The sequence below is a fragment of the Pseudomonas putida genome (genome assembly GCF_003228315.1).
GTDB lineage: Bacteria > Pseudomonadota > Gammaproteobacteria > Pseudomonadales > Pseudomonadaceae > Aquipseudomonas > Aquipseudomonas putida_S.
The window spans coordinates 6,418,366-6,845,198 of the sequence record NZ_CP029693.1; the positions used below are offsets into that span (position 1 = coordinate 6,418,366).

A 426,833-nucleotide genomic window follows, 5' to 3' on the forward strand; every position below is an offset into this window, starting at 1 on the left:
ACGGGATGGCCAGGATGTCTTCGACGTCTACTCCAAGGCCCGTGGCAAAGGCCTCAACGGCATCGCCTACCGGGAGTGGTGAGCATATGCGCCGGCAAAAGGGTTTTACCCTGCTCGAACTGATGGTGGTCATGGCAATCATCGCAACCCTGATGACCATTGCCTTGCCACGCTACTTCAACAGCCTGGAGGCCTCGAAAGAGACCACCCTGCGCCAGAGCCTTTCGGCCATGCGCGAAGCGCTGGATCACTACTACGGCGACACCGGGCGCTATCCCGATTCCCTCGATCAGTTGGTGGAGCTGCGTTACCTGCGCAACCCGCCGATGGACCCGATTGCCGAGCGCAAGGACACCTGGGTCATGGTGCCACCGCCTGAAGGCGTTGCCGGCGGCGTGGCGGATATCAAGAGCGGTGCCACCGGGAGGGCGCGTGATGGCAGCCTTTATTCCGAATGGTAAACCGGCTTCGCAGGACGGTTTCACCTACATAGGCGTGCTGCTGCTGATCATGGTGATGGGCATGGGCCTGGCCAGTGCCGGCGAGTTGTGGGCCACCGCCGCACGCCGCGACCGCGAACGCCAACTACTCTGGGTCGGCACCCAATACGCCCAGGCGCTGCGCAGCTACTACCGCAGCTCGCCGGGCCTGGCCCAGTACCCGAAAGAACTCGTCGACCTGTTGCAGGACGAGCGTTTTCCCAGCGCCAAACATCATCTGCGCCAGCTCTATCCGGACCCGATGGGTGGCGGTGAGTGGTTCCTGATGCGCGGCTTCGACGGACGCATCACCGGCATCGCCAGCAGCTCCACCGACAAGCCGCTCAAGCAAGTGGACTTCCCGGCCCAGTGGTCGGACTTCACCGGCATGACCAGCTACAAGGACTGGCAGTTCGTGGCCGAAAAAGCCTTTAGCGATGGCGCTTCGGGACCGGTCAAGGCCCAGTCGAACGCACCTCAGGCATTACAGCCATGAAACGCTTTTGCCTGGCGCTGATCCTGGTGCTGAGCGCAGGCACGGCCGCGGCCGCCGAAGAAGACGAGATGCTCGGGTTCATCATCGACGACACCATCTCGCACATCGGCCACGACTTTTACTACATGTTCAGTGAACGGTTGCGGGCCACCAGCCCGATGGATTTCAACCTGGTGGTACGCGAACGGCCATCGGCTCGCTGGGGCAGCCTGGTGACTGTGGAGTTTCAACAACGCCTGGTTTATCGGCGCTTCCTGCCGCCGAACACCGTGGAGCTCAAGGACGACGCCTATAACGCCGCCGACTGGGTACGCGGACAAATTGCTCAACGCAAGCTGGAAGCCTTGTTGCAGGACACCACGGACCTTGAGAGGGACGAACTATGAAAACAAAAATGATGTTCAAACACGCCGGTCTTTGCCTGCTCGGCCTTGGCGCCTGTGCGCTGGCCCAGGCCACGGAGCTGGTCTACACCCCCGTCAACCCCTCGTTCGGTGGCAACCCGTTGAACGGCACCTGGCTGCTCAACAACGCCCAGGCGCAGAACGACTTCGACGATCCGGACTTGAAGGACCGCACCTCGGCGACGGCGACTTCGGCCCTGGACCGTTTCACCGCGCAGCTGCAATCGCGGCTGCTGGGGCAGTTGCTGGACAACATCAACAACGGCAACACGGGCAGCCTTTCCACCGACGCGTTCATCGTCAACGTCGTCGACGACTCAGGGCAGTTGACGATTGAAGTCACCGACCGGGCGACCGGCCAGCTTTCGGAAATCAAGGTGAATGGTCTGAATTGAAATGGATTCGGGTCGTTGGGGAGTTAAGGACATGAAAAAAATAATAGCGCTAGGGCTGATGTTGGCGGCATTGCAAGGGTGTGCACTGCGCGAGCCGTTGCCGGCCGAGCAGGACTCGAAAATCCCGACCCTGACCCCCAGGGCCTCGACCTACTACGACCTGATCAACATGCCACGGCCCAAGGGCCGCTTGATGGCGGTGGTGTACGGCTTCCGCGACCAGACCGGCCAGTACAAGCCGACTCCGGCCAGTTCGTTTTCCACCAGCGTCACGCAAGGCGCGGCGAGCATGCTGATGGACGCCATGCAGGCCAGCGGCTGGTTCGTGGTGCTGGAACGTGAAGGCCTGCAGAACCTGTTGACCGAACGCAAGATCATCCGCGCCTCGCAAAAGAAACCCAACACCCCGGTGAACATCCAGGCCGAACTGCCACCGCTGCAAGCGGCGAACATGATGCTCGAAGGCGGGATCATCGCCTACGACACCAACGTCAAGAGCGGCGGGGAAGGGGCGCGTTACCTGGGCATCGACATCTCCCGGGAGTACCGCGTCGACCAGGTCACCGTGAACCTGCGGGCCGTGGACGTGCGCAGCGGCCAGGTGCTGGCCAACGTGATGACCAGCAAGACCATCTACTCCGTGGCCCGCAGTGCCGGGGTGTTCAAGTTCATCGAGTTCAAGAAACTGCTGGAGGCCGAAGCCGGCTACACCACCAACGAACCGGCGCAACTGTGTGTGCTGTCGGCGATCGAAGCGGCGGTGGGGCATCTGCTGGCGCAGGGGATCGAGCGGCATCTGTGGCAGGTGGCCGGGGATACGGCGGTGTCCGAGCAGAATGAAACGCTGGATCGGTATTTGACTCAGAACAAAGTGACGCCTGAAGAGGAGTGAGTGAACCGAGGCAGCCTTCGGGCCGACCTGACTCTGCTTGATGTACACAATTCCCCTGTGGGAGCGAGCCTGCTCGCGATGGCGATCTTCCAGCTGATCTGGCTGTCGCGGATGTACACGAACCCTGTGGGAGCTGGCTTGCCAGCGAAGGCGGCCTGATAGCCGACCTGGCTTTTGTTGACTGAGTACATATCCATTTCTTCGGTAACGGCCGCTTATGGTTTCGCCCTTACGGCGACTCACTTTTTTGACAAACGCCTCAAAAAAGTAAGCAAAAAAAGGCTCGCCCCGGCGTCCGGCCCCTCGCTTAGGCTCGGCGTTCCTTCGCTCCGGCATTCATCCGGGGGCATCGCCTCCGGTTTGCTTCGCTGCACCTCCTCTCGATGTGTGCGGCTGCGCCGCACGGCGCTACGCGCCTTACCCCCGGATAAACGCCTCCCCTCAGCCTCCCGAAGGGGCAGGTGGATCAAGATCAAAAGCTTGCAGGCGAGCTAACGCTCGGCCTGTTGAGTGGTGAAGAGCGGGTCAGGTGTACGCCGTCCCCTGTGGGAGCGAGCTTGCTCGCGATGGTCGTCAACGATAACGCTGGCAGCCTGACACCCCACGGTGTTCTGTCGTCCATCGCGAGCAGGCTCGCTCCTACAGAAAAGCGCTTACATCTTTAGGATGTCTGTAGGACTCGGAGCGAGGCTACATCGCCTTGCGTCGCCGCCTACACCTACGCCAGAATCCGCCGGCTTGTGTGCCTTGGTATCCGACTCTATTGTCGCCGGGTCGCTGAAAACTCAGCGATCGGGTTTAGCAGCTCGACCAAAATCAAGGCGCGCCAGTGTCACCTCGTTATGGTGGCTGTGCGTGGGGCACTTCGGTGCGCCGGGTTCCTTGATCCCTGGTCTGCTAACCCGCGTACAGCCGCCACCTCTTCGTTTAGCAGCGATGGGTGACGGCTCCATTGATCAAGGAGCTCCACCATGCCAAAGCCCACCCCCAATCCCCCAGAATCCCCAACCGAAAACCCCGCCATATCGAAACCCGCGACCACTCACACCCCCAGCACAATATTCGCCATCACCGCCGACATCCGCACCGAAGACCTGCTGGCCCACGCCTGCGAATCCCTCGCTTCAGCCAGTGTCATGGCCAGCGATGGCGGCCTGACAGCCGACCTGATTTCACGGATGTCCCCAATCCCCTGTAGGAGCGAGCCTGCTCGCGATGGTCGTCAACGATAACGCTGGCAGCCTGACACCCCGCGGTGTCCTGGCGTGCATCGCGAGCATGCTCGCTCCTACAGAAAAGTGCCTACACCTACGTTTGTCTGGCTACGGGTTAAGTGTGCGGATTGTTCGCCAAGAGCCCCTCTATAGTCCCTCCGTTTTTCCTGCTGCCCCGCCCACTCGTGGCAGACCAGGTTTTGCGGGGCGCGGCGATTTTTTATAGCGAGATATACACCGGCGGGTTACAAGGTTCTTTTACTCAAAAAGAGTCGAATTTATAAAATGCCTGCTGCTTTATTTAGTTTGGGTGCGAGAGCAATTGGTCCACCAGTTGATCGCAAAGCACTTATACCGACGAAAGTAAGTGACTTGGGGTCGATCTTGAGCTTTCCAGGTTTTTCGTTTTCTGACTTTGAATGCATCATTAAAGATAAAGGTATAAATACCGATTGCTTGAGTGATGCCTTTAAAGATGAGTTGATACTTCTGTGCGAGTACTTCAAGGGCGATTCCAAACAGTTTTTTTGTGGCCAGTTGATTGGCTGGGCTGAACGTAATGTGTCCCTGATTGCATTATGTGATCGCACTGAAGCTGGTGACGCTGGAATTATCGTAGCCATTCAGAAGTATGCCGTTCAGCAGCTTTTTTTACCGGATACAGGCAACGGGGCGTCGCTTGATCGCTGGCAGTTGCTGAAAGACTGTTTTCAACTGCATGAAAGAGAACCCGATCAGGTTTTATTAAAGGCCATGGCTTTTGAGGTGGATGAATATGAATATACATTCGGTCAGGAGTTCAGGTTTTTTGGCAATACGACGATCATCAGGTGGCTGGGCGATATTGGGTTAAGTTCGTTGTGTGAATATGAAGATGGAAAGTTGGGGAAGGAATTGGGGTATGCAGATGTTGAATCTGTGAATCATTTTTTAATCAAGCCGGAAGTAGTGAATGGCAGGCTCTTGTGGGGTGATGGGGAGGTAATTGACCGGAAACTTTTTATCTATGTGTTGAGTTCTGATTTTGAGTTCAGGCTTGTCGAACAAGTAGAAGGGCGTGGGCGCTGCAATCATTCCTATATGAACGGCGGACTGCCTGTCGTTTGTGCCGGGGAAGTGGCTATTGAAAAGGGTAAGGTTGTGGGTATTAATAATTTAAGTGGTCATTATCGCCCCTCGGAAAAAAGCTTGCATGTTTGCCTGGAGGTACTTAGGGGTAAGGGCGTTGTTTCTGAAGAGTGCTGCATTATGCATTTGGACGAAGAACTGAAGCATTTGTTTTTCGATGAGTATTTTATGCAGGGGATAAAAAATAATGATGGCTTAAAGGGTGACCCAGTACCGGCTTCGGTGCGGGGTCATGATAATAAACCGCGAGAAAAGTTGATTTTTCCGAGATGGCAGTTGGACGCTGATTCAGTGATTAAACGAACTCTGGCAGGGCGCAAGGTCAGTTGAGCCAGCTCTGCGGTCTGACAAGCCGATCGATTTACATTTTTTCGTCAATAAGGCGGAGTACCTCTCCGCCCACTCTTGCAAATTCCCATGCCATAAAAAAACCGCGACCCACCCCCGGGAGTCGCGGTTTTTCGTGCTGCGCGATTATTTTTGCAACACTGTTGCCTGGTTGGCGTCGCCGTACTGCTGAACGTTGGCGGTCTGGTAGCTGCCACTCTGGTCGACGCTGGCGATGTTGCCGGTGCCGCCCTGGGTGACGTACGCCACGTTCATGGTGTCAGCCTGCTTGATGGTGATCATGTTGTCATCGCCATACACCTGGTTGGTGTAGGCCTGGTTGCCGGTGCCTTCCTGGTTGAACTCGGTGCTGTTGCCGGTGCCGTTGGTGCTGCCCTGGGCCAGGTTGGTGGTGCCGCGCTGGTCGGCGATCAGGATGTTGTCGGTGCCGTTCTGGTCGAAGTACAGCTCGTTGTAGGAATCGGCCTGGCTGATGGTGGTTTTGTTGCCATAACCGGTCTGGTTGGTGGTCATGATGTGGCCCACACCGTCCTGCTTGAAGCTGGCGATGTTGCCGTTGCCGTTCTGGTTGACGGTGGCTGTCTGGCTGCTGCCGAACTGGCCGCCCAGTTGCGGGCCTTTCCAGTTGCTGGCGTAGACCTTGTTGTCGTCACCCACCGAATTGGTCTTGAGCACATGGCTGTCGCCGCTCTGGTAGGTGTAGTGGACGTTGTTGTTGCCCAGTTGGTAAATGCCGACGGTGGAACCGACCGACTCGAACTGGTCGGCATAGATGGCGTTGGCGTTACCGATTTGCAGCACATTGGCCGCGTTGTTTTCGCCAAAGCTCTGGTCGACGATGGTTTCGTTGGTGCTGCCGTACTGGTTGATGGTGGCCTGGCTGGCGGTCTGGGTGTCTTGCCAGACTTCGACGCCGTTGTTGTCGCCCGCCTGGTTGACGGTCAGGGTGCTGTCTGCTCCGTAGCGCTGGTCGCCGTAGGCGTAGTTGGTGCTGCCGGACTGGTTGATGCCGATCGTGCCGCCCATCTGGTTGATCTGTTCGGCGGTGGCGTAGTTGGTGTCGCCGTACTGGATGATCACGGCGGTATTGCCGCCGCCCAGCTGGATCTGTTCGATGTTGGCTTCGTTGCTGTCACCGTACTGGTAGGTCTTGCCGGTCGTCCCTTCCTGGCTGTCCTGATAGACGAACGAGAAGTTGCCGTTGCCTTCCTGTTGTTGCAGCACCTCGCCGGCACCGACACCGATCGACTGGCTGGCATGGGCGGTGTTGGTGGTACCGATCTGGTTCTGGGTGATGGTGCTGCCGTCTTCGAACAGTTGCTCGGCGTAGCCGGCGTTGTAGTCACCGGTCTGGTTCTGGGTAATGGTGCTGGTGGCGGTGTCCTGTACGGCGGCCGCGTCGTTGCCGGTGCCGATCTGCAACTGGGTGGCGGTGGCGGCGGGCGCGTTGGTCTGTTTCACATTGGCGATGTTGGCGGTACCGAACTGGCCCTGGGTGGATACGCTTTCATCGGCCATTGCCTGGACACTGACAACAACCAGGATTGCGGCGGTAAGGGGCGTCAATTTGAACATGATGAAACCTCCAAGAAGTGCAGTGCTTTAGCGATATTGGGTGACCGAAACGCTCATTCCATTTCCTGCCTGGGTCACAGCACTCTGCTGCCCCGTGCCGGCCTGGACGATGCTGGCGTCGTTGTTATTGCCGTTCTGGGATATCTGTGCACGGTTGTGGCTGCCACTCTGGTTGATCAATGCGGCGTTGCCGGAACCTTGCTGGTTGATCCAGGCCATCAGGTCGCTACCTTGTTGCAGGATGTAGGCTTCCTGATTGCTCCCTTGCTGCACGATCTGGCCGAGCAGCGACTGGCCGTTCTGTTGCACCAGTGCGATGTTGGCCTGGCCGTTCTGGTCGATCAGTGCGCGCTGGCCCACCGGGGGTGGCAGCTCGCCGAGATCGGCGCCAGGCGCCAGGTCATCGTTCTCCATCAAATCGTCGGCGCGCACGCCGGCGCTGCCGCAAAGCAGGAGCAGGCAGAGCAGGGCGGCGGTCGACTTTTTCATGGCGTCTTCCTTTCGCGAGAAGTGATCCCCTCCACTCGGCGAGTGGAGGGGGTGGTGGCTCAGTTGGCGATCACCTGAACCGTGCGCACGGTGCCTTGGGACGAGGTGATGGTGGCCTGCGGGTTCGCCGACGGAATCACGTTGGTGATGTTGTTCGCCGTGAACCTCCAGCGACCGGTCACCGGCACGGTGGTGGTGCCCAGGGTTTGCAGCCCGGTCGGGGTGGTGACCTGGATGGTGATGGTGTTGCCGGTGGTCACCGACGAGGTCCCTGCAAAGTCCCAGGTGAAGCGGTTATTGGAGCGGGCCGACACCGTCGCCGTGGTCACCGTGAAGGTTTCCGCAGCAGGCCGTGGCGAGACTTGCACCGTGACCGTCGCCGGGGTCGCCGACACAGCACCGAAGCTGTCCCGGACGAAGTAGCTGAAGGTCGTGGTGAAGGCCGTCGTGACCGAGGCCGGTGGGGTATAGGTCAGGACCGTGCCATTGCTGGTGACGGAGCCGCGACCTGCCGGTGGTTGGGTGAAGCTGGCGACCGCCAGTGGCAGGTTGTTTTCCGGATCGGTGTCGTTCGCCGTCACGTTGATCGGAATGGCCACGCCAAGGGTGGTGACACTGTCGGCGACCGCAGTTGGAGCCTGGTTGGGCGCCACGGTGATGGTCACGGTCGCCGGGGTGGTCGAGGCCAGGCCCTTGGCGTCTTGCGCCTTGTAGGTGAAGGTGGTGGTCAGTGGTGCGTTGACCACGGCCGGTGGGGTGTAGATAACCGCGGTAGTGCCGCTCAGCGCCACGGTGCCCTGGCCGGTAGGCGGTTGGGTCAGCGCGGTGATGGTCAGTGGATTGTTGCCGTCCGGGTCGGTGTCGTTGGCCAGCAGGTTGAGGGTGATCGGCACCCCGAAGCTGGTGCTGCCGGCGTCGGCACGGGCAATCGGCGCCTGGTTCTCGCCGGTGTCCGGTGCGGTGCCCAGCACGGTCACAGGTTCGACATCGCTGCCGCCGGCGGCGGATTTGATGGTGACCGTGGCCGGAGGCTGCGGCAGGTTGGAGACGGTCAGGCTTTGCAGGGTGCCGGCCTTGGTCAACCGTCCGTAGCCCTGGGCGACCATGTCCGGAATGCCCACTTCGTCAGACGAGCTGGCTTCGATCAGCAGGCTGTGGTTGCTCCAGCTGTAGCGCGCGGTCTTGATTTTCACCACGTCCGAGAGCTTGCGCGAGACCGCTGTCGGCTGGGTCGTGCCGCCCGGGTTGGTGGCGGTGACCACCACCACGGGAGGCACGGGGCCGGTCGTCAAGTGGCTGCCGTAGAACTGGCCGGCGCTGCCGGTCATGGTGAACGCGCACGGTGAAGCCGGTGGGCCCGGGAAGAGGGCCACGGTTTCACGGAAGCACAGGGTCGAGCTGGCATCCGAACTGCCGAATACTTCCACCCGGGTGCTGCTGGTGCCCGGGCCTGTGGACGTGCGGCGGTAAGTGGCGCGGCCGATGTCCACTTTGGTTTGGGCGCGGCTGTCGAGAATCTTGCCGGACACGGTGAACAGGTTGGTCTCGATGGTCCCGGCCGGACCCTGGACGCGCAGGAAGTTGGTGTTGAGCGGGCTGCCGGTGACCGCTTCGGGGACGTTCGGGTCGCCGATGAAATTATCGACGGTGCCGGTTTCCGGATTCACGGCGGTGTAGGGCGGGGTGAGACCGCGCAGGAACGGTCCGATCTCGCCATTGAGGGCGCCGCTGAAGTCGCCGGGTGCGCCGATGCCGATGTCGCGGGTGATGTTGATCGCCCGACGGCCCGGAGTGGTGACGTTGACTGTTTCCACGCCGTAAGGGTGGGTGATGGTGTAGACCCCGGCGACGGGAACGTTCACCCGAATGCGGATCCGGGCGAAGCTTTGCTGGTCGCCATCGATAGGGTTTTCCGATGCGAAGGCCGCTTCGACCCCGGCTACATAGGCATCAACACCATAGGTGCCATTCTTGTTGATGTTGGTCTCGGCCAGGAACCAGAACGCCTCTGGTGGCCAGTTATCCGGGAATACGATCGGCTGGGTGTCGTCGAAAATGCCGGGTTCTGGATTGAGAATGCACATGTAGGCCGGTGGCACGGTGGCAGCCACTCGCGTACTCACGGCCTTGGACTGGCACAATTCCAGCGACAGCAAACCATTGTCCTGATACCACGCGGGGAATTTCCCCGTGGCGAAGGTGTAGGGACCGGTATCGACGGCAGCCAGTTGCGCGAACGCACTGCCCGATATCGAGAGAGACAGCCCGAGCGCGTTGAGCGCAAAGCGTGGCCACTTATTCATGATGCCTCCTGATGCGGATCTGGGCATGAGCGCGTTCATTGCACGATGACCACTTCTTCGATATCGGTGCCGCCGTTGGACGACGTCACCTTGACCTTGGCCGGTGGAATCGGCGAGATACCCGTAATGATCTGTTTATCTACGCCGCTGCCGCTGAGGGCGCCGATGACGGCACCGGTGTCTGTGGTGGCGGTGAGCACAGGAGGCGAGGATTCATCGCTGGAGGAGGCCACGATGGTGATTTGCCCGCTTGACGAGTTGTACTCGGCGGTTGAGATCGTCACCTGGTCGGTCAATGTCATGGGCAGGGTGGTCGGCGAACTGGTAGGAATGGCCAGGTGGTTGTCGGCGGTCACCTGCAGGGTGCTTGGCAGCGCCGGGTTGTTGGCGGACTGCGCGTACCAGTGGCCGGTGGTGTCAGCCTCTGATAGCTTCAGCGGCGGACTGTTGCTGTCCAGGTTCACGGTGGCCGGTGGTGGCGGGGCCATGACGAACACGTCTTGCTGGGCAACCGGGGCGCCGTTGACGTCCTTGCGTGCGTAAGTGCTGCGCTCGGCAATGATTGGAGTGGGGCGTGCCACCGTCGACAACTTGCCGGAAATCGCCATGACCGTCGTGCGCAGATCAATGCCGCCCGGGCCTTCGATGCGGATGTAGTTGGTGTTGAACGGGCTGCCGGTGAAGGCCTCGTCGAGGTTCGGATCGCCGACGAATTGTTCGACCTGTCCATTGACCGGATTGGTCTCGGTGTAGGGACCGTTGACGCTGCGCAGGAACGGACCGACGTCACCCTTGAGTGCGCCGTTGTAGGTTTTCGGCGAGCCGATCCCGATGTCCCGGGTCATGTTGATCGCCTTGCGCCCCGGGGTGGTCACGTCGAACACATCGACACCGTAGGGGTGGGTGATGACGTAGGTGCCAGCGGTGGGGACGTCGACCCGGATACGGATCCGGGCGAAGCTGATCTGATCACCCTCCTTGGGGTCGCCTCCGCTGAAGGCCGCTTCGAGGGCGCTGGTATAGGTCAGATCGATGCCCCGAGCGGCGTCGGTGATGGCGCCGTCGCCGGTGAACCAGAACGCTTCATCGGGAAAGTTGCCCGGGAAAACGATGGGCTGGGTGTCATCGAAAATGCCGGGATTCGGGTTCAAAAGGCACATGTAGGCAGGTGCGCCTGGTGCGCCGGCAACCCTGGAACTGACAGCCTTGGACAGGCACAAATCAACAGTCCTTCCATGGGTGTCCTGATACCAGGAGGCGAAGCTGCCGAGCTCGGGCGCATAAGGGCCGGGGTCTACAGCAAACAAGGCAGCCTGGGCAACGCCCTGGGCCAGAGCGGTCACCGCCAGTGCAATCGCGGTCTTGGACAGTAAAGGGTGCATGAGTATTCCCTCTATCAGAGTGCCTGCCCCTTGAAATGGGTCAGTTGGCAAGGATTCGGCAACTCCCATGCCAATTGGCGAAAACAATCATGAGAAGCCCGGCACACAGGCGTTGAGCGAATAATTGGGAAAGATTCCCTAATTCGAGAACGGGCCTTTTTCCCCAGGATTGGGGGTAGATGGGGGCAACAGGATGGGGTGGGGAAAAAGTGGGGGGGATTGGGGGCAGTGGGGGGAAAATGACCCGCAGTCGGGCAAACTGCCATCGGTGGGCTATAAACCTATAGGGGCATTCGGGGCCGTAATCGGGGGATGGCGCATTTATGACCACGCTGGCCAAGGCACTTCAATCCGACAAGGGCGATATCCGCTTGAGCACACGCAAACAACCGTTCAATCTGCTGCGCTGGTTTTCCCTGATCAGCATGGCGGTGATCGGTACCGTGGCGGTGGCATTGGGGTCGGTGTCGACCAAGTTCGTGATTACCGAAAGCGTTCAGCGCGATGCGTTGCTGACCTCACAGTTCATTCAGGCGATCGCCTCGGCCGAGCTGCGTCACGTGGCGGTACCCAACGTGCGGACCATGGGCGAGCTGCTCGATCCGCGCAAGGACCGGGACTACACCGATGTCGACCCGATGGCCCGGGCCAATGCCCGTGGCGAATTTCTCGACCACATCGAACACTTGCCGGACGTGATCCTCGCCAACATTTATGCTCCCGATCGCATGGTGATCTGGTCCACCAATCCGGCGTTGATGGGCACCACGATTCATGCCGACGAAGACCTCGACAAGGCCTTCGCCAACCGCACGCCGGTGTCGGCCAGCTACCACGATGTCGACAAGTCGCGCATGGAGCAGAAGTTCATCACGCCGCCGGAATACATCTTCATCGAAAACTACATTCCGCTGTTCGACGCCGAGGGCAAGAACGTCACGGCGATGGTCGAGATCTACAAGGAGCCCAAGGACCTGATCAACCGCATGGAGCGCGGGCTGGTGCTGATCTGGGTGGCCACGGCCCTGGGCGGCGCGCTGATTTATTTCGGGCTGTACTGGATCGTGCGGCGCGCGGCGATCCTGCTGGCGACCCAGCAGAAACAACTGATCACCAACGAAACTTTCGTCGCCCTGGGCGAGATGTCATCGGCGGTGGCCCACAGCTTGCGCAATCCGCTGGCGACCATCCGCTCGAGTGCCGAACTGGCCCTGGAGTTCGACGGCGGCGCGGCGCACAAGAACATTCAGGACATCATCGGCCAGGTCGACCGCATGTCGAAGTGGGTACGCGAGTTGCTGCAATCGTTGCGTCCGCTCAATGACGAGCCCGAAGCGGTAAACCTGGTGGCTTCGTTGTACGACAGCCTCATGGCTTTCGAGCATCAGATCACCAAGGGCCAAATCAAGGTGGTGTTCGAGCCCAAAGAGACGCCCATGGTGCTGAGCCAGCAAGTGCAACTGACGCAGATCCTCAACAGCTTGCTTTCCAATGCGCTGGAGGCCATGGACGACGGCGGCATGCTGACCATCGCCATGTCACCGGCCGATGCCCAGGGCGTGGTGGTCGTGGTCAGCGACACCGGCAAGGGCATGAGCGAAGAGCAGCGCAAAATGGCCTTCCGGCCGTTTTTCACCACCAAGCAGGGCGGGCTCGGGGTTGGGCTGGTCCTGGTCAAACGCATCATGGAGCGCTTTGGCGGCTCCGTGACCCTCGACAGCCGTGAAGGCGAGGGCACTTCGGTCCGTCTGTCGTTCAAGCTGGTTCCCTGAATACATTCCCCCTGTAGGAGCAAAGCTTGCTCGCGATGGCGGTGTTCCAGACAGACCTTGATCGACTGGCCTGCCGCTATCGCGAGCAAGCTTTGCTCCTACAGGACGGCGTGCTCACTGCCCAGAAATTGGGGATGAACTTTCCCCGCTAGCGGGTGTCATTCCCCAGTCGCTTTCCCCAAGTCATGGCAGTTTGATGTTGATAAGCCATTGTTTTCCAAGCTTTCGCAAGTTTGTAAAAATTAGTTACAAATTTGGCGAGGGATTTGCAAAACCCCCATTACCCCCTTCACACATACGAGGCGGTTGGTAATGGACAGAAAAGCGCGGTACCCCTTCAAGTGGTTTTTGACGCCTTTGAGCGTCGTCCTATCAATGACAATAAGCACAGGGATGCTGCGCGCTGCCCCCATAGACGATGAGCGACAGCCGGAGCCAACGGACCCTTCGGCCTACTATGACGAACCGGCCGATGAGCCAGCCGCGTTGAATGCCATCCTGAGCATGCCCAAGGCCAACGAAGAGGCCTTCGATTTGCCGGATGGCGTCAAGGGCACCCGCAATACCGAACGTGTGGAAAACCAGCTGCCACCTGCGCAGCAAACCAGCTTCAACTACCCCACCAATGGCAAGCCCAGCCCGTTGTTCGGGGCCCAGCCATTTACCCAGCAAATGATGCTGTTCGAAGAGTTCGGGCCGGAAAAACTCGACCCCACCACGCCGGCGGCGCAGTTGCCGTTTCCACCGCCGGGGATCGGTCCGTTGCCGGCCCAGGACCCCACCAGCGCCGCGCGTAGCGCACCGCCAAGCCTGGCGCTGGATAACTTCCTGCGGCAACCGGGGCTGACACCGTTCCCCACCCAGTACTCCAACTCGGTGGACCGCAACCCGTGGCAAGCGCAGATCGAGCAATACCTCAACCGTCATATCGGCTCGTCCGCCGAGGGTCGTCCACCAGGAAAGGGCTGGTCGCACCAGCGCTGGAATGAGTTTTACCCGCAGAACGCCTACAAGACCGTGCAGACCGGCATCCGCACCAACGGCGGCTTGCGTGACGATAAACAAATGCACCACTACGCCGTGGGTGAGTTCGGCCCTGGCGGCCTGTATCACAACGTCGCCGGCATCCCGGCAACGGACGGCACCTCCAAGGGCGTCGAACCGCGCCTGCACCCGTTGATGCCGGTGCAGAACCACAATTCGGTGTGGACCTTCGACGGCACCCTGCCGCCGAAACTGCTGATGGTGCGTTATGGCCAACCGCTGATAATGCGCCACTACAACGGCTTGCCGATCGACCCTTCAGCCAACATGGGCTTTGGCCTGCACACCATCACCACCCACGAGCACAACGGCCACGCGCCAGCGGAAAGCGACGGTTATGCCAACGCCTTCTTCTTCCCTGGCCAGTACTACGACTATCGCTGGCCGGTGCAGCTCGCCGGTTACGACAGCATCAACACCAAGGCTGAAGATCCGCGCGCGGCGTTCCCTTGCTCGCCGGGCGAAACCCTGTGGACCAACGACATGAGCCCGGGCCTGAAGACGTGCGATCACGGCACGATCAAGATCCGTGGCGACTGGCGCGAGACCATGAGCACCCACTGGTTCCACGACCATATGCTCGATTTCACCGCGCAGAACGTCTACAAGGGCAACGCGGCGATGATGAACTACTACAGCGCCCTGGACCGTGGCAACGAGTCGGTCAATGACGGCGTCAACCTGCGTTTCCCCAGCGGCAGTGCCTTGCCATGGGGTAACCGCGACTACGACGTCAACCTGCTGTTCGCCGACAAGGCCTGGGATCAGAACGGTCAGCTGTGGTTCAACCCGTTCAACACCGACGGCTTCCTCGGTGACCAGGTGGTGGTCAACTGGGGCTGGAAACCAACCCTGGACGTGCGTGCCCGCAGTTATCGGTTCCGCATGCTCAACGGTTCGGTATCGCGTTACTACAAGTTCGCCCTGGTACGGGAAATCAAGGGCACCAGCGGTGAGTTCCAGGGACCCAAAGGCTCAGGCGTGTCCTATGCCCGGGTACCGTTCCACATGATCGCCAACGACGGCAACATCATGGAACACAGCGTGCCATTCGACGGCACCATGGACCTGGACGGCGACGGTGATTTGCAGAATCACAACGCCATCCTGCCGACCCAGGGCATCGCCGAGCGCTTTGACATCGTCGTCAACTTCGCCAAGAACGGCATCAAGCCGGGGGACAAGATCTTCTTCGTCAACCTGCTGGCCCATGACGACGGCAAAGGCCCGAAAGAAGCCATCCCGCTGGCAGACGTGCTGTCGGAGAAATACCTGGCGGTGATCAAGCAGACCAGCAAGGGACCGCAGTGGGACAGGGGCGATCCGGCGGTGGGCAAGGTGTTGCAACTCAACGTCAAGGCCTACACCGGTCAGGACCTGTCCATGGACCCTTCGAAGTACGAACCGGCCAAACCCGGCAAGGCTGAAGGCCTGGTGATGATTCCGCTGAAGATTCACCGTGACAACCCTGCCGACAAGGCGCTGCTGGCCAACGCCCGTCACCGGTCCTTCATCTTCGGTCGTTCCGACGGCACCGATGAAGCACCGTGGACAGTCAAGAGCGATGGCGGTTTCGGTTTCAACATGGATCCTCGTCGCCTGAGCGCGGCCACCCAGTTGAAAACCGGTCCTACCGATGCTGGCACCACCGGCTTCGGCACCCTGGAAGTGTGGAAAATCCAGCTGGGCGGCAAGGGCTGGAGCCATCCGGTACACGTGCACTTCGAGGAAGGGATCATTCTCAGCCGTGGCGGCAAGGCACCACCTGAATGGGAAAAATGGGCGCGTAAGGACGTGTACCGCATCGGTTCGGAAAACGATGGTCTGGACAACGTCGAAATGGCAATCAACTTCCGCGAGTTTGCCGGGACTTACATGGAGCACTGTCACAACACCCAGCATGAGGACAACTCGATGCTGCTGCGTTGGGATATCGAGCATCCCGGTCAGTTCCAGTTGATGCCGACACCGCTGCCAAGCTGGGATGGCGTGCGCTACGTGAACTCTGCCGCACTGCCAACCTTCCGCACTGGCGACGGCAGTGGCCCGACAGTGACGGTCAAACAATGAAACGGGAGGGTGTCGACATGAAGTTGCATACACCACGCACACGCGCCTTGGGCATGCACCTGATACTGGTATTGGTGACCGGCTTGCTGGCCAGCCAACTGCTGGTCGCCAAGCAGGCGCCGTCGGCACCCGCCCCCACATCCACCGAGGCAATCGCAACCGCAACCAAACCGGCGGAACAACCCGCCGCTACCGAATCCGCCACCCCGTGGGGTGGCGACTATTTCCCCAACACCTTGCTGACCGATCAGAACGGTCGGCAGGTGCATTTTTTCGATGACCTGATCAAGGGCAAGGTGGTGGTGATCAACTTCATCTTCACCTCCTGCAGCGATTCCTGCCCGCTGGAAACCGCGCGTCTGCGCCAGGTGCAGAAACTGCTCGGCGACCGGGTCGGCAAGGACGTCTTTTTCTACTCCATCAGCATCGACCCCCTGAGCGATACCCCCGAGGTGCTCAAGGCCTATTCGCAACGCTTCCAGGTCGGGCCGGGCTGGCTGTTCCTCACCGGGGAGTTCGCCGATGTCACCGAGCTGCGCAAAAAGCTCGGGCTGTTCATCGAAGGCGTCGACAACGGCCGCAGCAAGGACCACAACCTGAGCCTGATCGTGGGCAATCAGGAAACCGGTCGCTGGATGAAAGCCTCGCCGTTCGAAAACCCGTGGATCCTGGCCGATCAACTGGCCAACACCTTGCAGAACTGGAAGCAACCGAGCATTGAACAAAGCTATGCCAATGCACCGGAAATTCGCCCGCCGAGCAATGGCGAAGAACTGTTCCGCACCCGCTGCGCCTCGTGCCACAGCCTCGGCCCAATGGACGGCCAGGGCATCGGTTTGCGCAGCATCGGCCCGGACCTGATCGGCGTGACCCTGCAACGTGAGCCGGCGTGGCTCAATCGCTGGATTCGCGAGCCGGACCGCATGCTGGCGGAGAAGGACCCGATCGCGATGGAGCTGTTTGATCGCTTCAACAAGATTCCGATGCCCAACCTGCGCATGGATGAGAAGTCCGCGCAGTCGATCATCGAGTTTTTGCAGGAGGAAACCGATCGCCAGCATCCGAAAGCGCCATTGACCGCCGAAAACGAGGAACCCGAACACCATCACGCCATTGCAGCGCCCGGTGGTCAGCAAATGCCGGCACAGATGCAATAGTGGCTAATTACTTGCATTGCGACACCCGTGACGGCTAATGCCACCTACACTGATGCGAGACACGGCTGAAAGGGCTTGTTGAGCTGCGACCAGGACAGTCCCATGCAGATACTCGAAGAACAAAAATTACCTGCGCCGACTACCCCGGCCACGCAAACCCGGGATTGGCGCCCGCCATTCAACCTGGTGCGCTGGTTCTCTCTGGCGAGTTTTTTCATCATCGCCGCCGTGGCGTTGGGGCTGGGCTACATTTCCACGCGTTTCGTGGTGGAGGAGAGCATCGAGCGCGATTCGATGCTGACCGCGCAATTCATCCAGGCCATCGGCGATGCCGAAATTCGCCACGCCTCGATTACCCCGACCCGGACCATGGGCGAGATGCTCGATCCACGGCTGGACAACAGCTACCCCGATGTCGAACCCGGCGCCCGTGCCAACGCGCGCGTCGAGTTTCTCGATCATGTGGAGCACCTGCCGGACCTGCTGTTGGCCAACGTCTATGCCCTCGACCGCACGGTGGTCTGGTCGACCAACCCCGAGCTGATCGGCATGCGCATCGACGATGACGATGAACTGGACGAGTCGTTCGAAATGAAGGAGCCGGTGTCCACCAGCTACCACGAAATCGATGAGGAACGCCCCGAGCAACGCCTGATGCGTGAGCCGCAGTACCTGTTCATCGAAAACTACATCCCGATGTTCAACGCCGACAGAAGCAAAGTGATCGCCATGGTGGAGATCTACAAGGAACCGACGGACCTTGTGGAACGCATCCAGCGCGGGTTCAAGGCGATCTGGCTGGCGACCCTGCTGGGCGGCGCGGCGATTTACCTGGGACTGTTCTGGATCGTGCGGCGCGCCGCGATGCTCTTGCAGAGCCAGCAAAAACAACTGGTGGCCAACGAGACCTTCGTCGCCTTGGGCGAGATGTCCTCGGCGGTCGCCCACAGCTTGCGCAATCCGCTGGCCAATATCCGTACCAGCGCCGAGCTGGCCCAGGAAATCGCCAGCCACGGCGCGCAGAAAAACATTGGCGACATCATCAGCCAGGTCGACCGCATGTCGCGCTGGGTACGCGAATTGCTTGTGTCATTGCGACCGGTCAATGACGACTTCGATGAGGTGGATCTGGTGCTGACCATCGATGACACCCTGGGCGCCTTCGAAGCGCTGATCAAGCGCTCGAATGTGGAAGTGCGTTTCACTCCAAAAAGCGTCCCACCGGTCGTCAGCCAACAGGTGCTGTTGACGCAAATTCTCAATAGCCTGTTTGCCAATGCCCTGGAAGCGATGCCGACCGGGGGCGTGTTGAGTATCGAGATTGAAACACCGGCGCCAGACCGGGTGAGCATGATTCTCACCGACACCGGCAAGGGCATGACCAAACAGCAGCAGCAAATGGTCTTCAAGCCATTCTTCACCACCAAACAGGGAGGGCTGGGCGTAGGCCTGGCCCTGGTCAAACGAATAATGGAGCGTTTCGATGGCTCGGTGCAGCTGACCAGCCAGGAGCGGGAAGGAACTCGCGTTTGTTTGAACTTTAAAGTGGCAACGGGAGGGGAATATGGAACACAGCATACTGCTGGTCGAGGATGATGAACTCCTGGCCGAGAATATTCAGACTTACCTTGAGCGCAAGGACTTCGAGGTGACGGTCTGCCACTCGGCTGAAAATGCACTGGAGCAATTGAAGACTTTCGTTCCCGATGTGGTGCTGACCGACAACTCGTTGCCGGGCATGAGTGGTCACGACCTGATTCAGAAGCTGCGCATCAGCGCGCCGGATCTGAAGGTGATCATGATGACCGGCTACGGCAACGTCGAGGATGCTGTAGTGGCGATGAAAGAGGGGGCATTCCACTACGTGACCAAACCGGTGGCGCTACCGGAACTCAAGGTGCTGCTGGACAAGGCGCTGGCCACCGACCGGATGGAGCGCACGTTGTCGTTTTATCAGGAGCGCGAAGCGCAGAAGGCCGGGGTCCAGGCGTTGATCGGCGAATCGGCGCCGATGGTTTACTTGAAGAGCACCATCACCCAGCTGCTCGATGCCGAGCGGCGGATGGCCAACACCGATCTGCCTCCCGTGCTGGTCGAAGGCGAGACCGGGACCGGCAAGGAACTAGTGGCCCGCGCGCTGCATTTCGACGGTCCGCGCGCCAAGGGTCCATTTATAGAATTCAACTGCGCTTCGATTCCGGCCAACCTGGTGGAAGCGGAGCTGTTCGGTCACGAGAAGGGCGCCTTTACCGACGCCAAGGACCGTCGCCTGGGCCTGGTGGAAGCGGCCGATGGCGGAACGCTGTTTCTCGACGAAGTGGGCGAGATGGACCTGATCCTGCAAGCCAAGCTGCTCAAGCTGCTGGAGGATCGGAGCATTCGCCGGGTCGGTTCGGTCAAGGAGCGCAAGGTCGACTTGCGGGTGATCAGCGCCACCAACTGCAACCTCGAACAGATGGTTCAGCAGGGCAAGTTCCGTCGCGACCTGTTCTTCCGTCTGCGCATCATTTCGATCAAGGTGCCGCGCCTGTATGCCCGCGGTGAAGACATCCTGTTGCTGGCCCGGCATTTCCTCGCGGCCCATGGCAAGCGCTATGGCAAACCCCACCTGCGCTTCAGCGAGCAGGCCGAAGAGTTGCTGCTCAACTACAGCTGGCCGGGCAACGTGCGCGAGTTGCGCAACATGCTCGAACAGACAGTGTTGCTGGCGCAGAACGACGTCATCGCCGCCCACCAGCTTAATGTGTGCATGAGCCTGGTGGATGAACCGCCCATGTTCCAGCACGAGGTGCCCGCTGCAGAGCCGCGCTCGGCGTACAACGACACCGAGTCGATGAACCTGCCGGAGGTCGAGCGCGACATGGTGCGCAAGATGCTCGACAAGACCGACTGGAACGTCACCAAGTCGGCGCGGCTGCTGGGCCTGAGCCGCGACATGCTGCGCTACCGGATCGAGAAACTCGGGCTTGCACGGCCGGACAAGCGGCAGTGGTAGATATGTAGGAGCAAAGCTTGCTCGCGATAGCGGTTCGTCAGGCGCCATGATTACTGACAGGACTGACGCCATCGCGAGCAAGCTTTGCTCCCACAGAGCCTACAACGTCGGGATCTGTTGTCCTCGCAGGCAAGACAGCGTGCACTCGGGGTTCTCCACCTCCTGGTTCACGTAGACACCGCGCTCCTCGTCGTAGGTGCGAATGAATACGCGTACGGTGGCATCGGCCACCGTGGGCAACTGGGAGTCGGAAAACACATGTTCGCTCGACACCGGGGTGAAGGTCTGGGGCGACGTCGGGATATACGCCCCCGGCGGTATGGTGCTCAGCGAGGGCGGAGCGGGGTGGGCGAAGGGCTGATCGGCCCCGTAATAGTTGAATTCACTGCTCGATTGCTCGGTTTGCATCAGGCTGTCGTCAGCCTGTACCCAGGTGGCGGCGGTCAGGCAAAGGGCAAGCATCAGCGTCTGTTCGATTTTTTTCATGGCAGCACCTGCGGCATCTTGTTTGGCGTATTTCCCCAAGGCTATTAACTATAGCGTGCCTCCTCATTGCCCGATTTTTGACTGGCGATGCCTGCGGCCCCTGTGTAGGAGCGAGCCTGCTCGCGATGGTCGTCAACGATAACGCTGGCCGCCTGACACCCCGCGGTGTCCTTGCGTCCATCGCGAGCAGGCTCGCTCCTACAGGAGCCGCAGGCGTCGCCAATTGCTACAGTGGTGAGTCAAACATTCGATAGGACGCGCGCAAATGGAACTGCCGACAAAACAACAAGCCATCGCCAGTAATCGCGATGCCTGGAACGACTCCGCTCGCCACCACAAGGACAACCCGGATTGGCAGGTGCTGCTGAGCGCCGTGGCCCATGAGGATTTTTCCTGTCTGGATGACACCCTGACCGGACTACTGACCGAAGTGGGTGTCGACGGCAAGGAGATGGTGCAACTGGGCTGCAACAATGGCCGTGAAAGTCTCTCCCTGTTTGCCTTGGGCGCGCGAGATGTAGTGGGCGTCGATCAGTCGGTGGCCTTTCTCGACCAGGCCCGGGAACTGGCATCACGCTCACCCCACCGGCCCGAATTCATCGAGGCCGATATTCATCATTTGCCGTCCACGTTGCAGGGCCGTTTTGACCTGGCGTTGATCACCATCGGCGTTTTGGGCTGGATGCCGGACATCGGTGAATTCTTTCGCCATGTGGCGCAAGTCCTGAAGCCGGGCGGGACGCTGGTGGTGTACGAAACCCACCCGTTCCTGGAAATGTTCGACCCCGAAGCCGCCGATCCCTATGCCCTGGCCAGCTCCTACTTCCGTCGCGAGCCTTTTGTGCAGACCGAGCCGATCGTCTATGAAGGCAAAGTCCGACAACAGGCTGCACCGTCGTACTGGTATGTCCACAACTTGGGTGACCTGTTTGGCAGCGCCATCGCGGCGGGGCTGAACATCCGCCATTTCAAGGAGTATCCGCACTCCAACCGTGAAGAACTGTACGACCGCTATGAACGGCGAGAGGCGCAATTGCCGATGTGTTTTACCCTGGTGGCGCAGCGCTGAGGAAAGTGCGGGCAATCCCGCTCCCACAGGTTGGTCAGTGTCGAACACGGATTCCGTGTACGCAGTAGAACTCCTGTAGGAGCGAGCCTGCTCGCGATAGCGGTATTGAATTCAACATCGTGGGCGGCTGAACGGACGCTATCGCGAGCAGGCTCGCTCCTACAGTTCAGTGTTGTTCCACGAACGTCTCCGCGCGGCCAACAGCGCTATAGGGAACCCTCGGCACACCCGGCAATCGTTGTTCCAGCAGCGCACTCAAGGACTCGCCCTGATCCAGGCCGGCATCGCCGAAATCGGCGCCGAGCTGGCTGGGGTGGGCGACGATTTCCAGCAGGCCTTCGCTGGGTGGTTCGGCGTTGCGCAGATCCTGCGGCGTGCAGACGTAGTCGGCCGTGGCACCGGCCAGTCGGTTCAAGCGATGATTGAGCAACTGCTTGTACAGGCGTTTGCGCAGGCTCTGGTTCTGCCCCAGGTTGCGCGCCAGTCGCACGGGCACCCCCTGGCGGGCGGCGAAGCGCGCGACGATCTCGCCGACGGGCCAGATGTTGTGCACCTGCTGATGGGAATCCAGATGGCTGGGACGCACGCCGTGATCCACAAAATGCTGCCACTGGGCCTCGAGTTCTTCCTGTACCGCGAGGCGATCCTGATGACCGAGCCAGAGACGGCTGCGGCGCAGGTTGAAGTCGAACACGCCGCTGTGATCGCAGAAGCTCTGACGGGTGAGGATGCGCCGGCTCAGCGGGCGGCCGTAGGTGAGGTTGAAATGCAGGCCGATGCGTCCTTCGAGCAATGGATGCTGCGCCAGGGAGCAGGCGGCAGTGAAGGCCGGCGTGTTGGCCATGGCGGTGGCGGAACTGATGATCCCGGCCTGGAAGGCGCCCAGAATCACCGCGTTTTCACAGGCACTCAGGCCAAAATCGTCAGCGTTGACTATGACTTGCTGTGGCATGTTCGCCCTCCATGAGAATGTCGATGGGTGCGGCAACCTCAGGCATCGGACTGAGCCGATCGCGCTCCATCCACAGTAGTTCCTCATGGGAAAAAACCCAGTGCTTCCCACCCGTTTTGACACAGGTTCAGGCACGTCCGGAGCCGGCAACGGACAAAAACCGGTCTGGGCCGCTATTCTTGGCCCACGCTCGTCGAACAGGTTTTTTTCATGCTTGAAGTCCGGGATGTCTTCAAAAGCTACGCCACCCCGCAAGGCCCGCTGCCGGTGCTGCAAGGTGTCGACTTGAGCCTGAAACCCGGCAGCAGCCTGGCGCTGATGGGCGAGTCGGGCAGTGGCAAGAGCACCTTGCTGCACCTGATTGCCGGGCTGGACAAGGTGGATCGCGGCAGCATCCGCAGCGGCGACCATCGGCTGGAGCAGATGAGCGAAGGGCAGCTGGCGAACTGGCGGCGCACGGAAATCGGCCTGGTGTTCCAGCAGTTCAACCTCATTGGCAGCTTGCGTGTGGAGGACAATCTGGCGTTTCAGGCCAGGCTTGCGGGGCGCCATGACCCGCGCTGGCAGGCACATCTGGTGCAGCGCCTGGGGTTGGCGGATGTGCTGCGGCGTTACCCGGAACAACTCTCCGGTGGCCAGCAGCAAAGGGTGGCACTGGGGCGGGCGCTGGCCTCGCAACCGAAACTGCTGTTGGCCGACGAGCCCACCGGCAGCCTCGATGAAGCCACCAGCGCGGAGGTGCTCAAACTGCTTCTGGAACTGCTCGATGACAGCCCGACTACCTTGTTGATGGTCACCCACAGCCCCGGTGTCGCCGCGCGACTGGCGGAAAAAGTGGTGCTGCACGGCGGTCGCCTGGCCGCTGTGGACGGGCGCTGAGATGCACATTTTCCGCCAGACCCTCTTGGCGTTGCTGAGCCACTGGCGGCAACACCCGGTGCAGTTTTTCAGTGTTCTGACCGGGCTGTGGCTGGCCACCAGCCTGCTGATCGGCGTACAGGCGCTGAACAGTCAGGCGCGGGACAGCTATGCCAGAGCCAGCCAGTTGATCGGCGGCGAACCCCAGGCCAGTCTCAGCGCGCCCGCCAGCGCGACCTTCCCCCAACAATGGTTTGTCGACCTGCGACGCGCCGGTTGGCCGGTGTCGCCGGTGCTGCAAGGGCGCCTGACGCTAAAGGGGCACGAGGACCAGCGTCTGCAACTGATGGGCATCGAACCGGTGTCGCTGCCGGCGGGCGGTGCGGTGGCCGGGCAGACGATGGCCATCGAGCAGGTCGTCGACTTCTTCACCCCACCTGGCAGCACCTGGATTTCCCCGCAGACCCTGCAGGCGCTGGGACTGAAAGTAGGAGACCGCCCGCAAGCGCTCAACGGCCAGGCATTGCCACCCTTGAAGGCGCAGACGGATATGGCCCCCGGCGTGTTGCTGGTCGACATCGGCTTTGCCCAGCAAGTCCTCGATTTGCCGGGCCAGATCTCGCGTTTGCTGCTGCCCAGGGATTTCACGGCGACCTTGCCCGAAGCGCTGAGCGATCAACTGCAGTACAAGAGCAGCGGCGAAGAAAACAATCTGGCGCGCCTGACCGAAAGCTTTCACCTGAACCTCGACGCGCTGGGATTCCTGTCGTTCGTGGTGGGGCTGTTCATTGTGCACGCCGCCATCGGGCTGGCGCTGGAACAGCGTCGCGGCCTGCTGCGAACCTTGCGTGCCTGTGGGGTCAGCGCGCGAATGTTGATTGGCTGCCTGGCGGTCGAGTTGGCCGCTCTGGCCTTGATCGGTGGTGTGGCGGGCGTGGTCAGCGGCTACCTGCTGGCCAGCGTGCTGCTGCCGGATGTCGCCGCCAGCCTGCGTGGCTTGTACGGCGCCGAAGTGGCGGGGCAGTTGACCCTGAGCCCGCTGTGGTGGCTGGGTGGCGTCGGCCTGGGCCTGCTCGGCGCCTTGCTCGCCGGGGCCAACAGTCTGTGGCGCGCGGCGCGCTTGCCATTGCTGGCCCTGGCCGATCCGCAGGCCTGGCACCAGGCTCACGCGCGCTGGTTGCGACGCCAGGCCTGGGTGGCGGCGCTGGTGCTGGCGATCGCAGTGCTGGCGCTGTTGCGCGGTGACAGCCTGGCCAGCGGTTTCGTGCTGATGGCTGCGTTGTTGCTGGGTGCGGCCCTGGCGTTGCCGGTGGTACTCAATGCCGTGCTCGACGGCTTGCCGGGGCGCAGTCGTTCGGTGCTGGGCCAGTGGTTCGTCGCCGATTGCCGTCAGCAACTGCCGGCCCTGAGCCTGGCATTGATGGCGCTGCTGCTGGCACTGGCGGCGAACATCGGTGCCGGCAGCATGACCGCCGGTTTTCGCGAAACCTTCAGCAACTGGCTGGAACAACGGCTGACCGCCGAGCTCTACCTCAACCCGCAAAACCCGGCCCAGGCCCGGGAGCTGTACACATGGCTCAAGCAGCAGCCGCAGCCCACGGCTGTGTTGCCCAACTGGCAGGTGTCGATTCAGGTGCAAGGCTGGCCGACGGACATCTTCGGCGTGATCGATCACCCGACTTACCGGCAGCACTGGCCGCTGCTCGAAGCCTTGGGCGATGCACCCTGGGAACGCCTGGCCACCGACGACGCCATGATGCTCAGCGAACAACTGGCCCGGCGCCTGCGCGTGCAACTGGGCGATCACCTGACGATTGCCACGCCCAATGGCCCGTGGTCGCCGCGCATCGTCGGGATCTATGCCGACTACGGCAATCCCAAGGGCCACATGCTGGTCAACGTCAATCACTTGCTGCGCGGCTGGCCGCAACTGGCGCCCAACCGTTTCAACCTGCGGATCGAGCCGGCATTGATCAGCCCATTCGTCAGCGCGTTGCAGGCACGCTTCGCCCTGGAGGACAGTCGCATCGTCGATCAGGCGCGGCTCAAGGGCTGGTCCACGCAAGTGTTCGAACGCACCTTCGCCGCCACCGCTGCACTCAACAGCCTGACGCTCTGCGTGGCCGGTGTGGCGTTGTTCATCAGTCTGCTGACGCAAAGCCAGAGTCGGCTGGGGCAACTGGCGCCGCTGTGGGCGCTGGGGGTGACGCGCCGGCAACTGATGCTGCTCAATCTGGGGCAGACCTGGTTGCTGGCGCTGTTGACGCTGGTGCTGGCGCTGCCTTTGGGCATCGCCCTGGCCTGGTGCCTGGATGCGGTGATCAATGTCCAGGCCTTCGGCTGGCGTCTGCCACTGCGGGTATTTCCCCTGCAACTGCTGCAGTTGATGGGGCTGGCAGTGATAGCGACCTTGCTGGCCTCGGCCTGGCCGCTGTACGCCTTGTATCGCACGCAACCGGCGGACCTTTTGAGGACGTTTGCCCATGAGGATTAAGTTCGCGGTATTGCTGGCGGCGCTGCTCGTGAGCGGCTGCGATCAACCGCCGACCGAGGAAAAAGGCTTCGCGGGGCTGGGCAATCAGGCGGCTGCCTTCACTCCCGTGGTACCCGGTCGGGCGTTCAGCTTCCCGGCGGATCACGGACCCCATGACGGCTTTCGCATCGAGTGGTGGTACGTCACCGCCAACCTCAAGGACGAGCAGGGCAACGAATTTGGCGCGCAATGGACGCTGTTTCGCAGCGCCCTGAAAGCCACACCCGAGGTGACGGGCTGGGAGAACCAGGCACTCTGGCTCGGTCATGCGGCGGTCACCTCTGCGACGGTCCACCACGCCGCTGAACGTTATGCCCGTGGTGGCGTGGGGCAGGCCGGGGTGAGCCTGACACCGTTCAATGCGTGGATCGATGATTGGCGTTTCTCCAGCCAGTCGAGCGACGCCGACCCGCTGGCGGACCTGCAACTCACTGCCCGGGACAAGACGTTCAGCTACCAACTGCGGCTGACGGCCAATCGTCCGTTGGTGCTGCAAGGGGAGCAGGGCTTCAGCCAGAAATCGGAACAGGGCCAGGCGTCGTATTACTACAGTCAGCCGTTTTTTCAGGCCAGTGGCACGCTGGAGATCGACGGCAAGCGCTATCAGGTTAGCGGCCCGGCGTGGCTCGACCGTGAATGGAGCAGTCAGCCGCTGACCGCCAACCAGACCGGTTGGGACTGGTTTTCCCTGCACCTGGACAGCGGCGAGCAGGTGATGCTCTACCGCATGCGGCAAAAGGACGGAGCGCCTTACCTCACCGGGACCTGGATCGACGCCGAGGGCCGGACGCAGTTGCTGCACGGTACCGACATACAACTGATCCCGCAGGACACCGCCCGGGTCGCCGGGCGCTCGATGCCGGTACGCTGGGCTATCCGGATTCCCGACAAACAGTTCGACATCGTCATCGACGCCCTCAACCCCAACGCCTGGATGGATTTGCGCATTCCCTACTGGGAAGGCCCCGTGCGCCTGAGCGGAAGCCAGGGCGGGCAGGGCTACCTGGAAATGACCGGCTATTAACCTTGTATTCCACTGTAGGAGCGAGCCTGCTCGCGATGGTCGTTAACGATGGCGCTGGATGCCTGACACTACGCGGTGTCTTTGCGTTCATCGCGAGCATGCTCGCTCCTACAGGTACTTACTGTGTAGGAGCGAGCCCTGCTCGCGATGGTCGTTAACGATGACGCGGGATGCCTGACACTACGCGGTGTTCTTGCTTTCATCGCGAGCATGCTCGCTCCTACAGGGAATGGAGGATTTGAGAGAAAGAATCAAATGCAATCGTGTTGAACTCTGGTGGCATTCTGGCCCTCTACTGGAGGAATTCTTCCATCGGAGCCCGCCATGCGTGAAGACCTCACTCCACCCGACCTCAACACATGGCAGCGCGTGTTCGAAGATGAGGCTTACTGGCAACAGTCACCCGACGCCTACTTCATTGAACTGCTGCGCCTGGCCGATGATCTGCTGGGGCTGGGCGCCATTGACCTCGAGCAGTGGCAGGACCTGAATGCCAGGGCAGAGCAATCCCACAAGGACTCGCCGGCCATCAACGTGGCGTGGGCAGTTGACGATCCGCACGCCTGAGTAGCCTCAACATCGTGAATATTGTCGACCCTTTGACAGTTTTCGGTAACAGCGGAAGTTGGGCGTGAAAAGGTGATTTTTGTACAACTTGTTGTATAGGAATATTCACCTTTATGAACTGGCTGGTGAGTTCTAATTATCAGGACTGGATCATTACAAAGCCGGTAATTGTTAAAATGTGTATCTACAAATTTCGCATTTAAGTCGCGGACTTCTGCCGCGAGTTCCATTAAAATACGCCCCGTTCGCCCAGTGTCACGGCTCTTTACCAGTGCATGGAATGCCGAGGCCATTGCACTGGGCGGACACCATCGTGGAGCTCGCCGTGAACTTCCAGCGACTCCAGATAAAAAGGGTGATCATTTTGATCACCCTTTTTTATTGCTCATCTATTGCGTGGAAGTGACGCGCGGGAAAATTGTCCGACAATAATCGGCTAGTTGTTTTACGCCTTCTGTTGGCACCGCAAGTTCCCGTTTTCACGACAATCGGCATGGAAAACAACGCGACAAAAAGCGGCTTTAGGCGCACCGTGTTCAATCGCCTTGCAGGCCGAACAAACAGTCCCGCACGACGGTCACATGCCAGGCTCAACGCGCAACGCCTTGCGCATTCCCGCAATCCCGAGATGGAGTGAAGACGAGATGAAAATCCTGATGGTTCTGACGTCCCACGATCAACTGGGTAATACCGGCAAGAAAACCGGTTTCTGGCTGGAAGAATTCGCAGCACCCTATTTCGCCTTCAAGGATGCCGGCGTGCAGTTGACCCTGGCCTCGCCCAAGGGCGGCCAGCCACCGCTGGACCCGAAAAGCGACGAGCCCGATTTCCAGACCGAGGCGACCGAGCGGTATCGCAAGGATCCCGCTGCCCAGGCGGCCTTGGCCTCGACCGTCCTGCTCAGTTCCGTGAATGCCGGTGACTACAACGCAGTCTTCTATCCCGGCGGGCATGGCCCGCTCTGGGATCTGGCCGAAGACAAGCACTCGATCGCCCTGATCGAGGCGTTCTACAACGCCGGTAAGCCGGTTGCGACCGTGTGCCATGCCCCCGGGGTGTTGCGCCATGCCAAGGACGCGAACGGCCAGCCGCTGGTCAAGGGCAAGAAGGTCACGGGATTTACCAACAGCGAAGAAGACGCGGTGCAACTGACGAATGTCGTGCCGTTTCTGGTGGAAGATGAACTCAAGGCCAAGGGCGGGATATTTTCCAAGGGGCCGGATTGGGCCAGCTATGTGCTGACGGATGGTCTGCTGATCACCGGGCAGAATCCGGCGTCGTCACAGGCGGGGGCTGAGGCGTTGCTGGCAAAACTGAAATAACCCAAAACCTGTAGGAGCGAGCCTGCTCGCGATGGACGCATGGACAACGCGTTCATTCAGAAAGGGCGCGTTATCGTTGACGTCCATCGCGAGCAGGCTCGCTCCTACAGTAGTTCGGTGTCAGTTCGCCAACGCCGCAAAACACTGCTCGATCGAGCGTCGCTGCGTCTCGGCATACAACCCCAACTCATCAATCGTCTTGCGCCCCAGCGCCTTTTCAAACGCCTGCTGGTTGGAGTGCACGCCGTAATGAGTTTGCGCGGCATCGCCCAGGTTCGACTGAAAAATCCCCGCGGCGCTGACCGGCAGGAAATCTTCGTACACCAGGGGTTCCACCCGCAGGTAGCCACCACTGACCAACTCTTCAAGCGGCAAGGTTTTAAGCTCGGCCGCCGCCAGGCCTTTTTCCGTCACGAAGTAGCGGAAGTACGCCAGTTCCTCACGACGCATGCCGTCGTAGGTGTCGGGAAACTCGCTGAAGTGTTGGGCCATCAAGGTGTTGTAGCGCTCGGCATTGGCTTCGTTGGGGAAGTCCTTGAGTTCGTCCCGGGCGGCATTGAGCAGGCGGTCATACAGCGCCCGACCCTTGGGAGTGAGGGCAGCGCCGCGTTGCTCGATCTCGCCGAAACGGGCGCTGTGGCTGCCCTGGGTGTCGGCTTGATCGGTGAAGGCCACCGGTTCGTCGAGGGCCTTGAAACTGGTCTGGCGCAGCAGGATCGGGCACTGGCGGCGGGGCGGGCCTTCGATCACGGCTTTTGGCGTGATGCCGTGCACCGGCATCTGCGCCTGGACGATATCGATGTCCAGGGTGCGCGGCGTCAGGTGATTGATGTGCGGGCCCTTGAACGCCACTACATCAGCGATCAGGCGGTGCTGGGCGCTGAGTTGGCGGTACTGTTCGGCGGTCACCGTAGCGCTGTGATGCCAGCGGAAGGTTTCCAGCGCCTGTTCAACGAATTCCTGCGCCTCCTGTTCGGTGAGGCCGCCCTGGGATTCGGCGCGGTCGATGAGGGTCAGTGCGGCTGGGGTGAAGATCGAACGCTTGTCCAGCATCGATTGGGCAAACGCCCGCAGTTCCAGGTCTTCGATCAGTTCCAGGCGCAGCAGCGAGGTGAATACGCGAAACGGGCTGACCTGCAACGAGGCTTCGTGCACCGCGCGAAACGCCGTGGAGTGCACCGGCACCCCGGCCGGCGTCAGGTCGTAATAACCCACCGGTTGCATGCCCATGACCGCGAACAGGCGGGCGAGGGTGGCCAACTCGGCTGCGGTGCCGACGCGGATCGCGCCATGGCGTTCCAGGTCCAGGCGTTCGATCTCGCCGGTGCTGTTCAACTGGTTCGCCACTTGCGGGTCGTTTTCGAGCACGTGGCGGTTGGTCTGTTCCACCAGCTCCATCAGCGCGCCGTACAGCGGCACTTCTTCGCGGTACATGTCGGACATCGCCTTGGAGAAGCGTTGACGGATCAGGTCGGGGCTGACGAAGTTAGGGAGAGTCATGAACAGGGTTCCTGGCGCGGTGACGTGAAGGATGGGAGAAAAGATCGCAGCCTTCAGCGCCGCCGACAAACGAAGTTTCTGACGAACTTCATTCTGCAAAGGACTGCATCCTCAATGCAGCCGTTGATCCTGAGGGCTTTCCGAGCGCAGGGATGCCAAAAACTCCCGATACAGGCGCGCCGAACCCGCAGGCGCCTCGACCATCGGCATGTGGCCGATGCCTTCCCAGATCTCCACCCGCAAATCGAGGATGCCCTTGCTCCAGACGGCCACGCTGCTGACATCGATCAGGCGATCCTTGCGCCCCCACAGCAACAGCGCCGGGGCATTGATGGCCGGCAGTTCCGGTTCCATCGGCGGGCTGGCGCGGAATTCGCGGAAGATTTCCTCCAGTTCATCGCGCGACTGTTCATAACGATGGGCAAAGGCGTCCAGCACCACGCGCGGCATCCACGGTGGATCGGCCATGGTCATGGCATAGAAGTGCCTGAACTCTTCCCTTGATTCGATCAGGAAAGGGTTGTGCCCCTTGGCCAGGTGGCGCTCCAGATCGCTGGGCTCGGGCGAGGTCACACCCGCCGGGTCGAACAGGGCAACCGAGGCAATGCGTTCCGGGTAATGCGCTGCCAGCCAGGCCGCGATCCAGCCGCCCATGGAGTTGCCGATCACATGGACCTTCTCGACCCCGCAGACATCCAGCAACTGGATCATGCGTTTGGCCTGCAACGGGATGTCATAGCCACCACCGGCCTTGAAGCCGGTTTCGCCATGGCCGGCGATGTCGGGGATGATCACCCGGTAATTGCCGACAAAGTGCCGGGCGAAGCGCAGCCAGATATTTTTATCGGCGCTGAAGCCATGCAGCATCAGCACATTGCTCGATGCTTCGTACGGCCCGCCCTGCCAGGTCGAGACGGTCATTTCGTTGATGGGCACGACAATCTTGTGCAGCTTGTACAACTTGGCTTCGGCCGCCACGCTCAAGTCGTAAAGCCAATACCCGACCGCCGGGTAGCTCAGCCAGCTCCAGGCCGCAAACACCGCGATAGCGACTACCAGTAAAAGCATCAGTCGTCTTCCTTCTGACGGATCAGGACAATATGTGGTCGGCGGGTTTCAGGGCTCGGGTCAATCGATGAAAGCTGAAACTGAACCCCGGAAACATCGCCACCACATGACCGCTCTTGCTTTGATACCAACTGTGGCAGCCTCCGGACTTCCACACCGTGCGTTCCATTTCTCTATGGATCATTTCAGTGTAGGTACGTTCTGCCTCGGGGCGCACTTCGATGCTGCGCAAACCTTGTGTTTTTAACGTGCGAATGCAGTCCAGGATGTAGTTCATCTGCGACTCGATGATGAACAGCGCGGATGTATGGCCGATGCCGGTGTTGGGGCCGGTGACGATAAACAGGTTGGGAAAGTCCGGCAGGCTGGTGCCGAGGTACGCCCGGGGATACTCGGCCCAGACATTGCGCAATTGCGTGCCGTTTCTGCCGGTGACCGGGTAGGAAATCACCCCGTCGGTGGCGTCGTAGCCGGTGGACCAGACGATCAGGTCCACATCGATGTGCTGACCGTCCTGCATGACGATGCCGGTTTCGTCGATCGCCTTGATGCCTTGTTCGCGGCTGTGCAACGTCACGTTGCCCCGCGCCAGCGCCGGGTACAGCGTGCTGGAGAGAATGACCCGCTTGCAGCCGATGGTGTAGTCCGGTGTCAGTTTTCGCCGCAGTTCGGCGTCGGGTACCTGACGTTTGATGAAACGCAAAGCCTGATGCTGGACCATGCGCACTGCCGGTTTCGAGTATTTGAAGGCGATCACCCGGGTTTCGAATTGCCAGTAGATCATCCAGCGCAGCAGCTTGTAGGCCGGCTTGAGCCCCAGCAGCCAGCGCTGCAAGCGCCCGAACGTGCGGTCGGCCCGGGGCAATACCCAATGGGGCGTGCGCTGGAACACATGCAGGTGCCCAACGTCCGGGGCAATCGCCGGAATCACCTGGGCCGCACTGGCACCGCTGCCGACGATCGCCACGCGTTTTTGCCGGTAATCGAAGGTGTGGTCCCAGTGATTGGTGTGAAAGGTCTTGCCCTTGAAGCGCTCCATGCCGGGAAAGTGTGGCACCACCGGTTGACTCAGGGGCCCGGTGGCGTTGATCAGGAACTGTGCATGAAAGGTGCCTTTGGCGGTGTGGACCGCCCAGCGCCGCTCGACCTCGTCCCATTCCACCTGCTCGACATTGGCCTGCAACTCCACCCGCTCACGCAGGCCGAAACGCTCCACCACATGGCGGGTGTAGCGATGCAGTTCGGCCTGTTCGGCGAACATCTGCGTCCAGCGGTACGGGGCGAAAGACAGCGAGTAAAGCGGCGAGGGCACATCGACCGCCGCCCCCGGATAGGTGTTCTGGCACCAGGTGCCGCCGAAAAAGTCCCGCCGCTCCAGCATGCGGAAGTCGGTGATGCCCGCCTTGAGCAGATTCACCGCGGCACATTGGCCGCCAAAACCGCTGCCGATGATCAATACGTGGAAGGTCTGCATGGGCTTCCTGAAGGTGATGGGTTGGACCCTTGTCCTTCATGTATAGCCAAATTGCGGGCGGGGGGCGTTCAAGCTTTTGGTTTAGCGGTGTTATGACTGACGGCATCGCGAGCAGGCTCGCTCCTACAGGAATTGTGCGAACCCTGTGGGAGCGAGCCTGCTCGCGATGGCGTCAGATCAGGCGACGAAAAAATCCCCGCTGCCGATTATTCCTTCACGCTCATGAATTCCTCGGCCCAGCGAATGTATTCCTCAGGCTGGGTATAGGTGTGCGTCAGTTCGGTGGCGTTCAGGTCCGAGGCCTGGGTGAAGATCTGGCGTTGTTCGCGCAGGCTGTCGTAGGTGGCCTTGATGGCGGCGAAGTAGGCGCCGTGGCCGTCGATCACCACCCGCACGCCCAGCTCGGCCAGGCGTTTGTCATCACGCAGCAGCGGGTTGCCGTAGGTCACCAGCATCAGGGGTACGCTCAGGTGTTCGGCGATTTTTTCCAGGTGGTCGAAATCCTTCACACCCACCATGCAGATGCCGTCCGCGCCGGCGGCCTGGTATTGCTTGGTGCGGCTGATGATTTCCTGGACTGGCAGGATCCCTGCGTGGGTGCGGGCGATGATCGCCATTTCCGAGTCGCAGCGTGCTTCCAGTGCCGCGCGGATCTTGCCGACGCCTTCGGCAACGGTGATCAGATCGGTGGATTTGCGACCGAATTGCGCCGGCAGCAGGGTGTCTTCGATGGTCAGCGCGGCGATGCCGGCGCGTTCGAGTTCGACGATGGTGCGCATGACATTGAGCGCGTTGCCGTAGCCATGGTCGGCGTCGGCGATCACCGGTAACTGGGCGACGCGACCGATGCGGGTGGCCTGTTCGGCGAATTCGCTGAGGGTGATCAGCGCAAAGTCAGGGGCGGCCAATACCTGCAAAGAGGCGACCGAACCGCCGAGAATCCCGACTTCGAACCCAAGATCCGCGGCAATGCGTGCCGACATCGGATCGAACACCGATGCGGTGTGGTAGCAGGTGTTGGACGCGAGCAGTTGACGGAAATTGCGGCGTAATTCTTGATGAGACAGCCTGGACATATGGGTTCCACCAATGGAAATGGAAGGGCTTGAGCAAAAGTGTCAACGCCGAAAGTGTTAAAGGCTATCACGGGCGCAAGGCGGGAATGATGACGAATTTAGTGTGAATGCAGCCATTTTTTCCGGCGCGCAACCGTTTGCGCTTGGCCCTGACCCGTTATTGCCCTTGAAGATAAGGCCTTGCTGGCTGCGATCAAGCAGCCACGGCCTGGCGCTGTCCGTTGTGCAGCAATACGCAGCGTACTGAATCGCCGGGCTGCAATTGCAGGCGTTTGGCGGTGAGGCGGTCGACCGTCAGGCAATGGCCCGTCTGTCGCGCCGCGGCGGTGGTGATGCGGCAGTTCTCCAGGCGCCGGTTATGGATCAGCCACATCGGCGCCTGATCGTCGGGCGTGCCAATGGACAAATCCAGCAACTGGCTGTCGCGCACGGTGCGGATGTTCGACACCGGCGCCTCGATGACCGGGCCGGCGTCGAAGATGTCGACGTAACCCTGGTGGGCAAACCCTTCGGCGGTGAGGATCTTCAGCGCCGGTTCGCTGTTCGCATGGGGCTTGCCGATCGCCGCTTGGGCCTGCTCGGTGAGCAGGCAAGTGTAAAGCGGCTGGCGTGGCATCAGTTCGGCGATGAAGGCCTTGTTGCCCAGCCACGACAGGTGATCGGCATGGCTGAAGTCCTTCTTGAAAAAGTGCCGGCCCACGCTGTCCCAGAAGGGTGAGCAGCCTCGTTCATCGGCAGTGCCGCGCAGTTCGGCGATGAGTTTGTCACCGAACAGGTGGGGGAACTCGGCGACAAACAGCAGGCGCCCCAGTGACAACAACCGGCCGCGTCCCTCCAGGCGTTGATCCGGGCGCAGGAACAACAAACAGAGTTCCGATTGGCCGGTCATTTCATTGTTCAGGAACAGGGTCGGGATCTGCCGCCGGATGCCCAGATCCGCCGACGCACTGACCGTCAGCCCGACCCGGTAGTTGTACCAGGGCTCGCGCAGGCCAATGGCACCGGTCATGGCGCTGACGCCGATGACTTGCTGATCGTCGTCCTCGAGCACGAACAGGTAATCGGCATCGGCGCGCTCGACCTGTTCGGCGAAGGTTCGTTTGGCCCAGCGCAGACGGTGGTTCAGGCGTTCCTCGTTGGCGGGCAGGCTGTTCAGCCCGCGGCCTGCCTGCCGGACCAGCGCGCTCAAGGCGGGCAAGTCGGTGACCTCGACGGGGCGGACAATCATGCTGGCGCTCCTTCTACAGGCGGGCTACCGCGCAGATCGAGGCTCACAGGGCGATCAGCCGGATCGGGCTGCCTTCGCTGACTTTCAGCGCGGCGCACATGCTGGCGTCCAGTGTCAGCGGCTGACCGGCGATGTAGTCGAGTTCGGCGACAATGGCCCGGTAGTTCTCCAGTGAGTCGTTGCTCACCAGATAACGGCCGCGTGCGTCGATGACCGAGCCGGGTCGGGCCACGGTAGTGTGGCTTTCGGCGATGGATCTGATGCCATGGGTGCGTGCAAACAGGGTCGGGCCACCGTCGAACAGATCGACGTAGCTGTTGGTCTCGAAACCCTCCCGCGCCAGGATATCGAAGGCCTCCTGCCCATCGGGATGGACGCTGCCAATACAGTCTTGTGCGGCCTGGGGCAGCATCGGCACGTAGATCGGGTATTGCGGCAGCAATTCGGCGAGAAACGTGCGGCTTTCCAGGCCGCACAGCCGTTCAGCCTCGACATAGGGCAGATCGAAGAAGTGTTTCCCCACCGCATCCCAGAACGGTGAATGACCGTCTTCGCTGCTATAACCGACGATCTCGGTGATGACCGCATCGGCAAAACGTCGTGGGTAAGCGGCAATGAACAACAGCCGGGCCCGTGACAGCAGTTCCGAGAATGCCGTGCGTTCCAGTGCCGCATCGATGTGGAAACCGCGCAGCAGGGTGTGGGCGCTGAGGTCATGACACACCGACAGCGCAGGCACCTCGTGCTCGATGTTCAACTCCCGCGAGGCACTGTTGAAATGCCGGTTGCGCAGGCTGTAGAACGGCTCGCTGAAGCCGGCGGTGGCGAGAATTTCCGAGCAGCCGACGAGGCACCGGGTCGCCAGGTCTTCCAGCACAAAGCAATAACTCTCGGGACCGGGACTGAAGACGTCGTGCTCGAACGAGGTGCGGGAATCGAGAATCTTGTCACGCAGCCGTTCACTGTCGTCCGGCAAGGACGTGACGCCCACCAGGCTTTCCCGGGCAAGGCGTTGTAATTGAGGTAGGTCGCCTAACTGCACTGGACGCAAGACCAGCATGGATGCACTCCTGTATCAAAGGGTTCGGTGACGTGCACCGGACCGGACTATCACTGTCGGTTTCCACGCGTTGAAACGGCGGGCGCTTATCAGGCTCCGCTCTTTCTTGTTTTACGGTTTCATGGCCACTTGCGGCGCCCGGGGCCTGGGTGAGTCAAAACGGGTCTTGGGGCTGCAGCGGCTTGGTGTTTGGACGGGGAGAAGTCCAGACCAGGATCAACGATCGGGTCTTTGAATGAGAGCATCCGGGCTCCTGCTGGATGAGATTTTCGGTAATCCTTTGAAATCAGTATTTAGTTAATGGCTATTGCATGTCTAGTTAATTTTGGCGCCGTTCCGAGCGCTCGATGATGCTGCGAAGGCTCCATCGCCAAAGGCCTACGCGGATATCGAATAGCCTTGTAGGCCTTTGCCTAAATAGCTGTGGGACAAAGCTGTAGTTGTACGAAGAAATGCCTGACGGTCAGCGCATTATCGACTGAAACAAAACGCCCCCTGATCTCCATGTTGCGGCACAATTGCCCACTATTGCGCGGCCAGACGCCGTTTATCACAGTGATCGAAAGAGAGATTTTTCGTGCAGGCGACCCGTTTGACCCTGATCTGCCACGCTCGAACCGTCGCACAAAAATTGGCGAGATTTCCTACAAACGAAACTTTGGAGATGGATTGGCAGTCGGCCAGGGGCTCGCGCAGCGTTCAGTCCAAGGGTTCCCCCAGGCTGTTGAGCGCGCCCGAACTGCGCACCCGGCAGACCGCCGAGCTGTTTGGCAGTGACATGGAGATTGTCGAGGCACTCAGGGATTGCGATTTCGGGCGCTGGAAGGGCGTGCGTATCAAGGACCTGCAAAAGAACGAACCCGAACAACTCCAGAGCTGGCTCGTCGACCAGGACGGCGCACCCCATGGCGGCGAGTCGGTGACGAAGGTTATCGAGCGCGTAGTCGCCTGGCTGACGACACTGCAATCGTCGCCAGGACATGTCATCGCCATCACCCATCCGTTTATCATCCGCGCCGCGCTGACACATGTGCTGCACAGTTCGGCGTTCAACCTGATTGATGTGGAGCCGTTGTCGGCCATCGAACTCCAGTTCAATGGTTGCTGGCGACTCCGCTTGCCGGGCATCGCGCCCGAAGGAACGCTTTGATGAAAAAAATCCTGGTCATCGGCATTGGCGCCGGCAATCCCGACTACATCACCATGCAGGCGGTGAAGGCGCTGAATCAGGCCGACGTGTTTTTCCTCATGGACAAGGGCCAGAGCAAAGACAAGCTGATCGATCTGCGCCGTGAAATTTGCGAACGCTACATCACCGATCCTGACTACCGCTTTGTCGAAGCCCAGAGTCCGGAACGCGAGCGGGGCGAGGTGGATTACACCTCCAGCGTCGACGACTTGAACCTGGCCAAGCAACGCACCTTCGAGCGGCTGATCAACGAGCAACTGGCAGACGGCCAGTGCGGCGGTTTCCTGGTGTGGGGCGATCCGGCGCTGTACGACAGCACCATTCGCATCCTGCAGGCGATTCTGGCGTCAGGCACTTGTGCCTTCGAGTTCGAGGTCATTCCCGGCATCACCAGCGTCCAGGCCCTGGCGGCGCAACACAAGGTGCCGCTCAATCAGATCGGGCGCTCGGTGGAAATCACCACCGGCCGGCGCCTGGCGGCGGGGCAGGTGAGTGATGCCGATTGCCTGGTGGTGATGCTCGACGCGCAGGATTCGTATCACCACGTGGCGGACAAGGACACCGAGATTTACTGGGGGGCCTACCTGGGCACGCCGGATGAGATCCTGATCAGCGGCCGGCTGGGGGATGTGGAGGATGAGATCGAGCGGGTGCGCAAGGCGGCCCGGGTGGCCAATGGGTGGATCATGGATACGTATTTGTTGCGTAAGCCTTGAGTCATTTGGTGTCTGGGCTGACGCCATCGCGAGCAAGCTCGGCTCCTACAGGGCAGGCGGCGATCCTGTAGGAGCCGAGCTTGCTCGCGATGAGGCCAGTCCAGACACCTCAGGAAATGACCTTCACTCCACGCCCAAACCGCTCCCGATACACCGACGGCGGCACCCCGACCACCGTGCGAAACGCCACCCGAAAACTTTCCACCGACCGATAACCACAATGCTGGGCAATCTGCTCGGTGTTCTGGTTCGTGCTTTCCAGCAGTTCCCGGGCGCGACCCAGGCGTTCGTGTTGCAGCCAGGTCTTGGGCGACTGGCCGCTGGCTTCGGTGAAGCGCCGCAGGAAGGTGCGCTCGCTCATCGCCGCTTCGCTGGCCAGGTCGCGCACCTCCAGCGGTTCATGCAAGCGCTCCCTTGCCCACTGCATGACGCGGGAAAGATCGCTGCGTGGCGTAGGACTGACCGGCGTGGGAATGAACTGTGCCTGGCCACCGGTGCGTTGCGGTGACATCACCAGCCGCCGAGCCACCGCGTTGGCCACCTGGGTGCCGAAATCCCGCGCCACCAGATGCAGGCAGGCATCGATGCCGGCGGCACTGCCGGCGGACGTGATCAACTGGCCCGAATCGACATACAACACGTCCGGGTCCACCAGAATGTTGGGAAAACGCTCGGCCAGCTCCGTGGCGTAGCGCCAGTGTGTCGTGGCGCCGTGGCCGTCGAGCAGGCCGGTGGCCGCCAGCACGAACACCCCCGAGCAGATCGACAGTAACCGCGCGCCCCGGGCATGGGCCTGGCGCAGGGCGTTGATCAGCGCCTCAGGCGCCGGCGCGTGGCGATCGCGCCAGCCGGGAATGATGATGGTCCGGGCTTGTCCGAGCAGATCCAGGCCGCCGTCGGCCAGTACCTGAATGCCGCCCATGGCGCGCATCGGTCCCTGGTCCACGGCGACGATCCGGTGTTCGTACCAGGGAAATTCGAACTCTGGACGTGCCAGGCCGAAGATCTCGACGGCGATGCCGAACTCAAAGGTACAGAGGCCGTCGTAGGCCAGGATGGCGACCAATCCAGGGGCAGATTGCATTTGGCGGAAAGTTCCCGGTGAGTGTCTTGTCCGCCACTGTAGCGGCAAGTGGCGGGCGGATAAAGTCTGTTCACACCCACGGAAAATATGGAGAACAACCCATGACCAGTCTGGTTCGCGAAATCCCCGCCGCCCCTTCGGCCATTGCCCTGATGCATTTCAGCAATCGCCTGACCTTCGAAACAGACTGTTCCGATGTCTATGGCAGCCAGCAGGCCGGGGAAGTCGATTTTGTCCTGGTCGATGTGCGGGGCCCGCTGGCCTTCGAGCGTGGGCATGTGCCCGGCGCGATCAATATTCCGGGGCGAATGCTCACGGTCGAAACGCTGGCGGGCTACCCGAAAAACAGTCTGTTCGTGGTCTATTGCGCAGGCCCGCACTGCAATGGCGCGAACAAGGCCGCGGTGAAACTGGCGGCGCTGGGGTACCCGGTCAAGGAGATGATCGGCGGGGTGACCGGGTGGCTGGATGAGGGGTTTGAGTTGAGTGTGGTGGTGCAGCGGCCGGCCATTACGGCTGTCAGTTGCGAATGCTGATGTACCTGTAGGAGCGAGCCTGCTCGCGAAAAACCTGAGGGCGCCGCGGAGCATCTGGTTTTACGCGTTATCGTTCGCGACCATCGCGACCATCGCGACCATCGCGAGCAGGCTCGCTCCTACATTTGAATTGCGGCCAGCCATTTATCCAGCGTCCCCTGCAGCCAGTCAAAAACGGCGGCATGGGCAGCACTGTCCTGCGGATCCCGAGGCAGCGGCGACTCCTCACCAAAATGTTGATTCAGCACCGCCACCGACTGCGCGTTCCATTCCGGATGAAACTGCAACCCCACCCGCGTCGGCCCGACGCAATACATCTGCTGTTCGCACTGCGCGCTGCTGACCAGCAATTGCGCACCCGGTGGCAGGTCGATGGCGTCTTCGTGCCACTCCAATACCTTCAATGTCTTTCCATCGGTGAACGACACATCGGTCCATCCGGTTTCCGTCCGGTCCATGCGCCGCACATTGCCGCCCAGGCTCAGCGCCAGCAGTTGCGCGCCGAGGCAGATGGCGAACACCGCCGCACCTTGATCCAGGCTGCCCGCCAACCATTGGCGTTCGTCTTCCAGCCATTGCGGCCCGGCATTGGACTCAAAAGGCCCGCCTAACAGAATCGCTGGTGCGCCACTGACGGGTGGCAACTGGCCAAGGTCGGCGCGAAAGACGTTCAGCGTCACGCCACGGGAGGCTGCCCAGTCGGCAATGGCCCCCGGCCCTTCGGCGGGGTGGTGCTGGATAAGGTTGAGTTCGGTCATCACGCTACTCTTGTGCCTTGAGTCAGGCGCTCAATGTGCCGCAAAACAGGACGCGTCACCAGCCAGTCTCTGCAGGGCGGACGCCGGCGAAATCTTGTGCCACCGCACAAGCCGCTCTAGACTGCCGGCCACTTCGGTCCATGTCCGCCACAAGCGAACGACCGAAAGCTGCCAATCGAGCTGCCAATAAAAGCCTCCGCACACGGGAGTTATAAATGAAGAAGCTAGTGATGTTCGGTGCCCTGGCACTGTCGATGTTGTCCCTGACCGCCGTGGCCGACGACGCCAAGCCGATCCGCATCGGTATCGAAGCCGGTTACCCACCGTTCTCGATGAAAACCCCAGATGGCAAACTCACCGGTTTCGACGTCGATATCGGCGACGCGCTGTGCGAGCAGATGAAAGTCAAGTGCACCTGGGTCGAGCAGGAATTCGACGGCCTGATCCCGGCGCTGAAGGTCAAGAAAATCGACGCCATCCTGTCGTCCATGACCATCACTGACGATCGCAAGAAGAACGTCGATTTCACCATCAAGTACTACCACACCCCGGCGCGCTTCGTGATGAAGGAAGGCACCGATATCAAGGACCCGCTGACCGAACTCAAGGGCAAGAAAGTCGGTGTGCTGCGCGCCAGTACCCACGATCGCTTCGCCACTGACGTGCTGGTGCCGGCCGGGATTGAGCTGGTGCGTTACGGCTCCCAGCAGGAAGCGAACCTGGACATGGTGTCCGGTCGCATCGACGCGCTGTTGGCAGACTCGGTCAACCTGGACGAAGGTTTCCTGAAAACCGACGCGGGCAAAGGCTTCGCGTTCGTAGGCCCGACCTATGAAGATCCCAAGTACTTCGGCGGCGGCGCCGGCATTGCTGTGCGCAAGGGTGACAAGGAACTGGCGGACAAATTCAACACCGCCATCACCGAAATCCGCGCCAATGGCAAGTACAAGCAAGTGCAGGACAAGTACTTCAACTTTGACGTGTACGGGCATTAATACGCTGTAGAAAAAGGTGGCCCCGTTGACGCGGTGGCCACTTTTTTTATGCTCTTTATTCAACAGAGATTCCTGTGGGAGCGAGCCTGCTCGCGATGGCGATTGATCAGTCAGCGCATCAGTGCCTGACAAAACGCTATCGCGAGCAGGCTCGCTCCCACAGGTGATCTAGCCGTTTTCCAGCATTCAGGAGTTCCCCCCATGCGACGCATCGACCACACACTTCCCTGGAGTCACCTCGGCACCGAGCGCACGCTGAGTGTGTTTCGCTACGGCACAGGCACTCGCAAGGTCTACATCCAGGCCAGCCTGCACGCCGACGAACTGCCGGGCATGCGCACCGCCTGGGAACTGAAAAAACGCCTGGCCGAACTGGAGAGCCAGGGCCATTTGCAAGGCGTGATCGAGCTGGTGCCGGTGGCCAATCCCATTGGCCTCGACCAGCACCTGCAAGGCAGCCACATGGGCCGTTTCGAGCTGGGCAGTGGCAAGAATTTCAACCGCGCGTTCGTCGAACTCAGCGCGCCGGTGGCGCAGTTGATCGGTGATCGCCTGGGCAGCGATGCCGCCGCCAACATCGTATTGATCCGCCAGGCCATGGGCCAGGTACTCGACGATCTGCCGGCACCGGCTTCACAGCTCGAAGCCATGCATCGCCTGCTGCTGCGCCATGCCTGCGATGCCGATATCACCCTCGATCTGCATTGCGACTTCGATGCCGCGATTCACATCTACGCCTTGCCCCAGCACTGGTCGCAATGGCAATCCCTGGCGGCGCGCCTGAAGGCTGGCGTGGCCTTGCTGTGCGAAGATTCCGGTGGCAGCTCCTTCGACGAATCCTGTTCTTCGCCCTGGTTGCGCCTGGCCAAGGCCTTCCCCGATGCGGCCATTCCGCCGGCCAACCTGGCGACCACCCTGGAGCTGGGGAGCATGGGCGACACCCGGGTCGATCAGGCGCAAGCCAACTGTGAAGCGATCCTGGGCTTTCTTGCCGAACAGGGTTTCATCACCGGCGACTGGCCGGCAGCTCCCGCAGAGTGCTGCGAAGGCATGCCGTTCGAGGGCACCCAGTATCTGTTCGCGCCCCATCATGGCGTGGTCAGTTTCCTGCGCGAGGCCGGTGAATGGGTGGAGAAGGGCGATGCGCTGTTTGAGGTGGTCGACCCGCTGAGCGACAAGGTCACTACCGTGAGTGCCGGGACCAGCGGTGTGTTGTTTGCCATTGATCGCGGGCGTTATACCCAACCGGGAACCTGGCAGGCCAAGGTGGCGGGGCGCGAGCCGATTCGCACGGGCAAACTCATCAACGACTGACGCCGAGTCTTTGTTTGATCGTTCCCACGCTCTGCGTGGGAATGCAGCCCGGGACGCTCCGCGTCCCAGAAGCCGAACGCAGAGCGTCCGTTGAGGCATTCCCACGCGGAGCGTGGGAATGATTATGTCCGGGCATGTTTCACAGTGTTAGGCTCAACCCCGAATCCTGCGCTCTGAGAAGGAAGGCTCATGTTGAAATTTCTTGCTCTGCTCACGTTGCTGGCATCCGCCGCTGTCCACGCTCAATCCCCGCTGCAAACCGATCTGCCGCTCAAATACCTGGAGCAGGCCACCCCCGATTCCCGCGATCAACCCCTGGTGATCTTTCTCCACGGTTACGGCAGTAACGAGCAGGACCTGTTCGGCATGAAGGATGAGTTGCCTGCGTCATACACCTACCTGTCGGTGCGGGCGCCGATGGTGATGGAGGAGGGCAGTTACCAGTGGTTTCGCAAGAAGGGCGACGGCGCCTACAACGGTGAGACCGATGATCTGAAGGACAGCGGCCAGGTGCTGCTGGATTTCATCGCCAAGGCCGCGCAGAAATATCACACCGAAGCGGGCAAGGTGTATCTGGTGGGGTTCAGCCAGGGCGCGATCATGTCCTACGAAGTTGCGTTGCGCCATCCGGAGGCGGTGGGCGGAATCGCGGCGTTGAGCGGGCGGATCCTGCCGGTGCTCAAGTCGGAACTGAAACCGGATGAAAAACGCCAGTCGCTGGCGATTTTCATCGGTCATGGCTCGGCGGACAAACGTCTGCCTTATAGCGACGGCACCGAGGCCAACAGCCTGTTGCAGAGCGTGTCACTGGAGCCCGAGTTTCACGGCTATCAGGGTGTAGGGCACAACATCAGTGCCGAGGAATTGCAGGACCTGGGCGCCTGGTTGCAGCGCCTCAACCCCTGACGCTCATTTGCCGCTGACGATCTGTTTGATCAGTGTTTCGTGGGCCGCCATGTCGCCGGGACGGGAAATGACCTGAATGACCGTCATGTGGCTGCCCGAGGCGGCCATCAGCGTGGTGTTGAGGGTCATGCCGCCACCCTGGGTAGCGGTGCTGTCGACCTGACGCACACCCAGGCCTGAGCTTTTCAGGGTCAGGCTCTTTTCGCTGAGCTTGTTGTAGTCCGGCAAGGCCTTGCGTTGTGCCGCGTCGAAGTCGGCCACGGTGCCATCCAGGAATGCGCCGTCATTGTCCTTGACCGTGGTGCCCTCCGGCAGACTGTTCTGCGCGGCGATGACCACGGTCTTGGTGGTCTCGTTGGCGTACATGGTACCGCTCGCGCCATTGTTGCTCGGCAGCGCATTGGCCACGAAGCCCTTGGGCAGGGTGAAGGTGAACTTGCCGTCGAGCATCGAGACCTTCTGTACCGGCGCCTCTTTCTTGGCCGTGGCCTTGGCGGCCTGTGCATTCAAGGCTCCCAAAGCGGTGGCCATCGCCAGCATCAGGACAACGGCTTTTTTACTCAACAGTGACATGGGTCAATCTCCAGGGAGGGTCGCGCGGTGGGGCGCGATCATCCCATGGAGGCTGGAAAGCATTCCAGTGTGGACTAACGGACGGTCATGGATGCTCAGGTGTCAGGGGTATTGCTGTCTGGCATGCAAAACACTGACGATCTCGATTCGATCCGTTATTTGATAAACCACAAGGTAGTTGGGATGCACAACGATCTCGCGAGTGCCGGATAGTCGGCCAAATCGGTAGAGATAGGGATGTTCAGGAAGGGCCGATACAGCAATCTCAATGGCTTGTTGGAGCTCATACGCTGCTGCCAGATTACGATCGCCGATATACATCAGAATTTGCCGGAGTTCGGCCCGCGCTTCGGGCCGCCACTCAACCAGCATTGCGCTGTTTGCGCTTAGCCTCAAGAAGGGTTTGCATTTCAGCCATCACCTGATCGTGCGGAATGCTCGGGCGCGGATCATCCAGCGAAGCCTGTACCTTGGCGCGGAACCAGCGATCATAGCTGGCGGCTTGCTCTTCGGTTTCAAATTCGGAAACGATGGGGGAAAGTTCGGTGCTCATGGTGATCTCCAGGATCAATGGGTAACAGTCTATTCGGAATGTAGTGTGTTGTCGTGGCCGCAGAGATGCAGTCCGGAACAAACCACCGAATCGAATCGTAAACACCGTACTTCCGACGACCAACCCGAAAAAATCGTAGGGCAAGTCCTCGATTTTCCGTTTTTGTCAGACCGTGTAGGACCCCGAGTCACCACGAAATGCCTGTGGCGAGGAAGACTCCTGCCACTGGCATTCCCGGCATCAGCTCTCCCGCCGTACCGGATAACTCTCGATCACCTCCAGAAACTCAATCCGGCGTTCGCTGGCCAGCAGCTCCGGCAGCAAGCGTTCGTATTCCTGGCGATACGGCTTGTTGAGGTGACGAGCGATGAAGTCTTCCTTGCTGCAGTTCCAGGTTTCGTAGAGCACCAGGGTGTTTGGCTCGTCCTGCAACTGGTGGACCCAGGTGTTAACGAAGTCCGGCTCGGCCGACATCTGGTGCACGATGTCCAGCAGGCGTTCGCGGGTCTCGGCCAAGCGTTCTGGTTTGGACGGCAGGTAAACGATAAACGCGACTTGATCACTCATTTCATCACCTCTGAAGTCGATAACCGGCGATTACGCCTGGTTTTGCGGGAACAGGTTGCGACGGGTTTCCTCGTCGAATTCGGCCTTCAGCACCAGTTTCTCTTTCAGACCCAATGCGCGCTGGGCGGCCGGGCGGGTGCTGATCTCATCGAACAGACGCTTGACGTTAGGGTAGGCCGCCAGACCGCTCTCGCCGAGGATGTAGGGCGCGTAGTTGGCCCAGCCCCAGAGGGCCATGTCGGCGATGCTGTAGGTGTCGCCGGCCAGGTATTGATGGTTGGCCAGGCGCTGGTCGAGCACGCGGTAGTGGCGCTCGACTTCCTTCAAGTAGCGGTTCTTGGCGTACGGCAGATCTTCCGGCGCGTGGTGCAGGAAGTGCACGGCCTGGCCGGAGAACGGCGACAGGCCGGTGGCGATGAACATCAGCCACGACAGCAATTCGGCGTTGCCGGCGGCTGTGGTCGGGAGGAAACGCTGATGCTTTTGCGCCAGGTGCAACAGGATCGCCTGGGAGTCGAAGACCGTGGCGTCGCCATCGACCAGTGCCGGTACCTTGGCGTTCGGGTTGATAGCCAGGAAGGCCGGCAGGTGTTGCTCGCCCTTGAAGGTGTCGACGCCAATCAGTTCATAAGGGGTTTGCAGTTCTTCGAGCAGCAGGGCGACTTTCATCGGGTTGGGCGAAGGGTGGAAAAAGAATTTCATGGTGAAGGCCTCAGTGGGTAGGGGTTGTGAACTGAGGCTGATGTTGAGGGAAACCTGTTCGAATGACGTACGGAGTTGTTGGGCTACTCGTGCGAATGGATCGAACATGTTGTGCTTTTGGTGGCCGTGGTTTTCAGCAGGCGCTTGGTCACGCCCAGCATCGCCACCGACACCGCCACGCCGAGGACAAATGCGCTCATCCCCATGCTGGGCAGCGTCAAGGCCAGGACCAGGCAGAACGCCGAGAACGAATACATGCCGGTGGCGGTTGCCCGCAGTAGCGCGGCGGTAAACGCCGGGCCACGGGTTTGCTGGGAGAACACCGCCATCACACTGCCCAGCACCGGGAATACCGCCAGTAGCCCGCTCCAACGGTCGCCGACGGTGCTGGCGAGCAAGGTGACGGCCAGGGTCAGCAGGGCACCGGCAATCATGCGCAGCAGCAGTTTGTCGGACTTGGGCGCAGGGCCGGAAACGATAGGTTGTACCGAGGGAAACAGGTAAGGCGAGGCCAGCAGGGCGGTCGCGGCGGCGATCACCGAGACCGTTAACGAAGGAGGGATCAGCGACAGCACCACGGCGACCAGCGCCCACACTGCCAGCGAAATACACAGCGCCAGCGGCCATCCTGTGCGTTGCGCGACCTGGGCATAGGTCACGCAGAAAGAAATCATCGCAAACATCGCCGACAGTGCCGCCAAGGCCGATTGTGCGGCGAACTGTTCGCCCTGTTCGATGGCGAGGAAGAACAGGATCGGCCCGACCACCACCGGCAATCCCGACAACCAACCCGCCACACTCGGCCCCCATCGTTTTCCCGCCAGGGAAATCAGCAGCAGGAATCCTGGAATCACCAACAGTTTGAGCATCAGCACGGGTACGTCTCCAACGTGTGTCAGGCCGAAACATTAACAGGATTACCTTTTGTGTACACAATCTATGTATACAAAAAACCTGTAGGAGCGAGCCTGCTCGCGAAAAACTCCCAGGCAACGCGATCATCCAGGCAGCCCACGTAATCGTTGACGTCCATCGCGAGCAGGCTCGCTCCTACAGGTGTTGCGTGTGCCTCGGAACGTCTAAGCTGGGCACTTTCCCACCTGCTGACGGACCATCGCGTGAATTTCAGTTTGCCCAAAGTCGGTACCGCACCGTTCTGCCCGCCTGAAGTAGCGGGCAGCGTCGCCGTCGATCCCCGTGCGTCTTTTTTCAAACGTGTCCTGCGCTTCGCCGGCCCCGGCTTGCTGGTGTCCATCGGCTACATGGACCCGGGCAACTGGGCGACGGCCATCGAGGCCGGCTCGCGGTTCGGCTACAGCCTGCTGTTCGTGGTGCTGTTGGCGAGCCTGGCGGGGATGGTGGTGCAGTGTCTGTGTTCGCGGCTAGGCATTGCCACCGGGCGGGATCTGGCGCAGTTGTGCCGTGAGCGCTACAGCCCGCGGACGGCCCGTACCCAGTGGTTGCTGGCGGAGATCTCGATCATCGCCACCGACCTCGCCGAAGTGCTCGGCTGTGCCCTGGCATTTCATCTGTTGCTGGGCTGTTCGCTGACCTTCGGCATTGCCCTCACGGCGTTCGACACCTTGCTGGTATTGGCCCTGCAAAACCGTGGATTCCGTCGGCTGGAAGCGATCATGCTGGTATTGGTGGGCACCATTGGCGCGTGTTTTTTTGTCGAACTGCTGCTGATCAAACCCTACTGGCCGGATGTGGCCCAGGGCTTCAAGCCGTCATTGTCCGCCATCGCCGATGCCGCGCCACTGTACCTGGCCATCGGCATTCTCGGCGCCACGGTGATGCCGCATAACCTTTACCTGCACACCTCGATCGTCCAGACACGGTTGATCGGCAAGGACACCGCCAGCAAGCAGGACGCGGTGAAACTGGCGCGCATCGACACCATCGGCTCCCTGGCTCTGGCGCTACTGGTCAACGCGGCGATCCTGATCCTCGCCGCCGCTGCGTTTCACCAGAGCGGGCATACCGACGTGGTCGACATCCAGGACGCCTATCACTTGCTCGATCCACTGGTAGGTGGCGCGTTGGCCAGCGTGCTGTTTGGCGTCGCGCTGTTGGCGTCGGGACAAAGCTCGACCTTCACCGGCACCATCGCCGGCCAGGTGATCATGGAGGGTTTCCTGAACCTGCGGTTGCCGTGCTGGCAACGGCGCCTGATCACCCGTGGTCTGGCACTGATCCCGGCGTTCATTGGCGTGTGGCTGATGGGTGACGATGCGGTGGGCAAGCTATTGGTATTGAGCCAGGTGGTGCTGAGCCTGCAGCTGCCGTTTGCGCTATATCCGCTGATTCGCATGACCAATGATCAGAAATTGATGGGGCCGTTTGTGAACCGGCTGCCGACGCGGGTGTTGACGTGGGGGCTGTTTGTAGTGATCAGCGGGGCTAACACTTGGCTGATCCTGCAATTGTTCGGGTGAGGCATGCATTTCAATCTGTAGGAGCGAGCATGCTCGCGATGGAGGCTCAGGCACCGAGGGCATTCAGACAGCCCGCGTTATCGTTGACCACCATCGCGAGCATGCTCGCTCCTACAAGGAAACGAGAAAACCCGGTGCAACCGAAGTTACACCGGGTGTTTTTCCAGCCTGCGCGGTTCTTCGTGGGCCCCCGCGCAGTCTGTTGAACGCTTTATGCTCGCTCGATCGCCAGTGCCACGCCCTGACCGCCACCGATGCACAGGGTAGCGAGGCCTTTCTTGGCGTCGCGCTTGATCATTTCATGCAGCAGGGTCACCAGCACGCGGCAGCCCGAAGCACCGATGGGGTGACCGAGGGCGATGGCGCCACCGTTGACGTTGACCTTGTCCAGATCCCATTCCAGGTCCTTGGCCACGGCCAGCGATTGTGCGGCGAAGGCTTCGTTGGCTTCGATCAGGTCCAACTGATCGATGGACCAGCCGGCCTTGTCCAGGCAGCGGCGAGTGGCCGATACCGGGCCGATGCCCATGATCGCCGGGTCCACGCCCGCGTTGGCGTAGGCGGCGATTTTGGCCAGCACTGGTAGGCCCAGGGCCTTGGCTTTTTCGGCACTCATCAGAATCACGGCGGCGGCACCGTCGTTCAGCGACGAAGCGTTGCCGGCGGTCACCGAGCCGTCCTTTTTAAAGGCCGGCTTGAGCTTGCCCAGGGATTCGGCGGTGGTGCCGGCCCGTGGCTGCTCATCGGTGGCGAAGGACAATGGATCGCCCTTGCGCTGCGGGATCAGGATCGGCGTGATCTCATCGACAAAGCGCCCGGCTTCGATGGCCGCCGTGGCTTTCTGCTGCGAGGCGGCGGCGAAGGCGTCCTGTGCCTCGCGGCTGATGCCGTATTTGTCCACCAGGTTCTCGGCGGTGATGCCCATGTGGTAATCGTTGAACGCATCCCACAGGCCGTCGCTGATCATGGTGTCGACGATTTGCGAGTGGCCCATGCGCAGGCCGGTGCGGGCGCCGGGGATCACGTAGTTGGCCAGGCTCATGCTTTCCTGGCCGCCGGCGATGATCACGTCGGCGTCGCCGCAACGAATGGCCTGGGTGGCCAGGTGCAGGGCCTTGAGGCCCGAACCGCAGACCTTGTTCAGGGTCATGGCCGGCACGGCGACCGGCAGGCCGGCCTTGATCGATGCCTGGCGGGCAGGGTTCTGCCCGGCACCGGCAGTCAACACCTGGCCCATGATCACTTCATCGACTTCGGCCGGGTTCAGACCGGTTTGCGCCAGCAACTGACGGATCACCGCTGCGCCCAGGTCCACGGCGGACACATTGGCCAGGGCACCCTGGAAGCTGCCGATCGCGGTACGCGTGGCGGCAACAATGACGACTTCTTGCATGGAATGATTCCTCACTGGTCAGCAAACTGCATTTCCGGAACGTGCTCCGGGACGATCAGTTTACCGGCGGTTTTGGCGACGATCTCTTCAACGCTGACGCCAGGTGCGCGTTCCTTGAGGACAAAAGCGCCATTTTCGATTTCCAGGTAGGCCAGGTCAGTCAGCACGCGCTTGATGCAGCCGGCGCCGGTCAACGGCAGGCTGCATTGGGACAGCAGCTTGGACTCACCGTCCTTGGACGCGTGGGTCATGAGAACGATGATGTTGTCGGCGCCTGCCACCAGATCCATCGCGCCACCCATGCCCTTGACCAGCTTGCCGGGGATCATCCACGAAGCGATGTTGCCTTGCACATCCACTTCAAAGGCGCCCAGCACGGTCAGGTCGACATGGCCACCGCGAATCATCGCGAAGGACTCGGCCGAGGAGAAAATCGACGCGCCGATGCGCGCGGTCACGGTTTGCTTGCCGGCGTTGATCATGTCGGCGTCGATGGTGTCTTCGGTCGGAAATGGACCCATGCCCAGCAGGCCGTTTTCCGACTGCAGCATGACGTCCATGCCTTCAGGGACATAGTTGGCGACCAGGGTCGGAATGCCGATGCCCAGGTTCACGTAGAAGCCGTCCTGCAATTCGCGGGCGACGCGTTGAGCCATTTGTTCGCGGGAAAGTGCCATTGTTGTTATTCCTTCATTCGGTCCGGGGGCAGGGGATCACTTGCGTACGGTGCGCTGTTCGATGCGCTTCTCGAACGTGCCGCAGATGATCCGGTCGACGTAGATGCCTGGGGTATGGATCTGCGCCGGGTCCAGCTCGCCGGGTTCGACGATTTCCTCGACTTCGACCACGGTGATCTTGCCGGCGGTGGCGGCCAGCGGGTTGAAGTTCTGGGCGGTGTGGCGGTAGATGACGTTACCGAAATGGTCGGCTTTCCAGCCTTTGACGATGGCGAAGTCGCCGGTGATGGATTCTTCCATCAGGTACTTGCGGCCGTGGAATTCGCGCACTTCCTTGCCTTCGGCAACCGGGGTGCCGACACCGGTGGCGGTGAAGAAAGCCGGGATGCCGGCACCGCCTGCGCGCATTTTCTCGGCCAGGGTGCCCTGCGGGGTCAGGATGACTTCGATTTCGCCCTTGAGCAGTTGCTCTTCGAACAGCTTGTTCTCGCCGACATAGGAGGCGATCACTTTACTGATCTGGCGGTCTGTCAGCAGCACGCCCAGGCCGAAACCGTCGACGCCGCAGTTGTTGGAGACCACGGTAAGGTCGCGAGTGCCCTTGCGCTTGATCTCGTTGATCAGGTTTTCCGGAATCCCGCACAGACCGAAGCCACCAGCGAGCACGGTCATACCGTCTTCAAGACCTGCCAGTGCTTCCTCGTAGGAATACACGCGCTTGTCGAAACCTGCCATATGCACCTCTTTTATTCTTTGTGGGCGGCTGGCTAGCCGTATGGGATGAGTGTCGCGCCGGAGTATTTATTTGTTAAGTTGATTTTTAAGGTTGATTAATAGATAAAACTCAATAGTAAGCCCTGTAGGAGCGAGCCTGCTCGCGATGGCGATTTCATTACCGGAGCAATTCCCGCATGACAGTCAAGCAGATCCGCGCCTTCCTCGCCGTGGCCCAGAGCCTGAGTTTCGCCGTGGCTTGCGAACGCCTGCACCTGTCGCAATCGGCCTTGAGCCTGACCATCAAGGCGCTGGAAGACGGCCTGGGCGGGCGGCTGTTCACCCGTAACACGCGCAACGTGGCGCTGACCGCCGAGGGCGAAGCCTTGGTGCCGCTGGCGCGCCGCCTGATTGCCGACTGGGACAATGCCGAGGATGAGTTGCGCCAGCGGTTCACCCTGCAACGGGGCCGCGTGACCCTGGCGGCGATGCCGTCGTTTGCCGGCAACCTGCTGCCGCCGATGCTCAAGACCTTCCGTGCCCGCTATCCGAACGTGAATGTCACGGTCAACGACGTGATCAACGAACAGGTGCTGGAAATGGTTCGCGACCGCCAGGTGGAGCTGGGCGTGGCGTTCGAGCCGACCCAGCATTCCTCGCTGCAATTCACCCCGCTTTATATCGACCGGTTCGTGGCGGTGGTTCCTCTGGACTCACCATTGGTCGAGCGGGAAGACATCGATTGGCAAACCTTGCTCAAGGAGCCGTTCATTACCCTGCAACGACCTTCGACATTGCGGGTGATGCTCGAAGAACACCTGCAGGCCAGGGGCATGAAGCTGCCAGTGGAGTTTGAGAGCCATCAATTGGCGACAGTCGGACGCATGGTCGCCAGCGGATTGGGCGTGAGCGCTGTGCCCGCCTTGTGCGCCGGGCAGATGCGCGAGCTGGGCGCGCACTGCATCACCCTGCGTGACCCGGTGGTGGAGCGGGCCATTGGTGTGTTGACCTTGCCGGGAGCAGAACTGTCAGCGGCGGCGCAGGCGTTGTTTGATGTATTGAAAGAAGAGAACTTCGGAAAACAACTTTCATGACCTGATCACCATCCCCTGTAAGAGCAAGCCTGCTCGCGATGGCGGTATTCCTGTTATAGCGATATCGCCTGACCCAACAGCATCGCGAGCAGGCTCGCTCCTACAGGGGATTGGGTTTCGTCAGGCGCTGAGCCAACAAGGGCAACAACTGCTCGCACGACCCCTCGATCTTCAAATCCAGAATCTCATCCGCCCGGGTCTTGCCCAGGTTGATCGCCAGCAGCGGCTTGCCCTGATCCACCACCGCCCGGCACAGGCGAAACGCCGAATACGCCATCAGCGACGAGCCGACCACCAGCAGCCCCGCGGCCTTTTCCACCGACGCCATCGCTTTTGCCGCCGTCTGTTGCGCAACGTTCTCGCCAAAGAACACCACATCCGGCTTCATGCGCTGGCCCGTACAGTGCGGGCACTGCGGGACTTGAAAGCGCGCTTCGAATGCGGCATCCAGCAACGTATCACCGTCTGGCGCCTGCACCGCGTCGACGCCGGCCAGGTACGGGTTTTGCGCTTCCATCAGTCGCTGGATCGAGTCGCGCTCACTGCGTTTTCCGCAGTCCAGGCACAGCACCCGGTGCAGGCTGCCGTGCAGTTCGATCACGTCATGGCTGCCGGCCTGGTCGTGCAGGGTGTCGACGTTCTGGGTGATCAAGGCGCCGATCTGCCGGGTGCTTTGCAGGCGGGCGAGGGAGTCGTGGGCGGCATTCGGCCGGGCCTGGCGCACCCGTGGCCAGCCGAGCATCGCCCGGGCCCAATAGCGCCGCCGGGATTCGGGTGCCGAGAGAAACTCCTGATACATCATTGGTTGCCGGCCACGGCGCACGCCCTGGTTATCGCGATAGTCCGGAATGCCCGACGGCGTGCTGATACCCGCGCCGGTCAGGACTGCGAACGGCTCGTCGGCCATCAGCTGCTGGAGGCGCTCGAGCTGGTCGTGGATCAGGCTGTCGATCATCTTCAACACTCCGGGATACTCAATACACACTGTAGGAGCGAGCATGCTCGCGATGGAAGATCAAACACCGCGGGGTGTCAGGACGCCAGCGTTATCGTTGACGTCCATCGCGAGCATGCTCGCTCCTACAGGGGAGGCGTGTTACTTGCGGGCCTCCAGAATCAGGTTGAACGGCGTCTCGGTGGCCCGGCGGAAACTGGAAAATCCCGCCTCGGTGAACACTTTGCGTAACCGCGCCTCCCCGGCCTGGGCGCCGAGACCGAGGCCCACTTCCTGCGACAGCGAGTTGGGCGTGCAGATAAAGGTCGAGGCAGCATAGAACAAGCGACCCACCGGATTGATGTTGTCGTCGAGGGTATCGTTGGCGAACGGTTCCACCAGCAATACCGTGCCGTCCGGCTTCAACGACTCGTAGGCATGTCTGGCCGCGCCCACCGGGTCACCCATGTCATGCAGGCAGTCGAAGTAGCAAATCAAATCATAGTCATCGCCGGGGTAACTTTTCGCCGTGCCCTGGAAAAATCGCGCGCGCCCCGACACGCCGCCTTCCTCGGCCCGCTGGGTGGCGACGGTGACGGAAGGCGCGTGATAGTCGAAACCGACGAACCGCGACGCCGGGAACGCCTGGGCCATGATCACCGTGGAAGCACCATGACCGCAGCCGATGTCCGCCACTTTGGCACCGGCCTCGAGCTTGGCCACCACGCCGTCGAGGGCCGGCAGCCATTCGGCGATCAAATGCGCCTTGTAGCCCGGCCGGAAGAAACGTTCGGTGCCACTGAACATGCACGGATGGTGATCGCCCCAGGGTAGGCCGCCATCGCCGCGCATGGCCTTGACCAGTTTGTCCTTGTCGTGGAAAAGCGCGGCGACCACTCCGACACCTGCCGCGATGTAGACCGGGGAGTCTTCGATGGCCAGGGCCAGGGCTTGTTCTTCGGGGAGGCGGAATTGGCCGTCCTTGTGTTCCATATAGCCGGAGGCGGCATGGGCGCTGAGCCATTCGCGCACCAGCCGGGCATTGCAGCCGGTTTTTTCGGCGAGGGCTTCAGGGCTGGTCAATTGACTGTCGGCCATGGCCCGGTACAGGCCCAGTTCTTCACCGAGGATGACATTGGCCAGCATCGCCGCGCCGCCCATGTCATTGACCAGCTTGCCCATGAAATCGTTGAGTCTGGCCTCGTCCATCACGTGTGCTCCTTCAAAAGGATCACGGTCCAGCGACGGTGTTCGTCGTGGGCGGTGGTCGTGGGAATGGGCAGGACGAAAGGCGCGTCCTGGGTGCATTAAGTTTAGTTCTCCGGATAGGCACCATTATCCGAGGCGACAAGAGCCCTGTAGGAGCAAGGCTTGCCCGAGATGGCGGTGTATCAGACGACATCTTTCCAACTGATACACCGCCATCGCGGGCAAGCCTTGCTCCCACAGGGGAAGAGTGTTCTGCAGGGATTCTCCTGTATCCCACTGTATCCAACCGGCCCTTCGATACAGTCCCTGCAATTCCAGGCCATAACCGAACACAGACCAGATACAAACCTGCGATGAACTGTTCAGGCTGTTTTGGCACCGTTCAACCGTGGCGGCCAAGACTTTTTCCCTGGTCGCCGCCACAGGCGGCCGTCCGCTTCAGTATCCGAGGGGACCACAATGACAACACCTGTGCCTGAATCCACGCTCAACACCACACCGGTCGATTACCTGCGGGTCGATCGCTACACCCACGGCATCATCGGGCCGAGCCAGCCGATGCTCGGCCCCTTGGCCGATGGCGGCACCCTGATCACCGGCACGCCGCCGGGCTGCTGGGGGCCGATGATCACCCCGGCCTTCGAAGGCGGCCATGAAGTAACGCAACCGGTGTACGTTGCTGGCGCGGAAATCGGCGACGCGGTGGCGATCAAAATCAAAAGCATGCGCGTGACGTCGCTGGCGACGTCGTCCGGGGTCATGAAGTTCGTCGAGGGGCGCTACAATGGCGACCCGTTCGTCTCCAAGTTCTGCTCCAAGTGCGGCACCGAGCACCCGGCCAGCCATGTCGAAGGCATTGGTCAAGACGCAATTCGCTGCAATCACTGTGGCGCCGAAGTCAGCGCGTTCCGCTTCAGTCACGGTTATGTCATCGTCTTTGATGTACAAAATCAGGTCAGCCTGACGGTCAATCAGGACGTCGCCAACCAACTGGCCGGCAGGGCGTCCGAGATGTCGGCATTGCCGGAGTTCGCCGCGCAGCACTCGATCCTGTCCCTGGCCCGCGCCGATATCCCCGGTGTTGCCGCGCATATGCGGCCGTTCCTCGGAAATATCGGAACTATTCCGTCTCGCGACTTGCCTGACTCACACAACTGCGCCGATTTCGGCCAGTATCTGATCAACGCCCCGCACCGATTTGGCATGACCCGCGAAGAGTTGCATGCGGCCAAGACCGACGGCCACATGGACACCAACTCGATCCGCGAAGGTTGCGTGTTGATCTGTCCGGTGAAAGTGCCGGGGGCGGGTGTTTACATGGGCGACATGCATGCCCAGCAAGGCAACGGCGAGATCGCCGGCCATGCGACTGATTGCTCCGGAGAAGCCGAGGTAGTAGTAGAAGTGGTGAAAGACCTGACGCTGGAAGGCCCGATCATTTTGCAGAATCTCGAAGATCTGCCGCCCCTGGCCCGTCCAATGAACGCAGAGCAGTTGGCCATCGTCCGCAAACTGGGCGCGCGCATGGGGCAGCATGAAGTTGAGCTGAGCGGCCCGATCACCTTCATCGGCAGCGGTGAAAACCTCAACCTGGCGGTGGAGAACGGCTTGCAGCGCGCCGCAGCCGCCACCGGCCTGCCTTATGACGAAGTGCTCAACCGCGCGACCATCACCGGCTCCATCGACATCAGCCGCCTGCCGGGCACCGTGCGCGTGACCTTCCTGTGCCCGATGAACGTGCTCGATCGCATGGGTATCGGTCATCTGGTACGTGAGAAGTACAACCTGTCGTAATGCCTGACCGCGGGTCTGTATCACACTGTGTACAGACCCGTCGGCGATACAAGTCCTGCCGTTTTCCGTCAGCCCACAACACAACCGCGATACATCACCGCGATTAACTGTGCTCGTGTACTGACAACCCTGAGAACGACACCATGCAAACTCCCATTCCATCAGCGAAGGCCGGCGCCGGGCTTGGCTTGCGTCGCGGTTTAATGAAAGACCTTCTGGCTGCCCCGGTCGGGCATTTCGATTTTCTGGAAGTCGCGCCGGAGAACTGGATCGGCATCGGCGGTGCCCATGGCGCGGCATTGCGTTCACTGGCCGAGCGTTATCCGTTGTCCTGCCACGGCCTGTCGCTGTCCCTGGGGGGACCGTCGCCGCTGGATGTCGGGTTTCTGCAAGAGGTGCGCGTGTTCCTCGATCACTACAACGTGCCGCTGTACAGCGAGCACCTGAGTTATTGCAGCGATGACGGTCATCTGTACGACCTGTTGCCGCTGCCCTTTACCGAAGAAGCGGTGCATCACGTTGCCGCCCGTATCCGGCAGGCCCAGGACATTCTTGGCCGGCGCCTGGCGGTGGAAAACGTCTCTTACTACGCCGCGCCACAACAGGACATGGACGAGGTGACCTTCACCAATGCCGTGCTGCGCGAAGCCGATTGCGACCTGTTGCTGGACGTCAACAACGTCTACGTCAACTCGATCAACCACGGCTTTGATCCCCGTACCTTCCTGGCCGGCATCGATGCCGATCGGGTGGTGGCGATGCACATCGCCGGGCACTTCGATGAGTCCGATACCCTGAAAATCGACACCCATGGCGCGTCGGTGAAACCGGCGGTGTGGTCGTTGCTGGCCGAGGCCTATGCCCGCTTCGGGGCGCAGCCGACCCTGCTGGAACGGGATTTCAACTTTCCGGTGTTTTCCGAACTGGTCGCCGAGTTGCAGACCATTCGCCGCTTGCAGACCCAGGAGGTGAGCCGTGGCCAAGCGCTCGCTGTTTGATCAGCAAAACAATATGGGCCTGTACCTGCGCGATCCCGAGCACTGCCCGCCGCCCCCGGAAATGGACCCGAAGCGGGCCCAGGTGTATCGCGAGCTGGTGTTCAACAACCTGTCGACCCTGATCAGCGGCACCTTTCCGGTGCTGGTGCAGATCCTCGGTGACAAACGCTGGCGCGCACTGGTGCGGATCTTCCTGCGCGATTACCGCGCCCACACCCCGAAGTTCGGTGAAATCGCCGAGGAGTTCTTCGAGTTTCTCGCCTCCGGGCCCGCTGCGTTGGCCGACGGTGCGTGGCCGCCGTTCATGGTGGAACTGGCGCACTACGAATGGGTGGAGATGGCCTTGCAACAATCCGAAGCCGAGCCGTTGACGCCTGGCGATGCCGACCTGTTACTGGATCGCCCGTTGCAGGTTTCGCCACTGGCCTGGCCGTTGGCGTATGCCTGGCCGGTGCAGTTGATCGGGCCGGATTACCAACCGGACGAAGCGCCGGCGCAACCGACGTTGCTGCTGGTGCGCCGGGCTGAAGACTGGAGTGTGAAGTTTTCCGCACTGACTCCGCTGGCGTGGCGGTTGTTGCAGCGCATTGAAGCGTTCCCCACGTTGAGCGGGCGTGAGCAGCTGCAAGGGCTGGCGGTGGAGGCGGGGAAGGCCGAATCGCAGGAGTTCCTTGACAGTGGTCTGGCGCTGTTGCGGCAGCTGCAGAGTGAGCAAGTGGTTGGCGTAATTAACTGATGTGACAAATTTCCAAACCGTAGACACATCCCCTGTAGGAGCGAGCCTGCTCGCGATTGCGGTGTGTCAGTCGAAATCAATGTGACTGACCTGTCGCAATCGCGAGCAGGCTCGCTCCTACAGTGAAGCTAAATGATGTACGTCCGTACCATCTGTTTCACCCGCGAAACACCCATAACCCCTTGAAATTTATTTGCTCAAACCCCGCAAAAAATCTAAAGCCTGGCCGATACAACCCACAGGCGCACATGAACAGTCACAACCGTGGCGCCAGGCTGAAAAGCTGCGCGCTCGCGCCAGCTCTTCAGTGATTCCGGCAAGGATGCTCGCCGCCTCAATCACCCGAGAGTCATCCTATGTCACTGCGTAATCTGAGCATCGCGCCTCGAGCATTCCTGGGGTTTGCCTTCATTGCCCTGCTGGTCATCGTGCTGGGGGTGTTTGCGGTCAACCGCATGTCAATCATTCGCCAGTCCTCCATCGACATGGGCAGCACCCAGCTGCCCAGCGTCGGCTTCCTCGGCAATGTCACTGAAAACATCCTGCGCATGCGCATCCTGTCGTTCCGGATTCTGGTCAACCGTGATCCGTCCAGTTTGCAGGAGGCCGAAACCCGTATCGGCGTATTGACCGACAAGGCGCGCAAGGCCCAGGCCAGTTACGCCGAGTTGCCGGCCGGTCCGGATGAGGCAGCGCTTTACAAGGTGTTCAGCGCGACGTTGGACAGTTACATGCAAGCCCAGCGTGAAATGCTGGACCTGTCGCGCCAGAACAAGGTCGACGAGATGCGTACCCTGATCAACTCACGGATCAAGGACGGCACCGACCTGATGGGCGAGCAGTTGAGCCGGCTGGTGGCGTACAACACTGATGGCGCCAAGGCGGCCGGGGTGGTTGCCGAACACAACTACAACACCGCCGTGAATGGAATCATCGTGGTGTCCGTGGTGGCGGCGCTGATGACGGTGCTGCTGGCCTGGCTGCTGACCCGCAGCATCGTCACGCCCTTGAACCGTGCGGTGCAGGCAGCGCAAACCATCGCGGACGGCAACTTGACCAAAACCATCGAGATCGATGGCAAGGACGAGCCGGCTCGCTTGCTCGGCGCCTTGTCCACCATGCAAGACAACCTGCGCAAAACCATCGAGCAGATTGCCGGGTCCGCCACGCAACTGGGGGCCGCCGCCGAAGAACTCAGCGCGGTGACGCAAGACGCCTCCCGAGGTCTGCAACAACAGAACAATGAGATCGAACAGGCGGCCACCGCCGTCAACGAAATGACCGCTGCCGTGGAAGAGGTGGCGCGCAACGCGGTGTCGACCTCCGAAGCCTCGAACCAGTCGACCCAGGCCGCCCGCGAAGGCCGCGATCGCGTGGTGGAAACCGTCGACGCGATCCAGACCATGACCCACGATGTGCATCAGACCTCGCTGTTGATCGAAGGTCTGGCGGCCCAGGGCCGCGATATCGGCAAGGTGCTGGACGTGATCCGCGCCATCGCTGAACAAACCAACCTGCTGGCGCTGAACGCCGCCATCGAAGCCGCCCGCGCCGGTGAGGCTGGACGGGGTTTCGCGGTAGTGGCGGACGAGGTTCGGGCACTGGCCCATCGCACGGCGCAGTCGACCCAGGAAATCGAGAAGATGGTCGCCGGCATCCAGAATGGCACCGGCGAAGCGGTGGCTTCGATGCAGCAGAGTAACGAGCGCACCCAAAGCACCCTGGAAATGGCCCGTGCCGCCGGGGTGGCGCTGGAGCAGATCACCCAATCGATCCATCTGATCAACGAACGTAACCTGGTGATCGCCAGCGCATCGGAGGAGCAGGCACAGGTGTCTCGCGAAGTGGACCGCAACCTGGTGAACATTCGCGATCTTGCCACCCAGTCCGCCGCCGGTGCCAACCAGACCAGCGTCGCCAGCCACGAACTGTCGGGCCTGGCGGTGGCGCTGAATGCGCTGGTTTCGCGGTTTGTCATCTGAAGGTGAGAGGTTGGTGGCGGGATTTTCCTGACCATCACTGCCCCCCTGTAGGAGCGAGCCTGCTCGCGATGGCGGTGTGTCAGCCAGATCATCTCTGACAGATAGACCATCGCGAGCAGGCTCGCTCCTACAGGGGGGGCGTGGTCAGCGCAATTTGAGCTCGGCACACAACCCGCCGCCCTCACGATTGCTCAAGGTCAGCGATCCCCCGATCGCCAACGCCAGTTGCTGTGCAATCGCCAGGCCCAGGCCGGTGCCGCCGGTGCTGCGGTTGCGTGAGTTTTCCACGCGGTAGAACGGCTGCATGACCTGGGCCAGTTCCTCCTCGGCAATGCCGGGCCCCCGGTCCATGACTTTCACCGACACGCTGCCATCGGTCTTTTTCTCCACCAGCAGCTCGGCGGCGCCGGCGAACTTGAGGGCGTTGTCCGTCAGGTTCACCAGTACCCGGCGCAAGGCATGGGGGCGGGTGTCGATGACGGTGGTGCTCTTGCCGCTTAACTGAACTTCCTTGCCCATGTCCTGATAGTCGAACACCAAACTGTCGAGGAACGAATCCAGATCGGTGCGCCGGCTTTCTTCGGTGGCGCCATGGACGCTGCGGGCGTACGCCACGCCTTCGCGGACCAGGTGTTCGATCTCGCTTAGGTCGGTCCAGAGTTTGTCTTTCTCCACCGAGTCATCCATGAACTCGGCGCGCAGTTTCATCCGGGTGATCGGCGTTTGCAGGTCGTGGGAGATCGCCGCCAGCAATTGCATGCGCTCCTTGAGGTAGGCGGCGATGCGCGCCTGCATGGCGTTGAAGGCCCTGGCCGCGTGGGCGACCTCCGTCGGACCTTTCTCGTCCAGCTGTATCGGGTGCGCGTTGGGGTCGAGGTTATCCACGGCGTCAACCAGACGGGTCAGCGGGCGGATGGCGATGCGCACGGCCAGCCAGGTGCAGGCAATCATCAGCGCCAGTTGCCCGAGCAAGGCCATGGGCAACCAGGGCGACAACGGCATCATGGCGGGAAACACATCGATGGTCAGCGGGCTGCCGTCCGACAGTTTCAGGTGCACCTGAAAGTGTTTTCTCGGCCCCGGAATATTGGTGAAGGTCAGCGCGTGCTCCTTGCCCAGGGCGTCCATGATCGAGGCCATGGCGATGGGCGCATCGGGCATGTCCATGCTCATCGGTGTACCGCTTTCACCGGCACTCAACAGATAACCGTAGTTGTTGCGCTGCAACTGACGCAGCCAGCTCATGCGCTCATCGGCAGGCAAGCGGTCGAGGATGGCGACGGAGGTCGAGACGTCGGTTTCGAGGTTACCCAGCATGGTGTTTTTCGCGCTTTCGTAGCGCTCGTAATACTGCGCGCCGAAGGACAGCGCCTGGGCGAGAATCAGGCAGATCAGGAAAATCAGCGACAGTCGTGAGGCCAGGGTGCGGGGCCAGCGCAGTGAGAAGTTCATGCGGGCGCTCCGACGATTTCCACCGGCAGGGAGAACACATAGCCCTCGCTGCGCACGGTCTTGATGTAGGCCGGTTCCCGGGCATCGTCCAGCAGGCGCTGGCGCAGGCGGCTCACCAGCAGATCGATGGAACGGTCGAACAGGTCGGCATCGCGGCCCTGAGTGAGGTTGAGCAATTGATCGCGATTGAGCACCCGTTGCGGATGATCGAGGAATACCCGCAGCAGGCGATATTCCGCGCCGCTGAGGGCAACCAGGGTGCCGTCGCTGTCGAGCAGGTGCCGGGCCGAAGTATCCAGCTGCCACCGCCCGAAGGCCAGCAACCGGCTGGTTTCGGTCACTACCAGATTCGGTGGCAACATCCGCGTGCGGCGCAGCACGGCGTTGATGCGCGCCAGCAGCTCACGGGCAACGAACGGCTTGACCAGGTAATCGTCGGCGCCCATTTCCAGGCCGATGATGCGGTCGGTTTCGTCGTTGCGCGCGGTGAGCATCAGGATCGGCGTGGCCTTGTGTTTGCCCGAGCGCAATTCGCGGCAGAGGGTCAGGCCGTCGTCGCCCGGCATCATGATGTCCATCACGATCAGGTCCACCGGGGTGGATTCGAGGAAGGTGCGCATCTGCCGGCCATCGGCCACGACCGTGGTGCGCAGGCCGTTCTTCTTCAGATAGTTGCCCACCAGTTCGCGGATCTCGCGGTCATCGTCGACGATGAGAATGTGATCAACGTGTTCCATGGGGCTGCCTCTGAAAATGGGGGATGGCGCACAGTCTATCGAGCCCTGGACTACAAGCCTCCAGGCGTTTGTATTGCAGTGTATCTGGCTTGCCCAAGGATACACACGGACAAAAAAACACCGTTTTTGCGCCGGTTTGTATCGCTCTGTATCCCGACCCGGGTTTGATACGTACCGATTTACAGCGGCCTTTTCCCGACACAAGCGCGATACCTCACGCGCTTTAAATAGGTCCCATCGAAGCAAGCCCAACCGCTTCGGCGCAAACAACCATTGACCTGTCCAAACCTTGAGGAAACCGCCATGAACACCAAAGCCATCTACGCCGCCTGCCTGTTTGCCGCCCTGAACATCTGCACCCTGTCGGCCCGCGCCGAAGCCGATGTCAGCGAAAAAACCTACACCTACGGCACCCAACTGGACATCAAGAAAGTGGTGTCGCTCAAACAGGATTCTTCGGACTCCTGCGGGGTGGTCGATGCGCAACTGACCTACCTGGACTCGCACAACAAGACCCAGGTCCTGGACTACCGGAAAATTGCCGACAACTGCATTTCCGACAACTGAGTCCTGCGATCACAACCCTTTTCAAGCGAGGAACAACACCATGATCAACGTCAGCCGATTCCTGACCGCCATTGCCTTCTCCGTCGCCGGTGCCGCGGCCCACGCCAACGCCGCTGTCGAGCAGAACGCCTGCGGCAGCAGCACCTGCTTCCAACTGACGCCGCTGGCCAAGCAGGACACCGTCGCCGAGAACGGCGCCAGCCATACGCCGCAGGGCAAGTGGCTGGATGAACAAACCGCCTGACCCCAAACACCACCGCCCCCTGTAGGAGCGAGCCTGCTCGCGATGGTCTACCTGCCAGAGATGATTTGGCTGACACACCGTCATCGCGAGCAGGCTCGCTCCTACAGGGGAGACGGTGTGAGTGCCCCCCGATAATTTCAAAGGTGATCCCATGTTCCTCATCGCTTTCCTGGGCGGCATTCTGACCGTCCTCAGCCCCTGCATCCTGCCGGTGGTGCCGTTCCTGTTCGCCGGCGCCGACCGCAAGCGCTCCTCGATCCTGCTTACCCTCGGTGGCATGGCCCTGACTTTTGCCCTGGTTTCCAGCCTGGCCGTGGTCAGTAGCGAATGGGTGATTCAAGCCAGCAACGCCGGCCGTCATGTTGCGCTGATCGTGATGGTGCTGTTTGCCCTGTCGCTGATTTCCGCCCGGGTCGGCGACTGGCTGGCGCGGCCGTTCGTGGCGCTGGGCAATCGGATCGACCCCAACAGCCGCAAGGTCTCCGGTCCCTTGGGTTCGCTGTTGATCGGCGTCGCCACCGGTTTGCTCTGGGCGCCCTGCGCCGGGCCGATCCTCGGGGTGATTCTCACTGGCGCGATGCTGCAAGGCGCCAACGCTGGTACCAGCCTGTTGCTGGTGGCTTATGGTCTGGGTAGCGCGTTGTCTCTGGGCGTCCTGATCTTCGCCGGTCGCGGCCTGGTCAATCGCCTGAAGCCATCGATTCCGGTCACGGGCTGGTTGCGTCGCGGCGCGGGTGTCGCGGTGCTGGCTGGCGCGGCGGTGATTGCCACCGGCACCGACAACGTGCTGCTGGCCAGTACCTCCTCGGAAACCGTCGGCAAGGTCGAGAAGGGCGTGCTGGAAACCGTGCCGAAAGTCGTCGACTACTTCGTCGGCAAGGCCAGGGCCGAATCCATGCAAGCCATGCCGTCACTGTCCGGAGCTGTGGAGTGGATCAACTCGCCGGCCCTGACCAATGAATCGCTCAAGGGCAAAGTGGTGCTGGTGGATTTCTGGACTTTCGACTGCATCAACTGCAAGCACACCCTGCCTTACGTGAAGGACTGGGCGAAGAAGTACGAGAAGGAAGGGCTGGTGGTGATTGGCGTACACACCCCGGAGTACGGCTTCGAACGCATCATCGACAACGTCAGGGACAAAGTGAAGGAATACGGCATCACCTACCCGGTGGCGGTCGACAACAACTACATGATCTGGCGCAACTTCGATAACCAGTACTGGCCGGCACACTACCTGATCGACGCCAATGGGCAGGTGCGTTTCACCCACTTCGGTGAAGGCGCTTACGAAGATCAGGAGAAGATGATCCAGCAGCTGCTGCAAGAGGCCAAGGCCACCGCACCCGCCGCATAACCTCATCGGAACAATGGCTGACGTCGTGCTCTTTGTAGGAGCTGCCGAAGGCTGCGATCTCTTGATCTTTAAAAGCAAGATCAAAAGATCGCAGCCTTCGGCAGCTCCTACAGGGGCTCAGTGCACCGAAGCCGCGTGCGTGCGCCGCCATGCCGCCGGCGGCGCACCGTACTCGCGGCGAAAGGCCCGGCTGAAGGCGGTATCCGTCTGGTAACCCACTTCCTCGGCAATGCGCAGCAGTGAACTGTTGCTGCTGCGCAACAGATTGGCCGCCAGCATCATCCGCCATTGCGTCAGGTACTGCATTGGCGACACTCCCACCAACTGCTGAAAGCGCTCGGCCAACACCGATCTGGAAGTACCCGCCGTGCGCGCCAGCTCATCCAGGGTCCAGCAGTGGCAGGGCTTGTTGTGCAAGGCGTTGAGGGCGGCGCCGACGATCCGGTCGCCCACGCCCGCCAGCCAGCCGGTACGGCCCTTGCCGTGTTCGTGCATGTACAGGCGCAGGACTTCGATGAACAGCACCTCGGCCAGTTTCGCCAGCACGCCTTCGCCGCCGGGCCTTGGCGAGCGGGCTTCGGCCAGGGCGTAACGCACCGACGACTCGAGCCAGATCCCGGCACTCGAACCCCGCACATTGACCCGCACCACCGGCGGCAAGCCGGCCAGCAACATGCCAGCCAGCCGCGTATCGCAAGCCATGTAGCCGCACACCAGACGGGTCACCGCGCCACCGCCGCCATAGCGCAACTGCTGCGGCCGTCGGGCCAGGATCTTGTCCAGCCGTCCGCCGGTGGCGGGAGGCAACCCGGGTTTTGAGGTCATGCGATGCCCGTCGCCCTGGGGGAACAGCACGACGTCGCCTGCGGTGAGCAGCAGCGGCGGATCATCGCCGAGTTCGACATGGCACTCGCCTTCGGTGATCAGGTGAAAGATCACCACCTGCTCGGCGTTCGGCTCCAGAAACGGCGCGGCGGTGTCGGCCCTCGGCGACTGGTAACACCAGGGCGCGGTGAACCTTGCATTGATGAAAATCGCGCCGGACAGGCGCACGACGCGAAGGGTCTGTGACAGAGCATCCATGGTGATGTCCTGTGTGCAAATGTTTATGTCGGCTCCTGATTGTGAGCTTGATTGTGAGCCTGTCGCGGCCCCGCATGAAATCTCCGGACGATCGGGCAGGCCTGAGCGACGATCGGGCAGGACGCAGGGGGCGCACCGGCGCGATAGTTTGCCCACAGGGTCACTGGCGGCCCTGTCATCAATAACAAGAATGAGAGGTTGTCATGCCCAAGTTCGTCATTGAGCGCGAGATTCCAGGTGCTGGAACACTGTCAGAAAGGGATTTGAAAGCCGCCGCGCAAAAGTCCTGCAGGACGCTGCGCGAATTGCCGGAAGTCCAGTGGCTGCAAAGTTACGTCACCGGCGACAAGTTGTACTGCGTGTACATCGCACCGAGCGAAGCACAGATCCAGGAGCATGCCCGGCAAAGCGGCTTCCCGGCCAACCGCGTGTCCCTGGTCACGTCCATCATCGACCCGACCACGGCAGAATAAGCCGGGCGGCATTCCAAACCGCAACGGAGCGGAATTCATGAGTACACCCATTGATCTCACTGCCTTGAAAACCCGTCAAATGGCCGCCTGGGCCAGCGGCGATTACGCCGTGATCGGCACCACTTTGCAGATCGTCGGCGAGCAACTGGCCGAGGCCTGCGACCTGCTGTGCGATGAGCAGGTGCTCGACGTCGCCGCCGGCAACGGCAATGCCACCTTGGCAGCGGCTCGCCGGGGCTGCCTGGTGACCTCGACCGATTATGTCGGCGCACTGCTCGAACGTGGCCAGGAGCGGGCGAAAGCCGAACGGCTCAACGTGACTTTTCAAGTGGCCGATGCCGAGGCGCTGCCGTACGCCGATAGCAGTTTCGATGCCGTGCTGTCGACCTTCGGGGTGATGTTTACCCCGGACCAGCCCAAGGCGGCGGCCGAGCTGGCGCGGGTCTGTCGGCCCGGGGGGCGGATCGGCCTGGCCAACTGGACTCCGGAAGGCTTCGTCGGCCAGATGTTCAAGCTCCTCGGCAAGCACATGCCACCACCACCCGGTGCACAACCGCCGTCGCAGTGGGGCACAGAGGCCTGGCTGCACACGCAGTTCGACGAGCGAAATTTCCTGGTTCAGGTGACGCGCAGGACGTTCACCTTCCGCTATCGCGATGCCGGGCATTTCATCGACACCTTCCGCAGCTGGTACGGCCCGGTGCACAAGGCCTTCGCCGCGCTGCCACCCGACGGTGCCCGGGCGCTGGAACAGGACATGACCGAGTTATTGAATCGTTCGAATCGGGCGGGGGACAAGTCGCTGGTGGTGCCTAGTGAGTATCTGGAGGTGGTCATCACACGGCGTTGAAACATCACCCCCTGTAGGAGCGAGCCTGCTCGCGATGGCGGTCTTTCAGCCAGAGATGAATTGGCTGACAGATTGCTATCGCGAGCAGGCTCGCTCCTACAGGGGTATTGGGTGTTCCCGCTATCTAGATCACCTCGGCCCCGCGCGCCGCCAGCAATTCACGCAACACCGACCGGTGACAATGCGCTTCGTCCTCGCAATAACAGCCCACGGCCAGCGAAGTGGTGTGGGACAGCGCGGCCAGCAAATCGAGCATCTGGCTGGCTGCCGGCTGCTTCATTTCCACCTTGAACTTGCGCACGAACGCCGCCCAGGCCTTGGCGTCCCGGGCTTCCAGTGCTTCGCTCACCAGCTCGGCGCTGGGTGACAACAGCGGCTGCCATACATCGTAGAAATCCCGCGTGGCGAACTCGGCTTTCGGCACGCCACGGGGCGGGCGGAGTACGGTGCCCAGGCACAGGCCTTCGTTGGGTGTGCGGGGGGAGCCGAGCCGCACGATATGAATCGGCATGGCGTTACGGATGCCGCGATCCGTCGAACCACTCAAGCGCGGTGCGCCAGAAGCAGATCCCGAGGAAGTAAGCCGACATCAGCAACCAGAGGCCCATCACCAACGGGTTGATCACCGGATGGTTGATCACCAGTGACAGGCTGCACAGCAACCAGATGGCCGTCACGGCAATGTTGATCGGCATGAAGCGGCGCACGCGGAACGGGTGCAGGAACTTCATCCGGGTCAGCGTCAGCAGGGCCAGGCCGATGATGGTCAGCAGGGTAATCCATGGCGAAGGGGCGATGATGTACAGGCACAGGGCGACCACGTTCCAGGCAGCGGGAAAGCCCTGGAAGTAGTTGTCCTTGCTCTTCATGTTGACGTTGCAGAAGCAGAACAGCGACGACACCAGGATCAGCGACACGCTCAGCAATAGCGTGTAGTCGGGCAGCGGCACGTAGCGATAGATGAAGAGCGCCGGAATGAACACATACGTCAGGTAATCGATGACCAGGTCAAGGATCGAGCCGTCGAAGCTGGGCAGTACCGACTGCACATTGACCTTTCGAGCCAGCGCGCCGTCCAGGCCATCGACGATCAGCGCCACGCCCAGCCAGAGCAGGCAATGGGTCGGCTGGTTGTCGAGCAGGGCAAGGGTCGCGAGGAAGGCAGTGACCACGCCAGTGGCAGTAAAACCATGGGCTCCCCACGCTTTGAGCCTGGCGATGTGTAGAGTCGTTATCACGGGGGCGTTCTCCAGAAAATGAAGCAAGCCAGTCATCGCCTTCAGCATCGAAGGCAGCGGCAAACCGGGTCGGGTTGCAGGTATCGACCGGGTTTCCGGGAATAAGGTTCACCACCTATGAATCTTAGCTGCGCCGCGGGAAAAGGCCGTGGATAAATCTGCGCGGGTGGGGGCAAAAGCGTCTCGGCCAAACGGTGGTAGCACATTTGCCGGGGAAAGCTATCGTTGTTTGATTGGATCCACCCACCTGTGAGGATGCGGTCATGAACACCAGCGATTTGCTCGAACAATTACTGCGCGGCGGCCAGGGCGCGATGTCGCAGCAAGGCGGCGCCGGGGCCCAAGGCGGGCTCGGGGATCTGGGCGGATTGCTCGGTGGCCTGCTCGGCGGCGGTGGCGGCGGTGGCGGCGCAGGTATGGGCGGTGGCATGGGTGGCGGCCTGGGCGGCCTGGGTGGATTGCTTGGCGGCCTGCTCGGTGGTGGCTCGCCGATGGGCGGCGCGCCCCAGGGCCGTTCCGGCGGCGGTGCCAACTACGCCGCGCTGGCTTCGCTGGGCATGATGGCGTTCCAGGCGTATCAGAGCTGGCAACGCAGTCAGGCTATGCAGCAACAGCAGGCACCACAGCAGGCGATGCGTACCGTGGACATGCTGGCAGGTCCGGAAATTGAAGAGCACAGCCATGCCATCCTGCGGGCCTTGATCGCTGCGGCCAAGGCCGATGGCCGCTTCGATGACGCGGAAAAACAGATGATCAACGCCGAAATCGCCCGCCACACCAACGACCCGCAATTGCAGCAGTGGCTTGACGATGAAGTCGCCAAACCGCTGGACGCCGGCGAGGTCGCACAATCGGCCTCCGACCCGGGCATGGCCGCCGAAATGTACCTGGCCAGCGTGATGCTGGTGGACGACCAGCAGGATGCCGAGCGCAACTATCTGGATGAGCTGGCGGCGGCGCTGGGCATCGATCCGGATTTGCAGGTGCATCTGGAACAGCAGGCCAAGGGCGGGGCAGCCTGACCCATTCCCCCCTGTAGGAGCGAGCATGCTCGCGATGGACTTCAGATCACCGTGGGGTATCTGGTTCCCCGCGTTATCGTTGACGACCATCGCGAGCATGCTCGCTCCTACAGGTACAGAATTCTTCACATCCCGTCTGTCCGGGCAATTTCAAGGCCAATGGAATTTTTCCCCGCGTGGTTCGCTCTGCTGAGAAACAGGCGCGCGATCAGCAAGGCAGGCCATGAACAAAGCCATCAAACCACCGGCCACCCCAGCGCCGCAAAAAAAATCCGCGCAACTGACCGGCGCACACAAGGCGAAACTGCCGGATCAGCTCAAGCCAGAGCTGGCGACGCTGGTGGAACGGGCCCCGGACGGCCACTGGAGTTACGAGGTCAAGTTCGACGGCTACCGGATCATGGCGCGCATCGACCGCGACGACGTCAGTCTCTTCACCCGCAACGGCCACGACTGGACCCACAAGTTGCCGGAGCAGGCGAAGGCATTGGCGGAACTGGGCCTGGAATCGGCCTGGCTCGACGGCGAAATGGTGGTGACCAACGAGCAGGGCGTGCCGGACTTCCAGGCACTGCAAAATGCCTTCGAGGCCAATCGCAGCGGGCACATCCTCTATTACCTGTTCGACCTGCCGTACCTCAACGGCGTGGACCTGCGCGAAGTGCCGGTCGAGGAACGCCGGGCGGCATTGGCGACGGTGCTCAAGGCCCACGACGATCCATTGCTGCGATTCTCCGACAGCTTCGAGGAAGACCCGCAGGCCCTGCTCAACAGTGCCTGCCAGATGCGCATGGAAGGGTTGATCGGCAAGCGCCTGGGTTCGCCTTACGTCTCCCGGCGCAGCGGTGACTGGATCAAGCTCAAGTGCAAGCATCGGCAGGAATTCGTCATCGTCGGCTTCACCGAGCCCAAGGGTTCGCGCAGTGCCTTCGGCGCCTTGCTGCTGGGCCTGCACGATCGCGCCAGCGGCGAGTTGCGCTACGCCGGCAAGGTCGGCACCGGCTTCACCGAAGCCACCCTGGCGAGCATTCATGGGCAACTCAAACCCTTGCAGACAAAAAAGCCTGCGCTGGTCGATCCACCCGCTGGCGCCGAGTTCAAGACCGTGCACTGGCTCAAGCCGCGGTTGTTGGCGGAAGTGGCCTTTGCCGAAATGACCAAGGACGGCTCGGTACGGCACGCAGTGTTCCATGGCCTGCGTGACGACAAACCGGCCCGGAAGATCACCGAGGAGCGTACGAGCACCGTGAAAACACCAAGCGCGAAAAAGAAGGTCGATCCCGCACCGTCCCAAGTGGGGCTGGAGGAGGGCAAGGTTCGCATTACCCATCCGGAACGGGTGATCGATGCCAGCAGCGGTACCACCAAAATGCAATTGGCCGAGTACTGCGCCAGCGTCGCCGAGTGGATCCTGCCGCAACTCAAGGATCGCCCGGTGGCGCTGGTGCGCGCGCCGGACGGGATTGCCGGGGAACTGTTTTTCCAGAAGAACGCCGAACACCTGGCCATCCCCGGCATCGTCACCCTGGACCAGGCACTCACCGGGCAACCGATGATGGTCATCAACAACGCCGAAGCGCTGGTGGGCGCGGTGCAGATGAGTACCGTGGAGCTGCACACCTGGAACGCCACTTCGGACAACCTCGACAAACCCGACCGCTTCGTCCTCGACCTTGACCCGGACCCGGCGCTGCCGTGGAAACGCATGGTCGAGGCGACCCAACTGACCCTGACGGTGCTCGATGAGTTGGGGCTCAAGGCGTTTCTCAAGACCAGCGGCGGCAAGGGCATTCACCTGGTGGTGCCGCTGACCCGCAAACTCGGCTGGGACGAGGTCAAGGACTTCAGCCACGGAATTGTCAGCCACATGGCAAAGCTGCTGCCGGAGCGTTTTTCCGCGGTGTCGGGGCCGAAGAACCGGGTAGGGCGGATCTTCATCGATTACCTGCGCAACGGACTGGGCGCCACGACGATCTGCGCCTACGCCGCGCGCACCCGCGAAGGGTTGCCGGTCTCGGTACCGATCTTTCGCGAAGAGGTGGGGGAACTGAAAGGCGGGAACCAATGGACCATCCACAACGTCCATGAGCGCTTGGCGCAAGTCGGCGATGAACCCTGGAAAGAGATGAAGAAAACCCGGCAGAGCATCACCGCCGAGATGCGACGGCGAATCTCAATGAAGAAGACCTGAAGCCCCTGTAGGAGCGAGCCTGCTCGCGATGGTCGTCAACGATAACGCTGGATGCCTGACACCCTGCGGCGTTCTTGGGACCATCGCGAGCAGGCTCGCTCCTACAGAAAAGCAATGCGGTTATTTGATGAACGCCTGGAAGTCACTGTTCAACTTGTCGATCGCCGCCTTGAAGTCCTGGGCGGTGACTTTCTGGCTTTCGTTGGACAACTGCTTGCCGAATACCTTGCGCACGACCTTGGCCACGGTCTGGTTGCTTTTCGCGTCGATGAACTCGGCCTCGATAAACAACTCGGTGTCCTGGTCGCGGTGGCCGGTGGCGGCCTGGGTCGCGCCTACGACGGCGGCGATGGGCACCACTTCATACCATTTCATCCCTTCGTTCGAAGCACTCACCCCGGTGATGGCCGCTTTCATGATCAGGGTCTTGGCGCCGGCCGGTGCTGCGCTCGGGCTGGAGACCACGCGGTATTTCTGCCCCAGCGTCGTCTTGGCCCGGTTGGTCATGTAGTTCTGGATGTCGTTCAGCGTCTGCTGGTTGACCCGCTCATTAGGCTTGGGCGCCGGATACAGTTCCAGCTTGTTGAACGCCACGGTGTCGTAGGCATTGGGGTTCCACGATGGGGCCACCCAACGCATCGCCGTACCGCCGCTTGGCGTTTCGACTTCCTGCAGGTTGTTGTAGTTGGACAGGTAGCCGGAGTATTGCTCCCGCTCGGTAACTTTCGAGGTGCAGCCACCGAGCAAGAGCCCGGTCAATGCGGCGCCGACAAGCAATTTTCGCGACAGGTTCATAGTGCTGGTTGCTCCTTGGTGTGAACGTATTTTGTCTCGGTTCGTCAGAAACGCCAGGTCATGTTGCCGGTGATCGTTTGAATCCAGGCATTGTCGAATTGACCGGAAATGCGATCGCCCGACAGGTTTTTGCTCTGGTCCACCGGCATGTCGCCCATCCAGATCATGGCCCAGCTGACGTTGATGTCGGTGTCCTTGTTCAGAGCATAGGTGGCTCCTGTGGCAACGCGCCAGGATTCGGCCATCGGCACGATCACCGAACGGTTGCTGTCGGAAACGGCACTGCTGTCGTAAGCCATGCCGACGTTCCACAGCAGTTGCTTGGAGTACTGAAATTGCGCACCGAGTGACAGATGCCAGGTGTCCTTGAAGCCTGCATCGATGTTGGTCGAGCGGGCATCGTTGGCCGAGGTGTCGACCTCGATACCGATATCACCGAACTCCGACCAGTCCTGCCAGCCGGCCGAGGCCAGCAATGCCCATTTCGGGTCCAGTTGCTGGAACAGGCTCAGGGTCAGGGTCTGCGGAACGGTGATGTCGAGTTGGGTCTTGGCGCCATCGAGGCGGTTGAGCAACGGCCCGTTGCCCTTGATGTCCAGGCCGTCCTCGAACTCGAAATCGACCTTGCTGGTGTAGGCCAGGCCGATGCGGGTGCCAGGCTGCGGGGCATAGATGACCCCCACGTTCGCACCGAAGCCCCAGTCCTTGTCCTTGTACTTGAACTGCCCGTCGCCACGATCGGTGAGACCGAAAGGGGAGCGGTCGATGGCGGTCTGGGCCTGCAGCATGCCGTACATGGCCTTGACGCCGATGCCCACCGACCATTCATCGTTGAAGCGATAGGCCACGCTGGGCACCATCGACAGACCGAGCAGGCTGGAGTTCTGCGCGAAATATCGCCCGGACCAGTCGTTGTCGTAATTGACCGCCAGGCCGAAGTCACCGTACTGGCCGAAGCCGACGCTCCAGTGATCGTCCAGTTCATGGCTGACGAAGAAGCTCGCGCCGGGCATCGGGTCCAGGGCGTTGCCGCTGTTAGTGCCCGAAACGTTGGTGCCGCTGTCGCGATCGAAGGAGATGTCGCCGTATAGCACCTGCAGGCCGGCGGTGATCTGTGTGCCCGGCAGGTAACTCATGCCGGCCGGGTTGCTGGCAATGGTGGAAGGCCCCTGGGCCCGGGCGGCGGCACCGGCGTTGGCCAGGCCGACGTTATCGGTACCGATTTCGTAGAGCATGATGCCGCCGGCATACGCTTGCTGGCTGCACAGGGCAAGCAGTGTGATGGCGGGCAGGGTCGCTGTTTTTGTCGGCATTGAGCTACCTCGAAGGCAGATGGATGACGATGTACAGGTGGGCTGGATCGAGCCTTTGCGACGAACTGCGCGGCCATTGATATTTATTGGATCCCCCGCGAAAGAGCGTAGGTTTGAATTGAGAAAAATCCAGTAATCGATTCACTGCAAACCGGCCGGGTACCGGGGCGGGTTGTACGGCGCGACATGGGGCGGCGAGCATCACTCGCTGCCCCAACGGCGATCACTTGCCGACGATGCCTGCCAGTAGCGGCGCCATCTGCTCATCGGTCAAGGCGACCTGAACCTCCATCTTCATGAGGTCGGTCCATTCCAGTACCCACTTCTGAATCAACGTCGGATCACTGGCCTCGGCGATGCCAAACCCCGCCGCGCCGCCGACGGCGTACCAGCGTCCGATCAGATTGACACCGGCGGGGGGCGCACCTCCGGTCTTGAGGAAACGCTCGATCGCACTGTTTCGATTTTCCGGGCTGAGCGTCCAGTTGACGATGAATAACATCAGCCACCTCCTGTTGCGCATTGGCACCGGTTTTCCATGGCTTGCCTGGCTGGCGCCGGGGTCAGGGTCGCACTCGGTTTCCAGTTCCGTCCTGGCTGGTGTACTGCCAAAACTCCCATGTGAAGGCATAGCAGCAGGGCGCCTTGCGCGTGTGACCGCTGATCCTGTTCGGGGCTGATTTCGTGGATTGAAAGGCTGTCTGTTTCACTCGCGAAACTCTTCAGCAACGAAACTCGTCACCATCGAAACATCGGCAACGGGCGCAGCGGGGTACGGAGCAACTGGCGGGTGGAGAGGCGGATCAGCATCCAGTGAAAACCATGATCGGGAAAGGTCGATTGCACGGTTTTGATGAATGATCGGGGCAGGCCGAAGCGCACCAGCCCGAGGGATACATCGATCAGATCGGCTTGCCTGAAAGGCTCGACCGTCTCTGCGTGTGCCGAACGATAGGCGCGGACCTTGTGGTGCTCCAGAATCAGCGCGCTCACTTCTTCGGCGAAGTCGCCGCGATATCGGTTGTCGAGATAGTCGTTGGCCAGGCGGACCGAGGGCGGCAAGTAATCCAGGGTGTTGTCGGTCCAGATGCCCAGGTCGTGAAAGCCCGCCGCGATCTGCACCGCCTCACCGGGCGGGCCCTGGAGGCCGCGCAGGGCACAGTGGAAATTCAGCATCCGGTAGATGTGATTGCGATAGCCCGGCAGGTCGGCGCCGACCGCCAGGGCAAATGAGGTGAGGATCTCGTCGGTGACGGGAAATTCCAGGATGGGGTCCATCATGCGTCCCGCAACAGGTCGTTGGCGTTGAGCACGTCGTAGGCGATTTCCGGGCATTTTTCCATGGCGCGGCGGATGGCGGCGGGGATCGAGGCGCGGGTCTTGCGACACAGTCCCGGCAGGTCGCCGACCTGGATATTGATACCGCGCATGGTGCGCACTTCGTTGACGCCCGGGGCGATGTCCACGCGAATGCCCAACTGGTCGAACATGCGTCGTTGCAGGTGTTGCAGGTCGTTGTAGCTCGACAGGTTTTCCAGGCGCTCGATCAGGCGCTTCTCTTCATTGCGCGTCAGAAACAGGATGCGCACATCCGCCCCCGGTGTTTCCAGCAACGGGTCACGCCCGCAATCGCAGGCACCGGGCGGGCAGGGTTGGCGGATCGGAGCAGAGGTGGTCATGGGGTTCAATCATAGAGTGCTGTGATCGGGTTTGCCCATAGCCTTTAGACAGATCGAAATCCCCCTGTGGGAGCGAGCCAGCTCGCGATGGTCGTCAACGATAACGCGGCCTGCCTGAATGCCCGCGCTGCCTCGACGCTTATCGCAAGCAGGCTCGTTCCGTCATGGTTGAATCCTCGGTTTTACTTTTTTCAAGCGATACACCGGCACCGGCTCGCCCGTCATGTGCTGCGCGGCGACGGTTTGGGTCGGTACGCTGTTATTGAGGGCTTCGAGGCGAATCAGGCGGTTGTTGACGAAGCCGAAGACCGTGAAGCCGAGGATGGTTGCCACGCCGCCCAGCATCAGTGCCTGTTCGCCAGAGCTGTAGAGCGCCAGGTAGCTATAGGCTGCCGCGACCCAGGCGACGATGTTGGTGACCAGCGCTTTGCCGGCGGGGACGTTGGAGACTTTTTGCAGGGTCATCAGGCTGGCCATGCACAGGATGTATGGCACCAGGTTGGTGACCACCGCAAGATTGACGAGGATGTCGAACTGTTTGCTCAGATTCGGGCTGATGGTCAGCAGGGCCAGCGCCGTCTGCGCCGCCAGCAGCACCAGCATGCCGATGATGGGGGTACCGGACTTGTTCACCCGAGCGTAGATCGCCAGAAAGTAACCGGTGTCCGCCGAGCTTTTGTAGACCTGGGCGATGGTGAACTGCCAACCCAGCAGCGAGCCGATGCAGGCCAGCACCATCAGGCCCATGACGATGTCACCCACCAGCGGGGTGAACATCTTGGCGAAGACCAGGCCGAACGGCGCGGTGGAGGCCGCCAGTGCCGGGTTGTCGACGATGCCGGCGATGACGTTGGTGGAAACGATGTAAATCACCGCTGCACCGAGGGTGCCACCGAGGACCGCAATCGGCACGTTCCTTTCCGGGTTTTCCACGGCGTCGGTGTTGGCGCACGCCGATTCCAGGCCGAGGAATGCCCACAGGGTGATCGCCACTGACGCGTTGGCCGCTTCGAACCAACCCTTGTCATGGGGATTCCAGCCGGCGGCGTAGACGCTGCTGTCGAACCAGAACCAGCCGACCGTGGAGACCAGTACCACCGGCGCAATCACCCCCCAGACCGTGACCGCGCTGATCCGCCCGGTAATCCGCGCGCCACCGAAGTTGGCGAAGGTGGTGATCCACAACAGGGCGATGGTCGCCAACCCCACTTGCAGCGAGTTCAGGTGAATATCAAACAGCTCCTGGATATAGCCGACCGCCGTGATGCTGATCGCTACGTTGGCAATCAACAACGACAAGCCATAGGTGTAGTTGGTCAGGTAGTTGCCGGCCTTGCCGAAGGTGTATTCGGCGTAACCGCCCATGCCGCCGGTCTTGCGGCTGAGCATCCCGCAACGGGCAAAGGCATAGGCCAGGGCGAGGGAGCCGGTGGCGGTCACCAGCCAGGAAAGAATGGAAACACCTCCGACTTCCGCCAGTTTCGACGGCAGCATCACGATGCCGGAGCCCAGCATGTTCACGGCGGTCAACAAGGTCAGTTGCGCCACACTCATTTTCTTTGCGACTGACATTGCGCTGCCTCTTTGAGTTGCCGAAGTGAGTCTTAGCTATAGCAAAGTATTGAAATGTCGCAATAAATCGGGATTTGCCGATTGACATGGGGCGGGGTTTTGCCGGTAAGGCATTTTGCTGGCCCCCGGGTTGCTCGCTTGTCGCCAGAATCGCTTCATTTTCAGACGGTTAGGGGACAAAGCGAATGCGCAATATATGGATCGCGCTGATTTCGGTCGGCGTTGCGGGTCTTGCGGTGTCTGCCCAGGCCAGGGAGTTGAAAGACAGCGATCGTTATATGTGCAGTTGGGGAGCGGGGACGGCGGCTCGGGCGCAGGAGCTCAAGTTGTCCGGGGTTTCGTTGTATGCGGCGCGGCAGAAGATTCAGGCGTACAAGTTTTCCAAGCCCTGGATGCGGATGACGGCGATGGGGATTACCGAACAGACCTACGACAGCCCGACCCGGATCAAGCCGGCGGCGGTGCGGGCGAGTTTTTATGAGGATTGTGTGAGGTATAAGTTGGCGCGGAGATGAGGGTTGTTGTTTGGGGTTGGGGTTGGGATCGGGTGAATATCCGTTTCTTCGGTAACGGCCACTTATGGTTTCGCCCTGACGGTCGACTCCCTTTGGCAAACGCCCCAAAGGAAGCAAAGGTCTTGCCCCGGCGTCCGGCCCCTCGCTGAGGCTCGGGGTTCCTTCGCTCCGGCATTCATCCGGGGGCATCGCCTCCGGTTTGCTGCGCTGCACCTCCTCTCGATGTGTGCGGCTGCGCCGCACGGCGCTACGCGCCTTACCCCCGGATAAACGCCTCCCCTCAGCCTGCCGAAGGGGCAGGTGGATCAAGATCAAAAGCTTGCAGGCGAGCTAACGCTCGGCCTGTTGAGTGGTGGGGAGCGGAGCGGGTCGGGTGTACGCCGTCCCCTGTAGGAGCAAGGCTTGCCCGCGATGGCGGCCTGACAGCCGATCAATTTCCTACTGATTCACCTCAATCCAACTGTGGGAGCTGGCCTGCCAGCGAAAGCGGCCTGACAGCCGACCAATGTCTTCCTGATTCACCTCAATCCAATTGTGGGAGCTGGCTTGCCAGCGATGGCGGCCTGACAGCCGACCAATTTCTTACTGATGCCCCCAATCCCCTGTAGGAGCGAGCCTGCTCGCGATGGTCGTCAACGATAACGCTGGCAGCCTGACACCCCGCGGTGTTCTGGCGTCCATCGCGAGCAGGCTCGCTCCCACAGGGATCCGCGCCAACCATCAGGCCGGCCGGTAGGCCGCCTCGCTTTTGATGTTGACCTGCCCCGTCGGAAGGCCGAGTGGAGGTGTTCATCCGGGGGTTAGGCGCGCAGCGCCGTGCGGCGCAGCCGCACACATCGAGAGGAGGTGCAGCGAAGCAAACCGGAGGCGATGCCCCCGGATGAATACCGGAGCGAGGGAATGCCGAGCCTAGGCGAGGCACCGTACGTCAGGGGATAAAAGCGCTTGGTTACTTGGCGCTTTTCCAAGTAACCCGCCGTAAGGGCGGAACCATAAGCAGCCATCACCCAAGAAACGGATATGTACCCAATCAAAACAAGCGCCGGCTGCCAGGCCGCCATCGCGAGCAGGCTCGCTCCTACAGGGATCACCGATCTTCCCCGCCGGAAAGGCGGAACCATAAGCCGCCATCACAAGGGAAACGGATACGTACCCAACCCATTTTGCAAACGAGATCGACTTCGTCGGCCCAGGCACCTGATTGACCAGCCCCGACTATATTGAGAGACCGGGTCCGCGGCGGTGGATGGCAACCCGCCCGGGTCAATCATCGGCAGGCCGTTTTCTGATTCACCTGAAATCCCATGAACCCCCATTCAATCAGGAGATCATCATGACCCAGCTCGACAAAGTCTTGTACACCGCCAAAACCCACACTACCGGCGGCCGGGACGGCGCCTCCAGAAGTTCGGACGGTATTCTGGATATCAAACTGTCGTCCCCTGGCGCGGGCGGTGGCGGGACCAATCCGGAGCAATTGTTCGCCGCTGGCTGGTCCGCCTGCTTTATCGGCGCCATGGGCGTCGCGGCCAAGGAAATGAAGGTTGCCCTGCCCAAGGACGTGGCCGTCGACACCGAAGTCGATCTGGGCACCAACGAAGGTGGCTATCTGCTGCAGGCGCGGCTCAATGTCAGCCTGCCCGGCCTGGATCGCGAAACTGCACAGAAGCTGGTCGATACCGGGCACAAGTACTGCCCCTATTCAAAAGCCACCCGCAACAACATCAATGTGGTGGTCAAACTCGCCTGAGTTGATCTAACCAGGTCCTGGCGACCGAAATTGCAAATAGCGTCGCCAGGTCCGATTTAAACTTCCTTATAAAGTTCTCGGTGCTAAGTTGGTTTGTCGTACAAGGATTGTATGCACTTGTGCTGAATTGGTTCACTAATGAGATCCAATTCTGCAAAAAATAGTATGACTGTTTTAGTTCTGGCTATTTTGAATGAAAGTTCATCTCAGTTGCGTGTGAAATTTTCCCGCAGGCAACTAGTGGATCCAATAAGTCATCTTTGAATTCATTCGGAACAAGCAGGCCAGCAAGAATGGGCTTCGACGAAGGACCTAGGCCTTTGGTCCTATGGCAAATCGCCCAAAAATCATCGACCGTCTGTCGGTAGTGGGCTCAAAAAGTGAACATTTACGGGCTTAGACCCTCATAGTACGTAGCAAGTCACTTGATGACATGCGCACCATCCCGCAAACAAAGAAGTGGAATCCGAACCTCATATGCAGTGAATGCAGATGGGGATTTTTTTACCCAAAAAATTGAGAGGAAGTAACTAGCGTCATTTAATTCCTGGAGCAAACAATAGGAATTACATAACTAACCTGTTGTTTATTTTCTTATATGAGCAAGGTCATTCAGAGTCACCACACACAAGAACTCTGTTGATTGGCCTATCTGTACTATCGAATAAGGTGGAGATATTACCCGTGGCGATAAATACAATTATGAGCCTGATCGAACATAAAGAATTCATGGAGTTTCTGCGACTGGGCGTTGTTTACGTTCATCTGGTCGCCTGTTGCGTGGCGATCGGCCTGGTGCTGACCAGCGATATCGCAATGGTCAGGGACATGTTGAAACGCAAGGCGCTCACCGGCCACGACCACACGCACATGGAAAGCCTGCAGCGCTCCGTGGTCTGGGCATTGATTGCGCTATGGGTGACGGGAGCGGCCATCATCGGCATCGATTACCTGGACAAGGGCATGCAGTACTTCAGCAATCCCAAGCTCCAGGCCAAGGTCATCATTGTCATGATGCTGACCTACAACGGCGTCCTGTTGCATCGCCTGGTACTGCCTGCCCTGCAAAAGGCCGGCTCGCTGCTCGACCTGGGTTTCAGCGCGCGGATGATGGCGTTGTTCTGTGGCTCGCTGTCGGCGGTGTCCTGGATGTATGCCGCGATGCTCGGTGTCGGACGTCCGCTGGCCTGGAAGTACTCGCTCTCCGAGCTGCTGATGGCCTATCCGGCGCTGATCGTCCTGGGCTTTGTGACGATGCTGGTGTTGACCCAGCACGCCAAGCGCAAGCCAGCCGATGTCGCACCGCAATGGGTAAACGCGGTCGCGCACTAAGCCCGGCGACACGCCGTCCCCTGTAGGAGCGAGCCTGCTCGCGATGGATGACACAACACCGTGGGGTGCCAGGCGGCCCGCGTTATCGTTGAAGTCCATCGCGAGCAGGCTCGCTCCTGCAGGTCCCAATGGCTAAACTCACGTCACAAAACCAAAATTCCGACGTGACCTTGCCTGATGAAAATCCACCCTCTACCACCCCTCAACAGCCTGGTGGCGTTCGAAGCTGCGGCGCGGCATTTGAGTTTCACCCTGGCCGCGCAGGAATTGAACGTGACCCAGGGCGCCATCAGCCGACAAGTGCGTCTGCTCGAGGATTATCTGGGCAAGGTTCTGTTCGAGCGCACCACCCGCACCATTCAACTGAGCCCGGCGGCCAGCCGGTACTACGAGACGGTCCGCGCCTCGTTGTTGCAGGTGGCCCAGGCCACCGGCGAAATTCGCCATTGGCAGGGAGCTGAGCAAGTCACGGTGGCTACCAGTACGGCGATGGCTTCGTTGTGGCTGCTGCCCAAGGTGTCCGAATTCCAGCGCGAAAACGAAGAGATCGACCTGCGGATCATTGCCCATGATCAGGTCAAGGATTTCTCGCGGCTCGATTGCGACCTGGCGTTGTATTACTGCAGTACGCCACCCCGGGACATGCAGGTCACGCCGCTGTTTTCCGAAGAGGTCTACCCGGTGTGCAGCCCGGCGTACCTGGCCAAGCATCCGACCTTGAGCCAGCCCCAGGACCTGGCGGCCTGTACCTGGCTGGTGCTCGACGACCCGCAGCGTGACTGGCTGGGCTGGGCGGACTGGTTGCACAGCCAGGGGCTGAAAAACGTCGAGCCCAAGCGTCGGATCAACATCAACAGCTATTCGATGGTGATCCAGTCGGCCCTCAACGGGCAGGGCGTGGCGCTGGCCTGGTCCAACCTTGTCGAGGACTACCTGCAAAGTGGCGCGCTGGTGCGGCCGCTGGAGGCGACCCTGCGCACCGATGCGCAGTTTTGCCTGCTCGAACCGCTGACCCGTGGCGGCATGCGCCAGAGCGTCAAACGCTTTCGCAGCTGGTTGATGAATCAACTGCCAACTCCACCCGCAAACAAATAACCACCCACATTCCCTGTAGGAGCGAGCCTTGCTCGCGATGGATGTCAACGATAACGCGTTCATTCAGAACGCCCGCGTCATCGTTGGCGCCCATCGCGAGCATGCTCGCTCCTACAGTCCTCTATTCATGATCAAAGCTCATGAATCCCTCCCGAAATATCGTTTGTCGATCCCCCTCCCGTTTTCCGAAACTTGCCGCCAGCGGACCTGGCCACCAAGCGCCTGCCGAACATTCCAATACCGTGCCCAGCAGGGGAGAACAATAATGACCACCCTCCAACAAATCCCAGTGCAGAACCTCGAAACCGTCCTCAACCCGATCCACGAAGCGACTGGCCTTGGCAACGAGTTCTACACCGAACAACGCTACTTCGAGCTTGAGCGCGATCAGGTCCTGGGCAAGACCTGGGCCTGCGTCGGTTTCGCCAGCGACCTGGCCAAGGCCGGTTCGGTCAAGCCAGTTGATTTCATGGGCCTGCCCCTGCTGCTGATGCGCAATCGCGAAGGCGTGGTGCAGGTGTTCCATAACGTCTGCAGCCACCGTGGCATGAAGCTGGTGGAGGAGGCGGGCGAGGTGCAAGGCGTGATTCGCTGCCCTTACCACTCCTGGACTTACGACCTCAACGGCGGCCTGCGCGGCACCCCGCACGTCGGCGGCATCGACCAGCACAAGGACGAGCGTTTCGCCTGTGAAAAACATGGCCTGAAAGCCATCCGCAGCGCGATCTGGATGGACATGGTGTTCATCAACCTGTCCGGCGAAGCCCAGCCACTGGAAGAGATGCTCGCCCCACTGACCGCGCGCTGGAGCCAGTTCCTCGGCGAAGACGGCATGAGCCTGTTGAGCCGCCGCCCGGGTCATGACGCCACCGTGCTGGACATCAACTGCAACTGGAAGCTGGCGGTGGAGAACTACTGCGAGGCCTATCACCTGCCGTGGGTACACCCGAGCCTGAACTCCTACTCGCGCCTGGAAGACCACTACAACATCATCGTCGGCGAGCACTTCTCCGGCCAGGGCAGCTACGCCTACAACCTGTCGGACGTCGCCGGCACGCACTTGCCGAAATTCCCGGCCTGGCCGCTGGACCGTCTGCGCAACGCCGAATACGTGGCGTTCTTCCCGAACGTATTGCTGGGCATCCAGGCCGACCATGCCTTCGCCATGCAACTGGAGCCGGTATCGCCGGGCCGCACCATCGAGCACCTGCGCCTGTTCTACGTCGGCGACGAAGCCGCCAGCAGCGAAGAGTTCAGCGCCTGCCGCGATGCGATCCTCGAATCCTGGAAAGTGGTGTTCGCCGAAGACATCAGCTCGGTCGAAGGCATGCAGAAGGGCCGTTACTCCCCAGGCTACAAGGGCGGCGCCTTCTCTCCGGAAATGGACATCCCGACGCACTTCTTCCACCAGTGGGCCGCGCGTCAGTTGCTCGCCACCACTGAAAAAGCCTGAGGAGCGGTGCCATGTATCCGATAGCCTCTCACTGGCTCAACTACATCGACGGGCAATGGGTCGACAGCACCCAGCGCCTGACGGTTAACAACCCCGGCACCGCCGAGCCGCTGGCGACCATCGCCCAGGCCACCGTGGCCGATGCCGAGCACGCCTTGCAGGCGGCCCGTCGTTGCGCCGACAGCGGCGAGCTGACCCGGGCACGCCCGGCGCAGAGAGTCACCTGGCTGCTGCGCATCGCCGAGGAAATTCGCGCGGTGGCGGACGAGGGCGCCTGGGTGCTGTGCCAGGAAAACGGCAAGCGCCTGAGCGACGCCAAGGACGAGTTCACCGAAGCGGCGCGCTACTTCGAGTACTACGCCGGCATGGCGGACAAGATCGAGGGCACCTCGATCCCGCTGGGCAACGGCTACATGGACTTCACCCTGTATGACCCGATGGGCGTTTCGGCGCAGATCGTGCCGTGGAACTTCCCGGTGTCGATCTGTGCCCGCTCGCTGGCACCGGCCCTGGCGGCCGGTAACGCGGTGGTCATTAAGTCGCCTGAACTTTCGCCGCTGGGCATGTGCGTGCTGATCCGCGCCATTGCCAAGGCCGGCTTGCCGGACGGCGCGGTCAACCTGATTTGCGGCCGTGGCCGTGAAGTCGGCTCGCACCTGGTCAGCCATCGCGGCGTCGATCAGATCGTGTTCACCGGTTCCGTGCCGACGGGCCAGTCGATCCTGCGCGACGCGGCTCAGTATGCGATTCCGAGTGTGATGGAGTTGGGTGGCAAGTCGGCGGCGATTGCCTTTGCCGACGCTGACCGTGAGCAACTGCTGGCCAGTGTCAAGTCGGGCATCTTCTTCAATGCCGGCCAGGTCTGTTCGGCGATGTCGAGGTTGCTGGTACAGCGCGAGATTTATGACGAGGTGGTCGAGGCCGTGGTGGCCATGGCCGAGGGCCTCAGTGTCGGCCTGGGCCAGGACAACGCCGACCTCACGCCAGTGGTCAGCGCCGGGCAGTTGTCGGGTATTGAAGCCTTGTGCCGCCGCGCTATCGAAGACGGCGCCGTGGCCGTCACCGGTGGCGAAGCCTTCGCTGACCGCGCCGGGCATTTCATGCGCCCAACGGTGTTCCGCGACGTCACGCCAGACATGTGCATCGCCCAGGAAGAAGTGTTCGGGCCGGTGTTGGCGATCCTGCCGTTCGACACCGAGGAAGAAGCCATCGCCATCGCCAACGGCACCGATTTCGGTCTGGTGGCTGGCGTGTTCACCCAGGACATCAGCCGCGCCATGCGCTGCACCCGTCGTCTGAAATCCGGCCAGGTGTTCGTCAACGAATGGTACGCCGGTGGTATCGAGACGCCGTTTGGTGGCGTGGGTCTGTCGGGCTTCGGTCGCGAAAAGGGCCAGGAAGCCTTGTTCAGCTACGTGCGCACCAAAAACGTGGCGATTCGGGTCGCCGGGGAGTGAACAGCATGTTCAAGACTTGGCTTTGCATCGTTTGCGGTCTGATTTACGACGAGGCGCTGGGCTGGCCCGAGGACGGGATTCTTGCCGGCACGCGCTGGGAAGATGTGCCCGAAGACTGGATCTGCCCGGAGTGCCACGTCGGCAAGGCTGATTTCGAGATGCTCGATATCAGCGAGTACACCGAGGCGGCTGTGGCTGTCAGCGCGCCAATCACCGCGCCGCCGCCGGCCGTGGCGGTCCCCGTGGTCGCTGCATTGCCCCGTGGGCCGATCGTCATCATCGGCAGCGGCTATGCAGGTTTGGGCCTGGCTCAGGCGTTGCGCAAGGCGGACCCGAAGGTCGAGATCCGCGTGCTGACCCAGGAATCCGGTTACCTGTATTCCAAGCCGGCCCTGTCGATCGGCTTGTCCCAAGGCAAAACCGCCGAGGCGATGTCCGGTGAATCACCGCTGGCCATCGAGCAGCGCCTGAACATCCGCATCTATGCGCATTGCACGGTGCAGGCCATCGACAGTTCGGCACGTCGCCTGCGCACCAGTTTCGGTGACATGGAGTACGGCCAGCTGGTGATCGCCAGCGGCGCGCAACCGATCCGCCTGCCGATTCGCGGTGAGGCGCAGGCCATGGTCAGCGTCAACAACCTGCAGGATTACCACCAGTTCCGCGAACGCCTCACCGGCGTGAAGCGGGTGGCGATCCTCGGTGACGGCCTGATTGGCTGCGAGTTTGCCAACGACCTGGCGCACAACGGTTTTGAGGTGGATGTCATTGGTCTGGGTCGCTGGCCGATGGAGCGCCTGTTGCCCGCCGAAGCGGGGGAGGTGCTGCAAGGCGCGCTGAGTGATCTGGGGGTCAAGTGGCACCTGCAAAACACGGTGGATGCCATCGAGTCGAGCGGGCAGGGCTATGTCCTGACGCTTGCCGGTGGTCAGCCGCTGAAGGCTGATCTGGTGTTGTCGGCGGTCGGGCTGCGACCAGACTTGAGCCTGGCGCAGACCGCCGGGCTGGCGGTGGGCCGCGGCATTCAAGTCAACGCCCAACTGCAAACCTCGGCACCGGGCATCTACGCCCTGGGCGATTGCATCGAGATCGACGGGCAGTTGCTGCCGTATCTGGCGCCGATCAATCAGGGCATCCAGGCACTGAGCAAAACCCTGCTCGGCCAAGCCACCGCTGTGGAGTACCCGCTGATGCCGGTCACGGTGAAAACCCCGGCCGCACCACTGTGCCTGTTGGCGCCGGCGGCGGGCAGTGAAGGGCAATGGCGATGCACAGCCACGACAGATGGTATGAGCGCCAGCTTCCATGACACCGAGGGCAGGCTCAACGGCTTTGTCCTGCTGGGTCGCCAAGCACAAACGCAGCGCAGCGCATTGCTGCAGTCCTGTCAGAACACTCAGCAGGCGGTCGCCTGAGGCTTCAATCATGAAAAATTCGATCAATTTGCCTTTCGACGATGCGACTTGCGGCTGGTACGCGGCCTTGCCTGAACAACCGGCGTGCAAGCGTCTGTCCGGCGAACAGCGGGCAGACTTTGCGGTGGTGGGAGCGGGCTTTGCCGGCCTGGCCGCCGCCCGCCGCCTGGCCCAGCATCACCCCGAAGCGCGGATCATTCTGGTGGACGCGCAGCGGGTCGCCCATGGCGCTTCGGGGCGCAACTCGGGGTTCGTCATCGACCTGCCGCACAAGTTCGCCCTGGAGCATCCGGACCCGGCGCACAAGCAACGCTTGCTGTCGCTCAATCGCTCGGCCATTGCGCAGTTGCAGGGGCTGGTTCAGAAACACGACATCGATTGCCAGTGGTCCCACGCCGGCAAGTATCAGGGCGCCGTCGGCCCCCGTGGCATGGCGTATCTGGATCACTTCGAGAAGCTGATGACCGACCTGGGCGAACCCTTCCGCCGGGTCGGCACCACGGAACTGGCCGGCGTGCTGGGTACCCGGCATTACAGCGGGGCGATCTACACCCCCGGCTGCTACCTGATGCAACCGGCGGCGCTGGTCACTGGTCTGGCCCGTTCGTTGCCGGACAACGTCGAGCTGCTTGAGGAGTCGCCGATCCAGCGTCTGGAGCGTGACGGTCGCGGCGGCTGGATCCTGCAGGGCACCAACGGCGTGATCCGCACCCCGCAACTGCTGCTGGGCACCAGCATCTTCACCCAGGAGTTCGGCTATCTGCGCAACCGCCTGCTGCCGGTGATGACCTTCGCCAGCTGGACCCGTCCACTGACCGATGCCGAACTGGCCACCTACGGCGGTCAACTGGACTGGGGCCTGACCCCGGCGGACCACGCCGGGACTACGGTGCGCATGACCCAGGATCGCCGCCTGATCATCCGCAACACCTACAAGCACGTGCCCAAGTACGGCCGCAGCACCAGCGACGGCATGCGCGAGAAGATTCGCGAGTCCCATCGCAAGGCGTTCAAGGCGCGCTTCCCGCAACTGGCCGACGTGCCGTTCACCCACACCTGGGGTGGCGTTTACGCGATCTCGCGCAACTTCACCAACTTCTTCGGCGAGCTGGAACCGGGCGTGCATGCCTCGGCGTGCGACAACGGGGTGGGCGCGGCGTGGGGCACCATCTCCGGCACCCTGCTGGCGGACATGGCCGTGGGCGCCCAGTCGGCGCAGTTGAACGACATTCGCGCGGTGACCGGCATGCCGTCGCTCAATCCTCCGGAACCTTTCCTTGGCCTGGGCGTGCGTTCGCGCATTCATCTGGCCGCGTGGAACAGCCGGAGCGAGTTATGAGTTCGCCCGGCAAAGCCAAGGGCCGGGTGCTGCGGGTCGACCACAAGGATCTGGATTTCACCTTTCGCGGCGGCCCACCCGGCGCCGCCTTCGTGGCCCGGGCCCTGAGCAATGAAATCTCGCCGAACATCGGCGTGGGTTTTGCCCGCTGGGAAGGGGCGCAAGTGGCTTGGACGGTGCTGTATGACGAAGTGATTTTCGTCATCGAGGGCTGCTTCCAATTGCACGTCGGCGATGAGCTGTTCGAGGTGACCCCGGGCCAGTTGTTGTGGATTCCCGAAGGCACCGAACTGGTGTACGGCGGGCACGCGTTGTTCGGCTATGTCGTGCATCCGGGCAACTGGAAAGAGCTTCACGGCCTGTCTTGAAACATCCGTCCGGGCACGTGACCGTTGGTTGCGCGCCCGGATTTCGCATTCTCTTTTTTCGGAATCGGCACCGTGTTTGGACTGACGAAGACGTTCGGCGCGCTGTACCTGGCCAGCTTGATGATGCAGCTGGGATCGATGTTGTTGATGACCTGGCTGGCGTTGCGCCTGAACGTGCTGGGCGCATCGGAAACCGCCGGCGGTGCGCTGATGGCCGCCAACGCCCTGGGCATGGTGCTGGGTGGCTGGGTCGGGCGCAGCCTGATCGCGCAGGTGGGGCACATCCGCACCTTTGCCGCCTGTGCCGGGATCATAGCCTCGGCGGTGTTGGCCCATGAGTTCAGCACGGCGCTGCCGTTCTGGCTGGTGCTGCGGGCGCTGGTGGGGCTGGCGATGATGTGCCAGCTGATGGTGCTGGAAAGCTGGCTCAACGACCGGGCCCAGACCGAACAGCGCGGCCGTGTGCTGTCGCTGTACATGGTGGCGAGCTACGTGGGCATGATGCTTGGCAACCTGGCCCTGAGCCTGGATGAGGGCCTGGGCATTCGCGTCCTGCTGGGCGTGGCCATGGTCTTCGCCCTGGGTTCGGTGCCGGTGGCCCTGACCCGCAGCATGCACCCGACGGCAGTGCCGGCGGCATCGATTGACCTGCGGCTGTTCCTGCGCAGGATTCCCCAATCGCTGGTGACCATCCTGGTGTCCGGCATGCTCAACGGCAGCTTCTACGGCCTGGCCGCGATCTACGCGAGCAAGCAGGGGTTGCCGACAGCGCAGGTCGGGCAGTTCATGGCCTTGTCCATCGCGGCCGGGCTGTTGGCACAACTGCCCCTGGGCTGGCTGTCGGATCGCTTGCCGCGCGCCAGTCTAATCCGCGCCGTGGCGCTGTTGTTGATCGTCATCAGCCTGCCGCTGGCGCTCAACCAACAGCCTTCGTTCGCTACCTTGCTGTTGTTTGGTGCGGGCGTCGGCTTCCTGCAGTTCTGTCTGTATCCGCTGGGGGTGGCGCTGGCCAACGACAACATGGAGCCAGCGTTGCGCGTGTCGCTTTCGGGGATGCTGCTGATCACCTTCGGTGTCGGTGCCTGCTTCGGGCCGCTGATCGCCGGTGCGCTGATGGAGCACCTGGGCGCGCCGAGCTTCTACTACTTCTACGCCGGCAGTGCGTTGCTGCTCGCACTGTGTGTGGGTCAGGCAAAAGTCACCGGCGAACACCTGCAAAAGGATGCGCCGTTGCAACACCCGGTGACGCCGAACGGGATTGCCAGCTCTAACCTGGTGTCGATAACCGAGCCGGGCGATTGAACTGCAATACATGCCCACCTCAGTAGGAGCGAGCACGCTCGCGATGGTCGTCAACGATAACGCTGGCAGCCTGACACCCCGCGGTGTTCTGTCGTCCATCGCGAGCATGCTCGCTCCTACAGTTTTTATGTGTTCAGGCAGGTTTTATTGATGCGTTTTTCTCATGAGTCGGTGACTAAATATGGTTTGAACGGTGTTCAGGATTCCATCATCTTGGCCATGCTGCCAAAACCGAGATAGACCTGCAGATAACAGTGACATTGTCCTGGCGTCGGTCGATACCAGGCGATAAACAACCTGCGGAACAGTAATTACACCCTTAAACAAAAACAAAAGGGGAAAACAATGCGTGCTCAATCCGGCATGTTAAAAGGCCTTAATCCGAATGTGACAGTGGCCTCGATAATAGGCGTGATCATATTCGTACTGTTTTGTGCATTTAAAGACGAGCAGGCAGCCAAGGCCTTTGAAATGGCTTCGGCGTTTATTCTGCATAACTTCAAATGGTATTACCTCGCCCTGATCAGTGGCGTACTTGGCCTGCTGCTTTATATCTCCATCAGCCGTTTCGGCAATCTCAAACTGGGCGGTGAACATGACCGGCCCGAGTTCAGTTTCGCTTCCTGGATCGCCATGCTGTTCAGCGCCGGGATGGGCATCGGCCTGATCTTCTGGTCGGTGGCAGAACCCATGCTGCACTACGCCGACAACCCGTTTTCCAAGGGGCTGACCGATGAATCGGCGACCCTGGCCATGCGCATCACCCTGTTCCACTGGGGCCTGCACCCTTGGGCGATCTTCTCCATGATCGGCTTGAGCCTGGCTTACTTCGCCTACCGTAAAGGCCTGCCGCTGGCGCTGCGCTCGCTGCTCTATCCGCTGATTGGCGACCGCATCTATGGCTGGATCGGCCATGTGGTCGACATCATGGGTGTGATTATTACCGCCTTCGGTGTTTCCCAATCCCTGGGTTTGGGCGTGGTTCAAATCAATACCGGTCTGCATAATGTTTTCGGTGTACCGATCAGTATTGCCCTGCAGTTATCCATCATTCTGTTTGTCAGTGTTGTGGCCTGTATTTCGCTGGTCGCCGGTTTGTCCAAAGGCATGAAGCGCATATCCACTTTGAATATGTATCTGTCTTTCATCTTGATGTTTGCAGTACTTGCACTGGGCCCGACCCGTTACATCCTTAACTTGATGTTCGAGTCCACCGGCGACTATGTACAAAACATCGTGGGTTTAAGTTTCTGGATGGACACTCAGAAAGATACCGAATGGCAAAACTGGTGGACCGCGTTCTACTGGCCATGGTGGATGACCTGGGGTCCGTTCGTTGGTCTGTTCATCGCGCGCATCTCCAAGGGCCGCACCATCCGTGAACTGGTGATCGGCGCGCTGGTGGTGCCGACCATGGTCACCATCCTGTGGATGTCGGTATTCGGTGGCGCCGCGCTCAAGCATGAACAGCAGGATCGCCAGGCATATCAGGCATCGGTCGCGACCCAGACCGTGGCTGCCGGAGTGGAACAGCCGAAGTTCGAAGGCGGCACCGTCCTGCTCGCCACCAAGAAAGAAACCACCGCAGCCATGTTCACCCTGCTGCAAACCCTCGATGGCCAGTCCATCGGCGCTGCTCTGTCGATTCTGGTCTGCGTGTTGCTCGGGGTGCATTTCGTGACCACGGCGGACGCCGGGACCCAGGTGTTGTGCACCTTGTGCGCACTGGGCAGCACCAATCCGCCGAACTGGATCCGGTTGCTGTGGTGCATCCTGGAAGGGGCCATTGCGGCAGGGCTGCTGCTGGCCGGTGGACTCAAGGCCATCCAGATGGCGAGTATCGCCGCCGGGTTGCCGATTGCCATGTTGCTGCTGGTGATGTCCTACACCTTGCTGCACAGCCTGCGCCGGGAAATGCCAAGCGTACCGGCCTGGACGCCAGCGCCGGACGTGCTGCCGGAGCTTGCTCAGCGTCGAGAGCCGGCGGTTGCTGCGTAGGTTTATTGGTAGCGTACATATTCATTTTTTCGGTAATGGCTGAAATGGGTTCCGCCCCAACGGCGGGGCATTTGTAGCGTACGCATTCCCCTGTAGGAGCGAGCCTGCTCGCGATGGTCGTCAACGATGACGCTGGCAACCTGACACCCCACGGTGTTCTGGCGTCCATCGCGAGCAGGCTCGCTCCTACAGGGGGCCCCGGTCTACCCCGCCGTAAAGGCTGAACCCATAGCAGCCATCACCCAAAAAACGGATATGCCCCCCGATCCAAAAATACCGGGCAATCCGCCAATCACCATTCCCCCACTTTTCGACAACAGTGTATGTCCAACACCTGTCTGTTTAGCCCCGTCCCAAAGCCCTAGCATCGTCTCTACCAACCCCACCAACGAGACGGTGAACAACATGAACATCTCCAAAATCGCAATCATCCTGGCCTTGAGTACCCTTGGCGCGCAGGCCTTCGCCGAGGAAAACAAATCCCCGGTCGAGACCTACAGCTACGGCACGCACCTGGACATCAAGAAGGTCATCGCCGTATCCGATGTCCCCAACGAATGCGGTCCGGTGCCGGCGCAGATGACTTACGAAGACTCGAACGGTCAACGCCACGTGGTGCAGTACCAGATCATGGGCAACGGCTGTTCCAACGGTTGATCGTCGTGCGGACGATGGAGGGTCGACACTCCATCCGGGCGGTGCGTTTGACTCAAGTGGTTTTTGCGTTTTTTGACGAGCAGACAATTTTTTCATCGGCAGCCAACAACCCGGGTATGTAGTCCTTCAGGAACTCCAGCCAGGTTTTTATTTTTGCATCGACGAATTTTCGTGAAGGGTAGATGGCGAACAGGCCCAGCTCTTCGAACTGATAGTGCGGCAGTACCCGCACCAACGCGCCGGACTTCAGGCCGGCGACGGCGGATGCCACCGGCTGGATGCCGATGCCCATGCCGTGGGTGAGGGCGACGGTCATGGCGTCGGCGGTGTTGATCTGGAACGGCGACGCCGGGGTGCTGATAGTCTCCGTGCCTTGCGGCCCTTCGAATACCCAATGCTCGGTGGGCATGGGGGTGTTCACGATTCTCAGGCAGTCATGTTCACGCAGCGACGCCGGCGTGTCGGGTATGCCGCGTTTTTTCAGGTAGGCCGGCGAAGCGCAGAGAATGCTGTAGGTGATACCCAGCCGCTGGGCGACGAAGCCCGAGTCGGGCAGGTCCCGCGCCAGGACGATCGACATGTCGAAACCTTCTTCCAGAAGATCGGGCAGGCGATTGGTCAGCGTCAGGTCGAACAGGACCGAGGGGTGGCGCTCGCGGTATTGGGCGATGGCATCGATCACGTAATGAATGCCGATGGCCGACATCGCATGAATCTTCAGGCGGCCCACCGGATTGGTCTGTGCGGTTCCCGCTTCTTCCTCCGCTTCACGCAACTCCTCCAGAATTCTCTCGCAGCGCAGCAGATAGCGCGTGCCGGCCTCGGTCAATGCCAGGCGCCGGGTGGTGCGGTTGATCAGGCGCGTCTGCAACCGGCTTTCCAGGCTCGACACGGCCTTGGAGACGTTGGTCGTGGTGGTATCCATCAGGTCGGCCGCTGCGGTGAAGCTGCCGCTCTGGGCCACGGCCATGAAAAACCGCATGGTCTGGAACACATCCATCGTTTTCACCTCTTTGCGGACGCCGGGGATTGTAGGGGCGGACTCTAACAAGGGTCCTCCCCTGTGGGAGCGAGCCTGCTCGCGATGAACCCGAGAACGCCACGGGGTGTCAGGCACCCAGCGTAATCGTTGACGTCCATCGCGAGCAGGCTCGCTCCCACAGGATTACAGGATTACAGGACCGGCGACATGAACAGCTGAACCCCGTTGTCCACCACCGAGTTGTAGCGTATCCGGGTGGTGATGTCCTGGCGGATTTCATGCATCGCCCGGTGGGGCAGGGTCGAGATGTCGATGTTCTGCCGGATATGCTCCGCCGATGTGGCGTGGGTCACGAACGCCGTCCCGCGTTGCACCGCCCAGGCCAAGGCCACTTGCGCCGGGGTCTTTTGCAGGCGCCGGGCCATTTGGTTCAGCACAGGGTCTTTGGCGATGCCCGGTGCCAGGCCATGGCCGAGGGGCGCATACGCCTGCAGGACAATGCCGTGCTGCTGGCAGAACTCCAGCAGTTCCCATTGCGGCAGATAAGGGTGGGCTTCCACTTGCACCACGGCTGGTTTGATACGCGCCACGGCGACCACTTCCTGCAAGGCTTGCAGAGTGATGTTGGACAGGCCGATGGCCCGGCAACGGCCTTTGTCCACCAGGCGTTCCATGGCCCGCCAAGTGTCGATCAAGGTCACGCCCGAGTCGTACTGGACGTGGCCGAAGGCATCCATGGGGTATTGATCGTCGCCGGCGCGAAAGGCGAAGGGCGTGTGGATCAGGTAGCAATCGAGGTAATCGACCTGCAGTCGTTGGCAACTGGCCTCGAAGGCCGGCAACACCCGCTCCGGGTGATGGTTGTTGTTCCACAGTTTGCTGCTGATGAACAGCTCTTCGCGCCGTGCCTTGCCGGTATCCACAAAGGCTTTGATCGCATCGCCCACCAAGGCTTCATTGCCAAAGCGCTCGGCGCAATCGAAGTGGCGATAGCCGTTTTGCAAGGCGAGGGTCACGGTTTCGGCGGTGACACCCAGATCTTCGAACAGGGTGCCGAAGCCAACGGCGGGCATCTGCCCCGAACCGTTGTTCAGGGCAAATCGGGTATCGGCCAGTTCATCAAAAAACGGTTCATAGGACATATCTGAATTCCACAAAAGTTCTGAAAGGCCCCCTGTAGGAGCGAGCATGCTCGCGATGGTCGTCAACGAAAACGCTGGGTACCTGACGCCCCGCGGAGTTCCTGGGTCCATCGCGAGCAGGCTCGCTCCTACAGTGGGTGGCGGGTTTCGCGGCTGGCGACCTGCTGATCGAACACCCCGACGGCATTGCCGCCCAGGGCCACGAACAACTGCACGGTGTCCAGGTACTGCGCGGTCTTGGCGCGGATGTGCCCCAGCAACGCCTGTTCATAAGCCCGTTCCGCCTCCAGCACCTGAAGGATGCTGTTCTCGCCCTGGGCGTAAGCCTGCTGGTTCAGGTGAAAGCTGGTTTCGGCCGAGCGCAGTGCGTCGTCCTGGGCGCGGAATTCCTCGGCGTCATGGTTGATCGCCTGCAACGTGTCGGCGACCTGGCCGAACGAGCTGATCACCGTCTGCTGGTAGTCGGCGAGGGTCGCGTTGTAGCCCTCGACCGCGGCCTGGCGTTCAGCCTTGAGTGTGCCGCCGTTGAAGATTGGCCCGGTGATGCCGGCGGCGAATCCCCAGAGCGCCGCACCGCCATTGCCGGAAGCGGCCTGGAGCAGGTTGGCCGACAGCGACACCTTCGGGTACAGATTGGCGGTGGCCACGCCCACGGCGGCGCTGGCGATATGCAGCTCGGCCTCGGCTTGCTGGATGTCCGGCCGGTTGCGGGCCATCTCCGAGGGCAGGCTGACCGGTACCGAGTTCGGCAAGGTGAACTCGCTCAAGTTGAACTGTGGTGCGATCCAGTCGGCGGGCCCCTTGCCGGTCAGGATCGACAGCGCGTGGGTGGCGGCATCGCGCTGCTGGGCCAGTGGCGGCAACAGCGTGCGGTCCTGGGCCAGCCGGGTTTCGGCCAGCGATACATCGATCTGCGTGGTGGTGCCGTTGATATGCGCGGCGCGTACCAGTTCGAGGTTTTTCGCGTCGTTGGCCAGCAGTTTTTCCACGGCCTTGATTTGCTCGTTGGCCGAGGCCACCAGCAACGCCTGGCTGGCCACATCGGCGGTCAGGGTCAGGTACGCCGCGTCGTAGCGACGTTTTTGCAGATCGGTAAATGCCTGCTGTTCTTCGACCTGGCGCTTGTTGCCGCCGAACACATCCAGATCGAATCCGACCCGAGGCCCGATGGCGTAGAAGTTCGATATCGACGGCTCCTTGGCGTTGTGCACCCGCTGGCGACCGGCCGTGGCGGCGAAGTCGACCTGCGGATACAGCGCACCTTCCGCGGCGGCCACGGAAGAGGCGGCCTGGCGGATGGTGGCGTCGGCCGCAACCAGCTCAAGGTTGCCGTCGATGGCCCGGCGCATCACCTGATCGAGCTTGGGCGAACGCAAAGCCGACCACCATTGGCCGCTGATGTTCTTGCCGTACTGAATGTGCTGCTCGCCGTTGCCGCCGAGGCTTTGCTCGGCCTGCTGGTCGTAGTGCTGCGAGGTACTGTCGGCCGGGGCCTTGAAGTCGGGGCCGACGGTGCAGGCGGCGAGAAACACAAACACCGACAGGGCACTGAGCTTGGCCGGGAATGGCGTCTGGAACGAATGACTGGATTTCATTTTGCACACTCCACGAGCTAGTTGGTCGGAACGGGTTTGCGAAGGAAGACCACCAGCGGGCTCACCACGAGCATCACCACCAGCAAAATCTTGAACTGGTCGATCACGGCGATGAACGCGGCCTGGTGGGTAATCAAGTGGTTCAGCCCTTCCAGCGACGGCAACCCCAGCGACGCGCCATGGCCCACGCCGTGATAGGGCGTGATATTGGCGCCCAGCGCCTGGTGCATCGCCTGGGTGTTGTTGAAGAAGTAGATCTGCACAATCGCCACGCCGAAGGTGCTGGCATACGCACGCAGCAGGTTGTAGAGACCGGTGGCTTCCGGGCGCATCGGCGGCGGCAGCGTGCTGAACGCCACCTTGGCCAGCGACGCCATCGACATGCCGATGCCGATCCCTTGCAGGGCGCCGGCAATCGCGACTGGTGGCCAGTCCATCAGCGGCGAGTAACCGAGCATCAGCCAGTTGGCGTAGATCACCAGCGCTACGCCGATGGCCACGAACAACCGACGGTCGAAACGCTCCGGCAGACGCACCGTCAGCAGGAACGCGCCGACCATGCCCGCACCGCGCGGCAGGGTCAGAGCGCCCGTGGTGTCAGGCGGGTAGCCGAGGATTTCATCGAGCATCGGCGAGGTCAGGGCCATGGTCGACAGCAGCACGAAACCGATGGCGAAAAAGATCAGCGTCGACAGCACGAAGTTGCGGTCGCGCAGCAGGCTCTTATTGAAGAAGTGCACCTTGCGGGTCAGCACGTGCACGAAGAACCAGTACGACCCCAGCGCGCAGGCAATGGTCTCGATCCAGATTTCCGGCGAGTCGAACCAATCCATGCGTTCACCACGGTCGAGCAGCATTTGCAGGCTGATCATCGCCAGGGTGAACGTGCCGAAGCCGAAGAAGTCGTAAGGCGGCGCCTTGTCGGCTTTCTTCTCGGCCAGCAGCAGCGTGATCACCATGAAGATCCAGGCCGACAACGGCAGACTGATATAGAAGATCGGCCGCCAGTCGAAATGCTCGGCAATCCAGCCGCCGAGGGCCGGTCCGGTGGCGATGCCCAGCAGCACCACTGCGGTCAGGGTTGCGCCATATTTCATGCGCTTCTCCGGTGCCAGCGTCTCCAGGGCAATCCCCATCGACAGTGGCCCTAGCACACCGGCGGCCAGGCCCTGGATGATCCGGGCACCGATGAACTCCAGCGGGGTCGTCGACACCGTAGCCAGCAGCAGACCCACCATGAAGAGGACCAGCGCGGCCTGATAAACCCGCTTCAAACCGAAGCGACCGGCGAGCCACTGGGCAATCGGCAGGGTGATCGCGCTGGCCGCCAGATAGGCGGTGAAGATCCAGCCAGCCTGGTCGTCGGTCATCGACAGCGAGCCCTGAATCAGCCGGAGCACGGCGTTCGGCAGCGGCAGGTTCGCCGACTGCATCCAGGTCGCCAACAGCACGGCGAACCTGAGCGAGCCTGCGGCACCTGTGCCTGAAGTCCCGGTTTTGGCGTTCATCACTAGTTACCTGCGGTCAACAGCGATTTGAGCGGGCTCCACCACGGCGAGCGGTGGCCGGTATCGACTTTCACCGTGGCGCTGGTGCCCGAGAACAGGGGCAGGGCAGGGTCCACGTCATCCAGTTCCAGGCGTACCGGAACCCGCTGCACCACCTTGACCCAGTTGCCGGTGGCGTTTTCCGGCGGCAACAGCGAGAAGTCGGAACCGGCGCCCGGGCTCATGCTGGTGACGTGGGCCTTGAACACGCGATCGGGGTAGGTGTCGATGCTGATGGTCGCTTCCTGCCCGGGGCGCATGTGCGTGACCTGGGTTTCGCGGAAGTTGGCTTCGACCCAGATCTCGTGATCGGAGATCAGCGCAAAGGCGGCCGCGCCGTTATTGAGGTAGTTGCCCACCTGCAGGTCATCGACCTTGGCGACGATGCCGTCGGCCGGCGCATAAACCGTGGCGTACGACAGGTACAGCTGTGCTTCGTCGAGCTGTGCCTTGGCCTCGCGCACCGTCGGGTGAGTGTCGACGTCGATGTTCGGATTGCCGTTCAGGGCGACCACGGTGCTGGCGATCTGTTGTTCGATCGAATTGATGTGCTGTCGGGAAATCTTCAGATCGGTTTCCGCGCGCTCGTAGATGGCCCGGGACACGAACTCGGTGGCGACCAGGGCTTTCTTGCGGGCGAATTCCTTTTGATCGAAGTCGGCGGACTCTTTGGCCGATTGCAATTCAGCCTGCTGCTGGCGATAGCTGGCCTTGAGCCCGTCGATGCGCAACCGCGCGACATTGAGCTGGGCCTGGGCCCGGTCGATGGCGATTTGCAGGGGCTTGGGGTCGATGCGGAACAGCACCTGACCCTTGTGCACCGACTGGTTGTCCTCGACCGCGATTTCCACCACTTGTCCGGAAATCCGCGCGTTGATCGACGCCTTGGCCACCCGGGCGTAGGCGTTGTCGGTGCTGACAAAGGGCTCGCCGGCCACGTACTTGGTGTAGCCGATGACGGCTGCCAGGGCAGGCACGCCGAACATCAGCCATGGGCGCAGTTTTTCCTTGAGCGGCTTCTTGATTCGCTCAGGGTGCTCGAAGGTCTGCGAAGCGGGGATGTCGATTTGCTGGGTCATGATCGAATACACCTCAAAACGAATAATTGCTGTGAGAAAGCAAACCCGTGCGCGGTGGGGAGGGTTGCTCCGCCGCACTCGTTTCGTCGCCGCCATAGCCGTTTTGAGCTGTGCTTCAACAAACGTGAAATTCAGGAACTTCTGGTTCCTTAATTTTGTGCGATGATGTAAGAATATCTCCGTACCCACCCTCTCGCAAGGATTTTGTACGACATGGCACAAAATAAAGTGACAGAAGGCAAAGGTCGCGGCCGGCCCCGCGCCTACGACCCCGAGACAGCTCTGCAGCAAGCGCTCGGCGTGTTCTGGAACACCGGCTATTCCGGCGCTTCCCTGGACAGCATCGCCCAGGCGGCCGGCATGAACCGGCCCAGCCTCTATGCCGCGTTCGGCGACAAGCACGCGCTGTACATCAAGGCGCTCGAGCAGTACTGGGATTTCGCCGCCGCCAACATGCAGGCCGCGCTGGCCGCCGACGACCTGACCCTGCGCGAGGCGCTGACCCGCTTCTATGAAGGGCAGCTGTCGATTTACTACTCCGGCGAAGGCCAGGCCCGAGGCTGCTTCGCCATCGGCACGGCGGCCACCGAGGCGGTCGAGGACGCGGAAATTCGCGAGGTCCTGTCCGATCGCCTCAGCCGGCTGGACGCCGATATGGAAGCGCGCCTGCGCAAGGCCGTGGAATCAGGCGAATTGAAAGACGATGTCGACGTCGGTGCACTGGCGGTGCTCGCCTCATCGTTGCTGCACAGCATTTCGATCCGGGCACGGGCTGGCAAACCCCGGGAGGAGTTGAGTGAACTGGCGCGCAATGCGGTCAACGTGATCTGTGGCGGGTGAGGAGGTGAATGAAGGACTGGAAGACATCCTCGCCCAGGGACTGGCGGTGGTGTTCTGCGGTATCAACCCCGGCCTGCTCGCCGCCACGCAAGGGCATCATTTCGCCGGGCGCGGCAATCGCTTCTGGCGCACCTTGCACCTGGCCGGGTTTACGCCCGAGCAAGTGCGACCGGAGAACGATCGATCGATCCTTCAATACCAATGCGGCCTGACCGCCGTGGTCGAGCGACCGACGGCGCGGGCCGATCAATTGTCGAAAGAGGAATTCATCGCCGCCGCAGCGGACTTTGAAAGGAAGATCGCCGGTTATGCGCCGCGCTGTGTGGCGTTTCTCGGCAAGGCGGCGTATTCGGCGCTGTCGGGGCAGCGGGAGGTGGCGTGGGGGCTTCAACCGAAGACATTCGGCAATGCCGCCGTGTGGGTGTTGCCCAACCCGAGCGGGCGAAACCTGGCATTCAGCCAGGCTCAACTGGTGGATGCCTATCGCTCACTCAGGCAGGCGATGATCGGCAACGATCAGTAATTCATCCCGTCTTCGATGGCGATGCCCTGGGCACGCATGGCCTTGATCAGCTCGCCGCGAGTGCCCGGCAGGTTGAGCATGGTCTTGGCGCGCAGCTCGGTGACTTCCTCGGCGGTGTACGGCTGGTAGTGTTCAGGCATGCTCTTGCCGGCCATGCCGTCTTCGCGCATCAGCCAATTGAGCAGGTCCGCCAGTTGCGCGTTATTCAGCGCCGACTGCGACATGCCCGGTACGCGCACGAGGAATTCGCGGCCACCGGGGACTTTGAGGAAGTTGCCGACAAAATCCTTCATCCGCGGTGTGTCGTTGGCGGCGGAACCTGTGCCGTCACCCAGATGGCAACCGGCGCATTGCAGCTGGTAATTCACCCCCACGCTGTAATTGGCCTGGGAGATCGGTGTTTGCGGCGATTCGTTGCCCGGTGCGTGGTGCTGGTTTGGATTGGGGATGGCTCGGGCATATACCTGCGGGGTGATCATCAGGCAGGCCAGGCCGAGGATTAGCAAATGACGCATGACAACCCCTCTTATTGTTGTGACCTAAAACCTGTAGGAGCGAGCCCTGCTCGCGATGGACGACAGGACACCACGGGGTGCCAGGCTGCCAGCGTTATCGTTAACGTCCATCGCGAGCAGGGCTCGCTCCTACACAAGAAAAAGCGCCGGTTACCTAAGCAACCGGCGGTGAAACGCTTTAAACCGCTACGCCGCGAATGATCGATACGGTGCAGTGGTAGATGTGCGACTTGGCAGCCAGGCACCAGTTCACGTCGTTGTTGTTGAACGGGCGGTAGGCCGGTTCTTCACTGTCGTTACGGGTGCAGGCGCACTGGGCGCAGCTCTGCTTACCGCAGCAGTCGTTGTACGAAATGATGTAGTCCTTGCCGTCGGCCGGGTTGCGGCAGGTGCCGATCCAGGTCACTTGCGAGGCCTCGGTGCCCGGTGGGCAAGAGGTCACCGAACCACCGCAGCAGCTGCACAGAAAGCCGTCGATGGAGCAGTAGCGCCAGTAGTCGCAGCTGTTCGGATCACCGGGGTCGCCGGCTTTCGGATCAGAGGCGGCCAGCGCCTTGCTGGTACGGTCCAGCGGCAGCAGCACGGGCAGGGCGGCACCGGCAACGATCAGCGAGCCCATGCGTGCCAGCAGTTTGCGGCGCGAAGTGGTGTCGGCAACACGGCGCGAGGAGCGCTCGAACAACAGATCCAGCAGTTTCATGAAGGTCTCCCTGCCTTATCAGTGGCTATGGCCGTGGCTGTGGTCATGATTGTGAGGGTTGTGCTCTTGAGGCTGAGCATTGAGGTACTGCTGCAGAGTGGCGTGCTTCAAGTGCTCGACTTCGAACAGGCTGTCCAGGTGCTCGCGGGAGTTCACCAGGCCCTTGGCGCGCAGGGTGCCGGTCTTGTCGATCAGGGCGGCGTAAGGCAGCTTGCCGATCTGGTAGGTCATGCCCACTTCCGGACCGACCACGTAGGTGGCGTCTTCCAGTTTGTGCTCGCGGATCAGCGCTTGCTGGGCATCCATGTCGCCATCGCTGACGAACACCACGTCCAGGTTGCCGGCTTGTTCCTTGGCGATGGATTTGATCGCTGGCAGCAGCGATTTGCAGATCGGGCAGGTCGGCGAGAGGAAGAACAGCAGTTGCGATTTTTCACCGGCATAGCCGAAGTTCACCGGGCGACCATGACGGTCGGCAGCGGTCACTTGCGGTGCGGCTTCGTTGACGGCCACGCCCTTGTCCATCATCAGTGCGCCGGCCGGAGCCAGGCGACCGTGCAGAACACCAATCTGGCGCACCAGGCCCATGACGACGAACGCCACGGCCACCAGCAGTACCCAGAGCAGAACATTGGAAACTATCAAGCCTTCCATTTTGATTACCTACCAATCAATTTGAGCAGAAGAGGGGAGTTCGCCGCCAGGCCATCGGCCGCGGCGTAGATGAGCAGCGCGACGGCGGCGGAAGCCAGGGTCACGAAGGCATCGAACACGGTCATGTCGCGGGCGAGCGGTGCCAGGCTGGCCACCAGCGCCACTGCCACCAGCGTGCTGTTGCGCAGCAGCAGGACCGGACGCAGCGGTTGCGCCTGGTCAGGGCCTGCACAACCGCAATCGATGTCGCGACGACCGCGCCACAGGTTGATGCCGATGGCGGCGCCATACAGCGCCAACAGGCCGGCCGCGCTCAACGCTGCCCAGTGCCGGCTGACCGGCACCAGGAGGGCGAAGGCGATAGCCAGTTCCAGCAGCGGAATCAGCCGGGCGACCGGACGCACCAACCCTTGGGGCAGCAACTGATAGTCGCCAAGCTGTTTGCGAAAGCGCGCCGGCGCCCGCACCTTGTGGGTCGCGGCGCTGGCCAGCAGCACCGCGATGGCGATGGCGCTGGCAATGATGAAGATCGGATCTGAGTGCATGGCCGAATCTCGGTTAGTAGCTCATGACTTGAGTCGCGGTTTTTGCGACCTTGGCCATGGCGCCAGTGTGCTGGTTGGTCTTGAGATCGAAGATCTGCAAGCCGCCTTCGACGTCGGCACCCAGCAGCAACGGTTTGTCGTCACCGGTAGCCTGCATGCTCCAGATCGGAGCCGGGGCTTCCAGGGTGGCGACTTTCTTGCCGGTCTTCAGGTCGTAGGCCCAGATGAAGGTGCTCGGGTCTTCCCACTTCATGGCTTCGTGAGCGTCGTGCATCAGCACGTACAGGCGGTTCAGCTTCGGCGCAACGGCCATCAACTGCCAGCCACCTGGCGCCCAACCGGCTTTCTTCTCTTCGTCGGTCACCAGCGACCAGCTCGGCAGGATCTTCGGCGTATCGGCGCTGAAGTCCACGGCGCGTACGGTGCCGGTGGTGGTGGTGAAGTAGTAGGTGTCGCCGACGTTGACCGCGCGCTCTACCAGTTTCTCGGCGTTCGGGTCGAAGAACGGCGTGCGGTTGCGCGCGGTTTCCTTGCCTTCGTCGTTGATCGTGACCACTTGCAGGCTGCCGTCACCGCACAGCGAGGCGAACTTGCGCTTGCCGATCGGGTAGTTCAGCACGCAGCCAGGAATCGCGATTTCCGAGGAAACGGCTTTGCTCTGGGTGTCGACCACGGTCACCGAAGTGGACGGGGTGAAGTTGTAGACGTAGACGAAACGGTCATCGCCGCTGGTCTTCAGGCCGTAGCGCTGGGTCAGCGACTCGGCGCGCTTGTTCGGGATCAATACTTCCCAGGCCGGCGACAGGGTCGAGGAATCCCAGGCGGTCAGCACATCGGTACGGGTGCCACGGGTACCGCGGGAGTACCAGATGTCGGCGGCGTAGATGGTCTTTTTGTCATGGCTCAGGGCCGAAGGCGCGGCAAAGCCGGTCGGCACCATGCCCAGCACGCGTTTCTGGTCAGGGTCGACCACGGTGACACGGCCGGCGACGAAGCTGTCGAACTCGACATCCACGACGAACGCGCGGTGCGCTTCGGGCGGGAATGCCAAGGTGGTCTGACCGATGGTGTCGGCGGGCAGATCCGCACGGGCACTGTTCAAACCGAGTACAAGCAGGCTCAGGCCTAGCGCTGACTGTACGGAGATCCTGTTTGTTCGCATAAGGGGAACTTCCTGAATTGTTGGTAACGCGGATCGCGGGTGAGTGGGCAGATTTTGACGATTGAATAGTGCCTCGCCCGGCAATCGGGGGAATTGCGCTGCCTGCCAAGTGTTTGTGTATCTGTGCCAGTGTCATGAGGCTGACTGCGCAAGCTGTTAGGTCGCGGGGGGTGAAGGCAGGAGTGGGAGGAGGCGGAGATGCAAAAGGAGAGTTGCCGTATATCTGAAAGATACACAGCGTGTAGACATTAGCTACACGATAGCCGTAGAGTCGATCCCAATATCACCGGGAAATCCATGTTTGCGTCAGGACCCAAGACTCCCCTCGCATATCCAAGGGAGTCATAAAACGAAAACTAAATGCATGTTCGATGTGCTAACGCGATAGCAGGTCCATGCTAAAAACCTACCGACCCTCAGAAGGGAAAGAATCATGTCCGCCACAACAGAGCGTCTTGAAAAGGCCAAACCCGTTCCAATCAACATGAGAACGGACGAAAGGAAACGCAACCTGATTGATCTGGCAGCTGCCATGTCTGGTCGAGATCGAACGAGTTTCATTCTGGAAGCAGCTTGTCAGAAAGCAGAAGAAGTCATTCTGGATAAGCGTTTGTTTCTTCTCGACGACGATGCCTTTGACACATTTGAACAGGCCATAGAAGCGAACCCGATCCGAGGTAACGAATGTCTTCACCAACTTCTCGAACGCCCAAAACGATGGAGTTGAGTGCTCCGGAAAAACTCAACGACCAACACATCTTCGATGGGTTCGACTCGGGCGAGCCCTCTATCAATCAATACCTTCTAAGGCAGGCACGCAAGGCGCAAACCGCCAAACAGGCGGTGGTTTACGTTTGTTGTCGCAAGGGCACGCAGATCGTGGCGGCATACTACACCTTGTCGAGCGGGTCTGTGGCGCGTGCCAGCGTTGTTCCGAAAAGCCATCAGCGCAACTCGCCAAATGTCCATCCGGTCACCCTGTTGGGGCGCATGGGAGTAACGCTAGAGGCTCAGGGGCAGGGCTATGCAATCGACTTGCTACAAGACGCCATTGAACGAGTCATTTCCGCATCGGAGTCCATCGGGTCCAGCGCACTCATCGTTCATCCGCTGAACGAGCGTCTTTCGAACTTCTACAGCAAGTACGCAGGGTTCATACCGTGTCCGGGAATCACCCCTATCACATTGATGTTGCCGCTACGGTAACTACGCATATCAGGCGGGATTGGCGAGGGGAAGGGAGAAGGTGAACACAGCGCCGCTCGGCTCCAGGTTCTGCGCCCAGATATCCCCGCGATGGCGGCCGATGATGTTTTTGCACAATGCCAGGCCAATGCCGTTGCCGCTGACCTTGGAAGAGAAGAACCCGTCGAACAGCTTTTCCTGGGCCTGCGCCTGAATCCCGCGTCCACGGTCTTCGATGCGCACCAGCGCCACGCCATCGTCAGCACTGGCCTGGATGCGCAGCACGCGGCGTTCCATGGGCAGGTCGGCCATTTCTTCGATGGCGTTGAAGGCCAGGTTGAGGATCACCTGACCGATCAGCACCTTCTCGCAACTGACCATTAGCGGCGCGGGGGCGGTGATGACTTCCACCTTCACCAGGCTCGGATCGGCCCGCAGGCTGATGAAGTAACGGGTCTCGCGCAGCAGCTCGTTGAGGTCGATCAGCTCTTCGCTCTGCTCCAGCTTGACCACGTAGTCGCGCACGCTCTTGATGATCACCGAGGCATGCTCGATCTGCCGCACCGCGCTCTGCAGGCCCCAGACGACACCCTCGTCGCTACCGCCCGCGTTACCCAGGCGAATCAGCGTGCCTTCGATGAAATTGCGCGTGGCGGCCAGCGGCTGACTCAACTCGTGGGCAATCGCCACGGCCATTTCGCCCATGGCGTTGTAGCGCGCCAGGTATTCGAGTTTCTGTTCACTGACCCGCCGCGCCTCTTCGGCCTCTACCTGTTCGGTGACATCGCGGAACAGCAGCAGATGCCCCACCAGATCGTCCTCGATTTCGATAAAACGGCAGGTCGCGTCGTGCCAGCGCCACTCGCCGTCACGCCGCTGCACCTTGTAGTGCACGCTGAACGGCAAGTGCTCGGGCGTCTCGGCGGACAGTTGCGCAAGCAGGCGCTGGTGTGAAGCCTCGTCGCACCAGCCGAGAAAATTCTTGCCGATCAGCTTGTTCACATCGCTGTTGAGCAGGTGGGCGCCGGAGTCGCTGATAAAGCGAATTTCACCCTGCGGCCCCAGTACCGCCACGCCTTCTGCCAAATCCTGCATGAACGCCTTGAGCCGGCTTTCGAAGCGCTTGAGGTCGCGCTTGACCTTGTCCTCTTTGGAGATGTCGCGGAATTGCACCATCAACACATCGCGACCTTGCAGGTGCACCAGCGTCGCCACCGCCTCGGACAGAATCTCCACCCCTTGCTTGGAGCGATAGCACCACTCGATGGCGCGCTGGCCCTCGCGCGCGGCGCCCTCCAGCCAGCGCAAGCCCACTGAACGCCGGTACTTGGGCGCATCGCGGGTCATGTCCGGGGCCTTGAGCGGGGTCAATTCTTCGAGGGTAAAACCCAGCGCCGACAGGGCTGCGGCGTTGGCCCAGAGAATCTCCTTGCTGTGGGCATCGTGAAGAATGATGCACAGCGGCATGGCTTCGATCAGCGTGAAAAAGTCGTTCTGTTCAGGCAAGTACATCGCGCAGCCCTTGGCGGCAGGGGGTGGGGACCGGTGGTACCGGCAGTATGGCTTTTTATACCGACTCGCGCGCGGTGACGCGCTCAGAGGTAACGGGTGGCGGTCTAGGGGATTTCTTTAGGCGGGGGGCTGCACGCACCAATAGTTGTGCTCCGGTGCGGTTTTTACACTGGCTCCCAATGCAAGGGTAGACACACCGCTGATCCCTTGTGGGAGCAAAGCTTGCTCGCGATGGCGTCCTTGATATCGCCATCGCGGGCAAGCCTTGCTCCCACAGACAGAAGCAGCAACGCGGTGTCACCCCACCTAACAATAAGCAAAACGGAGAAAGCCCATGCTGCGTTCAGCGGTTGCGCAACAAGACGCCCCGGTCGGCGTTGACGAGCCTGTCGTCGACAGCCCGGCATTCCAGCGAGTACTGGATGAAGTGCGTCAGCGTCGCGAAGAGTTCGACAGCGTCTCCCATGTGCCACGGGACATGATCGAGCGCTTCAAGCAGGTGGGCATCTACCGCGCCGCCACGCCGAAATGCTTCGGCGGCGATGCCTTGGCGCCGGCCAAGTTCCTGCACATGATCGAGCGCATCTCCGAAGCCGACGGCTCGGCTGGCTGGGTCGCGAGCTTCGGCAGCGCCGGCGTCTATCTGGCCGCCTTGCCCAAGGAAACCCTGGCCGAACTTTACGCCGATAGCCCCGACCTGGTGTTCGCCGGTGGCCTGTTCCCGCTGCAACCGGCCGAAGCGGTCGACGGTGGCTGGCAGGTCAACGGCACCTGGAAATTCGCCAGCGGCTGTAAAGGCGCCGACCTGCTCGGCGTCGGCATCGGTGCCGCAGGCGGCAAGCCTCGCACCGCCGTGTTCCGCCCCGATCAGGTGGAAATCGTCGAGAACTGGGACGTGGTCGGCCTCAAGGGCACCGGTAGCCACGACCTGCGCGTGACCAACAAGCGCATCGATGAGCGCTGGACCTTCATCCGTGGCGGCGCCGCGACCATCGACGAACCGCTGTTCCGCTACCCATCGATTGCCTACGCCGCGCAAGTGCTGGCGGTGGTCAACCTGGGCCTGGCCCGCGCCGCCATCGACGAAGTCAGCCGCATGGCCAACGGCGGTGGCATCACCGGCGCGCCGAAGCTCTCCGACCGCGCCTATGTACGCATCGAAATCGCCAAGGCCGAAGCCAAGCTCGCGGCTGCCCGTGCCTTCTTCTACACCACCACCGAACAGGTGTGGGACTCGATCCTGGCCGGCAACCCGGTCACCCCGGAGCAGACCAGCCAGCTGCGCCTGTCCGCGATCCACGTGTCCCAGGCCGGCGCCGCCGTGGTGCAGAGCGCCTACAGCCTGGCCGGGACCACCGCGATTTACCTGCGCCATCCGCTGCAGCGCTACCTGCGCGACTCGATGGTGGTGACCCAGCACGCCTTCCTCAGCGAAGGGCTGTACGACGGCGCCGGCTCGGTGTTCCTCGGTGTGCAGCCGTTCCCTGGCTACATCTGATTTCTTCTCACTTTTTCAAGGTATCCATTTCATGTCGCAAGCCACTCAAGAACCACTGCGCGTCGTCTTCTGCATCGGCATCACCCAGAACTTTTTCGACCTGCCTACCGGCGAAGGCCTGGCCGTGTGGAAAGGCTTCAGCAAAATGATGGCCGACCTCGGCGCGATGCCTGGCATCACCGTGCTCGGCGCGATGGATGACGACCGTCTGATGGTCGGCCCGTCCACCACCTCGCCATGGACCGTGTACATCATGGCCGACGTCGACTGCCACCAGACGGTGATCGACGCCTGCAACCTGTTCCGCACCACGCCGGTGAACGAGTACAGCCTGTGGCGCTACGCCAAGGTCGAAGCGCGCATCGGTCGTCCGCTGACCATTCCAGACGCGGCCAAGGTGTAAGCCATGAACGAGGCCTTGCTCCAGCGTCTGGCGACGCTCGAAGGGGAAAGCGCTGTGCGTCGTTTGATGGCGCGCTACATGGACCTCTGCGATGTGCCAAGGGCGGCAGTGCATGTCAGCCAGTTGGCGCAGTTGTTCACCGAAGATGCGATCTGGGAAGGCCTCGGCACCCAGACCGCACAAACCTTCGGTCAGCACCGTGGACGCGAGGCCGTGGCGGCGTTTGTCGGCGGCTACCTGCCGCCCTCGGATCACTTCAGCCTGAACCTGCATTACCTCACCAGCGAGTCGATCGTGGTCGACGGCAATGCGGCGCAGGGGCAGTGGATCATGCAGCAGATTTCCACCTACGCGGATCAGCGCAGCGAGTTGTTCGGCACGCGCCTGAACATCGATTTCCGCTGCGTCGACGGCACCTGGCTGATCGCGCATTTCCGCACGCAACGCTTGTTCAACACTGACTTGTGCAAAAAGGGGCTGGGCGCATGAGCACCTTCATCAGCGAATTCCTCCTGGGCGGCAACGGCAAACGCGTGGCCATCAAGGACTCCATCGACATCGCCGGCTACCCGACCCGTTCCGGCAGCCGCGCGTTCGCCGATGCCCCGGCAGCGACGAAAAACGCCGAGGTGGTGGACGCCATTCTCGACGCCGGCTGGCAGATCGTCGGCAAGACCAACCTGCATGAACTGGCTTTTGGCGTCACCGGCATCAACGACTGGACCGGCACGCCGATCAACCCGCAAGCCCCTGACCGGGTGCCGGGCGGTTCCTCCAGTGGTTCGGCGTCGGCGGTGGCTGCGGGCCTGGCGGACATCGCCATCGGCACCGACACCGGTGGTTCGGTGCGGGTGCCGGCGGCGTGCTGCGGCATCGCCGGGCTCAAGCCAACCTATGGCCGGGTCAGCCGCGTTGGCGCCCATCCACTGGAGTCCAGCCTCGATTGCGTCGGCCCATTCGCCAAGAGCATGGACGATCTGATCGCGGCCATGCAGGTGATCTGCCCGGGCTTCAACGTCCAGGGCCTGCCTGCTGACGGTGCCAAGGTCGGCTTTCTCGACGTGGCTTGCGATGCGCATCTGCAAGCCAGCCTCGGGGCTGCCGCCGACCGCGCCGGCTGGCGTCGCAGCCACCTGCACTTGAGCGAGTTCGAGGCCGCCTTCACCGCCGGCCTGACCGTGATCAATTTTGAAAACTGGGCCGCGTTCGGTCACCTGACCGGCCAAGGCCTGATTGGCGCCGACGTGGAAACCCGTCTGCTGGCGGCCAGCCGTACGACTCGTGAAGAGCTCGCGGCGGCGGAAGCGGTACGCAGCCGCTTCACCCAACAGGTGGACGCCGCGCTGGAAGACTTCGCGGTGTTGCTGCTGCCAACGCTGCCGAGCCTGCCGCCGACCCTCAGCGAAGCCCGCGCCGGCAGCAAGGCCGTGGCCGGCATGACCCCGCTGGTGCGGCCATTCAACCTCAGCGGCCATCCGGCGCTGACGGTGCCGGTGGAACTCGATTGCGGCGGGCTGAAAGTCGGCCTGCAAATCGTCGGTCGCAAGGGACAGGACGAACTGGTCTGCGCCTTCGGTGCGCAGCTGCAACAGAGCATGGCCGGCTAAGCCTGGCTTTAAACGAATCATAAAAATAAGCCATGAGGAGAACCGCATGAGCACTCATGAATACCGGCTGATCGCAACGTCGAAAAGCCCCGAAGACCTGGTCCAGCACGACCGCGTCGATGTCTCGCTGTACAACGACCCGGCGCTGTTCGAAGCCGAGCTGGACAAGATTTTCTACCGCACCTGGGTGTGGGTTGCCCACGAGAGCGAAGTGCGCAACAGCGGCGACTTCAAGACCGCGATGATCGGTCGTCGCCCGGTGATCGTCGTGCGCGACAAGAAGAACAACATCAACGTGCTGGAAAACCGTTGCCGCCACCGTGGCGCCACCGTGTGCGAGAAGCACAAGGGCAACGCCACCGGTTTCACCTGCCCGTACCACAGCTGGTCCTACGGCCTGGACGGCAAGCTGCGTGCGCTGCCATACCCGGACGGCTATGAAGGCATCCTGGAAAAATCCGAGCTGCCACTGACCAGCCTGCGCGTGGAAAGCTATGCCGGCATGATCTTCGCCAGCTACAACGACGAGATCGAACCGCTGGAAGACTTCCTCGGCGGCGCCAAACACTGGATGGACCTGTTCATGAAGCAGGGCGCCGGCTACCCGATCAAGACCCAGGGCGAACACAAGTTCAGCTTCAAGGGCAACTGGAAGATCCAGCTGGAAAACACCACCGACGGTTACCACTTCCCGATCGTGCACAAGTCGTTCATGTCGTCGGTGGATGAAGAAACCTCGGAAATGCTTTCGTTCATGACCGACGAGCAAGCCGTGACCCACTCCCTGGGCAACGGCCACAGCGTCATGGTGATGGTGCCGGAGCACGTCGACCTGGATCACGACGACGGTACCGAACAACTGCAAGAGCGTTTTGCCCACGTCACCGAAGAACTGTCGAAAACCATGGAGCCTGCACAGGTTCGCCGCATCGTGCGTTCCCTGCACGGCGCCGGGTTCAACCTGAACCTGTTCCCCAACGTGGCCATGTCGATGTCGTTCTTCCGCGTGCTGCGCCCGGTGTCGGTCACCGAGACGGAAATCCGTCACGTGGCCCTGGGCATGGACGGCGGCCCGGAAATCGCCAACCGCGAGCGCATGCGCATTCACGAACACTTCCAGGGCCCGTTCGGTTTCGGCAGCCCCGATGACGCCGAGGCCTGGGACCGCGTGCAGCGCGGCTCGTATGCCGGCGTCGACGCGCCGATCCTGGTCAACCGCGGCCTGAACCGAGAAATCACCGCCGAGAACGGTGACAAAGTCAGCCACGCCACCGACGAAGGCGGCATGCGCGGTGCCTACGACATGTGGAAAAGGATGATGAGCCAATGAGCAATCAAGACACCCTGAACGGCTTCTCCGGCCCATTGGCCCAAGCCATCGAATTCATCTGGCGCGAAGCCGAACTGCTGGACCACAAGAACTACGCCGAGTGGGCGACCCTGTGGAGCGAAAGCGGCAAGTACATCGTGCCGATCGACCCGGACACCGAAGACTTCGAGGCGACGCTGAACTACGCCTACGACGACGCACGCATGCGTGCCTTGCGTATCGAGCGCCTGAGCGCCGGCTTCTCGCCATCGGCGGTGGACGCGGCGAAAACCATCCGCACCGTCTCGCGTTTCCGCCTGGTGGAAGCGGCCGGCGACATCGTTGAAGTCAACTCGGCGCAGCTGCTGTACGCCTACAAGCGCGGCGTGCACACGCCGTTCGTGGCCGACTTGAACCACCGCATTCGCTTCACCGACGGCGTGCCATCGCTGGAGCGCAAGGTCGTGCGCCTGATCAACTCCACCGACAGCCTGAGCGCGCTCGGCTTCCTGCTGTGAGGGCAACATCATGAGTCGAGTAGCCCTGGTCACAGGTGCCTCGCGCGGACTGGGCGAGTGCATCGCCCGCCGTCTGCACGCGGCGGGTTATCGCGTCGGCCTGGCTGATGTGCGCCTCGATGGCGTTCAGCAGTTGGCCGCCGAGTTGGATGGCAGCGGCGCCAGCGCCGTCGCCATCGAGCTGGATGTACGCAACAAGGCCGACTTCCAGCGTGCTCGCGACCTGCTCGCCGAGCGCTGGGGCGGCACCGACATTCTGGTGAACAACGCCGGCGTGTCGAAAGTCGCGGCGCTGATGGACATCACGCCGGAAGAGTTCGACGAGTCGATGGCGATCAACCTGCGCGGCACCTTCGTCGCTTGCCAGGTGTTCGGCGCGCATTTCGCCGAGCGTGGCTTCGGCCGCATCGTCAACATCGCGTCCCTGGCCGGGCAGAACGGCGGTACCGCCACCGGCGCGCACTACGCGGCGGCCAAGGGCGGCGTGGCGACCCTGACCAAGGTCTTCGCCCGTGAACTGGCGCCCCGTGGCGTGACGGTCAACAGCATTTCGCCAGGTCCGCTGGATTTGCCGGTGGTGCGCGAAACCGTGGCCCCGGAGCGTCTGGAACAGATTCTGAAGATGATCCCGGCCGGCAGCCTGGGCGACCCGACGTTCATCGCCGACAGCGTCCTGCTGCTGATTGCCGACAACGCGACCTCCGTAACCGGCGCGTGCCTGGACATCAATGGCGGCTTGTACATGCGTTGATCGCAGGAACATGCCCCTTGTAGGAGCGAGCATGCTCGCGATGGTCGTCAACGATGACGCTGGAAACCTGACACCCCGTGGTGACCTCAGGTTCATCGCGAGCAGGCTCGCTCCTACAGGGAACCCGCTCAAGACTTACCGTTTAACCGAAACAACAGAATTCAGGTGATGCAATGATGAAGGTGAAGATCGAAAGGATCGTCGACGAAGCGCTGGATATCCGCTCCTTTCGCCTCGTGCGCAGTGACGGCCAGCCGCTCGACACCTATGAGCCGGGTGCCCACGTCGACTTGACCGGCCCGACCGGTGTAACCCGCCAATACTCCCTGTGCAGCCCGCCACAGGATCGCCGCGCCTATCTGGTGGCGGTGAAGAAGGAAGCGCAATCGCGCGGCGGCTCGCTGGCCCTGCACGAGCAGGTGCAAGAGGGCATGGAGCTGGAGATGGGCGCGCCGCGCAACCTGTTCCGCCTCGATGAATCGGCCACCGAACACGTGCTGTTCGCCGCCGGCATCGGCGTGACGCCGCTGCTGAGCATGGCCTATCGTCTGGCCGAAAGCGGCCAGCCGTATCGCCTGCACTACTTTGCCCGTTCGGCCGAGTACGCGGCGTTCACCGAACTGCTGGCGACGAATTTTGCCGACCACGTGGAGTTCCACTACGGTGTCGAACCCGCCGACCTGGACGCCGCGCTGAGCGAGTGCCTGGACCGCGCCGGCAGCGACGCCCACGTCTACACCTGTGGCCCGGCGCCGTTCATGAACAAGGTGGTGGAAGTCGCGGCGCGCAGCCGTTCGGAGGATGCCATTCACCTGGAACACTTCGCCGCTGACCCGGCAGCCAACAGCGCGCCGACCGGCAGCTTCGAAGTGGAACTGGCCAGCTCCGGCGTGGTGCTTCACGTACCGGCCGACAGCAGCCTGGTGGATGTGTTGCAGGCCCATGGTTGCGACATCGACACCGAATGCCGCGAAGGCATCTGCGGCACGTGCATCGTCGAGGTGTTGGACGGGGTGCCGGAGCATCGCGACAACTGCCTGTCGAACAAGGAAAAGGCGTCCAACAAGCAGATTTGCGCCTGTGTTTCCCGGGCACTTTCCGCTCGTCTGGTATTGGACATCTAAGCGCTTATACGGCTGGAAAGCCGACGCCGGAGCCTGTTGAATGGGCGCCCGGCGGCCCCCAGGGAGGAGAGGCCGGTACATGAAAGATTTTTAACGAACCGCTCGACGAAGCGGTCGGAAAATAACAACAAAAAAACGTGAGGCTTTGCGGACATGATTACAGCATCGGCGGTGCGCAATGAGGCGTTCGAAACCTGGCTGAGCCAGGTCAACCAGGCCTGCGGGCGTTTCGATGCCCGTGCACTGGACACTGATTTTTATGGCGAGCTGGCGGAATTTCGCAGCGGCGCGATCAAACTCAGTGTGGTCGACATGGCGCACGTGCACCTGTATCGCTCCAGCAAGGACGTCAGCATCAGCAGCGACGGCCACTACTACGCGGTGTTCCAGATGCGCGGCAGTTCGCAGCTGGAGCAGGGCGACAACCGTGCGCAACTGGGGTGTGGCGACATCGCCCTGATCGACGCCAGCCGTCCGAGCGACATGACCTATAACCACGATTCCCGTCAGTTGTCGCTGATCCTGCCGCGCCAGGTGGTCGAGCGCGGTTCGCATTTCACGGCGGTCAACTGCGCCACGCGCATCGGCGCCAACAACCCGCTGGCCGCCATGGCCAACAAGCTGATCCTGGAAACCCGCCATCAGGAAGGGCTGGACATGCAGGAAAGCGAAGCGGTGCTCGACGCCCTGGCCAGCCTGCTGTTGCCCGGCGTCAGTGCCCGCGACAATGCCGGCGATGCCCACGAACGGCAGTTCCGCAAGATCATTGCCTTCATCGACGAACACATCAGCGAAGAAGCGCTGTGCCCCGAGCTGATCGCCCGTGAGGTGGGAATTTCGGTGCGCGGGCTGTACCGGATGTTCTCCAAGCGCGGCCTGGTGGTGGCGCAATACATCAAGCACCGTCGCCTGGATTTCTGCGCGGAAAACCTGCGCCGCAGCGATGTGGAACAGAAGCTCTCGGCGCTGTGTTATGCCTGGGGCTTTTCCGATTCCAGCTACTTTTCCTCGGCGTTCAAGTCACGCTTCGGCGTATCGCCAGGCGCCTATCGCAAGCGCTATAGCCAGAACTGACACCCGAAGCCCAATGTAGGAGCTGCCGAAGGCTGCGATCTTTTGATCTTGCTCTTTAAAAGCAAAATCAAAAGATCGCAGCCTTCGGCAGCTCCTACAGTTTTTGGTGGGTGTCAGGGGGCATGGATGTTGGATGTACTGGCCCCATCGCGGGCAAGCCTTGCTCCCACAGTGATCGGATTCGTACACAAAATCTGTGAACACCATCAAGAACTGTGGGAGCAAGGCTTGCCCGCGATGAGGGCCTCAAGATCCCTGAAGATCCAGCCCCCTATGTCAATGCCGCACCGGCTCCTCACCCGGCAAATGCAGCACCTCGCGCACCAGCATCGCAATGCTGCTCACGCCCATCTTTTCCTTGATCTTGGTCCGGTGCACATCAACGGTCTTCACGCTGATGTTCAGCTCCCGGGCGATCACCTTGCTGGCCTTGCCATCGATCACCAGCATCAACACCTCGCGCTCACGGCTGGTGAGCAGGGCGAGCTTGCCTTGCAGGTTCTGACGCTGCTGCTGATCCGCCTGGGCGTGCACGGCGGCCTTCAGCGCGGCCTGGATGCGGTCGATCATCTGCTGCGGGTTGTAGGGCTTCTCGACGAAGTCCAGGGCGCCGTTCTTCATCGCCGTGACCGACATCGGAATATCGCCATGGGCCGAGACGAAGATCGTCGGCAGGCTGCTGCCACGCTGGTTGAGGATTTCCTGCAACTGGAAGCCGCTGGTTTCCGGCATGCGCACGTCCAGCACCAGGCAGGCGGGCTGCTGGGGGTCGTACTGGCTGAGGAACTCTTCGGCGCCGGCAAAGCACTGGGCCTGGACGCTGACGGACTCCAGCAGCCACGCCAGCGAGGTGCGCAGGTCCTTGTCGTCGTCAACGATGTAAACAATCGGTTTGCGGGTTTCCATCGGGGCTGCCACGAAATTTCTAATTATTGTTTTCGCGCGTGAACGCGCGGCACGCATCGGCTCATCTTTTTGGAGCCAGATAGCAGGATACCCACTGTCACCGGCCCTTGCGATAAAGAAACCACCTAGTCGACTAGCGGAAAGCCTAGCTCAGTGTGGTGATCGCAAGAATGGTTGGGCTTGGTGCCCGGCCTTACTCTTGTTCCATCACCTACGGACCGCAAACGAACGGTCCTCCTGAAGGAAGGGGCAAAGACATGGCCGACCTGAGCCAGCAGCAAATCGACTTTCGCAACGCCATGGCGCAGTTGCCGGCGGCAGTGAACATCATCACCACCAACGGCCCCGGCGGCCGTTGCGGCATCACCGCCAGCGCGGTGTGCTCGGTGACCGATTCGCCACCCACCGTGCTGGTGTGCGTCAACCGCAACAGCGCCACCCACGATGTGTTCCGCACCAACGGCCGGCTGTGCGTGAACGTGCTGTGCGGCGAGCAGGAAGAACTGGCCCGGCACTTCGCCGGCATGACCAAGGTGCCGATGGACGAACGCTTCGCCTGGGACCTGTGGGACGACGGCGCCGCCGAAGTGCCGGTGCTGCGCGATGCGCTGGTGCAGCTGGAAGGGCGGATCAGCGAATGCAAGGAAGTGGGCTCGCATTCGGTGATGTTCGTTGAGCTTACGAAGGTCGGCGTGCGCGAACCGCGTGACAGCCTGGTGTACTTCAACCGCCTGTTCCATCGCCTGGAACATGCCAGCGCTGCGTGATTAGACCGCGTTATCGTTCAATCGCGGGCAAGCCTTGCTCCTACAGGTCTGTGTCGTTCACGCATTTCGTGATCGCCTCGAACTGTAGGAGCAAGGCTTGCCCGCGATGGCGGTGTGCCAGTCAATACAGATGTTGAATGTGCCGGCCTCATCGCGAGCAGGCTCGCTCCTACAGTGGATCTTCAGTGAACACAAAATCTGTGTCCGACTAAGATCCTGTGGGAGCAAGGCTTGCCCGCGATGGCGGTATGTCTTTCAACAAAGATGCTGAATGTGCCGGCCTCATCGCGAGCAGGCTCGCTCCCACAGTGGATCGGCTGTGAACACCAGGTTTGTGTCCGACAGCGATCCCCTGTAGGAGCGAGCCTGCTCGCGATAGCGGTGTATCAGACCTGCAAATATTCCCGAGCCAACCCACAAGCCCGCTCAATCAGCATCGGCGCCATTTCGATCGCCGTCTGGGTGCCTTTGCGGGTATGAATCCAGCCCAGGTAGGTGGTCCCGCGCAGCAGCAGAAACAGCGCCAGCGCCTGGCGATCCGCCTCGGTCAGTGGCTTGACCGCGTGGTAACCCTCGATCAGCTCCGCCTTGATCTGCTCATAACGCGGGTCATCCAGGCAGAAGTACAGGGCGGTGGCCAGTTCGAACATGTGCCAGCCAAACCCGGCGTCGTCAAAGTCGATCAAACGCAGGCGCGGGCCTTCGATCAGCAGGTTCTCCGGCACCAGGTCGGCGTGGATCATGCCGAAGTTGCCCAGGTGCCGTCCGTACTGACGCAAGTCCTTGCGCGCCTGGCGCCGGGCCTGCTGCAGCAGATCCCGCTGCTCATCGGTCAATTGCTCCAACTCCCAGAAACGCCCCCAGAACGGGTTGGCGCCAATCAGGCCTTCCTCATCCCAGGCGTGCCGGACGAACTCGTCCGGCTGCTGCCAATCCGCTGAATGCAGGTGAATGCGCGCGGCAAGCGCACCGGCCTCGCGGAACAGGAAATCGATCTCGGTATCAGCCTGTACCCCGGCTTCGGAGGTGCCTGCGGTCGCACCCGGCAGCCAGGCGAGCATGTCGACATGACGCTCGCCAATCTGTGCGTGGCTCACCTCGATCAAATGCCGCTGGTCCTGCGCACGGATAATCTGCGGCACGGTGATCCCGGCGCATTCCAGCGCCTCCATCCATTGCAGCTCGGAGCGCAGCGCCGCCTCGCAGTGATAGCCGTTGCGATGGATGCGCAGGGCCACGCGCTGGCCGTCGTGACGCCAGGCGGAGAACACCGCGTTCTCGCGGTATTTCACCAGTTCGATGTCGGCGAAATCGCCTTCCCAGTGTTGCAGGGCATGGCGCGCCAGATCGTGCAGATGAGCGACCTGCTGGTCATGGCTCAAGGTATTGAATTCAGTCATGACAGATCCTCAGATGGCGCTCAGCGCCTGGTCCAGTGTGTCTACGAACAGGTCGGCGTGTTCACGGCCGAACACCAGCGGCGGGCGCAGTTTGAGGATGTTGTCGCCGGCGCCGATCTTGCTGATCAGCACGCCGTTATCGCGCATGTCGTTGACCACCTTGCGCGCTTCCAGGCCGGCGGGCTCCTTGCTGGCGTGATCGCGCACCAGTTCCATGGCGAAGAACAGTCCCTTGCCGCGCACATCACCGATGATCGAATGCTTGTCGGCCAGCGCCTGCAAACGCTGCTGCACATAGGCGCCGACGCCTTGCGCGTTTTGCAGCAGTTGCCGCTCTTCAATTTCGTCCAGCACCGCCATGCCCACCGCAGCCGCCACCGGCGAGCCACCGAAGGTGTTGAAATACATGGCGTTGCGGCCAAAGGACTCGACCAGCGCCTTGTGGGTGATCAAGCCGGCCAGCGGGTAGCCGTTACCCATGGGCTTGCCGAGGGTGACGATGTCCGGCGTCACGCCGTGGGCCTGGTGGCCCCACAGGTGATCGCCGGTGCGACCGAAACCGGACTGCACTTCGTCGGCGATGAACAGGCCACCCGCCGCGCGGATCAGCTCGGCGGCCTTGGCGACGAAGCTGGCTGGTACCCGTGGCAAACCTTCGTTGGCGAACAGGGTGTCGATCAACAATGCCGCCGGGCGAATGCCCTGGGCCTGAATCGAAGCGATCGCGGCGGCGATGTTGGCGGCGTACTCATTTGCCAGTTGCGCTTCGGTGGTGCCGGCGGGTGCGCGGTACAGGCACGGAATCGGCACGGCGCGGGCGTGGGCGGCGAAGGGTTCCGGCGAGGGCAGGGCGGTGGTGACTTCGGCCAGGGACGCCGAGTTACCGTGGTAGTTGTAATCGCTGACGATGATCCCGGTGCCGCCACTGGCGAAGCGCGCCAGGCGCAGCGCCAGTTCGTTGGCTTCAGTGCCGGTGCAGGTGAACATCGCCGTGTCCAGCGGCTGGCCGAACGTGGCGGTCAGGCGCTCGGCGTAGCGCACCACTTGCTCGTCCAGGTAGCGGGTGTGGATGTTCAGGGTGGTGGCCTGGCGATGCATCGCCTCGACCACACGCGGGTTGCAATGACCCACGCAAGGCACGTTGTTGTAGACGTCCAGGTAGCGGCGACCGTCGACGTCGAACAGCCACACGCCTTCGCCGCGTACCAGGTGCAGTGGCTTGTCGTAGAACAGTGGCGAGGCGCTGCCGAGGACGCGGTGGCGGCGTTGCAGGAGAGTGTCAGGCATGGTCTGGAACCTCGATGACTGGGCTGCGACGAGTGCGCAGCAGGAAGTTGATAATGCACAGGACGAAGGTCGCGGCGAGGGCGAGCAACATCTTCAAATCGAGCTGGAAGCAGGCGGCGATCACCACCAGCGTCAGCGCCAGGCCCAGCCAGGCGACCAGCTTTCCGCCAATCAGGCTGAACGGGCGCGGCAGGTCCGGCTGGCTGGTTTTGATGCGCAGGTAGGCGCCGAAGATGAACAGGTAGCAAACGTTGAGCAGCAGCACGACCGCGAGCATCACGGTGGCCGGATCGACCTCGGACAACGGCAGGCCGATGGCGCCGATCAGCAACAGCGCAGGGAATGGCGTGCCACGCTTGCCGGTCTTGCCCAGCCATTGCGGGAACAGGCCATCGCGGGCCATGGCGAACAGTTGCCGGGAAGCGGCGTAGACCAGGGAGAAGAAGGTGGCGATCAAACCGAACACGCCGCCGCAGCCGATGACCTTGGCCAGCCACGAGCCTTCACCGAAGGCACTGTTGCTGGACATCGCCGCGTACAACGGATCGCCTGCCGAACCCACCAGCTCGACACCACCGGCGCCCGGTGCGCAAACCAGCACCACCAGGGCGGTGACCAGCAGGGTGCCGATCGCCGCGAGAATGCCACGGGGCATGGTGCGGCCAGGGTTGTCCGCTTCTTCCGCCGCCGAACCGGTTTGCTCGACGGTGATGAACAGCCAGATGGCGAACGGCACACAGGCGAAGATGCCGGCAAGGCTCACCGGGGTGGTGACGTTGGCCGGCAGCACCAGCAGGTTGGTAAGTTCCACGTGCGGCGCCATGGCCACACCGAAGGTCAGCAGGGCCGCGACAGCGATCACGCCGGCAATGAAGGTCAGGCCCATGGCCTCGCCGACACCGCGCAGGTGGATGCCGATAATCACCGCGAACAGGGCGATCTTCACCGTCCAGCCGCCGATGCCGAAAATCGACTCGGTGTAGGCGCAGATGAAGGTCGCGGCGGCACCGGTGCCGATGGTCAATGCCAGCGCACAGGCCACACCCACCAGGTAACCCACGAACGGCCCGAACGCGGTTTGCGCATAAACAAACACGCCGCCGGCACTGGGCAATGCGGTGGATAGCTCCGCCACGCACAACGCCAGGCCACCGCACAACAGCGCCATCAACAAGGTGGCGATCAGCATGTTCAGCCAGCCGCCGGCGGCCAATCCGAAGTTCCAACCGGAAAACTGCCCGGCCACCACCAACGCAATTCCAAGGCCGGCAATCTTTGGCCAGCCCAACGCACTTTTCTTGAGCACAGAAGTCTCCCGCGACCCGAAGGCCGATTTATTGTTTTAGTGAGAAATGGAGGGGGTTCAGCGTTGCTTGCGCCCACTGGAAGGGGCTGATCTCGATACTACGCGCGGGGTGCGGCGCGGCATGTTTGCGTGCGTGCCAGGTGGTTGATTGTGGGTGCCAGATTGGGTGAGCTTAGTGGGATCCCTGTGGGAGCGAGCTTGCTCGCGATGGCAGTGTGTCAGTCGACATTGATGTTGAATGTGCGGGCCTCATCGCGAGCAGGCTCGCTCCTACAGGGGCTTGGTAGCGAACACGGGATTTGTGTACGACGCAAATCAACTGTAGGAGCGAGCCTGCTCGCGATGGCGATATTTCGGGAGGACTCTGAACTTTTTTGTTAGCGCTGACATTGGACATTACGCTGAGTATTTAACTTGCTTGGCAAGTACTTTGGTTTGGTTGAGGTTTTAGTGTGTCGGGCTCACAGTAACAGCAGGACTCAGGAAATCTATGTGATAACCGGAAGAACCATCCCCAATGGCTAAGTGAATTCCACGAATTCCTTCATTCAACTGAGAGTTTACTTTGTAGTCGATGCTTGTCTCGATGGATTCGTTTACCCCGATAGCAAATTCCGTCAGCCTTAGGCCGCGAGGACCTGCTGCAAGATCCAAAAGTTTTATGTGTTCCTGATTTTTTACTTTTAGCGAAGTGATGGTGTTGTCTTCAATAGATAGTACGGCTCCCTCATCAGATAGGAGATCGCTCAGCCATGTCAAGGAAGCCTTAAGACCTTCTGGTAGTGTTGGGTTGTGCTTCCTGAGTACGATGAGTATTCCAGATGCTCTTACAGTTCCACTCACGGAAAAGGGACAGGGCTCTCGGGGGTTCATATGTGCATAGTGTACTTCAAAGAACTCCGCTACAGAGTGAATGAAGTCATCTTCTATGTCTTCGGTAATTAATCCATAGGGCTGGGCACCGGGGTAAATTCTGACGCGAGCATTTGTATCGTTTCCAGATAGAGAAAAGGACTGATGGGAATTGAGCATGTTCAGCATTGATCGTTGTGTTATCAGTGCTTTTTCAAAGTCACTTTCAAGAAGCAATTTCAGACTGTAGAGCGCACTGTCTATTGAAGGGTCAAATACCTGCAATGCACAGAATATACTTTTTTTGCTTTGGGTATTTTTCGCTATTTCAAATGTCGATTTTGCGGCGTTATTTGTGAATGAGAAGATGATGCTGTGCTTCGGAAGTCTTTCTATGCTCGAGATGTTGGCTGTTTTGAAGCCCAATTTCGAACACTCATCGAGGAAATATTCAGAGTCGGAAATTATTGAAATGTCTTCTCCGCCAAAAAACGTGCTGATTAGATTTGATGACATGATTACCTCCTTGGTTAGCAGGCGCCAAGGAAATCCTTGACGCCCATTCACACACGTATCAACCACTATTCAGTGAAGGCCCATGCTAAAGGTGCCCATCCAAAGTTATCCGGGCCAGAGGTGATACGGTTGAGCTTTTCCTGAATGAACGCTTCTTCTTTCATTTTGATCATCCTTTTTCATTAAGTGGTTTTTAATCCCTGAGGTGTCAGGGCGGAGTAATTAATGCAGATTTTTTTGCGGTATTAAATAGAAAATTTATTTGTTTTTAGAGTGATTGAATCTTAGGGGTTCGGAGTAAAAAACTTTTAAGTTATTAATGTAGGAGATGTCTGTAATCTCGCTCTGAAAATCTATTTTCCAGCGATTTTTTCGTTGTGGTTACATTTTTGATGTCGTTAACTTTCTTTGTGGGCTTTCGAATCAGAAAGCATTGTTCGACTATCAGTAAGGAACGGTTAAGTGCAGAAATCGAAGAAATATCTGACGGATGAATCTGTGCATCAAGCCCTGCTAATGACCGATCTAACAGAGATGGCGGCGCCTGAACACGCCATTCGCCTACTGTTGAAAGAGGTCCTTCAAGGGCTAACTGATAACGGTTGGCCTAAAGCACAGTTGCAGACAGGGCCGCGAATTGTTTCTGCCGAAGAAAATTATGGACTGCTAGGTTACGAGTCGTCAGAAGTTACTCTTGGGAGTGCACATACACGCTGGGTCGACGAGAGCTCATTGTTGCGAACACAAACCACCAGTCAAATTCCGGCGGCGCTTCAGCGTGCGGCAAAAGTGCGAGAGCCTGGGGAGTTAATACTACTTGCCGCCCCCGGTATTACTTTCCGCCGCGACAGTCGGGATCGTTGGCATTGTGCGGAACCCCATCAGATGGATATTTGGGTGCTGGGTAATCCGGAACTGGCAACGCATGAGCACTTGTTGCGTCTTGTGAGCGATATCCTCAAATCTGCGGTGCCTGGCAAGTCCTGGATCTACAGTGATAGTCCTCATCACTATACGGAGGGCGGCATCGAAGTGAATGTGTTGAAAGACGGTGTTCCGGTGGAGGTGCTGGAGTGCGGTCGAATAGCAAAATCCTTGTTGGAGCGTCTGGAGATAGATCCTGCACGCCATGGAGGGCTGGCGCTTGGAATGGGCCTGGATCGACTGACCATGCTGCGCAAAGGAATCCCGGACATTCGTTTGCTGCGTGACCAGAACGAACGGGTGCAGGCGCAGATGCATGATTTGAATCCGTGGAGTGCAGTATCACGGTTGCCTTCCATTGCGCGTGATATTTCGTTGGCGGTAACGCCGGGCTTGAGTGAGGAAGTGTTGACCGAAAGGATGTTGCAGGCCGCCGGTACTTGTTCCGACTGGATCGAGGAGATGCAGGTAAAAGGGCGCTGGCAAATCGCTGATTTACCGCCTCAGGCCATCGAGCGATTAGGGCTTCTGCCGGGGCAGGAAAATGTGCTGCTACGCGTTGTGCTGCGTGATTGTTCCAGATCAATCACAACTGCCGAGGCGAACGCCTTGTATTCGAAAATCCAGTCGGCGCTGCATGAAGGGGCGCCGGGTGCCGGTTACAGGATGGACCTTCCTGGTGTTTAGCAGGCATTGATATTGAATGTGCCGACCCCATCGCGAGCAGGCTCGCTCCCACAGGGGCTTGGTAGCGAACACGGGATTTGTGTACGACGCAAATCAACTGTAGGAGCGAGCCTGCTCGCGATGGCGGCATTTCAGGCGACATCAATCTTAAATGCGAAAACTCCCCACCAACTGATTCAACCGCGCCGCCTGCTGTTCAAGCTCGGTACAGGCCCGCAACGTCGATTGCAGGTTTTCCACGCCTTGCTGGTTGAGGGTGTTGATCTGGGTGATGTCGACGTTGAGGGCTTCGACCACGGCGGTCTGTTCCTCGGTGGCGGCGGCCACCGACTGGTTGACGTTGTCGATCTCGCCGATGCGCTGGGTCACGCTGCCCAGGCGGGTGCCGGCGAGGTTGGCGATGTTGACGCTTTCCTCGCTGTGTTGCTGGCTCTCGGTCATGGTGGTGACCGAATCCCGGGCGCCGATTTGCAGTTCCTCGATCATCTGCTGGATCTCCAGCGCCGAGGTCTGGGTGCGTCCGGCGAGGCTGCGCACCTCGTCGGCCACCACCGCAAAGCCGCGTCCTGCTTCACCAGCGCGTGCCGCTTCGATGGCAGCGTTGAGCGCCAGCAGGTTGGTTTGCTGGGAGATGCCCTTGATCACTTCGAGGATCTGCCCGATGTTCACCGTCTTGTCGTTGAGCACTTCGATGTTGGCGCAGGACGCGCTGATCTTGCCCGACAACTCGTTCATCACCTCGATGGTGCGCTGCACTACTTGACGCCCGTCTTCGGCCTGTTGGCGTGCGTTGGAGGCTTGATGAGAAGCATCGCTGGCGTTGTGCGCAATCTCCTGGGCAGCGGCACCCAGTTGGTTGATCGCCGCCGCCACGCTGTTGGTGCGACTTGATTGATCGTCGAAATTGCTCAGCGACGAATTGGATGCTTCCAGTACCCGGCGGGCACCTTCGTTAACCCCGAGAGCCGCTGACGACACCTCGCGAATCGACTGGTGGATGCGTTCGACAAAGCGGTTGAACGCCGTGGCCAACTGGCCGATTTCATCCCGCGACTGCACTTGCAGACGCCGCGTCAGGTCGCCTTCACCGAGGGAAATGTCTTCCATGACCCGCGTCAGCACTTGCAGCGGACGGGTGATGCGCTGGGCGGTGAACCAGATCAGCAGCAGGCCGAGCAGGGCCGAGCCACCGCCGAGCAGCAGGGCCAGCGCGGTGCTTTGCGCGCCCTGGGCATCGAGTTCCTTTTGCAGGGTGGTGACCGGCGCGAGCAAGACGTCTTGCGGCACACCCACCAGCACACCCCAGGGCGCGGCGCCGGCAATCGGCGCCAGGGGTTCCAGGACTTTGATCTGCTGCGAGTCGACAAACACCTTTGGCTGGCCCTGACGCAGCGCATCCATGACCTCGGCATTGTCCATCGGCTGACCGAGGCGGTTGACGTCCTGGCTATTGGCGGAGATCACGCCACGGGGGCTGACGATGCTGATCTGCCCATGGCCGTCGAACAGTTGCAGGGCGCTGGTTTCGCTGTTCTTTTGCAGGGCGGCTAGGTTGATGTCCAGGCCGACCACGGCAATGACCTTGCCGTTTTCCAGCAGGGGGAAGGCGACGCTGGTGACCAGTTTGCGGCTGCCGGAGGCTTCGTCGAAATAGGGTTCCAGCACGCAGGGTTGGCGGGTATCGCGGGCGCAGGTGTAGAACGAGTTGTAGGGGGCACCGCTGGGGCCCGGTTCGGTGTTGGCGAGCAGGCCTTCGTCACCGATCACCGCTTGCAGTTCACCGGGCTTGCTCTGCACCCAGTACAGCGAGAAGCGGCCTTTTTCGTTGCTGCCCAGCTGCGCCTTGTCGGTGAAACCGGCGTCATCGCCGTCCAAAGCGTCGGGTTCAAAAATGACGTAAAGCCCGAGCAGGTCGGGCTTGTCGTTCAGGGCCTGTTGAAGCTGGGTAGTCAGCTCCTGGCGCAATTGTGGGCGGGTCAATGTCCCCTGATGCTGAAGTTGTCGCAGATACAGTAGATATCGCGACAAGCCCTGACCGAATTCATGGGTCTGCATGAAGGTACGCTGCACCTGCATGGCCTGCACCCGGCCCAGCGCCTGCATGTGTTCCTTGGCCGCCGCGGCGAGCATTTCACTGCTGGCCTGGGCCACCTGCTGGCTGCTTTGACGGGTCTGGTACAGCGACAGCCCCATCAGCAGGCCCACCACCAACAACAGGCAGAGGCCGGCGAGCAGGGCGATCTTGCTTTTGATCGTGAGTGTCTTGCGCATTGGAAAGGCCCTTTTCCTGGAAATGAATCCGATCCCTGTAGGAGCGAGCATGCTCGCGATGATCGCCAGAAAACCGCGGGGCTTCAGGCACCCAGCGTTTTCGTTGACGTCCATCGCGAGCAGGCTCGCTCCTACAGGGGATCGTGTTGTTGCTTAGAACGTCGTGGCGAAAATCACCTGGCTGTAGAGGTTCTTGTCGTTGTTGCCCAGCTGGGTGCCGCCCTGATCGGCGCTCTTGTCCGGCTGGAACAGGCCGATCAGCGGCATGATGCTCAGGTGATCGTTGACGTGCCATTCGGCGTACAGGTCGGTTTCGTGGCCATCATTGTTGCCCAGGTTGCGGTCGATGGTGTCGAAGTTGAAGTACATCGCGCCGACGGTCAGGTTCTCCAGTGGCGTGACGGTGAACTTGACCTGCTGGATGCGCGCGTTGCTGTTGAACGGACCGGCGTAGTTGCCCGCCACTTCACCCTGGAACCAGGTGCCGAAGCCACGGCTGAAACCGTAGAACAGGGTGTCGTAGTTTTCCGAGAAACGGCTGTAGCGGTAGCTGGCATAGGGTGCCCAGGCCACGTCGGAGAAGGTCCAGCCGGCCTCCAGATACCAGGCGTCTTCGTTCGAAGTGTGCGGCTTGTCCTGCTTGGCGTATTCGCCGGAGAGGAACAGCTCCTTCACGCCGGCGTTGCCGGTGGCGCGCAGGCTGTAGGTCTTCATGCCGTCGCGTTCGAGCTGGATCGGCGAGGCGAATTCTTCGTCGACGTCGGTGGTGTCGATGTAGGTCAGGCCCACGGTACCCTCTGCGGCCACGTGCTCCAGGGTGCCCACGACCATTTCGGTCTTGGCCTGGGCGCGGTTGTCGGATTTCAGCCACATCAGGTCGCCACGCCAGCCTTCCTTGCCGCCGATGCGCAGCACGGCGGTCTCGTCGAACGCCTTGCGCGCGGCCAGCCAGTAGGCGCCGCCACGGTTGAACTCGCCGTCGGCCAGGCCCTTGCCCATGTTCAGCGCGTCGCCGTCGATCAGGAAACCGTCACCGACCACGATGTTCTGGCGGCCGAAGGACAGGTCGATACCGTCCGCACCCAGTACCGGGAACAGATCGGCCGAACGCCAGCCCAGGTAGGCGTCTTCGAACTTGGTGGTGCGCTCCGTACCGTCGCTGAAGCCGGCGGCATCACCGTCGCCCCAGGTGCCGGAACTCAGCAGATTCGCCGCGCCATAGGTGGTGCCGGCGCCACTGAAACCCTTGTCGAAGGCCAGGCCGTACTTGATGTAACCCTCGCGCCACGACGACGAACCTTCATTGAGACGACCCGACAGGGCGTAGTTTTCCTGGCTATGGAAAATGCCGAAAACCGCTTCCAGCGTGGCGTTCAGGTGAGTGTCGCTGTCTGAGTACAGTTCATACGCTCCGGCCTGCCCGGCACTGATCATCAGCGCGAGCGTGGAAAGTCGAAGCAAGGGAGACTTGAGCATGGCATGACATCCGTTCTTGTTCTAAGGCGCAGGGTTGCGGTCTTTTTTAGATACTAAGGAACGGATCTGCCTCGGCCTTTAGCCTGTTTGCCAATTAGTTGGTTGTGTGTGCCAGATTGAGTGGCGAGTTGATAGCACGGCATATGTGCTCGGACCATTGATCCGACCTGTCGCAAAGTCGATCGCATCACCTGTAGGAGCAAAGCTTGCTCGCGATAGCGGAGGGTCAGACGCTGCTGTGTTGGCAGGGCTGACGCTATCGCGAGCAAGCTTTGCTCCCACAGGGTTTTCTGTGACCGCAAGGTTCAGCCAAAAGCAGTCGAGCGTTTTGGCAGAACCGCCAACACAACTGGCACGCAGGGAAATACCTGCGCTGCAACGACCACCGACAATCCTTTTCAACCTGCCGGGGCTCCGTTGTCCCGGTGCTTTCTGTGTTGGCGTTCGTCGGTGTGACGAGCGCATGGATTTTCAAGGTCGTTCCTTATGTTTACCGCCCTGCGTGTGTCTCTCTTCGGTTTGGTTTCCCTGACTCTGGCCCAGGCGGCTGTCGCTGCCGATTGCGCGCCGGTCCAGAGCCGTGGCGCCGAGGTGTTCGCCAATGAATGCGGCGTTTGCCATTCGGTGTCCAAGGGCGCGGTCGGGATGATGGGGCCGAACCTGGCGGGTGTGGTGGGGCGCAAGTCCGGCTCGCTGGAAGGCTTCAACTATTCCCAGGCCATGCGCAGCAAAAACATCGACTGGCAGGCCGAGAACATCGAGCAACTGATCACTCAACCCCAGGCGTTCGTGCCGGGCACCTACATGCCTTACATGGGCCTGGCCTCCGCCGACGATCGTCAGGCGGTGGTGTGCTACCTCAAAGAACAACACTAAGCGGCCGGATATCTGGCTTATCAAACCCTGTAGAAGCCGGCCTGCCTTGAGTCTTGCACCCCTTCAAGGACGCTTTCGCGAGCAAGCCCGCTGCCACATTTGAATGAAGGTGATTTATGAGCAACGTTGAAATCTTGCCGCAGGTGGCTGCATTCCTCGAACGCCGTCATGGCTGCTTTATCGATGGTCAGTGGGTGTTTGCCGAAGGCGAAACCATTGCCGTGGTCAACCCGGCCACCGGCCAGACCCTGTGCCAAACCATGGACGCGCCGCTGGCGATCGTCGAGCAGGCTGTGCAGTCCTCGCACAAGGCTTTCAAATCCGGCGTGTGGTCCGCGCTGCGTCCGGCCGATCGCGAACGCATCCTGCTTAACTTCACCCGCCTGGTGGAAGAGCACGCTGAAGAACTGGCACAGCTGGAAACCCTGAGCCAGGGCAAGTCGATCAACATGGCCCGTGCGCTGGATCTGAACGCCACCGTTGAATTCATGCGCTACATGTCCGGCTGGGCGACCAAGATCGAAGGCCAGACCTTCGACGTGTCGATCCCGCTGCCACCGGGCGCCAAATTCACGGCCTTCACCAAGCGCGAGCCAGTGGGTGTGGTGGTCGGCATCGTGCCGTGGAACTTCCCGCTGCTGATTGCCGCCTGGAAGCTGATGCCAGCCCTGGCGACCGGTTGCACGGTGGTCATCAAGCCGGCGATGGAAACCCCGCTGACCGCCATGCGCCTGGCTGAACTGGCCCTGGAAGCCGGTATTCCGGCGGGCGTGTTCAACGTGGTCACCGGTGGCGGTGCCAACGTTGGCGGCGTGCTGACCTCTCACCCGCTGGTGAGCAAGGTGTCGTTCACCGGTTCCACAGCCGTGGGCAAAAGCGTGGGCGTGGCGTGCATGGAAAACATGACGCGCTTCTCCCTGGAACTGGGCGGCAAGAACCCGATGATCGTGCTCGCCGATGCCGACATCGAAAAGGCCGTGCAGGGCGCGATCCTCGGTGGCCTGCTGAACAACGGTCAGGTGTGTGCCGCGGCCTCGCGTTTCTACGTGCACCGCTCGATCCACGACAAGTTCGTCGAAGCCCTGGCGGCAGCCGTTGCGGCCATGCCGATCGGCGCCGGCATGAACTGCGATGCGGCGATCAACCCGCTGGTGTCGCGCAAGCAGCAACAGAGCGTGCTCAAGCACATCGAACTGGCTCGCCGCGAAGGCGCGCGGGTGGTGACCGGTGGTGAGCTGCTGGAAGGTGATGGTTTCTTCGTGCAACCGACCATCCTCGCCGACATCGACCACAGCATGGCCGTGGCCCGCGAAGAAGTGTTCGGTCCGGTGCTGGGTGTAATGCCGTTCGACGACGAAGACGCCGTGATCGAACTGGCCAACGACAACCGCTACGGCCTGGCTGCCAGCCTGTGGACCAACGACCTCGGCAAGGCGATGAACCTGGTGCCACGCATCGAGGCCGGCACCGTGTGGGTCAACGCCCACGTACTGCTCGACCCGGCGATGCCGTTCGGTGGCGTCAAGCAATCGGGCATGGGCCGCGAATTCGGTCGTGCGGTGATCGAGGCTTACACCGAGCTCAAATCGGTGTGCATCGCGCATTAACCGATGATTGACCTGTAGGAGCGAGCCTGCTCGCGATGAAGGTCCATACAACGCGGGCATTCAGACAGCCCGCGTTATCGTTGACGTCCATCGCGAGCAGGCTCGCTCCTACAATGGATCGCGTGTTACGCCGCAGGCGGTTTCGCCAGCTCTATCCCCGCGGCGCCCAGCCGCTTGAGAATTTCAAACAGCAGCTCGCTCTTGATCGACCCGACCGTGCGCGGGCTGGTGACGTAACCGGTGATGGTCAAGGTGATGCCTTCGGGCTTCAGTTGGCTGAAGCGCACGTAGGGTGCCGGTTTATCGAGGATGGATTCATGCTCGATGTAGGTGTCGTACAGCAGGTTGCGCACTTGTTCCGGGTCAATGTCCAGCGGGAACATCAGTTCCAGAGTCGCCACCCCCTGGGCGCTGCCGCCGAGGGTGACATTGCGCAGGTTCTGCGATATCAGTTGTGAATTGGGCACGATGACGATCGAGCGGTCGGCCAGCTGGATTTCCGTGGCGCGTACGTTGATCCGGCGGATGTCGCCTTCGACCCCGCTGATGCTGATCAGGTCGCCGACTTTTACCGGTCGTTCGGTCAGCAGGATCAGGCCGGAGACGAAGTTCTTCACAATTTCCTGCAAGCCGAAACCGATCCCCACCGACAGGGCGCTGACGATCCACGCCAGGTTGGTCCATTGCACCCCCAGCGATGACAGCGTGAGCAGGAATACCAGCGCGTAACCGATGTTGGAAAACAGTGTGCTGAGGGAGGCACACATGCCGGGGTCCATCTCGGTTTTCGGCAGGAATTCGTTATCCAGCCAGCGGCGCAAAGTGCGGGTCAGGTAAATGCCGATGAACAGGGCCAGCACGGCATGCAGCAGGTTGCCCGGGACAATGTTCAGTTTGCGCAACCCGTCGCCGCCGAGTATCGCCAGGGTATTGGTCGCCAGTTGCCCGAGCGTCGATCCCACCCCACCCACTACCAGTGAGATGAACGCGATCAGCACCAGCGCGGCCCGGCCGACCCCGGACAGGATGATGGAAATCTGTTCCAGGCGCGCATCGCCGATGCCCAGCAACTGTTTGATTGTCTTGCCGGTGGAATGCTTGGGGGAGAACAGGTATTCGCAGCCGTCCTTGAGGATCTGGATCAGCAGGTAGAAGCCGGAAAAAATGATGAACAGCCAGACCAGCTCGTAAGTGATGAAGCGCGACAGCGACACATAGCCAATCAACAAGGCGAGCAGCGAAACCACGACAGCGATGCTGGCGAACGCATAAATCACACCGGCCAGCGTCGTGCCTGCTTCGGGGGCCTCACCCGTCGCGACCAGGGCGCGGCGAATCCGGCTGACGCGCAACAGCAGCGAACCGATCATCGTTGAAACGACCAGGGCGACGACCCCTCTGACCGCGATCACCACCGGGGAGCTCATGCTCATGACATTGGTCATTTGCGCTGTAGCCACCAGGATCAACAGCACCCAGGCCAGGCGGATGGGGAAGGGCTTGATCGCCAGGGCCACCGGATCGGCAATCGCCGGCAACCGCCACGAAGGATGTTTGGTCGACAGCAAGGCGCGGCTCAGGCCGGTGATCAGCACGCAGGTGTAGACGATCTTCTCGAAATCCTGGGAAAACCCCAGCAGTTGCGGTGTCAGCGGCAGTTGACGGGTCAGGGCATAGAACAGCAGCTGCAAGGCAATCCAGGCCGCCAGCACCGTGGCGAATACCGAAGACAACGCCAGGGCACTGCGCCGCAATCGGCCTTCGGGCATGCGATGAATGCACAACCAGGTCAGCCCTTTGTCAGTGAGCCTGTGACCGAAGAACCACAGGGCGAGGGCGAGCGCGAGCAGCACGCTGGTGTAAAAGCGCTGGCCCGGTTGCCAGGCGGCGTCGAGGGACGCGCCAATCTGTTGCACGAAGTCATTCAGGCGTTGGCGGTCTTCGAGCGGTGGATTGAACAGCGGAGCCCAGAACCAGGGATTGAGGATGCTATGGGTCTGCTGGGTCACTTCGGTTTCCAGCAGGCCACGGCGGATGACGGCGATTTGCGTCAACAGGTCGGCCGCGCTGGCCTTGAGTGTTGCCAGGGTTTTGAGCTTGTTATCGACTTGGATTTTCTGTTCGGTGAGGTCAGACCTTTGCCGGGTGATTTCAGCCTTCTCCAGCGGGGAACCGCTATCCGGTGCCGGTCCCAACACGCTCAACTGCGATTGCAGTTGAGCTTGCGCGGGCAACAGCAGCGCTGACTGTCGGGCGATTTCCTGGATCAACGCCTGGAGCAGATCCTGCGGGGCCTCCAGCTGACTGTAATTGCCGGCCTGGGACACCTGCTGTTTGAGGCTGTAGAGCCGAAGTTGCAAATCCTGCAGGTCGTTGTCGGTGATGCTGGCGGAAGCCGCCATGGTATTGGCAACCGGTGTATCCGACATGGCCGCCACCGACAGCATGGCGCCACTGGCCCCGTACAGAGCGAAAATCACGACCATCATCCACTTCAACGCAATGCGCATAGGCGTGCCCGGCTGGTTGTTTGTCACCCAGCGTATGAGGTTAGGTCATGACGGGCGTTGTGGAGGGATTATTGGTCGGATGCGCAAACTTGTAGGAGCAAGGCTTGCCCGCGATGGCGATCTGGAGGGCGCTATCGCGGGCAAGCCTTGCTCCTACAGGTTCGCGCCGGTTATTCGCCCTGTCTGCGTGCCGGGAAGAACAGTTCGAAGCAGGTCACCCCCTCCACACTGCTCACGCTGTACGCCCCGTTGTGCAACTGCATGATCGTCGCCACGATCGACAACCCCAGCCCATTGGACTGCGCCGAACGCTCGCGGGACTGGTCGACGCGGTAGAAGCGCTCGAACAGCCGGGGCAGGTGTTCGGCGGGAATGGTCTGGCCGTGGTTGCGCACCTGCAGGCGGATGCCCTCGGCTGAGGGGGACGCCAAAATCTGCAACTGCGTATCCGGCGCACCGTACTTGATCGCGTTGGCGCACAGGTTGGCCATGGCGCGGCGCAGCAGCATCGGTTCGGCCCAGATCAGGCCGCTGCCTTGGGCATCGATGTGGATGCCGGCTTCCGCCGCGAGCCCTTCGAAATAGTCGGCCATGCGCTCCATTTCCTCGGCCGCGTCCAGTTCCTGGCGCTGGCTCAAGGCGCTGGCGGGGTCGGTGCGGGCCAGGAACAGCATGTTGTCGAGCATGCGGGCCAGGCGTTCCAGTTCCTCGACGTTGGAGGCCAGCAGCTGTTGATAGGCTTCGATGCTGCGGTTCTGCTGTAGGGCGACCTGGGTTTCGCCCAGCAGGTTGTTGATCGGCGTGCGCAGTTCATGGGCCATGTCGGTCGACACCTGGCCCAATTGCACGAAACCCTTGCCGAGGCGGTCAAGCATGGCATTGAAGGCGTCGATCATCGGCAGCAGTTCCCGGGGCGCGCCCTGGCTGTCGAGGCGTTCATTGAGGTTGCCGACGTCGATGCCCCGGGCATGCCGGGCCAGACGGCGCACGGGCAGCAGGCCGCGATCTACCAGCACATAGCCGGACAATGCCAGCAGAATCGCCGCCACGCTGGCGAACAGGTAGACGTTGAGCCGGTAACTGGCGAGCACGGCGGTGCGCTCGGTCATCAGGCGCGCGGCAAGCACTTGCAGCTTGCCCTGGTCGCCGGAATCGATGGTGGCCGCCAGGGCCGAAAACGGCACGCCGTTGAACGTCGGCAAATGCTGTACATCGCTGAGGGTCAGGGGGTGGTCGAGGGGCGTCGGCGGCAGGGCCGGCATTTGCAGGTTGCCCGGGTTGACCACCAGCAGTGGCGGCTCGCCGGGGGCGCCGATGGTCAGCAGCGCTTCGCGGTTGCCGAGCATGTTCTGGAACAGCGCCGGTTTGCTGCGGATCAGCTCCATGGTGTTGCTGTCATTGAGAAAGGTGCGCAACTGGTCGATGCGCGTGACCAGCGCGGCGTCGTCACGGCGGATCAGCTCGCGCTCCAGATCGCGGTACAACGCCACGCCCAAGGCGGTCAGCGACACGAAGGCCAGCAGCGCAAACACCAGCGCCAGCCGCAGGGTCAGGGAGTGACGCCAACTGGCCCGGCTACTCATGGTTGGGTATCGAAGCGGTAGCCGATGCCGCGCACGCTGTGGATCAACTTGAGCGGGAACGGATCGTCGATCTTCAGCCGCAGGCGCCGGACCGCCACATCCACCACGTTGGTGTCGCTGTCGAAATTCATGTCCCAGACCCGTGACGCGATCATCGAGCGCGACAGCACTTCGCCTTGATGGCTGGCGAACAGATGCAGCAGGGCGAACTCCTTGTTGGTCAGGGTGATACGCGTGCCGGCGCGGGTGACGCGGCGCTTGAGCACGTCGATCTGCAAGTCTTCGACTTGCAGTTGCTCGTCTTCGCGAGTCGGGCCACGGCGGGTCAGGGTGCGCAGGCGCGCCACCAGTTCGGCAAAGGAAAACGGCTTGATCAGGTAATCGTCGGCGCCCAGTTCCAGGCCTTTGACGCGGTCGGCGATGTCGTCGCGGGCAGTGAGAAACAGCACCGGGGTATCGGCTTCCTTGCGCAGGCGGCGCAGGACTTCCCAGCCATCCATCTTCGGCATCATCACGTCCAGCACGATCACGTCGAAGTCATGCTCCAGCGCCAGATGCAGGCCATCAGCCCCGTCGCGGGCCAGGCTCACGGTATAGCCAAGCTCCTGCAGGCCATTGAGCAGGTAGTTGCCGGCCTTGGGTTCGTCTTCGACTACGAGGATGTTCATGGGGCACTGCCAGGTTTTTGATTTGAGGTGTGATGTCAGGTTCGTGCAGGCGGGCTACAGCGGCACGCCAGTGCCGCCAGTGTAGCCCGTTCATTGGCCGGTACGAGAGGGGGATCAATGTTCGTCGACGCAACCGCTGCCTTGCACCAGATAGTCCAGCTCATGCTGACGTCCCTGGTGATCGACGTAGTTCAATTGCGCGGGGACGATGCCGCACAGCTGCGAAATGTCGGTTTCACCCAGGACCTTGGCCACGTCGAGGTGGACGAAGGCGGCGTCCTTGTCGTGGATCACGGCAGGGGTGGCTTGGGTGTCGGCCAGGGCCGAGCCGGTGGCGAGGAGGGCGGCAAAGGCGAGCAGATAAAGTTTCATGATGGGTCTCGCTGTTGAAGTGTCGGGCTGTCGGCGGGGTGCCTGGCAGTGAGCTCAGGTTACTCAGGCAATCCGGACAGACGACCAACAGGTTGATTACAAAGCTGTAATAAATGGGCACAACCCCCTGTAGGAGCGAGCCTGCTCGCGATAGCGTCGGCATCTTCAGTACTGATATGGCTGATACACCGCTATCGCGAGCAGGCTCGCTCCCACAGTTGATTGGGGATGGGCCGAAATTTGTGCTCGGCACAAATCCCACAGGTTATGCAGGCGTCAAAGCCTGCTGCGCAAACCACGCCATCACCACCCCGCAAGCCGGATGCGACGCCGCTGAAGGCTGCAGGCACAACGAGTAAATCCCCCGGGTCTTCAACGGCTCGCCAAACGGGATGTGCAACACCCCGCGTTCTATCGATTCCCCCGCCAGGGTCATGTCGGTCATGGCCACGCCCAGTCCACGGGCGGCGGCGTCCAGGGCCAGTTCGTCGAGGTTGAAGGGGATGTGCCGGAACGTCTCCAGTGAATGACCGCCGTTGGCCGCCAGCCAATACCGCCAGTCATTGCGGTCCGCCGAGCGATGCAGCAACGCAAAGTCCGCCAGATCCTCCAGCGAAGCCAGTTCCAGACTGGGCGCGCACACCGGGATCAAGGCCTCTTCGAACAGCGTCATGCACTCCGGGGCAGAGGAGGGCTCGGGCAGATAAAGAATGTACGCATCGCTGCCGCCGGCCGGCTCGACGATTTCCGTGGCCACGGTTTCGATCGCCAGGGATACCTCTGGATGGTGGCGGTAGAAGTCGCTCAGCTTGGGCAGCAGCCAGCGCACCGCCAGCGACACGTGCATGCGCAGGCGGAATGGGCGCTTTTGCGGGGCGATGCGGTCTTCGAGGGTTCTCAGTTGGTCGAGGATGCTGCGCGCGCTGGCGAGTACCTGCTCACCTTCCGGCGTCAGGCGCAGGCTGCGGCTGCTGCGCAGGAACAGCGCCACACCGAAGTGACTTTCCAATTGCTGGATTTGCCGGCTGACGGCGCTCTGGGTCAGGCACAGCGTTTGCGCGGCTTGGGTAAAGCTGCCCGAGTCGGCAACCTCAACCAGCGCTTGCAGGCCTTGCAGCGAGGGAACGTGGCGAATTTTATCCATGCGTTTTCAGAATGCCTGAATGAATTAATAACGTTGGTTGCAGGTTCGGCAAGCCTTTAGATTCTAGCTCTGGCGACGGCTTTCTAAAACCATCCATGCGATGGATTCATAGTGAGGCGATCGCGGAACGAACGTCGAAGAGGTGAGGCATGGAAAACAGATGTGGCTGGATCGCGCAGGCCGGGGACTCTGCGCTGCGCGATGCCTTGAGCGGTACGCAACAGGCCGATTGGCTGGTGATCGGCGCCGGCATCACCGGGCTGTGCGCCGCCCATTCGCTGGCGGAAATGCATCCGCAGGCACGCATCGTGGTGGTCGACCGGCAACGGGCGGCACAAGGCGCTTCGGCACGTAATTCCGGGTTCGTGGTGGCCCACGAAAACCCGGTCGCGGCCGAGTTGCAAGGCAATGCCGGGTTCGCCGGCTTCCAGGTGGACACCTCGATTTCCCGTGCCGCCAGTGATGAGGTGCGCAAGCGCATCGCCCGGCACGGGATCGAATGCGACTTTCGCGAGTCGGGTTACTTCTTTGCCGTCAGCGATCCGCGCAAGTTGACCGATGTCGAGGCCAAGCTGCAGACCTTGCGCTCGGTCGGTGCCAGCGCTCACTTCCTGCAAGGTGAACAGCTGATGCAGAAACTGGGCACCGGCCATTACCAGGCCGGGATCTGGTGCGGCAATGGCAACGCCTTGCTGCAGCCGGCGAAATACGTGAAGGGTTTGCTCGATGCGCTGCCGGCACAGGTCACGCTGTTCGAGAACACTGAAATCACCGGTCTGCAACGCATCGCCAACGGCCGTGTTCGCGCCAACGGCATCAATGGCAGCATCGAAGCCAAACAGGTGCTGGTCTGCCTGAACGCTTTCATTCCCCGTTCCGGCATCAGCGACAGCAGCACCTTCGCCATGGAACTCAGCGCCAGTCTCACCCGACCGCTCAGCGACAAGGAATTCGACGCTATCGGCGCGCCAGAACCCTGGGGCGTGCTCTCGACCCGGCCATTGGGCGCCACGGTGCGCCTGACCCCGGACCGGCGGGTGATGATCCGCAACACCGCCGAATACCGTGCCCACGATTTGTCCCTCAGCGAACTGGCGAGCCGTCGCCAGCACCATGTGCAGGGGTTGCAGCGCCGCTTTCCGATGCTCGGCGAGCAGGACATCCAGTACACCTGGACCGGTCACCTCAGCGCTTCACGCTCCGGGCAACCGTACTTCGCCAAGGTCGAGGAGGGTGTGTTCGCCGTGGCCGGCTGCAATGGCTCCGGCGTGGCGCGCGGCACGCTGTGGGGACGTTTGCTCGCGGAACTGGCCTCGGGTGGTGATTCGCCCTTGCTGCAATCGGTGATCGAGCGCGCCCGGCCCGGTTGGCTGCCGCCCAAGCCGCTGCTCGACATCGGTGCCATGCTGCGTATGCGCGTCGAGACGGCCCGGGCCAAATCAGAGATCTGAAGCACCGCCTTTTACCCACAACAAAAGCACTTTTGCACGAAGGTGATTCACCATGCGCGTCCAAACCGTTTCCCTGCTGGCACTTCTCTCAACCTGTTGCGCCGCCGCTTACGCTGACGAAACCCTGAACATTTCCAACTGGAACGGCTACATCGCCGACGACACCCTGGCCAACTTCACCAAAGCGACCGGGATCAAGGCCACCTACGACATCCATGACAGCAACGAAGTGCTGGAGTCGAAGTTGATGACGGGCAACACCGGTTATGACGTGGTCAGTCCGTCGAACCATTTCCTGTCGCGGTTGATCAAGGCCGGGGCCATCCAGAAACTCGACAAGAGCCAATTGCCCAACTGGAAGAACCTAGACCCTGCGCTGATGAAAAAGCTCGAGGTCAACGACCCCGGTAACCAGTACGGCTATCCGTACATGTGGGGCACGGCGGGCATCGGCTACAACGTGGAAAAGATCAAGGCGATTTTCGGCAACACCGACGTCACCCATTCCTGGAGCCTGTTTTTCGATGAAGCCAACATCAAGAAGCTCAGCGAGTGCGGCGTGGCGATCATCGACAACCCGACCCAGGTGCTGCCGATCACCCTGAACTACCTGGGCCTGCCTCATCACAGCCATGAGCCGGAGGACTACAAAAAGGCCGAGCAGGCGCTGCTGAAGATCCGACCCTACGTGCAGTACTTCCATGCCTCCAAGTACATCAGCGACCTGGCCAACGGCAATGTCTGTGCGGTGATCGGTTTCAACGGCGATATCGTGCAGGCAGCGGCCAGCGCGAAAGAGGCGAAGAACGGCATCGACATCGCCTATTCGATTCCGGACGAAGGTTCGACCCTGTGGTTCGACATGGTGGTGATGCCGAAAAACGCACCCCACGAAAAGAACGGCTACCGCTACATGGACTACCTGTTGCAGCCCGAAGTGATAGCGAACATCAGCAACAGCATCCACTACGCCAACCCCAACAGCGCGGCTGATGCGCTGGTGGTGCCCGAGGTGAAGCAGGATCTGGCGATCTATCCGCCGAAAACGGTGATGGACAAGCTGTTCACCGTCGAAGACCTGCCGGCCTCGATTGCGCGGTTGACCACGCGGTTGTGGACCAAGCTCAAGACCAATACCTGACAGGTTTCTTCTGAACGACACCTGACCCTGTAGGAGCGAGCCTGCTCGCGATAGCGTCGGCACATTCAGAGTTGATGTGACTGATACACCGCTATCGCGAGCAGGCTCGCTCCTACATTGGAAAGTGACATGGCCAGTGTTCAGGCCAACATCGACATCAACCCACCCTGACGATCAAGCCTGGCCAGGTCATCAAAGCCGCCGATGTGCGTGTCGCCGATGAAAATCTGCGGCACGGTGCGACGGCCGCTGCGTTCGAGCATTTCCTCAAGCTTGCCTGGGGTGCGCTGCACGTTGATTTCGTGCATGGCGATGCCTTTGCTGGCCAGCAGGGTTTTGGCGCTGCGGCAGTAGGGGCAGGTGTCGGTGGTGTAGAGGGTTACGGTGGTCATTTTCATTCTCCAGATATTGATAACTGTAGGAGCGAGCCTGCTCGCGATGGTCGTCAACGATGACGCTGGAAGCCTGATGCCCCGCGGCGTTCTTGCGTTCATCGCGAGCTGGCTCGCTCCTACAGGAGGTCGTGTTTACAAGGCGCTGGCTGCCGGGAAGTCGATATCGGTCAGCGCCACGTTGTTCAGGTAGTTGGTCAGTGTCTGCGAAGCCACGTGAGCCACCACTTCAACGATTTTCCCGTCGTTGATCCCGGCGGCGCGGGCGGCGGCGATCTGGTCGCCGGTCAAATGGCCACGGCTTTCGGTGATCTGGCGGGCGAGCAGGGCGAAGGCGTCGAGCTTGCCTTCACGGGCACTGAGAATCTCCTGGCCGGACAGGCCCGCCTTGCCGGCGAACAGGGTGTGCGCCGCCAGGCAATAGTCGCAGCCGTTGACCTGGGAGGTGGCGAGGGAGATCGCTTCCTTCTCGGTGGCGCTCAGGGATGTCTTGCCCAGTGCCGCCGAGTTTTGCAGGTAGGACGCCAGCACCGCCGGGGCGTGGGCCAGTACCCGGAAGACATTGGGCAGGAAACCGATTTTCTTTTGCACGCCTTCCAGCAGTGGGCGGGTGGCTTCGGTGGCGTGTTCCAGGTTTACAGGGACGATGCGGGTCATGGTGACTCTCCGAGGTTTGCAGCGCGATATGCGCTGGGTACGGAGGTCATGCTATGGATTCGGACTGGTCAATTGGGTGCAAATCGTCGACGATATGCGACAGATCGTCCAGAACTGCCCCCGGGAGCCTCCCCATGGATCGCTTGTCCACCTTGCTCACGCATTTCGGCGTCAATGCCGGCACCTTTCACAGCGGTACGTTCTGCGGCATCAGCGCCTTCGATGGCAGCCAGGCCGGTGGCCATGTGCATTTGCTGCAGGCCGGCGAGGTCAGCCTGAAACTCGCCGACGAGCGCGAGCTGCACCTGACCGAACCGACCTTGATCTTCTTTCCACGACCCTACCGTCATCGCCTGTTCGCCACGGAGGCATCCGGCACGCAACTGGTGTGCGCGTCATTGAATTTCGATGGTGGCTCGGGCAATGCCCTGGCCGCGGCGTTGCCGGAGTACATGGTGCTCAGGCTCGATGAAATCCCGACCCTGGCCAGCACCCTGGAGTGGTTGTTCAACGAGGCGTTCGATGGCACCTGCGGGCGCGAAGCGGTGATGGACCGCTTGTTCGAATTGCTGGTGATTCTGCTGTTGCGGCACATCCTGAGCACGCGCAACCAGCAGCCGGGGATGATGGCCGGGCTGGCGGATGCGCGTCTGGCCCGGCCTTTGAGCCAGATCCACGAAGCGCCGGGCAAGGCCTGGAGCGTGGCTGAATTGTCGGCGCTGGCGAACATGTCCCGGGCCAGCTTCGCCGAGCACTTCAAGCGCGTGGTCGGCCAGGCGCCGGGGGATTATCTGGTGAGCTGGCGGATCGCCCTGGCGCAGAAACGCCTGCGCGAGGGCAAGCCGATGGCGCTGATCGCCGAAGAAGTCGGCTATGAAAGCCCTTCGGCGCTGGCGCGGGCGTTTCGCCGCAAGACCGGGCTCAGCCCGCGAGAGTGGAAGGGGTAACGAGCATGGCGCACACAGTCGCTGATGTTCGGCTGCGCAGCCGACGTAAATCCGGGCACTTCGGTTTGACAGGGCGATCCCGTGCTCAGGTTTTGCGCCTGTTGCGCCAGCGGGCGCAAGCGGTTCCGGTGGCCACAAAGATGGCGTGGGCGGATGAGGATTTCGACGAGGAACGCGAGTACAGCTCGCCGGTGTGTTATCTCGATCAGTTCCCCGATTACTGAGCGGCGCAGTTGATCAATGACTTTGTCGTCGTACAAGCGGTAATCTCGCCAGCTCGCCTGTCAAAACAATAATCAGGAGTCACCGATGCATCCGATCCGTCTCGGTCTGGTGGGTTACGGCAAGATTGCCCAGGATCAGCACGTTCCAGCCATCCGCGCCAACCCGGCGTTCCAGTTGGTGGCCGTCGCCACCCAGGGCCAGCCTTGCCCGGGAGTGGAGAACTTCAAGTCCCTGGGCGAACTGCTGGAAAACGGCCCGCAGGTCGATGCAATTGCGTTCTGCACCCCGCCGCAAGGGCGATTCGCCCTGGTGCAGCAGGCGCTGGCAGCCGGCAAGCACGTGCTGGTGGAAAAGCCGCCTTGCGCCACCCTGGGTGAAGCGATGGCGTTGGCGAGCCTGGCTCAGAAGCAAGGCGTCAGCGGTTTGTTCGCCTGGCATTCGCGCTACGCACCGGGCATCGAGGCCGCCCGCGACTGGCTGGCCAGCCGCACCCTGCAAAGCGTGCAGATCGACTGGAAGGAAGACGTGCGCAAGTGGCACCCCGGCCAGGCGTGGATCTGGCAGCCCGGCGGCCTGGGTGTCTTCGACCCGGGCATCAACGCACTGTCGATCGCCACCCATCTGCTGCCACTGCCCTTGTTCGTCGAATCGGCCGAATTGCGGGTGCCGAGCAACTGCCAGTCGCCGATTGCCGCCTCGATCAAAATGTCCGACGCGCGCCACCTCGATGTGCGCGCGGAGTTCGATTTCGACCACGGTCATGACGAACTCTGGAGCATCGAGGTTCGCTGCAGCGAAGGCGTCCTGCGCCTGGACAACGGTGGCGCGCTGCTCCGCATCGACGGCGTACGCCAAGCTGTCTCGGAGGAGGGCGAGTACGCGGCGGTGTATCGGCATTTCCAGCAGTTGATCCACGACAAGGCCAGCGATCTGGACCTGCAACCGTTGCGATTGGTGGCGGACAGTTTTTTTGTCGGCAGCCGGGCGTTGGTCGAGCCGTTTTACGACTGACCTGAATCCTGTAGGAGCGAGCCTGCTCGCGATGAACGTCCAGGCACCACGGGCATTCAGGCTCCCCGCGTTATCGTTCACCTCCATCGCGAGCAAGCTCGCTCCCACAAGGTATGTGATTCCTGTAGGAGCGAGCCTGCTCGCGATGGACGTCAACGATAACGCGGGGTGCCTGAGTGCCCGCGGTGTCTGGTCGACCATCGCGAGCAGGCTCGCTCCTACAGGGGAGTGGTGATGGATTTATGTGATTTTGATATCAGTGCTATGTGATTGGCGCCGTTTATCGATCAATGCCTGAACGGTAACGTGCAGCTCTGCGATATCACATCGAGAGCAAGCCATGACTCAGTTCAACACCTTGAAGGCCACCCTGATGGCCGCCATGCTCGGCATGTCCGGCGGCGAAGCGCTGGCGGCAGATTACAAGCAAAACCCCTTCACCCTGACCTACGGCGGCGCGCTGACGAAGAACGAGCCGGGCAAGGTCAATATCCATCCGGTCACCTACAAGCTTAATGGCCTGGACATTGCCGCGAACGTCTACACCCCGGCCCACTATGACGGCTCGAAAAAATACCCGGTGGTGGTCGTGGCGCACCCCAATGGCGGGGTGAAAGAGCAGGTCGCGGGCCTGTATGCCCAGCGCCTGGCGGATCAGGGCTACATCACGATCACGGCGGATGCCGCCTATCAGGGCGCCAGTGGCGGCGAGCCGCGCAACGTCGACAAACCGGCGAACCGCATCGAAGACATCCATGGCATGGCGGACTTCATTGCCCGCTATCCCGGCGTCGACAGCACGCGCCTGGGCCTGCTCGGGATCTGCGGTGGTGGCGGCTACTCGCTGGCGGCGGCGCAAACCGACAAGCGCTTCCGCTCGATCGCGACCTTGAGCATGTTCAACTCGGGTCTGGTGCGCCGCAACGGTTACCAGGACTCGCAACTGTCCACCGTTCAAGAGCGCCTGCAGCAGGCATCGGCGGCCCGCGCCCAGGAAGCGGCAGGCGGGGAAATCCTCTACGTGGGCGACTCCAAGCTGACCGATGAACAGATCGCCAAGCTGCCGTTCGACCTCTATCGCCAGGGCTTCGAGTACTACGGCAAGACCCACGCCCACCCCAACTCTACCTTCCGCTACACCCAGAGCAGCCTGCTGGACCTGATGCGCTTCGACGCCACCAACCAGATCGAGCTGATCGACCAGCCATTGCTGATGATCGCCGGCAGCAAGGCCGACAGCCTGTACATGTCACAGCAGGCCTTTGCCAAGGCAACGGGCACCAAGGACAAGCAACTGTTCACCCTCGATGGCGCGACCCATATCGAGACCTATTGGGTGCCGAAGTATGTGGACGTCGCCATGGACCAGTTGGCCGCGTTTTACGCCAGAACACTCTGACTTGAAGGGATGGCTCCTCATGAAAAACACCTTGATAGGCATCGCGGTCTGCGCGGCGGCGCCGTTTGCCGAAGCCGCCGACACCGCCGGTGCAGGCAATGCCGGTGAGTCCCGTCGGGCTGAACAGCAGATCAGTCGGGCGGGCACCCAGGCTTCGATGGCGGGACCTGCGGATTATTTCACCGGGCGGGTGCGCGTCGATCCGCTGTTTCCCGGCACAGACGAAATCAATGCATCCGGCGCTTACGTCAGCTTCGAACCGGGTGCGCGTTCGGCCTGGCACACCCATCCTGCGGGCCAGCGCCTGGTGGTGACGTCCGGTGTGGGCCTGGTCCAGGAATGGGGCAAGCCGGTGCAGGAAATTCGCCCGGGCGACGTGATCGTCTGCCCGCCGGGCGTCAAGCATTGGCATGGCGCGGCGCCGGCGAGCGCCATGACGCACCTGGCCGTCACCGGCTCGGTGGACGGCAAGAATGTGGATTGGCTGGAGAAAGTCAGCGATGAGCAGTACAACGCTCGCGGCACGCAGACGCCACCCGCCAAGCCGCCCGTTTCGCAAACGCTGTCGGCGAAGCAGCAGGCCATCCCGTTGATTGCCGCCGCCATGGCCACGAGCAATATGAGCGCTCTCAACGCGGCGTTGAATCGCGGGCTGGATGCTGGCCTGAGCGTCAGCGAGGCGAAGGAAATCCTGGTGCAGCTTTACGCCTACAGCGGTTTCCCGCGCAGCCTCAATGCTCTGGGAGAGTTGAAGAACGTGGTTGAGGCGCGCCAGCAACGCGGTATTCAGGACGATCCGGGACGCGAGCCCGGTCGCGTGATTCCCACCGGCAACGAACTGCTGGCGGCGGGCAAGGCCAACCAGACACGAATCGCCGGGGCGCCCGTGCAGGGACCGTTGTTCGACTTCGTTCCAGTGATCAACCAATACCTGCAGACGCACCTGTTCGGCGACATCTTCGAGCGCGACAACCTGGACTGGCAAAGCCGTGAGCTGGCTACCGTCGCCGCGTTGGCGGTCACGCCCGGCGTCGAATCACAACTGCGCTCGCACATGGCGGCGAGCCTGCGGGTTGGCCTGACGACTGCACAGTTGCGTCAGTTGATCCAGTTGCTGGCCGAGCAGGGCGATGCTGCGGCGGCCAAACGTGCCGGCGAAGCACTGGATACGGTGCAGGCCAATCAACCCACATAGCGCAGGGATTCGCGCAGCAACGTGAAGGCCGGTGAACTCTGGCGCCGGCTCGGATAGTAGAGGTGGTAACCGGAGAACGGTTCGCACCAGTCTTCGAGCACGCGTATCAATCGGCCTTGGGCCACATGTTCCTGGACCAGGTCCTCGGGCATGTAGGCCAGGCCCAATCCCTGGAGCACGGCTTCCAGGCGCATGCCGATGTTGTTGAACACCAGTTGGCCTTCGACCCGCACGTTCAGTTCCTGGCCGCCTTTCTCGAACTCCCAGCAATAAAGGCCACCGTGGGTCGGCATGCGCAGGGTGATGCAGTTGTGCGCCATCAGATCGCTCGGGATCAGCGGCTTCGCATAGCGGGAGAAGTAGACGGGGGAACCGACCACCGCCATGCGCATGTCGGGGCCGATGCGCATCGCGATCATGTCCTTGGCCACCTGTTCACCCAGCCGCACGCCGGCGTCGAAACCCTCGGCCACGATGTCGGTAAAGCCGTAGTCGACGATGATTTCGATATTCAGGTCGGGATTGTCCGGCAGCAGTTTTGAAAGCACCGGATGCAGGACCGTGAGCGCCGAGTGCTCACCGGCGGTGATACGCAACTTGCCCGCCGGCTTGTCGCGGAATTCGCTGAGCAAGGCCAGTTCAGTGTCGATTTCTTCGAACCGGGGCGCGATCACCCGCAGCAGATGTTCGCCGGCTTCGGTGGGCGAGACGCTTCTTGTGGTGCGGGCCAGCAAGCGGACGCCCAGTCGCTCCTCCAACTGGCGCATGGCCCGGCTCAAGGCCGGTTGCGACATGCCAAGCCGGGCGGCGGCGCGGGTGAAACTGCGTTCCTGGGCCACCGCCGAGAAAATGGCGAGCTGGTCATAGCTTTCAACGGTCATTCATGCGGCCCTGTTATGAACGGAAGGTGATTATGCCATCTCCCGCATGTCTGGCCAGACGCTGAACATTCACTGGGGCGCCAGTTCGCCATACCAGTAAGCCGCGGTGACGCCACCATCCATCAGGAAATCGCTGCCGGTGATGAAGGTGCCTTCCGGTCCCATCAGCAGCGCGCCGAGGGCAGCCACTTCATCCGGGGTACCGCCGCGTCCGGCCGGGCACAGGTCGATCATGCGCCGGTAGCCTTCGCCGCGCGGGCCGCTCAATTCGTCACGGGCCAGCGGGGTGAAGATGATGCCCGGGCTGATGGTGTTCACTCGCGCACCGCGTTTACCCCAGCGTACGGCTTGCGCCATGACCCGCAGCGAATTGCCGCGCTTGGAAATCTGGTAGGCATGCAAGGGGTCGGTGACCTGATCGGGCGCCAGCATGGGCAGGGCGAGCAGATCGTCCACCGGTGTGGTGGCCAACGCTTTGTTTTGCTCGGAGCTAAGGGCTGGCAGGCGATGACCGGATTGTGAGGCGATGACAATCGCCGAACCGCCCTCGGCGATGACGCTGCCGAACTCCTCCAGCACGATCGCCGTGCCGTACAAATCAACCCGCAGGATAGTGGCGACCGGGGCTTGGGAGGGGGAAACGCCTGCGGCGTGAATGACGCCGGTGATTTCGCCGATGGCCGTGGCGGTCTGCACCAGCGCCTGTACCGAGGCACGGGAGGCGACATCAACGACGGCGGTGGAAACTTCGAAGCCCGCGTCAAACAGCACCTTCGCCGCCGCGTCGGCATTCTCCTGCTTCAGATCCGCCAACAAGACGTGCTTGCCCGCGCTGACCCGGCGCGCGATGGCCTGGCCGATGGAACCGGCGCCAATCACGACAATCACGTTCGAAGGGGCTTTCATGAGGCCACTGTTGCCCGGCACGCGCTTTTGCATGGTTTGCGACTCCTCTCGTAGGGTTGCATCACCTTATATTGCTGTTTAATGCTCAACAATATAGGTTCGGTTGCATGACTTAGTGAGAGAAATTCAGCAATGATGCGTGCCGATCTGCCTGGCCTTACCGCCTTTATCGCCATTGCCGAGCACCGCAGTTTCAGCGCTGCGGCTCGCGTACTGGGGGTGTCCTCTTCCGCGCTCAGTCACTCGATGCGCAACCTGGAGGCCCGCCTGGAGATGCGCCTGTTCAACCGCACCACGCGTTCGGTCTCGTTGACCGAGGCGGGGGAGCAGCTGCTGAGTGGTGTTCGTCCGCTGATGAATGATCTGGCGAACGTCGTGAACGAGGTCACCTCGGCCCGAATCACGCCTTCGGGCTCGATCCGCATCAGTGCCTCGGAGTCATCCATACGGCCGTTGATACGCCACGTGGTGCCCGGGTTCGTCGAGCGCTATCCGAACATCCATATCGAGTTCGTGGTCGACAGCAAGCTGCAAGACATTGTCGGCGATGGATTCGATGCCGGCATCCGCCTGTTCGATGACGTGCCACGGGACATGATCGCCATACGGTTTGGACCGGATGTGCGCTTCAATGCCGTCGCTTCGCCAGACTATCTTGAACGCCATCCTGCGCCTCGGGTGCCGCAAGACTTGAAGGCACATCGCTGCATCCGCTTTCGTTTTACCAGTGGCGGGCTACTGCGTTGGGATTTCAAGCAGGCAGCGCAAAGCATCAGCCTGGATGCCGAGGGACAAATCACCCTGGATAACATCAACCTGATGGTCGAAGCCGCGCTGGCAGGGGTGGGGATCGCATGGGTGCCCGAGACCGTCATTGCCGAGCATGTGCGGGACGGCCGGCTGATCGATCTGTTGCCGCAGTGGAATCCGAGTTACCCGGGTCTCTGCCTGTATTACCCGGCCAACCGCCATCCGCCGATTGCCCTGCGCTTGTTTGCCGAAGCTGTGCGGGAGTGGGCGGGCCAGGCTCAATAGCGGTGGTTTGATCCGGTTTGCGTGAGCCGCTGAACTCATCCACATCCGTGTAGATGAGTTGCCTTGTGCTTACGCCAGTGACATCACAACAGCGATATCGGATAGCTCACAAAGAGCCTGTTTTCGTCGAACTCGTTGGTGCTGAAGCTTTTGCGGATACTGGAGTTTCGCCATTTGATGCTGAGGTTTTTCAAGGCGCCGGATTGAATCACATAGGCCAGTTCGGATTCCCGGCCCCATTCCTTGCCATCGGTGATGGCACCCGAATGGACATTATCGCCACTCAAATAGCGGTTCATCATGGTGAGTCCGGGGATGCCGACGGTGACGAAGTTGAAGTCGTGACGTACCTGCCAGGAATGCTCCTGCGGGTTATCGTAACTGGAGTTGAAACTATCGTTCGCCAGTGTGCCGCCACTGGCTCCATTGACCCGCATCCATGCGGTATCGCCGGTGAGCTTTTGCAGGCCAACGTAGAAGGTGTTGCCGCCGATTTTTGCAGACAACAGGCCGAACGCGGTCTTGTTGTCCATGTCTCCGGCCAGGCTCGCGCCGTTTTCCTTGCCTGTAAAAAAGCCCAGGTTGGCGCCCAGCGTCCAGTCACCCAGCGGTTGGCTGTGGCTCAGGCTGAAGTACTGTTGCTGATAGATATCCTTGAGTTCGTCGTACCAAAGCCCGACCGTCGTGCGCTTGTCGTTGAAGGTGTATTCACCACCGCCGAAGTTGAAGCGATCGGAAGTGAAAGCCGCTTTGCCGTTCATGGACATGTCTTCCATGCTGGCATCGTTGCGCGGGCTGTTCTGTCTGAACTGACCGCCGTAGAGCGTCAGCCCACCGATTTCCTGGGAAGTGACTTGGGCGCCACGAAAGGTCTGGGGCAGCGAGCGACCATCATCCGAACGCAGGATCGGCAGGATGCTGACCCACTCGCCGACTTTGACCACCGTCTTTGACGCCCTGGCCTTGGCGGCCACCCCCAGTCGTCCAAAGTTGTCAGCCGGGCGCCCATCATCGTGGATCGGCAACAGCTGTGTTCCACCGGTGCCTTTGCCGCCATCGAGCTTCTGCGAATAGAGCCCCAGTACATCGACGCCGAACCCTATTGGCCCCGAGGTATAACCGGAGCGCGCATCCAGGATGAAGTTCTGCGTCCATTCCTGCGCTTTGTTCTGCGGTGCGGCGCTGTTCGGATAGGCAGGGTTGACGAAGTTGCGATTGAAGTAGGCATTGCGCAAATTCAGGGAGGCGGTTGCACCCTCGATAAAACCGCTGTTTTCATCAGCATTTGCGATGGCGGTCGCGCCTGCGCTGATGGCCAGCGTCAAGCCGATGAGTGAGTGGTGTGCAAGTTCATTACGGCAAAAAATAGTGTGGCGCATGGTGATTCTCTCGCATGGATTCTTGTTTTTGTTCGGGAGTTTTGAGGCCGACGCCTGAATTTCAGGCGCAGGCGGTCCTGGCAGCTGTTTGCCGAGGAACCGCCGGGAGGAAGCGTTTAGTGGAGTAGCGTTTTAGGCGCTGGGTGCCTGGCGACGCAGCAGGTCATTGATCGCTCGGATAGCGAGGGGATAACCGTCGGCTCCCATGCCGCAGATCACCGCATCGACCACACCGGACATGATCGAGTGGCGATGCAGTTCATCGCGGGCATGGATGTTCGACAGGTGCAACTCGACCAGCGGGGTGTCGAGCAGTTTCAGTGCATCGAGTACCGGAATCGAGTGAAACGAAAAGCCAGCCGGGTTGATGATCACTGCTGCGCCTTGCTCGAAGGCCTCTTGAATCCAGTCGACCATCACGCCTTCGTGGTTGGTCTGACGAAAATTGCAGACAAGGTCCAATTCCTCGGCAAGCTGTTCACTTTGGTGGCGAATCTGCTCGAGGGTAGTGTGTCCGTAAATGTGCGGCTCACGGCGACCCAGCAGGTTCAAGTTAGGGCCGTTGAGGATGAAGACGGTGCGGTTCATGGTCGTCCTGCTGCGTTATTTGGAAAGAATGGCTGAAGCGTGAGTGTCGACGGCGTCGTCTTTAGCGACGGCGTTCAGGTCGATGCCGCGGGTTTCCGGGCCGATGACGATCATGACCAGCGAGATCAGGTTGATCACCGCGCAGAGCGTCACCAGGGGCCACGGCGAGTTGTTCGACTGGCTCATCAACCACACGGCAATCATCGGCATCGGGCCACCGATCACCAGATTGGCGCCGGTGTAGGCCAGTGCCGAGCCCGAGTAGCGGACCTGGGTGGGGAAGGCTTCGGCGAAGGCCACGGGCTGGATGCCGCTCTGGAACTGGGTGAAGCCCAGGAACAGTCCCATGATTGCCATGATGGCGGGGACATTCAGCGTGTTGAGGATCGGGAAGTAGACGAACAGGATCAGCAAGGTCATGCATGAACCCAGCGCCAATGCCTTTTTACGGCCCCAGCGATCCGACAGATAACCACCGGCCAGCGCACCGAAAATCGCGCAGACGTTAGCCACCATCAGTGACATGAAGCCCGTCGACTGGCTAAAGCCCAGGTGCTTGGTCAGGTAGCTCAGGGAGAAAATCACGATCAAGTAGAACAGCGCAGCAGGCGAGCAGAAGAACAGCATCAGGCGCAGGATGGTTTTGTTATGGCTGCCCAACGCGGTTTTGAGCGGGCTTTTTTCCTTCTTTGCCGGCGTTTTTTTCAGGGCAACGAATGCAGGGGTTTCATCGACTTTCAGCCGGATGAAGATCGCCACCACCACCAGTACGAAGCTCAGGAGGAAGGGGATTCGCCAGCCAAAACTTTCGAATTGCTCGCTGGAAAGTGTCGCTGCCAGGCCCATCAACACACCATTGGCCAATATCTGACTCAGCGGTGAACACAAACCAAGCATGCCCGAATAACGGCCACGGCGATCCGGGGATGCGTGCTCCAGCGCCATCAATTGTGCTCCGGTGGACTCACCGCCAAGGGCGAAACCCTGAATGATCCTCAGGATGACCAGAAGGATCGGCGCCAAGATGCCCACCTGCCCGTAGGTGGGCAACAAACCCATCAATACTGAAGCCAGACCCATCATGGTCACAGTGGCCAACATCAGGTTACGCCGGCCCAGCTTGTCGCCCAGGTAGCCGCAAGTGATGGCCCCCAATGGCCGCGCTGCCAGGCCGACGCCGAATGTCGCCAGCGAAGCCAGCAGGCCCGCCGTTGGCTCCATGGCGGGAAAAAACAATTTGGGCAGGATGGTCGCCGACACCGCGCCATACAGCGTGAAGTCAAACCACTCCAGGGCGGTGCCGATGGTCGCGGCGGTCACTGCCTTGCGAGGCATGCGCAAATCATGAGTCTCGTTGCTGGTCGTGCTCATAAGGGTGCTCGTCATTGTTTTTATGGTTATGGGTACTCATACGTTCCTGCGCGGGTTGGCGTTGGCGGGAAACGATGAAGTGAGTAGACGTTAGCGCATCCTGCTTGCAGAATAATTATCGAAAACCAGATAAATTGATAAGCTCACCTTATGGGTAGCCAATATGGAACTGCGTCACCTGAAAGCCTTTGTCGTGGCGGCCGACTTGCTGCACTTCAGTCGCGCGGCTGAGCAGTTGGGCATTGCACAACCGGCACTCAGCCAACTTATGCGAACCCTTGAGTCCGAACTGGGGTTGGCACTGTTCCGGCGGGAAAATCGAGGCGTGGCATTGACTGCCGCCGGCGAAGCGTTTCTGCCTCACGCACGACAATCGATCGAGTCCAGCGACCTGGCGATAGCTGCCGCTCGACGTGCGCGCCGGGGGGAGGTTGGCGAAATCAACATCGGCTACCACTCGGCCTTGTTCGAGGCTAACTTGCCGCAGCTTTTGCGGCATTACTTCAGCACCTTCCCCGAGGTCAAAGTGTCGCTGGTGGACGCGGGGATTCGCGCGCAGTTCGACATGCTGCTCGACCATAAACTCGATCTGGCGTTTGCCAGGGTGTTCAAGGATCACTTGCCGGATCGTTTGCGCACCCATCATTTCAGCCAATCCAGACTCGTCCTGCTGATTCCCGACAACCATGAACTGGCCGAGAGTTTCAGTGGAGAGCTGGCGACCCTGCGGCATGAAAAATTCGTATTTCTGCAGGACAGTGCCGGCATCGGCCTGACCTCTCACACCCTTCAGGCCTGCCGGCAAAATCAACTGCATCCCGAAAACATCATGTACGTACCGTCACTGATGAGTATCCCCGGGCTGGTGGCGGCAGGGATCGGTCTGAGCATCGTGCCGGAAACGATGACGCGGTTAACCATGCCGGGCATCCGGATTGTTCCATTGGCTCAACCGGAAATGATCAGTGAGTTGTCGCTGATTTCACGGATTGACGAGCGTTCAAGTGCGGTGCTGCACTTCATCACAGAGGCCCATGGTTGGGGGTGATGGTGACGGATCAGTAAACCGCTGGTTGGCACCCGCAAACGACGACTGAAAGGCATTTTCTCTACACAAGGAAGCGACACTCATGGACATTCCCTTTTCTCAAGTCAGCGAGCGTTTGAACGATCGACGATTCACGGTAGCGGGCAACCCTCAGGGGTTATCCGGGACAGGCACGGTGTTTCATTACCGCGTTGAGGACAATGCGATTTCGAGCACTTACCAAGGCGGTCGCATCCGCACGGGCAATCAGGTGGGGCGGGTGACTGGGCCCGATTCCATCGAGCTGCTGTTTCATTGCCTGACGACCGAGGGTGAAATGCTTGCCGGCTGGTCTCGAGGCACGGTAGGTGTCGATGATGCGGGGCGTACTACGCTGAGCTTTGTCTGGGGCTGGTTGTCGGGTGCGACGGGTGGAGGGGAGTCGAGCTACGTCGAACTGACAGACCTTATGGATTGAACCTGTAGGAGCGAGCCTGCTCGCGATGGACGTTAACGAAAACGCTGGCGGCCTGATGCCCCGCGGTGTGCTTGCGTCCATCGCGAGCAGGCTCGCTCCTACAGTTTCTCTTGTCTATGATCGGTGCATCTTCATCCGGCCAAGAGATTGCCATGGATAGCCTGTCCACGTTGCTGTCGCAGTTCGGTGTGCGCGCCAGTCTGTTCTACAACGGCAGGCTGTGCGGCAAGGCGTCGTACGGCGGGGCTGATCAGCGCGGCTATCTGCATTTGCTGCAGGTCGGTTCGATGATCTTGCAGGGGCCCGGTCGCAAGGAAGTGGTGCTCACCCGTCCCAGCCTGATTTTTCTTCCCCGGCCAAGCCGTCATCAGCTGTTGGGCGCAGGGCCCGAGGGGGCGCAACTGCTGTGTGCGTCCATGGAGTTCGAGGGCGGGGCGGATAACCCGTTGACGGCTTCGCTGCCCGATTGCCTGGTGCTGGCGCTGGACGAGTTGCCCATGCTGGCCGATGTATTGAAATGGATGTTCGCCGAGGCGGCAGAAGGGCATTGCGGCCGGGAGGTCGCGCTCAATCGTCTGTTCGAGTTGTTGATCGTCCTGCTGTTTCGCCATCTGCTCGACCATCACCAGTTGCACACCGGCATGATGGCCGGGCTGGCGGATGTGCGGCTGGCGCGCTCCCTGGTGCAGATGCACAACACACCTCAGCACGGCTGGTCGATCGAAGAGTTGGCCCGCGCATCGAACATGTCGCGCGCCGCCTATGCCGTGCATTTCCGTACCGTCATTGGCCAGACACCGGCCGATTACCTGCTGAGCTGGCGGATCAGCCTGGCGCAGAAACGCTTGCGTGAAGGACGACCGATCGCGCTGATCGCCAGCGAGGTCGGTTATGAAAGCCCCTCGGCGCTGGCCCGTGCGTTTCGGCGCAAGACCGGTTACAGCCCGACTGACTGGATGAAAAATCTGCCGGCAAAGGAAGACGAAAAAATGGCCTGAGCATCTCGCGCTGCTTCAGGCCATCTCGAAACACTCTCATGGGTTCAGCGGTTTTCCAGTTCCGCCAGCGAGTGGCCGGCGATAAACACCGAGGCGGCAAGCAGGCCGATGTCTTTCAGGAGGAACTGGCCCGGCGCTACGGAAATGCCCGGGAAGCCGAGGCCGGGTTCAATCACCCCGGGGGTCGAGAACATGAAGCTGATGGTGGTGAAGAACAACCCGGCGGACAACGCGCCACCGATCAAAGACAGCTTGGGCGACACCAGGCGTGCGGCAATCAGCACGCCAATCGAGACCTCCAGAACACCCAGCAGGGCCGAGAACGTGTCGACGCTGAAGATCTGATAAACCCAACCCAGCAATGGGCTGTTGCCCACCAGAGGCACCAGTCCCATAGCTTCGTAGTGGGTGAATTTCATGCCACCGAACCAGAAGTAGATGACGGCCAGGGCGAGATAAATACCGTAGATGCCCAGTGCCGTGACTGTGCTGCCGAGGGTCGAATGGTCGTTCACGCGGCCGGTTGGGTGGTTCTCGATGTTCAGGGTTTTCATGATCAAGGCTTCCAGTAGTGGGGGTGGCAAAGGCTATCGAGCGGCCCGACTCGGTTGGTGTCGGGCTTGTCGATAGTGTTGGCTTTGCCGGCACGTACCGGGCTGCCGAGCGTATTGCGTTCGATGCAGATCGTCTTGAGCGGGGTTGCAATGAGTCAGACCTGCGCAGGTTTCTGCTTGATCCATCTATCAAGCTCCGCAACCATCCTGTTCACCTCACTGTCCTCCCGCTCCGAAGGGCGGACAATGGCGTTCCAGGCGATGTCCAGGCCGTCATTCAGGGCGGCCCATGCCAGCTCTCCACGTTCCAGGCTCGGGGTCACCAGGTCCCGTTGCAGGATGCTGATGCCGTAGCCCGAGCGCACCAGTTCGACGATGGCTTCGATCAACTCCACGGTGATCATGCGTCGCGGCAGGATGCTGGCGGGGGCGAAGAAACGGTCGTATTCCCAGCCGCTGGCGCGGTCGGTGGAATAGGTCACCAGGTTGTAGGTCTTGAAGTCTTCCGCGTAGATGGCCTTTCTGCCCGCCAGCGGGTGATCGGTGGCCATGATCGCGATCAGGTCGTCGCGAAACAGCGGCAGTTTGGCAACGCCGCTGGGCACCATGCCGTCGTCGATGATCGAGACATCCAGCTTGCCTTGCATGAGGCTTGCGTAGACGTCATCCCGGGGCACGGTCACCAGGGTGATTTCGATGTCCGGGCGCAGGCTGGAGTAGTGCTTGATGAATTTCGGAATCCAGCGAAACGGACCATAAGACGTGACGCCCATGCGCACAAACGCCGTGACGCCACCGGCCATGGAGCGGGCCTCGGACTCGGCTTCATTGAGGATCGCGATGATGTCCCTGGCGGCGCGCTCCAGACGCACGCCGGCCGGGCTGAGGCGCATTTTTCCGCCGGAGCGTTCCGTCAGGCTCACCCCCAACCGACGCTCGGCTTCGCGTATGCGGTGGCTGACGGCGGAGGGGGTCAGCCATAAACGTTCGGCCACCGCCGTGATCGATTCGACTTCCGACAGGGTTTGCAGCATCACCAGGTGATCGAGTGTCAGTCTCATGGCGGGCGACCTGAAAATAATTCACAAAATGGCGGAAAATTATGAGCGTGACTTGTTTCTGGCGGCGATGCAATCTCGATTCCGCAGAGCCACTGGAGACCAACAATAATGACCACCCTGCCTTTCACACCTGCGCCAACCCTGGACGATGTCGTCGATCTTGCGCGTTATCCCATCACCGATCGCGGCAGCGCCGCTTATCTCGAGCTGGTCGCCCGCAGCCAATCGTTGCTGGAACAAGAGGGCGTGGCGATCTTCCCGGGTTTCGTTCGCGAACCTTCGGTTGTTGCCATGGCCGACCAGACCCTGGCGCTGCATTCGCGCATGTTCCAGTTCCGCGAAGACCATACGGTTTACTTCAAGCCTCAGGATGAAAGCGTTGATCCGCAGCATCCGTTGCGGCGCTTGATGAGCACCGAAAAAGACACCGTGGCCTATGCAGATATTCCGGCGGCCCACGGGATTCGGCAGGTCTACGAGTCGGACGACGTGCTGGCTTTCATCAAGGACGTTCTGGGCCTGGACACGCTCTATCGCCATGCCGATCCTCTGGCGGCCCTGAACCTGCAAGGCTTCACCGCAGGGCAGCAATTGGGCTGGCACTTCGATCGCTCCGACTTCAGTGTCACGCTGTCGCTTCAGGCGGCAAATGCCGGCGGGGATTTCGAATACGTGCGTATGCTGCGCAACGAAAACGATGATTGTTATGACGCGGTCCGGGGCTTCCTCGATGACCCGACAACGCAACAGATCGAGGTTCTGCCCCAGGTGCCGGGGACGCTGACTTTGTTCCGTGGTCGTTATTCACTGCATCGAGTGACGCCGGTGGAAGGGGACCGATTGCGACTCAACGCGGTGCTTGCCTATGTCGATCAACCCAATGTCGAATTCAGCGCCTATGCCCGCCAGCTGTTCTACGGACGCACCTCGGTTGAGCCGCTGGTTTAGCGTTCGCCCATAACAACAAGAACCATGGATTCACGACTTCGCACCACAGTTCGCTGCCCCCAATAAAAACGATTCGGAGCGTCTGATCATGAAAAACCGCAAGCGTGTGCTGGCCTCATTACTCACCCTCGGCTTGCTCGCAGGCAGTGCTGCAAGCCAGGCCTCGGGATGGTGCGATTCGGGCAAACCGGTGAAGTTCGCCGGCCTGAACTGGGAAAGCGGGATGCTGCTCACCGACATCATGATGATCGTGCTCAAGGACGGCTACGGCTGCACGACCGACCAGATGGTGGGCAACACCATCATTCTCGAGACTGCGCTGGCCGGTAATGACATCCAGGTGTTTGGCGAAGAGTGGATGGAACGTAGCGAGGTCTGGAAGAAGGCCGCGGCCGCGGGCAAGGTCATCGGTGTTGGTGGGCCGATCGTCGGCGGGACCCAGGGCTGGTACGTGCCGCGTTATGTGGTCGAGGGGGACAAAAAACGCAACCGGCCCGCCCAGGCGCCCGAGCTCAAGAGCGTCGCCGACCTGAGCAAATATCCGACGGTGTTCAAGGACTCGGAGGAGCCGTCCAAGGGACGCTTCTACAACTGCCCGGCAGGATGGATCTGTGAGCAGGACAACACCGAGATGCTCAAGGAGTACGGCCTGGAAAACACTTTCACCAACTTCCGCCCGGGCACCGGCGCGGCCCTGGATGCGGCGGTGCTGTCCAGTTACAAGCGGGGTGAGCCAGTGCTGTTCTACTACTGGTCGCCGACGCCGTTGATGGGGCAGATCGATGCCATCCGCCTGGAAGAAAAGCCCGGCGTCGACAAAAACGTCGTGACCATGGTCGGCCTCTCCAGCACCTTTCATCAGCAGGCGCCTGAACTGGTCTCGGTGCTGGAGAAGGTCAATATTCCCATCGAGCTGTTGAACCAGAACCTGGCGCGCATGACCAGCGAGCGCATCGAATCACCGAAACTGGCCAGGATATTCCTCAAGGAACACCCGGAAGTCTGGCACGCGTGGGTCGATGAGACGGCGGCGAAAAAGATCGAGGCATCGCTCTAGAAACCTGTAGGAGCGAGCCTGCTCGCGATGGACGTCAACGATAACGCGGGCTGTCTGGATGAGCGCGTTGCCTGAACCTCCATCGCGAGCAGGCTCGCTCCTACAGTTGTCTTCTATCAGGCGAGATACCCCGAAACGCCATCCCACAGCAGCTTCACCGCCGTCACCACCAGCAGGCCGTAGCAGGCGCGGTACATCTGGCGCTGGTCCAGGCGTGCATGCAGTCGCCAGCCCAGCCAGACCCCGCTGGGCACGGCCAGCAGGCAGATGCCCATCAGGCTCAGGACGTTGCCTGTCGGTTTGGCCAGCAGCAACCACGGTGCGGCTTTCATCAGATTACCCACGGTAAAGAACATGCTGGTCGTCCCGGCATACACCTGCTTGCTCAGGCCCAGCGGCAGCAGGTAGATCGCCAGCGGTGGGCCGCCTGAGTGCGCCACCATCGTCGTGATGCCGGATGTGAAGCCGGCGGCCACCGCCTTGGGCGACGAACGCGGTCGCACCCTGACTTCACCGCCGGCCTTGAACCAGAGACCGACAAACACCAGCGTGATCGCCGCCATCACGATGGCGACCACGCGGTGGTCCACCACCCGGAAAAACAGGTAGCCGATGCCGATGCCCACCACCAGCCCGGGTACCAGCAGTTTCAGGTCCGGCTTCGACCAAGTGGAGGGTTTCCAGTAGCGCAGGCCGAACAGGTCCATGGCGATGAACAGCGGCGCGAGCAGGCCACCGGCAGTGATCGGGTCCATCACCAGCGACAGCAGCGGAATGCCGACGATGGCAAAACCGCCGCCGAACGCGCCCTTCATGAAACAGATCAGAAAGACGCCGGCGAAGGTGACAAGGATCGTGGTGAGGGTCAGGTCCAAAAGGCGCTCTCCTGTGTCGGGGTATTTCATTGCGCGTGGCTGGGTAGCCATAATGTCAACCACAACCTGTCTCACAAAAAGTGCCAGTTTCGAGGTTTTTTCATGGGCCAGTTTTCCAGCCGCAATGGCGCCGTCACGCGTGGTGCGGAGCGCCGGATCTATGCCGGTCTGCGGGCGCAGATAGAGCAGGGCACGCTGGCTGCAGGCACGAAACTGGTGTCGACCCGGGCCCTGGCTGTCGAGCTTGGCGTATCGCGAACGACAGTCACGGCAGCCTACGAACAACTGGCCGCCGAAGGTTTTGTCATCACCACCAAGGGCAAGGCGGCCACTGTTGCCCCTGTGATCGGCGCTCCGTCGGTACACGCCCAGAAGCAGACGGCATCGCCACCCATATTGTCCCGCTACGGCCAGCGTGTGGCCGGCATCACGCCCTACAGCATGGCGACACCCCATGCCCGCATCGATTTCCGGTACGGCTCGGTCGCCACCCGTGATTTCCCGGCGCTGGGTTGGCAGCGCGCTTATCGCAGCGAACTGGTCAAGCGCCAGCCGAGCCAGGCTTACGGCCAGCCCGAAGGGGAGGCGCGCCTGCGCATGGCGTTGCAAGGGTATCTGCGACGGGCGCGGGGCCTGACCTGCGAGGCGGATCAGATCCTCGTGGTGCATGGCTCGCAGCAGGGGCTGGACCTGTGCGCGCGCCTGCTGCTGAACCCGGAAGATGCCTTCGTCTTCGAGGACCCCCGGCTATCGCATGGCCCGCTACAGCTTCGAGGCCACGGGCGCGATGGCGCTGCCAGTCGCCGTCGACGGGGCCGGGCTGGATAGCGGCGCTCTGCCGGAAAATGACCGCGTGCGCCTGGCCTACGTGACGCCGTCGCATCAGTTTCCCATGGGCGCGGTGCTTTCAGTCGCGCGTCGCCTGGAGCTGTTGGAGTGGGCGCATCGGCATCGCGCCTGGATCATCGAAGACGATTACGGCGGCGAGTTCCGCTACGGCCAGCGCCCCATCGATGCGTTGCAATCGATGGATACCCAGGCGCGGGTCATTTATGTCGGGACCTTCTCCAAGGCCCTGTCGCCGCAGCTCCGGCTAGGGTATCTGGTGCTGCCACGGGAACTGGTCCACGTGTTTCGTGAAGCCAAACGGCTGACGGATCGCCACTCGCCGCGTTGGGAACAGAACGTGCTGGCCTCGCTGATCGAAAGCGGCACCTACGAGCGTCACGTCCGCCGCCTGCGCCGCAGCAACGAACAGCGGCGCAAGGCACTGCTGGCAGCGTTCGAGCAGCATCTGGCGGGATACGGGCAATTGGTCGGCGTGGCGGCGGGCCTGCATGGCGTGCTGCTGTTGCCGACGCTTCGTGCCGGGGACGAGGCGCGGTTGCAAGTGCTGGCGCTGGAGCGCGGGGTAGGGGTGTATCCGCTGTCACCGCTGTTTGCCGATGCCGCGTCACCCGCGCCGGATCGGCCCGCCGGGCTGATCCTGGGCTACGCCGGGCTGACGGTGCAGGAGATACAGGAAGGGATTGGCCTACTGGCCGACGTCATCCGCAATATTGCCCATGAGCCTGATACCCACCTGTAGGAGCGAGCCTGCTCGCGATGGCGTCAGGTCAGTCAATGTTATGTGGCTGATAAACCGCTATCGCGAGCAGGCTCGCTCCTACAGTGGTCTATGGCCAGACGCGAATATTGAGTACACCCGTTGAACCAGTGGGAGCGGGCTTGCCCGCGATGGCGTCAAGTCAATCAACATTTATGTGCCTGACAAACCGCTATCGCGAGCAGGCTCGCTCCCACATTGGTCCTTGGCCAGTCCCGGATATTGCGTCCACCCTCTGAACCTGTAGGAGCGAGCCTGCTCGCGATGGACGTCAACGATAACGCGGGCTGTCTGGATGAGCGCGTTGCCTGAACCTCCATCGCGAGCAGGCTCGCTCCTACAGTGTTTTTGGGAAACCTGCGAATCTCTGACTAAAGAAATCCCCAGTACGCATGGGAGATTTACTGGCAGCAGGTGCTGTTCCTCTTGATACCGATCGGTCATCCACTGACTTACCTTACCCAAAGCGATGCGCATCGTCGCTGCGGTCCGCTTCATGGGACCCGCCTTGCAGTCAAACCATAACAACAAGAGAACTGAGCATGTCCAAGCCCACCGTAGTTTCCATTCCTCCTGAAATCTGCCCTCCATCGCCCAACACACAGCGCGGCTGACCGGTTGCCCGGTCAAGCATCCGAACGGATTCCAAGAGGAGCAAAAAACCAGTGAATATCCAGGTCGATAACGCCGTCCTGCAGCAAAAGAAAACCTATTTCTACGAGTGGTACGTGGTGGGCCTGTGCATGGTGGCCTACATCTTTTCATTCGTGGACCGGCAGATCCTTGCGCTGATGATCGAGCCGATCAAGGCCGACTTGCAGCTCAGCGACACCCAGTTCAGCCTGTTGCACGGGCTGGCCTTTTCCCTGTTCTACGCGTTCATGGGCATGCCCATCGCCTATCTGGCCGATCGTTTTTCCCGGCCGAAGATCATCGCGGTCGGGGTGGTGTTCTGGAGCCTGACCACGGCTGCTTGCGGGTTGAGCAAGAACTTCCTGCAGATGTTCCTCGCGCGCATTGGCGTGGGTGTCGGTGAGGCGGCGCTGTCACCCTCGGCCTACTCGATGTTCAGCGACATGTTCCCCAGGGAGAAACTCGGTCGCGCGGTGGGCATCTACTCGATCGGTTCGTTCGTTGGCGGTGGCCTGGCTTTCCTGGTGGGCGGTTATGTGATCGCGCTGCTCAAGGACATGAACACCATCGAGGTCGCGGTGCTGGGTGCGATGAAGGCCTGGCAGCTGGCGTTTTTCATTGTCGGTTTGCCCGGCATTCTGGTCGGCTTGTTGATCTGGCTCACCGTGCGCGATCCGGCGCGCAAAGGCTTGCAGGTGGATGAGCAGGGCCGGCCGAAGAAAGTGGCGCTGAGCGATGGTTTTCGCTTCCTCGGTCGTCACCGCGCCACCTTCACCTGTCACTACCTGGGCTTCTCGTTCTACGCCATGGTCCTGTTCTGCATGATGAGCTGGAGCCCGGCGCTTTATATCCGCAAGTTCGGCCTGACCCCGGTCGAGGCCGGCTACATGCTCGGCACCGTGCTGTTGCTCGCCAACACCGCCGGTGTGCTGTTCGGTGGATGGCTGACCGACTACCTGGCCAAACGCGGCCATCAGGATGCGGCGATGCGCACCGGTGTGATCGGTGCCCTCGGCATGGCGGTGCCGGCCGTGCTGTTCCCGCAGGTTGACCAACTGTGGCTGTCCGTGACCCTGCTGGTGCCGGCGATGTTCTTCGCCTCGTTCCCGATGCCGGCGTCGACCGCAGCCATGCAGATCCTCGCGCCGAATCAGGTGCGTGCCCAGGTCTCGGCGGTGTTCCTGCTGATCAGCAACCTGCTGGGCCTGGGGCTGGGGACCACGCTGGTGGCGCTGTTGACCGACCGCTATTTCGGTTCGCCCGCGGCGGTGGGTTCGTCGATGTCGCTGGTGATCGTCGCGGCATCGGCCTTGACTGTGCTGCTGCTCTGGCGCGGCTGCCGCTGCTTCCGCGAAAGCCATGCCCGGGAGCATGCGACCCGGGGCTGATTGACGTTGCCCATGATCTGCGCCTGGCCTCGCCCGATTTCATCGGTGCGAGGCCGCTTCGCTTCCTGATCGGGAGAACCCCTGATGCTCAATGACGTACACCTGCTGGAACGGCACCGCTTGCTCAGCTCGGCCGATTACCGCGAGATCAAGGACAAGGTCAGCCATTACCTGTGTCCGCACAGCTTCAACGTACTGAGGGACGAGCCGATTCACACCCGGCTCAATGGCGTGTTCTTCGGCGACGCGGCGCTGCTCGACCTGAGCTACGGCGCACCGGTGGAAGTCACCATCGGCGACATCGCCGACCAGTATCTGTTTCGCATTACCCTGCAGGGCCAATGCGAAGTGGCCCACGGGCGGCGCAGCGCGGCGATGCGTTCGGGTTGCCTGAGCGTGTCCTCACCGTTCGCGCAAAGCCGCATCGTCACTGATGGCGAGTGCCGCAACCTGATCCTGCGCATCGACCGTGATGCCCTGGAAACCCAGCTGCAACGGCTGCTCGACCGCAGTTTGCAGCAGTCGGTGATCTTCGATGTCAGTGTCGATCACCTGGGCGCCGGCGCCGTCAGCCTCTATCACACCCTGGACTACATCTGCCGGCTGTACGGCAGCGGCGTCGACGGCTCGCGCCTGGCCGGCAACCTGTCCGAGTACCTGATGCAGTTGCTGCTCACGCAGTTGCCGCACAACTATTCGGCGGACCTGTTGAACGACTCGCGGGCGCCGCTGCCGCATCACGTGAAGAAGGCCCGGGATTACATCGAGGCGCACCTCGACGAGCCGATCAGCATGACCACCCTGAGCGAACTGTGCGGCGTGTCGGTGCGCACCTTGCAGAACGGCTTCAACCAGTTCCTCCAGCAGGCGCCGCTCAACTACATCCGCGACCGCCGCCTGGCGGTGATCCACGAGTCGTTGAAGCAGGGCAGGGTCGGTGAAACCGTCACCGACATCCTGTTGCGTCACGGGATCAACAGCTTCGGGCATTTCTCCAGTGCCTACCGGCAACGCTATGGCTGCCTGCCGTCGGACACGTTGCGGCGGCAGAAGCATTGAGGCGGCTGCGCAATTCGGGAATCGGTTGCGCAATCGGGTAAGTCGCCGGGGGGATGGCTCGATAGGATCGAGTCACTAATAAAAAGGAGCATTTGCATGAAGATTACCGTGCTGGGTGGTGGTCACGGCTGTTACGCCGCTGCTGCAGAAATGGCCGAAAAAGGCCACTCGACTCGCCTGTGGCGTCGTGACAGCGCAGCGCTCAAGGAACTGCTGGACATCGGCAGCCTGACCATCAAGGACTATCGCGGCACGCGCCAGCTGTCGATCGGCAAGCCGGGCGACAAGCTGTCGCTGACCGACGATCTGGCCGAAGCGTTGGGCGATGCGCAACTGGTGATCATCCCGCTGCCGTCGACTTCCCACGAAGACCTGGCCCGACACGTCGCGCCGCACCTGCACGATGGGCAAGTGGTGTTCCTGCCGCCGGGCACTTTCGGCAGCTACGTGTTCGCCAAGGCCATGGCCGATGCCGGCAACCAGAGCAAGGTCGCCTTCGCTGAAACCGGCACGCTGCCGTATCTGGTACGCAAGCATGGCGCCAGCGATCTGGTGATCAGCTGCTACGCGACCCGCCTGCCGACCGGCGTGTTCCCGAGCAACCTGTCCGAGCACGCGTTCGCGGTACTGCGCGAGGCCTATCCAAGTGTCGAACCGATCGAGGACGCCTTGAGCGGTGCGCTGATGAATGCCGGCCCTGTCATTCACCCGCCGCTGATCATGATGAACGCCGGTCCCCTGGAGCATTTCGAGTCCTGGGACATTCACAACGAGGGTACCCAGCCATCGATCCGCCGCGTGACCAACCAGCTCGACGCCGAGCGCATGGCCGTGCGCGAGGCCCTGACCTATGGCGCGCCGCACTTTCCCCTGGCCGATCACTACAACACCACCGAAGGCGAGGAGTGGATGTACGGGCGTGGCGCCCATGGCAAGTTGACCGACAGCGGCGACTGGCGTGAAGACATCGACCTGCAGAAGCACCGCTACATGCTCGAAGACACTCGCTTGGGCCTGTCCTTCCTGGTGTCCGTCGGTCGTTGGGCCGGTGTGCCGACGCCGGTGGCGCAGGGCCTGCTGAGCATTGCCTCGGCGGTGGCCGCCCGTGACCTCTATGCCGAAGGCCGCACCCTGGAAAACCTCGGGCTGGCCGGACTGGACCGGGCACAGATGACCGAACTGCTTGGCTCTGGTTGCAAAAGCGAGGGCTTCAACTGATGAACGCCGTGCTGCCGAATGTCAGCGTGGTCGGCGCCGGGCGGATGGGCGAGGGCATTGCCTTGGCGTTCATCCATGCCGGGCTGCCCGTCACCCTGATCGACATCAAGGAGCGTGCCGAGGACGAGCGCCGCGATTACTTCGAGCGCGTGCGTAACAACGTTCGCGGTGAACTGCGGATGCTGGTGCAGCTGGGCATGCTGGTGCCCGAGCAGGCGGACGTGGCGCTGTCCCGGCTGACCCTGCAATCGAGATCCCACGCGGCGGCGACATTGCGCCAGTGCGACCTGCTGTTCGAAGCGGTGCCGGAAGTCATCGCGGTCAAGCAGGAGACGTTCGCCTGGGTCAGTGAGCATGTCCCGGCGTCCTCCATCATTGCTTCGACGACCTCGACCTTCCTGGTCACCGAGCTGGCGGAAATGGTCGGCGCGCCTGAACGTTTCGTGAACGCCCATTGGCTGAATCCCGCGTACCTGATGCCACTGGTGGAAGTCAGCCGCAGCGACGCAACCTGCCCACAAGTGGTCGAGCGTCTGCTGCAACTGCTCAAGCGTATCGGCAAGGTGCCGGTGGTGTGCAATCCGGTGGCCGGCTACATCGTCCCGCGCATTCAGGCGCTGGCGATGAACGAGGCGGCACGGATGGTCGAGGAGGGCGTGGCCAGTGCCGAAGATATCGACACCGCAGTGCGGGTCGGCTTCGGCCTGCGGTTCTCGGTGCTGGGCCTGCTCGAATTTATCGACTGGGGCGGCGGCGACATCCTCTACTACGCCTCGCGCTATTTGAGTGGTGCGCTGGCCCCGCGTTTCGAGTCGCCGCAGGTGATTGCCGACAACATGCAAACCGGCCGCAACGGCTTGCGCGATGGCCAGGGTTTCTACGACTACCGCGAGCTGGATGTGGACGCCTACAAGCAACAGCGGCTCGGCGACTTTGTGCGCAAGCTGCAATTGTCAGGGCTGACGCCCGCGTTCGAGGGCGCTCTTGAGCGGCCCTGATCCCGGCCTCCTTTTACTTCGACTCCTATAAGCACAGTGCCCCGGCACATACAAACGTGGAGATGTGTGATGGTTCATGGAAACCGGCTTTGCCGTGGGCTGGGTATCGCCAGCGTAATGGGTTTGACCTGTTCTTCATTGTCGGCCCAGGCCGATGTGATCGATGACAGTCACTTCAAACTCGATACCCGCAACTTCTACCTGCACCGCAACTACACCAATACCAATGCGCCGGTGTCAGAAGTGCACAGCTGGTCCCAGGGCTTCGATGCGCAGTTCACCTCCGGCTACACCGATACGGCCCTGGCCATCGGTCTGGATGTGGATGCGCAATACGCCGTGCGCCTGGACTCATCGGGCAACGACGGCTCGTTGCCGTTCAGTGTCAGCAAGCAGCAGACGGCCGATGACTACAGCCGCGCCGGCGCCACCCTGAGGATGCGCTACGCCAAGACCGAGTTGAAGGTCGGTGATATGCGTCCGCAACTGCCGGTGGCGTTCGATGACACCAGCCGGCAGCTGGACACCATCTACCAGGGCGCGGTGGTCGAGTCCAAGGATGTGGACGGCCTGACATTGACCGGCGGCCGCTTCTGGTCGGCGGTCACACGGGAATCGTCCAACCACGAGAAACTGTACAAGTGGGGCACCACTGACAATCTCGACAGTGACGGCCTGGACTTTGGCGGGGCCACTTACGACATCACCAAGAACCTGCAAGCCAGTTACTTCTACGGCGTGGTCCACGATATTTACCAGCAGCACTATTTTGGCCTGACCCACATGGCCGATTTGGGCAGCGGCTACAAACTCAAGACCGACCTGCGCTACTTCAACAACAACGAAGACGGCAATGCGCTGGACGGTCCAATCGATAACCGTGCCTATGGCGCCCTGTTCACCTTGACCAAGGGTGCGCACATGTTCGGCGTCAGTTACCAGCGCATGCTCGGTGACAGCATCTTCCCGACCCTCAACGGCTATATCCCGCAACCGTACCTGGTGAACTGGTCGTCGCTGGCCTTCATTCGCCCTGATGAAAAGTCCTGGTCGGCGCGCTACGGCTATGACTTTGTCGGGATGGGCATCCCGGGGCTGAAGTTCTACAGCCGCTACACCAAGGGCACCAACTGGGACCGTGGCGGCAACCTGAGCGACAACCAGGAAAGCGAACGCAACCTGATGCTCAGCTACGTCATACAGAGCGGGCCCCTGCAGGGGCTGGCGGTGGATTTGCGCAACATCGACGTGAAACAGAAATACGGCTACGACTACAACGAGTACCGTTTTGCGACCACCTACACCTGGAAGTTCTGGTAAGTCGTTCCGACTACAGCGATCAACTTTCGATGGACGCGGTTGAGTCATCATCGGACTCAGCCGCCAGCTTCAGGCGGTCAGCCTTGCTGATGTACTTGGGCTTCTTTGGAGCCAGTTTGGCATTGGCCTTTTTGGCGTGGGCTTCCAGCAACTGCTTGATCTTTTTGCGGCGATTCATGGTGTCTACTCGGTCTGTAACTTTTTGAATGGTATCAGATCGAGACATCCGACCCGCCCGGCCCTTGCGATTTCCCTGTGGGAGCGAGCACGCTCGCGATGGACGTCAACGATAACGCGGGCTGTCTGAATGAACGCGTTGTCTGGACGTTCATCGCGAGCATGCTCGCTCCTACACAAACGCCGCCTTGCCAATCTCCGTCCCCCGGCGCATCATGCTCGCCAATATAGGGTAGGGGGGTATGCTATGTCGCACACCAAAGCTGGAAAAGACCAATTGCTCAAGCGCGTCAAACGCATCGCGGGCCAGGTACAGGCCATCGAGCGTGTGCTGGAGGGCGATGGGGACTGTGCCAAGACCCTGCATCTGGTGGCGGCGACCCGTGGTGCGATCAACGGTTTGCTCGATGAGATCATCGAAGACCACGCCCGTGAGCACGTCGCCAAAGCGGGTTTGACCGACGAAGAGCGGGCGCAGGGCGTCGAAGAGCTGCTCGAAGCCATTCGCCGTTATTCGAAGTGAGGCAGCCATGAGCACTTACATTCACAGCCACAACTTCCTCGGCGCCGGTCACGATGACAATGCGCGGCGCACGCTCTGGGTGGTGATCCTGACCGTGGTGATGATGGTGGGCGAAATCGCCGCCGGGTACATCACCGGTTCCATGGCGTTGTTGGCCGATGGCTTTCACATGGCGACCCATGCCGGGGCCTTGGGGATCGCCGCGGCTGCCTATGCGTTTGCACGCAAGCATTCGGACAATGCCGCCTACAGCTTCGGCACCGGCAAGGTGGGCGATCTGGGCGGATTCGCCTCGGCGTTGATTCTCGGTTTGATCTCCTTGGGGATAGGCGTCGAGTCGGTCATGCGTCTGTTGCAGCCGACCCAGGTGCAGTTCGGCACGGCGACCTTGATCGCCGTGGTCGGCCTGATCGTCAACATCGTCAGTGCACTGCTGCTGGCGGGCGGCGCAGGCCATGATCACGGGCATTCCCATGCCCATGATCACAGTCATCATCATCACGACCATGCCCACGGCGAAGACAACAACCTCAGGTCCGCCTACGTGCACGTACTGGCGGATGCGGTCACTTCGGTGCTGGCCATTGCCGCGCTGCTGGCCGGGAAGTTTCTCGGCTGGGTGTGGCTTGATCCGGTCATCGGCATTGTCGGCGCCGTCGTCATCGCCCGTTGGGCCTGGCTGCTGATGAAGGACACTGCCGGCGTGTTGCTGGACAAGACCGATGAGCACGTGGCCGAGGAGATCCGTGAACTGCTTGGCCAGTGCCCGCAGCTCAACATCACCGACCTTCACGTCTGGCGCGTGGGTCCGCAGGCGCGGGCGGCCATCGTCAGCGTGCAGGGTTCGCCACAGCTGTCTGCCGATGACGTACGCAACGCGTTGAAGCCGGTCCATGAGGTCACGCACCTGACGGTGGAGTACCGCACCGCATGAGTGGCAAACATGGCTAAAGACATTGAAAACCCCTGCGTCTCGCTATGCCAGCTCAACAGCGAGCTGTGCGTGAGCTGCGGACGCACCCGGGAAGAAATCCGCAAATGGCGCGGCATGAAACGGCCGGAAAAGATGGCGACCGTGCAGAAGGCCACGGCGCGCATGAAGGCGATCACTAAAAAGAAAAACCACCGCTAACCCCCTGAATAACCCTGTGGGAGCGAGCCTGCTCGCGATAGGGCCGGCACATTCAACATCCATGTCGCCTGACCCACCGCCATCGCGAGCAGGCTCGCTCCCACAGGGGATCACCGGCTAGCAGCAACTTCCAAAAACACATGGAATTACTGTAGGAGCGAGCCTGCTCGCGATGGACGTCAACGATAACGCGGGCTGTCTGGCTGACCGCGTTGTCTGAACGTCCATCGCGAGCAGGCTCGCTCCTACAGGGGTTGCGGTGATATCGGGGTTCTAGCGAATCCCCGTCCCCGCCATCGCCTCCGGCACCCACTGCGCCGTCGACAGCGGCTCGGTGTAGCGAATCCCGCCGTGCGGCCCGACCACGCCATTGATGTTGTAGGTGCCTCGCGACAGGTCGTAGGTCATGAACGGCGTGGCATCCGGCACCTGCTGGTCATAGCTCTGGCTGAAGAAGGCAAAGGAGCCGCGATAAAGCTGGCCACCGCTGTCGTACTGGTCGGACGCCAGCGCGGCCCAGGTGTCTTCATCCAGATAGAAGCGGCGCTTGCGGTAGATGTGCGTGGCGCCCGGCTTGAGGTTGCCCTCGACCACGTAGACCCGGTGTTTTTCCCAGCGTACGAAATCCGGGGAAATGAAGTTCGGGGTGGTGAGCGATTTGGCGTCGTGCACGTAGGTCAGTTTGTAGGTGTTGTAGGGCACGATCATTTCCTGCTTGCCCACCAGCGTCCAGTCATACAGCTCCAGTGCGCGGGTGGTGCCCGGGTTGGGGGTGTCGTAGGCGAGGATCGAAATCTGTTTGACCCGGCGCTGGCCCGGCAGGTATTGCCAGGCGCGGCCCGGGTACTGCACCGGGTTGCTGGCGTTCTTCAGCATGACGGACTCGCCGGCGCGGCGTGCAGGCCCGGTGTAGGACAGTTTCAGCTGATGGTAGATGTCCGAGTTGTTGAACGGCTTGGACAGGTTTTCGTAGATCGGAAACGACACGAAGGCTTCGCCGCTCACCGCCAGGCTCGGTACGCCCGCCGCGTCGACGTTCCAGGAATCGTACTTGGAGTGGATGTTGACGCCCTGGTAACGCAGCAGGAAATTCCACATCGCTTCGGCGCCCGATTGCGGAATCGGGAAGGGCACGCCGGGCAGCACATTGTCGATGGCCGCTCCACCGTCCAGGGATTTGGCGGCGGTGGCATTGCGCCGGCTGTTGTTCAACACCGCCTGGGGCAGCGAGGCCGTGCGGTGGGTCGGGTAGACGTCGATGCGGTATTCGGGATAACGCCGGGCCAGTTCCACGGTGGTGGCGGTCAGCATGTTTTTGTACTGATCGATGTTCTTGCCGTTGATCACCAGCAGCGGCTTTTCGTTGGCGAAGGGGTCCGGGCGCATGCTGTCGCCGGTCTTGAAGCTGGCGGGGGCGGTGGTCAGGCCGCCGTTGTAGGGTGGGATCGAGCCATCGGCGTTGCCGGCCCTTTCGGCGCCGACCAAGGTCAGGCTGGTGCCCAGGCGGGCGGCTTCCTGACTCGATACAACGGCGTGGGCATCGAGGCCCAGGGTCAACAGCGGCAGAGCGGCCATCAGGCGTTTCACGAATGTCATCTTGTTATTCTCCTGCCGGGCGTACCGGCAACTCGTGACTGCAGTGGAACAGTCGCGTACGGCGCTTCTAGCGCCGGAGGTTTTTTGTTGATGACATTAAAAAGCCCCCGAGAAGGGGGCGCTTTTCATTTGACGACAGTCCTTTCGCTATTGATGACAGCTCGGACTATTCCGCCTGGCCGGGTTTACACAATCCCGACAAACGACAGAATAAACAGGACGATCACCACGGCACCGACCAGGTAAATGATGTTGTTCATGACTTCACCGCTCCATTCAGATTGGGGTGTGGAACAGACAGGTAAAAACAAAGGTGTCTAAACAGCTGACACCTCTGGTTACAGTTCCGTTCCTTCCAATGCCGATCGCGGTGGCGCAGAGCGCTATCGGTTGAAGCGCTCCGCCAGGCCATGCAGGTAATCGGCCATGGCTTCCAGGTCCTGACTGATCGCCGCGCCTTGCCCGGCCTGCCCGGCGCTGTGCTCACAGAGCTGGGCGATGCGGGTGATCTGCTGATTGATATCTTCGGTCACCTGGCTTTGCTCTTCCGAGGCCGAGGCCATCTGCTGGCTCATGTCGGTGATGCGGCTGACGGCCTGGCGGATGCCCACCAGCGCCGTCTGCACCGCCTCCACACGCTGCATGCTGTCGCGGGAAATCTGCTCGCCGCGACTGGCCGTCGAGACGGCGCGATCGGCGCCCAGGTGCAGTGAAGTGATGATGCCGTGGATCTGCTCGGTGGAAGTGCGGGTACGTTGTGCCAGCGAGCGCACTTCGTCGGCGACCACCGCAAACCCTCGACCCTGCTCGCCGGCCCGGGCTGCCTCGATCGCCGCATTGAGTGCCAGGAGGTTGGTCTGTTCGGCGATGGCGGTGATGACATCGACGACACTGCCGATCGCTTGCGTCTCGCTCGCCAGGGTGTTGACCGCCTGGGCGATTTCATTGACCGCCTCGTTCATGGTTTGCATGGCCTGCAGGCTCTGCTCGGCCAGCTGCGCGCCGTCGCGGGTCAACTGGTCGGCTTCGTTGGCGGCATGAGCGGTGCTGAGGACGTTTTGCGTGACCTGCTGATTGGTCGCCGCCATCTGCGAAATGGCCGCGGCGGACTGATCGGTTTCGCTGCGCTGGCGATCGAGCAACTGTGCCTGCGAGCCGGCAAGTTTCGATGACTGCGCGGCCTTGTCTTTCACGCTGACCCCGGCATCCACCAGTCGGGACAAGGCGGTCTGCAGGCGCGCATCCTCACTGAGCATGGCCATGTCCAGTCGCCCTTGAGGGCCGTGGTTATCACTGAAGGTGAGCGCCACCAGCGGATCGGCAAAGGCTTTCGGATGCTCGGCCAGCGTGCATTCGATGGCTTTGCGCTGACGGGATTCGATCAGGTACCAGGCCGTGATCAGGCTCGCCACCAGCACGCCTTGAGCCGCGGCGCCCGGCAGCCACTGATCGCTGGCCAGTGAAGCGGCGCCGGCGACCCACAAGGGCCAGCCGTGTTTCAGCGGCCGCAGCAGACGCGCGCTCAGCGCAACGATGGGCTTGCCGGTGCGCATCCTGGCATAGAGCGCCGAGGCCCGACGCACCTGGTCACGGCTGGGTATCGAGCGAACCGATTCGTAACCGCTGAGGCGGCCGTTTTCATAGATGGGCGTGACGTACGCACTGACCCAATAGAAATCACCATTCTTCGCGCGGTTTTTGACAATCCCCATCCAGGGCTTGCCTTGCTTGATGGTGTGCCACATGTGGATGAACACCCCCGGTGGCATGTCGGGGTGGCGAACCAGGTTATGGGGCTGGCCCACCAGTTCGTCATGGCTGAAACCGCTGATGGCGACGAAGGCATCGTTGCAGTAAGTGATGCGGCTGTCCAGGTCGGTCGTGGAGATCAAGCGCTGGTCGGCGGGAAAGACTCGTTCATGCTCGGTTATGGGCAAATTCACACGCATCGGGGTGCGATTCCTTTTCGAATTATTAGTATCAGCGCGGCCTGTCAGCCAGAAGCCGGGCGCGCCGATCTGCCCGGTCCCGATACGGCTGGCGGCTTTTTTCTACGCGGAATTTGCCGGTGTCGACCTTGCATTGGGCGACAAACGCTTTTCATTTCATGACAGCAAACAGACCAGGCGATGAATTGCCCGTCGTCGCCTCATACGGACCTGGGAACGGCTTCACTTCTGCGCGAAGCGCGCCGCTCTCCCGCTGGCACGAAACTCTTCGACGATGTACTCCACGAACGCCCGCACCTTGGCCGGCAGCAGTTTGCGACTGGTGTAGTAGATCGTCAGCGGCGAGGCATCGGCATACCACTCGGGCAGCACCCGCACCAGTTCGCCGCGCTCCAGCAGCGGCAGGGCATGGGGCAGCGGCAACATGGCGATGCCCATGCCGCTGGCCGCCGCGCGGGCGATGGCTTCCGGGTCGTCCAGCACCATCACCGGCCGCACGCTGGCCACCACTTCTTCGCCGGCGTCGTTTTTCAAGGTCCACGGCGCCAGCCGCCCGGTGCTGAGCAGGCGGCGCAGCAACCCACGATGTCGGGTCAGTTCCAGTGGGTGCGCAGGTGCCGGATGCTCCTGCAGATAAGCCGGTGAAGCCACCAGTGCGATGCGCAGGCGCGCCAGTTCGCGGGCAATCAGGGCGTCGGTCAATTCGAGGCCGCCGCCGATGGCAACGTCGAACCCCTCGGTGATCAGGTCGACCTGGCGGTTATCGAAATGCAGGTCGGGCACCACGTCCGGATAGCGGCGCACAAACTCGTTCATCATCGGCACGAAGTATTCGCGGCCCACGGTATAGGCCAGTGACACCTTCAGCGTGCCGGCCGGCTTGCCGGCGCCCTGGCGCAGGTCGGTCAGGGCATCGCCGATCTCGCTCCAGGGGAGCTTCACTTGCCCATACAGGCGCTCGCCTTCGGAGGTCAGCGCCAGGCTGCGGGTACTGCGCTGGAACAGGCGCACCCCCAGCCGGGCTTCCAGCTGGGCCACGCTTTTGCTCACCGCTGCCGGCGTGAGCCCCATGCGCCGCGCCGCCGCCGAGAAGCTGCCCTCGTCGGCGGCGCAAATGAAGGCATCCAGATAGCTGCCGAGTTCGGTTGTCATGGGCTGCACCTTATACCATTGGTTGAAACTGATTCCTCAGTTTAGCGACTACCGAGAACAAGTCACGACGAACATGATGTGTTCACCAACCAGCCACACCCAACCTAAACAGGCCCAATCGGGAAGGAAGACATCATGACCACTCAACTCAACGGCAAAGTCGCTTTCATCAACGGCGGTTCCCGCGGCATCGGCGCCGCCACCGCACGCCGCCTGGCTCGCGAAGGTGCAACCGTCGCCATCGGCTACCTGGCATCGGCCATCGCCGCCGAAGCCCTGGTCGAGGAAATCAAGGCCAGCGGCGGCCAGGCCATTGCGATCAAGGCAGACGCCTCCGATCCCGTTGGCCTGACCCAGGCCATCGACAGCGTCGCCGAGCGTTTCGGCCGCCTGGACATTCTGGTCAACAGTGCCGGCGTGCTGATCACCGGCCTGCTGGAAGACTTCTCCCTGGAAGATTTCGACCGCACCCTGGACGTCAACGTGCGCGCCGTGTTCGTCGCCGCGAAGGCCGCGGCCAAACATATGAAGGACGGCGGGCGGATCATCAACATCGGCAGCACCAACGGCCAGCGCATGCCGTTCGCCGGTGGCGCCGCCTACGCCATGAGCAAATCGGCGTTGATCGGTCTGGTCAAAGGCCTGGCCCGCGACCTGGGTCCACGGGGCATCACCATCAACAACGTGGCACCCGGCCCGGTGGATACCGACATGAACCCGGAGCACAGCGAGTTCGGCGCCGGCCTGCACGACCTGATGGCGATCCGTCGCCACGGCAAGGCCGATGAAATCGCCGCGATGGTGTCGTACCTGGCAAGCCCCGAAGCGGCCTTCGTCACCGGCGCCGACCTGCTGATCGACGGTGGCTTCGCCGCCTGAGGCCAACCTCTACCTGTAGGAGCGAGCCTGCTCGCGATGGACGTCAACGATAACGCGGGTAGCCTGAATGCCCGCGTTATCGTTGACGTCCATCGCGAGCAGGCTCGCTCCCACAAGGGGCTTGCCTCGGTCGGGCGTAAGGTAGCTGCGCATATCCCGACTAGGATTAACAAAACCTGCGACACGCCTTGACGATTAATCCAACCGAGGACGTTCAACATGACTCGTTTCTCTCTTGCAGCACTGCTTTGCACCCTGACCCTTGCCGGCACAGCCAACGCGGCGGTGCTCACCGAAAGCAATATCTCCACGGCCGACGCCCAGAAGCTGGTAACGGCCGCGCTCGCCGCCTGCCAGGCCAAGGGTTACAACGTCAGCGCCGCGGTGGTGGACCGCGCAGGCGTATTGAAAGCCTTCGCCCGCGCCGACAATGCCGGCCCCCACACCATCGACGCCAGCCGCGCCAAGGCCTTCACCTCGGCATCGGCCAAGACCCCGACCCTGACCATCATGCAGAACTCGCAGAAAAATCCGGGGGCAGCCAACCTGACCGACATTCCGGGTTACCTGCTGCTGGGTGGCGGTGTGCCGGTCAAGGCCGGCGACGTCGTCATCGGTGCCATAGGAGTGGCAGGCGCCCCGGGCGGCGATCTGGATGCGCAGTGCGCCGATGAGGTGCTGGCGGCCAATGCCGGGTTGTTCAAGTAGGGCAACACAATCCACTGTAGGAGCGAGCCTGCTCGCGATGGAGGTCCAGACACCGCGGGCATTCAGGTTGCCAGCGTTATCGTTGAAGACCATCGCGGACAGGTTCGCTCCTACAAGGGGCGCCTTTTAAGGATCCTCTGATGGCTTCTCAAAAAACCATGAAAGAAAATTCACCGGATCGAACACAGGGATATGCCCACCGTGGTCGCAGGACGGGTGAAGGAATACGTTTGTGTCTTACAACATCCTGGTTATCGGCGGGGAGGGAATAACGGACCGGTTTCTGCATGCGCTCCAGAACAACATGCAGGACGCAGTTTTCAGAGCTGCCCGCAACGGGCGCGAGGCGCTCGAGTTGTTCGATAGCCATTCGATCGACATGGTGCTCAGTGGCTTGACCCTGTCTGGCACGGAGGGTGAGCAGTTCCTGCAGAAGTTGGTCGCTTCGAGGAAAAAACCGGCCCTGGCCATCATCGATCAGACGGGCAGGCGACGATGGGTCAAGGCGAGCCTGACAGCGAGGAATCTCGGCTTTGCGGTCGTGGGCATGGTTTCCAAACCTGCCGACGTCATCGACTTGCGCAACCTGCACCTTCGGTGTGACGACTGGGATGCCGCCGCACAAACGGAGCCTGTTGCTTACGACCCGGAAGTACTGCTGGGGGCATTGCGCAAGGTACAGGTTAAGGTGCGTTTTGAGCCGAGGAAGAATTTGCGCTCGGGACGCATCACCGCCGCCAGGGCTGTCGCCTTGATGGCTCATCCGCAATCGGGCTGGCTGGCATCGACGCAGGTTTTGTCCGTCGATACCGGCGATGAATTTGTCGAAGCGTTTGTGCTGGACATGCTCGACCAGGTCATCAGCGCACAACGCGCGTGGCGGGCGTCAGGCTACAACGTGCCGGTATGGATCAAGTTGCCCGTTTCGCTGTTGGAGCGCATCGATTTTACGGATTGGTTGCACGCGCTTGTCGTTGGCCGCAAGGGCCAGGCCGAGTGCATCGGGTTGGAGCTGGTCCGGACATCGAAGAGAGAAGCGCTGATCCACTACCTCGAGCCGATCTACCAGTTACGGACCAAGGGTTTTGCCGTGACCCATGATGACTTCGGTCAGGGTTACCGAGGCTGCCTGAACCTGAAACTGACGCCCTTTACCGACGTCCTGATTTTTACCGCGCTGGTGCGCAGCGCTGTCAATAACGCGAAGCTGGAAGCATCGTTGGCCTGCATTGTTTCGGAAAGCCAGCAATTGGGGCTGACCGTCATTGGCGAGGGCGTCGCGACGCCGCAAGAACTGGCGCTGCTCAAGCGACTCAATTGCGACGAAGTGCAGGGTCCGTTGATTGCACAAGCGCAAAGCCCGGACGGTGTGACCTGTCTGTTGATGTGTGAAGGCGTGAGCAATATTGAACCCGTGCGCTGACAGGTTTAAGGGTTACCTGATGGTTTGCTGATTTTCGCTTCAATAAACTCCATCCGGATTGATGTAAATGGAGGTGATGACAATGAGCGAGCCACTGCTGAAAGAAGAACCTGCTGCCCAGGAGGTGTTGATCGAGGCGAAAGAGATCGTGGCTCAAATCAGGAGGGCAACGGTGCATGCCGCCGCGCTCGAGAGGTCGGTGGCCGAGGCGGCCAGCAATCTTGGCGTGAACATGCTGTCAGCCAACGAGGAGCTGGTGCAGGCCCACCGTCAGCTGTGCGGTGTGCTGAACCTGGCGGAGATCAAGCAGCGCGCCTCGATGGAGCGCCTGGAAAAGCAGACGCGCAGGCTCCTGCGAGCGGTCATGGAGCGTGTGGTGCTGATCGTCGGAACGGCTGCCGTGATTGGTGCCGCGCTCGGCGGCGCCATCACGGTCATGCTCTTGCGCTGATCACCCCGGCACAGCCAACGGGCGAGTGCCGGCTTGAATGTGAACCTGTTGATTGAACGGGCCGATCGGGCCTTGAAAAGGGGGCTGCAATGAAAATAGTGGATTTGGATATAAAAGAATTGATCGACGCTATTGGCGCTGCGGTGATTCCCGTGATTTTCAAGGATGTCGACAAACAAACCCCTCCCCATGATTTGCGTGAGCGATTCCGCCTCAACGCCGAGATCATGGGGCGCTTTGCGGCGGTGCTGTATTGCGGTGAAAAAGTCGGCCCGGCGACCCTCGATCTGATCAGCCTTTTCACCAATCACATGCAGGCCGAACATCAGCACTCCATGGCCCAGTTGCTGGGGCCGGAGGGCAGCCTGAGCCGGTACAGCCCGCCAACGGTCACGGCGAGCTGAGGTGATGCGCATCGATCACCGTTGGAGTTGAGAATCAACGCTCGAATTTTCAGGATTGGCTGATGGTTGGCGGCCGGGTGCGGCTCGTACCCTTGCGTCATGAAACTCAAGCAGTTCCTCCAGCCCGCCGACGCCTATTTCTCCACGCCCAAAGCCGCGCGCAGGCTGTTGCGCCTGTTCGCGCAGCTGCTGGTGCTGGGAATGATCGCCGGTGCGATCATCACGGTCGGCTCGGTGTTCAACAGTGAAATTTCCCGTCGACAGGGCTACATGAGCGACGCCATTACCAATGCGCGGGTGTTTTTCACCCAGCGCGAGGTACTGCTCAGGTGCCTGGTGCTTTCCGCTGCCAATGCCTCCGGCGAAATCAACGAAGCCGACCCTGTACATTCGAGAGCCGGCGCTTCTGCCGAATTCGATCTGTACCTGTCCGAGGGCATTACCGACTTTCTGCGGCAGAACCGCATCAATCTGGTGTTCGTCGCGCAGAGCCCCGATTCCCGGCCGGGCTACGTCAGTCAATCCTTTACCCCGAGTGCGCCCATTTCTGCCGACATCGTCCGCCGATTGCATGGTTTCAACGGTCAGGTGCCGGGCACCGCCCAGGAAGTCTGGCTCAGCGATCAAGCATCAAAGCCGGCCCGTTTGTACGTGTTTGCCCCGGTGGACGCCCATCGGCCGCAATCGGGCTGGATCGGCATGGAGATGGATGCGGCGGACGTCTCCAATACCTTGCATGACGACTCGGCCGGGCAGTTCGTGATGCTCAATCCCAATGGCGACGTGATGATGAGCAGCGTGCGGCTCGACCAGTTTGCACCTGTGCCGATGAGACTCGAACTGGGGCAGAACTTCGGGTTCGCCGGCGACGGCTGGGTGCCTGATCGGCTGGTGATGCGTAAACAACTGGGGTATTCGAACTGGAAGATCTTCTACGGGATCGATCTCTCATCGTTGCTCAACGTGCTGGCCTGGCCATTGGCAATCTCCATCCTGCTGATTTCGATCATCGCGACGCTGGTCTATCGACTGGTCTCACGCATCGAGCGGCGGCTGATCACGCCGGCGACCCAGCGCATCGATGCGTTGATCGAAAGCGAGGCCTTCAGTCGCGCGGTGATCCAGACCGCCCCGGTGGCCTTGTGCGTTTTGCGCCGCTCGGACGGTCAGGTGGTGCTGGAAAACCGCCTGTCCGAGCAATGGCTGGGTGAGTGCAACGAGCGCGAGCGACTGTGCCACGGCTGGATCGAGCAGGCCTTCGATGAAAACGAAACCAACCGTACCGATGAATTCCAGGCCGGCAACGGTCGCCATCTTTATCTGAGCTTCGTGCCTACTCGCTACAACGGCGAAGACGTGCTGTTCTGTGCCTTCAGTGACATCAGCTCGCGCATGCAGATCGAAGCCGCGCTGGCCATGGCCAAGCAAATGGCGGATGCGGCCAACGAGGCCAAGACGCTGTTCCTGGCCACCATGAGTCATGAAATCCGCACGCCACTTTACGGCGTGCTGGGCACCCTGGAATTGCTGGGCAAGACAGACCTGAAGGCGCCACAGAAGGCCTATCTGCACGCCATCGAAAGCTCGTCCTCCACCCTGTTGAACCTGGTGTGCGACGTACTGGATGTGGCCAAGATCGAAGCCGGGCAACTGGCCCTCGAGGTTCGTGAGTTCTCGCCGATCGAACTGGTCAGCGGCGTCGTGCAAAGCTACCTCGGCGCGGCGCGCAGCAAGGGCCTGACGCTGTACTCCTACATCGATCCGGCCATCCCGACGATGCTGCGCGGAGACCTGAGCCGCATCCGCCAGATCTTGAACAACCTGCTCAGTAACGCGGTGAAGTTCACCGATAGCGGACAGGTCGTCGTGCACGTCAAAGTGGCTTCGATCAACGCGCAGCGGGTCGAGCTGCAGTGGCAGGTGTCGGACAGTGGTCCTGGTATCTCCCAGGAAGACCAGGCCTTTTTGTTCGATCCGTTTTATCAGACCGGCAGCAAGGCGAATGTCATCGCCGGGACCGGTCTGGGCCTGTCGATTTGCCAGCGCCTGGCGGAGCTGATGAGTGGCCGCATCCGGGTGGTCAGCAGCCCAGGCCTGGGCAGCAGTTTCACCCTCAATGTCGCGCTGGAAAGTGTCAGTGGCCCGGCGCAGGCGACGGCCTCGCCCGTGGTGTTGCACAAGCCGGTTTACGTGTACTCCCCGGCGCTGGAAATGGCCGAATACGTTGCCAGCTGGTCTCGGCGCTGGGGGGCGAAAACCCTGATTGGCAAGCCTGCCGCTGGTGTTGTCGATCACGAGTCCGTGTTGATCGAAGTCTATCCCTACGAGCGGCAGAACCTGTGCCCGCAGTGGAGCGGGGCGCGAATCATCGTCAGTCCGCAGGCCGACCCACAAGAACAACCGTCCGCCAACCAGTGGTTTGTGGAGCTGAATGATCTGGGCGGTCTGTTTGAAACCCTCAATCAGGCGCAGGGAGTCCTGGCTTTACCTCAAGGGCTCATCGAGGCCGGGGCGCCCGACAAGCTGGATCTGAAAGTCCTGGTGGCCGAAGACAACGTGATCAATCAATTGATACTCAAGGATCAGCTGGAGGAGCTGGGTTGCCAGGTCGCGCTGGCGGGAGATGGTTGCGAGGCCTTGGCGCTCTGGGAAAAGGACAGTTTCGACGTGGTGCTGACCGACATCAACATGCCCGGAATGAATGGCTACGAGTTGGCCAGGAAACTTCGCAGCCTGGGTTGTGAGACGCCCATCGTGGGCGCAACGGCCAATGCCATGCGCGATGAAGGCGACCGCTGTTTCGGTGCCGGCATGCAGCAGTTGTTGGTGAAACCGTTCGGGCTGGGTGCGCTGTTCAACTGCTTGCAACAATACGGAAGGGTGAGCCTCGGTGGCATTTAACATTCTGGTTGTCGAAGATCACCTCTTTCAGCATCAGTACTTGCTGGAATTGCTCGGCGCCCTTGGCGGCGTGTGCATCCAGTCGGCCTTCAATGGCAAGGAGGCGCTGGAACTGCTTGAAAGCCAGACCTTCGATTTGATCCTCAGCGACCTGATGATGCCGGGCATGGACGGTGTGCAGCTGGTGCAGAAACTGAGTGAACTCAAGCAAAAGCCGGCCCTGGCGTTCATGAGTACCGCCACCGGGCGCATGATGGTCAGCGCCAGCCTGGCGGCGAAAAGCCTCGGCTTCAAAGTGTTGGGGCAAATCACCAAGCCGGTGAGTCCGGCGGCCTTGCGCAAGTTGCTCGAGAAGCTGGTGGCCTTTGGTTCGGACCTGTCCGCCACTGCCAGGGCACCCGAGGAGCACAGCGCTGCCGAGCTCAGCCATGCCATCAGCTCCGGGCAGATACAGCCGTGGTTTCAGCCGAAAAAGTCCCTGGCGAGCGGGCAGATCGTGGCGGCCGAGGCGCTGGCCAGATGGAACCACCCGACCCTCGGGGTGTTGCTGCCCAGGGACTTTCTGCCCGGCATCATTCGCCATGATCTGGAGGACGCGCTGTTGATGCAGTTCGTGACGCAAACACTCAAGGCTCAATCCATCTGGCGCAGCCAGGGTTACGACATTCCCGTGACGATCAATCTGCCGACCCACCTGCTGGATGACGATGACTTGCCGGACCGTTTGTACGAGCTGGTGGTCAAGGAAGGCGGGCAGCCTTCGAGCATCGGCTTTGAGCTGATGGAAAGTTCGGCGACGAAAAAACTCGGGCGCTATTTTTCCGGTGTCTGCCGCCTTCGCTTCAAAGGCTTCGGTCTGGCCCAGGATGACTTCGGCAAGGGCTACAGCTCTTACTTCAACCTGGTGTCCACGCCGTTCACCGAGCTCAAGATCGATCGCTCGCTGGTGTATGGCTGCGTCGAGAATGAAAACCTGGAAGCGGCACTGGCGAGCATTGTGACGCTGGGTAAAAAGCTCGGGCTCAACGTGGTGGCCGAAGGGGTGGAAACCCCAGAAGAACTGGCGTTGCTCAGTCGTCTGCATTGCGATCAGGCACAAGGCTTCCTTATTTCCAGGGCGGTCGATCCCCAGCGGTTTTCCGGTCTGTTGGCCGAACCTGTCCCTGCCGGTCGTTGATGCCGTTTACCCCTCTGGCATCACCTGCGGGAAAAGCTTGGCTATCGTTCAACCAGTATTTGCGGCGCTGTACAACTTTCGAGACTCAGGATGAAGGCCGACACTCTTTTTGGATCGCTGGCAAGGAGCTCGATGCTCCTGAGCACCGGCCTGCTGTTGTCCCTGGGACTGGTTTTCCTGCTGGTGGTGACCAATATCCGGGCGGTCGCGCTGTTGCTCGACAGCGAACAGGAAAAGGCCAACTCGCATTTCGCCCATGTGATGGACAACGTTCGCGAGCAGGAGGGTTTTCTGCAAGCGATCGCCGCGAGGTTCGCGGCACCCACCGATGAATTGTCGAGGGCTCCGGCCAGTCTCAGCCAGACACTGCAGCTGAGCGAAACCGGCATGCGCATCGTCGATGTCACCGAGAGCACCTTTTCGCTGCCCTTCACCATCACCTTGCCAGATGGTCAATCGGAGCAGGCGCAGAGTTCGGTATTGACCCTGGGCTGGCACCTGACCAGCTACTACAGCTGGTTCTGGGCGCAATCGAACTTCCTTTCGCCGCAAGTCTTCGTTTTCAGCCCGGAAAGCGCTGGCAGTATCGCCGTGCCTGCCATTGGCCGGTTTCGCAACGACTATCTGCTGACCCGGCAGAACTACAGCACGATCACCGGGGACCTGGCCCGGCAGACCATGAAGGACCGCGCCCGGCTGGAAGACTTCAAGGTGCACTGGACCCGGCCCGGCCTGAAGCGGCCCGATGTCGATCTGCAGGTGGTGGCGTTTGTCGCGGGCCCGCTGCCGCCCAGGCAAATCCGCAGGGACAGCGGCATGGATCATCTGGTGGTGGCATCGTTGTTCGATCTTGGCCAGTTGAGCGAAAGCACGCCGGGTTCGGACTTGCCGTTTCATGGCCGGTTCACCCTGATCGCCCCCGATGGCGAGGCGTTGACCGGGCAGCTGGAAATGCCTGTGCAACCGGCGGGTTTTTCCTGGTCCGCCAACGGTCTGGTGATTTCCACCGTCAATGACTCCATCGGCAATGAACACTGGGCGGCCCAGTACTTCGTCGATTACGGCGCGCTGGCGCGCTGGGTGGCGTTGCCCGTGCTGCGTTTGCTGGGGTTGTCGCTGTTGCTGTTTTTCTGCTTTCGCTGGCTCTATCACCTGTACCGCACGCGCATCGTCATGCCGGCCCGGCATGCCCAGGCGCAACTGGTGGAAAGCCAGGCCTTCAACCAGGCGATCATCGAAAGTGCGCCCGCCGGCCTGGTGGTGGTTCGTCAGTCCGACGGCAAGGTCGTCATCGAGAACCCGCGCGCGCAAAAGAATCCGGCGGTGTCCCAGGCGATCGTCAAAACCCTGCGCAAACCCGGTGTGTCGGTAGACGGCGATGCCTGCATGGCCCTTCAGGGGCGTTATTACCTGGTGAGCTATTCGTCGACGCGTTATCAGGAGCAGGACGTCCTGCTGTGTGCCTACTCCGATGTCACCGAGCACCAGCAACGCACAGTCGCGCTTTATCAGGCCAAGCGCGCGGCCGACAAGGCCAACGAAGCCAAGACCATCTTCCTGGCGACCATGAGCCACGAGATTCGCACGCCCCTCTACGGCGTGTTGGGCACCCTTGAGCTGCTGGGCCTGACTGCGCTGGACAAGCGCCAGCATGAGTATCTGCACACCATGCAAACGTCCTCGTCGACGGTCCTGCAAATCATCAGCGATGTGCTGGATGTGGCCAAGATCGAGGCCGGGCAGCTGACGCTGGAGCCGGTGTTCTTCAGCCCGCTGGATCTGATTGAAGACGTCGTCTGCGCACACATTGCCGTTGCCCGCTCCAGGGGCTTGCAGATCTATGCCTGTATCGACCCGGACATTCCGGACCGGCTGCAGGGCGATGAGGTCAAGATCGGTCAGATTCTCAATAACCTGCTCAGCAATGCGATCAAGTTCACCCATATCGGGCGTGTCGTGCTGCGCTGCCGTGTCCTGAAGGACGATGGGCCGGAGCTGACACTGGAGTTTCAGGTGGCGGACACCGGTATTGGCATCACCCCGGAGCAACAGACGCATATTTTCCAGCCGTTCTACCAGGCCCATACAAGCAACCTGATCAGCGGCACCGGCCTCGGTCTGTCGATTTGCAGCCGGTTTGTCGAAATGATGGGCGGGGCAATTACCGTCATCAGCGAACAGGGGTTGGGCAGCAGTTTCACCGTCAGCCTGCCTTTCGCGCGGCCTGATACCAGCCGGACCAGCGCTGGCGACATCGCGCTCAATGGGCGGCAGGTCCAGGTTCGCGCGCCGGTGCGTGAACTGGCCGACAACGTCTGCGCCTGGCTGAGCCGGTGGGGTGCCAGTGCGACGGTCATTTCCGCCAGACCCAACGGCCTGCTGTCCGATGTGCTGCTGGTGGATGTGCTGGGGGGCAGTGAATTGCCCCTCAGCTGGAACGGCAGCCGGCTGGTCTGCGATTACGAAGGGCCGCAGGTGCCCGAAGTCGATGAGGGTGTTTTCAGGGTCAGCGCCCATCACATCCGGGCCATTGCCGCAGGCGTGCAGATGGCAGCCGATGGGGCCGGCAGTCGCCGTTCGCCGCCAACCGGCGACACGCTGTCGATGCTGAACCTGCATGTGCTGGTGGCCGAGGACAACCTGATCAATCAGGCTATCCTCAAGGAGCAACTGGAGGCGCTGGGCTGCAGTGTCGTCGTCGCCGGCAACGGTCTGCAAGCGGTGCAAATCTGGGAGCAGGACCGCTTCGACGTCGTGTTGAGCGATGTGAACATGCCCGTACTCAACGGCTATGAACTCGCCCGGACGATACGCGCCAAAGATGGAGACCTGCCGATCATCGGCATTACCGCCAACGCGTTGCGTGACGAGGGCGAGCGCTGCCAGGCCGCGGGCATGAACGCCTGGATGGTCAAGCCCCTGAGTCTGGCCGATCTGCTCGGCAGCCTGGCGCCCCTGAAAGGGGCCAACAATACCGACAACACGTTATTGGTCAGCTGCGCACCTTTGATGGAGCAGGAGGCCAGCCGGCCTGCCATTGTGCTGTCGGACGCCATGCGCCGCCTGTTCCACAGCACCATGGAAAAGGACATGGAGGCCATCCGCTCGGCGGTGGCCAAGGGTGCGCAAGCCGATGCCGTCCAGGTACTGCACTCTGTGAGCGGTGCGCTGGCGGTGGTGCGCGCCGACGAGTTGTCGACGCTATTCGGGCAGCTGGAACACAAGGTGCGCGGGCAGGCGTTCGATCCGGCCTTGATCGCTGAAATCGACCTGGCGCTGACCCGGCTATGCGATGTGCTCAAATCAATTTAAAGGCAGTCACCGATTCTTATGGAAACCGCAATGAACACGCAAAAGATCACTGTAGTCATCGCCGACGATCACCCCATTGTATTGCTGGGCGTGCGCGAGCTTGTCGAGCGAGACGAGCGCTTCGAGGTGATAGGGGAGGCGGTCAGTTCCAGCGATTTGATCAAACTGCTGAACGATCGGGTGCCGGACATCGTCATCACCGATTACAACATGCCCGAGAACTCCATCTACGGCGATGGACTGAAGTTGATCCAGTATCTGGTCCGTCATTTTCCGTCGTCGCAGATACTGGTGCTGACAATGGTCTCCAACAGCCTGATTCTTTCCCGGCTTTACGATCTGGGCGTTGCCGGGGTGGTGCAGAAGAGTCAGTTGCACGCCGAAATCCAGCGAGCCCTGGATGCCCTGAGCCAGAAGCGCGTCTACAAGACCCTGGAAGTGAAGAAGACTTCGGTGATCGAGGACAACCGTCAGGTGGATGAGCGCTTGGCGCTGTTGTCCATTCGTGAACTGGAGATCCTGCGCTTGTTCGTGTCCGGCATGAGTCTGCGTGACATTGCGCTGGATCAGAACCGCAGCGCCAAGACCATCAGTACCCAGAAAGTGGCGGCCATGCGCAAACTGGAAGTCGAGACTGATCAGGAACTGATTACCTATTGTCTGGCGGCCAATCTGTTCAAGTAGGTAGGGGGAGGCTGGTTTTTAATTTCCTCGGGTTATAGCAATCGTTGTTTCTCCCACCGACTGTCTGCACTTTCATTCATGAGTTCCATTTTCAGGATTGCCTTATGGCTGGGCGAGACTCTGCGGGCTTAATGTTCGCCAGAGTGGCATTTATCCTGTAATCCGTCCTGAGTTTTTACTGCGCAGCTCACTTGTACTGTCGTGGTCGATCTGATGATGAGCCGGATATCGGGTGTCGTTTTATTGATGGCTTTTCAAAATATTCGATCATGATGGTGGCTTAGATGTCGATCAGAAATATCCGGCTGGTTCCCCGAACGCTGATAAGTTTTGGCATTACCGGTGTATTGATCATTGGCCTGGGGTGGCAATCACTCTGGCGCATGGACAACGTGCAGTGGGCAATTAATGACTTGCAGGAAAACTGTTTGCCGAGCGTTCGTCAGGCGGGCGTCATCGAATTGGCGGCCTATAAGTTGCGTGTTGCCAACTTGCTGTTTGCGCAGAACGAATCGCAATCAATCAGTGAACGCTCGGAACAGGTATTGAAGTTCAAGGAACAATTGAAGAAGGAAGTACTGGCTTATATTCCCTTGATTTATGGGCCGGAAGAACAGGCGCGGTTTGATGTCGTCAATGCCAATGCTCAAGTCTTCGATGCAAAAGTCGAACAGTTCCTCGCATTGGGCAAGACGGCTACGCAAAGAGAACTGGTGGAGTTCATCAAATCGACCACGGCGCCTGCTGCTGAAACCCTGTTGAAGTCCACGGGGGAGTTGCAGGGCTTGATGACCGATCGGGCCGAGAAGTCCAGCGACAAGGCTCGAGCGGAAGCGCACGACAGTACCGTCGCGACCATCGTCGTGATTGTGTTGGCGCTGCTGGTGACGATTGTGCTCACGCTGGTGTTTACCCGCAGCATCATCGTTCCACTGCGTGCGGTACTGGCGGCAACCCGCAAAATCGCCTCGGGTGATCTGGTCGGGACTATCGAAGTCTCGGGCAAGGATGAGTTTTCCGAACTGCAATCCTCAACCGCCGAGATGCTCGCCAACCTGAAAAGCACGATTCATCACATTTCCGATTCGTCCTCCCTGCTGGCGGCCTCGGCGGAGGAAATGAGCGCCATCACCCACGAGTCCAACGCGGGGGTGCAGCAACAGAGCATGGAGACTGAATTGGCGGCAACGGCGGTCAATCAGATGACCGCTGCCGTCGAAGAGGTCGCGCGCAATGCCGTGGCGGCATCGGTGTCGACCCAGCAATCGGAAAGCTCGGCCCGCGTTGGCATGGCCAGAGTCACCGAGACCATTACTTCGATCGAACACCTGAGCCAGGCCGTCCAGGGCACCAGCCTGGAGATCGAGCAGCTGGCGACCCAGACCGAAAACATCGCCAAGGTCCTGGACGTCATCCGGGCCATCGCCGAACAAACCAATCTGCTGGCCTTGAATGCGGCCATTGAGGCAGCGCGCGCCGGGGAGCAGGGGCGCGGCTTTGCGGTCGTGGCGGACGAGGTACGGGCCCTGGCGCACCGCACGCAGGTGTCGACGCAAGAAATCGAACAAATGATCAAGAATGTCCAGTCGGGTTCGGAGTCGGCGGTTTCGTCCATGAAGCAGACGGATATCGAAGCCATGGCAACGTTGAAAATTGCCCGGGAGGCGGGGGTGGCCATCTCGGAAATCACCAGGGCGGTGTCGGACATCAATGAACGTAATTGCCTGATTGCAACCGCGTCGGAAGAACAGGCGCAAGTGGCCAAGTCGGTCGATGTGAATCTGGTCAGTATCAACAATCTTTCAGCACAAAGTACGGCGGCAGCGGATCAGATTTTCATTGCCAGCAGCGAGCTTTCCACACTGGCCTCTGACCTGAACCGGTTGGTAGGTCGCTTCACCGTTTAACCGCTTCATGCTTCACCTTACGCCCCCCAGAAGAAAGGCAGGAGTCGAAAATGGCGCCCGAATTGAGCACCCAGTATCCCGATAGCTTGAGCACGATATTCATCTCACAATATGAAACGTGCGATATCAATTGGTTCATCAAACAGTATGTTGAAAGCAGAAACCTGAGTTCGCGCACTCAGGTGGAGTTTGAAATCACGTCAGCGCTCGTTGAATACCCAGGGGTGTCGCCGGTCAGGCTTTTTGAACTCAATGCCTGGCTGGATCACAACTTTCGCTCAAAGGAGTATGTGCGTCCCGCCCCGGGTTTTTTGAAGTTGATTGTGAGTAATGATCATATCCCGCTGCGTAAATAAGAAAAAATTCAAGTCAGGTTTGGGGTGGTTGCAGTGCGCACTTATTTGATCCGGAAAACCAATGCAAGGGTGTATGTCGTCATCGCCTGCTGTGTTGTTGTGGTATCGGCGCTGATCCTGGGGGGGCTGTTAACGGTCAGGCAGCTGGATAGCTATATCCGGGTCATGTATTACGGCAATGCGGCGCCGATAGGGCACCTGGCCAATATTCGGGCGATGCAGGCCAATGTGCGGCGCTTGCAGTGGCGTATTTTCGCGACTCGCGATCCGATCCATGCCGATGGGTTCATCAGGGAAATCAACGCAGAGCTGAGCAACATCGCCAGGCAGTGGCAGCTTTATTATCCCGAGGGGGTCAGCAGTCCCGGGGAGAAACGCATCGCGGAGCAGCTGCGCGAGCAACTGCCGGTTGCCGCCGCAGTCATTTGGGAAAGCCACCGGCGACTCAAGTCTGACGGTTACGATCAGGTGATGAGTTGGTATCAGGACAAAATCCCTTTCCTCGATGAACTGGACCGCCTGCTCGCGCAAGATATCGAGGCCAACATCCGGCAGGCGTCGCAGTTCGCAAACCTTAGCCAGGTGATTTTTCACCGGATTCTGTGGATCGCCGGCGCACTGCTGGTACTGGGTGTGATCGGCGGTGTGGGTGGCCTGGTGGTGTCGTTGCGCTGGCGGCGACAGCGCGACAAGGCCGAGATCAAATCCCGCGAACATCTGTGGCTGGTGGATCAGGTGTTCAACAGCACCCGGGACGGAGTGATCATCACCGACCGATCCGGCTGCATCACCAAGGTCAATCCGGCCTTCACTCGAATGACGGGATACACCGAGGCCGAGGTGCTGGGCAGGAATCCCAGCCTGTGGAGTTCCGGTCGCCAGACCATGGATTTCTACACCGAGATGTGGCGTTCGCTGCTGGACCTGGGCCATTGGGAAGGCAAGGTGTGGAACCGCAAGAAGAGCGGCGATCTGTACCTGGAGTCGCTGTCCATCACAGCCATTCCCGGCCTCAATGAGTCGGAGCTGAATTTCGCGGCTGTCTGCAGCGACATCACCAAACAACATGCGGAACTGGAGTTCCAGGGGTATCTGGCAACCCACGACCCCTTGACCGGTCTGCCCAACCGCTTGCTGTTCGTTGAGCGGCTGACGCAAGCCATCGCCCGGGGGCATCGTGCGGGCTCAAGGGTGGCGGTGCTGTTTCTGGACCTGGATCACTTCAAGGAAATCAACGACCGGTTGGGCCATGGGGTAGGGGACAGCACGCTGACCACGGTCGCGATGCGGTTGAAAAGCTGCCTGCGGGAAGTCGATACCGTGGCGCGCCTGGGAGGCGATGAATTTGCCATGGTGCTGGAAGACATTCACGAGATTGAACAGGTCACGCCGATTGCCCGCAAGCTGCTGATATCGGTGGGCGAGCCCATTGTGGTCGATGGGCATCGGGTATCGGTCACGCATAGCATTGGCGTGAGCATCTATCCGGACCACGGCGATTGCCCGAAACAGTTGGTGAAGCTGGCAGACGAGGCGATGTACGAAGCCAAGAATGCCGGCAAGAACGCGGTGAGGTTCTGCGGTGCTCCGTGCGGGAGCGAGCCTGCTCGCGATGGCGGTGTGTCAGGCGCCATTGATGCTGAATGTGCCGGCCCCATCGCGAGCAGGCTCGCTCCCACAGGGGAACGCGTATCCCTGTAGGAATTGCCGTAGTGCTTCGGTTTTGGCCTTGGCTTTTCTGTGGGAGCGAGCTTGCTCGCGATGGCGGTGTGTCAGGCGCCGTTGATGCTGAATGTGCCGGCCCCATCGCGAGCAGGCTCGCTCCCACAGGGGAACGCGTATCCCTGTAGGAATTGCCGTAGTGCTTCGGTTTTGGCCTTGGCTTTTCTGTGGGAGCGAGCCTGCTCGCGATGGCGGTGTGTCAGGCGCCGTTGATGCTGAATGTGCCGGCCCCATCGCGGGCAAGCCCGCTCCCACAGGGGAACGCGTACTCCTGTAGGAGCGAGCACGCTCGCGATGGTCGTTAACGAAAACGCGGGTTATCTGGATGCCCGCGTTGTCTGGGCGTCCATCGCGAGCATGCTCGCTCCTACAGAGGAATGTGCAGTCGACAGGAAATAAAACGGCCACCTCTGCAAAGTGCAAAGGTGGCCGTGGCCTTGCTGGTTACATCACTTCAGATCAAAACGGTCCAGGTCCATCACCTTGGCCCACGCCGCCACGAAGTCCTTCACGAACTTGTCCTTGTTGTCGTCGCTGGCATAGAACTCCGCCAGTGCCCGCAACTGCGCGTTGGCGCCGAACACCAGGTCGACCCGGGTGGCGGTCCATTTGGCCTGGCCGGTCTTGCGGTCGCGGCCTTCGAACTCTTCATTGGTGGCGGAAGTCGGTTTCCATTCCGTCCCCATGTCCAGCAGGTTGACGAAGAAGTCGTTGGTCAGCGCGCCCTTGCGCGTGGTGAACACGCCATGGGCGGTTTGCCCGACGTTGGTGTCGAGGACGCGCAGGCCTCCGATCAGCGCGGTCATTTGTGGGGCGGTCAGGGTCAGCAGTTGCGCCTTGTCGATCAGCAGGTGCTCGGCCGAAATGCGATAACGGGACTTGAGGTAGTTGCGGAAGCCGTCGGCGATCGGTTCAAGGAAGCCGAAGGATTCGACGTCGGTCTGTTCCTGGCTGGCGTCCATCCGCCCCGGCGAGAACGGTACGGTGACGGTTTGCCCGGCGTTCTTCGCCGCCTGTTCAACACCGACGTTACCGGCGAGCACGATCAGGTCCGCCAGGGAGACTTTCTTGCCGCCGCTGTTGAACTCCTTCTGGATGCTTTCGAGTTTGCCCAGCACGTTACCCAGTTGATCCGGCTGGTTGGCTTTCCAGGATTTCTGCGGTTCCAGGCGCAGGCGTGCGCCGTTGGCACCACCGCGTTTGTCGGAGCCACGGAAGGTGGAAGCCGAGGCCCAGGCCGTCGACACCAGTTGCGAGACGCTCAGGCCGCTGGCCTGGATTTTGCCCTTGAGCGCGGCGATGTCGGCATCGCCGATCAGCGCGTGATCGACCGCCGGGATCGGGTCTTGCCATAGCAGCTCTTCCTTGGGCAGTTCCGGGCCGAGGTAGCGCGACAGCGGGCCCATGTCGCGGTGGATCAGCTTGAACCAGGCGCGGGCGAAGGCGTCGGCCAGTTGATCCGGGTTCTGCAGGAAGCGCCGGGAAATCGGCTCGTAGATCGGGTCGAAACGCAGTGCCAGGTCCGAGGTCAGCATGCGTGGTTCACGCCGCTTGGAGGCGTCGAACGCATCCGGGATGGCGCCTGCGCCCGCGCCGTTCTTGGGTTTCCACTGATTGGCACCGGCCGGGCTCTTGGTCAGTTCCCACTCGAAGCCGAACAGGTTTTCCAGGTAGTTGTTGCTCCACTTGGTGGGGGTGTTGGTCCAGGTCACTTCCAGGCCGCTGGTGATGGTGTCCGGTCCCTTGCCGGTGCCGAAGGTGCTTTTCCAGCCCAGGCCCTGTTGTTCCAGGCCGGCGGCTTCCGGTTCCGGCCCGACGTGATCGGCAGGGCCGGCGCCGTGGGTCTTGCCGAAGGCGTGGCCACCGGCGATCAGTGCCACGGTTTCTTCGTCGTCCATCGCCATGCGGGCGAAGGTTTCGCGGATGTCCAGCGCCGACTTGACCGGGTCCGGCTCGCCTTCGGGGCCTTCAGGGTTGACGTAGATCAGGCCCATTTGTACGGCGGCCAGAGGGTTTTCCAGGTTGCGGCCGTGTTCGGTACGGCTGTCTTCGTTTTTGCCGGGCTCGGCCACCAGCGGCCCATCGCCGGGATCCTGCACGGGTTTGTTGTCATTGTCGCTGTCACTGGCATAACGGGTATCACCGCCCAGCCATTTGGTTTCCGAACCCCAGTACACGTCTTCGTCCGGTTCCCACACGTCGGGGCGGCCACCGGAATAGCCGAAGGTCTTGAAGCCCATGGACTCCAGCGCGACGTTGCCGGCAAGCACGATCAGGTCGGCCCAGGAAATGTTGCGGCCATACTTTTGCTTGATCGGCCACAGCAGGCGGCGGGCCTTGTCGAGGCTGACGTTGTCCGGCCAGCTGTTGAGCGGGGCGAAGCGTTGCTGGCCGGAACCGGCGCCACCGCGTCCGTCGGCAGTGCGATAGGTGCCGGCGGCGTGCCAGGACATGCGCACGAACAGCGGGCCATAGTGGCCGAAGTCGGCGGGCCACCAGTCCTGTGAGTCGGTCATCAGCGCGGTGAGGTCGCGCTTGACGGCGGCAAAGTCGAGTTTCTTGTAGGCATCGGCATAGTCGAAGCCCTCATCCGCCGGGGTGGACAGGGGCGAATGCTGGTGCAGGATGTTCAGGTTCAGTTGATTCGGCCACCAGTCGCGGTTGCGAGTACCGCCGCCAGCGGCGTGATTGAACGGGCATTTCGATTCGTTTGCCATGTGTGAGCTACCCTCGGTCGAGTTCAGTCAGCTTCCCGGCCTGTTGGGGCCTGGAATAGAAGCGAGCGAAATCCATGACTCAGGCTGCCGGACCCGTCTGTCGATCCGCTGATCGACGGGGTCGTATGGGCATCAACTGCAGTGGCAATTAAATTGCCACTATCCCTGGTCAGTATCTGACTCATTCTTATCTTCACATCAGGTCTGTGCCGGCCAGACATCCCCGGCGCCCACTAAGGCTAGACCCCTATCGTTGAGTCAGCTAATAGTCGGAGTATTGGTTGCCGATAGGCGGAATCTTTCAGCGGCGCACAGAGTTGTGCAGATGTGTCCTAGCGATGTGCCACAATAGTCAACGTCACCGCAGCATTATCAGGCGAACACAATGGATGGCCCTGGATTTCGGCTCGAGCAGGAACGCTTTATCGCCCAGCAGGTGCGCACTGACCGATTGCATCAGCTGTTCCGGCAATCGGTAACCGCAGTATTTGGCAGCTTTCTGGGTCTGGTCATGCTGTGCTGGCTCTGCTGGGACCGCTTCGACCACCACATCATGAACCTGTGGATTGCCTTGCTCACGGCTTCCACGCTGATCCGCATTTCGATGTTCGCGGTGTATTTCCGCAGCTCGCAAGCCACCCGCACCCCGCAACGCTGGGAACTGATCTACCTGACGACCCTGTCGCTGTCCGCCGCCATATGGGGCGGTGGCGCGCTGGCCGTGATGCCGGCCGATGATCTGTTGGCCCAGGCGCTGGTGATGCTGTTCACCGTGGGCATGTCCGTCAGCGCGGTGTCCTGCTACTCGGCCTATCGCTACATGACGGTGGTCTCCATCGCCCTGGTGCTGTTGCCGTCGACCTTCTGGCTGATGCTGCAGCCGTCCAGCCTGCAATTCGGCATGGGCGTCGCGGTGCTGGTCTTCGCGTCCTTCGTGTGCAGCGCCACCCGCAAACTCTCCGATGCTCTGGAAACCGCCTTCCGCCTGACCCGTGAAATGGAACTGGCGCACAGCATCTCCACCCGTGCCGCGCAAACCGATGAACTGACCGGCCTGCGCAATCGCCGGGCGTTCTTCGAGCAGGCGCAGCGCCTGTACAACCACTGCCAGAACTACCAGTTGCCGCTGTGCGCGGTGATGCTGGACATGGACCACTTCAAGCACATCAACGACACCTATGGCCATCAGGTCGGCGATCAGGTGTTGCGGCAGATGGGCGTGGTGATCAGTCGATCGTTTCGCGAAGCTGATGTGTATGGGCGGCTGGGCGGTGAGGAATTTGCCGTATTGCTGCCGGAAACCTCCCTCGAAGACGCGCAAAACATTGCCGAAGCACTCGTTCATTCCATCGCCGGGTTGATGACCGGGCCGGTGCACTGCATCACCGCCAGCGTCGGCGTGGCGTCCATGGCCTCCAGCGACAAGGACCTGCACAGCCTGATGAGCAATGCCGACAAGGCGCTCTATCGCGCCAAGGCGCGGGGGCGCAATCAGGTGGTGGTGTCGGATTAGGGCTGACCTGATTTCTCGGATATACACCAATCAACTGTAGGAGCGAGCCTGCTCGCGATGGACTCAAGGGCCGTGCGTTTAGCCAGACAGCCCGCGTTATCGTTAACGACCATCGCGAGCAGGCTCGCTCCTACAGGTGCTGTTTGATCTATGGACTCAGAAGGCGTATTTTTGAATCTGTAGATTCAAATCGAGGTATTGGCCATGTCACTCGCCTTCCAGACCCAGGGCTTCAGCAAAAACCAGTGCGTCACCGGCCTGCGCGCCGCCGTTGGCATCCTGGAAAAATGGCAGGCCAGCAGCGATCAGGCCTGTCGCTTGCTGCGCATTTCCCGCAGCACCTACACCCGGGCCCGGCAGCGCGATCCCGGCTGGTCGGTGGCGCTGGATGCGGACCAGATGCAGCGCATCAGTTTCGTGCTGAATATCCACGCCACCCTGCGCCTGATTTTCGATAACCCGCAGAACGTCTACGGCTTTGTGTCGATGCCCAACGACAACGAGTTTTTCAACGGCCGCAGCCCGCTGGAGATCATGGCCCAGGGCGACATGATCGCCCTGTACGAGACCTTTCGCCGGATCGACGCACTGCGGGGCGCGCAATGGTGAAGGGCCTGCGGTTGCCCCTGTTGGCGGGCGAAACGTTGCAGGCGTATCGGCTGGTCAATTCCAAGTTTCCACCGATTGCGATGTTCGATGACGTGGCCGATGCCGACGAATTCGAGCTGTTGTACGAGATCCAGGCGCTGACCAATCCACGGCTGAAAAACGAATTGGGGAAACTGGAGCTGATCCCCCGCAGCGAGATTCCCTTCGGCATCACCGGCTGTTCCTACGCGACCGCGCCTTTCACCCACGTCAACCCGGCAGGTTCTCGCTTCAGCGATGGCAGTTTTGGCGTGCTGTACCTGGCCGACACGATGGAGACGGCCTTGGCCGAAGTGCAGCACCATCAAGCGCTGTATTGGTCCAGGGTGCCGGACCTGCACTACGAGCGCTTTGTGTTTCGCGGGCTGTCCTGCTCATTCGTGGACAAGGCGATGCAAGACGCGACGGCCATGGCGCCGAGCGATCCGATCTACGATCCCGAGCACTACACCCATTCCCAACCGTTCGGCAAAACCATCCGCCAGGCCGGTTGCCCGGGGCTGCGGTACCACTCTGTGCGACGGCCCGGCAGCCATTGCTGGGCCCTGATGACCCCGAGGCCGGTGCTGTCGATCATCCAGACGGCCCATTACGAGATGGTCTGGAACCAGCAGATCACCAGCGTCAGCCAGATCAGCGAAGCCTGATTTCAGGCCTTCACCCAGCGCTGCCGGCTCCAGCTGCTCAGCGAGTCGACGGCCAGCACCAGCAGCAACATCGCCAGAATCACCGTGCTGGCCTGGGCTTCCTGAAACAGGCTGAGGCTGACGTACAGCATCTGCCCCAAGCCGCCCGCGCCGACAAAACCCAACACGCTGGCCATGCGGATGTTGTTTTCCCAGCGGTACAGGACGTACGCCAACAGCTGCGGCAACAGGTTGGGCAGGGTGCCGTAACAGAACGCCCACAGCGCATTGGCGCCTTGCAGTCGAATCGCTTCGGCCGGTTGTGGCGGCGTGTTTTCCAGGGCTTCGGCGAACAGGCGGCCGAGCACGCCGGTGGTGTGCAGGGCCAGCGCCAGGGTGCCGGCGTTCGGCCCGAGACCGGCGGCCAGCACCATCAGCGCCGCCCACACCAGTTCCGGAATCGCCCGCAGCGCGTTGAGCAACAGGCGCGAGGCGCTCTTGAACGGCCAGCCGAAACGCCCGGCCGCCGGCAGCGCCAGAATCAGGCCGAACACCGCCGCCAGCAAGGTGCCCAAGGCCGACATGGCGATGGTTTCCAGCGCGCCATGGGCGATGGCCTGCAGGTGGTTCGCGCTCAAGTCGGGGCTGAGAAAACGCCGGGCGTATGCGCCCATTTGCTTGAGGTTGTCGCCGCCACCCAGCGCGCCAAGGTCGATGCCCAGATAACCGAACGACGAGACCACTGCGACGCCAACGGCCAGCAGCAGCGCCAGGTTGATCAGGCGATTCATCCCAGCCTCCAGCGCAACAGGCGACTGAGTTGATCGGCCAGCAGCACCAGCACCAGAAACGTCAGCAACAGGCTGGCCACTTCACCACCGGCGAACATGCGCAGCGACAAGTCCATCTGCTGGCCAAGACCTCCGGCGCCGACAAAGCCCATCACCACCGAAGCGCGGATCGCACACTCCCAGCGATACACCGTGTACGACAGCAACTCGGCGGCGACATTGGGCAAAATCCCGTAGGCAAACGCCGCGAGCCGACCGCTGCCGGCTTGCAGCAGCGCGTGGGCGGGGCGCTGGTCCACCGACTCGAAAATCTCTGCGTACACCTTGCCGAGCATGCCGCTGTAGGTGATGGCGATGGCCAGCACCCCGGCGGTCGGGCCCAGGCCCACGGCGCGGACGAACAGCAACGCCCAGACGATCTCCGGCACGCTGCGCAGAAAGATCAGCAAACCGCGCACCGGCCAGCGCAACAACCGGCCCAACAGGCTTGGGCGACCGGCAAGGGACGCCGCCGACAGCGACAACGCCCGGCTGGCCAACAGGCTGGCGGGCACCGCCAACAGCAGCGCCAGGGTCATGCCGGCAGTGGCAATCGCCAGGGTTTGCAGGGTGGCTTGCCACAGCAGTTCAAGGAATTCCTCGCCATAGGCCGGTGGCCAGAAGGTCGCGACAAAGCGGCCCATTTCGCTCTGGCTGCCGCTGGACAGCAGCACGCCAAGGTCCAGCTCGCTGAAGCGGATGCCGGGCCACAGCAGGGCAATTGCCAGCAGGCCGAGCAGCAGGCGGGGCAGGGTAGCGGGGTCTCGGGAGTCACCGGTCAGCATCGCGGAATCTGCAGGCTCAGGGGCGCCACGGGTGCCGGAGGGGATTGCAGTTGCTCATTGGCGTACAGCCTGTCGAGCAATTCGCGGTCGACTTCGGCGGACGGCAGATCGAAGAGGATCTGCCCATCGCGCAGGCCGATGATTCGCGAGAAATGCCCCAGCGCCAGCTCCACCGCATGCAGGCTGGCGACCAGCGTCACCTGGTGCTCGCGGGCATGCCGGCACAGCACCGTCAGGGTGTGCCCGGCCAGCACCGGGTCCATCGCCGACACCGGCTCATCGGCCAGCAGCACTTCGGGTGCCTGATAGAGCACCCGGGCCACGCCAACGCGCTGCAACTGCCCGCCGGACAATTGCTGGCATTGCGCGAACAACTTGTCGCCCAGGTCCAGCCGGGCCAGCGCCGCGCGAGCGCCAGGAATATCCACCGGGTGCAACAGGTTCAACAGGCTCTTGCCCAGACTCCACTGCCCCAGCTTGCCGGCCAATACCGCCGTGATCACTCGCTGACGCGGCGGCAGCGGCGGCGCCTGGTGCACCAGGCCGATACGCGCACGCAGGCGCTGACGCTGACGGGCCGACAGTTGCCAGGCGCGCTCGCCCAGCAACTGGACCTCACCGCTGCCAGGGCGCAGGGCCGTTGCCAGCAGGTTGAGCAGGCTGGATTTACCCGCGCCGGAAGGGCCGATGATCGCCACCTGTTCGCCGGCCGCGATGTGCAGGTCCACGCCGCGCAGGGCCTGGACCCCGTTGGCGTGGGTAAGGGTGACAGCGGTCAGCTTCAAGGTCATTTGAGCAGGTCGGCGGCGCGGGCGGCTTCTTCGATACCCTTGTAGTTGTCGGGGCTGGTCTCGATGAAGCGGCTGGCGGCCTGCAGGTCGAGAATCTCCTTGTCCGAAGGTTTCGCCGGATCAAGTGCGAGGAACGCGGCCTTGATCTTGTTCGCCAGCGCCGGGTCGAGTGTGCCGCGCACGGTCCAGTTGTAATCGAAGTACGCCGGGGTGGTGGCGAACACCTTGACCTTGTCGGTATCGACCTTGCCGGCGGCCACCAGTTTTTCCCAGACACTGGCGTTCAGCACCCCGGCATCGACCTTGCCGGCCTGCACCCAGGCGACGGTGGCGTCATGGGCACCGGAATAGCCGACGCGGCTGAAGTAGGTCTCCGGCTTGATCCCGTCCTTGAGCATGAAGTAGCGCGGCATCAGGCTGCCCGAGGTGGACGACACCGAGCCGAAAGCGAAGGACTTGCCCTTGAGGTCCGCAAGGGATTTGACGTTCGGGTCGGCGGTGATGAATTTGCTGGTGAACTTGGCGTCCTGTTCACGCTGCACCAACGGGATGGCATTGCCGGTCTTCAAGCGTGCCTGGACAAAGGTGAAGCCGCCGAGCCAGGCCAGGTCGATGCGGTCGGTGGCCAGCGCCTCGACCACCGCCGGGTAATCACTCACCGGCACGAACTCGACCTTCATGCCCAGTTGCTGCTCCAGATAGGCGCCCAATGGCTTGAATTTGCGCAGCAGTTCGGTGGGGGCCTCATCGGGGATGGCGCTGACCTTCAGCGTCTCCGCGGCCTGGGCGAGCAGGGTAGAGACAGTCAGGGTCAGGCCGACAGCCAGAGCCAGGGTACGCTTGAGCATGGAAGTTCTCCGTTTCGTTAGCGGGGCGCTTTGCAAGGGTAGCCGAAATGACACTACGGGCACCCCCTGAATTGTAGGAGCGAGCCTGCTCGCGAAAGCGGTGTGTCAGCCACCAACAATGTTGCCAGGGCCGCCGCCTTCGCGGGCAAGCCCGCTCCCACAGGGTTATTTGTTGTACGCAAGATGTGTGATCAACCGAAGCCACTGTAGGAGCGAGCCTGCTCGCGATGGTCGTCAACGATGACGCGAGCTACCTGATTGCCCGCGGTGCCTGGGCATTCATCGCGAGCAGGCTCGCTCCTACAGTAACCGCGCTAACCACAATATTTGTGTACGACGCGAAAACCTGTGGGAGCGGGCTTGCCCGCGATGGACGTCAACGATAACGCGGGCCGTCAGAATGATTGGGGTGCATCACAGCAAACTCCACGACACCCCGACATACGCCCCAAACCCTTCACCCGGCGTCGACCGCGCCGCATCCAGTCCCTTGTCGTCATACCCCGGTGTCACCGTCGCGGCGTAGTGCTTGTCGGTCAGGTTGCGAATATCCAGCCAGGTCTGCCAGTCGCCCTTGGGTGCATTGAAACCCAGGGTCGCGCCAAACAGCGCATACGGATCGGCGTAGTAGCTGTTGGCATAATCCACCGCCACCTTCGACACCAGTTGCGTATTCACCGCGGCAAAGAATCCCTGCGCCCAGTCGTAGCGCAACTCGCCCTGGTAGTAGTGCATCGGCAGCCCCGGCAATCGGTTGTCGCCGAAACGATCATCATCGCGGTAGTGGAAGTCACTGAAGGTATAAGCCTGGCGCAAGCTCAAGCGACCGCCATCGGCCGCCGACCACAGATCACTCTGCAAGCCAGCTTCCACGCCTTGGTGCACCGTAGGGCTGGCATTGAGTTCATAAGGCGTGGTGGCGTTGGCGTCGGGCAATACCGAGAGCAGCTCATGCCGCACCTGCGAGTAATACCAGGACAGGCTCCATTGCCCGATCCGGCTATCGCCACGGCCACCCAGTTCCAGGGTGGTCGCGGTCTGGTTCTGCAACTCGACCGGATCACGCTGGGTCCCGGTGGCCGGACCGCTGCCCGCCGGGAAGCGCTGGTTGGCGCTGTAGATCAGCGACCACGGATGCGGCGCCTCCACCGAGCGACTGAGGTTGCCGAACACCTGCACATCCGGCGTCAACTGATAACGCAGACCCACCCGCGGCGCGTAATCCCAATCGCCCATGCTGGTCTTGCCACCGCCATCGGGATAGGTCACCGCGCTCTCCCGGCGGGTGTAGATGGCCGCCAGCCCGGTGGTCAGCCACAGGTCGTCGGCGATCTCCAGGTCATTGCCCCCATGCAGGACCGTGTCCGAACCCTGATAGGTGAAGTTGCGCATGGGCGTGCCCGGAGCAAAACCGGCGGTGTTGCCCGTGGGGATTCGTACGCTCTCGCTGGCACCATCGTTCGGCAGATGCTTGGTCACCCGCAAGCCCACCGTGCTATTGCTCTGCAGGCCCCACAGCGTGTCGCGGCGCTTGTAGTCGAAGGTGCCGCTGACATCGGTGTACGCCACCTTCAAGAGGTTCGGTCCTTCGCGCAGGTCCATCGGGTAGTCGTGGTAAACCAGCCCCGTCTGAATGCTCGAATCATCATCGATATAGAAGGTGGTCTTGTTGCCGATGAACGTGCTGCCCGGCTGCTTGCGACTGTCATCGCGCAGTACATAGGTCGGGTTCGCCGCGCGCGGATCGTGCTCGATGGAGTGCTTGGTCACGCGACCGGCCAGGTCGTTGTCGGTCTCGCGGTAGCGCAGATAAAAACGCGTTTCCAGATTCGGGTTGAAGCGATAACCGAAGTTGGCGATCAGGCCCTGGCTCTCGCTCTGGGTGTGGTCCTGATAACCGTCGGACTGCGCATCGGTGGCGGCCATGTAGTAATCGAAGTTACCGAGCACCTGTCCGGAACTGACCTGACGCTGCTGATAGCCATGACTGCCCGTGGCGTAACGCACCTGCAATTTCGGCGCGTTGTAACCGGTATGGCTGACGTAGTCGATGGCCCCGCCCAGAGCCAACGCCCCGCGATCAAAGCCATTGGCGCCGCGCAGCACCTCCACATGATCGAGCCACAGCGGCTCCAGCAACTCGTAAGGCGTACCACCCGGGCCGGTCAGCGGCAGGCCGTCGAGCATCGTGTACAACCCCGAAGCATGCGCGCCGGGTGCGCGGTTGATTCCCGAGCCGCGAATCGAAATCTTCACCCCTTCGTTGCCCGAAGACTGGGCATAGACCCCCGGCTGATAGGCCAACACATCCTGATTGCTCGCCACCCGCCCTTGCAGCGGGCGACGCATATCCACCACGTTGGTCCCGCCCGGCACCTGCGCCAGGCGTGCCTGTGCCTCTTCGACAGACTGATCCTCGCCCTGACGATCCTCAGCCCCGATCAACACCTGCCCCAACTCCAGACCCTCGGCCTGCGCCACGGCCGGACAGGCCAGCGTCAGGCCGAGCAACGCGGCGGGCAGGGATTTGGGCGAGGGCATTGGCAGAACTCCATACGATCAGGAACAGGCAGTGAGCAACTGCGACGTATGGAAGAACGAAGGAAACACATGGGGATTTTGTTTTTTTTCAAATACCTGCGAGCGAAAACGCAGAAACCTGACCGCTGCGTCCTCAGCCAACTGTAGGAGCGAGCATGCTCGCGATGGAAGTGAACGATGACGCGGGAAACCTGACACCCCACTGCGCCCTCGGGTTCATCGCGAGCATGCTCGCTCCTACAGAAAAGCACCCAAGGTTCCCGTCAGGCCTCGACAGCCTTGGCGGAACCGCTCTCTTGCGTGGGCACATCATGCAGGGATATCCGCGACGTCTCGCGCAACGCCAACCCACCCGCCAACCCCAACAACGCCACCGCCATCAAATAAAACGCCGGCGACAAATTGCTCCCCGTCGTGCTGATCAACCACGTCGCCATCAACGGCGCTGTCCCGCCAAACAAGGTGTACGCCATGTTGTAAGTCACCGCCGACGCCGTATACCGGGTCCGCGTCGGAAAGGTTTCCGAGAGCAGGGCAGCAGTAACCACATTGCACAACACCGCCCCAACGGCCAGCAACATCACCCCAACCACCGACCCGGCAAACGACCCGGAACTGGCCATCAGAAACGACGGATACACCACCACAATCAGCAACCCGCAAGCCGTCATCACCGTCCTGCGTCGCCCGACCCGATCCGAATACAACCCGGCCACCGGGCAAATCAGCGCTGCGAACACCAGGGCGATCAACGACACCAGCAACGACGTCGCCCGACTCAGCCCCCCGGCCACCTGCAGATACGTCGCGAAGTAAGTGGTGAACATGTAAAACGACAACGCCGTCAGCGACACAAAAGCGCCCAGGCAGCACATCGCCGCACCGTGATTGCGCAAAGTTTCCTTGAGCGGCGAGTGGGCCACGTCGTGCTCCTGAGTCACTGCCTGGAACGCCGGCGTCTCATCCAGCTTCCAGCGCAAGTAAAGCCCGACCAGCCCCAACGGAGCCGCCACCAGGAACGGCAGGCGCCAACCCCAACTCGCCATCGCCTCGGCCGACAACGACGCTTCCAGCGCAAACGCCAGCACCGCCGCCGAAGCAAAGGCGGCAAAGGTCGACACCGGAATGAAGCTGCCATACCAGGCGCGCTTGTCATTCGGCGCATGCTCCATCAGATAGGCGCAGGCCCCCGCATACTCACCGCCTGCGGAAAAGCCCTGGGCACAGCGAATCAGCGACAACAGAATCGGCGCCGCCACCCCGATCGCCGCATAGGTCGGCAACAACCCGATCAAGGTCGTGGCCGCCGCCATCAACAGAATCGTCGCCGCCAGCGTGCGCTTGCGCCCGATCCTGTCCCCCAGCATGCCAAAGAAAATCCCGCCCAGTGGGCGAAACGCAAAGGCCACCGCGAACACCGCAAAGGTCTTGAGCAACGCCGCGCTGGCATCGGTACTGGGGAAAAATTGTTGGGCGATGGTCGTGGCCAAAAAGCCATAGACAGCAAAGTCGAACCACTCGACAAAATTGCCGATGCCGGCCGCGACAATCACTTTGCGTAGGGTTTGCGGGCTGACCTGCTGCGTAGCTGTGCTCGTCATGCTTGACCTCGACCTGTCGTCAGTAATCCTTCGATTATCGGGGCAGCCACCGGCGCGGCTCACTTCAAAAGTGTCATCCGCGTAGTCAGCACCGACGTTTGGTCACTGAAGAAAGCAGGATTCAGGCCAGCCGCTTCAAGCGTTGCGCAACTGCAGCGGACTGACCCCCAGCCGCTGCCGGAAGGCTGTCGCCATATGCGCCTGAGAGTTGAAGCCGCAGGCCAGGGCGATCTGCGCCAGCGTCGCCTTCGAATCGCGCATCAACGCCCGGGCCCGCGCCAGGCGTCGATCAATCAGATAACTGTGCGGACTCTGCCCGGTCGCCTGCTTGAAGGCCCGCATGAAATAGCCCTCGGACAACCCCAGCAGATCCGCCATCGCCTTCACCCCCAGCGCCCCGTCGAGCCCCGCGTCGATGAACTCATCGAGCAAACGCATGCGGCTGCCGGTGATCGAACCCAGCACCACCACCTCATCGCCCTGAGCCCGCTCGGCCAGGGCCAACGCCCAAGCCTCCCAATCGTCCGCCATCGAAGGCCGCAACAACGCCCCGCGCATGCGCAACGCCAGGGCAATCGCCTGCGGATCGATGCGATTGTTGAACGCCTGGTCACCCGTCAACGCCACGCCGTCCGTGCGCAACACCCGCAGGTATTCACCGCCCTTGGGCGACTCCGACAACACATCACAACCAACCGGCACGAACGCCAGCCCGTTGGGCAACGCATCGAAAGGCTGTACCCGGTCACTGCCGATGGCGTGCAGCCCGCGCTGACTGTCGAAGGCAAAACCAATCGCCGATTGCGTCGCCACATACCGCGTCGCATAAGCCGCCCCGGGCAACAATTCAATCGCCCACGACCCGGCCTCGATCCGGCGGACCGGTTCGGATAGCGGTGGTGAGGAGGGGCGATTTCGACGGTTCATGAGGCCCATAGTAGTAAACAGCGGGTGTAAAAGTCAGGTCAGTTTTCTGAAAGCCGCTCGCGGACATTCGTGCCTAGACTCAGCAAAACCTCAAGGAAGCCGCCATGCACACACTCACCCTCGACGACATCCAGCAAGCCGCCCGCCAGGTCTACCAGGCCATGCCCGCCACCGCGCAATACCGTTGGCCGCTACTGTCCGAACGCCTGGGCTGCACCGTCTGGGTCAAACACGAAAACCACACCCCCACCGGCGCCTTCAAAGTGCGCGGCGGCATCACCTTCATGCACTGGCTCAAACGCGCCCACCCCGAAGCCAAAGGCATCGTCACCGCCACCCGCGGCAACCACGGCCAAAGCCAGGCCTTCGCCGCCAGCGCCCTGGGCCTGCGCGCCCTGATCGTCGTGCCCAAGGGCAACTCCATCGAAAAGAACAACGCCATGCGCGGCTTCGGCGGCGAAGTCGTCGAATACGGCCGCGACTTCGACGAAGCCCGCGAAGAAGCCGCACGCCTGGCAAAACAGCACGACCTCTACCTCGTACCGCCATTTCACACTGAACTGGTCAAGGGTGTTGCCACCTATGCCCTGGAACTGTTCACCGCTGCACCGGACCTGGACACCGTCTACGTGCCGATCGGTTGCGGGTCGGGGATCTGCGCAGTCATCGCAGCGAGGGATGCGTTGGGGTTGAAGGCCGAAGTGGTGGGGGTGGTGTCGACCGAGGCGGCGGCTGCGAAGTTGTCGTTTGAAGCGGGGGAAATTCGTGAGACCGAATCGGCGAATACCTTTGCCGATGGGTTGGCCGTGAGGAAGCCGATTCCGGAGGCGTTTGCGGTGTATGCGAAGGGCGCTGCGCGGATTGTGGCAGTGAGTGAAGAGCAGATCGCCGAGGCTATGCGGGTGTATTACACGGATACGCATAACCTGGCTGAAGGGGCGGGGGCATCGGCGTTGGCGGCGTTGATGGTGGAGCGGGGAGAGATGCAGGGGAAGAATGTGGGGGTGGTTTTGTCGGGGGGGAATATTGATCGGTCGGTGTATGCGCGGGTGATTGGGTGAGGGCGATTTAAATCGAGGTCTGCGCCGAAATGGCAGGCCGAGTCGCAAAATCCCACAGGTACTCTTCTCTCTTTCTGAGGTATGCGTAGGAAACGTCTGAACTTGCCCCAATCGCCTTGAATTGCTTCTTTGCCGCCGTACCTTGCGTGACGCCTACTTGATCCCGAGTGGGTGTCTCGCAACGTAATAGACAAGGAACGCAATCAATGGATAAAGGCTATTTCATTCGCAAGGGCGACAAGACCACCTGCGGTGGCGAGGTGATGGACGCCGATACACGGGTCTCGATGTTTGGCATCGCCCATGCTCGCGCAGGGGATCCGGTCACCTGCGGCAAGGACGGCAAGACCTACCACATTGAGGGCGGTATTTCATTCATCAACAGTCATGGACGATTGGTTGCGGGCACGCTGGACAGCGTCAGCAGCTGCCCCTGTACAGCCGAGCTGATCCATTCGTTTACCCAGCACAAGTATGAGTCCCGCCGCGCCACTTCACTGCGAGCCGCTCTGACTGGAGCTCAGCCGGCCCCATCACCGAGCGAATTCGTAGCCTCGTATCCATCGGGCGTCGTGACTCGGCGAAACAGTCCACCACCCGAGCGCTCCAACGACACGCCGGCGGCGGAGCCCGGCTTCTACATCGTTCCCAAGAGCACGACCCGTGAGCAACTGGAATCCAGCCTGTTTACCCTCCGTGATCCGGCGGTGATGGGCAAATTCAAGTTGCTCAATCCCAACTTGGGGGATGTCAAAGCCGGCTCGATGATCGTGCTCAGTGATCCGAATAACTACCAATGCACCAGGCAAGAAGCGTTGCTCATGGACGTGGCGGCGAAGACCAACCGGATTATCGAAACGCTCAGTGCGGAAGAGGCGGACTTTCTGGTGCGCCATCGCGACACCCTCCAGACATTCCTCGGTTATGGCTCGAACGCAGTCGGTGTCGGCGCGAGCATCTTCAAAAACAATCTGGATAACGTTGGCAAATCCATCAAGGATCTCGAAGAGTTGCAGCAAAAAACGCTGCAAAGAGATGGAAACCTGCGCTCGCCCACTTTCTTCGCAGAACGCCAGCGCCTGCTGGCACAACTCAATACCCATTTGACGAAACTGACCCGCAAGAGCATCGGGATTCCTGATCATGTCAACTTGAAAAAGAAGTTGGGGATTTCCAGTCAGAGTTTGGTGCACCTATGGACTGAGGCCAGTCCGGGAGGGCAGATAGCAGGGCATGCGAATTATTTAGAGGGGGTGGCGAAGGCTTCTAAATATGTTCAGTACGGGGGTTGGGTGGGGACGGCGATTGGGGGAGGGGTGTCTGCGTTGAAGGTTCAGGAGGTGTGTACGGCGGGGAATGCTGAGGCGTGTGAGCGGGTCAGGTTTACCGAGACAGGTAGCTTTCTTGTAGGCGTCGGCGGCGGTATGGCAGCCGGTTCGTTGTTAGCTCCCCCGGTTGTCGGCACCATTTGTGTCGGATTGGGTGTGCCTACAGGCGGGCTAGGAACGTTGGCGTGCAGTATTGTCGTGGCGGGTACTGGTTCATATGTAGGAAGCACTTTGGGAGCCAAATTTGGTGAAAAGGGTGGTGAAATTATTTACGAGTCGACGAAATGACTACAACAACCTTGGTCGTTGATGGCTTAGTTTGCATTGTGATAGTTGCTCTATTTGTCTGCATTGGATTTGCACTTTACTTGGGTTATACCCAAGGTGAGCGTCTATGCGGTTATTTTAAAAACAGCTCTTCATCAATAACTAGCGTCACAAGAAATAGTTCAGGGCCTTACGGGAAAATGCAGCTTGTGGGAGGGATCGCGTTTGTTGTGGCGTTTCCGGGTTTTTTCTTGAGGCATGGAATTGTCAATGCCGAGGATATAAAAAATTTTCCGTTGTCTCTTAAGTGGAAACTAGTCGCTCTGCAATGGGGCTTTATGGTTGTTTTTATCTCAATGGGAGTGCTGGTGAGTATAGGGATTTAGTCTTTAAAAGGGGGCAGGTTTTTTTCTTTAAAAACCTGACCCCACCGCTGCTCCAGCTACTCATAATCAAGCTGCCAATACCGTTCAGGAGAAGCCATATCCGCGCGTTTGGCAGTTCCGAATAGTGGAAGCTGACTCTGATAGGCACCTATCGCATAGGCCTTTTTCATGACACTTGAGGTGGGAAATTTGACCGCTCTCATGGTCAGCCCAGCCTGCCTCCAGGCGGCGAGTCGAGTGAAGACCAGGCCCGGAAACTGCCGATAAGTAGCCTCTTCATAGACGAACCAATTCATCGGGTGGTCTGGGGGGATTCCATTCTCTGTACTTTGTTGTGCAAGCAGTAAGACTTCGCGCACCGCCAGGCAAGCGTTGCTTGTCAGCAGGTGGTCGGGGTGGCTGAGTCCCATCGGCATGAGAATGGTCCCGCCTCTTTGCTCAATGACTGCTTTTAGCGCCGGTACGAGGTCGGTGGGTTGATAACGGCGACCATACTGACTGTCCAGGAAGTTGAGCCACGCGTTTTTCGCACCCAGCCTGCGCATCGACTCCGTATCTTCATCACGTCGCGCAAGCACCGCCTGATACCCGCTGCTAAAACCTGTTGCCGCATCCCAGGCCGGGGCTGCGATGTCAGGATCGGGTACGCCGGCGAATACTGTAATGACAAGCGCGTCTCGACTCTCAGCCAACAGGCAGCCGCAACTAAAGACAGCGTCATCCAAGTGTGGGGAAATTACGGTAATTCGCGGGGGGATTGGCAAGAGCATTTGATTCCAAACTCCTGACAGTCGATGTGTAAACGCTTGTCACGTCACCATTTCAGGGAGGCCGAAGCCTCTTCCTCAGTTATAGCCAAGCTTGAATAGCAGGCGGGCGAGGAAGTCCCGAAAGCGCTTCAGTTTCAGGAAAAAAACACATTTAAAAATGCGTATTATTTGTGTTTTATCGTTCGCCGTAATCCAGCTCGAATCGCGATGGCAGGATCTGTGTAAACACGCTTTAAACGTCTCTGGAGGGTGTGTGTTTACTGGATCGAGTTTGTGCTGGTTTGAATAGATCGCAGCCTTCAGCAGTTCCTACAGAGGGATGCGGGGCTCTGTAGGAAATGGCCTGCCCGAGCAGGCCATTTACCTGTCAGAAGGCGACCTTGACGCCAAGCATCCCATCGTAGCCATGGCTGTCGCCGTCGAAGGCTTGTCTGTACCCGGTCGATACCGTGAAGGTCGTGCGGGCATTGGCCTGGTAGTCGATGCCCACGTTCACTTCGCCCCAGGTGCCGCTGATGTCCGCTTCAAAGGGCACGAAGCCGTTCTGCGAGGAGAATTCGGTTTTCGGTTGCCCCTTGAACTCATGCCACACGCTGGGGCGGACCCAGGCGTTGGTGCGGCGTACGGTGTTGTCCGAACCTGTCGTCTCCCAGTCTTTTGCAATGCGCACCCCCAGCCGGCCGATCAGCGAGTCCACATCCTCGAAGCGCACGTCGGCGGCCAGGTCGTGGCTGTCATCCAGGTCGACCGAGCTGTAGATCAGTTGCGCCTGGGGTTCGACAAACAGATCCTTCCTCATTTCAAACGGATAACCGGCTTCCACTGACGCGGTGTAGCCCCAGCCGTCGGTCTTCAGCTTGTTGATGTTGGTCGGTTTGGCCTCGATATCGAAGTGGTGCAGTTGCAGGACGCCATCGAGGTACCAGCCGGCCTGTCCGAAGTGTGTCCAGTACGCTCCCAGGCTGTAGGCACGCAACGTATCGTCGCCGGCATTGTTGCCGGTGTAGTGTTTGACCCCGCCGTCGATGTTGCCCACCGCCAACGACACACCGGCCTGCTCATGACTGCCGTCGGGTCTGGTATCACGGTACAGATCCACACCGACCTGGAAGGCGGACAGGTCGTAGTTGTAGCCGGGGGTATTGCCCAGAATGCTCTTTGAGCCGTCCTGTTCGCCGCTTCGATAAATCATCCGGCCCCAGCCCAGCGAAGGGCCGTAGGTCTGTTCGTCATTGGCCGGCCGAGGCTCTCCCTGATTCAAGCGCTCTTCGCCGACCCGCTCATGCAGGGTGTCGACGAGGGTACGGGTGTAGACCAGCGCCAGGGCTGGCACGGCGGTGTAGAGCGACGTCTGCGGGCGAAAATTGGGCACGGGTGCAGGCACGGGATCAGGTGGTGAAGGGGCAGGGGGCGAGGGATCAGGTGGCACGGGATCAATCGTCGAGCGAAGGTACCAGGCCTGATCGTTGCTGCCGTCCACGCTGGAGCGATGCAAGGTGTACTCGAAAGGACCCGCGTAGGCGGGACCGGCCAGGGTAAAGGTGCCGGCCGATGTGCTGGCGCCATTGATTGCATCGACGACCTTGATGCCATTGCCCACCGTCACCGCACCGAGTCCTCCCACATTGGTGACCTGCAGCGAGGCCGTGCCGCTGGTCGCCGCGTGGTTGAGCACCAGCACGTCGGTGTCCTGCACGACAGCGTCGTTGAGGCGCGTGTTGAACAGTATTCGACTGCCTGGATTGAAGGTCGCACTGGCACTGTCGATCGTGAACGTTGCGCGGGTGACGGGCTGGCGGCCGGCGATATCGAGGGTTGAATTGCTGCCTAAGGTGAACTGGTCGGCACGCACCGTTCCCGCGACGCCACCGGCCAACGTGGTGCCGGAACCGAGCACGAAGCTGCTCGGCGCGGTGCCTGAGACATCGGTCGCACGTGCCCCATAGATCGCTTGATTGGCCACCTCGAATGTACCGGCCTGCACCTGCGTGTCACCGTAGACCTGCGACCAGCGATCGACCTCGGCGCTGTAGCGGGAGGCATCGAATGACAGCAGGCCGTCGCCAGTCTTCAAGACAGTCACCAGGCCATTGGCCGCGTTGCTCTGCACCGGGTCGAAGAAGGTAATCGTCCGACCAGCGCCAGCATTGAAGGTTGTGGTGGATGCGCCGCCGCTGTTGTTCAGGTAGATCGCGTTGGCCTGTGGGTCGACGTGGCTGTTGCCCGAAAAACTGATGTCCCCACCCGTCGCGTTCAGCGTGACGTCGCTACCGCCCCAGATCGCGCCGCCTTTGCCGCCGGCACTGTTGCCGCTGAACACGGTTGCGCTGCCTGCGTCGAGGGTAACGGTGCCAGTCGCGGAAATCGCGCCGCCATTGCTGGCGGCGGTGTTGTTCGTGAAGGAGACAGTGCCACCGGCAGGCGCGAGATTCACATTGCCGCCGGCCGCGTTGATCGCACCTCCTGCGCCACTGCCGGCAACGTTGCTGTCCATGGTGACTGCGCCGTTGACGGTCACATCGCCAGCCACGGCGTTGATGCCGCCGCCGATACCGGCAACGTTGCGATTGGCGCTGAGGTTTCCATTCACCGTGACGCCACCAGCCTGCGCATTGATCGCGCCGCCGGTTCCATTGGCCAGTGAGGTATTGCCGTCAGCCGTCAAATTGCCGTTGATCGTCACGGCGTTGTTGGAATAGATGCCGCCACCGTTCGCCGAGGCGGTGTTATCGGACAAGGTGATGGCGGTGCCGTTGAGCGTTGTCGTGCCAAAGACCCGAACACCACCGCCGAACGCCACCGACCCCACGAACAGGCTGCCGTCGGGATTGAAACCGGCCCTGTTGCCGGTAATCGTCACCACAGAGCTGCTGTTACCCAGGACGACGCTGCCGTTGGAGATAATCCCGCCGCCGCTCCACGACCCCCGGTTGTTGGTGATGGACACATTGCCGCTGGTCGTCGCCAGGCTGACGTTGCTGGCTGCGGTCGTGGCGGCAATCGCACCGCCATTGCCCTGGCCGTTGAACACGCTGGCGGCGACATTGTTGTCCAGGCTTACGTTGCCGGTGACGAGCACGGCGCCTGTCGTAAAGATGGCGCCCCCGGAGGTGGCCCCGAGGTTGTTGTTGGCGGTGAGTGTTCCGTTCACGGTGACGCCGCCCGTGCCGGCATTGATGAAACCGCCGTTGCCCCCGGTCAGTGTGTTGTTGGTGGCCGTCACATTGCCCGTGGCGTTCACCCCGAGCGACGCAATCGCCCCGCCATTGGAGGTCGCCTTGTTGTTGGCGAAGAGGATGCTGTTGCCGGTCAATGTCGTGGTGCCGACGGTATTGGAAATCGCGCCCCCGCTGGAAGTGCCGGGAACCTGCGCGCCGCCGGGCGTGAAGCCCGCCGAGTTGCCGGTTATCACCAGCGTGCTTCCTGCGGCGCCCAGCGAGACATTGCCCGCGCCGGCACCGGCGGCGAAGATCGCACCACCGTTGGAGGATGACAGGTTGTTGGTCAGGGTCACGCTGCCACCGGCCGTCGCCAGCCGCACGTTGCCGTTCGCGGCCCGAATGGCGCCACCGGGGCCGGCACCCGCTCCGGTGATTGAATTGGTTGCGGTGGTGATATTGGCGTTCAAGGTCGCGTTGCCGCTGACCACGATATCGCCGGAGCCGGCATAGATCGCACCACCACCTTTTACCGTGGTGTTGGGCGCCACTGAACCGCTGGTGTTGTTATTGGCGACCAGGCCGCCGTTGACGGTTATTCCTCCCGCAGTCACCGCGACCGCGCCGCCGTTGCCATTGGTCGCGGCATTGTTACTGACTGAAAGATCCCCGTTGACGGTCAGCGCGCCCGTCAGGGAAATGGCCCCGCCCGTGACCTCATTGCCCCCGACAAAGGTGACATTGCTCAGATTGAGTGTTGAAGCGCCACCGGAAAAGAATCCGAAGTGACCGGCGCCGTCATTCATCGTGACGATGCTGCCGCCGGCAACGCCGTTGATGGTCAGCCCTGGCGGGCCTGTGGGCAGTGCCTTGGCGAATGAAACAGCGGCACCGTTGGACAGAAAGGCATTGCCTTGCAGGTCCCAGATGCTGCCGTTGACCGGTGTCAGGCTATTGAGGTTGGTGTTGTCCGGCACAGTCTGCGCCAGCACCGGAACGGTCGCTGATGGAAGAATCAGCGCGGCCAGGAGCGTAAAAGTGGAGGGGCGTCTGGAGATTATTTGATGCTTATTCATGGTGGCATCCTGTCCAACGCAATGATGAGCATAGAGATGAAGAGCCCATTGTTCTTCATGGATCCAAAAGCATCATTCAGGATGGTACATAAGTTGAAATACTGCCAATTAATGGCCGTCAAACAGGGTATTGGATGGGTTCGGCTTGAGTGCGTGGCGGGCTCAAAAGATCGCAGCCTTCGGCAGCTCCTGCAGGGGGATGTGTGTTCTGTAGGAAGTAGTGTGGGCTGCCGTAGTCTTATTCCACTGCGTTGAAAGCCTCGTGGTATTGCACGATGCCTGCTGGCACATCACCGTTGAAGGACAGCGCCTGGAAATATTCCTGAGGAACGCCAGGCAGCTCCAATCCGGTATTCGCCTTGAAACCAAAGCGACCGTAGTAGCCAGGATCACCCAGCAACACACAGCCCGCCGCACCCTTGCCCTGCAACTGGGCCAGCGCCGCTTTCATCAAGGCTGATCCGATCCCCTGACCCTGGTGTTCCGGCGCCACGGATATGGGCCCGAGTCCGTACCATCCCGTTGCACCGCCAGACACGCTGACGGGGGAGATGGCAACGTGGCCGATGATTTCACCGTTCTCCACTGCAACCAGAGAAACCGTCAGTTGCCCGGCGCGGCGCAGGGCGTCGACGATGAAATGTTCGGTGTGGCTGGTGTGTTCTGCGTGTTTAAACGCAGCGGCAGTCAGTGTGGCGATGGGTTGGATGTCTTCGGGTTGTTCGTTGCGGATGGTCAAATTCATGGGGTGTTTTTTCTCTGGTGTCCTGCGTGTTGCTTGATTATCAGAGGCGGATCAGTCCCGTTTAACTCGGGAGATGCCTTCGACAATGGTTGAGTACTTCTTGTAATTCTTCAACTCGTCCTCGCTGATGGTAACCCCCAATCGCCGTTGCACCAGCTTGTGATAACCGCGTATGGCTTTCGCCTTGTGATAGGTATCGAACAGGATGCTCGCCCTGCCTTTGATACGGGAAAGATGGATCTGCCGGGCGGCCAGTTTCAGCAGTTCACCGATGGACAGTTTCGGGCTTATGTCCAGTTCAAAAGCACCGTCCTTTGACTGCCCGGAGATTTCAACGCCAAGGATTTCCGCGATGATTGCGCTGTCGATGCGCTTGGACGAGATCTTGTTCAAGGCCCCGATGACTTCATGCATGTGATGTTTCTTGAGGCTTTCCAGTTCATCCAGGGACAGGTTCGCCGGGTTTTTAAGCACATTCTGGTACTCGCGATACTTTGTGCGGAATGACGCGAACTCTTCGCGAAGCGAGAGTATTTGCGCGTAGATGGAAGTGGCACTGCCATCGGATCGGTCCAGGACCAACGCCACTATCGGGGGGATTGCCATGGCGCTGTTGTATCCATCTGCAATAAGCCCTCGGGTGTCTTTATCAAACTTTTCCGAGACGAATCGATAAAGGCGGGCGGCCACATTGTTATGGGCGATGGAATTACTCATGAGCACGATGGGACTTTCCACGGCATCACCGACATAGTCCGCTTTCAATTCGTTGACCATTGCCGCCCGCGCCATGATCTTGGCCATGTTTTCCCAGTCCGTGTAACGCCCCCCGTCATTGCCGTCGTTGGCATCTTCACGCGCTTGGTCGAAGTCGCTGCCGGAGGCATAACGCTGCCAGTCATTCAGGCGCTGTTGGGTGAAAAAGAGATTGCTTCTCTGGGACTGTTCATACAGCGAATCCACAAAGGCAGCGCCATGGAACGCGTAATAAAAAGCTGAACTCAGTACTTGTTCCCGGGACGCATGTGCGTAGGAGGGCACACGGCAAATCATTTGGATTTTTTCCCGCCACTCGTTCTCGACTTTCTCCCTCAATGGCTTGCCTTCAGCCCATCGATCTTCGGGTGACAGGTTCAATACTCCAGCGCCGTGCAGAAACTCCCACATGGCCGAATCACTGACCGACTTGCCGCCAGTGTCTGCGAACGGCAAGTACCAGAGGCGTTCATACAGCACCGAGGCTTCGATCAAGGAAAAGAACGAAAGCAGGCAGGACAGCGTGCTTTTACCGTCAATCGCCCGGGAGGCATTGTTCAGGAGCCTGGGGCTGAGCACTGCATCGCCAAAGAGCGGGTCAGTCATGGCACGCCTCGTCCAGAGTCAGGGGAGAAGCCAGGCCCGAAGAATTTCAGCTACGGGCCCTGTTCAGCAAAAGCATAGTCGCCATGTCGCTGCGCAAGCGCTTACACCCTGTAGACCGCTAGTGCCTTGGAACGCGTCGACGATCGAAAGGGCTGTCGCCAAACATGGGAATTGGCTGCGCAACGCTGACAGGCGCAGGCGCCACCGTTGGCGCCTCCCAGCTCGATGACTGAAAACTCATGTTCTTCAGAATCCGGTTCCCACTCAGTTCGTGCTTTGCCACCGCCAGCAGATGCAACAACACCAACCCACCCAACATCTCGGTACTGTCCCGATGGGCCGCATGGAAGTCGTGCAGCCACTGGGGATTGGTGATCAGTGGCGGCAAGCTGGGCAATCCGAACACGCTGATCGGGCGGTCCATCATCAGTACGCCGGTCAGCAACACCATCGCTGTTATCAGGTAGATCAGGTTATGAACAAAAGTCGCTAATAACTCACCCGGCCCGGCGGGGTATTTGCGTAGATGATTGATGCGCAAAATCGCACGCAACACAAAGAAGGGAATGAACAATGTCGTCATCGAAATATTGAGAGCCGTTATCAAAGACTTTATATCGGGCGAAGCCTTGAATAACGCGACGTAAGAGCCCGTGCATAAAGACCAGAGAATAATGAAAGCCGACAGCCAATGCAGTGCAACTTGTGCCTTAGTGTATTTACTGTGACTCATGACGGTTTCCTCAAACTTGATTGAGAGGGATTGTTATTCATGCCGTCCTGTAGTCGATGTCCTCCCGAGAACTTATGTAACTCCCTGAACTGTCAACTTTGTGGACGGGACAAGCTTGCTTGGCAATAACTAAGCCAAACAGTAGTGATGACTCACAAGCCTTTGAGTCGGGAGCTTTAGTCGTTATTAGCTGCGATTGGGGCAGGCATATGGTTGGGGACTTTCCCCATTGTTGGGAGGGGATTACGCCGATTTCGGTTGGATCCGAAGTTGGTATATATCGGATTGAAAAGATCGCAGCCTGCGGCAGCTCCTACATTGGGATGGCGTACACCCTGTAGGAGCTGCCGAAGGCTGCGATCTTTTTGGGGACTATGCCGGCTCAGTTAGCGGCCAGCACTCTGGCCGCCATCGACGTGCAGGATTTCTCCGGTGATGAACTCCGCCGAATCCAGAAACACGATGGCGCTGGCGACTTCGCTCGGTTCGCCCATGCGGCCCAGCGGGTGCAGGGCGCCGAGCATTTCGAAGTATTCCTCTTTATGCATCGGCGTCTTCATGACGCCCGGTGCAACGGCGTTGATGCGGATACCTTTGCTGGCGTATTCGATCGCCAGCGCCTTGGTGACGTAGTTCAGGCCACCTTTGGTCAGCGCCGCCAACGCGGTGTGCGCACCGCTGATGCCGTTGTCCACGCTGCCGGTGACGGTCACCACATGGCCGTTGCCATGCTTTTCCATTTCGGCGATGGCCAGTTGGGTGATGTGGTAGAAGCCCGCCACGTTCACGTTCAAGACGGCGTTGAAGTCTTCGAGGGTGTGCTCGGTGAACGGCTTGCCGATGTAAATGCCGGCGTTGTTCACCAGCGTGTCGACTCGGCCGAATCGCGTCAGCGCTTCGTCGATGACACGTCGCGCAGTGTCCGGGTCGCCGATATCGCCCGGCACTGTGTGGATGCTCGGATCTTGCGATGGCTTGATCGAACGGGACGTGGCGACGACATGGTAATCAAGCTTGCGGAACGCCTTTACGATCTCTGCACCCATGCCTTGTGACGCACCGGTAACGATCACAACCTTTTGTGATGCACTCATGTCGTTGACTCCAGAAAAGTAGTGTTTGGCCGGGTTGCCGGACTGACGGTCCCGGCCAGCGAGTTGTAGGCCCACGGACAAAGTGTGGCCCTGGCCCCAGTCTAAAGATCTGGCCGAAGGTGTCGTTTGTGCATTGGGAAGGGCTGTCGATACATGGGTATGAGCGGCTTAGTGCTCAAGTATGTGTGGCGGCACCGAGCATTGCGGAATGTAGGAAATTTCGCAGAAAAAATAAGCACGGCCTGACATCTAACCGCTTGCCCGAGTCATAAGCTGCGGTTTCCGAACTGATCAAGACACTGAAATGGACGAAAAACTGCAGCAGCAATTCGATACGTTGGCCGATGCAATCAAGCAGAAACTGATCGCTACCCTGGATATGAAAATCGACTTGATTTCGTGCTCTCCGCTCGACGAGTTGGAGTACCGCATTACCAGACAGCTGATCGATATGGGCATTACCGCGAAGGCGTTGAGCGTCTGCGAAGCGCTGTACTTCCGTGACCGTCTGGAAGCTGCATACGTTATGTCGGAGGACAATAAGCATTGATGGTGGGGAGGCCTGCGACGCCTGATCGATCGCGTCGCCCTCACGCCCATCGCGAGCAGGCTCGCTCCCACAGTTTTCCAGGGCGTTCACACAGATTGCGGACATCCACAAACCCCCTGTGGGAGCGAGCCTGTTCGCGATGGACGTTAACGATGACGCGTTCATCCAGATACCCCGCGTCATCGTTGAACACCATCGCGAGCAGGCTCGCTCCTACATTTTGTGCCCGGCGTGATGGTGCGCATCGTCGTGTGTGTCCTGCGCCACCGGCTCCTCAGGCCGCAGCCTTTCGGTTTCTTCCGCCAGATAGGTGAGCAGGGCGTTGATCTCGATATCCCCCAGACGCAGGTTGGGCATCGCCAGGCTGTTGTATTGCGCGTACAGCTGCATCGCCAGCGCATCTTTCTCGGCCAGCATCTGGTCGGGTTCCTTGATCCAGCGTTTGAGCCATTGCGGGTCGCGCTGGCGGGTGACGCCGACCAGGTCCGGGCCGATGCTGCGCATGCCGGCGTTCTGGGTGTCGCCCAGGGTGTGGCAGGACGAGCAGCGGGTGCGGTAGATCTGCTCGCCGGCGCTTGGCGGGCGCAGGGTCGGGGCGCTGGCGTAATCGTGGGTGACGGTGGTGGGCTGTTTCCAGTTCTGCAGGGTTTTGCCCAGGCGGTCGGCGAGGATGTAGGGGTTCTCCATGGGTGAGGATTTCATCCAGCGGCCGGTGCTCTGGTTGCCGATGATCAGGCTCAGGTTGTGGTCCTTGTTGCGGCCGTTGTCGATGCCGTCGATGAACAGCCCCAGGCTCTTGCGCAGATTGGTGATGTCGTCCTTGTTGCCGGTGAGGAACTGCCAGCCGGGGCCGATCTTGAATTTATCCGCGTACTTCTTCAGGACTTCCGGGGTGTCGGTTTCCGGGTCGATGCTGATCGAGTAGAGAAAAATGTCCTTGCCGACCCGATCACCGAGCACCTTCTGCACCTGCAGCAAACGTGCGGTTTCCAGCGGGCAGGAGTCGGTGCAGGAGGTGAAGATGAAGTTGATCGCCACCACCTTATCCTTGATCAGGTCATCGAAGAAACGCACCTTCTGCCCGTCCTGATTGACCAGTTCGGTGTTGGGGAAATAGTCCTTGCCCCAGGGTGTACCGGTGTCGCTGTCTTCGGCCACTGCGACTGACCAGCCGGTGAGCCCCAAGGTGAAAAGGACCAGCAGGCGAAGCAGTTTGATCAACCGGGTCCAGTATGAAGTGATCATGATTGCGTCCTGTGCAGAGTACTGATGAAAGCCTTGCACGCCACCGGTACGGGCTGGCGTGCAAGGTGCTGCCGGTCAACGCACGGAAAGGGGCACCGTGACCGACTTGCCGGAGGAGGACTTGATCGTGACGGTCGGGGACGCCGCCGGCCCGTTGCCGGTGGTACTCGCCGAGATCCGCCAGCGCGCGCCGGTGCCCGTTGGCGTCATGGTCGCCGTGCCCAGCACCAGTGGCCCGCCGGTGGTGTTGGCGCTGATCGTCAGCACGGTGCCGGTCTGCGATGTGGTGCCCGCCAGGTCCCAGGTGTAGCGGTTGTTGCTGCGAACCGAGACGGTGGCGCTGGTCACTTGCAGGTCCTCGTTGCTGGTCGCCGCCGGTGCCACCGAAATGGTCACGGTGCCGGGCGGTACCGAGATCCCACCCTTGGCATCGCGTACCTCATAGGTGAAGGTGGCGACGCCCGACTCGGCGAGCGTGGCCGGCGGGGTGTAGATCACCCGGGTGCCGTCGGTGGTGACGGTACCCATGCCGGAATCCGGCTGGTTCAGGCCAACCACGGTGAGCGGCACGTTGTTGTCCGGGTCGCTGTCATTGGCCAACACGTTGATCGTGACAGGCACGCCTGCGGTGGTGCTGGCACTGTCAGGGCCGGCAATCGGCAGCTTGTTATCACTGTTGTCGTCACCATCGTCCCCGCCATCGTCATCATTGCCGCTGCCCTTGCCACCGGTACGGAAGGTCGGCAGTGCGGCGGTCGCGACGTATTCCACGCCATCCCAGCTCGGCAGCGGCGTAGGCATCAGCTCGAACTGGCCAGGGTGCTCGACGTCCCAGCGCAGCAACATCGACGAGTCTTCGTGCTGGGTGTTATGGCAGTGCTCCATGTAGGTCCCGGCAAATTCGCGGAAGCGGATCGCCATGGACACCTCGGTGGAACTGTCCACTTCCGGGCCGATCCGGTACACGTCCTTGCGGGCCCATTTTTCCCAGTCCGGCGGTGCCTTGCCGTCGCGGCTGAGGATCACGCCTTCCTCGAAGTGCACGTGCACCGGATGGCTCCAGCCATTGCCGCCGTTCTTGATGTTCCACACTTCCAGCGTGCCGTCGCCACTGAAGCCGGCGTCGGTCGGCCCGGTGGACAAGGACGCCGCTGCGGTGAGCTGGCGTGGGTCCATGCTGTACCCGAAGCCGCCGTCGGTCTTGATGGTCCAGGGCGCCAGGTCAGTGCCGTCGGAGCGACCGAAGGTGAACTCGCGATGGCGGGCGTCCTTGAGCTTGGCCTGCATGACCGCATCATCGCGGTTGATGGTCAGCGGTATCATCTTCTTGCCGGCCGGTTTGCCAGGCTTGGCCGGTTCATAGGCGACAGGGTCCATGCTCAAGTCCTGGCCCGAGTATTCCTTGACGATCAGTTGCAGGAACTTGCCCACCACCGGGTCACCCTTGTCCCACTGCGGTCCCTTGCTGCTTTGCTTGAGCACGGCCTTGTATTTCTCGGACAGGACATCGCCCAGCGGCACTTCCTCTTTCTCCGGCCCCTTGCCGGTCTTGTGTTCCATCAGGTTGACGAAGTACAGCTTGTCGCCGGTCTTGATCCCGTTTTTCGCGAAATTGATGATGATGTCGTAGCGTTCGGCAATGGCCTGGGTGGGCAGGATACCGTTGTTGTCCTTCAGGTCACCGTCGCCGTCCAGGTCCATGCTGCCGTCGAAGGGAATGGCGTGCTCCATGATGTTGCCGTCATTGCCGATCATGTGGAACGGCACCCGGGCATAGGACACACCCGAGCCCGACGGCCCGGGGAATTCGCCGCCGGTGCCCTTGATTTCCCGCACCACGGCCAGCTTCATGTAACGCGACACCGAGCCATTGAGAATGCGGAAGCGGTAGCTGCGGGCGCGTACGTTGAGGAATGGTTGGTATTGCCAGTTCACCAGCATCTGGTCACCGATGAAGCCGTCGGTGTTGAACGGGTTGAACCACAGTTGGCCGTTGGCATCCCAGGCCTTGTCGGCGACCACCAGGTTCACGTCGTAGTCGCGGTTACCCCAGGGCAGGGCGTTGCCGCTGGGAAGGCGCAGGTTGACGCCATCTTCGAAGGCCTCGTTGCCGCGATCGATGGCGCTGTAGTAGTTCATCATCACCGCGTTGCCCTTGTAGACGTTCTGCGCGGTGAAATCGAGCATGTGGTCGTGGAACCAGTGGGTGCTCATGGTTTCGCGCCAGTCGCCGCGAATCTTGATGCTGCCGTTTTCGCAGGTCTTTTTCGCCGGGGCCATGTCGTTGACCCAGAGGGTTTCGCCCGGCGAGCAGGGGAACGCCGCACGCGGGTCCTCGGCCTTGGTGTTGATGGTGTCGTAGCCGGCCAGTTGCACCGGCCAGCGATAGTCGTAGTACTGACCCGGGAAGAAAAAGGCGTTGGCATAACCATCGCTTTCGGCCGGACTGTGACCGTTGTGTTCGTGGGTGCTGATGGTATGCAGACCGAAGCCGTTGTTGGCGGCCGGGTCGATGGGCAGGGCGTTGTAGTGACGCATCAGCAGCGGTTGCCCGTAACGCACCATCAACAGTTTCGGCGGCAGGGTGCCGTCGAAGGTCCACACGGAGTTGTGGTTCTGGATCGGCATCTTCGGATGGATGCGAATGTCGATGCCCTTGGTCGTGCCTTTGGTGGTTGGAATGTCCGAGGTCTGATAGTAGAGCCCGCCAGGGCCGAATTCACCCTTGGTGTAGCCATGCATCTGTTTGCTGTCGCGCAGGCCAAGGTTTTGCCGCGCACCGGCTTGCACGGTCTTGAACGCCGCTTGTGGGTAGAACTCGTTCCAGCGCTGGTGCGACCAGCCTTTGCCGCCAGGTCGCCCTTCGGCGGGAGAGCCCACCGGGGCGCGGTTGAGGAAAGCTTCGATCTGCGCTTTCCAGGGGTTGCGGTCCAGCACGTTGGAATATTGAGTCGGGAACGGCGTCAGCCCGGGTTGGCGCAGGAAGGCTTCCAGCGCGGTGCCCGAGGGGCCGCTACGGGCGATGCTGTTGGGGTCCTGGCCGGGCATCGGGCCCACCGTCGGCACGGGGAAGGTCAGTTGCCCCGACGGTGTTTGCGGGTCGAGTTTCTCCGGGCCGAACTCTTCGAACAGGAGTATTTGCTGGGTAAAGGGTTCGGCGCCAAACAGCGGGCTGGGCTTGCCGTTGGTAGGGAAGTTGAACGAGGTCTGCAGCGCCGGCGGCAGGACGTTATCGGTCCGTGGCGTATCGCGGTTACCCTGGCCACCATTGGGCAGGGACAGCGAGCCGTGGTTGGCCTCCGGCATCGTGCGGATCTCCAGCAACGCCGCCGCAGGGTCGGCAGGCTGCGGGCGATAGTAGGAGGGGTCGGTGGGCGATGGCTGGCTCTCATCGTCTATCGGCGAGGCGCCGGCATCGGCTCCGCAGAGCGCCAGCAAGATCGCCGAAGCCATGTCCGGCCGCAGCAAACGTATGAATGGTCGGGTGGATAGATTGGGTTTCATCCTCTTGCCTCCCAGCGGGGTGTGGCGCCTGGCCAGACCCGCGTCGCGTTGATAGCACTGTGCCCTATAATTGGGCGGCAAGCAGGGACCATGCCAGTCGTCGCGGCGACCGGTAAACATGAAGAAAGTTTCATGGATCCAACATTCCGCGGACGATCGGGTCGTTCTGGTGGGGGCTGTCAAAGGGGAGAAAACTGGGGGATTCCCCCTGTTTTGGGGGGGATTGGGGCAATTGGCCCGGTGGGTTTTTCTAACCTGACTGTTTGCGCCACGTGCCGGGAGAAGTGCCGAACTGGCGTTTGAAGGCACGGCTGAACGCGGCTTCGGAATCGTAACCCACGGCGAAGCCGATTTGCGCCACGTTGCCCCGACCTTCACGCAGCTGTTGCGCCGCCACGTGCATGCGCCAGAGCGTCAGGTATTGCATGGGCGGTTGCCCGACCAGGGTAGTGAAGCGTTCGGCGAACACCGAGCGCGACATGCCCACTTCCACGGCCAGGCCTTCGGCCGTCCAATTGTCGGTTGGGCGGGCATGGAGCAGCGCCAGGGCGCGGCCGATCTGTGGGTCGCGCAAGCCCGCCAGCCAGCCACGGCGTTCGGCCGGGAGGCTGGCGACGTACTGGCTGACGGCTTCGACGAAGAGCAATTCCGAGAGCTTGGCGATGACCGTCGTCGAGCCGACCCGTCCCGCCGCGATCTCGCTGACGGCGAAGCGGAACGAGCTTTCGATCCAGGCCCCCGAGGGCGTTGCGCGCAGGTCCAGTTTCAACAAGGCCGGCAGCGACGACAGCAACGGGCTGAAGGGCGTGTCGCAACCGAGAAAGCCGCACAAAAGCTGCGTGGCCACCGCGCCGCCCCCACCGTACCTGATGCGAGAAATGCTGCCGACCGGCGGCGGCTGGATCACGTCCTTCACCGGCATCGGGGCGATGCCCAGGTCACTGCCGAACGCATGGGTGTCGTTGTGCGGCAGCAGCACCAGTTCGCCGGCCGCCACCTCGATGGTGGCCTGCCCCTCGACGCGTATTTGCATGTGACCGGTGGCGACGAAATGCGAAGCGATGACATGTCGCGGTGTCTGCTGGAAGGGCTTGCAATCCTCCTCGGACAGTCTGCCGTTGATGCACCAGGGCGCGGTGAGTTCCGCCTCGAGGAAGACCCCTCCAGACAGCCGAATCACACGCAAGACATCAGACAGCGCATCCAGCATTGGCCAGTTCTCCTTTCCGGAGCCCGGAGCAGGTAATCAGGCGTATCGATCATTCATCGAGAGCAGGGCGAGGCCTAGATTAGCACCAACGCGGAACCGGCGATCCCCAACACCTACTCGATGATCTATGGCTCCGACGTCAGCCCTGATGGGCCCATTACAACTCGACCAGTCAAGCAGGAGATCGATATGAACAGCATCGCGACCTTATCCGGATCAGCCGCCGGCAACGCCGCCCGTTATGCGCAAATGGTCAGGGCCTCGAAGAAATCCGAATGGCAGATCGACCGCGATCTGCTGCAAGACCGGCGCTTCGATTTCTCGCGCAAATTCCTCCCCGACGGACTGTCGCTGATCGACCGCCTGAGCTTTCTCACTTCGGACGAAGCGCTGCTGCTCAGCCAGATTCAAGGTCGCACCTACGCCTACCTCTTCGGCCTGGTCGAACGCTTCATCAGCGCCAAGATGCTCGATCAGGGCCGGGCCCATGTGTTTGACGATCAACTCGCCCTCGAAGCGCTGGTGCGTTTCTCCAACGACGAGATCAAGCACCAGGAGCTGTTCCGGCGGATGGAAACGATGATCGGCGCGCACCTGCCGGCGGGCTATCGCCAGGTCGCCGATCCCAACGAGGTGGCGCGGGCGGTGCTGGCGTCCAGCGGTTGGGCGGTGCTGGCGCTGACCTGCCACATCGAACTGTTCGTGCAGACGCACTACAGCCAAAGCATCGCCCCGCGAGAGGAGCTGTGCCTGCTGTTCAAGGACGTCTTCAAATTCCACTGGAAGGACGAAAGCCGGCACGTCGTACTCGATGAACTGGAGTGGAAAGCGGAACACGCGAAGCTCTCGGCGGCCGAGCGCGACCAGGCGGTGGATGACCTGATTGCGTTGGTGGCAGCCGTCGACGGCATCCTTCAGGCGCAGTCGTCAGCGGATGCCGGGTACTTCATCGGCAACGTTTCGCGGCCGTTCAGTCCCGATGAGGCCGCGCAAATCCACGCCGGCGTACTGCGCGCCTATCGCTGGCAATACATCATCTCGGGGGTGCAGCATCCGCACTTCGGCAAGCTGCTGACGAGCATGACAACGCCGGCACAGATGGCTCGGATCCAAGTTGCGCTGGCGCCCATCATGAGCCATTGATCGAGCCGGCTGCCGGTCGGATGTACGACGGATGAGCGGCGTCATCCAAGGTTCCCTGCTATTAATCTATGGGTGCACGAATGCAATTCCTTTCGGGAGCAACCCATGAGTCCATCCATTCGCATCGGCATTGTCGACGATCACCCGCTGTTGCGGGAGGGCGTTGCCAATTCCTTGAAAAGACGCCCGGATCTGCAGGTGGTGGAGCAGGGCGCCAGTGCGGACGACGCAAGGGACATCGCGCAACGGGTGCGTCCGGATGTGATGTTGATGGACGTCAACATGCCGGGCGATGTGTTCGCCTCGGTGCGCTTCATTTCCTCCCAGCTGGAGGGCGTGAAGGTGATGATGCTGACGGTTTCGGAATCGGAAAACGATGCCCTGCTGGCGCTGGAGGCCGGCGCCAGCGGCTATGTGTTGAAGGGGGTCAGCGGTCCGCAATTGGTCGAGGCGATCAGGGCGGTGGCCAGGGGTGAGACATTCATTTCTTCCGAGCTTGCCGACAAACTGCAAAGCAACAGCAAGAAGCACGAAGCGGATGTCCAGAAGTTCGATCTGACCCCGCGCGAAGAGGAGGTGATTCGTGAAGTCTCAAAGGGGCTTACCAACAGGGAAGTGGCGACAAAGCTGCTGATCAGTGAAAAAACCGTCAAGCACCACATGGGCTGCGTGATGCAAAAGCTCAATGCCCGCAATCGCGTCGAAGCGGTCACGGTGCTGCGGCATTACTGGGAGCACGAAGCGCTCGAGCGCCTTCGCTTTGGTGCCGGGGATGCCCCCGTGGAAACCCGCGGCGACTGACTAAAGCCGGAACTGCGCATTGACCGACGTGCCCGAGGCACTGGAGTCGATGCTGAACAATCCGCCCAGAGACTCCACGCGATAACGCAAGCCGGCGAGCCCCAGGCGGCTTCTGCCGGTAGTGTCGAGCTGCAAGGCGTCCGCCGCCATGCCGGGACCACTGTCCTTGACGCTGATGTTCAATATGCCGTTGACAAATTTGGCCTGGATAACCTGGCCCTCGCCATTGGCATGCCGGAAGGCGTTGTTGAGGACTTCCTGGACAAAGCGGTATAGGCAGAGCTTGAGCGGCATCGAGGTGACCTGCGGCAATGGCCCCAGGTTCAGGGTGACCCGGGTGCCAGTGCGCTGCTCGTGCCGTTGCGCAACCAGTTCCAGTTGTTCCACCAGACTCAAGTCGTTGATTTCCGGCAGGGCCAGGCCGCGCGACAAATCCCGGACTTCACGCAAGGCATCGGTGGCGGCGCCACGAATGGTTTCCATCGACTCCTGATCCACCGCCGTGCAGTTCTCGGCCAGGTCATCGAGACGGATCAGAATCAGCGTCAACAGCTGCGCCGGCCCGTCGTGCAGATCCGCTCCGATACGTCGCAAGGTGAGTTCGTTGACCCGGGAAAACTCCTGGGTCGCCGTGGCCATCTTGCGCTGCAGTTCGGCATTACTGATGTGCAGGCGGGTTTGTTCCTGCAACCGCATGCGCAGTGCCACTTGCTGGCGCTGGATGATCTTGTCGCCACGGCGCACGATGAAAAACAGCAGCGTCAGCATCGCCAGCGTGGCGGCACCGACCACCGCCCATACCTCCTGGCGGACGCGATTGATCTCCAGCTTCAGGCTATCGGCCTTTTCATAGAATTCGCCCACCGCAATGACCTTGCTCGAGCCGGTATCGCGCAGGGGCGCATAGATCTCATACAGCGGCAGGTTGAGCTTGCGCTCCCACTCGTTCTCTTGCTCGGTCGGGTCATTAAGGTCGGTGACCACTTTGCCCTTGAGCGCCTCGCTGATCTCGTCCAGCGGGAATTGTTGGTTGGTAATGGCTTTGTTGGTGCTGTAGACCACCGTGCCATCGGCCCGCCAGATTTTGATCGAGACAATGTGCTGTTTCAGCGAATGGCTTTGGGTGAGACGGTCCAGGGACAGGATACTGGCATCCGAAAGGTTGTTGTCGCGACTCATCTCCTGCACATAGGGTTCCAGAAACGTCCCCATGTACTGAGCGCCCGCGGCCGCTGCGCTGTTCACCGCGGCGTTTTCGATGCGCTCGCTCACCAGGTTGCCGACGAACAACATGGTCAGCCCCAGGATCACCGCGGCGGCGATCACGAACTGGGTCGAGTTGCTGAGCTGGCGCGCCCAGATACGCGTGCCCCAGATGCCATTGCGATCCCCGTCGACAGCAGGGGCGGGTTCGAATGGCGTCTCGGTCTCCTGCGCGATCAACGTCGCGTTTTTTGAATCTATCTTTGCGTCGTTTGCCATCGAATGGGTTCCCTGATCATCGGGGCGGGCCGGTTGGAAAACCGTCACTTCGTGCAGCAAGTGTAGGCCGATTAACGGGTTGGCAGCAGGTGAGGACCTCATGGTGTCCGAGCAGATTTGGCCAGGGTCTGCCCGCGCAATTCGACCATAGGCGTAACGGCGCCCCCAGACGCCTTCAAAATCGCTGCAAGGCAGACAGCGCCTGTGTTTCAGGGCGGTATTTCAAGAACTGAAATGCCCCATTGCCAAAGCTGTGCATTCTGCGCTCAAACGTCGGGTCGGATAATCGGCGCAATGGCAAAACTGCCAGAACCCCGTCATCCAGATACATCCGCAGGTACTGAACATGCCCACTCGAATCCTCGCCCTCGCATCGCTTCTGACCACGTCCTTGCTGGCCCCCGCCGCCTTCGCCGGCTCTGAGCCGAGTGCCGATACCACGGTCATCGTCCCCGTGACAGCGATGCACTTTTACCAAAACAAGGAAGGCCTGACGATTGCCAATGGTTGGGGTGACCCGGCCACCGGCGCGCACAGCAACTTCATCAAAATGCAAGGCAACACCGCCAGCCCGCTGCATACCCACAGCTACAGCTACTACGGTGTGGTGATCAACGGTGTCGTGGCCAACGAGCCGACCGCCACCGGCGCCGATCATCCGCTGGCCGCGGGTTCGTACTGGTATCAGAAAGGCGGCGAGCCCCATGTCACCAAGTGCATTTCGCAAACCGAATGCCTGTTCTTCGTGACCTCCAAAGGTCCGTTCGATTTCGCAAAAACCAAATAAGCCTCCCGTAAACCGTGAGGCCGCTTACGCATGAGCCTTGCCGCAAGAACTCATTGATCGAGGTTTGAATGCAGCAATCTGTTGATCGCGCGCAGAGCCCGCTTTTGCGCGAAATAAAAGTGGGTGCCTATCGTTTGCGCAATCGGGTGGTGATGTCGCCGATGTCCCGTGGGCGCGCCAGCCCTGATGACATGCCCACGGCGCTGATGACCGAGTACTACGGTCAACGGGCAGGGGCGGGGCTAATCATTACCGAGTCGGCGCAGGTTTCCCGCCAGGGCAAGGGCTACCGCAACTCGCCGGGCATTTACACCCATGAGCAAATGCTCGCCTGGCAAGGGATCGTCCAGCGCGTGCATCAGGGCGGCAGCATCATCTTCATGCAGCTGTGGCACTGCGGCAGGAGTTCCCATCCGGATCTTCAGGAGAACGCCGAACGGCCGGTGGCACCATCGGCCATACGCCCCGACGTCGAGGTCCAGACCGACACTGGCCTTAAGGCCGTGCCTGTGCCGCGCGCTCTGGAAACCGATGAAATCCCGCAGATCATCGAGCAGTACTATCAGGCCGCCCTGAAGGCAAAGGCCGCCGGGTTCGATGGCATCGAAGTTCATGCCGGCAACGGATTTTTGCTCGATCAGTTTCTGCGCGATGGCACCAACCAGCGAACCGACCGTTATGGCGGCTGCGTGGAAAACCGTTGTCGCCTGTTGCTGGAAATTGTCCAGGTGCTGATCCCGGTGTGGGGTGCCGACAAAATCGGCGTGCGGTTTTCTCCGCAATCCACCTACGGCGATATCCGCGACAGCGATCCCGAGGCGCTCTATACCCATGCAGTCAGGGAGTTGGACCGATTCGGCCTGGCCTACCTGCATTTTGCCGAGGGTGAGTTGCTGTCGAGTCGAGAGGTTCCCGGCCTGGACTTCCGGAAAATGCGTGCGCTGTTCAATGGTCCGGTCATCGGCAACAACGGCTATGACTTCGGCCAGGCCAATGAGGCGCTGAGCGGCGGCAAGTTGGACATGGTTGCGTTCGCCCGGCTGTTTGCCGCCAACCCGGATCTGGTCGAGCGGTTCCGCCTGGGGGCCGGGCTGAACGAGCTGGACATGAACACGCTGCAGTCCGGACAGGCAACGGGCTACACGGACTATCCGACCTTGGCGGCCGTTTCATCACCCCGGTGAGACACGGCTTTATCTATCTTTCTTGCACATTCGGGTTTGCTCACATGCTCGCAGCACTGTTTGAATTCAAGGCCAAATCCAATCGGGAAATTCTGTCCGATCTGGCCAAATCGGGTCTGGATGCCAGCCATCCCGACGGCCTGACCGCCATCCGCACGATGAACCACACCCATGTCGTCGATCAGATCTTCCGGGCGCACCTGACGGGCACGACACACCGTTACGCGGCGGCCAATACGCCTGAAACGCCGGCGCTGGCCGATCTCGCGACGCATATCAGTGAACTGGATGCCTGGTACATCGAGTACGCCGCTTCGCTGACCGCCGCCCAGCTTCAGGAACAGATCGTCTTCACCTTCACCGATGGCAAGCCGGGGCGCATGAGCCGGGAGGAAATGCTGCTCCATGTCATTACCCATGGCGCCTACCACCGGGGAGCGGTGGGCCTGATTCTGTTCAGGCAAGGCACGACGCCACCGGCGGAAACCTTCACGCGTTATCTGCACGAAGCCGAGCCAGCGCGGCGTCAGTGATTCGGGTTTGATCCTGACTTTGCATACAGGCGCCAGACCTGTGGGAGCGAGCTTGCTCGCGATGGCGGCGTATCAGGCACCCTTGCTGTTGAATGTGCCGGCCACATCGCGAGCAGGCTCGCTCCCACAGGTTCTCCGGTGAACACAAAATCTGTGTACACCTCAGAACCTGTGGGAGCGTGGCTTGCCCGCGATAGCGGTGGGTCAGGCAATGAAGATGCTGAAGCTGCCGGCCTCATCGCGGGCAAGCCCGCTCCCACAGGGATTGGCGGTGATCTCGGTTTTTTTGTTCGCTGAAGATCAAAACTGTGGGAGCGTGGCTTGCCCGCGATAGCGGTGGGTCAGGCAATGAAGATGTTGAAGCTGCCGGCCTCATCGCGAGCAAGCTCGCTCCCACAAGGAAACGCATACCCCTGTAGGAGCGAGCCTGCTCGCGATGGTCGTCAACGATAACGCGGGCTTTCTGGATGCCCGCGTTGTCTGGGCATCCATCGCGAGCATGCTCGCTCCTACAGGGGATGCGTCGAGAACTCAGCGTTTGCTGAAGGCCAGTCGGGCCGCAAACAGTACGAAGATCAGGCCCGTGGTGCGGTCCATCCATTTGATCACCGGCTCACGTCGCAGGACGCTGGCCAGAGGTTGGGTCGCGCCGATCAGGGTCGTGGACCAGAGCAGGCCGAGCACCACGTGAATGCTGACCAGGCCGAAAGTCCAGACGATCAGGTTGTGCCCCTGGGGAATGAACTGCGGGAGGAAGGAGACGTAGAAAATCCCGACCTTGGGGTTGAGCACGTTGCCCATCATGCCCTTGAAGAACCAGTTGGCGTTCGGCCTGGCATCGGCTTCGACGGGGGAGAGTGAGCGCCGTGGACGCAGCAGCATGTTCAAGCCGAGCCAGGCCAGGTAGCCGGCGCCGCAGTATTTCAACAGGTTGAACGCCAGCTCCGAGACCGCAATCAACGCGCCCAGGCCGAAGGCGACAGCGGCGCCCCACAGCAGGCAACCGGCATTGATACCCAGCGCTGCGCGAAACGCCTGTCGCCGGCCTTCGACCGTTGCGGTTCGCAGGACCAGCGCGGTGTCCAGGCCGGGTGTCAGGGTCAGTACCGTGGCGGCGAAGGTGAAGGCGAGAAGACTGTCGAGGCTGGACATGGGTTGTGACTTCCACGTGAGGATGGCCGCACGTTAACACATGCCCGAGCACAGTCACGACGCCTCTGCGACGCGATCGCGACTACGCCGATTTGCGCAGTACGTTGTTCTTTCTTTCGACCACCTTGAAGGTCAGGCGCATCATCGTCCCCGTTCGTTCATGGCTGCTCAGGCTGGCCTCGCCACCAAAGCTTTCCATGATCTGCTTGACCATGATCAACCCGATGCCAAGCCTGCCGTCCTTGGTCGTGTAGAAGGATTTGAAGGCCATCAGTTCCTGCTGCCGGGTCATGCCATCCCCGGTGTCATAGACGTTCAGATGCAGCCATTGCTGGGTTTCGTCCAGGGTGGGCTCGATGGTCAAAGTCCCTCCCGTCGGCATGGCTTCGATCGCATGGGCGATCAGGCTGTTGAGGATCTGCGAGAGCAACAGCGGATTGCTGACCACCCGGGGCGTCGGTTCGTTGCTGAACACCACCTGGATACCCGACTGGCCCAGCTGCGTGCTGAAGCTGCTCAGCGTGGCCTGTGCCACCACCATCGGCTCCACCAGTTCGGCCTCGCCACGAATCGGGCGCAGGCACAGCAGCAGTTCATGCACCCACTTCGACATCCGGTCGACCTGGCTGACGATATCGGCGATGTTCTTGCGCGCCGGCTGGCCTTCCATTTCATCGGCAAGTTCCGCACTGGAGCGGATGCAGGCCAGCGGATTACGCAAACTGTGGGCCACCGCCGTGGACATCTCGATCAGCCCGGCATAGGTCTTGTTGGCCACCAGTTGCGCCTCCTGCGATTCCAGCTGCGCCGAGGCACGGCGAACGATCCAGTACAGCCCGAAATACAGCAGCACCCCGCCCAGTGCGGTGGACAGCCAGATGATCCAGTGGCCACGGTCGAGCCTTTCCATCAGGTCGGAGGGCTCCTTGTAGATTTCCACCATCACCAGCGTGTTGCCCAGGTCATCCAGCAGCGGGATGTAGCTCTCGATGAAGAACGCTTTCGGCGGATGCAAAAACTGCTGTTCGGGGCGGGCCTCGTCGGCTGCGCTGTACTTGGTGGACACCCGGTCCCTGGCGTGGAAGGCCGCTTCGAGCGCCTCGTCGTCGAGAAATTGCTTGCCGATCAAATTGGGATTGGTCGACCAGATCACGCTCCGTTGCGGGGAGTAGAGGCTGATCAGCAGCGAGTCCGGAAAGTCGGCAAGGTGGCCGAGGAACTCGGCGCGCGCCCGTTGCCGGTTTTGCGACATCTCTGGCGTGAGCATGGCGTAGGAGGTGGTCGCCAGCACATCGCCCATTTGCATGCCGGTCAGGCCGTGGTGGCGGATCTCGCCGGTGGCGATGGTCTGGATGAACTGCGCTGAGAGCAGTGCATCGCGCTCCAGGCTTTCGATCATCAGGTATTGGGTTGAGACCGTGCCCAGGCCAACGGCGATGATGCTGACGAGGAAGAAGCTGATCAGCGAAAACCAGCGCAGAAGGTTGAAAGGCCGGGTGGGCGCGATGGCGTCACCGGCTTCATGAGGCAGGCGATTGAACAGTGCTGAAATGGCAAGCATGGGGAATATCCTGTAGGTGTTTCATTTCCCTGTGCAGCAAGCTGAACTTCTACATCGAGCCTGAAGTAAGTACAGCATTGTTCATGCCAAACCGGCGGGCCAGAGCCATCAACGATTTAGAGCATTCGGGCCGCGGAGCAGCAGCTTTGAACCGGGCCCGAAAAGCCAAATGCGGGGCAAATTCCCCAGTGGGTGGGGATGCTGCGGGCCTATCGGCCGTGCGCCGCGTCAGCCAATTGTTCGGTATCGACCCGGACAAACACCGAGTCGCCCACCGCCGTGAGCACATCGCCAGCAAAGACTTCGCAGATCACCCGGGTCTTGCGCCCGACCTCACCGTCCACCTTCGCCCGCAGGGTCAACGGCACGCCCATGGGGGTCGGCTTGATGAACTTGATGCCCAGGTTGCCGGTGACGCAGTTGATGCGCGGCAGGCTGGCGACTTCGCGCTGTTCGGCGCGGTAGTGATAGGCCATGACAGTCCAGTTGGAATGGCAGTCGACCAGCATCGCGATCAGGCCGCCGTAGACCAGGTCCGGCCAGCCGCAATATTTGTCGTCCGGCACATGCTCGGCCACGACGTGCACGCCGTCTTCGTGCCAGTAACTCTTGATGTGCAGCCCGTGGGGGTTGCGGCCGCCGCAGCCGTAGCAAACGCCGTCTGGTGCGGCGGTGTCTTGCAGGGATGTGTCGAGGGTGGACATGTCAGGTTCATCCTTAAAATTGAAAAGCCAAACGGGTAAAGCATTGAACAATGAAACCACTGTGGGAGCGAGCCTGCTCGCGATGGCAGAGTGTCAGGCAACGATGTTGTGACTGACCGTCCGCCATCGCGAGCAGGCTCGCTCCTACAGTGTTCTTTTCCTGCCCTCAACGCCGCGCCGAATGCTGCTGCGGGGCCAGAAACGCATCATGGAAGTAATTGCGAAACGCATGCATCGCCGGGCTCAATTCCCGCTCGCGGTGCCAGGCCAGGCCAACACTCATGGGGGTGACCTTGTCAGTGATGGTCACGGTTTCGATGCGTTTGCCTTCCAGCGACCACGGGCGGTGCACCAGGTCGGAAAGGATCGCCACGCCGCTGCCGTTGGCCACCATGCTGCGCACTGCCTCCACGGAACTGGTGCGCACCCGCACATTCGGTTGCTGATGGGCATGTTCCCAATAACGCATGGCGCTCTGTTCGGCTTCGTCGACGGTCAGCAGGATGAACGGCTCCCTGGCCACATCGGCCAGACTCACGGACGAGCGCTCGCACAGCGGGTGATGGCTGGGTAGCCATAGCCGGCGTTCGGAGTTGAACAGGGTTTCGGAGACGATGTCCGGGTGCGTGAGGTTCGCCGTGAGCACCACCGCCATGTCGAACTGGCCTTCCAGCAACCCTTGCTCGATGGCCTGGCGTTCCCGCTCATGCACTTCAATGGCCACGTCCGGGTGCCAGTGTTCCAGCCGTTGCAGATGGTGCGGCAGGAAGTAGCCGATCACTGTGTAACTGGCCGCCACGCGCAGCAGGCCGCTGGCGCGCACGTCGGGCAGCGGGCTGTTCAGGGCGTCGTCGACGCTGCGCAAAATCACGTAGGCGCGATTGAGAAAATGCCGTCCGGCGTCGGTCAGGCTCATGCCCTGGGCCGAGCGCTGGAACAGCAGGGCGCCGAGCATGCCTTCCAGCTCCTTGATCGCGGTGGTCACCGCTGACTGGGAAATATTCAAATGAATCGCCGCTTGCGAGATTTGCCCGATCTCGGCGGTGGCGACGAAGTAGCGGACCTGGCGCAGGGTCAGTGACATGAATGCTCCGGTAGACGAGGTATCTGTTTTAAGGGCTATCTGTTTTTCAGAAGATGGCCTATCTGATAATAGATCTTCCCAAGGGGTCGGCTGGAATTTAACGTGGCCTGCATGAAGTCACAAGCGTCAGGAGCAAGCGTCATGCAGGCAGTAGATTTCAATTCGGACATGGGCGAAGGCTTCGGCCCGTGGACCATCGGCGATGGCGTCGACAACGAGCTGATGGGCTTCATCAGCACCGCCAACGTCGCCACCGGTTTCCATGCCGGCGACCCCGGCACCATGCGCCGTACCGTCGAGCAGGCCAAGCGCCTGGGCGTGGCCGTCGGTGCCCATCCGGGCTTCCGTGACCTGGTCGGTTTCGGTCGCCGCCACATCAATGCACCGGCCCAGGAGCTGGTGGACGACATGCTGTATCAGCTCGGCGCCCTGCGTGAACTGGCCCGGGTTCAAGGCGTCACCCTGCAACACATCAAACCCCACGGCGCGCTGTACATGCACCTGGCCCGGGACGAGGAAGCGGCCCGCCTGCTGGTGGAAAACCTGCAGCGCCTGGAGCCCGAACTGTTGCTGTATTGCATGCCCAACTCGGTGATCTGGCGTGTCGCCAAAGAACTCGGCCAACCGGTGATCCGCGAGTTCTACGCCGACCGCGAATACGACCTCAGTGGCTCCATCGTCTTTACCCGCAACGTGCGTGCCTACGACCCGGCGCAAGTGGCGGCGCGGGTGCTGCGTGCCTGTCAGGAAGGCGTGGTGCGCACCGTCGAGGGCGAGGACCTGGCGATCGAATTCGATTCCATCTGCCTGCACAGCGATACACCGGGGGCTCTGGCCTTGGTCGAGGCCACGCGCAAGGCACTGGATGATGCGGGGATCAAGGTTCGCGCACCGCGCTAAGCCCCAAATCACCCCTAATAAAACCAGGCACAGAGAAGCCAGGGATCAAACACCGATTCATTTTTGCCTGCCTTTCTACAACTATTCCAAGAGGAACAGACATGGCCGAACAAACCGTTATCACTCCGTTGCCGGGCACCTTCTACCGCAAGGCCACCCCGGACTCGCCGAACTACGTCGAGCCGGGCGCTGAAGTCAGTGCCGACACCGTGGTTGGCCTGATCGAGGTCATGAAGCAGTTTTCCGAACTGACTGCCGGCAGGGCGGGTCGCCTGAGCGCGTTTATGGTCGAAGACGGGGATCCGGTGGAGCCGGGTCAGGTCATCGCCACACTCGACGACGCGTGAGGGCACGACCATGACTCAAGCCATTCGTAAATTGCTGATCGCCAACCGGGGCGAGATTGCCGTGCGGATCATCCGTGCGGCCAAGGAACTGGGGATTCCCACCGTTGCCGCGTGCAGCGAGGCCGACGTTGATTCCATGGCCGCGCGCATGGCTGACGAGGTACACGTCCTCGGCCCGGCCCGCGCCGACAAGAGTTACCTGAACGTCGAGGCCTTGCTCGGCGCCTTGCAAACCACCGGCGCCAATGCGGTCCACCCGGGCTACGGCTTTCTCTCGGAGAACGCCGATTTCGCCGAAGCGGTGGTCGCCGCCGGTGCGATTTTCGTCGGTCCCAGCGCCGACACCATTCGGCGCATGGGCGACAAGGCCGAAGCCCGGCGCACCGCGCAAGCAGCCGGCGTACCGGTGGTGCCCGGTTCCCCGGATGAGTTGTTCGACGTCGAGTCGGCGCTCAAGGCTGCCGAATCCGTTGGCTTCCCGTTGCTGATCAAAGCCTCGGCCGGTGGCGGCGGACGCGGCATTCGCCTGGCGGAAAACGCCCAGCAACTTGCCGAAGAGTTCCCCCGTTCCCAGCGTGAAGCCCAGGCGGCCTTCGGCAATGGCGCGGTGTATCTGGAGCGCTTCATCGGCAAGGCCCGGCACATCGAAGTGCAGGTGCTGGGCGATGGTCAGCACGCGGTGCACCTGTTCGAGCGCGAGTGCTCGCTGCAGCGTCGCCGGCAGAAGATTCTTGAAGAGGCGCCGTCGCCAGTCCTCAATGCGCAACAGCGAGAGACGCTGTGCGCCAGCGCCGTACGCCTGACCGAAGCCCTGGGCTACAAGGGCGCCGGCACCCTGGAGTATCTGTACGACGATGTCACCGGCGAGTTTTTCTTCATCGAGATGAACACGCGGATCCAGGTGGAGCACCCGATCAGCGAACTGATCACCGGCATCGATCTGGTCCAGGCCATGTTGCGCATCGCCGGCGGCGAGCCGCTGGGCTTCAAGCAAGGCGATATCCAGCTCAATGGCGCCGCCCTGCAAATGCGTTTGAATGCCGAAGATCCGGCACGGGATTTCTTTCCAAGTCCGGGCTTGGTCGAATCGCTGGTTTGGCCGCAAGGGCAGGGCGTGCGGGTCGACAGCCATCTCTTTGAAGGGTACCGGGTGCCGCCTTACTATGACTCGCTGCTGGCCAAGCTGATCGTGCATGGTCGTGATCGCAATGAAGCGTTGGCTCGCGCCCGTATCGCCGTGGAGCACACCACGCTCACCGGCATGGCCAGCACCCTGTCGCTGCACGGCGAATTGCTGGAGCAACCCTGGCTGCACAACGCCGACTTCCACACCGGCACCCTGGAAACCTGGCTGGCTGCGCGCCGCAGCGGAGGTGAAGCATGAGCAGTCCGATTCGCTACAGCTTTGGCGCCGACGAGCACCTGTTTGCCGAAGTCAGCGACAGCATGTCCCTTGAGGCCTTCTTCAAGGGCATGGCAGTGACCCGCGCGGTGGAACGGCTGGCGCTGGATGGCGTGCTCGATGTGTGCCTGGCCAATGCCTCGTTCCAGATCCGTTTCGACCCGGACCGCATCGCGCCGGCCGACCTGCTTGAAGCCGTCAAAGGCGCTGAAGCCGAGGCCGTCGCCGAGCGCACCTTGCACACCCGGATCATCGAGATTCCGGTGCTGTACAACGATCCCTGGACCCACGAGACCCTGATGCGTTTTCGCGACCGGCATCAGGACCCGAGCGCCACGGACCTTGAATACGCCGCGCGGATCAACGGCCTGGCCGACGTCGAGGCGTTCATCGCTGCACATAGCGGCGCGCCGTGGTTCGTCTCGATGGTCGGCTTCGTCGCCGGCCTGCCGTTCATGTTCCAGATGGTCGAGCGCGAACGTCAGTTGCAGGTGCCCAAGTACCTGCGCCCGCGCACCGACACGCCGAAGCTGACCCTCGGCCACGGCGGCTGCTTCGGTTGCATCTACTCGGTGCGTGGCGCCGGTGGCTACCAGATGTTCGGCGTCACCCCGGCACCGATCTACGACCCGCAGCAGAACCTGGCGTACCTGAAGGAGCACATGGTGTTCTTCCGCCCCGGCGACATCGTGCAGTTCAAGCCGATGGACCGCGAGGAATACGACCAGGCCGTGGCCGAAGTCGAGGCCGGGCGCTTCGATCTGCGGATCCGCCCGGTGGAGTTCTCGCTGGATGCGTTTCTCGCCGACCCGGTCGGCTATCCCAAGTCGCTGCAGGAGGTGCTGGCATGATCAAGGTACTCAAACCCGGTCTGGCCACCTCGGTGCAGGACCTTGGCCGCGAAGGCTACTACCACCTGGGCATCCCGCCTTCCGGGGCACTGGACCAGTACGCCCTGAGCGCGGCCAACCAACTGGTGGGCAACCCGGCCAACTCCGGGGCGCTGGAATGCACGCTGCTGGGGCCGGAGCTGGAGTTCCAGCAGGACGCACTGGTAGCCGTGTGCGGCGCGCACATGACGCCCAAGGTCGACGGCGTGGACATGCACCTGGACACCGCGTTCGAGGTGAAAGCCGGACAGGTGCTGCGTTTTGACTTCCCCAAGGCGGGCGCACGGGCCTATCTGGCCGTGGCCGGCGGCATCGACGTGCCGGTGGTGCTCGGCAGTCGGTCTACCTATGCGCTGGGTGGGCTCGGTGGATTCCAGGGCCGTCGCCTTATCGCCGGGGATGAATTGCCGGTTGGCGCCGCCAGCGGCAAGGGTCGTATCGGGGCGAGTTTGCCCATGGCCTTGCGTCAGTCGCTGGGTGGCGAGATCACCCTGCGCGTGGTGCCGGGGCTGTACTACGACCGTTTGACCCCGGCTGCGGCGGACAGCTTTTTCGCCGAAGCATGGACGGTGGGTTCGGAAGCGGATCGCATCGGCTATCGCTTCAAGGGCGGCAGCCCGCTGAGCTTCCAGCCTCGGGAGCAACCCTTCGGTGCCGGGTCCGATCCATCGAACATCGTCGACAGCTGCTACCCGATCGGCTCGATCCAGGTGCCGGCAGGCCTTGAGCCCATCGTGCTGCACCGCGATGCGGTATCCGGTGGCGGCTACGCGATGATCGGCACGGTGATCAGCGCCGACCTCGACCTGATCGGCCAGATGCAACCGAACCAGAAAGCCCGTTTCGTGGCGGTGACCCTCGAAGAAGCGCTGGAAGCGCGACGTTCCTACAAGAAAAAACTCAGCTGCCTGAGCAAGCTGTTCCCTTCCTGATACTGCCCGCCGCACGGCGCGGGTAAAGCCAAAAGGTGAGCCAACGCCGCACTTCGGTGCGGTGGCGGCTGCCCGCGCTTCAACCTTTGACTGGTTCTGGAGTTCACGCACATGGCTGCTTTATCGCAATCGAGTCAAACCGGGCAAGACCCGGCCAACCACCCCGTTCCAAGCAACGCCCGCATGGGCCGACTGTCACTGACCATGGCCTGGTGGGCGGTGTGCAGCGCGATGTTCTACATCGTCGTGGGCGCCTCTTTGGCGTTGTCTTATGGCGCGCGCAATGCGCTGATCGGCATGCTGCTGTCGGTGATCAGCTACGGGCTGGTCAACAGCATCCTCAGTCGCTTTGCAGCACGCAGCGGCCTGTCGGTGGCGCTGTTTTCACGGCTGCTGTTCGGCAGCACCGGTGCTTGCCTGGCGACCCTGATCTTCTTCTCCACGGCGATCTACTACGCGGTGTTCGAAGGCTCGGTGATCGCCGTGGCACTCAATCACCTGTACCCGGAACTGGTGTACCCGCTGGCGGCGTTGCTGGTGGTGCTGTACAGCGTGCCGATGATCCTGGGCAGCGTGCAGCACTGGCTGGACAAGCTCAACGGCGTGCTGCTGCCGGTGTACCTCGGCGGTTTGCTGGTGGCGGTGGGGCTGTCGATCAGCCGTTATGGCTACCAGCCGCAGTGGCTGGATTTCGGCCCGGCAACGCCAAGCGCCTATGGTTGGTGGGACTGCTTCGTGGCGTACATGGGCGTGTGGATCCTGATGCTGTTCACCTTCGACTACGCCCGTTTCGGCAAACCCGAAGATGCCGAGTATCACGGCCGCTGGAACTTCGGCATGCCGTTCTACGCCGTGACCTTCCTGCTCAACGGTGCGGCAGGCATCTACCTGGTCAGCAGCATTCCCCACGAAGGCGCGTTGAACGAAGTGTCGGTGGTCATGGCAATTTTGCAGATGATGGGCCTGTGGGGGCTGCTGTTCGTCTGGGCCACGCAAACCCGGATCAACACCGCGAACTACTACCTGGCGACCCTGAACATGCAGGCGTTCTTTGCCCGCTTCGGCCTGCGCGCCTCGTACCTGGTGTGGGCGCTGGCAGTGGGGGTGATTGTCTACGGGCTGATGCTGGCGGATGTGTTTGCGTACCTGCTCAAGGCGCTGGCCTATCAGGGGATTTTCGTGGTGGCCTGGGTCGGTGTGGCGTTGGCGCAGATTGTCTATGGACGGTATGACGCATCGGCGCTGGAACGGGTAGCGACGTTCAATCCGGTAGGCCTGACGGCCTGGTTCGGAGCCACGGCACTGGGGCTGGCGTTGATGTTTGCCGGTAGTGGTTTGAGCAGCTTCTCCGCGCCGGCCACGGTGGTTGTGGCGTTCGGGTTGCAAGCGGGGTTGGGTTATCGCGGGCGGATGCAGGTGGGCCTGGCGGAATAGGGCGTACCCAATCCCCTGTAGGAGCGAGCATGCTCGCGATGGTCGTCAACGATAACGCTGGCTGCCTGACACCCCACGGTGTCCTGGCGTCCATCGCGAGCATGCTCGCTCCTACAGGGACGGATATGTACACCAACCCGAATCAATCAAGGGTCTTGCCAGCCGTCTCCCTGGCCATAGCCAACCCCACCAGCGTCAGTCCCAAACACCCCATCACATACAACGCCGGCGCATTGTTATTCCCCGTCAACCCAATCAACCCTGTCGCAAAAAACTGCGCAAAACCGCCAAACACCGACACCCCCAGGCAATAGACAATCGACAACCCGGTGGCCCGGATCGCGCGCGGAAACAGCTCCGTCACCAGCACCAGCGTCGGCACGGTGATCAACACCAGCAACAGCGTAGTGACCAACGAAACCGCCAGCAGCGTAACCAGCGTGGGGTACTGATTCATCAGCATGAACGCCGGATAGATCAGCAACAGCATCGGAATCGCGCCCAGGGCAACCGTGCGGCGACGACCGATGCGGTCACTCAGCCGACCCGCCCAGATCGACAAACTGATCTGCACCAGCGCCCCCAGACAGGCCGCCGTAGTGCCCATCTTCATCGGCAGGTGCAGCACCGTAACCGTGTAGTTGGTCATGTAGTCCAGCACGATGTAGCTGGAGGCCGTGCTGCCAATCACCAACAGCACGCCGGTCAGCACCGTTCGACGATAGCGCGTGAAGATCGCACGCAGGCCGGACGTTGCCTGACTGTCAGGTGCGGCTTGATCGGCGGTCTCCTTGAGATGACGGCGAATGTAGACACCGATCGGAATCACCAGCAGCCCCAGCGCGAACGGCAGCCGCCAACCCCAGCTTTCCAGCGCTTCGGGTGACAGGTTCGAACTCAGGGCCAGGGCCACCAGCGCGCCGAGCAGAAAGCTCAGCCCCTGGCTGAACAACTGCCAGCTGCCATAGAAGCCGCGACTTTTATCGTCGGCATATTCCATCAGCATTGCGGTCGAGGCACCGACTTCACCGCCAATGGCGAAGCCCTGTATCAGTCGCGCCAACACGATGATCACCGGCGCGGCGATGCCGATTTGCGCATAGGTCGGCGCGATGGCGAACAGCAGCGAACCCAGGGCCATCAACCACAAGGTCAGCATCATCGCCGGCTTGCGCCCGACCCGGTCGGCGTAGGCGCCCAGCACCAGCCCGCCGATGGGGCGCATGCCGAAGCCGACGCCGAAGGTCGCCAGCGACAGCAGCAACTGCCCCAGCGTGCTCTCGACCGGGAAGAACTGCCGGCCGATGAGGGTGGCGAAAAAGCTATAGACCGAGAAATCGTAGAACTCTAGGCCGGAGCCGATGGTGATGGCGGCGATGGCGCGCGCACCGATCGGGCGACGCACCGCAGTGGCAGCCGGCATGGCGGTAGAAGCGGGAGTGGACATGAGGCGAACTCCAGAAGACGAGGGCGTTAGTCGAGCGCGAATCAGGCCAGGAAGGTTTCCACCAGCCGAACCCAATAGCTGGCACCCGTCGCCAGGCAGTCGTCGTTGAAGTCGTAGCCGGGGTTATGCACCATGCAGCCGCCTTCACCGTCACCATTGCCGATCAGCAGGTAGCAGCCGGGGCAACGCTCAAGCATCACGGCGAAATCCTCGCTGCCGGTCAGCGGTTTCATGTCGCGAATCAGCCCGTCTTCACCGACCCAGTCCACTGCCACCTGCCGGGCGAATGCGGTGCTGTCGGGGTGATTGAACAGCGCAGGAAAACGTTGGGCTTCATCGACATCGACGGTGGCACGGGCGCCGAAACTCGCCGCCTGGGATTGCGCCACGTCGGTGATGCGGGCAATCAGCTCGTCACGCACTTCGGCCTTGAGCGCGCGCACGCTCAACTGCAACTCGGCGTGATCGGGAATCACATTGGCGGCGATCCCGGCGTGGAACGCGCCGACGGTGACCACGGCGGTGTCGAGCGGGTCGACATTGCGCGCGACGATGCTCTGCAACGCCATGACGATGGCCGATCCCGCCAGCACCGGATCCACCGCCTTGTGCGGCATGGCGCCGTGACCGCCGACGCCATCGATGCGAATGGTCACCGTGTCGGTGGAGGCCATGAACGGCCCCGGCAAAAAGCCCAGCTTGCCTACCGGCAGCCCCGGCATGTTGTGCATCGCGAACACCGCATCGCAGGGGAACCGCTCGAACAACCCGTCATCGAGCATGCGCTGCGCACCGCCATCGCCTTCTTCGGCAGGCTGGAAAATCACCACCAGCGCGCCGTCGAACTCGCCGCTTTCGGCCAGATATTTGGCCGCCGCCAGCAACATCGCCGTATGACCGTCGTGACCGCAGGCGTGCATCACCCCTTCGTGACGACTGGTATAGGGCAGGCCGGTCTGCTCGATGATCGGCAGGGCGTCCATGTCGGCACGCAGGCCGATCATCTTCTTGCCCTGACCGTTGCGCAGCAGCCCGACCACCCCGGTGCCGCCCATGCCACGATGCACCTCATAGCCCCACTCGGTGAGTTTGCCCGCCACCAGATCGGCGGTGGCGAACTCCTCAAAGCTCAGTTCCGGGTGGGCGTGGATGTGCCGGCGCAGGGCGATCATCTCGTCTTCGAGCGCGCGAATGCCGGGCAGGGCAGGCAGGTTGAGCATCAAAAATTCCTCGTTTTTATGGGTCGTTTTTGGAGGTTCGACTGATACCCTGCGATCCTAATGAGTTGGCGAAGGCCGCGGCAGTCGCAAAAAAGCGGGGCTGAAAACCCAGGGTTTACACTCAGGGAGACCGGAGGAAAGGATGAAGCTGCATCAATTGCGCGCGCTGGTGATGATTGCGGACTGCGGCAGTATTCGCGCGGCGGCGCGGCAACTGGACGTCTCGCAGACGGCGGTGGCCAAGGCCCTGCGTGAGCTGGAAGAACAGCTGCAATTGCCGCTGCTGGTACGCAACGCCAGCGGGGTCGTCCTGACCCAATACGGCCAGTCGCTGTTGCAGCATGCGCGACAGATGCTCAGCCAACTGGAGCGTGCGCAACTGGAGTTGGCGCACCTGAGCGATCAGGCCGAAGGGCATTTGCGCCTGGGCATCTCGCCATGGATGGGCATGACCCTGTTGCCCGAAGTCGTCACGCTGTTCCGCCAACGCATGCCCCGTGTGCGCCTGGAAGTCTTCGAAGGCTTGATGGCGGTGACCTTGCCGCGCTTGCGCGACGGCACCATGGAGTTTGCGGTGGGGCTGGTGTCTTCGTTGCTGCCGCGCCCGGAATTCGTCTGCGAACCGATCTGTGCCTACCGCATGGCCGTGGTCGCCCGCCACGGTCATCCCCGCCGTGACAGCCGCTCCATCCACGAACTGCTGGACCAGGACTGGGTGGTCAATTACCCCGATGCCAGCCACGAAGGCCTGATGACCGAGCTGTTCTGGCAACACGGCGCGCAGATCGACATGCAGCACATCCACCGCGCGCATTCGCCGCAGCTGACCTTATCGATGATCGAACAGACCGACATGCTCAGCTACTTCCCGGAGCCGATGCTCACCGTGCCGATCTACCGCGAACGAGTGGCGCGCCTGGCGCTGGCGGAATCCTTCGCCACCGACACCATCGGCATCGTCACCCCGCGCAATGCCCAGTTGGGTGTCGCCGCGCAATGCTTCGTCGATTGCCTGTTCCAGGTCATCCGCCGTCGGGCGCGTTCGGCGCGGGCGGAGGATGTGGAGTTGTTCGATACGCTGGATTTGTTGATTTGAGGGGGCCCCCTGTAGGAGCGAGCCTGCTCGCGATGGTCGTCAACGATAACGCTGGCTGCCTGACTCCCCGCGGTGTTCTGGCGTCCATCGCGAGCAGGCTCGCTCCTACAGGTTTTGATCTTCAGTAAAGGTTCAAACCGGCTGCTCAACCCTGCGATGCAACCACCGCGCCTCGCTTTGCAATTCCAGCACCTGCCAGTGAAAACGCTCCAGCGAAGCGTTATGCCCGACGCTGATCAGTATCGTGTCCGGCAAAGTCTGCTTGAGCAATTGATAGCAGCGCGCTTCGTTCGCCGCGTCCAGCGCTGAACTGCTCTCGTCGAGAAACAGCACCGCAGGGCGGGCGAGCAGGGCGCGGACGAAGGCCAGGCGTTGCTGTTCGCCGACGCTCAGGGTCTGCGACCAGTCGTGTTCCCGATCCAGCTGTTCGCTCAGGTGTTGCAGGCCGATTTGCTGCATCAGCAAACGCAGGGCGCTGTCTGCCTCGCGATCCGGGGGCATGGGGTACCACAGGGCTTCGCGCAGGCTGCCCAGTGGCAGGTAAGGTTTTTGCGAGAGGGTCAGGGCACGCCCGCGGTCGTAGCTGGCAGAGCCGCTTGCGTGGGGCCAGAGCCCGGTGACAGTGCGGATGAAAGTCGACTTGCCGTAGCCGGACGGTGCGCTGATCAGCAGGCTGTCACCGGGCTTGAGTGACAGGTTGAAGCCATCGAACAGGCGCCGGCCGCTGGGCAGCCAGATGTCCAGATCCTTGATTTCCAGGCCGTCGGCCTGATGCCCTTCGACCACATTCGACGTGACCTCGACCTTGTCCAGGCGTTCCTGGAAACCGATCAACCGGTCGATCACCGATTTCCACGCCGACAGTTCCGGGAACACCTCCACCAGATAGGCGATGGCCGAGTGCACTTCGCCGAAGGCGGCGCTGATCTGGGTCAGGCGGCCGAGGGGGAAGGCACCGGCGAAGAACTGTGGCGCCATGATGAACATCGGGATAACCGTGGCGCTGCGCAGGTAGAAGGTCGAGTAACCCATGATCAGCTTCTGCTTTTTCACCAGGGCCCAGAAGTTCTCCAGCACGGCCTCCAGGCGTTGATTGAAGCGCAGGTTTTCCACGGCCTCGCCCTTGTACAGGGCCACCGAGTCGGCGTTCTCCCGCAGGCGCATCAGCGAAAAACGGAAGTCCGCTTCGCGCCGCTGCTGCATGAAGTTCAGCCGTGGCAACGCGCGCCCCAGCCAGAACGCCAGCCCCGTACCCGCCAGCGCGTAGACAATAGCGATCCACACCAGCAACCCGGGAATGACCACATCGTCCCCGGCGAGCGGCACGCTGACCAGGCTGGAGGCCTGCCAGATGATATGCAGGAAGGAAAACAGCGAGACCACCGAGGTCAACAAGCCCAAAGTCAGCTTCAGCGATTTGACGATGAACAGGTCGATGTCTTCGGCAATCCGCTGGTCGGGGTTGTCGACGTCGGTCTCGGTCAGCTTGAGCTTCTGGTAGCGCTGGCTGCCCAGCCATTGTCCGAGCAGGTTATGGGTGGACCAGCGACGCCAGCGCAGCGTCAGCTTCTGCTGGAAGTGAAACGCGGCGACGGTGAAGGCGGCGGTGCCGATCTGCAGCAGGATGAACTGCACGCTGCCGACGATGAAACCGTGGTAATCCAGCGCCTGCAAGGCGTTGTAGAAGTGCAGGTTCCAGAAGTTGGTGAGGATGTTGACCCCCACCAGGCACAGGGTCATCACCACGGTGGCCACCAGCAACAGCAACGCCGGGTACTTTTCTTCCGAGGCCCAGAAGGGCCCTGCGAGACGCCAGAAATTGCGGAGTGTTTGCATGAGGTCGTGATGGCCCGGTCGCTAGCGACGTTGAGTTTGCAAGTGAGGGAGGATACGATCAGCCAATGCTAATCGTTTGCATTCAATAGCGATAGTCACGGGAGTCCCGTTATCGAATTTCCAGAATGGCTCAACGAGGCCTGGCCGCCGATTAAGCGGGTCATCCAGCGTGAACCCTGCGATCAACCTGCAATCCCCTTGAACCGACTTGCCGACCCTGCGGTACTACAACCCTTGCTGACGCGGTTTGCCCTGCTGTATCCGGGGGTGAACAGCGCGGCCGTGGTTTCGCAGTGGTCGATGAACTACATGAGCATCGTTATGCCAGCGGCGTTCGCCAGCGTCCTTACCTGTGATGGCGCGATCGATTTCTGGAATGGGGAGGCCGTGCTGCTGCACGATGATCACGGTTCGCCCCAGGCCGTCGGGTTGATCGCCCAGCCCGCAACACTGGCGCCGCAAGACCGTGCAGCCTATTGGTCGCGCTTGATCCACGAGCACCTGACCCCGTTGTTTGCCACCCTGGCCGCGGCCGGAGGCCTGGCGCCGAAGATCCTGTGGGGCAACATGGTCGCGATCTGGGATGGCGCCTTCACCCGGATGGACGCCGAACTGTCCCGGGACGGATTTGCCGAGGCCCACCAATGGCTGGAGCAGGTGATCGTGAATAACGGACGGCTGAAATTGCGAAGCCTGCAACGCACGGTCGAATCGCCCGCGCCACAGATTGTCCCCCAGCTACCCTTGCGTCGGCATTGCTGCCTGCATTACCAACTGCACGCGCCGGTCGAAGGCGAACCGCCGGTATTGTGCGAATCCTGCCCCAAGCTGCACCGCCTGCCAGTGGCCGAGCAGGTGAGTTACCTGCATTACATCTACCAGGGCGATTGAACCCCTCGACAACACACAAACCCTGTATCCACTGAAGATCCCCTGTGGGAGCAGGCTTGCCCGCGATTGCGATGGGTCAGTCAATGATGATGTCGACTGACACTCCCTCATCGCTGGCGAGCCAGCTCCCACAGTGATTTGTGTTGCTCACGGATATTGCGGAAACACACTAAATCTGTGGGAGCGGGCTTGCCCGCGATGGCGTAGGGTCAGTCAATGATGATGTCGACTGACACTCCCTCATCGCTGGCAAGCCAGCTCCCACAGTGATTTGTGTTGCTCACGGATATTGCGGAAACACACTAAACCTGTGGGAGCGGGCTTGCCCGCGATGGCGTAGGGTCAGTCAATGATGATGTCGACTGACACTCCCTCATCGCTGGCAAGCCAGCTCCCACAGTGATTTGTGTTGCTCGCGGATTTTGCGGACCCACACCCAACCTGTGGGAGCGGGCTTGCCCGCGATGGCGTCGGGTCAGTCAGTGATGATGTCGACTGACACTCCCTCATCGCTGGCAAGCCAGCTCCCACAGTGATTTGTGGCGTTCACGGATTTTGCGGACACACACCCAACCTGTGGGAGCGGGCTTGCCCGCGATGAGGCCGGCACATTCAACATCCATGGCTCCTGACACACCGCTTCGCGAGCAGGCTCGCTCCTACAGGAATTGGGGCAATCAGCGGCGTTTCGGGAACTGCGGCGATTCAGGCATAACGACGGACAAACCCCAGCCCCGCCAGCGGCAGTCCCACGCCGGCGATGCACAGGCTCCAGACCAGGCTTTCGATGCCGAAGGCGATCAGCGCGCCACCGACCACCGTCGCGGGCAACACCGGAAAAAACAGCAGGCCGATCAGCAGCGCATGGGCGCCCAGTCGTCTTTTCAAGCCGCGCTTGGCGTTGAACATGCAGACGATCCAGAAAAACGCCCAAAAGCCGATGCTCAGTAAATAAAGGGCTAGATGGAGCAGGTCTCCCACCATTCCATAGCCGTGCATTGGCATACCTCCCTTGCGATTTCCGATTGTCCCGACTGATCCGCTCGAAGGCAGGCGTCCGGGCTTCAGAAATGAATCGCTCCATGAACTGTAGACGACATTGCCCCCTCGAAACGGCCCGGCAGGTTAACAGGTCCTCCAGGGCGTGAGAACGACGCAAAACCTGTAGGAGCGAGCCTGCTCGCGATAAACGTCTGGACAACACGTTCATTCAGGCAGCACGCGTTATCGTTGACGACCATCGCGAGCAGGCTCGCTCCTACAGGGGATTGGGGATTTTCCAGTCACCCCGTATCAGGCATACGCCGCGTGAGCTTCAACCTGGGTCAAACGGCCGTTTTCGACTTTCAACACCCGATCAGCCTGCTGGAAGTACGCATCATCGTGGGTGATCACGATCACGGTCTTGCCCCGGGCCTTGAGCTCCGGAAGCAGCTCCATGTAGAACACGCGCTTGAAGGTCGGGTCCTGGTCGGCGGCCCATTCGTCGAACAGATAGAACGGCTTGTCGTCCAGATACGCTGACACCAGCGCCAGCCGCTTGCGCTGCCCGGTGGACAGGTCGACGGTGGAGAAGCGGTCGTCGACGATGCTGACCTTGTGCCCCAGCCCCAGGGCTTTCACGTAACGGGTCGCTTCGGCGGTGCGATGTTCGGCATCCGGTCCGTCGTCGCCCAGCAAATGCTCGAACAGGTGGAAATCGGCAAACACCGCCGCGAAATGCTGGCGGTATTGCTCGCGGTTGTCATCGTCCACTTCCACGCCATTGAGCACCAGACAGCCGGTTTCCGGGGCGTAGAGCCCCAGCAGCAGCATCGACAGCGTAGTCTTGCCACTGCCGTTGCCGCCGACCACGAACACCAGTTCACCCTGTTCCAGCGTCAGGTCCACGGGCCCGAGCATGAACGGATGATCCTCGTGTTCGCCGGGATAGCGGTGACACACGCCGTTGAGCAACAGGCGCATCGGCCCGTCGCTTGCGAACGGATTACCGGTCGGGGCCGTCGCTTTTTCCTCGGCGCTCAGTTCCGCATCCAGCTGGCGAATGCGGGTCAGCGCGATGCTGGCCTGGCGCAGCGAGGGGAGGGCGATCATCAGGTCGGAAATCGGCCGCACCAGATACAGCAAGGTCACGGTGAAGTTGACCAGCACAGTGGGCGATTGCGGCAGCCAGAACGGCACGACGAACAGCAGCACGCCAAGGTTGAGGTAGAACAGCAGCGTGCCCAAGTTGGCCACCACCGAATACCCGGCCATGCCGCGCAGGAAGCGCACGCGAAACTCGTCGGCACCCGGGCGGATGACCCGTTCCACGAACGCCTCACCCCGAGCATTGTTGAGCTGCAATTCCTTGCTGCCTTCGATCAGGCTGCGAAAGTGCTGGTAGAGCACGTCCTTTTGCTGGCGGACCTTTTCCAGATGGCCCAGCGGCCCGCGTTCGGCCAAGTGAAACGCCACCAACCCCACCAGCAGGAACAACGCCAGAATCGCCAGCAGCGACCACGACAACCACGCCAGATATGCGAAGCAGGCCAGGGTCACCACGGCATTGACGAACAGCAGCGGCACCCACTCGAAAGCGGCGGTGAAGGTGTGCACGTCTTCGGTGAGGATCACCAGCAAGCGGTGTTTGCCCATGCCTTGCAGGCGTTTGAGTGGCGTGGCCAGCAGCTTGCGCGACAGGTCGATGCGCATCTGGAAGATCGCGCTCTGGGTCAGGTGCAGCAGCGACAGTTCCGAGCACAACTTGCTCAGCAACATGCCGGCGCACAGCCCGAAAAAGCCCAGGGCCAGTTCCGGCAACTGCGCAGGATCGGCCAACCCACGGTTGATCAGGATCACCAGCCCGGCGCTGGCCAGGCCGCCCAGGGCACCGGTGATCGAGGCCAGGGCCAGCAGGCGTGCCGATTGGCGGTAGAGATAAAGAATCAGGTTCATGCGCGGATTTCCGTCGCGGCCGTGGCCAGCGACTTGTTCAATTGTTCATGGAAGGCAGGTTGCCCGAGAATCGACTCGTGATCGGCGGCCACCTGATGATGACAGGTCAGGCGGCTGATCGCGTCCCACTGTGCCGGCAGCGCCGGGCGCTCGGCGAGGGTTTGCTCGGCCCACCACAGGTTCAGGGTCGCGGCCACTGACGGCACGGAATATTCGCGGACCCAACGACGTGCATCGGCCATCACATTCAAGGTCTGCTCGACGTAAGCCTCTGGGGCATTGAGGGTCAGGCCGTTGGCGCTGGCCCATTGCAGCAGGGCGAAGCGCAACTGATCCACGCGTCCCATTGCAGCAGTAGCTTCGCGCAGTTGCGCCAGGCATTGAGCATCGAACGAATCAAGACGCTGGCGACTGTCGCTGCTCAGCTCCTGCTGGAGCACGGCGAGCAAGGCGTCCCACTCCAGCGCATCGTCCTCGGCGTGGAAGGTGCTGTCGAACAGGCCCAGCCATTGCACCGTTTGCCCTTGTGCCTCCAGTTGCCGGGTCAGCTCCAGGGCGAGCAAGCCGCCCATGGACCAACCCCCCAGGCGATACGGACCTTGCGCCTGAACACCGCGGATCACCGGCAGGTATTCGCTGGCCAGCGCCGCAAGGCTCTGCCCGCGCAGGGATTCAGGCAGGGTGATGCCATACACCGGCAGCTCGTCGGTCAGCCCGTCAATCATCGGCAGGTAATGATGAACCCCACCCGCCGGCTGGTGCAGGCAGAACAGCGGGGTATGGCCTTCGATACCGGCCTGCAGCGTGATGACGGCGGCGCGGTCGGCGGGACGCGCCACCTGTTCGGCCAGATCGCTGAGCGTCGGGTGCTGGAAAATCACGCTCACCGGCACTTCGATGCCCAGGGTGGCGCGAAGGCGCGCGGTCATGCGCACCACCAGCAGGGAATGGCCGCCGAGGGCGAAGAAGTCGTCATGCCGACCGATCACTTCGACCTGCAGCAACTCTTGCCAGATGGCCGCAAGCACTTGCTCCACATGCCCTTCGGGCGCTGCGTACGCCGATATGCTGCGATTCGGCACGCGGGCCAGCAGGGCACGGTGGTCGACCTTGCCATTGGCGGTGCGCGCCAGTTGCGCCAGCCACTGGATGTCGGCGGGCACCATGTGCGCCGGCAACAGCGCGCCCAGGGATTCACGCACGGCATTGGCCTGCAAGACGCTGGTCGACTCGACGAAAGCGCGCAGGCTCGGTTCGGCCTGGGTGCTGTCCAGCAGGACCACCGCCAGTTTGGCGCCGGTGACCTTCACCAGCGCGGTTTCGATTTCGCCCAGTTCGATGCGGTAGCCGCGCAACTTGATCTGCGCGTCGCTGCGCCCGAGGAACATCAATTGCCCGTCCAGGTCCTGCCAGGCGTAATCGCCGGTGCGGTACAGGCGCTGGCCGTCGAGCGCCGGGTGGCTGGCGCGGATGAATTTTTCCGCGGTCATTTGCGGCAGGCCCAGATAGCCTTCGGACAGGCCCGGCCCGGCAATGTGGATTTCCCCCTTGAGCCCCCGAGCCACCGGCGCGCCGTCGCTGTCGAGCAGGTACACCCGCGTCTGCGCAATGGCGCGGCCGATGGGCACAGGTCCGCCGGTTTGGTCAGGCTGGCACAGGGCAACGGTGCTCCACACCGAAGCCTCCGTCGGGCCGTATTCGTTGTACAGCTGCGCCTGGGGTTGGCGACCATAGTGGCTGGCGACCAGGGCGGGCGGGCAGCTTTCGCCGGCAACAATCGCCGTGTTCAGCGGACTTGGCTCGTCGCCCAATTCATCCAGCAACAAGCTGTACAGCGACGGCAGCGCCAACAGGTGCGATACGCCGTGAGCACGAATCAGCCGCGCCAGTTGCAGCGGGTCCTTCTGTTCGCTTTCGCTGGCCAGGTGCAGGCAGCCGCCCTGGGCCAGGCTCCAGAAAAGCCCGGCGATGGAGCTGTCGAAGGCGAACGACGACAGCAGCAGGAAGCGCTGCACCGGCTGCGGATAGCCGGCCAGGCGTGCCGCCAGCGAGTGCAGGGCGTTGGCATGGCTGATCACCACGCCCTTGGGCTGGCCGGTGCTGCCGGAGGTGTAGATCAGATAGGCCGGCTGCTCCCGCGCAACTGTCGGCTCCGGGCGGAACGACGGTACCGGCAGTGCTTGATCGATGGCCAGCGCGTTCGCCTGCCAGGCGGCCGGCAGGTCTTGCACGCGGCCCTGATGGGTCAAGATCAGGCGGGTCTGGCTGTCGCGCAGAATGTGTTCGATGCGCTCGGCGGGGTAGGACGGATCGATCGGCACGTAGCAGGCGCCGGCGCGCAGAATCGCCACCAGCGCCACCACGGCATCGATGTCGCGCGGCAGGAAATGCGCGATCCGTGTGCCGGGCTCAAGGTGCTGCGCCAGCAGGTGCTGGGTCAGGGCGCTGACCTGTTGCTCCAGCTCGGCATGGCTCAAGGTGCCGCTCGGTCCGGTCACCGCCGGACGCTGGGCGTTGGCCGCCGAGCCGAGGGAGAAACAGGCGGCCAGGTTCGGCAGGGTGAAGGTCGTGGCGTACAGCTCTTGCTGGACCGGCGTCAGCGCGGGCGAGGTGCTCAGTACGCCGGTCACTTGCTGCAGTTCGTCGGCGTTGCAGGTGGCCAGTCGGCTCAGGTTGACCGAAGGCTCGCGCAGGCTGTGTTCCAGAACGCTCAGCAGTTGCCCGGCGAGGATCTCGATATGGGCCACCGTGTAGAGCGACGCGTCGAAATGCAACGACAAGGCACTGGCCGACTGCGGCTGGTACTGCAACAGCAAGGCGCAATCGGCACTGATACTGTCCGCCAGTTCGATCTGCCAGCCGGCATCATTCAAGGTGCTGTGCGGCGCCACGGCCAACTCGCGATAGCCCACACCCGACAACGACGGTGCGTTGCCCAGATGGCTCGGGTAGCTGTCCCGTGCGTCGTTGAGAAGGCCGACGCGCTCGCTCAGTTGCTGGCACAGCGCAGAAAACGCCAGTTCAGGCGAGGTATCGAGGGTCAGCGGCAGCGCCTCGGAGAACAGGCCGAGGGCGTCACCCAGCGCATCCGGGCGCATCTGATGGTCACAGGCCAACGTCAGGCGTTCGGCCTCGCTGTAGCGTTGCCACAGGGTCGCCCAGGCAGCGAGCACGACAATGCCGGTACTCACACCGAGGCGGGTGGCCAGTTCAGCCAAGCGCTGCGCTGTCGTGCCGTCGAGCGCCAGTGGCAGGCGGCCCGGTTCGAACGATCCTGAAGCCTCCGTATTCTGCCGTTGCCAAGGCAACGGCACGTCGGTCACCACCGCACCCAGCTGTTCATTCCAGAACTGCCGGCTGTGCTCGTCGTCCGCGCATTCCTGGCGCCAGGCCGCGTAGTCGGCGTATTGCAGCGGCGGGTCCTGAGGCGCTGCCTGCAAGTAGCCCAAGGCCCATTCTTCAGCCAGATAACCCAGGCTGGAGCTGTCCAGATGCAGTGCCGGCAGGTGCAGCGTCGCCGCTTGGCCATCGGCCTCCAGATGCAATTCGATGGCCAGCGAAGCCAGATCCCTGCACGAATCGTCGATCACCTGCATCGGCAACGACAGCCCCGACAGATGCTGGTAGCGGGTGCGCAGGATTTCGTGGCGTTGCACCAGCTGTTGAAGGGCGCCGTCCAGTCGGGCGCGGTCCAGCGGCTGCTCGCTGCGAATGCGCAGGGTGGCCCGTTGCGCATGGGCGCTCAGGCGGCCCTGTTGCAAACGCCATAGGTGCGCCTGTTGCGGCGACAGTTCAAAACCTTCGAACGGCGTGTCTTCGTGAGTCTGAGTCATGCTGAGACCTGTGCAAAAAAATGGGACTTGAGGGTCGCGAAAGTGAAGGCAATCATTGCTCGGCATCCTTCACGACACTGCGGCGGCGGGCCTGGCCCAGGGTGCTCTGGCGAGCGCTGCCGGCTTCGCGCATCGCTTGCTGCGCCTGCTCGCGGCGGGACTGTTGCAACTGATTGAGCGGTGCCAGCAACTGCGCGACGTTGAGGTCGGCGTTCTGCGCCAACTGCTCGAGCAGGCAGACGAACAGGCTGTCGAGCAGTTCGATGTAGGCCGCGGCATAACGACGGGTGTCGTAGTCGTAGACCACCAGCAAGCCCTCGCCGTCATCCACCACGTTGATCAGCAGGTCGACATCCGCCGCCTGGGGCGCCAGCTCGCGCTCGCTGATCGCCAGCCCCGGCAGCTGCAAGTCCTGCTGACGGGTGTTCTGCACCACAAGCTTGACCTGGAAGAACGGCGTGTAGCGGGCATCGCGTTGCGGCAGCAGGTCGGCCACCAGCGCATCGAACGGCAGGTCCTGATGGGCGAAGGCGTCCAGCGCCACACGACGGGCATCGCCCAGCAATTGGGCAAAGGTCTGCTGTGGCGTCACGCGGCAGCGCAGCACCAACTGGTTGACAAAGAAGCCGACCATGTCTTCGGTTTGCTGATGGTGACGGTTGGCGATGTCGGTGCCGACCAGCAAGTCGTCGCGCCCGGTCTGTTGATGCAACAGCACGTTCAGCGCGCTGTGCAGCACCATGAATGGCGATGCCTCGCGCGCTGTCGCCAGTTGCGTGATGGCCTGGGCCAGCGATACCGGCAGGCGACTGCGATGGCGTGCGCACCCATGAGCTTGCCCCTGGGCCGGAGCACCCGGCAGCAACAACGGTGCAGGGCTGGCCTGCAACTGCTGGCGCCAGTAGCCCAGCTGTTGCTGCCAGACCGGACCCGGCAGGTGCGTGCGTTGCCACACGGCGAAGTCGGCGTATTGCAGTGCCGGGGTCTCGATGCCCGCTGAACCGGTGCCAAACGCCGCGTAATCGCTGGCTAGCTGTTCCACCAGTTGCGCGATGGACCAGGCATCCACGGCGATGTGGTGCAGGGCGATGGCCAGCACATGGGTTTGCCCGTCCAGTTGCAGCAGGCGTGCGCGAATCAACGGCGCCTGAGTCAGGTCGAACGGCTGGCCGAAGACTTCGGCCAGTTGCGCCTCAATCGCCGGCTCCTTGGCCTCGACCTGTTGCAAATCGCTGATCGGCAGGGCAAACGGCTGCGCCGCTTCGATGCGCTGCCAGGGCTCGCCGTGATCGCTGTGCACGGAGCTGCGCAGCACTTCATGACGGGCGACCAATTGCTCGAATGCCAGGCGCAACGCTTCGACATTCAGCGCCCCGGTCAGGGTCAGGGCGAATGGAATGTTGAAACCGCTGGAGCCGGGGTTCAGTTGTTCGAGGAACCACAACCGCTGCTGGGCGAACGACAATGGCAACGCTTGCGAACGCGACGCCTGGGTGATGGCCGGCAGGGCGACAGGCGCCGCTTGCAGACGAGCGTTGTCGATGGCGCGGGCGAGATTTTCCAGCACCGGGTGATCGAACACCGCGCGCAGCGGCAGTTCCACCGCCAGCTGGCTGCGAATCCGCGACACCACCAATGTCGCCAGCAACGAATGGCCACCCAGGGCGAAGAAGTTGTCGTCGGCGCCGATGGCGCTCAGGTTGAGAATCTGCGCCCAGATTGCGCCCAGTTGCTGCTCGGTTTCACTGCCCAGCGGCCGTTGCTCGCTCAGCTCCTGATGGTCCAGCTGGCGTGCGGTCAGTTGCTTGCGATCGACCTTGCCGTTGGCGTTCTGCGGCAGCGCCTCCAGCCGTACCCAGTGCGCGGGCACCATGTACGACGGCAGGCGCTGGCCCAGCCAGTCGCGCAGCGCCGCCACCGGGGTGTCGTCGCCGACCCAGTAGGCCACCAGTTGCAGGTCGCCGCGCTGGTCGGCGTTGACGATCACCGCCACCGCTTGCACGGCGGGGTGACGACCCAGATGGTCTTCGATCTCGCCCAGCTCGATGCGGTGGCCGCGAATCTTCACCTGCTGGTCGCGACGGCCGAGGAATTCCAGCACCCCGTCGGCGCGCCAGCGTCCCAGGTCACCGGTGCGATAGAAGCGGGCACCGGGTTCGAAAGGATGGTCGACGAAGGCCGCGCGGGTTTTGTCCGGGTCGTTGAGGTAACCGCGACCGACGCCGACACCGCCAACGCAGATTTCACCCGGCACGCCCACCGGCACCGCACGCAACGCGCTGTCGACCAGATACAGATGGTTGTTGGCGGTTGGCCGGCCCACGGGCATTGCGTTGCCTGTTTCGTCCTGCATCCGGGTCAACGGATGGAAGGCGACGTCGTCCGAGCATTCCGCCGGGCCGTAGGCGTTCATCAGCGGGACATGACCGAAGCGACTCAACCACGCCTGGGCCAACGCGGGTGGCAGGGCTTCGCCGGTGGGCAGCAACCAGCGCAAGGCCGCCAGTTGCGTATTGCCATCGGACAGGTCGAGCAACGCGCGGATCATGGTCGGCACCGCTTCGAGCACCGTCAGTCGCTGCTGTTCCAGCGCCTGCAACAGCCGCTCGGGGTCGTGGGCAATGACGTCCGGCAGGATATGCACCGTGGCACCGAGGATCGGCGCGGCGAGGAACTGCCAGACCGAAATGTCGAACGCCGGGGAGGCGGTCTGGGCAATGCGATCATCCCCCGACAGGCCCAGGGTCGGCACCTTGCCGAAGATGTTGTTGAGCATGCCCCGTTGCTCGACCATCGCGCCTTTCGGCGTGCCGGTGGAGCCCGAGGTGAAGATCACGTAGGCCAGGTCGTCCGGGCTGCCCGCCACGTTGAGCGGCGAGGCATCACCCGCCAGCCACAGGTTTTGGGTGCGCAGGCGCAGCGGCTTGACGCTGCTGGCGGCCAGCGCCGGTTCGATCACCGGGTCGGCACTGGCGCAGGTCATGAGGATCCGCGCCCCGGACAGTTCGAGGATCTCGCTCAGCCGTTGTGGCGGATGCTTGATGTCCAGCGGCAGGTAGGCGGCACCGGCCTTGAGCACGGCAATCATCATGCTCAGCAACGGCAGGCCGCGTTCGCCGACCAGCGCCACCAGAGTGTCGCGACCGGCGCCGGTCTCGATCAGCGCGCGGGCCAGGCGGTTGGAGCGCAGGTCCAGTTCGGCGTAGGTCAGGCTGTCGTCGCCGCACACGGCTGCGATGCGCTGCGGGTTCGCCGCTACCTGCCCGGCGAACAGCTGCGCGTAGGTCTGGTCCAGCGGGAAGTCCAGCTCACTGCGGTTCCAGTCCACCAGCAAAGTCTGGCGTTCCTCTGGCGTGAGCAGCGACAGCGAACCCAGCGGCGCTTCAGGCTCGGCGACCATCTGCGTCAGCAACTGGCGCAGGTGGCCGAGCATGCGCTGCACGGTGTCGGTGTCGAAACGCGCGGCATCGTAGGTCAGGCGAATGCCCAGGCGATCGCCGGGGTAGAGCACCACGGTCATCGGGTAGTTGGTGTGCACGCGGTCTTCGTAAATGTCGACGTTGAAGTCCACCTGACGGTCTGACAGACCGGCATCGAACGGCGCGTTTTCAAACACCACCAGGCTGTCGAACAGCGAGCGACCGTGCTCGACTTCGCTCCAGCGCTGGATGTCCACCAGCGGCGCATGCTCATAGGCGCGCAGCTCGAAGTTGTGGGCGAACAGCGCCTGCAACCACGGCACCACAGCTTGCGCATCATCGACCTTGACCCGCAGCGGCAGGCTGTTGATGAACAGGCCGACGATGTCTTCCACGCCGGGCAATTCGGTCGGACGCCCGGAAACCGTGACCCCGAACAGCACGTCGTCGCTGCCGCTGTAACGGGACAGCAGCAAGGCCCAGGCGCCCTGAATCCAGGTGTTGGGCGTCAGTTGATGCTGTTGGCACAGCGTGGTGAGGGCGCGGGTGTCGGCAATCGACAGGGTGACGTCGAGGTTGGCCACCGCTTCCACCGCTTGTTCGGCCACGGCCGGGCGGTCCACCACCAGCGGCGTCGGTGCGCTGAAACCGGCCAGTTCGCGGGTCCAGAAATCTTCGGTGATGCGGCTGTCCTGGCACTGCAGCCAGTGAATGTAATGGCTGAACGACGGCAGCAACGGACGCGCCGCCGGCTGGCCCAGCACCCGTGCCTGATAGTGGGCGAACAGGTCGGCCATCAACAGGCCGAAGCACCAGGCATCGGTGAGGATGTGATGGAAACTGCGCACGATCAGAAACTCCTGATCGGCCACCTGGAACACCCGCAGGAAGGTCAGCGGCGGGCGACGCATGTCGAAGCCCTGGCGGCATTCGGCGTCCAGCACCGCATTCATCTGGCGCTGGCGGCTGGCCTCGTCGAGGTGGCGCCAGTCGTACCAGGCGAAGGCCGGGTCGGTGTCGCGGTACACGCATTGCAGCGCCGCCTTGCCGTCCTGCCACCAGAAGCCGGTGCGCAGCATCGGGTGCCGGGCCAGCTGTTGCGCCCAGGCGTATTCCATGGCGCTGCGGTCCAGCTCGCCGTCCCAGCGGTAGCGTTGCTGCATCAGGTAGATGCCGCTGTTGGGGCGCAGCAGGGTGTGCAGCAGCATGCCTTCCTGCATCGGCGACAGGGGCAGCAGGTCATCGATGCCGGCCCAGTCGAAATTCGCGCCCAGCACGGACAGGTCATGCCCGGCGGCCCGGCACAGCGGGAACGCGTGGGCGCCGGGGCTGGCGTGCTCGGCGGCGTCGGCCAGTTGGTTCAGGCGCTGTTCCAGCGCCTGGGCCCAATGTTCGGCGCCGGGACCACGGCAATCGATATGCAAGTAGCCCTGTTGCAGGCTGACGGACAGGGTCAGGCCACTGGCATCGAGCGGCGCGCCGGCGGCGATAACGTCGCCCAACGGGCCTTCGTGGGCCAGCCAGTCGCCGGCCATGACGATATGCACCGCCGGTTGCGGCAGGCTCAGCAGCGGTTCGCGCAGGTAGTCGTTGTCGGCCAGGTAACGCAGCACGCCGTAGTCGTCACCGGCGTGGGGCGCGGCGGCCAGTTGCGCATCGACCTGTGCCAGCCAGCCGGCGGCGTTGGCGGCCGGGGCAATGCTCAGGCGCAGGGGAACGGCGTGGCTCAGGGCGCCGATCACCGTGGCCGGGTCGAAGTCGGTGCGGCTCAGGGCGCTGGTGAGCGGCAAGCGCGCACGTTCGCAACGCCCGCGATCCAGGCTCAGCCAGACGTCTTGAACAGCGCTGTGTTCTGCCAGCTCCACGGCGACGGCTGTCGCCACCAACGACGACCACGGCGCATGGCTGCGGCGTTGCAGCAGGTTCAGGCGAGCGCTCAGCGATTCGGCAATGTGCACGTGGCTGGTCGATGCCGGGGCGTCCATTTGCGGGGCAGGCGAGGCGCTTTCACCGGCATATTGCAGCCAGTATTCCCAGGCCGATTCCAGGCCGTCTTCATCAGCGGCGCGGGTGGCTTGATGCTCGGCCCATTCGTCCGGATGGCCGCCGTGATGCGGCAACTCGATGGCGCGGTCGTGTTGCGCCTGCGCCACGGCCAGCGCCAGGTCGGTCATCAGCAACGCCCAGGAAGCGGCATCCAGACGCAGGGCATGGGTCACCAGCAGTACGGCGTCGCCCTGTTCCGACAGGCAGGCGTGCCAGCCTTCGCCGGCGCTGTGGTCCAGCTTGGCGAGGGTGGTTTCGGCCAGCTCGGCCAGCGCTTTCGAGTCGTCGATGTTCAGCGGCTGACGGCTGGCACTGACCGCTTTCGGCGTGCCCGGCAGCGTCTGTTTCCAGCGGCCATCGGCCTGTTCGGCCAAACCGAGTTGCAGCGCCCGGTGCTGCTTCTGCAAGGCCAGCACCGCGCGGTTCAGTACTTCGACGCTGATCTGTTCGTGCAGCGCCACGCAACGCCAGTCAGCCGTTAGTGGACCGGCTTCAAGGCGTGCATGTTGGCCCGCCGTCAGCGGCACATGACGGGCGACAGCGGCGGTGTCGCGGCTATAGTTCGCGCCCTGGCCGAGCACCGCCGAGATCTCGGCGATGGTGCGGTTTTCGAACAGCTGCTTGGGGGGCAGCTTCATGCCGCGCTGGTGGGCGCGGGCGATGATTTGCAGGTTGAGAATCGAGTCGCCACCGAGGGCGAAGAAGTTGTCGTGGATGCCCACGCGCTCGACTTGCAGCACGTCCTGCCAGATCTCGGCGAAGGCGATTTCCACCGCGTCGCGCGGCGCCACGTAACTGTCCTGGCTGACTGGCGCGTCGGGCAGCGGCAGGCGGGCGATGTCCGGCTTGCCGTTGGCGTTGAGCGGGATCGCGTCCAGCGCAATGAAGTCCGCCGGCACCATGTAGTCCGGTACGCGCAGGGCGAGGTCGGAGCGCAGTTTTTCCGTGGACAGCGAGGTGCTGGCCACCACCCAGGCGATCAGCCGTGGCGTTTCGTTGGCCGGTTGCACCACGCGCACCAGCACTTGCTCGATGTTGCCCGACAGGCGCTTGATCTGCGCTTCGACTTCACCCAGCTCGATGCGGTAGCCACGCAACTTGATCTGATTGTCGACGCGGCCGAGGAACGCCAGTTCGCCGGATTCCAGCCAGCGCACACGGTCACCGGTGCGGTAGGCGCGGGACAGGTCGGCGACGGCGGTGAAACGGGCGGCGGTTTGTGCCGCATCGCCCAGGTAGTCGATGGCCAGGCCTTCGCCGCCGACCCACAGCTCGCCCGGAACGCCGACCGGCACGGCTTGGCCGTGGCTGTCGAGCACGCGCAACTGGCGGTTCGGTTGCGGATGGCCCAGCGGCTGGACCCCGGCCAGTGGCTGGTCGATGCGCGACAGGCAAATGCCCACGGCGCTTTCGGTCGGGCCGTAGTGGTTGTACACCGCAAGCTCCGGGCGCAGCGCGCGGACGTTGTCCAGCAAACTGCCTTGCAGCGCTTCGCCACCGAGCAGTAGGGCACGACGGGGCAGCAGATCCGCATTCGGATGGGCCGCCAGCAGTCCGTGCAGGTGGTTCGGTGTGAGCTTGACCAGATCCGGGGTGAATTCTCTGAACAGCTGCGCCAATGCGTTCGGATCGGCGCGGGTATCGTCGTCCACCAGCAACAGGCTGCCACCGCTGGCCAATGCGCCGAACAGCTGGGTGTAGCCGAGGTCGGCGGCCAGGGTCGAAAGCAGTGCATGGCGCCACGGTTGTTCGGCTTCGGCGCAACCCAGCTGCGCCAGAATGCCACTGACGTAAGCGACGATGGCGCGGTGCGACAGACGCACGCCTTTTGGCGTGCCGGTGGAGCCGGAGGTGTAGATCACATAGGCGCAGGCCTGTTGATCCACCGCCGGCAGGTCGATGCCGGCGGCACGGGCCGAAGCGTCGATCAGTTGCGCGGACGCGGTGTCGAAGGCCGGCGTGCCGATGATGAAGTCGACGTCGGCACTGGCCATCAACGCACCCAGGCGCGATGCGGGCTGACCCAGGTCCAGCGGCAGGAAGCAGCCGCCGGCCTGCATCACCGCCAGCAGCGAGACCACGGCGTCGTTGCCACGGGGCAGGGCCAGGGCCACGCGATCACCGGGTTGCAGACCACGCTGGATCAAGGCGCCGGCCAGATCGCTGGAGGCTTGCAGCAGTTCGCCGTAGCTCAGTGCGCCGCTGGCATCGCGCACCGCTTCGCGCTCGGGATGGCGGCGAGCCTGGGCGGCGATCAATTCGTGCAGCGGGGCGGTTGGCAACTCAAGGGTTGCACCGTTGCCCCAGCTACGCGTCAGGTTCAGATCCTGCGCCGGGCACAGCGGCACTTCGGCCAGAGGCCGGGCAGTATCGCGGCTGATTTCGTTCAGCAGCGCGACCAGTTGCTGCAACAGCCGCGCGCCGGCCGCGTCTGACAGGCGTTTGCGCTGATGCACCAGGTGCAGTTGCAGGCCGTCGCCTTCCAGCGAGGCGATCAAGGACATCGGGTAGTTGTTGCGCCCGCCGGTGTGGCGCAGCGGCGCGGCGTGCTCGGCATCGGGCAGGCCGAACAGGTTGTCGTCGATCTGGTCCAGTTCGGTGGGGAACGGGAAGTTTTCGAAGACCATGATCGCTTCGAACAACTCGCCACCGGGGGGTAGTGAGGTCAGCGCGCGCAAGCTCGCCAGCGGCGTGTGCTCATGCTCGCGCATCTCGACGTTCCAGTCCTGGATGCCCGCCAGCCATTGGCCCACGGTTGGTGCATCGTCCCAACGCACTCGCAGTGGCAAGGTGTTGATGAACAGCCCGACCATGCGCTCGGCGCCGCTCAAGCGCTGCGGACGCCCGGCCACGGTGACGCCGATCAAGGCTTCGTCGGTGCCGTTGTGGCGACCCAGCAGGTAAGCGTAAGCCGCTTGCAGCAGGGTGTTGAGGGTCAGGTTGTTGTCCCGGGCGAAGCCGTTCAGGCGCGCGGTGGTCGCGGCGTCCAGTGCCAGCGAGTGCTCGGTGCAGGGCAACTGCGCGTCGATTTGGTCGACCAGCAGGCCGCGCGGATCGAGTTCGGGCACGCGGGTGGTGGTGGCGAAATCCGCCAGACGACTGCGCCAGAACTCATCCGCCGCCGGGCGTTCACCGAGGTAGGCCACGTAGTCCTGAAACGGACGCACGGTCTCCAGCAACGGTTTTTCGCCACGACGTGCCGCGCGATAGAGGTCGCGCCATTCGGCCAGCAGCGAGCCGACGCTCCAGCCATCGAGCAACAGATGATGGTGGGTCCACAGCAGCGACCAGCGCGATTGCCCGCTCTGATCGTCCAGTCGGGCCAGGGTCAGGCGCATCAGTGGCGCGGCGCTCAGTTCGAACGCCTGGGCGTGATCTTCCGCCGCCAGTGCGGCCAAGCCTTGCGGGTTGCCGCGCAGGTCGACTTCGCGCAGCGGCAGTTCGACGTCCTTGAGGATGACCTGGAAGGCGTCGTCCAGTTCTTCCCAGAGGAACGCGGTGCGCAGCACGCCGTGGCGCTGCATCAGGGACATCCAGGCCTGGCGGAAGGCAGCGATATCCAGCTCACCGGCCAGGCCGATGTTCATCTGCTGGTAGTACACCCGCGATTCGGGGGCATAGGCCTCGTGGTACAGCAGGCCTTTTTGCAGGGGAGTCAGCGAATAGATGTTTTCGATTTGGTCATGCATGGCAGCAGTGTTCAATCCAGAAATACGAAGAGGCACGTGCGCCGCCGGCGGCGCACTCCGAAGTCAGGTACAGGGCGATGGCGGGGCTCACTTCTTCGGCCCCAGGCGCTTGAGCAGGGTGTCGAGGGTCGCCTGATTCATGCCTTTGGCCAGCGGGAAGTCCGACGGCATCAGCGCCCCGGCCTGCGGATCGAGGCAGTGGGCGACCAGCGCTTGCAGGTGCTCCAGCAGGCGAGCGGGCAGGCGGCTGTCGACGTCAGGGGTGACGCTGTGCCACTGGATATGCAGCACGCCGTCTTCCAGCCAGGCCACCACTTCACGGCCATGGCTGACGCGGTTGGCCTGGGCGGTTTCCGCCGGGGCCTTGAGGCTGCTGGCGCGCAACCAGCCCTCGGGCGCCTGTTCGTGGCCGAGGTAGTTGAACAGCACATCACCACGGCTCGCTGGCAGCGCGCCCCGTTGACGCAGCAGCCCGTGACCCAGGCCATTGCCCGGCACGGCGCGCAGGGCTTCCTTGGCGTCACGCACGCGGTCGGCCGGGGCGCCGCTGGAGTTCACCCGCAGCGGGAACAGGGTGGTGAACCAGCCGACAGTGCGGCTGACGTCCAGGCCTTCGAACGGCGCATCGCGACCATGACGCTCTAGATCGACGACGATCCCGGTGCGTTTTTCCGCTTCGGCCAGGGTCGCGGCGAGGGCGGCGATCAGCAGTTCTTCCGGTTGCGTGCGATAGGCGGCGTGGGACTCGGTCAGCCATTGCTGGGTGCGGGTGGCATCCCAACGGGCCGACAGGGTCCGGCGCTCGGCGACGGTGGCCACGGACGCGGTGTTCTGCGCCACCTGGGCATTCCAGTAGCGCTGTTCGGTGCCGACCTTGTCGCCGTGGGCGCGCATGTGCTCGGCCCATTGCCGGTAAGAGGTGGTTTTTGCCGGCAGTGTCGGGTTCTCACCGCGCTCCAGGCCTTGATACAGCTGCTGGAAATCTTCCAGCAACGGCGTCCAGGACACGGCATCGACCACCAGGTGATGGGCGACCAGATACAGGCGTTGCGGCTCGCCTTGCAGCAGCGCGGCGGCGAACAGCGGGCCGTCCTGCAGGTTCAGGCTCTGGGCGACGGCCTGCAATTGCTCGGGCTGATCGCACAGGGTCAATCGCGCGGCTTCGGCTGGCGCGATGTGCGCCTGCCATTGGCCTTCAACCTCGGTGAATCGTAGACGCAGGGCGTCGTGGTGGGCCACCAGACGATCCAGCGTGGCCTGCACCAGTGCCGGGTCCAGACGACGGTCACTGTCAGCCAGCACCGACTGGTTCCAGTACGCAGCGTGTGGTTGCTGCTGGTCGAAGAACCATTGATGCAACGGCATCAACGGCATCGCGCCAGTGACTTCACCTTGTTCGGCCAGGGTCAGCAACGGACTGGCCACCTGCGCCAGCGCCGCCGGGGTCGGCGAACGGAACAGGTCTTTTGGCGTCAGCGTGTAGCCGTGTTCGCGCAGACGCGAAATCAGCTTCAGGCCAAGGATCGAATCACCGCCCAGGGCGAAGAAGCTGTCTGTGATACTGACCTCATTCCCCAACAACTCACTGAACAGCTGGCAAAACAAGGCTTCCAGTTCATTGCGCGGGGCAACGCGCGCTTCCTGGCTTTGCGGCAATGGCAGGGCGGCCAGGGCCTTGCGGTCGATCTTGCCGTTCGTGGTCAGCGGCAGGGTCGATACTTCGACCCACACCGCCGGCACCATGTAGGCCGGCAGTTCGGCACTGAGCCGTGCGCCCAGATCCGCTTGTGGTGCATTGCTGCTGTAGAACGCGATCAAGCGGTTATCGATCACCAGCGTGCAGGCACCGGTGATGGCCGGCTGGTTGAGCAGTGCGGCATCGATTTCCCCCAGTTCGATCCGCTGGCCACGCAGTTTCACCTGATGGTCGAGACGGCCGAGGTATTCGATGTTGCCATCGGCGAGGAAGCGGCAACGGTCGCCGGTGCGGTACAGGCGATCACCTTTAATGAACGGGCTGGCGAGGAAGCGTTCCTCGGTCAGGTCCGCGCGTTTCAAATAGCCGCGAGCCACACCGACACCACCGATGTACAGCTCGCCGATGCTGCCGATCGGCAAGGGCTGCATGGCCGCGTCGAGGATGTACAGGCGCAGGTTGGCGATCGGTTTGCCGATCGGCACGATCACATCGTCCACCGAGCAACGCCACACCGACACGTCAATCGCCGCTTCGGTCGGGCCGTACAGGTTGATCAGGGCCGCTGGGTGTTGGGTCATGAAGCGCCGCACCAGATCCGCTGGCAGCGCTTCGCCGCTGGCGAACACCTGACGCAGGCTGTGGCACTGCGCAAGGCTTGGCTCTTCAACGAAGGCACGCAGCATCGACGGCACGAAGTGCAGGGTGGTGACCTGTTCCTGCTGGATCAATTGGCTGAGATACGCCGGGTCGCGATGGCCGTCCGGACGCGCCACTACCAAGGTCGCACCAGTGATCAGCGGCCAGAAGAACTCCCACACCGACACGTCGAAGCTGTACGGGGTCTTTTGCAGCACGCGATCATTCGGGCCAATCGGGAAGGCGTCCTGCATCCAGTGGATGCGGTTCATCAGGGCGCCGTGTTCGTTCATCACGCCCTTGGGCTGGCCGGTGGAGCCGGAGGTGTAGAGCACGTAGGCCAGGTCACTGGCTTCCACGCTCAGCGGATCCATCGCCGGTGCCTGTGGCAAGGCGTCGAGGGTCCAGGCGTTGTGCTGGGCCGGCAACTTCGCCAGCCACTGCGGCTGGGTCAGGGTGATGCGTGCGTCGGCATCCTCGATGAGGATCGCCAGACGCGCTGCCGGCAATTCAGGATCCAGCGGCAACCACGCCGCGCCGGCATGCACGATGCCGAGCAGGGCGACGACCATCTCCACCGAACGCTCCATGCACACCGGCACGATGGACTCGCGACCGATGCCGTTGGCGCGCAGGGCGCGGGCCAGTTGCTGCGCACGCTGATCCAGCTCGGCGTAGCTCAGGCGTTGGCCTTCGAACACCAAAGCCGGAGCATTCGGGGTCAGGGCCGCCTGTTGGCTCAAGGCGGTGTGCAGGTTGGTCGGGCCGGTGTACTGACGTTCGGTGGCGTTCCAGCGATCCAGTTGCTGCTGGTCCTGTTGTTGCGGGAACAGCTCCACCAGAGAACGCTGCGGTGCCGCCACCAGCGCGTCGAGCAGGGCGCACCATTGCTCGCTCCAGCGCTGCATGGTCCGTTGGTCAAACAGCGCCGCCTGGTATTCGAGGGCGAGGATCATGTCGCTGCCGTCGTCCTGCACTTCCCAGCTCTGTTCGAACTTGGCGTCGATGGCCGGCAAGGTCTGTTCTTCGATACTCAGGCCTGGCCACTGACGGCTGTCCATGCGCCCGTGGTTGAGGGAGAACAGCACCTGGAACAGCGGTGTGCGGTTGAGGTCGCGGCGCTGGGCCACGGCGCCGACCAGTGTGGCGAACGGCAGGTCGGCATGGGCCTGGGCCGCGCGCAGATCGGCTTCAAGGTTGGCCAGCAGTTGTTCGACCGGGGCCTGTTGGTCGATGTCACTGCGGATCACCAAGGTGTTGACCAGACAAGCCAGCAGCGCCTGGGTTTGCGGCTGGTCACGCTGGTCGGCCGGGGTGCCAAGGCGAATTTCGCGCTGGCCACTATAGCGGGCGAGCAGGGCGCTCAAGGCGCTGGCCAGTACCACATAGGACGTGGTGCCGCGCTGGCGGGCGAACTGGCGAATCGCTTCGGCGCGCTCGACGCCGAGGTTGACGATCAGTTGTCCGGCACGGCGATCCGCTTCAGCACCGCGCGGGTGGTCCAGCGGCAGGTCGAGCTGGTAGTCGTCCGGGCCCAGATGGTTTTTCCAGTAGTCGAGGCTGGTGTTGCGCCGGGCCTGGGTGTCCGGGTGTTGTTGCCACAGGGTGAAGTCGACGTAGTCGATCTCCAGTGCGGTCCAGCCCGGCGCTTGTCCGCGCAGGTTGGCGCTGTAGGCCTGGCTCAGTTCGTCGATCAGCAACTGCATGGCCCAGCCATCGGTAGCACTGTGGTGCAGGCACACCAGCAGGCGGCTTTCGTCGCTGTCCTGGCGTTGCAGCAGCTGTGCGCGCCACGGCGCGGCAGCCGCCAGATCGAATGGCGCCATCAAGACGGTTTCGGCATCGAGGCAGGTCGAAGCCCAGTCCTTTGCGCTGACAGCGGTGATCGCCAGTGCCGGGCCTTGATCGTCGATCAACAGTTGAGCTTCGCCTTCGATCTCGACGATGCGGCTGCGCAGCACCAGATGACGCTGGCTGACCTGCTCGAACGCCTCGCGCATGGCTTGAACGTTCAGCTCGCCGCGCAGGGTCAGGGCAAACGGCATGTGGTATTCGCGCGAATCCGGCACCAGGCGGCTGAGCATCCAGAACCGCTGTTGCGCCAGACCCAGCGGCAACTGTGCAGGACGAGTTTGTGCGGTAATCAGTTCGCCCGGAGTTGCGGCGCGCAGGTGCCCGGCCAATGCCGCCACCGTCGGTTGGGCGAACACCAGTGCCAGCGGCAGTGTCGCGCCGAGGCGTTCACGGACGCGCGCCACCAGACGGGTTGCCAGCAACGAGTGACCGCCAAGCTGGAAGAAGTGGTCCTCGATGCCCACCGAAGGCCGCTCCAGCAGTTCGCTGAACAACTCGCAGAGCACGGTTTCTGTGGCATTGCGTGGTGCGACGTGGGGACGATGGCCACCGGCGTCCGGCAGTGCCGTGGCGGCCAGCGCCTTGCGGTCGAGCTTGCCGTTGCTGTTGAGCGGCAGGCTGTCCAGCTGCACCAGCAGGCTCGGCACCATGTGGGTTGGCAGGTTGTCGTTGAGGGCCGTGCGCAGTGCAGCTTCCTTGGCGTCACCGCACCAGAAGCTCACCAGACGCTGATCGAGCAACAGCGTTGCGGCGTCGCGAACGCCGGATTGGCTCAGCAGCTCGGCATCGATTTCCCCCAGTTCGATCCGCTGGCCACGCAGTTTCACCTGATGGTCGAGACGGCCGAGGTATTCGATGTTGCCATCGGCGAGGAAGCGGCAACGGTCGCCGGTGCGGTACAGGCGGTCACCGTCGATGAACGGGCTGGTGAGGAAACGTTCCTCGGTCAGGTCCGCGCGTTTCAGGTAACCGCGAGCCACGCCGACGCCGCCGATGTACAACTCGCCGATGCTGCCGATCGGCAACGGTTGCATGGCCGCGTCGAGGATGTACAGGCGCAGGTTGGCGATCGGTTTGCCGATCGGCACGATCACGTCGTCCACCGAGCAACGCCACACCGACACGTCAATCGCCGCTTCGGTCGGGCCGTACAGATTGATCAGCGCCGTTGGGTGTTGGGTCATGAAGCGTCGCACCAGATCCGCCGGCAGCGCTTCGCCGCTGGCGAACACCTGACGCAGGCTGTGGCAGTTCTTGAGACTCGGCTCCTCAACGAAGGCACGCAGCATCGACGGCACGAAGTGCAAGGTGGTGATCTGTTCCTGCTGGATCAGCTGGCTCAGATACGCCGGGTCGCGATGGCCGTCCGGACGGGCGACCACCAGCGTGGCGCCGGTGATCAGCGGCCAGAAGAACTCCCACACCGACACGTCGAAGCTGTACGGGGTCTTTTGCAGCACGCGGTCGTTCGGGCCAATCGGGAAGGCGTCCTGCATCCAGTGGATGCGGTTCATCAGGGCGCCGTGTTCGTTCATCACGCCCTTGGGCTGACCGGTGGAACCGGAGGTGTAGAGCACGTAGGCCAGGTCACTGGCTTCCACGCTCAGCGGATCCATCGCCGGTGCCGGTGGCAGGGCGTCGAGGGTCCAGGCGTTGTGCTGGGCCGGCAATTTTGCCAGCCACTGCGCTTGGGTCAGGGTGACTTGGGCATCGGCATCCTCGATCAGGAATGCCAGGCGCGCTGCCGGCAACTCCGGATCCAGCGGCAACCACGCCGCGCCGGCATGCACGATGCCGAGCAGGGTGACGACCATTTCCACAGAGCGCTCCATGCACACCGGCACGATGCTTTCGCGACCGATACCGTTGGCGCGCAGGGCACGGGCCAGTTGTTGGGCACGCTGATCCAGCTCGGCGTAGCTCAGGCGTTGGCCTTCGAACACCAAAGCCGGAGCATTCGGGGTCAGGGCCGCCTGTTGGCTCAAGGCGGTGTGCAGGTTGGTCGGACCGGCGTACTGGCGCTCGGTGGCGTTCCACTCGACCAGTTGCTGGCGACGTTCGGCTTCATTTAATGGCGACCAGTCTCCAAGGCGGGTCTGCGGCGCGTCGAGCATGGCTTCCAGCAACTGTTGCCATTGCCCCAGCCAGGCCTTGACCGTGCTTTCGCTGAACAGCGCGGCGCGATATTCCAGCAGCACCGACAGCACTTCGCCGTCGTGCACTTCCCAGTTCAGGTCGTATTTGGTGGATTGCGCCGTCACCGCGCGCTCCTGCACCTGCAACTGCGGCCACGAGCTGGCGGCTGCATCGGCGTTCTGCATCACGAACAGCACCTGGAACAGCGGCGTCTGCGCGAGGCTGCGGGACGGGTTCAGGGCTTCGACCACTTGATCGAACGGCACGTCCTGATGTTGCTGGGCATCCAGCACGCGGTCGCGGACCTGGCTGAGCAGGCCTTCGAAATCCAGCGCCGGGTCGAGGTCGCTGCGCATCACCACGGTGTTGACGAAGCAGCCGATCAGCGGCTGCAACTCGGCCCGTGGACGCTGGGCCACCGGGCTGCCGAAGCGTACGTCGCGCTGGTTGGCATGACGCCCCAGCAGCAATTGCGCGGCGCTGAGCATCAGCATGTACAGGGTAGCGCCGCGTTGCTGGGCGAACTGACGCAAACGTGCGGCCAGTTCCGACGGCAGTTGCACCTGCACCGCGCCGGCGGCCGGTTCCAACTGGTTCGGGCGTGCCTGTCGGGTCGGCAGGTCCAGCAGGTAATCGCCGTCCTCCAGTTGCGCACGCCAGTAAGCGAGCTGCTCGTGGAACAGCGCCTGCTGCGCCGGTTCACGCTGCCAGAGCGCGTAGTCCGGGTATTGCAGGGTGAGCGCCGGCAAGGCGGCGACAGCGCCTGCGCACTGGGCGGCGTAAAGCTGCGCCAGTTCGTCCAGCAGGTTCTGACTGGAGGCGTCGTCCGTGGCGCAGTGGTGCACGTTCAGCAACAGCAATGCCTGGGCCTGGCCCGTGCGCTGAATCAGCGTGGCGCGCACCGGCACTTGCGTGGCCAGGTCGAAACGGTGCCCGGTTTCGGCGTGGATCGCCTCATCGGTCAGTTGCTGCCAGGCTTCGTCATTTTTCGCGTCCAGCGTGGTCAGGCGCAGCGTGACTTCGGCTTGCTGATCGATGACCAGCGCCAGTCCGCCGTCCGCCTCACGCAGGATGCGGCTGCGCAGGCTTTCATGGCGGGCGACCACGGCATTCAGCGCCGACTGCATGGCCGGCACATTCAGCTCGCCGTCGAACTGCACGGCGCTGACCACGTTGTACTCGCCGCCACCGGCGCTCAGTTGTTCGAGGAACCACAACCGCTGTTGTTCGAACGACAGCGGCAGGCGCGCAGGACGTTGCGCCGTTGTCCAGGTCGCGACCTGTGCTTGCAGCGGCTCGCCGAGCAGCGCGGCCAAGGCTTCCAGCGTCGGCTGTTCGAACACCGAACGTAGCGCCGGCACCGTGGCGAACTGCTGACGCAGGCGCGCAAACAGTTGCGCCGCCAACAGCGAGTGACCGCCGAGGTAGAAGAAGTGGCTGTCGCGACCGATCTGCGTCAGTGGCACGTTCAGCAATTCCGACCAGAGCACCGCCAGCTGTTGCTCGGCTACCGTGCGTGGCGGGTCCTGGGCATCCGGCGCGGCCTGGATGTCCGGGGCCGGCAGCGCCTTGCGATTGAGTTTGCCGTTGTCGGTCAGCGGCAGCTCGTCGAGCACCACGAACGCCGACGGCACCATGTAGTCGGGCAGGGCGGCGCCGATTGCCTTGCGCCAGCCGTCGATATCGGCCTGGGTGTCGCAGGTGACGTAGGCCACCAGACGCTTGTCGCCGGGCACGTCTTCACGGGCCAGCACCACCGATTGGCGCACGCCGGGCTGGGCGCCGATCAGCGCTTCGATTTCCCCCAGCTCCACGCGGAAACCACGGATTTTCACCTGATGGTCCATGCGCCCCAGGTATTCGATCTGGCCGTCGGGCAGCCAGCGCACCAGGTCGCCGGACTTGTACATGCGCGCGCCGGGCAGCGGCGAGAACGGGTCCTCGATGAACACCTTGGCGGTCTGTTCGGCACGGTTGAGATAGCCCAGGGTCACGCCGGCACCGCCGATGTGCAGTTCCCCCGGAACGCCCACCGGCATAGGGTTCAGCCAGGCGTCGAGTACGTAGGTGCGCACGTTGGCAATCGGCCGACCGATGATCGGGCGCGCCGGGAAGTCGTTCACCGCGCAACCGGTGGCGTCCACGGTGCATTCGGTGGGGCCGTAGGTGTTGAAGAAACGGCTGCCGGCAATCGACGGCAGGCGTTGCCAGAGTTGCGCGTCCACCGCATCGCCACCGAACAGCACGAAGCGCGGCAGGTACACCTCGCCACGGCGCACGCCGTCAGTTTCGAGCAAGGCCTTGAGCTGCGCCGGGGTGCATTCGAAGGCGTCCAGGCGGGTGTCGCGGAAGAATTGCGCCAGGGCCTGCGGGTCGTAGCGCACTTCTTCCGGGGTCAGGTACAGGCTGTGGCCGTCGAGCAGCAGGATGAGTTCGGCCACCGAGCTGTCGAAGGCGAACGAGTAGTTGAAGCTGGTGCGCATCGGCTGGTCGGTGTAGCGGCGGTACAGGCCATGGATCCGCGCCCAGGCCAGGTTGACCACCGAACCGTTGGTGACCAGCGTGCCCTTGGGCTTACCGGTGGAACCGGAGGTGTACATGATGTAGGCGAGGTCGTCGGGCCCGGCCAGCGGCGTGAGGTTGCCGTCCGGCTGATCGGCGAACCGCGCGGCATCGGTGTCCAGGCGCAGGCGCGGCAGGTCGGCGCCGAGTTGCTCCAGCAAGCCTTGCTGACCGAGGAACAGCGCCGGTTGCGCGTCTTCGAGCATGTAGGCCAGGCGATCCACCGGGTAGGTCGGGTCCAGCGGCACATAGGCACCACCGGACTTGAGAATGCCCAGCAGGCCCACCAGCAGTTCCAGCGAACGCTCGACACACAGCGCCACCGGACGGTTGGCCACCACGCCTTGGGCACGCAGGTAATGCGCGACCTGGTTGGCCCGGCGATTGAGTTCGCCGTAGCTCAGGCGTTGGCCTTCGAACGTGAGGGCGTCGCGATCCGGGGTGCGTTCGGCCTGCTGTTCGAACAGCTGGGCGAAGGTCAGGTTTTGCGGCACCTGCATTTCGGTGCGGTTCCACTCGACCACGGTGCGCTGCCATTCGGCCGCCATCAGCAGCGGCAAGGCGGCCACCGGGCGTTGCGGTTCGGCGAGCATCTGCTCCAGCAGGTGTTCCAGGCGGGCCAGGGTCTGGCGGGCGCTGTCGGCAACAAACAGGTCGAGGGCGTACATCAGCTCCAGCTGGATCGGCGCATTGGCCGGGCACAGCACGTGCAGGTCCAGGTCGCACTCGGATTGCTTGAGCGGGGTGTCGAGGGCTTCGAATTCCAGGCCCGGGAAGCGCAGGCGTGATTCCATCGCCAGTTGCTGGGCCACCATCACCTGATACAGCGGCGCGTGGCTGAGGCTGCGCGGCAGTTGCAGGCTGTCGACCAGTTGCTCGAACGGCAGGTCCTGATGTTGCAGGCCTTCACGCAAGCGCGTGGCGACCTGAGCGACCAATGCGCTGAAGTCGGCCTGTGCGTCAAAGTCGGCACGGATCGCCAGGTTGTTCAGCAGGATGCCGAGCAGGCCTTCAGTGCCCGCTTGTTCGCGATGGGTCACCGGCGTGCCGATCAACACGGTGGCATCGCCACTCAAGCGGTGCATGAGCACGGCGAAACCGGCGAACAGCACGGTGAACGGGGTGGTACCCAGGCGGCTGGCGAAGGCTTGTACCCGCGCGCTGAGGTCGGCGCTGAGTTCACGCTGGACGATGCCGGCGCGGTAGGTCTGCACCGAAGGCCGGGCCAGATCGGTCGGCAATTGCAGCAACGGGCTGCTGTCGCTGTTGCTGCGGTCGAGGGTTTTCGTCCAGTAGTCGAGCTGGCGCTTGAGTTCCGCGCCTTGCAAATGCTCGCGCTGCCACAGGGCGAAGTCGGCGTATTGCACCGGCAGGACCGGCAGCTCAGCCGCCTTGCCGTTGCAGCGGGCTTCATAACCCAGGGCCAGTTCGCGCAGGGCGATGGTCGCCGACCAGGCGTCGGAAACCAGGTGGTGCAGGGCGATGCCGAGCACATGTTCGTCCGCCGCCACGCGCAGCAAACGGGCACGCAGCAGGGGCGGATTGTTCAGGTCGAAGGGCTGCTCGAAGGTGTCTTGCAGGGCATTGAATTGCGCGCCCTCGCGGGCGGTGGCGCCAAGGCCGGACAAGTCCTCGAAGGGCAGTTCGATGTTCAGTGAAGCGCTGATGTGCTGGCACGGCACGCCGTCGATATCACGGATGCCGGTACGCAGGATTTCGTGGCGCACCAGCAGATCGTTGAGGCTGGCGTGCAGCGCGTCGACATTCAGCTCGCCTTTCAATTGCAGGGCGAAAGGGATGTTGAACAGCGTGGTGCCCGGCGTCAGTTGTTCGATGAACCACAGGCGCTGTTGCGAGAACGACAACGGCACCAGCGCAGGGCGTGGCAGGGCTTTCGGACCTTGAGCCGTTGCCGATTGCGGCGCGGCGGCTTCGGCCTGACGGGTGGCGATCGCCAGCGCCAGCAGGGATACGGTCGGTTGTTCGAACAGCACCCGCAATGGCAGGTCGAGTTTGAAGTGCGCCCGCAGGCGCGCGACGATCTGCGTGGCCAGCAGCGAGTGACCGCCGAGGGTGAAGAAGTTGTCTTCCACGCCGACACTGTCGCGGCCCAATACCTCGGCCCAGACCTTGGCCACGGCCGCTTCCAATTCATTGCGCGGGGCGATGCTTTCCTGCGTATCCGCCTGCCAGTTCAGTTCCCGGGCGGCCAGGGTCTTGCGGTCAACCTTGCCGTTGGCGTTGAGCGGCAGTTTTTCCAGGCAGACGAACGCCGCCGGCACCATGTACGGCGGCAGTTGCCCGCGCAGATGCTCGCTCAGGCCCTCGCTGCCGAGGGATTCATCGTGCGCCGACCAGTAGGCCACCAGCCATGCTTCGCCGACGCCGTTCTCGCGCAGCAGCACCGCCGCTTCGCGCACGTTCGGGTGTTGTGCCAGGCGGTGTTCGATTTCCGTCAGTTCGATACGGTGGCCGCGCAGCTTGACCTGCTGGTCGCGGCGGCCGAGGTATTCGATCACGCCATCGGCGCGCCAGCGGCCCAGGTCGCCGGTGCGGTAGATGCGCCCGTCGAGGGCAGGGTGATCGATGAAGGCATCGGCGGTGCGCTGCGGATCGTGCAGGTAGCCACGGCCGACGCCGACACCACCGACACAAATTTCACCGGCGACGCCCACCGGCACCGGCCGCAAGGCTTCGTCCAGCACATACAGGCGGTTGTTGGCGGTCGGCTGGCCGATGGGCATGTGGCTGACATTGGCATCCGGGGCCTCGAAAATCGGCTGGAAGGCCACGTCGTCCGCACATTCGGCGGGGCCATAGGCGTTCATCAGGGCGATGCCGGGGAAGCGTGCGAACCAGTCGCGGGCCACGGTCGGCGGCAGCGCTTCACCGGTGGGCAGCACCCAGCGCAGGTCAGGCAGTTGCAGGTCGCACGGGCACAGCGCGAGCAGGGTGCGCATCAGGCTCGGGACGATTTCCAGCACGCTCAGGCGCTCGCTGGCCAGCACCTGCAGCAGGCGCTGCGGGTCGTGGGCTACTTCATCCGGGAGGATCTGTACGGTCGCGCCCAGCACCGGCGCGGCGAGGAACTGCCACACGGAAATGTCGAAGGCCACCGAGGCGGTCTGCGGGATGCGGTCGTCGGCGTTCAGACCCAGGGCCGGCATCTTGCCGAAGATGTTATTGAGCATGCCCCGTTGTTCGATCATCACGCCCTTGGGCGTGCCGGTGGAACCCGAGGTGAACAGCACGTAGGCCAGGCTGTCCGGGCGGCCGAGCAGTGGCAGCGGGGCGTCGTTGCCGGCTTGCCAGCAGGCTTCGGCGAACAGTGCGTTCGGTGCCTGATCGAGACCGCTCAACAGCTGATCGAGCAACCCGCTGCACGCTTCGCTGGCCACCAGCAACGAGGCGCGGGACAGGTTGAGAATCTCCCGCAGGCGCTCCGGCGGATGATTGACCTCCAGCGGCAGCATGGCGGCGCCGGCCTTGAACACGGCGATCATCATGGTCAGCAACGGCAGGCCGCGCGGGGCGACCAGTGCAACCAATTGGTCTTCGCCGGCACCGGCTTCACGCAGGGCATGGGCCAGACGCGTGGCGCGCTGGTCCAGTTCGGCGTAGGTCAGGGACTGGCTATCGCAGATCGCGGCCAATTGATCGCCGCGTTGGGCGACCTGTTCGGCGAACAGTTGCGCGTAGCTTTTTTCCAGCGGGAATTCATGGGGGTTGACCGCCCACTCGCCCAGCAGTTGCTGGCGCTCGTCACCGGCCAACAGTTCAAAACTGCCGAGTGTTGCATCGGGCGCGGCGAGCATGCCGCGCACCAGCGTGGCCAAGTGGCCGAGCAGGCGTTGCACGGTCGCCGCCTCGAATCGCTCGCGGTCGTAGGACACGCGAATGCCCAGCTCGGCCTCCGGAAGGATCACCACGGTCAGGCCGTAGTGGGTGTGCACGCTGTGGTCCATGCCGTCGAGGCTGAATTGGAAACCGCCTTCCAGAATCTGCTCGTCGATGGGGGCGTTTTCGAACACCAGGATGCTGTCGAACAGGGTTTCGCCACGGGGGAAATCGCTCCAGCCCTGAATGTCGGTCAGCGGCGTGTGCTCGTAGTCGCGCATGTCGACGTTGAGCCCTTGCAGCGCGCTGAGCCACTGGCCGAGGGATGCTTCGGGGTCCACCGACACCCGCAGCGGCAGGGTGTTGATGAACAGGCCGATCATCTCCGCCACGCCGGTCAGCTCCGCCGGGCGTCCGGCCACGGTGACGCCGAACAGCACGTCGCGCTGGCCGCTGTAGCGCGACAGCAGCAACGACCAGGCGCCCTGGAAGAAGGTGTTGGGGGTGATCCGCTGACTGCGGCAGAAGGTCGCCAGTGCCTGGGTTTCCGCTTCGCTCAGGCGCACCAGTTGGTCGTCCACCAGTACCGCATCGGTGTAGCGGTCGCGGGTCACGCCGTTGTCCACGGTCAGTGGCGTTGGCGCGTTGAGGCCCTGCAACTGGCCGCGCCAGAACTGCTCGGCCTTGCTTGCGTCCTGGCGTTGCAGCCACTGGATGTAGTCGCGGAACGGTCGAGGCGCTTTGAGTTCAGGCGTGCGGTCGTTGCACAGCGCTTCGTAGACCTTGAGGAAGTCCACGGTCACCAGCGAGATGCACCAGGCGTCCATCAGGATGTGGTGGAAGCTGCGGATGAATTCGTAGGATTCATCGCCCAGGCGTACCAGGCGGAAGCGGATCAGCGGCGGCTTCGACAGGTTGAAGCCGACTTTCTGTTCATCCGCCAGCAGGGTGCGGATCCGCGTTTCCTGCTCCTCAGGAGTCAGGCCGCGCAGGTCGATAGTGTCCAACGGCACCTTGACCTCGCGATGGATCACCTGCACCGGTTGCTTCTGGGTTTTCCACTGAAAAGAGGCGCGCAGGGAAGGGTGCAGCGCCACGACCTGACGCCAGGATTCGAGGAACGCCGCCTCGTCGATGGCCCCGCCGATGCGGTAGCGATCCTGCATCAGGTACACGCCGGAATCTTCGTGCAGCAGGGAGTGGAACAGCATGCCTTGCTGCAACGGCGACAGCGGGTAAATGTCTTCGATCGGATTGCTGTTGTGCTTTTCGGTGGTCATCAAAAACGTCCTGCGGAAAAAGGGGCGACGGCGCGCTGATCTGTGGGAAGAGCCATGCAACCGGTCAGAATTCGTTTTCGTCGAGTTCGGCCATCAGCGCCTGCATCTCGTCGTCGGACAGGCCCGAGGCGCTGAACGCGGTGCTCTCGGCCTGTGCCTGTGCGCTGTCGGCGCTCACGGGCTGGGCGACTTCGGCCATGGCGGCGATGGTCTGGCCTTCGAACACGTGCTTGGCGGTCAGGGCGATGCCTTGCTCATGGGCCTGGGCCACCACTTGCAGGCTGAGGATCGAGTCGCCGCCGATGGCGAAGAAGTTCTCGGTGACGCTCACGGTCTCCAGCTTCAGGACCTTGGCGACGATGGCTTGCAGGGTGCTTTCCATGGCATTGCGCGGGGCGACGAAGGCGCTTTCGTCGAACTGGTCCGGGTCCGGAAGCTGGCGCAGGTCGAGCTTGCCGTTGGGGGTGCGCGGGAAGCTCGCCAGGGTCAGGACCCGGGCCGGCACCATGTACGACGGCAGGCGTTCGCCGAGGTAGCGTTTGATCGCTTCCGAGTCCGGCGCGTAGCCATGGGCTGCCAGCACGTAGGCCAGCAGGCGCTTGCCGGCGGCGTGTTCCTGGACGATCACCGCCGCTTCGCGCACGTCACTGTGGCTGCACAGTTGGCGTTCGATTTCACCCAGCTCGATGCGGTAGCCGCGCAGCTTGACCTGATGGTCCTTGCGGCCGAGGAATGCCAGGCGTCCGTCCGCCAGCCAGCAGGCCAGGTCGCCGGTGCGATAGGCGCGGGTGCCGTCGTCCAGGGTGACGAAGGCCTTGGCGGTTTCTTCCGGTTTGTTGCGGTAACCCCGGGCCAGGGTCGGACCGGCGAGGACGATTTCCCCCGGCTCGCCGACGCCACTGGCGACCCCGTGTTCGTTGAGTACGCGCAGGTCCATGCCGGCAATCGGCCGGCCGATGGTCAGGGCCCGGCCCGGCTCCAGCACTTCGTAACTGGCCCAGACCGTGGCTTCGGTGGGGCCGTATTCGTTGACCAGCTTGGCCTTGGGCAGAGCCTGGCTGTGCTGGGCGATCAAGGACGGCGGGCAGGCTTCGCCGGCGACGATCCAGCATTCCAGGCTGGCGTTGCCGGCGTCGCGTTGCAGTTGGTCGAGCAATGCCTGATACAGCGATGGCAACGACAGGCCGTGGCTGACCTGGTGTTGCGCGATCAGTTGCGCCAGGCGCGGCATCTCCAGCTCTTCGCCGGTGGCCGGCAGTACCAGCCGCCCGCCCTGGGCCAGGGTCCAGAAAATCCCCGCCACGGAGCTGTCGAAGGCGAACGACGACAGCAGCAGGTAAGCGCGTACCGGCGTGGCGTAGGCGGCCATGCGCACCTGGGTCGAGAAGCTCAGGGCGCCATGGCTGATTTCCACGGCTTTCGGCGCGCCGGTGGAGCCGGAGGTGTAGATCAGGTAGGCCAGATCGTCCGCCTGTGGCGCTGGCAGCGGCGGCAAGTGGCTGACATCGGCGGGTGTCAGGTCGTCGAGGACGAAGCGTTGCAGGCTCGCGGGCACGCTGTCGGCCAGTTCGGCGCTGACCACGATATGGGCGATGGCGCTGTCGGCCAGCATGTAGGCACGGCGATCCGCCGGGTAGGTCGGGTCGACCGGCACGTAGGCACCACCGGCCTTCAATACTGCGAGCATGGCGACGATGGCGGCATTGCCACGGCCGAACAGAATGCCCACCGGCACCCCGGCGCCGATGCCGGCAGCGCGCAGTTGATGGGCCAGGCGGGTGGCGCAGGCGTCGAGGGCGGCGTAGCTCAGGTCGCCGTCCTTGTCGCTCAGGGCGATGGCGTGCGGTTGTTGCCGCACTTGGCGGGCAATCAGCTCCACCAGTGTCACCGCTTCTATCGCAGGCGTTGTTGGAGCGTTATCGATGGCCTGTACTTGCAGCGGGCCGGTCAGCGGCAGTTGCGCCCAGCTGCGTTGCGGCTCGGCCAGCGCGCCTTGCAGCAGTTGCAGCCATTGCTCGCCCAGGCACGCGGCGGCGTTGGCGCTCAGGGTGTTGCAGTCGTAAATCAGGTGGGCCTGAATCGCGTCCGGGGTCTGCTGCACGTTGAGGCAGGCTTTGACCGGGTTCAGCACGGCGCTGGCATGGCGCTCCCGGGCATCGGCCTGGCGCCAGGCGAAGCCATAGCCGCCGTTGAGGTCGTGGGTGTAGTAGTCCTGCCAGCCGGCGCTCAGTTCGACGCTGGCGGCGACGGTCTTGCTTTGCTCAAGCAGGGTGGTTTGCGGGTCCAGGTCAAGGCGCACCGGCAGGCATTGTTCGAACAGGCCCAGGGCGTTTTCCAGCTCCGGGCCACGGCTTTCGTGGATCACCGTCAGCGCCACTTGCTGTTGACCGGCGAGACGGCCGAGCAGGGCGGCCCAGGCGGTCAGCATCAGGCTGGAGGTCAGGGCCGGGTTGGCGGCGAGGCTTGGTGGCAGGCTCAGGTCGACGCGCGCCGGGGCAAATTCCTTGTCCGAAGCGGACTCCAGTGACAGTTGCAGGGTTGGCTGTTCGCCCAACGCTTGGGCTTTCCAGAAATTCACCCCCGGATGGTCGGGCTCGTCTTCGGTGAGGCTCCAGCGCCATTCGGCGTAGTCGGCGTATTGCAGAGATTCGGTGAGCGCGGGGTTGGCGTCTTGCAGCAGCGCGGCGGCCAGCAGTTTCAGGCTGCCCAGGTCAAAGTGGCTGCTGGCGCCGGCGAGGTCGAGCACCGCTTGCTCGTCCGACAGTTGCACCAGGGTCACCGCCAGCGGCAGCGTCCAGTCGCGAGGTTGCGTGGCCAGCCCGGTCAGGGCCGTGTGCTGCTGATCCGGGGCAAGTGCGCTCAAGTCCAGCACCGCGACCGGCAACTCGACGCTGTCGTGAATCACCTGCACCGGAAAACGCAGGCCCGGCACGGGCGCCAGTCGGGTGCGCAGGATTTCACTGTCGGCGATCAGGGCGCGCAGGCGCTGGTTCAGCAGTTCGGCGGTTACGGGGGAACTCACCGACCACTGCAAACGGCAGCTCATTGGGTGTTCGGCGGCGCCGTTGATGTGCTGATAAACCGACGCCTGCTGTGGCGAAATACGAAAACCTTGGAGTCCGCTCATGTTCAACTCGACTGGAAATTGGAGGTAAACCGGGGCGACAGAAGCCCGCAGGCCCACTGATCGAGATCAGATGAGCCCGTGCGAATCAGCCTGTTCGCCCGTGGAAAAAATCAGACGGCGACGTCACTTTGCAGCAGGGCTTGCGCCATGCCGGTCATGATTGCGCGCTTGCCGGTAAAGGGTTCGCGACCGTGTACCGCGAGCATGTTGTCGATGAACAACACGTCGCCCTGCTGCCAGCTGAAGCGCACCAGCGAATCGAGGTAGGCCGCTCGCAACGACTCCAGCACCTCGGGCTCGATCGGTTCGCCGTCGCCATAAAAGGTGTTGGTCGGCAGGTCGAGATCGCCGAAGTTGCCTTGCAGCGAATCGCGGATGGCCGGTGGCAGAGTGCTGATGTGGAAGAAGGTGGCGTGGTTGAACCACACCTCTTCACCGGTGCCCGGGTGACGGACCACGGCGGGCCCGCGCTGGCGGGTGCGCAGGCGGTTGTTTTCCTTCCACTCCACTTCGATGCCGACACTGGCGCAGTAGGCTTCCACTTCCGCGCGGTCTTCGGACTGGAACACGGTCTGCCATGGCAGGCCAAAGCCGTCACCGTAGTTGCGCACGTACAGCACGCCCTTTTCGCGGAAACGCGCTTCGATCTGCGGGCTGATCCTGGCCTTCACCGCGCGGGTCGCGCCGATCGGGGTTTCGCCACCGGTCTCGGACGGGATGTGGCAGTAGAAGAACAGCCGCAGCGGGAAGCGCGGCGAGTAGGAGTGCTCGTTGTGCGGGAAAATCATCTGGTCGGCCGGGTAGTCGGTCGAGGTGTAGATGTTGCCGCCGACCCGGGTGCGCGGCGAGGCGCGGAACATGTATTCCAGGGCGCCGGGGGAGAGCGCGGCGATCACCTGATCGAACTGCTCGACCGACAGCACCGAGAACCCGCGAAACAGGATCGCGCCGTATTGCAGCAGCTTCTGCTCGAGGTTCTCACGCTCCTTGGCCGCCCAGGCGACCAGGTCGACGCCACTGACCGCCGGCTCGATCACCAGTGGCAGGGCGTGATCGGGGCTGAGCAGGCGCTCGCTGACCAGTTGCTGTTCCGAGACGTTCATGGCTTTGCGACGCACGCCGCCAAGGGCGCGGGACGGTGGGGGCACGATAGACATAAAGGTATTCAACTCGGTTAGAGGGGCATTGAGCGACGTTTGGTTTGCAGCATCTGGCGGCGACCGGCCGAGGCCTGGGACTGCTGGCGTTCACGCTGGAAGGCCTGATCCCAGGCGTCGAGCCGTTCGGCCACAGCCGGCAGCGACAGGTCGAGCAGTTCGCGGCTCTCGCCCAGAAGGCGGGTCCACAGGTATTGCAGGCGCAGGGCGCGGTCCTGATCGAAATGCTCGCCACGGAACTTCAGGTTGGCCTCGATGCCCGCGCTGCCGTGGGTCAGGTCCAGCACCAGATGGAAATCCCCCGGCGCCTGCGCCACGTCCAGCGAGGTCATTTGCGCGCCGGCGATATCGGTCGGGTTGACCCGCGATGGCTGGTAGTTGAGCTTGACCTGGAACAGCGGCGAGTGACCGGCGCGGCGTTGCGGCGCCAGGGCCGAGACCACCAGATCGAATGGCAGACCCTGATGGGCATAGGCAAGTCGTGCTTCGTCGCGCACTTGCCCGAGGAAAGCCGCCAGGGTCGGCTCGCCACGCAGGTCGCAACGCAAGGTCAACTGGTTGACGAAGAAACCGATCACCTCGTTATGCGCGGCCAATGGCCGGCCGCTGACGTCGGTGCCCAGCAGGAACTGCTGCTGGCCGCCCAGTTGCTTGATCACCAGCTGATAGCTGGCCAGCAACAGCATGAACAGGGTCATGCCGTGCTCGCGGGCCACGGCCGTCAACGCTTCGCAGCTGGCCTGAGGCAGGTTGAAGTTGAGGCTGTGTTCGCCTGCTATCTGGCCACTGCCACCCAGGGCGAGAACTTGCGGCACGCTCGCCAGATGCTCGCGCCAGAACTGTTGTTCGGCGGCGATGCGTTCGACGCTCCAGTGCGCGGCTTCCCAGCGGGCGAAATCCAGGTACTGCAGCGGACGTTCGCGGGCGTCGCCAGCGGCCAGTTCTGCCAGCAGCAATTGCGTCGAACGGCCGTCGAAGGCGATGTGGTGCAGGGTCAGCAGCAGGTCGTGCTGCTGGTCGTCGCGGCTGAGCAAATGCGCGCGCAGCAGCGGGCCGTTTTGCAGATCGACCGGTGTCGCGTGTTCGCGCTCCAGGCGATCGGCCAGCGCTTGTTGTTGCACGGCGATGGGGTGGTAGCGCAGGTCATGCACGGTCAGTGGCACGTCCGTGGCCGGCAGGATCCGTTGCTGCGGACCGCCTACGCCGTCGTGGTAGACGGTGCGCAGGACACTGTGGCGATCGACCAGATGGTTGAGTCGCAGTGCCAGCGCTTCGGTGTCCAGTGTGCCTTGCAGGCGCAGATGCAGCACCAGGTTGTGGCGGGTGTCGGTCGGGTCGAGTTGGCGCAGGAACCACAGACGGCTCTGGGCGAAAGATTGGCGGCCGTGATTCTGATCGGCGCTGGCTTCGGTAACGGTCTTGTCAGGCGTCGGTTCGCCAAGGAAATCCTGCAGCGCTTGTGCCCACTCGCCCAGGGTCTGTTCGCCGAACAGGCGCTGGGTGTCGAGATTCAGGCCCAGGTCCTGATGCAGGCGGGCGGCGAAGTCGGCGACGCTGATGGAGTCCAGGCCGAGGCTGATCAGGCTTTTGTCGAAGTCTACCGTCAGGTACGGATTGACCTCGCGCAGGGTTTGTTTGAGCCATTGGCGGCAGGCGGGCAGGGCGCTTTCGTCGCCTTGGGCCACCTGTTCCAGCAGTTGCCCACGCTCGATCAGTTGCTCATCGGCACTGGCCTGTCCGCCGTACTGGGCAATGATGCTCAAGGTGCCGGCGGCCAGTTGCTTGCGCGAACCCTGCCGGGCGATCTTGCCGCTGGTGGTCATGGGAATGGTCCCGGCTTCCACCAGCACGATCTGGTCGATGCCGCAGTCGGCGGCTTCACGCACGGCGTTCTGCATCGAAGCGAACAGCTCTGGATGACGCGAGGGGTGAACGTATTTGCGCTGGGGCTCGGCGACGATCACCAGCTTCTCGCGGCCCAGCAGCGGGTCCATTTCCGAGAAGGCGGCGATGCGTCCGGTACGAATGCCCGGCTCGGCATCGGTGATGGCGAATTCGATGTCGTGGGGGTACAGGTTGCGGCCGTTGAGGATCAGCAGATCCTTGACCCGCCCGCAAATCACCACCTGACCTTCGTGCATGAAACCCAGGTCGCCGGAGCGCAGGTAATGACCTTCTTCGCCAACGATGCTGGCCTGGAAAGCCTCGCGGGTGGCTTCGGGGTTTTTCCAATAGGCCTCGGCGTTGCTCGGGCCTTGCAGCCAGACTTCGCCGATCTGGTCGGGGGCGCAGCGCTCATGGTTGTGCGGGTTGACGATGGCGATGCCGTGCAGGGCTTGCGGATAACCGCAGGCGACGAACTCCACCGCCGGGGCGCCTTCTTCGGCCAGGGCCACGCGACCGCTTTCCAGCACGGCCTTGTCCAGGCGCAGCACTACGGGCAACGCGTCCGGCGGTGTGGCGCTGACGCACAAAGTGGCTTCGGCCTGGCCGTAACCGGGGCTGATCGCCAGCGGATTGAGGCCACAGGCGGCAAAGCGTTGGGCGAAGGTTTCGAGGGTGCCGGGGTGAATCGGCTCGGCGCCGTTGATTGCGTGTTGCCAGGCGCTCAGGTCCAGCTGGGCGATCAGGTTATCGCTGACCACGCGGTTGCACAGGGCATAAGCGAAGTTGGGCGCGAAGCTGGCGGTGGCACGATAACGGCTCAGCGCCTGCAGCCAGGTCGACGGCGAGTTGACGAAGGTCTGCGAGGCGATCAAGTAGCAGGGCATGCCGCTGTACAGCGGCGCCAGCATCCCGCCGATCAGGCCCATGTCGTGGTACAGCGGCAGCCAGTTGACCATGGCGCCGTGTAAATCGAAACCGTAGGCCTGGCGCATCAGCTCGACGTTGGCGATCAGGTTGCGCTGGCGCACTTCGACGCCCTTGGGCGTACCCGTGGAGCCGGAGGTGTATTGCAGGAAGGACACGGTCGCGCCGTCGACATCCGGGCGTATCCACTGGCTGGCGGACGGGGTGCCAAGGTCTTGGACCGTCGCTACATCGACCCGGCCTTCGACCAGCTCACGCAGGTTTTCACAATGATCGGCCGGGGCGAGGATCAACGTCGGCTGCGCATCCACTACCACATTGCGCACCCGGTCCAGGTGACGCGGCTTGCGCGACGGTGGCGGAAACAGCGGTACGGCGATCAGCCCGGCGTATTGGCAGGCGCAGAAGGCACGGGCGTAGTCGAGGCTGGTGGGCAGCATCAACAGCACCCGATCACCCGGCGCATAACGCGCCTGCAACGCCGCCGCCAGGGATTGGCTCTGCTCGTGCAATTGGGCAAAGGTCAGGGTTTCGCCGATCTCGACGCCGTCCGGCAAAAAATGCAGGGCCGCGCGCTGCGGAAAATTCCGGGCGTTGGTTTCCAGCACTTCGATCCAGTGTTTGAAAGAAAACATGTGCAATTCACGCCATGGCAACGATGACTTTGCGGTCACCGGTGTAAGGGTTGCGGCCGTGGGCGACCAGTCGATTGTCGAGCATCAGGATGTCGCCGGGCTGCCAGGGAAAACTGATGGCGGTCTGGCGATAGACCTCGCGCACGGTGTCGAGCACCGCGTCGGGAATGGCCGAGCCGTCGCCGAAGTACACGTGGCGCGGCAGGTTCTCTTCACCCACCGCGGCCAGCAGGCTGGCGCGCACCGAGGGTTCGATGGCCGAGACGTGGAACAGGTGGGCCTGGTTGAACCACACCCATTCGCCGGTCTCGGGATGCTCGAGCACCGCCGCGCAACGTTGGCGGGTACGCAGTTCCCCGTCGGCTTTCCACTCCCATTGAATGTCGTTGTCCAGGCAGTAACGCTCGACCTGGGCGCGGTCCTCGGTGTTGAAGACCTTCTGCCATGGCAAATCCAGCGCGCCGCTGTAGTTGCGCACGTAGAGCAGCTCGCGGCTGGCGAACAGGTCGCGGATCTCGGCGGGCATGCGCTGGTAGATCAGGCGGCTGTCGGCAATCGGCGTTTCGCCGCCGGTTTCGCTGGCCTTGATGCAGTGGAACCAGATGCGCGAAGGCCAGGGCCGGGTGTAGGCCTGTTCGTTGTGCAAGGGGATGAATTGGTGGGCCGGGTATTCGGTGGAGCTGTAGACCCCGGCGAACACTTTGCTGCGCGGCGTGGAGCCGAATTCGTAGCTGGCCAGCGGCGCGCCGAAGCTGGCGGCGAAGCGCTTGAAATCGATTGGGGTGGGGACATTGAAGCCGCGAAACAGGACGCCGCCAACGGTGATCAGTGCCTGATCGAGGGTGGCGCGAACCGACGCATCCAGCTCATGGATCGACTGTCCCGGCTTGCCCTCTACCAGCATTGGCAATGTCGACTCCGTGTCGAGCGCTGAAACATTGGGCAAGCCTTCGGAACGCACGCTGAGGTGTTCGATTGAAGTCATCCTGCGCATCCTTTTTTCTTTTTCGGTCAGGTGGACAGCCATCGCGAACCTGGAAAATCGGGCAAAGGTCGCGAGGCTGCAGTCCGCCTGAAATGTATCGGCGTTTGTACAGTGCGGCATTTTTATTACAAATGAGAGTCGTTATCAATCTTATTCCATTATTTTTTTTTTTGGATTAGACTCCCGCCGGCCGTAGGCATAGAGCGGTTTTCGCGTACGAAAAATCTACAAAATCTGTCGCAGGGGAGCGGGGCGTGAATTTCAAAAAGAATACAATTGCGTTGGCTGTGGGGTCGGCTGTGTGCCTGGCTAACAGCGCATGGGCGGCCGAGCAGGCGAACACAATGGAGATCGCGCCGATCACGGTGACGGGCGAAAAAATCAACCGTTCCCTGGAAAAAACCCAGTCGAGTGTAGCCGTCGTCACGGAAAAGCAATTGCGTGAGAAGGAAGACCACAGTCTGGTCGACGTGTTCGCCCGCACACCGGGTGTCTACAACACTTCCGGCAACGAGAACTGGGGTATCCGTGGCGTGCCGGTCTCCGGTTTTGATGACCAGGGCCCGGCGGCGCTCAATGGCGCGGTCTCGGTATTCGTCGACGGCGCCGCGCAGCCCAACCGCGCACTGACCTTGAGCCCGATGCCACTGTGGGACGTCGAGCAGGTCGAAGTGTTCCTCGGTCCGCAATCCACTACCCAGGGTCGCAACTCGCTGGCCGGTGCGGTGGTCATTCAAACCAAAAACCCGACCTTCGTTCCGAGCTTCTCGGCGCGGGCCAATGGCGGCACCTACGGTGAACGTGGTGGTGCGGTGGCCGGTGGCGGCGCGATCGTCGAAGACAAGATCGCCGGCCGTATCGCCGTGGATTATCAGGAAGGCGATGGCTACATCGACAACCTCTTCGACGACAGCGACGCGAACAAGACCCGCAACGCCAACTACCGTGGCAAGTTGCTGATCCTGCCCAACGACGATCTCGATGTGCTGCTGACCTATGCCCACGATCAAAGCCGCAAGGGCGACAACTCGGTGGTGCGTCAGGGCGACCGGATCCGTTACTACAAGATCGACTCCAACACCGACGCCTACGACAAGCTCAAGCAGGACACGGTCAGCGCCAAGATCGACTACCGCCTCAATGACGACTGGTCCATCACCAGCCTGACGGCCAACACCGACTCCGACTACGACGCTCGCCTGGACTTCGACCAGTCCGCCGCCACCAACGACGTGGTGTTGCGTAAGCAGTATGGCGACCTGTTCAGTCAGGAGCTGCGCCTGAACTACACCTCGGACGAGGTGAAGAGCTTTGTCGGCCTCTACTACGGCCACAACACCAACAACTTCCACGACCGGTTGTTCTTCGATAACGAATTGGGCGGTACGACCAAGGGCGACACGACGATCGAGAACAAGGCCGTGTTCGGTGAAATCAACTGGTCCTTCGCCCCGCGCTGGACCTTGATCACCGGTCTGCGTTATGACCACGAGACCAACGACACCGACGTCAAGATCGACGATTTCTCACAATCGAGCAAAGACAAGCAGACCTCCGATGCGGTGCTGCCGAAACTCGGTATCGACTACGAGCTGGCGGACAATCAGTTCGTCGGCTTCATGGTGCAGCGCGGCTATCGCGGCGGCGGCGTCAACGTCCGCGCCGGCAGCGGCCACACCGCCTACGATCCGGAATACACCACCAACTACGAGCTGTCGTACCGTGGTTCGTTCATGGAGCAGACCCTGCGTACCCGCGCCAACCTGTATTACACCGACTGGAAGGATCAGCAGGTCAGTGTCGTGAACCCGCAGACCGAGTTCTTCGACGTGTTCAACGCCGGCCGCAGTGACATTAAGGGTCTGGAGGTTTCCGTTGAAAAAGACTTCGGCCAACAGCTGACCCTGAACGCCGGCGCCTCGGTGACCGATGGCAAGTACAAGGACTTCACCACCAGCGATGGCCGCGACATGGGTGGCGAAGATTTCCTGTTCTCGCCCAAGTACAAGATGTCGCTGGGCGCGACCTACCGCTGGAACGACCGCGTGACCCTCAACAGCGATGTGGTCTGGCAGAGCACGTCGCCGTCCGAGTACGAGTTCGACGACGCCGGTCAGGTTGTCGGTGAGCGCAAGGCCGACGCCTACTGGCTGGCCAACTTCAACGCCGAATACAAGCTGACCAAGAACGTTTCGGTCGCCGGTTACGTGAAAAACGCCTTCGACAAGGAGTACGTCACCAACAATCGCAGCGGCGACATCATCGACGTCGGTGCCCCGCGCACGGCAGGCCTGATCCTGCGTTACGACATGTAAACCGATGGACTGGGGAAAGGATTCCCCGCGTCCGGTTTCCTGGCTGTCGTGACCCTTCGTTTCTCACAGCCCCAATCCTTTCCAAACCCAGCCTCCGTGGAGGAAATCATGAGTGCCTTTTCGAATGCCACAACGGGTGGCGCGCAACAGCTACGCCTGTCGCACACCGGTCTGTCGAACCCGTACTGCCTTGATCCGACGCCGCTGCTGGAACGTCAGCAACAGCAGGAATCCAACGCCCGCAGTTACCCTCGGCGCATTCCGCTGGTGCTGGAACGGGCCCATGGCATCTACGTGCAGGACAGTCGCGGCCAGGTGTTCGTCGATTGCCTGGCCGGTGCCGGCACCCTGGCGCTGGGTCACAACCATCCGGTAATCGTCGAAGCCATCACCCAGGTGCTGTCCTCGGGTTTGCCGATGCACACCCTGGACCTCATGACCCCGGTGAAGGACGCCTTCGTCCAGGAAATCTTCGGCTGCCTGCCAGCCGACTTTGCGCGAAACGCGCGCATCCAGTTTTGTGGCCCCAGTGGCGCCGACGCGGTGGAAGCCGCACTGAAGCTGACCCGCACCGCCACGGGCCGGCATTCGGTCCTGGCCTTTGAGGGGGCCTACCACGGCATGACCCTGGGCACGCTGTCGATCAGCGGCAACCTGTCGCCGAAAAATGCCCTGGGCGGCTTGATGGCCGGCGTGCAACGCCTGCCGTTCCCCCATGATTACCGCTGCCCGTTCGGCGTGGCGGGCGAGCAGGGCGTGACACTGAACGTGCGTTACCTGGAGCACTTGCTCAACGATCCGGAAAGCGGCGTGACCGCGCCTGCGGCGATGATCCTCGAACCGATCCAGGGCGAAGGCGGGGTGATCACCGCGCCCGATCGCTGGATGCAGGAGCTGCGGCGCCTGACCCAGGCCCACGGCATTCCGTTGATCGTCGACGAAATCCAGTGCGGCATCGCCCGCAGCGGACGGATGTTCGGCTTCGAGCACTCAGGGATTACCCCGGACGTGATCACCTTGTCCAAAGCCATCGGCGGCGGCCTGCCGTTGTCGGTGATGGTCTACAACGATGGACTCGATGTTTGGCAACCGGGGGCCCACGCCGGCACTTTCCGCGGCAACCAACTGGCGATGGCGGCCGGCACCGCGACCTTGCGCTTCATCCGCGATCAAGGCCTGGTGGCTCACGCCGAAAGCGTGGGTGCGCACCTGCGCAAGCAGCTGCTGGCGCTGCAAGGCGAGTTCAACTGGATCGGCGACGTGCGTGGCCGTGGCCTGATGCTCGGCATGGAAATCGTCGACCCGCAGGGTGAACGCGATGTCCAGAGCCATCCGCCGGTGGACACGGCCCGGGCCAAGGCCTTCCAGCAGGCGTGCCTGCAACACGGGTTGATCGTGGAACTGGGTGGTCGCCACGGCGCCACCGTGCGCTTCCTGCCACCGCTGATCATCACCGAACAGGAAATCGATTTCGTCGCGCAGATCCTGTTCCGCGCCGCCGCTTCGATCAACGAGCGTTCACGTACATCCCTGTAGGAGCGAGCATGCTCGCGATGGTCGTCAACGATAACGCTGGGGGTCTGATACCCCGTGGAGTTCTCGGGTTCATCGCGAGCATGCTCGCTCCTACAAGGGGAAACACGGCCAACTGTAGGAGCGAGCATGCTCGCGATGGTCGTCAACGATAACGCTGGGGGTCTGATACCCCTTGGAGTTCTCAGGTTCATCGCGAGCATGCTCGCTCCTACAGGAGTTTTTTTCATTGAGCAGGGAGTGGTAATGCAGAAGGTGTTTGCGTCGATGAAACCCGCTTGGTTGTTGCTGATTGCGCTTGGATTGAGCGCTTGCGGCGAGCCAAAGGCGCCTGCCGAACAGAATGCCGCTCTGCTGCAGGTAAAGACCCTGACGGTCCAGCCGCGCTCCTTCGCGATGACTACCGATCTGCCCGGCCGCATCGAGCCGGTGCGCATCGCCGAGGTACGCGCGCGGGTGGCCGGCGTGGTGCTGACCCGACACTTTCAGGAGGGCAGCGACGTCAAGGCGGGCCAATTGCTCTTCAGCATCGACCCGGCACCCTTCAAGGCCGCCGTGATGCGCGCCGAAGGTGCGCTGGCCAGGGTCGAGGCGGATGCCTTTCGCGCCAATGCCCAGGTCCAGCGCTTCAAGCAACTGGTGGACATCAACGCTGTCAGCCAGCAAGCCTTCGACGACGCCATGTCCGACCTCAAGAGCGCCCAGGCCAATCGCCTCGCCGCCCAGGCCGACCTGACCACCGCCAGGCTCAACCTCGGTTACTGCCAGGTGCGGGCGCCGATCGCTGGCCGTATTGGTCGTGCCCTGGTCAGCGAAGGTGCGCTGGTGGGCCAGGACGAGGCCACGCAAATGGCGCGTATCCAGCAACTGGACCCGATCTACGCCGACTTCACCCAATCCGCCGAACAGGTGGTGGCCTTGCAACAGGCACTGGCCAGCGGGCGCCTGACACTCAATGGCACGGGTTCCGCCGAGGTCACGCTGCAGGTGGGCAACCCACTCCAGACCCGACGCGGCACCTTGATGTTCTCCGATATTTCCGTGGATCGAAGCACCGGGCAGGTGACCTTGCGCGGCGAGTTCCCCAACCCCGACAACCTGCTGCTGCCAGGCATGTACGTGCGGGTGGTGGCGCCGGCCGGGGTCGATCCACAAGCCCTGTTCGTGCCACAGCAGGCGGTACAGCGCGGCGCCGACGGCCAGGCGCGGTTGATGCTGGTGGATGCGGGCGGCGTGGTGCGCGAGCGGGTGGTCAGCACTGGCGCGATGCTCGGCGCCGACTGGCAGATCACCCAGGGGCTGTCGGCGGGCGAGCAGGTGGTGATCGAGCGCGTCGACAAGGTCAGTGACGGAGAACAGGTCAGCGTAAACACTCTCGCCGGGCAGCAGGCCCGCAACTGACGGAAGCACTCGATGCCGGATTTTTTCATCAACCGTCCGAACTTCGCCTGGGTCATCGCGCTGTTCATTTCCCTTGCAGGGTTGCTGACGCTCGGGACACTCGCGGTCAACCAGTACCCGGACGTGGCGCCGACGCAGATTGTGGTCAGCGCCAGCTATCCGGGCGCCTCGGCACAGATCGTCAGCCAGAACGTCACCAGCCTGATCGAAGAAGAACTCAACGGCCTCAAGGGCCTGATCTATCACGAGTCCAACAGCGCCAACGGCGGGGCCGACATCACCATCACCTTCAAGCCGGGCACCGATGCCGACCTGGCGCAGGTCGACGTGCAGAACCGCCTGCAACGGGTGATCGGGCGCATGCCTCGGGCGGTGATCGAGCAAGGCCTGAAAGTAGAGCAGTCGCGTTCCAATTTCCTGTTGGTGTATGCCTTGTCCTACACCGACGACCAGCAGGATTCCATCGGTCTGGCGGATTACGCCGCCCGGGCCGTGAACAATGAAATTCGCCGGGTGAACGGGGTTGGTCGGGTGCAGATGTACACCGCCGAACGGGCCATGCGCATCTGGGTCGATCCGCAGCGGCTGGTAGGCTACAACCTGTCGATGGCCGATGTGAGCAAGGCCATTGCTGCGCAAAACGCGCAGGTGCCCGCCGGCAGCATGGGCGAACGACCGGGGCCGGCCGGGCAGCAAATCACCGCGACGGTGATGGTGCAGGGGCAGCTCGAATCGGTGGAGGCGTTCGGCAACATTGTGCTGCGGGCCAATGACGACGGCTCCAGCGTGCGCATTCACGACGTGGCGCGGGTCGAACTGGGACGCCAGGACTACCGCTTCGACGCGCGCCTGAACGGCAAGCCGGCGGCGGCCATGTCGGTGCAACTGGCACCCGAGGCCAACGCACTGGAAACGGCCAAGGCGATCAAGCTGCGCCTTGATCAGCTGTCGAGCACCTTGCCAGCGAACATGACCCTGAGTGTGCCCTACGACACCTCTTACTTTGTCGACGTGGCGATCCGGCAAGTGATCTACACCCTGATCGAAGCCATGGTCCTGGTGTTTCTGGTGATGCTGCTGTTCCTGCAGAACCTGCGCTACACACTGATTCCGGCGGTGGTGGTGCCGGTCTGCCTGCTGGGGACCATCACGGTGATGGCGCCGCTGGGCTTCTCGATCAACATGATGACCCTGTTCGGCATGGTGCTGGCCATCGGCATCCTGGTGGACGACGCCATCGTGGTGGTGGAAAACGTCGAACGCCTGATCCGCGAGGAACGGCTGTCACCCAAGGCTGCAACCCGCAAGGCGATGAAGCAGATCAGCGGTGCGATTGTCGGCATCACTTTGGTGCTGTCGGCGGTGTTCCTGCCACTGGCGTTCATGGGCGGTTCGGTGGGCATCATCTATCAGCAGTTCGCCATGGCGCTGTCGGTGTCGATCCTGTTCTCCGGGTTCCTCGCGCTGACCTTGACGCCTGCGCTGTGCGCCACGCTGATCAAACCGTTCGACCCCGTCCATCACTCCCGCGGCAACCGCTGGATGAACGCCTTCAACCGCCGTTTTGAAACGCTGGCCCGGCGTTATGAACGGCTGGGGGCGAGCTGGGTTCGGCGCGCTGCCCGCAGCATGAGCCTGTACCTGTTGTTGCTGCTGGTATTGGCTTTTGCCTATGCACGACTGCCGACTTCGTTCCTGCCCTCCGAGGATCAGGGTTACATCGTCACCGATATCCAGTTGCCGCCGGCGGCTTCGGCGGCGCGCACCGACGTCACGGTGCAGGCCTGGGAGCGCTACTCGCTGGCGCAGCCGACCACCGAGAACGTGCTGGCGATCATGGGTTTCAGTTTTTCCGGGGAAGGCGCCAACGCGGCGCTGTCCTACGTCACCCTCAAGGATTGGTCGCTGCGTGGTAGCGAGGAGTCGAGCAAGGCGGTGGCGGGGCGGGCGAACGATGCCTTTGAAGACGTGGCCGACGGCACCCTGTACAGCGTGGTGCCGCCACCGGTGGATGGCCTGGGCACCGCCAGCGGTTTTGATCTGCGCTTGCAGGATCTGGCGGGGCAGGGGCACGAAGCGCTGCTTGCGGCGCGCAGTCAGCTGTTCGAGGCGGCCAAGGCCTCGAAGGTGATCGGTCACCTGAGCGAGGATGGCCTGGCCGATGCGCCGCAGATCAAGGTCAGCATCGACCGGGAAAAGGCCGAGGCCCTGGGCGTCAGTTTTGACGTGATCAGCGCGGCACTGTCTTCGGCGCTGGGCTCAGAAGAAATCAACGAATTCGCCAATCAGGGGCGCATGCAACGGGTGATCGTCCAGGCCGACGGCGGCAGCCGGCAGACCCCGGAAGCGCTGTTGCGCCTGCAAGTGCCCAATCGTCAGGGTCGGCTGGTGCCGCTGGAAACCTTCAGCCGTTTCGAGTGGCAGGTCGGGCCGTTGCAGATCGGCCGCTACAACGGCTCGGCGTCGTTGCGTTTCTCCGGCGAACCCGCGCCGGGCTACAGCAGCGGGCAGGCCATGGAAGAGCTGCAAAAAATCGCCCGCCAGTTGCCGGCCGGATTCAGCCTGGAGTGGTCCGGCCTGTCGTTGCAGGAACAACAGGCCAGCGATCAGGTGCCGCTGCTGGTGGGCCTGTCGCTGACCATGGTGTTGCTGGTGCTGGTGGCACTGTATGAGAGCTGGGCGATTCCCTTTGCCGTGCTGCTGATCGTGCCGATCGGCATGCTCGGCTCGGTGGCGGCGGTGACGGTGGTGGGCCTGCCCAATGACGTGTATTTCAAGGTGGGGCTGATCACCATCATCGGCCTTGCGGCGAAGAACGCGATCCTGATCGTCGAGTTCGCCCGGGCGCTGCACGCTCAAGGGGCCAGCCTGGCGCAAGCGGCCGCGGAGGCCGCGCGCCTGCGGTTTCGGCCGATTGTCATGACTTCACTGGCGTTCATTCTGGGCGTGGTGCCAATGGCGCTGGCCACCGGGGCGGGCGCTGCCAGCCAGCGGGCGATCGGCACCGGGGTGATCGGCGGGATGCTGGCGGCGACGGTGCTCGGGGTGTTGTTTGTGCCGGTGTTTTTCGTTTCGGTGCTGACGCTGGCCGAGCGACTGCGTCAGCGTCGCTCGGTCGGCGCCCTGGAAGATGTGCGTTGAGAGGCAAACAAAAAAAACGTTTTCGAAAAGGACTTTTCGCATGTACGACCGTCTGGCAACGACCGTTCATCAACCCTGTGCAATGGAGCGCAAAAGCAATAAACCGATCCGCGAGCTGCTGGGCTTTTATGGCCTGCGCACCAGCCTGATCCGCCTCAAGGTCATCGACGCCCTGCTGGTCGCCGCGAGGGAGGGCCGTACCATCGGCGTGAACGGCACCCATGCGTGGCTGGTGTCATCGGCGGTGGAATGTTCGTTCATCAGCGTGCGCGAAGTGTTGAAGCGGTTGTGCGAAGAACGGGTCATCGATTATCGCGAGGACAAGAGCTACAGCTTCACGGCTGAGGCTTGGGCGATATTGATGAGCACCTCGGGTTGAGCCAGCCGCAGACCCTGTAGGAGCGAGCCTGCTCGCGATGAACGCAAGAGCACCACGGGGTGTCAGGTCGCCAGCGTTATCGTTAACGACCATCGCGAGCAGGCTCGCTCCTACAGGGGGTGGTGTTGCATCAGGTATTACCCGAAGCTGCCGGTTTGCACTTCGCCGCTGCGCACGTACCGTGCAACCAGCACGCCGCCAGGGGTGGTGATGGAGTGCTCCAGGGTAAAGGCCGACGGCTGCGCATCATCACCAAAAAAGCGCTTGCCGCGTCCGAGCAGCACGGGGTGAATCATCAACCGCAGTTCATCCACCAACCCTGCCGCCAGCAGCTGGCGCACCAGATCGCCGCTGCCTTGGGTCAGCAAGAGCGAACCGTTCTGCTGTTTGAGCGCGCGCACGGCGTCGACGGGATCGGCATCCAGTGCCTGGCTGTTGTGCCAGGTGAGTGAGTCCGGTCGATGGGTGGCCACGTGTTTTGGGACGGCGTTGAACAGGTCGGCAATGGGGTTTTGCGCGTCGGCCTTAATCTGCGGCCAATACCCCGCGAAGATGTCATAGGTGCGGCGCCCCAGCAGCAATTCGAACGGCTGGGCGAACAGGTCCATCACCGCCTCGCCGGACACCGGGTCGGCGTAGGGCACGATCCAGCCGCCGAAGCGGAAGCCGTCGCTGCGGTCTTCCTCGGGGCCGCCGGGGGCCTGCATGACGCCATCAATCGACATGAACGCGGCAACGACGAGCTTGCGCATGGTGTTCTCCTGATGTGTGAGCCCTTGTAGGAGCGAGCCTGCTCGCGATGGTCGTGAACGATAACGCTGGAGGCCTGATACCCCGCGGCGTCTGTGCCTCCATCGCGAGCAGGCTCGCTCCTACAGCGGATGGGGGTGGGCTTCGGCCACCAGCAGCAGCGACTGCGGCACCGGGCTTTGCGGGTGCTGGGGCTCTTGCAGTTCGGCCAGTTGCAGGCCGGCCATGTCCAGCGCCCTGATCCAGCTGGACAGGGTGCGCATGTACCACGGCATGGGCTGCCATTGGCCCTTGAAGCTGGCGAAGGTCTCTTCCCGCCAGCCATCCTGATAATCGCCCGCGGCGGCGGTCCACGGATGCAGCGTCTGGATCACCAGCGCGCCGTCGGGGGCGAGCAGGGCGTTCATGGCGGCGAGCAGGGGGATGATGTCCTGGTGCAGCAAGGCGAAATTGGCGCAGATCACATCGTAGTCCCGGCCGATGTCGACCTGCGCTTCGGCCAGCGCTTCATAACTCGCCAGATGCACTGTCGAGGCACCTGCCGTGCGCGCCGCCTCGACCAGCGTCGCGTCGCCGTCCACCCCGATCGCCTCGATACCGCGCTCCGCCAGTGCGCGCAACAGCCAGCCTTCACCGCAGCCCAGGTCGAGCACACGCTGCGGCTGGCGACTCTGAATGGCCAGCAGGATCGCCCGGTCGGTGACTTGCTGGCGACTTTCAATGGCGCCGCTGCGCACGGCTTCGATCCAGGCTTGGGCGTTGTACTGCCAGCTTTGCAGCAGGCTGGTTTCCGGGGCGTACATGGTGGCGACCGACGTGATGGGTTGAATCAACAGGATAGGCCACTGGCGGGTGGCCCGTCCTCGTCGGATCGCTCCCTTTTACACGCCTTTGGTCGACGGCAGCAGGATGGTCAGGATGCCCAGCAGCGGCAGGTAGGAGCACAGCGTGTAGACGTATTCGATGCCGTGGATGTCCGCCAGGTGCCCCAGCAGTGCGGCGCCGATGCCGCCGAAACCGAACATCAGGCCGAAGAACACACCGGCGATCATGCCGACGTTGCCCGGCACCAGTTCCTGGGCGAACACCACGATGGCGGAGAACGCCGAGGCGAGGATGAAGCCGATGATCACGCTCAGCACGCTGGTCCAGAACAGGTCGACATAGGGCAGGGCGAGGGTGAAGGGCGCTGCGCCAAGAATGGAAAACCAGATCACCTTTTTACGGCCGATCTTGTCGCCGATCGGGCCACCGAAGAAGGTACCGGCCGCCACCGAGCCGAGGAACAGGAACAGGTACAGCTGGGAACTGGCCACCGACAGGTCGAACTTCTCGATCAGGTAGAAGGTGAAGTAGCTGGTGAAGCTGGACATGTAGAAGTACTTGGAGAACACCAGCAGCGCCAGCACCACCAGGGCGAAGGTCACCCGTTGTCTGGACAGGCCGTGGGTGGCCTTGCCGCCTTGCTTGAGCTTGAACAGGTTCAGGTGCGCGCGGTACCAGCGGCTCAGGCCGAACAGCACCAGGATGGCGAACACCGCAAAGAGGCCGAACCAGGCCACGTGCCCCTGGCCGTAGGGAATGATGATCGCCGCCGCCAGCAACGGGCCGAAGGCGGTACCGGCGTTGCCGCCGACCTGGAAGGTCGATTGCGCCAGACCGTAGCGACCGCCCGAGGCCAGCCGCGCGACGCGCGAGGTTTCCGGGTGGAAGGTCGAGGAGCCGATCCCCACCAGCGCCGAGGCCACGAGAATCGCCGGGAAGCTGCCGACGAACGCCAGCATCAGGATGCCGATCAGGGTGCAGACCATCCCCGCCGGCAACAGCCAGGGCTTGGGATGGCGGTCGGTGTGGTAGCCGACCCAGGGTTGCAGCAGGGAGGCGGTGAGCTGGAAGGTCAGGGTGATCAGGCCGACCTGGGTGAAGCTCAGGCCGTAGTTGGCCTTGAGCATCGGGTAGATCGACGGCAGCACCGCCTGGATCAGGTCGTTGATCAGGTGTGCCAGGGCGCAGGCACCGATTACGCGCATCACCAAGGGGCTGGTCTGGTTGGCCACCGAAGCGGTGGTCGAAGGGGTTGTCAGTGAGGACATCGCACATCATCCGGGCTGGGGAGAAGGGGCATTGCTTGGATCAGCGGCTATGCTAGATTTCGCAAAATTGCCTGTCTCGCGCAATTGGGGCAAAGACCTTCTTAAAAAGGGCATCATGAATAAATCACTCGAAGAATTCCTGCTGGCCATGGACGAAGTGGATTGGCCGGTGTGCACCAGCGCCACCGATTACCCGGAGAACTGGTTCATCGAGCCCCACAGCCATGCCAAGCACCAGTTGATCTACGCCATCGAGGGCGTGATGGTGGTGCATTCGGGCTTGAACCAATGGACGGTGCCGCCCAGTCGTGGGATCTGGATGCCCTGCGGCCACGTGCACTCGATTCGCTGCGTGGGGGCCTTGAAAATGCGCAGCGTGTTCGTGCGACCGGAGTACTTTCCGCAGCTGCCAGACGAGACCCGGGCGGTGAGCATCTCGGCGCTGTTGAGCGAGTTGATCAAGACCTCGGTGAGCATTGCAGGTCCCGTCGACGAAGATTCCCGGGAGGCGCGGATCATGCGTTTGATCGTCGACGAACTGACCCTGCTGCCGACCTTGCCGCTGCACCTGCCGCAACCGGGCGATCAGCGTATCCAGGTCATCTGTGCGGCCCTGCGCGAGGACCTCGGGGACAGCTCGACCCTGGCGGATTGGAGCGAGCGACTGAGCCTGGACGCCAAGACCATCCAGCGCCTGTTCCACAGGGAAACCGGCATGACCTTCGGCCAATGGCGTCAGCAGGCCCGGTTGCTGTCGGCACTGGAGCGCATTGCGCAGGGGGAGAAAATCATCGATGTGGCGGGGGTGTTGGGATACGACAGCCCGAGTGCGTTCAGCACCATGTTCAAGAAACAGTTCGGGACCGCACCCAGCCATTTCTTCAAATGAGATCCCCAGATTCTGTGGGATGAACGATTGGAGGTCGACGAAGAACCTGTAGGAGCGAGCCTGCTCGCGATGGAGGCACAGGCGCCGCGGGGAATCAATTGGCCCCGCGTTATCGTTGACGACCATCGCGAGCAGGCTCGCTCCCACAGTGTTGGGTTATTTGTTTATAAGTTATTAGCTAATAACTTGTGGCTTATGTTTTTTAGCTGAAGTTAACAGCGTGATTGTTATATGGCCCTTATTCTATCTTTAGAATAATTTGTGATTAGTCATCACTGCTTTTATGTCTTTATGATCTGTCCCACAACAACTCGTGAGACAGGAGGTAGCTCGATGACTATTCAAATCAAACCGGTGGCTGGTCGAATTGGGGCACAACTGGAAGGGGTGAAGTTGGGGGGAGATATCAGCGCCGAAGACTTCGAGTTCATTAATCAGGCACTGCTGAAATACAAGGTACTGTTCTTTCGCGACCAGCATCTGGACGACGCACAACACGAAGCTTTTTCCCGTCGTTTCGGCGATCAGGTCCCGCACCCGACCGTGCGTTCCGCCGAGCAGGGCGCCGCGATTCTGCACCTGGACGCCAAGGAAACCCGGGCCAATTCCTGGCACACCGATGTGACCTTCGTGGCCAATTACCCGAAGATTTCCATCTTGCGCGGTGTGGTTATTCCTCCTTACGGCGGCGACACGGTCTGGGCCAATACCGCCGCCGCTTATGCCGACTTACCCGAGCCGTTAAAACAACTGGCAGACAATCTTCGCGCCTTGCACACCAACTTGTATGACTACGCCGCACCGCGTAATACCGATGAATCCGGACTAAAACGTTATCGCGAACAGTTCACGGCCGAAATTTACGAAACCGAACATCCATTAGTGCGAGTTCATCCGGAGTCGGGTGAAAGAAGTTTGTTGTTGGGGCACTTCGTCAAACAAATTCAAGGCGTAAGTACCAGCGATTCCAAACAACTGATCCGCCTGTTCCACGATCGAATCACCCATGTCGACAACACCGTGCGCTGGCGCTGGCAGGAAGGCGATGTGGTGATCTGGGACAACCGCGCCACCCAGCACATCGCGATCAACGATTACGGCGATGCCCCGCGTATCGTGCGTCGCACCACCATCGACGGTGATGTGCCGGTAGGGGTGGACGGTCGCCTGAGCCAGGCGCTGCTGCCGAGCCCGGACGCGCGCTCGCCGAAAACCGAAGCCGACAAAAAACACCTCGCCGCCTGACCCGCAACTCTCATTGGTACAAGGAAGGCTGACATGAAGCTCAATGGCATTCGTTTGCTTAAAAAAGGTGGTATCGCTGCGGCACTGGCGGCGGTTCTCGCAGTGCCTGTAGCCGAGGCCGACGTGTTGCGCATCGGTGTCGCAACCGCCGGTGGCGGTGATCCGGTGACCTTCAGCGGCTCGACCCTGGGCATCGTGCGTAACCAGCAACTGTTGGAGAAAGCCTTCGCCGGGACCGGCACCGAAGTGCAGTGGTTCTTCTTCAAAGGGGCGGGGCCTGCGGTCAACGAGGCCTTCTCCAACCAGCAACTGGACTTCGCCTACCAGGGCGACCTGCCGGCGGTGGTCGGGCGTTCCAACGGACTGGACACCAAATTGCTGGCGGCACTGGGGGTGCGCGCCAACCTGTATCTGGCGGTGCCCAAGGGCTCCCCCTTGAAAACCATCGAGGACCTCAAAGGCAAGAAGGTCGCGATCTTCCGCGGCACCAACGGTCATCTGGTGATGATCAATCTGCTGGCGGAACACGGGCTGACCGAACGCGATATCAAGGCGATCAACCTCGACACCGGCAGCTCCCAGGCGGCACTGATTTCCAACGGCGTGGATGCCGCGTTCGGCGGGCGCGAGTTGTTCAAGCTGCGTGACCAGGGCCTGATCGACATCGTGTACGACAACCCCCAGCAGGACGTGCGCTACACCCGTCAGACCGCGCTGGTGGTTCGTGGCGACTATGAAAAAGCCAATCCGGACAAGGTGCAAAAGGTCGTCGACACGCTGGTGGACGCGGCGAAATGGACCTCGGACGAGAGCCATCGCGACGACGTCTTCGCTGAATGGGCCAAAAGCAATGACCCGGCCAGTTCACTGCGCGCCGACTTCACCGGGGTGCCGCTCAGGGACAGGGCTTCGCCGCTGGTCGACAACTTCCTGATCAGCCGCTATCAGGCCGTGGCGGATCAGGCCAAGGAAGAAAAACTCATCCGCCGCCCGGTCTCGCTCGATGGCTGGTTCGAGAGCAGCTACTTGCAGAAATCCCTCAAGGCCAAGGGCCTGGAAAACTACTGGACGCCTTACGGTCCGGACGGCAAGCAACCGGCGGGTAATGCGGTAGCGGCCGCGACGACCAGCAAGCAAGGGAGCTAGGCACATGGCCAGGGCACAGACCGCAAGACTGGAGAAGTATGGGGCGCCGGCGTTGCCGAGCGACAACGTCAAACGTCTGCCACCGGCGCCCGCGCGCCCGGTGCGCAAGGTCGAGGTGCCGCGCACGCGGGCGTGGTCCCTGAGTCTGGGTGACAAGGCCTTGCCCTGGCTGTTGCCGCTGCTGTTGTTGGGTGTGTGGTACCTGGGGGTGGAGCGGGGCTGGCTGTCAGAGCAGGTGCTGCCACCGCCAGCCTATGTTTATCAGGCGCTGTCGGATCTGGTCGGCAGCGGCGATCTGTGGATGAACGCCTCGGCCAGCCTGCAACGGGTGGTCGTGGGGTTCAGTCTCGGCGCCTTGCTTGGCGTGGCGCTGGGCCTGGCCATGGGGCTGTCGCGGACGCTGGAGGATTATCTGCTGCCGACCTTCAACGCACTGGTACAGATTCCGGTGCTGGGCTGGCTGCCGTTCGCCTTGCTGCTGTTCGGCATCGGCGAGACGCTCAAGTACGTGCTGATTGCCAAGGCCGCGCTGGTGCCGATTACCCTGTGTACCTTGCAGGCGTTCCGTCAGGCGCCCAAAAACTTGCTGGAAGTCGGGCGGACCTACGGCTTCAGCCGGCGACAAAGCGTGACCTCCATTGTCCTGCCGGCGGCGATCCCGACACTGTTTACCGGGTTTCGCCTGGGCTTCACCAAGGCGTGGCTGTCGCTGGTGGTGGTCGAGTTGGTGGCGTCGAGTGAAGGGCTGGGTTACCTGATCGTCTATGGGCGCCAGCTGTTTCAACTGGATTTGGTAATCGCCGCCGTCGTGGTGGTGGGGACGCTCGGCCTGCTGATCGATCGCGGTTTCGACTATGCAGAGAAGCGCCTCAATCGCGGGCGGCCAACGGTGGGAGGGTGCCTGTCATGAGTGCGACGTTGACATCCAGAGGCGGCAGTCACCGTTATCGCGGGTGGGTCTTGCCCATCTCAGTGGTTGCCCTGTGGTGGCTGGCTTCGAATCAGGGCTGGAGCGAATCGGGATTGTTCGTTTCGCCGGAAAAAGTCGCGGCGACGGCCTGGGATCAGATCACCTCGGACAAATTCTGGCGGGCGATTTCCGCGAGTCTGGCGCGCAATCTCAGTGGTTTTTTCATCGGTACCGCGCTGGGCCTGGTACTGGGTTGCCTGCTGGGGCTTTCCCGACATTTCGAGCGTTTAGTGGGTCCGAGTTTCAACACCTTCAAGCAAATCTCCCTGTTCGCCTGGATCCCACTGATCTCGGTGTGGTTCGGCCTGGGCGACGTGGCCAAGGTGGTGTTCCTGTCACTGGCCGCGCTGGTGCCGGTGGTGGTCAACACCTGCGACGGTTTGCGCAACGTCCCGCCCAGCCTGCTGGAAGTGGCGCGGGTGTACGGCTTCAGCCGTTGGCAAACCATTATCGGGGTGATGCTGCCCGCCGCCTTGCCGTCGATTTTCACCGGGCTGTACCTGGCGCTGGTCTACAGCTGGCTGGCGACCATCGGCGCTGAGTACCTGCTGGTGTCCGGGGAGGGGATCGGCAACACGCTGATCGATGGCAGCGAGCATTTCATGATGGACCTGGTGCTGTTTGGCATGGTGGTGATTGGCCTGGTGGGCTGGGGTCTCAATGCCCTGGCCCGGACACTCGAGCGGCGGATGCAGCGCTTGTACGGCATCGCAACCCCTTAGAAAAGGATCGCAAAAATGAGCAACGGCCTGACCCTGGAACACATCAGCAAGCGCTTCAGCTCCAAACCCGGCAGTTCGACGCAATTGCAGGTGCTGGACAACATTCACCTGGACATCGCCCCCGGCGAGTTCATCAGCATCGTCGGCGCCAGCGGCTGCGGAAAATCCACGTTGCTGCGACTGATCCTCGGCCTGGACGAAGAATTTGACGGGCGCATCCTGCTCAATGGCCAACCCATCAAGGGCACGGGCCTGGAGCGAGGCATCGTGTTTCAGGATCACCGTTTGTTCCCCTGGCTCAATGTCGAACAGAACGTCGCCGTGGGCCTGAAGAACTCGCCCCTGAGCGCCGGGCAGAAGCGCGATACCGTGCGCGAGCACATCGAACTGGTCGGCCTGCAGGACTTCATCGAGTCCTACCCGCATCAGATTTCCGGCGGCATGGCCCAACGCGTGGCCATCGCCCGCGGGCTGGTCAATCGCCCGAGCGTGCTGTTGCTGGATGAACCGCTGGGCGCCCTTGATGCCTTGACCCGTGCGCGCCTGCAGGGGGAGCTGCAGAACATCTGGGCCAAGGAAAAAATCACCATGATCCTGGTGACCCACGATGTCGACGAGGCGGTGTTCCTCGGCGATCGGGTGGTGGTGATGCAACCCAATCCGGGGCGCATCCGGCGGATTGTCGACGTCGATCTGCCGCGTCCGCGCAACCGCAGCGACAGCCGTTTCATCGCCCTGCGCGATGACGTGTTGAGCGACTTTGCGGAGTTGCATTGAGTCGCTTGTCGTCCTCTTTTAAATGTCTATTTTTCAAGGAGTGGAAATGTCCGAACGCCAGCTCAGCCTCAACCTCTTCATCTACCCCAACGGCCATCACGAAGCCGCCTGGCGTCATCCGCAGTCGGTGCCGGAAGCGTCCATGGACATCGGTCACTACCAACAGCTGGCGCAACGTGCCGAGCGGGAAAAGCTCGATGCGATTTTCTTCGCCGATTCGCCGTCCCTGGCCGAAAGCGACCGCGAAGGCCTGCGCATTCGTTTCGAGCCGGTGACCTGGCTGGCGGCGATTGCGGCGGTGACCCAGCGCATCGGCCTGATCGCCACGGCCAGCACCACCTACAGCGAGCCCTACAACCTGGCCCGCTCGTTCAGCGCGCTGGACCACTTGAGCAAGGGCCGTGCGGGCTGGAACATCGTCACCACCTCCCTGGCCGCTGCCGCCGCCAACTTCGGTCTGGACCAGCATCCGCCGGCCCATGATCGCTATGCCAAGGCCGAAGAATTCGTGCAGGTGGTGGGCGACCTGTGGGACAGCTGGGAGGACGATGCGCTGGTGCTGGACAAGGCCGCCGGGGTGTTTGCCAACGGTGCGAAAGTGCACTCGATCAACCACGTCGGCACGCACTACCGGGTCAAGGGGCCGTTCAACTCGCCACGTTCACCGCAAGGGCGACCGGTGCAGGTGCAGGCCGGTTCTTCCGAGGATGGTCGTGATTTCGCCTCAAGGCATGCCGAAGCGATCTTCACCGCGCACCAGACGCTGGAGAGCGCGACCGAATTCGCCAACGACATCAGGGCGCGGGCGAGGGCAGTGGGGCGCGACCCTCGGCAGCTGAAAATCCTCCCGGGCATCAGCCCGTACATCGGCAGCACTGAAGCCGAGGCCCAGCGCAAGTTCGATGAACTCAACGAGCTGGTACTGCCTCATGTTGCGCTGGGCCAGCTGCGTCGGCTGTTGGGTGTCGACCTGTCGGGCCAGGACCTGGATGCACCATTCCCGCGCCACCTGGTCAACTTTGACGGCGGCGAGAGTCAGGCCAGTCGCTTCAAGCTGGTCATCGACATCGTCGACCGCGAGCAGCCGACCCTGCGCCAACTGATCAACCGCCTGGCTGGCGCTCGCGGGCATTGGGTGCCGGTGGGCACGCCGGTGCAGATCGCCGACCTGATCGAACAGTGGTTCCGTAGCGGTGCTGCTGACGGTTTCAACGTGATGCCGCCAGCGTTCCCTGATGGCTTTGAAGTGTTCCTTGATGAGGTGCTGCCGATCCTGCGCCAGCGTGGGTTGTTTCGCGAGGAATATGCGGGGACGACGCTGCGCGAACATTACGGCCTGAGCCGCCCGGTATCGCGGTTTGCGTTGAAATCGGCCTGAGAGGTGCAACGCTGACCCCCCCCCTGTGGGAGCGAGCCTGCTCGCGATGGAGGTCAACGATAACGCGGACAGCCTGACACCCAGTGGTGTTCTGTCGTCCATCGCGAGCAGGCTCGCTCCTACAGGATTGACGCGGACCTCTGTAGGAGCGAGCACGCTCGCGATGGAGGTCAACGATGACGCTGGCAGCCTGACACCCCGCGGTGTTCTGTCGTCCATCGCGAGCATGCTCGCTCCTACAGGTTCAGGTTCAGATCGTTCAGGGTGGATCGAGGCGCGTGCGCTGACCAATTCAACAGGCTCTCAGGTTTTTTCCCTGGGTGATCTGCTCGTACATCCGTACCCTTCGGTGATTGCGGGCATACCCGCCCATGGCCGATACGGTGCCGCTTTGAATGTGATCCAGGTACTGGAACAGCTTGCGTGGCGCAATCAAACGCACCTGGTAGCCCAGGGCAGTCATTCGATCCTGCAATTCATAACCGGGATTTCGCCCGTCCATTTGAAAGTGAAAACCGTGTTGCCTGATGAGCGCCACATTCCAGAGCGTGCAAAAGCTCTTCAGGTGTTTTTCCCGATACGGCTTGGGCGCTCTTGCCGCCATGCCGAGTGCCAACAGGCTCCGTCGGGTGTAGTGCTTGCAGAACCGCGAGGCCAGGCGCCAGGCCGAACGAACGACGCCCCGGTCCAGTTGCTCCAGGCAGCCGACGGTGGCCACCGGGTGCTGCCCGGTACATTGGTCGAGCATCATGGCGAAGACGGTCGGATCGTAGATGAAGGTATCGGTGTGCAGCAGAAACACATAGTCGGTTTCGACCCGTGCCAAAGCGAGATCCAGTGCCCGGCCATGGGCAAGGTTTCCCGCTTCGGGGCCTAGGGGTGTGCGCTCGATCAGTTCAATCCAGTCCAGCGTGCGCAAGTACTCGATGCTGGCATCGTTGGATTGGTTATCCACCACAATCACCGGCACACCTGTGTCGCGCAGCGCCTCCTGTAGAAGCGTGAGACAGGTTTTGGTCAGTTCAAGGGATTTGTAGTTGACCAGCACAATGCTGTAGTTGGCTGTCGTGGGAGTTGGACGGTTCATGACCTGTTGTGCCTCGATGATTTAACCGATACCGCGCAGGATTGCTCAAACTTGACGGGGCATGAGCCCCTTCAGTTCGAGCGCGAGACGTCGTTGGAAGACGCGTTCTGGTTGCTGGCGGTGGCGGTCGCCGTGGCAGCGTCTGACTGTTGATACGCGGTCATGGCGGTTGCCCGGGCGGCTTCCATCCTGGCCATCACGGTATCGCCACCGCCTTCTGCCATGGCGGCGACAGAGGCAGTCATCAGGGTCAGGATCAAAAGGGCTTTAAGGCTGTTCATGGGTGTTCTCCAGTAGTGAGTTGAAGCAACACAGTGTTTGTTGGCCTGGACTCATCTTGAAGCTCACTGCCTTTCGCCCTGTTCGCCGCAACATGAACTTTTCGACAGGTTGGCGGTGGGCCTGGTTCTTGTGAAGACGAAAAGGGGGATAGGGGTTAATGCTGTTCACTTATGTCGATCTTCAGACGTACCCATTCCTGTGGCGAGCGAGCTTGCTCGCGATGAAAACCTTACCGACGCCATCGCGGGCAAGCCTTGCTCCTACAAAGTGGGCTTCTTCGCACACGGGGTTTGCGTAGAACCATAATCAACGCTGGGGGCGGGCTTGCTCGCGATGGCGGGGCGTCAGTCAGCCAAGGCCATGGGGCACGGAGGTGCCTGTCGACGCTGCCTTGCCCAGCAGATCGATGCGACAGCCAGGCGCCGCGTCACCGACGGTCAGTTTCAGGTCGTGCAGGCGCGCGACAGCCGAGACCATGCTCAAGCCCAGGCCATTGCCCGGCGTGTGTCGGCTCGACTCGGCGCGATACAGCCTTCGCAACACGGCTTCGCGCTCACCCTGGGCAATGCCCGGTCCGTTGTCCGTGACCCGAATGCCGACGGTGCCGTGATCGGCGATCACCGACAGGTTCACGCGGCTATGGTCGGGGCAAAACTTGATGGCGTTGTCCAGCAAGTTGCAGATCGCGTCGAACAACAGTTGGGCGTCGCCTGCGATGATCGCGGGCGACGGGCTTTCGTTAAGCGTGAGGCTGATGCCGCGCTCCTCGGCCAGGGGTTCATAGAGTTCGGCGGCATCGGCGCTGATCAGGTTCAGGTCCAGCGAGGCGAAGTGACTGCGGCGCGCGCTGTTTTCAATTTCCGAGATGCGCAGCAAGGCCTTGAAGGTCAGCAACAGGGCCTTGGCCTCGTTCAGCGCCGCATCGATGCTGGCGGCGTATTGCGCTTCATCCAGGCCGCGTCGCTGGGTGCGCTCAAGGCCGGCGATCAGGCGGGTCAGCGGGGTGCGCAGGTCGTGGGCGATGTCGTCGCACACGCCCTTGACCTCGCTCATCAAACGTTCCAGTTCATCGAGCATGCCGTTGACCACCGAGGCCAGGCGGTCGATGTCGTCGTTGGTGCCCTGGATCGGCAGTCGGCCGGTCAAGTCGCCTTCAATGATGCCCTTGATCGAGCGACTGACCTTGTCCAGTCGCCGGTGCGCCGAATAGCCCAGCGCCACGGCGCCAAACAGGCCGACCACCAGCAACAGCACGCCGCCGGACACCAGCGCCTTGATCAGCAGTTCGTCGAATTCGCGGATGTCATGGATGTCCTGGGCCACCAGCAAGGTCTTGCCATCGTCCAGGCGATGGACGATGAAGCGAATCGGGCGTTGGCGACCGTTGGGCTTGCGCCAGTCGAACTCCTGGGGCTTGTCGTAGGCGGAGAAGGGCGGCAATTGCTGGATGGCCCCGGCCATGAACCGGCCCTGTGCGTCGAACAGGCTGTGGGGCAGGCGCGCTTCGACATCCTGTTCGGCGTGGTTGCGGATTTCCCGCAGTTGCAACTCGGGGTCCTGGGCGCTGCGGTTTTCCACCTGGCGATACAGGGCGGTGTCGGCTTCGGTTTTCAGGTAGAACGCCGTTTGCCAATAGACATAGCCGAACAGCGCCAGGAACGAGCAGCCGAACAACCCGAGAAACAGCAGGCCGGTGCGAAAGCTGATGGTGCGCGGGATCTCACTCAGGCGAACGGAGGACATAACCGGCTCCACGAATGGTATGGATCATCGACGGTTCATCTTCGCCATCGATCTTGCGCCGCAAGCGGCCCATGTGGACTTCAATGACGTTGGTGCGCTCGTCGTAGGCGTAGTTCCACACCGCTTCGAACAGCATGGTGCGCGTGACCACCTGCCCGGCATGGCGCATCAGGTGCTCCAGCAGCGCGTACTCCCGGGGCACCAGATCAATGACCCGCTCACCACGCCGGACCGTGCGGCTCAGCAGGTCGATGTCCAGATTGCCAACGCGCAAACGCGTTTCCCGAGCTTCGACCACCGGTTCGGCGCGGCGCCGGTTCAAGGCATCCAGGCGTGCGGTCAGCTCGATGAATTCGAAGGGCTTGGTCAGGTAGTCATCACCGCCCGCGCGCAGGCCGCGAACGCGCTCATCCAAGGCACTCAAGGCACTGAGGATCAGCACCGGGGTGCTGACACTCGCGGCGCGCAAGGCGGTGAGCACGCCAAGCCCGTCGAGGCCGCCGGGCAACATGCGGTCCAGGACGATCAGGTCGAACGGCTCGCTCAAGGCCTTGAGCAGGCCTTCGCGACCGTTGTGGACGCAGCTTACGGTGAAGCCATGGTCACACAGGGCGGCTTCGATTTCGCGGCAGGTAGGCAAGTCGTCTTCGACGACCAGAACATGGGTCATGGCAGTTCAACCGCTCACTTGGTCGGGCAGAGATGTCATAGTGTGACAAAGCTGCTGGCGGCGCCACGTTCCCGCCAGTTAAACAAAAGTTTAGGTTTGATGTGTGGAGATGCCGCCGTGCGCATTCTTGTGGTTGAAGACGACGCCCAGACAGCCGCGTACCTGCTGCGCGGCTTGAGTGAAAGCGGTCACGTCGTCGATATCGCCAGCGATGGCAACAGTGGTCTGGGCATGGCCCTGGAGCAAATCCATGACGTGCTGATCGTCGACCGCCGCTTGCCCGGCCTCGACGGTATCGGCCTGATCAAGGCGGTGCGCAAGCAGCAATTGCGGGTGCCGATTCTGATGCTCAGCGCCCAGGCGTCCACCCTCGACAAGGTCGAAGGCCTGCAGGCCGGTTGCGATGACTATCTGGCCAAGCCCTATGCGTTCGCCGAAGTGCTGGCCAGGCTCGATGCCTTGTTGCGCGGGCGCGATCCGGTGGCCGGCGCGGCGCGGCAACTGCAGGTGGGCGAGTTGCAGCTTGATTGCGCCACACGCACCGCGGTGCGCCAGGGCCGGGTGATTGCCTTGCAGCATCGCGAAGCGCTGTTGCTGGAGAAACTCATGCGCCACAGCGGTCAGGTGGTGACCCGCGACATGCTGCTCGACAGCGCCTGGGACTACGACTTCGACCCCAACGACAACGTCATCGACAAACACATCCATCGCTTGCGGCGCAAACTCGATGAAGGTTTTGACCACTCGCTGATCCGCACCGTGCCCGGCGCCGGCTACAGCTTCGAGGTGTCGCCGGTAGAAGGCTAAAAAAAAGTTTATCTGCCGGCGAACGCTCTGGCAGGCACCCCTCGCTATCTTCGCCCCATTCGTGGATCGCTCCACAGTGGCTTTAGCGGGGATAGCTTGCCCATGTCGGTTTCAACCCTGGTGGCGCGCAGCAGGCGCGGTGCGTGTTTTTCAAGCGTTTCGTTGACGCTGCTCGGCGTGCTGATGCTGGGCGGCTGTTCGATGGTGCCGACCTACCGGCAACCCGAGCTGCCCCTGGCGCAGCAGTTCAATGGCCCGGCCGACAGCCCGGCGGCCAAGGGCGGCCAGTGGTGGCGCGAGTTTCACAGCGCCGAACTGGATCAACTGATATCCCGTGGCCTGGCCTCCAACTACACCCTCAAGGCGGCGGTCAGCCGTATCGATGAGGCCCGCGCGTCGGCGCAGGTGGCGGGTGCTGCGCAATACCCGGCGTTGAACCTGGGCGGCAATTACCAGCGGCAGAACAACTACGGCACCACGGAAAAACGAAGTGTGTTTGCCGAAGCCACCTACGAGGTCGACTTCTGGGGCAAGCAGCGCGCAGCGGCGGATTCCGCCGACGCCTTGGCCAATGCCACGGTGTTTGATGCGCAAACCCTGCGCATGAGCCTGGGTGCGAGCATTGCCGACCGCTATTTCGAGGTGTTGTCGCTCTCGGATCGACTGCGGCTGGCCCAGTCCATTGCCGACGATGCGCGGCAAGTGCTGGAGCTGGTGCAGGTCCAGGCCAGTCAGGGCGCGGTGTCGAACCTCGAAGTCGAGCAGCAGCGCAATGCCATGCAGACATTCGAAGCGGCGATGCCACCCCTGCGTCAGCAGCGGAATCTGGCGTTGTATCAGTTGGCCGTGCTGGTCGGTGCCCCACCTGAAGGGTTTACCGTGAAAGGCGACGGCTTGAACGCCCTGCAAGTACCGCAGCCGGCCACCGGCCTGCCGATTGGCCTGCTGCGCCAGCGCCCGGACATTCAGGCGGCCGAGGCGCGCCTGAAGTCCGCCAACTTCGATGTCGGCGTCGCCCGCGCCGCGTTTCTGCCGAACCTGTCGCTTGACCTGCTGGGCGGCATCGACACGTTGGCCGGCGGGCAGATCTGGAGCGCCATCGGCACGATCAGCCAACCGTTGTTCGCCGGCGGTCAGCTCAACGGCCAACTGCATTTCGACCAGGCCCATGTACAGGAACTCGCCTCAAGCTATCGCGAGTCGATCATCGAAGCCCTGCAGGACGTAGAAACCCAACTCAGCGCCGCCCGCGAACTGGACAAGAGCTACGCCCTGAACCAGTCCGCCGTGGACTCGGCCCGCGAGGCGGCACGCCTGGCGCAGGTGCGCTACCGCCTCGGCTCCACCGATTTCCAGACCCTGCTGATCGTCGAACGCACCCAATACCAGGCCGAAGACACGCTGTTGCAGGTTCGCCTCCAGCATTTGCAGGCCGCCGTCGGCCTGTTCCGCGCCATCGGCGGGGATTTCTCGACCGACGCTCTCGCATCCAATTCTTCTGCTCAGGTGGCTCACCCATGAATGCCTTGAACCCACGTCGTCGCATTATTTTCGGAGGGCTGGCGGTGCTCTCGCTGGCCGCTGCCATCGGCGGTTTTCAATGGGTGAGGCAAGCCCATGCCGCGCCGGTGATGGCCGCAAGCGGTGCGGTGCCGGTGCAGATGAGCCAGGTCAGCCGCCAGGACTTGCCGATCTGGATCAGCGCCATCGGCAATGTGCAGGCGCTCAACAGCGTCAATGTGCGGGTGCGGGTGGACGGCGAGCTGCAGAAAGTTTTGTTCAATGAAGGCCAGACCGTCACCGCCGGCAGCCTGCTGGCGGTGATTGATCCACGGGTGTATCAGGCCCAGGTCGCTCAGGCCCAGGCCTTGGTCGCCAAGGATCAGGCGCAGGTGGCCAACCTGAAGGTCAACCTCGACCGCGCCAGCAAACTGGCCGCCGCCAAGGCAGGGCCGACCCAGGATGTCGACACTTACCGCGCGCAACTGGCCGCCCAGCAAGCCACCTTGCAGGCCGATCTTGCGGCACTGGACGCGGCGCGCCTGCAACTGGAGTTCACCCAGGTCAAGGCGCCGTTGACCGGACGCACCGGCCAGCGCCTGCTGGATGTCGGTTCGATTGCCCATGGCGCCGAAGCCACGGGGCTGGTGACCATTACCCAGATGAATCCGATTTCGGTCGCGTTCGCTGTGTCTCAGGATGAACTGGCGCAAATTCTCCAGGAGAACGCCAAGGGCGCCTTGCAGGTGGTGGCGATGACCCGCGATGGCCAACAGGAAATCGCCCGTGGCCAGTTGAGTTTCATCGACAGCCAGGTGACCGCCGCCAGTGGCCAGATCCAGCTCAAGGCACAGTTCGACAATAGCGACGCAAAACTCTGGCCGGGTGAACTGGTCAGCGCGCGGCTGCTGGTGCAAACCCGCAAGGACGTGGCCGTGGTACCGGCCGATGCCGTGCAACTGGGGCGTCAGGGTAATTTCGTCTACGTGGTGGATGCCGACCAGCGGGTGCAACCGCGCCTGGTCGATGCCGGCACCGTGGTGGATGGCAAGCAATGGATTCGCCAAGGGCTGGCGGCAGGGGAGACGGTGGTGGTGCAGGGCCAGTCCCGTATCGCTCCGGGGCTGAAGGTGATGCCGGTCAAGACCGACACCACGTCCGATCTGGCGCAGGTGGCCCAATGAACGCGCTGGCCGGACTGATTCAACGCCGAGTGGGCCTGAGCCTGCTGGCCCTCGGGGTCATGCTGCTGGGCGCCTTTGCCTACTTTCAATTGCCGGTGGCACCGCTGCCAACGGTGGACTTCCCGACCATCCAGGTTACCGCCAAACTCTCCGGGGGCAGTGCCGAAACCATGGCGTCGTCGGTGGCGACACCGCTGGAACGTGCCTTTGCCGCCGTGCCGCAAGTGACCTCGATGACCTCGTCGAGCGCGGCGGGAAAAACCCAGGTGGTGCTGCAATTCGACCTGTCGCGGGACATCGATGGCGCCGCGCAGGACGTGCAAACGGCGATCAACACCGCCACGCCGAACCTGCCCAAGACCATGTCCAGCGCGCCGACTTTCAACAAGGTCAATCCGGCCGAAGGCACCGTGATGTCGCTGGCGGTGACATCACCGGTGCGCACGCTGCCGGAACTCGATCGCTACGCCGACAACTACATTGCCCAGCGCTTGTCGCAGATGCCGGGCGTCGGTCTGGTGGACTTCCATGGCGAGCAAAAACCGGCGGTGCGGGTGCAGATCGACCCCGATGCACTGGCCGCACGCGGCCTGACCCTGGAGGATGTGCGCAGTGTCATCGGCGTCAGCACCCTGGATCAGCCCAAGGGCACCCTCGATGGCCAGAGCCGCTCGGTCACCCTCGGTGCCACGGATCAACTGCTCGACCCGCAGCACTACCGCGATCAGGTCATCGCCTACAAGAACGGCATGCCGATCAAGCTCGGTGACCTGGGCCGGGTGATCGACGGTGCCGAGGATACCCAGCAAGCGGCGCAACTGGGGGCCGAGCCCACGGTGATCGTCGACATCCACAAGCAACCGGGCTTCAACCTGCTGTCGACCATCGCCACGATCAAGGCGAAATTGCCTGAACTGACCGCCTCGCTGCCGCGCGACGTGCAGGTGCAGGTGGTGGGCGACCGGACCCAGACCATCGAGGCCTCGGTCAATGACATGCAGTTCACCTTGCTGTTGTCGATTGCCCTGGTGGTCGTGGTGATCTTTGTGTTCCTGCGCAAGGCCACCGCCACGCTGATCCCGAGCCTGACCATTCCGCTGTCGCTGGTAGCGACGTTCGGGGTGATGTACCTGCTGGGCTACAGCCTCGACAACCTGTCGATCATGGGCCTGGCGATTGCCGTCGGGTTCGTGGTGGACGATGCCATCGTGGTCATGGAGAACATCGTCCGGCACCTGGAAATGGGCAAGTCACGTCTGCAAGCGGCGGTCGACGGCTTGCGCGAAGTGGCGTTCACCATCGTCTCGATGACCGTGTCGCTGATCGCGGTGTTCCTGCCGATCCTGCTGATGTCCGGGATTGTCGGGCGCTTGATGCGCGAGTTTGCGGTGACCGTGAGTGTGGCGATCATCATGTCCGGGATCGTGTCCCTGACCATCACCCCGATGCTCTGCGCCTGGCTGCTCAAACCCCATGCCGACCAGGAGGAGGGGCGCTTCGCCCGGGCCTGCGAGCGGGTGTTCGATGGCCTGCACAACGGCTATCGGCGCAGCCTGGATTGGGTGCTGGACCACCAGCGCATCACCCTGGCCGTGGCCATCGCCACGCTGGCGGCGACGGCGGTGCTGTACGTCGGCATTCCCAAGGGCTTCTTCCCGCAACAGGACAACGGCCTGATTCAGGGCGTGGCCGAAGCGGCGGCGGACATTTCGCCCATCGCCATGCGCGCCCAGGTCAACCGCGCCGCCGAGATCATCGGTCAGGACCCGGCCGTGGCCCGGGTGTACTTCTGGATCGGCCCGAACCCGACCGTCAGCCAGGGCAAGGTGATGATCAACCTCAAGCCGTTCAGCGAACGCACGGCCAGCGCGGCCGAGGTCATCCGCCGATTGCAGCCGGAGCTTGACGTGCTGTCCGGGGTCAAGGTGTTCATGCAGGCCAACCAGGACATCCAGATTGGCGGACGGGCCAGCAAGACCCAGTACCAGTACACCTTGCAGGACCCGGACAGTGCCGAGCTGGACCACTGGAGCGGGGTGCTGCTGGAAAAACTCAAGACCCTACCGCAGTTGCAGCACGTCACCTCCGACCAACAGCAGGCCATCGCCCAGTCGACCCTGGTGATCGACCGGCCCACGGCGGCGCGTCTGGGGGTGACGGTACAGGCCATCGACGATGTGCTGTACGACGCCTTTGGCCAACGGCAGATTGCGACGATGTTCACCCAGCTGGACCAGAACCACGTGATTCTGGAACTCGATCCGAGCTGGCAAACGTCGACCGCCACCCTTGAGCACCTGTTTGTCCGCGCCAGTTCCGGCGCGCTGGTGCCGCTGAACCTGCTGGCTAGCGTCAAGACCGAACAGGTGCCGATCATCATTAACCACCAGGGCGTGTTTCCGGCGATCACTTTGTCGTTCGACCTCGCACCGGGGCATGCCTTGAGCGAGGCGGTGAGTGCGATCAATCAGGCGTCGTTGGCGGTGGCAATGCCCGACACCGTGATCGGCAGCTTCCAGGGCACTGCCCAGGCGTTTCAGGATTCCTTGAAGTCGCAACCGTGGCTGATTCTGGCGGCGATCCTCACCGTCTATATCGTGCTGGGGGTGCTGTACGAGAACGCGATTCACCCGCTGACGATCATTTCGACCTTGCCGTCGGCGGGTTTCGGTGCGCTGCTGGCGCTGATGCTCTGCGGTCAGGACCTGTCGGTGTTGGGGATGATCGGCATCATTCTGCTGATCGGTATCGTCAAGAAAAACGCGATCATGATCGTCGACTTCACCTTGCAGGCCCAGCAGCGGGGCCTGTCGCCTCGCGATGCGGTGCGCGAAGGGTGCCTGCTGCGTTTGCGACCGATCCTGATGACCTCCCTGGCGGCCTTGCTCGGCGCCGTGCCGCTGGCATTCGGACACGGTGCCGGCTCCGAATTGCGCCAGCCGTTGGGCATAGCGATTGTGGGCGGGCTGGCGGTGTCGCAGATCCTGACGCTCTACACCACGCCGGTGGTCTACCTGTGGTTTGAACGGCGGCGGGGCAGGGTGCGGCGCAACACCACCGAGGTCGCGATTTGAAATTGTCGACTGCCCCGAGGCCTGGCAACCGTGCCTGAGAGGCCCTGTGGGAGCGAGCCTGCTCGCGATGGAAGTCAACGATAACGCGGGCTGTCTGGATGCTCGTGTTGCTCAAACGTTCTTCGCGAGCAGGCTCGCGCCCACAGGTTCAAGTCGGGTTCAGAACCTTCAGGCGGATTGATCTGGTCGAGCACCCGATTCGCTGTGATAGCAGCTGCCAATCAGTGGGCACTAAAGTTACGGCAAAAGCGGGGGATACAGTTCGCGAGCAGTTCAAAAAAAGCTGGCGGATGTCCTGGAAAACCCAGTATTGGCGCGTCGTTAATTTCAGGCGACAGGAACTGAATATTTCTGTAGAAACACTCTTTTTCCTGGATTCAGGCGTGTGGAAAAACTGTGTCGGCCGGACCTGATGAAAATTTCCCAATGGGCGTAAATAATTAATATGAATCTCGAGTCGACCCTTCTTCAATTCGAACATGACTTCAACGCTTTGCTGGCCTGCGCACCTCCTTCTCGTGCGCAAACGCTGTTGGCGTCTGCCGATCATGTTTATCTGCTTGCCCCTACCTCTCTTATGGGCCTGACCTTCGCGCCGATCCTGGCTCGTCGTCTGACCGAGCAGGGTAAGCGGGTTTTTCTTGTCGATGATCTCTATGCAGCGCAGGGCGATCACTGGCAAGAATGGCCCGTGCTGAGTTCAGATGTGTTCGTTTCCCAAGCATTCGGTCAAAGCGCGGCTGTTTCGGTCAATATGTCGAGTGCGCCGTTTGCGCATGGTTACTTCTCTCAGTTATCAGCGCGTGCACAGATGGCGGAACTGGATATGGTTCCGGTTTTGGACGTGTTAGATGTGCCGGTCGTTTATCAAACCGCCAGCGCTATGCGCGCTCAAACAATTGCCCGTGCCGATGACTATCGTAAACTGGCGCGGCGTTTGGCAGACCCGCTCAGCATCAAGACCTTATTGGCCATGTTGACGTTGAGATTGAACTTTGATCGCACTGCCTTATTGCCTATTTTGTGCAGTCCTGAAGACGAGTACTTCGCGTCCTACCCTGGTGGCAGCACCGACACCTTTAAACTGGGTGAGAAGGAAGTGTTGTGTGACATCGGAGCTCATGTCGGAACGACAGTTCGAAAGTTCGTAACTGCCACGCGCTGGCAGTATGCAGCCATACACGCCTTCGAACCTGATATTGAAAACTTTGCTCATCTCGAAAAAAATTACTCCGCGAAACTGGAAAACTTTCAGGCGCACAATATCGCACTGTCCGATGCTCGCTCCACCATGCGTTTTTCCCAAACAGGTACGATGGGCAGTCGATTGGATTCAGACGGTAACACTGAAATTCAAGTCTTGCCGCTCGATGAAGTGCTCGATTATGCAACGTTTATCAAAATGGATGTTGAAGGTCACGAGACCGGCGTATTGCGAGGCGCACGCAAACTGATTCAGAACCACAAGCCGCGTTTGGCAGTCACGGGGTATCACTTCGCCGATGACTTGCTTGATATTGCAGATTTGGTGTTGGATCTGGAACCTGAATACCAACTGCGTTTGCGTCAACATTATTTTTACTATTATGACTCTATCCTTTATGCACAAGTTCTCTCGTAATTAAACCTGAGTTACCTGTGCAGCGTTATACCTCATCCGGAAAAGGTTGGAATGGGAAAGCAAGTAGTTATTCGGTAAATCGTGGCCTTTGATGGCATTGACGAAGCACTGCAATAATCCGATTAGTCTTCTGCATTCCTGTTCCATCCTGCTGGCTGAAGTATTTTCGGTTTGGTTACTCGTTTGACTAAAAGTCTGTTTCTGGCGTTTTTGACTATCGCACCGGCCGCATTGGGTCGATTGCCACCCTTGGCGACAGGCAGCAAATGGCAAAAGACGGCCCGCCCTGTGCGGGCTTTTTCGTTCCTGCCACTCGTCACTCTTTCAGCACCTTTACTCTGCACGCCCTTCCAATGCAGTAACTCGTCTTTGCTCAAAGGCCGCCATCATGAAGAGCAAAAGAGTTACTGCACTCACACTCTCAGGTTTGCTTTCCTTTTGCCCACTCTTTGCGCTTGCTGTCGAAAATGAATCGCCCCTGATTTTGTAGACGCAAATGGCTGCAATCGGCGCAACATCGATGTCTTAAATGAGATCCAGTCGCATTATTTAACCGAAAATGTTGCGTGCCCCGGTTTCACGACTAGGCTTTCGCCAGTCATGGCAGGGCCGGACGCACCTTTACGAGGCTGTTTTCGTCCACTGGTTGCATCAAGGCAAGCCATTGGCAAATGCCGATGGCTTGCCTCTTTATGACTCACAAGAGTGCAGCCGTACCGGGGCACCCGAGCCAATCCGGTAAACGTGCATTCTCAATTGAAGGATGCCGATATGAGTGCGGTGATACACAAGATCAAACATGAGTTCATGAAGGTCCTTCCACCGACCATTTTCTTTTTCATCATCTTGCACATCGTGGCCCTGATTCGAGCGCTCATGATCAAAGGGTCGGGAGTGGAATTGCCGGTTTCCGCATCGGTGCTGATCGCCTCCCTGGTGCTCGGCAAGTGCGTATTGATCGCCTATATGCTGCCGTTCATCAACCGGTTTCCCGACAAACCCCTGATCTGGAATGTCACCTGGAAAACATGCATGTATGCCTTGGTCGCATTGATCGTTCACTACCTGGAACGACTGTACGACTACTGGAAGGAGGCACCGGGTTTCATGGATGCAAACTCGCTGCTGTGGTCCTCGATAAACTGGCCTCGCTTTTGGGCCATACAAATTCTGCTCATTACGTTGATCTTCATGTATTGCGTGATCGCAGAGTTGGCACGCGTCATTGGACGTGATCGGCTGAAGGTGATGTTCATTGGGCCGCTCCCGCCCATGCAGCGTTGAAAATTCGTTAGGCGTAATACCCCATTCCATCGTCCGAATGAAAGGAGCTTGGAAGATGAAATTCAATATAAAGGCATCAGGGCCAGCTCTGCCTCACGACGAATATCGGCCTATCAAGGCGGCAGGAGTCATCTGGTCATCCTGTTGGAACGTGCGCAGTAATATCAAATCAGCCATATGGGCATTAGCTCTTGTGTCATTGGCGGGATGTGCAGTTCCAACGATGAATGAGATGCGTCAAGGAGCTCCTCGCGAAGTTTTGCATTCAAAAAATAACGATAGGGTCATCGCCGAATGCGTTCAGCGTGAGTGGCAAAATCTGTTCGTTTTTGAAGGCCGGGATGGTGCAACGAAGGAACCTGGCAGCAACGGTGGTTACACAGTAGCAACGAGTGGCTCAGCGTATTTTGTCGATATCCAGTCGCAATCATCCGGATCGGTGGCCAAGTACTACGCTGCGACGGATCGCTGGATATCAAAAAAACATTTGGCCGCGCTAAAGAGTTGTCTATGAATCAGGCCAGTTGCACAGACGGGGACAGGGACAGTCCCCAGGTAACCTCGAATCATGTTTGACAGACGGTTTCTAACCATGCCCATCCGGAGGCTCGTTACTCCATCCTTTTGCCCAGCCTGAGCCACCCGATTTCGTGGCTTGCGTTGGAGTCTGCCTGAGCTGTGTCTCCATCTCCCGGACAAACCAACGGATTGCCTACTCAGGAATGCCAGTGACTTTGTGCACCGCACGCATTGCACAAGGCGGCCTTGCTCCTTCCGGTTCAATCTCTTCGCATTGCTTGAGCAGCGGCCAGGCGTCGGCAAACTTCATTGCCGACATCTGTTCGGCGTGCTGCTGCGAAACAAAGCAATGCTCGAACCGATAGGCCGCGTACACCTCGGGCCGTAAAGCCGGGTAGTCATACACCTCATCGACGATGGTCTTGAGCAGCCGAGTCATCTGCGGGTTCGCATCGGGGGAAACTTTGGCGAGCAAGTCAGCCTTCGCGACGCCCGCCTGCCTGGCTGCAATGGCTTGCTTCGACGCCCCGATGGATGCCTGCATGCCCTGCGGAAAGGGACAATCCGATGCCGCCAATGCTGATGCCGAGGCCATACAACCGAGCAGGGTGAAAACAGCGATCATCCTTGTCATGGGAGTTCCTTGTTAGTTGCGAACGTTGTTGAAGAAGGCTGCGGAGTCTAACGGATGCTTTTAATGTTGCGCTCCAGTCGTCGTGTTCGTTGCGGGGTGACTGGAGGTTTCCGTTACAGGTCAATATCGGCCGATTCTGCTGAATAAATAGGCCGTGTTGTTTAGCGCAGAAATGCACGCGTCGTAGCGAACATAGACAGCACAATCGCTTCCATCATCTACGCTATCTCAGCAAGCACGAAGCTGATAACGAGGCCATGGAATGACAGTCGGCTTTAGAGACGATCTAGCCTGTTCAATCCTTTTATTCGTTCCTGTTCTACTTTACGCAAACATGGGTGTCGATCCGCTGTACGCAGGTGTCTGGTACCTCCTGGGCGTGCCTTTGGCGGCGCTGGTACCAGGCCTGATCCTGCGAGTCCCTGCATTGTTTCTCACCGGAACAACCGCAGCGGTGATAGCCAGTCTTTTGGTCTACATGAACATCATGTTCAGCCTGCCACGCTCCGAAGGGTTGCTTGTACTTGGGCATCTGTTTTCCATGCCCGGCCTGTTGGTGGGCGCAGGCGTGTCAGCCTGGCTATTGAGGTGTCGCGTGAAAGCAAGCCTGCCATGGCTTGTTGCAGCCATTGCATTTCTGGGAGCAATCATTGGCTTCATGATCGCCCAGATGATCCTGTGCTCCACTTTGATGTATTGCGGTGCGTTGTCTTTTGGCGTGGGGAGTTAAGCCAATGGTGCGTCTGTATCTGGCCGTGCTGAAACGCCGGTATCGGCAGATCATGAAGAGGGAGTTTTTGTGATCCCGGGATATCGAATCCGCATTTACTGTTTCATCGGCGCCTTGTTCTGCCTGCTCTGCTCTTGGCTAGTAGCCGAGCAGATCTACAACGCTCTGACCCTTTGGCAGTTCGACTCAACTACAGGTCCTCGTTGGCACAGGATGAAAGAGCATTTTGTATACGACGAACAGCCATGGCGCTTCGGTTTGTATTTGCTGCGCGATGTCGCGTTTTTCATTTCAGCCAGCGGTGCGGGACTGGTCTTGTCGTGGGGTGTTCTGCGGGGAAGGCGGGCGTTCCATCGCTGGCGTGCAAAGTAGTCTGCATTGGGCGGGCAATGGCTTCACGATGGGCTCTCCCGGCCATCAGTAGCCGGTGGACTGAGCGATAGCAAATGAGTAGCTACGCTTGGTCTACTGCAGGAATTGATTGAGCAGATTTGGCTTTTCATCCAGCCAGGCCCAACGAGGAACCCGCCATGACCGTATTCGATCGCCTCAGATATTTGCGCGTCGTTCTAGTCTTGTCCGGTCTCGCATGCCTTGCTCTTTACCCACTTATGTTGTTCTGGCCGTCCGGCTGGGCCTGGCACGTCGGTCACTCTGATTACCCGATGATGATCGTTGGCATCTACGCCACACTTGGCGTGTTCTTGATCCTGGCCGCAAGTGATCCATTAGCCAATCTGAGCCTGATCTGGTTTACCGTGTGGTCCAGCGCCGTGCACGGAGCAATCATGGCCGTCCAGGCGGTTACGCAGTCGGGGCAAATGGGGCACTTGGCAGGTGACGTGCCGGCGCTCTTCATCTTGGCGGTTGCCTTGGCAATCTTGACGCCCCGCTCGTAATTGACCGCTGGTATCCGGACAGGCAATGGGGTCCAGGAGCAGGTTTGACTGCCACAGAACAGACTATCTTGTTGACCCATCTACTCATCGCTCAGGGAGAGCCCCATGCCTTTGCAAATCCAGCTTTCGGAAAATGTGACTGAAGCAGAGCGGTCGGGGATTTTGAATCCGCTGCTGACCCACAACCTGGCCAAGGGTGGGGATGATGCCCATGAAACGTTTGCCCTGTTGCTACGAGACCCAGATAGCGATGAAGTCATTGGTGGACTGTATGGCAAGGTCTCTTATCGGTGGCTACTCATCGATCTGGTCAGTGTTCCCGAGTCGCTGCGTGGTCAGGGTATCGGAGAGCGGCTGATGCACATGGCCGAGGACGTCGCGAAGAAAAAGCACTGCATCGGTATCTGGCTGGAGACCTTCAGCTTTCAGGCGCCGGGGTTTTATCAAAAGCTGGGGTACTCCGAATTTGGACGCCTGGCGGATTATCCGCCGGGGCATGTCCGGTTTTATTACCAGAAGCGGTTGAGCTGACAATGCCCTGATCCTTGGCCGGCCATCGCATCGATAGACAAAGACGGCCCGCCATTTTTGGATATAGCGCGCACAAGCCCGGAGGCTAGTTTCCCCGGCCACCGCCAAAAGACCATTCATCATTGGCGGTCGTGGTAATCACCACCATGACATCCTCCGCGTCGAGCCCCGTTGTATGCCCCAGCTTCTCAACCAGATCACGATAGAAACGCTGTTTCGTTTCAACGCTGCGAGGGCGGCCGGCGGTGATTGCGATCAGCACAAAGTCGTGGCTACGCGGGCCACCCAGGTAGTCGCGATCGAAGATCAGTTCATCCACCTCGTGTTGATGAATGACCTGGAAGCGATCGGTCTTCGGTACCTCGAAGCTCTCGACCAGCGCGTCGTGCAACCCCTGTGATAACGCTTGCAGATACTCGGTCGACTTGCCCCGGTGCAGTGAAATACGTGCGAATGGCATGCTCGGTTACTCCTGAGGTTTGACGAAGTCAGCGCGTAGTTCACTGAGCAGATTCAGCGCCGAGGCGGCCGTCGGCCAGCCTGAGTAAAACGCCAGATGGGTCATGACTTCAGCCAGTTCGTCCAGACTCAAACCGTTATCCCGTGCGCGTTGCAGATGAAACGGCAGTTGCTCCAGACGGTACATCGCCACCAGCGCGGCCACCGTCGCCAGGCTGCGTTCCCGAGGGCTCAATTGCGTGCGGTTCCATATATCGCCGAACAGGACGTTTTCCGTCAGTTCGGCGAACTTTGCCGGGTATTCACCGGCTCCGTTGACTACATGCATGTGGTTTCTCCCCCTGATTGGTTAATGACGGGAGGAAAACTATCAATTCGCGATAATGCCGAATATCAGATTTAATTGAACCAACCATCCTGAATTAATGGACTATCCGATGCGTCGCCCGACCTTCGATCTTGATGTATTGCGCACATTCGTTACGGGCGTGGAGCTCAACAGCTTTGCCAAGGCCGCCTATCGCCTCGGTCGATCCACGTCCGCCGTGAGCGCTCAGTTGAAGAAGCTTGAGGAACAAGTCGGCACACCGGTGCTGGCCAAGGCCGGTCGCGGGCTGGTCTTGACGCCGGTCGGCGAATCATTGCTCAGCCATGCCCGACGGTTACTGGAACTCAACGACGGCATTTTCCAGACCTTGCGTGAAAGCCAGACCGCCGAGACCATCCGCCTGGGCCTTCAGGAGGATTTTGGTGAACACTTGCTGAGCGATATCCTGCGGCGCTTCGTCCAGCTTTACCCAATGGTGAGTCTGGAAGTGAAGATTGCACGTAATGCCGAACTGTTAGCCCTGGTCGACAGCGCGGGCCTGGACCTGGCATTGACCTGGGACACCGGACACGCGTCACCCCACGCCACGCGGCTGGGCGACACACAGATGTACTGGATCGGCGCACATGACACACCGGTGTTCGGCGGCATGGCGGACGCGCCACTGCCGCTGATCATGTTCGACGCGCCTTGCCTGTTACGCAGCGCCGCCACCCAGACGCTGGATGCTGCGCAAATACCTTGGCGGATCGCGCTGACCAGCCCCAGTGTCGGTGGAATCTGGGCGGCCGTTGCCGGCGGATTGGGTGTGACGCTGCGAACCCGCATCGGTCTGCCGAGTCATCTCAAGATTGTTTCTGGCTTACCCGCCGTGCCAAGCCTTGGCTATGTGCTTCACTGCGGTGGCGACGACCCGTCTGCAGCTACCCGGCAATTGGCGGCACTGATTAAAACGAGCCTGCAAGAACAAGCGTTCAGATTCGCGGATACCGCCCATAGCTGATGCCCGCCGCTCGACAGAGTTCGCCATTCAATCCTGGGCAATCTTGTCATTTGCCAAGGCTTAGGGCAGGGTCGATACCACTAAGATCCCTGCCAAAGGAGTCACCCATGTCAAAGCTCTATCCCAGTATCGATCCCGAAGGGCTGGTCGAGTACTCGGTGGTCTACACCGACCGCTCCCTCAACCACATGTCGCAGTCGTTCCAAGGCGTGATGAAGAACATTTCCACGACCCTGAAACAGGTCTACAACGCCCAGGGTGTCGCGGTGGTCCCGGGCAGCGGCACGTTCGGCATGGAAGCGGTGGCGCGACAGTTCGCCACCGGCCAGCAATGCCTGGTGATACGCAACGGCTGGTTCAGCTATCGCTGGAGCCAGATCCTTGAGATGGGCAACATTCCGGCTGCCACCACGGTGCTCAAGGCCCGGCCGGTCGACAGCGGACGCCAGGCTGCCTACGCGCCAGCCCCGCTGGACGAAGTGCTGGCCGCCATTGCGACGCACAAGCCGCAGATTGTCTTCGCCCCCCACGTTGAAACCTCATCCGGAATCATCCTGCCCGACGAGTACCTGCGGGCCGTCGGCGACGCCGTGCATGCGGTGGGTGGCCTGTTCGTGCTGGACTGCATCGCCTCGGGCACGATTTGGGTTGATATGGAGAAATGCGCGGTCGACCTGCTGATCAGCGCGCCGCAGAAAGGCTGGAGCGCATCCCCATGCTGCGCCCTGGTGATGTTCAATCCCTTGGCCCTCGAACGCATCGAACACACGCAAAGCAGCAGCTTCGCCTGCGACCTGAAAAAGTGGCTGCAGATCATGCAAGCCTATGAGCAGGGTGGACATGCCTACCACGCCACCATGCCCAGCGACTCCCTCGCGCGATTCAACGAAGTGATGAAAGAGACGCAAGCCTACGGCTTCGACAAGGTCCGCGACGAACAGCAGGCTTTGGGCGATCGGGTACGCGCCATGTTGACCGGCAAAGGCATCAAAAGCGTGGCCGCTGCGGGCTTTCAGGCCCCTGGCGTGGTGGTGAGCTACACCGATGATGCCGACATCAAGAGCGGCAAGAAATTTGCCAGCCACGGCCTGCAGATCGCCGCCGGCGTGCCGTTGCAATGCGACGAACCGGCTGACTTCCAGACTTTTCGCATCGGTCTGTTCGGGCTGGAAAAGCTGCACAATATCGAGCGCACGGTGAGCACGCTGGAGCAGGCGCTGGACGAGGTGTTGGTTAACTAGGCCCTCATCCTGCCCAGTGCACGTGTCTTACTGATAAGTGTACTGGGCGTGTCGGGCTTTACATGGAAGTTGGTTCAACAGGAGGACTGCAATGGATCTGAAGTTCAGTCACGTAGATGTACTGGTTAATAATCTTGACGAAGCCTGCGCTTACTACGCACAGATACTCAATGCCAGGATTTCCAAAACGCTCGTCTGGGAACGCGGCGGCCTGCACGTGCGCTATGCGATTGCGCTGATCGGTCAAGAGCGTTTCATGTTGGTGCAGCCATTGGCGGGGAACCTGAAGGAGCTATTGGACGCCTCGGGAGAGGGGATGATTTATCGCCACTGTTATTCGACACCGGATATCGAGAAGGCCTACGACGAGTTGGTGGTCGCCGGTGTTCAGCCAGAAGACGAAAACGCAAAGCCACTGGCCCGCGAGAACCTGCAATCGCCGTCCGGGACACGCATTATCTGGTTGCCCAAGCGCTTCGGGCACTTCTCTATTGAAATCCTGGAAGAAAAGGCGTTGGAGGCATTTATAGACGCTGCATTTTCCTGAGTGGTGCGGCGAAGAGCGTCTGCTTGCGACCCATTGCAGACGGTGGGCACGCACAAGAAACGTCTAACCGGAGGCTTTCGATCAAGCCGCTTACTTTCAATATTGGTGGTTTTTCTCGTTCAGCTGTATAGCAAAAGTGTACAGATCTCGATTACGATGAATCAGTGCGACGCATTCTTTGACAATCAAAGTCGGAAAGAGATGTAGTGGCTAAGATCCTCTAGGCATATCAGCGAATAACTAAATGAAATGATTCTGATGCTATTGCTGTTTTTCTGATATTCGAATCTAAAAAAATTAATTTTCAATGTTCAAACACAAAAAGCAAAGGAGCTTTTTATGAGCATGCTTAATAACGCCGTTTCTTCAATCCGGCTGGGAGTAGAGGATTTCCAAGCTGCAGATTGTGACCAGGCGCGAGCGCTTTCAGCCATACGTAATCTCACTGCCGGGCTGTTGCTCTTGTTCAAAGTGAAGCTCCAGCAACTCAGCCCTCCAAATTCAGCAGAGGCGTTGATTAAAGAACGACTAGAACCAGTATTTGATGCTAATGGCGTGCAAGTTTGGGTCGGCAAAGGCACCAAAACTGTCGATGTGCAATCCATTATTGACCGTTTGACAAGCTTGGGTGTAAATGATGTGGATTGGAAGCAGTTGAAGAAATTAACCGAGATCCGAAATAGCGTTGAACATTACTACACGCCGCAGCCTGTTTCTCAGTTGTTGGCTGCAGTGGCAGCCTCATTCCATCTAATTCAACAATTCGTACCGCGCCATCTTGATATGAGCCCTATCCAGTTGCTCGGTGAGCAAATTTGGGGATTTCTCACCACTCAAGAGGCGTTTTACAAAAAAGATTTAGACGCTTGTCAGCAAGCCAACGAAAATCTTAATTGGCCCATACCTATCTTGAAGGCGGTTTCACGAAGTTTAGAATGCGTCCATTGTAGATCTCTACTAATACGTCCTCATGATCCAATCGCTATGCCTCCGAAGGTTAGTTTTGTATGCACAAAATGTGCGGCAACAACAGATTATTCTAATGCTTTGGACCGCGCGTTGAACTCTCATTATCGGGGTGAGATGTACCTCGGCATGACAAAAGGTGACCCACCCTTGCTTGATTGCCCACGTTGCTTCCGCCTAACATTCCTTTCTTCTCATTCATTTTGCCCCGCGTGCATGTGACATAACGAGCGCTCTAACATTGCAGTCGACCGCGGTCTACTTAAAGTTGGCCGCAAATAGATTGGCGCGTAACTGCTTTAGCCATCTCGAAAGACAGAAATCGCCCCCCGCGGTCTGTTGTATCGTGCAGAAAACCGCCATCTATGGGCGCCATACAAGCTTGCTGATAAGCAGGTACTTTCTACGGTGATAAATTTTGATTTGGCATTGGGAGGGACAGGATGCCCAGCGCGTTAGGTGCATAAATTACTTAACTTCTACAATTGACAAAATTTTTATGCCACTTCCACTACGTGAGGATGCCTTTGTTGGGCGTAAATATCGTGGGCCGCTGTGTCTGTCGTATGAAGAGGGTTGGGTAGATGACGAACACGCTTGACTACTTAAAAGCGAAAAAACAAATTATGGACGTATTCGTAGCCGGATGTGATTCAGCTGTCGCAGCTCAATCTCTGAGCGATGAGGAATTAGAGGCGATTTTGAATGCGGTGAATTCTTCAATTCCTTTTCGCAAGCCAGCGCAAATGCAGGCGCTATCAATGTTCCTTTTTGAGGGGGCTAAGCGATTTGATCGATGGTTTTCGCCATCGCCATACGTGGTCCCCCTAGAGCAATATGAGCGATTTGCAAAGTTTGTTAACGCTTTTTGGCGTATTGAAAGGGACGAGCCGATGAACTGTCCAGTATTTAGACTCCATCTAATTAAGGATCATTTATTTAAGCAATTTGATGAGAAGCCGTTTGACTCGATAGCACTGCCTGATGTGCTCAAACTTCAACAACAGATTGAGAAAGTCCCAGCGCCATCCTCTTCGATAAAAAATGCCGAATTCACACAGCAAAAATCGGAGCTTCTATTTATTCTTAATGGGTTGATCGATAGAAGTTTACGGACAATATTCCGATTCCGAATCCCGTATGTACTGCACAAGCAGCCACTTGAGATCGAATTCACAAGTTGCGGAGTATCAATGCGAGCTTTAATTGCTCCAATTTTTCGAGCAACGGAGGAGAGTTTTATCCATGCGGCGGATAATGCAGCTCTCTCAGTGGGGGCCTCTCGGTGGCAAACAGGTTCGTCCGTAATCACCATTGAGCGAGAAGGCCTTGTGGACGGTAGCGCTTACACCGAACGTCTACAGGCGGTGCCTGGCTCGGAATTTCCGGTCAATGGCTGGCCAAAGTCATTTACGTTGGCATTCTCGATCTTCCATGATCTTGCTTGGCGGCTGCGCTTAGATCATGCAGGGCACCAAGACTGGATACCCGCACCTCGAGACTTATCTGATCTGGAAATCTGGATTAAAACCAATTCAATTGACAGTCTTGGCTACATTAGAAAAGGATCGCCTGCAGCGCTGTTAGAAATATTTACCCCTACAGAAAACTCGTTGAATATCGTTTTGGGCGAGCTGACCCGACTGCCTTGGTCTGCCGAGTGTCGGGTAAGAGCAAACATGTACTTGGAGCTCGGAGACACGAATGAGGCGCTTTTCTGGTTAAACGTGGCGGCAGAGTCACTAATCGCGCAGCGTTTCGAAGAGATTGAAGTTGCGCTTCGGAGCCCCGGTCTTGCAGCTGACCTAGTCAGTCCTAAAGAATTCTGGTCGGAAGCAGAGGCTATCCTCTCGGAGCAGTTCCCAGAGATGGTAGGTAAGGTCAAATGGCCTAGCGCCCCGATTCACGTAAGTATTTTTGGCAAACTGAAGTCGTTGTATCGACTAGTGCCAATGCAAACTTCACTTCGCGAGCTGACTCGTAAATATAAAGTTGTCTCGGGTGAGCGTAACGATTTATTTCACGGAAAGCGAACTTCCAGAGTTTCCGTGGCTACAGTTGAGGCCGCTTCTCAAGCGCTAAGCTGGATTGACATTAATATGTGGCCAGAACCGCCAAACGAATTTAAAAGCTGATGCTAACTTTTCCGCAGCGAGATGGTTAGCCAGCCATCTGGCTAACTATCTCCATGTCAAATTTTGTTTATCTGCTTTTCAATCGTGAGCGCTTCGAATTTAGCCATTTTATGCTTTTCACGAATGTCCGCTTCTGGCCGATTGCAGCCTGCCGTACAGGGCTGCATCCGCCCCAAAGCAGACGCTTGCGACAGCTAGAAGTCGGTCAATAGTGGCCTGCCTGAAAATCAAGCTTTCAACAAAGCATCCGCGATTATTCCTGAAAAAGTCGTCTCAACCGGCCCGGTTAGAAAGACTGATCCCACGCCGTCCCATTGAACTGTTACAGCTCCGCCGTCACATTCAACCTCAACGCAATTGTCTAACAAGCCACGACGAATGCCGTTAACCGCGGCGCCACAAGAGCAGGAGCCTGAACCCAGCGGGATACCACCCCCGCGCTCCCAAATTCGCAACCGGATGTGCTTTCGGTCAATGATCTGGACGTAATGCACGTTTGTCCTGAGGGGAAACAAAGGGTTTGTTTCAACTGTCGGTCCAATCGTCGCTATCTCAATGGCTGTCAGGTCATCCACAAAATAGGTGCAGTGCGGATTTCCCATGCTGCAAGCTGTTGGGGCACCGGCAAGTGGCAACACTAAAGTGTCCATTTCTTGGGCCAGAGGAATATCTGACCAAGCCGAAAGCGGCTTTCCCATGTTGACAGAAATGGCGCCGGTTAAAGTTCGTTCGCAAGTCAGCAGGCCACGATTGGTTCGCAGTGCTACCGAAGTCTTATTGGATTCGCGCATCAACATATCCGCGGCCCCCCGCGTTGCGCTGCCGCAAGCGTCCAGTGTTGAGCCATCTGCATTCCAGAATATCAAACGCGCATCTGCATCATCGCAATCGAGCACCACCGCGAGTTGATTGAAGCCAATTCCTCGGTTCCGATCTCCCATTCGCCGAGCCACATTGCTGGTGATGGGATTGGGTGAGTTTCGCGAGTCCACGATAACGAAATCATCGCCATTGGCGTGCATTTTATGAAAGCTCAGCGGCATAAATAGACCTGGCAGCGAGAAGTGTTGCGAATGAGGTTCCAAGCGAACTATCCCTATTCGCATAAGTTTTGCAAGTTGTGCGAAAACTCATTGGGCGAGCGTGTTAGACAGACTGGGCACATCGTTATGTCTGATTCATCAGGCCGATGGGTGCCTATTTCAAAGGGCCGCAGTCGACCCATCGCTGCCAGTCATTTGCGTCTACAAAATCAGGGGCGATTTACTCGTCACTACTTTGTTTCGATCCATCGTCCTTTGACTCCGCATCCCTTTCCAGGGTTTCTGCATCGGCGCCTGAGTTCGCGTCAGAAGCTTCCTCACCTTTTTTATCGGCCTTGTCCTCCCTGGCATCCGTACCGCCTTGGTTCACACCAGGAAGTGCTGCTGGAGGCACGGCAGAAGCTCCCGTCTTTTCGACAGCAAGGGCAAAGAGTGGGCAAGACGAAAGAAGACCTGCGAGCGTGAGTGCAGTAACTCTTTTATTCATGATGACGGCCTTTAAGGAAAGACGAGTTACTGCATTGGAAGGGCGCGCAGAGTAAAGGTGCTGAGTGAGTGACGAGTGGCAGGCACGAAAAAGCCCGCACAGGGCGGGCTGTCTTTGCCTTTTGCTGTCTGTCGCGAAGGGCAGCAACCGGTCCATAACTGCTGGTTAGCTTCGGTTGATTTCGTCAGATCAGCCGCGGTGACGCCCACGGAAGTAGTTGATCAGGCCTTGGGTGGACGGATCTTCAGCCGGGGTTTCCTCGCTGCCGACCAGGCGGTTGTAAACGCCCTTGCCCAGCTCCTTGCCCAGCTCCACGCCCCACTGGTCGAAGGCGTTGATGCCCCAGATCACGCTTTGCACGAAGACCTTGTGCTCGTACATCGCCACCAGCGCGCCGAGGCGGCGAGGGCTGATACGTTCGACCACCAGGGTGTTGCTCGGGCGGTTGCCCGGAATCACTTTGTGCGCGGCGAGTTTCTGCACGTCGGCATCGCTCATGCCTTTGTCGCGCAGTTCGGCTTCGGCTTCGGCCAGGGTCTTGCCGAGCATCAGCGCCTGGCTCTGGGACAGGCAGTTGGCGTACAGCCACTGGTGGTGGTCGGCCACCGGGTTGAAGCTGACGATCGGCACGATGAAGTCGGCCGGGATCAGTTGGGTGCCCTGGTGCAGCAGTTGGTGGTACGCGTGCTGACCGTTGCAACCCACGCCGCCCCAGATCACAGGACCGGTGTCGGTGGAAACCGGCTGGCCGTCCTGGCGCACGCGCTTGCCGTTGGACTCCATGTCCAGCTGCTGCAGGTGCTTGGTGATGTTACGCAGGTAGTGGTCGTACGGCAGGATCGCGTGGCTCTGCGCGCCCCAGAAGTTGCCGTACCAGACGCCGAGCAGTGCCAGCAGCACCGGCATGTTCTGTTCGAAAGGCGCGCTCTGGAAATGCTGGTCCATGGTGTAGGCACCGGACAGCAGCTCCTTGAAGTTCGACATGCCGATGGCCAGGGCAATCGGCAAACCGATGGCCGACCACAGCGAGTAACGCCCGCCAACCCAGTCCCACATCGGGAAGATGTTCTCTTCACGGATACCGAAGGCCACGGCGGCGGCGTTGTTGCTCGATACCGCGATGAAGTGACGATGCAGCTCCGCTTCCGAGCCACCCTGGGCCAGGTACCAGGCGCGGGCGGCCTGGGCGTTTTTCAGGGTTTCGAGGGTGTTGAAGGATTTCGACGACACGATGAACAGCGTGGTCTCGGCACGCAGCTTCATGGCCAGCTCGTGGAACTCGCTGCCGTCGATGTTCGCCAGGTAGTGGCAGCGCACGCCTTTCTGGGCGTAGGCCAGCAGGGCCTCGGACACCAGCTCCGGGCCAAGGAAGGAACCACCGATACCGATGTTCACCACGTCAGTAATCGGCTTCTCGGTGTAACCGCGCCACAGACCGTCGTGGATGCGGCCCACCAGGTCGGTCATCTGGTTGAGGACCTTGTGCACTTCCGGCATCACGTTGACGCCGTTGACCGACAGCTTGTCGCCAACCGGACGACGCAGGGCGGTGTGCAGGGCAGGGCGGCCTTCGGAGGCGTTGACGATCTCGCCGTCGAACAGCGATTTGATCGCACCCTTGAGGTCGACTTCGTTGGCCAGGCCCACCAGCAGGTTACGGGTCTCGGCGCTGATCAGGTTCTTCGAATAGTCGAGAAACAGGCCGCAGCTGCTGAGGGTGAATTGAGTGAAACGCTGCGGATCGGCATTGAAGGCCTCGCGCATGCTGAAATCCTGCATGGCTTGGCGGTGGTCATTCAACGCCTGCCAGGCGGGCAGAGCGGTAACGTCATGAGGAGTGCGGTAGTACGCCATCGCTGCGGGTTTCCTTTTGCAAGTGTCGCGAAGTATCGCCAATACGCCCGGCCGCGATTTTCATGTCGCGGCCGGCCAGATCCGCTCTTTAGCGGGCGCACATTACGGCGGCAATTTTCTCCGCCGCCATGATGATCGGAGCATTGATATTGGCTGTCGGCACGCGAGGAAGGATGGAGCCATCGACCACTCGCAGGCGACTCACACCATGCACGCGTCCTTGGCTGTCGGTGACAGCCATGTCGTCCGAGCCCATGCGGCACGTACTGGTGGGGTGGTGCTCGGTGTTGGCCACCTGGCGTAGCCACGCGGCCAGCTCGCTATCTGTCGCCTTGAGGCCGGGGGTGTCCACCGATTCACCGCGATAACGCGACCAGGCCGGCTGCTCGACCATTTCCAGGGTTTTGCGAATGCCATCGACCATCTGTGTAACGTCGCGTTGATCGGTCAGGTAGTTGAAGCGAATCACCGGTTTGTGACGTGGATCGGCCGTGCGCAACGTGATGCTGCCGCGACTGTGCGGGCGCATCTGGCTGACAAAGTATTGGAAACCGTCGGCGATATGCACCTTGCCGGACTGGAAGTCCGCGAGGAAGGGCAGGAATTCATGCTGCATATTGAAGTAGTCGACGTCGTCGCTGCTCTTGAAGAATGACCCCACTTCGAAGAACGGCGTGGCCCCGAGGCCAGTCTTGAACAGTGACCACTGCACCCCGAGCTTCAATCGACCCAAGGTATTCAGCTCTTTGCAAATGGATACGCCCGAAGGTGACTTGAAGCGCAACGGCGCCACCACATGGTCCTGCAAGTCGGCACCGACACCGGGCAGGTGCACTCGGGATACAACGCCATGGGCGGCAAGGTCATCGCGGTTGCCGATACCCGACAGCATCAGCAGGTGAGGCGAGCCGATGGTGCCGGCGCAAAGCACGACTTCTCGGGCAGCGTGGATGATTTTCTGTTCGCCCTTGTGCTGCACCGTGACGCCACAGGCGACACTGCCTTCCAGGTTCACACGCTTGACCAGGCAATTGGTCAGGACCGTCAGGTTCGGTCGGCGGATCGCCGGTTTCAAATAAGCGAGACTTGTGCTGCAGCGCACACCATCGCGGATGGTGGTCTGCGTGACGTGTACACCTTCCTGATTGCCGCTGTTGTAGTCGCCGGCGTCGTCCAGGCCGAATTGCTGGCCGGCGTCCAGAAACGACTGATACAGCGGATGGTCAGCCTTACTGCGCACCACGGTAATCGGGCCGTCCGCACCCCGCACCGGGTCGGCGCCATTTTCGAAACTTTCCATCTTGCGGAAGAACGGCAGGCAATCGGCAAAATCCCAACCTTCGACGCCCAGCGTGCGCCAATGGTCATAGTCGTGTTCGCTGCCTCGGACATACACCATGCCGTTGATTGATGAGCTGCCACCCAGGCAACGGCCGCGTGCCTGGCCGATTACCCGGTCGTGCAGTTCGGGCTCGGGTTCGCTCTCGAATTTCCAATTGAATACATCGCTTTCAATGGGAAAGGTCAGGGCGGCGGGCATCTTGATAAAAATACTTTTATCGCTGGGTCCGGCCTCGATCAGGCAGACCGTCACGCTGGAGTCTTCGGTCAGGCGGTTGGCCAGGACACAGCCTGCCGATCCTGCACCGACGATGACGTAATCAAATTCGTTAACCTTATTGACCATCTTGAGTAACCCGGTAAAGACATGTTTGGCTGAAACAGCCCCGTGAATCCGGGGCTGCCTTGAATCGAGGTGTCAGGCCTTTCGTGCCGCAGACAGATGCGCGGCAGATGACGCCGGTTGTGATGAAGCGCCGGCGCGGTTTTCGTTCTCCACCACGTACCTGGATAGCGTCTTCCAGGTGTCACTGCCGCTGCGCTTGAGATGTACCAGACGCCATAGGCCGAGAATCATCAGCACGACGAAAGCGATCGGTGCGTAACCCACTGGAGGTTCCGGCAGCGGCACAAGCGAGTAGTAAAGAACGGCGAACAGCGCGATGGTCGAGATGATTGGGAACAGGATGTGCACGATGACGTTCAAGTCCTTGCGCATGACCGTCGTGAAAAAGCGAGCGACGCCAATGTTGCCCATGAAGTAGACGAACACGTAAATGATGGTTGCCAGTGTCGCCAGCAGGAAAAAGGCCTGATCGGGTTGCATGAAACTGCCGCCCACCAGCGCGACGACCAACGCCAGAATCGTTTGAGTCAGGATCGCCGCGTGAGGGGTGCGGTGCACGGGGTGAATTTTTTTCAACCAACCAGGAATCGCTTCTGCGCGGGCCATGGCGTACCAGTTGCGGGTCGAGTCCACGGTGCAAGCGATGCACACCGCAATGCCGGAGTTGAGCAGCGCCAGCAGAATCAGAATCCAGCCATTGCCCCAGAGTCGATGAGCGACGGCAAACGCCGGGCTGTCCTTCGAGTCGGCCAGCGTATCAAGGTGCGCAATGCCCCAGCCGGTCTGAATGCCCCAGGCGCAGAACACGTAATAGACACCCAGGAGAATCAACGAACCGATGATGGCCTGCGGGATAACCTTGCGCGGGTTGCGCGCCTCTTCGGCCACGGCCGCTGCGCCTTCCCAGCCTGTGAAAGCGAAAATCGACAACACGACCGCCAGGAAAAAACCGTGGGAGCTGGTGCTGTTGGCCGGATTGAAACCTGCCAGCGACACGCCGCCTTCACCCGGAGAGATCAGTCCGCCCATCGCCAGCGCCGCGACGATCAACATCTCTACCACAGACAACAAGGTCAACATCTTTCCGGAGGTCTTGATGCCTTTATAGGCGATGTAGCCGACGACTAGCAGGATGGCGGCCGCGGTGTACTGCCACGGAACGTCGATTCCATAGTTCTTGCTGATTTCAGTTTGCAGAACGTACCCGGTAAACGCGGCCAGCCCCCCTGGAATCAGCGCCACGATCCAGGAATAGAGCCAGCCAACCATGAAGCCGGCACTTGGGCCGACCGTGGCGCTGACGTAGGTGTAGAAACCGCCTGCGGAAGGAAAATGCTTGCCCAATTGCGCCAGGGACACGGCCACGATCAGGCCGATGATAAAGGCTGCGATGTAGGCCGAGGGCGCGCCGAGGCCCGCTTGCTGGGTATTGAATGCAATCGTGGTGAGTACGCCGACAGCGGGGGCGATCTGGGCAATGCTTTGCATCAGCACGGTAACCAGACCGACGGAGTTACTTTGCAAACCGGTCGCCGGCGTGGAGTGGGGGTGATCATCGTTCATCGAAATCTCCTCATCTTATTGTGGTACGAGGAGCGGTAATGCGCACCGAGCCTCTGAGGAGATGAGTATTGATGCACGTAAACGTGCAGTCAATACCCTTTATCGTGTATTTAGTCGGCGATATCGCTTGTTTGTGTGTTGTTAAAATCATAATTCGCGCGTTGACTGCACGAAAACGTGCATATAGGATTGAAAAACACGCACTATAATCTCGGAGTTTTCTGATGCCTTTTTCTGCCAGTCCTTATGAACTCGACATTAACGACCAAATCGCTGCGTTGGATGATCAGTTGGCTTACAGGTTGCCTGCCGCACTGGCTGAACTGGACTTGGCCTCCTATGACCGCATCATTCTCACGGGCATGGGCTCTTCCGATTACACCGCGCTGCCAATCGAACGTGACTTTGCTGCCCGTGGCTTGCCAGTCTGGCGCATCGATGCGGGCCGCTTGCTGGATTTCCCGCAACTGATCACCTCTAACACTTTGTTGTGGGCGACTTCGCAGTCCGGTATGAGCGGTGAGATTGTGTCGTTGTTGTCGCAGTTGACCGGTACGAAACGGCCGAAAACCATCATTGGTGTCACCAACGCAGAAAACAGCGCACTGGCGCAGGCCTGCGATATTTTGGTGGCGCTCAAATCCGGGGCTGAAGCGACGGTCAGCTCTAAAAGCTACATCAACACCCTGGTCGCACAAGCCCGCGTGGCCCTGGCGCTGCGGGGCGAAAGTGAAGCGCCGCTATTGGCGACACTGCACGATTTTCGGCAGCACATGGCGAGCCTGATCAAGGACCGCCAACGCGTTCAACAACTGACAGACATCGCTTTTGATAATGCTGAGCCGCGCTTGGCGTTGGTGGGAATTGGTGCCGATGGCGCCACGGCGATGACAGGGGCACTGATTTTGAAGGAAGCGTGCAAGGTCATGGCCGAAGGATATCTGGGCGGAGAGTTCCGTCACGGACCACTGGAAACCTCAGGCCCCGGCATGATTGCTTTGTTGATCGGTGACGGCACGGACAGCACCCTGGAAACCCTCGCCCAGGATTTGCTCGCCAATGGTACGACCGTGGTGACCATCGGGCCAAAGGCTTATGCTCAAAGCGAACTGTTGTCTACCAGCGGGCAGGATGAATTGACCCGCCTGATCGCCGGAATTCTTTACATCCAGCACTTTACAGTGACCTTCGCGCGGGCACGCGGCCTGGTCCCGGGTGAATTTCTCTATGGCAATAAGATCACGGTGAAACTATGAGTTGGGCAGGCGAGGGTGGTGTTTGGGCTGGCGTCGACATCGGCGGCACGGGCATTCGCGTGGTCATCCTTGAAAATCGTCGAGAAATCGCTGCGGTCACCGTGTCCACATCTTCCTTCGAGCGATTCGACCGTCAAAATCGCTCATTGGAATTGGCTCGTGTCATCCTCGCACTTGTGCCGAACGGCAAAACCCTGCTGTCGTTGGGAGTCGGCGCCAGTGGGCCGGTGGATACGGCGGCCGGGGTCATCGAGAACCCCAGTACATTGCCGACGTTTTCGGCATTGCCTCTGGTAACTGAGTTGTCGGCGTATCTGCAGGTGCCGGTGCGTATCGATAATGACGCGGTGACGGCAGCCTTGGGCGAGTTCCATTTGGGCGCCGGTGCAGGCAGCAAAAGAATGCTCGCCGTCACGCTGGGAACCGGTGTCGGCGTGGCCTTGCTGCTCGATGGCCAGCCGTTACGAATGGCGAACGGTGCGCACCCGGAAGGCGGGCATATTCCCGTCGGTCACTCAGACACCCCTTGCTACTGTGGTGTGTCCGGTTGCTGGGAAACCCTGGCCTCACGTACCTGGTTACAGGCCGAACTGACGAGGCTGGCGCCTGGTATCGCCTATGAGCAGCATGACTTGGGTTTCTATCGAGACCTTTGTCAAAACGATTCCCGTATCGCCCAGCTGTTTCAGCAGTACGGGCATCAGGTCGGCAGGGGCCTGGGGGCGTTGATGTCGCTCTACGGGCCAGATCTGACCGTGTTGAGCGGCAGTGCGGCGCAGCTTTTTCCGCTCTACGAAGACGCGGTCCAGGCATCGTTGGTGCGTTCAAAAGGCTTCGAGTTAAGCACGCGTATCGTGATATCCGCGTTGGGTGATGGCGCGGGTGCCATAGGCGCTGCGCTTTTGTCTTGACGGTTGGCTCCTTTGCGTTCAATGGGTTAAATGGCTACTCTTTGCACGCAATCGTGCAATCCCTTTCAGTCAATGAGCAGAAAATGACAGCGTCCGAACGGCGGCTCCAGATCGTGGAACTCATAAAAGAACGTGGCTACGTCAATGCCGCCGAGTTGTCCGAAATGTTCTCGGTCGACAGTTCCACCATCCGCCGGGACCTGTCATTCCTGGAGAACAGCGGCAAGCTGATTCGTACCCACGGCGGTGTGCTTCCGTCGCAGGATGCTGATCAAGGTGATACGCCGTACAACGTACGACGCAGCATGCATGAGCAGGGCAAAGCTGCGATTGCCTTGGCCGCACTCGAATACATCCAGGACGGTCAATCGATCATTCTCGACAACGGCTCGACGGTGTTTCAGTTGGCGCTGGCACTGAAAGCGCGTAAGAACATCACGGTCATTACCAATGACCTGATGATCGCGATGCAGCTCTCCCAGCACCCGAGTATTACCCTGCATGTCGCTGGCGGCATGATGCTCAACAATGTGTTCACCCTGGTGGGACCCGACACCGTGCAAAAATTCGAGAACATCCACACTGACTGGGCGTTCCTGGGGGCTGAGGGCGTGCATCCGGAAAGTGGTATCACCAATATCAACACGGTCGAAATTCCAATCAAGCAGGCGATGATCGCCTCGGCGAATCAGACCATCGTTCTAGCCGATAGCTCCAAGCTTGGATACAAGGCCTTTTCGCATGTTTGTAGCCTGGACGCGATTACCAGAGTCATTACGGATGATCAGCAAACTATCAAGCATCGCCATTGCTATGCCGACAAGCTTGAGGTTGTATCGGTCCGTAAGGTCGCAGGTGGAGTGAGTTCGTAGCGAATTATCAAAACCTGGCGCAGCAACGGCTTCAGGTCGCGCTGGGATCGTGTGAATCACGACCTTTCTCCATCTCAATACAGCGAAGATGAACGTTTGGATCATCTGGATGGTTTGACGTTATCTCTGCTGCGCCTGCTTGTAATCACTACGTGTTTTTATCCTGAGCTAAACGACCGCTTTTGGCCGAAATCAGACATTCACTACAACCAGAAATCGACTTCCCCCCGTCCTAGTCGCTCACCCGTTCCTTCATCAACCCATCAAAATCGCTCGCATCATGGCGCTCAGGCAAGAATTCTCCGGCGGCTCCCGACGTGCGATTGACGATGCGGCCTCGAATCACTGCCGGGCGTTTGGCAATGGCGTTGTACCAGCGCATGAGGTGGGTGTATTGCTCGACGGCGAGGAACTCGGCGGTGCCATACACGCCGAACAGGCTGCCCGGATGCCACGGCCAGACGGCCATGTCCGCGATGGTGTACTGATCGCCGGCCAGGTATTCATGGGCGGCCAGGTGCGTGTCCAGCACATGCAATTGGCGTTTGGTTTCCATGGCGTAGCGGTCGATCGCGTATTCGATCTTGATCGGCGCGTAGGCGTAGAAATGCCCCAGGCCGCCGCCTACGAAGGGCGCAGTGCCCATCTGCCACATCAGCCAGTTGAAGGTCTGCGTGCGCGCCCGGGGTTCGGTGGGCAGGAATGCGCCGAACCGTTCGGCCAGGTAGACCAGAATCGATCCACTCTCGAAGACTGGCGTAACCGGGTTTGTGGACAGGTCCACCAACGCCGGAATCTTTGAGTTGGGATTGATGCCGACGAAGCCGCTGCCAAACTGATCCCCGTTGAAAATGTCGATCAGCCAGGCGTCGTACTCCGCTCCCGAATGCCCCAGAGCCAGCAGCTCCTCCAGCAGAATGGTCACCTTCTGGCCATTGGGGGTGCCTTGGGAATACAGCTGAAGCGGGTGTTTGCCGACCGGGAGAGCCTGTTCGAACCTGGCGCCCGACTCGGGGCGATTGATGCTTGCGAATTGACCGCCGTAGTTGGTTTTAGGCTGCCAGACTTTATCCGGCACATACCCGGCGGGCTGATTATCGAGGGCGTTGTCTGTCACGGAACACTCCATAGGCGGTCATCAGGTGGGGTTTCGAGCAGCTTGGTGCGATTTTGCATCCGCTATGTTTTGCACGACGCACCAAAAGGCGAATGACGAATCAATGCTCCAGCAACGGGCCAAGGCGCGGAACCCGCATCAAACTCAATTCACCATTTCGGCTGCTGAAATGATGTGATCGGCGGTGCTTCAGTTGCGTCGTGTTTGCCAGTCATTGGCGACCCAGTTGACGAAGGCTTCCGCGACCGGTGAGGGATGCATCGCCCGGGATTGGGCCAGCACCACTCGCTGAGGTGATACGTCTTCGATGACAGGGAGGCATGTCAGGGGCGTGCCGTCATAACAATGATCACCGGCAGGCCGGGTGCAAGACAGCGCCACGCCGTAGCCGTGAGCCACCAGGCCTCGCTGCATTTCGAAGGTCTGGGTGTATTGCTGGGTGCGCGGCCGAAGGTCATGGGCCCAGAACAGCGACAGGAAATACTCGCGAGTCTGGGCGATGTCCTCAAGAATCAGGCATTCGGTGGCCAGCTCATGGAGCGAGACCGCCTCCTGCGTGGCCAAGCGATGATCCGTCGATAGCAACGCATACGGCGTCAGTTCCGCCAGTACTTGCCGGGGGAGCAGTGGGTCCAGCCCCAGGTCGTAGGTGAGCGCCAGTTCCGCTTTCCCGGCGGTGATGCTCCTGTGAACGCCCGCCAGATCCGTTTCGAACAGCGTGACCTCGATTTCAGGATGCGCCTTTCTGAACCCCGACAGCAGGCGCGGGGCATAGTACGGGCCCAAATCCTGAAAGCAGATCAGCGACAGGTTTCCGCGCAGCACGGGCGGCTGGGCGTCGGCTTGAACGCTCATTTTCGCCGCCATGCCCAGGATATCTCTGGCCTGACTGAGCAAGCGTGTGCCAGCGGGCGTCAGCTCCAGGCCTCGACTGACCTGGCGCCGGAACAAGCGCTCGTTCACGGCATCCTCCAGTTGCGAGATGGCGATGGAAACGGACGGCTGCGAGACATGCCGCGCCCTGGCGGCCGCACTGATGCTCCCATGCTCGGCGACGGCCACGAAGTACTCGAGTTGTCTGAACGAGAAACCTATCAATTTTTTTTATACTCAAGAATAGGAAATATATTCTTTTCCTATCGGAGGCGAAAAGCAATACTGCGATCACGTTAAAGCAGCGCCGTTACCCATCGCAAAGCATCAGGAAAACTTGCAAGAAACGACTGCGAATTTGAAGTTGCGCCGGTTTATCGGATCAACCACAAGTTGGCATCGCTGATGCCGAGTCGGGCGGCGTAATGTTTTAGCAAAATAAAAATAACAATTAACAGAGAGATGAACATGGCCATTTTCACACACGTCAGTGTTGGCACTAATGATTTGAATAAAGCCCGCAACTTCTATGATGAAGTCTTGAGCAAGTTGAATCTTAAGCGCATTGCCGATCTTGATGATAACGGTTCGATCTGGGGTGAAGCCGCGCCTTCCTTTTTCGTCCTCAAGCCTGCCAATGGTGCGCCTGCCAGTGTCGGTAACGGTGTGACCGTCAGTTTCGAAGCCCCCAATCGCGCCTCGATCGATGCCTTCCACAAGGCGGCCCTGGCGGCTGGCGGAGTCTGTGAAGGCGCGCCGGGGCCTCGCGGTTGGGCACCCCATGCCTACGCCGCGTACGCCCGTGATCTGGACGGCAACAAGCTGGCCGCTTACTGCTTCAGCCCCGTCTGAGCCCACGAAGGGCAGCAGGGTCGAGTGATCGTTCGCTCGGCCCCCATGAGTGCGATGCCGGAGGGTAAATCCTGCCGACAATCGGCTGTCACGAGCGTGAGAGATGACCATGGAACTTATTTCCAGCAGCAAAGCCTTTGGCGGCCATTTAAACAAGTACAGGCATGCGTCCAGCGTTGTGGCGTGCGAGATGACCTTTTCCGTGTTTCTGCCAGCACAGGCTGACGCTGGCGTTCGGCTCCCCGTGCTTTATTGGCTGGCAGGGCTGACGGGCAATGAAGACACCTTCGTGCAAAAAGCCGGCGCGCTGCGTGTCGCAGCGGACCTGGGCCTGATCATTGTCGCGCCTGACACCAGCCCTCGCGGCAGCGAAGTGCCTGACCCGGCTCCCGAGGACTGGACGCGCGGGCAGGGCGCCGGTTTCTACGTCAACGCCACCGAAAAACCCTGGTCCGTTCACTACAACATGTACGACTACGTGGTGGGGGAACTTCCCGAATTGATCGACCGACACTTCCCGACGTCGGGGCGGTGTGGCATTTCCGGTCACTCGATGGGTGGTCATGGGGCATTGGTCTGTGCCTTGCGAAACCCGCACAAGTATCACTCGATATCGGCGTTTGAACCGATCTGCAATCCCGCCAGTTCGCCCTGGGGCATCCAGGCTTTTTCGGACTACCTGGGTGCCGATCGGCAAGCCTGGCTGTCATGGGACGCTTGCGAGCTGTTAGCCGGTTGCCAGTCGAAGGTGTCGATGCTCGTGGAGTTTGGCGGCGCCGACGAATACTTCGATGAAGAACTGAAACCCGGTGCGTTATTGAAGGCGATAAACAACAGTCGCTGCGAGCTCGAGATCAGGGTGCGCCAGGGTTACGACCACAGTCATTACTTCATCGCTTCTTTCATAGAAGACCATCTTCGATATCACTACGAGAAACTCGCGAGTTAATCACCAGACGTGGGCGGTGTATTTAAACGGCCTGTCGACAGTGCGCGTTGGGCGGTGGCATGGCAGCGAGTGAACATTAACTTTATTTAATAAGTAACGTATTTGCTTAGAGGTGCCAAATGGAAAAACTTTCAGCCTTTGAACTTCCCGCCGGAACGCAAGAGGCCTTTCAACGTGATGGCGCGGTCTGTGTTCGCCAACTGTTCTCACCCGAAGAGGTGGCGTTGCTGGAAAGCGGAATCGAGCAGAATCTTCGGCATCCAAGCCCTCGCGCCAAGGTCGCCAGCCGCCCGGATGATCCCGGCTGGTTTTTCGAGGACTTCTGCAATTGGGAAGGCATCGATGCCTACAAGACCTTCATCTTCGAAAGCCGGGTCGGTCATGTCGCCGCGCAACTGATGGGCAGTGACACCGCCAGGCTTTATCACGACCACTTGCTGGTCAAGGAAGCGAACACCCGTCAACGCACCCCCTGGCATCAGGACCAGCCGTACTACAACGTCGATGGCCGCCAGAACTGCAGCATGTGGATGCCGATTGACCCGGTTGCCCGCGAATCGACCCTGGAATTTGTCGCCGGGTCGCATCTGGGCCCCTGGCTGATGCCCCGCAGCTTCATGGACAGCCAGGCCCAGTGGTTTCCCGAGGGTACTTTGAGTGATCTGCCGGACATCGAAGCCGATCGCAGTGCCTGGAACATTCTGGGCTGGGAGCTCAATCCGGGCGATGTGGTGTTTTTCCACATGCTCACGTTGCACGCCTCTGGCGGGGTGGGGGGCAATCGGCGTCGGCGTGCGTTCTCGGTGCGATTCCTCGGTGACGACGTGACCCATGCGCCACGGCAATGGAAAACATCTCCCGACTTCCCGGGGCTCGAAGCGGAACTCGCGGCCGGGGCCAGGATGGAACACGCGCGGTTCCCGTTGCTCTGGTCCAGGACCTGATCCAGGCCGGTAAGCCCCACGCACTCACCATTGACTAGCTATGCAGGATAAAAATATGAAAAAGATTGTGTTAGCTACGGTACTCACTGTCGTTTCGTCCGCTGCCTTGGCCCGGGACCTGACGGAAATAAAGTTCGGTGTGGACCCGACGTTCGCGCCGTTCGAGTCCAAGGCGCCGGATGGCAGCCTCGTGGGTTTCGATATTGATCTGGGCAACGCGATCTGCGCCCAGCTCAAGGCCAAATGCGTGTGGGTCGAAACCTCGTTCGACAGCATCATCCCGGCGCTGCGGGCGAAGAAGTTCGACGGGATCATGTCTGCGCTGTCGATCAACGAAAAACGCAAGGAGCAGATCGATTTTTCCGATCGCCTCTACAACTCCCCGACCAAGCTCATCGTCAAGAAGGGCAGCGACCTCGATGCAACGGTCGAGTCGCTCAAAGGCAAGCGCGTGGGCGTAACGCAAGGCACCACGCAGGAGGCCTACATGAAGGCGGCCTGGGCTCCGGGTGGTGTGGTTATCAAGTCGTATCAGACCCAGGACCTGGTGTATCAGGACCTGATGTCAGGTCGCCTGGACGCCACGCTGACCGACGCGCCGGTGGCGGATATCGGCTTTATCCAGACGCCCAGAGGCGCGGATTACACCTTCTCCAGCACAGAAGTGAAGGACCAGAAAATCCTGGGTGAAGGCATTGCGATCGGGCTGCGCAAAGGCGATGACGAACTCAAGGTGGCCGTTGATGGCGCGCTCAAGGCGTTGCATGAAAACGGCACGTACAAGCAGCTGGCCGACCGGTATTTCTCGTTCGATATCTACAACTGAGTTCACGGTTGTTCTTCGTAGTTCGACGATGGGCTCCCGCTTTTTTCCCGAGAGCCCATTGCCCACGATCATTTCATATAGGAACGAGAGCCATGTTTCTGGAAGGGTTCGGGTCGGTGATTCTCGACGGGACAATATCCACGATCAAACTCGCCGTGCTGTCCATGCTGTTCTCGGTCGTGCTGGGTTTGATAGGCGCATCCGCCAAACTTTCAAGGAATCGGACGTTGCGAAATCTCGCGACGGCATACACCACGCTGATCCGCAGCGTGCCTGATCTGGTGATGATGTTGCTGTTGTTCTACAGCCTGCAAATGGGCTTGAACAACATCACCGAGGCCCTGGGTTTCAATCAGATCGACATCAATCCGTTTCTGGCAGGGGTCATCACCCTCGGTTTCATTTACGGCGCTTACTTCACCGAAACGTTTCGCGGTGCCTATCAATCGATTCATGCCGGGCAACACGAAGCCGCGATCGCTTACGGCCTGAGCCCAAGCAGGGCGTTTCGCAGAATCATGTTTCCGCAAATGATGCGTTATGCACTGCCGGGCATCGGCAACAACTGGCAGGTGGTCGTCAAGGCCACCGCACTGGTCTCCATCATCGGTCTCACGGACATCGTCAAGGTGACCCAGGACGCCGGTAAAAGCTCAATGCAGCTGTTCTACTTCAGCCTGGTCGGCGGCCTCATTTACCTGGCGATCACTACCGTGTCCAACGGTGTTCTGGTCTGGCTGCAGGTTCATTACTCGGCTGGCGTGAGGAAGGCGGACCTATGAACATGCATGAGTTCATTGCCCAATACTGGAAGGCCTACCTGTGGACGGATGGCTATCAACTGTCCGGGGTGGCCATGACGATGTGGCTGCTGACGGCCACCATTGCCATCGGCTTTCTGCTCTCGATCCCCATGTCGGTGGCGAGGGTGGCGAGGAATCCGTTCATTCGCGGACCGGTGTGGTTTTACACCTATGTCTTCCGGGGCACGCCGCTGTACATCCAGCTGCTGGTTCTCTACACCGGCGTCTACAGCCTGAGCTATGTGCGGGATCAGCCCTTGCTCGATGCGTTCTTTCGCGAGGGCTTCAACTGCACCTTGCTGGCGTTCGCACTGAACACCTGTGCCTACACCACCGAGATCTTTGCCGGGGCGATCCGGGCCACACCCTATGGGGAAATAGAAGCCGCCCGGGCCTACGGCCTGTCGTCGTTCAAGGTCTACACGCGGGTGATTCTGCCCTCGGCGTTGAGGCGTGCGCTGCCGGCCTACAGCAATGAGGTCATCCTCATGCTGCACTCCACGACCCTGGCGTTCACCGCCACCGTGCCTGACCTCTTGAAAGTGGCGCGGGACGTCAACGCTGAAACCTATGCAACGTTCGAAGCCTTTGGCGTCGCGGCCGTGCTCTATGCCGTGATGGTGTTCGGGCTGATCTGGTTGTTCCGCAAGGGTGAGTCCCGCTGGCTGGCGTTTTTGAAGCCTCAGACACATTGATGGAGTGCACGATGTACAAGCTGAACGTAGAAAACCTCCACAAGAAATACGGCCCGCACGAGGTATTGAAAGGTGTCTCGCTGAATGCGAAAGCCGGCGATGTGATCAGCATCATCGGCTCCAGCGGGTCAGGTAAAAGCACCTTCTTGCGTTGCATCAATTTTCTGGAGCAGCCCTGCGCCGGAAACATCACCGTGAACGGTGAGCAGATCAAGACCCGGCTGGACCTTGCAGGTTCGATGATCGTGGCGGACCGCAAACAGCTTCAGCGGGTCAGAACCAAACTGGCGATGGTGTTTCAACACTTCAACCTCTGGCAGCACATGACCGTGTTGGAAAACATCATCGAGGCGCCGATTCAGGCCTTGGGGCTCAGTCGCAAGGAGGCGGAGGAACGGGCCCGCAAGTACCTGGACAAAGTGGGGCTGGCTAGCAGCGTTGAAAAGAAATACCCGTCCCACATGTCCGGCGGGCAACAGCAGCGGGTGGCGATCGCCCGGGCGCTGGCCATGGAGCCCGAAGTGATGCTGTTCGACGAGCCCACCTCCGCACTCGATCCCGAACTGGTGGGGGAGGTGCTCAAAGTCATGCAGGCGCTGGCCGAGGAAGGGCGAACCATGGTCGTGGTCACCCACGAAATGGGCTTTGCCCGCAACGTCTCCAATCACGTCATGTTTTTGCACCAGGGTCTGGTGGAAGAAGAGGGCAACCCTGCCGAGGTGTTGACCAATCCCCGGAGCGAGCGTCTGGGTCAGTTTCTGTCGGGGCGATTAAAGTGATCGCGACCTTTATTTCTCCAGCATCCGCCCATCAGGAGCACGCCAATGTCCTCATCCATACCTGAACTGCTTGAAGTGCAAGATGAAATCCTGCAGATACGACACCTGATTCACTCGCAGCCAGAGCTGGGCTACGAGGAGTACCAGACCAGCGATCTGGTGGCCGAACGACTAACCTCATGGGGCTACGAAGTGACCCGCGGCATCGCCAAAACCGGCATTGTCGCGGTGCTGACCCGAGGCAGCGGAACCCGCAGGATCGGGTTGCGTGCCGACATGGATGCCTTGCCGATCCATGAGGATACGCACCTGCCCTGGCGCAGTCAGGTCGACGGAAAGATGCATGCCTGTGGCCATGATGGTCATACGGCGATGCTGCTGGGGGCGGCCTATGCCCTGGCAAAACGAAGTCTTTTCGATGGTACGCTCACCCTGATTTTTCAACCTGCGGAAGAAGGCCTGGCCGGGGCGCGACAGATGATCAGGGAAGGCGTACTCGAGCAGTTTCCCTGTGACGCGCTGTTTGCCCTGCATAACATGCCGGGCTACAAGACCGGGACCTTCGGTTTCCGCCCGGGCGCCTTCATGGCCTCGGCCGATCAGGTCGATGTGACCATCCGGGGGAAGGGCGGGCACGGGGCGATGCCCCACCTGACCGTCGACCCGATCGTGGTCTGCGCGAGCATCATCATGGCCTTGCAGACGCTGGTGTCCAGAACCGTCTCTCCCCAGGAGATGAGTGTCATCACCGTGGGGGCGATCCACGCCGGTCGGGCATCCAATGTGATCCCCGACAGCGCACACATGCTCATTTCGGTACGCGCGCTCAATCGACAGGTTCGCGATCAGCTCGAGATCGATATCACTCGGGTGATCGAGTCACAGGCGACCACTTACGGCGCCACCGCAGAGATCAAATACAGCGCCGATTATCCCTTGCTGGTAAATGACCCTGCCGCCACCGCATTTGCCGCAAGCGTGGCGCGGGACTGGCTGGGCGATGCTGAAGTGCTGGAAAACATCACCCCCTTCAACGGCAGTGAAGACTTCGCTTATTTCCTGGAACAGCGGCCGGGCTGCTACTTGATTCTGGGCAATGGAGACGGGGAAGGGGGCTGCATGATCCATGATCCCCGGTACGACTTTAACGACGAAATACTCATGCGCGGCGCCGAGTATTGGGTCCGTCTGGCCGAGCGTTTTCTCCAGAAAGATGCATGAATATCAAACCCGTAGAGCGAGGCTTTGACATGAACAAGAAAGTGGCATCTGCATTCACCCTGGCATCCCTTTTCGCTGCATTCGGCGCTCAAGCCGAGCCCACGCTGAAGTTCGGCGTAGACCCAAGCTATCCACCCTTCGAGAAGAAGATGCCCGATGGTTCCCTGAGCGGTTTCGACATCGAACTTGGGGAAGCCATCTGCGCAAATTTGCAAGTCAAGTGCGTATGGGTCGAGCAGAACTTTGACTCCATGATCCCTGCTTTGAAGGCCAGGAAGTTCGACGCCATCCTCTCGGCCTTCAGCGCCACCCCCGTGCGCCGTCAACAGGTGGACTTCACCAACAAGATTTACGTGGCCCCGTCTGCGTTGATTGCCAAAGCCGATTCCGGAATTCTGCCGGACGACGACTCGTTGAAAGGCAAGTCGGTCGGGGTCATCCAGGGCTCATTGCAGGAAACCTACGCCAAAAACGTGTGGGCCCCGAAAGGTGCGCGCATCCAGTCTTACCAGACTCAGGATCAGATCTTTCAGGACCTGATCACAGGTCGCCTGCAAGCGTCTTTCCAGGCGGCGGTTCAAGGCGATATCGGGCTGCTGCAAACGCCTCGAGGCGCGGGCTACGCCTTTGCCGGGGCACCGATCACGGACAAGAGCATCATTGGAGACGGTGTCGCGATCGGCGTACGAAAAGGGCAGGACGACCTGGTGCAGAAAATCAATGCATCGATCGTCGCGATCCGGGAGTCGGGGGAGTACGACAAGATCGCCAGCCGGTACTTTAGCTTCAATGTCTACGGCGATTGAGTCTGCGTCGCGAATGAGCTCAGCGGGGAGTGGGTAATTACGAGCGGGTAGAGCACGGTAAATGCGAAGCCCTGCAAGTCACTCACTCGCCGCCAACACCTGCGCAAGACGCTTAGCCGCCAGCGCCAGAACACACGCGTCTCAGGTGGCAACCCGCCTTGATACCTCTTTTGCCAAGGGGCCTTTGATTCTTACGGCTATCCTTGCTTCGTCGACCATCGTGCTGGCGCTGCTACAACCTCGCAATTGAACCTTGCTGCGAAGTGGGGTGGGGCGGTGCCCGGGCGGTGACTGAAAACACGATTTGGCGTTTCAGTTGTTCTGTTGACGGAACCTGTCTTCACCGTGGAGTGAACCCGCCATGACCCTGGTCCATAAACTGTTTGTCGGCGTTGCACTGACCGGCCTGCTACTCGCCGGCTGTACCTCTCAGGTCACAGAGCGCGAGCAATACTCCGGCTACCTCTCCAACTACAGCGACCTGAAGGAAGTGACCACCACCACGGGTGAGAAGTCGTTGCGCTGGGTGAGCCCGTCGTGGAACCCGGATGCCTATGACACCATCGCGTTCAGGACGCTGGAGTTTTATCCGGCGCCAAAACCCAATGAGCAGGTCAACCGGCAGACATTGGCCGACTTGCAGTACTACATGTCCAGGACGGCCAAAAGCGTGCTGGGCCGCAAATACAAAAGGGCCTCCAGCGCGGCCGCTGCACCGGCAGGATCACACCCGCTGATCCTGCGCGCGGCCATCACCGGCGTCAGCGCGTCGAACGAAGGCATGAAGTGGTATGAAGTGATGCCGATCGCCGCCGTTGTCGGCGCGACACAGGCCGCCACCGGGCATCGGGACCAGGACACGAATCTGTACATCGAAGCCGAGTTCATTGACGCGAGGACCCATCAGACGATGGCCAAGGTGGTGCGCAAGGTATTCGGCAGCCAGCTGGAAAACGAGAGTCAGAAGATCACCACCAAAGACTTCAAAGCCGCCATCGACAAAATGAACACCGATCTCTGGACGTTCGTGAACAGATGAAGGACTCGATAAACGGTGTTCCTGCGCGGCGATTGATTGATCCAGATTAATGCACGCTCCGATACCCATTGACCTGACGGGTTCGAATCAACAGACTTTCCGGCTCTTTTGATTTTCCGAGGTCTGTCAGATGCTTAAATCATTGTCTGTCGTTGCGTTCAGCCTTCTTGTCTCTCAATACGCGTTCGCCGGTGAAACCACCAATACGGCGGTCGGCGGCGGTATCGGTGGCGCGCTTGGCAGCGTTGTCGGTCAGGCGATGGGTGGGAGCACCGGCGCGGCGATCGGAGCCGGTGTAGGCGGCGCGGCCGGTGGCGCGATGACGGCCAAGAGCGGCAAGAAGACCGAGTCGGCCATTGGCGGCGGACTGGGTGCCGCAGGTGGCCAGGTGATCGGCAACAGCGTCGGTGGCAGCACGGGCGGGCTCATCGGCGCAGGCCTGGGCGGCGCGGCCGGTGGTGCGGTCGGCAACAGTATGGCCGACGATAATGACCATCACTCCGGCCACTCCGACCACAAACACAAGAATAAAAACAAGCATAAACACAAGCATCACGACTGATCGTCAGGTCTTGCGTATGGCTGCGCCACCCAGCGACAGTGAAGTTTGAATAAACGCCCCCGTCCAAATGCACGGGGGCGTTTTTATATCTGCTACCTCATTCACCGGCGATTATTTTCGTCTCATCAACCCAGGCCACCCTGGTGCCGGTCAAGGCATGTTGGAGCCTGGTGTCCACCTCGGCCTTCGACATCAGGCGTATCGGTTGAGGGGTCACGACGTGAATGTGTGCCTTTGCCACCGCCTCATTGAAATTTGACGAAAAGGCGTCGGACCCCGCCGCCGTGGACTTTGGCGACTGGGCGGGCAGAACATCCCGGGTGGTCGATTGATTGTCGAGGTTGGTTTTCTGGTGTTTGGTGCCAGCGTTATAGATGTGATTTCCGATCGATCCGTTGATGTTCATTCAGGGGGTCTCCGTTGACTAATAAATGTCTTGCGTAATTTATAAGGCAAGCATCAGGCCAACTCCTGCACGTCGAGAAAACCCTGTGGAAGGGGCGAATTTCAGAAGGTCGGACTACAGGCCGGCGCCTATCATCCGATGAGCGCGGCAACCGGTTGCCAGCCGCCGGCAGAACTTTACCGGCCAGTTGAAGTGCTTCGGCCCCCGCCCGGATTGCTTCGGATCTCCCCAAGCATCCGCGCCGCATCCCTCGACGGCGGCAAACCAAACACCCGGGCATAGTCGCGGCTGAACTGAGTCGCGCTTTCATAGCCGACCTCGAACGCCGCGCCCGTGACACTCCTGGCATGGGCCACCATCAGTGTCCGGGCCTGTAGCAGGCGCACCCGCTTTTGATACTGCAAGGGGCTGAGCGCCGTGACGGCCTTGAAGTGTCGGTGGAAGGCCGACACGCTCATTGACGCCAGTTGCGCCAATGCATCGACCCGAATGGGTTCGGCAAAGTCCTGGCGAATGTGCGCAATGGCCAGGTTGACCCGCGCCATGGCGCTGTCGGGTGCCGCGATGTCGCGCAGCATCCAGCCATGGGGACCTTGCAGGACCCGGAACAGAATCTCCCGCTCGTAGACCGGTGCAAGGGCGGCGACTTCTTCGGGCTTGCCCATCAGGCGCAACAGGCGCACCCAGGCATCCATCAGTTCGGGCGTGACGGCGGCCACCGAAAAACCGGCTTCCTGTTCATGCTGTCCGAGGGGCTTGGGCAGGTCGGCCAGCAGCGTGGTCAAGACAACCGGATCAAGGGTCAGGCTGACCGCCAGATAAGGTTCGCCGCTTGCCGAGGGGTGAACCTGGCCGACCGCCGGCAGGTCGATGGACATCACAAAGTAAGTCGCCGGGTCGTATCGAAGCGTGCGGTCGGCGATGGTCATTGATTTACTGCCTTGCAGAATCAGGTTGATCATCGGTTCGTAAACGGCGGCCAACAGGTGTTCAGGGATTTCACCCTGAACCATGGCGACGCGCGGGATACCCGTATCCGTGCGGCGGTTTTCGGCGCGGCACGCCAGGGCGCGAAGTTCTGTCAGTTGGGTTTTCATGGCGTTCATCTGAACTCACGCCGATACGGGCACGCAAGCGAAAAGCAGAAACAGGCAGGTATCGGGCAGGAACGGCTGCGCTCGCCGCGATGCACAGGGCTACTGTGGTGACTCACCTCAGTGACATTGGAGCAGCGCATGAGCGTTATCGTTATTACCGGCGGCAGTCGGGGCATCGGCGCCAGTACGGCCGAGCACTGTGCCCGGCGCGGCATGGGGGTCATCCTGACCTACAAAAGCAATGTCGAGGCGGCGACATCCGTCGTCCAGCGTATCCAGGCCTCGGGCGGCAAAGCCGTGGCGCTTGAACTGGACGTGGCGGATGTCAGCCAATTCAGCCGTTTCCGTGAAAGCGTGCAGCAGACTCTGCAGGCAACCTGGGGCGTGGATACGTTGGCAGGTCTGGTCAACAACGCGGGTCACGGTCAGTTCACTCCCCTGGCATCGGTCACCGAAGCGCAGTTTGACGACCTGTTGGGTGTCCACCTCAAAGGCCCGTTTTTTCTGACGCAAACCTTGCTGCCTGTGTTGGACGAGGGCGCCAGCATCGTCAATCTGACCAGCGCCACGACTCGCGTTGCCACCCCCGGTGTGGCGCCCTATGCGGCCTTCAAGGGCGGGCTGGAAGTGTTGACCCGTTACATGGCCAAGGAGTTCGCCGGTCGGCGCATCCGCGCCAACGCGGTCTCGCCCGGGGCCATTCGTACGGAGTTGGGTGGCGGTTTGAATGATGAGTTCGAGGCGTTGCTGGCCGCACAAACTGCACTAGGCAGAGTGGGTGAGCCAGAGGATGTCGCCCGAGTCATCGCCATGCTGCTGTGCGAAGAAGGAAGCTGGATCAACGCCCAATCCATCGAAGTGGCGGGCGGCTATTTCATTTGAATCGCTATCCGAGTGCGAGGCTTCCCCATGCTTGATCACATTTTTCTGTCGGTCAGTGACATCGATCGTTCCATCGATTTCTACACATCAACACTGACCCCGCTGGGCATCACCGCAAGGCTCGATTACGACGGCCGGGACGGACCGCCAGGGCATCCGGATCTGAAAGGCTTCGGTGCCAATGGACGCATGTTTTTCTGGCTGCGTGAAGGCGTGGTAGAGGGGCGGGCGGTGCATGTCGGCTTTGTGGCGAGCAGTAAGACCGAAGTCGACGCGGCCTATGCGGCTGCCCTGCGCAGTGGTGCGGTCGACAATGGTGCCCCGGGTGCACGCCTGCATTACGACCCGAATTATTACGCTGCCAACGTCCTCGATCCGGACGGTTACAGCCTCGAATTCGTCTACAAGAACTGGCAGCACACCTCATGAAAAAATTGATGATTTACGGCGCGACGGGATACACCGGGCGCATGGCGGCCGAGCATGCCAAAGGGCAGGGGATGGACCTTGTCATTGGCGGGCGCAATGCCGAAAAACTGCAAGCACTCGCCGCGCAACTGGACGTGGCTTACCGGGTATTCGATTCGGATGCTCACGCCGCGAAGTCCCTGGAGGGCATCGCGGTACTGCTGAACTTCGCCGGGCCATTCGCACAGACGGCGGCACCTTTGATGCAGGCCTGTATCGAGGCCGGGGTCGACTATCTGGACATCACGGCGGAGATCAATGTTTATCGGCTGGCGGAGCAACTGGGGGCTCAGGCCGCCAGGGCGGGCGTGATGTTACTGCCCGGGGTCGGTTGGGACGTGGTGCCGACCGATTGCCTGGCGATGCAGGTCGCTCGACGGGTACAGCAACCGCATTCACTACGAATCGCCCTGCAGGTTGCAGGCTCCATGTCACGGGGATCGGCCTTGAGTGTCGGCGAGATCATGAATGCAGGCCTTCTGGCGCGGGTGGGTGGTCAACTCGTCGCGACCCCGGATGCGCAGCCGCGTCACTTCGATTTCGGTGACGGCCCGGTGCTGTGCGCGCCGCTGTCGTTCGGCGATTTGGTCACCGGCTGGCATTCCACCGGCATTCCCGACATCGCCATGTTCGTGCACGTCAGCGGCGATGCATTCCCCGAGGGCGATCTGTCGCAACTGCCGGACGGCCCCAGTGTTGAACAACGCGAAGCGCATCGTGCCCGGGCGGTGGTGGAAGTCTCAGGCGCCAATGGCAACGTGGCACGCTCGGTGATTGAAACCGTCAACGGCTACACCTACACACCGTTGGTGGCGGTTGAAGCCGCACGGCGAGTGTTGAATGGCGAACGACGACCGGGGTTTGACACGCCTGGACGGGTATTCGGGAGTGGGTTTGCCGAGACCATCGACGGGACAACCATCACCAATCAGGAGTTGGCGAACCTCAACGCGGAAACAAAAAAGTAACCGCTGCCCGGAATCCCCATCCTTGAGGGCCGTCATCCGGTGAGTCGAGCCAGTAGCGCGGTCCGGCTTGCACGGTCAATGGATGGCCGCCGATTTTCAGCAGTTGCGTCACCGTCAGGTTGATCGGCACCGACCATTCGCGCGTCTGCCAGTCGTAGGTGGATTCGGTGTTCACCCCGTAGGTGGTGAGTGTGTGGGTGGTGTAGGAGAGGAAGGGTTGCAGGAAGGTCTGGTTGACCTTGTCCTTGTCGTCCGGCGGGCTGCCCTCCAGGCCCCAGATGTGGTTGGCGAGTATGCCGTGGGTCCAGCCATTTTCCTGTTGCAGCGCAACGGCGGTCGGGCCCATGCCCCATTGCTCGTTGCCGAGCAACTTGTCGCTGCCGGTGGGAATCAGGATGGCCGGGCCGACGCCAAGGATCCAGCCACTTTCCGTGGGTTCTTTGGGCGAAAAGAAAAAGCTCTGGGTGATATCCCCGACTCCCCACTTGTCCGCCGCACCGCCGGGTGCCAGGCCGTGTTGGTCGATGACGGGCAGGATGGTGCGCGAAATCAGGTTCCAGTCGTCGTTGAGGGTAAAGGGCAATACCGGCTGGATATTGGTCACGCTGTGCATGCCTTCACCGGTCGGGCCGATTTTCTGGTCCCAGTTGTACTGCACCGGCAGGCTGTACATGGCCGCCACCGGGTTGAGGGCTTTTTTCGCCAGTTCTGCCGAATCATCGGCGTGGGCCACGGAGACCCAGCACAGCGAGGCGATCAGTGTCGAAGAGGTGTATCTCCAGCGTTTTTCCAGATCCATGGCTGTTCACCTGTAGTCGACGAAAGCGCGCGGCGCAGAGTGTTGCCCTCCCGGGCGGGAGGGCAACCTGTTCCAACGTCAGTGCGAGGTCACTTCGATGGGCGGGAACTTGTAGCTGCCTTCCTGCACCTCTTTGCTCGGGCCATACAGACGCATCACGATGTACGCATCCTTTTCCGGAATGGGCAGGTAGTTGGGATTGCTCTCGTCACCCTTGGCGCTCATCTCAATGGTGTAGTTGCCGTCGGCATCCGGCTTCAACGTGCGGTCACCGCGGCTGTGGCGATTGATGGCGTTGTGGGCCATGAAACGGTTGTCCGAGGCGTATACCGTGAAGGACCAGAACTGGCTGACATCCGGCGCCTTGAAGGTCATGCGGTAGGACTTGCCGTTGGCACCGTTGATGTTTTTTCCATCACTGGCGGTCCCTTCCTTGAGATAGACGCTCTCGTCCGGCGGCAGGCCCCATTGCCCGACATAGGTGCCGACGGCAAACAGGTCGCGTGGGCCGTCACCCAACTGCTCGCGGGTGCCCAGGGATTTGCCCGACGTGGTCAGGTTGGGCGCCAGGTCCTTGATGTGCTTCAGGCCCAGTGCTTCGCCTTTCTTGGCGGCAGCCAGTTGCTCCTTGGTGAAGTCTTTCTTGCAGGGCTCCAGGCCGATCGCTTTGTACTGATCCAGCCATTTTTTATCGGCCTTGGCCATGCTGCCGTCGCACAGGACGAAATTGACCCGTTGCAGCCAGTTGGTTTTCGCCGGGTCCAGATAAGTGCGCTGCTTGGCCTTGGGGCCGGGTTCGCCGAGGTAGGCGGAGAGTGTCCGGACGTTCCAGTCGTCCATGTACTTGAGCGCGGTTTTCTGGTCCTCGGCGTCCGTGGCCATGATCCGCCCCATCAACTTCACCAGGTTGGAGTCGACGCGGATCACTTCGGTGACACTGCCTGGTACTTCGCCCTTCCAGTCCTGCGCGGCAAACATGAAGTGGCCGCCCTTGGTTTCGCGGGTACGCGAGCCGATCATGGACGTCGTGTAGTGGCCCATGTCCATGGTGTGCAGGATCCAGTAACGGCCCTTGTCCATTTCCGGGACGCTGATGATCACCGGTTCCGCCGCCACATCGAGCCAACCCTGCAGGTGCAGGGTGTCGTTGTTGATGGTGGGGTGGTCAACGTAGGTGTCGTCGGCCAGGTGACGGATGTTCTGGAAGCGGTTGAGCGGGGTATGGGTCTTGACCGCTGTTTCGTAGAAGAACTTGTAGGCCTCGTCGATGGAATAGCCGTAGATATAGGCATCTTCGGCCAGTTTGTCGGGGATTTGCGCAAAGGCCGGCAGGGCAAGCGAAAGCAGGGCTGCTCCAAGCACCATGGGTTTCATCAAGACTCCTTTGGGCTGGCGGGCCAGCCCTGTCGTTTGGTTATCGAAGGTGGCAGACAGCATTCAGGGGTTGACCCGTTCGAAGTCGGGCAGCTTGAAGGTCTTGTTGTTGAACGCCTCGGTTGGGCCGTAGAAACGCATGGCCGGCAAGGGGCGCTTGCCCGAGGTGGGAATCCAGTTGGCTTCCTCGCCTGCCGGGGCCGTCGGGCCGACATAGATCGTCACTCCGCCATCGGCGTTCTTCTTCATTTTCTCGACATCGAACGACGACAGCGTGGTGCGGTTGCTGTCGCTGTAGATGAACGAAAAGGTGGCGCGGTCATAGACCGTCAGCGCCCAGAACTGCTTGACCGGCATGTCCTTGGGCACATCGAGCTTGTAGAGCTGGCCGGCTTCCAGCGGTTTGCCGTCCTTGTCGGCCATCGCCATCTGGTAGGAGGTGGCCGGCGAGTTGCTGAGCACCTTGGGCATGTAGGTGCACCAGAAGTATTCCGCCGCGCGTTCGATGAGGTCGATACGGTCGTCGTAGATGAACTTGAACTCGCGGTTGGTATCGGCTTGCAACAGCGAGACGTAGTGCCGGTCTGGCCAGTACACGCGCTTGGACATCTCGGTGTCGAACCATTGCTGGAGGTAGAACCAGGCATCGATCGCCGCCTGGTGCATGGCCCGTTTCGCGGTTTCGTCCGGCGTGAAGGGTTTGCCCTTGACGATGCCCAGGGACGACAACATGCCCATCATGACTTTGTCGTGTTCGCGTACCGGCTCGACGCTCATGATCTCGTGCATGTCCTCGAAATGACGTTCGTCGTAGAACGGCAGCGTCGGGTAGCGTTCATGGGCGGGGTCGATGAACTTCTGCTGGGGTGGTGACTTGGCTTCCGACAGGTAGTACATGCGCAGGCGCTTGGCGTAGGCGTAGGCATCCTTGGCGGTCTTGCCCGCTGGCGGCACCGAGCGGAAGGCCAGGGCGATGCGGTAGTTCGGCGAGCTGACGTGGATGTAGCCCTTGGGAATGGCCCCCTTGTAGTCCGGTGCAGTGAACAGGTACTTGCCGCCTTTGCCTTTGTCGAGTCCGGCCGGGCCGACGTCGGCGATCGTCAGCTGCCAGGCATCCACCACCTGGCCGTACAGGCTGCCTTCAGCACTGGCCGTAGGGATCTCCAGGACCACCGGGCCTTTGCGCAGATCGGTGTAGGCCGCGATGTAAGGCGTGGTGCTGTTGGCGGTAATGGCTTCGAGCTGAGGCGTGGCCGTCGCCGAATAGGCAATGATGTCGTTGTCCTTGTAGCCCAGGTCCTTCTCGGCGGCACGGCGGAACGAGTAGATGGCGATGGCCGGCATGTTCCACAGGATGGCTTCGAACGCACGCTGGTATTTGATCTGGTAGTCGAAGTCCTTGACCGAGGCAGCCGAACCCGGTGGCGGTTGGCCACCCAAGGGTTCGGTGGCTGCCTGCGCCGTGGCCATGGCACAGGTGGCGATCGCCGATGCGAGCAGGCAGGGAAGCACGGCGGTGGACATCCGAGTCATCAATCCATCTATGGCTCTCATTGGCAACTCCTGTGGGCAAGCAAGATGTTTAGTAGACCGCGGAGGTTGTAGCTCGAAGCAGTGTAGTAGAGGTTTCCGGGAGGGAAGGGTGGTGAACGGGTGCTGTTCGCGTGGGAGCACTTGTACCCCGCGTCGCATCGAACTATCCCGCGACCACAAAAATTATGATCGGCCCGCACACCGCCAGCAGCACATTGGAAATGGCATAGCACACGGTAAAACCGATCACCGGAGTGTTGCTGCCGGACTGCTCGATGATTTTGTTCATCGATGCCGCTTCCGTCTGGGCGCCCGCCAGGCCGCCGAACAAAATCATGGGGTGAAGGCGCAAGACGTACCGACCGAAGTAGAGCGCCACCAGCGGCGGCAGGATCGTCACCACGGCGCCCGAGAACAGCAGCGCCAGGCCTTGTTCCTTCATCGCGGCGAACGCGGCGGGCCCGGCCAGCAGGCCGACCACCGCGCCGAACGCGGTCAAGCCGAACTCGGAAAATGCCCACTGGGCAGCGGCCGGCAAGGCGCCGATTTCCGGGTGGCGCGAGTTGTACCAACCGATCACCAGGGCGGCCACCAACACACCGCCGCCGATACCCAGCTCCACCGGGATCATGCCGATATGCGTCGACAGCAGGCCGAGCAGCGACCCCAGCACCATGCCCAAGGCATGCACGGCAATATCGCTCTTGTAGTTGTGCTGACGAATCCGGCCAAGGCGCTTGGCCAGCCAGTCGACGCTTGAGGTACGGCCGGTCACGCTGATCACGTCGCCACGGCGCAGCACGGTATTGGGCAACAGCGGCAGGTCATAACCCTGACGGGTGATGGTGTTCAGGAAACAGCCCAGACGCCCAGTGTTTTCCAGCCGGGCCCTGGCCTGGTGAATGGTCTTGCCGGCAAACTCCTTCGACGTCAGCACGATGTCGGCCTGTCGAGTGGGAAAGGACAGCGCCTCGGGGTGATCGATTTCCGGGCCCATCTGGTGACTGAGGCTGCCGACGGCTTCGCGCAAGGCGTACACGCCGATGATGTCGCCTTCCATCAGGGTGAATCCTTCATCACGCTCGATGACGTGCCCGGCGCGCACGACCCGTTCCACGCTCAGGAACTCATGCAGCTTTTCAATATCGGCAATGCGCCGACCTTTGGCCTGGCCATTGGCGGCCACCTGATGGGCGCGCACGACAATGCGCGTGTAAGGCACGGTGAGCGCGTCCTCGTCCTTGGCAATGCCCAACTGTTGCTCCAGTTCCCGCGCCGAGGCCTTCAGGTCGACCCCCAGCAGTTTCGGCGCAATGCTGCCGACGAAGACAATCAGGCCGATGGTGCCGAACAGGTAGGTAATCGCGTAGGCAATCGCCATGTGGCTGTTGAGTTGGGCCTTGGCCGCGCTGTCGAGGGTCAACTGGTTGATGGCGCTGGTGGCCGTGCCCATGATCGCCGTATCCGTCAGGGCGCCGGCACCGAGCCCGGCGGTGAACCCGGCATCGAAATGAAAAATCGCGTTCATCAGCAGAATCGAACCCAGCGCCGTCGCGCACAGCACCACCGAAAGCACCACCAGTTTGAGGGTGCCGCGATTGAGGCTGCCAAAAAACTCAGGCCCGCTCTTGAAGCCGACGGCATAGATGAACAGCACGAAAAACACCGACTTCAACCCGGACGGCACTTCAAGGCCGATCTGCCCGATGAGCAACCCCATCAACAACGCACCGGCTACGGAACCCAAATGAAAGCTGCCAATGTGGATACGCCCGATCAACACGCCCAGTGCGATGGCCAGGAACACCGCGATTTCCGGGTCGGAACGCAGGGCGTTCAGGAAAAAATCGAGCATGGGGCAGACTCCGTTCAACGGGCGATGCGCACGCCAGGGCTCGTGAGCCTTTGTTCCGCAGTTCTGTGCCGAACTCGCAGGGCAAGGGCAGAGCATGTAGAGCGCAGCCTAGTTCAGCGGCGAAGTATTGCCAGATTCGCGGCCTTGAACTTGGGCATTACCAGAGACAGCGGATGTTCTCGTTCAAATTGCAAATGCCGCCAGCTTGATCCCGCTCTCCATTTTCGGCATTGCACCACCCAGCACGCCACCCAGCACCATGCGGGTAATGGTCGCCGCCGCGCGTTCATAGTCGGCATCGTCGGGTTCTGCCGTGCCCCTGATGAGCGCCATCTGCCAACCCAGGTTGGTATAGGTCCGGGTGGCCGACCAGATGGTGAGCATCAGATGTTCAGGATCGACGGGGGCGAGCAGGCCACGGTCAATCCAGCGGCTCAGGTATTCGACGTTGCGCTGGGCTTCGGCTTGCAGCAGGTGCTTGTACTTGTCAGGCAAATGCTTGCCACCGAAGAGCAATTCGTGACTGAAGACCTTGGAGCTGTACGGGTTTTCCCGAATGATCCGGATCCGGGCCTTTATGTAGGCGTGCAGACCCTCTGTCGGGTCGTCGTTGTCGCGCAATGCCGCTGAAGCCTTCAGCAGCGGCTCGACAAAACTGAGCAGCACATGGGCGTAGAGGTTCTCCTTGGTTTGAAAGTAGTAGTAGAGATTGGCCTTGGGAATGCCTGCGCGTGCCGCGATATCACGGGTCTGGGTGGCGTTGAAGCCGTTGACGGAAAACTCTTCACTGGCCGCTTTCAGGATCAGGTGATGATTCCTCTGGCGGATGCTGGGTTTGTTCAGGGCATGATCCCGCGCGCTGCACAGGTCGCCGATTTCGTAGTTTGAAAGTTTCATCATGTCGGGTTGAAGCCGGGGGCATGGCTTTGTCCTGGGTATCGTGCTTCGCAATATACAAAAATATATAGCGATTGACCTACGCTTTCTTGCCAGACGGCGAGTTGTATGAAGACTTGCCCGTCTGATCGCAATGCCAGAGGCCCCCGGGGGCACTTTTTATGTCCGGACTCTGCGCTACGCTTGAGGCTGTTGCGAATTCCCAACCAGAACATCTGCCAGGAGCTCCCCATGAAAGTCAGTGCACGTAATGTCCTCAAGGGCCAGGTCACCCAGGTTCAAGAGGGGGCGGTCAATGCCGAAGTCAGCTTGAAGTTGCCGGGCGGTGAACAACTGGTCGCCGTGGTGACCCTGGAAAGCGTCCGCAACCTGCCGATTACGGTGGGCAAGGAAGCCATCGCCCTGATCAAGGCGCCGTGGGTCATGCTGATGACCGAGTCCAGCGACATTCGCCTCTCGGCCCGCAATTGCCTGCAAGGCAAGGTGCTGAGTGTCAACGACGGCGCCGTCAACGCCGAAGTGGTCATCGAACTGGCCGGTGGTTCGAAGGTGTATTCGATCGTGACCCGCGATGCCGTTGCGGAGCTGGGGTTGAAGCCGGGCGCCAGCGCGACGGCGGTGATCAAGGCGTCGCACATCATTTTGGCGGTGCCGGCCTGATGTGCAGAAGCCAAGGATCGATCATTCAAGCTGCAGGGTAGGGCATGAATGATGAGGGTTGGCCGATTGCTGATGATCGTGCCCGGCAGCAATCGGCCAACAGCGCTCTCTCAAAAGCGACCTGGGTCCCAGCGCAGATCATTTCCCCGAGAGTCCGGATGAAACTCAGACCGCCAATGACCGCTCGCGCAATTCACTGTTGAGGATGCGGTCGTTCTCGCTGTAATCGACCGGGCAGTCGATCACATGCACGCCCGGGGTCTTGATGCAGTGTTCAAGCAGCGGCAGGAAGCCTCCGGCGCTTTCCACGCGATAGCCATGGGCACCATAGGCCTTGGCGTACTTCACGAAATCCGGGTTGCCATAATCCAGGCCGAAATCGGTAAAACCCATGTTCGCCTGCTTCCAGCGGATCATGCCGTAGCCGTCATCACGCAGGATGACCACGGTGATATGCATGTTCAGGCGCACTGCCGTTTCCAGTTCCTGGCTGTTCATCATGAAGCCGCCATCGCCGCACACCGCGATCACGGGGCGATCCGGGTACACCAGGTGCGAAGCCATCGCCGATGGCAGGCCGGCGCCCATGGTCGCCAGCGCATTATCGAGCAGTACCGTGTTCGGCTTGTGCGCCTTGTAGTTACGGGCGAACCAGATCTTGTAGATACCGTTGTCCAGCGCCACGATGCCCTCGGACGGCAGCGCACGGCGGACATCGGCCACCAGGCGCTGCGGATAGACCGGATAGCGGTCGTCATCAGCCCCTTCGGCGATCTGCACTTCGTTGGCCTCACGAATCGCCAGCAGGCGGGTGAAGTCCCAATGCGTGGTGTCGTTCAGCGCCTCGCCGATTTGCCAGACCGCGTTGGCGATGTCGCCGATCACCTCGATTTGCGGAAAATACACCGCATCGACTTCAGCGGAACGGAAGTTGATGTGGATGACCTCGGTACCGCCGCGCACCATGAAAAACGGCGGCTTCTCGATCACGTCGTGACCGATGTTGACGATCAGGTCCGCCGCTTCGACCGCTCGGTGCACAAAGTCACCCGAGGACAATGCGGCATTGCCGAGGAAGCGCGGATGACGCTCGTCCACCACGCCCTTGCCCAACTGGGTCGTCACGAATGGGATGCCGGTCTTTTCGATCAGATGCTTGAGGACCTTGGCGGTCATCTTGCGGTTGGCGCCGGCGCCGATCACCAGGATCGGGCTACGGGCCTGTTCCAGCTTCTCCACCGCGGCGTCGATGGCACAGTGCTCGGCCAACGGGCGGCGATGCAGGCTACGGGGGATAGGCAAGCTGTCGGTCTGCTCGGCGGCAATGTCTTCCGGCAGTTCCAGGTGCACGGCGCCGGGCTTTTCCTCCTCTGCCAGGCGGAAGGCTTCACGCATGCGCGAAGGGATGTTGTCGGCTGAAGCCAGCTGGTGGGTGTACTTGGTGATGGGCGCCATCATGTCGCACACGTCGATGATCTGGAACCGGCCCTGCTTGGATTTCTTGATCGGCTTTTGCCCGGTGATCATCAGCATCGGCATGCCGCCCAGATAGGCATAGGCACCGGCGGTGACCAGGTTGGTCGCGCCAGGGCCGAGGGTCGACAAGCTGACGCCGGTCTTGCCAGTGAGGCGGCCGTAGGTGGCGGCCATGAAACCTGCGGACTGCTCGTGGCGAGTCAGCACCAGCTTGATTGGCGATTGGCGCAGGGATTCCAGCAGGTCCAGGTTTTCTTCGCCGGGAATGCCGAACACATACTCGACACCTTCGTTTTCCAGGCATTGCACAACGACATCGGCGGCCTTGGCCATCTTGCTTGTAACCTCACGGAATATTGTCGGGATTGGCATTGCAGGGCAGGGGCCCATGCACGGCCCCTGTCATGTCGGCTCAGAAGAGGTTGAACGGAATGGTTGTCACTATCCGAAGCTCTTTGACACTGCCATCGATTTCATTGGGGGTCGCGCGATGCGCCACATAACCCACTTGAAGACTGCTGTTTTTCAGTGCACCGCTTTGCAGGGTGTATGAACTCAAGAGACCCGACTCCTGATGTTTATCGCCATCGGAGCGTTTTGAAGGGTAACTGTTACCCTGGTAATGAGTGCCATCGATGCCCCAGCCACGCACGTTGTACAAATAGAAGGTCAGCCCCGGTAAACCATAGGGGGCTGCATCGAAAAGGTAGGCCAGTTGCACTGACTTTTCATTGGGCCCGTTGTAGTTGGACAAGAACGAGTTGGCCAGCGTCGTCCCTTTACTTTCATGAATATAGTCAAAGTATTCATTGCCATTGATCTGTTGCCAGGCGAACACCAGGCCATGGGCGCCATGCGTCAATTTAAATGCGAGGCTATAAGCATCATTATCGATGGGACCCATTTTGGCCGAGCCCTGATCATTGGTTTTATAGTAGTTGAACGACGTGTTCAGCCCCAATGCCGCTTGATTTCCCGCATTGTGCACAAAGCCGAAATAGTATTGATTCCAGAAATCTTCAACTTGAGTTGCATAAACGCTTGTCTTCAAGTTTGCAAAGGGTGTGTAGGTCGCCCCTGCAATGTAAGCGGCGTCGCTCGACACGTTGCGGTTACCGTACTCGGAGACGATATCCGTCGTACTTTGCTCCGAACGCGGAGATACCTTGTCAAATGCGCCCAGGTCGAAACTCAGGTTATTGAATTCGACACTGTTCAGGCTGATACCCTCGAAACTTGAAGGCAGTGCCCTGTTAGTGTTGTTTGCAATCATGGGCGTTTGCATGTTCTGCCGGCCAACTGTCAGCGTCGTGTTGGATACCCGTGCCTTGATGTTTGCCAGCCCCAGCTTGCTCCATTGATCGACGGCATTGCCGTCACTGTCGGTCAGTGTCCGATTGCCACCACCGGCAATACGTCCTTTTCCCTGTTCCAGGGCAATGGCGTTATAGGCTGCCACTTCAACGCCAAGACCCAGCTGGCCTTGAGTAAAACCGGAGCGATAGTCCAGGATCGTGCCCTGTACCCAGGTGTCTCGACGATCTGTTTTCTCCAGCGAGCCATCACCTTTCTTGATGAAAAATGTGCTGTTGCGGTCCGCTTGCTCCTTGGACAGGAAGTTCTTGGTGGTTCCTGACAGCGATTGCCCGGCCATCAGGCCAGACGCTTCATCCTGGGCACTGCTGGATTTGAGCTGGGTAGCGATAAAACCCTGGCTGGCATTTTCCGCCAGGGCCGCAGGTGTCGCTACAAGAAAGACCAAAGGCAAAACAGTACGCTGCATACGCATCATATTTAACACCGACATTTTTATTATTAGGCAGGACTAAGAAAGCCAACCGCTCTCGACAACACCGAATTTGAATCGCAACGAAAAACATCAATGGAAAGGGCGCTCAACTCCAGGAGAGAAGAAGAGTGCAGCGCCCTATCGACTAATGCTGAATGGATTCACACTTTAAGAAGGCTCGGATAGGCATGTAACCAAATACAGTTAACTAGCGATATCGAGCTTTTCAACGAACCCGATACATCACTTTCGAACGTCCATGTTTTTTGATTCAGGCAAGAACAGCATGGCCAGAAGACTTACAACACTGACTCCCGCCAAATACCATGCCGGCGCCATTGGGCTGTTAGTTGCCGCAATCAGCCAGGTCACGACGAACTGAGTGGTCCCGCCGAATATCGCTGTACCCAGCGCATAAACCAAAGACAATCCCGTGCTGCGGACGGCGATCGGCAACAACTCAGGTATCTGTACCAGGCCGGCAGTGGCAAACATGGCGGTCAGTGCCGCAATCACCGAATTCACCGTGAACAGCGTGAGCAAAGTCGGTGCATTCACCAGCCACAAGAACAGCGGAACAATGGCCAGGGTCAAAGCAACCCGGGGAATGAAGTTAGTAATCTTTCTGCCCAGGCGATCGCTGAGGAAACCGCCCAGAAGCGCAAAAACAAACGTCACGAGTCCGCCCACCAGTACGCTGCCCTGGGCGATGGGCGCAGACAATTTAAGTACTTGTACGGCGTAACTGACCATGTAGTTGCCGATTTGCGATGCAACGCCGATCGAAGCGAACAGCAGAACACCCAGCAGCAACACCTTTTTATGCTCACGAATGACAACGCCAACGATTTCAGAACTTGATCGTTCTTGCGCGGCTTCATGGGTTTCCGGCAAGGCCCTGCGCATGTAGATAACGATTGGAATCAGCACCAGGCTCAGGAAGAACGGAACACGCCATCCCCAGGTTGCCAGCTGCTCGACACTCAACCACAGGGACAGTGCAACACCCAGTACGCCACCCACCGCGACAGCGATGCCCTGGCTTGCAATCTGCCAGCTGGAATAAAACCCGCGACGATGAGGGGGAGCGGCTTCAATCAACAGCGAAGTTGCAGGTCCGACTTCTCCACCCAGCGCCAAACCCTGAATCAAGCGGCAAATGACGACAATGATCGGCGCGGCAATGCCGATCGATTGGTAACTGGGTGTCATCGCCAAACCGATCGTACCGATCGTGATCATGGCGACTGTAAGAATCATGGCGGGCTTGCGTCCTGCCCGGTCGGCGTAGGCGCCGATCAGAATGCCGCCCAATGGGCGCGCGAAAAAACCGACGCCAAAGGTTGCCACGGCGGCCATCAGGCTGCCGTACTCGCCAGCCACCGGGAAAAACGCTTTGCCAATGTAAACAGCGAAGTACGCATAAATGACGAAATCATAGAACTCAAGGGCATTGCCAGCGACCGCCGCCGCAATCGCCTTTTTATTGATGGTGCCATGATCAGTGGCCGCTTCGGCGACTGAGCCGCTCATATCGACCATTTCAGATATTGTTTGATTATTCATTTAATGATCATCGCGTTAGTTGAAATTCACGGTCACTGGGCTTTTTGGCTGGCGCAAATCAGCAAGGCCGGCAAGGGCCTGCACAGCGCTTTGCGCCCCTTGCTCCCAAACCATGCGCTGCCACTCAAGCTCGTCGGGGTAGAAGGTGTCCTTGAGATGGCGGGCTATTGCTGATCCCTTTGCGGTCAAGCGCGCACCATAACGGTGGGCCCAATGATCGGCTCTAAGTGCCGTGATCACGCGTTCAAGTGGGTAAGTGCCGTACTCAAGACAAATACCGATGTGCCTGGCACTGGCACACTCTTGAATAATAGCGGTCTGAATCGGGCCACTCATGGCCACGCTGGTAGAAGTGCCTGTGTGCACATTGGTCAGTTCGCCCCACCAATCCTGGGCAAGTTTGAAAGTGTCATGGTCATAACCGGCGAATATCTTTTCACCGTAACCATAAGGCCCGAGCCCGGTGTGAATATCGATTGAAGCCAGTACTTCTACATTCGCCGTGTACTTTCGCAGAATGTCCCTGAAGGTATCGTTGCTCCAGGTTGGCGCACGGCCACCAAACCACATGCCATCGTCAGATGTGTATTGGCCAATGGACATCGCCTGTTGCAGAGCCTTGCCACCATGTTCCAGGCGGTACTTCTCCAGCACTTCGTCACTCTCGGGCGGCCATATTGGCGGAAGCAGGGCCTCATGAATGTGCTCATAACCCGGGTTCTGCGGCAGGTCCGCACCGAAGTCGATAAAGTTTCTATTAAGGTCGACGTTTTCCTGGGTGACGCGGCGCAGATGCGAGAATCCGAACGGATTGATCGCGTGGACATATAAAACAGACACATCGTCCGGTTTTGGCAGCGCCATCCCGAGCAAACCGGTTTGCACGGCCGAACCGGTAAAGCCTTCGACGCCATGAACCCCGCTGATCACAATCAGCATTCGGGAGGCATCCAGCGGACCATCGAGCACCACATCGGTGGCGAGCGTCTCACCTTCCGCACCTTTGAGCTTCAGCTCATGACTATCGACTGCCAGACCCCTGGACTGTGCAGCCGTCAGGAATTTTTGCCTTGATTCAGCGTACGTCTGGCTGAACAGCTCAGATATTGTTTTTGTGTTCATTGGATTCACGTTTTTCACCGGCCTGCCATGCACGATTGGGCACGAATTACCGATCGCTGGCGGCAGGCTTCACCAAAGGCTTCGAATATCTTGCGGGCCAGGTCACTGTCATGGACGCGCATTTCCGGATGCCACTGCACAGCCAATGCAAAGCCGGGCGCTCCCTCTACCGAGAACGCTTCGACCAGCCCATCCGGCGCGAGCGCTTCCACCTTCAATCCCGTGCCTAATTTCTCTACGCCTTGATGGTGCAGCGAATTCACCAGCACGTTTTTTTCCTCACACAGCCCCGACAACACGCCACCAGCCAAGATCTCCACCGAATGGCAGTCCTGGTACCAATCCTGGACAGGTCGGGATTGATCACCTTCCCGATGGTCGATGGCCCCCGGCTTCTCATGGACAGCGGTGTTCAAGGTCCCGCCCCAGGCCACATTCATTTCCTGAAAGCCGCGGCAAATCCCCAATACCGGAATGCCCGCTGCAACCAGTGCCTTGACCAGCGGCAAAACCGTTGCATCGCGTGCCGGGTCAAGCATCACCTCCTGCGCAACCGCCGTTTCTCCATAGTGATGAGGGGAAACGTTCGATGGACTGCCCGTCAGGACCACACCATCGACATGAGCGATCAAACTGGCCAGATCGATGGCCGTTTCATCAGCCGGCAGTGCCAGGGGCATTCCTCTGGAAATCGACACCACCGCATCCACGTAACCGTGGAGCAAGGCGTGGGCTTGATGACCGTAACGCTCCACCCGGTCGGCAGCGATGACGACCAGTGGCTTGACGGGAGAGGAAGGGGAGAGGGGTGATGGGTGAGCCATGGATTTGTACTTGTCATTGGTTTGTATGGCCTGGAGTGTAAGGAGCGACCTTTATTTAGGTAAATTGCAATTTTACGCCTAATATCTTGCAGTACTTGCAAGTGGAGGCCCGCCCATGAACACCCGACAGCTTCACCATTTTGTGGCCGTGATGGACACCGGATCACTCAGCGCGGCAGCCGAGGCTGTACACCTGAGCGTCCCGGCGCTATCCAGAAGCCTCAAGGCTCTGGAGGACGAGCTGCGCGTGTCTCTTTTTGATAGAAGCAATCGCCGCTTGCACCCCACGCCTTACGCGCTGGAGTACCTGGATCGAGCCCGGCGCATTGTCTTTGATGAGCGCGAAGGCGCGCGTGCCTTGAGCCTGATGAAGAACGGCGCCTATGGCCCCCTGGCGTTCGGGCTGGGTTCCTCGTTGGCGGTCGACTTGCTCGCACCCTTGATCAACGAGTTGATTGCCAATGGACCCAACCTGAGGGTTCAGGCACAGGTCGAAAGCACCGATGCGTTGCTGGATTCACTGCGAAGAGAAAAACTGGATTTTTTCGTGGGCGACGTCAGCTCGGCGGCGAGTTCAGCGGATCTGATCGCGGAGCCTTTATATAAATGCACTTACGGTTGGTTTGTCCGGCATGACCATCCGCTGGCCGGCAAAAAGAAAATAACCATCAGCGAGCTGGAGAACTATCCCATCATCGGGTCCGGCTATATCAGCGACACACTGGCCTTCAACATTTCACAACTGTATGGATGGAGGTTGCCGCTGGAAAAGAACTTTTCCGTCAACATCAACAACCTGGAAACCATCCATAAACTCCTTTCCACGTCCAACATGATCTCCCCCTCGACCTACAATGCGATGCATCAACCCTTGAAAAGCAAAGCGGTTGTAGCGCTGGACGTTTACCCAAAGTTAAACCTGGATATGACGTTGGGCATTGTAAGGTTGGCGCTGCGCACCCTGGTGCCGTCTACGGAACATGCCTTTGAGATCATAAGAGACTATTTCATCAAGATAGAAAAAGAGGTTTCCAAGTACACGGTTTAGCCTCGGTTCTGCCGCTTGCAAGCTATGCATTGCTTGCCGGCTGCAACTGCCCGTTGATTGCCTTGCGGGTCGCTTTTCCAGCTCGTCGCCCCAGGATCACCCTGTCATGAAATGAAAACTCGCTGTCGTGCGATGCAAGGTGGCCTCCGTCGCGGCTGCCCTAGAGTCGGGGCACAACAACACTGCGCCCCGAAACACGAGAGCCGATATGAGCAGATCCACCCGAACCAGCGAGACCGCAACCCCCACTCAGCGCCCCTCGGCAACCGGCCGAAAAACTCGCGCTCGAAAGAGTGGCGATCTCCCGGACAGTACCCGGCAAGAAGAACTGATCGGCACCGCCGCCAACCAGACCCTGGCCGGCAATCCGCTGGTCAGCGTGCGCGCGGCGGACCTGGCCAGCTCGGCCGGTTATCTGCTCAAGGCCGTGGGCAAGTCGCCGCTCAAGGCTGGCGCTCATCTGGGCGGCTACCTGAAGGCGATGCGAGGCATCGTCAGGGGCACGTCCGACATTGCGCCGGACCCGAAGGACAAGCGCTTCGCCGATCCGGCGTGGCAATCCAACGCCTTCCTGCGCGCACTGCTGCAGAGCTACCTGGCCGGCCAGAGCGAGCTGACCCGCTTCATCGAATCCACCGACCTTGCCCCGCTGGAAAAGAGCCGCGCCCGATTCGTCGCCGCGCTGCTGGCCGATGCCATGGCACCGAGCAACTCACCGCTGACCAACCCGGTAGCGCTGCGCAAGCTGGTGGACACCGGGGGCATGAGCCTGGCCAGGGGCGTGCGCCAGTTCGGCGAGGACATGCTGACCAATCGCGGGCTGCCGCAACAGGTCGACAGCACTCCGTTCAAGGTCGGGGAGAACATCGCCACGGCCAAGGGCGAAGTGGTGTTTCGCAATGAGATGTTCGAGCTGCTGCAGTTCGCGCCCACCACGCCAAACGTCTTTGCCCGGCCCCTGGTGATGTCGCCGCCGCAAATCAACAAGTACTACGCCATCGACCTGTCGCCGGAGAAAAGCCTGATCAAGTGGATTCAGGACAGCGGCGTTACCCTGTTCGTCATCAGCTGGCGCAATCCCACCCGTGAACATCGCGACTGGGGCTTGTCCGATTACGCAATGTGCCTGGACCAGGCAGTGGACGTGGCGCGCAGGATCACCGGCAGCCCGGATGTGAACATGTGGGGCTCCTGCTCGGGCGGCATCACCCTGGCGGCTTACCTCGGCTGGCTGGCGGCCCGGGGCGAAGGCCACAAGGTGGCCAATACCAGCTGGGCGGTGTGCGTACTTGATATGCCTTCGGCGCTGGACGACACCACGTTGGGCTTGTTCACCACGCCGTCCGCCCTACGCGCGGCCAAGGCCAGCTCCCGGCGCAAGGGTGTGCTGAGCGGGCAGGGCATGGCTCGCATGTTCGCCTGGATGCGGCCCAACGATCTGATCTGGAACTACTGGGTCAACAACTACCTGCTGGGCAACAAGCCGCCGGCCTTCGACATCCTGGCCTGGAACAACGACACCACGCGGCTGCCCGCGCAACTGCACGCCGACTACCTCGACCTGGTCCAGCAGAACCCCTACAGCAACCCGGGCACCCTGGAGATTGCCGGCGAGTCGATCGACATGACCCAGGTGAAGGTGGGCGCCTACGTGGTGGGAGGCACCACCGACCACATCACCCCCTGGCAGGGTTGCTACGGCACCGCGCGGCTGTTTGGCGAGGACACCACCTACGTGCTGTCGAACGCCGGTCACCTGCAGAGCCTGGTGAACCCGCCGGGCAATCCCAAGTCGTTCTATTACGCAGCGCCGGCCGCAGCCGAGACGCCAGAAGCCTGGCTGCAGGAGGCCGGGGAGCGTCAGCAAGGCAGTTGGTGGCCGCATTGGCGTGAATGGATCGGGCAGCGCTCGGGTGACAGCCTGCCTGCACCGAAGAAGCCGGGCTCGCGCAAGTACCCGGCCCTGTGCCCGGCACCGGGTACCTATGTCATGGAGCGTTGAGGCTGGCGTCTTCTGGTTGAGCTGAGCCCACGCAAACCGTGGGCCTCAGCAGTCCAGTGTGTCTGGATCACGTCAGTTCAAGCCGCTCCAGCGCATAATCCTTGCCTGCCAGGGTCAGCTCAAAAGTGATGGCGCCGAACGTACCCCTTGTCACGTTTTGCCTGACCAGTCGTTTGGCCTGCAGTTGCTTCAAACCCGCTTCTACTTCGGCGGTGCTGAGCGAGACAAGCTTGCAAACCGAGTTCAGGTTCGCGACTTTTCTGAAGTTTGCGTGATAGGCCAACGCTTCCATCAACAGCGTCTGGTTATCGGTCAGGCGTGGAAACTGAGGGTTGTTCTTTTTATAAATTTTTCGCTCTATCTCGTGTAACTCAACGTAAGTCCCATCCGTGATGCGAGCGTAGTGGATCGCTACACACAGAGTGCCGATCAAGACCGCGACAGTCAGCAGCAGCGCCCAGTTGGGTATTGACGTTTCAAGCACCAGCCAATCTCGAAAACGCAGCAGCCAGCCCGTGGCATCTGCCAACAGCGTCAGCTCGAAGTAAAAATCGAGCAGCAATAAGGCAGCCCCGGCGATAAGGAGGGTTGCGGCTGAGCAGGCCATGGCCTTGAGCATGAACGGTAAATGCTCGCCTATTGCTGCCATGCTTCTCGTCTCTGGGATAGAAACAGATCCATTCAGCATAGCAGTGGAAAAGCGGCCATCTGGCCGCTCAGGGTGCCCGGCGTTTCCCAACTGCCGAATGACGCCGGGGCTGTAGCAGGTGAAGGAATGCAGGCCGGCAGAGAGGGCCGCGAATGTCCGTTACGCCACCATGCTTTCAGCGCAACCAGACCTGCCACTTTTTTACACATTTGTGAATTTACTACCCATTTTCCTGAGCAAAAACAGTGCGTTTCGGCGCTGTGGATTTATTGGATTCCAAATTGGCGCCAATATTGATTGGGTTTTTGCAAAATTGGTCTGATCCTTGCTCGGTGTCTTGCTCAAACAATCAGAGGGCAGGACATGACGGGTTTATTTCCGTGTATCGAACTCAGTGGCGGGGCATTTGCCCGTGGTGTGCAGTACGGCAAAGCCTGCCCGCAGATCATCGCCCGCAGCATTGAAATCTACGGCCAGCAACTGCTGGACATGGGTTACGACTGGGCCGGCATCAAGCGCCTGGTCAATCAGTTCATCCCGAACATCGAAGCGTTCGAGCCGCAGTACCTGGAAGAGATGCGCGGCATCGCCGAAGGCTCGGGTCACGACTTCGAAGCCATCGTGATGATCAACGCCCGCACCGAGATCATTCATCTGGGGCGGCGCAACCTGCAGGACAAACCGGAACTGGACGGCTGCACCGGCGCGATCATCCTGCCCGGCGCCACTGCCAACAACGAAGTGCTGCACGGCCAGAACTGGGACTGGCGCATGGAGTGTTCAGAGACCGGCGTGGTCCTGCACATCCGCCGTGAAGACGGTCCCGACATTTTGACCTTCACCGAGGCTGGCGGCCTGGCGCGGGCCGGCATGAACTCGATCGGCACCGCGATCACCGGCAACAACCTGGAATCGGACCGCGACTATCAAACCCTCGGCGTGCCTCTGCCACTGATCCGGCGCAAGGCGCTGGAAGCCAATCACTTCGCCCTGTCGATGAAAGCGGTGGCAGTGACGGCAAAATCCGGCTCGAACAACATGATGCTCAGCCACGCCTCCGGGTTCGGCATCAACTACGAATGCGCGCCCGATGAAGTGTTCCCGCTGTACGAGGTCAATGATCTGCTGGTGCACGCCAACCACTGGCGCAGCCCGGTGGCGCAAGTCAAGTTGAAGAACACCGGCATCGGTGGCGCCCCGGAAAGTTTCTATCGCGATATTCGCGTCGAGAAAATGCTCCGGCCGTTCCATGGCAGCCTGACCCTGGAACACCTGAAAGACGCGTTTTTCGATGACTTCGGCAAGCCCTTTGCGGTCTGCCGCCCACCGCGCCCCAGCTCCAGTGGCGAAGACAATCTGTCGGCCACCGTGGCGATGATTCTGATGCGCCCGGCCAGCGGCTTCATGGAAGTCGCGCCCCTGCCGGCGATCAACCGCACCTTCGGCCAATACCGTCTGGAGATGGAATCGGACTATGCGCGCTACGCCACCTGGTAAACACTGGGCGATTGCCGGTTTGTGATCTGCCCGCTTGAGGGCTGCGTACCCACATCGAGGAACCCACATGTTTCGTTTGATCGTTCAGCGTCTGGCCATGGCGGTCCCGACGCTATTGCTGATCTCCATTGCGGTGTTCGCCATGATTCGGCTGATACCCGGTGACCCGGCGCTGCTGATGCTGGGCGATATGGCCGACCCGGCCAGCCTGGCCAAATTGCGCCAATCGCTGGGGCTGGATCAGCCCTTGATCGTGCAGTACCTGATCTGGCTCAAGGCATTGTTCCAGGGCGACCTGGGTTTCTCGATCACCAGCCACCAGGCGGTGCTGCCCCTGGTTCTGGAGCGGTTCAGCGTCAGTGTGACCATCGTGTTGACGGCGGTGGCGCTGGCGGCGGTGATCGCTGTTCCGCTGGGCATGTTGGCGGCGTGGAAGCAGGACACCCTGGTCGACCTGGGGCTGGTGACCACCGCGACGCTGCTGCTGTCGATCCCCGGATTCTGGATGGGCCTGTTGCTGCTCTACGTGTTCGGCTTGGAGCTGGGCTGGTTGCCGGTGGTGGGTTACGTGCCGTTCTCCGCCGATTTCGGCAAGGCGCTGGCTTACATCATTTTGCCGGTGGCGACGCTGGTGCTGCATGAGAGCGGGGTGATCATCCGCATGCAGCGCGCCAGTTCGATCGAAGTGTTGCGCCTGGACTACATCGCCCACGCACGGGCCAAGGGCCTTTCCGAACGCGCCGTGCTCTGGCGCCACACCCTGCGCAACGCCTTCGCGCCGACCTGGACGCTGATCGGGCTGATCCTCGGCAACCTGTTGGGCGGCATCGCCGTCATCGAAACCGTGTTCACCATCCCCGGCATCGGCCGGCTGATGGTCGACTCGATCTATGCCCGCGATTACCCCGTGCTGCAGGGCTGCCTGTTGCTCATCACATTCGTCTACGTGCTGGTCAACCTGCTCGTGGACTTGATGTATCCGCTGTTCGATCCCCGGGTGAAAGCATGAAGACCTTAAGTGAAGTTGCCGTGCCACCGACCGTGGCACCCAAGGCCGCCGGGCATCGGCGCCCGCTGCCGTTCAACGCGCTGATCGGCGGCAGCCTGCTGATTGTGCTGATCGTTCTGGCAGTGGCAGGCATCGTCTGGACACCCTACGACCCGCTGCGCCTGGACCTGGCCAACCGCTTCCTCGCACCGTCGTGGTCGCACATCCTCGGCACCGACGAATTCGGTCGCGACGTGTTCAGCCGCATCATCATCGGCGCCCGCACCAGCCTGTGGATCAGCCTGTTGACGGTGTTGCTGGCGATCAGTGTCGGCACGCTGTTCGGTCTGCTCGCCGGTTACCTGCGGGGCTGGACCGACCGCCTGCTGATGATGGTCAACGATGCCTTGCTGGCGTTCCCCGGCATGTTGCTGGCGCTGGGGCTGCTGGCGATTGTCGGTGCCAGCCAGTACGGCATCGTGCTGGCGCTGGGCCTGGCCTACATCCCCACCGTGGTGCGGGTGGTGCGCAGCACCGTGTTGTCGCTGCGTGAACGGGAGTTCATCGAAGCGTCTCGCGTGATTGGCAACAGCGAGCTGTACACCATGTGGCGGCACATCGCGCCGAACTGCGTGGCGCCGTTGATCGTGCTGGCCACCAGCATGTTTGGCTGGGCGATTCTCTCGGAGAGCGCCTTGAGCTTCCTCGGCCTCGGTGTTCCGCCGCCTGCCGCCACCTGGGGAAACATGCTGGCCTCCAGCCGTCCTCATCTGGTCACGGCGCCCTGGCTGGGTTTTTTCCCGGGCCTGATGATTTCCATCGCCCTGATCGGCATCAATCTTTTCGGTGACGCCCTGCGTGATCGCCTCGACCCCCGGATGAGTCGCTAATGGATACCGTCAAGCCTTTGCTTCGCGTCAGTAATTTTTGCATTCAGGTGGCCGCCGACGGACCGCTGGCGGTTGACCATCTGAACTTCGACATGGCCCCCGGCGAGATCGTCGCGCTGGTGGGTGAGTCCGGCAGCGGCAAGACCATGGCCGCCCGCGCGGTGATCGGCCTGTTGCCGCCGCCGATGCGTGTCGCCTCCGGGCGCATCGAGTTTCAGGGCAGCGATCTGTGCAGCTTGTCCTACGAACAGATGCGCCAGGTGCGCGGGTCGAAGATCGGCATGGTGTTCCAGGAACCGATGGTTTCGCTCAACCCGACCTTGACCATCGGCCAGCAGATGGCCGAAGGCATGCGCCTGCACACCGACCTGGACGACAAAACCATTGTTGCCCGCTCGCTGGAAATGCTGCGACGGATCGGCATCGACGATCCGCAACGCTGCCTCAATGCCTTCCCCCATGAGTTCTCCGGAGGCATGCGTCAACGCATCATGCTGGCTTCGGTGATGTTGCTGCGCCCGAAACTGTTGATCGCCGACGAGCCGACCACCGCTCTGGACACCTTGGCCCAGGCCGACGTGATCGAACTGATGCTCGAACTGACGCGGGAGGAGGGTACGGCGATTCTGTTCATCAGCCATGACTTGTCGCTGGTGGTGCGCCATGCCCACAAGGTGGTGGTAATGCGCAGCGGCAAGGCCATCGAAAGCGGCCCGACGCAGCAGATCCTGCTCGGTCCCAAGGCTGACTACACCCGGCAACTGCTGGAGGCGCTGCCGACTCGCGGCCATCTGGACAGTGCACCGGTGGCCAAGCCGCTGGTGGACATTCGCAACGTCACCATCGATCACCCGGGGCGTCAGGGTTTCCTGTTTCGCGGCAAACCCAAGCGCGCCGTGGACGGGGTCAGCCTGCAAATCGCCGCCGGAGAAACACTGGCGCTGGTCGGCGGCAGCGGCTCAGGAAAAACCACTCTGGGGCGCTCGGTGGTGGGGCTGGTCAATCCGGTGGCCGGGGAGATTTTTTTCGACGGCATCGACATCCTCAAAAGCGCCAACCGCGAACATCGGCTGCAATGCCAGATGATCTTCCAGGACCCGGTGTCCTCCCTCGATCCACGGGCGCGGATTTCGCAGATCCTCGCCGAGCCGTTGCGCCATGTGCCGGGCCTCACACCTGAACAGCGCGCCGAGCGCGTGCGCACCATCCTCCACGACGTGGGGTTGTCGCCGGTGTTCGCCGAGCGCTTTCCCCATCAGCTCTCCGGTGGGCAGCGCCAGCGGGTGGCGATTGGTCGGGCGCTGATTCGCCACCCGAAACTGGTGATCGCCGACGAGCCGATCTCGGCGCTGGACATGACCATCCAGAAGCAAATCCTCGAGCTGTTCGAGCGCCTGCAAAAACAGTACGGCTTTGCCTGCCTGTTCATCTCCCACGACCTGGCGGCGGTGGAGCGTATCGCCCATCGCGTGGCCGTGATGCAGCAGGGGCGGCTGGTGGAAATCGGCAGCACCGCACAAGTGTTCGATCACCCGCAACACGCCTTTACCCATCGCCTGCTGGCGGCGGCCAATCCGTTGGTGCGTCAGGACGATGGCAGTTACCAATTGCGCAGCAGTGCTGCGTCATGAAGGACCTCGAAGCCGCCGCACCCGTGGCGGCACTCACCCGTATCAGCTCAATCAAGGACACGCTTATGAATCGTTTTTTACTGAACGCTCTGACGCTGGGCATGCTGACCGTGATCGGTTGCGGTGCCGCCCAGGCACAAACCCTGCGCCTGGCGATGAACTCCGACATTCGTAGCCTCGATCCGGGCGTCAATCGTGACGACCGCTCCGACGCGGTGGTGCTGCACATGACCGAAGGTCTGGTGGCCTACGGCGAGAAGGGCGAGGTCAAGCCGCTGCTGGCGGAAAAGATCGACGTGTCCGCCGATGGCCTGACCTACACCTTCACCTTGCGTCAGGGAGTTAAGTTTCATAACGGCGAAACGATGACTGCTGACGATGTGCTCTGGAGCTGGAACCGCGACATGGACCCCAAGACCCAGTGGCGTTGCCTGCCCGAGTTCGACGGCAGCGGGCTGACCAAGGTGACCAGCGTCACGGCAGCGGATCCGCACACCGTGGTAATGCAACTGGAAAAGCCCAGCGGCATGTTCCTCGCGACGTTGGCGCGCACCGATTGCGGTGGCACCGCGGTATTGAACAAGGCTTCGGTCAACGCCCAGGGTGAGTTCGTGACACCGGTCGCCACCGGCCCCTACCAGTTGGGCGAGTGGAAACGCGGACAGTACGTGACGCTGAAAAAATTCGCCGGCTACCAGCCTTTGTCAGGCCCGCGCGACGGCTACACCGGCGGCAAGACCGCGCTGGCCGATGAAGTGCGCTTCGTGATCATTCCCGATCAGGCGACGGTCAAGGCGGCGCTGTTCTCCGGGGACCTGGATATGGCCGAAGTCACCGAGACCGACCTGCCGGAAATCAAGACCCACGCCAGCCTCAAGGTCTCAAGCGCCCCCAGCGCGACCATGAACGTGCTGATGTTCCAGACCCGCGATCCGCTGCTCAAGGACAAGCGCATCCGCCAGGCCATCGCCGCCGCCATCGACGTCAAGCAACTGGTGGCCACTACCAGCAACGGCTTCGGCGTACCCAACAACTCGATCATCAGCGTGGCGTCCAGTTACTACGGGACCGCCGAGCAGCGCGGTTTCACCTACGACCCACAGAAGGCGACCCAGCTGTTGCAGGAAGCCGGTTATCGCGGCCAGCCGCTGACCATCATCGCCAACAAGCGTTCGATGGTGCCCAGCTATGACCTGGCGATCATCGCCCAGGCCATGCTCCAGGCAGTGGGCATCAACGCCCAGGTCGAAGTCATGGAGTGGGGCACTCAGCTTGAGCGCTACCAGAGCGGGCGTTATCAGGCGATGTCCTTCACTTACTCGGCACGTTTCGATCCGGCCCTGAGTTTCGAGCAGGCCACGGGTAACAAGGACAAGGAATCACGCAAGGTCTGGGAGGATCCGCAAGCCATCGAGATGCTGACCCAGGCGCTGAAAGAGGGTGACACCGCCAAGCGTCAGGTGATCTTCGACCAGCTGCACGAACGCTTCATCGATCAGGTGCCGATGATCGTCATGTACAACGGCCTGGACATTGTCGCGCTGAATGAAAAGGTCGAGGGCTATGACGCCTGGATCGGCCAGAAGCCGCGCCTGTGGGGGGTGAGCGTCAAGCAGTGACGCTCATTGCTCCAGCGGAACCTGGCGGATGTGCGCCGCGATCAAGCGCTTGAGCAGGTCGCGGTCACCACTGCGCAGGGCGTCGACGATCTGGAAGTGTTCGCGGCTGGACTGCTCGGCGCGCAAGTGGGTGCGCCAGGTACCGCCGGGAGAGGAGGGTGGACGGCTGCGAATTTCCTCGATGAATTCGATCATGACCCGGTTGGTGCACATGTCGTAGATCGCTCGGTGGAACTCCAGGTTGGCGCTGTAGCACTCCTGCATCGTGCCTTCGTTCACCAGACGGCCGAAACGCTGGGCGATGACATCCAGGGCTTGCAGGCGTTCCTCGGTGACGACCATCTGGTCGACGGCTGCGCATTCCAGGGCGATGCGCACTTCCCGGGTATCGGACACCTGGGTCGGGTCCGGCGTGTGGACGTAGTAACCGCGGTTGGGGATGTGCTCGACCATGCTTTTGAGGACCAGTTGGTCCAGCGCCCGGCGGATGTCCAGCCGGGTGCAACCGTAGCGGTGTTCAAGATCGATTTGCTTGAGCCAGCTGCCGGTCGGCAGCACACCGGCATTGATGTCGTTGGAAATCAGCAAGACCAATTGGCTGCGATCAGTTTTTTTATTCAAGAGTGAACTTCCACAAATCCCGGTCGTGGTGAGGCGTCGAACGTGCATGACCCTCACCCGCTGAAGTTACCAATAATGGCACAGTTATCAACGAGGTTTCACAATGTTGAGCAACCCTCAAGACACACCCGAAGTACGCCATCGTCAGATGTACTACCGTGGCAGCACAACCATTTTTTCCTGCCGCAAGGATCCGCGTTTTTCCTACTGCCTTTATGTGCCACAGACCTTCGATCAGGCCCCCGAAGGGCACCAGCTGCTGGTGACGGTGCATGGTACCGGACGGACCATGGTCGAGTATCGGGGCGCGTTTGCCGAGTTCGGCCGTTTCAACCGCTACATCATCCTCGCGCCGCTGTTTCCGGTCGGCCCGCTGGGCGATGGCAACCCCCACGGCTTCAAATACCTCAAGGAAGGCGACATTCGTTATGACGAAGTGCTGCTGGCGATGGTCGACGAAGTCGCGGCGGCGTTGAACACCACGTTCGAAAAGTTTTCCTTGTTCGGTTATTCGGGCGGGGGACACTTCGCCAACCGCTTCTATTACCTGCACCCCGAACGCCTGCGGTCCGTCTCCATCGGCGCACCCGGCTCGGTGACCCTGATCGATGAAGGCCGTGACTGGTGGGTGGGCACCGGGGGCATCGAGGCCATCTTCGGCAAACGCCTGAACCTCGATGCCTTGCGACAGGTCGATGTGCAACTGCTGGTCGGCGCGGCGGATCTTGAGACCTGGGAGATCCACTACGCACCGGGTTCTGTGCAATACATGGAAGGCATCAACGATGCCGGGCGCACGCGGGTGGAGCGCAACACGACGCTGGCGCGCAACCTTGAGGCGCATGACATACGGGTGCAGCAGGACATCGTGCCGAATACGGCCCATGCGGGGATATCGGTGGTGCCGTACGTGCAGGACTTTTTGTTGCAGTTGGGGCGTTGAGGCGGGGCGTCGTCGAGGTTTGTTCGACGGCGTTTTACTTCGGGACTGTGCCGGCCCTGAAAAGATCGCAGCCTGCGGCAGCTCCTACAGGTCCGATGTTCGACGCCATTGCGCGGGTGAACACCAGCCCCTGTAGGAGCTGCCGCAGGCTGCGATCTTTTGATCTTGCTCTTTGTTTGCTATCCCCAAAAATGCCCGTATCTCGCGATGCGGGCATTTTCATCTCAGGTTCAGACTCAGAAGGCGTACCTGACCAGAAAGCAGAAATCCCCGGCACAGGTACTGACAGGTTTCACTTCGGACATGACGGCGGCTCCGGCAGATGCAGCGGGGTCTTGATCGGGTATTCGGGGCTGCCGTAGGCGTAGCAGGAGGTGGTGACCTGAAGCTCGTCGCAGGGCAGGAAGTGCACGGTGAGGCCGCAGGTTTTTTGGCCGGTGTAGTCGGGGATGGGGGCTATTTTGGTGTGTTGGCGTTTTTGAGCCTCCATTTTGTCGAGCCACGCATCGTACTTCGCCTCATCAGCGAAACCGGGGAAGCCTTTGGACCCAGCTACACCAGTTTCCCAGTCTATGCGCACCGTCATCCCCGGTTGCCAGCGTGAAGGGGCGACGTAGCAGCAACCGCCCCCTCCACCTTGGTAAGCACCAATAATGTCGATCCCCGAGCGCCCCTCAACACTGAAGCGATTGATGGCCCAGTGGGTGTGGTTGATGGCTTCCAGAGAGCCGGCCTCGGCGGTTTGCAGGAGCACGGTCGCCATTAATCCCGCAAGCGCCCTAATCCGTAGGCGACACGCATGGCGATGGGGCATGGATTTTGTTCCTTTTGCCGAGTGTCGAGTAACCGAATCAAACCTGCCCATCGTTCACCTCGCCGACCGTGGCGTAAAAGTCGTCCCAGATGGCATCGATGGCTTTATGCACCTCAGCCAGGCGTTGGGCATTCATGACGGGCGGTCGTGCTGTCGCAGCCGGTGAATAGACTGGCAAGGGAGTTCCGCTGGCCAGCATGGCCGTCTGGATTTCCGGATTGAGGGCCAACTCCCGGCGGCTGGCTTCACCGAAGAACACCATGCGTTCGCGAAAATAGCTGCCCAGCGGTTCGCGCCCGAACGAGTAAAGGAACCAGGCGCGGGAGTCGTGGACTTGTTCATCGAACAACGCCCGCAGCAGTCCGGCCGGTTGATGGGCGTTGCGGCTCTCGTCGACATTGCCACGGCTGTTTTCGTCCCAGCGATTGCGTTCATGTTCCGCACGTGGAAACAACTCGTTGACCCGGGCTTTGCCTGCGGCCTTCATCTGCCGGCTTTCGACATGGGCATCGGCACTGATGATGCGCAGGACGGCGGCAGGCGGGGCATTGGCCGGTAAGACTCGGCTCAGACTGGAGGCCAGGTGGTCGGGGTCGTGGTAGTGCGCACGGAACTCTTCGGCCGCCTCGCGCAGTTGGGTTCTGGCGATGTCCGGGTCGAAATCCGGGAGGCCGGGTTCCAGCGGGCTTTTCGGAGTGCGGCCATCGCGTTCGCGGGCGCGTTGTTGGAGACGTTTTTTTTCAATGTCTGCCTGTTCTTTTTTGCGCTCGGCCTTGGCGATGGCTCGCGCCTCGGAATTAGCGTGGGTATCGCTTGCGTCGAGGTAGAAAGGGGTTTTTCTCAGGCTGGCAAAGGCATAGCGGTCGATGCGCCAGGCGGTGATCCAGCCGAGTTGTTCGCGGACGGCCTGTTCCAGCGTGGTGGTGGATGGTAGGGATTGGTAGTGTTCGGTTTGCTCGGGGAGCAGTGGTTCGGCAACGGGTGGCAGGCCTAGAGTTATTACGCGCCAGGCGTTGAAGCGATGGATTAGATTAGGGGCCGCAATGCACTCGAGTACCAACTCAGGCTCTAACGCCCGCCAGAGTTCATGACGCATCTCGATAGGCAGGGCATTTTTCGGCACTTTCAGTGGTGCGCCATGCTCAAAGGCGTCGGCATACAAGTCATTTAAGGCAATCTGCGACAACAGCAGGTGATCACTTTCTCCCACCGCCTTGCCCTGATCCCCCGGCGGATACCCGCCACCCAGATCGGAATGCACACCCGGATAGATCACTTCCTCACTGTTGATCGGATACTCACCGCTCTCACGCCGAATCGATTCCAGTGGAAAACACAACCGCTGTTCATGACTGGCCACAAGGTGCAAACAGCGCTTGACCAGTCCACCACCAGGTAACTGCTGATTACCATCGGCCCAGCTCATATGCCCGTCCGCTCCGGGCACGATATCGGCGAAACCCACCGAAGCCACGGTATCCAGCAACCCCAGATATTCCACGCTGACGGGCAGCTCCAGATCGCCCAGTTTCAGCGCTGGCGTATAACGCATCAGCTCATTCAACCAACTGACAAAGGCCCGCGCCGCCGCCGCGCCACGGGAAAAGCCATAGACAAACAGCTTGACCCCCAACAGCTTGCACATGCCGGGCTGCGGTTGGCTCAAGGCGAACTGCAAGGGTTTTTCAATGATCTTGAGCTGCTTGTAAATCTCGGCGCGACGGTTGGTCTGCCCCGTCTTCCACTCGAAGCCCGGCACCGTACCCATGGCCTTGACCGAAGCCAGCAGGCTGGCGTCGTCCAGCCGTGGCAGGTCCATCGTACGGCGCAGGGCATCGATGATCATCAGCAGGCCCCAGTTGATCCGCTCCTCGCCATACCAGGCATGGGCCAGCCCCAGGATGGTGTAATCCAGATCGCCGACTTCGGCGAAAGGCGTGCCGACACCCGGCATGTAGTACTTGAAGTACTGACCCAAACCGGTACCCGCGGCATCGGTCAGGCGCCGGGCCTTGCTGCTGCCGTGGTGGGTTCCGCCGGCGTGACCGTCGCCGATGGTGGCGCGAAACAGGCGGGCAATGTTGGTCGGGTGCGGCGTAGTGGATTCGTACAGATCGTTATTGAGGTTGTTGCCGGTGCCGTCGAAGAACAGGCTGATGTGCAGGGATTTGCAGCAGGGCATCAGCACCCGGCGCCCGGCTGCCTGACACAGAGCGTCATGATAGTCGCTCTCCTGCTGGCGCTGTCGATCAAGATTTTGGTAGACCTGATAGTCCTCGCGGGCAAGCGCCCCTCCTGAGGAAACGCTGGCGGATAGCAGACGGGGGCGTGTTTCATTTTGGACATGACTGAGGCTCCGGCAAGTGCAGAGGAGTGTTGATCGGATATTCGGAGCTGCCGAAGGCATAACAGGAGGTCGTGACCTTTAGCTCGTCACAGGGCAGGAAATGCACAGTGAGTCCGCAGGTTTTTTGGCCGGTGTAATCTGGGATGGGGACTACTTTGGTGTGTTGGCGCTTCTGTGCCTTTATCTCTTTCTCCCATTCCAAGAACTTGGGCCAATCTCCAGTACCGGGAAATCCTTCTGAACTACCGGCGCCAGTCTCCCAATCAACCCGAACCGTCATCCCCGATTTCCAGCGCGATGGCGCGCTGTAGCAACACCCGCCCCCGCCACCTTGATACGGTCCAATAATGTCGAGCCCCGACCGCCCATCAACGCTGAAGCGGTTGATTGCCCAATGGGTGTGGTTAATGGCTTCAAGCGTGCCAGCCTGAGCGCATTGCATTAGCGCCACGCCAACCAGCATGCCGACCATAGCGATGCAATTACGCCGGTTATTGGAATTGGGCATCGGGTTCATTTCCTGATCTCGCTGTTTGGCGTCATGCACGCGTTGCGTAACCGCTCAAGGCAGCGGGCTTCACGTTCGGGCTTGTTAAACAAACCGTCCTCGGTGGCTTCGAGCATTGCCGCAAAGCACGTTTGAAAGCGCTGCTCGGCACTCAACTGCGGCGGTATTGCCTTGCCAAGTTTCTTCATCGCCCCAGTGGCATCGCTGACACACCTAAACGTTTCCAGCTGACTGTCACTCAGCACAATGGGCCGCCGTTCTTCCGGCCACACCGGCTCGTCACAGGTACCCACCAGCCGCTGGGGACGACCATCGCGATCCAGCCAGCTCCAGAACACCGCCGGACGCAGCAGCAGTCGTTGCTGTTGGGGTTCAAGCACATGACTGAACATCAACGGAAAAAGACGCGGGTCGTAATAGCGCAGCAACCCCGACTGCCCGCCGTTACAGGCTTCCAGGCATCGACCGAGGTATTCGGCCAATGCCGGAAACGGCCAGTTGGAGGCCAACACCAACAATCGCGAGTCCCGGTTCAGCGCCTGCATCAGGCCAATGAGCCATTGCCGTTGCAGCGGTATCGACAGATCAACCCGCACCAGCAACGGCGCCAGATCCTCGGCACCGGCCTCCGGCAAGTCGCTGAACAACGAGTGCCAGGGCAGGGCGGGTTCGACACTGAGCACACTGCCGAGCAGCGGCATTTCGCTGCCGGTCTGGTCGATGATGATGTCCAGGCAGGAATTGGTGGACTGGGCACAAGACGCTTCCAGCAGTTCGATCCAGAGACCGTTATCGACAGTGGTCATGCTCGTGTCCCCCTGGGCATGCCGTTCGAAAATTCAGGCATGAGGTTCATTTCCGGACTTCGCCGTAGGAGGCAAGCAGGCGTCCTGCGCCATGACGGGCAGGAACATCGAGGAGAGTTTTCAATGTCGCGGCCCCACCAGTGGTGGCGGCTGCGATCGGCGATGGCGGGCAGTGCGTTGTGCAAGTTCAATCCTCCCTGTGGCATTCGGGGAGGCTTCATTTCCATCCCCGTTCAAGCGCTGGACAGCTTTCTCGAGGGCGACAAAGGATGAAATAGGATGATTCGGTTAAGCGTGTAGGACACTTCCGTGAATTGGGATATCGGGCTGTGGGATTTTTTACGGGAGTGATTGAAGGGTGATGAATCGAGGGTGTTTCGCTCTCCATTCGGAGCATTTTGGCGTGGGTTTTAATCGGTGTTTAAAAGTCCGTCAGGTTACTTGATGTAAGCCACAGTTTCTTGCGTCGTTGCCTACGGTTACGCCAGAATCCGCCGGCTTGTGCGCCTTGGGGCCGGGTTTTATCGTTGGTTGGTCGCTGAAAACAACAGCGATCGGGTTTGGTAGCCCGGAGTGTATGAGGTGCACGGCATCATCATTTCGCAGCGCTTTTTTGTCTCTGCTTTACGGTGGTCATGCACAGGGCGTTTTAGGACGCGCCGGTTTCCTCATACCCGGTCTACCAACCTGCGTATGGCCACCACCCTTCGTTTGGTAGCGAAAGTGATGGCTCCTTTTTCACAGTATGAGGAGTTCCAACTATGTTCAAACCAACGCCCAATCCCCCGGAAAACGATCCTGACCGCATCCCCTCAGCCGCCGACATCAACGCCACCCCCCGCACACTCGACACCACCTTCATCGTCAACCCCGACCTCGACACCCAAACCCTGCTGGCCCACGCCTGCGAGTCGTTGGCGTCGGCCAATGTCATGACCCTGGATCTGGCAGACCGCACGGAGGGGACGAGTCGCAACACGCTGCTGGGTATCGCGCAGGTCATCATGCTGGGTGAGTTGGCGGTGAGTCGGGCACTGGATCGGGTTGAGTCGGCAGGATAGAGAAGCAAAAGATCGCAGCCTCGTTGCACTCGACAGCTCCTACAGGGGATGGTGTTCACCCGCGAAATTGCGCCGAACATCGGTCCTGTAGGAGCTGCCGCAGGCTGCGATCTTTTGACCTTCGTTCTAGAGCCCGGACGCCAGCGCCGCAGGCTTGTCCGCCTGTTTCCGATATCGCCCCGGCGATACCCCATACCAGCGCTTGAACGAGCGGAAGAAGTTGCTCGGATCAGAGAAGCCCAACTGAAAGGCAATATCCAGCAACGGCCGGGTGCCTTGAATCACGTACCCCCGGGCCAGCACGGCCCGGCGCTGATCGAGCAAGGTCTTGTACGTGGTCCCTTCGGCCAGCAGCCGGCGATGCAGGGTGCTGGGGCTCAGGTTGAGCAGGCCGGCAACCCGTTCGCGCGACGGTTCGCCCTCGGGTAGCAGTTGCTGCAACACATTGCCCACTTGCAAGGCAATCGACTGCTGGCGCCGCTGCTTCAGGCGCTCTTCCAGATGCTCGCGGTGTACTTCGAAGACCTGCGGGTTGGCCAATGGCAGGGGCGTTTGCAGGTCGCGCGAGGACAGTTGCATGCAGTTGTTCGGACTGTCGAAGCGTATCGGGCAGTCGAACACGCTGCGGTACAGCGCCAGGTCCGCAGGCGAGGGAGGCGGGCGGCGCAGGCACACTTGCTTGGGCCGGAACCCTGCACCCAGCAGCCAGCGGCAGAACACCATCGTGGCGCCCATCGTCATGTCGGTGATGGCCTGGGGAATGGCATAGACCTGTGGCGTGACATCCAGGCGCAGGGTGGCGCCGTCGGCCTGCGGGCTGAAGTCGCAGTCCGAGACATCACTGAGCAGTTGCTGGTAGCGCATGAGGTGGGTCAGGGCATCGGCCAGGGTCGGCGCGGCGAGCATCAGGTGACCCACCTGGCTCATGCAGCCGGGGCGGAAATCCTGGCTGGCGCGCAGGGCCAGCAGGGGATCGCCGGTGAGCTCGCAGGCCTGGGTCCAGAAGTGCGCGATCTGGATGTGCGCGATGCTCGCCTCGCTGTCGTTCAATACCTGCGGGTCGATGCCGCTGCGGGCAAGCAGGTGCTCCACGTCCACGCCGCGCTGTGCGAGCGCTGGCAGCATGCCTTGAAACCACTGAGCGGATGCTCTGGGCATTGTCATGGAGGTCACCTGAGGGTTGATGAATTCTTATTGTTGAAGGACTTTCTGTACTTTTGTATGGAATCCTATTCGAGCTATGATCAGCCCGTCAATCACCAGCCGACCGAACACCATGCCCGATCCAAGAGTCCTGCGTAGCCGCCAGAAAATGGCCAATGCCTTGTTCGACCTGATTAGCGAAGGTCATACCTACCCACCGGCGGTGAATCTGGTACTGGAGCGTGCCGGGGTTGCCCGGGCCACGTTCTACAGCCATTTCACCGACATGGACGCGCTGCTGGCCTGGGAGGTGGAGCGCATCCTCGATGAGTTGCAGGCCAGTATCGATTGGCAAGGGCACGCCCAGGATGCGCCGTTCAGCGGTCGCGTGGTGCACGCCGTGCTGCTTCGGGCCCGGGAGCGCACGGAACTGTTTCGCCTGTTGCTGACCGGGGGCGCCGGGCCGATTCCGCTGGAGCGTTTCTACACGCGTTTCTACGAAGCCTCGCTGGCGTTCAACCGCCGGCGCTGCGCCGACATGAACCTCACCCCGGCGATTCCGCTGGAGGTGATCTGCAGCAGCATCAGCGGCCAGGTGATGGGCGTGCTGCGCTGGATGGTCATTCACCAGCCCGACGCCGATGTCGATCAACTGGTGGGCTGGATGCGCAGCATTTACCAGCAGGGCATGAGTCACTTGCTGATGCCGCCGGCTGACTCCCAGGGACAGTGAGTTGAACGGCAGGGACAGTTTTATCCAGAAGTAGAACCCCATGCTGGGGGCATGAGGCGGCCAATGTCGGGCCCGCCAAGAGGTTCCCCCATGCACCTGTCCCTTGCGTTCCTTACGCTGCTGGCCAGCAGCGTTGCGCTTGCCGCGCAGCCACCCGTCGACCGTCTGGAGCGACCGGCTCCGGATCAATCCCATGTCCAGTTTCAGTCATTCAATGACGTGCAAAGCCTGCCCGCAGGCTTCGTCGCCGCCGGGCGCGATGGTCTGCTGGTGCAGGGTGACGGCAAGGGCAACCTCAGCCCGTTGCCCAGCCCGACCAGCGTGTTGTTGACGGCGGTCCGTGGTCAGCCGGGTCAGGCTCTGTGGGCGACCGGCCACGATGGCCTGGTCCTGCGCCAGGCACCGGGCAAGCCGTGGCAGCGCGTACTCGATGGCAACCGAATCAACGCGATGTTGCAGGCGGCTGCACAGCAGCGGCTGGAAAAGGCCCAGGCCGCCAGCGATGCATCCCCCGGTGACAGCCAACTGAGCCAGCAACTGGAAGACGCGCAGTTCTATGCGGACGACGCGCAAGCCAGTCAGGACGCCGGGCCGGCGCGCCCGTTGCTCGACCTCTGGGTTAACGATGACCGCCGTGCGTGGGCCGTGGGGGCCTACGGCGTGATGCTGGCCACCGACGATGGCGGCGCGCAATGGCGCTTGCTCGACAACCTGCCCAACCCCGAACGCCTGCACCTGAACAGCGTGCTGGAAACCGCACCCGGCGTACTGCTGGTAGCCGGCGAAGGCGGGCGGCTGTATCGCTCCGACGACGGCGGACAGCACTGGGATGCGCTGCGCCAACTGGGCAATGGGTCGCTGTACCGCCTGATTCCGCTGGCCAAACCGGGCGATGTGCTGGTGGTTGGCTTCGGCGGTTTCGTCGCGCGTTCCCAGGACGCCGGCGTCACCTGGCAGACGCTGCCCATCCCAGCCAAGGCCAGCCTGTTCGGTGGCACGCGCCTGGACAACGGCGGAGTGCTGCTGGTCGGCCAGGGCGGCAACCTGCTCTACAGCCAGGACCTTGAGCATTTCCGCCTCTGGCGCGACCCGCAACAGCGGGGCTGGATGGCCGCCACCCAACTGGCCGATGGCAGCCTCGAACTGGCCGGGCGCCAGGGGCTGTCGAACCTGGGACGAAATGAACTGCTGGAGCACTTTCAATGAACATGCCGGCCAACCCGAATGACCGCCGCCTGATCAACACCCTTGAGCGGGCCCTGTTCTCGCGTCGTCCACTGGTGCTGCTGGCCTTTTTGCTCGCCACCGTCGTGCTGACCTGGCAGGCCCTGCACATTCGTCCGGACGCCAGCTTCAGCAAGATGATCCCGCTCAATCATCCCTTCATCGTCAATTACCTGCGCTTTGAGGACATGCTCCGGCCGCAGAGCAACCTGCTGCGGGTGATCGTGGAAAACCCCAAGGGCTCGGTCTTCGAAAAGGGCTTCATGGAGCGCCTGCGCGAAGTCAACGACGCGATCTTCTACCTGCCGGGCGCCGACCGGGGCAACCTCAAATCGCTGTGGACGCCCAACGTGTTCTGGCAGGAAGTGACCAGCGATGGCTTGCGTGCCGGGCGGATCATTCCCGACGGCTACGATGGCAGCCCGGCCGCGCTCGAACAGGTGCGGACCAACGTCGCCCGTGCCGGCTTGATCGGTTCGCTGGTGGCCAACGACGAGCGTTCGGCGATCATTCTGGTGCCGCTGTTGGAGAACGATCCGCAGACTGGCCAGCCCCTCGACTATGCGCGTTTTACCCAAGCGCTCGAGGCTCAGGTGCGCGAGCATTTCGACGGGCCGGACAGTCACATTCGCGTGGTCGGTTTCGCGCAGATCATTGGTGATCTGATCAGAGGGGCAGCGGTGATCCTGCTGTTGTTCTGCGCCACGCTGGTGCTGATCAGCGTGCTGATCTACCTGTATTGCCGGTGCTGGCGCAGCACCCTGGTGACGATCGCCACCTGCCTGCTGACCGTGGTCTGGCAACTGGGCCTGCTGCGCCTGCTGGGCGTGGGGCTCGATCCGTATTCGATCCTGGTGCCGTTCCTGATCTTCTCGATTGCCACCAGCCACGCGGTGCAGAACATCAACCTGATGGCCAGCGAAATGGCCACCGGCGCAACGCGTCTGGAGGCGGCGCGCAAGAACTTCAGCATCCTGTTCATACCCGGCTCCATGGCGCTGATCGCCGATGGCATTGGCTTCGCCACCTTGCTGATCATCGATATCGGTGTGATCCGGCAGCTGGCACTGTCGGCCAGCCTCGGCGTGGCGGTGGCCTTGCTGACCAAGATGCTGCTGTTGCCGGTGTTGATGTCCTATGTCGGCGTCAGCCCCCGTGGCCTGGCCCGCCAGCGCCTGCGCGATGCCTCGCCACGTCCGCTGTGGCGGCTGGTCAGTCGCGTGGTGCGGCCGCGTCCGGCACTGCTGTGCGTGCTGGTCAGTGGTGCGTTGCTGGGGGGCTCGATGTACCTGGCCCGTGACCTGCAAATCGGTGACCTCGACCGGGGCGCACCGGAGTTTCGTCCGGGCGCGCGCTACAACCAGGACAACGCCTACCTGCTGGAGCACTACACCACCAGCACCGATGTCCTAGTGGTGCTGCTCAACACCCCGCCCGAGCAGTGCGCACGCTTTGCCGCGGCGGATCTGGTCAGCCTGCTGGAGCAGCGCCTGCGACAAGTGCCGGGGGTGACCCGCACCGACTCGCTGTATCAGCGCATGCGTCAGGCGATCTTTGCGCGCAACGAGGCCAACCCGAAATGGGATGAGCTGTCCCGTGATCGTTTCGTGATGAATGCCGCGCGCTCCAGTGTTTCCAGTGAGTTCGCCAGTTCCGATTGCAGCAGCGTGCCGATCAGCGTGTTCCTCGCCGATCACAAGGCCACGACCCTGGCCGGGCTGGTCAAAGCCATCGATGCCTTCACGGCCGAATACCAATTGCCCGAGCACAGTCTGCTGATCGCCGGCGGCAATGCCGGTGTGGAGGCGGCGACCAATCAGGTCATCGAAGTGGCCAACCACCGCATGCTCGCGCTGGTGCTGGGGATCGTCGGGCTGATGGTCTGGTGGGAGTTCCGCTCGTTGAAAGTGACCATCAGCCTGGTGGTACCGCTGTACCTGTCGGCGATGTTGTGCGAGGCGCTGATGGCGCGCATGGGCATGGGCGTGAAGGTTGCCACCTTGCCGGTAATCGCCCTGGGCGTGGGCATTGGCGTGGACTACGGCATCTACCTGTACAGCCGGCTGGACGGCTTTCTCAAGCGCGGTCTGTCGCTGGAGCAGGCCTACTTCGAAACCCTGCGCAGCACCGGTACCGCCGTGGCCTTCACCGGCTTCACCCTGGCCCTGGGCGTGGCCACCTGGGTGTTCTCCAGCATCCGTTTCCAGGCGGACATGGGCTTGCTGCTGACGCTGCTGTTCCTGTGGAACATGCTCGGCGCCCTGTTGTTGCTGCCGGCACTGGTGGCCTTGCTTTCCAGAGTCAGTGTTTTGAATCGCAGGGTCAGGGCACCAGGCAAGCAGAACCTGACAATCGTTTCGTGAGCCCGGCATCCGGGCTCGACCAACACTAAAACAAGAAAGGTCATTTTCCATGAACCGCTTCGTTCATCGTCGGCGCCTGCCAGCGTTTCGACCGCATCGCCTCGCACTGCTGATCGCCCTCATCAGCAGCCCGGTCCTGGCGGCCGAATTCCAGGTGGGGGAGATCCAGGGGCGCGCCAACGCCAAGTTGTCCCTGGGTGCCCTGTGGAGCGCCGAAGACGCCAACAAGGCCATGATCTACCCGCAGAACGCCCAGGCCATCGGCCAGACGTTCGACCCCAACGGTGTCGGCCGCAACAGCGATGACCGTCGCCTCAATTACCGCAACGCCGGCACGCTGATCTCCACGCCATTGACGTTCCTCGGTGAGATGGACCTGAAGTGGCAAAACTACGGTGTCTTCACCCGGGCCAAGACCTGGTACGACTACCGCCTGAACCATGACGAAGTGTCCTGGGGCAGTGCCGCCAACGGCTACGATCACGGCGCGCGGCTGGACGACAGTCACTACGACGACCTGGCCAAGTTCCAGGGCGCCGAGTTGCTCGACGCCTATGTCTATGGCGATTTCCAGCTGGGCGAAAGTGCCTTGCAACTGCGTGGCGGCAACCAGTCGGTGAATTGGGGCGAGTCGCTGTTTTTCCTCAACGGCATCAACAGCATCAACCCGGTGGACACTGCCGCACTGCGCCGCCCTGGCTCCGAGGTCAAGGAAGCGCTGGTGCCGGTGCCGATGCTCTACACCGCGTGAATCATGTTGCGTGGAATGCCCGGAAAATTCGGGTCCTTGGGGAAGTTGGTCATTTCCGCTATCTCCATGATGTTCAGGTGATAGAGAAAACCGAAGAACTCATCGAAGCCATGCACGGTAGGCAGGTATTCATTGCGATCGCCGACGTGGGACTTGCCGAACATGCCGGTGGAGTAACCCTCGGCCTTGAGCAACTGGGCCAGGGTCACATCGGTGTCCTGCAAGCCGACTTTCGCGCCGGGCTGCCCAACGGCCGTCAGGCCGGTGCGGATCGGGTACTGCCCGGTGATGAACGCTGCGCGGCCGGCCGTGCAACTGGGCTGGGCGTAGTAGTCCGAGATCATCACCCCTTCCTTGGCGAGGCGATCGATGTTGGGTGTGGTGACGGCACCCAGGCCACGGTTATAGGCCGACAGGTCCATGGGGGCCATGTCATCGACCATGATGACCACGATATTGGGTTTCTCTGCGGCCTGAGCCGAGCCGAGGGCGGCAATGCCCACGCCGATACCGAGCAGAATGCTTCTCAAGAGGTGCATGACGGAGCCTCATTTATCGATGTGATAACCGCCAACGCGATGGACATCTGCCTGGATTGTGGGTCACCGGCGGGGCGATTTCTGTACAACGGGGTGAATTCTGTATAGCACAGGGTTTGCGAGGCGCTCGGGGATTGACCTGATCGACGTCAGGCGCTTGATATCGGGTAACGGCGTTGCGCATGACCGGTCTTGCCGACCTGTTGTTTGCGCCATTCCCTGGGGCTCATCCCATGCCAGCGCTGAAAGGCACGGGTGAATGCGCTTTGGTCGCTGTAGCCGAGCAGGTCGGCCAGTTGCGAAATCCTGATGGTCGAGTCTTGCAGGTAATGACAGGCCATGTCCCGGCGAACCTCGGACAACAGATCCTGAAAGGTGAAACCTTCCAGTTCCAGCTGGCGTTGCAGCGTGCGGGTACTCATGCGCATGAACGTTGCGAGGTATTCGATGTTGGCCCGGCCCTCGGGCATGAAATTTCGAATCAGTTGCCGGATCAGGGTTGGCAGTTCCTCGTCGGACATCTGTGCCAGGTGATCCAGGTGCTGGCGGATCAGCCGATGCAGGGCCGGGTCAGCGGACTCCAGTGGCGTATCCAGCGCGCTGGCGTCGAACATCAGGCCGTTATAGGTGGTGTTGAAGCTTGGGGTCATGCCGATGAGGCGGCGAAATTGCGCAGGTTCCGCAACCGGGGTATGGCGGATCAGCAGGGCCTGGGGTTGCCAGCGCTTGCCCAGCAACGTGCGCATCAATTGCAGGCCGACGCCCAGTGCCAGCTCGGAACCCTGGCGATAGCCGGGCAAGGTCGTGTCGCTGATGGAGTAGGACAGGATCGCGTGCTTGCCCGATTCGTCGAGGACGATTTTCGCCGCCCCTGAATGGATGTGGTAGTAGGCCGTCAGGCCGGTCAGCGCTTCACGCACATCCCGGGCGTTGCGAAACAGGTAGAGCAGGGGGCCGAAAACGTTCACGCCCTGGGCCAGGCCGTATTGCAGGGCGAACAGGCGGTTGCCGGACTCCATTTCGCACAGCACCAGCAGATCGAGCATTTTGCTGTAGGCAATCAAACTGTCGGGAAACTGTTCAAGGTCCAGGGGCAGGCCGGCTCGTTTGAGCATTTTTTCGGGGTTCAGCCCCTGTTTCGACGCGAACTCGGCGAAGTTTGCCAGCCCTGCGGCGCGGACGAAGTCGATCATGTTCAGCCCATTTATTGTTTTTGTGGGTCGTGCGAGGGGTGGGAAAACAGGCGTCGTTTCCCCTTGGTTTTGGCGCGCATTGAAAGATTGCTGGCACGAAATGTCAAATTTTCACTGCGCGCGTCATGCAGCATGGAAGCCGATTCGGTCGTGATCCAAAGCCGCAAATCAGGTGAACACGCGCCCGCAAGGGTCGTTCGTTGCATGGAACCGCAGGGATAAAAACAAAATGAAAACCAGACTCCGAAAGGGCCTTTTCTGGCCCCTGATCGCGGCTGCGTCACTGATCGTGGGCAGTGCCTCGGTGTGCGCCGCACAAAAGCAACCCAACATCCTGGTGATCTGGGGCGATGACATCGGTTGGCAAAACGTCAGTGCCTACGGCATGGGCACGATGGGCTACACCACGCCGAGCATCGACAGCATTGGCGCCGAAGGCATTCGCTTCACCGATCACTACGGGCAGCCTTCCTGCACGGCGGGGCGCGCGGCGTTCATCACCGGCCAATATCCGATTCGCTCTGGGATGACCACCGTCGGCCAGCCGGGGGACAAACTGGGCTTGCAGGCCGCCTCACCGAGCCTGGCCGAAGTGCTGAAGAAGGCCGGTTACGCCACCGGCCAGTTCGGCAAGAACCACCTGGGTGATCGCAACGAGCACTTGCCCACGGTGCACGGGTTCGATGAGTTCTTCGGCAACCTGTATCACCTCAACACCCAGGAAGAATCCGAGCAGCGCGATTACCAGAATTTCGCCAAGACCTATTCCGGCAGCGTCGAAGCCTATGAGGGCAAGTTCGGTACCCGCGGCGTGATCCATTCGTTCGCCAGCACCACCGATGACCCGACGGTGGACCCGCGCTTTGGCCGGGTGGGCAAGCAGACCATCGAAGACACCGGGCCGCTGACCCAGAAGCGCATGGAGATGTTCGACGAAGAGGAAGTCGCAAGCAGGGCCATGGAGTTCATGAAGAAATCCAAGGCCAACGACAAGCCGTTCTTCGTCTGGCTGAACACCTCACGCATGCACCTGTACACGCGCCTCAACGACAAATGGCGTTATGCCGCCGAACACTACAGCTCCGAAGGCGACCTGTACGGCTCCGGCATGTTGCAGCACGATCATGACGTCGGTCAGGTGCTCGACTTCCTCAAGGAAAACGGTCTGGATGAGAACACCATCGTCTGGTACTCCACCGACAACGGTCCTGAGCACTCTTCCTGGCCCCATGGCGGAACGACGCCGTTTCGCAGTGAAAAGATGTCGACCTATGAAGGCGGCGTACGGGTGATTTCGATGCTGCGCTGGCCTGGGGTGATCAAGTCCGGCCAGGTGCTCAACGGCATCCAGTCGCACATGGACATGTTCACCAGCCTGGCGGCCGCCGCCGGCGTGCCCGATGTGGCGGCTGATATCAAGCAGGAGAAAAAGCAGTACATCGACGGGATCAACAACCTGCCTTACTGGAAGGGTCAGGCGAAGGACTCGGCGCGCAACAGCCTGTTTTACTACTACGAAAGCAAGTTGACCGCGATCCGTCTGGGGCCGTGGAAATTCCACCTGTCGACCAAGGAGGACTACTACGCCAACCTGGTGCCGCGCACCGTGCCGCTGTTGTTCAACCTGCGCATGGACCCGTTCGAAAGCTACGACAACAAGGATTCCTACGGGCATCTGCTGCAGAAAGTCTCGTGGCTGATCCAGCCCGTGGGCGAAATCATCGGCGCGCACTTGAAAACCCTCGCCGAGTACCCGCCGGTACAGGGTGGCAAAAGCTACGACATGTCGAACCTGGTGCAGGATTTCCTCAGCCGCGCCAAACAATAGACCGGCTTGAACCTGTAGGAGCGAGCCTGCTCGCGATGAGGTCATAACATTCAACATCAATGTTGCCTGACCCTCCGCTATCGCGAGCAGGCTCGCTCCTACAGAAAACCTTCAGCCCAGCTGTTCGGCCAGCCCGACAATAATGCCCTCGGGGCCACGGATGTAGGCGAGCCGGTACGCCGTCCCGTACTGCATCCGGCCAATGAGCTCCGCGCCATGGACCTGCATCCGCGCGACCACAGCGTCGATACCCTCCACGGCGAACATGATGCGCCGCAGCCCCAGGGTGTTCACCGGCGCGTCCACGGGGCCGAACCTGATGGCGTCTGGTGTGTGGAACTTGTCCAGTTCGACTCCTTGTCCGTCGGGGGTGCGCAGCATCGCGATCGTGGACCGCACGTCGCCGAGCCCTATGAGTCTCCCCACTTCAGACCCTTCAACCGTGGTCTGGCCCTCGAGCTTGAGGCCCAGTTCGATAAAGAACGCTTTTACCGCTTCGAGATCGTCGACGACGATCAGGACGTTGTCCATTCGCTTGATGGTCATGGCTCTTCTTCCAATGGTGTCGCGTTTCTGGGGGGAATGCCGTTCGGGTCGGATAGAGCTTAGTGCCCCAGAAGCAACCCACCGTTCCCGAACAGTGACCGGCGTCGGCAAGCACACCGGTCACCTTCATGGTCTTACTTTCCGATAGACACAATGGTGGCCTTGCCACCGTCTACCCGAAACGAAAACTTCACATGGTCACCGACTGTCAGGCCCTTGAGTTGGTCTTGCGTTGCGGAAAACGCCATGGTCATCGGCGGCCATTGCACGGCGGGGACAGCCCCGTGGGCGAGGGTCACCGTATGTTTGGTCGTATCCATCGCCTTGATGGTGCCTTCGGCTTGGGCAACCTGGGCCTGTGTTGTTTCCTGTTGCATGTCCATACCGTCCATTTTCATGCCCGGCATATCCTCTGCGTGGGCAGAGAGTGAAAGTGCCAATGCGCTACCGGCAACGGCGATCAGGGTCAGTTTCATGCGATTTTTCCTCGAGGGTTAACGGGTTCAACGATGAGATGCCGGCGACGCATCAAACGATAGGCCGCCGGGATGACAAACAGGGAAAGCAGGGGTGCGGTGACCATGCCACCGACCATGGGCGCGGCGATGCGGCTCATCACTTCGCTGCCGGTGCCGCTGCCCAACAGGATCGGCAGCAGGCCGGCAATGATCACCGCCACGGTCATGGCCTTGGGTCGAACACGCTGCACGGCACCTTCGCGAATCGCCGCCACCAGAGCGCGTTCGGAGCGGTCGCCGAGGTCTTCACGTTCGGCCCAGGCGTTCTTCAGGTAGAGCAGCATGATCACGCCGAACTCGGCGGACACCCCGGCCAGGGCGATGAAGCCGACGCCGGTGGCGACCGAGAGGTTGAAGCCCAGCAGGTAGAGAAACCATGCGCCACCCGTCAGGGCGAAGGGTAGGGTGGCCATGATCAGCAGGGCCTCGTCGAAGCGGGCGAACGTCAGGTAGAGCAATACGAAGATGATCAGCAGCGTGGCCGGCACCACCAGTTTGAGGCGTGCGTTGGCCCTTTCGAGAAATTCGAACTGCCCCGAGTAACTCAGGCTCATGCCGGGCTGCAACTTCACCTGTTCGTTGATGATCCGTCGCAGGTCACCGACCACCGAGGCAATGTCCCGACCTCGCACATCGATGTACACCCAGCCCGAAGGCCGAGCGTTTTCGCTCTTGAGCATCGGCGGACCGTCGTTCACCTTGACCGTCGCCACCGTGCCGAGGGTGATCTGACTGCCTGACGGCGTATAGATCGGCAATTGCTCCAGGGCGCCGACCGAGTCACGCCACTCTCGTGGGTAACGCACGTTGATCGGAAAGCGGGCGAGGCCTTCGATGGTTTCCCCGACGTTCTCACCGCCAATGGCACCGGCCACGATGGCCTGCACATCGGCGATGTTCAGTCCGTAGCGCGCGGCGGCCTTGCGGTCGATGTCCACGTCCATATAACGGCCACCGGTCAGTCGTTCGGCCAGCGCCGAACTGACACCTGGCACACCCTTGGCCGCGCGTTCGACCGCCTGGGTCGCGGCATCGATCTCTGTCAGGTTGCTGCCGGCGACTTTCACCCCGATGGGGCTCTTGATCCCGGTGGCCAGCATGTCGATACGGTTGCGAATCGGCGGTATCCAGATGTTGGTCAGCCCGGGAACCCGGACCACCCGATCCAGTTCTTCCACCAGCTTTTCCTGGGTCATGCCCGGGCGCCACTGGTCATGGGGCTTGAACTGGATGGTGGTCTCGAACATCTCCAGTGGCGCCGGGTCGGTGGCGGTTTCGGCACGACCGGCTTTGCCGAATACATGTTCGACCTCGGGCACGGTCTTGATCAGGCGGTCGGTCTGTTGCAGCAGTTGCGCGGCTTTCTGCGCTGACAATCCCGGCAGCGCCGACGGCATATAGAGCAGATCACCCTCGTCCAGTGGCGGAAGAAACTCGCCGCCCAAACGCGACATCGGCCAGAGCGCACTGACAAACACCAGTAGCGCCGCGAGCAATGTGATTTTCGGTCGGCGCAGGACGGCGTCCAGGGCCGGCTGATAGATCCGGATCAACCAGCGATTCAACGGGTTCTGTTGTTCACCGGGTATTCGCCCGCGAATCCAGTAGCCCATCAGCACCGGCACCAGGGTCACGGACAATCCCGCTGCGGCGGCCATGGCGTAGGTCTTGGTGAATGCCAACGGGCCAAACAGCCGTCCTTCCTGGGCTTCCAAAGTGAACACCGGAATGAACGACAGGGTGATGATCAACAGACAGAAAAACAGCGCCGGGCCGACCTCGGCCGCCGCTTCGGTCATCACCTGCCAGTGACGTTCACCCGTCAATGCCTCCCCGGGATGGGCCGCATGCCAGGCTTCGATTTTCTTGTGGGCGTTCTCGATCATCACCACGGCAGCATCGACCATCGCGCCAATGGCGATGGCGATCCCGCCCAGGGACATGATGTTGGCGTTGATGCCCTGGTAGCGCATGACGATGAAGGCCATCAGCACCCCGACCGGCAGTGAAATGATCGCCACAAGGGATGAGCGCAGGTGCCAGAGAAAGAGCCCGCAGACCAATGCGACCACGATGAACTCTTCGATCAGCTTGTGGCTGAGGTTTTCCACGGCGCGGTCGATCAGCTTGCTGCGGTCGTAGGTGGGGATGATTTCCACCCCGGCCGGCAGACTGCTTTTCAGTTCGTCGAGTCGGGTCTTGACCGCCGCAATGGTCTCGCGCGCATTCTTGCCGCTGCGCAAAATCACCACGCCGCCGACCGTCTCGCCTTCGCCGTCGAGTTCGCTGATGCCACGGCGCATTTCCGGTCCCAACTGGATCGTCGCGACATCGCCCAGGGTCACCGGCACGCCACCTGCGCCCAGCTTGAGCGGGATCGCCCGGAAATCATTGAGGGTCTTCAGGTAGCCGGACGCGCGCACGATGAACTCGGTTTCGGCCATCTCCAGCACTGCACCACCGGTCTCCTGATTGGCCTTGCCGATGGCTTCGCTGACTTGGGCCTGGGTGATGCCGAGGCTGGCCATTTTCAGCGGATCGAGCTGCACCTGATACTGCTTGACCATGCCGCCCACGGTGGCCACTTCCGCCACGTTGGGCAGGGTCTTGAGTTCGAACTTGAGGAACCAGTCCTGCAACGCGCGCAATTGCGCCAGGTCATGCGTCCCGCTGCGGTCTACCAGCGCGTACTGGAATATCCAGCCCACGCCCGTGGCGTCCGGCCCTAACGCGGGTTTGGCGTTGGCCGGCAAGCGGCTTTGTATCTGGCTCAAGTACTCCAGCACCCGCGAGCGCGCCCAGTACAGGTCGGTCCCGTCCTCGAACAGCACATAAACGAAGCTGTCGCCGAAGAAGGAATAGCCCCGAACCGTCCTCGCCCCCGGCACCGAAAGCATGGTGGTGGCCAACGGATAGGTGACCTGGTTCTCGACAATCTGCGGCGCTTGCCCAGGATAGGGGGTGCGGATGATCACTTGCACATCGGACAGATCCGGCAGGGCATCGATGGGCGTGCTCTGCACTGACCAGATGCCCCAGGCCGTGACGAACAGCGTGGCCAGCAGCACCAGGAAACGGTTGGCCACCGACCAGCGAATGAGGCGGGCGATCATGGCTGGCTCCCCGATTTTTCCAGGCGTTCGACACGCAAGCCATCGTCGGTCTGGCTCACGGCGATGCGCACTTTGTCGCCGCTTTTCAGGCCCTGGATCAGCGCCGGATTGGCCAGTGGGAAGGTCATCGTCATGCCCGGCATGCCGAGTGTCTTGAAGGGGCCGTGGGCGAGGGTGACTTCCTGCTCGCTGATCTCGACGATCTGCCCATCGGCCTCATGCAGGCTGTTGGTTGCCGGACCGGGTGCTGATTCCTCCGCCGAACTGGTGACGATGCCCTTGAGACTGGCCTCCGAGTCGAGCAGGAACTGGCCTGACGTGACCACCTTCTGGCCTTCTTCCAGGCCTTTCAGGATCGCAGTCTTGCCGTCGCTTTCCTGTCCGAGTTGCACCTCCACCGGGCGATAGCGACCGGCGTCTGCGGCGAGCATCACCAGGGCGCGTCGCCCGGTGCGAATCACCGCCTCGCTCGGCACCCACAAAACACTTTGAGCGGTCGAGCGGTTCAGGCGCACTTGAGCGGTCAAACCGGGCCTGAGGTGCCCGTCCGGATTGGGCAGCTCCACCCGCACACGAAGGGTGCGGCTGTCCGGATTGGTCTCGGGCAAAATCGCGCTGACCTTGCCGTTGAGCACTGTCCCCGGGAAGGCGGGCAGACGTGCTTCGACGGTCTGTCCCACGACGATCGATCCGGCATCCGCTTCCGGTACGGCCACCGCGAGCCAGACGCTACTCAGACCGTTGACCCGCGCCAGGGTCTCGCCGCTCGCCACGGTCATTCCCGTGCGTACGTCCAACTCTTGCAGCACACCGGCAATCGGGCTGGTGAGGGTCAGGTAGGGCTGGACCTTACCGCTACGTTCCACTTGCGCAATCAAGGCGGCCGGCATCCCGCTGAGCCGCAGTCGCTGACGGGCCGCCGCCAACAGCTCGGCATCGCCATTGCGCTTGAGCGCAAGGAACTCGGTCTGCGCAGCGGCCCATTCGGGCACCAGGACATCCGCAAGCGCCGCGTTGGCCTTGAGCACATCGCCGGGCGCGAGCGCGTAGACCCGCTCAACAAAACCTGTGGTGCGTGCCTGAACCACCGCCACATCACGTTCGTTGAACGCCAGGATCCCTGTCACATCGAGGCTGGAATCAAGGACACCGCGGGTGACGGTCGCATAACGCAGCCCCAGATTCTGGGTCAGGCCCGGATCGATGTTGACCGTCGCTTGATCCCCGGCATCGCTGGCGTATCGAGGCACCAGTTGCATGTCCATGAAGGGGGATTTGCCCGGCTTGTCGAATTTTTGCTGCGGGTACATGGGGTCGTACCAATACAGCGCCTTGCGTTCCTGCGACGAATCGAGGCGCTGTTCTGGAGCGTTGACCGGATCGGCGCCTGTTCGCTGTTGAGCGAACCAATAACCTCCCGCAATGCCCAGCGCCAGCGAGATCCCGGCCAGCCATGGCCCATTCCATTGTTTAAGGTTCATAGGCTGGACTCCCCATAAGCAAAATGCAGGCGCGCACTGCTCAGCGCGCGCTGCTCTTCCACGTCGATCTGTTTGAGACGGGTTTCGATGAGCTCGCGCCGGGCGGCCACCACGGCGTTCAAGTCGCCACTGCCGGCGCGATAACCGGCCATGCTCAGCTCGACCTTTTCCCTGGCCAGCGGCAACAGGCTGTCCTGGTAGCGGCGCACGGCACGATCGAGGCGCGCATAGTCGGCCAGTTCGTTTTCCAGTTGCTGGGTGTGCTCGCGGGACAGGGCTTCGCGCTCTGCCTCCAGCTGGCTGAGTTCAGCCTGTCTGGCAGCGATTTTCGGGTCCTGGCGGGTGCCGGGAAACAGCGGCAGGTCCCAGGAAAACTGCACGCTGACCATGTCGCCGAACTCGCGGCCACGACGCTGGTAATCCACCTCCCAGCTCCAGTCCGACTGTTTCTCCGACACGGCTTCATTAACCTTGGCTTGCGCTTCGCGGGTCATCGGCGCGAACGCGGCCAGCTCGGGATGGTGTTGCAGTTTGTGGCCGTAGCTGGCGGGGTCGACCGGCCATTCAGGCAGGCGGCCCATGGGCTTGTCGTTGGCGGCTGGGCCAATCCAGCGCTTGAGGGCCGCTCGTGCCTGGGCTCTCTGCAGCGTCAGATCGTCCTGTTGTTCAGCCAGCAGCGCCGCTTCCTGTTTGGGCGTCACGGCGTCGGCGGGTTGTGCGCGACCGCCGGCGATTTGCGCGCGGACGGTGTCACTCAGCAGGCGATTTTCCTTGTAGAAGTCCTGGAACAGCGCGTCTTTTCGCTCAACGGAATAGCTGCTGATCCAGGCCAGCGCAGTGGACTGGCGTACCTTCAGCCGTTCGACCCGACGCTCCGCCGCCGCGCGGTCAATAGCGGCATCGGCTACCTCGATGCGCGCCTTGCGCTTGTCGCCGTTGGGCATCTCTTGCCTGACCCCAACCATCTGCATGGTCATGAAGTCCTGGTCGATGCTCCAGCGATCCGGACCACCCACGGGGTAGTTCTGCACCCCCAGCAGCAGCTTGGGGTCGGGCAGTTCACCGGCGGGAATGGCGGCGCTGCTGGCCGCCTGGATTTTTGCGTCTTGTGCGGTCAGTGACGGCGCGTTGTTTTCCGCCAGTCGCAACGCTTCATCGAGGGTCAAGGCGCTGGCGAAGCCGGGCAATGCCAATACGCTTGCCAGCAGGCCGGCCACGAGCGGCCCGCCTGTGCAATAGCACTTGCAGTTCATGTTCAAGATTCCTGTAAATCATCCACTGCACGGGTCAAAAGACACGCGCGCAGCCAGTCCATCCCGCTAACGTGGAATGAGGCTCAAGGTCGGACAGGAATCAAACGCGGGGCGGTCGCCAGACGCCGGACGGGGTCTGTACGGGCAGGGAATCGCTGAAAAAGGAAGTCGTCACAGGGCTGAACAGGGTGACAGCTGGCTTGAAGATCGACACTTGCAGCATGCTGCCTGCCTTGCACTCCTGGCCCGGCTTGCAGGGTTTGCCGTGCTCGACGGGGCTTTTCATGTCGTTGCAGCAGTCCATCCCCATGTCATCCATCATCGCCATGCCCATGGTCTTCATCGGGCAAGGTTCTGTCGGTGCCTGAACGCCCGCCATCCCGCTGAGGGGAAGCGCCAGGCTGATCAGGAAGATGAGACAAAACCGCAGGTAGCGTTTCATGGGCTGGAGTCTAGTCGCTGAAATTTGCCCATACAATTGGGCGGGTGCAAAAACGGTCTGCAAGTGCTTCAGGTGGGCGATCACACCGAAGGCGGATTAAGCCAGCATTACAGGCATTCAACCCAAGCTCGTCACCCGCCGGAGGAGGGCGATTGTCAGAAATGGGTTGTCTTATACATATGGATATCCGTATATTTGTTTATCCATATGTAACAGGTCCCCGGCATGCTCACCCCTCCGGAAGTCTTCAAAAGCCTGGGCGACGAAACCCGCGCCCGCGCCACCTTGCTGATCGCCCACCAGGGCGAGCTTTGCGTCTGCGAACTGATGTGTGCCCTCGACGACAGCCAACCCAAGATCAGCCGCCACCTCGCGCAACTGCGCAGCAGTGGCCTGCTGCTCGATCGCCGCCAGGGGCAGTGGGTTTACTACCGCCTCAATCCGGACCTTCCCGCCTGGGTGCACGAGATGCTGCAAGTGACGTTGCAGGCCAACGCCGTGTGGCTGCAGAACAACGCGTCCCGCCTGCAGCACATGGATGGGCGTCCTGTCCGTGATGCGGCCTGTTGCTGAACCCTGAATGAGTGAGTCTTCAATGCTGGTCGCTGTCGCTGTTTTCGTGTTCACCCTCATTCTGGTCATCTGGCAACCCAAGGGGCTCGGCGTGGGCTGGAGCGCCACGATTGGCGCACTCATCGCCCTGGCGGTGGGCGCGGTGTCGTTGCAGGACATTCCCACGGTGTGGGCCATCGTCTGGAACGCCACCGCCACGTTCATCGCCGTCATCGTCATCAGTCTGCTGCTGGATGAAGCGGGGTTCTTCGAATGGGCGGCGCTGCACGTGGCGCGCTGGGCCCATGGCAGCGGCTACCGGTTGTTCGCGTTCTGCGTGCTGTTGGGAGCGGCGGTCTCCGCGCTGTTTGCCAATGACGGCGCGGCGCTGATCCTCACGCCCATCGTCATGTCCATGTTGGTGGCGTTGCGCTTTTCCCCGGCCGCGACGCTGGCCTTCGTCATGGCCGCCGGCTTCATCGCCGATACCGCCAGCCTGCCGCTGGTGGTGTCCAATCTGGTGAACATCGTCTCTGCCGACTACTTCGGCCTGGGCTTCGCCGAGTACGCCTCGGTGATGGTGCCGGTGAACCTGGCCAGCGTCGCCGCGACCTTGCTGGTGCTCTTTTTGTATTTTCGGCGGGATCTGCCGCAACGCTATGCCGTCGAGGTACTGCCGGAGCCTGCGTCGGCCATTCACGACCGCGCCACGTTCATCGTTGGCTGGTGGACGTTGGTGGTGTTACTGATCGGTCTCTTCGCCCTGGAACCATTGGGCATTCCCATCAGCGCGGTTGCGTCGGTGTGCGCCGCAATCCTTTTCGCGGTCGCCGCGAAAGGCCACAAGATCTCCACTCGCCGCGTGTTGCGCGAAGCCCCGTGGCAGGTGGTGGTCTTCTCCTTGGGCATGTACCTGGTGGTGTACGGCCTGAAGAACGCCGGGCTGACCGATGCACTCACCCACGTACTCGACCGCCTGGCCGAACAGGGGCTGTGGAGCGCCGCCATTGGCACCGGCCTGTTGTCCGCGCTGCTGTCGTCGGTCATGAACAACATGCCCAGCGTGTTGATCGGCGCACTGTCCATTCAGGCCAGCGGGGCAGAGGGGCTGGTGCGCGAGGCAATGATCTACGCCAACGTCATCGGCTGCGACCTGGGCCCGAAAATCACCCCCATCGGCAGTCTTGCCACGCTGCTCTGGCTGCATGTGCTGGAACGCAAGGGCATGCGCATCACCTGGGGTTACTACTTCAAGGTCGGCATCCTGCTAACCCTGCCGGTTCTGTTGATCACCCTCTCGGCGCTCGCTTTGCGCCTGAGCCTTTGATGTCCGCCGAGGCGGAAGGAGTACCCATGCGAGTCCTGTTCATGTGCACGGCCAACAGCTGCCGCAGCATCCTTTCCGAAGCCATGTTCAACCACCTGGCACCCCAGGGAGTTGAAGCGGTGAGCTCCGGCAGTTTTCCCAAGGGGCAAGTGCTGCCCCGCAGCCTGACCACGCTGCAACAGGCCGGCATTTCCATCGAAGGCTTGAGCAGCAAGGGCAATGACGCCTTCGAGGACAACTTGCCGGATATCGTCATCACCGTGTGCGACAAGGCGGCCGGTGAAAGCTGCCCGGTGTATTTCGGCCCGGCGCTGAAAGCCCATTGGGGGCTGGAAGATCCTTCCGACGTGGTGGGTGACGAAGCGACGGTCGACGCCGCGTTCCGCGCCACGCTTTCGCACATCGAACAACGCTGCAAGGCTTTCCTCGCGCTGCCCTTCAGCAGTCTCGGCCGTGATGAACTCAAGCGTGAGCTGGACCGTATCGGCGCTCTCTGAGCAGGAGGACCTATGTCAGAGCAACTGCCTAACCTTGACCTTTCCCTGATCGACGACACGCAGATCGCGCCTCGCCCGGGCGAGCACAAACCGCGCATCCTGTTGCTGTACGGATCGACCCGCGAGCGATCGTTCAGTCGTTTGCTGGTCGAAGAGGCCGCGCGTCTGCTGGAGCACTTCGGTGCCGAAACCCGCGTCTTCAACCCCTCCGGGTTGCCATTGCCTGACGACGTACCGGTGGATCATCCCAAGGTGCAGGAACTGCGCGACCTGGTGTTGTGGTCGGAAGGCCAGGTCTGGTGCTCGCCGGAACGCCATGGCGCGATGTCGGCCGTGTTCAAGGCGCAGATCGACTGGATCCCCCTGGCACTCGGCGCCATTCGCCCGACCCAGGGCAAGACGCTGGCGGTGATGCAAGTCTGCGGTGGTTCGCAGTCGTTCAACGTGGTCAATCAACTGCGGGTGCTGGGGCGCTGGATGCGCATGTTCACTATCCCCAACCAGTCCTCGGTGCCGAAGGCGTATATGGAGTTCGACGAAGCTGGCCGAATGAAGCCCTCGGCGTTCTACGACCGAGTGGTGGACGTGATGGAAGAACTGGTCAAGTTCACCTTGCTGCTGCGTGACCGCCAGGACTTTCTGGTGGATCGCTACTCGGAACGCAAGGAAAGCGCTGAACAGCTGATGGCGCGGGTGAATCAGCGTTCGATTTGAGGTCTGCATCTTTCGGGATGTGCGGAAAAAAAAAGCGCTCAGTCGGCAACGACGAGCGCTAAAACCCGGCTTCGGAAAGGAGGTACCAGAACCGGGGGTATAACTGTGATGCCCGATGCGCAGTTGAACTATCGCGATAGGTTGGCTGATTGACGGATCGATCCGTGTCAATCCATGGAGAAGTGGGCCCGCACATCCATCCCCGAACCATAGGCATTGCCAATATCAGCCACTCGGCGTTCATTGCGCTCGATCAGCCGATCCGAGCCACCTTCGGCGACACGGCGCTCGTTGCGCTCGATCAAGCGGTCCGAGCCACCTTCGGCGACACGGCGCTCGTTGCGCTCGATCAAGCGGTCCGAGCCACCTTCGGCGACATTGCGTTCATTGCGCTCGATCAGCCGATCCGAGCCACCTTCGGCAACACGGGTGGGGGCCGATCGGGGGCGGTTCTGTTGAACGGGGGCTGAAAGATCATCCGGGGCGCTATTTTCCCGGTTTCTCGTGATATTCGATTCAGCGTAACTTTCGACTGCATTAGCGTGCGTGGCGATAAAACCAGTTGCCGCAATAAAGGTAATGGCCATGGCCAAGTCGGTAGTTTTCATTTAGTTCACCCTAAATAATTGTGAGGTGCTGCCAATGAGTTTGCCAGACTGATCCGGACGCACTTTTACGTTCAACTGGTCGCTAACTTAAACGCCGTTATTCATGCGTATCTTGAATGGCTGTAACTGTCTTTATAATAGTCTTTTAATCGCTCATGTAACTTATGCTCGAGGATTGTTGGCAGGCATATTCGTATCGGTCACTAACCCCTAAGTATGGGTTTTTATTGATTTGCAGTGTTTAACTGGATGGGGAAATTAAAAGCCACTGTCACCGATCCAGGTGCAGTGGCTTTATTGCGAGGCTTTTTGGGCTTGATGACTCAGACAACAAGAATCGCAGAGCCTGTGGTGTGGCGTTCCTCGAGATCGCGGTGTGCATCTACCAGCTGTTCGAATGGGTAGACGTGGCTTGGCTCGACGTCGATCACCCAGGTTTCGATCGCGTGAAACAGGTCCCTGGCCGCGTCGGCCAGCTGTTGCGCGGTGGCGACATAGACCGGCAGGACCGGCCAGGTCAGGTTGAGTGATCGTGGCGCCAGCGCAAACGGGTCAATCAGTGGAGGATTGCCGGACGCTTTGCCGAACACGACGAGGGTGCCCCTGGGTTGCAGAACCGACAGCGAGTCGACAAAGGTGTCCTTGCCCACGGAGTCGAATACTGCCTTGACCCCGACTCCTGCGGTGATCTCCATGACCCGGGCGGCGAAGTTTTCCGTGCGGTAGTTGATCACGTGGGAGCAGCCCGCCTGCAGCGCGACGGCCATCTTCTCCTCGGAAGAGACGGTGCCGATTACACGGATCCCCAACGCCGAGGCCCACTGGACGAACAGCTTGCCGACGCCACCGGCGGCAGCGTGATACAGCACGGTGTCACCTGCCTTGAGCGTTACCGTTTCCTTGAGCAAGTAGCGCGCAGTCAGGCCTTTGAGGAAGCTGGACGCTGCCTGCCTGTCGCTGATGCCGGCGGGCACGAGGGCCACGCGGTCGGCGGGATAAACGCACAAGGTGCTATAGGCGCCGTGCACATCATCGGAATAGACAACCCGGTCCCCGACCTTGACGCGGGTGACGCCTTCACCCACGGCCTCGACCACGCCCGCCGCTTCATTACCGAGCACAGCGGGGAATGCGGGCACGGGAAAAGTCCCACGCCGGTAATAAACTTCCACGAAGTTCAAACCGATAACGGTATTGCGGATCAATATCTGGCCCGGGCCGGGGGAGGGTACTTCAATCTCTTCAAATACCAGAACTTCGGGTGGACCATAAGTATGGATGCGGGCTGCTCTTGCAGTATTGGACATGCTGATATTCCTTTTTTGCGGGGGCGCAGCCACTTGATTGATCAGTGGCGTCGTGGTTGAAACGATGGGTCGAGTTGTAAGTGTCGGGTGAATTATAAGATCTAACTTTGTGGTGATAATCGAGTCATCGGTGCACGGACTGTGCAGCCAGATTTGACAATCAACCACCAGTCATCGTGTTGCCAATGGGTGCGTTAAAACTCGGATTCGCCTGATAGATGACTAATACCTTCATATGATTCAACCAAACCTAAGTATCCAAAGAGGCCTGGCGGTATCTGGCACTATGGTGAAAGAGACAGGATTTCAGAGGCTTGGCCTATATCCATGTATTTGAAATCGACTACCGAGTTTAAGGACGACCCTTTGTGACGATCGACAGCGATGGATTCGAGCTATTGACGGTTTTTGTCTGCGTGGCCGATACGCGCGGTTTCACCGCCGCCTCGGTCATGATGGGCGTGAGCAAGTCGGCGGTCAGTCATGCGATCCGACAGCTGGAAAAAAGGGTGGGCGTGCGATTGTTCAACAGAACCACGCGCAGCGTCGGCCTGACCGAAGCGGGCGTCGCGTTCTACGGCAAGGTCGCGCCGCTGGTCAGGGAGCTCAAAGGCGCTTTCAGCGATTTGGCCCAGGTGGCCGACATACCTTCAGGCACGTTGCGCCTGACCATGTCTCGCAGCGCCTATGTCATGTTCCTGGAGCCCATGCTGCCCAGGTTCCTGGCGTCCTATCCGGATATCAACCTGGACATCGGCATCGAGAGTCGGTCGGTGGACATCGTCAATGACGGTTATGACGCGGGCATCCGGGTGGACCGAATTCTGGAACAGGACATGGTGACCGTCCCTTTGGGCACCGACATCCGCATGGCCGTTGTCGCATCACCGGACTACGTCGCTCGCCATGGCATCCCGCAAGTCCCGGTGGATCTGTTGCAGCATGACTGCATCCGCTACAACAGCGCGGTCACCGGGGCATATGAACGCTGGGTATTTTCACGGGAAGGCCAGGACGTTGAAATCGATACCAGGGGGCGCATTTCCAGCAATGACGGCATGACCATGCTCAAGGCCGCGCTCGATGGTTGCGGCTACGCCTATTTCTACGACCGTTATGTTCAGGATCACCTGGCCGACGGTCGCCTGGTCCGGGTGCTGCAGGACTGGAGCCCCAAGCGCAGCCTGTCACTGTATTATTTCACGCGTAGCGCAATGCCGCAAAAGCTGCGGGTGTTCATCGATTTTCTGAAGCAGCACGAACACCATCGTCACAGCACAGGTTTCGATCATGTGGAGGGTGTGGCAGGCGTTCTTGCGCCACGTTAGTGCCGTGGCGGCCTTGATCCGCAAGTCAAGGCTGATTCTCCAGCACGGGCAGGGCAATCGAGAACACCGCTCCGCCGAGTTCGTTGCTGGTCGCCCAGATTCTGCCGTCGTGAAACTCGATGATGGAGCGACAGATCGACAAGCCCATGCCCAGCCCTTCGGTCTTGGTGGTGAAGAACGGCTTGAACAGCGACTCCATCGCTTGCGCGGTAATGCCGACGCCGCAATCGCGGATCTCCAACATGGCTTCGTTGCAATGCACCCATGTACGGATCTTCAGGATCCGGGAACGTGGATCGATCTCGGTCATCGCCTGGCAAGCGTTGATGATCAGGTTGAGGATCACCTGTTGCAGTTGCACACGGTCAGCACTGACGTAGGTCACCGCCACATCCAGTTCAACCCGCAGCTTCACATGGCTGCGGCTGAGTTCGTATTGCACTAGCCCCAACGTGTCACTGACCAGTTCGTTGAAGGATTCGCACCGGCGCTCCGGGTCGCAGTTACGGGACAGTGTCCTGATTCGCCGGATGACTTCACTGGCGCGGATCGAGGCGCTGATCATGCGGTCGAGCGATAGCCGGATTTCGGTCAGGTCCGGCTCGCTGCGATCGACCCAGCGCAGGCCGGCTTCGCCGCTGGTCCTGATGGCTGCCAGGGGCTGGTTGACCTCATGGGCGATAGAGGCGGCCAGTTCGCCCAGCGACGTCACGCGCGACGCGTGGGCCAGTTGCGACTGGGAACGGAACAGCGCGTTCTTGGCTTCCTTCGCAGCCGTCACATCCATCACGGCGCCGAGGTATTCGAAGCCGTCGTGTTGAGTCTCCAGCGGGTTGGCGATCAGGTGGATGTGCTTGATGCGTCCATCGGGCATGACCAGTCGATGCTCGACCTCCAGGCGCGGCACATGGTTGGACGCCTGTTCGAAGATGCTTTCGGCCAAGTGTCGATCCTCAGGGTGTGTGCGCTCCAGAATCTTGAGCATCGTCGGACGCTCGTGGGGTGGGTATTCGAAAATCCTCGCGGCCTCCGCCGACCAGAACAGCTCCGAGCGCCCGACCCGGAAACCCACGCTGCCCACCTGGCTCAGCCGTTGTGCACCTTCCAGGTACGCCTCGTTGCGACGCAAGGTGTCCGACAGAAGTTTGCTGCGCACGGCCAGGAAAGTGATGGCCGACAGCGAAACGATGCAGCGCACATAGGCGCCTATCGCCTCGGTGTGCAGATAGTCCTGATCGACAATGAAAATCACCGTCAGGATAAACAGACACGCCAGGGCAACAACGATGACGATACGGATCGAAAACACATTGGCCGACATCAAGACCAGGGTCACATAAAGCACGGTAGTTGCCACACTCAAGTCGGTGACGAACTTGAAGAGGACAACGAAACAGGCGACCGATAAAGCAACCAGCAGGGCGACCGTATCAATCTGAAGATAGGATTTTTTCAGTGTCAGTGGCGTCATGAACTTGTCCGGCTTAACGGGTGAAAGAAATGGGCCGTGGCGCAAGCAAGGCTTCTGAGGAGCTATATGAGATCGGTTGTGCGGTGTGGCCGACGGTCCGCAGCGAACCTTGATGGAGACTACCGAGTTAGGGCGATGCTCGGTCATGCTAGAGGGGCTTGTTGAAAAGATAATCAGCTGACGGTGATACAGGCTGTCGCGACAGATTGCACAATGGATCGGGCTACCTGCAGTTGCCCGTTTCATGGGGTTTGTGTGGGGCGTTGGCCGTGAACAGATGGCGATTCCAGAGTGACAGGAGGCCCTGGCTCAATACCTGGCTTGAAGCTATACCGAAAGGGTCCGGAGTGGGGGATGGACCACAGGCTCGGTTAGCGGCTGAGGAGAACTTCGCGGTGTCGAATGAGCTGGTCATACGCAACATGACCCGTGCCGAGCTGGACGGGCTCGTCGATTGGGCTGCCCGCGAGGGCTGGAATCCCGGCGTTCACGATGCCGAGCTGTTCTGGGCGACGGACCCTGAAGCCTTCATCGCGGCGTCCCTGGGTGGCGAGTTGATCGGCGGTGGTGCCATCACCTCCTACAACGGCGAATTCGGGTTCATGGGGTTCTTCATCGTCCGGCCTGAGTATCGCGGTCAAGGTCTGGGCAATACCCTCTGGCATGCACGCCGCGATCGGCTCCTTGGCCGGCTGCGCCCAGGCGCGAGCATCGGCATGGACGGTGTCTTCGCGATGCAGGACTACTACGCCAAGGGTGGTTTCGTCTTCTCCCATCGCAACCTGCGTTTTCGTGCCGAAATCACGGAACGCCCGGCGACCTCGCCGGCAGACGACCAGGACATCGTCCCGTTGGCCAGCTTCCCTTTCGATCAGGTTGCCGATTACGACCGCACCTGCTTCCCCGCCCCGCGCGAAACCTTCCTGCGCGGGTGGATAGCCCAAGCTGACGCACTCGCCGTGGGTTGCCGGCGCGAGGGCAGGCTAAGCGGTTATGGCGTGGCAAGGCGCTGCCGGGAAGGCTGCAAGATCGGCCCCTTGTTCGCCGACGACGCCCAGGCCGCCAATGCCCTCTACGCACGCCTGGCGCAATTTGCACAAGGTGGCCCGCTGTATCTCGATGCCCCGGAGAACAACCCCGCCGCGATGGCACTCGTGCGCCGGCAGGGCATGGTCGAGGTTTTCGGCTGCGCCCGCATGTACCTCGGCCCGCTTCCGGCAATCGCGCACGAACGGGTGTTCAGCGTCACGACCTTCGAGCTCGGCTGATGGCCACTCGCGATCTGATCGGTTATGGCGGCCGCCCACCGCACCCGCGATGGCCCGGTGATGCGCGTGTCGCGGTCCAGTTCGTGCTCAACGTCGAAGAGGGCGCGGAGTCCTGCATCCTCAATGGCGATGCACAGTCCGAGGCCTGGCTGCACGAGCTGCCGGGCCGCCCGCCGCGTGTGGGCGAACCGGACTTGAGCGTCGAGGGCATGTACGAATACGGATCGCGCGCCGGTGTGTGGCGCATTCTGGAATTGTTCAGCGCCCGAGGTTTGCCACTGACTGCCTTCGCCGTCGGCCGGGCACTGGAGCTCACCCCGGCGATTGGCCATGCGCTTTGCGCGGCCGGGCACGAGATTGCCGGGCATGGCTACCGTTGGCTGGACTATCGCGACATGCCCGAAGACCAGGAGCGGCAACACATTCGCCTCACCCTCGACGTGATCGAGCGGATCTGCGGTAAACGCCCCGTGGGTTGGTACACCGGCAGGGTCAGCCAGAACACCCGCCGCCTGTTGCGCGAGGAGGGTGGGTTTCTCTACAGCTCGGACGCTTATAACGATGATTTGCCCTATTGGCTCCCGGGCTCACCGGCCCACCTGGTGATCCCTTACACACTGGTCAACAACGACGCCCGCTATCTGCTGCCCAACGGTTTCTCCTGCGGCGAAGACTTCTTCCAGTTGCTCAAGGATGCGTTCGACCTGCTGTGGGAGGAGGGTGCGCACCACCCGAAGATGATGAGCGTCGGCCTGCATGGGCGCATCAGCGGCCATCCGGGGCGTGCGATGGCGATGGCGCGCTTTCTAGATTATGTGCAAGGCCACGACAAGGTGTGGATCTGTCGGCGGGAAGACATTGCCAGGCACTGGATGGCCCGATTTCCTGGGTGAGTGGCAAGTGGTGCGTGACGGATGGGGTACGCGGGCGTACCTGTTCGATGTCGGGTTGGATGAGGGGGTGTTGCACGGTCTTGGCGAGGAGCGTCTGAGCATCTGGTTTCAACACCTGTTTCGCTGCTCGGGATTAGCCGGTAGCGACCTGAATCTGTCGCCGGCGACGGGCAGATAGCGGCTAGAAACGGTTATTTCGTGCGCCCACACATGCAGGGTCGATTCACAAGATTCTCGACAGTCAATTCGAAATGGACAAACTCTCTTGTCGCGCTATGGTCCATTGATGCTCGATTCAGTTACACACTGAGGCAGAGGAATGGACTTCACTCATAGCTTCATGCAGGTTTGGGATGCTCTTCGCTGGTTTATCCCGCCTTTGCTGCTAATCGGTCTACTGCAATTACGCTGGGTCAAGGGACACATCGGCGAGCTCCTGGTACGGCTGGTTGCCAGATGTCGACTGGACAAGCGAATTTACCGCCGCATGCACAACATCACGCTGAATACGATCGATGGCACCACCCAGATTGACCACGTATTTCTGTCTCCCTACGGCGTTTTCGTTGTGGAGACCAAGAATAAAAGTGGCTGGATATTCGGTAGCGAAAGGCAATCGCAGTGGACACAGAAGTTGTATAAAAAGACATTCACGTTCCAGAACCCACTACGGCAGAACTACAAACATCTCAAGGCCCTGCAGACCACTCTCGGCGTAGAACTTGAACATCTGCACTCGGTTGTCACTTTTGTTGGCTCAAGCACCTTCAAATCTGTGATGCCCGAAAATGTCACCCAGGGTAGTGGCTTCATTCGTTACATCAAGTCATTCAAGCAGCAGGTATTCACTGAGGCTGAAGTTGAAGCACTTGTGCAAGCGCTGCAAAGCGGCCGGCGCCCGCCAAGTCTGGCCACCCACCGTGAACATGTACAAAACCTCAAGCGCCGCAATGATCCAACAGCCGAGCGCAAGTGCCCCAAATGCGGCAGTGCATTACTCATTCGTACCGTGAAGTCCGGCCCGAACGCGGGGCAACAGTTCTGGGGCTGTTCGATGTTTCCCAAGTGCCGAGTGACGCAGAAGTTGTAGTGGGCGCATGAGTAAGGGTCGGCAGACAGGGCCGATTTCGGTCAGAGACGGACACCGAGTATTAACAGATTCCAGGGCGACTCAGGCATGTCACTCAGACGCCGATGATCCATCCTGTACGGGACCCGGTGATGGTGCTCAGTGTCTTGTTGTTTATAGATAGCACCATAATCAAGTTAAAGAGTGGGCTTTGCTCATTCTCCGTCCTACGCTTCAACCGTTATGACCTCGAACTAACGCGATCAAGAAGGGCTTGCTATGAACTCACTCATCATCAAAACGATGCAGTTTATTGCGCTCCTGAACATCTGGCTGTACATGTTACTGGGGCTTGCTGGTGGTGTTGTAATTGCACATTTTCTTGATACCGGTTCCGGCGTAACCCTGAAGCTTGGCGCGACAACCATCTCGATTGCACCACCTGGGTCCTATCTATTGTTTGGGTTCGTGGGGCTGATTCTCATGTTTTTGTTCGCCGTTCCTTTTTATGCGTTGTGGGTGCTGATGTATACGAACCACCAACTACTCAGACAGATTGAGAGGAATACCGCAACAATAGCTAATGCCGCAATTAATGCGGACAATCATCAAAGTAACGTATCTCCTATTGATGACTGCCTAAGAGCAGACCCAAGGCCCCGATAACAAGCAAGAACTCTGCGAGGTATATTCGTTTCCAGCAGCGAGTGATTACTGTCTGTTTTGGGTCGAAAACTTCTGGCCCTGTTTGGCTGATTTCGACCACAAGCGAACGCTTGATTAGCTCAATTCTCAGCTACTAATTGGAGCCTTCACCCCATCGTTTTTTTTGGTTCTGAAGCAAGCAGGGGGCAGTATTCAACCACCCCCCGCCCAGTTGCCTAACCCCGCACGAAAGCGAGCAAGTCCGCATTGATGGTATCGGCGTTCGTCGTAGGCATACCGTGCGGGAAGCCCGCGTAGGTTTTCAGCGTGCCGTTCTGCAGGAGTCGGGCTGACAGGAGCCCGGAGTTTTCATAGGGCACGATCTGATCATCGTCACCATGCATCACCAGCACCGGGATCTTGATGCTCTTCAGATCATCGGTGAAGTCGGTCTGGGAGAAGGCGACAATCCCGTCGTAGTGGGCCTTGGCGCTGCCCATCATGCCCTGGCGCCACCAATTGAGGATGGTGCCCTCGGACGGTTTGGCGCCCGGGCGGTTGTAGCCGTAGAAAGGTCCAGCCGGAACGTCATGGTAGAACTGGGCGCGGTTGGCTTTGAGCTGGGCCTGCAAGTCATCGAAAACCGACTTCGGCAAACCTCCCGGGTTGTTCGGGGTCTGGACCATCAGCGGTGGTACGGCGCTGATGATCACCGCCTTCGACACGCGGTCCTCGCCGTGGCGTGCGATGTAATGGATGACTTCACCACCGCCGGTGGAGTGGCCGACATGGACTGCGCCCTGCACGCCAAGATGGTCGACCACCGCCGCGACGTCATCGGCATAGTGGTCCATGTCGTGCCCGTCCCACACCTGGCTGGATCGCCCGTGACCGCGCCGGTCGTGTGCAACCACCCGGTAGCCGTTGGCCAGGAAAAACAGCATCTGCGCATCCCAGTCGTCCGAGCTGAGCGGCCATCCGTGATGAAAAAAGATCACTTGGGCATCGCGTGGCCCCCAGTCTTTGTAAAAGATCTCAACACCGTCCTGCGTCGTGACATAACCCATGTTCGCATCTCCCGAGTGAAGTGGAGGGCATGACCCATCGTGTTCTGATCGTGACCCTTTGCGTTTTCGCCCGCCCCTGAATGCCATGGCGTTTCAGCCACGCGTTCGCCGCCAATTCACTTTAGGTTTAAAGTCAACTTCAAGGTCAATGGCATTGGGGAGCGGAACATGAGAATAGGCGAACTGGCGAAAATCACCGGGCTGGCGACTTCACGCATCCGTTTTTACGAAGCGAGCGGCCTGATCAAGTCTGTCGCGCGAAAGGCCAACGGGTATCGGGACTATGCGCCTGATACGGAGTGGGTGCTGGAGATCATCACGGGCGCCCAGGCCGCCGGTTTTTCATTGGAAGAGATCCGGCAATTGCTGCCGATGAATGCCAACGGCTGGAAGCATGAAGAGCTGCTCGGCGGGCTCAGGCGCAAGGTCGAAGAGATCGAAATCCTCCAGCGACGGCTGGCCGAGAATAAAGCGCAACTGTTGCTGGTGATCGAGGGCGTTGAAAGCAAGCCCGAAGGCATGGGGTGCGTGGATAACACCCAGTTGTTGCTGCATCGCCTGCGCGAGAAAGGTGTGGCGCCGCGTTAGCAGGATGGCTGGTCCGCTACGTTTGCCTTTCCCGTGTCTGAATGTCGGGACGGGAACTTCAACGCACGGGCCAGGTCGATGGGGGCCCTGAGTCGTAAATGCCGAATGGCATCGTGGCCTGTTTTGTGGCAGTGCCGTGCGAGATCTGTCGAGTCCGTCCCCTGATGCCAACCAAAAGTCTTCTATCGGCTCTCATCCTGGCGCTCTGCGCTATGGCGTCGTCCTGTTCGATGGCTGCCGAGCGAAGCGCAACCGCGCAAAGCAACAGTGCCTCCACCGCCCTGATCGAAACCGCCTCGCGACAGTATGGAAACGGCCAACTGGACCAGGCCGCTGCCACGCTGGAGCGCGCCCTGCATATCCAGCCGAACAATCCGGCGACGCTGCATTACCTCGGTGTGTTGCGGCTGCAACAGGGGGATTACCAGCAGGCGGAAACCCTGGCGGCGCGTTCGAACCTGCGGGTAGGGCGCAACGTTGCATTACGCAACCGCAACTTCCAGTTGATCCAGGCGGCGCAGCAGGCCCGGGCGTCAAACGACCCGCCCAAGGCCGGCGAGCGTCTGGTTGCCGTTCAGGAGGGGCTGGAGGAAGAGGTTAAACAGCGTCGTGAAGCAGAGACGTCCGCTGCCGTACCCGTTACCTCGAAGACGCTGCGTGAGACGGGCGCCTTGACACTCGAACCGGCGCAACCGGTAGCGATCCCGCCCACAACGGACACTCCGCCTGTCGAACGGAACATGCAATTGGCTGCCGTCCAGCCCGAGCCGGTGGCGATACCCCGCGGTCATTGGCCACCGCCGGGCAAATGCCGAATCTGGTTCCCCGATCGCCCGCCGGGGCATCAACCCAAACCCCGCAAATGCAAGAAGCTGATGGGGCGGGTGCCGGCGGGGGCGTATTTGGTGAGAGGGTGATTGGGTCAAATCACAAATCTGGACACCAGGCCGTTGAGTGAAACCGCCAGCCGCGAAAGCTCCTGGCTGGCCGCGCTGGTCTGTGTTGCACCGGTGGCGGTCTGCGTGGCCAGTTGGCGGATATTGACCAGGTTGCCATCCACTTCCCGGGCGACTTGCGCTTGCTGCTCGGCTGCGCTGGCGATCACCAGGTTGCGTTCGTTGATCTGCGCGAAGGAGGAGGCGATCTGATCCAGGGCCTGACCCGCCGCCTGCGCCACTTCCAGGGTGTCGCGGGCGCGGGTGTTACTGCCCTGCATCGCGTTGACCGCCTGCACGGTGCCTTGCTCAATGGCCAATACCAGCTGCTCGATTTCCTGGGTCGAGCGCTGGGTCCGATGGGCCAGGCTGCGCACTTCATCGGCGACCACCGCGAAGCCACGGCCGGCTTCACCGGCACGGGCCGCTTCGATGGCCGCGTTGAGTGCCAGCAGATTGGTTTGCTCGGCCACCGTGCGAATGACATCGACCACCTGACTGATGTCCCGCACCCGACCGGCCAGGTTTTCCACTTCACCCGCCGTCGCCGTGACGCCGCTGGCCAGTTCGCCGATCGCATCAACGGTGCGCAATACCTGCTGCCGGCCTTGTTGCGCGGTGAGGTCCGAGGCCCGTGTGGCATCGGCCGTGGAGGAGGCGTTGCGGGCCACGTCTTCGGCGGCAATGGTCATTTCGTTGATTGCCGTGGCTGCCTGCTCGATCTCGCCATTTTGCTGGTGCAATCCACGGCTGGCATCTTCGGTCACCGTACTCAACTCTTCGGCAGCCGATGCCAGCTGATTGGAAGACTCGGAGATCGCCAGGATGGTGTCGCGCAGATTGCCCTGCATGATTGCCAACGCACCCATCAAGCGTGCCGGTTCATCACTGCCGACCACCACCGTGCGGGTGGTCAGATTGCCGGTGGCCACCGTCTCGGCCAGTCGCACCGATTGGCGCAGGGGCAGGACGATGCTGCGAATCAGGCCGACGGCGACCACGCAGGAGGCCAGCGCGACAACCAACAGCACCCCGATAACGCCGGTGCGCGCACTGTTGAACACATCGACGCTGTGGGCGGCAGCACCGTTGGCGCCACGGTTGTTGAATTCGATCAGGTCGGTGAGCGTCTTGCTCAGCTCATCGGCACGGGGGTTCATCTCACCATTGATCAGGTCTCGGGCTTCGTCGAGTTGATTCTTGCGCGACAGCTCGATGACCTTGGCCTGGAGCGCCATGTAGGCCGCCTCGGCGCTCCTGAACCGGTCGAACAACACCCGGTCTTCATCGACGAGAATGGTCTTTTCGTACTGCCCCATTTCCTTGCGCGATTCGGCCTTGAGCACGTCCATCTTCTTGTAGTTCTGCTCGAGGGTCTGCGGATCGCGGCTGATCATGACGCGCAGGGTCAGGGCACGGATGCGTTGCACGTTTTGCGCGCCGTGACTCAAGGCCATCACCCCGGGCAGCCAATCGTCACTTATCTGTCGGGTGCTTTCACGCATGTCGTCCAGCCGGGACAGCGCAAATATTCCCAATCCCGCAGTCAGTACGACAACCAGACTGAAACCAATGGATGCACGCCAAGCAATACTGATATTCCTGATCATTTTCTGGATTCTTCTTATGAGTTTTTGGCGATTGGCTCCCGCCATTCAAGGCCGATCGCTGGAAAATGAAGGCGTGGAGCGATTTGTTTCTAAGGGGTTTTCAGGCGGTCGGCTTTTCATTGGACGACATTTGCTTTTCATTTCATGACAGATTCACGGCGCTCAAAGGGCGAATCCTTTCAGCTTGCTCAGCGAAGGCTTAAGCCTGCGAAAGCTTCATCCTGAAGGATTGTCTTGAGGACCTGTGGGAGCGAGCCTGCTCGCGAAAAATGTCAGAGCCACGTGGTCAGTCAGACGCCCCGCGTTATCGTTGACGTCCATCGCGAGCAGGCTCGCTCCTACAGAAAAGCCGAACGCATTTCCTTGTGGGAGCGGGCTTGCCCGCGATGAGGCCGGTACATTCAACATCAATGGCGCCTGACAAACCGCCATCGCGAGCAGGCTCGCTCCCACAGGAGAACGCATTTCCCTGTGGGAGCGGGCTTGCCCGCGATGAGGCCGGTACATTCAACATCAATTGCGCCTGACAAACCGCCATCGCGAGCAGGCTCGTTCCCACAGCGGCGAACAGAAAAGTCAGCCGGCGTGACCGGTCACTTCGGTGCAAAGGGCTGTCAGTTGTTCGGCCAGGTCGATCACCCGGCGCGGGGCGTCGGGGCGCAGGTGCAGGGCGATTTCCAGGGGCGCCAGTTCGGCGAAGGACTCGGCAGGGCCCAAGCGTCGGTGGCCGGGCAGGGCCAGTCGCGAGGGCAGCACGCTGACGCCCAGGCCGTTGGCCACGGCCGAGCGGATGCCGGCCAGGCTGGCGCTGCTGTAGCCGATGCTCCAGCGTCGGCCGGCGCTCTCCAGCGCGTGGATCATTTCATCGCGATACAGGCCACCGACCGGAAACACCACCAGGGGCAGCGGGTCGCGTTCGTACGTGGGTTCGCTGAGGCTGTCGAACCAGGCCAGCGGTTCGGGCCAGGCGGCATGGCCCACGGCCTGGCCCGGACGCTGTTTGATCAGCACCAGGTCGTAGTCGCCGGCACAGAATTGCTTCCATAGCGTGTTACTCAGCCCGCTGCTGATCTCCAGCCGTATCGACGGATGCGCGCGGGCGAAGGCGCCGAGCGTGGGTGTGAGCAAGTCCGAGGCGAAGTCTTCCGGCACGCCGATGTGCACCTCGCCCTGGGCGTGGCCCTTGCGCAACTCTTGCACCATCTCCTCCATCAGGCCCAGGAGCCGGCGCGCGTAGCCGAGCAAACGTTCGCCGTCTTCGGTGGCGACGACGTAGCGCCCGCTGCGGTTGAGCAGCTCGCAGCCAAGTTGCTCTTCAAGGCGCTTCAACTGCTGGCTGATGGTCGATTGGCTCAGGTGCACGCGCTCACCGGCGCGGGTGAAGCTGCCGCTTTCCACTACCGCGACGAAGCTCTTGAGCAGCAGCGGATCGATCAGTGTTGAGGTCATTACGTTTCCCACTACCCGTCATTCGATCATTTCATTTCCGAATAATAGCACCAGCTTTTAATCTCCTTAACAAGCGACTCACCCCTGTGGCGAGGGAGCTTGCTCCCTTGCCACAAGTGACTCCATTACCAGGATAAATGTGATGACGAATGACGTGACACTGACAGCGACAAGCGTGCCGCGCACTCATGAAGTGTCATTGGCCGCACTGGTACTGCTGATGCTGCTGGGCCTGAATCTGCGGCCATTCCTGACCTCGGTGGGGCCGGTACTGGATCTGGTGCGCGTCGACATCGGCCTCGATTTTCGCGCCGCCGCGCTGCTCACCACCCTGCCTTTCGTGCTGATGGGCCTGGTTGCCTTCATGGGCATCGGTGTCGCTCGTCGCTTCGGCGAACGTGGGGCGCTGGCAGGTGCATTGTTGCTGTTGATGCTCGGATGCGGCTATCGCGCGGTGGTCCAGGACGGCGCGCAGTTGATTGCCAGTGCAGGTATCGCCGGCGCCGGCGTGGCGATGATCCAGGCCTTGATACCGGGTGTCGCCAAGCGCTGGTTCGCCGATCGCATCGCCATGGTGATGGGGCTTTACTCGGCGGCATTGGTGGGCGGCGGGGCGTTGGGCTCGCTGGCCAGTACCTGGCTGAATGCCTATGGCGGCTGGCGATTGGGGTTGTCCATCTGGGCATTGCCGGCGCTGGTGGTGTTCCTGCTGTGGCTGGTGTGCGCACCACGCACGGCGCCGGTGGCCGCTGGCGGACCTGCGCCGGTGTCGACCCGCAGCTTCTTCAGGAATCGGCGTGCCTGGCAGTTGGCCGCCTATTTCGGGCTCACCAACAGCGGCTACTCGAGCCTGGTGGCCTGGCTGCCGTCCTTCTACCAGCAGCAGAACATGAGCTTGCAGGCCTCGGGCAACTTGCTCGCGTGGCTGGCGATGTTCCAGGCGACGGCGGCGTTCGCCATGCCGATGCTCGCCCGCCGCAGCATCGACCGGCGCGCGGCCCTGTGGCTGACCATCGTGTTGCAGATGGTGGGCTTTGCCGGTTTCGCCATGGCCCCCAACGCCGCGCCGTGGTTGTGGGTCGCACTGGCCGGTTTTGGCCTCGGCGGGTTCTTCTCGCTGAGCCTGATCGTCAGCCTCGACCATTTATCCGGGGCGCAAGCGGCGGGCACCCTGGCGGCCTTTGTCCAGGGGATCGGCTTTTTACTCGCGTCCAGCGCGCCCTGGTTGATCGGCTGGTTGCGCGACTGCGGCGCCAGCTTCATCACCGGCTGGTGGCTGCACGTCGGGGTACTCGTGGCGATGGCGGTGCTGACCGTCAAGTTCGCTCCGGCGAGCTACCGGCGCAGCATGCAAAGTCTTATGTAGGAGCGAGCACGCTCGCGATGGTCGTTAACGATTACGCGTGTTTACCGGTTAAACGCGGCGCCTTTGAGTCCATCGCGAGCAGGCTCGCTCCTACAGGGAGCAGCATTAAAAACAGGGATGGCCATTTTTATAACCGCAATACCCACATGCATACGGAGAATAAAAAATGAAGAAGTTTGCAGTTTCGGTGGTTCTGGCCCTGGCCGCGAGCGGCGTGTATGCGAAAGACTTGCAAGTCATTCGTTTCGGCGTCGACCCCACTTACGCCCCGTTCGAGTCGAAAGCGCCCGATGGCTCGCTCGTGGGTTTCGATATCGATCTTGGCAACGCGATCTGCGAACAGCTGAAGGTCAAATGCGTGTGGGTCGAAAACTCGTTCGACGGCATCATCCCGGCACTCAAGGCCAAGAAGTTCGACGGCATTCTGTCTTCCATGAGCATGACCGAGAAGCGTTCGGCGCAGATCGCGTTCACCGACAAGATCAGCAATGTCCTGCCCCGTCTGATCGCGAAAAAAGGCTCACCGTTGCTGCCCACACCGGAATCCCTGCAAGGCAAGCGTGTCGGGATCGAGCAGGGCTCCACCCAGGAAGTCTATGCCAGGGCTTACTGGGCGCCGAAGGGTGTCACCGTCATGACTTACCAGAACCAGGACATGGTGTATCAGGACCTGATTGCCGGACGCCTCGATGCCGCGTTGCAGTCTTCGGTCCAGGCCGACCTGGGCTTTCTGAAAACCGAGGCCGGGCGTGATTTCGCCTTTGCCGGCGACTTGCTGCGCGACCCGAAAACATTGGGTGAAGGCGCAGGGATCGGCTTGCGCAAGGAAGACACTGAACTTCGCGAGAAGATCAACGGCGCATTGGCCGCGATTATCAGTGACGGCACTTACAAGACCATCTCCGACAAGTACTTCTCCTTTGATGTGTACAACTGACGGGAAGCAACTTCCGCGTAGCGGTGAAGTTTAAAAACAGCAAAAACAACAGTTAGACAGGCAATGCAAAGTCTGTTTGCGGGGGAGTCGTGCGCCCTCAAAGCACACGACTGATTTGCGAAACCGGACTTTGCGGCATTCAAAAACAAGAAAAGCACGATTGGACACGCCAGGTGGCATCGGTCGCCGTGACGGGTTCAAGGAGAATGTAATGTCCTTGGTAGATTATGGGCCGCTGATTGCGAGCGGCACCTGGATGACACTGAAGCTGGCGATATTATCGCTGCTGGCCTCAGTCATCATTGGTCTGGCCGGCGCCAGTTCCAAGTTGTCGGGGCATCGGTGGCTGCGCAACATCGCCACCGTCTATACCACGATGATTCGCAGTGTTCCTGATCTGGTGACCATGCTGCTGTTGTTCTACAGCATTCAAATCGTCCTCAACCAGATCACCGAAGGGCTGGGCATGGATCAGATCGATATCGATCCGTTTCTCGCCGGTGTCGCGACCCTCGCGTTTATCTACGGTGCCTACTTTACCGAGACCTTTCGCGGTGCTTTCCAGGCGGTCCCCCGTGGCCAGCTGGAGGCGGCCATGGCCTATGGCCTGAGCCCATGGCAGGGGTTTCAGCGCATTCTGTTCCCGCAAATGATGCGTTTTGCCTTGCCCGGTATCGCCAACAACTGGCAGGTCATGATCAAGGCGACCGCACTGGTGTCCATCATCGGTCTGTCCGATATCGTCCGGGCCACCCAGGACGCCGGGAAGAGCTCCATGCAGCTGTTCTACTTCACCGTGATCGGTGCCCTGATCTATCTCGCCATTACCACGCTTTCAAACGGCGTCCTGACCTGGCTTAAACATCATTACTCCGTCGGTATCCGGGAGGCAGAACTGTGATCGCGATTATCCAGGAATACTGGCAAGCGTACCTGTGGTCGGACGGCGCCAACTTCTCCGGCCTCTCAATCACCCTGTGGTTGCTGGTGTTGTCGATTGCGATTGGCTTCGTACTGTCGGTGCCGCTGGCCGTGGCGCGGGTGTCGAAAAACAGGTTCGTGCGACTGCCGGTCTGGTTCTACACCTATGTGTTTCGCGGCACGCCGCTGTATATCCAGCTGCTGATCATCTACACCGGTGTCTACAGCCTGAGCGTGGTGCGCGAGCACGAGTTCCTCGACATGTTCTTTCGCGAGGGCTTCAACTGCACGGTGCTGGCGTTCGCGCTCAACACCTGCGCCTACACCACCGAAGTCTTCGCTGGCGCGATCCGGTCGGTGCCGTATGGCGAGGTGGAGGCGGCGAGGGCTTACGGCCTGTCCCGGTTCAACCTGTACCGCCGGATCATCCTGCCTTCGGCGCTGCGGCGCGCGCTGCCGTACTACAGCAACGAGGTGATCATGATGCTGCATTCGACCTCGGTGGCGTTCACCGCCACGGTGCCCGACATCCTGAAAGTCGCCCGTGACGTCAACTCCGCCACCTATGCTTCATTCGAGGCCTTCTTCATCGCCGCCCTGTTGTACGCGGTGATTGCGCTGTCGCTTGTCTGGCTATTTCGTCGCGGTGAAACCCGCTGGCTGGCCTTCCTGAAACCCCAGGCCGCCTGAAGGCCGCATACCCAGGGCAACACCATGTACAAACTGACCGTAGACGATCTGTACAAGAATTATGGCAACCACGAAGTGCTCAAGGGCGTGTCGATCAAGGCCAAGGCAGGGGATGTGATCAGCATCATCGGCTCCTCAGGTTCAGGCAAGAGCACCTTTTTGCGTTGCATCAACTTCCTCGAACAGCCGTGCGCCGGACGCATCACGGTGAACGCCGAGGAAATCCGCACCGAAAAGGACAAGAACGGCGGGCTGCGCGTGGCCAACCAGAAGCAGCTGCAAAGCATGCGCACCAAGCTGTCGATGGTGTTCCAGCACTTCAACCTGTGGGCGCACATGACGGTGCTGGAAAACGTCATCGAGGCGCCGATGCATGCGCTGGGCCTGAGTCGCGACGAGGCGCAGGCCCGGGCGCGCAAGTACCTGGCCAAGGTCGGCCTGCCGGCGAGCATGGAAGCCAAATACCCGTCGCACCTGTCCGGTGGCCAGCAACAGCGCGTGGCGATTGCCCGGGCCTTGGCGATGGAGCCGGAGGTGATGCTGTTCGACGAGCCGACCTCGGCGCTGGACCCGGAGCTGGTGGGCGAGGTGCTGAAGGTGATGCAGGCGCTGGCCGAAGAGGGGCGGACCATGGTGGTGGTGACGCACGAAATGGCCTTTGCCCGCGAGGTGTCCAACCACGTGATTTTCCTGCACCAGGGCAAGATCGAAGAAGAGGGCAACCCGGAGCAGCTGTTCAAGCACACCAAAAGCGAGCGGCTCAAGCAGTTCCTGGCTGGCAACTTGAAATAGCCCGATGGGTGACTTGGTAAAGCCTGCTTCCGTTGGCTATCACGGGGGCAGGTTCAAACAGTGATGAGGTTCCAATGATGTTCTGGTTGCGTAATGTCCGCCCTTACGGCGGCGAAAATGTAGACCTGCAAATTGTCGACGGTCGCATCGGTGAACGTCGGCCAGCCAGTGGCAGTCCAGTGGTCGGCCTTGATCTCGATGGGCAAGGTCAAATACTCGTGCCGTCGCTGGTGGAAAGCCATATCCACCTGGACAAGACCCTGTGGGGCCAACCCTGGCGCCCGCACAGCGCAGGCCCGAACCTCAAGGCGCGCATCGCCAATGAGCGGCAAATCCTGCGCGAGCTCAAGTCCCCCATCGCCGAGCGCGCGGGTGCCTTGCTGGAGCAGTGCATCGCACGCGGCTCGCTGCTGCTGCGCTGCCATGTGGATGCCGATCCCGAATTGGGCATCGAACATGTGCAAGCCATGCTGGAACTGCGGCAACACTACGCCGATCTGGTGGACATCGAGTTCGTCACCTTCCCGCAAGTGGGCCTGGTCAACCGCCCCGGTGTTGAAGACTTGATGCGCGAAGCCCTGGCGCTTGGAGTCGAGGTGGTCGGCGGGCTGGACCCTTGCGGCATCGACAACGATCCCATCGCGCACCTGACGACCCTGTTCGAACTGGCCAGCCAGTTTGATCGCGGCATAGACATCCACCTGCATGACGGTGGCGAACTGGGGCTTTGGCAGATCGCGCGCATCGTTGATTTCACCGAGCGCTATCAGCGCCAGGGGCGAGTGATGATCAGCCATGCCTTTTGCCTGGGCATGAAGGACTGGTCTCAAGTACAGCCGCTGGCTGAACGGCTGGCGGCCAATCGGATTTCCCTGATGACCACGGCGCCGTCGGACATCGCCTATCCGCCGTTTAACGAATTGCGCTCGGCAGGCGTCAATGTGTGCCTGGGTTCCGATGGCATTCGCGACGCCTGGACCCCCATGGGCAATGGCGACATGCTCGAACGCGCGATGCTGCTGGCGTTGCGCTGCGGCATGCGGACCGACCCGGAAATCTGCGCCGCCTTCGACGCCGCTTCCACCAATGGGGCGCGGGCACTGGGGCGCAGTGATCACGGCCTGGCAACCGGGCAAACCGCCAACCTGTTGTTGCTGCCGACAGAGACGCTCAGTGAAGCCGTTGTGTCCCGACCGCTGGCGCGCACGGTGATCAGCCGCGGCAATGTCGTTGCGAAAAACGGCAGCCTGCTGCACAGCCGCCTGTGATCCCCAACACTTTCTCCGGATGCCTTGCATGACATTTCAATACGACGCCCATGCACCCTTCACCAAAGTCGACCTGCTGATCGAGCACGGCGTGGTCATTACCGTGGACGATCAACGGCGCGTCATCGAGGACGGCGCCGTGGCCGTGCACGGCGACCGCATCGTGGCGGTGGGGCGCACCTATGAACTGCGCGCGCGCTTCACGGCGCACAAGATCATCGATGCCCGTAACAAGGCGGTGCTGCCGGGCCTGATCGACAGCCACGCCCACGCCGGCCACGCCATGCTCAAGACCATTGGCGGCGGGGAGGGCGATGCCTGGATGCAGGCGTGCCAGACCATCTACACCTCGGCTTCCGGCGTGGAGTTCTGGGAGGTCGAGGCCAAGTTGTCGGCGCTGGAACGGCTCAAGTGCGGCACCACCACCGGCGTCTCGCTGTTGGGCGGGGGCGATTCGATCATGCGGGTCGATGATCCGGTCTATGCGCAACGTCACGCTCGGGCAGTGGCCGACATCGGTACCCGCTCGGTGGTCGCCGTCGGGCCGTCGCGGCCGCCAGCGCCGCGCACTTATCTGGACTGGTCGAGCGAGCCGCCCATTCGCCGTGACGTCAGTTTCGAGACCATGTTCGAGGTCTGCGAAGAAGTCGCCCGGACCTGTGACGGCATGGGCGACGGCCGGGTACGCATCGCTATCACCTTGCCGGTGTACGCGCCACAGTACGAGCCCGAGCATCTGGCGCTGGCACCTTTGTTCCGCCAGCAAGCTCGGGATTACCAGGCGCTGGCTCAGCGTTACGGCCTGACGTTCACCCAGGATGGCCACCGCGCCGGCACGCTGGCGCTGGCCCATCGTGAACTGGGTTTGCTTGGCCCAACTTCCTTCATGTCGCACTGCATCGACCTGACCGAAGAAGACATCGCCCTGTGCCACGAGACCGGGACCAGCATCGTGCACAACCCGAGCGCGATCATGTCGATCCTGGGGCGTTGCCCGGTGCCGGAGTTGATCGAGGCCAATGTCACGGTTGCCATCGGCTCCGATGGCGCCGCCCCGGACCGTGGCTACGACATGTTCCGCCACATGTTCCAGTGCATGCACTACCACCGCCGGCATTTCCGCGACCCGGACATCCTGCCCCAGGGCAAAGTCCTGGAAATGGTCACCATCGATGCCGCCAGGGCGCTGTCGATGGAGCATGAGATCGGTTCGCTGGAAGTCGGCAAGAAAGCCGACATCATCCTGATCGACCTGTTCAAGCCGCACCTGATGCCGATGAACATGCCGGTCCACCGCGTCACCTGCTTCGCCAACGGCGCGGACGTGTGCACCACCATCGTCGACGGCAAGGTCCTGATGGAGGACTACGTCGTGCACGCCGTCGACGAGGCCGCCGTGCTGGCCGAGGTGCAAGCGGAGTCGGAACGCATGCTGGACCGCAGCGGCTTGCGCCATCTCACACAAGAATCGCAAAGCCTCTGGCGCTCGGCGCGGTATCAATCCCCCGGTTAAATCACCGCTTTACCTGTGGGAGCGAGCTTGCTCGCGATGAGGCCGGCACATTCAACACCTGTGCCGACTGCCAGATCGCTATCGCGAGCAAGCTCGCTCCCACAGAAAAGCGACTCATAACCTGAGTCCCGATAACGCTCTACCTGTAGGAGCGAGCCTGCTCGCGATGAGGCCGGCACATTCAACACCTGTGCCGGCTGACGGATCGCCATCGCGAGCAGGCTCGCTCCTACAGAAAAGCGACTCATAACCTGAGTCCCGATAACGCTCTACCTGTAGGAGCGAGCCTGCTCGCGATGAGGCCGGCACATTTAACACCTGTGCCGACTGCCAGATCGCTATCGCGAGCAAGCTCGCTCCCACAGAAAAGCGACTCATAACCTGAGTCCCGATAACGCTCTACCTGTAGGAGCGAGCCTGCTCGCGATGAGGCCGGCACATTCAACACCTGTGTCGGCTGACGGATCGCTATCGCGAGCAGGCTCGCTCCCACAGAAAAGCGGCTCATGACGTGAACCCCAACAACGTCCTGCCAATGGTCAGGCGAATGGGCGAACTCGCCTTGAAAAAAACAAACAGTCACCCCCGAACAACGGCTGGGGCGACAGCACTTTCAATAACAAAAAGAGCAAAACACGATGCAAATGATGAAGTGGAACCTGGTTGCCCTGTCGGTTGCCGCCAGCCTCTCGCCACTGGCAATGGCCGCCTCCCAGGACGACAGCAAGGGTTTCGTCGACGACAGCACGCTTTCGATCCTGACGCGCCTGCAATACATGAACCGCGACTTCAAGCACGGTTACAGCAACCCTACCAACGGTGGCAGAAGCGGTTACCGTCAGGACACCGGCCTGGCCGAGCGCATCAATTACAGCTCCGGTTTCACGCAAGGCACCGTCGGGGTGGGTGTCGATGCTTACGCCACAGGTACCGTCAACCTCGACGGAGGCAAGGGTCGTGCAGGCAGTGACATGTTCCAGGTCAACAACGATGGCTCCGAAGCCAAGACCCAGTCGGCCGCCGGAGGCGCGGTCAAATTCCGCGTGTCCGACACCGTCGCCAAGTACGGCAACCAAGTGGTCGTCAACCCGGTGTTCAGCATGAGCGACAGCCGCCTGATCCCCGAAATCTCGACCGGCACCCTGGTGACCAGCAAGGAAATCAAGGGGCTGGAATTGAACGCCGGCCACTTCACCGCGCTGCGTACCCAGACGGGTCAGTTCAATGACAGTGCAGGTCTGGACGCTGCCGATTTCGTCAGTGCCACCTACAAGTTCAGTCCTGATCTGGTGGCCGGTGTCGCCGCTTCCGATGTTGAAGACAACTTCAAGAAGAAGTACCTCAACCTCAATTACAACCTGCCTCTGGTCGAGGGCCAGGCGCTGAACTTCGACCTCAATGCCTACCACACCAAAAGCCAGGGGCAAGAACTGTCGGGCAAGGTGGACAACAATCTGTGGAGCCTGGCAACCGCCTATAGCCTGGGGGCGCACAGGTTCACCGTGGCGTACCAACGCTCGTCCGGTGACACCCCCTATGCCTATGGGGTAGACGGCGGCGATGCGGTTTACGTGGCCAACTCCATCCAGATGTCCGACTTCGACGGCGCACAAGAACGCTCCTGGCAGGGGCGCTACGACTTGAACATGGCAGGCTACGGCGTACCGGGCCTGAGCTTCATGACCCGTTATGTGTACGGCGACAACATCCGCACCACAGAAGGCCCCGAAGGCCGCGAGCGCGAGCTCAACGTCGAAGTCAGGTATGTCGTACAGGATGGCGCCGCCAAGGATCTTTCGATGCGCCTGCGGGTGGCTTACTTCCGCGCCAACGATGCTTACATCCAGGCCGCCAACAACAACGATATCGGCCCTGGCAATGACGACATCCGGCTGATCTTCAACTATCCGCTGAACATTCTGTAAACCGCCAAAGCCGCCTTTCAGGGGCGTCTTGAACTCGGAAAACACAGCAAAGGCGCCCATCCCCGGTGGGCACCTTTGATTATTGCGTGACCGCGATACTGAACGCGGACAACGCTAGCCTTTGCCAGCGCTGCGTGTACTGCCTGTGCCGCTGTTATCTCCCTGGTTATTGTTGACCTTGACCTGTGGGCCGACGCCATCTCCGGTACGGAAGGTCGGCAGCGCAACCGAGTTCACGAATTTCACGCCGTCCCAGCTGGGTAATGGCGTGGGCATCAACTGGATCTGGCCCGGGTGCTCGGAGTCCCAGCGCAGCAGCATCGAGGTGTCCTCATGCTGTGTGTTGTGGCAGTGCTCCATGTAGGTACCGGCAAACTCGCGAATGTGCAGGGCCATTTCAACATTGTCGAGGCTGTCGGGATCCGGGCCTATGCGGTAGACATCCTTGCGCGCGCCTTTTTCCCATTCCGGTGGTGCCTTGCCACCCCGACTGAGAATGATCCCTTCCTCGAAGTGCACATGCACCGGGTGGGTCCAGCCGTTGCCGCCGTTCTGGATCTTCCAGACTTCCAGTGTGCCTTCTCCCTTGAACCCGGCCGGCGTCGGGCCGGTGGTCAGTTGTGGCGCGGCTGAAATCCGCCGCGGGTCCATGTTGAAGCCGGCGCCGCCATCGGTCTTGATCGTCCAGGGTTTGAAGTCCGTACCGTCGGAGCGGCCAAAGATAAAGCTGCGATGCCGAGCCTGGGCAAGTTTGGCGATATCGGCAGGGTCATCGCGGTGCAAGGGCAGGGGGATCATGAACTTGCCCTCGGGCTTGCCAGGCTTGGCGGGCTCGAAGTCGACCGGGTTCATGCTCAGGTCCTGGCCGGTGTAAGGCTGGACGTTCAGTTGCATGAACGCGCCCACCCCCGGGTCACCGTTGATCCACTGCGGCCCGTGGCTGGTCTGCCTTACCACCGGCAGGTACTTCTCGGAGAGCACATCGGCCAATGGAATGTCGCGGTTGGGCAGCTTGCCGTTTTCATGCTCCTCGATGTTGACGAAGAACAGCTTGTCGCCCGGCTTGATGCCGTTTTTCGAGAAGTCGACGACGATGTCATAGCGTTCGGCAACGCCCATCATCGGCAGAATGCCATTGTTGTCCTGTTTGTCGCCGTCGCCATTGAGGTCCAGGGTGCCATCGAACGGCACCGCGTGTTCCATGATATTGCCGTCGTTGGCAATCATGTGGAACGGCACCCGGTTGTAGGACACCCCGGAGTTTTTCGGGCCGGGAAACTCGCCACCGTTACCCTTGACCTGACGCACCACCGCCAGCTTGAAGAAGCGCGAAACCGATCCATTGAGAAGGCGGAAACGGTAGCGGCGGGCGCGTACGTCGAGGAAGGGTTTGTACTCCCAGTTGGTCAGTATCTGGTCACCGAGAAACCCGTCGGTGTTGAAGGGGTTGAACCACAGCTGCCCGTCCTTATCCCAGGCCTTGTCGGCGATCGTCAGGTTGATGTCGTAGTCACGGTTACCCCAACCCAGCGCCGTACCGCTGGGCAAACGCAGGTTGACGCCGTCGTCGACCGACTCGTTGCCACGGTCCACGGCGCTGTAGTAGTTCATCATCGTCGCGTTGCCCTTGTAGACGTTCTGCGCGGTGAAATCGAGCATGTGGTCGTGGAACCAGTGGGTGCTCATGGTCTCGCGCCAGTCACCGCGGATCTTGATGCTGCCGTGGTCGCAGGTCTTGAGGCCGGGGTTGGCATCGTTGACGAACAGGGTTTCACCGGGGTCGCACGGGAACGCAGCCCGTGGGTCGTCGGCGCTGGTATTGATGGTGTCATAACCGGCCAACTGGATCGGCCAGCGATAGTCGTAGTACTGCCCCGGGAAGAAGAAGGCGTTGGTAAAGCCGTCGCTTTCGGCAGGCGAGTGGCCGTTATGTTCGTGGGTGGTGATGGTGTGCAGGCCAAAGCCCCGGTTGGCCGCCGGGTCGATGGGCAAGGCATCGTAATGACGCATCAGCATCGCCTGGCCATAGCGCACCTGAAGCAATTTGGGTGGAAAGGTGCCGTCGAACGTCCATAAGGCGTTGTGGTCCTGGATGGGCAGGTTAGGGTGAAACTGCACTTGAATGCCCTTGGTGGTGCCCTCGTTGGCAGGCTCGCCGTTGGTGTTGTGGTAAAGCCCGCCTGGCGCAAATTCCCCCACGGCGTAATTGTGCCGTTGCATGTGATCGCGCAAGCCGCTGTTGACGTGTGCGCCGGCTTGCACGGTCTTGAAGGCGTCGCGGGGGAAAAATTCATTGAACCGCTGGTGCGCCCAACCTTTTCCCGGTGGCCGGCCTTCTGCTGGCGAATCGACCCGGCGATTGAGGAAATCCTCGATCTGCGCTTTCCACGGGTTGCGGTCCAGCACATTGGAAAATTCCGTGGGGAAGGGCGTCAATGCCGGCTGCCTGAGAAAGGCATCCAGCGCATCCGGCGACGGACCACTACGCGCCACCTTCAATGGATCCTGCGCTGGTGCGGGGCCCACCGTCGGGACCGGAAACGGCACAGGTGATGGCGGGTCGGCCGCATTGAGTGCGTTCGAACCGAACTCCTCGAACAGTTCAATCTTTTGCGTGAAGGGTTGAGCCCCGAACAACGGGCTGGCGTTGCCGTTCGTGGGGATATTGAAACTCGGTTGCAGATCGGGTGGCAGCACATTGTCGGCCAAGGGTGTCTGACGGTTGCCCACCACGCCATTGGGCAAGTCGAAGGCACCGATGTTTGCCGCAGGCTGCTTGATCAAGGCCTTCGATACTGCATCGGGGTTGGCAGGCTGATCGGTGAACGCCGATGGGTCGGTGGGAGGTGGAGGGTCGGTGTTGTCGAGAACAGCGGCCTGGGTGTGGGACAAACCCAGGCCCAGCATGATCGCGGCGGCAGAGATACAGAGTGCCAGCCTGGTTTTGGACAATGAACCATGATGCAACCTTGCGGTAACTAGCTTCATCGCAAACACCTCTGACGAAATGTGCGGAGCGCGTGGCAATGCCTGGACAACGTGTCACGGCTTCAATATCGGCTGGCAAAAGTTTCATTTCCAACCGGGATGATGGCGACGCAATTTTTTAGCCAGAAATGAAAGGAAAGGATGAGTGGCTCTACGCCCTATGCCCCTTGCTGTGGGCTTTGAGCGGGCGAGTCAAACGCTTGGGGAAAGCCACCCGTTAACGGGAAATATCCCCCAATACAGGGAGGTTTTTGCGAGGAATTCGGGATGGCGGAGGTGGCTGCTCTTTGAATGTGTCGATGGTTGCATTTGGCTTAAAACTGACTGATCAAACTCATATCTCTTTTAGTCCGTCCGAACGCAACCCGAACCTTTGGCAGTGCCTGCATGGAGCTGCGTGAAAATGCTGCGGAATCATTGAGTTACTTGATGGTCATAACCATCGACACCACCCACTTTCAGAGCATTTCCATGAATCGCGCAGTCATTCTGTTCCTGGCTATTTTCAGTACCTTGTTGTTGGGAGGCTGCGGCCCTCACTGGGATGATGGCGATCGGTACGGCCGCTACCACGACCATGATCATCGTCGTGGGTACGATCAGGGCAATGACAACGATCAGGGTTATGACCACCGTTATGATCGGCGCGACTATGATCGTGACCACCGTCGTTACCGCGATCGCGATGACAACGACTGATGTAATCACTCGGCATTAATTGTTTTTTCGGCGGCCTATAGTGCATCCCGACACCCATCCGCTGTCGGGAAATGCCAAACACCTGACCGCA

The 426,833-nt window shown here is 61.1% G+C and carries 358 protein-coding genes and 6 pseudogenes (1 of these 364 running past the window's edge); 204 read left to right on the plus strand and 160 right to left on the minus strand.

Annotated features, from left to right (window positions below):
• The 8 genes from DKY63_RS30165 to DKY63_RS30205 form a co-directional block, all read left to right on the plus strand.
• Positions 1 to 82 carry the end of a type II secretion system protein gene (locus DKY63_RS30165; protein ID WP_110967465.1) on the plus strand. It extends 392 nt beyond the left edge of the window, so the window shows 82 of its 474 coding nt (coding positions 393-474); the start codon falls outside the window, past its left edge; it ends in the stop codon at positions 80 to 82.
• A gap of 4 nt (positions 83 to 86) precedes the next feature.
• Positions 87 to 461 (plus strand): type II secretion system protein, encoded by a 375-nt coding sequence (locus tag DKY63_RS30170; RefSeq protein WP_110967466.1) that lies wholly within the window; start codon positions 87 to 89, stop codon positions 459 to 461.
• Positions 436 to 975: a type II secretion system protein gene (locus tag DKY63_RS30175; RefSeq protein WP_110967467.1), complete on the plus strand. Its 540-nt coding sequence runs from the start codon at positions 436 to 438 to the stop codon at positions 973 to 975. Before DKY63_RS30170 ends, DKY63_RS30175 begins: the two co-directional genes overlap by 26 nt.
• Positions 972 to 1,361 carry a curli production assembly/transport protein CsgE gene (gene csgE / locus DKY63_RS30180; RefSeq protein WP_110967468.1) on the plus strand — a complete coding sequence of 130 codons (390 nt, stop codon included), beginning with the start codon at positions 972 to 974 and terminating at the stop codon, positions 1,359 to 1,361. The genes DKY63_RS30175 and csgE overlap by 4 nt, the downstream gene beginning before the upstream one ends.
• Positions 1,358 to 1,774 (plus strand): curli assembly protein CsgF, encoded by a 417-nt coding sequence (locus tag DKY63_RS30185; protein ID WP_110967469.1) that lies wholly within the window; start codon positions 1,358 to 1,360, stop codon positions 1,772 to 1,774. The genes csgE and DKY63_RS30185 overlap by 4 nt, the downstream gene beginning before the upstream one ends.
• Before the next feature lie 31 nt (positions 1,775 to 1,805).
• Positions 1,806 to 2,666 (plus strand): CsgG/HfaB family protein, encoded by an 861-nt coding sequence (locus DKY63_RS30190; protein WP_110967470.1) that lies wholly within the window; start codon positions 1,806 to 1,808, stop codon positions 2,664 to 2,666.
• A 971-nt stretch (positions 2,667 to 3,637) separates the two neighbouring features.
• Entirely contained in the window at positions 3,638 to 3,898 is a 261-nt protein-coding gene (locus tag DKY63_RS30195) for a DUF6124 family protein (protein WP_110967471.1), read from the plus strand.
• Between the two features lie 267 nt (positions 3,899 to 4,165).
• The gene (locus tag DKY63_RS30205) at positions 4,166 to 5,338 is read left to right on the plus strand and encodes a hypothetical protein (RefSeq protein ID WP_162634944.1); all 1,173 of its coding nucleotides are present in this window, start codon (positions 4,166 to 4,168) and stop codon (positions 5,336 to 5,338) included.
• Positions 5,339 to 5,482: 144 nt separating this feature from the next.
• On the opposite strand, the gene DKY63_RS30210 is transcribed toward DKY63_RS30205, so the two are convergent.
• Genes DKY63_RS30210 through DKY63_RS30225 form a run of 4 tightly spaced genes read right to left on the minus strand, consistent with a single transcriptional unit; the run spans position 5,483 to position 11,105 of the window.
• Positions 5,483 to 6,931: a curlin gene (locus tag DKY63_RS30210; RefSeq protein WP_110967474.1), complete on the minus strand. Its 1,449-nt coding sequence runs from the start codon at positions 6,929 to 6,931 to the stop codon at positions 5,483 to 5,485.
• 27 nt (positions 6,932 to 6,958) lie between these two features.
• Positions 6,959 to 7,420: a curlin gene (locus DKY63_RS30215; protein ID WP_110967475.1), complete on the minus strand. Its 462-nt coding sequence runs from the start codon at positions 7,418 to 7,420 to the stop codon at positions 6,959 to 6,961.
• A gap of 59 nt (positions 7,421 to 7,479) precedes the next feature.
• Complete coding sequence (locus DKY63_RS30220) at positions 7,480 to 9,723, minus strand: Ig-like domain-containing protein (RefSeq protein ID WP_110967476.1); 2,244 nt, start codon at positions 9,721 to 9,723, stop codon at positions 7,480 to 7,482.
• Between the two features lie 35 nt (positions 9,724 to 9,758).
• Positions 9,759 to 11,105 carry a hypothetical protein gene (locus DKY63_RS30225; protein WP_110967477.1) on the minus strand — a complete coding sequence of 449 codons (1,347 nt, stop codon included), beginning with the start codon at positions 11,103 to 11,105 and terminating at the stop codon, positions 9,759 to 9,761.
• A 323-nt stretch (positions 11,106 to 11,428) separates the two neighbouring features.
• Here DKY63_RS30225 and DKY63_RS30230 point away from each other — a divergent pair, with 323 nt between their 5' ends.
• From DKY63_RS30230 to DKY63_RS30250, 5 genes are all read left to right on the plus strand, one after another.
• Positions 11,429 to 12,877 (plus strand): sensor histidine kinase, encoded by a 1,449-nt coding sequence (locus DKY63_RS30230; RefSeq protein ID WP_110967478.1) that lies wholly within the window; start codon positions 11,429 to 11,431, stop codon positions 12,875 to 12,877.
• A 312-nt stretch (positions 12,878 to 13,189) separates the two neighbouring features.
• On the plus strand, positions 13,190 to 15,991 hold the full coding sequence (locus DKY63_RS30235; protein ID WP_110967479.1) for a multicopper oxidase domain-containing protein: 2,802 nt from the start codon (positions 13,190 to 13,192) through the stop codon (positions 15,989 to 15,991).
• Between the two features lie 17 nt (positions 15,992 to 16,008).
• Positions 16,009 to 17,148, plus strand: coding sequence for an SCO family protein (locus tag DKY63_RS30240; protein ID WP_239499347.1), 1,140 nt, complete (start codon positions 16,009 to 16,011; stop codon positions 17,146 to 17,148).
• 102 nt (positions 17,149 to 17,250) lie between these two features.
• Positions 17,251 to 18,744, plus strand: a complete 1,494-nt coding sequence (locus DKY63_RS30245) for a sensor histidine kinase (RefSeq protein ID WP_110967481.1) — start codon at positions 17,251 to 17,253, stop codon at positions 18,742 to 18,744.
• A complete protein-coding gene (locus DKY63_RS30250) occupies positions 18,713 to 20,143 on the plus strand; it encodes a sigma-54-dependent transcriptional regulator (RefSeq protein ID WP_110967482.1) in 1,431 nt (476 codons plus the stop codon). Before DKY63_RS30245 ends, DKY63_RS30250 begins: the two co-directional genes overlap by 32 nt.
• A gap of 99 nt (positions 20,144 to 20,242) precedes the next feature.
• Here DKY63_RS30250 and DKY63_RS30255 read toward each other — a convergent pair whose 3' ends face one another.
• Positions 20,243 to 20,629 (minus strand): hypothetical protein, encoded by a 387-nt coding sequence (locus DKY63_RS30255; protein WP_110967483.1) that lies wholly within the window; start codon positions 20,627 to 20,629, stop codon positions 20,243 to 20,245.
• Positions 20,630 to 20,894: 265 nt separating this feature from the next.
• Between DKY63_RS30255 and DKY63_RS30260 the strand changes: the two genes are divergently transcribed.
• Entirely contained in the window at positions 20,895 to 21,698 is an 804-nt protein-coding gene (locus DKY63_RS30260) for a class I SAM-dependent methyltransferase (RefSeq protein WP_110967484.1), read from the plus strand.
• Positions 21,699 to 21,864: 166 nt separating this feature from the next.
• Here the strand turns inward: DKY63_RS30260 and DKY63_RS30265 are convergent, their stop codons facing one another.
• The gene (locus tag DKY63_RS30265; RefSeq protein WP_110967485.1) at positions 21,865 to 22,650 is read right to left on the minus strand and encodes a ChbG/HpnK family deacetylase; all 786 of its coding nucleotides are present in this window, start codon (positions 22,648 to 22,650) and stop codon (positions 21,865 to 21,867) included.
• 210 nt (positions 22,651 to 22,860) lie between these two features.
• On the opposite strand from DKY63_RS30265, the gene DKY63_RS30270 reads away from it, so the two are divergent.
• The 5 genes from DKY63_RS30270 to DKY63_RS30290 all read left to right on the plus strand — a co-directional run bounded on the left by DKY63_RS30270 (position 22,861) and on the right by DKY63_RS30290 (position 28,954).
• Entirely contained in the window at positions 22,861 to 23,529 is a 669-nt protein-coding gene (locus tag DKY63_RS30270; protein WP_110967486.1) for an ABC transporter ATP-binding protein, read from the plus strand.
• Between the two features lies 1 nt (position 23,530).
• Positions 23,531 to 26,002, plus strand: a complete 2,472-nt coding sequence (locus tag DKY63_RS30275) for an ABC transporter permease (protein WP_110967487.1) — start codon at positions 23,531 to 23,533, stop codon at positions 26,000 to 26,002.
• Positions 25,992 to 27,065, plus strand: a complete 1,074-nt coding sequence (locus tag DKY63_RS30280) for a lipocalin-like domain-containing protein (RefSeq protein WP_110967488.1) — start codon at positions 25,992 to 25,994, stop codon at positions 27,063 to 27,065. The genes DKY63_RS30275 and DKY63_RS30280 overlap by 11 nt, the downstream gene beginning before the upstream one ends.
• Before the next feature lie 324 nt (positions 27,066 to 27,389).
• Positions 27,390 to 27,632 (plus strand): hypothetical protein, encoded by a 243-nt coding sequence (locus tag DKY63_RS30285; protein ID WP_110967489.1) that lies wholly within the window; start codon positions 27,390 to 27,392, stop codon positions 27,630 to 27,632.
• 644 nt (positions 27,633 to 28,276) lie between these two features.
• Positions 28,277 to 28,954 carry a type 1 glutamine amidotransferase domain-containing protein gene (locus DKY63_RS30290; protein ID WP_110967490.1) on the plus strand — a complete coding sequence of 226 codons (678 nt, stop codon included), beginning with the start codon at positions 28,277 to 28,279 and terminating at the stop codon, positions 28,952 to 28,954.
• A 120-nt stretch (positions 28,955 to 29,074) separates the two neighbouring features.
• Here the strand turns inward: DKY63_RS30290 and hglS are convergent, their stop codons facing one another.
• The 6 genes from hglS to DKY63_RS30320 all read right to left on the minus strand — a co-directional run bounded on the left by hglS (position 29,075) and on the right by DKY63_RS30320 (position 36,360).
• A complete protein-coding gene (gene hglS / locus DKY63_RS30295) occupies positions 29,075 to 30,454 on the minus strand; it encodes a 2-oxoadipate dioxygenase/decarboxylase HglS (RefSeq protein ID WP_110967491.1) in 1,380 nt (459 codons plus the stop codon).
• A 111-nt stretch (positions 30,455 to 30,565) separates the two neighbouring features.
• Positions 30,566 to 31,522, minus strand: a complete 957-nt coding sequence (locus DKY63_RS30300) for an alpha/beta fold hydrolase (protein ID WP_110967492.1) — start codon at positions 31,520 to 31,522, stop codon at positions 30,566 to 30,568.
• 22 nt (positions 31,523 to 31,544) lie between these two features.
• Positions 31,545 to 32,996, minus strand: a complete 1,452-nt coding sequence (locus tag DKY63_RS30305; RefSeq protein WP_110967493.1) for a flavin-containing monooxygenase — start codon at positions 32,994 to 32,996, stop codon at positions 31,545 to 31,547.
• A 206-nt stretch (positions 32,997 to 33,202) separates the two neighbouring features.
• Entirely contained in the window at positions 33,203 to 34,072 is an 870-nt protein-coding gene (locus DKY63_RS30310; protein ID WP_110967494.1) for an isocitrate lyase/PEP mutase family protein, read from the minus strand.
• A gap of 193 nt (positions 34,073 to 34,265) precedes the next feature.
• Positions 34,266 to 35,300, minus strand: coding sequence for an arginine N-succinyltransferase (gene astA, locus DKY63_RS30315; RefSeq protein ID WP_110967495.1), 1,035 nt, complete (start codon positions 35,298 to 35,300; stop codon positions 34,266 to 34,268).
• 43 nt (positions 35,301 to 35,343) lie between these two features.
• The gene (locus tag DKY63_RS30320) at positions 35,344 to 36,360 is read right to left on the minus strand and encodes an arginine N-succinyltransferase (protein WP_110967496.1); all 1,017 of its coding nucleotides are present in this window, start codon (positions 36,358 to 36,360) and stop codon (positions 35,344 to 35,346) included.
• Between the two features lie 577 nt (positions 36,361 to 36,937).
• Here DKY63_RS30320 and DKY63_RS30325 point away from each other — a divergent pair.
• Positions 36,938 to 37,510: a histidine phosphatase family protein gene (locus DKY63_RS30325; RefSeq protein WP_110967497.1), complete on the plus strand. Its 573-nt coding sequence runs from the start codon at positions 36,938 to 36,940 to the stop codon at positions 37,508 to 37,510.
• Positions 37,510 to 38,265, plus strand: coding sequence for a precorrin-6A synthase (deacetylating) (cobF, locus tag DKY63_RS30330; RefSeq protein ID WP_110967498.1), 756 nt, complete (start codon positions 37,510 to 37,512; stop codon positions 38,263 to 38,265). Before DKY63_RS30325 ends, cobF begins: the two co-directional genes overlap by 1 nt.
• Positions 38,266 to 38,374: 109 nt before the next feature.
• Here cobF and ftrA read toward each other — a convergent pair whose 3' ends face one another.
• Positions 38,375 to 39,349: a transcriptional regulator FtrA gene (ftrA, locus tag DKY63_RS30335; protein ID WP_110967499.1), complete on the minus strand. Its 975-nt coding sequence runs from the start codon at positions 39,347 to 39,349 to the stop codon at positions 38,375 to 38,377.
• Between the two features lie 101 nt (positions 39,350 to 39,450).
• Here ftrA and DKY63_RS30340 point away from each other — a divergent pair, with 101 nt between their 5' ends.
• The gene (locus DKY63_RS30340; RefSeq protein ID WP_110967500.1) at positions 39,451 to 39,885 is read left to right on the plus strand and encodes a rhodanese-like domain-containing protein; all 435 of its coding nucleotides are present in this window, start codon (positions 39,451 to 39,453) and stop codon (positions 39,883 to 39,885) included.
• Between the two features lie 119 nt (positions 39,886 to 40,004).
• Here the strand turns inward: DKY63_RS30340 and DKY63_RS30345 are convergent, their stop codons facing one another.
• A complete protein-coding gene (locus DKY63_RS30345; protein ID WP_110967501.1) occupies positions 40,005 to 40,643 on the minus strand; it encodes a type 1 glutamine amidotransferase in 639 nt (212 codons plus the stop codon).
• 215 nt (positions 40,644 to 40,858) lie between these two features.
• On the opposite strand from DKY63_RS30345, the gene DKY63_RS30350 reads away from it, so the two are divergent.
• The 3 genes from DKY63_RS30350 to DKY63_RS30360 all read left to right on the plus strand — a co-directional run bounded on the left by DKY63_RS30350 (position 40,859) and on the right by DKY63_RS30360 (position 43,858).
• Positions 40,859 to 41,638, plus strand: coding sequence for an ABC transporter substrate-binding protein (locus DKY63_RS30350; protein WP_110967502.1), 780 nt, complete (start codon positions 40,859 to 40,861; stop codon positions 41,636 to 41,638).
• A 201-nt stretch (positions 41,639 to 41,839) separates the two neighbouring features.
• On the plus strand, positions 41,840 to 42,952 hold the full coding sequence (locus DKY63_RS30355; RefSeq protein ID WP_110967503.1) for a succinylglutamate desuccinylase/aspartoacylase family protein: 1,113 nt from the start codon (positions 41,840 to 41,842) through the stop codon (positions 42,950 to 42,952).
• A gap of 189 nt (positions 42,953 to 43,141) precedes the next feature.
• Positions 43,142 to 43,858 (plus strand): alpha/beta hydrolase, encoded by a 717-nt coding sequence (locus DKY63_RS30360; RefSeq protein WP_110967504.1) that lies wholly within the window; start codon positions 43,142 to 43,144, stop codon positions 43,856 to 43,858.
• Positions 43,859 to 43,861: 3 nt separating this feature from the next.
• Here DKY63_RS30360 and DKY63_RS30365 read toward each other — a convergent pair whose 3' ends face one another.
• From DKY63_RS30365 to DKY63_RS30390, 6 genes are all read right to left on the minus strand, one after another.
• A complete protein-coding gene (locus tag DKY63_RS30365) occupies positions 43,862 to 44,431 on the minus strand; it encodes a hypothetical protein (RefSeq protein ID WP_110967505.1) in 570 nt (189 codons plus the stop codon).
• 102 nt (positions 44,432 to 44,533) lie between these two features.
• Entirely contained in the window at positions 44,534 to 44,803 is a 270-nt protein-coding gene (locus DKY63_RS30370; RefSeq protein WP_110967506.1) for a type II toxin-antitoxin system RelE/ParE family toxin, read from the minus strand.
• On the minus strand, positions 44,793 to 44,984 hold the full coding sequence (gene relB, locus DKY63_RS30375; RefSeq protein ID WP_110967507.1) for a type II toxin-antitoxin system RelB family antitoxin: 192 nt from the start codon (positions 44,982 to 44,984) through the stop codon (positions 44,793 to 44,795). Before relB ends, DKY63_RS30370 begins: the two co-directional genes overlap by 11 nt.
• Positions 44,985 to 45,224: 240 nt before the next feature.
• Positions 45,225 to 45,551, minus strand: coding sequence for a putative quinol monooxygenase (locus DKY63_RS30380; protein ID WP_110967508.1), 327 nt, complete (start codon positions 45,549 to 45,551; stop codon positions 45,225 to 45,227).
• A 30-nt stretch (positions 45,552 to 45,581) separates the two neighbouring features.
• Complete coding sequence (locus DKY63_RS30385) at positions 45,582 to 46,253, minus strand: glutathione S-transferase family protein (protein WP_110967509.1); 672 nt, start codon at positions 46,251 to 46,253, stop codon at positions 45,582 to 45,584.
• An 83-nt stretch (positions 46,254 to 46,336) separates the two neighbouring features.
• Positions 46,337 to 47,128 carry a hypothetical protein gene (locus DKY63_RS30390; protein ID WP_110967510.1) on the minus strand — a complete coding sequence of 264 codons (792 nt, stop codon included), beginning with the start codon at positions 47,126 to 47,128 and terminating at the stop codon, positions 46,337 to 46,339.
• Between the two features lie 243 nt (positions 47,129 to 47,371).
• On the opposite strand from DKY63_RS30390, the gene DKY63_RS30395 reads away from it, so the two are divergent.
• Positions 47,372 to 48,691, plus strand: a complete 1,320-nt coding sequence (locus tag DKY63_RS30395) for an Nramp family divalent metal transporter (RefSeq protein WP_110967511.1) — start codon at positions 47,372 to 47,374, stop codon at positions 48,689 to 48,691.
• A 211-nt stretch (positions 48,692 to 48,902) separates the two neighbouring features.
• Here DKY63_RS30395 and DKY63_RS30400 read toward each other — a convergent pair whose 3' ends face one another.
• The 3 genes from DKY63_RS30400 to DKY63_RS30410 are packed head-to-tail and all read right to left on the minus strand — an operon-like array spanning position 48,903 to position 51,496.
• On the minus strand, positions 48,903 to 50,084 hold the full coding sequence (locus tag DKY63_RS30400; protein WP_110967512.1) for an acetyl-CoA C-acetyltransferase: 1,182 nt from the start codon (positions 50,082 to 50,084) through the stop codon (positions 48,903 to 48,905).
• An 11-nt stretch (positions 50,085 to 50,095) separates the two neighbouring features.
• On the minus strand, positions 50,096 to 50,761 hold the full coding sequence (locus DKY63_RS30405) for a CoA transferase subunit B (RefSeq protein ID WP_110967513.1): 666 nt from the start codon (positions 50,759 to 50,761) through the stop codon (positions 50,096 to 50,098).
• Positions 50,762 to 50,797: 36 nt separating this feature from the next.
• On the minus strand, positions 50,798 to 51,496 hold the full coding sequence (locus tag DKY63_RS30410) for a CoA transferase subunit A (RefSeq protein WP_110967514.1): 699 nt from the start codon (positions 51,494 to 51,496) through the stop codon (positions 50,798 to 50,800).
• Positions 51,497 to 51,672: 176 nt separating this feature from the next.
• Between DKY63_RS30410 and DKY63_RS30415 the strand changes: the two genes are divergently transcribed.
• Entirely contained in the window at positions 51,673 to 52,569 is an 897-nt protein-coding gene (locus DKY63_RS30415) for a LysR family transcriptional regulator (protein ID WP_110967515.1), read from the plus strand.
• Positions 52,570 to 52,669: 100 nt separating this feature from the next.
• Here DKY63_RS30415 and DKY63_RS30420 read toward each other — a convergent pair whose 3' ends face one another.
• Positions 52,670 to 53,524, minus strand: coding sequence for an NAD-dependent protein deacetylase (locus DKY63_RS30420; protein WP_110967516.1), 855 nt, complete (start codon positions 53,522 to 53,524; stop codon positions 52,670 to 52,672).
• A gap of 141 nt (positions 53,525 to 53,665) precedes the next feature.
• Positions 53,666 to 54,712 carry a class I SAM-dependent methyltransferase gene (locus tag DKY63_RS30425; RefSeq protein ID WP_110967517.1) on the minus strand — a complete coding sequence of 349 codons (1,047 nt, stop codon included), beginning with the start codon at positions 54,710 to 54,712 and terminating at the stop codon, positions 53,666 to 53,668.
• A gap of 459 nt (positions 54,713 to 55,171) precedes the next feature.
• Here DKY63_RS30425 and DKY63_RS30430 point away from each other — a divergent pair, with 459 nt between their 5' ends.
• The 5 genes and pseudogenes from DKY63_RS30430 to DKY63_RS33210 form a co-directional block, all read left to right on the plus strand.
• The gene (locus DKY63_RS30430) at positions 55,172 to 56,506 is read left to right on the plus strand and encodes an acetamidase/formamidase family protein (RefSeq protein ID WP_110967518.1); all 1,335 of its coding nucleotides are present in this window, start codon (positions 55,172 to 55,174) and stop codon (positions 56,504 to 56,506) included.
• Positions 56,507 to 56,649: 143 nt separating this feature from the next.
• Positions 56,650 to 57,504, plus strand: coding sequence for an HvfB family MNIO-type RiPP peptide maturase (locus tag DKY63_RS30435; RefSeq protein WP_110967519.1), 855 nt, complete (start codon positions 56,650 to 56,652; stop codon positions 57,502 to 57,504).
• Complete coding sequence (locus tag DKY63_RS30440) at positions 57,482 to 58,240, plus strand: HvfC family RiPP maturation protein (RefSeq protein ID WP_110967520.1); 759 nt, start codon at positions 57,482 to 57,484, stop codon at positions 58,238 to 58,240. The genes DKY63_RS30435 and DKY63_RS30440 overlap by 23 nt, the downstream gene beginning before the upstream one ends.
• A gap of 356 nt (positions 58,241 to 58,596) precedes the next feature.
• Positions 58,597 to 59,316: pseudogene (locus tag DKY63_RS33205) on the plus strand (MCP four helix bundle domain-containing protein); the annotation flags it as partial.
• A 306-nt stretch (positions 59,317 to 59,622) separates the two neighbouring features.
• Positions 59,623 to 60,222: pseudogene (locus DKY63_RS33210) on the plus strand (methyl-accepting chemotaxis protein); the annotation flags it as partial.
• 144 nt (positions 60,223 to 60,366) lie between these two features.
• Here DKY63_RS33210 and DKY63_RS30450 read toward each other — a convergent pair.
• Together DKY63_RS30450 and DKY63_RS30455 are read right to left on the minus strand one after the other, a co-directional pair.
• Positions 60,367 to 61,674, minus strand: a complete 1,308-nt coding sequence (locus DKY63_RS30450; protein WP_110967522.1) for an ATP-binding protein — start codon at positions 61,672 to 61,674, stop codon at positions 60,367 to 60,369.
• Positions 61,671 to 62,411, minus strand: a complete 741-nt coding sequence (locus DKY63_RS30455; protein WP_110967523.1) for a response regulator — start codon at positions 62,409 to 62,411, stop codon at positions 61,671 to 61,673. The genes DKY63_RS30450 and DKY63_RS30455 overlap by 4 nt, the downstream gene beginning before the upstream one ends.
• Positions 62,412 to 62,714: 303 nt before the next feature.
• On the opposite strand from DKY63_RS30455, the gene DKY63_RS30460 reads away from it, so the two are divergent.
• From DKY63_RS30460 to DKY63_RS30470, 3 genes are all read left to right on the plus strand, one after another.
• Positions 62,715 to 62,978 (plus strand): DUF2790 domain-containing protein, encoded by a 264-nt coding sequence (locus DKY63_RS30460; RefSeq protein WP_110967524.1) that lies wholly within the window; start codon positions 62,715 to 62,717, stop codon positions 62,976 to 62,978.
• A gap of 40 nt (positions 62,979 to 63,018) precedes the next feature.
• Positions 63,019 to 63,222 (plus strand): hypothetical protein, encoded by a 204-nt coding sequence (locus tag DKY63_RS30465; RefSeq protein WP_110967525.1) that lies wholly within the window; start codon positions 63,019 to 63,021, stop codon positions 63,220 to 63,222.
• 151 nt (positions 63,223 to 63,373) lie between these two features.
• Positions 63,374 to 64,576 (plus strand): cytochrome c biogenesis protein DipZ, encoded by a 1,203-nt coding sequence (locus DKY63_RS30470; RefSeq protein ID WP_110967526.1) that lies wholly within the window; start codon positions 63,374 to 63,376, stop codon positions 64,574 to 64,576.
• A 117-nt stretch (positions 64,577 to 64,693) separates the two neighbouring features.
• On the opposite strand, the gene DKY63_RS30480 is transcribed toward DKY63_RS30470, so the two are convergent.
• Positions 64,694 to 65,659 carry an AraC family transcriptional regulator gene (locus DKY63_RS30480; protein WP_110967527.1) on the minus strand — a complete coding sequence of 322 codons (966 nt, stop codon included), beginning with the start codon at positions 65,657 to 65,659 and terminating at the stop codon, positions 64,694 to 64,696.
• A 203-nt stretch (positions 65,660 to 65,862) separates the two neighbouring features.
• Between DKY63_RS30480 and DKY63_RS30485 the strand changes: the two genes are divergently transcribed.
• Together DKY63_RS30485 and DKY63_RS30490 are read left to right on the plus strand one after the other, a co-directional pair.
• Complete coding sequence (locus DKY63_RS30485; RefSeq protein WP_110967528.1) at positions 65,863 to 66,132, plus strand: DUF4242 domain-containing protein; 270 nt, start codon at positions 65,863 to 65,865, stop codon at positions 66,130 to 66,132.
• A 37-nt stretch (positions 66,133 to 66,169) separates the two neighbouring features.
• Positions 66,170 to 66,982, plus strand: coding sequence for a class I SAM-dependent methyltransferase (locus DKY63_RS30490; protein ID WP_110967529.1), 813 nt, complete (start codon positions 66,170 to 66,172; stop codon positions 66,980 to 66,982).
• 124 nt (positions 66,983 to 67,106) lie between these two features.
• Here the strand turns inward: DKY63_RS30490 and DKY63_RS30495 are convergent, their stop codons facing one another.
• Complete coding sequence (locus DKY63_RS30495) at positions 67,107 to 67,493, minus strand: DUF488 domain-containing protein (RefSeq protein WP_110967530.1); 387 nt, start codon at positions 67,491 to 67,493, stop codon at positions 67,107 to 67,109.
• 4 nt (positions 67,494 to 67,497) lie between these two features.
• Positions 67,498 to 68,220, minus strand: coding sequence for a phosphatidylcholine synthase (pcsA, locus tag DKY63_RS30500; protein WP_110968016.1), 723 nt, complete (start codon positions 68,218 to 68,220; stop codon positions 67,498 to 67,500).
• A 263-nt stretch (positions 68,221 to 68,483) separates the two neighbouring features.
• Here pcsA and DKY63_RS30505 point away from each other — a divergent pair, with 263 nt between their 5' ends.
• Together DKY63_RS30505 and ligD are read left to right on the plus strand one after the other, a co-directional pair.
• Complete coding sequence (locus DKY63_RS30505; RefSeq protein WP_110967531.1) at positions 68,484 to 69,242, plus strand: tellurite resistance TerB family protein; 759 nt, start codon at positions 68,484 to 68,486, stop codon at positions 69,240 to 69,242.
• A gap of 223 nt (positions 69,243 to 69,465) precedes the next feature.
• Positions 69,466 to 71,433 (plus strand): DNA ligase D, encoded by a 1,968-nt coding sequence (gene ligD / locus DKY63_RS30510; RefSeq protein ID WP_110967532.1) that lies wholly within the window; start codon positions 69,466 to 69,468, stop codon positions 71,431 to 71,433.
• Between the two features lie 120 nt (positions 71,434 to 71,553).
• Here ligD and DKY63_RS30515 read toward each other — a convergent pair whose 3' ends face one another.
• The 6 genes from DKY63_RS30515 to potE form a co-directional block, all read right to left on the minus strand.
• A complete protein-coding gene (locus tag DKY63_RS30515; RefSeq protein ID WP_110967533.1) occupies positions 71,554 to 72,228 on the minus strand; it encodes a DUF3313 domain-containing protein in 675 nt (224 codons plus the stop codon).
• A gap of 44 nt (positions 72,229 to 72,272) precedes the next feature.
• A complete protein-coding gene (locus DKY63_RS30520) occupies positions 72,273 to 73,541 on the minus strand; it encodes an OmpP1/FadL family transporter (protein WP_110967534.1) in 1,269 nt (422 codons plus the stop codon).
• Between the two features lie 223 nt (positions 73,542 to 73,764).
• Entirely contained in the window at positions 73,765 to 74,043 is a 279-nt protein-coding gene (locus tag DKY63_RS30525; protein WP_110967535.1) for a DUF3303 domain-containing protein, read from the minus strand.
• A gap of 236 nt (positions 74,044 to 74,279) precedes the next feature.
• A complete protein-coding gene (locus tag DKY63_RS30530) occupies positions 74,280 to 74,819 on the minus strand; it encodes a phosphohydrolase (RefSeq protein ID WP_110967536.1) in 540 nt (179 codons plus the stop codon).
• Complete coding sequence (locus DKY63_RS30535; RefSeq protein ID WP_110967537.1) at positions 74,819 to 75,220, minus strand: hypothetical protein; 402 nt, start codon at positions 75,218 to 75,220, stop codon at positions 74,819 to 74,821. The genes DKY63_RS30530 and DKY63_RS30535 overlap by 1 nt, the downstream gene beginning before the upstream one ends.
• A gap of 162 nt (positions 75,221 to 75,382) precedes the next feature.
• A complete protein-coding gene (gene potE / locus DKY63_RS30540; protein ID WP_110967538.1) occupies positions 75,383 to 76,792 on the minus strand; it encodes a putrescine-ornithine antiporter in 1,410 nt (469 codons plus the stop codon).
• A 185-nt stretch (positions 76,793 to 76,977) separates the two neighbouring features.
• Here potE and DKY63_RS30545 point away from each other — a divergent pair, with 185 nt between their 5' ends.
• The 13 genes and pseudogenes from DKY63_RS30545 to DKY63_RS30605 all read left to right on the plus strand — a co-directional run bounded on the left by DKY63_RS30545 (position 76,978) and on the right by DKY63_RS30605 (position 91,473).
• Positions 76,978 to 77,307 carry a hypothetical protein gene (locus DKY63_RS30545; protein WP_110967539.1) on the plus strand — a complete coding sequence of 110 codons (330 nt, stop codon included), beginning with the start codon at positions 76,978 to 76,980 and terminating at the stop codon, positions 77,305 to 77,307.
• A gap of 1,333 nt (positions 77,308 to 78,640) precedes the next feature.
• Positions 78,641 to 79,057: an organic hydroperoxide resistance protein gene (locus DKY63_RS30550; protein ID WP_110968017.1), complete on the plus strand. Its 417-nt coding sequence runs from the start codon at positions 78,641 to 78,643 to the stop codon at positions 79,055 to 79,057.
• Between the two features lie 684 nt (positions 79,058 to 79,741).
• Complete coding sequence (locus DKY63_RS30555) at positions 79,742 to 80,389, plus strand: hypothetical protein (protein WP_110967540.1); 648 nt, start codon at positions 79,742 to 79,744, stop codon at positions 80,387 to 80,389.
• A 177-nt stretch (positions 80,390 to 80,566) separates the two neighbouring features.
• Positions 80,567 to 81,484 carry a LysR substrate-binding domain-containing protein gene (locus tag DKY63_RS30560; protein ID WP_110967541.1) on the plus strand — a complete coding sequence of 306 codons (918 nt, stop codon included), beginning with the start codon at positions 80,567 to 80,569 and terminating at the stop codon, positions 81,482 to 81,484.
• Between the two features lie 265 nt (positions 81,485 to 81,749).
• Positions 81,750 to 82,937 carry an aromatic ring-hydroxylating oxygenase subunit alpha gene (locus tag DKY63_RS30565; RefSeq protein ID WP_204354274.1) on the plus strand — a complete coding sequence of 396 codons (1,188 nt, stop codon included), beginning with the start codon at positions 81,750 to 81,752 and terminating at the stop codon, positions 82,935 to 82,937.
• Between the two features lie 11 nt (positions 82,938 to 82,948).
• The gene (locus tag DKY63_RS30570; protein ID WP_110967542.1) at positions 82,949 to 84,394 is read left to right on the plus strand and encodes an aldehyde dehydrogenase family protein; all 1,446 of its coding nucleotides are present in this window, start codon (positions 82,949 to 82,951) and stop codon (positions 84,392 to 84,394) included.
• Positions 84,395 to 84,399: 5 nt separating this feature from the next.
• Positions 84,400 to 84,564: pseudogene (locus DKY63_RS32810) on the plus strand (rubredoxin); the annotation flags it as partial.
• Positions 84,553 to 85,809, plus strand: coding sequence for an FAD-dependent oxidoreductase (locus DKY63_RS30575; RefSeq protein ID WP_239499429.1), 1,257 nt, complete (start codon positions 84,553 to 84,555; stop codon positions 85,807 to 85,809). The pseudogene DKY63_RS32810 and the gene DKY63_RS30575, both read left to right, overlap by 12 nt.
• 10 nt (positions 85,810 to 85,819) lie before the next feature.
• Positions 85,820 to 87,148: an NAD(P)/FAD-dependent oxidoreductase gene (locus tag DKY63_RS30580; RefSeq protein WP_110967544.1), complete on the plus strand. Its 1,329-nt coding sequence runs from the start codon at positions 85,820 to 85,822 to the stop codon at positions 87,146 to 87,148.
• Positions 87,145 to 87,516, plus strand: a complete 372-nt coding sequence (locus DKY63_RS30585) for an ethanolamine utilization protein EutQ (RefSeq protein WP_110967545.1) — start codon at positions 87,145 to 87,147, stop codon at positions 87,514 to 87,516. Before DKY63_RS30580 ends, DKY63_RS30585 begins: the two co-directional genes overlap by 4 nt.
• A gap of 72 nt (positions 87,517 to 87,588) precedes the next feature.
• A complete protein-coding gene (locus DKY63_RS30590) occupies positions 87,589 to 88,818 on the plus strand; it encodes an MFS transporter (RefSeq protein WP_204354275.1) in 1,230 nt (409 codons plus the stop codon).
• Positions 88,819 to 89,163: 345 nt separating this feature from the next.
• Positions 89,164 to 90,816: a BCCT family transporter gene (locus DKY63_RS30595; protein ID WP_110967546.1), complete on the plus strand. Its 1,653-nt coding sequence runs from the start codon at positions 89,164 to 89,166 to the stop codon at positions 90,814 to 90,816.
• Between the two features lie 405 nt (positions 90,817 to 91,221).
• Positions 91,222 to 91,473 carry a DUF2790 domain-containing protein gene (locus DKY63_RS30605; protein WP_110967548.1) on the plus strand — a complete coding sequence of 84 codons (252 nt, stop codon included), beginning with the start codon at positions 91,222 to 91,224 and terminating at the stop codon, positions 91,471 to 91,473.
• Between the two features lie 52 nt (positions 91,474 to 91,525).
• Here the strand turns inward: DKY63_RS30605 and DKY63_RS30610 are convergent, their stop codons facing one another.
• The 5 genes from DKY63_RS30610 to DKY63_RS30630 all read right to left on the minus strand — a co-directional run bounded on the left by DKY63_RS30610 (position 91,526) and on the right by DKY63_RS30630 (position 97,818).
• Positions 91,526 to 92,473 carry a LysR family transcriptional regulator gene (locus DKY63_RS30610; RefSeq protein WP_110967549.1) on the minus strand — a complete coding sequence of 316 codons (948 nt, stop codon included), beginning with the start codon at positions 92,471 to 92,473 and terminating at the stop codon, positions 91,526 to 91,528.
• Positions 92,474 to 92,646: 173 nt separating this feature from the next.
• Positions 92,647 to 93,597, minus strand: a complete 951-nt coding sequence (locus DKY63_RS30615; protein WP_110967550.1) for an aldo/keto reductase — start codon at positions 93,595 to 93,597, stop codon at positions 92,647 to 92,649.
• A gap of 128 nt (positions 93,598 to 93,725) precedes the next feature.
• Entirely contained in the window at positions 93,726 to 95,192 is a 1,467-nt protein-coding gene (locus tag DKY63_RS30620) for an efflux transporter outer membrane subunit (RefSeq protein WP_110967551.1), read from the minus strand.
• 17 nt (positions 95,193 to 95,209) lie between these two features.
• On the minus strand, positions 95,210 to 96,700 hold the full coding sequence (locus tag DKY63_RS30625) for a DHA2 family efflux MFS transporter permease subunit (protein WP_110967552.1): 1,491 nt from the start codon (positions 96,698 to 96,700) through the stop codon (positions 95,210 to 95,212).
• Positions 96,701 to 96,702: 2 nt separating this feature from the next.
• Positions 96,703 to 97,818: an HlyD family secretion protein gene (locus DKY63_RS30630; protein ID WP_110967553.1), complete on the minus strand. Its 1,116-nt coding sequence runs from the start codon at positions 97,816 to 97,818 to the stop codon at positions 96,703 to 96,705.
• 213 nt (positions 97,819 to 98,031) lie between these two features.
• Here DKY63_RS30630 and DKY63_RS30635 point away from each other — a divergent pair, with 213 nt between their 5' ends.
• Positions 98,032 to 98,658 (plus strand): TetR/AcrR family transcriptional regulator, encoded by a 627-nt coding sequence (locus tag DKY63_RS30635; RefSeq protein ID WP_110967554.1) that lies wholly within the window; start codon positions 98,032 to 98,034, stop codon positions 98,656 to 98,658.
• A gap of 4 nt (positions 98,659 to 98,662) precedes the next feature.
• A complete protein-coding gene (gene mug / locus DKY63_RS30640; RefSeq protein WP_110968020.1) occupies positions 98,663 to 99,181 on the plus strand; it encodes a G/U mismatch-specific DNA glycosylase in 519 nt (172 codons plus the stop codon).
• Here the strand turns inward: mug and DKY63_RS30645 are convergent.
• From DKY63_RS30645 to DKY63_RS30665, 5 genes are all read right to left on the minus strand, one after another.
• Positions 99,175 to 99,696 (minus strand): cytochrome C, encoded by a 522-nt coding sequence (locus DKY63_RS30645; RefSeq protein ID WP_110967555.1) that lies wholly within the window; start codon positions 99,694 to 99,696, stop codon positions 99,175 to 99,177. The genes mug and DKY63_RS30645 overlap by 7 nt on opposite strands.
• 178 nt (positions 99,697 to 99,874) lie before the next feature.
• Positions 99,875 to 100,396, minus strand: coding sequence for a methylamine dehydrogenase light chain (locus tag DKY63_RS30650; RefSeq protein ID WP_110967556.1), 522 nt, complete (start codon positions 100,394 to 100,396; stop codon positions 99,875 to 99,877).
• An 18-nt stretch (positions 100,397 to 100,414) separates the two neighbouring features.
• Positions 100,415 to 101,050, minus strand: a complete 636-nt coding sequence (mauD, locus tag DKY63_RS30655) for a methylamine dehydrogenase accessory protein MauD (RefSeq protein WP_110967557.1) — start codon at positions 101,048 to 101,050, stop codon at positions 100,415 to 100,417.
• A gap of 5 nt (positions 101,051 to 101,055) precedes the next feature.
• Complete coding sequence (locus DKY63_RS30660) at positions 101,056 to 101,595, minus strand: MauE/DoxX family redox-associated membrane protein (RefSeq protein WP_110967558.1); 540 nt, start codon at positions 101,593 to 101,595, stop codon at positions 101,056 to 101,058.
• 13 nt (positions 101,596 to 101,608) lie between these two features.
• Positions 101,609 to 102,757, minus strand: a complete 1,149-nt coding sequence (locus DKY63_RS30665; protein WP_110967559.1) for an amine dehydrogenase large subunit — start codon at positions 102,755 to 102,757, stop codon at positions 101,609 to 101,611.
• A 433-nt stretch (positions 102,758 to 103,190) separates the two neighbouring features.
• Between DKY63_RS30665 and DKY63_RS30670 the strand changes: the two genes are divergently transcribed.
• Together DKY63_RS30670 and DKY63_RS30675 are read left to right on the plus strand one after the other, a co-directional pair.
• Positions 103,191 to 103,484: a DUF1778 domain-containing protein gene (locus tag DKY63_RS30670; protein WP_110967560.1), complete on the plus strand. Its 294-nt coding sequence runs from the start codon at positions 103,191 to 103,193 to the stop codon at positions 103,482 to 103,484.
• Positions 103,442 to 103,963 (plus strand): hypothetical protein, encoded by a 522-nt coding sequence (locus tag DKY63_RS30675; RefSeq protein WP_204354276.1) that lies wholly within the window; start codon positions 103,442 to 103,444, stop codon positions 103,961 to 103,963. Before DKY63_RS30670 ends, DKY63_RS30675 begins: the two co-directional genes overlap by 43 nt.
• A 9-nt stretch (positions 103,964 to 103,972) precedes the next feature.
• On the opposite strand, the gene DKY63_RS30680 is transcribed toward DKY63_RS30675, so the two are convergent.
• A complete protein-coding gene (locus tag DKY63_RS30680; RefSeq protein ID WP_110967562.1) occupies positions 103,973 to 105,454 on the minus strand; it encodes a PAS domain-containing sensor histidine kinase in 1,482 nt (493 codons plus the stop codon).
• A 334-nt stretch (positions 105,455 to 105,788) separates the two neighbouring features.
• Between DKY63_RS30680 and DKY63_RS30685 the strand changes: the two genes are divergently transcribed.
• The 9 genes from DKY63_RS30685 to feaR all read left to right on the plus strand — a co-directional run bounded on the left by DKY63_RS30685 (position 105,789) and on the right by feaR (position 113,738).
• A complete protein-coding gene (locus DKY63_RS30685) occupies positions 105,789 to 106,952 on the plus strand; it encodes an acyl-CoA dehydrogenase family protein (protein ID WP_110967563.1) in 1,164 nt (387 codons plus the stop codon).
• Positions 106,953 to 106,983: 31 nt separating this feature from the next.
• Complete coding sequence (locus DKY63_RS30690) at positions 106,984 to 107,355, plus strand: hypothetical protein (RefSeq protein WP_110967564.1); 372 nt, start codon at positions 106,984 to 106,986, stop codon at positions 107,353 to 107,355.
• Between the two features lie 3 nt (positions 107,356 to 107,358).
• The gene (locus tag DKY63_RS30695; protein ID WP_110967565.1) at positions 107,359 to 107,844 is read left to right on the plus strand and encodes a nuclear transport factor 2 family protein; all 486 of its coding nucleotides are present in this window, start codon (positions 107,359 to 107,361) and stop codon (positions 107,842 to 107,844) included.
• Entirely contained in the window at positions 107,841 to 108,962 is a 1,122-nt protein-coding gene (locus tag DKY63_RS30700) for an amidase (protein WP_110967566.1), read from the plus strand. Before DKY63_RS30695 ends, DKY63_RS30700 begins: the two co-directional genes overlap by 4 nt.
• 46 nt (positions 108,963 to 109,008) lie before the next feature.
• Positions 109,009 to 110,292 carry an aromatic ring-hydroxylating oxygenase subunit alpha gene (locus tag DKY63_RS30705; RefSeq protein ID WP_110967567.1) on the plus strand — a complete coding sequence of 428 codons (1,284 nt, stop codon included), beginning with the start codon at positions 109,009 to 109,011 and terminating at the stop codon, positions 110,290 to 110,292.
• Positions 110,289 to 110,789 carry an aromatic-ring-hydroxylating dioxygenase subunit beta gene (locus tag DKY63_RS30710; RefSeq protein ID WP_110967568.1) on the plus strand — a complete coding sequence of 167 codons (501 nt, stop codon included), beginning with the start codon at positions 110,289 to 110,291 and terminating at the stop codon, positions 110,787 to 110,789. The genes DKY63_RS30705 and DKY63_RS30710 overlap by 4 nt, the downstream gene beginning before the upstream one ends.
• A gap of 10 nt (positions 110,790 to 110,799) precedes the next feature.
• Positions 110,800 to 111,540 (plus strand): SDR family NAD(P)-dependent oxidoreductase, encoded by a 741-nt coding sequence (locus DKY63_RS30715; protein ID WP_110967569.1) that lies wholly within the window; start codon positions 110,800 to 110,802, stop codon positions 111,538 to 111,540.
• 173 nt (positions 111,541 to 111,713) lie between these two features.
• Positions 111,714 to 112,664 (plus strand): PDR/VanB family oxidoreductase, encoded by a 951-nt coding sequence (locus DKY63_RS30720; RefSeq protein WP_110967570.1) that lies wholly within the window; start codon positions 111,714 to 111,716, stop codon positions 112,662 to 112,664.
• A 153-nt stretch (positions 112,665 to 112,817) separates the two neighbouring features.
• The gene (gene feaR, locus DKY63_RS30725) at positions 112,818 to 113,738 is read left to right on the plus strand and encodes a transcriptional regulator FeaR (RefSeq protein ID WP_110967571.1); all 921 of its coding nucleotides are present in this window, start codon (positions 112,818 to 112,820) and stop codon (positions 113,736 to 113,738) included.
• A gap of 276 nt (positions 113,739 to 114,014) precedes the next feature.
• Here the strand turns inward: feaR and DKY63_RS30735 are convergent, their stop codons facing one another.
• Positions 114,015 to 114,644 (minus strand): response regulator transcription factor, encoded by a 630-nt coding sequence (locus tag DKY63_RS30735; RefSeq protein WP_110967572.1) that lies wholly within the window; start codon positions 114,642 to 114,644, stop codon positions 114,015 to 114,017.
• 257 nt (positions 114,645 to 114,901) lie between these two features.
• Here DKY63_RS30735 and hpaC point away from each other — a divergent pair, with 257 nt between their 5' ends.
• Entirely contained in the window at positions 114,902 to 115,411 is a 510-nt protein-coding gene (hpaC, locus tag DKY63_RS30740) for a 4-hydroxyphenylacetate 3-monooxygenase, reductase component (protein ID WP_110967573.1), read from the plus strand.
• 386 nt (positions 115,412 to 115,797) lie between these two features.
• Here the strand turns inward: hpaC and DKY63_RS30750 are convergent, their stop codons facing one another.
• The 4 genes from DKY63_RS30750 to DKY63_RS30770 form a co-directional block, all read right to left on the minus strand.
• Complete coding sequence (locus DKY63_RS30750) at positions 115,798 to 116,811, minus strand: phosphotransferase enzyme family protein (protein WP_110967574.1); 1,014 nt, start codon at positions 116,809 to 116,811, stop codon at positions 115,798 to 115,800.
• Between the two features lie 9 nt (positions 116,812 to 116,820).
• On the minus strand, positions 116,821 to 118,098 hold the full coding sequence (locus DKY63_RS30755) for an aspartate aminotransferase family protein (RefSeq protein WP_110967575.1): 1,278 nt from the start codon (positions 118,096 to 118,098) through the stop codon (positions 116,821 to 116,823).
• A complete protein-coding gene (locus DKY63_RS30760; protein ID WP_110967576.1) occupies positions 118,091 to 119,404 on the minus strand; it encodes an amino acid permease in 1,314 nt (437 codons plus the stop codon). The genes DKY63_RS30755 and DKY63_RS30760 overlap by 8 nt, the downstream gene beginning before the upstream one ends.
• 447 nt (positions 119,405 to 119,851) lie before the next feature.
• The gene (locus DKY63_RS30770; RefSeq protein WP_343327506.1) at positions 119,852 to 120,772 is read right to left on the minus strand and encodes a hypothetical protein; all 921 of its coding nucleotides are present in this window, start codon (positions 120,770 to 120,772) and stop codon (positions 119,852 to 119,854) included.
• Positions 120,773 to 121,234: 462 nt separating this feature from the next.
• Between DKY63_RS30770 and DKY63_RS30775 the strand changes: the two genes are divergently transcribed.
• Complete coding sequence (locus DKY63_RS30775; RefSeq protein WP_110967577.1) at positions 121,235 to 122,383, plus strand: hypothetical protein; 1,149 nt, start codon at positions 121,235 to 121,237, stop codon at positions 122,381 to 122,383.
• A 147-nt stretch (positions 122,384 to 122,530) separates the two neighbouring features.
• On the opposite strand, the gene DKY63_RS33215 is transcribed toward DKY63_RS30775, so the two are convergent.
• From DKY63_RS33215 to DKY63_RS30790, 3 genes and pseudogenes are all read right to left on the minus strand, one after another.
• Positions 122,531 to 123,361, minus strand: coding sequence for a methyl-accepting chemotaxis protein (locus DKY63_RS33215; protein WP_430523171.1), 831 nt, complete (start codon positions 123,359 to 123,361; stop codon positions 122,531 to 122,533).
• A gap of 24 nt (positions 123,362 to 123,385) precedes the next feature.
• Positions 123,386 to 124,768 (minus strand): annotated as a pseudogene (locus DKY63_RS33220) (HAMP domain-containing protein); the annotation flags it as partial.
• A gap of 39 nt (positions 124,769 to 124,807) precedes the next feature.
• Positions 124,808 to 126,130 carry a hypothetical protein gene (locus DKY63_RS30790; RefSeq protein ID WP_110967579.1) on the minus strand — a complete coding sequence of 441 codons (1,323 nt, stop codon included), beginning with the start codon at positions 126,128 to 126,130 and terminating at the stop codon, positions 124,808 to 124,810.
• Between the two features lie 486 nt (positions 126,131 to 126,616).
• Here DKY63_RS30790 and DKY63_RS30795 point away from each other — a divergent pair, with 486 nt between their 5' ends.
• Together DKY63_RS30795 and DKY63_RS30800 are read left to right on the plus strand one after the other, a co-directional pair.
• Positions 126,617 to 127,006: a c-type cytochrome gene (locus tag DKY63_RS30795; RefSeq protein WP_110967580.1), complete on the plus strand. Its 390-nt coding sequence runs from the start codon at positions 126,617 to 126,619 to the stop codon at positions 127,004 to 127,006.
• Between the two features lie 116 nt (positions 127,007 to 127,122).
• Complete coding sequence (locus DKY63_RS30800) at positions 127,123 to 128,613, plus strand: aldehyde dehydrogenase family protein (protein WP_110967581.1); 1,491 nt, start codon at positions 127,123 to 127,125, stop codon at positions 128,611 to 128,613.
• Positions 128,614 to 128,738: 125 nt separating this feature from the next.
• Here DKY63_RS30800 and DKY63_RS30805 read toward each other — a convergent pair whose 3' ends face one another.
• The 5 genes from DKY63_RS30805 to DKY63_RS30825 form a co-directional block, all read right to left on the minus strand.
• Positions 128,739 to 131,123, minus strand: a complete 2,385-nt coding sequence (locus DKY63_RS30805; protein WP_110967582.1) for a DUF3772 domain-containing protein — start codon at positions 131,121 to 131,123, stop codon at positions 128,739 to 128,741.
• 170 nt (positions 131,124 to 131,293) lie between these two features.
• A complete protein-coding gene (locus DKY63_RS30810; protein ID WP_110967583.1) occupies positions 131,294 to 132,706 on the minus strand; it encodes a heavy metal sensor histidine kinase in 1,413 nt (470 codons plus the stop codon).
• Positions 132,703 to 133,374 (minus strand): heavy metal response regulator transcription factor, encoded by a 672-nt coding sequence (locus DKY63_RS30815; RefSeq protein ID WP_110967584.1) that lies wholly within the window; start codon positions 133,372 to 133,374, stop codon positions 132,703 to 132,705. Before DKY63_RS30815 ends, DKY63_RS30810 begins: the two co-directional genes overlap by 4 nt.
• Before the next feature lie 114 nt (positions 133,375 to 133,488).
• Positions 133,489 to 133,746 (minus strand): DUF2790 domain-containing protein, encoded by a 258-nt coding sequence (locus DKY63_RS30820; RefSeq protein WP_110967585.1) that lies wholly within the window; start codon positions 133,744 to 133,746, stop codon positions 133,489 to 133,491.
• Positions 133,747 to 134,011: 265 nt separating this feature from the next.
• Entirely contained in the window at positions 134,012 to 134,890 is an 879-nt protein-coding gene (locus DKY63_RS30825; RefSeq protein WP_110967586.1) for a LysR family transcriptional regulator, read from the minus strand.
• 149 nt (positions 134,891 to 135,039) lie between these two features.
• Between DKY63_RS30825 and DKY63_RS30830 the strand changes: the two genes are divergently transcribed.
• A complete protein-coding gene (locus DKY63_RS30830) occupies positions 135,040 to 136,341 on the plus strand; it encodes an NAD(P)/FAD-dependent oxidoreductase (RefSeq protein ID WP_110967587.1) in 1,302 nt (433 codons plus the stop codon).
• 52 nt (positions 136,342 to 136,393) lie between these two features.
• Positions 136,394 to 137,482 carry a polyamine ABC transporter substrate-binding protein gene (locus DKY63_RS30835; RefSeq protein WP_110967588.1) on the plus strand — a complete coding sequence of 363 codons (1,089 nt, stop codon included), beginning with the start codon at positions 136,394 to 136,396 and terminating at the stop codon, positions 137,480 to 137,482.
• A 140-nt stretch (positions 137,483 to 137,622) separates the two neighbouring features.
• Here the strand turns inward: DKY63_RS30835 and grxC are convergent, their stop codons facing one another.
• Together grxC and DKY63_RS30845 are read right to left on the minus strand one after the other, a co-directional pair.
• Positions 137,623 to 137,874: a glutaredoxin 3 gene (gene grxC, locus DKY63_RS30840; protein WP_110967589.1), complete on the minus strand. Its 252-nt coding sequence runs from the start codon at positions 137,872 to 137,874 to the stop codon at positions 137,623 to 137,625.
• Between the two features lie 135 nt (positions 137,875 to 138,009).
• Entirely contained in the window at positions 138,010 to 138,531 is a 522-nt protein-coding gene (locus DKY63_RS30845; RefSeq protein WP_110967590.1) for a carboxymuconolactone decarboxylase family protein, read from the minus strand.
• Between the two features lie 134 nt (positions 138,532 to 138,665).
• Between DKY63_RS30845 and DKY63_RS30850 the strand changes: the two genes are divergently transcribed.
• From DKY63_RS30850 to DKY63_RS30875, 5 genes are all read left to right on the plus strand, one after another.
• A complete protein-coding gene (locus tag DKY63_RS30850) occupies positions 138,666 to 139,478 on the plus strand; it encodes an AraC family transcriptional regulator (RefSeq protein WP_110967591.1) in 813 nt (270 codons plus the stop codon).
• A 5-nt stretch (positions 139,479 to 139,483) separates the two neighbouring features.
• Positions 139,484 to 139,702 carry a hypothetical protein gene (locus tag DKY63_RS30855; RefSeq protein WP_110967592.1) on the plus strand — a complete coding sequence of 73 codons (219 nt, stop codon included), beginning with the start codon at positions 139,484 to 139,486 and terminating at the stop codon, positions 139,700 to 139,702.
• 85 nt (positions 139,703 to 139,787) lie between these two features.
• Positions 139,788 to 140,714, plus strand: coding sequence for a Gfo/Idh/MocA family protein (locus DKY63_RS30860; protein ID WP_110967593.1), 927 nt, complete (start codon positions 139,788 to 139,790; stop codon positions 140,712 to 140,714).
• 340 nt (positions 140,715 to 141,054) lie between these two features.
• Complete coding sequence (locus tag DKY63_RS30870; protein ID WP_110967595.1) at positions 141,055 to 142,113, plus strand: alpha/beta hydrolase; 1,059 nt, start codon at positions 141,055 to 141,057, stop codon at positions 142,111 to 142,113.
• 19 nt (positions 142,114 to 142,132) lie between these two features.
• Positions 142,133 to 143,308 carry a (R)-mandelonitrile lyase gene (locus DKY63_RS30875; RefSeq protein WP_110967596.1) on the plus strand — a complete coding sequence of 392 codons (1,176 nt, stop codon included), beginning with the start codon at positions 142,133 to 142,135 and terminating at the stop codon, positions 143,306 to 143,308.
• Here the strand turns inward: DKY63_RS30875 and DKY63_RS30880 are convergent.
• Complete coding sequence (locus DKY63_RS30880) at positions 143,296 to 144,189, minus strand: LysR family transcriptional regulator (RefSeq protein ID WP_110967597.1); 894 nt, start codon at positions 144,187 to 144,189, stop codon at positions 143,296 to 143,298. The genes DKY63_RS30875 and DKY63_RS30880 overlap by 13 nt on opposite strands.
• Before the next feature lie 69 nt (positions 144,190 to 144,258).
• A complete protein-coding gene (locus DKY63_RS30885) occupies positions 144,259 to 145,095 on the minus strand; it encodes an SDR family oxidoreductase (protein ID WP_110968022.1) in 837 nt (278 codons plus the stop codon).
• Between the two features lie 132 nt (positions 145,096 to 145,227).
• Here DKY63_RS30885 and DKY63_RS30890 point away from each other — a divergent pair, with 132 nt between their 5' ends.
• Entirely contained in the window at positions 145,228 to 146,130 is a 903-nt protein-coding gene (locus DKY63_RS30890; protein WP_110967598.1) for a LysR family transcriptional regulator, read from the plus strand.
• An 83-nt stretch (positions 146,131 to 146,213) separates the two neighbouring features.
• Here the strand turns inward: DKY63_RS30890 and DKY63_RS30895 are convergent, their stop codons facing one another.
• The 3 genes from DKY63_RS30895 to DKY63_RS30905 all read right to left on the minus strand — a co-directional run bounded on the left by DKY63_RS30895 (position 146,214) and on the right by DKY63_RS30905 (position 149,468).
• Positions 146,214 to 147,509, minus strand: a complete 1,296-nt coding sequence (locus DKY63_RS30895) for an OprD family porin (protein ID WP_110967599.1) — start codon at positions 147,507 to 147,509, stop codon at positions 146,214 to 146,216.
• Between the two features lie 132 nt (positions 147,510 to 147,641).
• Positions 147,642 to 148,097 carry a type II 3-dehydroquinate dehydratase gene (locus DKY63_RS30900; protein WP_110967600.1) on the minus strand — a complete coding sequence of 152 codons (456 nt, stop codon included), beginning with the start codon at positions 148,095 to 148,097 and terminating at the stop codon, positions 147,642 to 147,644.
• 15 nt (positions 148,098 to 148,112) lie between these two features.
• On the minus strand, positions 148,113 to 149,468 hold the full coding sequence (locus tag DKY63_RS30905; RefSeq protein WP_110967601.1) for an MFS transporter: 1,356 nt from the start codon (positions 149,466 to 149,468) through the stop codon (positions 148,113 to 148,115).
• 163 nt (positions 149,469 to 149,631) lie between these two features.
• Here DKY63_RS30905 and DKY63_RS30910 point away from each other — a divergent pair, with 163 nt between their 5' ends.
• The 3 genes from DKY63_RS30910 to DKY63_RS30920 all read left to right on the plus strand — a co-directional run bounded on the left by DKY63_RS30910 (position 149,632) and on the right by DKY63_RS30920 (position 151,971).
• Complete coding sequence (locus DKY63_RS30910) at positions 149,632 to 150,516, plus strand: LysR family transcriptional regulator (protein WP_110967602.1); 885 nt, start codon at positions 149,632 to 149,634, stop codon at positions 150,514 to 150,516.
• Positions 150,517 to 150,598: 82 nt separating this feature from the next.
• Positions 150,599 to 150,973, plus strand: a complete 375-nt coding sequence (locus DKY63_RS30915; protein WP_110967603.1) for a hypothetical protein — start codon at positions 150,599 to 150,601, stop codon at positions 150,971 to 150,973.
• 152 nt (positions 150,974 to 151,125) lie between these two features.
• Entirely contained in the window at positions 151,126 to 151,971 is an 846-nt protein-coding gene (locus tag DKY63_RS30920) for an AraC family transcriptional regulator (RefSeq protein ID WP_110967604.1), read from the plus strand.
• Between the two features lie 44 nt (positions 151,972 to 152,015).
• On the opposite strand, the gene DKY63_RS30925 is transcribed toward DKY63_RS30920, so the two are convergent.
• Positions 152,016 to 152,525 (minus strand): YkgB family protein, encoded by a 510-nt coding sequence (locus DKY63_RS30925; RefSeq protein WP_110967605.1) that lies wholly within the window; start codon positions 152,523 to 152,525, stop codon positions 152,016 to 152,018.
• Between the two features lie 155 nt (positions 152,526 to 152,680).
• Positions 152,681 to 153,586: a LysR family transcriptional regulator gene (locus DKY63_RS30930; protein ID WP_110967606.1), complete on the minus strand. Its 906-nt coding sequence runs from the start codon at positions 153,584 to 153,586 to the stop codon at positions 152,681 to 152,683.
• 108 nt (positions 153,587 to 153,694) lie between these two features.
• Here DKY63_RS30930 and DKY63_RS30935 point away from each other — a divergent pair, with 108 nt between their 5' ends.
• Together DKY63_RS30935 and DKY63_RS30940 are read left to right on the plus strand one after the other, a co-directional pair.
• Positions 153,695 to 154,534 carry a HalD/BesD family halogenase gene (locus DKY63_RS30935; protein WP_110967607.1) on the plus strand — a complete coding sequence of 280 codons (840 nt, stop codon included), beginning with the start codon at positions 153,695 to 153,697 and terminating at the stop codon, positions 154,532 to 154,534.
• Between the two features lie 88 nt (positions 154,535 to 154,622).
• Positions 154,623 to 155,591, plus strand: coding sequence for a glycine betaine ABC transporter substrate-binding protein (locus tag DKY63_RS30940; RefSeq protein ID WP_110967608.1), 969 nt, complete (start codon positions 154,623 to 154,625; stop codon positions 155,589 to 155,591).
• A 116-nt stretch (positions 155,592 to 155,707) separates the two neighbouring features.
• Here DKY63_RS30940 and DKY63_RS30945 read toward each other — a convergent pair whose 3' ends face one another.
• Positions 155,708 to 156,466, minus strand: coding sequence for a sulfite exporter TauE/SafE family protein (locus DKY63_RS30945; RefSeq protein WP_239499348.1), 759 nt, complete (start codon positions 156,464 to 156,466; stop codon positions 155,708 to 155,710).
• A 102-nt stretch (positions 156,467 to 156,568) separates the two neighbouring features.
• On the opposite strand from DKY63_RS30945, the gene DKY63_RS32815 reads away from it, so the two are divergent.
• The 7 genes from DKY63_RS32815 to DKY63_RS30975 all read left to right on the plus strand — a co-directional run bounded on the left by DKY63_RS32815 (position 156,569) and on the right by DKY63_RS30975 (position 164,688).
• Entirely contained in the window at positions 156,569 to 157,294 is a 726-nt protein-coding gene (locus DKY63_RS32815) for an aminotransferase class I/II-fold pyridoxal phosphate-dependent enzyme (RefSeq protein WP_239499349.1), read from the plus strand.
• Positions 157,221 to 158,054: a PLP-dependent aminotransferase family protein gene (locus DKY63_RS32820; RefSeq protein WP_239499350.1), complete on the plus strand. Its 834-nt coding sequence runs from the start codon at positions 157,221 to 157,223 to the stop codon at positions 158,052 to 158,054. Before DKY63_RS32815 ends, DKY63_RS32820 begins: the two co-directional genes overlap by 74 nt.
• Positions 158,055 to 158,737: 683 nt before the next feature.
• Complete coding sequence (locus tag DKY63_RS30955) at positions 158,738 to 160,093, plus strand: spinster family MFS transporter (protein ID WP_110967610.1); 1,356 nt, start codon at positions 158,738 to 158,740, stop codon at positions 160,091 to 160,093.
• 84 nt (positions 160,094 to 160,177) lie between these two features.
• Complete coding sequence (locus DKY63_RS30960; RefSeq protein ID WP_110967611.1) at positions 160,178 to 161,152, plus strand: AraC family transcriptional regulator; 975 nt, start codon at positions 160,178 to 160,180, stop codon at positions 161,150 to 161,152.
• Between the two features lie 96 nt (positions 161,153 to 161,248).
• The gene (locus DKY63_RS30965) at positions 161,249 to 162,370 is read left to right on the plus strand and encodes an NAD/NADP-dependent octopine/nopaline dehydrogenase family protein (RefSeq protein ID WP_110967612.1); all 1,122 of its coding nucleotides are present in this window, start codon (positions 161,249 to 161,251) and stop codon (positions 162,368 to 162,370) included.
• The gene (locus DKY63_RS30970; RefSeq protein ID WP_110967613.1) at positions 162,370 to 163,368 is read left to right on the plus strand and encodes a 3-hydroxybutyryl-CoA dehydrogenase; all 999 of its coding nucleotides are present in this window, start codon (positions 162,370 to 162,372) and stop codon (positions 163,366 to 163,368) included. Before DKY63_RS30965 ends, DKY63_RS30970 begins: the two co-directional genes overlap by 1 nt.
• A 69-nt stretch (positions 163,369 to 163,437) precedes the next feature.
• Positions 163,438 to 164,688 (plus strand): OprD family outer membrane porin, encoded by a 1,251-nt coding sequence (locus DKY63_RS30975; RefSeq protein WP_110967614.1) that lies wholly within the window; start codon positions 163,438 to 163,440, stop codon positions 164,686 to 164,688.
• A 19-nt stretch (positions 164,689 to 164,707) separates the two neighbouring features.
• On the opposite strand, the gene DKY63_RS30980 is transcribed toward DKY63_RS30975, so the two are convergent.
• Positions 164,708 to 164,866 carry a DUF2986 domain-containing protein gene (locus tag DKY63_RS30980; RefSeq protein ID WP_110967615.1) on the minus strand — a complete coding sequence of 53 codons (159 nt, stop codon included), beginning with the start codon at positions 164,864 to 164,866 and terminating at the stop codon, positions 164,708 to 164,710.
• 246 nt (positions 164,867 to 165,112) lie between these two features.
• Here DKY63_RS30980 and DKY63_RS30985 point away from each other — a divergent pair, with 246 nt between their 5' ends.
• From DKY63_RS30985 to DKY63_RS30995, 3 genes are read left to right on the plus strand one after another with little or no spacing between them, the layout of a single operon-like run.
• Positions 165,113 to 165,388: a metal/formaldehyde-sensitive transcriptional repressor gene (locus tag DKY63_RS30985; RefSeq protein WP_110967616.1), complete on the plus strand. Its 276-nt coding sequence runs from the start codon at positions 165,113 to 165,115 to the stop codon at positions 165,386 to 165,388.
• A 7-nt stretch (positions 165,389 to 165,395) separates the two neighbouring features.
• The gene (gene dmeF, locus DKY63_RS30990) at positions 165,396 to 166,322 is read left to right on the plus strand and encodes a CDF family Co(II)/Ni(II) efflux transporter DmeF (RefSeq protein WP_110967617.1); all 927 of its coding nucleotides are present in this window, start codon (positions 165,396 to 165,398) and stop codon (positions 166,320 to 166,322) included.
• A 9-nt stretch (positions 166,323 to 166,331) separates the two neighbouring features.
• Positions 166,332 to 166,520: a DUF1289 domain-containing protein gene (locus DKY63_RS30995; RefSeq protein ID WP_110967618.1), complete on the plus strand. Its 189-nt coding sequence runs from the start codon at positions 166,332 to 166,334 to the stop codon at positions 166,518 to 166,520.
• Positions 166,521 to 166,793: 273 nt separating this feature from the next.
• On the opposite strand, the gene DKY63_RS31000 is transcribed toward DKY63_RS30995, so the two are convergent.
• From DKY63_RS31000 to DKY63_RS31010, 3 genes are all read right to left on the minus strand, one after another.
• A complete protein-coding gene (locus DKY63_RS31000; protein ID WP_110967619.1) occupies positions 166,794 to 168,116 on the minus strand; it encodes a DUF1329 domain-containing protein in 1,323 nt (440 codons plus the stop codon).
• A 383-nt stretch (positions 168,117 to 168,499) separates the two neighbouring features.
• Positions 168,500 to 170,065, minus strand: coding sequence for a methyl-accepting chemotaxis protein (locus DKY63_RS31005; RefSeq protein ID WP_110967620.1), 1,566 nt, complete (start codon positions 170,063 to 170,065; stop codon positions 168,500 to 168,502).
• 222 nt (positions 170,066 to 170,287) lie between these two features.
• The gene (locus tag DKY63_RS31010) at positions 170,288 to 171,217 is read right to left on the minus strand and encodes a LysR family transcriptional regulator (RefSeq protein WP_110967621.1); all 930 of its coding nucleotides are present in this window, start codon (positions 171,215 to 171,217) and stop codon (positions 170,288 to 170,290) included.
• 135 nt (positions 171,218 to 171,352) lie between these two features.
• Between DKY63_RS31010 and DKY63_RS31015 the strand changes: the two genes are divergently transcribed.
• The 13 genes and pseudogenes from DKY63_RS31015 to DKY63_RS31070 all read left to right on the plus strand — a co-directional run bounded on the left by DKY63_RS31015 (position 171,353) and on the right by DKY63_RS31070 (position 187,120).
• Positions 171,353 to 172,096 carry an SDR family oxidoreductase gene (locus DKY63_RS31015; protein ID WP_110967622.1) on the plus strand — a complete coding sequence of 248 codons (744 nt, stop codon included), beginning with the start codon at positions 171,353 to 171,355 and terminating at the stop codon, positions 172,094 to 172,096.
• Between the two features lie 219 nt (positions 172,097 to 172,315).
• Complete coding sequence (locus DKY63_RS31020; RefSeq protein ID WP_110967623.1) at positions 172,316 to 172,804, plus strand: GlcG/HbpS family heme-binding protein; 489 nt, start codon at positions 172,316 to 172,318, stop codon at positions 172,802 to 172,804.
• A gap of 232 nt (positions 172,805 to 173,036) precedes the next feature.
• Positions 173,037 to 174,227 carry an EAL domain-containing protein gene (locus tag DKY63_RS31025; protein WP_110967624.1) on the plus strand — a complete coding sequence of 397 codons (1,191 nt, stop codon included), beginning with the start codon at positions 173,037 to 173,039 and terminating at the stop codon, positions 174,225 to 174,227.
• An 82-nt stretch (positions 174,228 to 174,309) separates the two neighbouring features.
• Positions 174,310 to 174,678 (plus strand): hypothetical protein, encoded by a 369-nt coding sequence (locus tag DKY63_RS31030; RefSeq protein ID WP_110967625.1) that lies wholly within the window; start codon positions 174,310 to 174,312, stop codon positions 174,676 to 174,678.
• 89 nt (positions 174,679 to 174,767) lie between these two features.
• Positions 174,768 to 175,082: a hypothetical protein gene (locus DKY63_RS31035; RefSeq protein ID WP_110967626.1), complete on the plus strand. Its 315-nt coding sequence runs from the start codon at positions 174,768 to 174,770 to the stop codon at positions 175,080 to 175,082.
• A 99-nt stretch (positions 175,083 to 175,181) separates the two neighbouring features.
• Positions 175,182 to 177,983, plus strand: coding sequence for an ATP-binding protein (locus DKY63_RS31040; protein ID WP_110967627.1), 2,802 nt, complete (start codon positions 175,182 to 175,184; stop codon positions 177,981 to 177,983).
• Complete coding sequence (locus tag DKY63_RS31045) at positions 177,973 to 179,160, plus strand: EAL domain-containing response regulator (RefSeq protein WP_110967628.1); 1,188 nt, start codon at positions 177,973 to 177,975, stop codon at positions 179,158 to 179,160. The genes DKY63_RS31040 and DKY63_RS31045 overlap by 11 nt, the downstream gene beginning before the upstream one ends.
• Positions 179,161 to 179,292: 132 nt before the next feature.
• The gene (locus tag DKY63_RS31050) at positions 179,293 to 182,472 is read left to right on the plus strand and encodes a hybrid sensor histidine kinase/response regulator (protein WP_239499351.1); all 3,180 of its coding nucleotides are present in this window, start codon (positions 179,293 to 179,295) and stop codon (positions 182,470 to 182,472) included.
• 30 nt (positions 182,473 to 182,502) lie between these two features.
• The gene (locus DKY63_RS31055; RefSeq protein WP_110967630.1) at positions 182,503 to 183,156 is read left to right on the plus strand and encodes a response regulator; all 654 of its coding nucleotides are present in this window, start codon (positions 182,503 to 182,505) and stop codon (positions 183,154 to 183,156) included.
• 284 nt (positions 183,157 to 183,440) lie between these two features.
• A pseudogene (locus DKY63_RS33225) lies at positions 183,441 to 184,202 on the plus strand (MCP four helix bundle domain-containing protein); the annotation flags it as partial.
• A 51-nt stretch (positions 184,203 to 184,253) separates the two neighbouring features.
• Positions 184,254 to 185,063: pseudogene (locus DKY63_RS33230) on the plus strand (methyl-accepting chemotaxis protein); the annotation flags it as partial.
• A 50-nt stretch (positions 185,064 to 185,113) separates the two neighbouring features.
• Positions 185,114 to 185,419, plus strand: coding sequence for a hypothetical protein (locus tag DKY63_RS31065; protein WP_110967632.1), 306 nt, complete (start codon positions 185,114 to 185,116; stop codon positions 185,417 to 185,419).
• 33 nt (positions 185,420 to 185,452) lie between these two features.
• Positions 185,453 to 187,120, plus strand: coding sequence for a diguanylate cyclase domain-containing protein (locus tag DKY63_RS31070; RefSeq protein WP_162634945.1), 1,668 nt, complete (start codon positions 185,453 to 185,455; stop codon positions 187,118 to 187,120).
• Between the two features lie 470 nt (positions 187,121 to 187,590).
• Here the strand turns inward: DKY63_RS31070 and katG are convergent, their stop codons facing one another.
• Positions 187,591 to 189,858, minus strand: coding sequence for a catalase/peroxidase HPI (gene katG / locus DKY63_RS31080; RefSeq protein WP_110967635.1), 2,268 nt, complete (start codon positions 189,856 to 189,858; stop codon positions 187,591 to 187,593).
• Positions 189,859 to 190,243: 385 nt separating this feature from the next.
• On the opposite strand from katG, the gene DKY63_RS31085 reads away from it, so the two are divergent.
• The 3 genes from DKY63_RS31085 (at position 190,244) to DKY63_RS31095 (ending at position 192,666) form a co-directional block, all read left to right on the plus strand.
• Positions 190,244 to 191,371, plus strand: a complete 1,128-nt coding sequence (locus DKY63_RS31085; RefSeq protein ID WP_110967636.1) for a GGDEF domain-containing protein — start codon at positions 190,244 to 190,246, stop codon at positions 191,369 to 191,371.
• 204 nt (positions 191,372 to 191,575) lie between these two features.
• The gene (locus DKY63_RS31090) at positions 191,576 to 191,980 is read left to right on the plus strand and encodes an antitoxin Xre-like helix-turn-helix domain-containing protein (protein ID WP_110967637.1); all 405 of its coding nucleotides are present in this window, start codon (positions 191,576 to 191,578) and stop codon (positions 191,978 to 191,980) included.
• Entirely contained in the window at positions 191,974 to 192,666 is a 693-nt protein-coding gene (locus DKY63_RS31095; RefSeq protein ID WP_110967638.1) for an RES family NAD+ phosphorylase, read from the plus strand. Before DKY63_RS31090 ends, DKY63_RS31095 begins: the two co-directional genes overlap by 7 nt.
• Positions 192,667 to 192,668: 2 nt before the next feature.
• Here DKY63_RS31095 and phnE read toward each other — a convergent pair whose 3' ends face one another.
• The 7 genes from phnE to DKY63_RS31135 form a co-directional block, all read right to left on the minus strand.
• Positions 192,669 to 193,436, minus strand: coding sequence for a phosphonate ABC transporter, permease protein PhnE (gene phnE / locus DKY63_RS31100; protein WP_110967639.1), 768 nt, complete (start codon positions 193,434 to 193,436; stop codon positions 192,669 to 192,671).
• Complete coding sequence (locus DKY63_RS31105; protein WP_110967640.1) at positions 193,433 to 194,260, minus strand: PhnE/PtxC family ABC transporter permease; 828 nt, start codon at positions 194,258 to 194,260, stop codon at positions 193,433 to 193,435. Before DKY63_RS31105 ends, phnE begins: the two co-directional genes overlap by 4 nt.
• Positions 194,254 to 195,051, minus strand: a complete 798-nt coding sequence (locus DKY63_RS31110) for a phosphonate ABC transporter ATP-binding protein (protein ID WP_110967641.1) — start codon at positions 195,049 to 195,051, stop codon at positions 194,254 to 194,256. The genes DKY63_RS31105 and DKY63_RS31110 overlap by 7 nt, the downstream gene beginning before the upstream one ends.
• Complete coding sequence (locus DKY63_RS31115; RefSeq protein WP_110967642.1) at positions 195,048 to 195,899, minus strand: putative selenate ABC transporter substrate-binding protein; 852 nt, start codon at positions 195,897 to 195,899, stop codon at positions 195,048 to 195,050. The genes DKY63_RS31110 and DKY63_RS31115 overlap by 4 nt, the downstream gene beginning before the upstream one ends.
• 414 nt (positions 195,900 to 196,313) lie before the next feature.
• Positions 196,314 to 198,440: a TonB-dependent receptor family protein gene (locus DKY63_RS31125; protein ID WP_110967643.1), complete on the minus strand. Its 2,127-nt coding sequence runs from the start codon at positions 198,438 to 198,440 to the stop codon at positions 196,314 to 196,316.
• 263 nt (positions 198,441 to 198,703) lie between these two features.
• Positions 198,704 to 200,041 (minus strand): MFS transporter, encoded by a 1,338-nt coding sequence (locus DKY63_RS31130; protein WP_110967644.1) that lies wholly within the window; start codon positions 200,039 to 200,041, stop codon positions 198,704 to 198,706.
• Positions 200,042 to 200,176: 135 nt separating this feature from the next.
• Positions 200,177 to 200,977 (minus strand): helix-turn-helix transcriptional regulator, encoded by an 801-nt coding sequence (locus DKY63_RS31135; RefSeq protein WP_430523137.1) that lies wholly within the window; start codon positions 200,975 to 200,977, stop codon positions 200,177 to 200,179.
• Positions 200,978 to 201,072: 95 nt separating this feature from the next.
• Between DKY63_RS31135 and DKY63_RS31140 the strand changes: the two genes are divergently transcribed.
• The 3 genes from DKY63_RS31140 to DKY63_RS32285 all read left to right on the plus strand — a co-directional run bounded on the left by DKY63_RS31140 (position 201,073) and on the right by DKY63_RS32285 (position 204,010).
• A complete protein-coding gene (locus DKY63_RS31140; protein ID WP_110967645.1) occupies positions 201,073 to 202,029 on the plus strand; it encodes a threonine dehydratase in 957 nt (318 codons plus the stop codon).
• Between the two features lie 206 nt (positions 202,030 to 202,235).
• A complete protein-coding gene (locus DKY63_RS31145) occupies positions 202,236 to 203,645 on the plus strand; it encodes a PAAR domain-containing protein (RefSeq protein WP_110967646.1) in 1,410 nt (469 codons plus the stop codon).
• Complete coding sequence (locus DKY63_RS32285; RefSeq protein WP_162634946.1) at positions 203,642 to 204,010, plus strand: hypothetical protein; 369 nt, start codon at positions 203,642 to 203,644, stop codon at positions 204,008 to 204,010. Before DKY63_RS31145 ends, DKY63_RS32285 begins: the two co-directional genes overlap by 4 nt.
• A gap of 56 nt (positions 204,011 to 204,066) precedes the next feature.
• On the opposite strand, the gene DKY63_RS31155 is transcribed toward DKY63_RS32285, so the two are convergent.
• From DKY63_RS31155 to DKY63_RS31185, 6 genes are all read right to left on the minus strand, one after another.
• Positions 204,067 to 204,780, minus strand: a complete 714-nt coding sequence (locus DKY63_RS31155) for a PIG-L family deacetylase (protein ID WP_110967648.1) — start codon at positions 204,778 to 204,780, stop codon at positions 204,067 to 204,069.
• A gap of 367 nt (positions 204,781 to 205,147) precedes the next feature.
• Complete coding sequence (locus DKY63_RS31160) at positions 205,148 to 209,014, minus strand: autotransporter outer membrane beta-barrel domain-containing protein (RefSeq protein WP_110967649.1); 3,867 nt, start codon at positions 209,012 to 209,014, stop codon at positions 205,148 to 205,150.
• A 238-nt stretch (positions 209,015 to 209,252) separates the two neighbouring features.
• Complete coding sequence (locus DKY63_RS31170; RefSeq protein WP_110967651.1) at positions 209,253 to 209,759, minus strand: GNAT family N-acetyltransferase; 507 nt, start codon at positions 209,757 to 209,759, stop codon at positions 209,253 to 209,255.
• Between the two features lie 51 nt (positions 209,760 to 209,810).
• Positions 209,811 to 211,121 (minus strand): hypothetical protein, encoded by a 1,311-nt coding sequence (locus tag DKY63_RS31175; protein WP_110967652.1) that lies wholly within the window; start codon positions 211,119 to 211,121, stop codon positions 209,811 to 209,813.
• Positions 211,122 to 211,239: 118 nt separating this feature from the next.
• Positions 211,240 to 211,854, minus strand: a complete 615-nt coding sequence (locus DKY63_RS31180; protein WP_110967653.1) for a cytochrome b — start codon at positions 211,852 to 211,854, stop codon at positions 211,240 to 211,242.
• A 386-nt stretch (positions 211,855 to 212,240) separates the two neighbouring features.
• Entirely contained in the window at positions 212,241 to 212,948 is a 708-nt protein-coding gene (locus DKY63_RS31185) for an SDR family NAD(P)-dependent oxidoreductase (protein WP_110967654.1), read from the minus strand.
• Positions 212,949 to 213,252: 304 nt separating this feature from the next.
• Here DKY63_RS31185 and DKY63_RS31190 point away from each other — a divergent pair, with 304 nt between their 5' ends.
• Positions 213,253 to 213,498, plus strand: coding sequence for a hypothetical protein (locus DKY63_RS31190; protein ID WP_110967655.1), 246 nt, complete (start codon positions 213,253 to 213,255; stop codon positions 213,496 to 213,498).
• Between the two features lie 213 nt (positions 213,499 to 213,711).
• Here the strand turns inward: DKY63_RS31190 and DKY63_RS31195 are convergent, their stop codons facing one another.
• The 3 genes from DKY63_RS31195 to DKY63_RS31205 all read right to left on the minus strand — a co-directional run bounded on the left by DKY63_RS31195 (position 213,712) and on the right by DKY63_RS31205 (position 219,457).
• Positions 213,712 to 214,743, minus strand: a complete 1,032-nt coding sequence (locus DKY63_RS31195) for an SCO family protein (protein ID WP_110967656.1) — start codon at positions 214,741 to 214,743, stop codon at positions 213,712 to 213,714.
• 75 nt (positions 214,744 to 214,818) lie between these two features.
• The gene (locus DKY63_RS31200) at positions 214,819 to 218,196 is read right to left on the minus strand and encodes an Ig-like domain-containing protein (RefSeq protein ID WP_239499430.1); all 3,378 of its coding nucleotides are present in this window, start codon (positions 218,194 to 218,196) and stop codon (positions 214,819 to 214,821) included.
• Between the two features lie 301 nt (positions 218,197 to 218,497).
• Positions 218,498 to 219,457: an AraC family transcriptional regulator gene (locus DKY63_RS31205; protein ID WP_110967658.1), complete on the minus strand. Its 960-nt coding sequence runs from the start codon at positions 219,455 to 219,457 to the stop codon at positions 218,498 to 218,500.
• A gap of 189 nt (positions 219,458 to 219,646) precedes the next feature.
• On the opposite strand from DKY63_RS31205, the gene DKY63_RS31210 reads away from it, so the two are divergent.
• Both DKY63_RS31210 and DKY63_RS31215 read left to right on the plus strand, forming a co-directional pair.
• Positions 219,647 to 220,600: a diiron oxygenase gene (locus DKY63_RS31210; protein WP_110967659.1), complete on the plus strand. Its 954-nt coding sequence runs from the start codon at positions 219,647 to 219,649 to the stop codon at positions 220,598 to 220,600.
• A 105-nt stretch (positions 220,601 to 220,705) separates the two neighbouring features.
• Positions 220,706 to 221,401 carry a response regulator gene (locus DKY63_RS31215; protein WP_110967660.1) on the plus strand — a complete coding sequence of 232 codons (696 nt, stop codon included), beginning with the start codon at positions 220,706 to 220,708 and terminating at the stop codon, positions 221,399 to 221,401.
• Here the strand turns inward: DKY63_RS31215 and DKY63_RS31220 are convergent, their stop codons facing one another.
• Positions 221,402 to 222,883 carry a sensor histidine kinase gene (locus DKY63_RS31220; protein ID WP_110967661.1) on the minus strand — a complete coding sequence of 494 codons (1,482 nt, stop codon included), beginning with the start codon at positions 222,881 to 222,883 and terminating at the stop codon, positions 221,402 to 221,404.
• A gap of 346 nt (positions 222,884 to 223,229) precedes the next feature.
• Here DKY63_RS31220 and DKY63_RS31225 point away from each other — a divergent pair, with 346 nt between their 5' ends.
• The 3 genes from DKY63_RS31225 (at position 223,230) to DKY63_RS31235 (ending at position 225,387) form a co-directional block, all read left to right on the plus strand.
• Complete coding sequence (locus tag DKY63_RS31225; RefSeq protein WP_110967662.1) at positions 223,230 to 223,670, plus strand: DUF4437 domain-containing protein; 441 nt, start codon at positions 223,230 to 223,232, stop codon at positions 223,668 to 223,670.
• A gap of 68 nt (positions 223,671 to 223,738) precedes the next feature.
• Positions 223,739 to 224,854: an alkene reductase gene (locus DKY63_RS31230; RefSeq protein ID WP_110967663.1), complete on the plus strand. Its 1,116-nt coding sequence runs from the start codon at positions 223,739 to 223,741 to the stop codon at positions 224,852 to 224,854.
• Between the two features lie 44 nt (positions 224,855 to 224,898).
• Positions 224,899 to 225,387 (plus strand): DinB family protein, encoded by a 489-nt coding sequence (locus DKY63_RS31235; RefSeq protein ID WP_110967664.1) that lies wholly within the window; start codon positions 224,899 to 224,901, stop codon positions 225,385 to 225,387.
• A 531-nt stretch (positions 225,388 to 225,918) separates the two neighbouring features.
• On the opposite strand, the gene DKY63_RS31240 is transcribed toward DKY63_RS31235, so the two are convergent.
• From DKY63_RS31240 to DKY63_RS31255, 4 genes are all read right to left on the minus strand, one after another.
• A complete protein-coding gene (locus DKY63_RS31240) occupies positions 225,919 to 226,539 on the minus strand; it encodes a LysE family translocator (RefSeq protein ID WP_110967665.1) in 621 nt (206 codons plus the stop codon).
• An 82-nt stretch (positions 226,540 to 226,621) separates the two neighbouring features.
• Positions 226,622 to 228,100, minus strand: coding sequence for a sensor histidine kinase (locus DKY63_RS31245; RefSeq protein ID WP_110967666.1), 1,479 nt, complete (start codon positions 228,098 to 228,100; stop codon positions 226,622 to 226,624).
• A gap of 209 nt (positions 228,101 to 228,309) precedes the next feature.
• Positions 228,310 to 228,804, minus strand: coding sequence for a PaaI family thioesterase (locus DKY63_RS31250; protein ID WP_110967667.1), 495 nt, complete (start codon positions 228,802 to 228,804; stop codon positions 228,310 to 228,312).
• A 166-nt stretch (positions 228,805 to 228,970) separates the two neighbouring features.
• Positions 228,971 to 229,888 carry a LysR family transcriptional regulator gene (locus DKY63_RS31255; protein WP_110967668.1) on the minus strand — a complete coding sequence of 306 codons (918 nt, stop codon included), beginning with the start codon at positions 229,886 to 229,888 and terminating at the stop codon, positions 228,971 to 228,973.
• Between the two features lie 141 nt (positions 229,889 to 230,029).
• On the opposite strand from DKY63_RS31255, the gene DKY63_RS31260 reads away from it, so the two are divergent.
• From DKY63_RS31260 to DKY63_RS31285, 6 genes are all read left to right on the plus strand, one after another.
• Entirely contained in the window at positions 230,030 to 230,788 is a 759-nt protein-coding gene (locus DKY63_RS31260; RefSeq protein ID WP_110967669.1) for a 5-oxoprolinase subunit PxpA, read from the plus strand.
• Between the two features lie 101 nt (positions 230,789 to 230,889).
• Entirely contained in the window at positions 230,890 to 231,135 is a 246-nt protein-coding gene (locus DKY63_RS31265; RefSeq protein ID WP_110967670.1) for an acetyl-CoA carboxylase, read from the plus strand.
• 10 nt (positions 231,136 to 231,145) lie between these two features.
• On the plus strand, positions 231,146 to 232,519 hold the full coding sequence (locus tag DKY63_RS31270; RefSeq protein WP_110967671.1) for an acetyl-CoA carboxylase biotin carboxylase subunit: 1,374 nt from the start codon (positions 231,146 to 231,148) through the stop codon (positions 232,517 to 232,519).
• Entirely contained in the window at positions 232,516 to 233,388 is an 873-nt protein-coding gene (locus DKY63_RS31275) for a 5-oxoprolinase subunit B family protein (protein ID WP_110967672.1), read from the plus strand. Before DKY63_RS31270 ends, DKY63_RS31275 begins: the two co-directional genes overlap by 4 nt.
• On the plus strand, positions 233,385 to 234,359 hold the full coding sequence (locus DKY63_RS31280) for a biotin-dependent carboxyltransferase family protein (protein WP_110967673.1): 975 nt from the start codon (positions 233,385 to 233,387) through the stop codon (positions 234,357 to 234,359). The genes DKY63_RS31275 and DKY63_RS31280 overlap by 4 nt, the downstream gene beginning before the upstream one ends.
• A gap of 111 nt (positions 234,360 to 234,470) precedes the next feature.
• The gene (locus DKY63_RS31285) at positions 234,471 to 235,793 is read left to right on the plus strand and encodes a purine-cytosine permease family protein (RefSeq protein WP_110967674.1); all 1,323 of its coding nucleotides are present in this window, start codon (positions 234,471 to 234,473) and stop codon (positions 235,791 to 235,793) included.
• 142 nt (positions 235,794 to 235,935) lie between these two features.
• Here DKY63_RS31285 and DKY63_RS31290 read toward each other — a convergent pair whose 3' ends face one another.
• A complete protein-coding gene (locus tag DKY63_RS31290) occupies positions 235,936 to 237,240 on the minus strand; it encodes an MFS transporter (protein WP_110967675.1) in 1,305 nt (434 codons plus the stop codon).
• Between the two features lie 41 nt (positions 237,241 to 237,281).
• A complete protein-coding gene (locus DKY63_RS31295; RefSeq protein WP_110967676.1) occupies positions 237,282 to 238,460 on the minus strand; it encodes a M20 aminoacylase family protein in 1,179 nt (392 codons plus the stop codon).
• A 142-nt stretch (positions 238,461 to 238,602) separates the two neighbouring features.
• Here DKY63_RS31295 and DKY63_RS31300 point away from each other — a divergent pair, with 142 nt between their 5' ends.
• On the plus strand, positions 238,603 to 239,556 hold the full coding sequence (locus tag DKY63_RS31300; protein WP_110967677.1) for a LysR substrate-binding domain-containing protein: 954 nt from the start codon (positions 238,603 to 238,605) through the stop codon (positions 239,554 to 239,556).
• 132 nt (positions 239,557 to 239,688) lie between these two features.
• Here DKY63_RS31300 and DKY63_RS31305 read toward each other — a convergent pair whose 3' ends face one another.
• On the minus strand, positions 239,689 to 241,392 hold the full coding sequence (locus DKY63_RS31305; protein ID WP_110967678.1) for an ABC transporter ATP-binding protein/permease: 1,704 nt from the start codon (positions 241,390 to 241,392) through the stop codon (positions 239,689 to 239,691).
• Positions 241,393 to 241,590: 198 nt separating this feature from the next.
• On the opposite strand from DKY63_RS31305, the gene fhuF reads away from it, so the two are divergent.
• A complete protein-coding gene (gene fhuF / locus DKY63_RS31310; RefSeq protein WP_110967679.1) occupies positions 241,591 to 242,283 on the plus strand; it encodes a siderophore-iron reductase FhuF in 693 nt (230 codons plus the stop codon).
• 705 nt (positions 242,284 to 242,988) lie between these two features.
• Here the strand turns inward: fhuF and DKY63_RS31315 are convergent.
• The 9 genes from DKY63_RS31315 to DKY63_RS31355 form a co-directional block, all read right to left on the minus strand.
• Positions 242,989 to 243,282 carry a hypothetical protein gene (locus DKY63_RS31315; protein ID WP_110967680.1) on the minus strand — a complete coding sequence of 98 codons (294 nt, stop codon included), beginning with the start codon at positions 243,280 to 243,282 and terminating at the stop codon, positions 242,989 to 242,991.
• 294 nt (positions 243,283 to 243,576) lie between these two features.
• Positions 243,577 to 245,220 carry a cyclic peptide export ABC transporter gene (locus tag DKY63_RS31320; RefSeq protein WP_110967681.1) on the minus strand — a complete coding sequence of 548 codons (1,644 nt, stop codon included), beginning with the start codon at positions 245,218 to 245,220 and terminating at the stop codon, positions 243,577 to 243,579.
• Entirely contained in the window at positions 245,217 to 249,053 is a 3,837-nt protein-coding gene (locus tag DKY63_RS31325) for a non-ribosomal peptide synthetase (protein ID WP_110967682.1), read from the minus strand. The genes DKY63_RS31320 and DKY63_RS31325 overlap by 4 nt, the downstream gene beginning before the upstream one ends.
• A 52-nt stretch (positions 249,054 to 249,105) precedes the next feature.
• A complete protein-coding gene (locus DKY63_RS31330) occupies positions 249,106 to 258,207 on the minus strand; it encodes a non-ribosomal peptide synthetase (RefSeq protein WP_110967683.1) in 9,102 nt (3,033 codons plus the stop codon).
• A gap of 87 nt (positions 258,208 to 258,294) precedes the next feature.
• Complete coding sequence (locus tag DKY63_RS31335) at positions 258,295 to 272,211, minus strand: non-ribosomal peptide synthase/polyketide synthase (RefSeq protein ID WP_110967684.1); 13,917 nt, start codon at positions 272,209 to 272,211, stop codon at positions 258,295 to 258,297.
• Positions 272,212 to 272,275: 64 nt separating this feature from the next.
• Positions 272,276 to 275,338, minus strand: a complete 3,063-nt coding sequence (locus DKY63_RS31340; RefSeq protein ID WP_110967685.1) for a non-ribosomal peptide synthetase — start codon at positions 275,336 to 275,338, stop codon at positions 272,276 to 272,278.
• A gap of 110 nt (positions 275,339 to 275,448) precedes the next feature.
• Entirely contained in the window at positions 275,449 to 276,495 is a 1,047-nt protein-coding gene (locus DKY63_RS31345) for a TauD/TfdA family dioxygenase (RefSeq protein WP_110967686.1), read from the minus strand.
• A gap of 17 nt (positions 276,496 to 276,512) precedes the next feature.
• Positions 276,513 to 279,941: a condensation domain-containing protein gene (locus tag DKY63_RS31350; protein WP_110967687.1), complete on the minus strand. Its 3,429-nt coding sequence runs from the start codon at positions 279,939 to 279,941 to the stop codon at positions 276,513 to 276,515.
• A 7-nt stretch (positions 279,942 to 279,948) separates the two neighbouring features.
• A complete protein-coding gene (locus tag DKY63_RS31355; RefSeq protein ID WP_110967688.1) occupies positions 279,949 to 280,926 on the minus strand; it encodes a TauD/TfdA family dioxygenase in 978 nt (325 codons plus the stop codon).
• Between the two features lie 254 nt (positions 280,927 to 281,180).
• Between DKY63_RS31355 and DKY63_RS31360 the strand changes: the two genes are divergently transcribed.
• The 5 genes from DKY63_RS31360 to DKY63_RS31385 all read left to right on the plus strand — a co-directional run bounded on the left by DKY63_RS31360 (position 281,181) and on the right by DKY63_RS31385 (position 289,695).
• Positions 281,181 to 283,241: a TonB-dependent receptor gene (locus DKY63_RS31360; protein ID WP_110967689.1), complete on the plus strand. Its 2,061-nt coding sequence runs from the start codon at positions 281,181 to 281,183 to the stop codon at positions 283,239 to 283,241.
• Between the two features lie 108 nt (positions 283,242 to 283,349).
• Positions 283,350 to 284,777 carry a diaminobutyrate--2-oxoglutarate transaminase gene (locus DKY63_RS31365; RefSeq protein WP_110967690.1) on the plus strand — a complete coding sequence of 476 codons (1,428 nt, stop codon included), beginning with the start codon at positions 283,350 to 283,352 and terminating at the stop codon, positions 284,775 to 284,777.
• Positions 284,778 to 285,041: 264 nt separating this feature from the next.
• On the plus strand, positions 285,042 to 286,175 hold the full coding sequence (locus DKY63_RS31375) for an efflux RND transporter periplasmic adaptor subunit (protein ID WP_204354277.1): 1,134 nt from the start codon (positions 285,042 to 285,044) through the stop codon (positions 286,173 to 286,175).
• 12 nt (positions 286,176 to 286,187) lie between these two features.
• Positions 286,188 to 289,316, plus strand: coding sequence for a multidrug efflux RND transporter permease subunit (locus tag DKY63_RS31380; RefSeq protein WP_110967692.1), 3,129 nt, complete (start codon positions 286,188 to 286,190; stop codon positions 289,314 to 289,316).
• A 40-nt stretch (positions 289,317 to 289,356) separates the two neighbouring features.
• Positions 289,357 to 289,695 carry a fe2+ zn2+ uptake regulation protein gene (locus tag DKY63_RS31385; protein WP_204354278.1) on the plus strand — a complete coding sequence of 113 codons (339 nt, stop codon included), beginning with the start codon at positions 289,357 to 289,359 and terminating at the stop codon, positions 289,693 to 289,695.
• Between the two features lie 137 nt (positions 289,696 to 289,832).
• Here the strand turns inward: DKY63_RS31385 and DKY63_RS31390 are convergent, their stop codons facing one another.
• The 3 genes from DKY63_RS31390 to DKY63_RS31400 form a co-directional block, all read right to left on the minus strand.
• The gene (locus DKY63_RS31390; RefSeq protein ID WP_110967693.1) at positions 289,833 to 290,447 is read right to left on the minus strand and encodes a dihydrofolate reductase family protein; all 615 of its coding nucleotides are present in this window, start codon (positions 290,445 to 290,447) and stop codon (positions 289,833 to 289,835) included.
• Positions 290,448 to 290,567: 120 nt separating this feature from the next.
• Positions 290,568 to 291,248, minus strand: coding sequence for a class I SAM-dependent methyltransferase (locus DKY63_RS31395; RefSeq protein WP_110968024.1), 681 nt, complete (start codon positions 291,246 to 291,248; stop codon positions 290,568 to 290,570).
• A gap of 78 nt (positions 291,249 to 291,326) precedes the next feature.
• Positions 291,327 to 292,538, minus strand: a complete 1,212-nt coding sequence (locus DKY63_RS31400) for an MFS transporter (protein ID WP_110967694.1) — start codon at positions 292,536 to 292,538, stop codon at positions 291,327 to 291,329.
• A gap of 67 nt (positions 292,539 to 292,605) precedes the next feature.
• On the opposite strand from DKY63_RS31400, the gene DKY63_RS31405 reads away from it, so the two are divergent.
• The 7 genes from DKY63_RS31405 (at position 292,606) to DKY63_RS31435 (ending at position 299,665) form a co-directional block, all read left to right on the plus strand.
• Entirely contained in the window at positions 292,606 to 293,427 is an 822-nt protein-coding gene (locus tag DKY63_RS31405; protein ID WP_110968025.1) for an AraC family transcriptional regulator, read from the plus strand.
• A gap of 333 nt (positions 293,428 to 293,760) precedes the next feature.
• Entirely contained in the window at positions 293,761 to 294,672 is a 912-nt protein-coding gene (locus DKY63_RS31410) for a TauD/TfdA dioxygenase family protein (protein WP_110967695.1), read from the plus strand.
• Between the two features lie 33 nt (positions 294,673 to 294,705).
• Positions 294,706 to 295,818 carry an ABC transporter substrate-binding protein gene (locus tag DKY63_RS31415; RefSeq protein ID WP_110967696.1) on the plus strand — a complete coding sequence of 371 codons (1,113 nt, stop codon included), beginning with the start codon at positions 294,706 to 294,708 and terminating at the stop codon, positions 295,816 to 295,818.
• A 4-nt stretch (positions 295,819 to 295,822) separates the two neighbouring features.
• Positions 295,823 to 296,728: an ABC transporter permease gene (locus DKY63_RS31420; protein ID WP_110967697.1), complete on the plus strand. Its 906-nt coding sequence runs from the start codon at positions 295,823 to 295,825 to the stop codon at positions 296,726 to 296,728.
• A complete protein-coding gene (locus DKY63_RS31425; RefSeq protein ID WP_110967698.1) occupies positions 296,725 to 297,510 on the plus strand; it encodes an ABC transporter permease in 786 nt (261 codons plus the stop codon). Before DKY63_RS31420 ends, DKY63_RS31425 begins: the two co-directional genes overlap by 4 nt.
• A 15-nt stretch (positions 297,511 to 297,525) precedes the next feature.
• Positions 297,526 to 298,287 (plus strand): ABC transporter ATP-binding protein, encoded by a 762-nt coding sequence (locus DKY63_RS31430; RefSeq protein ID WP_110967699.1) that lies wholly within the window; start codon positions 297,526 to 297,528, stop codon positions 298,285 to 298,287.
• A gap of 46 nt (positions 298,288 to 298,333) precedes the next feature.
• Positions 298,334 to 299,665: an LLM class flavin-dependent oxidoreductase gene (locus DKY63_RS31435; RefSeq protein ID WP_110967700.1), complete on the plus strand. Its 1,332-nt coding sequence runs from the start codon at positions 298,334 to 298,336 to the stop codon at positions 299,663 to 299,665.
• A 292-nt stretch (positions 299,666 to 299,957) separates the two neighbouring features.
• Here DKY63_RS31435 and DKY63_RS31440 read toward each other — a convergent pair whose 3' ends face one another.
• The 4 genes from DKY63_RS31440 to DKY63_RS31455 form a co-directional block, all read right to left on the minus strand.
• The gene (locus DKY63_RS31440; protein WP_110967701.1) at positions 299,958 to 300,752 is read right to left on the minus strand and encodes a glycosyltransferase; all 795 of its coding nucleotides are present in this window, start codon (positions 300,750 to 300,752) and stop codon (positions 299,958 to 299,960) included.
• Positions 300,753 to 300,823: 71 nt separating this feature from the next.
• On the minus strand, positions 300,824 to 301,033 hold the full coding sequence (locus tag DKY63_RS31445; RefSeq protein ID WP_110967702.1) for a co-regulatory protein PtrA N-terminal domain-containing protein: 210 nt from the start codon (positions 301,031 to 301,033) through the stop codon (positions 300,824 to 300,826).
• Between the two features lie 349 nt (positions 301,034 to 301,382).
• Positions 301,383 to 302,777 carry a sensor histidine kinase gene (locus DKY63_RS31450; RefSeq protein WP_110967703.1) on the minus strand — a complete coding sequence of 465 codons (1,395 nt, stop codon included), beginning with the start codon at positions 302,775 to 302,777 and terminating at the stop codon, positions 301,383 to 301,385.
• Positions 302,755 to 303,447 carry a response regulator transcription factor gene (locus DKY63_RS31455; protein WP_110967704.1) on the minus strand — a complete coding sequence of 231 codons (693 nt, stop codon included), beginning with the start codon at positions 303,445 to 303,447 and terminating at the stop codon, positions 302,755 to 302,757. Before DKY63_RS31455 ends, DKY63_RS31450 begins: the two co-directional genes overlap by 23 nt.
• Positions 303,448 to 303,564: 117 nt before the next feature.
• Between DKY63_RS31455 and DKY63_RS31460 the strand changes: the two genes are divergently transcribed.
• The 7 genes from DKY63_RS31460 (at position 303,565) to DKY63_RS32825 (ending at position 313,431) form a co-directional block, all read left to right on the plus strand.
• Positions 303,565 to 304,254: a response regulator transcription factor gene (locus DKY63_RS31460; protein WP_110967705.1), complete on the plus strand. Its 690-nt coding sequence runs from the start codon at positions 303,565 to 303,567 to the stop codon at positions 304,252 to 304,254.
• Between the two features lie 102 nt (positions 304,255 to 304,356).
• Complete coding sequence (locus DKY63_RS31465; protein WP_110967706.1) at positions 304,357 to 305,775, plus strand: efflux transporter outer membrane subunit; 1,419 nt, start codon at positions 304,357 to 304,359, stop codon at positions 305,773 to 305,775.
• Complete coding sequence (locus DKY63_RS31470; protein WP_110967707.1) at positions 305,772 to 306,938, plus strand: efflux RND transporter periplasmic adaptor subunit; 1,167 nt, start codon at positions 305,772 to 305,774, stop codon at positions 306,936 to 306,938. Before DKY63_RS31465 ends, DKY63_RS31470 begins: the two co-directional genes overlap by 4 nt.
• Entirely contained in the window at positions 306,935 to 310,012 is a 3,078-nt protein-coding gene (locus DKY63_RS31475) for an efflux RND transporter permease subunit (RefSeq protein ID WP_110967708.1), read from the plus strand. Before DKY63_RS31470 ends, DKY63_RS31475 begins: the two co-directional genes overlap by 4 nt.
• A gap of 445 nt (positions 310,013 to 310,457) precedes the next feature.
• Positions 310,458 to 311,633 carry an FkbM family methyltransferase gene (locus DKY63_RS31480; protein WP_110967709.1) on the plus strand — a complete coding sequence of 392 codons (1,176 nt, stop codon included), beginning with the start codon at positions 310,458 to 310,460 and terminating at the stop codon, positions 311,631 to 311,633.
• A gap of 771 nt (positions 311,634 to 312,404) precedes the next feature.
• The gene (locus tag DKY63_RS31485; RefSeq protein ID WP_110967710.1) at positions 312,405 to 312,917 is read left to right on the plus strand and encodes a hypothetical protein; all 513 of its coding nucleotides are present in this window, start codon (positions 312,405 to 312,407) and stop codon (positions 312,915 to 312,917) included.
• A gap of 55 nt (positions 312,918 to 312,972) precedes the next feature.
• Positions 312,973 to 313,431: a hypothetical protein gene (locus DKY63_RS32825; RefSeq protein WP_239499352.1), complete on the plus strand. Its 459-nt coding sequence runs from the start codon at positions 312,973 to 312,975 to the stop codon at positions 313,429 to 313,431.
• Positions 313,432 to 313,629: 198 nt separating this feature from the next.
• On the opposite strand, the gene DKY63_RS31495 is transcribed toward DKY63_RS32825, so the two are convergent.
• Positions 313,630 to 314,070, minus strand: coding sequence for a hypothetical protein (locus DKY63_RS31495; RefSeq protein WP_110967711.1), 441 nt, complete (start codon positions 314,068 to 314,070; stop codon positions 313,630 to 313,632).
• Positions 314,071 to 314,332: 262 nt separating this feature from the next.
• Between DKY63_RS31495 and DKY63_RS31500 the strand changes: the two genes are divergently transcribed.
• The 3 genes from DKY63_RS31500 (at position 314,333) to DKY63_RS31515 (ending at position 316,230) form a co-directional block, all read left to right on the plus strand.
• Entirely contained in the window at positions 314,333 to 314,800 is a 468-nt protein-coding gene (locus DKY63_RS31500; RefSeq protein WP_110967712.1) for a hypothetical protein, read from the plus strand.
• Between the two features lie 530 nt (positions 314,801 to 315,330).
• Positions 315,331 to 315,699 (plus strand): DUF6632 domain-containing protein, encoded by a 369-nt coding sequence (locus DKY63_RS31510; RefSeq protein WP_110967714.1) that lies wholly within the window; start codon positions 315,331 to 315,333, stop codon positions 315,697 to 315,699.
• A 105-nt stretch (positions 315,700 to 315,804) separates the two neighbouring features.
• Complete coding sequence (locus tag DKY63_RS31515; protein WP_110967715.1) at positions 315,805 to 316,230, plus strand: GNAT family N-acetyltransferase; 426 nt, start codon at positions 315,805 to 315,807, stop codon at positions 316,228 to 316,230.
• A gap of 85 nt (positions 316,231 to 316,315) precedes the next feature.
• Here DKY63_RS31515 and DKY63_RS31520 read toward each other — a convergent pair whose 3' ends face one another.
• Both DKY63_RS31520 and DKY63_RS31525 read right to left on the minus strand, forming a co-directional pair.
• Positions 316,316 to 316,690: a tautomerase family protein gene (locus DKY63_RS31520; RefSeq protein WP_110967716.1), complete on the minus strand. Its 375-nt coding sequence runs from the start codon at positions 316,688 to 316,690 to the stop codon at positions 316,316 to 316,318.
• A 6-nt stretch (positions 316,691 to 316,696) separates the two neighbouring features.
• Positions 316,697 to 317,017, minus strand: coding sequence for a carboxymuconolactone decarboxylase family protein (locus DKY63_RS31525; protein ID WP_110967717.1), 321 nt, complete (start codon positions 317,015 to 317,017; stop codon positions 316,697 to 316,699).
• Positions 317,018 to 317,126: 109 nt separating this feature from the next.
• On the opposite strand from DKY63_RS31525, the gene DKY63_RS31530 reads away from it, so the two are divergent.
• From DKY63_RS31530 to DKY63_RS31545, 5 genes are all read left to right on the plus strand, one after another.
• Positions 317,127 to 318,020, plus strand: coding sequence for a LysR substrate-binding domain-containing protein (locus DKY63_RS31530; RefSeq protein ID WP_110967718.1), 894 nt, complete (start codon positions 317,127 to 317,129; stop codon positions 318,018 to 318,020).
• Positions 318,021 to 318,127: 107 nt separating this feature from the next.
• Positions 318,128 to 319,261: an aminotransferase class V-fold PLP-dependent enzyme gene (locus DKY63_RS31535; RefSeq protein ID WP_110967719.1), complete on the plus strand. Its 1,134-nt coding sequence runs from the start codon at positions 318,128 to 318,130 to the stop codon at positions 319,259 to 319,261.
• Between the two features lie 91 nt (positions 319,262 to 319,352).
• Positions 319,353 to 319,808: a VOC family protein gene (locus DKY63_RS31540; RefSeq protein ID WP_110967720.1), complete on the plus strand. Its 456-nt coding sequence runs from the start codon at positions 319,353 to 319,355 to the stop codon at positions 319,806 to 319,808.
• Positions 319,809 to 320,147: 339 nt separating this feature from the next.
• Positions 320,148 to 320,996, plus strand: coding sequence for a hypothetical protein (locus tag DKY63_RS32290; protein WP_162634947.1), 849 nt, complete (start codon positions 320,148 to 320,150; stop codon positions 320,994 to 320,996).
• 362 nt (positions 320,997 to 321,358) lie between these two features.
• The gene (locus tag DKY63_RS31545; RefSeq protein WP_110967721.1) at positions 321,359 to 322,909 is read left to right on the plus strand and encodes a hypothetical protein; all 1,551 of its coding nucleotides are present in this window, start codon (positions 321,359 to 321,361) and stop codon (positions 322,907 to 322,909) included.
• A gap of 227 nt (positions 322,910 to 323,136) precedes the next feature.
• Here DKY63_RS31545 and dapF read toward each other — a convergent pair whose 3' ends face one another.
• The 5 genes from dapF to DKY63_RS31570 form a co-directional block, all read right to left on the minus strand.
• A complete protein-coding gene (dapF, locus tag DKY63_RS31550; protein WP_110968027.1) occupies positions 323,137 to 323,952 on the minus strand; it encodes a diaminopimelate epimerase in 816 nt (271 codons plus the stop codon).
• 220 nt (positions 323,953 to 324,172) lie between these two features.
• Positions 324,173 to 324,439: a hypothetical protein gene (locus DKY63_RS31555; protein WP_110967722.1), complete on the minus strand. Its 267-nt coding sequence runs from the start codon at positions 324,437 to 324,439 to the stop codon at positions 324,173 to 324,175.
• Positions 324,440 to 324,628: 189 nt separating this feature from the next.
• Complete coding sequence (gene pgi, locus DKY63_RS31560) at positions 324,629 to 326,293, minus strand: glucose-6-phosphate isomerase (protein WP_110964912.1); 1,665 nt, start codon at positions 326,291 to 326,293, stop codon at positions 324,629 to 324,631.
• 88 nt (positions 326,294 to 326,381) lie between these two features.
• Entirely contained in the window at positions 326,382 to 327,980 is a 1,599-nt protein-coding gene (locus DKY63_RS31565) for a choline dehydrogenase (RefSeq protein WP_110967723.1), read from the minus strand.
• Between the two features lie 72 nt (positions 327,981 to 328,052).
• Positions 328,053 to 329,543, minus strand: coding sequence for an APC family permease (locus DKY63_RS31570; RefSeq protein WP_110967724.1), 1,491 nt, complete (start codon positions 329,541 to 329,543; stop codon positions 328,053 to 328,055).
• 224 nt (positions 329,544 to 329,767) lie between these two features.
• On the opposite strand from DKY63_RS31570, the gene DKY63_RS31575 reads away from it, so the two are divergent.
• The 3 genes from DKY63_RS31575 to DKY63_RS31585 all read left to right on the plus strand — a co-directional run bounded on the left by DKY63_RS31575 (position 329,768) and on the right by DKY63_RS31585 (position 332,582).
• Positions 329,768 to 330,799 carry an SIS domain-containing protein gene (locus tag DKY63_RS31575; protein WP_110967725.1) on the plus strand — a complete coding sequence of 344 codons (1,032 nt, stop codon included), beginning with the start codon at positions 329,768 to 329,770 and terminating at the stop codon, positions 330,797 to 330,799.
• Positions 330,796 to 331,710 (plus strand): ROK family protein, encoded by a 915-nt coding sequence (locus DKY63_RS31580; protein WP_110967726.1) that lies wholly within the window; start codon positions 330,796 to 330,798, stop codon positions 331,708 to 331,710. The genes DKY63_RS31575 and DKY63_RS31580 overlap by 4 nt, the downstream gene beginning before the upstream one ends.
• 83 nt (positions 331,711 to 331,793) lie before the next feature.
• Entirely contained in the window at positions 331,794 to 332,582 is a 789-nt protein-coding gene (locus tag DKY63_RS31585; protein ID WP_110967727.1) for a DeoR/GlpR family DNA-binding transcription regulator, read from the plus strand.
• Positions 332,583 to 332,814: 232 nt separating this feature from the next.
• Here the strand turns inward: DKY63_RS31585 and yghU are convergent, their stop codons facing one another.
• The gene (gene yghU, locus DKY63_RS31590) at positions 332,815 to 333,699 is read right to left on the minus strand and encodes a glutathione-dependent disulfide-bond oxidoreductase (protein ID WP_430523138.1); all 885 of its coding nucleotides are present in this window, start codon (positions 333,697 to 333,699) and stop codon (positions 332,815 to 332,817) included.
• A gap of 189 nt (positions 333,700 to 333,888) precedes the next feature.
• On the minus strand, positions 333,889 to 334,797 hold the full coding sequence (locus DKY63_RS31595) for a LysR family transcriptional regulator (protein WP_110967729.1): 909 nt from the start codon (positions 334,795 to 334,797) through the stop codon (positions 333,889 to 333,891).
• 243 nt (positions 334,798 to 335,040) lie between these two features.
• Here DKY63_RS31595 and DKY63_RS31600 point away from each other — a divergent pair, with 243 nt between their 5' ends.
• The 11 genes from DKY63_RS31600 to DKY63_RS31655 all read left to right on the plus strand — a co-directional run bounded on the left by DKY63_RS31600 (position 335,041) and on the right by DKY63_RS31655 (position 344,048).
• On the plus strand, positions 335,041 to 335,424 hold the full coding sequence (locus tag DKY63_RS31600) for a VOC family protein (protein WP_110967730.1): 384 nt from the start codon (positions 335,041 to 335,043) through the stop codon (positions 335,422 to 335,424).
• Positions 335,425 to 335,527: 103 nt separating this feature from the next.
• On the plus strand, positions 335,528 to 336,373 hold the full coding sequence (fghA, locus tag DKY63_RS31605) for an S-formylglutathione hydrolase (protein ID WP_110967731.1): 846 nt from the start codon (positions 335,528 to 335,530) through the stop codon (positions 336,371 to 336,373).
• 119 nt (positions 336,374 to 336,492) lie between these two features.
• Entirely contained in the window at positions 336,493 to 337,317 is an 825-nt protein-coding gene (locus tag DKY63_RS31610) for a phytanoyl-CoA dioxygenase family protein (protein ID WP_110967732.1), read from the plus strand.
• A 55-nt stretch (positions 337,318 to 337,372) separates the two neighbouring features.
• The gene (locus DKY63_RS31615; protein WP_110967733.1) at positions 337,373 to 338,143 is read left to right on the plus strand and encodes an ABC transporter substrate-binding protein; all 771 of its coding nucleotides are present in this window, start codon (positions 337,373 to 337,375) and stop codon (positions 338,141 to 338,143) included.
• Between the two features lie 92 nt (positions 338,144 to 338,235).
• On the plus strand, positions 338,236 to 338,925 hold the full coding sequence (locus DKY63_RS31620; RefSeq protein WP_110967734.1) for an ABC transporter permease: 690 nt from the start codon (positions 338,236 to 338,238) through the stop codon (positions 338,923 to 338,925).
• Positions 338,926 to 338,927: 2 nt separating this feature from the next.
• Positions 338,928 to 339,641, plus strand: coding sequence for an ABC transporter permease (locus DKY63_RS31625; RefSeq protein WP_110968028.1), 714 nt, complete (start codon positions 338,928 to 338,930; stop codon positions 339,639 to 339,641).
• Between the two features lie 11 nt (positions 339,642 to 339,652).
• Complete coding sequence (locus DKY63_RS31630) at positions 339,653 to 340,420, plus strand: ABC transporter ATP-binding protein (RefSeq protein WP_110967735.1); 768 nt, start codon at positions 339,653 to 339,655, stop codon at positions 340,418 to 340,420.
• Positions 340,421 to 340,465: 45 nt separating this feature from the next.
• Positions 340,466 to 341,641, plus strand: a complete 1,176-nt coding sequence (locus tag DKY63_RS31635) for a M20 aminoacylase family protein (RefSeq protein WP_110967736.1) — start codon at positions 340,466 to 340,468, stop codon at positions 341,639 to 341,641.
• On the plus strand, positions 341,638 to 342,447 hold the full coding sequence (locus tag DKY63_RS31640; RefSeq protein WP_239499354.1) for a transporter substrate-binding domain-containing protein: 810 nt from the start codon (positions 341,638 to 341,640) through the stop codon (positions 342,445 to 342,447). The genes DKY63_RS31635 and DKY63_RS31640 overlap by 4 nt, the downstream gene beginning before the upstream one ends.
• 361 nt (positions 342,448 to 342,808) lie before the next feature.
• The gene (locus DKY63_RS31650; RefSeq protein ID WP_110967739.1) at positions 342,809 to 343,486 is read left to right on the plus strand and encodes a DUF3313 domain-containing protein; all 678 of its coding nucleotides are present in this window, start codon (positions 342,809 to 342,811) and stop codon (positions 343,484 to 343,486) included.
• A 130-nt stretch (positions 343,487 to 343,616) separates the two neighbouring features.
• Positions 343,617 to 344,048 carry a glycine zipper domain-containing protein gene (locus DKY63_RS31655; RefSeq protein WP_110967740.1) on the plus strand — a complete coding sequence of 144 codons (432 nt, stop codon included), beginning with the start codon at positions 343,617 to 343,619 and terminating at the stop codon, positions 344,046 to 344,048.
• Between the two features lie 97 nt (positions 344,049 to 344,145).
• Here the strand turns inward: DKY63_RS31655 and DKY63_RS31660 are convergent, their stop codons facing one another.
• Both DKY63_RS31660 and DKY63_RS31665 read right to left on the minus strand, forming a co-directional pair.
• Entirely contained in the window at positions 344,146 to 344,454 is a 309-nt protein-coding gene (locus DKY63_RS31660; protein WP_110967741.1) for a hypothetical protein, read from the minus strand.
• A gap of 176 nt (positions 344,455 to 344,630) precedes the next feature.
• On the minus strand, positions 344,631 to 345,551 hold the full coding sequence (locus DKY63_RS31665; protein ID WP_204354381.1) for an AraC family transcriptional regulator: 921 nt from the start codon (positions 345,549 to 345,551) through the stop codon (positions 344,631 to 344,633).
• 138 nt (positions 345,552 to 345,689) lie between these two features.
• Here DKY63_RS31665 and DKY63_RS31670 point away from each other — a divergent pair, with 138 nt between their 5' ends.
• The 3 genes from DKY63_RS31670 to DKY63_RS31680 are packed head-to-tail and all read left to right on the plus strand — an operon-like array spanning position 345,690 to position 347,869.
• A complete protein-coding gene (locus tag DKY63_RS31670) occupies positions 345,690 to 346,433 on the plus strand; it encodes an SDR family NAD(P)-dependent oxidoreductase (RefSeq protein WP_110967742.1) in 744 nt (247 codons plus the stop codon).
• 27 nt (positions 346,434 to 346,460) lie between these two features.
• On the plus strand, positions 346,461 to 346,862 hold the full coding sequence (locus DKY63_RS31675) for a VOC family protein (protein ID WP_110967743.1): 402 nt from the start codon (positions 346,461 to 346,463) through the stop codon (positions 346,860 to 346,862).
• On the plus strand, positions 346,859 to 347,869 hold the full coding sequence (locus DKY63_RS31680) for a saccharopine dehydrogenase family protein (RefSeq protein ID WP_110967744.1): 1,011 nt from the start codon (positions 346,859 to 346,861) through the stop codon (positions 347,867 to 347,869). The genes DKY63_RS31675 and DKY63_RS31680 overlap by 4 nt, the downstream gene beginning before the upstream one ends.
• Here DKY63_RS31680 and DKY63_RS31685 read toward each other — a convergent pair.
• The 5 genes from DKY63_RS31685 to DKY63_RS31705 form a co-directional block, all read right to left on the minus strand.
• Entirely contained in the window at positions 347,847 to 348,668 is an 822-nt protein-coding gene (locus DKY63_RS31685) for a transporter (protein ID WP_110967745.1), read from the minus strand. The genes DKY63_RS31680 and DKY63_RS31685 overlap by 23 nt on opposite strands.
• 78 nt (positions 348,669 to 348,746) lie before the next feature.
• A complete protein-coding gene (locus DKY63_RS31690) occupies positions 348,747 to 350,042 on the minus strand; it encodes a DUF1254 domain-containing protein (protein ID WP_110967746.1) in 1,296 nt (431 codons plus the stop codon).
• Between the two features lie 63 nt (positions 350,043 to 350,105).
• Positions 350,106 to 351,596: a DUF1254 domain-containing protein gene (locus DKY63_RS31695; protein ID WP_110967747.1), complete on the minus strand. Its 1,491-nt coding sequence runs from the start codon at positions 351,594 to 351,596 to the stop codon at positions 350,106 to 350,108.
• 142 nt (positions 351,597 to 351,738) lie between these two features.
• The gene (gene aspT / locus DKY63_RS31700) at positions 351,739 to 353,430 is read right to left on the minus strand and encodes an aspartate-alanine antiporter (RefSeq protein ID WP_110967748.1); all 1,692 of its coding nucleotides are present in this window, start codon (positions 353,428 to 353,430) and stop codon (positions 351,739 to 351,741) included.
• Positions 353,431 to 353,613: 183 nt separating this feature from the next.
• Entirely contained in the window at positions 353,614 to 354,330 is a 717-nt protein-coding gene (locus tag DKY63_RS31705) for a TetR/AcrR family transcriptional regulator (RefSeq protein WP_239499355.1), read from the minus strand.
• A 228-nt stretch (positions 354,331 to 354,558) separates the two neighbouring features.
• Here DKY63_RS31705 and DKY63_RS31710 point away from each other — a divergent pair, with 228 nt between their 5' ends.
• The gene (locus DKY63_RS31710; protein ID WP_110967749.1) at positions 354,559 to 354,987 is read left to right on the plus strand and encodes a TOBE domain-containing protein; all 429 of its coding nucleotides are present in this window, start codon (positions 354,559 to 354,561) and stop codon (positions 354,985 to 354,987) included.
• A gap of 165 nt (positions 354,988 to 355,152) precedes the next feature.
• On the opposite strand, the gene DKY63_RS31715 is transcribed toward DKY63_RS31710, so the two are convergent.
• From DKY63_RS31715 to DKY63_RS31735, 5 genes are all read right to left on the minus strand, one after another.
• Positions 355,153 to 356,796, minus strand: a complete 1,644-nt coding sequence (locus DKY63_RS31715) for an acetolactate synthase large subunit (protein WP_110967750.1) — start codon at positions 356,794 to 356,796, stop codon at positions 355,153 to 355,155.
• A gap of 79 nt (positions 356,797 to 356,875) precedes the next feature.
• Entirely contained in the window at positions 356,876 to 358,255 is a 1,380-nt protein-coding gene (locus DKY63_RS31720; RefSeq protein ID WP_110967751.1) for an OprD family outer membrane porin, read from the minus strand.
• Positions 358,256 to 358,495: 240 nt separating this feature from the next.
• Positions 358,496 to 359,818 carry an MFS transporter gene (locus DKY63_RS31725; RefSeq protein ID WP_110967752.1) on the minus strand — a complete coding sequence of 441 codons (1,323 nt, stop codon included), beginning with the start codon at positions 359,816 to 359,818 and terminating at the stop codon, positions 358,496 to 358,498.
• A gap of 15 nt (positions 359,819 to 359,833) precedes the next feature.
• Entirely contained in the window at positions 359,834 to 360,940 is a 1,107-nt protein-coding gene (locus tag DKY63_RS31730; RefSeq protein WP_110967753.1) for a M14 family metallopeptidase, read from the minus strand.
• 14 nt (positions 360,941 to 360,954) lie between these two features.
• On the minus strand, positions 360,955 to 361,764 hold the full coding sequence (locus DKY63_RS31735; RefSeq protein ID WP_110967754.1) for a gamma-glutamyl-gamma-aminobutyrate hydrolase family protein: 810 nt from the start codon (positions 361,762 to 361,764) through the stop codon (positions 360,955 to 360,957).
• Between the two features lie 115 nt (positions 361,765 to 361,879).
• Here DKY63_RS31735 and DKY63_RS31740 point away from each other — a divergent pair, with 115 nt between their 5' ends.
• Together DKY63_RS31740 and DKY63_RS31745 are read left to right on the plus strand one after the other, a co-directional pair.
• The gene (locus tag DKY63_RS31740) at positions 361,880 to 362,812 is read left to right on the plus strand and encodes a LysR family transcriptional regulator (RefSeq protein ID WP_110967755.1); all 933 of its coding nucleotides are present in this window, start codon (positions 361,880 to 361,882) and stop codon (positions 362,810 to 362,812) included.
• A 208-nt stretch (positions 362,813 to 363,020) separates the two neighbouring features.
• Positions 363,021 to 364,814, plus strand: a complete 1,794-nt coding sequence (locus DKY63_RS31745; protein ID WP_110967756.1) for an alpha/beta fold hydrolase — start codon at positions 363,021 to 363,023, stop codon at positions 364,812 to 364,814.
• A gap of 67 nt (positions 364,815 to 364,881) precedes the next feature.
• On the opposite strand, the gene DKY63_RS31750 is transcribed toward DKY63_RS31745, so the two are convergent.
• Complete coding sequence (locus tag DKY63_RS31750; protein ID WP_110967757.1) at positions 364,882 to 365,463, minus strand: hypothetical protein; 582 nt, start codon at positions 365,461 to 365,463, stop codon at positions 364,882 to 364,884.
• 363 nt (positions 365,464 to 365,826) lie between these two features.
• Here DKY63_RS31750 and DKY63_RS31755 point away from each other — a divergent pair, with 363 nt between their 5' ends.
• The 5 genes from DKY63_RS31755 to DKY63_RS31775 all read left to right on the plus strand — a co-directional run bounded on the left by DKY63_RS31755 (position 365,827) and on the right by DKY63_RS31775 (position 372,088).
• Positions 365,827 to 366,960 carry a C45 family autoproteolytic acyltransferase/hydolase gene (locus tag DKY63_RS31755; protein WP_110967758.1) on the plus strand — a complete coding sequence of 378 codons (1,134 nt, stop codon included), beginning with the start codon at positions 365,827 to 365,829 and terminating at the stop codon, positions 366,958 to 366,960.
• A gap of 67 nt (positions 366,961 to 367,027) precedes the next feature.
• Complete coding sequence (locus DKY63_RS31760; RefSeq protein ID WP_110967759.1) at positions 367,028 to 367,969, plus strand: ABC transporter permease; 942 nt, start codon at positions 367,028 to 367,030, stop codon at positions 367,967 to 367,969.
• The gene (locus DKY63_RS31765) at positions 367,966 to 368,838 is read left to right on the plus strand and encodes an ABC transporter permease (protein ID WP_110967760.1); all 873 of its coding nucleotides are present in this window, start codon (positions 367,966 to 367,968) and stop codon (positions 368,836 to 368,838) included. Before DKY63_RS31760 ends, DKY63_RS31765 begins: the two co-directional genes overlap by 4 nt.
• Complete coding sequence (locus tag DKY63_RS31770) at positions 368,838 to 370,469, plus strand: dipeptide ABC transporter ATP-binding protein (protein WP_110967761.1); 1,632 nt, start codon at positions 368,838 to 368,840, stop codon at positions 370,467 to 370,469. Before DKY63_RS31765 ends, DKY63_RS31770 begins: the two co-directional genes overlap by 1 nt.
• A 65-nt stretch (positions 370,470 to 370,534) precedes the next feature.
• Positions 370,535 to 372,088, plus strand: a complete 1,554-nt coding sequence (locus DKY63_RS31775; RefSeq protein WP_110968031.1) for an ABC transporter substrate-binding protein — start codon at positions 370,535 to 370,537, stop codon at positions 372,086 to 372,088.
• A gap of 3 nt (positions 372,089 to 372,091) precedes the next feature.
• Here the strand turns inward: DKY63_RS31775 and DKY63_RS31780 are convergent, their stop codons facing one another.
• Positions 372,092 to 372,709, minus strand: a complete 618-nt coding sequence (locus DKY63_RS31780; protein ID WP_239499356.1) for a GntR family transcriptional regulator — start codon at positions 372,707 to 372,709, stop codon at positions 372,092 to 372,094.
• 103 nt (positions 372,710 to 372,812) lie between these two features.
• On the opposite strand from DKY63_RS31780, the gene DKY63_RS31785 reads away from it, so the two are divergent.
• Positions 372,813 to 373,652 carry an alpha/beta fold hydrolase gene (locus DKY63_RS31785; RefSeq protein ID WP_110967763.1) on the plus strand — a complete coding sequence of 280 codons (840 nt, stop codon included), beginning with the start codon at positions 372,813 to 372,815 and terminating at the stop codon, positions 373,650 to 373,652.
• Between the two features lie 292 nt (positions 373,653 to 373,944).
• Here DKY63_RS31785 and DKY63_RS31790 read toward each other — a convergent pair whose 3' ends face one another.
• The 4 genes from DKY63_RS31790 to DKY63_RS31805 all read right to left on the minus strand — a co-directional run bounded on the left by DKY63_RS31790 (position 373,945) and on the right by DKY63_RS31805 (position 378,127).
• Positions 373,945 to 374,415, minus strand: a complete 471-nt coding sequence (locus DKY63_RS31790) for a DUF3304 domain-containing protein (protein ID WP_239499357.1) — start codon at positions 374,413 to 374,415, stop codon at positions 373,945 to 373,947.
• A gap of 88 nt (positions 374,416 to 374,503) precedes the next feature.
• A complete protein-coding gene (locus DKY63_RS31795) occupies positions 374,504 to 376,648 on the minus strand; it encodes a T6SS phospholipase effector Tle1-like catalytic domain-containing protein (protein WP_239499358.1) in 2,145 nt (714 codons plus the stop codon).
• 151 nt (positions 376,649 to 376,799) lie between these two features.
• Positions 376,800 to 377,330, minus strand: coding sequence for a DUF3304 domain-containing protein (locus tag DKY63_RS31800; RefSeq protein ID WP_162634949.1), 531 nt, complete (start codon positions 377,328 to 377,330; stop codon positions 376,800 to 376,802).
• Positions 377,327 to 378,127: a DUF4123 domain-containing protein gene (locus tag DKY63_RS31805; RefSeq protein ID WP_110967765.1), complete on the minus strand. Its 801-nt coding sequence runs from the start codon at positions 378,125 to 378,127 to the stop codon at positions 377,327 to 377,329. The genes DKY63_RS31800 and DKY63_RS31805 overlap by 4 nt, the downstream gene beginning before the upstream one ends.
• Positions 378,128 to 378,888: 761 nt before the next feature.
• On the opposite strand from DKY63_RS31805, the gene DKY63_RS31810 reads away from it, so the two are divergent.
• The gene (locus DKY63_RS31810; RefSeq protein WP_110967766.1) at positions 378,889 to 379,188 is read left to right on the plus strand and encodes a DUF6124 family protein; all 300 of its coding nucleotides are present in this window, start codon (positions 378,889 to 378,891) and stop codon (positions 379,186 to 379,188) included.
• Between the two features lie 126 nt (positions 379,189 to 379,314).
• On the opposite strand, the gene DKY63_RS31815 is transcribed toward DKY63_RS31810, so the two are convergent.
• Positions 379,315 to 380,352, minus strand: coding sequence for an AraC family transcriptional regulator (locus DKY63_RS31815; protein ID WP_110967767.1), 1,038 nt, complete (start codon positions 380,350 to 380,352; stop codon positions 379,315 to 379,317).
• 76 nt (positions 380,353 to 380,428) lie between these two features.
• On the opposite strand from DKY63_RS31815, the gene DKY63_RS31820 reads away from it, so the two are divergent.
• The 4 genes from DKY63_RS31820 to DKY63_RS31835 all read left to right on the plus strand — a co-directional run bounded on the left by DKY63_RS31820 (position 380,429) and on the right by DKY63_RS31835 (position 385,402).
• Entirely contained in the window at positions 380,429 to 381,064 is a 636-nt protein-coding gene (locus DKY63_RS31820; protein WP_110967768.1) for a TetR/AcrR family transcriptional regulator, read from the plus strand.
• A 90-nt stretch (positions 381,065 to 381,154) separates the two neighbouring features.
• Positions 381,155 to 382,270 (plus strand): WD40/YVTN/BNR-like repeat-containing protein, encoded by a 1,116-nt coding sequence (locus tag DKY63_RS31825; protein WP_162634950.1) that lies wholly within the window; start codon positions 381,155 to 381,157, stop codon positions 382,268 to 382,270.
• Complete coding sequence (locus DKY63_RS31830) at positions 382,267 to 384,651, plus strand: efflux RND transporter permease subunit (protein ID WP_110967770.1); 2,385 nt, start codon at positions 382,267 to 382,269, stop codon at positions 384,649 to 384,651. The genes DKY63_RS31825 and DKY63_RS31830 overlap by 4 nt, the downstream gene beginning before the upstream one ends.
• Before the next feature lie 49 nt (positions 384,652 to 384,700).
• Positions 384,701 to 385,402, plus strand: coding sequence for a DUF1302 domain-containing protein (locus DKY63_RS31835; RefSeq protein WP_110967771.1), 702 nt, complete (start codon positions 384,701 to 384,703; stop codon positions 385,400 to 385,402).
• On the opposite strand, the gene DKY63_RS31840 is transcribed toward DKY63_RS31835, so the two are convergent.
• Together DKY63_RS31840 and DKY63_RS31845 are read right to left on the minus strand one after the other, a co-directional pair.
• Positions 385,390 to 385,941: a sulfatase-like hydrolase/transferase gene (locus tag DKY63_RS31840; protein ID WP_204354280.1), complete on the minus strand. Its 552-nt coding sequence runs from the start codon at positions 385,939 to 385,941 to the stop codon at positions 385,390 to 385,392. The genes DKY63_RS31835 and DKY63_RS31840 overlap by 13 nt on opposite strands.
• Positions 385,942 to 386,090: 149 nt before the next feature.
• On the minus strand, positions 386,091 to 387,134 hold the full coding sequence (locus DKY63_RS31845; RefSeq protein WP_110967772.1) for an AraC family transcriptional regulator: 1,044 nt from the start codon (positions 387,132 to 387,134) through the stop codon (positions 386,091 to 386,093).
• Positions 387,135 to 387,363: 229 nt separating this feature from the next.
• Between DKY63_RS31845 and DKY63_RS31850 the strand changes: the two genes are divergently transcribed.
• Positions 387,364 to 388,962 carry an arylsulfatase gene (locus tag DKY63_RS31850; protein ID WP_110967773.1) on the plus strand — a complete coding sequence of 533 codons (1,599 nt, stop codon included), beginning with the start codon at positions 387,364 to 387,366 and terminating at the stop codon, positions 388,960 to 388,962.
• A 111-nt stretch (positions 388,963 to 389,073) separates the two neighbouring features.
• Here the strand turns inward: DKY63_RS31850 and DKY63_RS31855 are convergent, their stop codons facing one another.
• The 6 genes from DKY63_RS31855 to DKY63_RS31880 form a co-directional block, all read right to left on the minus strand.
• Positions 389,074 to 389,508, minus strand: coding sequence for a VOC family protein (locus tag DKY63_RS31855; protein WP_110967774.1), 435 nt, complete (start codon positions 389,506 to 389,508; stop codon positions 389,074 to 389,076).
• Positions 389,509 to 389,642: 134 nt separating this feature from the next.
• The gene (locus DKY63_RS31860) at positions 389,643 to 389,984 is read right to left on the minus strand and encodes a copper-binding protein (protein ID WP_110967775.1); all 342 of its coding nucleotides are present in this window, start codon (positions 389,982 to 389,984) and stop codon (positions 389,643 to 389,645) included.
• Entirely contained in the window at positions 389,981 to 393,139 is a 3,159-nt protein-coding gene (locus DKY63_RS31865; protein WP_110967776.1) for an efflux RND transporter permease subunit, read from the minus strand. Before DKY63_RS31865 ends, DKY63_RS31860 begins: the two co-directional genes overlap by 4 nt.
• Positions 393,136 to 394,620, minus strand: coding sequence for an efflux RND transporter periplasmic adaptor subunit (locus DKY63_RS31870; RefSeq protein ID WP_110967777.1), 1,485 nt, complete (start codon positions 394,618 to 394,620; stop codon positions 393,136 to 393,138). The genes DKY63_RS31865 and DKY63_RS31870 overlap by 4 nt, the downstream gene beginning before the upstream one ends.
• Positions 394,617 to 395,873 (minus strand): TolC family protein, encoded by a 1,257-nt coding sequence (locus DKY63_RS31875; protein ID WP_110967778.1) that lies wholly within the window; start codon positions 395,871 to 395,873, stop codon positions 394,617 to 394,619. Before DKY63_RS31875 ends, DKY63_RS31870 begins: the two co-directional genes overlap by 4 nt.
• A gap of 100 nt (positions 395,874 to 395,973) precedes the next feature.
• Entirely contained in the window at positions 395,974 to 396,315 is a 342-nt protein-coding gene (locus DKY63_RS31880) for a hypothetical protein (protein ID WP_110967779.1), read from the minus strand.
• A gap of 225 nt (positions 396,316 to 396,540) precedes the next feature.
• Between DKY63_RS31880 and DKY63_RS31885 the strand changes: the two genes are divergently transcribed.
• Genes DKY63_RS31885 through arsH form a run of 4 tightly spaced genes read left to right on the plus strand, consistent with a single transcriptional unit; the run spans position 396,541 to position 399,405 of the window.
• Complete coding sequence (locus DKY63_RS31885; RefSeq protein ID WP_110967780.1) at positions 396,541 to 396,888, plus strand: metalloregulator ArsR/SmtB family transcription factor; 348 nt, start codon at positions 396,541 to 396,543, stop codon at positions 396,886 to 396,888.
• Positions 396,889 to 396,910: 22 nt separating this feature from the next.
• Positions 396,911 to 398,194, plus strand: coding sequence for an arsenic transporter (locus tag DKY63_RS31890; RefSeq protein WP_110967781.1), 1,284 nt, complete (start codon positions 396,911 to 396,913; stop codon positions 398,192 to 398,194).
• 26 nt (positions 398,195 to 398,220) lie between these two features.
• The gene (locus DKY63_RS31895) at positions 398,221 to 398,691 is read left to right on the plus strand and encodes an arsenate reductase ArsC (RefSeq protein ID WP_110967782.1); all 471 of its coding nucleotides are present in this window, start codon (positions 398,221 to 398,223) and stop codon (positions 398,689 to 398,691) included.
• A 12-nt stretch (positions 398,692 to 398,703) separates the two neighbouring features.
• Positions 398,704 to 399,405, plus strand: a complete 702-nt coding sequence (gene arsH / locus DKY63_RS31900) for an arsenical resistance protein ArsH (RefSeq protein WP_110967783.1) — start codon at positions 398,704 to 398,706, stop codon at positions 399,403 to 399,405.
• 167 nt (positions 399,406 to 399,572) lie between these two features.
• Here arsH and DKY63_RS31905 read toward each other — a convergent pair whose 3' ends face one another.
• Positions 399,573 to 400,013 carry a phage infection protein gene (locus tag DKY63_RS31905; RefSeq protein ID WP_110967784.1) on the minus strand — a complete coding sequence of 147 codons (441 nt, stop codon included), beginning with the start codon at positions 400,011 to 400,013 and terminating at the stop codon, positions 399,573 to 399,575.
• A gap of 323 nt (positions 400,014 to 400,336) precedes the next feature.
• Complete coding sequence (locus tag DKY63_RS31910) at positions 400,337 to 401,320, minus strand: quinone oxidoreductase family protein (RefSeq protein WP_110967785.1); 984 nt, start codon at positions 401,318 to 401,320, stop codon at positions 400,337 to 400,339.
• Positions 401,321 to 401,688: 368 nt separating this feature from the next.
• On the opposite strand from DKY63_RS31910, the gene DKY63_RS31915 reads away from it, so the two are divergent.
• On the plus strand, positions 401,689 to 402,648 hold the full coding sequence (locus DKY63_RS31915) for a LysR family transcriptional regulator (protein WP_110967786.1): 960 nt from the start codon (positions 401,689 to 401,691) through the stop codon (positions 402,646 to 402,648).
• A 25-nt stretch (positions 402,649 to 402,673) separates the two neighbouring features.
• On the opposite strand, the gene DKY63_RS31920 is transcribed toward DKY63_RS31915, so the two are convergent.
• Positions 402,674 to 404,119: a sensor histidine kinase gene (locus DKY63_RS31920; RefSeq protein ID WP_110967787.1), complete on the minus strand. Its 1,446-nt coding sequence runs from the start codon at positions 404,117 to 404,119 to the stop codon at positions 402,674 to 402,676.
• Between the two features lie 395 nt (positions 404,120 to 404,514).
• Here DKY63_RS31920 and DKY63_RS31925 point away from each other — a divergent pair, with 395 nt between their 5' ends.
• The 4 genes from DKY63_RS31925 to DKY63_RS31940 all read left to right on the plus strand — a co-directional run bounded on the left by DKY63_RS31925 (position 404,515) and on the right by DKY63_RS31940 (position 408,015).
• On the plus strand, positions 404,515 to 405,387 hold the full coding sequence (locus DKY63_RS31925; RefSeq protein WP_110967788.1) for a GNAT family N-acetyltransferase: 873 nt from the start codon (positions 404,515 to 404,517) through the stop codon (positions 405,385 to 405,387).
• Positions 405,387 to 406,280: an allantoinase PuuE gene (gene puuE, locus DKY63_RS31930; RefSeq protein ID WP_110967789.1), complete on the plus strand. Its 894-nt coding sequence runs from the start codon at positions 405,387 to 405,389 to the stop codon at positions 406,278 to 406,280. The genes DKY63_RS31925 and puuE overlap by 1 nt, the downstream gene beginning before the upstream one ends.
• 319 nt (positions 406,281 to 406,599) lie before the next feature.
• Positions 406,600 to 407,370: a nuclease-related domain-containing protein gene (locus tag DKY63_RS31935; RefSeq protein WP_110967790.1), complete on the plus strand. Its 771-nt coding sequence runs from the start codon at positions 406,600 to 406,602 to the stop codon at positions 407,368 to 407,370.
• Positions 407,371 to 407,628: 258 nt separating this feature from the next.
• Positions 407,629 to 408,015, plus strand: coding sequence for a hypothetical protein (locus DKY63_RS31940; protein ID WP_110967791.1), 387 nt, complete (start codon positions 407,629 to 407,631; stop codon positions 408,013 to 408,015).
• 215 nt (positions 408,016 to 408,230) lie between these two features.
• On the opposite strand, the gene DKY63_RS31945 is transcribed toward DKY63_RS31940, so the two are convergent.
• Positions 408,231 to 409,061 carry an alpha/beta fold hydrolase gene (locus DKY63_RS31945; protein WP_110967792.1) on the minus strand — a complete coding sequence of 277 codons (831 nt, stop codon included), beginning with the start codon at positions 409,059 to 409,061 and terminating at the stop codon, positions 408,231 to 408,233.
• Positions 409,062 to 409,229: 168 nt separating this feature from the next.
• Between DKY63_RS31945 and DKY63_RS31950 the strand changes: the two genes are divergently transcribed.
• Both DKY63_RS31950 and DKY63_RS31960 read left to right on the plus strand, forming a co-directional pair.
• Positions 409,230 to 409,649 (plus strand): MerR family transcriptional regulator, encoded by a 420-nt coding sequence (locus tag DKY63_RS31950; RefSeq protein ID WP_110967793.1) that lies wholly within the window; start codon positions 409,230 to 409,232, stop codon positions 409,647 to 409,649.
• Between the two features lie 164 nt (positions 409,650 to 409,813).
• Entirely contained in the window at positions 409,814 to 410,566 is a 753-nt protein-coding gene (locus tag DKY63_RS31960; protein ID WP_110967794.1) for a tetratricopeptide repeat protein, read from the plus strand.
• A gap of 5 nt (positions 410,567 to 410,571) precedes the next feature.
• On the opposite strand, the gene DKY63_RS31965 is transcribed toward DKY63_RS31960, so the two are convergent.
• Both DKY63_RS31965 and DKY63_RS31975 read right to left on the minus strand, forming a co-directional pair.
• Entirely contained in the window at positions 410,572 to 412,194 is a 1,623-nt protein-coding gene (locus tag DKY63_RS31965) for a methyl-accepting chemotaxis protein (protein WP_110967795.1), read from the minus strand.
• 576 nt (positions 412,195 to 412,770) lie between these two features.
• Entirely contained in the window at positions 412,771 to 413,643 is an 873-nt protein-coding gene (locus DKY63_RS31975; protein WP_110967796.1) for a LysR family transcriptional regulator, read from the minus strand.
• A gap of 142 nt (positions 413,644 to 413,785) precedes the next feature.
• On the opposite strand from DKY63_RS31975, the gene DKY63_RS31980 reads away from it, so the two are divergent.
• From DKY63_RS31980 to DKY63_RS32010, 7 genes are all read left to right on the plus strand, one after another.
• Positions 413,786 to 415,009: a cyanate transporter gene (locus DKY63_RS31980; RefSeq protein ID WP_110967797.1), complete on the plus strand. Its 1,224-nt coding sequence runs from the start codon at positions 413,786 to 413,788 to the stop codon at positions 415,007 to 415,009.
• 166 nt (positions 415,010 to 415,175) lie between these two features.
• Entirely contained in the window at positions 415,176 to 415,946 is a 771-nt protein-coding gene (locus DKY63_RS31985) for an ABC transporter substrate-binding protein (protein WP_110967798.1), read from the plus strand.
• A gap of 211 nt (positions 415,947 to 416,157) precedes the next feature.
• A complete protein-coding gene (locus tag DKY63_RS31990; RefSeq protein WP_110967799.1) occupies positions 416,158 to 416,847 on the plus strand; it encodes an ABC transporter permease in 690 nt (229 codons plus the stop codon).
• Positions 416,844 to 417,557: an ABC transporter permease gene (locus DKY63_RS31995; RefSeq protein ID WP_110967800.1), complete on the plus strand. Its 714-nt coding sequence runs from the start codon at positions 416,844 to 416,846 to the stop codon at positions 417,555 to 417,557. The genes DKY63_RS31990 and DKY63_RS31995 overlap by 4 nt, the downstream gene beginning before the upstream one ends.
• Before the next feature lie 24 nt (positions 417,558 to 417,581).
• Positions 417,582 to 418,349 carry an ABC transporter ATP-binding protein gene (locus tag DKY63_RS32000; protein WP_110967801.1) on the plus strand — a complete coding sequence of 256 codons (768 nt, stop codon included), beginning with the start codon at positions 417,582 to 417,584 and terminating at the stop codon, positions 418,347 to 418,349.
• Between the two features lie 77 nt (positions 418,350 to 418,426).
• A complete protein-coding gene (locus DKY63_RS32005; protein WP_110968033.1) occupies positions 418,427 to 419,617 on the plus strand; it encodes an amidohydrolase family protein in 1,191 nt (396 codons plus the stop codon).
• Between the two features lie 28 nt (positions 419,618 to 419,645).
• Entirely contained in the window at positions 419,646 to 421,130 is a 1,485-nt protein-coding gene (locus tag DKY63_RS32010; RefSeq protein WP_110967802.1) for an amidohydrolase family protein, read from the plus strand.
• Here the strand turns inward: DKY63_RS32010 and DKY63_RS32295 are convergent.
• The gene (locus DKY63_RS32295) at positions 421,127 to 421,378 is read right to left on the minus strand and encodes a hypothetical protein (RefSeq protein WP_162634810.1); all 252 of its coding nucleotides are present in this window, start codon (positions 421,376 to 421,378) and stop codon (positions 421,127 to 421,129) included. The two genes, DKY63_RS32010 and DKY63_RS32295, sit on opposite strands and share 4 nt — an antisense overlap.
• A gap of 390 nt (positions 421,379 to 421,768) precedes the next feature.
• On the opposite strand from DKY63_RS32295, the gene DKY63_RS32020 reads away from it, so the two are divergent.
• Positions 421,769 to 423,055, plus strand: coding sequence for an OprD family porin (locus tag DKY63_RS32020; protein ID WP_110967804.1), 1,287 nt, complete (start codon positions 421,769 to 421,771; stop codon positions 423,053 to 423,055).
• 114 nt (positions 423,056 to 423,169) lie between these two features.
• On the opposite strand, the gene DKY63_RS32025 is transcribed toward DKY63_RS32020, so the two are convergent.
• On the minus strand, positions 423,170 to 426,043 hold the full coding sequence (locus tag DKY63_RS32025) for a multicopper oxidase domain-containing protein (RefSeq protein ID WP_110967805.1): 2,874 nt from the start codon (positions 426,041 to 426,043) through the stop codon (positions 423,170 to 423,172).
• Between the two features lie 471 nt (positions 426,044 to 426,514).
• Here DKY63_RS32025 and DKY63_RS32030 point away from each other — a divergent pair, with 471 nt between their 5' ends.
• Entirely contained in the window at positions 426,515 to 426,742 is a 228-nt protein-coding gene (locus DKY63_RS32030; RefSeq protein ID WP_110968034.1) for a hypothetical protein, read from the plus strand.
• The last annotated feature ends 91 nt before the right edge of the window (positions 426,743 to 426,833 follow it).

Bases quoted from the DNA above. Each gene is read 5' to 3' on its own strand.
- DKY63_RS30170 (WP_110967466.1), top strand. From the start codon at position 87: ATGCGCCGGCAAAAGGGTTTTACCCTGCTCGAACTGATGGTGGTCATG.
- DKY63_RS30175 (WP_110967467.1), top strand. From the start codon at position 436: ATGGCAGCCTTTATTCCGAATGGTAAACCGGCTTCGCAGGACGGTTTC.
- csgE (WP_110967468.1), top strand. From the start codon at position 972: ATGAAACGCTTTTGCCTGGCGCTGATCCTGGTGCTGAGCGCAGGCACG.
- DKY63_RS30185 (WP_110967469.1), top strand. From the start codon at position 1,358: ATGAAAACAAAAATGATGTTCAAACACGCCGGTCTTTGCCTGCTCGGC.
- DKY63_RS30190 (WP_110967470.1), top strand. From the start codon at position 1,806: ATGAAAAAAATAATAGCGCTAGGGCTGATGTTGGCGGCATTGCAAGGG.
- DKY63_RS30195 (WP_110967471.1), top strand. From the start codon at position 3,638: ATGCCAAAGCCCACCCCCAATCCCCCAGAATCCCCAACCGAAAACCCC.
- DKY63_RS30205 (WP_162634944.1), top strand. From the start codon at position 4,166: ATGCCTGCTGCTTTATTTAGTTTGGGTGCGAGAGCAATTGGTCCACCA.
- DKY63_RS30210 (WP_110967474.1), bottom strand. From the start codon at position 6,931: ATGTTCAAATTGACGCCCCTTACCGCCGCAATCCTGGTTGTTGTCAGT.
- DKY63_RS30215 (WP_110967475.1), bottom strand. From the start codon at position 7,420: ATGAAAAAGTCGACCGCCGCCCTGCTCTGCCTGCTCCTGCTTTGCGGC.
- DKY63_RS30220 (WP_110967476.1), bottom strand. From the start codon at position 9,723: ATGAATAAGTGGCCACGCTTTGCGCTCAACGCGCTCGGGCTGTCTCTC.
- DKY63_RS30225 (WP_110967477.1), bottom strand. From the start codon at position 11,105: ATGCACCCTTTACTGTCCAAGACCGCGATTGCACTGGCGGTGACCGCT.
- DKY63_RS30230 (WP_110967478.1), top strand. From the start codon at position 11,429: ATGACCACGCTGGCCAAGGCACTTCAATCCGACAAGGGCGATATCCGC.
- DKY63_RS30235 (WP_110967479.1), top strand. From the start codon at position 13,190: ATGGACAGAAAAGCGCGGTACCCCTTCAAGTGGTTTTTGACGCCTTTG.
- DKY63_RS30240 (WP_239499347.1), top strand. From the start codon at position 16,009: ATGAAGTTGCATACACCACGCACACGCGCCTTGGGCATGCACCTGATA.
- DKY63_RS30245 (WP_110967481.1), top strand. From the start codon at position 17,251: ATGCAGATACTCGAAGAACAAAAATTACCTGCGCCGACTACCCCGGCC.
- DKY63_RS30250 (WP_110967482.1), top strand. From the start codon at position 18,713: ATGGAACACAGCATACTGCTGGTCGAGGATGATGAACTCCTGGCCGAG.
- DKY63_RS30255 (WP_110967483.1), bottom strand. From the start codon at position 20,629: ATGAAAAAAATCGAACAGACGCTGATGCTTGCCCTTTGCCTGACCGCC.
- DKY63_RS30260 (WP_110967484.1), top strand. From the start codon at position 20,895: ATGGAACTGCCGACAAAACAACAAGCCATCGCCAGTAATCGCGATGCC.
- DKY63_RS30265 (WP_110967485.1), bottom strand. From the start codon at position 22,650: ATGCCACAGCAAGTCATAGTCAACGCTGACGATTTTGGCCTGAGTGCC.
- DKY63_RS30270 (WP_110967486.1), top strand. From the start codon at position 22,861: ATGCTTGAAGTCCGGGATGTCTTCAAAAGCTACGCCACCCCGCAAGGC.
- DKY63_RS30275 (WP_110967487.1), top strand. From the start codon at position 23,531: ATGCACATTTTCCGCCAGACCCTCTTGGCGTTGCTGAGCCACTGGCGG.
- DKY63_RS30280 (WP_110967488.1), top strand. From the start codon at position 25,992: ATGAGGATTAAGTTCGCGGTATTGCTGGCGGCGCTGCTCGTGAGCGGC.
- DKY63_RS30285 (WP_110967489.1), top strand. From the start codon at position 27,390: ATGCGTGAAGACCTCACTCCACCCGACCTCAACACATGGCAGCGCGTG.
- DKY63_RS30290 (WP_110967490.1), top strand. From the start codon at position 28,277: ATGAAAATCCTGATGGTTCTGACGTCCCACGATCAACTGGGTAATACC.
- hglS (WP_110967491.1), bottom strand. From the start codon at position 30,454: ATGACTCTCCCTAACTTCGTCAGCCCCGACCTGATCCGTCAACGCTTC.
- DKY63_RS30300 (WP_110967492.1), bottom strand. From the start codon at position 31,522: ATGCTTTTACTGGTAGTCGCTATCGCGGTGTTTGCGGCCTGGAGCTGG.
- DKY63_RS30305 (WP_110967493.1), bottom strand. From the start codon at position 32,996: ATGCAGACCTTCCACGTATTGATCATCGGCAGCGGTTTTGGCGGCCAA.
- DKY63_RS30310 (WP_110967494.1), bottom strand. From the start codon at position 34,072: ATGTCCAGGCTGTCTCATCAAGAATTACGCCGCAATTTCCGTCAACTG.
- astA (WP_110967495.1), bottom strand. From the start codon at position 35,300: ATGATTGTCCGCCCCGTCGAGGTCACCGACTTGCCCGCCTTGAGCGCG.
- DKY63_RS30320 (WP_110967496.1), bottom strand. From the start codon at position 36,360: ATGCTGGTCTTGCGTCCAGTGCAGTTAGGCGACCTACCTCAATTACAA.
- cobF (WP_110967498.1), top strand. From the start codon at position 37,510: ATGAAAAAAATCCTGGTCATCGGCATTGGCGCCGGCAATCCCGACTAC.
- ftrA (WP_110967499.1), bottom strand. From the start codon at position 39,349: ATGCAATCTGCCCCTGGATTGGTCGCCATCCTGGCCTACGACGGCCTC.
- DKY63_RS30340 (WP_110967500.1), top strand. From the start codon at position 39,451: ATGACCAGTCTGGTTCGCGAAATCCCCGCCGCCCCTTCGGCCATTGCC.
- DKY63_RS30345 (WP_110967501.1), bottom strand. From the start codon at position 40,643: ATGACCGAACTCAACCTTATCCAGCACCACCCCGCCGAAGGGCCGGGG.
- DKY63_RS30350 (WP_110967502.1), top strand. From the start codon at position 40,859: ATGAAGAAGCTAGTGATGTTCGGTGCCCTGGCACTGTCGATGTTGTCC.
- DKY63_RS30355 (WP_110967503.1), top strand. From the start codon at position 41,840: ATGCGACGCATCGACCACACACTTCCCTGGAGTCACCTCGGCACCGAG.
- DKY63_RS30360 (WP_110967504.1), top strand. From the start codon at position 43,142: ATGTTGAAATTTCTTGCTCTGCTCACGTTGCTGGCATCCGCCGCTGTC.
- DKY63_RS30365 (WP_110967505.1), bottom strand. From the start codon at position 44,431: ATGTCACTGTTGAGTAAAAAAGCCGTTGTCCTGATGCTGGCGATGGCC.
- DKY63_RS30370 (WP_110967506.1), bottom strand. From the start codon at position 44,803: ATGCTGGTTGAGTGGCGGCCCGAAGCGCGGGCCGAACTCCGGCAAATT.
- relB (WP_110967507.1), bottom strand. From the start codon at position 44,984: ATGAGCACCGAACTTTCCCCCATCGTTTCCGAATTTGAAACCGAAGAG.
- DKY63_RS30380 (WP_110967508.1), bottom strand. From the start codon at position 45,551: ATGAGTGATCAAGTCGCGTTTATCGTTTACCTGCCGTCCAAACCAGAA.
- DKY63_RS30385 (WP_110967509.1), bottom strand. From the start codon at position 46,253: ATGAAATTCTTTTTCCACCCTTCGCCCAACCCGATGAAAGTCGCCCTG.
- DKY63_RS30400 (WP_110967512.1), bottom strand. From the start codon at position 50,084: ATGCAAGAAGTCGTCATTGTTGCCGCCACGCGTACCGCGATCGGCAGC.
- DKY63_RS30405 (WP_110967513.1), bottom strand. From the start codon at position 50,761: ATGGCACTTTCCCGCGAACAAATGGCTCAACGCGTCGCCCGCGAATTG.
- DKY63_RS30410 (WP_110967514.1), bottom strand. From the start codon at position 51,496: ATGGCAGGTTTCGACAAGCGCGTGTATTCCTACGAGGAAGCACTGGCA.
- DKY63_RS30415 (WP_110967515.1), top strand. From the start codon at position 51,673: ATGACAGTCAAGCAGATCCGCGCCTTCCTCGCCGTGGCCCAGAGCCTG.
- DKY63_RS30420 (WP_110967516.1), bottom strand. From the start codon at position 53,524: ATGATCGACAGCCTGATCCACGACCAGCTCGAGCGCCTCCAGCAGCTG.
- DKY63_RS30425 (WP_110967517.1), bottom strand. From the start codon at position 54,712: ATGGACGAGGCCAGACTCAACGATTTCATGGGCAAGCTGGTCAATGAC.
- DKY63_RS30430 (WP_110967518.1), top strand. From the start codon at position 55,172: ATGACAACACCTGTGCCTGAATCCACGCTCAACACCACACCGGTCGAT.
- DKY63_RS30435 (WP_110967519.1), top strand. From the start codon at position 56,650: ATGCAAACTCCCATTCCATCAGCGAAGGCCGGCGCCGGGCTTGGCTTG.
- DKY63_RS30450 (WP_110967522.1), bottom strand. From the start codon at position 61,674: ATGAACTTCTCACTGCGCTGGCCCCGCACCCTGGCCTCACGACTGTCG.
- DKY63_RS30455 (WP_110967523.1), bottom strand. From the start codon at position 62,411: ATGGAACACGTTGATCACATTCTCATCGTCGACGATGACCGCGAGATC.
- DKY63_RS30460 (WP_110967524.1), top strand. From the start codon at position 62,715: ATGAACACCAAAGCCATCTACGCCGCCTGCCTGTTTGCCGCCCTGAAC.
- DKY63_RS30465 (WP_110967525.1), top strand. From the start codon at position 63,019: ATGATCAACGTCAGCCGATTCCTGACCGCCATTGCCTTCTCCGTCGCC.
- DKY63_RS30470 (WP_110967526.1), top strand. From the start codon at position 63,374: ATGTTCCTCATCGCTTTCCTGGGCGGCATTCTGACCGTCCTCAGCCCC.
- DKY63_RS30480 (WP_110967527.1), bottom strand. From the start codon at position 65,659: ATGGATGCTCTGTCACAGACCCTTCGCGTCGTGCGCCTGTCCGGCGCG.
- DKY63_RS30485 (WP_110967528.1), top strand. From the start codon at position 65,863: ATGCCCAAGTTCGTCATTGAGCGCGAGATTCCAGGTGCTGGAACACTG.
- DKY63_RS30490 (WP_110967529.1), top strand. From the start codon at position 66,170: ATGAGTACACCCATTGATCTCACTGCCTTGAAAACCCGTCAAATGGCC.
- DKY63_RS30495 (WP_110967530.1), bottom strand. From the start codon at position 67,493: ATGCCGATTCATATCGTGCGGCTCGGCTCCCCCCGCACACCCAACGAA.
- DKY63_RS30505 (WP_110967531.1), top strand. From the start codon at position 68,484: ATGAACACCAGCGATTTGCTCGAACAATTACTGCGCGGCGGCCAGGGC.
- ligD (WP_110967532.1), top strand. From the start codon at position 69,466: ATGAACAAAGCCATCAAACCACCGGCCACCCCAGCGCCGCAAAAAAAA.
- DKY63_RS30515 (WP_110967533.1), bottom strand. From the start codon at position 72,228: ATGAACCTGTCGCGAAAATTGCTTGTCGGCGCCGCATTGACCGGGCTC.
- DKY63_RS30520 (WP_110967534.1), bottom strand. From the start codon at position 73,541: ATGCCGACAAAAACAGCGACCCTGCCCGCCATCACACTGCTTGCCCTG.
- DKY63_RS30525 (WP_110967535.1), bottom strand. From the start codon at position 74,043: ATGTTATTCATCGTCAACTGGACGCTCAGCCCGGAAAATCGAAACAGT.
- DKY63_RS30530 (WP_110967536.1), bottom strand. From the start codon at position 74,819: ATGGACCCCATCCTGGAATTTCCCGTCACCGACGAGATCCTCACCTCA.
- DKY63_RS30535 (WP_110967537.1), bottom strand. From the start codon at position 75,220: ATGACCACCTCTGCTCCGATCCGCCAACCCTGCCCGCCCGGTGCCTGC.
- potE (WP_110967538.1), bottom strand. From the start codon at position 76,792: ATGTCAGTCGCAAAGAAAATGAGTGTGGCGCAACTGACCTTGTTGACC.
- DKY63_RS30545 (WP_110967539.1), top strand. From the start codon at position 76,978: ATGCGCAATATATGGATCGCGCTGATTTCGGTCGGCGTTGCGGGTCTT.
- DKY63_RS30550 (WP_110968017.1), top strand. From the start codon at position 78,641: ATGACCCAGCTCGACAAAGTCTTGTACACCGCCAAAACCCACACTACC.
- DKY63_RS30560 (WP_110967541.1), top strand. From the start codon at position 80,567: ATGAAAATCCACCCTCTACCACCCCTCAACAGCCTGGTGGCGTTCGAA.
- DKY63_RS30565 (WP_204354274.1), top strand. From the start codon at position 81,750: ATGACCACCCTCCAACAAATCCCAGTGCAGAACCTCGAAACCGTCCTC.
- DKY63_RS30570 (WP_110967542.1), top strand. From the start codon at position 82,949: ATGTATCCGATAGCCTCTCACTGGCTCAACTACATCGACGGGCAATGG.
- DKY63_RS30575 (WP_239499429.1), top strand. From the start codon at position 84,553: ATGCTCGATATCAGCGAGTACACCGAGGCGGCTGTGGCTGTCAGCGCG.
- DKY63_RS30580 (WP_110967544.1), top strand. From the start codon at position 85,820: ATGAAAAATTCGATCAATTTGCCTTTCGACGATGCGACTTGCGGCTGG.
- DKY63_RS30585 (WP_110967545.1), top strand. From the start codon at position 87,145: ATGAGTTCGCCCGGCAAAGCCAAGGGCCGGGTGCTGCGGGTCGACCAC.
- DKY63_RS30595 (WP_110967546.1), top strand. From the start codon at position 89,164: ATGCGTGCTCAATCCGGCATGTTAAAAGGCCTTAATCCGAATGTGACA.
- DKY63_RS30605 (WP_110967548.1), top strand. From the start codon at position 91,222: ATGAACATCTCCAAAATCGCAATCATCCTGGCCTTGAGTACCCTTGGC.
- DKY63_RS30610 (WP_110967549.1), bottom strand. From the start codon at position 92,473: ATGGATGTGTTCCAGACCATGCGGTTTTTCATGGCCGTGGCCCAGAGC.
- DKY63_RS30615 (WP_110967550.1), bottom strand. From the start codon at position 93,597: ATGTCCTATGAACCGTTTTTTGATGAACTGGCCGATACCCGATTTGCC.
- DKY63_RS30620 (WP_110967551.1), bottom strand. From the start codon at position 95,192: ATGAAATCCAGTCATTCGTTCCAGACGCCATTCCCGGCCAAGCTCAGT.
- DKY63_RS30625 (WP_110967552.1), bottom strand. From the start codon at position 96,700: ATGAACGCCAAAACCGGGACTTCAGGCACAGGTGCCGCAGGCTCGCTC.
- DKY63_RS30630 (WP_110967553.1), bottom strand. From the start codon at position 97,818: ATGACCCAGCAAATCGACATCCCCGCTTCGCAGACCTTCGAGCACCCT.
- DKY63_RS30635 (WP_110967554.1), top strand. From the start codon at position 98,032: ATGGCACAAAATAAAGTGACAGAAGGCAAAGGTCGCGGCCGGCCCCGC.
- DKY63_RS30645 (WP_110967555.1), bottom strand. From the start codon at position 99,696: ATGCGTCATTTGCTAATCCTCGGCCTGGCCTGCCTGATGATCACCCCG.
- DKY63_RS30650 (WP_110967556.1), bottom strand. From the start codon at position 100,396: ATGAAACTGCTGGATCTGTTGTTCGAGCGCTCCTCGCGCCGTGTTGCC.
- mauD (WP_110967557.1), bottom strand. From the start codon at position 101,050: ATGGAAGGCTTGATAGTTTCCAATGTTCTGCTCTGGGTACTGCTGGTG.
- DKY63_RS30660 (WP_110967558.1), bottom strand. From the start codon at position 101,595: ATGCACTCAGATCCGATCTTCATCATTGCCAGCGCCATCGCCATCGCG.
- DKY63_RS30665 (WP_110967559.1), bottom strand. From the start codon at position 102,757: ATGCGAACAAACAGGATCTCCGTACAGTCAGCGCTAGGCCTGAGCCTG.
- DKY63_RS30670 (WP_110967560.1), top strand. From the start codon at position 103,191: ATGTCCGCCACAACAGAGCGTCTTGAAAAGGCCAAACCCGTTCCAATC.
- DKY63_RS30675 (WP_204354276.1), top strand. From the start codon at position 103,442: ATGTCTTCACCAACTTCTCGAACGCCCAAAACGATGGAGTTGAGTGCT.
- DKY63_RS30680 (WP_110967562.1), bottom strand. From the start codon at position 105,454: ATGTACTTGCCTGAACAGAACGACTTTTTCACGCTGATCGAAGCCATG.
- DKY63_RS30685 (WP_110967563.1), top strand. From the start codon at position 105,789: ATGCTGCGTTCAGCGGTTGCGCAACAAGACGCCCCGGTCGGCGTTGAC.
- DKY63_RS30690 (WP_110967564.1), top strand. From the start codon at position 106,984: ATGTCGCAAGCCACTCAAGAACCACTGCGCGTCGTCTTCTGCATCGGC.
- DKY63_RS30695 (WP_110967565.1), top strand. From the start codon at position 107,359: ATGAACGAGGCCTTGCTCCAGCGTCTGGCGACGCTCGAAGGGGAAAGC.
- DKY63_RS30700 (WP_110967566.1), top strand. From the start codon at position 107,841: ATGAGCACCTTCATCAGCGAATTCCTCCTGGGCGGCAACGGCAAACGC.
- DKY63_RS30705 (WP_110967567.1), top strand. From the start codon at position 109,009: ATGAGCACTCATGAATACCGGCTGATCGCAACGTCGAAAAGCCCCGAA.
- DKY63_RS30710 (WP_110967568.1), top strand. From the start codon at position 110,289: ATGAGCAATCAAGACACCCTGAACGGCTTCTCCGGCCCATTGGCCCAA.
- DKY63_RS30715 (WP_110967569.1), top strand. From the start codon at position 110,800: ATGAGTCGAGTAGCCCTGGTCACAGGTGCCTCGCGCGGACTGGGCGAG.
- DKY63_RS30720 (WP_110967570.1), top strand. From the start codon at position 111,714: ATGATGAAGGTGAAGATCGAAAGGATCGTCGACGAAGCGCTGGATATC.
- feaR (WP_110967571.1), top strand. From the start codon at position 112,818: ATGATTACAGCATCGGCGGTGCGCAATGAGGCGTTCGAAACCTGGCTG.
- DKY63_RS30735 (WP_110967572.1), bottom strand. From the start codon at position 114,644: ATGGAAACCCGCAAACCGATTGTTTACATCGTTGACGACGACAAGGAC.
- hpaC (WP_110967573.1), top strand. From the start codon at position 114,902: ATGGCCGACCTGAGCCAGCAGCAAATCGACTTTCGCAACGCCATGGCG.
- DKY63_RS30750 (WP_110967574.1), bottom strand. From the start codon at position 116,811: ATGACTGAATTCAATACCTTGAGCCATGACCAGCAGGTCGCTCATCTG.
- DKY63_RS30755 (WP_110967575.1), bottom strand. From the start codon at position 118,098: ATGCCTGACACTCTCCTGCAACGCCGCCACCGCGTCCTCGGCAGCGCC.
- DKY63_RS30770 (WP_343327506.1), bottom strand. From the start codon at position 120,772: ATGTCATCAAATCTAATCAGCACGTTTTTTGGCGGAGAAGACATTTCA.
- DKY63_RS30790 (WP_110967579.1), bottom strand. From the start codon at position 126,130: ATGCTCAAGTCTCCCTTGCTTCGACTTTCCACGCTCGCGCTGATGATC.
- DKY63_RS30795 (WP_110967580.1), top strand. From the start codon at position 126,617: ATGTTTACCGCCCTGCGTGTGTCTCTCTTCGGTTTGGTTTCCCTGACT.
- DKY63_RS30800 (WP_110967581.1), top strand. From the start codon at position 127,123: ATGAGCAACGTTGAAATCTTGCCGCAGGTGGCTGCATTCCTCGAACGC.
- DKY63_RS30805 (WP_110967582.1), bottom strand. From the start codon at position 131,123: ATGCGCATTGCGTTGAAGTGGATGATGGTCGTGATTTTCGCTCTGTAC.
- DKY63_RS30810 (WP_110967583.1), bottom strand. From the start codon at position 132,706: ATGAGTAGCCGGGCCAGTTGGCGTCACTCCCTGACCCTGCGGCTGGCG.
- DKY63_RS30815 (WP_110967584.1), bottom strand. From the start codon at position 133,374: ATGAACATCCTCGTAGTCGAAGACGAACCCAAGGCCGGCAACTACCTG.
- DKY63_RS30820 (WP_110967585.1), bottom strand. From the start codon at position 133,746: ATGAAACTTTATCTGCTCGCCTTTGCCGCCCTCCTCGCCACCGGCTCG.
- DKY63_RS30825 (WP_110967586.1), bottom strand. From the start codon at position 134,890: ATGGATAAAATTCGCCACGTTCCCTCGCTGCAAGGCCTGCAAGCGCTG.
- DKY63_RS30830 (WP_110967587.1), top strand. From the start codon at position 135,040: ATGGAAAACAGATGTGGCTGGATCGCGCAGGCCGGGGACTCTGCGCTG.
- DKY63_RS30835 (WP_110967588.1), top strand. From the start codon at position 136,394: ATGCGCGTCCAAACCGTTTCCCTGCTGGCACTTCTCTCAACCTGTTGC.
- grxC (WP_110967589.1), bottom strand. From the start codon at position 137,874: ATGACCACCGTAACCCTCTACACCACCGACACCTGCCCCTACTGCCGC.
- DKY63_RS30845 (WP_110967590.1), bottom strand. From the start codon at position 138,531: ATGACCCGCATCGTCCCTGTAAACCTGGAACACGCCACCGAAGCCACC.
- DKY63_RS30850 (WP_110967591.1), top strand. From the start codon at position 138,666: ATGGATCGCTTGTCCACCTTGCTCACGCATTTCGGCGTCAATGCCGGC.
- DKY63_RS30855 (WP_110967592.1), top strand. From the start codon at position 139,484: ATGGCGCACACAGTCGCTGATGTTCGGCTGCGCAGCCGACGTAAATCC.
- DKY63_RS30860 (WP_110967593.1), top strand. From the start codon at position 139,788: ATGCATCCGATCCGTCTCGGTCTGGTGGGTTACGGCAAGATTGCCCAG.
- DKY63_RS30870 (WP_110967595.1), top strand. From the start codon at position 141,055: ATGACTCAGTTCAACACCTTGAAGGCCACCCTGATGGCCGCCATGCTC.
- DKY63_RS30875 (WP_110967596.1), top strand. From the start codon at position 142,133: ATGAAAAACACCTTGATAGGCATCGCGGTCTGCGCGGCGGCGCCGTTT.
- DKY63_RS30880 (WP_110967597.1), bottom strand. From the start codon at position 144,189: ATGACCGTTGAAAGCTATGACCAGCTCGCCATTTTCTCGGCGGTGGCC.
- DKY63_RS30885 (WP_110968022.1), bottom strand. From the start codon at position 145,095: ATGAAAGCCCCTTCGAACGTGATTGTCGTGATTGGCGCCGGTTCCATC.
- DKY63_RS30890 (WP_110967598.1), top strand. From the start codon at position 145,228: ATGATGCGTGCCGATCTGCCTGGCCTTACCGCCTTTATCGCCATTGCC.
- DKY63_RS30895 (WP_110967599.1), bottom strand. From the start codon at position 147,509: ATGCGCCACACTATTTTTTGCCGTAATGAACTTGCACACCACTCACTC.
- DKY63_RS30900 (WP_110967600.1), bottom strand. From the start codon at position 148,097: ATGAACCGCACCGTCTTCATCCTCAACGGCCCTAACTTGAACCTGCTG.
- DKY63_RS30905 (WP_110967601.1), bottom strand. From the start codon at position 149,468: ATGAGCACGACCAGCAACGAGACTCATGATTTGCGCATGCCTCGCAAG.
- DKY63_RS30910 (WP_110967602.1), top strand. From the start codon at position 149,632: ATGGAACTGCGTCACCTGAAAGCCTTTGTCGTGGCGGCCGACTTGCTG.
- DKY63_RS30915 (WP_110967603.1), top strand. From the start codon at position 150,599: ATGGACATTCCCTTTTCTCAAGTCAGCGAGCGTTTGAACGATCGACGA.
- DKY63_RS30920 (WP_110967604.1), top strand. From the start codon at position 151,126: ATGGATAGCCTGTCCACGTTGCTGTCGCAGTTCGGTGTGCGCGCCAGT.
- DKY63_RS30925 (WP_110967605.1), bottom strand. From the start codon at position 152,525: ATGAAAACCCTGAACATCGAGAACCACCCAACCGGCCGCGTGAACGAC.
- DKY63_RS30930 (WP_110967606.1), bottom strand. From the start codon at position 153,586: ATGAGACTGACACTCGATCACCTGGTGATGCTGCAAACCCTGTCGGAA.
- DKY63_RS30935 (WP_110967607.1), top strand. From the start codon at position 153,695: ATGACCACCCTGCCTTTCACACCTGCGCCAACCCTGGACGATGTCGTC.
- DKY63_RS30940 (WP_110967608.1), top strand. From the start codon at position 154,623: ATGAAAAACCGCAAGCGTGTGCTGGCCTCATTACTCACCCTCGGCTTG.
- DKY63_RS32815 (WP_239499349.1), top strand. From the start codon at position 156,569: ATGGGCCAGTTTTCCAGCCGCAATGGCGCCGTCACGCGTGGTGCGGAG.
- DKY63_RS32820 (WP_239499350.1), top strand. From the start codon at position 157,221: ATGGCCCGCTACAGCTTCGAGGCCACGGGCGCGATGGCGCTGCCAGTC.
- DKY63_RS30960 (WP_110967611.1), top strand. From the start codon at position 160,178: ATGCTCAATGACGTACACCTGCTGGAACGGCACCGCTTGCTCAGCTCG.
- DKY63_RS30965 (WP_110967612.1), top strand. From the start codon at position 161,249: ATGAAGATTACCGTGCTGGGTGGTGGTCACGGCTGTTACGCCGCTGCT.
- DKY63_RS30970 (WP_110967613.1), top strand. From the start codon at position 162,370: ATGAACGCCGTGCTGCCGAATGTCAGCGTGGTCGGCGCCGGGCGGATG.
- DKY63_RS30975 (WP_110967614.1), top strand. From the start codon at position 163,438: ATGGTTCATGGAAACCGGCTTTGCCGTGGGCTGGGTATCGCCAGCGTA.
- DKY63_RS30980 (WP_110967615.1), bottom strand. From the start codon at position 164,866: ATGAATCGCCGCAAAAAGATCAAGCAGTTGCTGGAAGCCCACGCCAAA.
- DKY63_RS30985 (WP_110967616.1), top strand. From the start codon at position 165,113: ATGTCGCACACCAAAGCTGGAAAAGACCAATTGCTCAAGCGCGTCAAA.
- dmeF (WP_110967617.1), top strand. From the start codon at position 165,396: ATGAGCACTTACATTCACAGCCACAACTTCCTCGGCGCCGGTCACGAT.
- DKY63_RS30995 (WP_110967618.1), top strand. From the start codon at position 166,332: ATGGCTAAAGACATTGAAAACCCCTGCGTCTCGCTATGCCAGCTCAAC.
- DKY63_RS31000 (WP_110967619.1), bottom strand. From the start codon at position 168,116: ATGACATTCGTGAAACGCCTGATGGCCGCTCTGCCGCTGTTGACCCTG.
- DKY63_RS31005 (WP_110967620.1), bottom strand. From the start codon at position 170,065: ATGCGTGTGAATTTGCCCATAACCGAGCATGAACGAGTCTTTCCCGCC.
- DKY63_RS31010 (WP_110967621.1), bottom strand. From the start codon at position 171,217: ATGACAACCGAACTCGGCAGCTATCTGGATGCCTTCATTTGCGCCGCC.
- DKY63_RS31015 (WP_110967622.1), top strand. From the start codon at position 171,353: ATGACCACTCAACTCAACGGCAAAGTCGCTTTCATCAACGGCGGTTCC.
- DKY63_RS31020 (WP_110967623.1), top strand. From the start codon at position 172,316: ATGACTCGTTTCTCTCTTGCAGCACTGCTTTGCACCCTGACCCTTGCC.
- DKY63_RS31030 (WP_110967625.1), top strand. From the start codon at position 174,310: ATGAGCGAGCCACTGCTGAAAGAAGAACCTGCTGCCCAGGAGGTGTTG.
- DKY63_RS31035 (WP_110967626.1), top strand. From the start codon at position 174,768: ATGAAAATAGTGGATTTGGATATAAAAGAATTGATCGACGCTATTGGC.
- DKY63_RS31040 (WP_110967627.1), top strand. From the start codon at position 175,182: ATGAAACTCAAGCAGTTCCTCCAGCCCGCCGACGCCTATTTCTCCACG.
- DKY63_RS31050 (WP_239499351.1), top strand. From the start codon at position 179,293: ATGCTCCTGAGCACCGGCCTGCTGTTGTCCCTGGGACTGGTTTTCCTG.
- DKY63_RS31055 (WP_110967630.1), top strand. From the start codon at position 182,503: ATGAACACGCAAAAGATCACTGTAGTCATCGCCGACGATCACCCCATT.
- DKY63_RS31065 (WP_110967632.1), top strand. From the start codon at position 185,114: ATGGCGCCCGAATTGAGCACCCAGTATCCCGATAGCTTGAGCACGATA.
- katG (WP_110967635.1), bottom strand. From the start codon at position 189,858: ATGGCAAACGAATCGAAATGCCCGTTCAATCACGCCGCTGGCGGCGGT.
- DKY63_RS31085 (WP_110967636.1), top strand. From the start codon at position 190,244: ATGGATGGCCCTGGATTTCGGCTCGAGCAGGAACGCTTTATCGCCCAG.
- DKY63_RS31090 (WP_110967637.1), top strand. From the start codon at position 191,576: ATGTCACTCGCCTTCCAGACCCAGGGCTTCAGCAAAAACCAGTGCGTC.
- DKY63_RS31095 (WP_110967638.1), top strand. From the start codon at position 191,974: ATGGTGAAGGGCCTGCGGTTGCCCCTGTTGGCGGGCGAAACGTTGCAG.
- phnE (WP_110967639.1), bottom strand. From the start codon at position 193,436: ATGAATCGCCTGATCAACCTGGCGCTGCTGCTGGCCGTTGGCGTCGCA.
- DKY63_RS31105 (WP_110967640.1), bottom strand. From the start codon at position 194,260: ATGCTGACCGGTGACTCCCGAGACCCCGCTACCCTGCCCCGCCTGCTG.
- DKY63_RS31110 (WP_110967641.1), bottom strand. From the start codon at position 195,051: ATGACCTTGAAGCTGACCGCTGTCACCCTTACCCACGCCAACGGGGTC.
- DKY63_RS31115 (WP_110967642.1), bottom strand. From the start codon at position 195,899: ATGCTCAAGCGTACCCTGGCTCTGGCTGTCGGCCTGACCCTGACTGTC.
- DKY63_RS31125 (WP_110967643.1), bottom strand. From the start codon at position 198,440: ATGCCCTCGCCCAAATCCCTGCCCGCCGCGTTGCTCGGCCTGACGCTG.
- DKY63_RS31130 (WP_110967644.1), bottom strand. From the start codon at position 200,041: ATGACGAGCACAGCTACGCAGCAGGTCAGCCCGCAAACCCTACGCAAA.
- DKY63_RS31135 (WP_430523137.1), bottom strand. From the start codon at position 200,977: ATGGGCCTCATGAACCGTCGAAATCGCCCCTCCTCACCACCGCTATCC.
- DKY63_RS31140 (WP_110967645.1), top strand. From the start codon at position 201,073: ATGCACACACTCACCCTCGACGACATCCAGCAAGCCGCCCGCCAGGTC.
- DKY63_RS31145 (WP_110967646.1), top strand. From the start codon at position 202,236: ATGGATAAAGGCTATTTCATTCGCAAGGGCGACAAGACCACCTGCGGT.
- DKY63_RS32285 (WP_162634946.1), top strand. From the start codon at position 203,642: ATGACTACAACAACCTTGGTCGTTGATGGCTTAGTTTGCATTGTGATA.
- DKY63_RS31155 (WP_110967648.1), bottom strand. From the start codon at position 204,780: ATGCTCTTGCCAATCCCCCCGCGAATTACCGTAATTTCCCCACACTTG.
- DKY63_RS31160 (WP_110967649.1), bottom strand. From the start codon at position 209,014: ATGAATAAGCATCAAATAATCTCCAGACGCCCCTCCACTTTTACGCTC.
- DKY63_RS31170 (WP_110967651.1), bottom strand. From the start codon at position 209,759: ATGAATTTGACCATCCGCAACGAACAACCCGAAGACATCCAACCCATC.
- DKY63_RS31175 (WP_110967652.1), bottom strand. From the start codon at position 211,121: ATGACTGACCCGCTCTTTGGCGATGCAGTGCTCAGCCCCAGGCTCCTG.
- DKY63_RS31180 (WP_110967653.1), bottom strand. From the start codon at position 211,854: ATGAGTCACAGTAAATACACTAAGGCACAAGTTGCACTGCATTGGCTG.
- DKY63_RS31185 (WP_110967654.1), bottom strand. From the start codon at position 212,948: ATGAGTGCATCACAAAAGGTTGTGATCGTTACCGGTGCGTCACAAGGC.
- DKY63_RS31190 (WP_110967655.1), top strand. From the start codon at position 213,253: ATGGACGAAAAACTGCAGCAGCAATTCGATACGTTGGCCGATGCAATC.
- DKY63_RS31195 (WP_110967656.1), bottom strand. From the start codon at position 214,743: ATGATCACTTCATACTGGACCCGGTTGATCAAACTGCTTCGCCTGCTG.
- DKY63_RS31200 (WP_239499430.1), bottom strand. From the start codon at position 218,196: ATGGCTTCGGCGATCTTGCTGGCGCTCTGCGGAGCCGATGCCGGCGCC.
- DKY63_RS31205 (WP_110967658.1), bottom strand. From the start codon at position 219,457: ATGCTGGATGCGCTGTCTGATGTCTTGCGTGTGATTCGGCTGTCTGGA.
- DKY63_RS31210 (WP_110967659.1), top strand. From the start codon at position 219,647: ATGAACAGCATCGCGACCTTATCCGGATCAGCCGCCGGCAACGCCGCC.
- DKY63_RS31215 (WP_110967660.1), top strand. From the start codon at position 220,706: ATGAGTCCATCCATTCGCATCGGCATTGTCGACGATCACCCGCTGTTG.
- DKY63_RS31220 (WP_110967661.1), bottom strand. From the start codon at position 222,883: ATGGCAAACGACGCAAAGATAGATTCAAAAAACGCGACGTTGATCGCG.
- DKY63_RS31225 (WP_110967662.1), top strand. From the start codon at position 223,230: ATGCCCACTCGAATCCTCGCCCTCGCATCGCTTCTGACCACGTCCTTG.
- DKY63_RS31230 (WP_110967663.1), top strand. From the start codon at position 223,739: ATGCAGCAATCTGTTGATCGCGCGCAGAGCCCGCTTTTGCGCGAAATA.
- DKY63_RS31235 (WP_110967664.1), top strand. From the start codon at position 224,899: ATGCTCGCAGCACTGTTTGAATTCAAGGCCAAATCCAATCGGGAAATT.
- DKY63_RS31240 (WP_110967665.1), bottom strand. From the start codon at position 226,539: ATGTCCAGCCTCGACAGTCTTCTCGCCTTCACCTTCGCCGCCACGGTA.
- DKY63_RS31245 (WP_110967666.1), bottom strand. From the start codon at position 228,100: ATGCTTGCCATTTCAGCACTGTTCAATCGCCTGCCTCATGAAGCCGGT.
- DKY63_RS31250 (WP_110967667.1), bottom strand. From the start codon at position 228,804: ATGTCCACCCTCGACACATCCCTGCAAGACACCGCCGCACCAGACGGC.
- DKY63_RS31255 (WP_110967668.1), bottom strand. From the start codon at position 229,888: ATGTCACTGACCCTGCGCCAGGTCCGCTACTTCGTCGCCACCGCCGAG.
- DKY63_RS31260 (WP_110967669.1), top strand. From the start codon at position 230,030: ATGCAGGCAGTAGATTTCAATTCGGACATGGGCGAAGGCTTCGGCCCG.
- DKY63_RS31265 (WP_110967670.1), top strand. From the start codon at position 230,890: ATGGCCGAACAAACCGTTATCACTCCGTTGCCGGGCACCTTCTACCGC.
- DKY63_RS31270 (WP_110967671.1), top strand. From the start codon at position 231,146: ATGACTCAAGCCATTCGTAAATTGCTGATCGCCAACCGGGGCGAGATT.
- DKY63_RS31275 (WP_110967672.1), top strand. From the start codon at position 232,516: ATGAGCAGTCCGATTCGCTACAGCTTTGGCGCCGACGAGCACCTGTTT.
- DKY63_RS31280 (WP_110967673.1), top strand. From the start codon at position 233,385: ATGATCAAGGTACTCAAACCCGGTCTGGCCACCTCGGTGCAGGACCTT.
- DKY63_RS31285 (WP_110967674.1), top strand. From the start codon at position 234,471: ATGGCTGCTTTATCGCAATCGAGTCAAACCGGGCAAGACCCGGCCAAC.
- DKY63_RS31290 (WP_110967675.1), bottom strand. From the start codon at position 237,240: ATGTCCACTCCCGCTTCTACCGCCATGCCGGCTGCCACTGCGGTGCGT.
- DKY63_RS31295 (WP_110967676.1), bottom strand. From the start codon at position 238,460: ATGCTCAACCTGCCTGCCCTGCCCGGCATTCGCGCGCTCGAAGACGAG.
- DKY63_RS31300 (WP_110967677.1), top strand. From the start codon at position 238,603: ATGAAGCTGCATCAATTGCGCGCGCTGGTGATGATTGCGGACTGCGGC.
- DKY63_RS31305 (WP_110967678.1), bottom strand. From the start codon at position 241,392: ATGCAAACACTCCGCAATTTCTGGCGTCTCGCAGGGCCCTTCTGGGCC.
- DKY63_RS31315 (WP_110967680.1), bottom strand. From the start codon at position 243,282: ATGCACGGCTATGGAATGGTGGGAGACCTGCTCCATCTAGCCCTTTAT.
- DKY63_RS31320 (WP_110967681.1), bottom strand. From the start codon at position 245,220: ATGAACCTGATTCTTTATCTCTACCGCCAATCGGCACGCCTGCTGGCC.
- DKY63_RS31325 (WP_110967682.1), bottom strand. From the start codon at position 249,053: ATGACTCAGACTCACGAAGACACGCCGTTCGAAGGTTTTGAACTGTCG.
- DKY63_RS31330 (WP_110967683.1), bottom strand. From the start codon at position 258,207: ATGCATGACCAAATCGAAAACATCTATTCGCTGACTCCCCTGCAAAAA.
- DKY63_RS31335 (WP_110967684.1), bottom strand. From the start codon at position 272,211: ATGACCACCGAAAAGCACAACAGCAATCCGATCGAAGACATTTACCCG.
- DKY63_RS31340 (WP_110967685.1), bottom strand. From the start codon at position 275,338: ATGAGCGGACTCCAAGGTTTTCGTATTTCGCCACAGCAGGCGTCGGTT.
- DKY63_RS31345 (WP_110967686.1), bottom strand. From the start codon at position 276,495: ATGTCTATCGTGCCCCCACCGTCCCGCGCCCTTGGCGGCGTGCGTCGC.
- DKY63_RS31350 (WP_110967687.1), bottom strand. From the start codon at position 279,941: ATGTTTTCTTTCAAACACTGGATCGAAGTGCTGGAAACCAACGCCCGG.
- DKY63_RS31355 (WP_110967688.1), bottom strand. From the start codon at position 280,926: ATGACTTCAATCGAACACCTCAGCGTGCGTTCCGAAGGCTTGCCCAAT.
- DKY63_RS31365 (WP_110967690.1), top strand. From the start codon at position 283,350: ATGAGTGCCTTTTCGAATGCCACAACGGGTGGCGCGCAACAGCTACGC.
- DKY63_RS31375 (WP_204354277.1), top strand. From the start codon at position 285,042: ATGAAACCCGCTTGGTTGTTGCTGATTGCGCTTGGATTGAGCGCTTGC.
- DKY63_RS31380 (WP_110967692.1), top strand. From the start codon at position 286,188: ATGCCGGATTTTTTCATCAACCGTCCGAACTTCGCCTGGGTCATCGCG.
- DKY63_RS31385 (WP_204354278.1), top strand. From the start codon at position 289,357: ATGTACGACCGTCTGGCAACGACCGTTCATCAACCCTGTGCAATGGAG.
- DKY63_RS31390 (WP_110967693.1), bottom strand. From the start codon at position 290,447: ATGCGCAAGCTCGTCGTTGCCGCGTTCATGTCGATTGATGGCGTCATG.
- DKY63_RS31395 (WP_110968024.1), bottom strand. From the start codon at position 291,248: ATGTACGCCCCGGAAACCAGCCTGCTGCAAAGCTGGCAGTACAACGCC.
- DKY63_RS31400 (WP_110967694.1), bottom strand. From the start codon at position 292,538: ATGTCCTCACTGACAACCCCTTCGACCACCGCTTCGGTGGCCAACCAG.
- DKY63_RS31410 (WP_110967695.1), top strand. From the start codon at position 293,761: ATGACTATTCAAATCAAACCGGTGGCTGGTCGAATTGGGGCACAACTG.
- DKY63_RS31415 (WP_110967696.1), top strand. From the start codon at position 294,706: ATGAAGCTCAATGGCATTCGTTTGCTTAAAAAAGGTGGTATCGCTGCG.
- DKY63_RS31420 (WP_110967697.1), top strand. From the start codon at position 295,823: ATGGCCAGGGCACAGACCGCAAGACTGGAGAAGTATGGGGCGCCGGCG.
- DKY63_RS31425 (WP_110967698.1), top strand. From the start codon at position 296,725: ATGAGTGCGACGTTGACATCCAGAGGCGGCAGTCACCGTTATCGCGGG.
- DKY63_RS31430 (WP_110967699.1), top strand. From the start codon at position 297,526: ATGAGCAACGGCCTGACCCTGGAACACATCAGCAAGCGCTTCAGCTCC.
- DKY63_RS31435 (WP_110967700.1), top strand. From the start codon at position 298,334: ATGTCCGAACGCCAGCTCAGCCTCAACCTCTTCATCTACCCCAACGGC.
- DKY63_RS31440 (WP_110967701.1), bottom strand. From the start codon at position 300,752: ATGAACCGTCCAACTCCCACGACAGCCAACTACAGCATTGTGCTGGTC.
- DKY63_RS31445 (WP_110967702.1), bottom strand. From the start codon at position 301,033: ATGAACAGCCTTAAAGCCCTTTTGATCCTGACCCTGATGACTGCCTCT.
- DKY63_RS31450 (WP_110967703.1), bottom strand. From the start codon at position 302,777: ATGTCCTCCGTTCGCCTGAGTGAGATCCCGCGCACCATCAGCTTTCGC.
- DKY63_RS31455 (WP_110967704.1), bottom strand. From the start codon at position 303,447: ATGACCCATGTTCTGGTCGTCGAAGACGACTTGCCTACCTGCCGCGAA.
- DKY63_RS31465 (WP_110967706.1), top strand. From the start codon at position 304,357: ATGTCGGTTTCAACCCTGGTGGCGCGCAGCAGGCGCGGTGCGTGTTTT.
- DKY63_RS31470 (WP_110967707.1), top strand. From the start codon at position 305,772: ATGAATGCCTTGAACCCACGTCGTCGCATTATTTTCGGAGGGCTGGCG.
- DKY63_RS31475 (WP_110967708.1), top strand. From the start codon at position 306,935: ATGAACGCGCTGGCCGGACTGATTCAACGCCGAGTGGGCCTGAGCCTG.
- DKY63_RS31480 (WP_110967709.1), top strand. From the start codon at position 310,458: ATGAATCTCGAGTCGACCCTTCTTCAATTCGAACATGACTTCAACGCT.
- DKY63_RS31485 (WP_110967710.1), top strand. From the start codon at position 312,405: ATGAGTGCGGTGATACACAAGATCAAACATGAGTTCATGAAGGTCCTT.
- DKY63_RS32825 (WP_239499352.1), top strand. From the start codon at position 312,973: ATGAAATTCAATATAAAGGCATCAGGGCCAGCTCTGCCTCACGACGAA.
- DKY63_RS31495 (WP_110967711.1), bottom strand. From the start codon at position 314,070: ATGACAAGGATGATCGCTGTTTTCACCCTGCTCGGTTGTATGGCCTCG.
- DKY63_RS31500 (WP_110967712.1), top strand. From the start codon at position 314,333: ATGACAGTCGGCTTTAGAGACGATCTAGCCTGTTCAATCCTTTTATTC.
- DKY63_RS31510 (WP_110967714.1), top strand. From the start codon at position 315,331: ATGACCGTATTCGATCGCCTCAGATATTTGCGCGTCGTTCTAGTCTTG.
- DKY63_RS31515 (WP_110967715.1), top strand. From the start codon at position 315,805: ATGCCTTTGCAAATCCAGCTTTCGGAAAATGTGACTGAAGCAGAGCGG.
- DKY63_RS31520 (WP_110967716.1), bottom strand. From the start codon at position 316,690: ATGCCATTCGCACGTATTTCACTGCACCGGGGCAAGTCGACCGAGTAT.
- DKY63_RS31525 (WP_110967717.1), bottom strand. From the start codon at position 317,017: ATGCATGTAGTCAACGGAGCCGGTGAATACCCGGCAAAGTTCGCCGAA.
- DKY63_RS31530 (WP_110967718.1), top strand. From the start codon at position 317,127: ATGCGTCGCCCGACCTTCGATCTTGATGTATTGCGCACATTCGTTACG.
- DKY63_RS31535 (WP_110967719.1), top strand. From the start codon at position 318,128: ATGTCAAAGCTCTATCCCAGTATCGATCCCGAAGGGCTGGTCGAGTAC.
- DKY63_RS31540 (WP_110967720.1), top strand. From the start codon at position 319,353: ATGGATCTGAAGTTCAGTCACGTAGATGTACTGGTTAATAATCTTGAC.
- DKY63_RS32290 (WP_162634947.1), top strand. From the start codon at position 320,148: ATGAGCATGCTTAATAACGCCGTTTCTTCAATCCGGCTGGGAGTAGAG.
- DKY63_RS31545 (WP_110967721.1), top strand. From the start codon at position 321,359: ATGACGAACACGCTTGACTACTTAAAAGCGAAAAAACAAATTATGGAC.
- dapF (WP_110968027.1), bottom strand. From the start codon at position 323,952: ATGCCGCTGAGCTTTCATAAAATGCACGCCAATGGCGATGATTTCGTT.
- DKY63_RS31555 (WP_110967722.1), bottom strand. From the start codon at position 324,439: ATGAATAAAAGAGTTACTGCACTCACGCTCGCAGGTCTTCTTTCGTCT.
- pgi (WP_110964912.1), bottom strand. From the start codon at position 326,293: ATGGCGTACTACCGCACTCCTCATGACGTTACCGCTCTGCCCGCCTGG.
- DKY63_RS31565 (WP_110967723.1), bottom strand. From the start codon at position 327,980: ATGGTCAATAAGGTTAACGAATTTGATTACGTCATCGTCGGTGCAGGA.
- DKY63_RS31570 (WP_110967724.1), bottom strand. From the start codon at position 329,543: ATGAACGATGATCACCCCCACTCCACGCCGGCGACCGGTTTGCAAAGT.
- DKY63_RS31575 (WP_110967725.1), top strand. From the start codon at position 329,768: ATGCCTTTTTCTGCCAGTCCTTATGAACTCGACATTAACGACCAAATC.
- DKY63_RS31580 (WP_110967726.1), top strand. From the start codon at position 330,796: ATGAGTTGGGCAGGCGAGGGTGGTGTTTGGGCTGGCGTCGACATCGGC.
- DKY63_RS31585 (WP_110967727.1), top strand. From the start codon at position 331,794: ATGACAGCGTCCGAACGGCGGCTCCAGATCGTGGAACTCATAAAAGAA.
- DKY63_RS31600 (WP_110967730.1), top strand. From the start codon at position 335,041: ATGGCCATTTTCACACACGTCAGTGTTGGCACTAATGATTTGAATAAA.
- fghA (WP_110967731.1), top strand. From the start codon at position 335,528: ATGACCATGGAACTTATTTCCAGCAGCAAAGCCTTTGGCGGCCATTTA.
- DKY63_RS31610 (WP_110967732.1), top strand. From the start codon at position 336,493: ATGGAAAAACTTTCAGCCTTTGAACTTCCCGCCGGAACGCAAGAGGCC.
- DKY63_RS31615 (WP_110967733.1), top strand. From the start codon at position 337,373: ATGAAAAAGATTGTGTTAGCTACGGTACTCACTGTCGTTTCGTCCGCT.
- DKY63_RS31620 (WP_110967734.1), top strand. From the start codon at position 338,236: ATGTTTCTGGAAGGGTTCGGGTCGGTGATTCTCGACGGGACAATATCC.
- DKY63_RS31625 (WP_110968028.1), top strand. From the start codon at position 338,928: ATGCATGAGTTCATTGCCCAATACTGGAAGGCCTACCTGTGGACGGAT.
- DKY63_RS31630 (WP_110967735.1), top strand. From the start codon at position 339,653: ATGTACAAGCTGAACGTAGAAAACCTCCACAAGAAATACGGCCCGCAC.
- DKY63_RS31635 (WP_110967736.1), top strand. From the start codon at position 340,466: ATGTCCTCATCCATACCTGAACTGCTTGAAGTGCAAGATGAAATCCTG.
- DKY63_RS31640 (WP_239499354.1), top strand. From the start codon at position 341,638: ATGAATATCAAACCCGTAGAGCGAGGCTTTGACATGAACAAGAAAGTG.
- DKY63_RS31650 (WP_110967739.1), top strand. From the start codon at position 342,809: ATGACCCTGGTCCATAAACTGTTTGTCGGCGTTGCACTGACCGGCCTG.
- DKY63_RS31655 (WP_110967740.1), top strand. From the start codon at position 343,617: ATGCTTAAATCATTGTCTGTCGTTGCGTTCAGCCTTCTTGTCTCTCAA.
- DKY63_RS31660 (WP_110967741.1), bottom strand. From the start codon at position 344,454: ATGAACATCAACGGATCGATCGGAAATCACATCTATAACGCTGGCACC.
- DKY63_RS31665 (WP_204354381.1), bottom strand. From the start codon at position 345,551: ATGAAAACCCAACTGACAGAACTTCGCGCCCTGGCGTGCCGCGCCGAA.
- DKY63_RS31670 (WP_110967742.1), top strand. From the start codon at position 345,690: ATGAGCGTTATCGTTATTACCGGCGGCAGTCGGGGCATCGGCGCCAGT.
- DKY63_RS31675 (WP_110967743.1), top strand. From the start codon at position 346,461: ATGCTTGATCACATTTTTCTGTCGGTCAGTGACATCGATCGTTCCATC.
- DKY63_RS31680 (WP_110967744.1), top strand. From the start codon at position 346,859: ATGAAAAAATTGATGATTTACGGCGCGACGGGATACACCGGGCGCATG.
- DKY63_RS31685 (WP_110967745.1), bottom strand. From the start codon at position 348,668: ATGGATCTGGAAAAACGCTGGAGATACACCTCTTCGACACTGATCGCC.
- DKY63_RS31690 (WP_110967746.1), bottom strand. From the start codon at position 350,042: ATGAAACCCATGGTGCTTGGAGCAGCCCTGCTTTCGCTTGCCCTGCCG.
- DKY63_RS31695 (WP_110967747.1), bottom strand. From the start codon at position 351,596: ATGAGAGCCATAGATGGATTGATGACTCGGATGTCCACCGCCGTGCTT.
- aspT (WP_110967748.1), bottom strand. From the start codon at position 353,430: ATGCTCGATTTTTTCCTGAACGCCCTGCGTTCCGACCCGGAAATCGCG.
- DKY63_RS31705 (WP_239499355.1), bottom strand. From the start codon at position 354,330: ATGATGAAACTTTCAAACTACGAAATCGGCGACCTGTGCAGCGCGCGG.
- DKY63_RS31710 (WP_110967749.1), top strand. From the start codon at position 354,559: ATGAAAGTCAGTGCACGTAATGTCCTCAAGGGCCAGGTCACCCAGGTT.
- DKY63_RS31715 (WP_110967750.1), bottom strand. From the start codon at position 356,796: ATGGCCAAGGCCGCCGATGTCGTTGTGCAATGCCTGGAAAACGAAGGT.
- DKY63_RS31720 (WP_110967751.1), bottom strand. From the start codon at position 358,255: ATGATGCGTATGCAGCGTACTGTTTTGCCTTTGGTCTTTCTTGTAGCG.
- DKY63_RS31725 (WP_110967752.1), bottom strand. From the start codon at position 359,818: ATGAATAATCAAACAATATCTGAAATGGTCGATATGAGCGGCTCAGTC.
- DKY63_RS31730 (WP_110967753.1), bottom strand. From the start codon at position 360,940: ATGAACACAAAAACAATATCTGAGCTGTTCAGCCAGACGTACGCTGAA.
- DKY63_RS31735 (WP_110967754.1), bottom strand. From the start codon at position 361,764: ATGGCTCACCCATCACCCCTCTCCCCTTCCTCTCCCGTCAAGCCACTG.
- DKY63_RS31740 (WP_110967755.1), top strand. From the start codon at position 361,880: ATGAACACCCGACAGCTTCACCATTTTGTGGCCGTGATGGACACCGGA.
- DKY63_RS31745 (WP_110967756.1), top strand. From the start codon at position 363,021: ATGAGCAGATCCACCCGAACCAGCGAGACCGCAACCCCCACTCAGCGC.
- DKY63_RS31750 (WP_110967757.1), bottom strand. From the start codon at position 365,463: ATGGCAGCAATAGGCGAGCATTTACCGTTCATGCTCAAGGCCATGGCC.
- DKY63_RS31755 (WP_110967758.1), top strand. From the start codon at position 365,827: ATGACGGGTTTATTTCCGTGTATCGAACTCAGTGGCGGGGCATTTGCC.
- DKY63_RS31760 (WP_110967759.1), top strand. From the start codon at position 367,028: ATGTTTCGTTTGATCGTTCAGCGTCTGGCCATGGCGGTCCCGACGCTA.
- DKY63_RS31765 (WP_110967760.1), top strand. From the start codon at position 367,966: ATGAAGACCTTAAGTGAAGTTGCCGTGCCACCGACCGTGGCACCCAAG.
- DKY63_RS31770 (WP_110967761.1), top strand. From the start codon at position 368,838: ATGGATACCGTCAAGCCTTTGCTTCGCGTCAGTAATTTTTGCATTCAG.
- DKY63_RS31775 (WP_110968031.1), top strand. From the start codon at position 370,535: ATGAATCGTTTTTTACTGAACGCTCTGACGCTGGGCATGCTGACCGTG.
- DKY63_RS31785 (WP_110967763.1), top strand. From the start codon at position 372,813: ATGTTGAGCAACCCTCAAGACACACCCGAAGTACGCCATCGTCAGATG.
- DKY63_RS31790 (WP_239499357.1), bottom strand. From the start codon at position 374,415: ATGGCGACCGTGCTCCTGCAAACCGCCGAGGCCGGCTCTCTGGAAGCC.
- DKY63_RS31795 (WP_239499358.1), bottom strand. From the start codon at position 376,648: ATGCCCTGCTGCAAATCCCTGCACATCAGCCTGTTCTTCGACGGCACC.
- DKY63_RS31800 (WP_162634949.1), bottom strand. From the start codon at position 377,330: ATGAACCCGATGCCCAATTCCAATAACCGGCGTAATTGCATCGCTATG.
- DKY63_RS31805 (WP_110967765.1), bottom strand. From the start codon at position 378,127: ATGACCACTGTCGATAACGGTCTCTGGATCGAACTGCTGGAAGCGTCT.
- DKY63_RS31810 (WP_110967766.1), top strand. From the start codon at position 378,889: ATGTTCAAACCAACGCCCAATCCCCCGGAAAACGATCCTGACCGCATC.
- DKY63_RS31815 (WP_110967767.1), bottom strand. From the start codon at position 380,352: ATGACAATGCCCAGAGCATCCGCTCAGTGGTTTCAAGGCATGCTGCCA.
- DKY63_RS31820 (WP_110967768.1), top strand. From the start codon at position 380,429: ATGATCAGCCCGTCAATCACCAGCCGACCGAACACCATGCCCGATCCA.
- DKY63_RS31825 (WP_162634950.1), top strand. From the start codon at position 381,155: ATGCACCTGTCCCTTGCGTTCCTTACGCTGCTGGCCAGCAGCGTTGCG.
- DKY63_RS31830 (WP_110967770.1), top strand. From the start codon at position 382,267: ATGAACATGCCGGCCAACCCGAATGACCGCCGCCTGATCAACACCCTT.
- DKY63_RS31835 (WP_110967771.1), top strand. From the start codon at position 384,701: ATGAACCGCTTCGTTCATCGTCGGCGCCTGCCAGCGTTTCGACCGCAT.
- DKY63_RS31840 (WP_204354280.1), bottom strand. From the start codon at position 385,941: ATGCACCTCTTGAGAAGCATTCTGCTCGGTATCGGCGTGGGCATTGCC.
- DKY63_RS31845 (WP_110967772.1), bottom strand. From the start codon at position 387,134: ATGATCGACTTCGTCCGCGCCGCAGGGCTGGCAAACTTCGCCGAGTTC.
- DKY63_RS31850 (WP_110967773.1), top strand. From the start codon at position 387,364: ATGAAAACCAGACTCCGAAAGGGCCTTTTCTGGCCCCTGATCGCGGCT.
- DKY63_RS31855 (WP_110967774.1), bottom strand. From the start codon at position 389,508: ATGACCATCAAGCGAATGGACAACGTCCTGATCGTCGTCGACGATCTC.
- DKY63_RS31860 (WP_110967775.1), bottom strand. From the start codon at position 389,984: ATGAAACTGACCCTGATCGCCGTTGCCGGTAGCGCATTGGCACTTTCA.
- DKY63_RS31865 (WP_110967776.1), bottom strand. From the start codon at position 393,139: ATGATCGCCCGCCTCATTCGCTGGTCGGTGGCCAACCGTTTCCTGGTG.
- DKY63_RS31870 (WP_110967777.1), bottom strand. From the start codon at position 394,620: ATGAACCTTAAACAATGGAATGGGCCATGGCTGGCCGGGATCTCGCTG.
- DKY63_RS31875 (WP_110967778.1), bottom strand. From the start codon at position 395,873: ATGAACTGCAAGTGCTATTGCACAGGCGGGCCGCTCGTGGCCGGCCTG.
- DKY63_RS31880 (WP_110967779.1), bottom strand. From the start codon at position 396,315: ATGAAACGCTACCTGCGGTTTTGTCTCATCTTCCTGATCAGCCTGGCG.
- DKY63_RS31885 (WP_110967780.1), top strand. From the start codon at position 396,541: ATGCTCACCCCTCCGGAAGTCTTCAAAAGCCTGGGCGACGAAACCCGC.
- DKY63_RS31890 (WP_110967781.1), top strand. From the start codon at position 396,911: ATGCTGGTCGCTGTCGCTGTTTTCGTGTTCACCCTCATTCTGGTCATC.
- DKY63_RS31895 (WP_110967782.1), top strand. From the start codon at position 398,221: ATGCGAGTCCTGTTCATGTGCACGGCCAACAGCTGCCGCAGCATCCTT.
- arsH (WP_110967783.1), top strand. From the start codon at position 398,704: ATGTCAGAGCAACTGCCTAACCTTGACCTTTCCCTGATCGACGACACG.
- DKY63_RS31905 (WP_110967784.1), bottom strand. From the start codon at position 400,013: ATGAAAACTACCGACTTGGCCATGGCCATTACCTTTATTGCGGCAACT.
- DKY63_RS31910 (WP_110967785.1), bottom strand. From the start codon at position 401,320: ATGTCCAATACTGCAAGAGCAGCCCGCATCCATACTTATGGTCCACCC.
- DKY63_RS31920 (WP_110967787.1), bottom strand. From the start codon at position 404,119: ATGACGCCACTGACACTGAAAAAATCCTATCTTCAGATTGATACGGTC.
- puuE (WP_110967789.1), top strand. From the start codon at position 405,387: ATGGCCACTCGCGATCTGATCGGTTATGGCGGCCGCCCACCGCACCCG.
- DKY63_RS31935 (WP_110967790.1), top strand. From the start codon at position 406,600: ATGGACTTCACTCATAGCTTCATGCAGGTTTGGGATGCTCTTCGCTGG.
- DKY63_RS31940 (WP_110967791.1), top strand. From the start codon at position 407,629: ATGAACTCACTCATCATCAAAACGATGCAGTTTATTGCGCTCCTGAAC.
- DKY63_RS31945 (WP_110967792.1), bottom strand. From the start codon at position 409,061: ATGGGTTATGTCACGACGCAGGACGGTGTTGAGATCTTTTACAAAGAC.
- DKY63_RS31950 (WP_110967793.1), top strand. From the start codon at position 409,230: ATGAGAATAGGCGAACTGGCGAAAATCACCGGGCTGGCGACTTCACGC.
- DKY63_RS31960 (WP_110967794.1), top strand. From the start codon at position 409,814: ATGCCAACCAAAAGTCTTCTATCGGCTCTCATCCTGGCGCTCTGCGCT.
- DKY63_RS31965 (WP_110967795.1), bottom strand. From the start codon at position 412,194: ATGATCAGGAATATCAGTATTGCTTGGCGTGCATCCATTGGTTTCAGT.
- DKY63_RS31975 (WP_110967796.1), bottom strand. From the start codon at position 413,643: ATGACCTCAACACTGATCGATCCGCTGCTGCTCAAGAGCTTCGTCGCG.
- DKY63_RS31980 (WP_110967797.1), top strand. From the start codon at position 413,786: ATGACGAATGACGTGACACTGACAGCGACAAGCGTGCCGCGCACTCAT.
- DKY63_RS31985 (WP_110967798.1), top strand. From the start codon at position 415,176: ATGAAGAAGTTTGCAGTTTCGGTGGTTCTGGCCCTGGCCGCGAGCGGC.
- DKY63_RS31990 (WP_110967799.1), top strand. From the start codon at position 416,158: ATGTCCTTGGTAGATTATGGGCCGCTGATTGCGAGCGGCACCTGGATG.
- DKY63_RS32000 (WP_110967801.1), top strand. From the start codon at position 417,582: ATGTACAAACTGACCGTAGACGATCTGTACAAGAATTATGGCAACCAC.
- DKY63_RS32005 (WP_110968033.1), top strand. From the start codon at position 418,427: ATGTTCTGGTTGCGTAATGTCCGCCCTTACGGCGGCGAAAATGTAGAC.
- DKY63_RS32010 (WP_110967802.1), top strand. From the start codon at position 419,646: ATGACATTTCAATACGACGCCCATGCACCCTTCACCAAAGTCGACCTG.
- DKY63_RS32295 (WP_162634810.1), bottom strand. From the start codon at position 421,378: ATGAGTCGCTTTTCTGTAGGAGCGAGCCTGCTCGCGATGGCGATCCGT.
- DKY63_RS32020 (WP_110967804.1), top strand. From the start codon at position 421,769: ATGCAAATGATGAAGTGGAACCTGGTTGCCCTGTCGGTTGCCGCCAGC.
- DKY63_RS32025 (WP_110967805.1), bottom strand. From the start codon at position 426,043: ATGAAGCTAGTTACCGCAAGGTTGCATCATGGTTCATTGTCCAAAACC.
- DKY63_RS32030 (WP_110968034.1), top strand. From the start codon at position 426,515: ATGAATCGCGCAGTCATTCTGTTCCTGGCTATTTTCAGTACCTTGTTG.